The 437381-nt window shown below is 43.3% G+C and carries 398 protein-coding genes, 5 tRNA genes, 1 other RNA gene, 3 pseudogenes and 1 riboswitch; of the genes and pseudogenes, 151 read left to right on the top strand and 256 right to left on the bottom strand.

Translation table 11 applies throughout. From position 1 onward, the window contains the following. Positions 1-174: 174 nt before the first annotated feature. From DFP79_RS09725 to DFP79_RS09700, 6 genes are all read right to left on the bottom strand, one after another. Positions 175-837 carry a protein-methionine-sulfoxide reductase heme-binding subunit MsrQ gene (locus tag DFP79_RS09725; protein WP_133503758.1) on the bottom strand — a complete coding sequence of 221 codons (663 nt, stop codon included), beginning with the start codon at positions 835-837 and terminating at the stop codon, positions 175-177. Continuing rightward, positions 837-1832, bottom strand: a complete 996-nt coding sequence (gene msrP, locus DFP79_RS09720) for a protein-methionine-sulfoxide reductase catalytic subunit MsrP (RefSeq protein ID WP_133503757.1) — start codon at positions 1830-1832, stop codon at positions 837-839. The genes DFP79_RS09725 and msrP overlap by 1 nt, the downstream gene beginning before the upstream one ends. Before the next feature lie 103 nt (positions 1833-1935). After that, positions 1936-2775 (bottom strand): CDP-diacylglycerol--serine O-phosphatidyltransferase, encoded by an 840-nt coding sequence (pssA, locus tag DFP79_RS09715; protein ID WP_133503756.1) that lies wholly within the window; start codon positions 2773-2775, stop codon positions 1936-1938. Between the two features lie 116 nt (positions 2776-2891). Next, positions 2892-4175 (bottom strand): glutamate-1-semialdehyde 2,1-aminomutase, encoded by a 1284-nt coding sequence (gene hemL / locus DFP79_RS09710; protein WP_133503755.1) that lies wholly within the window; start codon positions 4173-4175, stop codon positions 2892-2894. Positions 4176-4197: 22 nt separating this feature from the next. Next, positions 4198-4620 (bottom strand): protoporphyrinogen oxidase HemJ, encoded by a 423-nt coding sequence (hemJ, locus tag DFP79_RS09705; protein WP_133503754.1) that lies wholly within the window; start codon positions 4618-4620, stop codon positions 4198-4200. Beyond that, positions 4607-6250, bottom strand: a complete 1644-nt coding sequence (locus DFP79_RS09700; protein WP_133503753.1) for a chloride channel protein — start codon at positions 6248-6250, stop codon at positions 4607-4609. The genes hemJ and DFP79_RS09700 overlap by 14 nt, the downstream gene beginning before the upstream one ends. 690 nt (positions 6251-6940) lie before the next feature. On the opposite strand from DFP79_RS09700, the gene luxS reads away from it, so the two are divergent. After that, on the top strand, positions 6941-7453 hold the full coding sequence (luxS, locus tag DFP79_RS09695) for an S-ribosylhomocysteine lyase (RefSeq protein ID WP_133503752.1): 513 nt from the start codon (positions 6941-6943) through the stop codon (positions 7451-7453). A gap of 109 nt (positions 7454-7562) precedes the next feature. Here luxS and DFP79_RS09690 read toward each other — a convergent pair whose 3' ends face one another. From DFP79_RS09690 to ccmA, 12 genes are all read right to left on the bottom strand, one after another. Then, on the bottom strand, positions 7563-7796 hold the full coding sequence (locus tag DFP79_RS09690) for a YheU family protein (RefSeq protein WP_133503751.1): 234 nt from the start codon (positions 7794-7796) through the stop codon (positions 7563-7565). Next, positions 7796-9841, bottom strand: a complete 2046-nt coding sequence (gene ligA, locus DFP79_RS09685) for an NAD-dependent DNA ligase LigA (RefSeq protein ID WP_133503750.1) — start codon at positions 9839-9841, stop codon at positions 7796-7798. Before ligA ends, DFP79_RS09690 begins: the two co-directional genes overlap by 1 nt. Positions 9842-9935: 94 nt before the next feature. After that, positions 9936-11009, bottom strand: coding sequence for a cell division protein ZipA (zipA, locus tag DFP79_RS09680; protein WP_133503749.1), 1074 nt, complete (start codon positions 11007-11009; stop codon positions 9936-9938). 64 nt (positions 11010-11073) lie between these two features. Then, a complete protein-coding gene (locus DFP79_RS09675) occupies positions 11074-12183 on the bottom strand; it encodes a tetratricopeptide repeat protein (protein ID WP_133503748.1) in 1110 nt (369 codons plus the stop codon). Next, on the bottom strand, positions 12180-12602 hold the full coding sequence (locus DFP79_RS09670; protein WP_133503747.1) for a cytochrome c-type biogenesis protein: 423 nt from the start codon (positions 12600-12602) through the stop codon (positions 12180-12182). Before DFP79_RS09670 ends, DFP79_RS09675 begins: the two co-directional genes overlap by 4 nt. A 26-nt stretch (positions 12603-12628) precedes the next feature. Continuing rightward, positions 12629-13141 carry a DsbE family thiol:disulfide interchange protein gene (locus DFP79_RS09665; RefSeq protein WP_133503746.1) on the bottom strand — a complete coding sequence of 171 codons (513 nt, stop codon included), beginning with the start codon at positions 13139-13141 and terminating at the stop codon, positions 12629-12631. After that, entirely contained in the window at positions 13138-15078 is a 1941-nt protein-coding gene (locus tag DFP79_RS09660; RefSeq protein ID WP_133503775.1) for a heme lyase CcmF/NrfE family subunit, read from the bottom strand. Before DFP79_RS09660 ends, DFP79_RS09665 begins: the two co-directional genes overlap by 4 nt. A 41-nt stretch (positions 15079-15119) precedes the next feature. Further along, complete coding sequence (gene ccmE, locus DFP79_RS09655) at positions 15120-15578, bottom strand: cytochrome c maturation protein CcmE (protein ID WP_133503745.1); 459 nt, start codon at positions 15576-15578, stop codon at positions 15120-15122. Further along, positions 15568-15750: a heme exporter protein CcmD gene (ccmD, locus tag DFP79_RS18245; protein WP_424960644.1), complete on the bottom strand. Its 183-nt coding sequence runs from the start codon at positions 15748-15750 to the stop codon at positions 15568-15570. The genes ccmE and ccmD overlap by 11 nt, the downstream gene beginning before the upstream one ends. Before the next feature lie 22 nt (positions 15751-15772). Beyond that, complete coding sequence (locus DFP79_RS09645) at positions 15773-16441, bottom strand: heme ABC transporter permease (protein ID WP_341777644.1); 669 nt, start codon at positions 16439-16441, stop codon at positions 15773-15775. A 74-nt stretch (positions 16442-16515) separates the two neighbouring features. Next, entirely contained in the window at positions 16516-17178 is a 663-nt protein-coding gene (gene ccmB / locus DFP79_RS09640; RefSeq protein ID WP_133503742.1) for a heme exporter protein CcmB, read from the bottom strand. A gap of 2 nt (positions 17179-17180) precedes the next feature. After that, the gene (gene ccmA, locus DFP79_RS09635; protein ID WP_166637674.1) at positions 17181-17780 is read right to left on the bottom strand and encodes a cytochrome c biogenesis heme-transporting ATPase CcmA; all 600 of its coding nucleotides are present in this window, start codon (positions 17778-17780) and stop codon (positions 17181-17183) included. A 192-nt stretch (positions 17781-17972) separates the two neighbouring features. On the opposite strand from ccmA, the gene fliK reads away from it, so the two are divergent. Further along, positions 17973-19658, top strand: coding sequence for a flagellar hook-length control protein FliK (gene fliK / locus DFP79_RS09630; RefSeq protein WP_133503740.1), 1686 nt, complete (start codon positions 17973-17975; stop codon positions 19656-19658). After that, positions 19658-19906: an EscU/YscU/HrcU family type III secretion system export apparatus switch protein gene (locus DFP79_RS09625; protein WP_133503739.1), complete on the top strand. Its 249-nt coding sequence runs from the start codon at positions 19658-19660 to the stop codon at positions 19904-19906. Before fliK ends, DFP79_RS09625 begins: the two co-directional genes overlap by 1 nt. Here DFP79_RS09625 and DFP79_RS09620 read toward each other — a convergent pair. The 44 genes from DFP79_RS09620 to bioB form a co-directional block, all read right to left on the bottom strand. Next, complete coding sequence (locus DFP79_RS09620; RefSeq protein WP_133503738.1) at positions 19897-20313, bottom strand: DUF2802 domain-containing protein; 417 nt, start codon at positions 20311-20313, stop codon at positions 19897-19899. The genes DFP79_RS09625 and DFP79_RS09620 overlap by 10 nt on opposite strands. A 19-nt stretch (positions 20314-20332) precedes the next feature. Next, positions 20333-20824, bottom strand: a complete 492-nt coding sequence (locus tag DFP79_RS09615) for a chemotaxis protein CheW (protein WP_133503737.1) — start codon at positions 20822-20824, stop codon at positions 20333-20335. Positions 20825-20835: 11 nt separating this feature from the next. Then, positions 20836-22110: a chemotaxis protein CheW gene (locus tag DFP79_RS18060; RefSeq protein WP_243730243.1), complete on the bottom strand. Its 1275-nt coding sequence runs from the start codon at positions 22108-22110 to the stop codon at positions 20836-20838. Positions 22111-22117: 7 nt separating this feature from the next. Next, the gene (locus tag DFP79_RS09605) at positions 22118-22891 is read right to left on the bottom strand and encodes a ParA family protein (protein ID WP_133503736.1); all 774 of its coding nucleotides are present in this window, start codon (positions 22889-22891) and stop codon (positions 22118-22120) included. A gap of 67 nt (positions 22892-22958) precedes the next feature. Continuing rightward, positions 22959-23801: an OmpA family protein gene (locus DFP79_RS09600; RefSeq protein ID WP_133503735.1), complete on the bottom strand. Its 843-nt coding sequence runs from the start codon at positions 23799-23801 to the stop codon at positions 22959-22961. Next, a complete protein-coding gene (locus tag DFP79_RS09595) occupies positions 23794-24531 on the bottom strand; it encodes a motility protein A (protein WP_133503734.1) in 738 nt (245 codons plus the stop codon). The genes DFP79_RS09600 and DFP79_RS09595 overlap by 8 nt, the downstream gene beginning before the upstream one ends. Beyond that, positions 24531-25595: a protein-glutamate methylesterase/protein-glutamine glutaminase gene (locus tag DFP79_RS09590; protein WP_133503733.1), complete on the bottom strand. Its 1065-nt coding sequence runs from the start codon at positions 25593-25595 to the stop codon at positions 24531-24533. The genes DFP79_RS09595 and DFP79_RS09590 overlap by 1 nt, the downstream gene beginning before the upstream one ends. A gap of 24 nt (positions 25596-25619) precedes the next feature. After that, positions 25620-27983 carry a chemotaxis protein CheA gene (locus DFP79_RS09585; protein WP_133503732.1) on the bottom strand — a complete coding sequence of 788 codons (2364 nt, stop codon included), beginning with the start codon at positions 27981-27983 and terminating at the stop codon, positions 25620-25622. 12 nt (positions 27984-27995) lie between these two features. Continuing rightward, positions 27996-28787: a protein phosphatase CheZ gene (locus DFP79_RS09580; RefSeq protein WP_133503731.1), complete on the bottom strand. Its 792-nt coding sequence runs from the start codon at positions 28785-28787 to the stop codon at positions 27996-27998. Positions 28788-28800: 13 nt separating this feature from the next. Continuing rightward, positions 28801-29181, bottom strand: coding sequence for a chemotaxis response regulator CheY (locus DFP79_RS09575; RefSeq protein WP_013662334.1), 381 nt, complete (start codon positions 29179-29181; stop codon positions 28801-28803). Positions 29182-29239: 58 nt separating this feature from the next. Next, positions 29240-29977, bottom strand: coding sequence for an RNA polymerase sigma factor FliA (locus DFP79_RS09570; RefSeq protein ID WP_133503730.1), 738 nt, complete (start codon positions 29975-29977; stop codon positions 29240-29242). 101 nt (positions 29978-30078) lie between these two features. Beyond that, positions 30079-31362: a flagellar biosynthesis GTPase FlhF gene (flhF, locus tag DFP79_RS09565; RefSeq protein ID WP_133503729.1), complete on the bottom strand. Its 1284-nt coding sequence runs from the start codon at positions 31360-31362 to the stop codon at positions 30079-30081. 115 nt (positions 31363-31477) lie between these two features. Then, a complete protein-coding gene (gene flhA / locus DFP79_RS09560; RefSeq protein ID WP_133503728.1) occupies positions 31478-33604 on the bottom strand; it encodes a flagellar biosynthesis protein FlhA in 2127 nt (708 codons plus the stop codon). 28 nt (positions 33605-33632) lie between these two features. After that, positions 33633-34766, bottom strand: a complete 1134-nt coding sequence (gene flhB, locus DFP79_RS09555; RefSeq protein ID WP_133503727.1) for a flagellar biosynthesis protein FlhB — start codon at positions 34764-34766, stop codon at positions 33633-33635. Next, entirely contained in the window at positions 34759-35541 is a 783-nt protein-coding gene (gene fliR, locus DFP79_RS09550; RefSeq protein ID WP_133503726.1) for a flagellar biosynthetic protein FliR, read from the bottom strand. The genes flhB and fliR overlap by 8 nt, the downstream gene beginning before the upstream one ends. Further along, positions 35542-35811: a flagellar biosynthesis protein FliQ gene (gene fliQ, locus DFP79_RS09545; protein WP_133503725.1), complete on the bottom strand. Its 270-nt coding sequence runs from the start codon at positions 35809-35811 to the stop codon at positions 35542-35544. A gap of 3 nt (positions 35812-35814) precedes the next feature. Next, on the bottom strand, positions 35815-36558 hold the full coding sequence (fliP, locus tag DFP79_RS09540; RefSeq protein ID WP_133503724.1) for a flagellar type III secretion system pore protein FliP: 744 nt from the start codon (positions 36556-36558) through the stop codon (positions 35815-35817). 1 nt (position 36559) lies between these two features. Next, entirely contained in the window at positions 36560-36958 is a 399-nt protein-coding gene (gene fliO, locus DFP79_RS09535) for a flagellar biosynthetic protein FliO (RefSeq protein WP_243730242.1), read from the bottom strand. 1 nt (position 36959) lies between these two features. Next, complete coding sequence (gene fliN / locus DFP79_RS09530) at positions 36960-37412, bottom strand: flagellar motor switch protein FliN (protein WP_133503723.1); 453 nt, start codon at positions 37410-37412, stop codon at positions 36960-36962. 9 nt (positions 37413-37421) lie between these two features. Then, positions 37422-38384, bottom strand: coding sequence for a flagellar motor switch protein FliM (gene fliM / locus DFP79_RS09525; RefSeq protein WP_133503722.1), 963 nt, complete (start codon positions 38382-38384; stop codon positions 37422-37424). A gap of 6 nt (positions 38385-38390) precedes the next feature. After that, a complete protein-coding gene (locus DFP79_RS09520) occupies positions 38391-38921 on the bottom strand; it encodes a flagellar basal body-associated FliL family protein (RefSeq protein WP_133503721.1) in 531 nt (176 codons plus the stop codon). Positions 38922-39146: 225 nt separating this feature from the next. Then, positions 39147-40919: a flagellar hook-length control protein FliK gene (locus DFP79_RS09515; RefSeq protein ID WP_133503720.1), complete on the bottom strand. Its 1773-nt coding sequence runs from the start codon at positions 40917-40919 to the stop codon at positions 39147-39149. A 114-nt stretch (positions 40920-41033) separates the two neighbouring features. After that, positions 41034-42725, bottom strand: coding sequence for a fused response regulator/phosphatase (locus tag DFP79_RS09510; protein ID WP_133503719.1), 1692 nt, complete (start codon positions 42723-42725; stop codon positions 41034-41036). Positions 42726-42727: 2 nt separating this feature from the next. Then, positions 42728-43024 carry an STAS domain-containing protein gene (locus DFP79_RS09505; RefSeq protein ID WP_133503718.1) on the bottom strand — a complete coding sequence of 99 codons (297 nt, stop codon included), beginning with the start codon at positions 43022-43024 and terminating at the stop codon, positions 42728-42730. A 31-nt stretch (positions 43025-43055) separates the two neighbouring features. Next, complete coding sequence (locus tag DFP79_RS09500) at positions 43056-44909, bottom strand: hypothetical protein (RefSeq protein ID WP_133503717.1); 1854 nt, start codon at positions 44907-44909, stop codon at positions 43056-43058. Further along, the gene (locus DFP79_RS09495) at positions 44899-46674 is read right to left on the bottom strand and encodes a hypothetical protein (protein ID WP_166637673.1); all 1776 of its coding nucleotides are present in this window, start codon (positions 46672-46674) and stop codon (positions 44899-44901) included. The genes DFP79_RS09500 and DFP79_RS09495 overlap by 11 nt, the downstream gene beginning before the upstream one ends. Positions 46675-46683: 9 nt before the next feature. Next, a complete protein-coding gene (fliJ, locus tag DFP79_RS09490; protein WP_243730241.1) occupies positions 46684-47118 on the bottom strand; it encodes a flagellar export protein FliJ in 435 nt (144 codons plus the stop codon). A 162-nt stretch (positions 47119-47280) separates the two neighbouring features. Then, complete coding sequence (fliI, locus tag DFP79_RS09485; protein WP_133503714.1) at positions 47281-48612, bottom strand: flagellar protein export ATPase FliI; 1332 nt, start codon at positions 48610-48612, stop codon at positions 47281-47283. 4 nt (positions 48613-48616) lie between these two features. Continuing rightward, complete coding sequence (locus DFP79_RS09480; RefSeq protein ID WP_133503713.1) at positions 48617-49420, bottom strand: FliH/SctL family protein; 804 nt, start codon at positions 49418-49420, stop codon at positions 48617-48619. A gap of 4 nt (positions 49421-49424) precedes the next feature. Next, on the bottom strand, positions 49425-50438 hold the full coding sequence (gene fliG, locus DFP79_RS09475) for a flagellar motor switch protein FliG (RefSeq protein WP_133503712.1): 1014 nt from the start codon (positions 50436-50438) through the stop codon (positions 49425-49427). Then, a complete protein-coding gene (gene fliF, locus DFP79_RS09470; RefSeq protein ID WP_133503711.1) occupies positions 50439-52112 on the bottom strand; it encodes a flagellar basal-body MS-ring/collar protein FliF in 1674 nt (557 codons plus the stop codon). Between the two features lie 32 nt (positions 52113-52144). After that, the gene (fliE, locus tag DFP79_RS09465; protein WP_133503710.1) at positions 52145-52510 is read right to left on the bottom strand and encodes a flagellar hook-basal body complex protein FliE; all 366 of its coding nucleotides are present in this window, start codon (positions 52508-52510) and stop codon (positions 52145-52147) included. 67 nt (positions 52511-52577) lie between these two features. Beyond that, positions 52578-53930, bottom strand: a complete 1353-nt coding sequence (locus DFP79_RS09460) for a sigma-54-dependent transcriptional regulator (RefSeq protein ID WP_133503709.1) — start codon at positions 53928-53930, stop codon at positions 52578-52580. A gap of 1 nt (position 53931) precedes the next feature. Then, a complete protein-coding gene (locus tag DFP79_RS09455; protein ID WP_133503708.1) occupies positions 53932-55092 on the bottom strand; it encodes a sensor histidine kinase in 1161 nt (386 codons plus the stop codon). Further along, complete coding sequence (locus tag DFP79_RS09450) at positions 55093-55557, bottom strand: helix-turn-helix domain-containing protein (protein ID WP_133503707.1); 465 nt, start codon at positions 55555-55557, stop codon at positions 55093-55095. Between the two features lie 63 nt (positions 55558-55620). Then, the gene (locus DFP79_RS09445; protein ID WP_133503706.1) at positions 55621-57291 is read right to left on the bottom strand and encodes an EAL domain-containing response regulator; all 1671 of its coding nucleotides are present in this window, start codon (positions 57289-57291) and stop codon (positions 55621-55623) included. A gap of 5 nt (positions 57292-57296) precedes the next feature. Next, positions 57297-57659 (bottom strand): response regulator, encoded by a 363-nt coding sequence (locus DFP79_RS09440; RefSeq protein WP_133503705.1) that lies wholly within the window; start codon positions 57657-57659, stop codon positions 57297-57299. Then, entirely contained in the window at positions 57656-60220 is a 2565-nt protein-coding gene (locus DFP79_RS09435) for an ATP-binding response regulator (RefSeq protein ID WP_133503704.1), read from the bottom strand. Before DFP79_RS09435 ends, DFP79_RS09440 begins: the two co-directional genes overlap by 4 nt. An 11-nt stretch (positions 60221-60231) precedes the next feature. Further along, positions 60232-61413, bottom strand: coding sequence for an ABC transporter substrate-binding protein (locus DFP79_RS09430; RefSeq protein WP_133503703.1), 1182 nt, complete (start codon positions 61411-61413; stop codon positions 60232-60234). 101 nt (positions 61414-61514) lie between these two features. After that, a complete protein-coding gene (gene bioD, locus DFP79_RS09425; RefSeq protein ID WP_133503702.1) occupies positions 61515-62204 on the bottom strand; it encodes a dethiobiotin synthase in 690 nt (229 codons plus the stop codon). A gap of 14 nt (positions 62205-62218) precedes the next feature. Further along, on the bottom strand, positions 62219-63043 hold the full coding sequence (gene bioC / locus DFP79_RS09420; RefSeq protein ID WP_133503701.1) for a malonyl-ACP O-methyltransferase BioC: 825 nt from the start codon (positions 63041-63043) through the stop codon (positions 62219-62221). After that, positions 63024-63830 carry an alpha/beta fold hydrolase gene (locus tag DFP79_RS09415; RefSeq protein ID WP_133503700.1) on the bottom strand — a complete coding sequence of 269 codons (807 nt, stop codon included), beginning with the start codon at positions 63828-63830 and terminating at the stop codon, positions 63024-63026. The genes bioC and DFP79_RS09415 overlap by 20 nt, the downstream gene beginning before the upstream one ends. A 14-nt stretch (positions 63831-63844) precedes the next feature. Continuing rightward, positions 63845-65050: an 8-amino-7-oxononanoate synthase gene (gene bioF, locus DFP79_RS09410; RefSeq protein WP_243730240.1), complete on the bottom strand. Its 1206-nt coding sequence runs from the start codon at positions 65048-65050 to the stop codon at positions 63845-63847. Then, a complete protein-coding gene (bioB, locus tag DFP79_RS09405; protein ID WP_133503699.1) occupies positions 65007-66062 on the bottom strand; it encodes a biotin synthase BioB in 1056 nt (351 codons plus the stop codon). Before bioB ends, bioF begins: the two co-directional genes overlap by 44 nt. 40 nt (positions 66063-66102) lie before the next feature. Here bioB and DFP79_RS09400 point away from each other — a divergent pair, with 40 nt between their 5' ends. Together DFP79_RS09400 and bioA are read left to right on the top strand one after the other, a co-directional pair. Further along, positions 66103-66834 carry a ComF family protein gene (locus DFP79_RS09400; RefSeq protein WP_133503698.1) on the top strand — a complete coding sequence of 244 codons (732 nt, stop codon included), beginning with the start codon at positions 66103-66105 and terminating at the stop codon, positions 66832-66834. Positions 66835-66992: 158 nt separating this feature from the next. Next, positions 66993-68276 carry an adenosylmethionine--8-amino-7-oxononanoate transaminase gene (bioA, locus tag DFP79_RS09395; RefSeq protein WP_133503697.1) on the top strand — a complete coding sequence of 428 codons (1284 nt, stop codon included), beginning with the start codon at positions 66993-66995 and terminating at the stop codon, positions 68274-68276. A 175-nt stretch (positions 68277-68451) separates the two neighbouring features. On the opposite strand, the gene DFP79_RS09390 is transcribed toward bioA, so the two are convergent. The 7 genes from DFP79_RS09390 to rpsF all read right to left on the bottom strand — a co-directional run bounded on the left by DFP79_RS09390 (position 68452) and on the right by rpsF (position 74346). Beyond that, positions 68452-68913, bottom strand: coding sequence for a YehS family protein (locus DFP79_RS09390; RefSeq protein ID WP_133503696.1), 462 nt, complete (start codon positions 68911-68913; stop codon positions 68452-68454). A gap of 175 nt (positions 68914-69088) precedes the next feature. Beyond that, the gene (locus DFP79_RS09385; protein ID WP_133503695.1) at positions 69089-70651 is read right to left on the bottom strand and encodes a methyl-accepting chemotaxis protein; all 1563 of its coding nucleotides are present in this window, start codon (positions 70649-70651) and stop codon (positions 69089-69091) included. Positions 70652-70782: 131 nt separating this feature from the next. Continuing rightward, a complete protein-coding gene (gene dnaB, locus DFP79_RS09380) occupies positions 70783-72156 on the bottom strand; it encodes a replicative DNA helicase (protein ID WP_133503694.1) in 1374 nt (457 codons plus the stop codon). Between the two features lie 173 nt (positions 72157-72329). Then, positions 72330-72776 (bottom strand): 50S ribosomal protein L9, encoded by a 447-nt coding sequence (gene rplI, locus DFP79_RS09375; RefSeq protein ID WP_133503693.1) that lies wholly within the window; start codon positions 72774-72776, stop codon positions 72330-72332. Between the two features lie 23 nt (positions 72777-72799). After that, on the bottom strand, positions 72800-73663 hold the full coding sequence (locus DFP79_RS09370) for a YybS family protein (RefSeq protein ID WP_133503692.1): 864 nt from the start codon (positions 73661-73663) through the stop codon (positions 72800-72802). A gap of 21 nt (positions 73664-73684) precedes the next feature. After that, positions 73685-73915: a 30S ribosomal protein S18 gene (gene rpsR, locus DFP79_RS09365; protein ID WP_013662377.1), complete on the bottom strand. Its 231-nt coding sequence runs from the start codon at positions 73913-73915 to the stop codon at positions 73685-73687. A gap of 23 nt (positions 73916-73938) precedes the next feature. Beyond that, positions 73939-74346 (bottom strand): 30S ribosomal protein S6, encoded by a 408-nt coding sequence (gene rpsF / locus DFP79_RS09360; protein ID WP_133503691.1) that lies wholly within the window; start codon positions 74344-74346, stop codon positions 73939-73941. Positions 74347-74476: 130 nt separating this feature from the next. On the opposite strand from rpsF, the gene DFP79_RS09355 reads away from it, so the two are divergent. Then, positions 74477-75364 carry a DMT family transporter gene (locus DFP79_RS09355; protein WP_133503690.1) on the top strand — a complete coding sequence of 296 codons (888 nt, stop codon included), beginning with the start codon at positions 74477-74479 and terminating at the stop codon, positions 75362-75364. Between the two features lie 53 nt (positions 75365-75417). Beyond that, entirely contained in the window at positions 75418-76323 is a 906-nt protein-coding gene (locus DFP79_RS09350) for a DMT family transporter (protein WP_243730239.1), read from the top strand. Between the two features lie 31 nt (positions 76324-76354). Here DFP79_RS09350 and DFP79_RS09345 read toward each other — a convergent pair whose 3' ends face one another. From DFP79_RS09345 to DFP79_RS09300, 10 genes are all read right to left on the bottom strand, one after another. Next, entirely contained in the window at positions 76355-77221 is an 867-nt protein-coding gene (locus DFP79_RS09345; RefSeq protein ID WP_133503689.1) for a DMT family transporter, read from the bottom strand. A 49-nt stretch (positions 77222-77270) separates the two neighbouring features. Further along, positions 77271-77960 carry a thiamine ABC transporter ATP-binding protein gene (locus DFP79_RS09340; protein WP_133503688.1) on the bottom strand — a complete coding sequence of 230 codons (690 nt, stop codon included), beginning with the start codon at positions 77958-77960 and terminating at the stop codon, positions 77271-77273. Further along, positions 77947-79527: a thiamine/thiamine pyrophosphate ABC transporter permease gene (thiP, locus tag DFP79_RS09335; protein WP_133503687.1), complete on the bottom strand. Its 1581-nt coding sequence runs from the start codon at positions 79525-79527 to the stop codon at positions 77947-77949. Before thiP ends, DFP79_RS09340 begins: the two co-directional genes overlap by 14 nt. Before the next feature lie 43 nt (positions 79528-79570). Beyond that, a complete protein-coding gene (gene thiB / locus DFP79_RS09330) occupies positions 79571-80578 on the bottom strand; it encodes a thiamine ABC transporter substrate binding subunit (RefSeq protein WP_133503686.1) in 1008 nt (335 codons plus the stop codon). Positions 80579-80622: 44 nt separating this feature from the next. Continuing rightward, a riboswitch (TPP riboswitch) is annotated at positions 80623-80745 on the bottom strand. A 407-nt stretch (positions 80746-81152) separates the two neighbouring features. After that, positions 81153-82319: a glutathionylspermidine synthase family protein gene (locus DFP79_RS09325; RefSeq protein ID WP_133503685.1), complete on the bottom strand. Its 1167-nt coding sequence runs from the start codon at positions 82317-82319 to the stop codon at positions 81153-81155. Continuing rightward, positions 82320-82922 carry a DUF1190 domain-containing protein gene (locus DFP79_RS09320; RefSeq protein ID WP_133503684.1) on the bottom strand — a complete coding sequence of 201 codons (603 nt, stop codon included), beginning with the start codon at positions 82920-82922 and terminating at the stop codon, positions 82320-82322. A 10-nt stretch (positions 82923-82932) separates the two neighbouring features. Then, complete coding sequence (locus DFP79_RS09315; protein WP_133503683.1) at positions 82933-83352, bottom strand: DUF350 domain-containing protein; 420 nt, start codon at positions 83350-83352, stop codon at positions 82933-82935. Between the two features lie 30 nt (positions 83353-83382). Beyond that, positions 83383-84030, bottom strand: a complete 648-nt coding sequence (locus DFP79_RS09310; protein ID WP_133503682.1) for a YjfK family protein — start codon at positions 84028-84030, stop codon at positions 83383-83385. Positions 84031-84161: 131 nt separating this feature from the next. Next, positions 84162-84851, bottom strand: a complete 690-nt coding sequence (locus DFP79_RS09305; RefSeq protein WP_133503681.1) for a PspA/IM30 family protein — start codon at positions 84849-84851, stop codon at positions 84162-84164. Further along, the gene (locus tag DFP79_RS09300; RefSeq protein ID WP_133503680.1) at positions 84848-85252 is read right to left on the bottom strand and encodes a DUF2170 family protein; all 405 of its coding nucleotides are present in this window, start codon (positions 85250-85252) and stop codon (positions 84848-84850) included. Before DFP79_RS09300 ends, DFP79_RS09305 begins: the two co-directional genes overlap by 4 nt. Before the next feature lie 169 nt (positions 85253-85421). Here DFP79_RS09300 and DFP79_RS09295 point away from each other — a divergent pair, with 169 nt between their 5' ends. From DFP79_RS09295 to DFP79_RS09200, 21 genes and pseudogenes are all read left to right on the top strand, one after another. Beyond that, the gene (locus DFP79_RS09295) at positions 85422-85700 is read left to right on the top strand and encodes a DUF6471 domain-containing protein (RefSeq protein WP_133503679.1); all 279 of its coding nucleotides are present in this window, start codon (positions 85422-85424) and stop codon (positions 85698-85700) included. Next, the gene (locus tag DFP79_RS09290; RefSeq protein WP_133503678.1) at positions 85693-86247 is read left to right on the top strand and encodes a rhomboid family intramembrane serine protease; all 555 of its coding nucleotides are present in this window, start codon (positions 85693-85695) and stop codon (positions 86245-86247) included. Before DFP79_RS09295 ends, DFP79_RS09290 begins: the two co-directional genes overlap by 8 nt. A gap of 155 nt (positions 86248-86402) precedes the next feature. Next, the gene (locus DFP79_RS09285) at positions 86403-87368 is read left to right on the top strand and encodes an FHA domain-containing protein (protein ID WP_133503677.1); all 966 of its coding nucleotides are present in this window, start codon (positions 86403-86405) and stop codon (positions 87366-87368) included. Between the two features lie 5 nt (positions 87369-87373). After that, positions 87374-88780: a FliI/YscN family ATPase gene (locus DFP79_RS09280; protein WP_133503676.1), complete on the top strand. Its 1407-nt coding sequence runs from the start codon at positions 87374-87376 to the stop codon at positions 88778-88780. Beyond that, positions 88767-89234 (top strand): hypothetical protein, encoded by a 468-nt coding sequence (locus DFP79_RS09275; RefSeq protein ID WP_133503675.1) that lies wholly within the window; start codon positions 88767-88769, stop codon positions 89232-89234. Before DFP79_RS09280 ends, DFP79_RS09275 begins: the two co-directional genes overlap by 14 nt. After that, positions 89231-89731 (top strand): hypothetical protein, encoded by a 501-nt coding sequence (locus tag DFP79_RS09270; protein WP_133503674.1) that lies wholly within the window; start codon positions 89231-89233, stop codon positions 89729-89731. Before DFP79_RS09275 ends, DFP79_RS09270 begins: the two co-directional genes overlap by 4 nt. A gap of 4 nt (positions 89732-89735) precedes the next feature. Continuing rightward, complete coding sequence (locus DFP79_RS09265; RefSeq protein ID WP_133503673.1) at positions 89736-91055, top strand: FliM/FliN family flagellar motor switch protein; 1320 nt, start codon at positions 89736-89738, stop codon at positions 91053-91055. A gap of 11 nt (positions 91056-91066) precedes the next feature. Continuing rightward, positions 91067-91720 carry a type III secretion system export apparatus subunit SctR gene (gene sctR / locus DFP79_RS09260; protein ID WP_133503672.1) on the top strand — a complete coding sequence of 218 codons (654 nt, stop codon included), beginning with the start codon at positions 91067-91069 and terminating at the stop codon, positions 91718-91720. 13 nt (positions 91721-91733) lie between these two features. Further along, positions 91734-91994, top strand: a complete 261-nt coding sequence (gene sctS / locus DFP79_RS09255) for a type III secretion system export apparatus subunit SctS (protein WP_133503671.1) — start codon at positions 91734-91736, stop codon at positions 91992-91994. Between the two features lie 2 nt (positions 91995-91996). Continuing rightward, a complete protein-coding gene (gene sctT, locus DFP79_RS09250; RefSeq protein WP_133503670.1) occupies positions 91997-92791 on the top strand; it encodes a type III secretion system export apparatus subunit SctT in 795 nt (264 codons plus the stop codon). Between the two features lie 9 nt (positions 92792-92800). Continuing rightward, on the top strand, positions 92801-93907 hold the full coding sequence (gene sctU, locus DFP79_RS09245) for a type III secretion system export apparatus subunit SctU (protein ID WP_133503669.1): 1107 nt from the start codon (positions 92801-92803) through the stop codon (positions 93905-93907). A gap of 564 nt (positions 93908-94471) precedes the next feature. After that, entirely contained in the window at positions 94472-95011 is a 540-nt protein-coding gene (locus DFP79_RS09240; RefSeq protein ID WP_133503668.1) for an RNA polymerase sigma factor, read from the top strand. 143 nt (positions 95012-95154) lie between these two features. Then, a complete protein-coding gene (locus DFP79_RS09235; protein WP_133503667.1) occupies positions 95155-95580 on the top strand; it encodes a type III secretion system chaperone in 426 nt (141 codons plus the stop codon). Positions 95581-95722: 142 nt separating this feature from the next. After that, a complete protein-coding gene (locus DFP79_RS09230) occupies positions 95723-95944 on the top strand; it encodes a serine kinase (RefSeq protein ID WP_133503666.1) in 222 nt (73 codons plus the stop codon). A 22-nt stretch (positions 95945-95966) separates the two neighbouring features. Continuing rightward, positions 95967-96419 carry a hypothetical protein gene (locus DFP79_RS09225; RefSeq protein WP_133503665.1) on the top strand — a complete coding sequence of 151 codons (453 nt, stop codon included), beginning with the start codon at positions 95967-95969 and terminating at the stop codon, positions 96417-96419. 22 nt (positions 96420-96441) lie between these two features. Next, on the top strand, positions 96442-98583 hold the full coding sequence (sctC, locus tag DFP79_RS09220; RefSeq protein ID WP_133503664.1) for a type III secretion system outer membrane ring subunit SctC: 2142 nt from the start codon (positions 96442-96444) through the stop codon (positions 98581-98583). A 12-nt stretch (positions 98584-98595) separates the two neighbouring features. Further along, positions 98596-98793, top strand: coding sequence for an HrpT family type III secretion system protein (hrpT, locus tag DFP79_RS18240; protein WP_424960643.1), 198 nt, complete (start codon positions 98596-98598; stop codon positions 98791-98793). After that, positions 98774-99118: a hypothetical protein gene (locus tag DFP79_RS09215; RefSeq protein ID WP_133503663.1), complete on the top strand. Its 345-nt coding sequence runs from the start codon at positions 98774-98776 to the stop codon at positions 99116-99118. Before hrpT ends, DFP79_RS09215 begins: the two co-directional genes overlap by 20 nt. 175 nt (positions 99119-99293) lie before the next feature. Beyond that, positions 99294-100700, top strand: coding sequence for a pectate lyase (locus DFP79_RS09210; protein WP_133503662.1), 1407 nt, complete (start codon positions 99294-99296; stop codon positions 100698-100700). An 88-nt stretch (positions 100701-100788) separates the two neighbouring features. Continuing rightward, positions 100789-106194, top strand: a complete 5406-nt coding sequence (locus DFP79_RS09205; RefSeq protein WP_133503661.1) for an AvrE-family type 3 secretion system effector — start codon at positions 100789-100791, stop codon at positions 106192-106194. Positions 106195-106264: 70 nt separating this feature from the next. After that, positions 106265-106777 (top strand): annotated as a pseudogene (locus DFP79_RS09200) (IS30 family transposase); the annotation flags it as partial. A gap of 186 nt (positions 106778-106963) precedes the next feature. On the opposite strand, the pseudogene DFP79_RS18235 reads toward DFP79_RS09200, so the two are convergent. From DFP79_RS18235 to DFP79_RS09175, 5 genes and pseudogenes are all read right to left on the bottom strand, one after another. Then, a pseudogene (locus tag DFP79_RS18235) lies at positions 106964-107635 on the bottom strand (methyl-accepting chemotaxis protein); the annotation flags it as partial. Positions 107636-108399: 764 nt separating this feature from the next. Beyond that, positions 108400-109800 (bottom strand): APC family permease, encoded by a 1401-nt coding sequence (locus DFP79_RS09190; protein WP_133503659.1) that lies wholly within the window; start codon positions 109798-109800, stop codon positions 108400-108402. A gap of 41 nt (positions 109801-109841) precedes the next feature. Next, positions 109842-111134, bottom strand: a complete 1293-nt coding sequence (locus DFP79_RS09185) for an NAD(P)/FAD-dependent oxidoreductase (RefSeq protein WP_133503658.1) — start codon at positions 111132-111134, stop codon at positions 109842-109844. 51 nt (positions 111135-111185) lie between these two features. Continuing rightward, positions 111186-111608: a RidA family protein gene (locus DFP79_RS09180; RefSeq protein ID WP_133503657.1), complete on the bottom strand. Its 423-nt coding sequence runs from the start codon at positions 111606-111608 to the stop codon at positions 111186-111188. Positions 111609-111672: 64 nt separating this feature from the next. Then, the gene (locus tag DFP79_RS09175; RefSeq protein WP_133503656.1) at positions 111673-112812 is read right to left on the bottom strand and encodes an ornithine cyclodeaminase family protein; all 1140 of its coding nucleotides are present in this window, start codon (positions 112810-112812) and stop codon (positions 111673-111675) included. A gap of 236 nt (positions 112813-113048) precedes the next feature. Here DFP79_RS09175 and DFP79_RS09170 point away from each other — a divergent pair, with 236 nt between their 5' ends. Then, positions 113049-113882, top strand: a complete 834-nt coding sequence (locus DFP79_RS09170; RefSeq protein ID WP_133503655.1) for an AraC family transcriptional regulator — start codon at positions 113049-113051, stop codon at positions 113880-113882. A gap of 78 nt (positions 113883-113960) precedes the next feature. Here the strand turns inward: DFP79_RS09170 and DFP79_RS09165 are convergent. From DFP79_RS09165 to DFP79_RS09155, 3 genes and pseudogenes are all read right to left on the bottom strand, one after another. Continuing rightward, positions 113961-114193 (bottom strand): annotated as a pseudogene (locus DFP79_RS09165) (allantoinase); the annotation flags it as partial. A gap of 288 nt (positions 114194-114481) precedes the next feature. Further along, complete coding sequence (locus DFP79_RS09160) at positions 114482-115924, bottom strand: aspartate kinase (protein WP_133503654.1); 1443 nt, start codon at positions 115922-115924, stop codon at positions 114482-114484. Between the two features lie 238 nt (positions 115925-116162). After that, entirely contained in the window at positions 116163-117083 is a 921-nt protein-coding gene (locus tag DFP79_RS09155; protein WP_133503653.1) for a MerR family transcriptional regulator, read from the bottom strand. Between the two features lie 163 nt (positions 117084-117246). On the opposite strand from DFP79_RS09155, the gene DFP79_RS09150 reads away from it, so the two are divergent. From DFP79_RS09150 to DFP79_RS09115, 8 genes are all read left to right on the top strand, one after another. Next, positions 117247-118275, top strand: coding sequence for an NAD(P)/FAD-dependent oxidoreductase (locus tag DFP79_RS09150; protein ID WP_133503652.1), 1029 nt, complete (start codon positions 117247-117249; stop codon positions 118273-118275). A 46-nt stretch (positions 118276-118321) separates the two neighbouring features. Then, complete coding sequence (locus tag DFP79_RS09145; RefSeq protein WP_133503651.1) at positions 118322-119362, top strand: YbgA family protein; 1041 nt, start codon at positions 118322-118324, stop codon at positions 119360-119362. Between the two features lie 12 nt (positions 119363-119374). Continuing rightward, on the top strand, positions 119375-120847 hold the full coding sequence (locus tag DFP79_RS09140) for a cryptochrome/photolyase family protein (protein WP_133503650.1): 1473 nt from the start codon (positions 119375-119377) through the stop codon (positions 120845-120847). A gap of 98 nt (positions 120848-120945) precedes the next feature. Then, positions 120946-121425, top strand: coding sequence for a MarR family winged helix-turn-helix transcriptional regulator (locus DFP79_RS09135; protein WP_133503649.1), 480 nt, complete (start codon positions 120946-120948; stop codon positions 121423-121425). A 470-nt stretch (positions 121426-121895) separates the two neighbouring features. Next, positions 121896-122900: an ABC transporter substrate-binding protein gene (locus tag DFP79_RS09130; RefSeq protein ID WP_133503648.1), complete on the top strand. Its 1005-nt coding sequence runs from the start codon at positions 121896-121898 to the stop codon at positions 122898-122900. 74 nt (positions 122901-122974) lie between these two features. Continuing rightward, a complete protein-coding gene (locus DFP79_RS09125) occupies positions 122975-123874 on the top strand; it encodes an ABC transporter permease (RefSeq protein WP_133503647.1) in 900 nt (299 codons plus the stop codon). Then, positions 123867-125054, top strand: a complete 1188-nt coding sequence (locus DFP79_RS09120) for a quaternary amine ABC transporter ATP-binding protein (protein ID WP_133503646.1) — start codon at positions 123867-123869, stop codon at positions 125052-125054. The genes DFP79_RS09125 and DFP79_RS09120 overlap by 8 nt, the downstream gene beginning before the upstream one ends. An 81-nt stretch (positions 125055-125135) precedes the next feature. Further along, entirely contained in the window at positions 125136-125609 is a 474-nt protein-coding gene (locus DFP79_RS09115; protein ID WP_133503645.1) for a LabA-like NYN domain-containing protein, read from the top strand. Between the two features lie 231 nt (positions 125610-125840). On the opposite strand, the gene DFP79_RS09110 is transcribed toward DFP79_RS09115, so the two are convergent. The 4 genes from DFP79_RS09110 to DFP79_RS09095 all read right to left on the bottom strand — a co-directional run bounded on the left by DFP79_RS09110 (position 125841) and on the right by DFP79_RS09095 (position 130119). After that, on the bottom strand, positions 125841-126464 hold the full coding sequence (locus tag DFP79_RS09110; RefSeq protein ID WP_133503644.1) for a bifunctional 4-hydroxy-2-oxoglutarate aldolase/2-dehydro-3-deoxy-phosphogluconate aldolase: 624 nt from the start codon (positions 126462-126464) through the stop codon (positions 125841-125843). 16 nt (positions 126465-126480) lie between these two features. Further along, a complete protein-coding gene (gene zwf / locus DFP79_RS09105) occupies positions 126481-127956 on the bottom strand; it encodes a glucose-6-phosphate dehydrogenase (protein ID WP_133503643.1) in 1476 nt (491 codons plus the stop codon). A gap of 18 nt (positions 127957-127974) precedes the next feature. Further along, positions 127975-128949 (bottom strand): glucokinase, encoded by a 975-nt coding sequence (gene glk / locus DFP79_RS09100; protein WP_133503642.1) that lies wholly within the window; start codon positions 128947-128949, stop codon positions 127975-127977. A gap of 105 nt (positions 128950-129054) precedes the next feature. Then, the gene (locus DFP79_RS09095; RefSeq protein WP_133503641.1) at positions 129055-130119 is read right to left on the bottom strand and encodes a sensor domain-containing diguanylate cyclase; all 1065 of its coding nucleotides are present in this window, start codon (positions 130117-130119) and stop codon (positions 129055-129057) included. A gap of 282 nt (positions 130120-130401) precedes the next feature. Between DFP79_RS09095 and DFP79_RS09090 the strand changes: the two genes are divergently transcribed. Then, positions 130402-130725, top strand: a complete 324-nt coding sequence (locus DFP79_RS09090) for a hypothetical protein (protein WP_133503640.1) — start codon at positions 130402-130404, stop codon at positions 130723-130725. 42 nt (positions 130726-130767) lie between these two features. Here DFP79_RS09090 and DFP79_RS09085 read toward each other — a convergent pair whose 3' ends face one another. Then, positions 130768-131796 (bottom strand): DUF3080 domain-containing protein, encoded by a 1029-nt coding sequence (locus DFP79_RS09085; protein ID WP_133503639.1) that lies wholly within the window; start codon positions 131794-131796, stop codon positions 130768-130770. On the opposite strand from DFP79_RS09085, the gene DFP79_RS09080 reads away from it, so the two are divergent. Continuing rightward, a complete protein-coding gene (locus tag DFP79_RS09080) occupies positions 131797-132198 on the top strand; it encodes an acyl-CoA thioesterase (RefSeq protein ID WP_133503638.1) in 402 nt (133 codons plus the stop codon). Between the two features lie 145 nt (positions 132199-132343). Here the strand turns inward: DFP79_RS09080 and DFP79_RS09075 are convergent, their stop codons facing one another. Next, positions 132344-133174 carry a CheR family methyltransferase gene (locus DFP79_RS09075; RefSeq protein WP_133503637.1) on the bottom strand — a complete coding sequence of 277 codons (831 nt, stop codon included), beginning with the start codon at positions 133172-133174 and terminating at the stop codon, positions 132344-132346. A gap of 80 nt (positions 133175-133254) precedes the next feature. Next, the gene (locus tag DFP79_RS09070; protein ID WP_133503636.1) at positions 133255-134193 is read right to left on the bottom strand and encodes a chemotaxis protein CheV; all 939 of its coding nucleotides are present in this window, start codon (positions 134191-134193) and stop codon (positions 133255-133257) included. 133 nt (positions 134194-134326) lie between these two features. On the opposite strand from DFP79_RS09070, the gene flgA reads away from it, so the two are divergent. The 4 genes from flgA (at position 134327) to DFP79_RS09050 (ending at position 136103) form a co-directional block, all read left to right on the top strand. After that, positions 134327-135022 (top strand): flagellar basal body P-ring formation chaperone FlgA, encoded by a 696-nt coding sequence (flgA, locus tag DFP79_RS09065; protein WP_133503635.1) that lies wholly within the window; start codon positions 134327-134329, stop codon positions 135020-135022. 98 nt (positions 135023-135120) lie between these two features. Further along, a complete protein-coding gene (gene flgM, locus DFP79_RS09060) occupies positions 135121-135435 on the top strand; it encodes a flagellar biosynthesis anti-sigma factor FlgM (RefSeq protein WP_133503634.1) in 315 nt (104 codons plus the stop codon). A 13-nt stretch (positions 135436-135448) separates the two neighbouring features. Continuing rightward, entirely contained in the window at positions 135449-135925 is a 477-nt protein-coding gene (gene flgN / locus DFP79_RS09055) for a flagellar export chaperone FlgN (protein WP_133503633.1), read from the top strand. A 102-nt stretch (positions 135926-136027) separates the two neighbouring features. After that, positions 136028-136103: transfer RNA gene (locus DFP79_RS09050), tRNA-Arg, on the top strand. Positions 136104-136211: 108 nt separating this feature from the next. Here the strand turns inward: DFP79_RS09050 and DFP79_RS09045 are convergent. Genes DFP79_RS09045 through DFP79_RS09030 form a run of 4 tightly spaced genes read right to left on the bottom strand, consistent with a single transcriptional unit; the run spans position 136212 to position 139125 of the window. Continuing rightward, positions 136212-136619: an OsmC family protein gene (locus DFP79_RS09045; protein ID WP_133503632.1), complete on the bottom strand. Its 408-nt coding sequence runs from the start codon at positions 136617-136619 to the stop codon at positions 136212-136214. Between the two features lie 36 nt (positions 136620-136655). Beyond that, on the bottom strand, positions 136656-137468 hold the full coding sequence (gene trpC, locus DFP79_RS09040; RefSeq protein WP_133503631.1) for an indole-3-glycerol phosphate synthase TrpC: 813 nt from the start codon (positions 137466-137468) through the stop codon (positions 136656-136658). A gap of 27 nt (positions 137469-137495) precedes the next feature. After that, positions 137496-138533, bottom strand: coding sequence for an anthranilate phosphoribosyltransferase (gene trpD / locus DFP79_RS09035; protein ID WP_133503630.1), 1038 nt, complete (start codon positions 138531-138533; stop codon positions 137496-137498). 13 nt (positions 138534-138546) lie between these two features. Beyond that, positions 138547-139125, bottom strand: a complete 579-nt coding sequence (locus DFP79_RS09030) for an anthranilate synthase component II (RefSeq protein WP_133503629.1) — start codon at positions 139123-139125, stop codon at positions 138547-138549. A 187-nt stretch (positions 139126-139312) separates the two neighbouring features. Here DFP79_RS09030 and DFP79_RS09025 point away from each other — a divergent pair, with 187 nt between their 5' ends. Then, positions 139313-140395 (top strand): mechanosensitive ion channel family protein, encoded by a 1083-nt coding sequence (locus tag DFP79_RS09025; protein WP_133503628.1) that lies wholly within the window; start codon positions 139313-139315, stop codon positions 140393-140395. Between the two features lie 15 nt (positions 140396-140410). On the opposite strand, the gene DFP79_RS09020 is transcribed toward DFP79_RS09025, so the two are convergent. Both DFP79_RS09020 and rpe read right to left on the bottom strand, forming a co-directional pair. Next, positions 140411-141091: a phosphoglycolate phosphatase gene (locus tag DFP79_RS09020; protein ID WP_133503627.1), complete on the bottom strand. Its 681-nt coding sequence runs from the start codon at positions 141089-141091 to the stop codon at positions 140411-140413. A gap of 10 nt (positions 141092-141101) precedes the next feature. Next, entirely contained in the window at positions 141102-141776 is a 675-nt protein-coding gene (rpe, locus tag DFP79_RS09015; protein ID WP_133503626.1) for a ribulose-phosphate 3-epimerase, read from the bottom strand. A gap of 67 nt (positions 141777-141843) precedes the next feature. Between rpe and DFP79_RS09010 the strand changes: the two genes are divergently transcribed. After that, positions 141844-142800 (top strand): alpha/beta hydrolase family protein, encoded by a 957-nt coding sequence (locus DFP79_RS09010; RefSeq protein ID WP_166637671.1) that lies wholly within the window; start codon positions 141844-141846, stop codon positions 142798-142800. Between the two features lie 15 nt (positions 142801-142815). Here DFP79_RS09010 and djlA read toward each other — a convergent pair whose 3' ends face one another. Next, entirely contained in the window at positions 142816-143610 is a 795-nt protein-coding gene (gene djlA, locus DFP79_RS09005) for a co-chaperone DjlA (RefSeq protein WP_133503624.1), read from the bottom strand. Between the two features lie 205 nt (positions 143611-143815). Between djlA and DFP79_RS09000 the strand changes: the two genes are divergently transcribed. The 8 genes from DFP79_RS09000 to DFP79_RS08965 all read left to right on the top strand — a co-directional run bounded on the left by DFP79_RS09000 (position 143816) and on the right by DFP79_RS08965 (position 152153). Continuing rightward, a complete protein-coding gene (locus DFP79_RS09000) occupies positions 143816-146077 on the top strand; it encodes an LPS-assembly protein LptD (RefSeq protein WP_133503623.1) in 2262 nt (753 codons plus the stop codon). A gap of 1 nt (position 146078) precedes the next feature. Next, positions 146079-147335 (top strand): peptidylprolyl isomerase, encoded by a 1257-nt coding sequence (locus DFP79_RS08995; protein WP_133503622.1) that lies wholly within the window; start codon positions 146079-146081, stop codon positions 147333-147335. A gap of 46 nt (positions 147336-147381) precedes the next feature. Then, on the top strand, positions 147382-148383 hold the full coding sequence (gene pdxA / locus DFP79_RS08990; protein WP_133503621.1) for a 4-hydroxythreonine-4-phosphate dehydrogenase PdxA: 1002 nt from the start codon (positions 147382-147384) through the stop codon (positions 148381-148383). A 17-nt stretch (positions 148384-148400) separates the two neighbouring features. Next, entirely contained in the window at positions 148401-149201 is an 801-nt protein-coding gene (gene rsmA / locus DFP79_RS08985) for a 16S rRNA (adenine(1518)-N(6)/adenine(1519)-N(6))-dimethyltransferase RsmA (protein WP_133503620.1), read from the top strand. After that, the gene (gene apaG / locus DFP79_RS08980; protein ID WP_133503619.1) at positions 149201-149575 is read left to right on the top strand and encodes a Co2+/Mg2+ efflux protein ApaG; all 375 of its coding nucleotides are present in this window, start codon (positions 149201-149203) and stop codon (positions 149573-149575) included. Before rsmA ends, apaG begins: the two co-directional genes overlap by 1 nt. Positions 149576-149629: 54 nt before the next feature. After that, a complete protein-coding gene (locus DFP79_RS08975; protein ID WP_133503618.1) occupies positions 149630-150442 on the top strand; it encodes a symmetrical bis(5'-nucleosyl)-tetraphosphatase in 813 nt (270 codons plus the stop codon). Positions 150443-150610: 168 nt separating this feature from the next. Next, a complete protein-coding gene (gene glpE / locus DFP79_RS08970) occupies positions 150611-150931 on the top strand; it encodes a thiosulfate sulfurtransferase GlpE (RefSeq protein WP_133503617.1) in 321 nt (106 codons plus the stop codon). 121 nt (positions 150932-151052) lie between these two features. Then, positions 151053-152153, top strand: coding sequence for a tRNA nucleotidyltransferase/poly(A) polymerase-related protein (locus DFP79_RS08965; RefSeq protein ID WP_133503616.1), 1101 nt, complete (start codon positions 151053-151055; stop codon positions 152151-152153). Between the two features lie 67 nt (positions 152154-152220). Here the strand turns inward: DFP79_RS08965 and folB are convergent, their stop codons facing one another. Beyond that, positions 152221-152574 (bottom strand): dihydroneopterin aldolase, encoded by a 354-nt coding sequence (folB, locus tag DFP79_RS08960; RefSeq protein WP_133503615.1) that lies wholly within the window; start codon positions 152572-152574, stop codon positions 152221-152223. 48 nt (positions 152575-152622) lie between these two features. Beyond that, entirely contained in the window at positions 152623-153660 is a 1038-nt protein-coding gene (gene tsaD, locus DFP79_RS08955) for a tRNA (adenosine(37)-N6)-threonylcarbamoyltransferase complex transferase subunit TsaD (protein ID WP_133503770.1), read from the bottom strand. 395 nt (positions 153661-154055) lie between these two features. Between tsaD and rpsU the strand changes: the two genes are divergently transcribed. The 5 genes from rpsU (at position 154056) to DFP79_RS08930 (ending at position 160565) form a co-directional block, all read left to right on the top strand. Further along, a complete protein-coding gene (gene rpsU, locus DFP79_RS08950; RefSeq protein ID WP_013660191.1) occupies positions 154056-154271 on the top strand; it encodes a 30S ribosomal protein S21 in 216 nt (71 codons plus the stop codon). Positions 154272-154418: 147 nt separating this feature from the next. Further along, positions 154419-154865: a GatB/YqeY domain-containing protein gene (locus DFP79_RS08945; protein ID WP_133503614.1), complete on the top strand. Its 447-nt coding sequence runs from the start codon at positions 154419-154421 to the stop codon at positions 154863-154865. A gap of 23 nt (positions 154866-154888) precedes the next feature. After that, the gene (gene dnaG / locus DFP79_RS08940) at positions 154889-156907 is read left to right on the top strand and encodes a DNA primase (protein WP_133503613.1); all 2019 of its coding nucleotides are present in this window, start codon (positions 154889-154891) and stop codon (positions 156905-156907) included. A gap of 109 nt (positions 156908-157016) precedes the next feature. Further along, on the top strand, positions 157017-158849 hold the full coding sequence (gene rpoD / locus DFP79_RS08935; RefSeq protein WP_133503612.1) for an RNA polymerase sigma factor RpoD: 1833 nt from the start codon (positions 157017-157019) through the stop codon (positions 158847-158849). A 315-nt stretch (positions 158850-159164) separates the two neighbouring features. Next, a complete protein-coding gene (locus DFP79_RS08930; protein WP_133503611.1) occupies positions 159165-160565 on the top strand; it encodes a PhoH family protein in 1401 nt (466 codons plus the stop codon). A 72-nt stretch (positions 160566-160637) separates the two neighbouring features. Here the strand turns inward: DFP79_RS08930 and dapB are convergent, their stop codons facing one another. From dapB to pomA, 3 genes are all read right to left on the bottom strand, one after another. Then, positions 160638-161438 (bottom strand): 4-hydroxy-tetrahydrodipicolinate reductase, encoded by an 801-nt coding sequence (gene dapB / locus DFP79_RS08925; protein ID WP_133503610.1) that lies wholly within the window; start codon positions 161436-161438, stop codon positions 160638-160640. A 117-nt stretch (positions 161439-161555) separates the two neighbouring features. After that, positions 161556-162560 carry a flagellar motor protein MotB gene (locus tag DFP79_RS08920; RefSeq protein ID WP_133503609.1) on the bottom strand — a complete coding sequence of 335 codons (1005 nt, stop codon included), beginning with the start codon at positions 162558-162560 and terminating at the stop codon, positions 161556-161558. Positions 162561-162619: 59 nt separating this feature from the next. After that, positions 162620-163375 (bottom strand): flagellar motor protein PomA, encoded by a 756-nt coding sequence (gene pomA, locus DFP79_RS08915; protein WP_133503608.1) that lies wholly within the window; start codon positions 163373-163375, stop codon positions 162620-162622. Positions 163376-163575: 200 nt separating this feature from the next. Here pomA and DFP79_RS08910 point away from each other — a divergent pair, with 200 nt between their 5' ends. From DFP79_RS08910 to dxs, 3 genes are read left to right on the top strand one after another with little or no spacing between them, the layout of a single operon-like run. Next, entirely contained in the window at positions 163576-163818 is a 243-nt protein-coding gene (locus DFP79_RS08910) for an exodeoxyribonuclease VII small subunit (RefSeq protein ID WP_133503607.1), read from the top strand. Continuing rightward, positions 163815-164720: a polyprenyl synthetase family protein gene (locus tag DFP79_RS08905; protein ID WP_133503606.1), complete on the top strand. Its 906-nt coding sequence runs from the start codon at positions 163815-163817 to the stop codon at positions 164718-164720. The genes DFP79_RS08910 and DFP79_RS08905 overlap by 4 nt, the downstream gene beginning before the upstream one ends. A gap of 52 nt (positions 164721-164772) precedes the next feature. Further along, on the top strand, positions 164773-166671 hold the full coding sequence (gene dxs / locus DFP79_RS08900) for a 1-deoxy-D-xylulose-5-phosphate synthase (RefSeq protein WP_133503605.1): 1899 nt from the start codon (positions 164773-164775) through the stop codon (positions 166669-166671). Between the two features lie 56 nt (positions 166672-166727). On the opposite strand, the gene hisC is transcribed toward dxs, so the two are convergent. The 3 genes from hisC to prfB all read right to left on the bottom strand — a co-directional run bounded on the left by hisC (position 166728) and on the right by prfB (position 170602). After that, positions 166728-167789, bottom strand: a complete 1062-nt coding sequence (hisC, locus tag DFP79_RS08895; RefSeq protein ID WP_133503604.1) for a histidinol-phosphate transaminase — start codon at positions 167787-167789, stop codon at positions 166728-166730. 125 nt (positions 167790-167914) lie between these two features. Then, positions 167915-169417 carry a lysine--tRNA ligase gene (gene lysS, locus DFP79_RS08890; RefSeq protein WP_133503603.1) on the bottom strand — a complete coding sequence of 501 codons (1503 nt, stop codon included), beginning with the start codon at positions 169415-169417 and terminating at the stop codon, positions 167915-167917. Between the two features lie 89 nt (positions 169418-169506). Continuing rightward, positions 169507-170602 (bottom strand): peptide chain release factor 2 gene (gene prfB, locus DFP79_RS08885; protein WP_133503602.1). Its coding sequence is split into 2 segments (ribosomal slippage): positions 169507-170529 and positions 170531-170602, totalling 1095 coding nucleotides; the frame shifts between segments, so codons are not numbered across the junction. A 132-nt stretch (positions 170603-170734) separates the two neighbouring features. Here prfB and DFP79_RS08880 point away from each other — a divergent pair. The 3 genes from DFP79_RS08880 to DFP79_RS08870 all read left to right on the top strand — a co-directional run bounded on the left by DFP79_RS08880 (position 170735) and on the right by DFP79_RS08870 (position 172187). Continuing rightward, complete coding sequence (locus tag DFP79_RS08880) at positions 170735-171031, top strand: cell division protein ZapA (protein WP_243730238.1); 297 nt, start codon at positions 170735-170737, stop codon at positions 171029-171031. A 126-nt stretch (positions 171032-171157) separates the two neighbouring features. After that, a non-coding RNA gene (gene ssrS / locus DFP79_RS08875) (6S RNA) lies at positions 171158-171335 on the top strand. A gap of 252 nt (positions 171336-171587) precedes the next feature. Beyond that, positions 171588-172187, top strand: a complete 600-nt coding sequence (locus tag DFP79_RS08870; RefSeq protein ID WP_133503601.1) for a 5-formyltetrahydrofolate cyclo-ligase — start codon at positions 171588-171590, stop codon at positions 172185-172187. 88 nt (positions 172188-172275) lie between these two features. On the opposite strand, the gene gspM is transcribed toward DFP79_RS08870, so the two are convergent. The 26 genes from gspM to ftsH form a co-directional block, all read right to left on the bottom strand. Then, positions 172276-172797, bottom strand: a complete 522-nt coding sequence (gspM, locus tag DFP79_RS08865; protein ID WP_133503600.1) for a type II secretion system protein GspM — start codon at positions 172795-172797, stop codon at positions 172276-172278. Beyond that, complete coding sequence (gspL, locus tag DFP79_RS08860) at positions 172794-174056, bottom strand: type II secretion system protein GspL (protein ID WP_133503599.1); 1263 nt, start codon at positions 174054-174056, stop codon at positions 172794-172796. Before gspL ends, gspM begins: the two co-directional genes overlap by 4 nt. A 10-nt stretch (positions 174057-174066) precedes the next feature. Next, complete coding sequence (gene gspK, locus DFP79_RS08855) at positions 174067-175074, bottom strand: type II secretion system minor pseudopilin GspK (RefSeq protein WP_133503598.1); 1008 nt, start codon at positions 175072-175074, stop codon at positions 174067-174069. Beyond that, positions 175071-175712: a type II secretion system minor pseudopilin GspJ gene (gene gspJ / locus DFP79_RS08850; RefSeq protein ID WP_133503597.1), complete on the bottom strand. Its 642-nt coding sequence runs from the start codon at positions 175710-175712 to the stop codon at positions 175071-175073. Before gspJ ends, gspK begins: the two co-directional genes overlap by 4 nt. Further along, on the bottom strand, positions 175709-176104 hold the full coding sequence (gspI, locus tag DFP79_RS08845; RefSeq protein WP_166637670.1) for a type II secretion system minor pseudopilin GspI: 396 nt from the start codon (positions 176102-176104) through the stop codon (positions 175709-175711). The genes gspJ and gspI overlap by 4 nt, the downstream gene beginning before the upstream one ends. After that, complete coding sequence (locus DFP79_RS08840; protein ID WP_133503595.1) at positions 176085-176615, bottom strand: prepilin-type N-terminal cleavage/methylation domain-containing protein; 531 nt, start codon at positions 176613-176615, stop codon at positions 176085-176087. Before DFP79_RS08840 ends, gspI begins: the two co-directional genes overlap by 20 nt. A 12-nt stretch (positions 176616-176627) precedes the next feature. Beyond that, entirely contained in the window at positions 176628-177185 is a 558-nt protein-coding gene (gspG, locus tag DFP79_RS08835; RefSeq protein WP_341777643.1) for a type II secretion system major pseudopilin GspG, read from the bottom strand. Positions 177186-177209: 24 nt separating this feature from the next. Continuing rightward, positions 177210-178412, bottom strand: coding sequence for a type II secretion system inner membrane protein GspF (gene gspF / locus DFP79_RS08830; RefSeq protein WP_133503594.1), 1203 nt, complete (start codon positions 178410-178412; stop codon positions 177210-177212). A 23-nt stretch (positions 178413-178435) separates the two neighbouring features. Then, entirely contained in the window at positions 178436-179914 is a 1479-nt protein-coding gene (gene gspE / locus DFP79_RS08825; protein WP_133503593.1) for a type II secretion system ATPase GspE, read from the bottom strand. Positions 179915-179953: 39 nt separating this feature from the next. Further along, positions 179954-181027, bottom strand: coding sequence for a hypothetical protein (locus tag DFP79_RS08820; protein WP_133503592.1), 1074 nt, complete (start codon positions 181025-181027; stop codon positions 179954-179956). A 65-nt stretch (positions 181028-181092) separates the two neighbouring features. Further along, positions 181093-182814 (bottom strand): hypothetical protein, encoded by a 1722-nt coding sequence (locus DFP79_RS08815; RefSeq protein WP_133503591.1) that lies wholly within the window; start codon positions 182812-182814, stop codon positions 181093-181095. A 14-nt stretch (positions 182815-182828) separates the two neighbouring features. Beyond that, positions 182829-184118, bottom strand: coding sequence for a conjugal transfer protein TraF (locus tag DFP79_RS08810; protein ID WP_166637669.1), 1290 nt, complete (start codon positions 184116-184118; stop codon positions 182829-182831). A 381-nt stretch (positions 184119-184499) separates the two neighbouring features. Next, the gene (pnp, locus tag DFP79_RS08805) at positions 184500-186605 is read right to left on the bottom strand and encodes a polyribonucleotide nucleotidyltransferase (protein WP_133503589.1); all 2106 of its coding nucleotides are present in this window, start codon (positions 186603-186605) and stop codon (positions 184500-184502) included. A 195-nt stretch (positions 186606-186800) separates the two neighbouring features. Then, positions 186801-187070, bottom strand: a complete 270-nt coding sequence (gene rpsO, locus DFP79_RS08800) for a 30S ribosomal protein S15 (protein WP_133503588.1) — start codon at positions 187068-187070, stop codon at positions 186801-186803. A gap of 85 nt (positions 187071-187155) precedes the next feature. Next, a complete protein-coding gene (gene truB / locus DFP79_RS08795) occupies positions 187156-188085 on the bottom strand; it encodes a tRNA pseudouridine(55) synthase TruB (protein ID WP_133503587.1) in 930 nt (309 codons plus the stop codon). A gap of 9 nt (positions 188086-188094) precedes the next feature. Further along, positions 188095-188481 (bottom strand): 30S ribosome-binding factor RbfA, encoded by a 387-nt coding sequence (rbfA, locus tag DFP79_RS08790; protein ID WP_133503586.1) that lies wholly within the window; start codon positions 188479-188481, stop codon positions 188095-188097. An 11-nt stretch (positions 188482-188492) separates the two neighbouring features. Further along, positions 188493-191078 (bottom strand): translation initiation factor IF-2, encoded by a 2586-nt coding sequence (infB, locus tag DFP79_RS08785; RefSeq protein ID WP_133503585.1) that lies wholly within the window; start codon positions 191076-191078, stop codon positions 188493-188495. A gap of 25 nt (positions 191079-191103) precedes the next feature. Further along, complete coding sequence (gene nusA / locus DFP79_RS08780; protein WP_133503584.1) at positions 191104-192594, bottom strand: transcription termination factor NusA; 1491 nt, start codon at positions 192592-192594, stop codon at positions 191104-191106. Positions 192595-192622: 28 nt separating this feature from the next. After that, positions 192623-193084: a ribosome maturation factor RimP gene (gene rimP / locus DFP79_RS08775; RefSeq protein ID WP_133503583.1), complete on the bottom strand. Its 462-nt coding sequence runs from the start codon at positions 193082-193084 to the stop codon at positions 192623-192625. 163 nt (positions 193085-193247) lie between these two features. Beyond that, positions 193248-193324, bottom strand: a tRNA-Met gene (locus DFP79_RS08770). Between the two features lie 46 nt (positions 193325-193370). Then, positions 193371-193456, bottom strand: a tRNA-Leu gene (locus tag DFP79_RS08765). 44 nt (positions 193457-193500) lie between these two features. Further along, positions 193501-193848, bottom strand: coding sequence for a preprotein translocase subunit SecG (gene secG / locus DFP79_RS08760; RefSeq protein WP_133503582.1), 348 nt, complete (start codon positions 193846-193848; stop codon positions 193501-193503). Then, positions 193848-194597, bottom strand: a complete 750-nt coding sequence (gene tpiA, locus DFP79_RS08755) for a triose-phosphate isomerase (RefSeq protein WP_133503581.1) — start codon at positions 194595-194597, stop codon at positions 193848-193850. The genes secG and tpiA overlap by 1 nt, the downstream gene beginning before the upstream one ends. Positions 194598-194715: 118 nt before the next feature. Further along, positions 194716-196050 (bottom strand): phosphoglucosamine mutase, encoded by a 1335-nt coding sequence (gene glmM / locus DFP79_RS08750; RefSeq protein ID WP_133503580.1) that lies wholly within the window; start codon positions 196048-196050, stop codon positions 194716-194718. Next, positions 196050-196883: a dihydropteroate synthase gene (gene folP, locus DFP79_RS08745; protein WP_133503579.1), complete on the bottom strand. Its 834-nt coding sequence runs from the start codon at positions 196881-196883 to the stop codon at positions 196050-196052. Before folP ends, glmM begins: the two co-directional genes overlap by 1 nt. Before the next feature lie 120 nt (positions 196884-197003). Next, on the bottom strand, positions 197004-198974 hold the full coding sequence (gene ftsH / locus DFP79_RS08740; protein ID WP_133503578.1) for an ATP-dependent zinc metalloprotease FtsH: 1971 nt from the start codon (positions 198972-198974) through the stop codon (positions 197004-197006). 295 nt (positions 198975-199269) lie between these two features. Between ftsH and DFP79_RS08735 the strand changes: the two genes are divergently transcribed. Further along, a complete protein-coding gene (locus DFP79_RS08735; RefSeq protein WP_133503577.1) occupies positions 199270-199572 on the top strand; it encodes a YhbY family RNA-binding protein in 303 nt (100 codons plus the stop codon). 128 nt (positions 199573-199700) lie between these two features. Next, a complete protein-coding gene (locus DFP79_RS08730) occupies positions 199701-200522 on the top strand; it encodes a hypothetical protein (protein WP_133503576.1) in 822 nt (273 codons plus the stop codon). A 15-nt stretch (positions 200523-200537) separates the two neighbouring features. Here the strand turns inward: DFP79_RS08730 and DFP79_RS08725 are convergent, their stop codons facing one another. The 6 genes from DFP79_RS08725 to modA all read right to left on the bottom strand — a co-directional run bounded on the left by DFP79_RS08725 (position 200538) and on the right by modA (position 206120). Next, the gene (locus DFP79_RS08725; protein WP_133503575.1) at positions 200538-201071 is read right to left on the bottom strand and encodes an outer membrane beta-barrel protein; all 534 of its coding nucleotides are present in this window, start codon (positions 201069-201071) and stop codon (positions 200538-200540) included. Between the two features lie 126 nt (positions 201072-201197). Further along, positions 201198-201539 carry an iron-sulfur cluster insertion protein ErpA gene (gene erpA, locus DFP79_RS08720; protein WP_133503574.1) on the bottom strand — a complete coding sequence of 114 codons (342 nt, stop codon included), beginning with the start codon at positions 201537-201539 and terminating at the stop codon, positions 201198-201200. Positions 201540-201613: 74 nt separating this feature from the next. Continuing rightward, on the bottom strand, positions 201614-203203 hold the full coding sequence (gene prfC, locus DFP79_RS08715; RefSeq protein WP_133503573.1) for a peptide chain release factor 3: 1590 nt from the start codon (positions 203201-203203) through the stop codon (positions 201614-201616). Between the two features lie 185 nt (positions 203204-203388). Beyond that, positions 203389-204462 carry a molybdenum ABC transporter ATP-binding protein gene (gene modC / locus DFP79_RS08710; protein ID WP_133503572.1) on the bottom strand — a complete coding sequence of 358 codons (1074 nt, stop codon included), beginning with the start codon at positions 204460-204462 and terminating at the stop codon, positions 203389-203391. Next, positions 204459-205181 (bottom strand): molybdate ABC transporter permease subunit, encoded by a 723-nt coding sequence (modB, locus tag DFP79_RS08705; protein ID WP_133503571.1) that lies wholly within the window; start codon positions 205179-205181, stop codon positions 204459-204461. The genes modC and modB overlap by 4 nt, the downstream gene beginning before the upstream one ends. Positions 205182-205319: 138 nt before the next feature. Beyond that, complete coding sequence (gene modA, locus DFP79_RS08700) at positions 205320-206120, bottom strand: molybdate ABC transporter substrate-binding protein (protein ID WP_133503570.1); 801 nt, start codon at positions 206118-206120, stop codon at positions 205320-205322. Positions 206121-206245: 125 nt separating this feature from the next. Here modA and DFP79_RS08695 point away from each other — a divergent pair, with 125 nt between their 5' ends. Beyond that, on the top strand, positions 206246-208315 hold the full coding sequence (locus DFP79_RS08695) for an alkaline phosphatase D family protein (protein WP_133503569.1): 2070 nt from the start codon (positions 206246-206248) through the stop codon (positions 208313-208315). Between the two features lie 59 nt (positions 208316-208374). Here the strand turns inward: DFP79_RS08695 and DFP79_RS08690 are convergent, their stop codons facing one another. The 4 genes from DFP79_RS08690 to DFP79_RS08675 all read right to left on the bottom strand — a co-directional run bounded on the left by DFP79_RS08690 (position 208375) and on the right by DFP79_RS08675 (position 215115). Further along, positions 208375-211482, bottom strand: a complete 3108-nt coding sequence (locus tag DFP79_RS08690) for an efflux RND transporter permease subunit (RefSeq protein WP_133503568.1) — start codon at positions 211480-211482, stop codon at positions 208375-208377. 5 nt (positions 211483-211487) lie between these two features. Then, on the bottom strand, positions 211488-212705 hold the full coding sequence (locus DFP79_RS08685; RefSeq protein ID WP_133503567.1) for an efflux RND transporter periplasmic adaptor subunit: 1218 nt from the start codon (positions 212703-212705) through the stop codon (positions 211488-211490). Between the two features lie 236 nt (positions 212706-212941). Further along, positions 212942-213844 (bottom strand): DMT family transporter, encoded by a 903-nt coding sequence (locus tag DFP79_RS08680; RefSeq protein ID WP_133503566.1) that lies wholly within the window; start codon positions 213842-213844, stop codon positions 212942-212944. Positions 213845-213933: 89 nt separating this feature from the next. Then, positions 213934-215115: an FAD-dependent monooxygenase gene (locus DFP79_RS08675; RefSeq protein ID WP_133503565.1), complete on the bottom strand. Its 1182-nt coding sequence runs from the start codon at positions 215113-215115 to the stop codon at positions 213934-213936. Between the two features lie 253 nt (positions 215116-215368). On the opposite strand from DFP79_RS08675, the gene DFP79_RS08670 reads away from it, so the two are divergent. Beyond that, positions 215369-216643 carry a DEAD/DEAH box helicase gene (locus tag DFP79_RS08670; protein ID WP_133503564.1) on the top strand — a complete coding sequence of 425 codons (1275 nt, stop codon included), beginning with the start codon at positions 215369-215371 and terminating at the stop codon, positions 216641-216643. A gap of 58 nt (positions 216644-216701) precedes the next feature. Here DFP79_RS08670 and DFP79_RS08665 read toward each other — a convergent pair. The 4 genes from DFP79_RS08665 to DFP79_RS08650 form a co-directional block, all read right to left on the bottom strand. Further along, positions 216702-216778: transfer RNA gene (locus DFP79_RS08665), tRNA-Ile, on the bottom strand. 164 nt (positions 216779-216942) lie between these two features. Continuing rightward, positions 216943-218097 (bottom strand): GGDEF domain-containing protein, encoded by a 1155-nt coding sequence (locus DFP79_RS08660; RefSeq protein WP_133503563.1) that lies wholly within the window; start codon positions 218095-218097, stop codon positions 216943-216945. A gap of 4 nt (positions 218098-218101) precedes the next feature. Then, positions 218102-218620, bottom strand: coding sequence for a hypothetical protein (locus DFP79_RS08655; RefSeq protein ID WP_133503562.1), 519 nt, complete (start codon positions 218618-218620; stop codon positions 218102-218104). Positions 218621-219368: 748 nt separating this feature from the next. Next, positions 219369-220745: a glycine--tRNA ligase gene (locus DFP79_RS08650; protein WP_133503561.1), complete on the bottom strand. Its 1377-nt coding sequence runs from the start codon at positions 220743-220745 to the stop codon at positions 219369-219371. A 272-nt stretch (positions 220746-221017) separates the two neighbouring features. Between DFP79_RS08650 and DFP79_RS08645 the strand changes: the two genes are divergently transcribed. Together DFP79_RS08645 and DFP79_RS08640 are read left to right on the top strand one after the other, a co-directional pair. Then, on the top strand, positions 221018-221404 hold the full coding sequence (locus DFP79_RS08645) for a thiol-disulfide oxidoreductase DCC family protein (RefSeq protein ID WP_133503560.1): 387 nt from the start codon (positions 221018-221020) through the stop codon (positions 221402-221404). Next, positions 221404-222129 (top strand): SDR family NAD(P)-dependent oxidoreductase, encoded by a 726-nt coding sequence (locus DFP79_RS08640; RefSeq protein WP_133503559.1) that lies wholly within the window; start codon positions 221404-221406, stop codon positions 222127-222129. The genes DFP79_RS08645 and DFP79_RS08640 overlap by 1 nt, the downstream gene beginning before the upstream one ends. Before the next feature lie 117 nt (positions 222130-222246). Here DFP79_RS08640 and DFP79_RS08635 read toward each other — a convergent pair whose 3' ends face one another. After that, positions 222247-222507, bottom strand: a complete 261-nt coding sequence (locus DFP79_RS08635) for a DUF5062 family protein (RefSeq protein WP_013660099.1) — start codon at positions 222505-222507, stop codon at positions 222247-222249. A 269-nt stretch (positions 222508-222776) separates the two neighbouring features. Here DFP79_RS08635 and DFP79_RS08630 point away from each other — a divergent pair, with 269 nt between their 5' ends. The 5 genes from DFP79_RS08630 to DFP79_RS08610 all read left to right on the top strand — a co-directional run bounded on the left by DFP79_RS08630 (position 222777) and on the right by DFP79_RS08610 (position 230732). Then, complete coding sequence (locus DFP79_RS08630) at positions 222777-224750, top strand: methyl-accepting chemotaxis protein (RefSeq protein WP_133503558.1); 1974 nt, start codon at positions 222777-222779, stop codon at positions 224748-224750. Positions 224751-224854: 104 nt separating this feature from the next. Continuing rightward, a complete protein-coding gene (locus tag DFP79_RS08625) occupies positions 224855-226948 on the top strand; it encodes a GNAT family N-acetyltransferase (protein ID WP_133503557.1) in 2094 nt (697 codons plus the stop codon). A gap of 267 nt (positions 226949-227215) precedes the next feature. After that, positions 227216-228208 (top strand): TRAP transporter substrate-binding protein, encoded by a 993-nt coding sequence (locus DFP79_RS08620; protein WP_133503556.1) that lies wholly within the window; start codon positions 227216-227218, stop codon positions 228206-228208. Between the two features lie 219 nt (positions 228209-228427). Beyond that, on the top strand, positions 228428-229105 hold the full coding sequence (locus DFP79_RS08615; protein WP_133503555.1) for a TRAP transporter small permease: 678 nt from the start codon (positions 228428-228430) through the stop codon (positions 229103-229105). A gap of 13 nt (positions 229106-229118) precedes the next feature. Then, complete coding sequence (locus tag DFP79_RS08610; RefSeq protein WP_133503554.1) at positions 229119-230732, top strand: TRAP transporter large permease; 1614 nt, start codon at positions 229119-229121, stop codon at positions 230730-230732. A gap of 376 nt (positions 230733-231108) precedes the next feature. Here the strand turns inward: DFP79_RS08610 and DFP79_RS08605 are convergent, their stop codons facing one another. From DFP79_RS08605 to DFP79_RS08595, 3 genes are all read right to left on the bottom strand, one after another. Beyond that, positions 231109-233055, bottom strand: a complete 1947-nt coding sequence (locus DFP79_RS08605) for a tripartite tricarboxylate transporter permease (protein WP_133503553.1) — start codon at positions 233053-233055, stop codon at positions 231109-231111. A gap of 130 nt (positions 233056-233185) precedes the next feature. Next, entirely contained in the window at positions 233186-234268 is a 1083-nt protein-coding gene (locus tag DFP79_RS08600) for a type 2 periplasmic-binding domain-containing protein (protein WP_133503552.1), read from the bottom strand. 34 nt (positions 234269-234302) lie between these two features. Continuing rightward, on the bottom strand, positions 234303-235358 hold the full coding sequence (locus DFP79_RS08595; RefSeq protein WP_133503551.1) for a 4-oxalomesaconate tautomerase: 1056 nt from the start codon (positions 235356-235358) through the stop codon (positions 234303-234305). A gap of 75 nt (positions 235359-235433) precedes the next feature. Here DFP79_RS08595 and DFP79_RS08590 point away from each other — a divergent pair, with 75 nt between their 5' ends. The 4 genes from DFP79_RS08590 (at position 235434) to DFP79_RS08575 (ending at position 238932) form a co-directional block, all read left to right on the top strand. Then, complete coding sequence (locus DFP79_RS08590; protein ID WP_243730237.1) at positions 235434-236375, top strand: LysR family transcriptional regulator; 942 nt, start codon at positions 235434-235436, stop codon at positions 236373-236375. Between the two features lie 507 nt (positions 236376-236882). Then, positions 236883-237272 carry a hypothetical protein gene (locus DFP79_RS08585; RefSeq protein WP_133503550.1) on the top strand — a complete coding sequence of 130 codons (390 nt, stop codon included), beginning with the start codon at positions 236883-236885 and terminating at the stop codon, positions 237270-237272. 155 nt (positions 237273-237427) lie between these two features. Further along, a complete protein-coding gene (locus tag DFP79_RS08580) occupies positions 237428-237715 on the top strand; it encodes an HlyU family transcriptional regulator (protein WP_133503549.1) in 288 nt (95 codons plus the stop codon). Positions 237716-237879: 164 nt separating this feature from the next. After that, positions 237880-238932: an alpha/beta hydrolase gene (locus tag DFP79_RS08575; RefSeq protein WP_133503548.1), complete on the top strand. Its 1053-nt coding sequence runs from the start codon at positions 237880-237882 to the stop codon at positions 238930-238932. Here the strand turns inward: DFP79_RS08575 and DFP79_RS08570 are convergent. Continuing rightward, positions 238920-239753 (bottom strand): SDR family NAD(P)-dependent oxidoreductase, encoded by an 834-nt coding sequence (locus tag DFP79_RS08570; protein ID WP_133503546.1) that lies wholly within the window; start codon positions 239751-239753, stop codon positions 238920-238922. The genes DFP79_RS08575 and DFP79_RS08570 overlap by 13 nt on opposite strands. A 164-nt stretch (positions 239754-239917) precedes the next feature. Here DFP79_RS08570 and DFP79_RS08565 point away from each other — a divergent pair, with 164 nt between their 5' ends. Next, a complete protein-coding gene (locus tag DFP79_RS08565) occupies positions 239918-241540 on the top strand; it encodes a methyl-accepting chemotaxis protein (protein WP_133503545.1) in 1623 nt (540 codons plus the stop codon). Between the two features lie 214 nt (positions 241541-241754). After that, positions 241755-243383 carry a methyl-accepting chemotaxis protein gene (locus DFP79_RS08560; RefSeq protein ID WP_133503543.1) on the top strand — a complete coding sequence of 543 codons (1629 nt, stop codon included), beginning with the start codon at positions 241755-241757 and terminating at the stop codon, positions 243381-243383. Positions 243384-243500: 117 nt separating this feature from the next. On the opposite strand, the gene fghA is transcribed toward DFP79_RS08560, so the two are convergent. Next, complete coding sequence (gene fghA, locus DFP79_RS08555; protein ID WP_133503542.1) at positions 243501-244331, bottom strand: S-formylglutathione hydrolase; 831 nt, start codon at positions 244329-244331, stop codon at positions 243501-243503. Between the two features lie 71 nt (positions 244332-244402). Then, positions 244403-245518 (bottom strand): S-(hydroxymethyl)glutathione dehydrogenase/class III alcohol dehydrogenase, encoded by a 1116-nt coding sequence (locus tag DFP79_RS08550; RefSeq protein WP_133503540.1) that lies wholly within the window; start codon positions 245516-245518, stop codon positions 244403-244405. A gap of 187 nt (positions 245519-245705) precedes the next feature. Here DFP79_RS08550 and DFP79_RS08545 point away from each other — a divergent pair, with 187 nt between their 5' ends. From DFP79_RS08545 to DFP79_RS08535, 3 genes are all read left to right on the top strand, one after another. Further along, a complete protein-coding gene (locus tag DFP79_RS08545) occupies positions 245706-246614 on the top strand; it encodes a LysR family transcriptional regulator (protein ID WP_133503539.1) in 909 nt (302 codons plus the stop codon). 1 nt (position 246615) lies between these two features. Further along, entirely contained in the window at positions 246616-246873 is a 258-nt protein-coding gene (locus DFP79_RS08540; protein ID WP_133503537.1) for a DUF3820 family protein, read from the top strand. Between the two features lie 115 nt (positions 246874-246988). Continuing rightward, positions 246989-247681, top strand: coding sequence for an aspartate/glutamate racemase family protein (locus DFP79_RS08535; protein ID WP_133503536.1), 693 nt, complete (start codon positions 246989-246991; stop codon positions 247679-247681). A 52-nt stretch (positions 247682-247733) separates the two neighbouring features. Here DFP79_RS08535 and DFP79_RS08530 read toward each other — a convergent pair whose 3' ends face one another. Next, positions 247734-247865, bottom strand: coding sequence for a helix-turn-helix domain-containing protein (locus DFP79_RS08530; RefSeq protein ID WP_133503534.1), 132 nt, complete (start codon positions 247863-247865; stop codon positions 247734-247736). A gap of 107 nt (positions 247866-247972) precedes the next feature. Here DFP79_RS08530 and DFP79_RS08525 point away from each other — a divergent pair, with 107 nt between their 5' ends. Then, a complete protein-coding gene (locus tag DFP79_RS08525; RefSeq protein WP_133503533.1) occupies positions 247973-248818 on the top strand; it encodes a helix-turn-helix domain-containing protein in 846 nt (281 codons plus the stop codon). On the opposite strand, the gene DFP79_RS08520 is transcribed toward DFP79_RS08525, so the two are convergent. From DFP79_RS08520 to DFP79_RS08500, 5 genes are all read right to left on the bottom strand, one after another. Beyond that, entirely contained in the window at positions 248815-249585 is a 771-nt protein-coding gene (locus DFP79_RS08520; protein WP_133503531.1) for an ABC transporter ATP-binding protein, read from the bottom strand. The genes DFP79_RS08525 and DFP79_RS08520 overlap by 4 nt on opposite strands. Positions 249586-249613: 28 nt before the next feature. Beyond that, positions 249614-250732, bottom strand: a complete 1119-nt coding sequence (locus DFP79_RS08515; protein ID WP_133503530.1) for a succinylglutamate desuccinylase/aspartoacylase family protein — start codon at positions 250730-250732, stop codon at positions 249614-249616. Continuing rightward, a complete protein-coding gene (gene hisM / locus DFP79_RS08510) occupies positions 250729-251496 on the bottom strand; it encodes a histidine ABC transporter permease HisM (protein ID WP_133503528.1) in 768 nt (255 codons plus the stop codon). Before hisM ends, DFP79_RS08515 begins: the two co-directional genes overlap by 4 nt. Next, a complete protein-coding gene (locus DFP79_RS08505) occupies positions 251493-252194 on the bottom strand; it encodes an ABC transporter permease (RefSeq protein ID WP_166637680.1) in 702 nt (233 codons plus the stop codon). The genes hisM and DFP79_RS08505 overlap by 4 nt, the downstream gene beginning before the upstream one ends. A 118-nt stretch (positions 252195-252312) precedes the next feature. Continuing rightward, the gene (locus tag DFP79_RS08500) at positions 252313-253083 is read right to left on the bottom strand and encodes a transporter substrate-binding domain-containing protein (RefSeq protein WP_133503525.1); all 771 of its coding nucleotides are present in this window, start codon (positions 253081-253083) and stop codon (positions 252313-252315) included. 553 nt (positions 253084-253636) lie between these two features. Between DFP79_RS08500 and DFP79_RS08495 the strand changes: the two genes are divergently transcribed. After that, positions 253637-255604, top strand: a complete 1968-nt coding sequence (locus DFP79_RS08495) for a methyl-accepting chemotaxis protein (RefSeq protein WP_133503524.1) — start codon at positions 253637-253639, stop codon at positions 255602-255604. A 136-nt stretch (positions 255605-255740) separates the two neighbouring features. On the opposite strand, the gene DFP79_RS08490 is transcribed toward DFP79_RS08495, so the two are convergent. The 4 genes from DFP79_RS08490 to DFP79_RS08475 form a co-directional block, all read right to left on the bottom strand. Beyond that, positions 255741-257117 carry a class II fumarate hydratase gene (locus DFP79_RS08490; protein WP_208111408.1) on the bottom strand — a complete coding sequence of 459 codons (1377 nt, stop codon included), beginning with the start codon at positions 257115-257117 and terminating at the stop codon, positions 255741-255743. Positions 257118-257154: 37 nt separating this feature from the next. Beyond that, positions 257155-257502: a hypothetical protein gene (locus DFP79_RS08485; protein WP_133503522.1), complete on the bottom strand. Its 348-nt coding sequence runs from the start codon at positions 257500-257502 to the stop codon at positions 257155-257157. 313 nt (positions 257503-257815) lie between these two features. Then, positions 257816-258295 carry an FKBP-type peptidyl-prolyl cis-trans isomerase gene (locus DFP79_RS08480; protein WP_133503521.1) on the bottom strand — a complete coding sequence of 160 codons (480 nt, stop codon included), beginning with the start codon at positions 258293-258295 and terminating at the stop codon, positions 257816-257818. A 171-nt stretch (positions 258296-258466) separates the two neighbouring features. Then, positions 258467-259045: a DUF1439 domain-containing protein gene (locus DFP79_RS08475; protein ID WP_133503520.1), complete on the bottom strand. Its 579-nt coding sequence runs from the start codon at positions 259043-259045 to the stop codon at positions 258467-258469. 255 nt (positions 259046-259300) lie between these two features. Here DFP79_RS08475 and DFP79_RS18230 point away from each other — a divergent pair, with 255 nt between their 5' ends. Continuing rightward, positions 259301-259705: a YebG family protein gene (locus tag DFP79_RS18230; RefSeq protein ID WP_133503518.1), complete on the top strand. Its 405-nt coding sequence runs from the start codon at positions 259301-259303 to the stop codon at positions 259703-259705. A gap of 83 nt (positions 259706-259788) precedes the next feature. Here the strand turns inward: DFP79_RS18230 and DFP79_RS08465 are convergent, their stop codons facing one another. Then, positions 259789-260463, bottom strand: coding sequence for a cytochrome b/b6 domain-containing protein (locus DFP79_RS08465; protein WP_133503517.1), 675 nt, complete (start codon positions 260461-260463; stop codon positions 259789-259791). A 304-nt stretch (positions 260464-260767) separates the two neighbouring features. Here DFP79_RS08465 and DFP79_RS08460 point away from each other — a divergent pair, with 304 nt between their 5' ends. From DFP79_RS08460 to pcaQ, 3 genes are all read left to right on the top strand, one after another. Next, positions 260768-261781, top strand: coding sequence for an SRPBCC family protein (locus DFP79_RS08460; protein ID WP_133503515.1), 1014 nt, complete (start codon positions 260768-260770; stop codon positions 261779-261781). A gap of 159 nt (positions 261782-261940) precedes the next feature. After that, positions 261941-263236, top strand: a complete 1296-nt coding sequence (gene pepQ, locus DFP79_RS08455) for a Xaa-Pro dipeptidase (protein ID WP_133503513.1) — start codon at positions 261941-261943, stop codon at positions 263234-263236. 108 nt (positions 263237-263344) lie between these two features. After that, positions 263345-264259 carry a pca operon transcription factor PcaQ gene (gene pcaQ / locus DFP79_RS08450; protein ID WP_133503512.1) on the top strand — a complete coding sequence of 305 codons (915 nt, stop codon included), beginning with the start codon at positions 263345-263347 and terminating at the stop codon, positions 264257-264259. 82 nt (positions 264260-264341) lie between these two features. Here pcaQ and aroQ read toward each other — a convergent pair whose 3' ends face one another. After that, entirely contained in the window at positions 264342-264779 is a 438-nt protein-coding gene (gene aroQ, locus DFP79_RS08445; protein WP_133503766.1) for a type II 3-dehydroquinate dehydratase, read from the bottom strand. 23 nt (positions 264780-264802) lie between these two features. Further along, positions 264803-265735 carry an AEC family transporter gene (locus tag DFP79_RS08440; RefSeq protein ID WP_133503511.1) on the bottom strand — a complete coding sequence of 311 codons (933 nt, stop codon included), beginning with the start codon at positions 265733-265735 and terminating at the stop codon, positions 264803-264805. A 383-nt stretch (positions 265736-266118) separates the two neighbouring features. Here DFP79_RS08440 and DFP79_RS08435 point away from each other — a divergent pair, with 383 nt between their 5' ends. The 4 genes from DFP79_RS08435 to DFP79_RS08420 all read left to right on the top strand — a co-directional run bounded on the left by DFP79_RS08435 (position 266119) and on the right by DFP79_RS08420 (position 271260). Then, positions 266119-267339, top strand: coding sequence for a LysR family transcriptional regulator (locus DFP79_RS08435; protein WP_133503510.1), 1221 nt, complete (start codon positions 266119-266121; stop codon positions 267337-267339). A gap of 126 nt (positions 267340-267465) precedes the next feature. After that, the gene (locus tag DFP79_RS08430; RefSeq protein WP_133503509.1) at positions 267466-268413 is read left to right on the top strand and encodes a Gfo/Idh/MocA family oxidoreductase; all 948 of its coding nucleotides are present in this window, start codon (positions 267466-267468) and stop codon (positions 268411-268413) included. Positions 268414-268502: 89 nt separating this feature from the next. Next, positions 268503-269489 carry an aldo/keto reductase gene (locus tag DFP79_RS08425; protein ID WP_133503507.1) on the top strand — a complete coding sequence of 329 codons (987 nt, stop codon included), beginning with the start codon at positions 268503-268505 and terminating at the stop codon, positions 269487-269489. Between the two features lie 463 nt (positions 269490-269952). Next, complete coding sequence (locus DFP79_RS08420) at positions 269953-271260, top strand: methyl-accepting chemotaxis protein (RefSeq protein ID WP_133503505.1); 1308 nt, start codon at positions 269953-269955, stop codon at positions 271258-271260. A gap of 187 nt (positions 271261-271447) precedes the next feature. On the opposite strand, the gene DFP79_RS08415 is transcribed toward DFP79_RS08420, so the two are convergent. From DFP79_RS08415 to DFP79_RS08385, 7 genes are all read right to left on the bottom strand, one after another. Next, positions 271448-272296, bottom strand: coding sequence for a class III extradiol dioxygenase family protein (locus tag DFP79_RS08415; protein WP_133503504.1), 849 nt, complete (start codon positions 272294-272296; stop codon positions 271448-271450). Position 272297: 1 nt separating this feature from the next. Then, the gene (locus tag DFP79_RS08410; protein ID WP_133503502.1) at positions 272298-272657 is read right to left on the bottom strand and encodes a protocatechuate 4,5-dioxygenase subunit alpha; all 360 of its coding nucleotides are present in this window, start codon (positions 272655-272657) and stop codon (positions 272298-272300) included. A 47-nt stretch (positions 272658-272704) separates the two neighbouring features. Then, positions 272705-273577: an amidohydrolase family protein gene (locus DFP79_RS08405; protein ID WP_133503501.1), complete on the bottom strand. Its 873-nt coding sequence runs from the start codon at positions 273575-273577 to the stop codon at positions 272705-272707. A gap of 49 nt (positions 273578-273626) precedes the next feature. Continuing rightward, positions 273627-274718 carry a 4-oxalomesaconate tautomerase gene (locus tag DFP79_RS08400; protein ID WP_133503500.1) on the bottom strand — a complete coding sequence of 364 codons (1092 nt, stop codon included), beginning with the start codon at positions 274716-274718 and terminating at the stop codon, positions 273627-273629. After that, positions 274711-275388, bottom strand: a complete 678-nt coding sequence (locus tag DFP79_RS08395; RefSeq protein ID WP_133503499.1) for a 4-carboxy-4-hydroxy-2-oxoadipate aldolase/oxaloacetate decarboxylase — start codon at positions 275386-275388, stop codon at positions 274711-274713. Before DFP79_RS08395 ends, DFP79_RS08400 begins: the two co-directional genes overlap by 8 nt. Before the next feature lie 63 nt (positions 275389-275451). Next, positions 275452-276459: an amidohydrolase family protein gene (locus tag DFP79_RS08390; RefSeq protein WP_133503497.1), complete on the bottom strand. Its 1008-nt coding sequence runs from the start codon at positions 276457-276459 to the stop codon at positions 275452-275454. Positions 276460-277132: 673 nt separating this feature from the next. Beyond that, positions 277133-277801, bottom strand: a complete 669-nt coding sequence (locus DFP79_RS08385; protein WP_133503496.1) for a glutathione S-transferase family protein — start codon at positions 277799-277801, stop codon at positions 277133-277135. Between the two features lie 235 nt (positions 277802-278036). On the opposite strand from DFP79_RS08385, the gene DFP79_RS08380 reads away from it, so the two are divergent. The 4 genes from DFP79_RS08380 (at position 278037) to DFP79_RS08360 (ending at position 284167) form a co-directional block, all read left to right on the top strand. Next, positions 278037-278113: transfer RNA gene (locus DFP79_RS08380), tRNA-Arg, on the top strand. Positions 278114-278653: 540 nt separating this feature from the next. Continuing rightward, the gene (locus tag DFP79_RS08370; protein ID WP_133503494.1) at positions 278654-279562 is read left to right on the top strand and encodes a LysR family transcriptional regulator; all 909 of its coding nucleotides are present in this window, start codon (positions 278654-278656) and stop codon (positions 279560-279562) included. 256 nt (positions 279563-279818) lie between these two features. Further along, positions 279819-281720 carry an amylosucrase gene (locus DFP79_RS08365; RefSeq protein WP_133503493.1) on the top strand — a complete coding sequence of 634 codons (1902 nt, stop codon included), beginning with the start codon at positions 279819-279821 and terminating at the stop codon, positions 281718-281720. 290 nt (positions 281721-282010) lie between these two features. Beyond that, the gene (locus DFP79_RS08360) at positions 282011-284167 is read left to right on the top strand and encodes a sensor domain-containing protein (RefSeq protein WP_133503492.1); all 2157 of its coding nucleotides are present in this window, start codon (positions 282011-282013) and stop codon (positions 284165-284167) included. Here the strand turns inward: DFP79_RS08360 and DFP79_RS08355 are convergent. Genes DFP79_RS08355 through DFP79_RS08340 form a run of 4 tightly spaced genes read right to left on the bottom strand, consistent with a single transcriptional unit; the run spans position 284164 to position 287912 of the window. Next, on the bottom strand, positions 284164-284952 hold the full coding sequence (locus DFP79_RS08355; RefSeq protein ID WP_133503491.1) for a heme ABC transporter ATP-binding protein: 789 nt from the start codon (positions 284950-284952) through the stop codon (positions 284164-284166). The genes DFP79_RS08360 and DFP79_RS08355 overlap by 4 nt on opposite strands. Next, positions 284945-285982 carry a FecCD family ABC transporter permease gene (locus DFP79_RS08350; protein ID WP_133503489.1) on the bottom strand — a complete coding sequence of 346 codons (1038 nt, stop codon included), beginning with the start codon at positions 285980-285982 and terminating at the stop codon, positions 284945-284947. The genes DFP79_RS08355 and DFP79_RS08350 overlap by 8 nt, the downstream gene beginning before the upstream one ends. Further along, entirely contained in the window at positions 285979-286824 is an 846-nt protein-coding gene (locus DFP79_RS08345; RefSeq protein ID WP_133503488.1) for a heme/hemin ABC transporter substrate-binding protein, read from the bottom strand. Before DFP79_RS08345 ends, DFP79_RS08350 begins: the two co-directional genes overlap by 4 nt. Then, complete coding sequence (locus tag DFP79_RS08340; RefSeq protein ID WP_133503487.1) at positions 286824-287912, bottom strand: hemin-degrading factor; 1089 nt, start codon at positions 287910-287912, stop codon at positions 286824-286826. The genes DFP79_RS08345 and DFP79_RS08340 overlap by 1 nt, the downstream gene beginning before the upstream one ends. Before the next feature lie 95 nt (positions 287913-288007). Here DFP79_RS08340 and DFP79_RS08335 point away from each other — a divergent pair, with 95 nt between their 5' ends. Both DFP79_RS08335 and DFP79_RS08330 read left to right on the top strand, forming a co-directional pair. Further along, positions 288008-289939 (top strand): TonB-dependent receptor plug domain-containing protein, encoded by a 1932-nt coding sequence (locus tag DFP79_RS08335; protein WP_133503485.1) that lies wholly within the window; start codon positions 288008-288010, stop codon positions 289937-289939. A gap of 20 nt (positions 289940-289959) precedes the next feature. After that, complete coding sequence (locus DFP79_RS08330; RefSeq protein WP_133503483.1) at positions 289960-291096, top strand: HmuY family protein; 1137 nt, start codon at positions 289960-289962, stop codon at positions 291094-291096. A gap of 131 nt (positions 291097-291227) precedes the next feature. Here the strand turns inward: DFP79_RS08330 and DFP79_RS08325 are convergent, their stop codons facing one another. Genes DFP79_RS08325 through DFP79_RS08295 form a run of 7 tightly spaced genes read right to left on the bottom strand, consistent with a single transcriptional unit; the run spans position 291228 to position 299262 of the window. Further along, positions 291228-292457, bottom strand: coding sequence for a M20 family metallopeptidase (locus tag DFP79_RS08325; RefSeq protein WP_133503481.1), 1230 nt, complete (start codon positions 292455-292457; stop codon positions 291228-291230). 17 nt (positions 292458-292474) lie between these two features. Then, positions 292475-293908, bottom strand: a complete 1434-nt coding sequence (locus DFP79_RS08320; protein WP_133503480.1) for a M20 family metallopeptidase — start codon at positions 293906-293908, stop codon at positions 292475-292477. Positions 293909-293958: 50 nt separating this feature from the next. Beyond that, on the bottom strand, positions 293959-294792 hold the full coding sequence (locus tag DFP79_RS08315) for an ATP-binding cassette domain-containing protein (protein WP_133503478.1): 834 nt from the start codon (positions 294790-294792) through the stop codon (positions 293959-293961). Then, positions 294792-295787 (bottom strand): ABC transporter ATP-binding protein, encoded by a 996-nt coding sequence (locus DFP79_RS08310; RefSeq protein WP_013797736.1) that lies wholly within the window; start codon positions 295785-295787, stop codon positions 294792-294794. The genes DFP79_RS08315 and DFP79_RS08310 overlap by 1 nt, the downstream gene beginning before the upstream one ends. A 19-nt stretch (positions 295788-295806) precedes the next feature. Further along, entirely contained in the window at positions 295807-296745 is a 939-nt protein-coding gene (locus DFP79_RS08305; protein WP_133503477.1) for an ABC transporter permease, read from the bottom strand. 12 nt (positions 296746-296757) lie between these two features. Next, entirely contained in the window at positions 296758-297675 is a 918-nt protein-coding gene (locus tag DFP79_RS08300; protein ID WP_133503476.1) for an ABC transporter permease, read from the bottom strand. Positions 297676-297711: 36 nt separating this feature from the next. Continuing rightward, positions 297712-299262, bottom strand: a complete 1551-nt coding sequence (locus tag DFP79_RS08295; RefSeq protein ID WP_133503475.1) for an ABC transporter substrate-binding protein — start codon at positions 299260-299262, stop codon at positions 297712-297714. Between the two features lie 217 nt (positions 299263-299479). Between DFP79_RS08295 and DFP79_RS08290 the strand changes: the two genes are divergently transcribed. Next, the gene (locus DFP79_RS08290; protein ID WP_133503473.1) at positions 299480-300406 is read left to right on the top strand and encodes a LysR family transcriptional regulator; all 927 of its coding nucleotides are present in this window, start codon (positions 299480-299482) and stop codon (positions 300404-300406) included. 63 nt (positions 300407-300469) lie between these two features. On the opposite strand, the gene DFP79_RS08285 is transcribed toward DFP79_RS08290, so the two are convergent. Beyond that, entirely contained in the window at positions 300470-301021 is a 552-nt protein-coding gene (locus DFP79_RS08285) for a DinB family protein (protein WP_133503472.1), read from the bottom strand. A 70-nt stretch (positions 301022-301091) separates the two neighbouring features. Continuing rightward, positions 301092-302234, bottom strand: a complete 1143-nt coding sequence (locus DFP79_RS08280) for a GGDEF domain-containing protein (protein WP_243730235.1) — start codon at positions 302232-302234, stop codon at positions 301092-301094. A gap of 359 nt (positions 302235-302593) precedes the next feature. On the opposite strand from DFP79_RS08280, the gene DFP79_RS08275 reads away from it, so the two are divergent. Then, positions 302594-302872 carry a hypothetical protein gene (locus tag DFP79_RS08275; protein ID WP_133503469.1) on the top strand — a complete coding sequence of 93 codons (279 nt, stop codon included), beginning with the start codon at positions 302594-302596 and terminating at the stop codon, positions 302870-302872. Between the two features lie 43 nt (positions 302873-302915). Continuing rightward, positions 302916-304844, top strand: coding sequence for a B12-binding domain-containing radical SAM protein (locus DFP79_RS08270; RefSeq protein WP_133503467.1), 1929 nt, complete (start codon positions 302916-302918; stop codon positions 304842-304844). Positions 304845-304952: 108 nt separating this feature from the next. Here DFP79_RS08270 and edd read toward each other — a convergent pair whose 3' ends face one another. Next, a complete protein-coding gene (edd, locus tag DFP79_RS08265) occupies positions 304953-306773 on the bottom strand; it encodes a phosphogluconate dehydratase (RefSeq protein ID WP_133503466.1) in 1821 nt (606 codons plus the stop codon). A gap of 396 nt (positions 306774-307169) precedes the next feature. On the opposite strand from edd, the gene gap reads away from it, so the two are divergent. The 6 genes from gap (at position 307170) to purK (ending at position 313577) form a co-directional block, all read left to right on the top strand. Then, the gene (gene gap / locus DFP79_RS08260; RefSeq protein ID WP_133503464.1) at positions 307170-308183 is read left to right on the top strand and encodes a type I glyceraldehyde-3-phosphate dehydrogenase; all 1014 of its coding nucleotides are present in this window, start codon (positions 307170-307172) and stop codon (positions 308181-308183) included. Between the two features lie 82 nt (positions 308184-308265). Beyond that, positions 308266-309717 carry a pyruvate kinase gene (pyk, locus tag DFP79_RS08255; protein WP_133503463.1) on the top strand — a complete coding sequence of 484 codons (1452 nt, stop codon included), beginning with the start codon at positions 308266-308268 and terminating at the stop codon, positions 309715-309717. Positions 309718-309723: 6 nt separating this feature from the next. Then, on the top strand, positions 309724-310185 hold the full coding sequence (locus tag DFP79_RS08250) for a methylglyoxal synthase (RefSeq protein ID WP_133503462.1): 462 nt from the start codon (positions 309724-309726) through the stop codon (positions 310183-310185). Between the two features lie 281 nt (positions 310186-310466). Beyond that, positions 310467-311744, top strand: coding sequence for an O-acetylhomoserine aminocarboxypropyltransferase/cysteine synthase family protein (locus tag DFP79_RS08245; protein ID WP_133503461.1), 1278 nt, complete (start codon positions 310467-310469; stop codon positions 311742-311744). A 275-nt stretch (positions 311745-312019) separates the two neighbouring features. Further along, entirely contained in the window at positions 312020-312511 is a 492-nt protein-coding gene (gene purE / locus DFP79_RS08240; protein ID WP_133503460.1) for a 5-(carboxyamino)imidazole ribonucleotide mutase, read from the top strand. Position 312512: 1 nt separating this feature from the next. Continuing rightward, on the top strand, positions 312513-313577 hold the full coding sequence (gene purK, locus DFP79_RS08235) for a 5-(carboxyamino)imidazole ribonucleotide synthase (RefSeq protein WP_133503458.1): 1065 nt from the start codon (positions 312513-312515) through the stop codon (positions 313575-313577). A 63-nt stretch (positions 313578-313640) separates the two neighbouring features. Here the strand turns inward: purK and DFP79_RS08230 are convergent, their stop codons facing one another. The 27 genes from DFP79_RS08230 to DFP79_RS08100 form a co-directional block, all read right to left on the bottom strand. Then, positions 313641-313925, bottom strand: a complete 285-nt coding sequence (locus DFP79_RS08230; protein ID WP_133503457.1) for a putative quinol monooxygenase — start codon at positions 313923-313925, stop codon at positions 313641-313643. 40 nt (positions 313926-313965) lie between these two features. Continuing rightward, on the bottom strand, positions 313966-315264 hold the full coding sequence (locus tag DFP79_RS08225; RefSeq protein WP_133503456.1) for a hypothetical protein: 1299 nt from the start codon (positions 315262-315264) through the stop codon (positions 313966-313968). 84 nt (positions 315265-315348) lie between these two features. Then, positions 315349-316032, bottom strand: a complete 684-nt coding sequence (locus DFP79_RS08220; RefSeq protein ID WP_133503455.1) for a response regulator transcription factor — start codon at positions 316030-316032, stop codon at positions 315349-315351. Positions 316033-316047: 15 nt separating this feature from the next. Beyond that, complete coding sequence (locus DFP79_RS08215; RefSeq protein ID WP_133503453.1) at positions 316048-317454, bottom strand: ATP-binding protein; 1407 nt, start codon at positions 317452-317454, stop codon at positions 316048-316050. Then, positions 317451-318299, bottom strand: coding sequence for a protein kinase domain-containing protein (locus DFP79_RS08210; protein ID WP_133503452.1), 849 nt, complete (start codon positions 318297-318299; stop codon positions 317451-317453). The genes DFP79_RS08215 and DFP79_RS08210 overlap by 4 nt, the downstream gene beginning before the upstream one ends. Continuing rightward, on the bottom strand, positions 318296-321700 hold the full coding sequence (locus tag DFP79_RS08205; protein ID WP_133503451.1) for a type VI secretion protein IcmF/TssM N-terminal domain-containing protein: 3405 nt from the start codon (positions 321698-321700) through the stop codon (positions 318296-318298). Before DFP79_RS08205 ends, DFP79_RS08210 begins: the two co-directional genes overlap by 4 nt. Positions 321701-321709: 9 nt before the next feature. Beyond that, entirely contained in the window at positions 321710-322903 is a 1194-nt protein-coding gene (gene icmH, locus DFP79_RS08200) for a type IVB secretion system protein IcmH/DotU (protein ID WP_133503449.1), read from the bottom strand. Between the two features lie 15 nt (positions 322904-322918). Then, complete coding sequence (gene tssK, locus DFP79_RS08195; protein ID WP_133503448.1) at positions 322919-324244, bottom strand: type VI secretion system baseplate subunit TssK; 1326 nt, start codon at positions 324242-324244, stop codon at positions 322919-322921. 18 nt (positions 324245-324262) lie between these two features. Next, complete coding sequence (tssJ, locus tag DFP79_RS08190; RefSeq protein WP_243730233.1) at positions 324263-324775, bottom strand: type VI secretion system lipoprotein TssJ; 513 nt, start codon at positions 324773-324775, stop codon at positions 324263-324265. After that, positions 324772-325803 carry an FHA domain-containing protein gene (locus DFP79_RS08185; RefSeq protein WP_133503447.1) on the bottom strand — a complete coding sequence of 344 codons (1032 nt, stop codon included), beginning with the start codon at positions 325801-325803 and terminating at the stop codon, positions 324772-324774. The genes tssJ and DFP79_RS08185 overlap by 4 nt, the downstream gene beginning before the upstream one ends. A 72-nt stretch (positions 325804-325875) precedes the next feature. Then, positions 325876-326598: a substrate-binding periplasmic protein gene (locus DFP79_RS08180; protein WP_133503445.1), complete on the bottom strand. Its 723-nt coding sequence runs from the start codon at positions 326596-326598 to the stop codon at positions 325876-325878. A gap of 10 nt (positions 326599-326608) precedes the next feature. After that, on the bottom strand, positions 326609-329230 hold the full coding sequence (tssH, locus tag DFP79_RS08175; protein WP_133503444.1) for a type VI secretion system ATPase TssH: 2622 nt from the start codon (positions 329228-329230) through the stop codon (positions 326609-326611). Next, on the bottom strand, positions 329230-330219 hold the full coding sequence (locus DFP79_RS08170; RefSeq protein ID WP_133503443.1) for a type VI secretion system baseplate subunit TssG: 990 nt from the start codon (positions 330217-330219) through the stop codon (positions 329230-329232). Before DFP79_RS08170 ends, tssH begins: the two co-directional genes overlap by 1 nt. Further along, on the bottom strand, positions 330210-332009 hold the full coding sequence (gene tssF, locus DFP79_RS08165; RefSeq protein ID WP_133503442.1) for a type VI secretion system baseplate subunit TssF: 1800 nt from the start codon (positions 332007-332009) through the stop codon (positions 330210-330212). Before tssF ends, DFP79_RS08170 begins: the two co-directional genes overlap by 10 nt. Then, positions 332002-332421 carry a type VI secretion system baseplate subunit TssE gene (gene tssE / locus DFP79_RS08160; RefSeq protein WP_133503441.1) on the bottom strand — a complete coding sequence of 140 codons (420 nt, stop codon included), beginning with the start codon at positions 332419-332421 and terminating at the stop codon, positions 332002-332004. The genes tssF and tssE overlap by 8 nt, the downstream gene beginning before the upstream one ends. Beyond that, on the bottom strand, positions 332418-333845 hold the full coding sequence (locus DFP79_RS08155; RefSeq protein ID WP_166637677.1) for a type VI secretion system contractile sheath large subunit: 1428 nt from the start codon (positions 333843-333845) through the stop codon (positions 332418-332420). The genes tssE and DFP79_RS08155 overlap by 4 nt, the downstream gene beginning before the upstream one ends. A 37-nt stretch (positions 333846-333882) precedes the next feature. Then, positions 333883-335361, bottom strand: a complete 1479-nt coding sequence (gene tssC, locus DFP79_RS08150; RefSeq protein ID WP_133503438.1) for a type VI secretion system contractile sheath large subunit — start codon at positions 335359-335361, stop codon at positions 333883-333885. 2 nt (positions 335362-335363) lie between these two features. After that, the gene (tssB, locus tag DFP79_RS08145) at positions 335364-335861 is read right to left on the bottom strand and encodes a type VI secretion system contractile sheath small subunit (RefSeq protein WP_013659961.1); all 498 of its coding nucleotides are present in this window, start codon (positions 335859-335861) and stop codon (positions 335364-335366) included. A gap of 23 nt (positions 335862-335884) precedes the next feature. Beyond that, the gene (locus DFP79_RS08140) at positions 335885-336409 is read right to left on the bottom strand and encodes a type VI secretion system tube protein Hcp (protein ID WP_133503437.1); all 525 of its coding nucleotides are present in this window, start codon (positions 336407-336409) and stop codon (positions 335885-335887) included. A 59-nt stretch (positions 336410-336468) separates the two neighbouring features. Then, complete coding sequence (locus tag DFP79_RS08135) at positions 336469-337851, bottom strand: type VI secretion system protein TssA (protein WP_133503436.1); 1383 nt, start codon at positions 337849-337851, stop codon at positions 336469-336471. 26 nt (positions 337852-337877) lie between these two features. Beyond that, complete coding sequence (locus DFP79_RS08130; protein WP_133503435.1) at positions 337878-338963, bottom strand: hypothetical protein; 1086 nt, start codon at positions 338961-338963, stop codon at positions 337878-337880. A gap of 25 nt (positions 338964-338988) precedes the next feature. Further along, positions 338989-339288 (bottom strand): PAAR domain-containing protein, encoded by a 300-nt coding sequence (locus tag DFP79_RS08125; RefSeq protein WP_133503434.1) that lies wholly within the window; start codon positions 339286-339288, stop codon positions 338989-338991. A 12-nt stretch (positions 339289-339300) separates the two neighbouring features. Then, positions 339301-339870: a DUF6931 family protein gene (locus DFP79_RS08120; RefSeq protein WP_243730232.1), complete on the bottom strand. Its 570-nt coding sequence runs from the start codon at positions 339868-339870 to the stop codon at positions 339301-339303. Positions 339871-339872: 2 nt separating this feature from the next. Then, positions 339873-341936 (bottom strand): type VI secretion system Vgr family protein, encoded by a 2064-nt coding sequence (locus DFP79_RS08115; protein WP_133503432.1) that lies wholly within the window; start codon positions 341934-341936, stop codon positions 339873-339875. Continuing rightward, the gene (locus tag DFP79_RS08110; RefSeq protein WP_133503431.1) at positions 341937-342956 is read right to left on the bottom strand and encodes an ABC transporter substrate-binding protein; all 1020 of its coding nucleotides are present in this window, start codon (positions 342954-342956) and stop codon (positions 341937-341939) included. Further along, on the bottom strand, positions 342953-345067 hold the full coding sequence (locus DFP79_RS08105) for an MFS transporter (protein ID WP_133503430.1): 2115 nt from the start codon (positions 345065-345067) through the stop codon (positions 342953-342955). The genes DFP79_RS08110 and DFP79_RS08105 overlap by 4 nt, the downstream gene beginning before the upstream one ends. Continuing rightward, entirely contained in the window at positions 345064-345852 is a 789-nt protein-coding gene (locus tag DFP79_RS08100) for a hypothetical protein (protein WP_133503429.1), read from the bottom strand. The genes DFP79_RS08105 and DFP79_RS08100 overlap by 4 nt, the downstream gene beginning before the upstream one ends. A gap of 315 nt (positions 345853-346167) precedes the next feature. Here DFP79_RS08100 and DFP79_RS08095 point away from each other — a divergent pair, with 315 nt between their 5' ends. The 3 genes from DFP79_RS08095 (at position 346168) to arsJ (ending at position 348918) form a co-directional block, all read left to right on the top strand. After that, positions 346168-346518, top strand: coding sequence for a metalloregulator ArsR/SmtB family transcription factor (locus tag DFP79_RS08095; RefSeq protein WP_279526498.1), 351 nt, complete (start codon positions 346168-346170; stop codon positions 346516-346518). A gap of 72 nt (positions 346519-346590) precedes the next feature. Beyond that, positions 346591-347601, top strand: a complete 1011-nt coding sequence (locus DFP79_RS08090; protein WP_133503427.1) for an ArsJ-associated glyceraldehyde-3-phosphate dehydrogenase — start codon at positions 346591-346593, stop codon at positions 347599-347601. A gap of 87 nt (positions 347602-347688) precedes the next feature. Further along, the gene (arsJ, locus tag DFP79_RS08085) at positions 347689-348918 is read left to right on the top strand and encodes an organoarsenical effux MFS transporter ArsJ (RefSeq protein ID WP_133503426.1); all 1230 of its coding nucleotides are present in this window, start codon (positions 347689-347691) and stop codon (positions 348916-348918) included. Positions 348919-349040: 122 nt separating this feature from the next. Here the strand turns inward: arsJ and DFP79_RS08080 are convergent, their stop codons facing one another. Both DFP79_RS08080 and DFP79_RS08075 read right to left on the bottom strand, forming a co-directional pair. Continuing rightward, positions 349041-349463 carry a hypothetical protein gene (locus DFP79_RS08080; RefSeq protein ID WP_133503425.1) on the bottom strand — a complete coding sequence of 141 codons (423 nt, stop codon included), beginning with the start codon at positions 349461-349463 and terminating at the stop codon, positions 349041-349043. Between the two features lie 107 nt (positions 349464-349570). Then, complete coding sequence (locus tag DFP79_RS08075; protein WP_133503424.1) at positions 349571-350464, bottom strand: LysR family transcriptional regulator; 894 nt, start codon at positions 350462-350464, stop codon at positions 349571-349573. A 166-nt stretch (positions 350465-350630) separates the two neighbouring features. Between DFP79_RS08075 and DFP79_RS08070 the strand changes: the two genes are divergently transcribed. After that, the gene (locus tag DFP79_RS08070; RefSeq protein WP_133503423.1) at positions 350631-351779 is read left to right on the top strand and encodes an FAD-dependent oxidoreductase; all 1149 of its coding nucleotides are present in this window, start codon (positions 350631-350633) and stop codon (positions 351777-351779) included. 436 nt (positions 351780-352215) lie between these two features. On the opposite strand, the gene rep is transcribed toward DFP79_RS08070, so the two are convergent. The 4 genes from rep to DFP79_RS08050 form a co-directional block, all read right to left on the bottom strand. Continuing rightward, on the bottom strand, positions 352216-354264 hold the full coding sequence (gene rep, locus DFP79_RS08065) for a DNA helicase Rep (protein WP_133503422.1): 2049 nt from the start codon (positions 354262-354264) through the stop codon (positions 352216-352218). Positions 354265-354372: 108 nt separating this feature from the next. Beyond that, on the bottom strand, positions 354373-355278 hold the full coding sequence (locus tag DFP79_RS08060; protein WP_208111407.1) for a bile acid:sodium symporter family protein: 906 nt from the start codon (positions 355276-355278) through the stop codon (positions 354373-354375). Positions 355279-355431: 153 nt separating this feature from the next. Further along, positions 355432-356949: a YifB family Mg chelatase-like AAA ATPase gene (locus DFP79_RS08055; protein WP_133503421.1), complete on the bottom strand. Its 1518-nt coding sequence runs from the start codon at positions 356947-356949 to the stop codon at positions 355432-355434. 80 nt (positions 356950-357029) lie between these two features. After that, on the bottom strand, positions 357030-357269 hold the full coding sequence (locus DFP79_RS08050) for an accessory factor UbiK family protein (RefSeq protein ID WP_133503420.1): 240 nt from the start codon (positions 357267-357269) through the stop codon (positions 357030-357032). A gap of 548 nt (positions 357270-357817) precedes the next feature. Between DFP79_RS08050 and glnK the strand changes: the two genes are divergently transcribed. The 3 genes from glnK to radA all read left to right on the top strand — a co-directional run bounded on the left by glnK (position 357818) and on the right by radA (position 361121). Next, on the top strand, positions 357818-358156 hold the full coding sequence (gene glnK / locus DFP79_RS08045) for a P-II family nitrogen regulator (protein ID WP_133503419.1): 339 nt from the start codon (positions 357818-357820) through the stop codon (positions 358154-358156). Between the two features lie 45 nt (positions 358157-358201). Then, positions 358202-359464 (top strand): ammonium transporter, encoded by a 1263-nt coding sequence (locus DFP79_RS08040; RefSeq protein WP_133503418.1) that lies wholly within the window; start codon positions 358202-358204, stop codon positions 359462-359464. 271 nt (positions 359465-359735) lie between these two features. Next, positions 359736-361121, top strand: coding sequence for a DNA repair protein RadA (gene radA, locus DFP79_RS08035; protein WP_133503417.1), 1386 nt, complete (start codon positions 359736-359738; stop codon positions 361119-361121). A gap of 15 nt (positions 361122-361136) precedes the next feature. Here radA and DFP79_RS08030 read toward each other — a convergent pair whose 3' ends face one another. Both DFP79_RS08030 and DFP79_RS08025 read right to left on the bottom strand, forming a co-directional pair. After that, a complete protein-coding gene (locus DFP79_RS08030; protein ID WP_133503416.1) occupies positions 361137-361433 on the bottom strand; it encodes a DUF1289 domain-containing protein in 297 nt (98 codons plus the stop codon). Positions 361434-361466: 33 nt separating this feature from the next. Further along, complete coding sequence (locus DFP79_RS08025; RefSeq protein ID WP_208111406.1) at positions 361467-362129, bottom strand: COG3904 family protein; 663 nt, start codon at positions 362127-362129, stop codon at positions 361467-361469. Between the two features lie 414 nt (positions 362130-362543). Here DFP79_RS08025 and DFP79_RS08020 point away from each other — a divergent pair, with 414 nt between their 5' ends. The 3 genes from DFP79_RS08020 (at position 362544) to DFP79_RS08010 (ending at position 367794) form a co-directional block, all read left to right on the top strand. Beyond that, positions 362544-363653, top strand: coding sequence for an efflux RND transporter periplasmic adaptor subunit (locus tag DFP79_RS08020; protein WP_013662560.1), 1110 nt, complete (start codon positions 362544-362546; stop codon positions 363651-363653). 2 nt (positions 363654-363655) lie between these two features. Continuing rightward, positions 363656-366736 carry an efflux RND transporter permease subunit gene (locus tag DFP79_RS08015; protein ID WP_133503415.1) on the top strand — a complete coding sequence of 1027 codons (3081 nt, stop codon included), beginning with the start codon at positions 363656-363658 and terminating at the stop codon, positions 366734-366736. Positions 366737-366813: 77 nt separating this feature from the next. Then, a complete protein-coding gene (locus tag DFP79_RS08010) occupies positions 366814-367794 on the top strand; it encodes a LysR family transcriptional regulator (protein ID WP_243730231.1) in 981 nt (326 codons plus the stop codon). Here DFP79_RS08010 and DFP79_RS08005 read toward each other — a convergent pair. Further along, positions 367791-368003 (bottom strand): DUF1653 domain-containing protein, encoded by a 213-nt coding sequence (locus tag DFP79_RS08005; RefSeq protein WP_133503413.1) that lies wholly within the window; start codon positions 368001-368003, stop codon positions 367791-367793. The genes DFP79_RS08010 and DFP79_RS08005 overlap by 4 nt on opposite strands. A gap of 358 nt (positions 368004-368361) precedes the next feature. Between DFP79_RS08005 and DFP79_RS08000 the strand changes: the two genes are divergently transcribed. The 4 genes from DFP79_RS08000 to astB all read left to right on the top strand — a co-directional run bounded on the left by DFP79_RS08000 (position 368362) and on the right by astB (position 373449). Further along, positions 368362-369393, top strand: a complete 1032-nt coding sequence (locus DFP79_RS08000; protein ID WP_133503412.1) for an arginine N-succinyltransferase — start codon at positions 368362-368364, stop codon at positions 369391-369393. A 112-nt stretch (positions 369394-369505) separates the two neighbouring features. Continuing rightward, entirely contained in the window at positions 369506-370549 is a 1044-nt protein-coding gene (gene astA / locus DFP79_RS07995) for an arginine N-succinyltransferase (protein ID WP_133503411.1), read from the top strand. Positions 370550-370610: 61 nt separating this feature from the next. Beyond that, positions 370611-372089: a succinylglutamate-semialdehyde dehydrogenase gene (gene astD, locus DFP79_RS07990; RefSeq protein WP_133503410.1), complete on the top strand. Its 1479-nt coding sequence runs from the start codon at positions 370611-370613 to the stop codon at positions 372087-372089. Positions 372090-372099: 10 nt separating this feature from the next. Further along, a complete protein-coding gene (gene astB, locus DFP79_RS07985; RefSeq protein WP_133503409.1) occupies positions 372100-373449 on the top strand; it encodes an N-succinylarginine dihydrolase in 1350 nt (449 codons plus the stop codon). Between the two features lie 124 nt (positions 373450-373573). On the opposite strand, the gene DFP79_RS07980 is transcribed toward astB, so the two are convergent. From DFP79_RS07980 to cbiB, 6 genes are all read right to left on the bottom strand, one after another. Continuing rightward, positions 373574-373906, bottom strand: a complete 333-nt coding sequence (locus DFP79_RS07980; protein WP_133503408.1) for a DUF1904 family protein — start codon at positions 373904-373906, stop codon at positions 373574-373576. A gap of 3 nt (positions 373907-373909) precedes the next feature. After that, positions 373910-374320, bottom strand: a complete 411-nt coding sequence (locus DFP79_RS07975; protein ID WP_133503407.1) for a DUF2914 domain-containing protein — start codon at positions 374318-374320, stop codon at positions 373910-373912. 321 nt (positions 374321-374641) lie between these two features. After that, positions 374642-375139, bottom strand: coding sequence for a xanthine phosphoribosyltransferase (gene gpt, locus DFP79_RS07970; protein ID WP_133503406.1), 498 nt, complete (start codon positions 375137-375139; stop codon positions 374642-374644). A 179-nt stretch (positions 375140-375318) separates the two neighbouring features. Beyond that, entirely contained in the window at positions 375319-375870 is a 552-nt protein-coding gene (gene cobU / locus DFP79_RS07965; protein ID WP_133503405.1) for a bifunctional adenosylcobinamide kinase/adenosylcobinamide-phosphate guanylyltransferase, read from the bottom strand. Next, a complete protein-coding gene (locus DFP79_RS07960) occupies positions 375867-376982 on the bottom strand; it encodes an aminotransferase class I/II-fold pyridoxal phosphate-dependent enzyme (RefSeq protein WP_243730230.1) in 1116 nt (371 codons plus the stop codon). The genes cobU and DFP79_RS07960 overlap by 4 nt, the downstream gene beginning before the upstream one ends. Further along, positions 376952-377878, bottom strand: coding sequence for an adenosylcobinamide-phosphate synthase CbiB (gene cbiB / locus DFP79_RS07955; RefSeq protein WP_341777642.1), 927 nt, complete (start codon positions 377876-377878; stop codon positions 376952-376954). Before cbiB ends, DFP79_RS07960 begins: the two co-directional genes overlap by 31 nt. Before the next feature lie 102 nt (positions 377879-377980). Between cbiB and DFP79_RS07950 the strand changes: the two genes are divergently transcribed. Further along, on the top strand, positions 377981-379474 hold the full coding sequence (locus tag DFP79_RS07950; protein ID WP_133503403.1) for a cobyric acid synthase: 1494 nt from the start codon (positions 377981-377983) through the stop codon (positions 379472-379474). Positions 379475-379511: 37 nt separating this feature from the next. Here DFP79_RS07950 and DFP79_RS07945 read toward each other — a convergent pair whose 3' ends face one another. Continuing rightward, positions 379512-380861, bottom strand: coding sequence for an MATE family efflux transporter (locus tag DFP79_RS07945; RefSeq protein ID WP_133503402.1), 1350 nt, complete (start codon positions 380859-380861; stop codon positions 379512-379514). 257 nt (positions 380862-381118) lie between these two features. Between DFP79_RS07945 and DFP79_RS07940 the strand changes: the two genes are divergently transcribed. After that, positions 381119-382030, top strand: coding sequence for a LysO family transporter (locus DFP79_RS07940; protein WP_133503401.1), 912 nt, complete (start codon positions 381119-381121; stop codon positions 382028-382030). Between the two features lie 59 nt (positions 382031-382089). On the opposite strand, the gene DFP79_RS07935 is transcribed toward DFP79_RS07940, so the two are convergent. Beyond that, positions 382090-382806 (bottom strand): NAD(P)H-flavin reductase, encoded by a 717-nt coding sequence (locus DFP79_RS07935; protein ID WP_133503400.1) that lies wholly within the window; start codon positions 382804-382806, stop codon positions 382090-382092. A 149-nt stretch (positions 382807-382955) separates the two neighbouring features. Then, entirely contained in the window at positions 382956-384221 is a 1266-nt protein-coding gene (gene rho / locus DFP79_RS07930) for a transcription termination factor Rho (RefSeq protein WP_133503399.1), read from the bottom strand. Positions 384222-384844: 623 nt separating this feature from the next. Here rho and DFP79_RS07925 point away from each other — a divergent pair. Continuing rightward, positions 384845-386365 carry a Ppx/GppA phosphatase family protein gene (locus DFP79_RS07925; RefSeq protein WP_133503762.1) on the top strand — a complete coding sequence of 507 codons (1521 nt, stop codon included), beginning with the start codon at positions 384845-384847 and terminating at the stop codon, positions 386363-386365. Between the two features lie 157 nt (positions 386366-386522). Here the strand turns inward: DFP79_RS07925 and ppk1 are convergent, their stop codons facing one another. From ppk1 to DFP79_RS07910, 3 genes are all read right to left on the bottom strand, one after another. Further along, the gene (ppk1, locus tag DFP79_RS07920; protein WP_133503398.1) at positions 386523-388784 is read right to left on the bottom strand and encodes a polyphosphate kinase 1; all 2262 of its coding nucleotides are present in this window, start codon (positions 388782-388784) and stop codon (positions 386523-386525) included. A gap of 154 nt (positions 388785-388938) precedes the next feature. Continuing rightward, positions 388939-389931, bottom strand: a complete 993-nt coding sequence (gene hemB / locus DFP79_RS07915; protein ID WP_133503397.1) for a porphobilinogen synthase — start codon at positions 389929-389931, stop codon at positions 388939-388941. Positions 389932-390037: 106 nt separating this feature from the next. Further along, positions 390038-391963, bottom strand: a complete 1926-nt coding sequence (locus DFP79_RS07910; protein ID WP_133503396.1) for an ABC-F family ATP-binding cassette domain-containing protein — start codon at positions 391961-391963, stop codon at positions 390038-390040. Positions 391964-392211: 248 nt separating this feature from the next. Between DFP79_RS07910 and hslO the strand changes: the two genes are divergently transcribed. Beyond that, positions 392212-393081, top strand: a complete 870-nt coding sequence (gene hslO / locus DFP79_RS07905; protein WP_133503395.1) for an Hsp33 family molecular chaperone HslO — start codon at positions 392212-392214, stop codon at positions 393079-393081. Positions 393082-393196: 115 nt separating this feature from the next. Here the strand turns inward: hslO and yihA are convergent, their stop codons facing one another. Then, positions 393197-393832 carry a ribosome biogenesis GTP-binding protein YihA/YsxC gene (gene yihA / locus DFP79_RS07900; protein WP_133503394.1) on the bottom strand — a complete coding sequence of 212 codons (636 nt, stop codon included), beginning with the start codon at positions 393830-393832 and terminating at the stop codon, positions 393197-393199. A gap of 522 nt (positions 393833-394354) precedes the next feature. Here yihA and DFP79_RS07895 point away from each other — a divergent pair. The 9 genes from DFP79_RS07895 to lhpI all read left to right on the top strand — a co-directional run bounded on the left by DFP79_RS07895 (position 394355) and on the right by lhpI (position 402073). Beyond that, a complete protein-coding gene (locus DFP79_RS07895) occupies positions 394355-394972 on the top strand; it encodes a thiol:disulfide interchange protein DsbA/DsbL (protein WP_133503393.1) in 618 nt (205 codons plus the stop codon). 23 nt (positions 394973-394995) lie between these two features. Beyond that, a complete protein-coding gene (locus tag DFP79_RS07890; RefSeq protein ID WP_133503392.1) occupies positions 394996-396525 on the top strand; it encodes a GGDEF domain-containing protein in 1530 nt (509 codons plus the stop codon). A 226-nt stretch (positions 396526-396751) separates the two neighbouring features. Then, on the top strand, positions 396752-397507 hold the full coding sequence (gene ubiE, locus DFP79_RS07885; RefSeq protein WP_133503391.1) for a bifunctional demethylmenaquinone methyltransferase/2-methoxy-6-polyprenyl-1,4-benzoquinol methylase UbiE: 756 nt from the start codon (positions 396752-396754) through the stop codon (positions 397505-397507). 2 nt (positions 397508-397509) lie between these two features. Next, the gene (gene ubiB, locus DFP79_RS07880; protein WP_133503390.1) at positions 397510-399153 is read left to right on the top strand and encodes a ubiquinone biosynthesis regulatory protein kinase UbiB; all 1644 of its coding nucleotides are present in this window, start codon (positions 397510-397512) and stop codon (positions 399151-399153) included. A gap of 16 nt (positions 399154-399169) precedes the next feature. Beyond that, positions 399170-399502, top strand: a complete 333-nt coding sequence (locus tag DFP79_RS07875; RefSeq protein WP_133503389.1) for a phosphoribosyl-ATP diphosphatase — start codon at positions 399170-399172, stop codon at positions 399500-399502. 10 nt (positions 399503-399512) lie between these two features. Then, complete coding sequence (tatA, locus tag DFP79_RS07870; protein ID WP_133503388.1) at positions 399513-399731, top strand: Sec-independent protein translocase subunit TatA; 219 nt, start codon at positions 399513-399515, stop codon at positions 399729-399731. A 2-nt stretch (positions 399732-399733) separates the two neighbouring features. Then, positions 399734-400126, top strand: a complete 393-nt coding sequence (gene tatB / locus DFP79_RS07865) for a Sec-independent protein translocase protein TatB (protein ID WP_133503387.1) — start codon at positions 399734-399736, stop codon at positions 400124-400126. A gap of 57 nt (positions 400127-400183) precedes the next feature. After that, the gene (tatC, locus tag DFP79_RS07860; RefSeq protein WP_133503386.1) at positions 400184-400972 is read left to right on the top strand and encodes a twin-arginine translocase subunit TatC; all 789 of its coding nucleotides are present in this window, start codon (positions 400184-400186) and stop codon (positions 400970-400972) included. 144 nt (positions 400973-401116) lie between these two features. Continuing rightward, the gene (lhpI, locus tag DFP79_RS07855) at positions 401117-402073 is read left to right on the top strand and encodes a bifunctional Delta(1)-pyrroline-2-carboxylate/Delta(1)-piperideine-2-carboxylate reductase (protein ID WP_133503385.1); all 957 of its coding nucleotides are present in this window, start codon (positions 401117-401119) and stop codon (positions 402071-402073) included. 19 nt (positions 402074-402092) lie between these two features. Here lhpI and dtd read toward each other — a convergent pair whose 3' ends face one another. The 3 genes from dtd to DFP79_RS07840 form a co-directional block, all read right to left on the bottom strand. Beyond that, a complete protein-coding gene (gene dtd / locus DFP79_RS07850) occupies positions 402093-402527 on the bottom strand; it encodes a D-aminoacyl-tRNA deacylase (RefSeq protein ID WP_133503384.1) in 435 nt (144 codons plus the stop codon). Between the two features lie 208 nt (positions 402528-402735). After that, positions 402736-404556: a translational GTPase TypA gene (gene typA / locus DFP79_RS07845; RefSeq protein WP_133503383.1), complete on the bottom strand. Its 1821-nt coding sequence runs from the start codon at positions 404554-404556 to the stop codon at positions 402736-402738. Between the two features lie 205 nt (positions 404557-404761). Beyond that, complete coding sequence (locus tag DFP79_RS07840) at positions 404762-405148, bottom strand: DUF2306 domain-containing protein (RefSeq protein WP_133503382.1); 387 nt, start codon at positions 405146-405148, stop codon at positions 404762-404764. 544 nt (positions 405149-405692) lie between these two features. Between DFP79_RS07840 and DFP79_RS07835 the strand changes: the two genes are divergently transcribed. The 6 genes from DFP79_RS07835 to DFP79_RS07810 all read left to right on the top strand — a co-directional run bounded on the left by DFP79_RS07835 (position 405693) and on the right by DFP79_RS07810 (position 412670). Then, positions 405693-406685: an ABC transporter substrate-binding protein gene (locus tag DFP79_RS07835; protein WP_133503381.1), complete on the top strand. Its 993-nt coding sequence runs from the start codon at positions 405693-405695 to the stop codon at positions 406683-406685. Positions 406686-406696: 11 nt separating this feature from the next. Continuing rightward, positions 406697-407500, top strand: coding sequence for an ABC transporter permease (locus DFP79_RS07830; RefSeq protein WP_133503380.1), 804 nt, complete (start codon positions 406697-406699; stop codon positions 407498-407500). Beyond that, positions 407488-408357, top strand: coding sequence for an ABC transporter ATP-binding protein (locus DFP79_RS07825; RefSeq protein ID WP_208111405.1), 870 nt, complete (start codon positions 407488-407490; stop codon positions 408355-408357). Before DFP79_RS07830 ends, DFP79_RS07825 begins: the two co-directional genes overlap by 13 nt. A 20-nt stretch (positions 408358-408377) precedes the next feature. Next, positions 408378-410030, top strand: a complete 1653-nt coding sequence (locus DFP79_RS07820; RefSeq protein WP_133503379.1) for a GMC family oxidoreductase — start codon at positions 408378-408380, stop codon at positions 410028-410030. Next, positions 409996-411159: an acetylornithine deacetylase gene (gene argE / locus DFP79_RS07815; RefSeq protein ID WP_133503378.1), complete on the top strand. Its 1164-nt coding sequence runs from the start codon at positions 409996-409998 to the stop codon at positions 411157-411159. The genes DFP79_RS07820 and argE overlap by 35 nt, the downstream gene beginning before the upstream one ends. 116 nt (positions 411160-411275) lie before the next feature. Then, the gene (locus DFP79_RS07810) at positions 411276-412670 is read left to right on the top strand and encodes an aminotransferase (protein ID WP_133503377.1); all 1395 of its coding nucleotides are present in this window, start codon (positions 411276-411278) and stop codon (positions 412668-412670) included. Positions 412671-412790: 120 nt separating this feature from the next. On the opposite strand, the gene DFP79_RS07805 is transcribed toward DFP79_RS07810, so the two are convergent. Further along, a complete protein-coding gene (locus DFP79_RS07805; protein ID WP_133503376.1) occupies positions 412791-414275 on the bottom strand; it encodes an aldehyde dehydrogenase in 1485 nt (494 codons plus the stop codon). 250 nt (positions 414276-414525) lie between these two features. Between DFP79_RS07805 and DFP79_RS07800 the strand changes: the two genes are divergently transcribed. From DFP79_RS07800 to DFP79_RS07785, 4 genes are all read left to right on the top strand, one after another. Further along, complete coding sequence (locus DFP79_RS07800; protein WP_243730229.1) at positions 414526-415818, top strand: flavin-containing monooxygenase; 1293 nt, start codon at positions 414526-414528, stop codon at positions 415816-415818. Positions 415819-415846: 28 nt separating this feature from the next. Next, a complete protein-coding gene (locus tag DFP79_RS07795; RefSeq protein ID WP_013797028.1) occupies positions 415847-416266 on the top strand; it encodes a RidA family protein in 420 nt (139 codons plus the stop codon). A 13-nt stretch (positions 416267-416279) separates the two neighbouring features. After that, entirely contained in the window at positions 416280-416954 is a 675-nt protein-coding gene (locus tag DFP79_RS07790; RefSeq protein WP_133503374.1) for a DUF1028 domain-containing protein, read from the top strand. Between the two features lie 372 nt (positions 416955-417326). Further along, positions 417327-418277: a LysR family transcriptional regulator gene (locus DFP79_RS07785; RefSeq protein WP_133503373.1), complete on the top strand. Its 951-nt coding sequence runs from the start codon at positions 417327-417329 to the stop codon at positions 418275-418277. A gap of 33 nt (positions 418278-418310) precedes the next feature. Here DFP79_RS07785 and DFP79_RS07780 read toward each other — a convergent pair whose 3' ends face one another. The 6 genes from DFP79_RS07780 to DFP79_RS07755 form a co-directional block, all read right to left on the bottom strand. Further along, positions 418311-419903, bottom strand: coding sequence for an ABC-F family ATPase (locus tag DFP79_RS07780; protein WP_133503372.1), 1593 nt, complete (start codon positions 419901-419903; stop codon positions 418311-418313). Between the two features lie 109 nt (positions 419904-420012). Beyond that, positions 420013-421227, bottom strand: coding sequence for an MFS transporter (locus DFP79_RS07775; protein WP_133503371.1), 1215 nt, complete (start codon positions 421225-421227; stop codon positions 420013-420015). Positions 421228-421328: 101 nt separating this feature from the next. Then, a complete protein-coding gene (locus tag DFP79_RS07770) occupies positions 421329-422309 on the bottom strand; it encodes an aldo/keto reductase (protein WP_133503370.1) in 981 nt (326 codons plus the stop codon). A gap of 72 nt (positions 422310-422381) precedes the next feature. After that, positions 422382-423290: a DMT family transporter gene (locus DFP79_RS07765; protein WP_133503369.1), complete on the bottom strand. Its 909-nt coding sequence runs from the start codon at positions 423288-423290 to the stop codon at positions 422382-422384. A gap of 85 nt (positions 423291-423375) precedes the next feature. Next, positions 423376-423909, bottom strand: a complete 534-nt coding sequence (locus DFP79_RS07760) for a DUF2937 family protein (RefSeq protein ID WP_133503368.1) — start codon at positions 423907-423909, stop codon at positions 423376-423378. Positions 423910-424057: 148 nt separating this feature from the next. Continuing rightward, positions 424058-424303 (bottom strand): thioredoxin domain-containing protein, encoded by a 246-nt coding sequence (locus tag DFP79_RS07755; RefSeq protein ID WP_133503367.1) that lies wholly within the window; start codon positions 424301-424303, stop codon positions 424058-424060. A 328-nt stretch (positions 424304-424631) separates the two neighbouring features. Between DFP79_RS07755 and DFP79_RS07750 the strand changes: the two genes are divergently transcribed. From DFP79_RS07750 to DFP79_RS07735, 4 genes are all read left to right on the top strand, one after another. After that, on the top strand, positions 424632-425366 hold the full coding sequence (locus tag DFP79_RS07750) for a dienelactone hydrolase family protein (RefSeq protein WP_133503366.1): 735 nt from the start codon (positions 424632-424634) through the stop codon (positions 425364-425366). 82 nt (positions 425367-425448) lie between these two features. Beyond that, a complete protein-coding gene (locus DFP79_RS07745) occupies positions 425449-425961 on the top strand; it encodes a CesT family type III secretion system chaperone (protein WP_133503365.1) in 513 nt (170 codons plus the stop codon). Then, entirely contained in the window at positions 425961-427931 is a 1971-nt protein-coding gene (locus DFP79_RS07740) for an NEL-type E3 ubiquitin ligase domain-containing protein (protein WP_133503364.1), read from the top strand. Before DFP79_RS07745 ends, DFP79_RS07740 begins: the two co-directional genes overlap by 1 nt. A gap of 179 nt (positions 427932-428110) precedes the next feature. Beyond that, positions 428111-429754 (top strand): FMN-binding glutamate synthase family protein, encoded by a 1644-nt coding sequence (locus tag DFP79_RS07735; RefSeq protein ID WP_133503363.1) that lies wholly within the window; start codon positions 428111-428113, stop codon positions 429752-429754. Positions 429755-429905: 151 nt separating this feature from the next. On the opposite strand, the gene DFP79_RS07730 is transcribed toward DFP79_RS07735, so the two are convergent. Both DFP79_RS07730 and DFP79_RS07725 read right to left on the bottom strand, forming a co-directional pair. Next, positions 429906-430373, bottom strand: coding sequence for a DUF2059 domain-containing protein (locus DFP79_RS07730; RefSeq protein WP_133503362.1), 468 nt, complete (start codon positions 430371-430373; stop codon positions 429906-429908). Between the two features lie 324 nt (positions 430374-430697). Continuing rightward, complete coding sequence (locus tag DFP79_RS07725) at positions 430698-431318, bottom strand: DsbA family protein (RefSeq protein WP_133503361.1); 621 nt, start codon at positions 431316-431318, stop codon at positions 430698-430700. 215 nt (positions 431319-431533) lie between these two features. Here DFP79_RS07725 and DFP79_RS07720 point away from each other — a divergent pair, with 215 nt between their 5' ends. Further along, positions 431534-432433 (top strand): LysR family transcriptional regulator, encoded by a 900-nt coding sequence (locus DFP79_RS07720; RefSeq protein WP_133503360.1) that lies wholly within the window; start codon positions 431534-431536, stop codon positions 432431-432433. A gap of 23 nt (positions 432434-432456) precedes the next feature. Here the strand turns inward: DFP79_RS07720 and DFP79_RS07715 are convergent, their stop codons facing one another. From DFP79_RS07715 to thiI (DFP79_RS07690), 5 genes are all read right to left on the bottom strand, one after another. Further along, a complete protein-coding gene (locus DFP79_RS07715) occupies positions 432457-433239 on the bottom strand; it encodes a phytanoyl-CoA dioxygenase family protein (protein ID WP_133503359.1) in 783 nt (260 codons plus the stop codon). Between the two features lie 58 nt (positions 433240-433297). Continuing rightward, the gene (locus DFP79_RS07710; RefSeq protein ID WP_133503358.1) at positions 433298-433777 is read right to left on the bottom strand and encodes a GNAT family N-acetyltransferase; all 480 of its coding nucleotides are present in this window, start codon (positions 433775-433777) and stop codon (positions 433298-433300) included. Positions 433778-433972: 195 nt separating this feature from the next. Further along, complete coding sequence (gene thiI / locus DFP79_RS07705; RefSeq protein ID WP_243730228.1) at positions 433973-434407, bottom strand: thiazole biosynthesis protein; 435 nt, start codon at positions 434405-434407, stop codon at positions 433973-433975. Positions 434408-434458: 51 nt separating this feature from the next. Continuing rightward, on the bottom strand, positions 434459-436531 hold the full coding sequence (locus tag DFP79_RS07700; RefSeq protein WP_133503357.1) for a S8 family serine peptidase: 2073 nt from the start codon (positions 436529-436531) through the stop codon (positions 434459-434461). A 508-nt stretch (positions 436532-437039) separates the two neighbouring features. Next, a partial coding sequence (thiI, locus tag DFP79_RS07690; RefSeq protein ID WP_341777641.1) for a thiazole biosynthesis protein occupies positions 437040-437381 on the bottom strand: 342 nt, incomplete at its 5' end.

Below are 437381 nucleotides of genomic sequence, written 5' to 3'. Positions count from 1 at the left end.
ATTGACGTGTTCACTCATCAAAGACTTTAATTTTTTAGAAGTCTCCAGCGAGCGCCCACACAAATTATCTGATTATCTATTTTAAAGAGCGTACCGACTCGGTTACTTAGAAGTATTCTTCTTAGTATCTCACTCGTTGTTCTGAGTGGTTGTCCGTGTCAGTGGGTGCGTATATTACCTTCCAGATTTTTTTACGCAAGCACTTTTTTCAGTTTTTTTGATTTTAGTGATAGTTTCTTTAATTCTAGTATGGAGGGTCGGAAAATATGACGCGTTAAGCCGATACATTAAAAATGGAACAAGCGCCAAAGAACTGTACAAAGCAACACTGATATCGCTCTTAACTTGCCACCACAAATGCAAAATCACCAGTAGTACCGCTATATACACAGTTCGATGCAATGGTTTCCAGTTTTTTCGCAATTTCTTTATAGCAAACTTAAAGCTTGTTAACGCAAGAACACTCAAGATAACAACTGCAATAAATCCAACATACATATATGGACGCTTCAGTAAGTCTTCTTTTATCCATACCCAGCTGAAACCAGCATGAAGAACAAGGTAACCACAAACATGTGCACTGCTGTACCAAAACACCGTAAGACCGATAAAGCGCCTAAAACGACTAATCCATTTAAACCTTGATACCTTTACCAAAGGTGTCATAAGCAACGTAAACACCAAGAACACTACGGCCCATATTCCGGTCAATGTCATCACAGGCTCAGCAGGATCTGGAAAATAGCGCCCACTTAACAGAGAAGACACTATCCAGATCATAGGTAAACTAAAAAGTACGAATGCATACTTTTTATATGGATGATCATAAAACGTCATTAGTAAAACCTAGTAATGTCCATGTCGGCATACAGCGACGCGACCTCTTCTTGATACCCGTTAAACATTTGGGTATCAATAACGTTAGGGAACAACAAACCACCCGGTAAACGTCGCTCTTTCTTTTGAGACCAACGAGGGTGATCCACTCCTGGATTAACATTTGCGTAAAAACCGTATTCATTCGGCGCGATCATATTCCATGTGGTTTGCGGCATTTGCTCTACAAAACGGATGGTAACGATTGACTTTATGCTCTTAAAGCCATATTTCCACGGAACAACCAACCTAACCGGCGCTCCGTTTTGATTAGGCAAAATACTTCCATACATACCCACGGATAATAATGTAAGTGAATTCATCGCCTCATCTATTCGAAGGCCTTCGCGATAAGGCCAATCTAGTGCATTACCATTTTGAGCAGGCATTTGTGTGGGGTCGTATAGCGTTTCGAAGTAAACATACTTCGCTTTTGAGTTAGGTCGAAATTTCTTTAGAAAGCTCCCTAACGGGATACCAATCCAAGGCACAACCATTGACCAAGCTTCGACACACCTTAGCCGATAAATCCTTTCCTCTAGTTGGCTCTCTTTAATTAGATCTTCTAAATCAAAGGCCCCCGTGATATCCGCCTCCCCTTCAATATTAATTTTCCAAGGGTAAGGCTTTAATGAAGCTGCCTTTTTTTCTGGATCGCCTTTACCGTAGCCAAACTCATAGAAGTTGTTATACGTCGTTGCAGTATCAAAAGGGGCTGGAGTTTCTGTGCTACCAAAGGCCGTTTTAGAAATTGAACCGAATGATGGCTTTAATGAAGCTGGAGGCGAAAGAGGGTTGGTATTTTCACCTGTTGCAGCAATGGAATTTACAGGCAGAGAAAGTGCAGCACTACCTACTATTCCAGCTTGCATAAACTGGCGCCTATTAAGATAAATAGATTTAGGAGTTACTGTACTTTCGTGACATTCAGAAGTTTTAGCAATCTTTATTTGCATAACGCGCCCCTAATAGTAATAAACATATAGAGCGCATCATGACTAAAAAATTTAATCCGACTACACTCTCTTAGTTAGTTTAGTCGGATCAAATCAAAAAATATTACCGAAGTGCTTTAAAAAAGATTCCACCAATACCCCAAAGGCCATAGAGACAGAATACACCCATCAATACGATCGCAGGTTCTAGCGCAACCAAGATCAACACGAGAACAGAGATCAAGAGAACAACAAAAGGCACTCGGCCTTTGAGGTTTAAATCTTTAAAGCTTCGATACTTAACATTGCTGACCATCAGCAAACCTGTAATCGGCACCAATAACGCCATCCAACTTGCAATATCGGAACCCGACACTCCTTTTTCAGTCGCTGCCCATATTACGCCAGCAACAATTGCCGCTGCGGACGGACTTGGTAACCCTGTAAAATAGCGTTTTTCTTCAACACCAAGCATCGTATTAAAACGAGCAAGACGAAGAGCGGCACCTACTGCATAAATAAATGCAGCAATCCAACCAACCTTTCCTAATGGTGCCAACGCCCAAGTGAACGCGACTAATGCTGGAGCAATACCAAATGACACCATATCGGCCAACGAATCATACTCAGCGCCAAATGCACTTTGCGTTCGCGTAAATCGAGCTACACGCCCATCTAATCCATCCAGAACCATAGAGATAAAAATTGCGATTGCTGCATTGCCAAATTCGCCATTCATAGCTGCAATTATCGAATAAAAACCCGAAAACAACGCTCCCGTTGTAAACAGGTTAGGTAAAAGATAGACGCCTTTATGCGGCTGTTTCTGTACCTTTTCTTCTGACTCTGTTGATTGCTCAACAGTTGCTTTTTCTGCACTTTCTGTATTTAAACCGGCGTTCGTTTCGTTAACCCCAGAGTTTTCAATATCTGTATTTTTCATTTGCGTGTCATCAATCGACATATTGATTATTTAATCCTATTTCAGTCAAACTCAATTAAGCTTGCAACAACACTGATCATTTATTGTAAAAGGGTTATCCCCTAGATATGTCAGTCACAATGTTCTAGTACACTAACTTAAACCAATTTCGCGAACGCTGTTTTCGCGGCTTCAATTGAGTGTTGAATATCTTCTTCCGTATGAGATGCAGACATAAATCCTGCTTCGTACGCAGAAGGTGCTAGATAAACGCCTTCCTCGAGCATGTAATGGAAGAACTTTTTGAATCTCTCTACATCACACTGTTGCACTTGTGCAAACGACGTTACTTTCTCTGCGTCCGTAAAAAACAGACCGAACATACTGCCAACAACGACGGTAGAAATCGATACACCTGCTTGGTCAGCAGCAAGCTTCATTCCGTCCATCAGCATGTGTGCTTTCTTTTCAAGGGAATCATAAAAACCAGGTTGGGTAATCTGATTCAATACTGTGAGACCTGCAACCATGGCAACAGGGTTACCAGACAACGTGCCAGCTTGATACACAGGTCCCAACGGAGAAATGTGTTCCATAATCTCACGTTTACCACCAAAAGCTCCAACTGGCATACCTGCTCCAATGACTTTCCCCATTGTAGTAAGGTCTGGTGTAATGCCAAATCGCTCCTGAGCACCACCTAAAGCAACACGGAATCCCGTCATGACTTCATCAAAGATCAGAACTGCGCCAGATGAAGTACACTCCTCTCTCAGCGTTTCAAGGAACCCTTCTATAGGTGGAATGCAGTTCATATTCCCAGCAACGGGTTCAACAATCACACACGCTACTTTATCTCCTATTTCATTAAAGCAACGTTTTACACCTTCAATATCGTTAAATTGCAACGTCACTGTGTGTTGTGCAACACTTGCTGGAACCCCCGGTGAATTAGGAACCCCCAGAGTCAAGGCACCAGAACCTGCTTTTACCAGCAGCGAATCCGAATGACCATGGTAACAGCCTTCAAACTTGATAATCGTGTCTCGGCCAGTATAACCACGAGCCAGACGAATCGCGCTCATGGTTGCTTCTGTTCCAGAGTTAACCATACGCACCATTTCCATTGACGGTACAATTTCACATACCTTCTCCGCCATGGCGATTTCAACTTCAGTAGGCGCACCAAAACTTAGACCTGAGTCCAACTGCTCACGAACAGCATTAATAACACTTGGATGAGAATGACCTAGAATCATAGGCCCCCATGAACCAACATAGTCTATATAACGCTTCTTATCCTCATCGAAAATATATGCCCCTTCGCCTTTTTGGAAAAACACTGGGGTGCCACCTACACCATTAAACGCTCTTACCGGAGAATTAACGCCACCAGGAATGTGTTTTTGTGCGCGTGCATATAAGGTTTCAGAACGACTCATTTATTTCAAATCCATCAAAAAATTAAAAAGGTTTAACGACAACAAGAATACAAATTCCAACTAATACCAATACGGGAAATTCATTAAACCATCGGAAGAAGACATGACTTCGCGTATTCTTATCTTGTGCAAATTTCTTAAGCAATCGGCCACATGCGTGATGGTAACCAATCAATAAAACAACCAATGTCAATTTGGCATGAAACCAGGCAGATGAAAGGTAGTAATCCGTCGCATAGCTCATTAGCCATAGTCCTAACAAAACGCTTGCTATAGCAGATGGCGTCATAATGCCGCGATATAGTTTTCTTTCCATCACTTTGAAACGTTCAATACTTTCTTGATCTGTTGCACTCGCATGATAAACAAATAAACGAGGCAAATAGAAAAGAGCTGCAAACCAACATACAATCGCAACAATATGAAAAGCTTTAATCCACAACATTTGGTGACGGTTCCTTTAGGAAAAACTCATCTAACCTTTTTCGAGTTACGACACAAAGCTGATTAGACTGTTTTAGATCTATTAATAACTTATCTGCCGATGTCTCTTTGAAAATCGAACGCAGTTTCATTAGTGAATCAGGCTCTTCTATCTCAACTATCAAAACGGCTGACATTTCATCTGTACTTAACCCTAAAACCTCGTCACAAGGTTTTAACCAAGGGTGAGGGCCGAAATCAAGCGCTGACATTTTACTGAGCAATTCAGAAACAGGAATTTCATACCATTGCCCGCTTCTACTCACATAGACGTAGTCTATCATATTTGAAGCAAAATCTTTTATTTGCTCAAATTTTACAACATTTGAGATTACGATCGCTGAATGCGCTACTGGTTCGACAATATGAGATCGAAGTTGCTTCTCCATCGGAGACGAAACCGACGACAAACCAAGATAATTTAACCGCTCAATAAACACGGAGTCTTGCTTAAATAAAAGCTTAGTGAGCAAACATGAAAGCACAATGACAAACATCGCGGGAAAAATCACTTCAGATGTATGCGTCATTTCCAGCATTGCTAATAGGGCTGCCAACGGTGCCTGAAAACACGCAGCCATCATCGAAGCCATACCTAATAGAACAAATAACGCTGTCTCAATAGGTACAGGTAAACCCGTATCAAACCAAACCGCTACTTGAAGCCCTAACAGCCCACCGATTGAAAACGTTGGACCAATCATGCCGCCGGGAATGCCTAACCCAATTGAGCTGGCAGTAAGCAACATTTTAAGAAAAGCAATGAAGAATAATGAAGTCGCTAAAACGCCCCCCGAAAAAACCATATTAATGGTGTCGTATCCCCCACCTAAGACTTGAGGAAACAACCCTCCAACTAATGATGTTAAAAGGGCAACTATTGAGAAGCGATACCAAATTGACCAATGAGAAAAACGCCACAGCCATTTTTGTACTTGAAAAAACAAACTTGCAAAAACAACAGTCAAACCAACCAACACCAAACATACCATAGCCAGAGACAGATCAAAGTTCGGAACATCCATACTCACAACTTCAAACCACTCTAAATGCCCCAGTATAGATTGGCTTAAAACCGTTGCCGAAACGGCAGACAATAGAACAGGAAGCACCTGAGACATACTGTAACGGATAAAAATCACTTCGAATGTGAACAGCATTGCGGCAAGAGGAGTTTGAAAAGCGGCGGCAATCGCTCCTGTCACACCACACGCCACCAGCACCTCAATATTTTCAAAAGAAAGTCTAAATCGCTGACCGAGTTGACTTCCAAACGTCGCTCCTATGTGGGCTGCTGGGCCTTCCTTTCCTATCGACAAACCAGCAGCTAAGCCAATAAATGCACCAATAAATTGGGCAAGGGCATTTGAGAAAGGTAGATTCCCCTGATAGTAATTAAGCCGTTCAACGACATAGGGAATCCCAACCTTTTGTGTTTTCGGCCGAAGCAAAACCCAAAATACAGCAAGAACCAAACACCCAGTACTAGGGATAATAATCCGTTCCAATACTGAAAGCGCTTCGTAGTTTTCTGGGTGCTGAGGGATAATAAAGCTAGATACAAAGTGGACTAGTGAAACAAGGCTAATCATTACTAACCCACTCACTAGGCCCGATACGATCGCCAAGAAGGATAACAAGAGCAGCCCTTGGTTTTGGTTCTTATTCTGCTGAATGCGCCACTTAAAGGTGAAGTTAAAGTTTCTCAGGCTTTTTTCCTTTACTCATTCTTGTTTTCATAGACTCTCTTTAGCAGCCAACTTCCCTGTGTCGAAAAGATTTAAGCCATCACGCACCTTATTCAAGCACGCCCCCTCCAAAGAGAATGATAAAAATTTGATTACTATTCGATCTTCTAACAACAATTATCAGGATTAATGCGATGGAATACCAGAGATCTTTGGAGTCAATACAAGGCATAGTGATAACAATCACAACATTTGTCGGTGCCGGTCTGATGTCACTACCTGTATCTGACGCTAAGACGAGAGAACTTAGCAATATATGCTTGGTTCAAAACCATAATGTTGCCTACCTATTACCTCAGCTTCACTCTGTAAGCCCTCCCCTCTGCCGGAGGCACTTCTCATTATATTAGTAAGTAATTTAGCTTCGATTTAGTGTACTGAGCCGTTAGTTTTTTTGCGTATTCTACTTATCGGATCCGCCGTAATGCTAAAATTCATGTACAATAATCCTCATCGGCTCGACGCTTAATAAGGTAAGGTATTACGCTTTTAAGCTTAGCGCCACAATATATAAAGAATGATAGGAAATGAATTATGCCTCTTTTAGATAGCTTCCGAGTTGACCACACTCGCATGCATGCTCCTGCCGTTCGCGTCGCAAAATCTATGGCTACACCAAAAGGCGACACGATTACCGTATTTGATCTTCGTTTTTGCATCCCAAACGAAGAAATTTTGTCTGAAAAAGGCATCCATACTCTAGAACATTTGTTTGCTGGTTTTATGCGTGATCACCTTAACAGCGACTCTGTTGAAATCATCGATATTTCTCCAATGGGCTGCCGTACAGGTTTTTACATGAGCTTAGTGGGCACGCCAATCGAAGCAACTGTTGCAGCATCGTGGAAAGCAGCAATGGAAGACGTACTTGAGGTTAAAGAAAAGGGCGATATTCCTGAACTAAATGAATATCAGTGTGGCACTTACCAAATGCACTCTTTGGATGAAGCGAAAGAAATCGCTAAGAACATTTTAGAGCGTGACGTTCAAGTAAACAGTAATCAAGAACTGTATCTAAGCGAAGAATTTTTAGAACAGAATAGCTAAATAAACACTTATCTCAAAAAGATAAAGAGCTCGGAAATAAAAAAATCTCTATGCTTATGCATAGAGATTTTTTTATGGCTACTTTTTCATAATCACAACTTCTGCAATATTAGTGATCATAGTGTTGCAGCTGATCTTTCAACATCATTTTGATCGTTTCACTTTCCGTATCAAACAATAAAACTGCTGTTCCGTGCTTTAAAGCCTGAATAGCTTGGGCAATTTTCTGCTCTGCTGTAAGCTCATAATCACCATAATCTGTACCATCTCGCGTTACAATTTCTTTAAGCACATTATTTAATGTTTGTGGTTCAAGTGACTCCCACGGAATTAACGTATCCACTATGAGATTGCTCCCAGTTCTTTTAAGAAAGCGATCACTTCTTGCTCATTCAGAACAGGAACTTGCAAAGACAGCGCTTTGGCCAGCTTCGAGCCAGCCTTCTCACCCGCAACAAGACAATCTGTTTTACTTGATACGGACCCACTTACCTTCGCCCCCAGTTGCTGAAGTTTGTCTTTTATTTCATCACGCGTAAACTCACTCAATGTTCCCGTTACAACGTAGGTTTTTCCGAGAAGAGGCTGCTCACTTTCATCTACTGCTTCCTTTAGTGTTTCCCAGCTTATACCCTGTTCAACCAATTCATTAACAACCGTTATATTCTGCTCATTCTCAAAAAAACACCTAACATGCTTCGCGACAATAGGACCAACATCAGGGACTTGAACCAGAGACTCGGCGTCTGCATGCGTCAACGCTTCTAATGTTTTGTAATGCTGAGTCAGTGCTTTGGCAGTTGCCTCTCCGACTTCACGGATACCAAGAGCATATATAAACCGGTTAAACAAAGTGTTCTTTGATGTCTCAATCGATGTTAAAAGCTTGTCTACCGATTTATCCCCCATTCGCTCAAGATCAAGAAGACGAGCTTCCTTTTCATGAAGCCGATAAATATCCGCAGGGGTTTTAACCAATTTATTATCGACCAACTGCTCTATCAGCTTGTCACCCAAACCATCAATGTCCATCGCTTTACGGGAAACAAAGTGCTTTAGACTTTCTTTAAGTTGAGCGTTGCAAACAAGCCCACCCGCACAACGTATTACCGCTTCGCCTTCAACTTGTTCTGTATGAGAGCCGCAAACTGGACACGAATCAGGGTATTCGACAGCGGCAGCTCCGTCTGGACGTTTTTCCAAAACAACTTGAACAATCTGCGGAATGACATCACCCGCTCTGCGAATGACCACCCAATCATGAACTCGCACGCCAAGGCGCGCTATTTCATCCTTGTTATGCAACGTTGCGTTTGAAACAGTTACGCCTCCCACAAAAACTGGCTCAAGCCTCGCTACAGGAGTGATGGCTCCTGTTCTTCCTACCTGAAAGTCAATTCCTTTTATTTGAGTCATTTCTTCCTGTGCAGGAAATTTACGGGCGATCGCCCATCGAGGCGCGCGAGCAATGAAACCGAGCTGCTCTTGCTTCGCAATGCTGTCCACTTTGTATACGATACCATCTATATCGTACGTTAATTCAGGGCGTGCCTGACTTAACGTTTCATAGTAAGACAAACAACCTTGGATTCCAGTCACCTTTTCCATGTTTTCATTTATCTTAAAACCCCATTCTCCCAACTGAATGAGTCCATCATAATGACTCTCTGGTTGCGTCCAGCCTTCACTAAACCCTATAGAATAAGCACAAAGTACGAGCGGTCTCGACGCAGTAATCTTAGGGTCAAGCTGTCGAAGGCTACCCGCTGCTGCATTTCTGGGATTTACAAACAGCTTCTCGCCCTTTTCTTTGGCTTGTTCATTCAGCCTTTCAAAACCCTCTTTCGGCATGTAAATTTCACCACGCACTTCTACGACAGGAGGTGGGGTCGTCGTGCGTAGTTTTAACGGAACCGTATGAATCGTTCGAATGTTCGAGGTTATATCCTCACCCGAGAGGCCATCACCCCGAGTGACACCTCTTACAAGCAGACCATTTTCATACCGGAGACTGATTGCCAAACCGTCGAGTTTAGGCTCACAGCAAAACTCAATGTCGGAAGATTCGTTTAACAGCTTTTTGACGCGATCATTAAAATCCATCATAGAGTCATTATCGAAAGCGTTATCCAGAGAAAGCATCGCGACAGTATGCTCAACGTTGGAAAAACCCGAATCAGGTTTCTCGCCGACGCGCTGAGTGGGCGAATCAGCTTGAATCCATTGCGAATATTTAAGCTCAATAGATTGAAGCTCTTTGTATAGACGATCGTATTCGGCGTCCGGCACTTTAGGCTCGTCTTTTACATGGTATGCATAGCTGTAATCATTCAGTTGAGAAACCAGCGATTTAACTCGCTCTAAAGTCGGGGCTTTGGCATCAGTCATAATGTACTTTCTTTTATATCGATATAAATAGAGAAGGCCCCTAAGGGCCTTTATCTCATTCTGTTTACTACAATTGTACTTGCTACAAATGTGATTACGGTTGTTTCTTTTGTCTGGTTAACTTTCGTCGCTCGAAATCGCGAATCCGTTGACGACAATGTGCAATAGTTTGCTCACTCATTGGACTGCGACGCTCATCTCGTAATTCACCGCCTAGGTTTCGAACAAGCGTCTGCGACGTTTCAAGCATAAAGTCGAAGGCTTTCATGCTGTTCTTTGGCCCAGGTAATCCCATAAAGAAGCTTACGCCAGGAGAGTCAGTTTCCCCCATTGAATCGAGATCAAACGTCCCAGGCTCTATAGCATTAGCCATGCTAAATTGCACCCGTCCGCGATCAAAACCTTCTTCATGACGATGGAAAATATCCATTTCGCCATATCTCATCCCGCAATTTATTACGAGCTGAAGTAATTCCATACCAGCAAATGGGCTGTCTTCTGGAGCAAACACGTTAAGAACAATAACGTCTTCTACCTCGGCTTCATCATCCATTTGTTCGTCGTCTGATTCCTCAAGCTCGCCCAATGGCGTTACCTGATCAACATCAATCGAAGAGTAGCTTCGCTCATAATCTTCAGGCTCAAAATCTTCAGTTTCATTGTTCTTATCATGATAGGCTTCTTGTAGATCTGATGTTGGATCTAACAAAACATCATCATAGTCTTCATCAATGGATTGATTTACTGGTTCAGAATAATCCTGATCAACCGACATGGTTTCTGGCGCATCGAAGCGCTCTGGCACCAACGACTCTAACTCATCTAAACGAATATCGTCATCACGCTTGATCTGGGGTCCAGCATCAACCTTGTGTGGCATTTCCGTTAAAGGGCTGCCGCTTGTCTTTCGCGCATTTTCAAACGCATTAGCAATCGGATCTGACGCCTCCATAGACGACGATACCGGACGAGCGCCGCCATTAGGCAACTCTCTTCTCATTACGGCTTCTTTTAGTGACTGTTCAGGGTCGATAAAATCGTTATTATCATCGTCGCTACTGTTTAAAGCCTGTTGGTTTTTACGGTACCGACGGTATCCGTCAACGAGTATCGCGATAATAATCACGACTCCCACTAAAATTAGCCACTCACGCAAGCTAAAATCCATTACAAATTCCGAATTAAATCAATAAAATTGCGGCTATTATCAGATGAACGCCGCCCTGTTTCAATTATAAGACAACATTCACCCTAAATTTTTTTTGGGCCTGTGTAGATATGTTTAGCAATTCACCAACAATACGTCCACTTGAGGCCTTTTGGTCATGTTTTGTCGACATACGAACAAATATATCAACGTTACTGAAATCCGCCAATGTTTTCCCCTCTATCATGTAATCCATGTTCGTCAAAATAATCGTCCCTTGTGCATCATGTAATGGCACTTTTTGAATACTGATCGGATAGGGTAATTCATCTACTTTTGCATAGACTAAAAATACCGTATCTTGTGTAAGAGCAACGTCTTCAGGAATTGCGAGATTCAAATAAACGATGTGAGTCGTGTCCAGCATTTGAACGCTAGAATCGTCGTGTGGCATTTTATTCGCTTGCGTTACCTTTTGTGCCTGATTGATCGTTTTTAACAATGTTAGCCGTTCTTGACCCAATGAACTAAAACGAAGCGCATAGGCCCACTTAGAAAAAGCCGTAAATATTTCTCCCGCTTCATATGCGATAATACCCGTAAAGCCGAGCGCTGAAGAATTTTTAGGATCGAGTATCAGAATTTGCTCAACGATGTCCACAAGGTCATTTGTGATTTGCCTTTCGGAGAACATATAGGCGGCTTGTGCATACCCATTTAATATTTGAACCCTATCCTTAACATCGCCATCTGTAGGTGAACGTTCGAGAGCCGTTCGATAGGTTGAAATCGCTAAACCATACTGAGCAGTGGCGAAGTAATGTTCAGCGAGGTAGAACCAATCACTGTAGTGGTTATATCTTTTCGTTCGGTAAATTAAGTACTCTGTACTCTGGTTTGTATCCAACTCTCCAGTTTGAAGTGCCTCAACAAACGAAACATCAGCCTGATACCCAAGCTTCTTATACAGTACAGTGCTCGCAAGAATCGTAAACATGATACTAAATGCGACGACGGTTGTTCTACCAATACGCAAAGTACCTACACGCAGAGTAGCTACATGCTGAGTTGCATTATTTTCGACCTGATCGAAATTATCTAAAAAATTCGCTCTTACAACACTCCGCTTGCTGAATTCTATCAAAGTAAATACGGAGACAAGTAACAAGACAATAATGGAGCCAGTTAGTATCAAAACTCAGTCTCCGTTATTTTTCTCTGAGCTCTGAGGACCAAAATAAATACTATTGCTCCCACAGAAAGAAATAACAAAGGCGCGGCCCATAAAAAGAAAGTATGCGACTCAAAAACCGGTTTATACAAAACAAATTCGCCGTATCGTGCAACCATATAATCTTCAATATCCGTATTTGACTTGTTAGACGTTATCATTCGGTACACTTGATCTCTTAAATCAGTGGCAATTGCAGAGTCCGAGTCTGCAAGGCTTTGATTTTGACATTTCGGGCATCTTAGCGATTGTATCAGTTGCTCGTAACGTACTTTCTGCGAAGGCGTCTCGAATTCCCGAATAGAATCTGCCAAGGCCATTCCAGAATTAATTCCGCTCAAGAAAGCAAACCAAACAAACACCGCCCTCAACCATAACGCCATATTCAACTCTCTTCGCAAGCTTATCTTTACTCATTCATATAGCTTTTGAGGGATTGCCAAACTGCCTCGTTTACAACCCCTTGATGACGTTGAACAATCACCCCTTTGCTGTTCACTACGAATGTTTCAGGCGCACCGGTTACACCTAAATCCACTCCCAAACGCCCCATTTCATCAAAGATCACTTTACTGTACGGGTTACCGCGCTCAGCCAACCAATCCAGTGCAGGCTTCATCTCATCTTTGTAGTCAATTCCAATAATATTAATCCCCTTAGCGGACAATTCCATTAGATATTCATGCTCTTGTGCGCAAGCTGGACACCAAGTTCCCCAAACATTGATTAAATAAGGGCCTTGGGGTAGATCTTTTTGCGTAATGATGTCGTTCGTTTTTAAATTAACCAATGTAAAGCTGGGAACAGACTTTCCGAGCAATGCAGAAGGCATCTGATCATCATGACGATCTAAGTTAAAATAAAAAAAACTTCCCAAGATCACTAACGCAATAAATGGGATAAAAAATAGGACTTTTTTCACTCAATTTCTCCACGGGGTTTATATCGCTTATCCAACGCTGCCAGTATACCGCCAAACATCATTACCAATGCACCCAGCCAGATCCAGCGCACGAAGGATTTAACATAAATTTTTACGCTCCAAGAATCGTCGTCATATCGCTCTCCTAACGCAATATAAAGGTCTCTTGTAAACCCTGTAGACAGAGCCGCTTCAGTCATAACCTGACCCCGCGTTTGATAGTAGCGTTTTTCTGGATACATTACTCCTAACGCAACGTCATTGTTAGTTACGTTAAACTCTGCTTTTTGGGATACGAAGTTTGCTTCACGCGAAACAGCCATATCGCTTAAGGTAAACTGATAGTTCTTTACACTTGCCGATTCCCCTACATGCAAACGCACAAAACGTTCTTCAGAGTTGATGCTGACGAGTACTACCCCTATTAAGCTAATCACGACGCCTATGTGGGCAATGTGCATACCATATCGACTTTTAGGAAGCTTTCGCATTCGCGTAAACACAGTCGTATCTTTGGTTACTGCCTTGCCTAGTAAGTCTCTAATCGCCATGATGAGAACCCATAAAGCAATCGTAAAAGCAAAGAACGCGAGCCATTCAAACAAGAGAAATTGAAAACACGCAGTCGCAATAAATAACGCGAGTATAAAGGGAAACCAAGTCACTCTAAGTAAGTACTTTGGTTTCGTCGACTGCCAACGAGATATCGGGCCAATCCCCATAAAGAAAATCAGCAAACACGCAACAGGATTGAACACTAAATTAAAATAAGGCGGTCCAACGGACACCCTACCTGATCCCATAGCTTCCAGTACTAATGGAGAAAGCGTTCCAACAAATACAATCAAAGTTAGTGTGATCAATAAAATATTATTCAGAAGTAACCAACTTTCTTTTCCGAAGATATCAAAATAGGAAGTATTGCGAATAGATGACGCTCTCATGGCAAACAGGAGCAAGCCTCCCCCCACGATGATCAACAGCATCGTCAATACATACGTTCCTCGTGTAGGATCAGAGGCAAAAGAATGTACTGAGGTTAGTACTCCTGAACGAACTAAAAATGTTCCTAAGAAAGAAAGAGCAAAAGTAAAGATTGCTAACAAAAGCGTCCAGCTTTTAAATAAGCCTCTTTTTTCTGACACAGCTAGACTGTGCAAAAGTGCTGTACCTGCCAGCCATGGCATAAAAGAAGCATTTTCAACTGGATCCCAAAACCACCAACCACCCCAACCAAGTTCGTAGTATGCCCACCAGCTTCCAAGTGCAATACCGAGTGTAAGAAATGCCCATGCGAAGTTTACCCAAGGTCTTACCCAGCGAGCCCATTGAGCGTCCATTTTTCCTGTAATTAATGCTGCTATTGCAAAGGCAAATGGCACAGAAAAACCCACATAGCCCATATACAACATTGGCGGATGTATGATCAAACCGAAATCTTGCAGCAACGGATTCAAATCCCCACCGATCTGAGGTGAGTTAGGCAGTAAGCGTACAAAGGGCGAAGATGTAAAAAGAAGAAACGACAAAAAACCAGATGAAATCAAACTCAGAACAGATAAAAGAATGCCACGAAAATCTTCATATAACGCATGGCTTCGAAACGCTACATAGCAATTCCAGCCAGATAAAATTAGCACCCACAGTAGCAAGGAGCCTTCGTGTCCTCCCCAAACAGCGCTTATTTTAAACCAAAGAGGCAATAATTGACTGGAATTTTCTGCGATATATAAAACACTGAAGTCATCGACCGAAAACGAGTAACACAGCCCTAAAAATGCCAGAAAAGTGAAAACACCAGTAAGATACGTTAATGGTAATGACAGCCTCGCAAGCACCCTATCTCGTTGGTAAACGCCAATAACAGGAACAAGAAAACCCAGTACTGCAAAGCACATTGCCAAGATCAAACTGAAGTGAGCCAACTCAGGAATCATTATTGGCATCCAGAAGCACGTTAGTTTCCCGTCTCACTATTCTATTTTCCTTCTAATTTATTTCGCTGGTCGTTTGATTTCGCAGACTTCAAAGCGTCTGAAACCTCGGGAGGCATATAATTTTCGTCATGCTTTGCCAAGACCTCTTCCGCTAAAAACTCACCGCTTTCAGTCAGTTTTCCTCGTGCGACAATACCTTGCTCCTCTCGAAATAAATCGGGTAATATTCCGTTGTATATAACCGTGACCCTGCTAGCGTAATCCGTAATAGAAAACCTGATTTTTAGCCCTTCCGACTCTCTCACAACTGAATTTTTTTCAACCATTCCACCCGCGCGAATAGTAACGTTAATTGGCGCTTCACCTGACTGAATTTGAGTCGGAGAATAAAATAAGTTGATATTCTGTCTAAGTGCATACATAACGAGGCCTGCGGCAGCACCAACAATGATCAAAATTACGATAAGCAGTAATGCTCTTTTTCTTCGCTCAGGGTGCATGGTTTTGATCACTTAAAGCAGATGAAAGTTGAGTTTTGTCTAACGAGCGCATGCGTCTAAGAATGCGCATTTTTTGTTTAGTTCGACTTCGTACTGACTGAATAAACAAAATCAGCATTGAGATAACAAAGATGCCATAACTAGACCATACATAAACACCGTGAGTTCCCATCAAGAGAAAATTTTCAATCGACTCAAACGCCATCGTTAACCTCATCTCTAACCCACCGAGTTTTCTTTTCGCGCTCCAATATATGTGTTTGCATCCGAATAAACACAATAGCCAAGGCAACAATGTACAGACCGATAAAACTCAACAACAAGGGAAGCCACATTTCGGACGGCATTTTCGGCTGTTCAGTTAACGTGAACGTCGCAGGTTGATGCAGAGTATTCCACCAATCAACGGAATATTTAATGATGGGTAAATTGATTAACCCAACCAATGCAATCACTGCGCTCAACCTATCGGACAGCTGTCGCTCCAAATATGTATTATGTATTGCAATGATCCCTAAATACATTATAAGCAAAATTAATACAGAGGTAATGCGGGCATCCCATTGCCACCAAGTTCCCCATGTTGGCTTTCCCCAAATTGCGCCTGTTATAAGGGCTAACGCAGCCATTAAAGCCCCGACAGTTGCAAAACCACGAAGAGCAATCGGAGCTAACTTCATTCGCCATACAATTTGCACAAATGCTGCCACTCCCATTGCGACATAAAAACTTTGAGCAATAACCGCTGCTGGAACATGAATATAAATTATACGAAAACTGTTTCCCTGTAGATAATCTTCTGGGGCAAACCCAAGCCCCCAGACAAGGCCGCTTCCTAAAAATAGAGCCCCGAAACTCAGCAAAAATCGCTCCCATTTTAGAGAGAGATAATAAAACTTCTTCGGTGAGCCCAGAGTATGGAACCATGACCAATTCATTATTCAGCACTCGCTTTTAAAGAAATTGCACAAAAAAACGGAGAGATAAGCAATACGATCAAAAAAATCGCCGCTAATATCGCCAGCTGACCGATTCCAGACACGCCTAACTCAGAAGCTTTTACATATCCAGTTGAAAAAATTAAGACGGGGAGATAAAGAGGCATCACAATCAAGGTCATTAAAACCGCGCTGTTTCTCAACGAAGCGGTAATGGAAGCACCAATTGCCGCTAATAAAAAAAGTGTGGGGGTTCCCACAAGAAGGCTTACTATTGTTTCAAACATAAGATCTTCAGGCAACGACAATGCAACCCCACAAAACGGAATTAACACAAGTAACGGAAGGATAAAGGCGCCCCAACGAATTAACACTTTACCTAATACAATAATAGACACCATCAACCCGTTCATTCGCCACTGATCAATCGAACCATCACGGAGATCTTCTTTAAAAATGCCGTCGAGTGCCAGCATTGAAGCAAGGCTTGCCGCACACCAAATAATCCCCACCGAAGCAGATGCTAAAAATGAAGGTGATGCAGAGACGCCTATCGGGAATAAAACAATCACGACGAGAAAAAACAAGATAGAGTTCGCAATGTCCTGCTTTCGACGAAATGTCAAATACCACTCAGATAGGAAAATACTAGAGTAAGTCATTGCTAACTAAGAAAAACCTCTTTGTAATTAGGTATAGCTAGAGGTTGATGAGTCGTCAACACGACTGCCCCACCTTTCGCAACTTGCTTCAATATCGCATTTTGAATCAGTGCTTGAGCAACATTATCGAGAGACACAAAAGGTTCATCTAATATCCAAAGAGTACATTCACGCAGCCATAAGCTCGCTAACGCAACGCGTTTTTTTTGTCCTTCAGACAAAAAACGACACAGAACATCCATGTGTTCCTGTAATTGAAGCATATCTACCACGGTACTAAATTCCTTTTTGGGTACACTTCCATTTAGCAAATACAGATTTTCACTCACAGAGAGGTTGTCTTTTACCCCCGTGTTGTGACCGATATATAATGTTTCTTTCAAAAACTGGTTGTAGGCTCTATTTGTACTGCCGCCGCGATAAAGAATCGTGCCATCACTGATTGTTAAAAAACCGAGAATCGCTCTTAGCAACGAACTTTTCCCTGATCCATTTTCCCCAGCGATTTTAATAATATCGCCACTATTAAGGTCAAACGAAACAGGGGAAAACAACACCTTATCGTCTCTCTCAATTTCTAGATCTTTTATGCTCAGCAACATCATCATTCCCAAAAGTTTTGTCTCAACCTGCCGTTATGTAGGGAAGTTATGTTCGAATAAGAGCATTGGAAACAATCTTTACCGCCTGTAAAATGACAAAGCCGTTATATAACTCTCTAGGCTATTATAAAAGAAACGCCGTCCGATTATAAAAGAAACACGGTGCAATTTTCTCTCGAAGGACAAAAAAGAATGCTTTCTAACATCAATTCCTTGTTAAACAACAGCACAACTAAAACAGCTGATAACAAAGTCTCTGATAACAAAACCTCGGGAAATAGCAGCACCGGAGCATTAACAGGAAAAATAGCCACTTTAACAAGTGAATTGAAGTTAATAAACAGCCTGCAACCAATTAGAGTAACGTCAGTTCAGACAGCGCAAACCCAACAAGGCCCAACCCAGTTTATTCGGGTAACAAACAATCAGTCTAAGCCATTCACTGTCATTAATGATCAACCAAACAACAACATAAAAGTAGGCGATACTGGAAACCTTGATGCGTCTAACAGTAAATCCAGTTTAACGCTCAATGTAAAAATCTCCCAATCGAATGCCGATTCAGCGCAAACGAGTAGAATTCAAAACAATCCCCAAAACAACAGCACTCAAAACGCAACGCAAGTGCCACAGAATACATCAACAACGAACACGGCCCGTCAAGCGGATACAGGCTCACCAAAACTGACGTATTCGGCGTCACCTTCCGCTTCTGCAACAAGTAACGCCAATCCAACTGCGAATTCTAAAGAAGTTTTAACAAGCATCAAAATTGTCTCTGAAGTATTTACTCTTAAAGCACTTTCAAATTCCACCAATACAACTCCAAACGCGAATACAACAACTAATACGAACTCGACATCACCGCTAAATACATCGCCACAAAAAGTACAAAACACAGCGACCTTTCAAACTACCGTAACGGACGGTAGCCAAGAGCTCACCTTAACAACAAAAGCACCACTCAAAGCAGGTGACTCTCTCTCTGTTTTTGTTGATAAACAAGGAAACATTCAACTTGCTCCGACTCAACCTAGAGCGAATGCCAACACACCAACGACAGAAGCGTTAAAGCAATCGCTCCCAAATCAGGCTACATTTCAAGAATTTACAAATACGCTAAAGTCATTACAGAATATCTCGTCTGAGAGCGACACTCTGACCCCAAAAGTTCAAAGTGCATTAAACCAACTGGTTAAAGAGTTTCCAAATCTAAGCAGCCTGATTAGCTCCCCCAATGCACTCAAAAGCGCCATATTAAGCAGCGGGCTTTTTGCGGAATCAAATCTGGCGAAAAATACAGAATCACTTCCTCAGGATTTAAAGTTAAACCTAATTCGCTTACAAAATGCGCAACAAGACAGTGATACTGCTACCACAAAATCACCTAACCAACAAATTTCGAATTCTATGAATTCTATTGCTGGCGCAATTGACCGAATTTCCACAAATCAACTTAGGCACTTTGTAGAACAGTCTCAGAGTGACAACACGGTCTACCCTTTACATATTGAGCTCCCCATTAAAAACGGCTCTGATCAGTCAATGGTAAAATTGACAATTGATCAGGACAGAGACACAAAAGAAGAAGTGGATCCACATAAGCGCCGGTGGCTTATTCAGCTAAAATTCGACTTTGAAGAAACAGGTAAGTTTGAAGCAAGAGTGAGCGTTCAAGAGCGTAACGTCAGCGCACTCTTTGCTGTAGAAAATCAGATAACGGAAAAGTTAATTAAAACGCATTTTCCGTCTTTAAAGAAATCACTTCAAGAGAAAGACATTGTGTTAGACAGACTAGATGCGTTCATTACAAAATTCAAAGAGGAAAAAGAACAACCTTTATCGACCACCAAAAGATTGATTGATGTGAGAACGTAATGAAAAAAGCTGTCGCATTACAATATGATTATCAAAGCGCACCGAAAGTCACTGCAAAAGGCTCCGGCCTCATGGCAGAACGTATTATGGAAATCGCCCAGGAAAATGATGTATTACTGCATGAAAGCCCTGAGCTTGTTGAAGTGCTAGCAACACTGGAAATTGGAGATGAAATTCCAGAGTCGCTGTATTTGGCAGTTGCCGAGATAATCGCGTTTGCGCACAATATCAAAAAAGCTTACGAATAAGGGTGGTCGGAGTTTCTACGAGATTCATTCTTTAAAAGACTAATTAGCTCTGCTTCTGCTCGGATTAGTCCACACTTTGAGACAAGGTCATCAACAGTAGCGCCCATTTCCAGCAATTCCATTGCTCGGTTATACGAAACACCACCCGCACTCTCTTTGGTGATAATCTCTGATTGTCGCTCTACTGCAATATTGAGTTTTTTCTCAATAGCAACCAAACGACGCCCCATACCAATGGACCCCGAAGCTAAAACCTGCACTTGCTTTTTCTGGTTTATATCTGCTTTTTCTTGCGCGCGAATAGAACGTTTAAGCCTAGAGGACAGCCTAAAACTCCACACCGCCAAAATGATAATAAATACAAACTGCAATACAAGTAGCAGGTTAAATATCCACTGCGATTCCATTTATAGCCCACACAAAAACTTAGAGTGATCCAATTTCGACCAACTCATCTTCGGACAATAGTTTATCCAAATCGACTAGAATAAGCAGCGTATCATTCTTATGACAAACACCCTGAATAAATTTAGAGGATTCATCATTTCCAACAGCTGGAGATACTTCAATTTCAGATTGACGCAGATACACAACCTCTGACACTGCATCCACCAAAATCCCAATAATTTGTTTTTCTACTTCCATAATCATGATACGAGTTGAATCCGTAATTTCCCCGGATGACAGAGCAAACTTTTGACACGTATCGATTACGGTAACTACAGTACCACGTAAATGAATAATACCCAGCACAAACGAAGGCGCTCCGGGTATAGGCGCGATTTCTGTATGGCGTAGAACTTCTTTAACCTGCATGACGTTTACGCCATATATTTCACTGTCTAATCGAAATGTCACCCATTGCAACATTGGATCATCTTGTTCTTTTACTTCTTGCAACCCGCGACCAGTAGTCATCAGCTACCTCCTCAGTCAACATGTTTTAAGTGTTTGCGAAAACCATTTTCCGGGTCTTCCAGCAATGTTATGAAACCTTGTACATCTAAAATTGCACACATATGATCTATTACCGTCCCTGCCAACCAGGGTCTTCGGCTGCGATCTGAACGCCATTTAACTTCTGACGGCTCCAGAGAAATCGCTTCTGCCACCAATTCGCACGCTAATCCCCAATCTGAACGATCAAGCTGAATAACGAATTTAAAGCTTTCCTTTAATTCGCCTTCATAGTGATCAGGCATAACCCACTTCGCAGTGTCCACTGTCCGAAGGTTAAACTCACCAACATTAGACATCCCTAAAAACCAGCTAGGTTGACCAAAAATAGCTGTCAGTTTTTCATCATCCCCTTGGTGTATACCACCTAACTCAACCAATGGCACTGCGAGTTTCAGCTTACCTACATGGAAAAGTAAACATTCAAAGCGACTCTGAGCCCAAGGCAGAGGATCTGTCGGAGCAATTTGTTTTTTAGGCTCTAGATGTATTTCTTCGTCCGTATCCGCTATGTCAGCAGTATGCGACTCATCAAACATTGCACTTTCTGTTGCAACATTTCCTTCTAAAATAGGAGTTGAAGCAACAGAAAGTTCATTATCCAACACTACTTCCGTTTCAATATCTGCCACCGTAACATCAGTCGAAAGTTCAGTATTGTCACTTTCTTCATCTGCTATATCTGAATCATAAGAAACAGACGATACATCCTCTTGTAGCTCTGATTCTTGAAGTTGCTCTTCAACTTCCTCAGGGGGCTCTTCCTCGAGCACTTTTTTAGACAGCTCGTCTTCATCAACTAAATGATCTGCTGACAACAACTCAGATGTACCAATCGTCAATCCAAGACTTAATTCATTCTCTTCAACTGTCGCTGTCGATGCCCCCTGTTGAGCAACCGATTCATATTCTTGCTGTAACGGCTGTATAGCAGCCTCAAAGTCAGCAAAAGACAAATCTAACCTGTCAAACTCATCTTGTTGATCGATCCGCTGACTTTCTTCAGTAATTTCACTTTCTTTATCATGCGAGCCTTCCTCAAGAACATCCTCTTGAAACTCTTCATCTTTGGAAGCCTCTGCACTCAGTGAAGGCATAGCCTCTTCAACTTCAACGGTTGATTCTTCGACCAACACTTCGGATGACGTTGTTGGCTCCGTCGCATCCTGTAACAAATCGTCTAAATACTTTTGCAGAGCCTTTTGAGGGCCAACCAACTCCTGCTCTTGATTTTTTATATCTTTCATTACCATCTTACCCAGCTGGGTTAAGTAAGGAGTCCATTAAACTAGCATAAGCTTTTACGCCTCTAGCACTTGCATCGAGTGCAGAGGGAGCAATACCTGCGGTACTGGCATCTCTTAATTTCGTATCTACGGGAATCACTGAATGCCACACCGTTTCATCGTATATTTCTTTGATACTTCTTAAGCTTTTATTAGACGCCTGTGTACGCCTATCAAATAACGTAGGAACGATGGTATACGGAACAGGACGCTTTCTAGCACGGTTAATCATACTAAGCGTCCTAACCATTCTTTCTAAACCCTTAATAGCAAGAAACTCTGTTTGTACTGGAATCACCAATTGCTGACATGCTGCCAATGCATTGATCATCAACACCCCCAGCACTGGTGGACTATCGATTAAAACGTAATCAAAGTCATCCCAGAGAATAGCCAATGTCTTTGATATAACAAGCCCCATTCCTCCTTGAGACTGAGCATGTCTTTCGAGTGTTGCCAACGCCGTAGAAGCCGGCAAAAGAGACAGGCTAGGATGACCAGTTTCTAAAATTAAAGAAGGCGGAAGGCTCTCGGGGATTTTCCCATTTACCTGAAATAAATCATAGCCGCTGTGTTCAATTGAGTCAGGGTCAAATCTAAAATAACTCGTAAGAGATCCATGTGGATCCAGATCAATCATTAACACTCGGTGACCAGCATCTGCCAAGAGTCCTGCCAAGGTCACAACAGTTGTTGTTTTGCCAACACCACCTTTTTGATTCGCGACCGCCCAAATGTGCACTCTATCTCCCCAACTTTCTCAATATGACTGTTTATGCAAAATATTTGTAATCATATACAGTATCGGCCTAATTAAACAAGTAATCGTATAGATTATCCGTTCTTAACTTACTGATTTTTAGCGTAACTCGCCGATTTTGGGCTCTTGACTCGTCATTTCGATTTCTAACTTTTGGATGCTCACTTGAAAAACCAATCGGCGCGATTAATTTAGGGCTCACTCCTCGAAAAACCAGCTCATCGACAACTGCTGAAGCTCGTAAACTAGACAAAGACCAATTAGAGGAAAACGGAGCTGCTCGAGCGATAGGTTGATCATCGGTATTACCTTCTACAAGAACGGGTGAAGGGTAAGAGTTCAATATATTTGAGATGACAATTAGCAGAGCCACAGCTTCGTTGGTTAACTCATATTCACCTTCGCCAAATAGGAGGCCAGACTTCAGCTCAAGACTAATCCAACTGTCATTTTCTGAAATTGACACTTTTCCTGACTGAGTTAAAGAAGCGAATTGCGATGAAATAACTTCATTTAACAAATCATATATCTGGGACGGCGTAGAGTTATCAGGTGAGCCTTCCTCACCTTTGGAAATAGACTCTTCTGCATTTTCAGGATCGACTTCAAGAATCTCTTCACCATCAGGTTCCCCCACGATAGGCTCACCAATATTAATGGGTTTTACCGATTTCTGCACCGCATCAAAAACGCCATTCAGGGTTTCGGTTAACAGACGCTCGTCACCTGCTTTATCTAAAGAGATCGAATATAAGGCCACAAAAAAAGCAAACAACAAAGTAATAAAGTCTGCATAAGAGAGGACCCAACGATCCTTCCCCTTATCAGACGAATTTCTAGGATTATATTGCGCTCGTCGCCTACGAGCTAAGGATTTTGAGCGCTCATTCATAGCCGCTCAATTCAAGGTCAAGCCTTTGAGGGTGCTTCCCTATGGCAATTCCATGAACCCCATCTATCAACAGTTGGTTATAAAGCAATTCCTGATCACAATAATTAGACAGTTTTTTGGAAATAGGAAAGACAACAAGATTAGCAAAACCCTGTCCATACAACGTAGATACAAATGCGACGGCAATACCATGTCCCAGCGCTTCAGGACTGTCTAAATTAGCCATAGCTTGTATCAGCCCTAAAACAGACCCCATTATACCCAATGTAGGCGCGTACCCGCCGATTGACTCTAAAAAACTAATGCTGATATGTCGCTTATCGCGAATTCGAATGGCTTCCTCATGAAGCCTATCGGACAACATATCAGGATCTGCTCCGTCAATCGCCATTTGCAATGCTCTCGTTGCAAAAGGATTGCCCAGTGCAGCGATGTCTGCATCCAAAGACACGAGAGAAAGGCGACGAGCTTTGTTGGAAAGAGTTCCTATTAGCAGTCTGGCTTTTTGAAGATTAAAAACAGGAGGGAAGATAGACCACTTAAGCAATTTAGCGGCCTCTAACGCGTCGGTAAGTCGACTTTGCATCAAGGTGGCGCCCATACTGCCAGCAATAACAATTATTGCAGATGGGAGGTTAAGGAGGAGAATGACCTCTCCTCCTCCAAGCCAATTTGCTAGGAAAACCGAACAAAATGCAACCAGCAGACCGCCTATGGTCAGGAAATCCACTAGAAAACCTCTTTGATAATCCGATCACCGATGTGCTCTAGATGGATAATATCATCGGCAAGGTTCGCTTTTTCTACCGCCATTGGCATACCGTATATAACACAAGAATCTTCACTTTGAACCCAAACACGAGATCCAGTATCTTTTAACATTCGAGCGCCCTCTCTGCCGTCTGCCCCCATGCCAGTCATAACAACCGACAATACTTTACCGGGGTAACATTTAGAAGCCGAACCAAAAGTTACATCTACAGAGGGTTTATAGTTAAGACGCTCATCACCTTGCAAAATCCGTACGCAACCGCCGTTCCTAGGGTCAACCATCATTTGCTTACCACCAGGCGCAAGAAGAGCAACCCCAGGTTGAAGTTTATCGCCATCTTGCGCTTCTTTAACTTGAATCTGGCAAATATGATTAAGACGTTCTGCAAATGCGTTAGTAAAGGCTGCCGGCATATGCTGAACCAAAACAAGCGGAGTAGGAAAGTCCTTAGGAAGTCGCTTCAATACAGTTTGCAAAGCCATTGGCCCACCTGTTGAAGTTCCTATTGCAACGAGCCCCACTTTTTTGCGAGCGCGAGGAATAATAACACCGCGCTCAGTAACAATATTTTTAGGCGCTGCTTTTTTTGCAAGAGGCTGAGCGGGACCTTTACTCCCACCTAGCCTCGTTCTAGCAACAGTGATTACTCGTTCTACAAGTGTGTGTTTGACTACCGCAGAATCTCGAGATATATCTTCGAAATTCTTTGGCATAAAGTCAACAGCACCTGCTTCCAGTGCATCCAAGGTTACTTGAGCACCTTCATGAGTCAGCGAAGAAAACATTAGTACTGGCGTAGGCTTTAACTTCATGATGTTAGTAACAGCCGAAATGCCATCTAAAACAGGCATTTCGTAATCCATTGTTACAACATCAGGAGATAGCGACTGAACCTTTTCTACTGCCTCTTTGCCATTATTTGCTGTTCCAATTACCTTCAGGCGAGGGTCAGCATCAAATATTTCAACTAATCGGCGACGAAAGAAGCCCGAATCGTCAACTACTAATACCTTTACAGGCATATGTTTACTCCTAACTCAGACCGATTATCGAGACGCATAATTCTTCAGCATGCTCGGCACATCCAATATCAGAGCAATCCGACCATCGCCCGTAATTGTTGCACCAGACATACCCGCAGTACCTTGCAGCATTTTACCGAGCGGTTTAATAACCACCTCTTCCTGACCAACGAGTTGATCTACTACAAACCCAACTTCGGTCATGCCCACCTGAATCACTACAACATGCGCTTCTTCAGGCGTTAAATTGTAATCGGCATTTTTAACCAACCAACTCTTGAGATGGAAGATTGGTAACGTTTTACCTCGAATAACAACAACCTGTTGGCCATCAACTACATTTGTCTTCTTGAGGTTCAGATGGAAAATCTCGTTTACGCTTACCAGAGGGAAAGCGAATGCTTGATCTCCTAAAGTCACCATCAACGTTGGCATGATTGCTAATGTTAAAGGTACTTTAATGCTAAAACGCGAACCTTGACCAAGAACAGATTGAATTTCCAACGTTCCGTTGAGTTGGTTAATCTTAGTCTTAACGACATCCATGCCAACGCCACGACCAGAAACATCTGTAATCTCTTGTTTTGTCGAAAAGCCCGGTGCAAATATCAGATTAAACGCTTCTTCATCTGACAATCGTTCGGCTGCATCAGCGTCCAAGACACCTTTCTCAACCGCTTTATTACGCAGAACCTGCGCATCCATTCCCGCACCATCGTCGTCGATCGACAGGAGAATATGATCCCCTTCTTGTTCTGCCGACAGTATTACATGTCCCATTCGCGGCTTGCCATTCGCCTCACGAACATCGGGAGATTCGATTCCATGGTCTACCGAGTTTCGAACCAAGTGGACTAGAGGATCTGCTAACGCTTCCACTAAGTTCTTATCCAAATCCGTATCTTCACCACGAAGCTCAAGATTAACTTCTTTCTTAAGGTTACGCGCAAGATCTCGTACCACTCGTGGGAATCGACCAAACACTTTCTTAATCGGTTGCATACGGGTTTTCATAACCGCATTTTGGAGATCGCCAGTTACCACATCCAAGTTTGCAACCGCTTTGGACATCGACTCATCTTCACTTTGAAGCCCCAAACGAACTAGTCGATTACGAACCAGCACTAACTCGCCGACCATATTCATTATGTCGTCTAGTCGTTTAGTATCAACACGAACCGTTGTTTCTTGAGCTACGGGGGCGTTCCCTCTTTCTTTAGACTCTTTAGGAGCCACTTCGGCTTTTTTGGGCACTGAAGCTTTTTTCGGGGATTCCGCTTTAGGTTTTGCTTTCGGTTTTGGCTTCGCATCTGATTTTTTAGATGCTTTTGCTTCTACCTTTTCTTCTTTAGGCGCCGCTTTTGAGGCAGAGCTCGCCTCGGCTTCTTTAGAAGGTGCAGCACCTTTGCCATGCAAACTGTCAAGCAAAGATTCAAATTCATCTTCAGTAATCAGATCAGATTCTGTACCACTTGATGCAGCAGCCGGTTTACTGGCTTCTTCAGCCTCTTTGCTTGCGCTTTTTGAATCTGTTGAAGAGTTGTCAGCCGGAGCTGAGTCGTCAACGCCTGGAGCACCTGCACCGTGCAATTGATCCAACAGCGCTTCAAATTCGTCCTCAGTGATGTCATCCGTTCCTGAATCTTGAGAATCAGCAGTAGGTTTAGTTGAAGCACTGCTTTTTTTCTCTTCAGCTTGATCAGCATCAACGCCAGGCGCACTTGAACCATGAAGCTGATCTAGCAAAGCATCGAATTCATCTTCGGTAATATCATCTGAATTACTTTCAGCATTTGAGGCTGGCTCATTTACATTGGCAGTCTCTTCAGGCGAAGCATCGCCTAGCGCATTGAGTAACGATGCAAATTCGTCATCAGAAATATCGTCAGAAGAAACATCACTTTGCTCACTCGAATGTTCAGAATCAGTTGTCGATTCCTCCTCAACCTCGTCCACATCTTCTGACTCTTCATCCGCTTCCGCCAACTCTTCTTCAGAAGGTGGTTTAGCATACTGACTCAAAGCACTAATAAGTTCAGGGTCTGCAGGCACTGGTTCTTGTCCATTACGAACCATTTCGAACATTTCATTCACAGAGTCAAGCGCTTGTAGCACGACATCCATCAACTCAGCATTAACGGATCTTTGACCATTACGTAAAATATCGAATACGTTTTCAGCGTAATGACAGCAATCAACTAATGCGGTTAATTGAAGGAAACCAGCGCCGCCTTTAACCGTATGGAATCCTCTAAAGATTGCGTTAAGCAACGCATTATCTTCGGGGTTTTGCTCTAGATCTACTAATTGTTCGGAAAGCTGCTCCAGGATTTCACCAGCTTCTACCAAAAAATCCTGTAGAATTTCTTCATCGACCTCGAAACTCATCCTCAGCTCCTCTTAGAAACCAAGACTTGATAGCAAGTCGTCTACTTCGTCTTGACTATTCAGTACTTCTGGGTTGTTTTCAGTATTTACTGCGGGACCATGACCTCGGTTTTCGTCACGTTCTTTTTCAGTAATTTCGTGCTCGAACCCTGAGATGCTATCCACGCGTCCCGCGACAGCTACCAAGTGAACCAGCTTTTCTTCAACATCTCTTATAAGCTCATTCACGCGGGCAATAACTTGCCCCGTCAAATCTTGGTACCCTTGCTCTAAAAGAATAGTATTCAAGTTGCCGTGTAAAGTATTAGCGCTGTTTTTGGTATAGCCCAAAAACGCGTCAATTCGCTTATACAACTCTCTGAACTCTTGTGGTGTTAGGTCTCGCTGAATTAAACGATTCCAGTCTTTATGCAGAGCCTCAGCCTGAGTTTGCAACTCACTTGCAACAGGTACACTGCTATCAACCATATCCATCGTTTTATTGGCTGCCGAGCTAGTCATTTCGATAACATACGTTAAACGATCTGAAGCATCGGTGATTCTAGAATTGTTATCTTCATCCGTGGTAACTTCTATAACGTCGTCAATAGACTCAATTTGAAAGTCTTTGATTGCATCATGCAAGCTACGAGTTAGCGTCCCTACTTCATAGTAAAAACTCTTATGACGAGCTTCACTTAATTCTTGGATGATTTTAATAGCACCACTAAAGTCGCCGGCCTCAAGCTTATTGAGTAAATCGACCGCCCCATCTTTTACGGTACTTTCGAAATCTCCTAGCTTAGATTCCTTAAAATCTGACATTCAAAGGCCCCTATTATTTCGCAGAATCAATTCGCTCAAAAATCTTTTCGATTTTCTCTTTAAGCGCCACAGCTGTAAATGGTTTTACAACGTAGCCGTTAACACCCGCTTGCGCAGCAGTAATAATCTGATCCCGCTTTGCCTCTGCAGTAACCATAAGTACAGGAATCGTCTTGAGTTTATCGTCCGCACGTACTGCGCGAAGCAACTCAATTCCTGTCATACCTGGCATATTCCAATCAGTTACAAGGAAGTCGATGGTTCCTGTCTGAAGAATCGGTAACGCTGTCGTGCCGTCATCCGCCTCTACCGTATTGGTAAATCCCAAATCCCTAAGTAAATTTTTGATGATACGTCTCATCGTTGAGAAATCATCAACAATCAGGATTTTCATGTTTTTATCCAATGCAACCTCCACACCACAAAGGTAGTATTTCAATACTCATATAATATTAGTCTCGCCAATCCGTTAATCTAGCTCTCAAACGCATAGCCGCCTGACTATGTATTTGACTTACTCTAGACTCACTAACACCTAGTACAGATCCTATCTCTTTAAGATTCAATTCTTCATTATAATAAAGAGACAAAACCAATTTTTCTCTCTCGGGAAGCTTATCGATTTCTACCGATAGTTGCTTTTGAAAACCTCCCTCTTCAACAACATCATAAGGCTGGGAATCTTCCGATTCGATATTTATTTCATTACTACCATGCTCACTTTCAAGCATCTCTTCGTAACTAAAAAGCTGAGTAGACATTGATGAACGCATAATCTCATGATATTCGTCAACGCTGATTCCCATATGTTCAGACACTTCATTGTCTGTAACATCTCGCCCTAGTTTACCTTCTAATTCTTTAATTGCTTCTGTTACGGCTCGACCATTTCGCCTAACAGAACGGGGTGCCCAATCACTTTTTCGCATTTCATCCATGATCGAGCCGCGTATTCTAATACCAGCATAAGTTTCAAACGACGCTCCTTTATTAGACTCAAAGCGCCTATATGCCTCTATCAAGCCAATCATGCCAGCTTGAGTCAAATCATCGACATCTACATGGCTAGGCAATCGAGCCAACAAATGGTAAGCAATCTTTTTTACAAGATAGCCATACTGTTGAACAATGGCATCCATTGAAAGAGCCGCTTTTTTCGAATAGGTACTATAACCGTGCTTTGATTGCATAAAACCGCGCTTCTAACCTTTTCCCGACACCGAATTATCAGTGCGCAACTTAAATGTACTACATCCAATTATTATATGCTGTCACTAATAACATATTTTTACTAACTCCCATACTTTAGTGACCCATACAACTGACCATACTGTTCTGCAGTGTAAACCGCACGACTAATTAAGTTGTGAGCTCGTGCCGGTTCAATATCATCAGGAATCCTTTGCCCGTCCGCAACAAACATAACAGGTAAATTTTCCTCTATAACAACGCTAATGGCTTCCCCCAACGATGCAGATTCATCTATTTTACTCAAAACACATCCATCTAATTCAATTTGAGAATAGACGTCTACTACTGTTTTTAGAACCTGCCGCTGACTAGTACAAGGTAATACCAGTAATTTTTTTAAATAACCTCGCGCTTTCTTCATCATTTTTAGCTGCCGCTCTAAATTCCGGTCCCTCGGATTCATACCTGCCGTATCAACTAAAACCAACGAATAGTTTGCGTATTTATCCAACACTTCATTTAAATCTGAATATTCATTTACTACTTCTACTGGCACATTCAGTATTCGTCCGAATGTTCGTAATTGCTCATGGGCTGCAATACGATAAGTATCTGTCGTAACCAGAACAACACTATCAGCGCCATTTTTCAATACATGTTGAGCGGCGATTTTACCTATTGAGGTTGTTTTTCCTACACCTGTCGGCCCCATAAATGCAATGCAACCATCCATTGGCGACATTTCCTGTCGAGTAACTGGTAAATAGTCCGCTAAAAACGAAAGCGCTTTCTTCCAATCATCTTCTCGACCAAGGAATGGAGTATTACTAATAATACGTTCTATTACTATATCGGAAAGTCCTAATTTGAGTAGTCTATTATGTATATGCTGTTCAGGCGACTCTGTGTAACTACTTTTGGAACTATTCTCTTCAATTTGTTCTTTTGTTTCTTTGAGCTCAGACTTTAATCTATCTAACTCCCTCTCCATTTCAACAAGCTGAGAGGATTTTTCAGAGTTTTTAATCGAGAGTGCTTCTTCAATCTGAGAAGGCTCATTTTTTTCCACCGAAGCAAACGCATCATTTGCAAACAACGAAGGTTCTGGCGTCGCTCTTTTCACAGGTGGCTGATTGTTACGAGCCTGCTCTAAACGTTCTTGGTAAGCTTTTTTAGGATCATTTGATGAAGAATAGCGTTGTCCGGGAGGCGCTGATGATAAACCAGAAGGTAACGATCCGTCATAATCGAGCGCCGTCGTAATCTCAATTTCACCGCTAGGCAATCTCTGATTAGACAAAATCACGGCATCAGGCCCAACAGCATCACGGACTTTCCGTATTGCTTGGCGCATATCGGGGGCTCTGAATCGCCTAATTTGCATAAAGTGAGAATTCCTTCGGATACTATTTTTCTTACAAATCCATAGCTTAACTCAAAGGTCTCAATAAATATAGCAACAAAATCAAGTGTATGGATATCTCTTCTTGACTAACATATTACTGACCAATAACACCAACAACCGCAATACGCTTATGGTCCGGCACTTCTTGATAAGAAAGAACTGCCATATTCACCATTCCAAATCTCATAAAACGCGCCAGCATTGGCCTTATAGGAGCAGAAACGACCAATATTGGTGTATTCCCCATTGCCTCCTGCTGTTCAGCAGACTGTTTCAATGAAGTTTGAAGCTGCTCCGCCATTGATGGCTCAAGAATAAGCGCTTCCTCGTTCTTAATCCCCGCTTGCTGACTCTGCTGCACTGTTTGCATTAACATTTTTTCCAACTGAGGATCCAAAGTTAGAACCGGGATTTCATCAACACCGTCAGCTAACGTTTGAATAATCATCCTTGACAAGGATGTGCGCACAGCCGCTGTGAGAACCATCGGATCTTGAGTTTTAGGCTGAACCCCCATGACAGCTTCTGCAATTGTTCGCATATCTCGCAAAGGAACACCTTCAATCAATAGGTTTTGCAGCACTTTAAGTAGCACACTTAAAGGAACGGTATTGGGAACAAGCTCCTCTGCTAACTTAGGATTATGCTGCTTTAACAGACCTAACAACTGCTGAACTTCATCATGACCGATTAACTCATAGGAATGCTTGAACATGACTTGGTTAATATGCGTGGCTACAACAGTACTGACATCAACAACGGTATAACCAAATGTTTGCGCTTGGTCGCGTTTTTTAGGATCAATCCATACTGCATCTAAACCAAAGGAAGGGTCCTTTCCAGGGATACCATCAATTTTACCAAAAACTTGACCAGGATCGATCGCCAACTCCTTGTCTGGATGCACTTCAGCTTCCGCTAAGCTGACTCCCATCAACGTAATTCGGTACGCATTGGGCATAAGATCTAAATTATCTCGTATGTGAACACTGGGCACCAAGAACCCAAGATCTTGAGAAAGTTTCCTCCTAACACCTTTTATTCGTGCTAGAAGCTCTCCACCTTGAGACTTATCAACTAAAGGAATTAATCTATAACCTACTTCCAAACCAAGCATATCTACTGGAGCAACGTCCTCCCAACTCAAATCCTTCTGCTCGGGTGCAGGCTTATCTTTAGTCGAGCCAGCTTTACTGACTGAAGACCCTGCCTTGCGACTAGAAGCCTCTTTCTTTTTACGATATTCCAGAAAATAGGCCAAACCACCTAAGGCTAGAGCAAGAGACAGAAAAGAAAAGTGGGGCATTCCAGGAACAATACCCATTATTGTCATTATGGCTGCGGCAACATACAACGCTTTTGTCGAGCCAAACATCTGGCCGTAGACCTGCGCCCCCATGTCACCAGATTCATTGACGCGAGTCACCATGATCGCAGCAGCAGTCGATAGCATCAAAGAAGGTAATTGCGCAACCAGCCCATCACCAATAGTAAGCAGAGAATATCGCTCTACTGCATCACCAAAAGTCAGGTCATACTGAAAGACTCCAATTGCGAGCCCCCCAATAATATTTATCGCAAGGATCATCATCCCCGCTACGGCATCACCTTTCACGAATTTAGACGCACCGTCCATCGATCCATAAAATTCTGCTTCAGCAGAAATTTCATTGCGTCGTTCACGCGCCTGATCCGCATCAATCATCCCAGCATTCAAATCTGCATCAATTGCCATTTGCTTACCAGGCATGGCATCCAACGTAAAACGTGCACTTACCTCAGAAATTCGGCCTGCACCTTTAGTCACAACCGCGAAATTGATAATCATCAAGATGGCAAAAACTACAAAACCAACAACGTAGTTGCCACCAATAACCACCTCACCAAATGCTTCAATGACTTTACCCGCTGCATCGCCTCCCTCATGTCCGTAAAGCAACACAACTCGAGTGGATGCCACATTTAGCGCAAGCCTCATGAGAGTCGAAACAAGAAGAACAGTTGGGAATACGGCAAAGTCCAAAGGACGCATTGAATAAATCGCGACAAGCAATACGACTATTGCGAGCGCAATATTAAAAGTGAACAACACATCGAGCAAAAATGCTGGTAATGGCAAAACCATCATTGCCAGCAATGCGAGCAAAATAAACGGAACGCCTAAGTTACCGCTAACAATACCTTTCGCCTGACCTAGTACTCGCTGTCTATCAAACTCCACTCATTCACCTATTTAGTATGCAATTTCTTTATTTTTGCCCATCCCACCGATAGTCTTGAGGCACTTCGAATTCAGGCATACTATTTGATTTATTTTGATTACCATTTTTTAATTGATAAACATAAGCCAATAATTGCGCAACGACCTGAAACAAGCCTTCAGGTATCTCTTCACCTATTTCTGTATGCTTATATATTGCCCTTGTAAGCTCCGGGGATTGTATCACAGGTATATCATAAAAATTTCCGATTTCGCGAATCTTCAATGCGATAAAGTCTCCACCTTTTGCCAACATAATCGGTGCTTGAGAGCCATTTTGCTCATATTTTAATGCAACAGAAAAGTGAGTCGGGTTAGTAATAATCACATCAGCCTGAGGAACATCCGACATCATTCTTCGCATCGCAGCCTGCTGTTGCAATTGACGAATTCGACCTTTAACCTGTGGATCCCCCTCGGCCTGTTTATGCTCATCCTTAACCTCTTGTTTGGTCATTTTTAGGTCGTTGGAGTGTTTCCAAATCTGATACGGAACATCGATCGCAGCGATAGCCACCAATGATAAAGATACGAAAATAAACGCCCACATAATTATTTCTAGGCCGTGCTCAATAGCACTTTGAATATTTTCGAAAGTTAGACCGTATATCTCTGGCAAGAAATGCATAATAACAAACGTAGCAATACTGCCGGCCAACAAAACCTTTAATACGGACTTAACTAATTCAACAAGCGATTGAACCGAAAACATTCGCTTTATCCCTGCAATGGGATTCATTTTACTAAATTTAGGAACAAGAGGCTCCCACGTAAAATTAAAGCCCCCCATGGCCACACTCCCTACGATACCCGCCACTGCCACCACAGACATAAACACCACAAGTGAGTCGATCATAGAAACACCCGACTCATATAAATGAAATATCATTTTTGCCTGATCAAATATATCTGATCGCGCAATTGAAAAGTTAAACAAAAAAACATTAGCCAAATCATTCGCAAGAAGAGTCCCTGTCATATACAAGGTTGTTGCGGCAACAATCAACAATGCAGCCGAACTTAAATCTCGAGACCGGGCAAGGTTTCCTTTCTCTCTAGCCTGATCAAGTTTTTTCGAACTGGCGTCTTCGGTTTTTTCTGAACCATCTTCATTTTCAGCCATTGACTGAGATCCCCCACGAGTCTTTCATCCAAAGGATAATATCTTCAAAGAACAGTCGATAAATATCTAAAAAATCCTCCAACATCATCCAAAAGAATACTAACGAAAACAATAGAATTACAGGAAAACCAAGCGCAAAAATATTCAATTGTGGAGAAGCCTTTGCAACGATACCAAACGATATATTCATAATTAGTACCGCTACCGCTAAAGGCAATACAATTAACAATGCCTTCTCAAACATCCAACCACCTAACTGCACTACATCCCAGTATTTTTCTGGATCAAAACCACTCCCGATAGGCCAATAATTAAAACTTTCCACAATATACTCAATCATCACATGATGACCGTTCGTTCCAATAAACGCCAACCCAACCATCGACAAATAGTATTGACCCAAAGAGGCGACCGTAACTCCATTTGCAGGGTCATTAGACATAGCAAAACCTAGCCCAGCTTTCATAGCAGCCAACTGGCCTGCGAGAGAAAAAAGCTGAAACAGTATTGTGACGATAAAACCTAAAATAAACCCAATTACAAGCTGCTCACCAATAACAGGAATATAAGCTGGCGAAACAGGGTCAAACGGCGGAGCTTCCACTATTGGAGTAATTGCCAAAGAGATCGCAAAAGAATAAAGAATGCGAGTTCGGGTACTGACTAGCTTGCTGCCAAATAATGGCAACGCCATCAAAAACGCTCCGATACGAAAGAAAGGAAGGGTAAAACTGACAGTAAAACTCATCAGCTGATCAACATTCAATTCGAACATTTACCCAATCATCATAGGTATATTTATAAATAATTGCGTTGTGAAGTCCATTAGCTTTGTTAAAAGCCAAGATCCTAAATGCATAATGGTAAAGATAGTTACAATGAGTCGAGGAAGGAATGAAAGTGTCTGCTCATTAATTTGAGTTGCGGCCTGAAATACACTCACCATAAGCCCCACAACCAGACTTGGCACCATTACAGCACCAACCAGCAAAACGATCAGGTAAAAACCTTGACCATACAAGTCCAATACTACCTGAGGATCCACCCTTTACACTCCAAAGCTAGCAGCAAGTGTACCCATAATCATAGACCAACCATCCACCATAACAAACAGCATTATTTTAAATGGCAATGAAATAATAATAGGAGACAACATCATCATACCCATTGCCATCAATACACTCGCTACAACCATGTCTAAAATAAGGAATGGAATAAACAGCATAAAACCTATCTGAAATGCCGTTTTTAACTCAGACGTTACAAATGCAGGCATCAGTATCGTAAACGGAAGCTCGTCTAACGACGGTATCTGCCCCTCCTTACCAGCTAACTTCACAAATAAAGCTATATCATCCTCTCGAGTTTGACCCAACATAAACTCTCTAATTGGAAGAGAAGCCGCTTCAACAGCCTGAAGAGAGGTAATATCTTCACTTAAATAAGGCTGCAATGCTGTCTCATTAATTTTATCTAAGGTTGGACTCATAATAAAAAGCGTTAAAAAAAGCGCCATACCTAATATTATTTGATTCGACGGCGTTTGCTGTAGCCCCATTGCTTGGCGAAGAATCGACAACACAATTATTATTCGAGTAAACGACGTCATCATTATTAACGCTGAGGGTAGCAGCGTTAATGCCGTCATGATAAACAGTATTTGAAGTGAAACCGTGTACTCTTGACTGCCGTCTGGATTGGTAATAACAGAAACAGCAGGAAGCCCCGTTTCAGCTATACCTTGCAAAGGAACGACTAATCCAACTAGAAGCAAGATAAAACTGTTCAACATTCTATACTTCATTTTTTATGTCGCTTTCTGCTTTTGACATTTCCACTCTAAAGCTATTTTCTTTCTCAGAATACTCTTCGAGTTTATTTATGGAGTTAGCTGTCACGCCAAGTAAAGAACGCTTACCCTCAACCTCCACCAAAACCAGTTTTTCCTTTGTACCCAACGACTGAACAGCTAATACATTTATATCGGAACGTTGAAGACGAAGCTGTGCAGACTGTAGTTTTTTAATCCCCCATAAAGACAAAGGAACCAGGGCCAATACAACAGCTAACCCTAAAAACGTCCGCCAAACCTGCGATGTCGTGGCTAAATCCCCTATACCACTCGACGCATATGATATACCTGACAGCAAAAACATCAGGGTTAAGTAAACTCTTAAAATACGATTAAACACACTATTTCAGCCGTTTAATTCGTTCACTAGGACTCACAACATCCGTTAAGCGAATGCCATATTTATCGTTCACCACTACCACTTCTCCATGAGCGATTAACGTACCGTTTACAAGCACATCTAGCGGTTCACCTGCATAACGATCTAGCTCGACAACCGATCCCTGCGTGAGCTGAAGCAGATTTCGAATAGCAATATCCGTCCCACCCAACTCCATAGAAAGGTTGACTGGAATATCCATTATTAAGTCTAGATCAGAACTAATCGCTCCGTCGGTTGTAGCCGGAAGCTCGTCAAGTTGAACCGGCTTAACTTCTTGTTCAGACATTGCCTCAGCCCAAACATCATCAACGTCCTCCGTAGCTTCATCGCCAGATTCGGACATTGCCGCTGCCCATTCATCAGCCAATTCACTGTCCATTCCTGCTGCATCTGGGTTTTCTTCTTCTGCCATCTCTACTACCTAAACTTTTTTTATACTTTCTTTCATTTGGACGGAATACTTGCCATTACTCATACCAAGTTTCCCTTTGAATGTGGGGACATTGTTAGCCCGCACTGTGACATGCTCTGGCATCTCAATTGGGATAACATCACCAACCTTAAATTTAAGCACATCACCCAGCGATATTTTCTTACTCGCGACATTTACATGAAGCTTTACATCAACATCTTGAACGTCTTGTTGAAGGGATCTCCCCCAACGATCATCTTTTTCGTCCACATCACTTTGCACACCTGCGTCCAACAATTCTCGTACAGGCTCAATCATTGAATAAGGCAAAGTAATATGAAGCTCCCCGCCACCGCCATCTAGCTCAATATGAAATGTTGATACCACAACCACTTCACTCGGGCTAACAATGTTGGCCATTGCAGGGTTAACCTCAGAACTGATGTATTCAAGTTCCAATTTTAAAACTGGCGCCCAAGCTTCCGTTAAGTCGACAAACACTTGTTCCAACATCAACTGAACAATCCGGATCTCAGTCGGTGTAAATTCACGTCCTTCTATTTTCGCATGCCGTCCGTCACCACCAAAAAAGTTATCTACCAATTTAAATACTAATTTGGCATCAAGAATAAACAATGCAGTACTTCTGAGTGGACGAAACTTAACTAGGTTCAAACTTGTTGGGACATAAAGAGTATGGACATACTCTCCAAATTTCATAATTTGCAAACCGCCCGAGGAGACATCAGCGGTTCTACGCAAAAGGTTAAATAAGCTGATTCGAGTATATCGAGCAAATCGCTCGTTAATCATTTCAAGAGTGGGCATACGCCCACGTACAATCCGCTCCTGACTCGTAATGTCGTATGAGGCTATTCCGCCCGCATCAGCATCATCTTCGTCTGGCTTTTCGTCTGCTCCATGTAAAAGAGCATCAATTTCGTCTTGAGAGAGTAAATCCTGTGCCGACATACATTACTACTGCATTACAAAATTTGTAAATAACACGTCTTGCATGCCGCCCGCGCCGGTCTCTTGAGTAAGGATATTATTCACAGACTCCAAAGCAGCTTGTTTCAATGCTTTCTTACCTTCCACAGTCTGTAACTCATCAAACGATTGACTAGAAAACAATAAAACCAAACTGTTACGAATCAAAGGCATATGGACTTTTACAGCATCTATTTGAACTTGGTCTCTGGATTTCAACGTCATATTCAATTGAAGATAACGTTGACGTCCAGCAACCATAAAGTCGACGACGAAAGGCTGATCTAACTCTAAATAGATAGCCGGGCCTTCCGTCTGAATAGCTTGAGCTTGCGCATCTACCTCTTCAACTGCAGCATCCTCTGCTGGCGGCTCGTCACCACTAAAAAGAAATAAATATGCAGCCGCGCCACCGCCCCCTAAAAGAACCAGAACAGCTACGAGTATAATAATGAGTTTTTTCTTCCCGCCTTTCTTTCCGTCTTCGGCGCTTACGTCTAAATTTTCTTCGTCAGCCATGCGTTACCCATCATTCGTATATTAAAATAGCGTAATTGATTACTAAGCTAGCAATTAAACCTTCTTTGAAGCTATTTTACAAAGAATAGCAGGAATCACCATCTGTTTATCTAAAAATAGTCATTTTAAAGGACACAACATTACTTAGGGAATTAAAGAACAGAGTCCGTTGAGCTTAAAGCACTATAAATCGGACTTCCCATTTGCCCCAGTTAGAAAATAAACTTAGGCATAATAATCAATCCCTTGTTTCTCATTATGAATATCATACATTTGAATATCTTCACCATCTAATTCTTCCTGCCCTTCAGCAAAACCAGACGAACCTTCTCCTTGTCCGCCCTCTCCAGCAGAAGCTTTACCAGCTTGCGAACCGTCTCCACTCGACACATCTACATCCACATTATCAAGGTTCATGCCCTGCTGAGCCAACATCTCTCTCAACCTTGAAAGCTGAGATTCGATAGCATCTCTCGCCATTTGAGAGCTTGCAACGAAGCTTACTTGAGCATTGCCGTCATGATCCACCTGAACTTTAACCGTCAAGCTGCCGAGTTCAGGTGGGTCTAAATGAATATGAGCGGTTTTAATTCCATCTGCTTTCAAAATTGAAACTTTCTGAGACATTTCTCCCGCCCATTCGGGGGATGTCGGCACATTACTCATCACAAAGTTAGGGACACTTTGACTCGGCACACGATTGGAGCTGGAGCTTCCAGCAGCAACTGAGTTAATATTGTTGCCAAAATTTGCAGCCTGATCACTTTCATTGTTCGCGCCAAATAATTTAGCTAAATTGCTATCCAATTCCTTTTTCTTAAGGTCTCCAGCTTCCAGATCTTTATCAGACAACAGGTCTGCCTCACTTCCCACTAGTGAAGGCTTCATGATATCACCTTCACTTAGCTCTCCTTCTTGCCCCTGCAAAGTCAATTCACCCTGAGTCAAGTTGGCGCTATTAGAAACCATACTGACAGAATTGGATTGATTTGAGTTAGACGGTTTGATTTGGCTGATCACCCAATTAAGGTTATTACTTTCTAAATCCGACTCACTTGATTCGACGTCACCTTCAGAAAGCAAAAGCTCTTGCCCTTTGCTTGCATCAGAGATATTTCCTAACTCATTATTCTTCAAAGGGGCAGCACTATTTGCTACCGCAGTCGACAGCTTCTCAGCTAGGGAAACAGATGTTGTTACTCCATTTAACTGGGTATCCTGCGACAAACCTACGGAAGACGTTGCATTTTGAACAACACCTTTAGAAACTTCCGAATTACTGCTTAACTCAACACCCTCGGACTTTCGACCTTCACCTGAAATAGTAACCGGCACAACCGTCTCATAGGTAGCCGAGCTCACCGCTTGATTCTGAAGAGCTGCCTGTTCTTCACTTTCGTCCGTAATCGCGCTATCAATAGCTGCATATTGAGCTAATGAGACATTTTCTTCCGCATCGCTTTCATCAGCATGCAAAGCATTGCCGCTTTCATCGTCGACATTTCCATTTACATCGACACTCTCTGCTTGTGCAACCACTTCTTTAAGCGCAGCATCAGATAAATCTTCAACTTCGAGGTCATCAACTCTATTTTTTTCAAGGCTAGCACTTTTAGAGTCAATGCTTTCAGCAACAGCACTTTCAGGATCAGTGCTTTCAGGGTCAGTACTTTCAACCTGTTCTGCAGTTACCTCTTCGTCCGCAACCGCTGTTTGAGCGTCCTGAGGCAACTGATCGCTTGCAACAGCAGGCTTTTGCCCCTCTTCGGGTGCAGCATTAACATTCTTTTCTAGAGCGTCAACAGCACCCTCATTTGGTTCCTGCCGTTCCGACACAGAAGACTGAGCATCCCTGTTTTTATCACTTTTCTCAGAAGTAAATTTCGACAAATGCTTTTCGAAAGATGATTCTTCACTCACCGATAAAGAGGCTACCGAAGATCCAGTAGATGGGTTTAGTGGGCTAGTTTTTACTTGAATAGACGCTGAATTTACCATAAATGTCTCCAACCAATCGTTATAGACAAAGCAAGTAAAAGGCCAATTATTAAAAGTACTAAAAAAAATATGAAATATACGACAGGTCTAAATTAGAACTCGTTATGCTGCCATTCACCATGAGTAAACGACTTTAAGAAAGTTACCTTTTTCAGAGAATTCAACCTGCTCACAAAGTTGCTTTAACAAAGGAATGCCTCGGCTATAGGGGGTATCAATCCATTCTAATTCTTGATTACTTTGGCTGACATCAAACCCTTCTCCACTGTCCTCGACAGAAAGCTCCAACATCCCTCTTTCGCTCGTGCTATTAACTTTCGCCTTTATTGTTACCGTACCTGTGTCGAGACTTGAAAGTCGTTCTTTCCTTTCTGAATAGTAATATTCGAAGCCTTCTACTGTTTGTTTAGAGAATGAAGACAACTTTAAAACACCGTGCTCTAAAGCATTGGAATACATTTCAGAGAGAATCATAAAGATTTGACTTGAATGCTCATTCAAACCAGGCACAGTGGTTAAAATTTGCAACACATAAGGCAGCGGATCTGTTGATCTAAGAGATTCAGCATCCAATGCATACTCAAACGAGAAGCTCGCAGGAACTCGAGTATGTTGTTTTAGATAACCCGCTTGATTGGAAATAAAACCCTTTTCACGATTAAGCTCGATCGCCAAACAGGATAAGTCGTCGTGAGGATTATCTATAATCCCCTTTTCATACAGCGTTTTTTCCAGCCATTCGAATTGACGGCCATGCTCTACATCCCCGTCATACAAGGGCGAAAGAGCGTCGTTAAACATAACTCGATCGCCAGCACCCTTGGCCTCATAAACCCCATCCGAAAAGGCGAGCAGTACATCCGAAGATCGAAACGATACAATGTCCGTCACGCACTCGAATTCATATTCGTCTGCAACTCCAAGCGGTAAACACATTGATTTAAACAGGCGCGGAAGCCTATCGTTCTCTCGAAATAAAAGTAAATCTGGTAACCCACCATTCCAAATTTCAACACTTTCATTATAAATATTGATATCAATAAATGCTGCGCTGCAAAACATATTACTGGGTAAAACAGAATACAGCCGCTTATTTATTTCAGGCAATATTTGCTTCATTAAGAAGCCTTTTTCTGTCCATTCAAAAAATATATCCGCTAGAGGCAATGCGCCAATAGCTGCAGACAACCCGTGTCCGGTAAAATCACCTAGAAGTAGATGCATGCCCCCATTCGGCTTATAAGCAGCCAAAATCACATCGCCATTAAATATCTGGCTTGCACGATGCAACGTCTTTAAGCACGGGTCGTTTAAACTATTGGATCGAGTAATTTGCTCATAGACCATTTTAGCCACTTCTTGGTCCTGAACCATTTTTTGGCTAAAGAGCGACAACTCATTATGCTGTTTCGAGAGTTTTTTATGTAAAAGCAACAAACGAGCAATGGCTTTTAACTTCGCTGTGACGAGAGTAGGGCTGTAGGGTTTTGATATGAAATCGGTACCACCGACTTTAAGACAATTGGATAACGCGACAGGGTCTGTTACGCCCGAAAGAAACACAATAGCGACGAATGAGCTACCCGCAATTTTTTGAATTTCTACTGCGGCTTCCCAGCCATCCTTTCTAGGCATCTTAACATCAAGACACACAAGCTGAATGCGATTAGGGTCGAACATTTCCACTGCTTCTTGGCCATCAACAGCAGTGATCACATTGTGACCAAACTGACTCAGCATAGCCTCTAAGAGCATTCTGTCGGAAGGGTTATCATCAGCGATTAAAATGTTAAGCGTTTGATCCATTGCTATCGCTCTATCTTAAACAGTCGATCAAAGTTTGCCATTTTTAACGCATCATTCACAGTCTCATCTGGACTAATTAGCACAACACTCCCATTTTTTATTTTTGCATGATCACGAAGCAATATCAGCATACCTAACGCAGAACTGTCTAAATAGGTCGTTTCAGAGAAATCGACTCGAATATCACGCTCACTTTTTACTTTTTCATACACATCGGAAAAAGCCTTATGACAGCTAAAATCAAACGCGCCCTGTATCTTAATGGTGGCAACTCCATCGCTTTTAACGCAACTTATCATTTCAGCCTCCATACATTAGACATCAAAATGCTTAATAATCATCCCATGAGTCTAGACGCTTTTCAGGATCCACATAAGACCCTGACAACTCCTCAGCTTCATCTATCTCATCGTCATCAAACAAATCGTTCATTTCACTATAAAGCTGATCAAGCTGCTCAGAAAACACGTTTAATTTGTTTTCATGGCTCTGACTGCAATCTTTTACCAGCTTAAGGATTTCTACAGGCTGATCAAACGAATTCTCACTTCCATGTTCCTCGATTGATAATTGGTCAACTACAAGGTCGATGTCATGCAACAAATCGATCAACTTTCGGCGATATGATGAATCAGACTCTTTCTCTTCAAGTAACGGCAGCAATGCTCGCTTAACATCTAAAACACTTAACTTAGCATCGTTGAGTTTTTCTATGGATAGTCGTTCAGTTGACTGTTTGACACTTGAGAGACTATCAAAATCTAAATCCAAGTTTGCGTAAATCGCATTAAAGCCATTCTTTAGGTTTTGAACGTCGTCCACTAAATGCTCTAACGCTCGATGCAACTCCAAGCAACGCTGCTTTATATCAAGCTCATTACTCACTTCAGTGTGATCTATATTTTGGTGAATAAACGTTGGTATTTGTTGTAACTTAGTAATCAAAACAGGAGGGCTCAAACTGTTCTCTTGCAGTTCTTTGAACACGTGTTGAACTTGAGCCCTAATGTTTTCCAAGTTTGAAGAAGCGTCATAAAAAACCGAGCTACGATCCAATATTCTAATTGGAATAGCCCAGTTCCCTTTAGACATCAATGAAATAGATGCATTCAACACCGTTAGTTCATTAACAGGATCGAGTTTTTCAAACACTACAATACAACTATCGCTAGAGATTTCTGGATCATCATCGCTGAAAAATCGAACAATATAGCCCCCGCGTTCGATTTTTAAATGCACCTCGTGCTGATCCATTAAATCTTTCAGGTTTTCGAAGCGACCGTCTTCTGAAGTATCTAACGACCATTCGATCTGAAGCTGATTTGACATGACTTCATGAAAATCAGACCAAAGAGAATGAAATGCGAAGTTTGCATATTGAATATCAGATGTTGAGAGGGACACTATTAATACTGGAGAGGAAGCATGGTGAAATGCATGTTGGAAAATTTTTGATGCGTCATTTGCATCATTCAAATCATATCGAATATTTAATACTGTACTTTCGACATAACGAGCAAGTTCTGAAAATTCATCTTTTCGTTCAAATGGAACTAAGGAATGGACATTCGGGTTATGCAATTTATCTACGACAGTATGTAAATAGCGTACACCTGCTCCAATCTTTCGTTGAACCTGAACGATAAAAAACACAAAATACAGCAGCGAAAATATGACAAGCACACAAAAAGAGATCAACCACTTTTGATCTCCGTATTTCCACCATATCAACTCAGAAGCTAATCGAGCACTATCAACGACAAACCTTTGATCCTCAAGAAGTGATAGGTTTCTGTTTATTCTACTTTTCAGTAATGCTTTGTCTTTGTATTCATCTAAGCCAATCGGATAAATATTTTCGAGCTTAATTGTGCTAATGCCTTCGTCAGACAGACTAGAAACAATACCATCAACATTGAGCTTTGTTGTTAAAGAGAAGTTAGTAAACTCCTCCTCATCCTCGAATTGAGCTTGCATTAACATTCGAGCTTTCAATTCGATAATTCGCGTCTCTACATTAATATAATATGCGGCATCGTTAACATGTAATTTCCACGCTTCGTTAATGTATTTATAGCCTAAGCCAAATGAACAAAACATCAGCAAAGTAATAATCAAACTATGCCGAATTATGAAATCTGACATTTTTATTGTAGGAATTTGGACGTTACTTTCAGCAGCCATTTTTTAGACAATCCTCAGACATCATATGGATCAAATTTTGAGCCATATTGGATATAGCTTCCCAATCAAAATACGTAAAGTCACTCAGCGCCCCAAGCTTCATTTGATAGCCATTATCATACAAAAGCTCACACTTTAAAGTAATAGTTGGCTGCACTTCTTCTGTATGAACTTCGTTTAACACACGAATTCCATACAAAAAACCGCCTTGGTTTCGAAATATCACGACTAAATCAGATTGTTTTTCCGTATTTCCTAATACATTCACTAAGGGTATCAATTGATCAAACCATCGAGCACTGTCTTTAAACATCGATAAAGCGTGTGCCGAAACGACATCAACAACTGCCTCACTGGGACTTGAAATATACTGTCCTCGTTTAATTTCATATACCCTTTTATCCATTTCAAGCACGCCTTTACTCATAAGGACTTCAGAATTACGCACGGATTTTGACGACTCTACCAACGCAAAATCAGGCAGATTCAGCTCATCCTGATTGAATATCAATGAAATAAAGTTGGGTTCAACCAAAATACCATAGTGATCCGTCGACCAGATATTTAGATATAGATTGGATATCGACTGAACATCGTAAGAAATTGCAAAATCAGCCCAGAAGTGATCGCAATTCACCCAAACGATTTTATCGAACACTTTTAATTTAATAGCGTTTAAACGATGATTATTGGAAAGAGTGCCATGCGCTTCACGTACGTGCCAACCGTCTGAATTAGAAAAGCTTAATTCATATATCGCTTGTTCATCTGAGGCATTCGATAGAGACGTTTTGGGAAATGCAAATTGATGGTCTCCAATTTCAACGATTACCACCTCTACAACGCAGGATTGTCGCCCTAATAATTCAGGCGTCCATTTCGAATCAGATTTAAGATACATGCAACTGTGGCCAGATACGGTGAGAAAATCACAGACCTCATCTTCAGCAAGCTCTCTTTCTTCCATTTCAAATATTGGTACTAAATAATCTGGAGTGAGACAATTATCATTAAATCGGCAGTCCGAGGCTTTCACATATTGTCTTGATACAACACCTTGAAGAGAAGATTCGAGACGGCGTAACTCATACTTCGAAAGCTGCCCTTGTCGTACAAGGGTAACATTGGGCGAATCGCGTAGAAAAGACCTCAAACCTTCTTGAAAGCAGGCTTTACTTGAATGATCCATCAAATCATTCTTCCTACTAAACCACTCAAAGTGAGAAAAGCGAGTCGACAGCCAACTTAGTGGCTGCGTTGTTTCTAACATGAGATAAACATCATCCTCGACATCGAGCCTCAAACTGCCAAGAGAGACGAGCGCTGGTAACACTTCAATAAGTTGCTCAATCCCCCCTTCGAGTTTCGCACTAAACGAAGCTTTTTCTCTGTTTGTAGAAACCAACAGAGTATTCGACCAAAACGGAAGACCACTCAAACGTTTTAACGCGCTGTCAGATTGACCAAAGCTGCTGGCAGCGATTACCGTTCTAACGCCATCCATTTGACCAAATAGATTACTGACAACGTTTGGACTGTAACGACTTCCTTTCTCGATCTCCGCCGTGACATAACGATAAGTAAAACGAAAAAGAACGCTTGCCGTAGTACCACCAATTAGCTCTTGCTCAAATAAACGTGAAAGTACTGATCGAATTTTTTGCAAACAGAAGACAGGATTCATTGCATAAGAAAATAAAACTTCTTCGATATCTTGAATAGTATGGAGGGAGACTGATACGTATGTAGGAGAAAAAACAGTCATAACAAAAAATTAGCGGTTATTATCGAAGAATTTTCTGGTTGCAAATTCATCGTTTCTAGCCTGCTCAAGCTTTTCTTCGACTCGCTCTTCTTCGCCAATAGATTTATCCTTAAGCCAATCCATTCCTTTTGTTTTTGCTCTGGCAGCCTGCCAGCGCCGCATCGCCATATTATACTGCTGTTCTGATCGAGACACTTGGCCTTCTTGCTGATGAATCGCTTGTTGTAGCCTATCAACAAAATGCTGGTAGTTAACGGCCAAATGAGACGACATACCAAGCAAATTCCGCTCTTGGTCGTACTGCTCCGCATAACTTTTTAAATCTTGTAATTTTTGCTTATCAAGGTCTACTTTCTTGCGTTCATTTGCAACAAGCTCAGACACCTTATCTTCTTCTCGCTGAGCTAAATTTACAAGCACTTGCATTCGAGCAGATTTTTTCACAATTCAAATCTCATCCATTAACCCCAACGAAAGCACTCACTTCACGCAAAAACAATACGTCATAAAGAATTCTTGTTCGAAACAAGGCGTTACGCAATTATTGTATTCATACAGTGACATACTAGCAAAAGGCGATAAGAAAATACCAATAATTAGGCATTATTACTTGTTTGCAGTTAACGCTTTCACCAGATGCTCAAGACTTTGATCTAAATTAAAACTTTCCGAGAGAGATTGTCGAAGAAACGCATTTATATCAGGCATTAACATAATTGCTTGATCAAGATCAGGATCACTGCCCTTATTATAGGCTCCGACTGATATCAAATCTCGATTTTGCTGAAACTTTGAATAGAGCTGCTTAACCCGCATAGCACCTTGCAAATGCTCCTGACTCACTATTTGAGGCATTGCTCGGGAAATAGATGCCTCAACATCAATCGCAGGGTAGTGCCCTTCTTCGGCAAGTCGTCGAGACAAGACAATATGACCATCCAATATAGCACGAGAAGAATCTGCAATAGGATCCTGCTGGTCATCACCTTCGGTTAGCACTGTATAGAATGCAGTAATTGAGCCACCACCTTCCTTCCCGTTCCCTGCTCGTTCAACTAACTGAGGAAGCTTTGAAAATACCGACGGCGGATAACCCTTTGTTGCTGGAGGCTCTCCAACAGAAAGCGCGATTTCACGTTGCGCTTGTGCGTAACGTGTCAAAGAATCCATCAACAGCAGCACGTTACGCCCTTGATCACGAAAATATTCAGCAATTCGAGTCGTTAGCATAGCAGCTCTCAAACGCATCAATGCCGAATCATCGGCAGGAGACGCTATAACCACTGACTTGGCGAGCCCTTCTTCCCCTAAGATTTGCTCAATAAACTCTTTTACCTCTCGCCCCCGTTCGCCAATGAGCCCGACAATAGTAATGTCAGCTTCTGTAAATCGGGTCATCATGCCAAGTAACATACTTTTCCCGACACCACTGCCTGCAAATAGACCCAATCGCTGCCCTTTACCTACGGTCAAGAGACTATTGATCGTTTTAATACCGACATCGAGTGTTTCTGAAATAGGTTTTCTTTGGAGCGGATTTATAATCTCACCTTGCAATGAAATAGACTGATCAGAGGTTATCGGCCCTTTTCCATCCAATGGTCTTCCTAGACCGTTAATGACCCTTCCCAATAAATGATCACCCACCGGCATTCGACTGTCTTCATTGAGGGGAACAACTTGTGCTCCAGGGGCAATCCCTTCAATCGCCTCGGTAGGCATAAGATAGGTCAGCTTACCATTAAATCCTACAACCTCTGATTCCACCCATTTACTCTTTCCGACTTGAACATTACAACGATCGCCCAACGCCACTTTGCAGCCGATCGCCTCCATTGTCAGCCCCACCATACGTGTTACCTTACCGGCAACAACAGGTGGCGGAATCGTCACATTAAGTGACTCAAGATGTGACATGCGCTCTAAAATTGAAGTCATAGGTTTATGGCTGTTCGGAAGGAGATTTTATTTTTTCGAAGACACTGTTTAATTTTGTTTCTACGCTACCGTCAACAAAAAAGGAGTTTGAGTTCAAAAGAAAACCCCCTTCCAACATTGAATCATCTGACTCAATTTGGATATCCAATCTCTCAAGTGACCCAACATTCGTTAGAGCCTCGCGGTCTACAGGATTAACCGTTAATCTGGCCTTTCCCTCAAACTCCCCAATAGTATCGAGCGCTTGAGATAGACCCTTAACTAGCATGTCTCCACTGGTAGCACTTAACTCATTTTCACAAATTGTTTCGACAAGAGATCGAACAGATCTATATAACAATGATTCTAATTCAGATCGAGATTCCTCGAGAGGTTGTAATAGCTCTTGGTACGCCTGATTTAATGCCGTTTCAACTTGCTGAAGATGGGCTGCACCTTGCTCAATCACCTCGGCCTTACCAAGCTCAACACCCTCTGCAACCCCTTCCTCTTTCCCTAGCTCAAGTCCTTCCTGCTTTCCTGTCTCAACACCTTCTTTATAGCCTTTATCATAGCCATCGGACTCACCTTGAATAAAGCCTTCATCGTAGGCAGCAGAGCGTATTTCTTCTAATTGGGATGCGGTTAACGGTTCGTATACTAACGACTCTTCTTCAATTTCTTCAACAGCCGGAGTGGCTTCTTCCTTGATATAAAGAGCAGATTCTCGTGGAGCTTGCTCTTTATCATCATGATTATCTAAATTTGGTAGTTCCCAGCGCTCGTATGCAGTTAACTTCTTATCGTTTTCAGGTCCATTCTCTGTCATTCAATTAAACCATTTGCTCGCCGCCACCGCCGAGAACGATTTCACCGTTATCAGCCAGTCTACGTGCAATCGCCAAAATTTCTTTTTGCGCAACCTCAACTTCACTCACCCTAACAGGGCCTTTCGCTTCTAAATCATCTTTCAGCATATCAGCCGCTCGCGAGGACATGTTTTTAAATATTTTCTCTTGCATATCCGGGTCAGCCCCTTTCAGTGCAAGAATAAGTGTTTCGGACTCAACTTCGCGCATGATTGCTTGAATTCCGCGATCGTCTACGTCAATCAAGTTATCAAATACGAACATCATATCCTGAATAGTGTTAGCAAGATCTTCATCCACATCTCGGATAGATTCCATAAGCTCAGACTCTATAGAGCTGTCTATTAAGTTCATAATGTTCGCAGCAGTACGCACACCACCAATTGATGTCGACTGAGTAGATTGATTACCCGAGAACTGTCTTTCAAGAATATTGTTTAGCTCTTGCAGCGCAGCCGGTTGAACCGTTTCTAATGATGCGACCCTAAGTAGGATATCCAGACGCACGCGTTCGTCAAAGTTTGCCAAGATTTCTGAAGCCTGATCGGAATCAAGATAAGAAATTACGATTGCTTGAATTTGCGGGTGCTCGTAACGAATAACATCCGATACCGCGCGCGGTTCCATCCATTTTAGAGTGTCTAGACCCGTGGTATTACCACCTAAAAGTATCCGGTCAATCAAGCTTCCGGCTTTCTCTTCCCCTAAAGCTTCCTTAAGCATGTTTCTGATGTAGCCATCAGCGCCCAGTCCTAAACCTGTTTGATCTCCGACAAGAATTAGGAAATCATCCAACACCTTCTCCACTTGATGGCGCTGAACGTTCGCCAATTGAGCCATTGTTTGACCAATTCGCTGAACTTCTTTTGGCCCCATGTGCTTCAAAATTTGTGCGGCATCAGATTCGCCAAGCGACATCAACAAGACGGCAGCTTTCTCTATCGAGGTTAGATCTTCACCAGGTGACGCTTCGCTCATTTACCCTTCCATTACCCACTGTTTTACAACTTGTGCGACGCGTTCAGGCTCTTCCGCAATGAGCCCTCGTATCGCATTTAATTGACGATCAATTTTCTCTGGCGATCCAGGCACCATAACATCTTCTGCGCTCACCAATGAGACCTGATCATCAGAAATTTCATCTGTTTCATCAGCAAATATGGCGGCTTCCGTATCTTCAGCGACGGCAATTTTGTTCTGCTCACTAAGAGTCGTAAGTATGGGACGCACTACAACCAGCAATAGGATCAATATAAACAGACCAACAAGGGTCGGCTGAAGCAGACTTAAAAACCACTCCTGCTTATAAAATGGAATAATTTCTGGTGCGGCAGGCGGCTCCGGCAAAGCAAATGGAGAATTAATGACACTGACACTGTCTCCACGTGAAGGGTCGTAACCAACGGCGTCTCTTACCAATAAAGTTAAACGACTAAGTTCATCATCATTCCACGGCGCTCGTTCAATTTCCGATGTTTCAGCATTTAGAGAGGCCACATCGTCCACTACTACAGCAACTGAAAGGCGACGCACAGTTCCCTGCTGTCTTTTGGTATAACTTATACTTCGATCCAACTCAAAGTTTCGCGTAGTTTCTTCTTTCGATTGGCCTGTTCCTCCCGCTCCTGTGCCACCAATAGGAGTTCCATTCACATCTGCTTGCTCGGGTGCATTCACTGCTCCAGGAGGCTGATTTGTAAGCGCTCCCGGTACGCCGTTGTTCCCACCAGCCGTGGAACGACGCTCTTTGAATGTTTGCTCGCTTCTTAACGCTAGAAGGTCAGGGTTATATTGCTCATCTGTTTGTTCCACCGCTGTAAAGTCAATATCAGCAGATACTTCCGCTTTAAATCGTCCGGATCCAACGACAGGCAATAAAATATTGTTTACTCGACGCAGCATCACTTCTTCAACACGCCTTGTGTAGTCAAATTGTTTACCAGCGATCGACAGCTCTGAAGTAGAGTCCTTATCCGTAAGTAATGTTCCTCGTTGATCAACAACAGTTACATCTTTGTCACTCAATTGAGAGATACTAGAAGCGACCAAATTCACTATCGCATCGACTTGACTGCGATCTAATCGCCGTCCTGAATACAATTCGAGAAATACGGATGCGGTTGGTTTTCGAGTATCCCTCACAAATACCGACTCTTTTGGAATAGCGAGATGAACGCGAGCGGACTTCACGCTTTGCAAACTGGTAATCGTCCGACTAAGTTCGCCCTCTAAACCACGCCGGTAACGCGCAGTTTCAATAAATTGCGACGTACCCAAGGCCTGATCTTGATCCATGATTTCTAGGCCAACAATTTTATCTGAGACAATACCTGAGCCTGCTAATTTTAACCTTGCTTGGTGATAAAACTCTTCCTCGACCAACAGCGCGCCAGTATTTTGATCGAGTTTAAAAGGAATGTTATTCGTACTGAGGAGTTCGACTATTTGATCGGCGTTATAATCAGTAATGCTGCTTAAAACAGGCTTATAGGATGGGCCACTTGACCAGAGCACTGCCGCCAGAGCAATTGCTATAGACGCGGCAAGACCGACCATCAATGCAAGCTGTCGGATTACCGTCAACTTATTGAAGCCCGTCAACAACTCCATGTATAGCTTTTGCTCAGATTGTTGTGCTGGAACGTTATCCATTTACATCGGCGCCTAAACGTTATTGCCAGCTATTATACTGGCATATTCATTATTTTCTCGTAGGCATCAACCAGCTTGTTGCGAACCTGAGTCATTGCTTCAAAAGAAATACTGGATTTTTGTAATCCAATCATCACTTCTGGTAAATCGACATTAGGGTCGCCACGCTCATACGCTTGAGCTAAGCTCGTTGCCTCTTTCTGATTCGTATTAACCTGATCAATAGCCTGTTTTAACATATCAGCAAACTCCGATTTATCGGTCGCTGCTACATCATTAACATTTAATCCATCCTGACTATTAATTCGATTCAACGAATCGGAAGGTGACTGAACCTGCTCCCGCATTTGGCGCATCTGAGACAGTACCTGATTTATATCTGGTCTATTTGTGACCATATTTCACTCTCTATGAACCTTTGTACATATAGCTTAGCATAAGGCTATTTAAAACTAGATAAAAAGATCAATCAACTTCTAAACCATATTCACGCATTTTAGCGATTTTATAACGCAATGTTCGAGGACTTATCCCAAGTTTCTCTGCAACGTCCTTGCGCTTTCCTTTCGCCTCAATTAGCGCTTGAGCGATAATTCTAAATTCGTGTTGCTGTACGCCTTGACCAAGAATAGACGCTGCATCGTCATTTTCATCTGATGGAGACTCAGATTCGATCAGCGGCTCGCTGCTCAACATATCGAATACGATGTGCTGTTCCTGCACTGTTCCACCACCGCATAATATTAGGGCGCGCTGTATCACATTATCGAGTTCTCGAACATTTCCTGGCCAGCGGTGAGATTCCAGCTTACTTTGGGCAGAAGGCATTAATACAACCTCGCCCAATCTCATCTTAATCGAATGTTTTTTAAGGAGTGACTCAGCAATTGGAATGATATCACCTTTGCGCTCTCTAATAGGCAACCATTTAAGCGGGAAAACATTCAACCTGTAAAATAAGTCTTCCCTAAATCCACCTTCTTTTACATAACTCGCCAAATCACGGTTCGTCGTCGCAATAATCCGAAGATCCAGTTTTATCGGTTTTTTCCCACCCAATCTTTCTACTTCTTGCTCTTGTAGCACTCTGAGCAGTTTAGCCTGTAGACCGACATCCATTTCTGTAATTTCATCTAACAGGATGGTTCCTCCGTTTGCCTGCTCAAATTTACCTGCTTGAGAATTTACAGCGCCAGTGTATGCTCCCTTTTCATACCCAAACAATATGGCCTCAAGCATATTTTCTGGAATTGCAGCACAGTTTATCGCGACAAACGGTTGGCCTTTTCTAGCCGATGACGTATGAATAAAATTCGCCAGCACCTCTTTACCTGTGCCACTTTCTCCACAAATTAAAACTGTAGAATCTGTTACAGCAACACGCCTTGCAAGATCGACCATAGCCGTACTAGAAGGGTCAACCGCAATTAAAGACGAACTTTTTGCATCCGAAGTGCCTGAAGCATGCTTTTGAATGACTTCAAGTAATTCTGCTTCTTCAAAGGGCTTTAACAAGTAATCGACGGCACCCTCTCGCATTGCTTCTACGGCGTGCGCAATATCACCATAGGCAGTCATCAGCATGATAGGAAGCTCAGGATAATGGCCCACTACATATTTTAATAAACCATAACCGTCCATGCCGGGTAAGTTGATATCAGAAACAACCATATCAAACGTTTGTTTTTTTAGGGCTAAAATGGCATCTTCAGAGCTTCCAACAACACTGCAATCATAGCCAGCAAGAAGCAAAGTATCTTCAAGAGCCTCTGCTAATCCACGATCATCTTCAACAATCAGCAACTTTACTTTATTCATTTTAACTCCTAAGCAAGGGAATATTTACAAGCGCACATGTCCCCTTACCTTCTTCACTCATTAACCGAAAAACACCATGATGAGCTCTGACAATTGCTTTTACCACCATAATTCCTAAACCTGTACCATGTTGCTTTGTGGTGACAAAACCCTCATCAATTTCTTTTCTCTTTTGCGGGCTCATGCCAACACCTTGATCTCGAACACTGACCATTAATCCGTCTTTCGTCTCTTCAAACACAAGCTCTACTGGCACTCTATCTAAAACAGACGCTTCAATGCCATTGTTGATCAAATTTGTAATAGCGCCTGCTAGCGTATCTTTATTGCACCTAATGAATACTCGATCAGGCTCACTAAAATTCAAATAAGCTACCACAGGGAAATCAGTCCTTTCACTGATTTCCGATGCAAGTGCTGTCAATTCATTATAAAAATCAACCACACTAATCATTTCGTCCAATCGAATATCAGATTTGGAAAAGATCAGCATATCGCGTATCTGATGCTCTATATTTTTCAATCTCTCTGACAGCTTCCCAGTGAATTTTCGTCTTAAATCAATAGGGATATCGTCTTTTTCTAAATGCCCTGCGTACAACATTGCTGAAGCCAGAGGCGTTCTTATTTGATGGGCAAGCGCTGCGACCATACGACCTATGTTAGACAACCTCTCATGATGCGAAAGCTTCTTTTGAAGTAGATGAGTTTCCGTAAGATCAACTAAGATAATCAGCTGCCCTGGAACATCTCCTAACGACGAAGTTTCCACTCTCACACGTCGCCCTGTTACAAGAGTCACCTCATGACCGTCATCTTCTTGAGGGCTAAAACACTTAGGTACAATACTTGCCCAACTCTCCCCTAAGAGAGCAATATCTAAGAGTTTTTCAATAATAGGGTTTGTCATAACGACAACTCCCTGCGCATTTAGCAATAAAACACCGACGGGCATCGATAAAAACAGCTGCTGAAACTGATTAATCAATAACGTATTTTGCGTTTCCTGATCTTTTTTTGCCTTTTCACTTTTAGCAAGTTGCTCACTCAGTAGAGCAACCTGTGCTTGTAAATCTGAATAAGATTGACTTAACACGTCGGAGGTTTCTTTAAAGGCTGAAAATGCGTCTTTTAGCTGCGCTATTTCCTCATCTTTGGTCACTTAATACTCCGATTTATCAATGTGGTATCTACGCATTTTTTCGATCAAGGTTGTCCTTTGTATCTGAAGCATTTGAGCAGCTTTAGACACAACTCCTTTCGACGCCACCAGCGCTTGGCGTATTAATAATGATTCTAAATGCCGCACATGAAGGTTCAGATTAACGCCTGACTGTCTCGGCATTTTTCTCGATTCGAGGATTTTGTGAAAAATTGGAAGAATATCCGTTTGCCTCCAAGGTAATGGGCGCAACCATCCTATTTCAATATCAAACGTCGAATCATGAGTTTTTAAACTTATAAAAGGAATGCCCACCTTAATTAGCTCATCCAATGAAAGGCTTGCTCCAGCGATTAATATATCTGAAGAGTCAAAATCATATGACCAATCCACATCTAAAAAGTGCAAAACCGGAATCAGGGTTTGGTACTCTTCTTTGGATAAGCCAATTACGCAGGCTTTCATAAAATCTATCCAATAAACAATTAGTTAAATATACGACGAAGAAAAACTCAAAGCCAGTAAGGTTTAGTTAACTGGCTTTGACAGAAGATAGACAAACTCTTGTTGAGGCAGTGGTTTATAGTAATAAAAACCCTGAATTAGATCCGCATCTGCATGCTCCATAAATGAGACCTGCGCCTCATTCTCTACCCCTTCGACGACAACCTGCAAATCGAGCTCATGAGCGAGCCCCACTAAATGAGACAAAAGATTCTCCGATCGTTTGTCTTTATCCAGCATATCAACAAATTGCTTATCAATTTTAAGCTGATCCAACGGCAGTTCAAGTAAGTACGACAACGAGGAATATCCCGTGCCAAAATCGTCTAATGCAATTTTAAATCCCTTACTGCGAAGTTGACTCAATACCTTAACCCCTTCTTCGACACTGTTAAGCAATGTCGACTCCGTCAGCTCTAATTTTACAAACTGAACCGGAACCTGCTCTCTTTCTACCGCCTCACTACACCAGCTAACAAAATTGTGCATAAGAAAGTGATCCGAGCCGATATTAATACTTATCGGAACTGAACACCCAAGCTTATCCAGCGTTTTTAAGGTCTTAAGGGTTTTTATAAACACCACTTCACCAAGCGCCACAATCATCCCATTCTCTTCGGCAATTGGAATAAACTCACCGGGTGAAATCATACCTAGCTCGGTGTGTTTCCAACGCACCAATGCTTCTGCAGCAACAACCTCTTTGGTTGATACGTTCACTTGTGGCTGAAAAAACACCTCGAGAAGCTGCTGATCAATGGCGTCCTTTAAGTCAGCCTCGACCCTGATTCTCCTTAAGGCCTGGGAAGTATGTTCGGAGTCATACAACGCGACAGGAGCATTTGAACAGGTTTGAGCAAGCGAAGAAGTCAGTCTTTGGAGAATGTCAGTTGAAGTTACCTCATCAAGATCAGCGACAACACCTGCGACGACTTCTTCATTTAACGCCCCGTTATCCACTTGTTTACGTCCACTTAATTTGCGACATAAACTGTGTGCGATTTGGACTAACGAATTTGAGTCGTTACTTTCCAGCGTTATTGACAACAAATCGTCATTAAATCGATATATCTCTTTTACTTCTGGATACTCCAAATCAACCATAGACCTCAGTGTCTTGGCCTGACTAGAGAAGTAACGATTTGCAATGTCGTTTCCATAAGAAGACATTACCATACTGTATTTAGACATCTTAAATATAATAGCGGCCGAAACATTCGATGCTTCGCTATCAAGATCTTCAATCAAACCTTGCTTATTTTTCAATCCTGAAGCCGGATCGCAATACTTTGCAGCGTTTAAATTAGCAATGGCCTTAGACCGCTTTTCCAGCGCAGACGCTGTTCGAGCACTAAGAAGGGTAGGATTAAAAGGTTTAGATAAATAGTCTTCTGCGCCTAACTCAATTCCTTTAGCAACATTTTCTAAATCGTCTGCGGCCGAAATCATTATAATAGGCAGATGATCCGAAAGTCCCTCTTCACGCATTGCTCTTAGCGTTGAAAAGCCGTCCATAACAGGCATCATGAGATCTAAGAAAACAAGATCGTAAGTATTCTCTCGAATCATTTCCAATGCAACTTGACCATTCTCGGCTTCGTCACAATCTGGGTAGCCAAGACGCCTAAGACGACGAATTAGGGTATAGCGATTATCATCATGATCATCAACAATCAGCATCCTAGGCTCACTCATAGAACTTACTCTCCAAGTTTCGACATCTTACTTAGTAAGCGCGTGAAATCCACGGGTTTACTATCAAAATCATTAGCGCCTGCAGATAAGGCTTGATCGATATGCTCTTGCATCGCATGCGCAGAAAGCGCAAGTATCGGGGTTAATATGCCCTTCTCACGAATAATTTGAGTTGCTTGCCATCCGTCTATTCCAGGAAGACTCAAATCCATCAAAATAAGATCATAGCTCTTGTTTTCCGCCATTCTAACGCCGTCTTCACCTGTCGGAGCAACTTCTACGTCCCAACCTTTGCGCTTTAACCTTCTCGATAACATATAAACATTGTCTTCGTTATCTTCAACATAAAGAACACATTTCGCCATCATTTAGACTCACAAAGTAACGTATCAATTTCCTTAAACAAAACCCCCATATCGTCACTTCCCTTAGTTACGACCGCATTCGCGCGCTTCTCCAGCATTCGTTTTTGCTGATCTGTTAACGTCATTGCCGTCATTACAAAGACATTTATTTGAGCTAATTCAGGCTGGACTTTCAACCACTCCAAGAAAGCAAAACCGTCCATTTCTGGCATCATTAAATCAAGAAGTATGAGGTCAGGAATCTGATCGTTTATTGCGACTTGAGCCTCGAGGCCATTACCAGCTTCAGCAACAAGCGCCCCACTTTTTTCTAAAAGCCGCTTTGCGGATATACGTATGTCTTCGGAATCATCCACTATTAAAACTCTAGTTGATTCCAAGCAGTCTAGCGACCCAAAAGCAGACTCAAGACTCTCCTGTGACAAAGGCTTAACGAGGTAACTATCAACACCGAGCGCAGCGGCTTTTTCTTTTTCATCCGTAACAGAAATAATGATCACCGGAATATCGCTCAACTCAGGATCCGCCTTAAGCGCTGCTAATGTATCCCATCCATTCAGTACAGGCATTTCTATATCAAGAGTAATCAGTTTCGGTTTTAATTCCCGCGCTTTTTCAAGAGCCTCAACACCATTTCGAGCTGTTTCAATATGACAGCGGGGCTCTAAAACGCTTGAAATATAGGATACGGTTTCAAGGTCATCATCAATAACCAAAACATTAAATTTTCCTTTTGCCGTGCTTCCCATAATTGAAGGAGCTTGTCCACCTTGTTTAATCGGTAATCTAACGCTAAACGTTGAACCTTTCCCGATCTCACTTTTCACAGTAATGTCGCCCTTCATCATCCTCGCAAATCGACGACTGATCGCCAAACCCAGCCCAGTGCCTTCAAACTTTCTATTAACACTGGAATCGACCTGAACAAAATCTTGAAACAAGGTGTCTATTTGTTCATCAGACATTCCTAAACCAGTGTCAATGACATCAACTTGTAATTCATCCGTCTGCTCTACAACTCTCAGCGTTACGCTTCCGCTCTCAGTAAACTTGACGGCATTACTTAATAGATTGAAAAATATCTGCTTGATACGTAACGCGTCTCCGATCAATAACCCTACACTTCCAGCCTCGTACTCAAGCGAAAGTCCTTTATTTTTAGCGAGCGAGTCAACCGTCTGGTAGACCTCACTCAGCACTGCATCAAAATCAAGCTCGGATTCACTTAACTCCATCTTCCCAGCTTCGATTTTAGAGATGTCCAATATTTCATTAATTAGGTTCAAAAGGTGCTTCGAGGATCGTACAACCCTTTCCAGCGGCTCTACATAATCTTCATCACCAAACTCTAAAGCGTCTTCATGCATCATTTCCGAAAGCCCGATGATCGCATTCAACGGTGTACGAAGTTCATGGCTCATTTTCGCCAAAAACTCCGACTTAACGGCGCTGGCTTTTTCTGCCTCATCTCGTGCTTGTTCCGCGGACACACGATGCTCTTCAGCTTCAACTCGCAGCGACTCAGATTGCAATCGTAAGCTCTCCGAACGGTCTCGCTCCTCTATAATTCGCTTTTCACCAGCATGAATTCGTTGCTCTATTCGCCCGAGCAACCAGAAGAAAAAGACAAAAAGCGACCCCGCCACAATCAGAGAAATAACGGTAATAATAGCTTGAGCCAAATATATCTCATCGCTTGTTTCTTCTGCTGAACGCGAAACTAGGACATGTGAAATAACACTGCCCTTGTTGTCTATTAACGGAATAAGCGCAATATCAAATAGACGTTCATCTTGTTCGAATCCAGGTTGATAAAAAATATTGGGCGAATCTGAAAGCAAATAACGTTCAAACACTTTTGAAAATATAGAGTGGTCGATAACAGCATCACTGGTGGCTATCGATATAAGCGCATCATCTGAAGAAGAAGCATTGACGATAGCAGCTCGATACTTATTAAGTTGTTCAGAATCTAGTGATGCTTTCTCCGCATACACATTCGTGTATAACCCTTGATTACGGGCGACCTCCAAAATAGCATCGCTGAACGATACATCCACCAACACAAATGTTTCTTGCTTTTCACCAAACGGCACAACAGTCCGGACAACCAGCTCACCATCCCCCAACAATTTGAGCGTCGAAGACGGAGTGGAAAAGTCTCGATTACCTAAATCAATAAGCCCTTTATTTGGAACGATGCCCTTTGAATAATCCAATTTAACGTTGTTCGACTGCCCAATCCAAATAAGCCGCTCAACACCCAATGCTTCAGCAGAATCGTACAAAATATCCTGAAGAGTCTTAGGGTCATCAACATTCAATTCTTGAGAAAAATCGTCCACCCAATTCAACCTCTCTCTAATAGAGCGTGAGAGAGTCAATTGAGAGCGATAAATTTGCTCATCAAAACGACCTGCAAGGGATTCCAATTCATTTTGGCGAACATTTTCCAACCAAAGCCAAGCAATCAAAACAAAGGCTAGCCACAATATAAACAGAGCGGACAGTAGGGGGATCAGTACGGGAGCTTTGACGCGTGCGAGCTGAATATCTTGAGACATGTAATCACTCCTTAGTCTAACTGCGGTTCACTGATGTGAAGTGGGAAATCTAAGTAGTTATTCTCACCATCAAAGCCGAGGTACAGGCCAAGACCTAGATCCAATGTGTGAGTAACATTCAACGCATTGCTAAGCTCTCGTGACAACGTATTTTGACTTCCAGATTGAACCCAGCCTGTTAACTTTCGTGCCACCGACAAAGGCAACCTAAATAAGTCGTTTGGGTCTTCGATTTCAAATGGACTCACCACAGCCTCAAGCCCTGCTGTTAATACGGATGCAGCAAGATAACCTTCAAAGCCTATTTTTGAAGGTTGCAATGCTGGGCTCAATGCATTCAAATCTAATTTATATTTGGAGTACGCTTTAGATGACAAGTAATTGACTGGCAAATATTCGATAAATTTTAAAGCACGTTTATTTTCCACATTTTGAACACTGCGCCTAAATTCAATGCCGGATAAAAAATAATATGAGTTAGAAATAGAGCTGATGTTTATCTGTTTCAACAACGGCGCGAGATCTCCATTGCTGCCGACAAACACAACATCGTAGTCTCTCAGTGACTGAAGACCTAAATGAGTTCGCTCGATTGAAGAACGTATCGTTCCAAACTTAAACGTTTTAAACGAAGAGACATTCGGAACACTTGATAAACAGCTTTGTTTTATCAAATCCGCATATATGCTATTACGAGCATGAACGACTGCTAAGCGGTGTTTCTTCTCTTGAGTAAAGTATCGGCACAGCGCGTCAAATTCATGCAACATCGAGGGTTTTAAATTGAGAACATAACCTACTTTTCCATAAAGAGACGGGCTACTCGTCATAGAGCTGAGGTAAGGGACTTTTTCACGAAATGCAACTTGCTTTATCGCGTCAGCGGTTTGTAATGTATCCCCACCAAATAATGCAATGGTTTTTTTTCTAGTAATCAGTCGCTGCGCATTTGAGGTCGCTAATTCACTGTTTGCATGATCATTCAGCACTTCTAAGGTTAGGCTTTTCCCCTTTATGCCTCCCTCGGTATTAACTCGCTTAAAAAGCGCCTGTATACCGTATTGATACGCCAACGAACGCGCCTCTTGCTCATCATCAAACGAGGCAACTAACCCAACATTTATTGAAGAAAATGCACTGGATGACAAGATGGCTAGCAGACAACCTAGAACAACATAATAAAAACGCAGCATAATGACTATTTCACCACTAAACGTTAAATTAGGACCACTCAAAGACAGAGTAAGTTATACCTGTAACTTTATTAACCTTATAACATTTTGTGCATATTTGTTTAGTCTTTTGTGCTTAATAACTGATAGATTGCATCGAATTCGGATCGAGCAGCTTCATCGCTAGGCATCCAAGACAACTCCCCAAGCAGTGGCGCATTAATCATATGCTTAAGTGTGGCGAGATTTTCATTATAAAAAGCCATACTTTCCAACCCTCTATTAGCAACCCACCCCGCAATATTCAGCCCATCGCGGATAATAGATTCGACAGTAAGTAAAGCGTGGTTGAGGCACCCGAGCTTCATATTAACCACTAAAATAACTGGGAATTTTAGTGACTTAGCCAGATCAGAAAGCAGCTCACGATCGTTTAACGGCACTCTCCAGCCACCCGCGCCTTCAACCAACATAAAATCATGCGGATTCAACATAGAACCTTTTATATACCCTTCAAGACGGGAGCTTGTTATCAGCTTCCCCTCATGTGCAGCGGCAATGTGAGGGGCTATGGCTTCTTCAAGAACGACTGGGTTTATTTGCTCATACGCTAACGAAACATTTCCTGCTGCTAAAATTGCAAGCGCGTCCTCATTTCGAAGCGCTCCATCGATTTGCTCAGCTCCGGCGGCGATAGGCTTTAAACCAAACGCACGCTCCCCGTTTCGAACAGCAGCGCTCAGCAACCCCGTAGACACATAGGTTTTTCCTACGTCCGTATCCGTACCCGCAACAAAAAATCGTTTTTTCATGTTTACTCACTCTCTTACTTTTTCCGAATACGTGAAAACATCACCTGATAACTTAGAGGAATCCCCTGATGAGTTTTATACTCCTCATATGCGCCAACAAATTGCTTCCACTTACTCTTAGACATAAACTCTTTTTGCCCTTCTACTACCAAAGACGCTCCAATTTTTTTGAGTGAATACAGCGCAGATTTCACACTGGGAAACGTCATAGTAATAATTTTCGATTCACAACAAACAACCTCAAAATTATTTGTTTTGATCTTTTCTAAAATTTGAGCCTCTGACAAATAATGATTAACGTGTGAGCGTCGATCAACCTGATTCCAAGCCTGTTCGAGTTCAAACATAGAGCCGTTTAAAAGTGTCGAAAATACAAATTCACCGTCAGGCACTAAAGCGCGGTTCACCTCACTCAACAAGGTATCAAGTGAAAGGCACCATTGAATTGCGAGACTTGAAAAAAACAAATCAATACTAGAGGACTTAATAGGAAGCTGCTCAAAATCAGCGCAACAAACATTGGTATTCACGCCATCAAATTTGAGCTGTTTAAGCATATCAACGGATATATCCAGCGAAAGCAAATGCGGTTGAGAGCCGTATTTTTTCCGTAATGCTTTAGAACTGCTGCCCGTCCCTGCGCCTAAATCAACAAAAACCGAACTAGTAGACCTATCTAGCGAAGACGGTTCCTGTAAGAATGCACTGGGTAACAATTCGGCTAACTCATCCACCACTCTCAGCTGAAAACCAGCATAATCATTGTAAGTCGTTGCGGCACGACCAAAATGCCTCGCTACAGAAGTTTTATAGAGGCGTTTATCCAATTGCGTTGTCATCGATAAAGGTAATTATTTTTTCTAACAGAATGTCTGGGCACTCAAGAAACGGTTGGTGTGCAGAGGTGTCGATAAGTTCAACGGACTGAAGGTCATTGTGTGGCAGTTCCGAATCGATCGCAGAATAGTTTACGAGCGCATCAAGCTTCCCAAAATAGTGGATATTGGGCAAATCAAGTAACTCTAATTCACGCCTCACATCTAATGATCGCAACAAGTTTAATCCACCCGATAGAGCGGCTTCATCGATCAACTCCTCATTTTGTATTGCTCGAATGGACTTAGTTAACGCGCGCTCATTCGATGCTCCGGTTGCTTGCAGGGACACAAAACGCTTTAATCCTTTTTTGGGATCTTGCTCAACAAGGTTTTGAAAATGGTCAAAGTCAGCAAGCGCCATACCATAGGAACAATCTTCTCGCGCCACAAAACTGGGGGCTGAAGCTATGGTGATCAAACCTTGTACACAACTAGAACGTCGTGCTGCAACGTACGTTGAGATCATCCCCCCAAGGGACCACCCCAACCACCACGCATTACTTGGCGCAACGCGTATAAGTTGTTCAGCAAGCGCATCAATATCGTAGTTTGGCCCGATACGGTTCTTTCTTCGCCATTCTTCACTGCACGTAACACCAGGCAGGCTCGCGACAACGACATAAAACCGTTCTGACAAACGATTTGCGAAATCATTAAAAATCTCATTCGGCATCGCCCAGCCTGATACTATAAAAATAGACGGGTTAGCACGACTGCCAAACGATTGCGTTTCTATAGACGTTCTCATGATGTAAATAAACCTTAATTTGCTAATCTTTCAAGCGTATCACACAAGCGTTTAATATCGTCATGACGGTGCGCAGCACTTAACGTAATTCGAAGTCTAGCCTGATTATTCGGCACAGTTGGTGGTCGTATAGCGGTACATAAAATTCCCTCTTCTCGCAATGCTGCACTTAACTCAATCGCTCGATCGCTAGCTCCGATCATGATCGGTTGTATTGCACTGTCTGAAGGCATTAGTTCAAACGGTAGCGAAGCCATACACTCTTTGAAAAGCGAGATATTTGAATTAAGGCGGCTGCGTAACTCATCCCCTTCTTTTGACCGTATTAAATCAAGGCTTGATTTCGAGGCGTACGCCATCGCAGGAGACATCGCCGTCGTATAGATATAAGGGCGTGCAAATTGAGTTAAGTATTCTGCCATTGCATTTGAGCACGCAACAAACGCGCCTGCTGCTCCAAACGCTTTTCCAAAGGTGCCGATCAACGCTGAGACAGAGGATGCCGCGATGCCCTGCTCATCAAGAGTACCTAACCCTTGATCTCCAAGACATCCCAGCCCATGAGCATCATCCACTATGAGTAAGTGCTTACTATCAGACAATAGATTTATCAAACCATCTATTGGTGCGATATCTCCGTCCATACTGAAAATACCATCTGTCACCACCATTGAAGGAGATGACTGCTTCTCAATCAGTTTGCGAGCGCTGCTCAAATCAGCGTGCAGATAGCGACGAACAGAAGCATCACTCAACAACGCTCCATCAATCAAGGACGCGTGATTTAACTTATCCTGTATAACTGTTTCACAGTGACGACCCAAAGCGCTCAATACGGCAAGGTTTGCCATGTACCCAGTACTGAACAGCATTACCCGCTCTACACCTAGCCAATCACTTAATGCTCGTTCTAACTCATCATGAGGAGATAGATGACCACATACTAAATGAGAAGCTCCACTCCCTACACCATAAATCTCAGCACCTTCTGCAAGTGCATTGATCAAAGTAGGGTGAGCAGCTAGGCCAAGGTAATCATTCGAACAAAAAGAAAGGAATGGAGTACCATCAATAGTCGGTGAGATAGACTGAGGCGCATCTATCACCTCAGTCTCGCGATGCAAGCTCGCTTTTTTTCTTTCTTCAACCGAGCTCGATATCCAGTCTGGAAGCGGCCTAAGCACTGGCATCATAAAACATTTTGGCTTCAGCCTGCTCACGCACCTGACTTTCGATTGCCTCAACAACCGCTTCATCAGAATGCTCTTCGCGCTGTTCTGGATTAATGCCCAGTTTCTTAAACAACATACGGTCCTGATCCGCTTCAGGGTTATCCGTTGTTAGCAATTTCTCTCCATAGAAAATAGAGTTAGCGCCCGCCATAAAACAAAGAGCCTGTGTCTGCTCGGACATCCCTTGACGGCCCGCAGACAAACGAACGTGAGACGTCGGCATAATAATTCGTGCAACAGCAATGGTACGAATGAAATCAAACTCATCCAAATCATCCACATTCTCAAGTGGCGTGCCTGCAACCTTAACCAGCATATTGATTGGAACACTTTCAGGGTGAGGTGTCATTTGAGAAAGCTGACGTAGCAGGCCTACGCGATCTTTTTGCTCTTCTCCCATACCCATAATACCGCCACAACATAGTTTGATGCCGGAGTCGCGTACGCGAGACAAGGTATCCAAACGCTCTTGATAACTACGGGTACTAATAATGCTATCGTAATATTCAGGAGAGGTGTCCAAGTTATGATTGTAATAATCCAACCCTGCGCCAGACAATTCTTTTGCCTGTTCATCCGTCAACGTGCCAAGCGTTACACAAGATTCAAGACCTAGGCTTTTAACCCCTTTAACCATTTCCAACACGTAAGGAAAATCTTTTTTAGAAGGATGTTTCCAAGCGGCACCCATACAAAAACGCGTTGCGCCTTTTTCCTTTGCAGCTGATGCTTCTTCTAAAACTTTTTGAACTTCCATGAGCTTTTCTTTTTCAAGCTCTGTATTATAGTGGCCACTTTGAGGGCAATACTTGCAATCTTCAGGGCAAGCACCTGTTTTTATGGATAAAAGCGTGCTGACTTGCACTTGATTTGGCTTAAAGTTCTCGCGATGAACAGATTGAGCTTTAAACAACAAATCCATAAACGGAAGATCAAATAACGCCTGCAGTTCCGCCGATGTCCAGTTATAACGTGGTGTCAAATATTCAGTAACGGACATAATACCCTCAAAATCAACTTTGCAATGGAGTGCAATATTAATGGACTGGTCTCATCTGTCAACCAAACTTTTTAGTGTGGTTTACTACAGATTCTTTTTAAAACACTGCTATTTGTGCCGACAACCCAGCTCATCAACACTTTGCACATGGTGCCAACCTCTACTAGACACAAAAGACGATCGCTGCTCAGGATGCGGAACTAAGGGAGAGTTTCTCTCTTTATGTGGAAAGTGCCAATCCTCTAAACGACCTTGGCAATCCTGCCTCGTCGCGACAGATTACGAAAGCACCAACAGCCATTTGATTCGTGCCGCTAAATTTCACAATCAACACCACTATTTTAGAATATACAGCGACATATTAGCTCAAAAAATTTGCGAACATTATGGAGAGCACCTCCCTACTCATTGGGCCACCGTACCCAGCCACATCAATAGAGTAAGAGAGCGAGGAAAATGCAGCAATGACATAGTCTACAAAACACTCAAACAGTCGTTGTACCATACCATTGAACTTAACAAACCAATAAATCGCCTCTATCTGAAAAAGCAAATACACACCGCTCCTCAACACCAACAAACACGTACTCGACGCCTTGCCATTCCATCTTCGCTGTTTCAGTGTCCAGAGCAAATTCAAGGGCACGTCGCCTTGATTGACGATGTCATGACCACAGGCTCAACGCTAGAAGCATGCACCCACTCTTTATTGAAAGCTGGCGCATCCCGCGTTGATGTTTGGGTCTTTGCTAGAACCCCAGCCTCGTTGTAAACACTGCAAATAGACTATTCACAACGAGACTGGCTATAAGACTTAAGTTTGGATACCATGCCCAAAGCTAAGGCAATTTTGACACGACTCATACAGCACCCTTAGTAGAAAATACGCCCTGAAACACCATCAGCCACGAAAACACTACGCAGGCTCTCATGAAAAGCATCAATGATTACATTGAGTTAGACAAACAACTCCTTTGGCATCCTTATACATCTATGACCAACCCAGCCCCGCATTTTCTTGTCGACAGTGCCAGCGGTTATGAAATAACACTGGCGACGGGCGAAATACTCGTCGACGGCATGTCTTCATGGTGGAGTGTAATTCATGGATACAACCACCCGAAGTTAAATCAAGCAATAAAGGGCCAAGTGGACGATTTTGCACACGTCATGTTTGGCGGGCTGACTCATCGTCCCGCAATTGAATTAGCCGAAAAGCTGGTCAATGTATCTCCTCAAGGCCTTCAGCGCGTGTTTCTATCCGATTCTGGCTCGGTTTCAGTCGAAGTCGCACTAAAAATGGCCATTCAGTACTGGAACACTCAAGGACACCCAGAAAAACAACATTTCGCGACACCTCGTAGCGGTTATCACGGAGACACATTTGCCGCCATGTCAGTGTGCGATCCTGTCAATGGCATGCATGGCTTGTTCAGCAAAGCACTGACCTCACAGCACTTTGTTAGCGCCCCTCCTACTGGTTTTAATGCGCCAGTGAATGAGACCTACTTAGAAGAAGTAGAAACACTTTTTAAACAGCATCATGAGGTACTAGCAGGCTTCATTATCGAACCCGTCGTTCAAAACGCGGGAGGCATGCGTTTTTACAACCCACGTTACTTAGACGAGATCCGTGCACTTTGCGATCAATACAATATTCTCTTAATCTTTGATGAAATTGCGACCGGATTTGGCCGAACTGGAAAAATGTTTGCTACTGACCACTGCTCTATTTCGCCAGATTTAATGTGTGTTGGTAAAGCTCTCACGGGGGGCTATATGACATTAGCCGCCACGCTCACCAACGACAGAGTTGCAATGGGCATCAGCGACAACGACGGCGTCTTTATGCACGGACCAACATTTATGGGCAATGCAATGGCATGCAGCGTCGCAAATGCCAGTTTAGAGCTTATAGAATCAGACAACGTGATATCGAAAATCAGCCAAATAGAAAGCTGGCTGAACAATCATCTGAACCGATGCGAGACACTCCCCAATGTTAAGGACGTTAGGTGCATCGGTGCTATCGGAGTCGTCGAGCTTGACTCGCCCGTAAACCAGCATGAGATCCAGCCTAAATTCGTTGAGAAAGGCGTATGGATTCGTCCTTTTGGGAAGCTCATCTATCTGATGCCTCCGTACATCATTACCGAGCAAGAGATTAAAAAGCTTAGTGATGCTATTTTCGACGTCGCTTCACAGCTGAATTAAAACTGCGTGATCACGATCAATAACGGCAGATATAGCACCAAGCAATAGAGTCAGGGCTTCGAACTTGAGCTCAAGAGCCATGACTCTATTAATTTAGATGACAAGCAGTAAAAAGTAGATAACGAGCTAAGTCACTTTATTAGACAGTACCTTTCAATTTCGAACGGCTCCGAAATTAGCTAGGACGATATTTTCGCTGAAGGCCTTGCAAAAAATTCCGAAGAATTTGGTCTTTGCACTCTCTATAATGACGGTTATCAGGCTTACGGAAAAACGCGCTAAGTTCATGCTTACTTAAACGGAATTCCGCAAGCTGCATAATTTCTAAAATATCTTCCGCTTTCAGGTTCAAAGCGATGCGCAGCTTCTGGAATATAACATTGTTATTCAACGTCTCTTCCAATCTCGGCTGCTCACCTTCACGCTTGCCACGTTTAAAATTGATATAACCGTTTAAAAATGCAGCCAACTCTTTGTCGTTTAATTCAACAAAAGCGCCATCGTCGTCTTTTTTCAGCCAACAAGCGATTTGTTCATCTGTCACATTAAAGTCTGCTAAAGAGAAAACGTCTCTTACTACATTGTCTTTTAAATCAAATGTGTAACGTACACGGCGTAAGATATCATTGTTATTCAAAATGCTTCCTAGTCTTAGGTAAATCCGGCGTTATCAACGTGATCACCGGAAGACAGGGATTCTATCAGATATGCGCTCTAGTCCCTATCAATTACCCTAGACTACAAAAAAGCTCACTCCCATAGAGCAACATCTAGATGTGAGCCTTCGTAGCGCCTTTGTGTAAACAACTAAACTACTGCTTCATTCGCTCCGCGAGGTTTCCTTGCTCGTAAGCCTCTTCTTCAATATGGGAGATGTTTAACACAATGCTTTGAGCTCTTTCACTGGCTTGCAAGCTAAGCTGTTCAACCTGATGCATTTGCTCATTAAGCGCTTCGGCTACTTGTGTTTGCTCATTAGTTGCGACGTTAATTTGCGAAGTCATGTCAACCACTTTAACAATGGCTGTTTCGATTTCAACCATGTTCTCGGCAACGGAGTTAATACGCTCAACACCCAGTTGCGCTACGTCGGTTCCTTTATCTATCGTATTTAAGACGTTATGTGTATTTTGCTTTAGCTCTTCGGTCATTTCATTAATGCTTTGCGTTGCATTCTGAGTTCGTATAGCGAGCGCTCGAACCTCATCCGCAACAACAGCAAAACCACGACCGGCTTCACCTGCCCGAGCAGACTCAATTGCAGCATTCAACGCCAGAAGATTTGTTTGTTCTGCAATATCACTTATCGAGTTTACAAGATCGTTTATTTTGTCGCTTTGCTTGGCTAACACATCAACCACTTTTTTCGCATCGCTAATCTCTTGATACACTTTGCGGATGGTTGCGCCCGTATCTTGAGCAAGTGTTTGACTGTCCCGCGCTTGTACACTAACAGCTTCTGTTTCTTCTGCTGCTAACCGAACATTTTCAGAGATGGAATTGACACTAGCAAGCATCTGGGAGGTTGCTGACGCAACACTCGCGTAGGTTTCCCTCTGTTTACTAAAGTTTGAAAGGTTGTTCGTTACATTGCCTTTTGCTTGCGACGCACGATTTCTGAGTTGTAATGACCCTTCCGCCAATCGATATCGGAAGGTATGCGCGGCAGCCTCTTTATGCAGTTGAGCAAATCGAATAGCAGATTGAGCTCCAACGCTCTTACAATACAAAAATTGCCCTATTGGGTTATGTGCTTCCGCTGGCAACGCTTGCAATGTCGACATTAACTCAGATCTCTGAGCAAACGTTAAGAGAAATCCAATTAGAGCGATAAGTGGAGCAATGATTTGCAACGCCAAGAAAGAACTGGTCAATCCAGCCAAACCGATAACTGCAAAAAGCAGCGCACTAATCCAAAGCTGCTGAACTAACGTAGAGTTAAGCTTAGTCATCAAAGGGGCTACGGATTTCCCAGAGTTCACCCGATCGTAAACTGTTTGTGCGTGTTTTTTCTCATCTGCGGTCGCTTTACGGCGAACAGACTCATAACCAATAACTTTGCCATTATCTAAAAGCGGACTGACATGAGCACTGACCCAATAATGATCACCATTGTGACAGCGATTTTTAACGAGCCCCATCCAGCTATTACCTTGCTTTAAGTTTGCCCACATATCAGCAAAGACCGCAGGAGGTACATCAGGATGACGAATTACATTATGAGGTGCTCCCATAAGCTCTTCTCGCTCATAGCCCGCCACCTTACAAAATGCATCGTTTACAAATGTAATACGTCCTTTGACATCAGTACTTGAAACCAACACCATGTCATTCGAGAAATCATTTTCTCGATTTGTTACAGGCATCTTACGCATATTCTTCTCGACCTTAGATAATTTTAGTTATTCGCAACGATCTATATTAATAGCATGAACAATCCGCGGCGCCGACTAATAATTGTTATAACAGAGAATCAACGCTATCAGTTGATTACTACGATTTTTTATTAATCATCACCAAAATCTTGGTAGGCATCAGGAGCCAAATCTTCAAATCGCGTATGCTTACCGACAAACGCCAATCGACAGGTGCCGATAGGACCATTACGCTGCTTACCAATTATGATCTCAGCGATCCCTTTGTAAGGCGTATCTTCGTGGTAAACCTCGTCACGATAAACAAATGAAATAACATCCGCATCCTGCTCTATCGCTCCAGATTCCCTCAAATCTGAGTTTACTGGACGTTTGTTTGGTCGCTGCTCCAAACTACGGTTCAACTGAGAAAGAGCAACCATTGGACAACTCATTTCTTTAGCAATGGCCTTTAAAGATCGAGATATTTCTGAGATCTCATTGGTACGACCTTCGGTAAAACCAGGAATCTGCATTAGCTGTAAGTAATCGACCATGATCATTGCAACACCGCCGTGTTCTCTGGCGATTCTTCGAACGCGAGAACGCATTTCCGTCGGGCTGATACCGCCTGTATCGTCGATGAATAGCTTACGGTCTTTCAGCATTTTCACAGCGGACATCAGCTTATCCCAATCTTCCTGAATTAGCTGGCCCGATCTCATTCGAGTCTGATCAATACGACCTAGAGACGAAAGCATACGCATCATCAGCTGCTCGGCAGGCATCTCTAGACTAAATACGATAACGGGAAGCTCGCTGATCATCGCGGCATTTTCAACCAAGTTCATCGCAAACGTGGTCTTACCCATCGAAGGACGCCCAGCAACGATCACCAAATCGGCTGGCTGTAGGCCAGATGTCATTGCGTCTAAGTCAGTAAACCCAGTACTCAGACCTGTGATAGAACCTTCTTGATGATATAACTCGTCAATCTTGTCGACGGTAGCGCTCAGAATATCCGCTACTTCTCGTGGGCCGCCTTTCTTTTCGCCACCTTCTGCGATCTGGAAAATCTTCCGTTCCGCCTCATCAAGCACTTCGGCAGCGTTCATTCCTTCTGGATGGAACGCTCTGTCTGTAATTTCATTGGTTGTTGAAATCAACCGTCTTAAGAGCGCTCTTTCTCTTACAATATCAGCATAAGACGCAATGTTCGCAGCACTTGGAGTCGCTTCAACCATTTCAATAAGGTAAGCCATTCCGCCAATGTCTTCTAGCTCTCCGCGCTTATCCAGTCTTTCACCGATCGTCACGACATCAATGGGTTCAACCTCATCTGCTAGCTTTGCGATAACAGAGAAAATGCGATTATGTTCCGGTCGATAAAAATCATCAGCCACCACCAACTCGGATACTCGATCCCAAGCCTCCGGATCAAGCATTAAACCACCGACAACCGATCTTTCTGCTTCAATTGAATACGGAGGGAGTTTAATGCTGGCTACACTGTCGTCTTCTTGCACGTTTTATTACTCTTTATAGTAGGTCTATGAATCTAATCTAAGAAAATTGGGGCGACTCCCCCACTTTGATCGATGCAAATCGAAGCTTAACATCAACCATAAAAAAAGGGCATCCAGAATGTGGATGCCCTTTTTCAATACTATATACAATAACGAAAACGTTATTATCAGTATTACTGTGCAGTTACTTCCAAAGTAACAGTAGCGACAACGTCTGTGTGCAACTGTACATCAACTTCGAAAGAACCAGTGTGACGAATCGCACCTTCAGGAAGACGAACTTCTGATTTAGATACTTCAGCACCTGTTGCAGAAATTGCATCAGCGATATCACGAGTACCGATAGAACCGAACAATTTACCTTCGTCGCCAGCGTTCGCTTCAATAGTAATTACCTTACCATTGATAGCATCAGCGCGTGTTTGCGATTGAGCAGTACGTTCTGCAGCTTGAGCTTCTAACTCAGCACGACGTTCTTCGAATGTCGCCAAGTTAACTTTAGTAGCCATTACAGCTTTGTTGTTCGGAATCAAAAAGTTACGAGCATAACCTGGTTTAACAGCAACAACGTCACCGATACCGCCTAGCTTGTTTACTTTGTCGAGTAGAATTACATTCATCTCGATCACCTCTAATAAAATCTTTAGCTTTCGTTTGAGCCAGAAGGGTTCGCTTTAATACGACTGCGAATGTCCACAAAGCTATCAATAATGGCTAATACCATCACGATACTTAAAAAATAGACATTCAATACAAATATGCCGATTAAATAGAACAACACCAATCCGGCCAACCCAATTCTTTTTTTTGCTAGAATACCATGTACAAGAGCCAAGCCTGGCAACACAAGAGCAGGAATAGCGGCCTTAGCAAAAATTTCAAATGAACCTTCTAGACTCTCCCCAATAAGCACCATCGTAACAAGTACGAGCGCAAATACGACTGGGAGCCTCAGCATATGAAACTCTCTTTTGAACCCTCCAGGGTTATACAAACTTGCTTGCCATCGCCTAGCTAAAAATAAAGCGGCTACAGCAATATAAACCTGTACAACCGATATTGCCGTCACAGACAGCTGAAATATCGTTTCTTTAGAAAGCTCAACTGCATCCTTCTGATTTGCAATGACCTGCTGACTAAGCTCAGTGATGAACTCCAACATGTCACGCATAATCAGGGGGTACACCCAAGAGGAAATGATTGCCAACCAACTTGCCGACAACAAAACCCAACTCCATGATACTTTTAGCCTTAATATAAAAGCCAACAACAAAGTATCAAACAGTACCATTAGTGCTGTTGCATCGCCTTGGAAGTACCACAACAATAAAGCGGGCAAACCTCCCCAGGCAAATACAGGTATTCCTTCACTTACACCTTTTCGAAGCACTACCAAACCTAAAATGGCAGCGGATAACCAAAACATAATGGGGATGACAGAGAAAGCCGCCACAGAAATAATGGCATTTATTCTCTTTTTCATCACCCAATCGGCTAAACCGCTCATAGCAGAGCTTCTACAGACCTATTAATTAAAGTGGCTGTCAGTGTAAGGAAGCAAAGCAATGTAGCGAGCGCGTTTGATAGCAGTCGCTAGCTGACGCTGGTAACGAGCTTTAGTACCAGTGATACGGCTAGGTACGATTTTACCAGTTTCAGTGATGTAACCTTTCAAAGTGTCAAGATCTTTGTAATCGATCTCTTTAACGCCTTCTGCTGTAAAACGGCAGAACTTACGACGACGGAAAAAACGAGCCATGAGAGTCTCCTAATTAAATTATATTATTCAGCTGAATCTTCAGCAGCTGCTTCTTCTTTCGCAGGTGCTTCAGGTTTACGCTCTTCACGCTGAGGGCGACGGTCTTCGCGGCTTTCAGCAGCTTTAATTGGAGACACTTCAGTTACCGCATCTTTACGACGGATAACCATGTTACGGATGATCGCATCGTTGTAACGGAAAGTATCATTTAGCTCAGCTAACACTGCTTCAGAAGCTTCGATGTTCATAAGAACATAGTGAGCTTTATGAATTTTGTTGATAGGGTAAGCTAGTTGGCGACGGCCCCAGTCTTCAAGACGGTGTACTTGACCACCATCTTCAGTGATCAAGTTAGTGTAACGCTCGACCATTGCTGGAACTTGTTCGCTTTGATCTGGATGAACCAGAAATACGATTTCATAATGACGCATTTAAGCTCCTTATGGATTGTTAGTCTCCACGCTTCCCCCGTGTAAAGCTGTGAGACAAGGAGTATTGATTTACGGGGACGCGCATTATATAACAGGCTTACCAAGAAACAAACCCATTTAAGGATATTTAATGACCAATCAAAAACAGGCAATGTTATTTGGACTAGGAGCAGTCTTACTTTGGTCAACCGTAGCGACGGCTTTTTCTCTTGCCCTAAAGCACTATTCACCCGTACAGCTTCTTTTGGTTGCTACGGTCACGTCTTTCGTTTTCCTTCTTTTGATCGTGATCAAAAACAAAGAAATGACACAACTCATCGAGATGGGGAAAACAGAATGGAAAACATCCTTACTTTTAGGAGCCATTAACCCATTCGTTTACTATTTGATATTACTGTATGCGTACAATCAACTTCCAGCCCAAGAAGCCCAAGCAATCAATTACACTTGGGGCATTGTCTTAAGCTTTATGGCGATTCCGATTTTGGGGCAAAAGCTACGTTTAGCAGACCTCATCGCCGCAGCCTTCTGTTATTTTGGCGTACTCTATATTGCAACCCGAGGGAACGTATTATCACTGGAATTTGCCAACCTATATGGTGTAGGTCTTGCTCTTATAAGTACGGTTATTTGGGCACTCTATTGGTTAATCAACACAAAAGATAAGCGCCCTGGACTGATTGGCTTAACACTTAATTTCAGCTTCGCATTACCCCTTATAGTGCTTTATGCAATATTTACCGGGGAACTTAACCATTGGCCCGAGCAAGGGCTCTTACCGTCTGTTTATATTGGTTTTTTCGAGATGGGAGTAAGCTTCATTTTATGGAATTTGGCTATGAAACGCGCAGATCGAACCAGCCAGTTAGCAAACTTAATCTTCCTATCACCCATTTTATCCATTGTGTGGCTCTCTCAAATTGCCAACGAACCAATACTGATCTCCACACTCGTTGGATTAGTCTGTATTTTATTAGGATTGACAGTTCAAAACTGGAAAAAATCGAAAAAAGCGTAATTAAGCCGATTCTTGATCCACTACACTAACGCTCGATATGATGACGAAACACTATGCTGAAATCCCCTAACGCCTATACCTTTTTACTGTTCTCAATTGTATTTTGGTCAGGCAACTATGTATTAGGTAGACTCACACTCAGTGAAGGCATGGATCCTTACACATTGTCGTTTTTCAGGTGGTTTTTGGCTTGCGCATTTCTCTTACCTTTCACCTATAGAACTCTCGTTAATGAAAGAAAAATCCTAATGCAAAATCTCCCATTACTCACCCTTATGGGGGTACTGGGAGTTTGCAATTACAATCTATTTTTGTACATCGCGCTAACAACGACAACGGTGACTAACGCCGTACTCCTCAATTCTTTAATGCCCATTCTCATTCTTCTCGTCGCACGCATTTTGCTCGGAGCTCGAACAAGCAAACTGCAAAATATTGGAATCGCAGTATCAACCATTGGCGCAACGACCATAGTAAGCAGAGGAAGCTTAGATACCTTACTGCATTTAACCATCACTAAGGGAGACATGTGGGTAATCACGGCCGTTACGAGCTGGGCTTTGTATTCGGTGTTACTTTCAAAGCGCCCTAAGAAAATGTCGCTGTATGCTTTTTTTACTTCTACAGCGATAATAGGAACGCTTGCACAGGCGCCGATATATGCCATATTCGGGACGCAATCTATCTTAGATATCCCTGATCACAACTGGTTAGTGCTTCTATATATGGCGTTATTTGCTTCGATCGCCGCTTTTATTTGTTGGAACAAAGGCATTGAAAAACTCGGCCCCGCGACGGCAGGCCACTTCATACACTTGATGCCTGTTTTTAGTATTGCGCTTTCTATCCCTCTTTTAGGCGAGCAATTTCATGTGTTTCACATGGTTGGCGTTGCCTTTATTTTAGGCGGGATATTAACAGCCACGATACTCAACAAAAAGTTTGAAGCTCAACATTAAATTGATACTAAACTCCTGCTGACCATAGAGTTTAGGCTCGTTTTTTGGCAACGGATGCGCTTAACAAAACGCTTAAAAAAATCAAAACAGTGCCTGAAATAGCATAAGCATCAGGCACATGCCCCCAAATAACCCACCCCCAGAAACCTGAAAACGCGATTCCCACATAACTCACCGGCGACACAAGGCTAGCCGGCGCACTCGTATAGGCTAATGTATAGAGGTACATTCCGACATACAACGCTCCTGAAACCGCCAACACCCAACCCCAGACATTAACTGGCAGCGCAATGGAATCGCCTTGTGCCAACGCCATAATCAAGGAACACGCTGCTGAAAAACTGAAATATACGATCATAGTTTCATGAGAGCTGACTTTCGTACTTAACATACGCGTTGTAATCATAGAAAAAGCCAATCCAACGGCAGACAAAAACCCAACAATATGCCAAGGGTTAAAATTTGTTGGTGTTGGATGAATCACCAATGCAACCCCCACAAAGCCAACCAGCAAGGGAACCCAACGCGCTTTGGGAATGAAAATTTTATGTACAATTAAAACAACGAAAGGAACACAAAGCGGTGCGCAGCTGCGCAGAAGAGACGCTTCAACAAGCGGAATTTCATTTAAAGCCCAGTAATAACAGAGAAAACCAACAAATCCACCAACGCTTCTTAGAATGTGTATTTTTATTGTATCAAACGAACGTTTTTCCCACTTACCGCGCATTTGAGGGAACAACACCACAACACAAAATAGGCTTTGCCAAAAAACGAGAACGGCGACTGATATTTGTGTTTGGACATGCTTAGCACCAACCGCGGCGATTGACATGATAAACGCATATGTAATGGTTGCAAAAATACCTTTGCGAACATTGTAATACTCTTGTGACACACACTACCTCATGGTTATTAACGTACCGCAACCACCAATAAGATTGTCGTTAACGTCCTAAATAGCGCTCAAAATGAGCGTTACGATTGTTTCCTTTTAATACCTGAGCATCATCTTGCGCAACAAGCTTCCCATTTTCTACCAAGACAATTTTTCCATCTACAAAAAGAGCATCATCAGGAGAATGAGTCACCATAATGGTAATCAAGCCTTGCTCATGCGTTACCTCTTTCACAAGATTCAGCATCTCTCGTCTTAGAGCAGGATCCAATGCGCTAAAAGGTTCATCTAATAGTAAAATAGGTTGTTTACGCACAAGGGCACGCGCAATGGACACTCTCTGTACCTGTCCTCCTGATAATTCACCCGGAAATTTAGAGGAAAGGTGATCAAGCTGAACCTTCTTTAAAGACTGCGTTACTCGTTTTTGATCGTCCAGTGATAGCTTTCGTGAAGGGTGCACGCCAATTGCCACATTGTCCCAAACGCTTAACTGAGGAAACACATTATCGCTTTGAAACAAGGTTGTTATCGGTCTCTCATTTGCCTCAAATGATAAAACATCACGCTCATCAAAGCGCAGTTGCCCTTCTCCTTTGAGAAATCCGCCTAACAAGTACAACAGAGTGCTTTTGCCTTCTCCACTGCCCCCGAGCAAACAGGTAAAACCTTTATCAAAAGAACCACTATAGTGCGCTTTAAAATCATCCCATTGATAATGCAGATTAAATTCTAGCAATTTTACCGCCTACAATTCGATTAGTAAGATAGAAACAAATGAGACAAAGTAACAAAAGCACAATTGCAACACATGCGCCTTGTTCTACTCGGTAGGAGCCAATCAGCTGAAATAAATACAAAGGCAGCGATAGTAAATCTTGACTACCAAAAAGAGCAACAACGCCCATGTCACCAAGACTTAAGACTAATGCGTAGGCCATTCCTTGTGCTAAGGCAGATCGAGTGTAAGGCCACTCCAAGACAAATCGATGTCGCCCTTTAATCCCCAAAGATCGATACAAAAAGTGGTATCGCTTCTCATACTGATAAAAAACAGGTGCGATAGATCGAATCACAAACGGCAAAGCCATTACCGCATTGACCCAGACGACAACCCAAAAAGTATAATCAAACCCAATTCCCAACTTCCGTAAAATCAGAAATAACCCTGTTGCCAATACAATACTGGGAACCATTAGAACAAAATTTCCCATTTGCTCTAAGCGAAGCGACCATTTTGAATAGTGCGTACTTAACAAACTCGCACGCGCCAAAACAACCACACTCAGCCCAATAAGCAGCGACAACAAAGCCGACGGGAGGGCAATTTTAAGAGAAACAAGCAGCGCTCGCCAAAGCGCATCATCATGCAAGGTTTCCCAAAACAGTGAACTCAATACAGGAATAAAGATCGCTAAAAACGGAGGCACCATTAACAACAATGCCAATAGGCAAGCTGCCACATCGATACACATCGACACCTTCCCTCCTTTGAGATCACTTTTTTGACCTTCGATCACACTTATATCTTGAGCTAACGCGGGAGAATAGCGATACACACACCAAGCAATACTCGAACAAATGATTATTTGCAGCAAGGACAAGAAGCTGGCTTTGGCAATATCAAAATCGAATCGCAATGCCTGATAGATCGCAACTTCTAATGTACTGGATTTAGGGCCGCCACCTAAGCTTAAGACCACCGCAAAACTCGAAAAGCACAACATAAAAATCAGCACAAAGGCGCCCGGTAAGGCTTTTCGAATATAGTGCCATTCAATGATCTGAAAAGCATACCACCGCCCAAAAGAAAACTGGCTGGCGAGCCGCCATTGGGCATCCGGAATCATTTGGTACACTTGAAGAATCAAACGCACTGCCAGCGGCATATTAAAGAAAACATGCGCGAGAAGAATGCCAAACAAGCCATATAAGCCGAATATGTCAGCGACATCACTAAGCACACCATTTCGACCATAGACCATAACAATACCGAGAATTGCAATGATCGCGGGAATAACCATAGAAATAGCAAACAAATTTAGGAGAAATCGTCTCCCCCAAAAATGTCGATGATACAAACATGATGCAACGGGAACAGCGATTGCAATACTAATGACAGCACTTAACAGTGCTTGAAGAAAAGAGAAACGAATGAGCCGCCAAAGATACGGCTCTTGTAAGTACCCTAACCACTCGACAGGTGACGAGTAGGCTAATAAGGATACAAAAGCGGCGAGACCTACAACTAAATAGGAAAGTAACCCTCCGAAAGCGAGCCAATAAGAACGAACAAACAATTTCAAATCAGCTCAACTCCGAAATATACAACAAGAAAATCAACACTTACTAACGGGTCGTCGCATCAAGCCATTCGTTAATCCACGCCTTACGATGTCTCGCTACTTCATCAGCAGGCAAGATCAGCACTTTCGTTGGTTGCTCCAACTGTCCGAAGATTTCAGGCAATTCATCAACATCATCGATTACAGGCAACATCCAATTTCCTGTTGCAACCGTGTTTTGGAACTCGGCAGTCAAAATAAAGCTCATGAACTCGTTTGCCAGCTCTTTATTCGGAGCGTTTTTCAGCATCGCAGCCACTTCTACTTGTGGATAAAACCCTTCTGATGCAGGTGCCGCCTTGTATTTTGTTTCACCTTCCGCAACAACATGATACGCAGGAGACGTAGTGTAACTTAGAACAACATCCGCTTCGCCTTTCAGGAATAGACTGTATCCATCGTACCAACCTTTTGTCACCGTCACCGTATGTGAAGCGAGCTTTTCCCAAGCTTGATCTGCGTTGTCACCATAGACGGACTTCATCCATAGCAATAAGCCCAGACCTGGTGTCGAAGTACGAGGGTCTTGATAGATAACCCTCAAGTTTTCATTTTCAATCACTTCTTTAAGACTTTTTGGAGGTTGCGCCATCGTTTCGCTGTTGTAAATAAACGCGAAATAGCCTTGGTCAAACGGCACAAAGTATTTGCCGCTCCACCCACCAGCAACATTCACCTTAGAAGTATCCACTGCGTGCTCTGCTAGCAAACCGGTTTTCTTCGCAGCTTCCATTACATTAAGGTCTAACCCCAAAACCACATCAGCCGAAGAACTTGATCCTTCTAACTGAACACGAGAGAGAATACCAACCGAAGAATCCAACGTGACGTAGTTCAAAGTACAATCGCATTGCGCTTCGAATTTTGTTTTGATTTTTGGACCCGGGCCCCAGTCAGAGGCAAACGAATCATAGGTATAAACATTTAATGTTGATGCAGCAACAGCAGAACTTGCTGTAACCAACATCACAGATGCAGAAAAGGCAGTTAACAAAGATTTTTTAAAAGACATCAGGTCGCTCCAATTACGAGCGGCGTACAGCAGAAATGGCAAGACAAGACTCGCTATCTCAATTCCTACGCCAGCATTATCTGGTTCAGGTTCAATGGGTTAGCAAAGCTTCTCAGCCAAATTACCAGTCAAACACAACTAGAAATATGGCACCCCAAGAGATATATCGAGTTAATTGTAATCAGCAATGAAGCTAATGTCACTTTAAAGTAGTGGGATCTATTGTATAAAAAACATTAAGGAAGCTACGAATAAGTCTTATGAGCTTTAGTCTTATCAGAGAAACAGACTATTAAGGCGAGAGTGAGCGGGCTTGTTAATACCTTTCAATCACTCTTAACGAAGATAGGCTGACTCTCTGAAAGACCCAAAGGGCGAGGGCTAAACTATCTTTAGTTCTTTGTTCATTTTCTTACCAATATGCTCAATATTGGACGGCGAAACTTGCCTCGAATAAAGAGGAGGCATCCACACGCTGAAGCGAGAGGGCTTGTTCACACCTTCCTTAACTCTGTGTCTTTTAATTCACAGATATCCCGATCAAAGTTATAAAACCAAACCGTTTTTAGCGAAACTAAACAATAACATGCGGTAAAAATCGACTCATGTCTTGAGTGATGGGGTTTCTATCTTCTCGGATCGAAATGCCAGCCGCTTGATTATCAACCAGCCAACTGCCGATTAACGTATAACTGTCACCGAACTTTGGCAGCATATGCGTCGCTTGATAGATAAAGCCTTCTTCACCATAAGGCCCAGAAGACGCTTCAATATCAGCGTTTTTTCCAATAAAAGAAATATTTGAGCCTTCGCGAGAAAAAATTGGTTTTTTAACCATTGAATCGACGCCGCTGGCGAGGTGAAGCTCATCTTCAAAAAATGCAGGCAGTAAGTTTGGATGGTTCGGAAACATCTTCCATAACATAGGCAACAGTGCTTTATTGGATAAGATGCTTTTCCATGGTGGTTCTAACCAACGAATGTTATTTTTTCCAAGAGATTCAGAAAACGTCTCCTGCATCATAAACTCCCAAGGGTATAGCTTGAACATAGAGTTGATAACGTGATCATCCATATCACTAAAATTCCCGTGTTCATCTCGTCCAATGTCATCTATGTACACAAAGTCCGTATTTATCCCCGCCTCATTCGCGCAATCTTCTAGGTATTGAACGGTTCCACGATCTTCTGGCGTATCCTTACAGCAGGAAAAATGCAAAATACGATCAGGGGTTAAATATTTAATTTCTTTAAATCGGTTCACCAACTTTTCTTGCAAACAATTAAATTGGTCTGTGTGTGCAGGGAGTTTCCCTGTGTCGACATTATCTTGCAGCCAAAGCCATTGCCAAAAACCGGTTTCATAAACACTGGTCGGAGTGTCAGCATTATTTTCGTAAAGCTTTGCATCCCCATTGCCCGAATAGGCAAAATCCAATCGTGAATACAAGCTTGGGTCACCATTACGCCACGATTGGCGAATAAAGTCCCATTGCGCTTCAGGCAAACAAAAACGCCGCATTAGAGCTTCGTCATTGACGACTTTTTCGACCACGGCTAAACACATCTGATGAATGTCTTCCGTCGGCTCTTCAATGCCTTTTTCAATTTGCTCTAAGGTAAATTGGTAATATGCAGTTTCATCCCAGTATATCTCTCCATACATGGTGTGAAATTCAAAACCAAACTCTTCCGCTTTTTGTTGCCATTGAGGCCGTTCGGCAATGGGAATACGGAGCATTTATCCGCCCCACCCTTTCGATTTTCCGCCACCCCAACTGGACTTGGCAGATGCAACAGAGCCAAAACCTCCGCGAGAAACAGTACGGGTGACTTTTGGCTTTGGTTTTAACGTTGAAGGTGGAACATGGTACGAGCGCTTTCCAGGCATACCTACTACCGTGCCGTCAGCTGTCATCAGGCGGTTTCTGTACGATCCAGAATTGCGATATTGATAAACAGGGTTGTAAGTGTAACTCCTGTTACTCAACATATTACCAATCATGAAACCGGTAAACATCGGCATAAAAAAGCCTGAAGATTGAGGTCTGACACATTGATCATACCCAAAATCTTCTTCACATTGTCGCTGTGAACCGTACCGAGGTCCGGTGCGCACCGCTTCTTCTAAAGCTTGTTTATAAGCCACTTCACACTGCTCTAAAGTAAGAGAGGTGTTCGCTTTACAATCATCGACTGAGGCAACAATTTTAACCTCTTCGTCAGGCTGGCTGCATGCCGCTAAGGTAATTGAAGCAATTGCGAGTGTGAGAGGACGAAAGCTAAGCGTCTTCGGTTTTGCTTTACGCATTTTATCGAGGTCAATGTATTGGCTTCTTTTCACAATATATCCCTCAATAAGACATGCAGGCTGAATTTAGTATCCCTACAGAAATACTAACAGCTGCGAGGATAATGCCCGCACTGACTTCATTCGCGATGATTCGTGCAACGATTTTCGGCATAAAGATAAACCGAACCACGGCAAATGCAAGCGATTGCGCGAGTAGCGCAATTACGCCCCAAATAGCGAAATCGATAATAGAAACAGAATTCGACGCCGCGCCACCTAACGCAATGGCAAAGCCAATAATCGCGCCGCCTAGACCGATAGAAGCTGCGGTATTTTGTTCAGATTTAATTAACTTCCATTCATCATGGGGCGTGATAAATGAGTACACCAGAATAAAAATAATGACGAACAGTAAGGCCAAACCAAAATAGCCACTAAAGTTGCCAACACTTATGAGAAGGTCTTGAACTTGCGGATCCATAAAAGTTCCTTGTTTGAAAATGATTAGTTATTAACCATGGATTGTTAGTTGAGAAGGGCTTAGCGTAATACCTGTACTTAAAACAAAACAGCGGTTCAGACCGCCTTGCTGTTCACTTTCTTCAGCAGAAAGGAATAATGACTCTGTCCGATCACTGCCAATGTCACGTTCGAAAAGCATGATAAATTGATCAGTCTCCGACATTTCGCCTTCTTCATCGTAAGTGTGTTCTTGTACATACACAGGATTATGGTAGTCACTCGCAGAGGTCCAAACCCTTTGATAAAGATGGTTTTCTAATTCGTATGTAGGTGTACCTATTTGTTTATTTAGCAAGGTATCCCAAACGCTTTGAGACGCAATATCTTGAGTATCGTAAAAATGAAAGAGCTTTACATCGACAACATCTTCCGCTTTTTTCCCGCCTTCAGAAATGACTTGGAGAAAGGCATCATCATCCGTATAGAAGCGAAACATCCAAGTTCCATCAAGCTCAGCAATACCAACGGCTTTTATGATGTAAGTTGTGGCTGCGTTATCTATAACAAGATTATCTTGTGTCATACGCATTAATAGTGGATCGATCTCAAAGCTGCCGCCTAAGCGCAAGCCCATTATAGAAGGCGTGTCATGAGATGGGGACTTAGGTTTATTTTTTTTGAAAAATGAAGAAAACATGGTCTCACTCATAGCCTTAATGATACATCACTAAGGCTAACAATTTTGCTTAAGCAAAGTAAACCAACAAAGCCACTAACAAGCGTGACGATCACAGCGCCTGTGTGGCCATGTTGCGTTATAAAACGTACTTACCCTTTCTTAGCGGCAAGTAACTGAGCCAATTTATCTGACCCGCTGTTCTTCGCACCCGGTTTAATTCCAGCGGCTTTTAATTTGGAATCCAATGAACTGCCAGACTCCTCCGCTGCCAATTCTTCTGCAACATCCAGTTCAGCACTGCGTTGCATTTGCTTCTCTTTAATACGATCAAGGCTGCTTAATGCAGTTTTCACCTTGCTGTTTGCGCCCATATGACGAGTGGAGACAGCGACTTGCGCTTGTTGCACAGACTCTGTGGCTTTGACTTGCTCTATCTGCTGTTCCATGAGGCGAACATTGGTTTTTGCTTTGGCAATATTCGCTTTCAATGACTTCTCAGATGACAAGAAGCTATCAAGGATTCCTTGCTCAACATCTAAAGTAGATTCTAATTCACTGACTCTATCTGCGCATTCGATTGCCAGCGCTTCATCTGTCTCGCTTGCCGCAATTGCATGATTTGTATAAGTCTCGATATCGTCTTTCAACGAAGAAACTTTGCCTTCCGCTAACTTACGTTTTGCCATAATACGAGTCAGGCTTTCATCACAGGATTGAAGCTCTTTTTTTGCTTCACGCATTTCTTGATCCAATATACGAATCGCTTGTGAATCAGCTACTGCTTCAATACCTTCATTGGTTGCACCACGAAGTGCTGTCCATAATTTTTTCAGGCTCATAGTACGATCTCCATATTTAGGTAGTCACTGTATAGCTCAAGAAACTCAGAAACATTATTGAAAAGGGTCTCGACCTCTTCAAGCACCACACTTTCTTTACTGTCTGTAGATAAAGCACCAAATGCGATGTAGTACTCGTCATCGCCAATTTTTTTAAGGCATATAGACGTTAGAGGTACTAATTGATGACTGCGTAGAATTAAATCATTCAGTAGGTCTTTATCTTTAACATTCGCCGCTGAGAATAACGCTGTCTCAACTAAAATCTGCTGATTGCCCACATAGACGAAGACATCGATGCCTTCATCATTGGAAATATTCAGACACTCACCTTCTGACTCAACAACCCAATTAGGCTGAGCTTCAATGAGCGTTAATAGTGTATCTTTGTTCCAGGACATAAAATTTTCCTTTTAAAAACGACAGGAGAGCGTGTAACATAAGCAACGAATATAGCATTTAGAAAACACCTGTCAACTATGATCTATGCATATTGTAGTGCATAGAATGTGTAGGTAATATGAAATCAAACTCTATAAATCAATCATATTTAGTTAGATAGCGAGCACAATGAATCAAGATCAAAATATTAAAAACCGACACTCTTTATCTCCTTATAAGCTTGCAATCACACGTTACATTCGGTCATCTCTTGCTCTAAAAGGCATGAAATACGAAGATTTGTCAGTAGCACTGAGTGAAAAAGGAATCTGCATGACACCGGAAAACTTACGCAGTAAAACACACAAAGGGATGTTTTCTGCCGACCTGTTTGCGGTGATTGTGGATGTATTAGAGCTAGAGGACACTGCGCTGCAAGAAATTCTAAAGCAGGTAAAAAATGTTTAAACGCATTATTCCCGTTGAAATCACTTATTTTGTTATCGCAATTTGGGTCGTGTTTTTTGCCAATACTGTCTTGATTGGGCTTAATCTAAACCAATTTGGGATTCGTCCAAGAGAGTTGAGTGGTTTATACGGAATCGTGTTATCACCCTTTTTACACGCAGGGCTTTACCATTTGATCTCGAATACGCTACCACTGCTTGTTCTCGGCAGCTTATTGAAAGCTTCTGTAGGCTCAAATAAATTACTCTATATCATGATACTAGGAGCCATTGGTTCGGGAATTGGAGTATGGTGTTTTGGAAGCGGGAGCGTAGTGGTCGGCGCTTCAGGAATGGTGTTTGCGCTACTTGGATTTTTGTTTTCCGATGCGATTTTCAACCCTAGTTTACGCAACTGGTTAATTGCTATCGTCGCATTTCTCTCATATGGCGGTGCGCTATTCTCACTGATTAACTTTTTGCCATATGTCTCTTGGGCAGCCCACTTTTGGGGCTTTGTTTCCGGTATCGCCTTGTCCATTATGCTTAGGCGAAAACGAGCTGACTAAGCAATGCTTTATGCCCCATAGATCGTTGAGCTAACACTCACCCAAGTCGTCATAAATTCATACCTAAGCAATCTAATCCCCATTCTACAGGAACCAATCTCCTCCTCTCGCCACTCATTCGACACTAATATCTCATTAGAAAGGTTTGAGCGGTCATGTATGAGTTACGGGTTCTTTCAGGTTTGCACCGTGGTGCGGCATTACCTTTAATCGGTCAACAGTGGATTATTGGTAATGAAGAGCATTCAGATTTAACCCTCAATGACGGTGGTATACAGGCGAAACACTGTCAACTGTCACTTGTTGAAGACGGTTGGTTCCTTGAAACGATTCAAGGCACCATTGCTGATTCAGAAGGCCATCAGGTTGAACGAGTCGAAAACTTTGCTCTGAACACCACCTTTTTAATCAGCGGCGTCTGGATAACCATTGTCGATGCAGAAACGCCCTGGCCAGTCGACCCTGAAGTCGCTAAAGTCACACACCCTTCGATGGTTCCCTCCAAAAAAAGCTATTCAGGTATCGGTGTCATTGTCGGTTTTATCAGTGCAGCAGCCATCGTCACGACAGGCGCTTGGGCAGCATTAACTCCTGAACCTGTAAGCCATACTAGAGGTACGGTGACAGCCTCTGAAGAAGCGGTAAATAGCGACGCGTCTTCTCCATTAAAAATACACTCTCAGGTCGAATCGAATCAAAAAACTGACCCGCTAGAACCCGCTCTTCCCAGATTAGAAACCGTGGCTGAGCTTCGATATCAACTTCAAAAGATGCTTGAAGAAAGGGAGTTAGACCAACGTCTTGGCGTTCAAGAATCGCAAAATTACGTAACGTTAGTGGGAGAAATAGACCGTTCTCAAAATCAACGTTTAGAACGAATGCTGAACCGCTTTAATCAGAAATTCGAAACTCCACATGCTGTAGAACGCAGCATTACGATTCGTAAGCCATCGCTGCCATTTAAAATAAAACAAATCACCTCGGGTCCATTAGGCAGCATTATCACAAAGGAAGGAAAGCGATTGTTTGTTGGTGACGAGTTAAACGGCATTCGGCTGGTCGCGATTCAATCCGACAAAGTGGTGTTCAAAGGCACCAAAACATTCGAGATTGCTTGGTGAGCATTATGATTGACGACTTTGCTACTCCTCATTCACAAGACCAATCTTCTTGTCATTTCAACCTTAGTCAACGTTTACAAAGTTGGTCGACACATCGCATTCAAACCTCTCAGGAAACGCAGGTTGTAGATGTTATAGGCCGTGTTACAAAGATCAACGGAATCTTAGTAGAAAGCCGTATAGCAGACGCTCGAATCGGCGATTTATGCACAATACATGGTCAAGGCGAACACAACGTTCTCGCCGAAATCATTGGCTTTAGCTCTGATATAGTATTGTTGTCCGCTTTAGGCGCTTTAGAAGGTATTTCGGTAGGTGCCTCCATCACACCTCATTATCAAGCGCACTGCATCGAAAGTAACGAGTCATTATTGGGTTCCGTTTTTGATGGCTTCGGACGTCTACTTCAAGGCAAAAAAGATGCTTTCACCTTAGAAGAAGGCGATCAAACTAGCCGCGTTATTCGAGACGCCATTACGCCAACACAACGCCCTAGAATCAGTCAACCAATGCCAACGGGCGTCAGAGCGATTGACGGCTTGTTAACCATTGGTGAAGGCCAGCGAATTGGCGTATTTGCGGGGGCAGGCTGCGGTAAAACAACATTGCTTGCAGAGCTTGCTCGGAACATGCCTTGTGATGTCATCGTTTTTGGCTTGATCGGTGAACGAGGACGAGAGTTGAGAGAATTCCTCGATCATGAGTTGGACGAAGAGCTACGAAGCCGATCGGTCTTAGTGTGTTCAACCTCTGACCGAACCAGTATGGAGCGCGCTCGCGCAGCGTCAACGGCAACCGCCATTGCAGAAGGGTTTCGTGCTCAAGGCAAGCGTGTTTTGTTACTCATTGATTCCCTGACTCGATTCGCACGTGCTCAGCGCGAAATTGGTTTGGCGGCGGGTGAGCCTCCTGGCCGCGGCGGCTTTCCACCCTCGGTCTACACCATGCTACCGCGTTTAGTTGAACGCGCCGGTAATATGGAAGGTGCGGGATCAATTACAGCACTCTACACGGTATTGATTGAAGGCGACGTGATTGCAGGCGACCCAGTAGCCGATGAAGTTCGCTCCCTTTTAGACGGCCATATTATTTTGTCGCGTAAGCTTGCGGAGAAGAACCATTATCCCGCTATTGACGTGTTAGGCAGCATTAGCCGAACCATGCCGAATGTAACCAACAGAGATCATGTTCAATCTGCGGCAGTTCTTCGCAATCTAATGTCAGCTTATAAAGAAGTCGAAATGCTAATTCGCTTAGGAGAATACGAACAAGGGAACGACCCTCTGACGGATACGGCTGTGAATTTGAATAGCACTATCACCGATTTTCTCCGACAAGATATGCGTGATCCTAACGCTTTTCAGGACACTCTTTTCGCCTTGAGCCGTCTTTCTCAACATGCAGCGACCTAGATTTTTAATAGAGGAAGACCCTCCTCCCGATCCAGAAAAAGAAGCGTTAACTGACACAATAAATTTGTTAACGCCCATTCGAGCGCATCGGCTCGCTAAGCGAGAAAAGCAATGGCGCGCTCAAAAAAGAATATTAGCAGCAGCCAAAAAAGAGCTAGAAAAACGAGAAAAAGAACTGCTTAACGAACGCGCATCACACCTGCTTCGTAGAGACAACCTAATCACTGAAAACAGCCATCAACGAATATCGCGATTTTCTCTCGCTCAATGGCAACTAGAGGATCAAGAAATAGTGACCGAACTGTCGAACATCCGACAAAAAATACAAGATTTGTACAACCAAGTAAGCCTTGCAGAGCAACAGCTCTCAGAAGCCAAAACCCAGTTAGATAAAAGTCATCTAGAGAACGAGCGTTTACACGCATTTAAAGAAGCGCAGGAGGAAATTCTATGAGCCCAGTTTCTCAATCCGCCGAGAGTAAATGCGAACTCGACGCTGTTTATTCAAATAAAGTCACGCTTTCTGATGATTCAACACAAGTCGCATTCAATTCAAGCTCAGAATGGACAGTGGAAGATAACTTAGCGTTCACTGCGTTACTGGCATCATGCCCTGACTCTCCGCAGATGGAACAAACGCCTCTTTCGGGTTCAACAGCTCCCACTGTGCCGTTAACCACTCAACAGCTAAGCGCAATCGGTTCAGCGATCCAATCACAAATACCGGAAGCACCTGAAGGCGATGAGTTTGAATGCAACATACTGATGCCTCATCTAGGCGAAGTTCAATTAGATGCCAAGTTAAAACAAGACACTTGGCATATGAATTTGTCTTTTGTTCGAGCAGAAGCTTTTTTACTTGCACGTCAGCAAAGCCAGTTTCTTTCTCAACGCCTGCAACAAAAAATGGGAAAAGCGGTAGTTCTCGGCTTATCCCTAAAGGAAGGTTAATCTCATGACTGCATTTTTAAACTCACTCCCGTCGCGTTCGTTAGATGACCAAATCAGACACAAGCAGGTTGGATTGGGATTGTCCTTTTCAACAAGCTTACTCAACACACCAGAAAAGGCAGCTTGGGTTACGTTAGAAACCACTTCGGACAATGCTCCCGAAGACAAGTTTATCGAGCAATCAAATAGAGAAGCGGTACTGGCATCAGAAAGATTCATTAGCCTACAAACAAAGCATGGAACACTGTTTATAGAGTCGAGCCAGGCCGAACCGTTTTTAAATGCGTTATCTACGGCTCCCTTTACTTTGGTTCTTCCCAATCCAAAAAGTATGGAATCGCACCGCTGGTACACAGAACTCTATCTTCAAGGTGTTGATCCCATTTTTTTGAACATGTTTGGCGCCATTCAACAATCAACGGACGCGTCAGACAGTTCAGTTAATCGAGATCAAGCCAAATCTGTAAACGCATACAGCCTGTGCTGGAACATTGGATCATCGTCAGGATTAGCGCGCGTTTATTTTAACGATCAATTCCTCAACAAGTTGCTTCATACGGGTGGCTGGAAACCAACCAAAGTGAACAACTTAAACCCACTAAAATTTGAAGCGCCAGTTACGTTAGGTTTTTTAACAGTTCCATATTCTCAGTTTTGTGCACTTCAGCACGGGGATATTCTACTTCCCGATGAGTCCATTTTTGATGTGTCTGGAGTGGGAAGTTTGCATTTTTCCACTCACACAATCGCCGTATCGGCGATCCCCAATGGAACCAACCCCAGCTTTCAAGTCACTCATATCTGCAAAGGAGCCGAAAAAAGAAAGTCGGCCCCATTCAATGACACAAAGATGAGAATGCACGAGATGTACGACGAAAGCCACGAAAGCGCAACTGATGAAACGTTTGATACAAATTCAACCAATATCGAACATCATTTCTCTGACGATACATTGAATCCAGACAGTGCAGATACCTTAAACGAAGCAAATCACATTTCAGAATCAAACCATGATCTGCCATCTTATCAGCATACATCTCAAACTTACCCAGATACCCAAGTAACATTGACGTTAAACGCTGGAACCATTTCGACGACATTTGAAGAACTTAGCCAACTTGATGTGGGTAGCCTGTTGGTGGCGACTGGAGAAAGAGCAGGCTATGCAACGCTTTATCATAATCAGCAAGCCGTCGCTCGTGGAGAATTGATTAACGTTGAGGGTCGTCTAGGAGTTCAGCTAACGCAAGTCTTTTTAGAAACTCAACCGTTCCACACTTCAACTTACCGCGCGACCGACACTCACTCAACTCAATCACAGTAAGAGATCACATTATGAATTTAGGAAATGTCGATCCAATGTTGTTCGCACTCTTTTTGGGTGCGTTGTCTCTGCTTCCTGTGATGTTAATTGTATGCAGTGCGTTTCTTAAGATTTCGATGGTGCTCATGATTACGCGTAACGCAATGGGGGTTCAGCAAGTCCCTCCAAATATGGCGATTTACGGTATTGCTTTAGCAGCCACTATGTTTGTTATGGCCCCCGTGTTCAGCGATATTGGTACGAGAGTAAAGGAAACGCCACCGGATTTTTCCTCACTTGAGGGGATGCAAACAAGCGCAAATAAGCTGATTGGCCCATTACAAGCATTTATGAATCGGAACAGTAACCCCGACGTGATCACTCATATGATGGACAACACAACACGCCTTTGGCCAAAAGAAATGTCCAGCAAGGTCACCAAAGACGATCTTATGATTGTCATCCCCTCTTTTATGTTATCTGAACTAAAGGCAGGGCTTCAAATAGGGTTTCTTATCTACATTCCCTTTATTGTGATTGACCTTATCGTCTCCAATTTACTTCTAGCGCTGGGTATGCAAATGGTGTCTCCAATGACCATTTCATTGCCTTTAAAAATACTGTTGTTTGTCTTGGTCGATGGCTGGGGAAGGCTGCTCGATGGCCTTTTTTACACCTACATTTAGAACGGGATAACCAATGGATACATTAACGCTGTTTAAACAAGGCATGGTCTTAGTGGTCATGCTGTCCGCCCCACCTTTAGTGGTCGCCGTAATTGTGGGGGTTGTCGTCTCTTTATTGCAGGCTTTGCTCCAAGTTCAAGATCAAACGCTCCCCTTTACAATAAAGCTCGTTGCCGTCGCTATCACGTTGGCTATTACGGGTCGCTGGCTCGGCGTTGAAATCATTCAATTTACAACACAGATGTTTAACCTTATCGCGACGATAGGCCACTAATTATGGTGTTCTCCGCGATAGACGCCTTACCCGAATGGGTGATTTCGATCTCTCTTGGTATGGCAAGGCTGTATCCGTGCCTATTGCTTATCCCTCTCTTCTCTTTTAAAGAGCTTAAGGGAATGCTGCGCTATGCTCTTGTGATTGTACTGGCTTTAATGGTCGCTCCGGGGATCAAAGATGCACTTCCTAGCGATCACTCTTGGTTCACTTTGTTTACTTTATACCTTAAAGAATCGGCTTTAGGGATGTTATTGGGAGCCATCCTAGCCATTCCATTTTGGCTTTTTGAATCCGTTGGTGGTTTATTTGATAACCAACGAGGTGCACTTATGGGAGGCCAACTTAATCCCTCCCTTGGACAAGATTTCACCCCACTGGGCTTTTTGTTTAAACAAACCTTAATTGTCCTAATGATCACTACAGGCAGCTTCGAAGCGATGCTTCAGGTCATTTGGGACAGCTACTTAATTTGGCCACCCACCGTTTGGTATCCAACGCCTTCTGCGGACGGCTTCAATGTTTACTTATCACTGTTGAAAGACGCTTTTACGGATTTGGTACTTTATGCAGCGCCTTTAGTTACCTTGCTCCTATTTGTCGAATTCGGTGTCTCCGTATTAAGCCTTTACAGCCCACAGCTTCAAGCATTTGTTCTGGCAATGCCGATCAAATGCTTAGCGGGATTGGGGTTTCTCATATTCTACATCCCTACCTTGTTCTACCTTGGAGAAGAACGCAACCTTGCATTGCTAGATCTTAAGCATGTTCTGAAACTGCTCTTTGAGGTTCCGTAAGGCGGATTTATGAGTGAAAAAACAGAAAAGGCAACCCCCCAAAAAGTAAAAGACTCTCGCAAAAAAGGCCAAGTCGGACAAAGTCAGGACATTCACAAGCTAATGATCTTGGGCGTTCTAATGGAAGTTGTATTAGGCATGGTTGAATCGGGTGTTCGCAATCTAGAAAAACTCACAGCAATCCCCCTTTCGATGATCAATCAACCCTTTGAATACGCGCTTCAGGCAACCGTCGTAAACTGTTTGACCATTGCCGCGTCGATGATCGTAATGGCTTTGGGAATCGCAGTAGTGCTGAGGCTAATGGGAGGGTGGCTTCAATTTGGCTTTTTGATTGCTCCTGAGGCATTGAAGATCGACTTCAATAAATTGAACCCTTTCAACCAATTAAAGAATATGTTTTCAGGGAAAAAGCTGTTTGAGCTGTTCAATAGCTTTGTAAAGGCCATCACAATCGGTGTCATCATGTATTTCATCCTCCTCCCTATTTTGCCGTCATTAGGAAAATTGGCCCTCACCGATCTCGATACAACTTGGCGCGGTATTGCTGAGCTGTTCCTTAAAGTAGAAAGAGCAATCATAGGAGTTCTCATCGTGATCGCTTCTATAGATTTTGGTATGCAGAAGTACTTCCACGCCAAAAGCCTAAAAATGAGTAAAGACGACGTAAAGCAGGAATACAAAAATCAGGAAGGCGACCCGCATTTCAAAGGACAACGTAAATCGGAAGCTATTCGACTTGCAAATGAAGAGCCTGCGCCGGCACCTTCTGTGAAGCCAGAACTCGGCGATGCAGATGCGCTTGTCGTCAATCCGACACACTTTGCGGTTGCTCTGTATTATCGCGCAGAAGAAACCCCCTTACCAAAAATCCTGACCAAAGGGGAAGATCAAGATGCATTAGATCTCATTGAGCAAGCGAAAAGCAAAGGGATTCCTGTTATCCGTTTTATATGGTTAGCAAGAACCTTATACAAAGAGAAAGAAGGCCACTACATACCGAGGACGACACTTCGCTATGTCGCAAAGATCTATCAAGTTTTGGGCGAACTGGAACGAGATACTGTTAAAATGAGCGATGGCGTTTTAAGAATCCCAGATTTAGAAACACAGTAACCAACGCTTCCACAAAAAAGCCAAAAACCACCAAAAATATAGAAAATTTTCTTCTTAACAAGAAGGAAAAGTAACTCTATTCATTTCTAAAAGACTCAACAAAAAAACAAAAACACATCATAAAACCATCGTTTATTTTTCACTTTTTTATAAAACAAACAAAAATATCTCACGTAAAAAGAAACCAGACACAAATAAAAGCAAATGAAAATAAATATTTAAATAATCCAAACCAAGAAAGTAAAAAATATGACTTATATCTGTGTAGGACTCTATTTACAAACACATAATCTAAAAAAACTTATTACTTAACAAAATATTTATTAACAAAAACGAAACGCTCTATTTCAAAAAGTAAAATTATTGTAATTTATTTGTAAAGGAATAGAAAAAACAGACATTTAGCTTGTAAAACCGAAAAAAATTTAGTTCCAATTTATTTTTCTATTACTTGATAGTTTTTTTCTATTTAAATATAAAATCAATATAAGTTTCTCTAAATGGAGCAGAAAACAGCATTAAAAGTTTTCCCTAAATTAGAAAGAAATAATATTGGAATTGCTAATGAATACATTGAACTGCGTCAATAAAAGCCAAGAAAATTGCAAAATTGATATTGAAGGTCTTTACTCAACACAAAATGAAAAATTGAGACGATTTATCAGTAAAAAAATTTGGCATAAAGAAGATGCTGAAGAAGTACTCCAGTTCACTTACTTAGAAGCAATTCGATGCCAACATAAATTCAGTGGCGACTCAAAACCTGAAACGTGGTTATTTGGTATTGCCGCAAACTTGACAAAAAACTACTTCAAAAAATTCTACAATGCACCAGAACTTGAAGAAATGACGGAGGCCTTAATTTACAGTTTAGAGTCTGAAATCGAGGCCGATCCCGCTATGCTAGTCGAGCATGAAAGTCTTCTATCAAAGACAGTCGATGCGATGAATCAACTCCCTACAGACACTCAATTCATATTAGATATGGTCATTGATAAAGACTACAGCTATCAGGAAACAGCGAATGCGGTCGGTGTACCAATCGGAACAATTCGTTCTCGCCTATCAAGAGCTCGACAGGTGTTAAAGCAATGCATTGCGTAAAATAAATTATAATTTTCAATAAGTTAATACATAAAAAAGAAAGTAAAAATGGAACTGATGAACGAAATTTATCACTCACTTTAGAACATTAAGTAAATTCATCGCACTCGTTTTCAGCAACATTTCATTGAGATTGAATAGACATGACACCATACGAACTAAAGGCGAACGACCTAATTAAGCACTTTGCTCAGTTTATAAATACACCGCTAGAACTGAAAGATGGAGTGTGCGCTCTATTCGATGCAGAAGATCAACAAAGTGTTGTTATTGAAGTCCCCAAACAAAGCAGTAGCGTCATACTTCACTGTACTCTATTGCAATTAGAGTCGAATGTTTCAACTGATGTTTTACGCGCCATTTTATTACTAAATTTTGAAATAAGCGCAATGCAAGGGTGCTGGCTAGCAATTGATGAAGCGGGTCAAATTTGCTTATGCAACATGATCGATTTGGAAAAAACAGATCATGAGCATTTTAAAAACACCCTAATGGGTTTTATAGAGCAAGTACGTGATGTTAGGCAGTTTATATATGAAATATTATCAAGCGATACAGCGATTCAATAATATTTAGAAAAAACTAATTAATAAAACATTAATTTAGACTCAACTAATTTAGCTTTATCAGTTTAATAGATATTTCGATGGAACTGCACCTCCATTTTTATCACACAATTACAACGAACAATTGTCATAAGGATAATTAGATATGTCATCAATTGAAGGGTTACGTAATAGGCTTGATAATCAATTTGAACGAACACAAGATGCAATCGATAAAATTGCTTCCAGTGTTGATGGTATCTCTTTAGATGATATTGCGGCCTTTAATTCAGTAAGAAGGCAAAATGCAGCAGCTAGCTGGGCTTTAAATCAAGAATTAACAGTAAAGCACAATTTAGCAAAGTCCATTATAAATGAAATTAGATAGCAGATCGTCTAGTAAAATAGATATGTCAGGCCTAGCACAAAATTTATCTGATTGGCTCGAATCCGAGGATGAGGAATTGGACATTAGTATCGATCAGTTCCAGTGCAGCTTAAATAAAATGGCTTTAAATGTTCATTGTTGTTTGCATATTAATATAAATGAGAATGATTTCAATGTGAAAAACACCCTAGACATCGCATCTTTTACATTTGAAAAACACCAAATTTCTCCAGCCATCAATAAGTTTGGTCAATATGCTCTCAGCTGTTCAGTGAACTTAACATCGGATCTCGAAATGAACAGTGTAAACCTAAATAATTCGCTCGAACATATGAGTAATTTTGCCGACGCGTGGTTGCAGCTGTCAGATAAAGGACACGCTGTTCCGCCTACCACATCCGATAGCAGAGACTTCTATGCCAGACAGTCACTGTCTTCAAGGTTTCAGTATACGCCACCTACAAATCACGCATAACCTTCATTAACGCGAGCCATTTATGATGCTTTTACGACACCTTTGTCTGATTTGCCAATTTTTCTATTCTAGTCGCCGCTTATTGAACGCTTTCAAACTTGGCGGAGCAGCCTGCGTTACCATATTTGCGCTTACTTCGAACTCAATCGCGGCGGTTCCGCCGACTTGGAAGCAAACTGCGTTTGCCTACGAAGCCAACCAAACATCGCTTCGCGCCACCCTCTCCTCTTTTTGTAATACCTTTGGTGTGAGTTTGTCTATTAGTCGCCACCTGTCCGGCACAGTAGATGGCAAACTTAAGGCGAACTCAGCGCAAGATTTTCTAAATCGACTTGCGATAGAGCATAAATTTTTATGGTTTGTGTACAACGGAACCTTATATGTCAGCCCTCTCAAAGATCAAAAATCAGAGCTACTCGATGTCTCTGAAGATGCAGTATCAGATTTAAAAGACGCACTCACCCAAATTGGCTTACTCGATAAAAGATTCGGTTGGGGAGAGCTGCCTGACGAAGGCACCGTGATCGTCTCAGGCCCAAAGCGCTATGTCGAATTTGTGAAATCCTTGTCGCGCAAAAAGAAAAAGGGAGACGAAAAGAAAGAAGTCATGGTGTTCCCGTTGAAGTACGCACTAGCCGATGACAGATCCATCAGCTATCGCAATAAGTCAATCGAGATTGCAGGGGTCGCTTCAATGTTAAGTAACCTTCTAGGAAGCGGTGGAAAAAAAGCGCCTTTAGCACTCGATACTATGGATTTTAAAACAACAGCGCAAAGTATGGAGGCGTTTGATGCTATGCGAGAAAACGCAATGAGCCGAATTCAAAACCGCATTGCTGACCGAAACGCCACGCCAAGCGAAATCAACGCGAAACTGAGTGACAACAATAAAACAAATTCCATTATCAGCGCAGATACGCGAAACAACGCGGTACTGATTCGAGATGACTACGAAAAAAAGGCGATGTACACAGACCTCATCGCACAACTAGACCAACCTCGTCACGTCATCGAAATTGATGCGATTATCCTAGATATAGACAGAGAAAAACTGTCGGAGCTGGGGTTTAACTGGCAAGGTGGATCCGGTAACACAGAGGCAAACATAAACACATCCGGCGCCTCTCCTTTTCTAAAAAGCGGATCATCAGCTACGGTGACGATTCAAGATTTTAATCATTTTTTCGCGCAAATTAGAGCACTGGAAACAGACGGGGACGCCTCACTCGTTGCAAACCCATCTATCCTCACTATCGAAAACCAACCAGCGATCATCGACTTTAATAATACCGCTTTCATAAAATCCACAGGCGAACGCGTCGCCAATGTATCTGAAATTACGGCAGGTACCAGCTTGCAAGTTCTACCAAGATTAATCGATTCACAAGCAGAGCGTGTTATTCAGCTATTTTTAGACATTGAAGACGGCGATATTGAATCAAATTCAGGATCAGAAACGCCTTCTGTTAGCAAAGGCAGCATCAGCACGCAAGCGGTTATAAAAACAGAACGTTCACTTGTCATAGGCGGTTTCAAAGTAGAGCAAAAAACCCAAAGAGAAAGCAAGGTTCCTTTACTGGGAGACATTCCATATATTGGCAAATTATTCAGCTATTCAAGCAAAGTTCATTCAAAGAGAGAACGCCTTTTCATCATCACGCCAAGGCTCGTTGGCAATGAAAGTAACCCACTTCAATATGTGTCTAACGAAAATCAGGAAGCACTAGGCGAGGCGCTCGAATCACAAAAAGACAAACACGCCCGCGATTTTGTAAAAATCACAAGAGCCGAAGTCGGCCGCGCATTTGAAGATCTCATTAACCTATACATTCCCAATGGTTTTTCACTGCAAACGTCCGCCCCATATGGCATTGAGTATTACTGTAAACCCAACAACAATTTCAAGATCAACACGAAAAAGCTGCAATGGTATAACAGCAAAGACTACTCGATATTAGTCGGTAAAATAAGAAACGAAAGTCCAAACCCCGCTCGCTTCGACGAATCAAGCTGCGCTCATCGCGACACTATTGCGGTTTCCGTTCGCCCTAATACTCAGTTAGGCCCTTGGGAGTCCGTCGAAGTATTACTCGCGGTGAGACGCCCAAACAAAAATAAGAAGCAACGCAGCTCTCTTATTCCCAACAATCACGTACTGAATTAGTGAGGATCAATTTTGCGCTATTTATTAACGGCTTTAACGGTACTGTTTATCAGTGGATGTAGCTCATTCTCAAACAAAAGCTGTGGCATAAGCGATTGCAGCCGTCCGCTCTCGACTCATCAGTCTTTAGTCATTTGGTGGGGAAATGGAATGAGAGATAGCCTTAATAAAGATGAGGATACGACTACTTATGTTCTCGTTTCCCGGTAATCCTGAAATTGAACATTGGGCAAAGGAACAGCTCATGGGCAACTCTTACGCTTTTTCACTCTCAGACAATTGCTCATTACACTGCAGCCTCGATGACAATGAAGCGAGGCTCGAGTTAGAACTGCCAGAAACAGCAAATTCAGAGCATCTAATCCGCACAATTTTAAGCAAACGCTTAGAAGAACCACAACTTTACGCACAGACTGCGGCATTACGATCGAGAGCAGCATTTTGGAAAATCGTCATTACTGAGAACGCTCAAGCACCGAGTGTTACAACTATTTTGAAACAATATTCTCTTTTCATTCAACTCATTCAAGCATAAAGAATTTTTTCAGCAGCATACGTTACGCCACTTTACAAATCCCAGATGATTAAAGGAACTTCTGTTTCGTCATCTCCACACAAGATATGCATAGAGAACTTGCTCGCAGCTTCCTAATGCATCGGCACTAATCAGAGATATAAAAACGACGATCAAATCGTACAGGAGAATCGGAATGACCAGTATAAACTCACAGATACCTCAATCATTCAATATGGGCCAGATGGGGAGCGACGGATTGTCCAGCCTACTTGGACAATCGAATGCAGGTTCTAGCAATACCGGAGCTGGCGCTTCTCTAGAAGGCGCTGACGGTGATTCACAAAAACTGATCCTACTCATACTTGCACTAATGGAAATGATGAAAGGAGAAGGAGAAGGAACAGACGGTCAGAGTAGCGACGGCAGCACATCACCGCTAAGCGGCGCAAACGGTGGAAACTCAAGTTCACCTTTGAGTGGTACAGGTGAATCAGGCACCGCTGCAAATGGCGTTGGCGGAAGTGAAGGCTCAAAAGGCCTTGGCGAAGCAACGGGATCCGACGCTCTTTCATCCAGTGAAGGCACAGACTCGCTGATTATGGAACTGCTGATGCAGTTGCTTGAACAGATGATAGGCCAATCAAAAGACGGCAGTGGGCAAACATCTGAAGGCATGGAATCACTTCAAGAACTGCTTAGCAAACTTATGGACAATAACGAAGACACGTTTGGATCTCCTAGCTCAACTGGCAGCACGCCTGCAACAAGCCCTACATCGGGTGGCGGCACATCGACAGGTGGCGCAGCGCCTACAACAGAAGGCAGTACGTCTACCGCTGGAGCAGTTCCTACAACAGACGGTGGAACATCTACTGGCGGCGCTACTGCAACTGGCGGCGGTACGTCTACCGGCGGTGCTTCTACTGGCGGAACTTCTACTGGAGGAGCTACAACACTTGGCAGTGCTGGTGAAAGCACTGGAGCGAGTGGCGCGGCGACTACAATGTTTCCAACTGCATCCTCTGACGCCCAAGTTGTGAACGAGTCTATCGTCGTAAAGGCGGGTGAAACCTTTGACGGCGCAGGCAAAACCTTTACTGCTGGCAACGCACTGGGAGACGGTGGACAGTCTGAAAGTCAAAAACCTTTGTTTATTCTTGAAGACGGTGCACAACTTAAGAACGTCGTTATTGGCGATAATGGCGCCGACGGTATCCATACCCGTGGTGACGCTAAGCTTGAAAACGTTCACTGGACAGATGTTGGTGAAGATGCGTTAACCATGAAAGGCAGTGGCGATGTAGAAATCAAAGACAGCAGCGCAAAAGGTGCTGCTGATAAGATTTTCCAATTGAACGCACCAGGTAGCCTAACCATTGACAACTTTCAAGCGGACGATTTCGGAAAATTAGTTCGAACTAATGGCGGTCAACAAGGTGATTGGGACATAAACCTAAACAACATCACTGCGACGAATGGCAAACACGCACTAGTTCAAAGCGACAGTAGTACAGTTAATGTCAACGCTAATAATGTTCAAACTGAGAATGTAAAAGGCATGTACAAATTGCCTGAATCAGCCTCTTTATCAATTCAGTAACTCCGTCTCTCTTCAGACAGTCGGAGGCCTTGTTTGTTTCTGATTGTCTGTTGAGAAGCTATACAGGGCTTTCATCAAGGTAATCACAATGAAAATTACGTCACAAATCAGTCAAATCTTAAGCTCACATAAAGCAGAAGAGGCGTCTACTTCTCGCTCAGCACCGAGTAACCGATTTAAAGAGGATAATATCCAATCTTTGGCTGATGCAGGTAAACAGGCTCAAAAGCCCAATAACCTTCGACAACGTAATACAGATGCCAGCGGACAAACCTTTGCTAGGCATCAATCTACCTTAGAGACGCCCTCCTCTCAGGATTCCCAGCGCCATTCACAATCCTCCAACCACAAATCTCGAAAGTCCTTTATTGAAAAACTTTCCTGCGGCTTGCTCGTCAATATAGGAAGCCAGAAAGCTTCCAGCAGTGTTCGGTCACAAAATCAAACACTCAATTCAACACGAGCCAAAAACGAAGCGCCCACTAATCAACAAGGAGCGAGTAAAACCCCGCTAGACCCTCAATCAAACCAGAATAATCTCGATAAAATACGTACTCAATTGCAGCAACCCTTAAGCAGCCGGTTTCCAATGATGGGCATTAAGGAAGACGCATCACAACCGCCCTCGTCCCAGCAAAAACCAAAAACTCCGTCTACTCTTAACCAAAGCGCGGCTTCCTTCACTCAGCGAGAAGGTAAAGCATCGCTACATTCACCGACGCATGTCATAGACAACCTATCGATAACAGAAACGGGAGAAAGCTCAGGAATCGAGAAGAGCACCACTTCTGAGTTAACATCGAAGAACAGCCTCGCAAAATTAATGCGATCAGACCCATCGTTCAACACTGAAAAACCTATAAACCGCCTTCAGCATATTGGCTTAGAGCTTCATCACCATGCCCTAAAAGTTGACAGAGATACTGATCCGGCCATTAGCTCAATCCTTCAGCAAACACTAGGACGAAAAAAACAAGAGTACGTCGCATTAGAATCCCATAATAATGGGCAAGAGCACTTTGCGCTGGACAACAAAGGTAGGGTCTTTCAAATCACCTCGAAACAAGACACTGGAGTGAGTGTTTTACACACATCTCGCCCTGTCATTGATCCAAACTCTCCGCCCGACTCAATTCGTGATCACCTTATTAATGCACGCTCAAACAACATCATAGATAAAAGCCATCTAGCAGAACTAACAGGCATCTATACCGATGAACAGGATACTCACTGGAGAATGAGCGACGGTGATTTGTATAAATCTAAATCGAATCTTGGAGGTCAAGTCGAATGGAAAAAAGTGGATCAAAACATAAATTCATTGATTATGAATGCAAACAACCAAGTATATGCAATTAAAGACGAAAGTAAGCTCGTCAACGTCTCTTCGAATCAAGTCAGCGAAAAAATGCCACAAAACATTATTAGCGCAGACATCAATGCGAAAAATGAAGTTGCTCTCTTGCTTAAAGCAGATCCAAAAGATACAGAAAAAGGGTTTATTAAAGCCGAAGATGGCAGTGTCCTTAAGCGCCCCGGTGGTCAATACGATGGTGAGCTACACATCCGCCTTCAAACAAAAATAGACTCATCTACTGCGGATACGTTAGATCTGCCCGCTCGATATGGCCCAAGCGTATCAGACAAAAACGGTGCGAAAACGGATTTCAGCGCCATTGGTTTTTCCAACGATCATTTATTCGCGATCGATAAAGATAATCAAATTTTGCTTGCGAAAACTCCTCTTAATCAAGAAGCTGCGGTCACATTCGATGCAAACCCACAAAAAGCATTAGAAGACACCTTTGGTTCAGACATAAAATACGAACGCTTCTCTCATTCAGAAGATGGCAATCTATCGGTCACGATTAAAGACAACAAAGGCCAAAAGCATTTATGCGCCCTCAATTCAGACGGAAAAACCTTTGCTCCAGGCTGGAATCTAAGCGATTCGCTTGTTCTTGACAGTACGCTTGGAATGGAAAAAAACGTCGACGAATCCAGCTTACATATTCAGAATTTTAAAAAAACAGGAGCCCTTGCTCTCAATGACAAAGGCGAACTGTTCGCGAAAGATAACCTCACTCAAAAATGGACGAAAGTAGATAAAGACGTCTCCGAATTGACAAGAGGCGGCGATAACAACCCATACGCAGTGCAAAAAGGTGAAGTTAAACGCGTTCTACTAAAAGAAGAATCTAATAATATTGTTCACGGGGACAATAATGTTTTCTCTTTGACCCAACGCCGAAACACTTACTCCCTTGATTCGGGTATCAAAAGCGCGCCATCCGAAAACATTAAATCTGCGGCCGTTCTTGGAAGCTATAAACACGTAACATTAGACGACAAGGGAGAACTCACTTTCAGGCACGCCCCCCATCGCGAAAAGAAATCACTCTTAGCCGACGTGAAATTAGAGCGTGGAAACATTCCTGAAGATGCAGGCAAATTTACCTCCATCGCAGTAGACAAACACAAAACACTGTACGCGTTAACGGAGCATGGCGAACTGTACAGTATGCCAGAGAATGACTGGAACAAACTCGACGGGAAAACTCCTCCTAAATGGTCTCACAATGCTTCTTCGCACTCAAAATCCGATTTTACAAACGCCCATTTAACGTTGGATAAAAGCCTGAATCTACAAGTAAACAGCCCAAACGGCGAACAACTTATTAAATCGGATTCTAATTGGCGAAAAGGCGATAACACGGCAGAAAACAACTCAGAAACCATGCGAGACAAGCTCTTCCATGTATTAGAAAGCAGCACAAAGAAATACAAAGTAGGGAAATCCGGCGTCGCAGTTGCAGCAGAAGTAGGCGGTTTCAAAAGTAATCAAAGTAGCGCCATAAAAACGAAATTTACAGACCGACTCAAAGCTCACATTTTCAAACCTGACTTGGAAACACCTCGCCCCATAAAAACACTTGTTAACTCGGCGCAGCATAATTGGCAAGGACGGCAGGGGTTACAAACAACCTACCAACAAGCCAGCGCGTTATTCAAAGAATTAGACGTGTTGAATGCGGATATAAAAACCTCCTCAAAAGACGCACCAACCACGGATAGTAAACAACGTATTAGTCAGCTTAATCTTGGAAACCGCGGCGAAAGTTTCAAGAAAGACATTGAGTCTTTTCGCGAAGAACTTGAAAACAGTGCACTTACGCAACTCATCGCATTAGGCAAACATCAGGGGATTCTGAAAAAGGAAGGCGTCGCTGAAATAAATGAAGCCTACACACCTTCAAAATTGAAAGACCTTAAACAACAACTGAACCCAAACAGATCGGGCCACGATCTAAGCGCGGAGTTACAGGCGGTATGGAAGCAGTTTCCAGCGTCTGAAAACAGCGAAGTCAACAAGCTTCTCAAGACCTTCACCGACATGAAACTCAATATGAGCCATCAGTCTCTCGACATTCCGCTTGGACGTAATCGAGATCCTGATGACAAAATGGCTTTGACAAAAGCTCGACTCGTCCTTGATACATTGACGCTCAAGAAAGTCAGCGACTTAGCCAATTCAGCGGCTTTAATTGCAGAGGGAACACCTTCCGAAAGCCAATTAAAGACACTAGAAAACACCTTAGAAGCGTTAAAAAATACTAAATACGAAAGCAATCAGGTAAAAATGCACACTGATGACGGTGTTCAAAGCCATCGACAAGCCGAAGCAAACTACGACGCCTCGAAATATCTTATTAAAGCGATGAGTTCAGAAGACAATGCTCTCAAAGTGATTACTAAAGCAGCGTTAAAATCGGGCGATCATTCCGATTTTAACGCTGCTTTTAAAGATCTCATGTACAGTCTAAAGCCTGAAGACAATATTGCGTTATCACGAGGCTACAGTGGTGGTGTTCAATCCGCATTCTTTGCCGAACCGTTGGCCAATCCAATTTTTGGTACGATACTCACCGCCAGCGCAAAGGAAAAACGCAGCTACGACTTAGAGTTCGATGGACAAGATGACGGAGTCGGAATTACGATCAAAGGAACACTAGGTCCATCAGTAAGAGCCGGCGCGGTATTAGGGCGAGATTATTTACCGGATCTACACAAAGACGACAATATCCCTATTCCCATAAATGGAGGGGCCCAAAGTTTCAAACCCGACGCACGTGTTGGAGCCTCTGTTTCGGGCGGCTTTGACTTCGCCAAACTCAACGAAGTCAAATTTACCATTAAAGACGAACATATTGATGCATTTGTTAACACACTAACAAAATCCAACGCAAAGCCTGACGATTTAGTTAAACTTGGCATCGACCAAGTCACATCTCAAGGTTCCAAATGGACATTCTCAGTGGATGCTGCCGTCAGCCTTGCTGCTCGAGCCCGTGTAAACCTGACAGACAGCTCGGCCCAACCGTCTCGTTATGTACGTTTAGGTGGCGGGGTTTCAGCTGCGTCTAATTTAATGAGCAAAAGCAAAGAAGACAAACATTATGCAGGAAGCGACACATTAAAAGAACGCAGTACGACTAAGGGCGATATGCTGTCCAAACACTCAGCTTCAGCTGACCTTGCCCTTACCCTCGGATCGTCGTACAAAGTAGAAAACGGGGTGCTACCTGTCAATAACAATGTGAGTGCATCGATCGAGGCTAGCGTTGATAACAGCGTAAAAACGCGTGGGGAAATAAAAGCCAAACTCGCATCAGAAGTAAAAGACAAGGACATTGAGGCGCAAATAACCACGCTTACATCAGCCTTTACTGGTCAGCAGCATAAAAAACCGTTGGATAACATAAAAAATGAAACAAATGTTTCTCAACAGTTATCTCTGTTGAAGAATCATTTTTTATCCGATGAGCTAAAAATAACCAACGATGATCAGCACCATGCTGTTGTAAAACTGAAAAAAATCATCAACCAACACTCCGCTCATGAAGCGAAAGCGCCCATTCTGTCAGGGAATAAAGTGATGGTGATGCTAGGAAACACTCGTCACCTAGATTCAGATGAGCTGGGGCAGGTTATTGGCTCCCTTGTCTCGCCATCAACACAACGCGATACGGTCAAACAAATAAAAGAACTCATCAAGAATGACCCCATTATTGAGGACATGATTTCCAGTATGCAGACTCGTCCCTTGGCGAGTGCAAACATTACGTTAGAACTAAAAGACGACATTCGCGACAAAGCTGAAAAGGATTATATCAACGGTAAACTGGATCTGAGTGCGGCGAAAAAACTTTTGGAAAAGCCTGAAAACAGACGGCTTCAATCCATTTCAGTTGTTGAGGCTGGCGAATATTCGGAAGGTTATAGCACGCCTTTTCCACTGGTTAGCGCGTCGAGCTCTGCCTCAATTACAATGGCGAGAATGGCTGCCACGATCAAATTTGAATACGGCAGAGATCAAGATGTACCTCTTTCATACAAGTTGGCAGGAGATCTCGTGTCTTCAAAGTCGGACATGGGTGAAATGATAGGAGAATTGGAAAAAAGTGGTCTCGCAGTCAAAACAGGCAATGACTAACCCACATTTATGGATGCAGAATAAAGAAAAAGAAAGCAGATTAATAAAATAGAAAACAATAGATGAAGTTATAAAGAACGCTGTATCCATAGAGGAGCGTCCTGATATTGTCGATACGCGAAAACGTTTTGGGGATTGGGAAGACACGGTTCTAGGCAAAAGTGGAACCGGCTCAATTGTCACGCTACTTGAGCGAACGACGCGTTTTTACTTGATAAAGAAAGTGAATTCAAAGTCTGCCGTAGATGTCACCCAAGCGACAATAGAGTTGTTAATGCCCTTTAAAGATCACGTGCATACGATTACAGCAGATAACGGTAGAGAATTTTCTCATCATGCTAAGATTGAAGAAGCGCTGGGTACAAAAGTCTATTTTGCCCACCCTTATAGCTCTTGGGAGCGCGGCGCGAACAAAAACAGTAACGGTCTTTTAAGGCAATATGTGCGTAAAGGAACAGATTTAAGAGAGATTGAAGATGACATGATTCACTGGACGATGACGAGACTCAATTATCGTCCAAGGAAGTGTTTAGGATTCAAGCAGCCAGCGGTCGTATTTAAAGAGATGTGCTTAGCGGCTTGAAATGAAAAGTGTCACACTTCGAGCTTGAATTCAGGGCTTTGTTTAATGAAGTGCGTCATTCCATTTTTGTGACACTACCAGAAAGTGTCGTATTGGCGTGATTTAGACTTGAAGTAAGAGTTAAGTGTCTGAATAGAAAATGTATTTTCAGATCTTCTATTCAGACGCTGAGCTCATAATAGATCATTAAACATGACTTAAGATGTATTCTTGAGTTCTTGTCAGTGCCTGTTCAACTTGTTTCATGTAAGTTGAACACGTTTCCTCTAAAGCAACTAATTGATCTGTTTCAATGACTCCATTTGTCATTTCTGTCATCAATTCATTGATCTTCGATAGTAGGTCGCCCAATGCAATGAAGTCGGCTTGTTGTCGGAAGTTGAATTCATTGTCTGTGCCGTTGTAATACCAGTCACCTAAGTAAGTCGTTGTGATATCAAGAGCTTTGTCTTGGGGCTGCTTTTGCCATGCTTTAATTAGAAATTGATTGTGCCATACGGTTAAATCTAGCACGGCGGCAGCAACATGGGCATAAGCCATAGATTGATAGCCGGACGCCATGAGTTTCTCTGAATGCGCTGCTGTGTCATTAAAAGAGAGGCTTAAGCGCTCACAGGATTGGTTGGTGCTGATGGTGTCGTTATGAAGGCCATCAACCTGTCGGCTGACCTTATTTGTGTTCTCGTCAATTCTTTGAACCAAGAGAGAGATGTGTTCACTGGATTCTCTTGCTTTATTTGCTAAAGTTCTGACTTCATCCGCCACAACGGCAAACCCACGACCGTGTTCACCTGCCCGTGCGGCTTCAATGGCGGCATTTAAGGCTAATAGATTGGTCTGTTCTGAAATGCTTTGAATGGTGTCGGTAAAGCCTTTTATTTCATTGGCAGTATCACGCAGAGAGTTTACATCTTGAAGGCTGATTTGTGTTTTATCGGCAATGGTAGAAATGGCTTCTTTTAGTTCAAAAATATCTGTTTTGTTTTGCTGGATAAGCACATCTGAACCTTCTGATTCACTCATAGGTTCAAAAAGTAATTCTAAAATTTTGTTGGTTGAGCCAAGTACGAAGGAAAGGCTAGGTTGGTTGGCTTCTAATAAGAAGGGGGTTTTATCTTCCAACTCAACGGTAGATTGTTGGCTTTCTTTCAACTGGGTCAATTCGGCTTCTATTTGGGCCAGTTTTGTCGATAAGTTGTGCTTCTCTTCTTGTACTTCAGTTAGAGCTGTTTCAAGTTCAATCCGTTTTTTGTTGCCAAACATCATATGTAGGGTGACTCCTAATTAACAAGTATCAATAAATCAGATGGCTGATGGTTTATAAGAGTTAAGCTAAAGATCTTGGCGCTAAAAATAAAGGCACCCTTTGAAAAGGTGCTCTTTCGTAACTCAACTAGATAAGCTACGACAAAGTCCATTGAGCTATGACAACTTCTACTGCTGCGTTGTCCTAATGACAAGGCATCCTGTGGTAATTTTCTCTTTAACCGAGCCAAGTTTTGAAGTCCAATATGCCAAGATTGACTTTCAGAACTTAACCAAAAACAATTTAGGGCTTACTCAGAAAAAGCTTCTGAGTAAGCCCTAATGACCTACATCTATGTTGGTCTTATTTCTAGATATTAATCTGCGTCGACTTCAAATAAGCCACGCTTCATAACAAACTTCACCCAGACAGCTGCAATAATGCTGATGACCAGTAAAATGCCACCGGTAATGCTGTAAACCATTTGCGTCATTTCTGGTGTCGGTGAGTTGTTTAAAGCCACATATAGCATGCCCGCCAAACCTAGTATCTGTGGCAAAGGATAGAAAGGTGTACGATATGGACGAGACAGGTTGGGATGACGCTTACGTAATACGATGACATTAATATGAGCAACACAATAGGCTAACAACCAGCTTGTGGTGGCGGCAATGACCAGTACGATTAATGAGTCAATGCTGAATGCAAAGAAAGGAATACTGGCACCAACACTGATCATCAAAGTGCCGACCCATGGGGCATCAAATCGATTCGTTTTCTTTAGCATTGGGAAGACCTGACCTTGATCCGCCATACCTTGAAGCATTCTTGGAACCGCTGCTAGAACCGTGTTCATAGTACTGCACGTTGCGGCCAAGGCCATTACCGTCGCAATGATTAAACCAGATTGACCAAATACGGCATTGGCGTAATCAAGGTAAGGTAACGGAGATTCCAGTAAGCTAGGAATGTCTAAGTACAAACTAGCACCATAGGTAAACCCTAGGAAAATGAAGAAAATCATAAATAGGGAAAGGTGCATCGCACGTGGGATGTTTTTATTTGGTGTTTTGACATCATTGACCAAAGGACAAATGAATTCTACACCAACCATAGTCCAAAGCGCTAAACCAACTAAGCCAATGAAACTGCCATCTAATACACCACCAAAACTCCAATCAACGCTTGGACCAGCTAGAGTTGGGTGTGGCTCGCCTGCGCCAGTAATAGCGACCAAACCGATTAAGATCAAAGCTGTAATCAAAATAAAGGCAAGCAGGTTTTGAACCTTAGCGAACACATCTGTACCAATTAAATTGGTAATGGTGAACAAGCCAAGAATAATAAGTGGCGCTGCTTTTTCTGGTAAGAACCCAGGTAAGAGTTGCCCTAACATGGCATCCACGAGAAACATCTCAACTGGTAGAGCTAAGATAGCGACAACCACATAACCAGCAAAGACGGAAACAATCGCTGGAAAATGTCCGATGGCTTTTTGCGTGTAGGTAGCTAATGTGCCTTTTTCAGGAAACATTAATGATAGTTCTGCAAAGCTCATCGCGTTAAATTGCGCTAAGACCAATGCCGTTATCATGGCGGCAATGAAGGCCATACCACCAATTCCTATGCCTTGTAAGGCTGAGATCATTGCGCCTTGAACGATTACCAAGCCGACGCAGATGGCCATCATGGTGGGTAAGCCTAGTTTTTTAATGGGATTCATGGGGGCGGCAGAAGCCGCTGGTCGAGCGTTTTTAGGTTGAGTCATATCGGTCATTTTTTGGTTCCTTTTGTGTGTAAACGTTTAAACGTTTTTTCTTAGAGTCGATCAAACCGATAGGGACTTGGGTCAATCAGCGGAGTCGAATTCGTCACCAAATCGGCGGCTAATTGACCGGCTGCGGGCCCGGTGCCAAATCCATGACCAGAAAAACCAGTAGCGACCGTTAAGCCTGGAAGAGCAGCAATATGGTCAATGACAGGATTCGAGTCAGGGGTTACATCGATCAGACCAGCCCAAGCTTCGTCGATTTGCGCTTTAGCAAAAACCGGCCAGGCCTGAGTCAAATTATTTAGAGCATCTTGGTTCAGATTAGGGTTGAATTTAGGATCGTTAGTGCGATGCCTTTCAAAGGGAGAAATTTGATCCGCCTTCCAGCGACGAGATTGCATCAGGTCGTTAAAAAAGGCTTTGCCAAAAGACACATTTAAAAAACTTCGCTGAGCTTTCAGCTGGTCTAGATATTTATGACCAATCAATAAATGATCCAAGGTAATAGGAGCGTCTAATTTACCGCGCTGAGTGATAATGAACCCACCGTCTTGATGCTTTCGAAAGGAGAAGTCCGGTCCGCCTACCGCAATGTCTGTTGGCCCTTCCATTGGCTTAGTGCGGAAAACCGAGCAGATCAAGGGTAAGGTCGGTAAGGCAACGCCTAAGTTCCCTAAGAAGCGTCGAGACCAAGCGCCGCCAGCTAATAGCACTTGATCACAGCGAATTTCACCTTGCTCTGTGATCACGCCACTGACTTTGCCTGCGCTCGTTGATAAGGTACGAACTGCACAATTTTGGATGATGATGGCACCTTTTTCGATGGCGGCTTTCGCCATCGCGCTGGTAGCAATAGCGGGTTCAGCTCGACCATCAGAAGCGGTAAAAATACCGCCTTTCCAATCACCTTGACCACCTGGTACTCGTTGCTCAATTTCTTTTGAACTGAGCATTTTTGAACCTAAATCAAGGGATTCAACTGACTTCAACCAAGCTTCGTGCATGGCCAATTCTTTATCTGTTTTAGACAGAAACATAATGCCAGATTGGTGATAGCCAACACTTTGTCCAAGGCGTTCTGGCATTTCTGCCCAAAGCTTGTCAGCCGCTTGAGCTAAAGGAACATCGTGCAAGTGACGACTGGTTTTACGAATCCAACCAAGGTTACGTGAGGATTGTTCGCCAGCGATATGACCTTTCTCAATTAACACAACAGGAACATTTCGTTCCGCTAAAGTGAGTGCGGCACTAATACCGACAATGCCGCCGCCGATGATGACGACAGACGTTGAGCTGGGTAGTTGGTTATTCGTTGCGACGGCATCAAGTGCTTTTGTCATAAAACATTACCTAAATAAAATTGGGCGTTGGGATAAACAACGCCCAACAGGTTATTGAGCGATTTGGATTTCTTTTACATTGGCTGTTGATGCGCCGCGAAACGCGGTGACTTCCAGCTCTACTTTGTAAACGGTTGAGCCGAGTGGTGGACAAGTCACCGTGGTGGCTGGGTTAATGCCACGGAATTTAGAGCCGATGTATTCCATTACCTTGTGGGTGTCTGCCGGGTCTTGAATGAAGACTCGTGACATTACAACGTCCGCTAACGATGAATCGACAGCGGCTAATGCGGCTTCAATATTGTTAAAGACCTGTTCTGTTTGTTCTAGCGCGTCGTCTGGGATTGCTTTGGTTGCTGGGTTGCGACCTGCGGTGTTAGAGACATAAATCCAGTTATCAACGGCAACGATGCGTGAATAGCTGCCAATTTCTTCGAACTTTGAACCGGTTTTTACTTTGATAATGTCAGTCATTTGTCTTACCTAAAGAGTGAAAAAAGTGCCTCAGTGATTCGTAAATTGAGGCACGTTGGTGGGCTTATCTAAGAACAGGGGTTTCCCAAAGGTTCAGTTTTACCCCTATGTTTTTCTCTAGGGCATTGCGATAAATTTTGGTCGCCCACGCCACATCTTCTACTGGCATGCCACCAACTGATAACACGATGATTTCTTCATCGTTCTGGCGGCCAGGTGTCGCGCCACCCACAATCTCGGTAAGATCTTCTAGTTTATCTTTGCTCATCGAGCCTTCTTCGATCATATCCATGAAACGCATGCCCACTAGAGGAATATGGTTGTGAGCTGGCTTCGGCACTTCTTCGTACCAAGCTTCGTATAAACCTGAGCTGTCTAAGACTTTACGGACATCGTCTTTGCTCATATCGTCGTCAAGGCTGCAGCTGGCAGGCATGGCTAAATAAGCCCCGGCTTTTACCCACTCACGTTTTACCATTGGGTAAGTCGATGGGTCTCCCGTTTCACCTGAGTTACAGTAAGTGACGATGTCAGAATCGCGGACCACGGCTTCAATGCTGTCAACGATTTGGATGTTGGTAATTTGAGGGAAGGTTTCTTTGGTCCAGGCAATGAAGTCGTCTAGGCTCTTTTGACCTCGGCCTTTGATCTTAATGGTGTCGATGTCAGGGCAAGCAGCCATAAAAGCAGCAACAGAGGTTTTCCCCATGACACCTGGTCCAAGCAAACCAATGACTTTGGAATCCTTACGAGCCAGATGACGAGCACCGACACCTGGAATAGCACCTGTACGGTAGGCAGACAGAAGGTTGGCAGACATGTAAGCCAATGGTGCGCCGGTATCGATGTCATTCAAGATCATCATTAGGATTGAACGGGGTAGGCCTTTTTCACGATTGGCGATGTTTGAGCCATACCATTTCACGCCACAAGTCTGAAAATCACCGCCTAAGTAGGCTGGCATGGCCATTAAACGACGGTCTGCGGTTGGTTTAGGCATGGTTGGAAAAGGGGACTCTTCAGGGAAAGTAATCATGGCGCCATGAGAGTCACTGTTTGGCCCAGCCATTCGATAGTCACCTTGATGCAGCAGGACAAACATTTCTTCCATGGTGTCCACACATTTCGGCATATCCGTTACGCCGGCCTTGATCATGTCTTGTTCAGAAAGGTAGATAAAATCTATTTTGGTATTATCTGACATTGGTATGCCTCAGCTTTGTCATCATTATTTTTCATCTGCTTGGGTGAATGGGAGTTAGGACATTAGGTTACTGAAAGGCACCTAACGACTTAAAAACAGCAGATAGAGTTGATCCTAGAGAGAGATAATCGGTTCGTATTGAATATTTGCGACATTGTAAAAAAAGTTTAGGTGCAAACAATCTGGCACCTATCTTGCTGCTTCAAGTTTTTATTGATTTGCTTGAGGCCTGAAACATGTTGTCAGTTTCTGTTATTGATCAGGTGTCTTGTATTCATTCAAAACAACCTTGGTTTGTGTTGAGCGCAGAACAAGACTTTTCAGTGAGCCCCTCTTTTCAGCCAGAAATTTCGCATTATTATCGTTTTGATGCTGATAAATCGGCTGAAACTGCCTTTGCCATTCCTGACGGATGTGTTGATATTGTTTTTGACTGTGATGAATCCAATCCAGTTGCCCGTGTTTGTGGTACGACATTAGAAGCAACCAACCCTGAGTTTATTCATCGACACCGATATTTTGGTGTGCGTTTTGAGACTGGTATCATTTCAGATCTATTTGATATTGGTGCAGAAGACTTAGTGGAACATCAGTTTAACTTGTTAGATATGGCACCAAAAGCTCAGAAAATGTTTGAGCAAGTGGTTGATGCAAAATGCTTTTCTGATCAAGTGTCAGTTGCGGAAAGTTTTTTTTCGAGCAAAGGATCACGCCAGTTTTCAGCGCTCTCGGCTATGGTGATTCGTTATATTTGTGAGCAAAAAGGCAATATACGACTGGCTGATTTAGAAGAGTTAACCGGCTACACCCTCCGTACTATTCAGCGTCTATTTCGAGATGAAATAGGCATGTCCCCTAAAGCATTTTGCCGCATTATTCGCTGCCAATCGGCTATTTATGACATCAACCATAAGCAGCAAGTGGTGTTCTCTGATTTAGCTTGTGATCTTGGCTTTAGTGATCAATCGCATTTTTTGCGGGAGTTCAAAAGGTTGGTATCAGAGACGCCTTTGAGGTATCAGAACCAGGTGAAAAGCGAAGCTTATTTGAATCGAATTCGTTATTACTAGATAAATCATATGTTGACCTTGATCTAAAAGAGCGCGTTATTAGACCGTGCAGCGCTCTTTTTTAGTGCTATTTAGGTCTTACCACTCTGGCGGGTGGTTATTAATCCAATGTTCAGCAATGTCTCCTCGTTTGGCTATCCAGACCTTGTCATGGGATTCAACGTAATCTAAAAACTTTTTCAGTGCCATGAAGCGACTGGGTTTGCCTAGCGTTCGGCAATGCATGCCGATGGACATCATTTTGGGGGTGGTTTTGCCCTCTATATACAGGCAATCAAATTATCTTTGAGGTACTGGAAAAACTCTTCTGCGTGACTAGAGAGATTGAAGATGACGTCATTCATTGGGCGATGACACGTATCAATTTTCGTCCAAGAAAGAGATGTGCTTAGCGGCTTGAAATGAAAAGTGTCGCACTTCGAACTTGAATTCAGGGACTAACCCACATTTATGGATGCAAAATAAAGAAAAAGAAAGCAGATTAATATAATAGAAAACAATAGAAAACAGAGTATTACTCATGTTTTCTATTGTTTTTAGGCACTCATTTTTTAAGCTACAGCTTATCTTAGCGTCAAACGTTTAATACGTCCGACCGCTTAGGAAGCCAAACAGATTGCACGCCCATGCTCATGAACTTCCACCAGCTCTTTGTGCAATGCTTTAATAGCCGCCTCAAAGTCTGATTCATCGACCACAAACTGCATATCAACCTGACGCATTGATTGGTGCATAGCAATGACATTAATGTCCTGCTCGGCGATAGCTTTAACCGCTTTAGCAAGCATTCCTGTTGTTTTCATATCCGAACCAATCGCTGATACAATCGCCACTTTACGCTGGCTAATTTCCGCATCAGGAAATTGACCTTGTAAAATAGCCATAATGCGTTTCAAGTTCTTTAGATTCACACCAAGGTAATGAGTGATCGTATTCGCATTGATGTCTTTTGCAATGATGTGTGCGTTAAGTTGACGAAGCACTTTCATGATTGCAGTATCAAATATGTCTATATCACCCGTCATTTCCTGATCAAACACTTCAATCGCATAGACACTGCGACACCCGGCTATGATTTCGACACAAGGAGAGTCGCTGACGTAATCACCCGTAATAAGCGTTCCGGTGTGATCCGGCTCAAACGTATTTTTTACTCTTAAAGGAATTTTGCTTTGACGCAGACCTTTAGCGGCCTTGGGATGGATCGCTTCCATACCTAAATTCGCAAGCTGGTCTGCAACATCATAGTTGGTGCGGCCAATAGGCACGGCGTTTCCTTCTCCAACCATGCGAGGATCCGCACTGCTCAGGTGGAACTCTTTGTGAATGATGGCTTCTTTTGCCTCTGTTAATACGGCAATGCGACTAAACGTCATTTCAGAATAACCTCGATCAAACGTCGACATTAAGCCTGTTTCACTGTGTGCATAGCCGGTTGTGATAGGTAACTGAGTCGACAAATCAATGTTTTTAAACTCCGCCACAATTCGCTCATCAAGCGACATGTGAGAAGGACTTTGCCAACCTGTTAAATCCACATATACCGCATTAACACCATCGCGTCTTAGCAAGCGAGCCATGTTCCAAGCACTGTGAGCTTCACCAATACTTGCCAGCATTTCACGTACGGTTGATAGGTGTTCGGCAACGGCAAAATGTCCATGACTACAAAGACGATTGAGGTCTTCTAAACAACGTTGTGCATCTTCTAGGCGCTGACCTACAAAATAATTCGCTTCTTCAAGAATGTCACCTTCACCAAATAGATCAAGGTTAATCGCTTCTAAGTTGTTACGCAGGTCTTGCAAAGCAGAAAGCCAGTTTTCTTGCTCTCGCTCTTTGGCAAACATGGCATAGACACCCGCATCTCCCGTTTTTTTATGCTCTAACAACCTGTCAGTAATACCGCCATAAGCAGAAACCACAAAAATTCGATTATAAAAATCTGAACTTACAGAGGGCTGGAAGATGATATTGTCTCTAACGGAGCGGTAGTCACTCATTGACGTGCCGCCGATTTTTTCAACTGTGTGAAGTGCCATGTTATACCTGTTGCATAGTGATTTTCGCAAATAAAACGCGGCACATAGTGTGTCACAATGCTGTAAAAATTTTAAGCCAGAATCCTCTTTTTATTCGGGTGTTTCTAGAAGTTTGTGTGCATAAAATAAGCTTTATCCAAAAATGATACTTTCAATTCCAGATTTTTCACCTAGCCCATGCCAATTGCAAGAGCAGAATTTGCTTTTAACACCTACGACTCGGCCCCATTTTACTTTTCTATTCTGCGCCGCTGCCCGAACTACTCCTCAATGTTTTAACGCCATCCATTGATGTCGGATACACGCGAATTTTGTCGCCGAACTCCTTAAATGTATCTTTATAAGTCAGCCATATTTCCGATCCGGTTATCACAATAGGCACGTCACTTTCGCCAAAATGAACCATGTATTTGTCTATATTTTCTGGAAGAACATTCTCACATACACAAAGGCATTTATCCGGCTTTAACTCCGTTAGAAGTGATTGCCACTGTACTGGGTTATGCACATCGCTAAGCCAAATAGGATCGAACCCTCGAGCTTGCAATAAGAGCGCCATCAACCCTGACCAAAAAGCCGAATCTAATGCGGAATTTAGCACTAATATTTTTGAATTTCTCTTCCCTTGATGTCTGTAGAAGTTCAGGTTTACGGCGACTTGTTTCGTCAAACAAGATGTAAAAAAGCGACTTGCGGTTTTATTATCGTCCAGTCGAGCGAGGTCGTTCATTATCGGTTCTATCAGTTGTGATACAACAATTTCAACTGGATATTGTGTTGTTACTTCTTGAAAGGCCGCAAGCAATTTTGATTCTTGATACGCTGTCGCGGACTCTAGAAACTGCGTTCGATACAAGTACCAAACATCCTCTTCCACCCGCTCGAACTCTTCTCCCACAGCCTTTTCTGGTTCGCTATTCGCTAGCAGCGCTTTTACTTTACCGACTGGTACACCTTTTTGAATCCATTGAACAATACTGCGAACCGTATCGATATCACTTTGACAATAGAGGCGGTGGCCTTTCGGTGTGCGGGTCGGTTTTAACAACCCATAGCGCCGCTCCCAAGCACGAAGGGTGACTGTATTCACACCGGTTTCCATGGACAACGTCCGTATAGGGAAAGGGTTATCAAGGCTATTTTCTTTTGAACTACTCATATAAATCTCCCAAACACAGAACTCATAGGTTTACCGATATTTTATTGTACAAATTATAAAATTGTAAAACTTTTTTAGCAATTTTCCTTGATATTCTTATACGCAGATCTATATTGTATAAATATATTCCTATACAACATTAAAAATCGTACAAGAAAATATTATGAATAATACAACCCAAAACACTGCCTTACAAAAAATACCCTATTTCCAATCCGTCGTTATTGGCGCAGGGTTAGCAGGCAGTCTTCTTGCTAAAAAACTCATGCAAAAAGGCCACTCAGTGTGCGTAATCGAAAAAAGTCGAGGAACAGGCGGTCGAGCAAGCAGTAAACGCTTGGAAAGTACGGTAAGTGGTAAACAATTAAATGCGGATCTGGGTCTTACGTCCATTCAACTGAATACACCTGAACTGAAATCACTGAGAGACGAATTACTTGAACAATCTGTCATTGCCCCGTGGAACAACGCTCATAAGAATGAAACTCTCGATCAAAATGCCGAATCAACTGCGTTTGTGGGAACACCTAAAAGCAGCGCAATTACTCGCTATTTACTCGGCGACGCGACACTAATTACAAGCACAACCGCCCATCATATCGAAAAAACACACTCACATTGGTTAATCAGAGACAATGCATACGCCCCCATCGCCCGCTGTGAAAATCTGATCATTACTGCGCCACCAGCGCAGACTGCAATGTTACTTGCCACAACAGAAAGTGCCTCAGAGCAATTGCATATTGCTCATCGCGCTGGCGCTAATACAACGCCACAATGGGCAATGTGGATCGAAACCCCCAAACGACCAATCGGCCATCAGCTAAAAAACAGCGGCAACGTCATTGATACCTATTGTTTGGAATCCCGCAAACCAGAAAAAACCTGTGACTCAAGTGAGATTTGGGTAATACAAACAACATCAGAATGGGCAACACGCCACCTAGATGCGGCAAAAGAATGGATTGCTAGCCAGCTCGTTCATGAGTTTAAACACACGACTCAGTTGGAAGTCCTCCAATTTGGTCAGCCACATCGCTGGCTCCTTGGACGCCAACAGAACGCAACTCCCCAAATCGAACACGTTTGGAATGAAAGGGTAAAACTTGGAATAGCAGGAGATTGGCTCTACTCGGGTGACGGTCAAGGCGCCTTACTCAGTGCTCACTATTTAATCGAGAAAATGAATTAAAACGAACGAAATTACGACATTGCATACCTTAAAATAAGAGGATTGAATGATGAAATCAGTAAATGAAAGTTCAAACAAACCTAAAGGATCTATTCCTTCAACGGTAAATGCAGTTGATGCCTTTCACCCTGACCAGCTCACAGAAAAAATCCCCGTAGGTATTAGCGCTTGCTTGTTAGGAGACAATGTCAGGTTCAACGGAGGACATTCGCGTTCGACGTTTTGCCTCGGTCCACTAAGTCAGTATTTTGATTATAAAAAATTCTGCCCAGAAGTGGCAGCAGGGTTCGGCACACCAAGGCCTACTCTTAGGTTGATTGGAAACCCTGAATCTCCAGTGATGACCTACACAAAAGGAACGGGAGAAGACCTAACAGAAACGTTTAAAGGCGCTTCCAATCATTATTTAGACGCAATGCCAGAGCTCGACGGTTACATTGTCATGAAAAACTCTCCTAGCTGCGGGATGAGTCGAATTAAGGTATATCAAGAAAACGGCCACCCTCACATGATGCGAACCCGAGGCTTGTTTACTGATGCTCTTATGAAAAAGTACCCTCTGTTACCCGTCGAAGAAGACGGTCGTTTAAATGATCCTGCGCTTCGTGAGAACTTTCTACTTCGCGTTTTTGCTCATCATGAATTTCGACTGACGGTTGCAAACGCCCCTTCAATGAAAGCGCTCATTGGGTTCCATAGCCGCTACAAATACCTCATTATGGCGCACTCTCAGCCAGCTTATAAAGCATTGGGCCGGATGTTATGCGGACAAAATAAACGCTCAGCCAATGAGCTTAGTTCTCTCTATTTTGCTGAATTTATGGCAGCGATAAGCCAACCAGCAAAACGTCGTAATCATTGCAATGTACTCATGCATCTAATGGGGTATTTGAAAAAAGCCGTTGATACATCCATTCGCAAAGACATTTTGGAAGTGATTGAGCAATACCGTCGCGGAGAAGTGTTTTTAGCCACCCCAATGACCATTTTGCATCACTATTTAAAACAATACGGCAGCGATTATGTAAAACAGCAACGCTATTTCTCTCCGTATCCCAACCCTCTTGGCATTAGAAACAATGTTTAAGGAAGATACGACATGTCAATTCAACTTATTTGGCTAAGAAACGACCTTAGATTAACGGATCATCCAGCGATTTACGGTGCTTCTAACGAACGACTTTCGACAGACAGCAATAAGTCCGTGACGCATCACAACGAACTGCACATCGTCGTGACGTTGACACCTGAGCAATGGGGTAAATACGATGAATCAACTGCGAAGCAATCACTGCGTCTCGCCTTGATTCAAGCTTTAGTAGACAAGAGTGCAACAAAAGACATTACATTCCACCTGCTCCACCTAAACGCTTTTTCCGATTGTGCTCCGGCCTTACTTGACTTGTGCCAAGCGTTAAACTGCCACTCTATCTGGTGGCAGTCAGAACTTCCCTATGATGAACGCCAAAGAGACGCTCAAGTCGAAGTGTTATTAGGCGAACACAATATTAACGTTCATTCATTAGCACCGGACATACTGGTCAGTCAGCCCGTTCTTAATGGGCAAGGATTACCCTTTAAAGTATTCACGCCTTTTTATCGGCGATGGCTTGATGCTCTAAAGAAAAACCATTTTTATGTTTATCCAGACGCATTACCCAACAATTGCAATAACGGTCAAAAGGAACCACCCAAGGCACAGCTACGTTCCTACGCAGCTCTAAACACACTGTTGGAAAAAAGACACTATCGTGACGATCTTTGGCCAGCGAACTACACACATATAAAAGAATCGCTGAATACGTTTTGTGAAACCAAAGCATCGCACTATAAGGACACAAGAGACTTTCCAGCCATATCGGGAACAAGCTTGCTTTCACCCTATTTATCGCTGGGGGCAATAGGCCCTCGCGAGCTTCTTTCAACACTACGAGATCATCACAATAAGGAAGCAGGAGAAGATTGGACAGCGGGTACTTGGCTAAAAGAACTCGCTTGGCGAGATTTCTATCGCCAACTTATGTGGCAATTTCCACACTTATCAAAGCGTAAGGCGTTTAAGCCTGAAACAGAACGCATCGTTTGGTTAGAAAACAAAGACCATTTTCAAGCATGGTGCGACGGACAAACGGGATTTCCCATCGTCGATGCCGCGATGCGCCAACTCAAACAAACGGGATGGATGCACAATCGGCTGCGTATGATCACCGCCAGTTTTTTAACAAAATTGCTGTTTATGGATTGGCGCAAAGGCGAAGCGTACTTTATGTCTCAGTTAATTGATGGCGAGTTTGCAGCTAATAATGGCGGCTGGCAATGGAGTGCATCGACGGGGTGCGACGCTGCCCCCTATTTTCGAGTATTCAATCCAACTCGACAATCTGAAACCTATGATAAGAAAGGAAAATTCATTCGCTTTTTTGTACCGGAACTTCAACACCTATCAGATAAAGACATACATAAACCCACACCAGAGCAATGCAAAAAGACGCGTTACCCAGAGCCTATAATCGATTATAAATCCGCCCGAGCCTATGCAATCGAGGCTTTTGCTCACTACACTCGTAAGTAATGTCGCTTTTTGTTATATGCCGTGTTTTATTTCTTTAAAGTATCAACCTTCGCCATTATAATGCCGTTCCAATTTAGTTTTGATCCGACACAATAGCCATGGCCGATACACAGCACCTACATGATGTTTTAGTAAATCTAAGACGTATTATTCGAGCGACAGACTTGCAATCCAAGCGAGTTGTAAAAGCTTGTGGCTTAACTATCCCACAAATTATGGTTCTACAAGCTATTGAAGAGCTAGGTGATGTGACGGTACGCAGAATTTCCGACAATGTGTCGCTGAGCCAAGCGACTGTGACGACCATTTTAAATCGTCTAGAAGACAAAAAACTGGTCGAGCGTGTACGGGCTCAGAAAGACAAGCGAATCGTTAATGCACGTCTAACTGAAATCGGCCAAAGCACACTTGGAAATACACCTCCTTTGCTCCATGAAAAATTCATTAATGAATTCAATTCACTTGAGCGATGGGAGCAAACTCAAATGCTTTCAACCTTACAACGCATTGCATTGATGATGGATGCAGAAAAGCTCGACGCTGCTCCACTGTTAGACATTGATTCACCTAACGTTTAACTCTCCAAAAATAGCCCTTAAAAGACCGTCTCAAGCATTGTTGCACCATGCACCCTTGGGTTGGTCATACTCCTTCCTTTAATTTACTAAATTTCAGTACTCAAAACTCTCCTAACAAACACTTCGCCAGTCTAATTGAAAATCAATCAGACCCTTTTGCGTACGCCTTTCAAAAACCTACTCTTTACAGCAGTTTTTAAAGCAATTACGACCTTAAACCTCATCAGCTCACACGCTTCTTTCCCGAATTAGCAAAGCATAAAAAACAAAATAATTTGAACTGTAACCATCTAAAAAAACACAATCTCTATAAACACCAAATATTGATTATAATTCAATCAACTTAGATCCATTTTGTTTTTTTAATAAACAATTTTATCCCAATTATTTGATCTATAAAGATTAGAGGTATAAATTAATAAAGAAACTTAGCGTACATCCACTAATAACTATTATCAAAAGGAAACAACATGAAGAGTAAAATTCTTCTTTCGCTAACCATTGCAATGGGTGCTTCCAGTGCATTTGCAGCACATCATGAGTGCGGAAAAATCACGATTGCCGACATGAACTGGAATTCAGCGTCCCTCATCGCCAACATAGATCAATTCATTTTAAATAACGGCTATGGATGTGAGGCCGAGCTGGTTCCCGGCGATACAATGGCTACAGGCACATCCATGATCGAAAAAGGTCAGCCAAACATTGCACCGGAGCTTTGGTCAAACGCTCTAAAAGATGTGCTCGAAAAAGGTGTTAAAGAGGGTAAACTCGCCATCGCAGGCAAATCCCTTTCGGACGGCGGTGAAGAAGGCTTTTGGGTGCCAGAATACATGGTAAAAGAACACCCTGAAATGGCGACTATTGAAGGCGTGATTAAATACGCAAAAGAGTTCCCACATCCAGAAGACGATACAAAATCAAGTTTTTACGGCTGCCCTGCCGGGTGGAACTGTCAAATCTCTGCCGAAAACCTGTTTAGAGCCATGAATTTGAGCGATGCAGGATTTGAATTGATTGATCCAGGTTCCGGCGCAGGACTCGCTGGCTCCATTGCCAAAGCCTATGAACGAAAAGAAGGCTGGTTTGGTTATTATTGGGCTCCAACAGCCGTGCTAGGCAAATACAAAATGGTCAAAGTTGATTTTGGTTCTGGTATTGATAAAGAAGAGTTCACAAGCTGTACGACTCAAGAAGATTGTTTATCACCAAAACCAACCATGTATCCGCCTTCTTTAGTTCAAACCGTTATCACAAGTTCATTGGCTGATAACTCTCCTGAAGCCTACGAGTATCTAGGCAAGCGTGCATTCAAAAACGAAACAATGAATGGTCTTCTCGCTTGGATGGAAGACAACCAAGCTGACGGAAAATACGCTGCAGAGAACTTTATGCTAGAGCACTCAGACATATGGTCGAAGTGGGTAAGTGCTGACGTTAAAGCGAAATTAGACAAAGCGCTAGACAACCTATAGTTCTTCATAAAAAAGCGGGGAAGCACATTCCCCGTTTCGCCTTTTCATATTAACAATATCAATTTGAGGCAACTATGTCTGATCATTCTTGGCTAACTGAATTCCCTGATATGAGCCGCAGGGAGTTGTTAGGAATTCGTAAAGCGCTAGACGGTACATATCGAGATTTTTCTCGTGCCTATGGCGATCAAATAGAAGCGTTTTTTGACCCCCTTCTTTCTTTTCTTATCTGGTTTGAAAACCTTCTTCTTCACACTCCATGGTGGCTTATCCTTGGTTTTATATCTGCTCTCGTTTACTTTTTAAGTCGTTCTTGGAAGCTTAGCTTGGGCGTTACCGTCTCCTTACTTGCCATAGGCTATTTTGGCATGTGGGAAGACACAATGCGGACGCTAAGCATTATTACGGTATGTACATTCTTATCCATTGCAATAGGGGTTCCCATTGGTATTCTCATGGCACGCTCAAATCGAGCTCAATCCCTTATCACCCCCCTTCTGGATATCATGCAAACAATGCCGGCATTCGTCTATTTGATCCCAGTCGTAATGCTCTTAGGTATCGGTAAAATACCGGGGTTAATCGCCGTTATCATCTACGCGATCCCTCCCGTTATTCGACTCACCAATCTAGGTATAAGGCTTGTTCCGCAAGAGACTCTCGAAGCAGCAACCGCCTATGGCGCAACACCTACCCAGCGTTTGTTTGGTGTTCAATTGCCTCTGGCGATGCCAACCATAATGGCGGGTATTAACCAAACTATTATGATGGCGCTGGCAATGGTCGTAATCGCTTCTATGATTGGTGTAAAAGGATTAGGGCAACCTGTCCTTAAGTCCATCACAAACCAATATTTCACTTTAGGCTTGCTTAATGGTCTGGCGATTGTCGCATTGGCTATTATGTTTGACCGCGTTTCTCAAAGTTACGCTAAACGGGCACAACGACATTTAGGAGACAATCAAAATGGATAATTCAGCGTCTCCACTTATTGAAATAGAATCACTTTATCAAATCTTTGGCTCCTCTCCTGAAAGCGTTTTGCCAAAAGTAAAACAGGGAATGAGCAAAAGTGAGGTACTTGCAGAAACAGGCCACACGGTCGGATTGAGAGACATTAACCTTTCAATCCGACGGGGTGAAATTTTCGTTATCATGGGACTTTCAGGCTCAGGAAAATCCACACTTATTCGCCACTTTAACCGACTAATTGATCCCACAGCGGGAAAAATCAAAGTCGAAGGTGATGACATTCTGACGCATTCTGCGAAAGACCTTATCCAATTTCGCCGCCATAAAATGTCGATGGTATTCCAGCACTTTGGTTTAATGCCCCATCATTGTGTTCTTGATAACGTCGGCTATGGCCTCTCAATAAAAGGCGAAAAACGAGAAGTGTGGGCTGAAAAGGCGAAAGAATGGCTTGAAACAGTTGGACTCGAAGGTTATGAAGACCAATACCCTTCTCAGCTATCCGGAGGACAACAACAGCGCGTTGGTCTTGCAAGAGCCTTGTGCACCGACGCCGAAATCCTTTTGATGGACGAAGCATTCTCTGCACTCGACCCGCTAATCCGTTATGACATGCAAAGCCAATTGATTGAGCTGCAAAAGAAGCTGCAAAAAACAATTGTTTTCATCACTCATGATTTAGACGAAGCATTGCGGTTAGGTGATCGAATTGCGGTTCTCAAAGACGGTGAAATGGTACAAGTCGGCACACCAGAAGACATCATTTTGAATCCGGTTGACGACTATGTTCGGGATTTTGCAAAAGATGTTAACCGAGCCAAAGCCCTAAAAGTTAGCCATATCATGAGCTCAAAAGAACAACAAGTTCGAGACTGTGAATCCGTTGATGACTTACATGACACGCTTTCCACTAGTAAAGCAGTCATATGGACAAAAGCCGGCATGCTTCAAGGTGTCGTCACTGCCAGAAGCATTGAAGCGTGTCAAAACGGTTCAACCGATAGCCCCATAGAACACACTTTAAGTGTGAATGAGGGGGACTATCTTCAAAAGGTATTGCCGCTTGCATTGTCCAGCAGCAACAGTATTTTGCCCGTTCTCAATGAAGAAAACCAAATAACAGGTTGTTTAACTCATTTAGAACTTGCAAATGCACTCAGCCCAAAAGAACTGGAAGCCTAAATTAGAGATTTCCCCAAGGCTTTTAAGCCGATAGGTTATATGTGTTAACCTATCGGCTACTTTTATTTTATTGGTTTCTGCATGACATCCGCTTCTATCTTCGTAGACGTTCAAAATATTTATTACACCACGCGCCAGACATTTCGTCGTGGCTTTGATTACAACGCATTTTGGGCGGAAGTTTCCACTAAGTACGAAATAAAAAATGCTTTTGCCTATGCCATCGATCGAGGCGATGAGAAACAGAAACAATTTCAAAATATACTTCGCGCTATCGGATTCGACGTAAGACTAAAACCTTACATACAACGCTCAGACGGATCTTCCAAAGGGGATTGGGATGTCGGAATCACGATTGACGTAATGGAACATGCACAAGATTCCGATGTCATCATTTTGGTAACAGGTGACGGCGATTTCAGCATACTGGTCGACAAAGTAAAGGGAAAATACAACTGTCGTGTTGAAGTATACGGCGTAGAAAAACTCACCGCTTCAAGCCTTATCAAGGCCGCAAACTATTATCATCCCATCGATGAGCATCGCCTTATATAACACTCTTGATACTGATACGCACGGTCTTTATCACTAGGTTCTCTTAGACAGAATAGCCTAACTACAAAAGAGTAAAAATTGTTTTATATCATACGATTAAGTAAGAGATAGGTTGTGCAGGCAACACTAAAAACAACCTATTTGGTGTCGTCATAATGAACACATTTTTCGGCTATTCTAAAACAAAAAAACCGCACAAAGGCGGTTTTTTATCAACAAAATAAGTAAAAGTTACTGATTCACGGACTTGGCAAGTTCAGTAATTTCATCCCACTTACCAGCACGAACAAGATCCGTTGGAACAATCCAAGAACCACCTACACATAACACATTATTAAGTGCTAGGTAATCTTTGAAATTTGCTTCGTTAATGCCGCCAGTTGGGCAGAATTTAATTTGAGGTAGTGGGCCGCCAAATGCTTTGAGCGCTTTCACTCCACCGTTCACTTCAGCTGGGAAGAATTTAAAGTGATCGTAACCGTATTCCATGCCCAATAAGATGTCTGAAATAGTGGCAACAGCTGGAAGGTATGGCACATCATACTCTTTACCAACAGCAAGCAAATCTGGTGTCATTCCAGGACTGATAACAAACTGAGAACCCGCTTCAATCGCTTGTACGTACTGTTCGCGAGAACACACGGTACCCGCACCCACAATCGCATCAGGCACTTCTTTTCGAAGCGCTGTAATGGCTTCTAAAGCAGCTTCTGTGCGCAATGTGACTTCCAATACAGGAACACCACCTGCTACTAATGCTTTCCCTAAAGATACCGCTTGCTCAACATCATCTACAACAATTACGGGAACCACAGGGGTTGCAGTCATTACCTGCGCAGCTGTCAATGTCGTCATGAACCTACTCCTTAACTTAGTAATCGTGCCAGTTACGGCCGTCTTTTATCGGTAACGCCATTGAAGCCGCTGGCCCCCATGACCCTGATGCGTACTCTTTCGGACGTTCGCTTGTTTGCGACCAAGCAGACATAATTCCGTCTACCCATTTCCACGCAGCTTCCACTTCACCGTAATGCATGAATAACGTTGCATCGTTTCGCATAACATCAAGTAACAAGCGCTCATACGCTTCAGGGCTACGCTTATCGTTAAATGCTTCTGTTAGGCTCAAGTTTAAGTCTACAGGTTGAAGATTCATCCCTTCGCTTGCACCCGGCACTTTATTCATTACAGTCAGTGAAATTTTTTCTTCTGGCTGTAAACGAATCACAAGTTGATTGCGTTGCAATTCACGATTACTTTCATCGTTAAAGATACTGTGCGGCAAGGCCTTAAATTGAATCACAATTTCAGAATAACGTTGACCCAGACGCTTGCCCGTACGTAAATAAAATGGCACTCCCGCCCAACGCCAGTTATCAACGTCGGCACGCAAGGCTACAAACGTTTCAGTGCGAGATTCAGGATTGCTGTCTTCTTCGTCAAAGAAGCCCTTTGCTTCTTTACCGTCGATCATTCCTTTCGCGTACTGTCCACGAACTGTTTTTGTATATGCGTTTGCACCTTCAATAGGTCTAAGCGCTTTAAGAACTTTGATTTTTTCATCTCGAACAGAGGTAGAATCCATTCGACTAGGCGGCTCCATTGCAACAAGACACAATAGCTGAACTAGGTGGTTCTGCACCATATCGCGCAGTGCGCCCGCCTTATTGTAGTAACCCCAACGACCTTCCACACCCACCGTTTCCGATACTGTGATTTGAACGTTATCGATGTGCGCACTTGACCAAAGAGGCTCAAACAGAGTGTTGCCAAAACGAATTGCGAGTAAGTTTTGAACAGTTTCTTTACCAAGATAATGATCAATTCGGAATATTTGATTCTCGTCGAAGTTTTGGAGAACTTCATTGTTAATCGCACGAGAAGATGCCAAGTCACGACCAAGAGGTTTTTCTAGAACGACACGCATTCTATCTTGGTTCAAGTCGCATTTTGCAAGGGATGAACAGATCGATCCAAACAAATCAGGCGAGGTTGCAAGGTAAAACACAACATCGCGACCATCACCACCAACACCATGTTCATTAAAGCGAACAAAGTCAGACTCTTCCTGAGCATTAACAGAAACGTAACTTAGGCGCTCTTTAAAACGATTCCAAACCGTTTTATTTTCTTTACTGGAAGGAACAAACTCATCCAAAGCAGCACGAACTTTATCTTGGTAGTCATTAGCACTCATATCACGACGTGACGCACCGATAATACGAGTTGACGCAGAAAGCAACCCATCCATATCCAAATGATACAATGCAGGTAATAGCTTACGCATGGCGAGGTCACCACCACCACCAAAAATAACAACGTCACAGGCTTTTAAACTGGCCTTCATTCTCTTTCTCCAATAGTGTTAGGCTTTTGATACGAGATAGGAAGCGTAATTCGCACACCCCATCAGCCCGGGATATTCTGACATCACAACGAAAGTAGGGATGGGTGAAACAAAGCCTGCCATCCGACCTTTCTCTTGCATAGCTTCTCTAAAGCCACTTTCTTTAAATCCGTCTAAATAACGAGGAATAATGCCACCCGTTATATACACTCCGCCACGACTTTCAACAGCCAACACCAAGTTTCCTACAACGCGACCAAAAAATGTAAAAAATTGCGCCATTGTTTCTTTCGCGACTGGGTCATTTCCCGACAAATATGCCTCTCCAATTGCAGGAGCAGTTAGGCGCTTATCGATCCCTTCTCTAGCACAAAGGGCTTCATAAATGTTTTCAATCCCCATACCTGACAAAACGCGTTCTGCAGATACTCGGTGGTGGCGCTTACGTAAAAACGTGAGAATATAATCTTCTTGATCCGTGTTGCTGCTTAGATCTGCATGACCGCCTTCACCGGGAAGAACAAGGTTTGCACTTCCCTCTTGAGGAACCACACACGCAACACCCAAGCCAGTACCAGGGCCGAGAACCCAAGAAGGGGCAGTTGAATCAATGTGCTCTGGCTCACCAATTGTCACCAAATCCTCTTGCGGGAGGATCTCTAAACAATGCCCTAGCGCGTCATAATCGTTTAATAAAGCAACGGCTTTGTCTTCACCAAAATGAGCTTGAATTTCATTTTTAGTAAACTTCCAAGTGTTGTTTGTAAAACAAATCACTTCTTGATTAACTGGCCCTGCGATCGCCAAGACAATAGCATCGATAGCATCGAGCTCGATGCTGCATACGTCTAGATACGCATTGGCAGCATCGAAAAACGTATCAAAGTCTTTACACGCGAATACGTGCACTTCTTGAGGCTGATATTGATGGATGGGAACAATAGCAAATCGTGCATTTGTTCCACCTAAATCAGCAATCAATGCATGAGACATACATGACCCTTAAAATATATATTTTTTTGAAATTTTACTACAAAACAACCTTAAAAACACCCCGAAACACAATATCAAATCGCACATCATGTAAGTAAATTACATTTATCGTATTTTATTGAGGAATTTAAACACCTTGGTTGGCACCAATCTCTTACGGTTATTTTTATAATGATAGAGGCGTTCGTCAGCCGTTTTAAGCAATTGCTTATAACTTGATGGCGAATCTGAAATAACACTCGCACCGCCATAGCTAATCGTAATCGGAACGAGGTTGTTGCGATACCTTAATGGATTCGCTTGTAAGTAATCGTGAATAGACTCGGCAATAGATATCGCTTGATCATAACTTTTGCCAGGCGTCACAAAAACAAACTCATCGCCAGCAAACCTAAATGCCAGCCCTTGTTTATGTATGTACTTCAGCAAACGCTTTGCAATATATTCTAGCACCTCATCGCCACAGTTGTGCCCCAACGTATCATTTATTGATTTAAATGCATCGCAATCAATAAACACTACGGTTAAATCTCGCTTTTGACGCTTCGATCGAGCAAATTCTCGGTCGAGCATAAGCTCTAATTGGCGACGATTAAGTAACCCAGTCAGGGGGTCTCTAGTGGCTAAATACTCTAGTTTTTCTCGTGCTGTTACATTGCTCAGACAAATGGAAATCTTTATAGCAAGTTGATCTAGCAAAAATGTATCTTTGGTATATGGATCGTAACGATCAGGGCTTTCATCGGCCTGACAAAAAAGCCCAACAATTTCACCGTCCATCGTTAATGGTGAAATAGCAACCGAGCCAATGATACCTCGGTAAACACTCGGCGTAATTTCACGATACTTTTCGACATTTTGATTAACAAGTACCGTCTTATTGCCTACACCAATTGCATCTATTAACGCACTCCTTCGAGTAAACAGGACTCTATCTTTCAGCCCTGTGCTCTTATCAAGACTTTCCACCAGATGCGCAAGCGGCGCTTCATTGATCAAATTCACCCATACAAACGGCACACTGAACTGCTTTTGCACTTCTTTCGTCAATGTGGAGACGAATTGATCGCAACGCCCAATAGACAATATACAACGCTCGATATCAAAGAACCGAAGCGCAATCTGCTCATTATGACGCACATTATTTATTAGCTCATCGACATCGTGCATTCACTACACCCTAATTAACTTCTGGAGACGCAAAGCAATTGATCTACAATGCATTATAGTATGATGTTTAACCAGAACGACAGTGATATGACGAAACAAGTCGATTCAATAATATTTGAATCGACTTGCGCCCTATTGCATACAATCTTTATGACTATCTTTATAACTGCTTGTTCATTATACGAATATTGAAAATAACGGCTAAGTTCATGAACTCTTTAATCATTTTCTAAAGAATAGGTAATTCTGCCGATAATATGGGTGATCAATAAGAGAGCCAGTATGAACGTTAGAGAAATAGTCGAATCCCAGTTAACACAAAGAACCCAACCTGGGCGTCAGGTTTCGGGCAGTGCTGACTTCGCGCTATTTATGAGCCTCTTCAGCCAACCTGGCCCAAGTGTACAAGGGACAGCTGATCCGCTTAATCAGCATGAACCGCATGCAGTTACACGTCCAATTCAATTCACACAGAGCATTTCAAGCAACCCAACTGCAAACATCGCTCTCCTAAAAGCCTTAAGCCAAGAACCTTTAGCGGTTGGCGGAACCTCGCCGTACGATGCTGTTGAAGCCGTAGACAACCTACTCATCGCAAAAGCATAAATTCTCTAAGACCTTTTCAGGAAGTCACGAACATAGGTTTCTCTAAATTTCGGCAGGCCGGATACCACATTGCTGAAACAGGCCGCTCCAAGCACGAGCATGACGAATGGATGCATTTTTATAACGCCCCCATACACTTTGCTCTGCTTCATCAAATTGAGCTAAAAATAACGTCAGTTGCTCTGGCACTCCCTGAGCACCTTCCCTTAACTCATTTATATAAGGCAAGACCTGATAGGCAACCCGATTGATGCGCGCCATATAAGGCTGAATGATGGTTACATAGTATTTTGTAAACTGTTGCTTTAAATAACGCACAGGGGCCTGACAATTAGAAGAATTTGCATGAATGCTCTCGACCGCTTTTGCGATGTATTCCAGTGAACTTACTAGTTCTTTAAGTGTTACGAGCAACTTTCCACCGTATTCGCTGTCAAGAACGGCTTTCATATGCGCCTCAAATGCCTTACTCGTTACATTAGGAAGCGATTGTAAGTCATTTTTTATGATCACTAAGCCTTCAAGAGCACGAATCAACTCTTGATATTGCGATAGCTCGGGTGACATTGGAATCATACCATTCGACAAACTAAAAAATGCTTCTGCCTCCTCCCCGGCCCATAAAGCATTTGAAAACGCATTGGGTAACTCAGTTCTTTTCGCTTTCGCTATGATATTTAGCTCGTTTATTAAGCTTTCATTTCCAACAGAACAAGATTCAATGGCTTTAATGATTTTGAGTTCATAAACAAACCTTTGACTCGTCGGCATGACGCGTCCCAATATACTGTTCTTTTCCCCCGCAATTACTCCAACTTCGCAACGCTGGAGTGATAGAAAATCAAGTAACCCAATATCAAATTGAGAAAGGGGTAACACTCGATCTCGTAAATTGGGAAGTGAGATCAAATGTGGTGTAGGCTCTTTTTGCACAGATGCAAACTTAATCAATTTAGAACGCGCTAACGCTTCATGATAGGATTCTAAATGTTCTATAGGACGGAAACGGTCATCGCAGCTGCTCATCAGAAACGATGCAATAAAGACTAATACAGATCGAAATGACAACATATGAATCAATTACTCATTAAAAAACGCGAAGACATGTCAGAGACCCGTGTCGCTAAAGTAGTCTTCCCAAACACTACAAATCACTACGACACTCTATTTGGCGGTATAGCTCTTCAATGGATGGACGAAGTTGCATATATCGCAGCGACGCGATTCGCCAGAAAACAGGTTGTCACTATTTCGACAGAAAAGGTCAACTTCAACAAACCTATCCCTACAGGAATATTAGTTGAACTTGTCGCGCGCGTGGTAAAAGTTGGCAGAACATCATTAAAAGTAGAAGTAAACATCTATCTTGAACAACTCCACAGCGACAAAGTTGAAAAAGCCATAACCGGGCATTTTAATTTCGTCGCTGTAGGGGAAGATAAATGTCCCACTCCAATATTTAGCGACGCATAAGCACAACACATTTCGACCCTGAAAAGCAAAAAACCCTACGATATTACTATCATAGGGTTTTTATTCTAAAGCGACCAATAAACGTTTTTAGCAAACTCAATCTCACACGCCCTTTCAGAACGCACTCAATAAAATTTTGTTGGCATCACTTCGCCTTATAAACAATTCCAGGGTGGCATTGAACAATATCAAAGTGAGAAGAAAGACCGCTCAGGGCTTCCGATCCACCAAGAAAAAGATAACCACCAGGATTAAGGCAAGAATGCATTCTACGCAAAATATCGAGTTTTGTTTCCGCAGTAAAGTAGATCAACACATTACGACAGAAAATAACATCGAACTTTCCTAGCGTACTGAACGGCTCGATCAAGTTTAAAAATTTAAACTCAACTCTTGAGGATAGGTTACGCTTTACGCGCCAGCTAGAATCATTGACTTTATCAAAGTATTTTCGCTGCATATCCGCACCCAAGCCGCGAGCAATCGCTAAGCTGTCGTATTCGGCCTGTTTTGCATGCTGTAAAATATTAGTACATATATCGGTGGCAACGATACGTTCGCCTGGCCTAAGTATACCCGGTTTTGAAGCCTTAAATTCTTCAATCACCATACTGATGGAATAAGGTTCCTGACCCGTTGACGAAGCGGCAGACCATATTTTCAAAGGCCTATCTTTCATCTCAGGTAAGATCTTCTCTCTCAGTATGTTAAAGGGATGACTGTCTCGAAACCAAAGTGTTTCGTTTGTCGTCATTGCGTTAATAACTTCTTCTTTCAGCGCTTTATTGCGACCCACTTCTAATGTATCGACAAGCGCTTCAATTCGATTATAACCTTCCCTTTCCAACAACTTCCCTAAGCGACTTGCAACCAAATATTGCTTATTTTCACTTAGAGAAATGCCACATACTTTTTGTAAATACTTTCGAAATCGATCGTATCCAGCAGGGGTAATTACATTTGTACTACTGAACATTTATACCCCCTAACAAAAGCCAATACTACGTTATGCACCAATATGTTATGCACCAACAAAACTCCAAAACAGAGGTGTCATTACGCCTCTAGGCTTTCTTTAGCTTCAACGGTTTCAATTGCAATTCGGGCTAATTCGTCTGGCTGGAATTTCGCCAAGAAGCCATCAGCACCTACTTTTTTAACCATTGCTTCGTTAAATACGCCACTCAAAGAAGTGTGTAACAAAATAAATAAGTCTTGTAATCGACTGTCGTTTCGAACTTCAGTCGTTAACGTATAACCATCCATCTCAGGCATCTCAATGTCAGAAATAACCATCGAGAACTGTGATGTGATATCAACGCCTTCATCAACAAGATTTTTCAAGTAGGTAATTGCTTCCAATCCATCACAAAGAACGGTTGTCGCAAAACCCACATCTTCCATACAACGTTTTATCTGCTTACGAGCAACAGAAGAATCGTCTACGATAAGAATATGGTGTTGCTTGGCGTTTTCTTGTACTTCGCCAGTAACAATACCTTCTGAAATATGTTGTCTAGTAGGTGCGACTTCCGACAGTATTTGCTCTACGTCGATTATCTCAACCATCTCCTTCTCTACCTGACAGACTGCTGTTAGGTAGTTATCGTTCGACAAGCCTTTCGGTGGCGGCTGAATATCACTCCAGTTCATATTAACAATACGCTCAACCCCACGAACCAAGAACCCTTGAATGCGGCGATTGTATTCTGTAATAATAACAAAACACTGGTCAATATTTTCAATTGGGCTTGCACCCGTCGCTAGTCCCAAATCCAAAATTGGAATGGTACCGCCACGGATATGAGCAACCCCACGAACGACTGAGCTACTATGAGGCATCGTTGTCAACTTTGGACATTGAAGCACCTCTTTCACTTTAAATACGTTTATTCCATAAATCTGTTTGCCATTTAGGCGGAAAAGAAGTAACTCTAGGCGGTTCTCTCCGACTAATTGAGTGCGCTGATTAACACTATCGAGAACTCCAGCCATACATGCCTCCTGAAGTGCACATGTCTATTGAACATCACTATCATTGTGAATTACTTAGAACCAATGATAGAGTGATTTTAATCATTTTACTAATACCTTGTTACAACTCATGTAATTTAACAAAGAGCGAACAATGGATTCACTTTATCGATTCACTATCCTTATCCTACTCATATTTTTCAATAACTGCTCCTATGCGTCACAAATCGCTACGCAATTACAACAGTTCATCAATGAATATGAGATTCCAAGGCTTTCAAATATCTATCAAGGCGCAGAAATAAAAATAGAACTATCAAATACCGTTGCATTAAATTATCTACCCAAATGCAATCAACCTATAAAAATAGAAAACCAGCGCCCAAATGCAACCAAACGCACAAACTATGCGATCAGCTGCCTTTCTCCTACTTGGAAGTCATTTATTCCCGTATCTCAATCCATTTTAATCGATGGAATTAAGGCGTCCACTCCGATTAGTCGCGGAACTGCCATCACATCAAGCAATACAACCATAGGAAAAGTCGATATTACAACAATTCGAGGCCATATTTATACTTTAAAAACACCGCCTTATGGACTTATTGCGTCTCGCAACATCCGTATAAACACTTTTATCACGGACTCAATTACAAAGCAGCCAATTCTTGTAAAAAAAGGCGCTAGGGTGCTTATTATTGCTCAAAGTGGTCTCATCAGTGTAAAAATGAACGGTACAGCGATGGAAAACGGAGTTAAAGGACAACAAATAAGAGTTAAAAACGTAAGTTCTGGGCGAATTGTATACGGAAAAGTTGTCAGTGATAGCGAAGTTCTTGTAAACTATTGATTACTTCGTCTACAGCCAGAATTTGTCGAAAAATTTATTAAAGTTTTTTGTTTGGGTGTCGATAAAGTGGTCAGAGGCAGTGCTAGCGGAGGCAAATCATGGCGATTAATATTTCAGGCCTAGGAAATCAAACCACTTTAGGCAAAAATGAAAAAGTCCAGAAAGAGAATGTTGTTGAAAGCAATACTTCTTCTGGCACAAATGTAAGCGCAAAAGAAACGTTATCAGAAGATACCGTTCAACTTAGCGGTACGGCTCAGTCGTTACAAAGCAGCCAAGCGTCATTGGAGAATACTCCAGAAGTCGACTTGGATAAAGTTGAACAAATAAAACAGGCTCTTGCTGCTGGCGAATATAAAATCGACACTGAAAAATTAGCAAGCAACCTAGTTGCAATGGATTCACTTTTTTAGTTAATAGAATTTTATGATTCCGCTGGCCCCGATCTTCTCGAAAATAAAAGACAGTTTGCTAGAGCTTGAAGAGCTACTTGAAAAAGAGCGCTCGGCTCTAGCAATCAAAGATTCACAAAGAATCACACTGGTTGCTTCTCGCAAAAAAAACCTCCTCGATAACATCGATAACTTAACGCATAAATATTTCGAAACACTGAAAAAATTCAGCATCATCAATAAAAAAAATCAAGACACCTATGATTTTAAAAAATGGTTAGCTGAACAAGACCGAATGGATGACGTTAAATTACTCGTTGAAGAATGCGAATCTCTTTTATCAAAATGCAAACTCGTCAACGACACCAATGCAAAAGTCCTGAATACCGTGCAGAAAAGGGACAAAGCGTTACTTGAGATGCTTCAAGGACACCATCACAAAAACAAGGTGTACACGCAATCAGGTGGTACTAGACCCATTAGCAGTAAACACACTCTCGGTAGAGCGTAGTTCTCCCATATCCTCGACAACTTCCATCTTCTGATTAGCTAACTATTTGATATCTCAAATTTTATCATTATAATCCCGAAGTCTGACTTGCTCAGAAGCATTGTCCCCATAGGTAAACAGGATATACCGGCCGCCTCCTAAGCAGCTATTCCAGGTTCGAGTCCTGGTGGGGACGCCATGCTCAACTCACTTCCACCAGCAAAATTCCATCCATAAAAAAAGCCAGACGGTTTCCCATCTGACTTATATTTGCAACCAACTATAGTTAAAAGAACGCTAACAGCGTTTATTCCACTTCTACAACTTCATAGCTGTGCACGATATTCACGCCGCCACGCTCCAACATAAGCGAGGCAGAGCAATACTCTTCTGCCGAAAGCTTTACAGCACGAGCGACAACACTCTCTTTAATTTTGCGCCCTGATACAACAAAATGCACGCGTATCTCTGTAAACACAGAAGGCACAGTGTCCGCCCGATCCGCGTCCACATGAGCGATGCAAGAAACAACATCTTGTCTAGATTTTTTAAGAATATTGACAACATCATAAGAGGTACACCCTCCCAACCCAGCCAGAATCAATTCCATTGGACGAGGCCCAGCTTCTTGGTTGCCATCTATTTCGACATTAAAGCCAGATCCAGTTTCAGCAGAAAAATGCACATCTTGCTGCCAACTAACACTTGTTTTCATATTTTTTCCCTTTGCTCCGTGAAATAAGAACAGCGTTTATTTAAACAACTCTGCTAACTTTTCACCGGGGTTATCCGCTCTCATAAACGCTTCACCAACTAAGAAGGTATGAATATCGTTTTCTCTCATAGCAGCAACATCATCGCGAGTGTGAATACCGCTCTCAGTCACAATAAGCTTATCTTTTGGTACGTGCCCCATCAACTCAAATGTGTGCTGAAGACTTAATTCAAACGTATGCAAGTCGCGGTTGTTAATACCTAGTAACTCGGTTTCGGTATACTCTAAAGCCAAATCGAGCTCCGCTCGATTATGTACTTCGACCAATACGTCCATTCCAAGATCACGAGCTAATGCATCCAACTTTTTTAATCGTTCGCCCGACAGGCACGCCGCGATCAAAAGAATACAATCCGCACCAATGGCTCTAGCTTCCATAACCTGATATTCATCTACAAGAAAGTCTTTTCGGATCACAGGCAATTCACACGCAGATCGAGCCTCAACCAAATACTCTTCGTCGCCTTGGAAGAAGTCTTTATCTGTAAGTACCGATAAGCACGCTGCGCCACCTCTCTCATAGGATTTCGCAATATCTTTTGGCACAAAATGCTCACGAAGAACCCCTTTACTTGGAGAAGCTTTTTTTATTTCTGCGATCACAGCCGCTTTACCTTGCGATACGCGGGAGCGTAGCGCTTTTGCAAACCCGCGCGGGGAATTGTGAGCATTTGCAGCTGAGACAGCAATCTCAAGATTGGAATATGGAGTGCGCTGTTGTCGCTCTTCAATCTCTTCGAATTTGCGAGCAATAATCTTTCTTAAAATCGTAGGCGTATCGACTTGCATAGTTCGTTCTCTAACAAATGTATTAAATTATTCTTCTATTGTTTTAAAGCAACGCGTAAAGCTCGCCAATTCGGACAACTTTACTTTGGCCATCCCACCGCCAATAACGTCTTCTGCAATGGCAACACCTTCTGCCAATGTATCCGCAACACCAGAAACATAAATCGCAGCACCCGCATTCATCGCGACAATATCACGCGCTGCGTTTACTTTGCCTTTACCCTCTAACGCAGATTTCACCAACGCAAGACTCTCTTCAGCATCTAATGCCATCACCGAATCTAACGGCTGAATATCTATATTAAACTGCTCTGGTGTAATTGTGTATTCGCTAATTTCACCGTTTTTAAGCTCAGCTACAAAAGTTGGTGCCGCAATGCTTATTTCATCCAAGCCATCTTCTGAATGAACAACCATAACATGCTCACTGCCCAGCTCTTTCAGTACTTCCGCAATAGGTCGAACCCATTGCTTACCAAAAACTCCCATTACCTGAGATTTTGCGCCAGCAGGGTTGGTCAATGGACCAAGTAAGTTAAACAGTGTTCGGGTCGCCATTTCTTTACGTGGCCCTACAGCGTGCTTCATCGCAGAGTGATGATTAGGAGCGAACATAAATCCAAGGCCAATTTCGTCTACACATCGGCTGACTTCCTCTGCATTCAACCCTAAATAAATGCCTGCTTGCTCCAACACATCCGCACTTCCAGATTTTGATGAAACGGAGCGCCCACCGTGTTTGGCAACTTTGCCTCCTGCTGCTGCAACCACAAATGCCGACGCAGTGGATACATTAAACAGCTTACTTCCATCGCCGCCCGTTCCACAAGTATCAACAACATGATCAAGGTCGAGTGCAACTTTGGTAGACAGCTCCCGCATTACTCGAGCCGCAGCGGTAATTTCTGTCACTGTCTCGCCTTTCATGCGAAGACCGATAAGAAAGCCTCCTATTTGGGCAGGCGTGGCTTGTCCAGTCATCACTTTCATCATGACAGACGTCATTTCTTCGCCAGTTAAGTCTTGTCGTTCGACGACTTTCGCAATGGCACTCTGTATGTCCATTCGATTTTTACTCCTAACGTTTGAGAAAATTGGCCAATAACGCATGACCATGTTCTGTTAAAATAGATTCTGGGTGAAACTGTACGCCCTCAATATCCAGCTCACGATGTCGAATCCCCATGATTTCATCAAATTGTCCACTTTCATCTTCTGTCCAAGCGGTTACTTCAAGACAGTCAGGCAAGCTAGACCGTTCCAACACTAAAGAGTGGTAACGCGTGGCGATATAAGGACTGGGTAATGTACGAAACACCGAGTTGTTATTATGCTTTATAGAAGACGTTTTTCCGTGCATTATTGTTTTAGCACGAATCACGTTTCCGCCAAAGACCTGCCCTATACTTTGATGTCCTAAGCAAATACCCAAAATGGGTTTTTTCCCTGCGAAATACTCTATAACAGCAAGAGAGATACCCGCTTCGTTTGGCGTACAAGGTCCCGGGGAAATAACAATGTGAGTAGGGTTGAGCCGCTCAATTTCTTCAAGGGTTATACTGTCATTTCGATAAACTTCAACCTGCTCTCCCAGCTCCTTGAAATACTGAACTAGGTTGTAGGTAAAAGAGTCGAAATTGTCAATCATCAGTAGCATATAAGCAGTTCATTAACTCATGTTCACATAAATTGAGCGTCGCAGCTCACCAGGCAAGAAACGCATTCTACACGGTCAATTAATCACTGTCTTCTATCTATATGACTTGAATATTACTCAACAATTAGTGATAAGATATTTTTTCTAGAAACACCGTTATGATCCACCGAATAAATAAGGCTATTAAATGAACTGGCAGGATTTGCAGACATATCTCGGTTTTGAGGCAACCCAAATGTACTGGATGATTCAGTTGTGCATTGTTTCGCTCGCCACTTTTATTACTAGTTACATTGTTAAACGTACACTTAAGCGACTCGAATTGCAGTTTTCCAAGACAAAAAACCCTTGGGATCATTTATTTGTAAAAGCGTCTAGACGACCCACTATCGCTTTTATTTGGCTAGCGGGCTTAAACATCATCGCAGAGATATTCCGCTCTGAGTTTGATGAACGCATTCATGCTGCCATTTCATTGTGTCGTGAAATAGGCATCATTCTACTGTTATCTTGGTTCTTGTGGCGCTGCGTCAAGGGAATCGAGAACATTTTGACCACACCGGGAAAGGTCAAAAAAACCGTTGATGTTACGACTGCAAGTGCCGTCAGTAAACTACTGCGCGCTGCCGTGGTTATTATCGCTATTTTGATCGTGATGCAATCCCTTGGTTACAGTATGTCGGGGGTTCTAGCGTTTGGTGGCGTCGGCGGAATAGCAGTCGGTTTTGCCGCTAAAGACTTATTAGCGAACTTTTTTGGCGGCTTAATGATCTATCTAGACAGACCTTTCGCCGTCGGTGATTGGGTGCGTTCACCCGATCAAGATATTGAAGGTACGGTCGAAAATATTGGTTGGCGACAAACGAGAATTCGAACATTTGATAAAAGACCGCTCTACGTCCCAAATGCGACCTTTTCAACCATATCCGTTGAAAACCCCTCTCGTATGACAAATCGCCGGATAAAGGAAACCATTGGCATTCGATACGATGATGCCGCCAAGCTTCCAATCATTGTTGAAAAAGTTAAAAAAATGATAGAGCTACACCCAGATTTGGATACCAAGCAGATATATATGGTTAATTTTAATCAGTTTGGCCCGTCATCACTCGATTTCTTTATTTATACATTTACAAAAACAATCGACTGGAAAACCTACCATAAGGTGAAGCAAGACGTTCTATTTAAATTAATGGATATTATTTCTAATGAAGGTGCTGAAATCGCATTCCCAACTCAGACACTGCACATACAAAAAGACCCTGAATAGCAGGGTCTTTTAACGCTACATAAGAAGCTCAGCCAAATCATCAATTATGATATTGGGATTCAATGTAGCGAGCTCGATTCCATGGTTATAGCCATAACTCACTAAGACACTTTTAAAATTCGCCGACTGTGCCGCTCTCGCATCGGCAACGGAATCCCCAATCATTAAACAGCGTTCGGGATTTGCTTCGATAGATTCAGAGCAGTGAATTAACGGAAGAGGTGATGGCTTCTTTTCATCAAGAGTATCGCCCCCTAGTTGCCAACTGAAATAATCGCTTATCCCAAAGTGATCCAATATAGGCTTCACAAACACACTTGGTTTATTCGTAATGAGCGCCATTGGCACACTATTATGCTTGAAGGCTTTAAGTAGCGCTTCAACATTAGGATACAAAGTAGTATTGGTGCTGACGCTATTAAAATAAGCTTCGAAAAAGGTACTACAGCACGCTGCGTGAGCATCTTGTGAGATCCCGGCCCACTCAAGTGCTTGCGAAATAAGCTTAGAGGAGCCAAAGCCAATCCAACCTCGCGCTCTTTCTTCACCCGCTTCCGGCGCTCCGACACTTTTCAATGCAATATCGAGTGCGATGGAAATATCAGGCACACTGTCGATCAAGGTGCCATCCAGATCAAAGCAAACCAACTCAGGCCAACCATCAAACATAGATTTTAGATGTTTCGGAGTTCTCATAACATCCACTCTATCTAGAAACTGTCGCCAGTTCGGCTCTCATAGCGTCGATCACCGCTTTGTAGTCAGGCTTACCGAATATTGCAGACCCTGCGACAAATGTGTCAGCTCCCGCTCGTGCGACTTCTGCGATATTCGATTCCGTAATCCCGCCATCCACTTCTAAGCGAATGTCATAACCACTTTCATCAATCAATTTACGCGCTTCTTTTAGCTTATCTAAAGTCGACGGTATAAATTTTTGCCCACCAAACCCAGGATTCACTGACATCAGTAGCACCATATCGACTTTATCCATGACGTATTGAAGCTCTGTAAGTGGCGTTGCAGGGTTAAACACCAGACCTGATTTGCAACCACCATCACGGATCATTTGTAACGAACGATCGATGTGTTCACTGCCTTGAGGATGAAAGGTAATCATACTGGCACCAGCTTCAATAAAATCACCAATAATGCGATCAACCGGCTTAACCATTAGATGAACATCGATATCGGCTGTAACACCGTGCTTCCTAAGTGCTTTACACACCATGGGACCAATCGTTAAATTTGGGACGTAATGGTTATCCATAACATCAAAATGGATAATGTCTGCACCCGCCTCTAGAACGCTATCCACTTCTTCTCCCAATCGGGCGAAATCAGCGGCTAGAATAGAGGGTGCAATAATAAAGTCTTTCATATCTGGCTCCGACAATGACACAATAGTCGCTATAGTATCAAAGGCAATTGGAATAAGTACCGAATCAATGAAGAAAAAAGTACTCTGTTTGTTCATTTCAGCACTTTCCTCGGCCGTACTCGCCGCGGACACCGATACCAATTCGGAAACAAAATCGCCTTCCGACATCGAACACGTCAAACCTACGCCCCAACAATCCAGAATCAGTGGATTAATAAAGCGGCTTACGCCAAATTACGCCCATGAAATTGAAACTATTAATGATGGGACTGATGATTTTCTGGGGTTGTTCAATGAATCTGGAACAGGCGATCCGCAAGGTTGCGTATTACTCTTACACGAAGATCACGGACACCCTGACTGGCCACAAGTTATTTCACCTCTGAGAAAAGACCTTCCGTCTCATAGCTGGTGTACATTATCGATCGAAGTGCCAGATATTACGAATAGAGCCTCTCCAACAATACTTTCAACTGACAACTCAGAGGACGACACTCAAGCGCCTCCCACTGACGAAACCGTCACATTACAAAACGAAAAGAAAGTGTTTGATCGAATCGATGCAGCATTAGCGTTAATTCGAGAAAAGGGGTACCAGAATGCCGCGTACCTAGGGCATAGATCGGGTGCTGCCTACTTTTTAAAATACATCGCTGATCGGGGAATTTCGGGACAAGCGCTGATCCTAATAGACATCAAAACCATCCCCCCAGTTACGGAGTTTCAACTAAGTCAAAGTATAGAGAGCTTAAGAATCCCTGTATTAGACTACTACTTTGATCGCCTTCCCGCAGATCATAGATTTGCACTTTGGCGCCAACAGGCTTCCAATAAAAGAAGAAACTCTTCTGACGCTTACATACAAATTGACGCATTGCCTGATGCACGTTTTGGTAACTCTGCGGATAGACGTTTAGAGCAAAGGGTATGGGGATTTCTCAAGCAGAATACAACACAGAAGTCGCAAAAGCGAGATTTTGCAGAATTCAAGAAAGGGCTTTTTTTCAAAAGCCCTGTCGAGTAACCATTTATAAGCTCGTCACTTTCGAGCTTTCTTTACCATTTCATACGCTGATTGAATATCTTGAGTCTTTTGCTTGGCATGCTCAATCATTTCATCGGGCAAACCTTTCGAGCTGAGTTTGTCGGGGTGATTTTGACTCATCAACCTTCTATATGCCTTTTTGATTTCTGCATCACTCATGTCTTTCGTCACACCCAATAGCTGGTAAGCGGAATCCAGCAAGTCGGCTGACGTTTGTGCTCCATGCGCGCTATCGTACCCTTGACGGAAATGAAATTGCTGTTTAACTCTTTCATGAATAGCGTCAAATTGACTAACAGTAACACCCAAATGCGCACATATCTGAGATACCAATGTTTTCTCTTGAAGACTAAAGTGCCCGTCAGCGTAGGCAGACACAAGCAAGGTATCAATCAGAGATTGCACCAAAAGCTCGGAAGAGACGGTTTGACGGAAATGAGAAAGCAGGCTATTTAGATCAAAATTAGCATCCTTACCTTCATTGAACAGGCGCTTCGCTTCATTTTGAGCTTCTGGCGATAAACGCAACTGCTGCATTACAGCCTGTGCAAGCTGAATCTCCTCTTGAGAGACTTGCCCGTCAGCCTTTGCAAGTCGGCCCATTAAAATAAACAACGTTCTGAAATACGCTTGCTGTTGCTCTCTTATATTGACCCTATTAAACGTGAAACCGCCTTTGCCTTTCCTAGCATATTCATCAGCAGCCGCGCCGACAATAAACCCAGCAACGGCCCAAAGGAAGTTACCACCAATAAAAAGGCCAGCCAACGCTCCAATTACTTTCCACATATTAGATATTTCTCCAGAATCGGTAGCTCATATGGGATGGTTAGATTATCATTCATCACTTAGGGAACAAAACCCTCTATCATGAGGTCAAAAATCTTAGTTTATATAAACGTGATTTTCTAAATTAACTTGTCTTACTTCCCTTTTGGTCTCTTGGAAATGATTCCAATGAGGAGACGAAACATTAACCTTAAGTATATCTTGAATGGCGATCTGTTTACGCAACTGTTTTTTCATTTTCCCAACTTTATTCATATTTTCGTCTGCACAGGCGAATGAATGGGATTGGGTACCTAGAGAATCTCTATCGGCTTCTCAACAAGCGTCTCTAAACAAATACTGCAACGGCTCCTATATCGACAACTGGCGCATTCCAGAAAGCAACAGCACACAACTGCTCGCTGATGTTATTTATAGAGATAACGCAGGCAATGTGCGCATGAAAGGCCAAGCCGAGTTAATCCAGCCTGAAAGCACTTTAGAAGCCGACACAATAACCAGCGTTCAAAACCAATATTATCAAGCAAACGGTAATGTAACTTTACGCGCTAAAAGTCAGTTAATTAAAAGTGACTCAAGTACACTGTCCGACCAAGGTTCCGCTCAAGATTCCGAATTCAACAACGCACGATTCCTTTCTCATAATCAGGGTATTCGAGGAGAAGCGAAATCTTTAGTGAGAGCACAAGATGGCGTGATTTTTATAAAAGAAGGCTTTTATACATCATGCGAACCCGATTCTTCCAGTTGGGAGCTTTACGGTAGCAGCATAACGCTAAACCCAAACAGTGGCTTTGGTACGGCAAAGCACGTACAAATCCGAATTGACGGCAATCCCATTTTCTATTTTCCGTGGTTGCGATTCCCAATCGATAGCCGTCGTCAATCAGGCTTTTTATTCCCAACATTCGGCTATTCATCTGACGATGGTGCCAGCTTTTCTGCTCCTTTCTATTGGAACATCGCCCCAAATTACGATGCAACCATAACCCCTCATTTCATCGAAAATGAAGGCGAAGGAGCCGACATTGAATTTAGGCATTTAAGCCCATATGGTACAACAACCATAGAGCAATCAACTTTCATCGATGAGCACGTCGGCGAAAAAACACTCCGAAAATTCAACACAGAACAAGCCTTTAATCACTATTTAAGCGCGGGGCTATTGATAGAAGACAACCCGACAAAAGATGGCGTACCACAAAAAAATACAACGTCTCTTGGCGAAAAAGACAGCTATGAGCACAGTGCATATTTAAATATCAATGCGGGTAACTTTTCAGCAAAACTAACGCAAAAAGAGTATCAGACCCCTGATGACACTGTAGACCAGCCATTAGAATGGCTCCCTCGATTGGACGCTTCCTATCAATATTCGAATACTTGGTTTGACTATAAACCCGTATTTCAATATACCGACTTTTTCGAGCCTGACGAAGAAAACGTTGATGGTGAAAGGACAGTTTTAAATCAAACCATACAACTCGAAGCCAGTAATGCATGGGGAACACTTTCTCCCGGTCTATTGCATCAGTACAGAGATTACAATTTGTATTCCTATACTGACAAAGAAAATACCACAGAAACACTGAACCACTTATCGTACTTTTTAGACGGTGAAGTGGTGTTTGAAAGGAGCTTTAAGCTCAGCGATCAAATTTGGCGACAAACACTTACCCCGAAATTCACGTATCTTTATTCGCCGTATGTCGACCAATCAAATATTCCTGATTTCGATGCCAGTGACACCACACTGACGTACAGCACGGCATTCAATCACAACCGGTTCGCAGGTAATGATAGAATTGGAGACACGAACCAGATTGCCTTAGGTCTAGAAAGTTCTTTTTACGACGGCAATGGCAATGAACGTTGGTCGCTAAAAATGGGACAAGTTTTTTATCAAGACGACCGAAGAGTGGACCTTTCTGGAGATACGGGCGATGTTGTTGATGACGACCCAAGAAGCTCATTATTAACCTCCGCCACCTACAAAAACGGAAGTATTTTCAGTCTAACGAATAACCTCAACTATGACTTAGATAAAGAGCTTATTGATCTTGCTCAATTGTCGATGACATTAACACCCGACAGCGGCGTTGTTTTAAAAACATCTTTCTCTTATGAAGAAGAGGAAGATGAAACAACAGGAAAAACCGAAGGAACCACAAAACAATCAAACATCTCGGCAATCGTTCCCCTTAGCCAACATTGGCATTTATTTCATCAACAAACCTATGATTTGTTGGAACACAAAGAGATAAAAAAGGTCACAGGCTTAGGGTTTGAGAATTGCTGTTTAAAAATGGCCGTCAGCTATCAAAGCTGGCTCAATGACGACAGTGAGCTAGATCAGGGTATATATTTGCAATTTTTATTAAGAAGTTTAAGCAACGTAGGTCAAGAAAACTCGGATCTATCTAGCGTTGCAAAAGACTATTGGAATAACGGAAACACCGGATATTAAAATGATGAAAAAGCTCGTATTGCTGTTGAGCATATTGATAACACTGTCTTCTCCATTGAATGCTGCTCCTAAGTTATTAGATGGCGTAGTCGCTATCGTAGACTCTCACCCACTCTTAGAAAGTGACATAAAAACTCGCTTTCAGGTTATTAAAGACAGAATTCCGGGTGGTGTTTTAACTGACGGTATTCGACGCCAAATACTGAACCAATTGATAGAAGAAACACTACAATTAAATTACGGAGAGCGACTCGGTATTCGAATTCCACAAAAAAATACCGATGCTGCCATCCTTAACGTTGCACAAAAATTTTCAACCGACTTGAATGGACTAAAGCAGATTTTGCGTCGTCAAGGAGTAGACTATGCTCGATACAGACAACAAATTGAAAATGAGATTATCATCGGAGCGGTCAAACAACGCGTAGTTAAAGACAGAATAGCCATTACAGAGCAAGAAATTGTCAATTTCATCAACACTCACCAAAGTGCTCAATCAAATAAAGATGAAATTCATCTGCGACACATTATTGTGAGAGCTAAAAATGAAGATCAAGCACGTCAAAAAATAAGTTCAATTGCCAACAATATCTCGACCGAAAACGATTTCATCAATCAAGCAATTACAAATTCGGACGGACAGTTCGCACTAGAAGGCGGTGATTTAGGATGGAGACCAGCCAATCAACTGCCTGCACTTTTTACCCAAGCAATAGGCAATCAAAAAGGCCCTTTGATCGGGCCAATAAAAAGTAACGCAGGCTTTCATTTGCTTTGGGTAGTCGAAAAACGTTCACCTAACACTCAACTGCAGGCACAAACCAAAACAAGACATCTCCTTCTGCAGTCAAACGAAATCCGCTCAGAAAAGCAAACATTCGAATTATCAAAAGAACTCTATCAACGTGCTATCGCCGGTGAAGATTTCGCCAGCTTGGCAAGCCAATACAGTGATGACAAGGGCTCCACTCTTCAAGGCGGAGATCTAGGCTGGGTTAAATTAGGCACTATGGTGCCAGCCTTTGAAAAAGTCATGGTTGCAACAAAAACCGGAGCGATAAGCAAACCATTTAAATCTCAGTTTGGTTGGCACATACTAAAAGTAGAAGATCGCAGAAAAGAAGACATAAGCGAATCTGTGAAAAAGCAGCAAGCAGAAAATGCTTTAGTTGCTCAAAAGAAAGACTTTGTACTAAGCAATTGGCTCGACGAATTAAAAGAGTCTGCTTTTATTGACGTGAAGAAGCATCAGTCTTAGACCAAGCACGATGATACAAAGCATAACTGTACATAGGAAATAAGCGATGCCTCAAACTTCTCTTCCAACCATTGCGATTACTTCGGGTGAGCCCGCTGGCATCGGGCCGGATATTATCATCAGCGCATCTAAGAGCGAGTTTGCGGCGCGTTTAGTTGTTCTTGCAGACCCAACTATTCTTGAGCAGCGCGCTCAAGAACTCGGAACGCAAGTAAATATCAACATTTTGTCTTCCGTTGACGACTGCCCAGAACATGAATCCGGAGTCATTAATGTTTTTTCAGTAAAAGCATCATCGAGAGTTAATGCAGGCATACTGGATGTAACAAATGCACCCTACGTCCTTAGTACACTGTCGAAAGCTGCCGAAGGCTGCCTAGATGGCCAATTTGACGCTATTGTCACTCCCCCTGTCCATAAAGGAATTCTCTGCGAGACAGGGAGACATTTTTCGGGTCATACTGAGTTTTTTCAAAATCTTTGCGACTCACCTCAAGTCATTATGATGCTTGCAAGTGACGCAATGAAAGTTGCATTAGTAACCACTCACCTACCGTTGAAAGACGTAGCGGATGCGATCACTCCAGAATCGATCAGCCTTGTAGCACGCGGTTTAAACAAAGACCTCATCCATCGTTATGGTCTCAAACAGCCAAAAATATTAGTGTGTGGGTTAAACCCTCACGCTGGCGAAGAAGGGCATCTTGGAAAAGAAGAAATCGACGTTATCTCACCTACGTTAGATGCACTTCGAAAAGAAGGTCTTAATTTAATCGGTCCGCTCCCCGCAGACACACTGTTTACAGAGAAATATTTAAAAGATGCAGATTGCGTTTTAGCCATGTATCACGATCAAGGGCTGCCTGTGTTAAAATATTCTGGATTTGGAAACGCCGTCAATATTACGCTTGGCCTGCCCATTATCCGAACGTCGGTCGATCACGGCACCGCTCTGGATTTAGCAGGAACAGGTCAGGCAAACGATGGCAGCCTCAAAGTCGCCATTACACACGCCATAGAAATGGCTAACAACGCGAAAAAAGCGTAAAGACAAAAAGTACCCACATGAGCAAAGCACAACCACATAAAGCCAGAAAAAGATTTGGTCAAAACTTCTTACATGACATGGGCATCATACGCCGCATCGTTGCCTGTATAGCTCCAAAAGAAGGCCAACGCGTTGTCGAAATAGGCCCAGGTAAAGGCGCACTAACAGAAGGCATTATCAGCGCAACAAAAAGCATGGATGTTGTCGAGCTCGATAGAGATCTGATCCCTATTCTGAAAGTAAACCTGTTTCAGTATCCGCAATTACGTGTACATGAAGCGGATGCGATGAAGTTCGATTTCACTCAGCTTGCTAACGAAGGTAACATTCGTGTTGTAGGCAATCTGCCATACAATATATCTACACCGCTCATTTTCCATCTTTTAGAGCAAGCAAATGTTATCGATGACATGCATTTCATGCTTCAAAAAGAAGTGGTTGATAGACTTGCTGCTCGTCCAGGAGACAGTCTGTACGGCCGTTTGAGCGTGATGGCGCAGTATTTTTGTCTGGTCGAATCTTTGTTTATTGTTGGACCAGAATCTTTCGATCCTCCACCGAAAGTAGATTCAGCCATTGTGCGTATGACGCCTTACTCAGAATTGCCTGTTGTTGCAAAAGATCTAAAAGGCTTAGAAGATACTGTTAGAATCGGATTCCAGCAACGCCGTAAGACATTGCGCAACAACTATAAAGGGTTACTTACTGTAGAAGAGTTAGAAGCAATACACATTGACCCGACTCTCAGACCCGAACGACTAGATGTGCCTGATTTTGTCCGTATTGCAAACTATCTGCACGATAAAAAGGAGCTGTAATGGAAGAATACGACATTGTCGTTGATGTTCGAACTGAGTATATAAAAGCTCAGTCCGAACCGTCAGACAATCGCTATGTCTTTGCTTACCACATTACAATCACAAATTGTGGCAACCAATCAGCTCGACTCGAAACTCGTCACTGGATCATTACAAACGGCGATGAGAAAGTACAAGAAGTAAAAGGAGAAGGCGTCGTTGGAGACTACCCTTACCTCGCTCCCGGTGAGTCATATCAGTATACGAGTGGCACTGTTATGGATACGGTAGTAGGTAGCATGCAAGGCAGTTACCGTTTCGTTGCCGATGATGGCACTCAATTTGACGCATTGATTAACCCTTTTACTCTCGCTGTACCTAATCAAATTCATTAAAAATAGCGTCAATGATCGCATGTATTCAAACTTTCACTGCGCGGAATATTCAATATGCCCACCTACGCAATTGGTGATTTGCAGGGGTGTCTAACACCTCTATTAACACTGCTTGATTTAATAGAATTTTCACCTAAAAAAGACAGATTATGGCTTGCGGGTGATTTAATTAATAGAGGCCCACAATCGCTGGAAACCTTACGGTTTGTAAAGTCGTTAGGGGATCAAGCGACCGTTGTTCTTGGCAACCATGATCTGCACTTGCTCGCGGTTATGCGAGGTCATGCAAACCTAAAACGCAGCGATACGCTCTCTGATATTTTATTTGCAGAAGACCGAGACGATTTAATGAAGTGGCTACAAACGATGCCACTGTGCCATATAGATCATTCATTGAAGTACGTAATGACACATGCGGGCATCCCACCTTGCTGGAATAGTATTGAAGCGGGACACTACGCAAAAGAAGTAGAGTGCATTTTAAAGTCCGATCAAGTAGATGACTTTCTCGCGGTGATGTATGGAAACACGCCCGATCAATGGAGCGAAAATTTGGAAGGAATGGATAGGCTACGCACCATTACCAACTACCTAACACGCATGCGCTTTTGTACCGAAGACAGCCAATTAGAGTTTAAATCTAAAGAAGGCCCTGCTTCTGCTGTAAGCGGTTACGCCCCATGGTTTTCGTATCCTAGAAAAGAAAGCAACGATTATGATGTCATATTTGGACACTGGGCTGCTCTAGAAGGCAACACCCATAAAGACAATATTCACGCTCTGGATACTGGATGCGTTTGGGGTGGCTCACTGACCGCTATGAGACTCGAAGATAAAGCCATCTATAGCACACCGTGTTCAATTTAATTGATGGCAGTCCTCATAAAGCAGTTCAAAGAATAGCAAAGACCGAACACTTCAAAGAAAGCACAGCATTACAATGTACGTATAAATCATTATAGTAGTTAATATCTATCGTCTAAATCTACTATAGATAAGACAAACTGTTAGACACTAAAACAATAGAGAAAAAATATGACTTACAAGTGTATTGATATAACCGACGCCCTTCCAATTATTGAAAAAGAAGTTATTGTCGTTGATATTCGCGACGCCGTCAGCTACCAAACAAGTCATATGCAAGACGCTATTAATTTGAATAACGATAATGTTGAAGAGTTCATTAGCGCTTCTGATAAATCCAAGCCTGTTATCGTTTGCTGTTATCACGGCAACAGCAGCAAAGGCGCCGCTGAATATCTCGCTGCTCAGGGATTTGAAGACGTATATTCATTAAATGGTGGTTTTAGCCAATGGAGCGCAATGTACCCAGAGCAGTGTGAGTTTGGCGCATAATAAAACAGAATAAGAGCTTTGCACGAAGTCATGACCAAAGTTAAGACGAGTCTCTTTTTAACCCTGTATTTGAGAGCGTAGTCGTCGTGCAAAGGTCTCGGAATATTGAAGCGAGAATTAAGTGAGAAAGCAAGTTTACCTAGTCGGTGGGGCTGTTAGGGATGCGTTACTAGGCCTTCCAGTTTATGACAAAGATTGGGTTGTAGTTGGCTCTAAACCTGAAGAAATGATTGCAGATGGGTATCAGGCTGTTGGAAAACAATTTCCTGTTTTTCTACACCCTAAATCCAAAGAAGAATATGCTCTCGCACGAAAAGAACGAAAATCAGGATCTGGATACACAGGCTTTATCTGCGATTTCTCTCCCGATATATCTCTAGAGGAAGATTTAGCGCGTAGAGACCTGACAATCAATGCAATCGCAAAAGATGATAGCGGAAAGCTGCACGACCCTTTTAATGGCATCACAGATTTAGAAAACAGAACATTTCGCCATGTCTCAAATGCTTTTATTGAAGACCCATTACGAGTACTAAGAGTGGCACGTTTTGCTGCCCGCTTTCATGAGTTCAACTTTCATATTGCACCCGACACTCTAAATTTAATGAAAGATCTCAGCGCTTCTGGTGAATTGTCTACCTTAACACCCGAGCGAGTATGGAAAGAGACAGAAAAAGCTCTCAGCTACTCAAGTTTCCTTACTTACTTCAAAGTACTGAACAATGTCGGCGCAACTCAGAGTATTTTTCCTGAATTAATTGCATACATAGACATGCAACAAGACATTGATAACACTCAATTAAATCAAACACTAAGTCACATTGATCGCTGGGCATTGCTCTGCAATGAACTCCCTCTCGATCAGTTAAAAAAACTTAACGCTCGTTTAAAAGTTCCAAACAACGTCAAATGGTTAAGCGAAACACTGTGCGATTTTCTAAAAAACAAATCGCTTCCTATGTCAGGTCTCGAATGGGAAACTTGGTTAACACAAGTTTCTGCTGCGAAAAAGCCAGAACGATATCAACAATTGACACACATCCTAGCCACGAAACTGGACATTAAGCAGAAGCATTGGCAAGACCTTTTAGACCAAACAAAATCTGTTTCTCCAAAAACATTGATGTCAAATGGGCATACTGGCGCTGCGCTAGGCAACGCAATCAAACACGCAAAAGCCGACGCCATTAACGCCTTAAGCGACAACCCATTAGTGCTTTAACTCAGGCTTCGTTAACTTAAGCTCTGACCCAAACCAATACAGAACTCATCCCTGAATATCGAACTCGTTAACGAGTTCGATATATTTTTACTCCAACACTTTGAGCCGAAGGCACAGCCCCAGGCTTACGTAATGTCATTCGCACTGACTCTATATCGAATAAATGCATTAGATCTGCACACAGTCGCTCAGCCAACGTTTCAATTAACTCAAACGTATTGTCTGAACAGTACTTTGCGATAAAATTCGAAATCGCTTCGTAATCGAGCGTTTTAGACAGGTCGTCAGTTTCGGCAGCAGGTCTGTTGTCATGCTCCATTTCTAAATCGAAAACCAAATTCTGAAGAATCTTCTTTTCCCATTCATAAACACCAATGACAGCGTCGACATGCAACCCCTCGATCAAAACAAGATCTTTCATATACCTAACTTCCTATAAGCGTCAAATTATATCTAATACTCTTAATACTTACGGTCCCTTCACAGGCTCAAGTTCTGATAATGGCCAGCGAGCTCTGATAGACAAGTTTAATGGCGATGATTGACCCGCTTTCAAGCGCTGTGCGCCTGCATAGGCAATCATCGCTCCATTATCAGTACAAAACTCAGGACGAGCGTAAAATACACTCCCTCGTATTTTTGCTAGTTGTGATTCAAGTTCTGTGCGGAGCCGCTTGTTTGCACTCACACCTCCTGCAATAATCAATCGCTTAAGACCTTCTTGCTCAAGTGCGCGGCGACATTTAATCACCAAGGTATCCACTACAGCTTGCTCAAAAGCAAGCGCGATATCATACTTAAATTGCTCATCAAAACGCTCATCATCCAATGAATCATGAACTGCGGTAAGGAATGCGGTTTTCAGTCCACTAAAGCTAAAATCCAATCCAGGTCGATCCGTCATAGGTCGAGGGAACTTGAGGCCTGAATTAGCATTTCCCTTTTCAGCTAACGAAGCAATGTAAGGCCCACCAGGGTAAGGTAAACCAATCATTTTAGCGGCTTTATCAAATGCCTCCCCTGCCGCATCATCCAATGATTGCCCTAGAAGCTTATATTCGCCAATCGCATCCACACGCACAAGTTGAGTGTGCCCACCCGACACTAGCAAGGCTATAAAAGGCATTTCGGGGCGATTATCTTCCAGCATCGGCGCCAGCAAATGCCCTTCCATATGATGAACTCCCAATGCAGGAATATTGAGAGACATTGCCAGAGAACGTCCAATAGTGGCACCTGCCATTAGAGCACCCACTAACCCTGGGCCACTCGTAAAAGCAACGGCATCTAACTCTGCTTTTGTCATATTGGCTTCTTCTAGCACCTCATCGATTAACGGCAACGTTTTTCGAACATGATCTCGTGAGGCTAATTCAGGCACTACTCCGCCGTATTCAGCATGCTGCTCAATTTGCGAATAAATTTTATGTGCAAGCAGTCCAGTATCAGTGTCATAAATTGCGATACCGGTTTCATCACAAGATGTTTCTAGGCCTAGTACTTTCATCACAGTGTTCTCTCAATCATTTGGTGCGCATTGTACCCCATATAGAGAGTACATTTGTATGAGGATTGATTTTTATATAGACAGTGGACATTAAGCTCTATATAATTCCGCGCGTTTTAACGTTTAAACAAAAGGCAGGTGATTCTAACTTCTTCGCTTAATCCATAGCGAAAACCTAGGCTTAGAAATAAAAAGTACCTAGTGAAAAAAGCACTACAAAGTTGATTTAATCAGCAAACATACTAACTGATTTAATCATCAGAGATAGATGCTATGTAGCAGGTCAAACCGCCATACGGCATCATATTTTCAAAATATGAGGAAGTTTGGTACAAATATCTGTATCATGCGCGCCGTTTATTTTAAACGTATAAACCCAATTTAAGGTGATATTAATGCCATCAGTAAAAGTTAAAGATAACGAACCATTTGACATCGCTCTACGTCGTTTCAAACGCTCTTGTGAAAAAGCAGGTGTTCTTGCTGAAGTTCGTCGTCGTGAGTGCTACGAGAAGCCAACTACTCTACGCAAACGCGCTGCTGCAGCTGCAGTAAAGCGTCACGCGAAGAAAGTTTCTCGTGAGCAGAAAAAATTCCAACGCTTGTACTAGAGTTTTTGTACAACGCGCATCACATACCTGCTTAAATTTGCTAGGTAATGTGCTAAGTTAATCATATTCTGATTAACACATCAGAACGGTTAGTTTTTAAACTAGCCGTTTTTTTGTTTCTGACACCGCATAGATAGGACCCTTCATATGTCTGAGTTAAAAAAGACCATTTCAGATACTTTAAAAGCTTCCATGAGAGCAAAGGAAAAAGAACGCGTTACCGTTATTCGCACCATTCTTGCGGAAATCAAACGCATTGAAGTAGACGAGCGCATTGAAGTCGATGATGCCCGCACTCTTGGCGTGCTAGATAAAATGGTTAAGCAACGCAAAGACTCTGTACAACAATTCACAGACGGCGGACGCGAAGATTTAGCAGAAATTGAACAACGAGAAATCACAATCATCAGCGAGTTTTTGCCGACTGCATTAACAGAAGATGAAATCATTGATATCGTAAAAGCAGCCATTGCAGAAACAGGTGCAGCAAGCATGCAGCAAATGGGCGCGGTTATGGCAATCGTAAAACCTCAGGTTCAAGGCCGAGGCGATATGGGTATTGTAAGCAAGCACGTCAAAGCTCTCATTGCTTAATCATCCACTAAAAACGAAGTATTATGTCGGGACGTATACCAGATCAATTTATTGATGAGCTCCTAGCTCGCACAGACATAACCGATGTGGTTTCGTCTCGAATCACCCTTAAAAAGACAGGGCAAAACTATTCAGGGCTGTGCCCTTTTCACAACGAAAAAACACCGTCTTTTAGCTTAAACCCCAATAAACAGTTCTACTATTGCTTCGGCTGTGGGGCTGGCGGGAACGCCATTTCCTTTGTTATGGAGCACGACCATCTCGATTTTGTTGAAGCAATAGAAGCTTTAGCAAAAGACGCGGGATTAGAGGTACCAAAAGAAAAAGGCGCACCCGACCGTTACGAGCAAAATGCAGAATTACTTAAACGACTTACTGAAAGCGCTCATTTCTTTCAAAGTCAGTTAACCCAAAGCCCATCAAAAAAGAAAGCAACCGATTACTTGGCAACCGAACGCGGGCTTTCAGGCCAAATCGCCAAAGTATATGGAATAGGCTTCGCGCCTCCTGGATGGGACAACTTACTTAAAGCCATTGGCAAACGGGCGGAACAGCAAGAGCAGCTTTTACAAGGCGGCATGTTGATCGAGAAAAAAGATCAACAAGGCCATTACTATGATCGTTTCAGGGATCGCATAATGTTCCCTATTCGCGACAGTAGAGGCCGCGTAATTGCCTTTGGTGGGAGAGCATTTGGCGATGAAAAACCGAAATATTTAAACTCACCAGAAACCGCCGTATTTAACAAAAGCCATGAACTATATGGCCTGTTTGAAGCCAAGCAAAACACACAAAACCTCGATCACATTATTGTTGTAGAAGGGTATATGGACGTTATTGTCCTCGCCCAATACGGCATAACCAACGCGGTCGCAACACTTGGAACATCAGTAAACAGCCAACATATCCGCAAGCTTTTCAAGCTCGTTAATAAAATAACCCTTTGTTTTGACGGAGACAAAGCGGGACGAGCAGCAGCCATTAGAGGCCTAGAAGCATCCTTGCCGGTTATGCAAGACGGAAAACAAGCTCGCTTTCTATTTTTGCCCGATGGTGAAGATCCAGACTCCCTTGTACGACAAGAAGGTCAGGAAGCATTTTTAGCAAGATTAGAAGACGCCAATTCGTTAGCGAATGTATTGTTCGAACATGCGCGAAACCAAGTTACATTAGATCACGAAGAAGGTGACGCGGAATTTGCACGCAATGCCATGACATTGATCCAACAAATTCCAAATGACATTACCTACCGCTCTGTTCTTTTAAAACAGCTATCGAATGAATCAGGTATAGAAAAAGAAGAACTTAATCAGGTCAGTATTAGCTCTCGAAAAAGCCACTACACCGAGCCAAATAACCACCAACATCATGAACACACCGCTCAGGAAAACATTCGAGACATTGATCTAGCCTACCACCCTGACAATTTCGATGATCACTATCCAGGGGCTGAATACGACAACTACACTACAGGCTCAACCCTTTATTTACCTGACTCTTTACCCAATTCAGGATTCATCGACAACCCCAGAAAAAAAGGCGGGTTTAACAAAAAAAACAATTTCGGTAAAAAAGATTTTAATACCCCTAAATTACCGCAAGCACCAAAACCACTATCAGCAATAGAACATGCCATCCTTTGCTTAATCATTCACCCAAATGTCGCTCAAGATATCGATATCCCGGATCCACTTATAAACAACAGTGATGAGTCCATTCAAACCCTTAGTACAGTCTGGCGCTACTTCTACAAAAACCCGACACACAATGCGGGTCATTTTATTTTCAATAAAAAACAGACTGCCGCTGGCAATAAAGTCATTAGCTTACTCAATCACGGCGACGCCCATACCAAAGAGAAGCTAAACAGCGCCACTCAAGAAATTTCTGACTTAATAAAAGCACTTGAACGAAATTTAGGTACAGATAACTCTACTCAGCGCTTGAAAAGCAAAGGAAGTGACTACATAAAAAGTGAAGATGGTAAACAAGACTATAGAGCGATGGTAGAACATTTACGACAACAGAAACTAAAGAAATAAAACTGCTTAAATAACGTGCAAAAAGCAACTATAACTGGAATTTTTTTACCTTTTTCAGTATAATACGCGGCTTGCTAACCCAAAACGAATTCTAACGATAGGTTGTCGAATGTCAGACACTCAACAGTCACGTCTCAAGGAACTGATAGCCAAGGGCAAAGAACAAGGTTACTTAACTTTTGCTGAAGTTAACGACCATCTTCCCGATGACCTGTCAGACCCAGAGCAGGTTGAAGAAATTGTAGCCATGATCAACGATATGGGGATCGTGGTTTCAGAGTACGCCCCAGATCGAGAAAGCCTTCTTATGGAAGAAGGTGATTCAACAGACGAAGAAGCGGCTGAAGAAGCAGCTGCAGCACTTGCTGCAGTTGAAGGTGATGTTGCACGTACAACTGATCCTGTACGTATGTACATGCGCGAAATGGGCACGGTCGAGCTTCTTACCCGTGCTGGTGAAATCGCCATTGCAAAGCGTATTGAAGAAGGTACGCGTGAAGTAATGGCATCACTGTCTTATTTCCCAGGTGCTGTCGATGTACTTTTAGATACTTACGCAAAAACACTTGAAGAAGAAGGACGCCTAAGTGATATCTTTAGCGGCTTTATCGATGGTGACGGCGAAGAGCCAGTATTTGAAGAAGTTGAAGAAGTTGTTGAAGAGCCAGAAGAAGACGAATCTGACGAAGAAGAGTCAACTGATGACGACGAAGAGGAAGAAACGGAAAGCGGTCCTGATCCGGAAGAAACAGCTCGTCGCTTTAACGAAATTCGACGTCTTCACAACGAAGTACTTGCCTTACTAGAAAACAACGATCGTCAAGATCCTGTTGTTAGAGCAAAGCAAGAAGAACTTAGCTTTCAGTTTGCCCCGATCAAACTTGTTCCAAAATTATTTGATGACCTGATTGACCGTGTCCGTTCACGTATGGATAAAGTACGCGAACAAGAACGACTTATCATGCAAGTTTGTGTACGTAAAGCTGGAATGCCTCGTACTGAGTTTTTGAAGCGCTTCCCAAGCAACGAAACGAATGCTACATGGCTACAAGAGCAAATTGATCTTGCCGCAAGCTACTCAGCAGCTTTAGAAGAAAATGAAGCGGAGTTTTCTCGCAGTCAACGCAAACTCAGAGCAATATCTAAAGATACTGGTTTGACGATTGCACAACTAAAAGAAATCAACCGTCGTATTTCTATCGGCGAAACGCGTGCTCGTCGCGCGAAGAAAGAAATGGTTGAAGCTAACTTACGTTTGGTTATTTCGATCGCTAAGAAATACACAAACCGTGGCCTACAGTTCCTTGACCTCATTCAGGAAGGTAACATCGGCCTAATGAAAGCGGTCGACAAATTCGAATACCGTCGCGGATATAAGTTTTCGACTTATGCAACATGGTGGATTCGTCAGGCTATCACTCGCTCAATTGCAGACCAAGCGCGAACGATCCGTATTCCAGTTCATATGATTGAAACAATCAACAAACTGAATCGAATCTCTCGTCAGATGCTACAGGAAATGGGTCGTGAAGCGACGCCTGAAGAGCTTGCTGTACGCATGGATATGCCAGAAGACAAAATCCGTAAGGTTTTGAAAATAGCCAAAGAACCTATCTCAATGGAAACCCCCATTGGTGATGACGAAGATTCACATCTTGGTGACTTTATTGAAGACGATGGCGCTGAATCTCCAATCGATACAGCAACCATCGAAGGCCTTAAAGAATCGACGACTACCGTTCTTGCAGGTTTGACCGCCCGTGAAGCTAAAGTTTTGCGTATGCGTTTTGGTATTGATATGAATACCGACCACACTCTTGAAGAAGTAGGTAAACAATTTGACGTAACACGTGAACGCATCCGTCAGATTGAAGCAAAAGCATTACGTAAGCTTCGTCACCCGAGTCGTTCAGAACATTTACGTAGTTTCTTAGACGAGTAGCACTAAGACTCAAATCTTTGATTCTAGATCAGAAAATCCCCAAAATGTTTGCGCATTTTGGGGATTTTTTATTTCCATTCTTATCAAACCTGTCATAGACTAAAAGTGTCTATATAAGAGTATTTGGTAAGCATAATTTGCAAAAAACACTTAAGACTTTAAACTCAAATTTGCCGTATTCGGCCTTCTTCAGACAGCCAAAGTGGCCCAGTCAATCCCTCGCTCGACCTAACTATTTACGACCCAATTCCAATAATAAGAACAGCCGCAACTTTCTCATTAGTGAACGTGTTTTTGCTAACACAGGAGTACTTTATGGAAAAGATCTATGTTCTCGATACCAACGTGCTGTTGCACGATCCACTTGCAATATATGCCTTTGCAGAACACAAAGTAGTCATCCCTATGACTGTTTTAGAGGAGCTAGATTACATTAAAGACAGACGTGACAAGGATGTAAGCAGAGAAGCACGCATTGCGATAAATACCATTGACAAGATTGTCGGTGATGCCTCCCCCAAAGCGCTACAAAATGGCGTCACCATTCACTCGCTAGAGACGGATGAATCAAAAGACAGCAGTCACGAAGGCTCTCTGGCCATCTTTCCTGATCAACAAATAACCAATACCGATAACATTCCATTTTTAAATGGAAACCATGACCACGCTAACGACAATCGAATAATCAATGTCGCCTTAAGCCTTCAGGCAACCCATCCTAAAGCCTCCGTTTGTCTTGTCACAAAAGACATCAATATGAGAATCAAAGCCAAAGGCTCTGGTTTAGAACGGGTCGAAGACTATCGCCGAGACAAAGTATTAGACGATGTAGATTTAATGAACAAGGGCTATGTCACGATCGAAGGTGAAATGTGGAACACAATTAATTCGGTTAAGACAGAAGTACACGGACACCATACCGTGCATATCATAAACAAATCGGAACTCCCTACTCTGTATCTAAATATGTTTATTCTAGATCAAAATGAGTTTGTGGGTTTTGTTGTAAATGCAGATGAAGAACATGTTTATCTTATTGATTTAAATCGACAAAAATTAATGCACCAAAGCTTTTGGGGAATACACCCTAGAAATATGGAACAAGCAATGGCGTTCTATTTATTACGCCACGACAACTCCGATCTTATGGTCATGACAGGGCCAGCAGGCTCAGGTAAAACCTTATTAGCTTTGGCCTATGCGTTGCAGGTGACGATGGAGGAGAAACGTTTTAACAAAATTATCGTAGCGCGCTCAACCCCTCCTATGGCAGAGGACATTGGCTTTTTGCCGGGTACTGAGGAAGAGAAAATGGCGCCGTGGCTTGCAGCCTTCGACGATAACTTGGAAATCCTCCACGGTGCTGATGAGCATACCTTTAGCAGTATCGACTACGTTAAACAGAAAGCAAACATTCAGTTTAAATCTCTCAACTTTATGCGAGGTCGATCTTTCAATAACGCCCTAATCATAATTGATGAGGCACAGGGACTTACGCAATTCCAGCTTAAATCCATCGTGACCCGCATAGGCAGTAATTCAAAAATTATCGTGTTAGGCAACCTAGCTCAAATCGATAACAAATACATCACACCTCTAACATCAGGATTAACGTACTTAGTAGAGAAATCAAAATCGTTCAAATATGCCAGCATTATGCATGTAAACGGAATAGAGCGAAGCCGATTAGCCGAATTTGCGGAAGAGACCTTATAAGGCCAATCAGAGATAAAAATGCCGATATACTTATATCGGCATTTTTTCGAAGAAGGATGAAACTAGAAAAGCTTAGTTTAAGTCCAGAACATCTTGCATATCATAAAGTCCATTTTCTTTACCTGCTAACCAGCTCGCAGCTCGAACCGCTCCTTTAGCAAATGTCATCCGGCTGCTCGCTTTATGAACGATTTCAATACGCTCACCTTCAGTTGCGAACCATACACTGTGATCACCCACAACGTCTCCTGCTCGAATTGTCTCAAAACCAATTTCCTTTTGAGTACGTGGACCGATTTGACCTTCACGCCCGTAGACTGCACACTCTTTTAGATCTCTTCCCAGTGCCTCTGCAACAACTTCACCCATTTTAAGGGCTGTGCCAGATGGAGAATCGACTTTATGCCTATGATGAGCTTCAACTATTTCAACGTCATACTCATCGCCTAAAATTTTGGCCGCTGTCGCCAATAGTTTTAACGTTAGATTAACGCCCACACTCATATTTGGAGCAAAGACGATAGGCGCTTTATTCGAAGCAGAGTCTAAAACATCCTTTTGCTCATCCGATAAACCTGTTGTGCCAATAACAATTGCTTTATTGTTTTTTGAACAGAATTCGACATTTTCCATCGTCAAAGCTGGCGATGTGAAATCGATAAGAACATCAAAATCCGATTTACAATTTTCAAGTGAATCGACTAACGAAACACCAAGCTTACCCACGCCTGCAATTTCACCAGCATCAACACCCACTAATGAACTACCAGGCTTAACCAAAGCGGCACCAAGTTCAACGCCGTCCGCCTCAACAGTAGCCTGAATTAAATTTTTCCCCATGCGCCCAGAAGCGCCAATTATCGCGATTCGCATTCGTTAATAATCCTATTCGTTTATTTCGCAAACCATATCAAATCTTCTCAAAAATCTCAGCCTTAAAACGAAAAAAGCGGTCAATATGACCGCTTTTAACTTTATATCTCAAATATCTTAGAATATTTCATCCGGCGCCAACTCAAACGTATCATCTATAGTTGATTGGTCAAATTCAAAAACGGTGTCATCACCCGACGGTGAAGACACACCTTGGCGAACAACAGGTCTAGACAGATCATTTTGCTTAATCACTATTTCTACTCGGCGATTTTCAGCTCTGTTTGCAGATGTGTCATTAGGCACCAAAGGACGTGTATCCGCAAAACCTGTTACTGCAAAACGACTTTGATCCAATGACCCTGTTGTAAACAGCTCTTCTGCCACTGCAATAGCACGAGCGGATGATAGCTGCCAGTTCGATTGGAAGCGACGACTCTCTATCGGAATATTATCAGTGTGACCTTCAACAGAGATGGTGCCTTTAACCCCAACCAATACCTCGCGAACCATATCAATAACAGGGATAAAATCGAAGTTCAATTCCGCAGAACCTGACTCAAACGATCCTTTGTCTTTCAAACGAATCGTGATCGTTTTTTCCTGAGTCTCTACCTCTACAGTACCTTTGGAAATCTCTTCTTTCATTACAGAAGAAATTTGTTGCGCATCCTCTTCTGTTTGCTGAATTTGCTTCTCTCGCTCTAGATCCGCTTTAGATTTATCGACAAAAGTAGATGGAGACGGTTGGCCAGCCCCTTCTTGCTCATTAAGCTCGGCAGTATCAGGTTTACACAATACTTCTAGTGTATTCTCAGGACGATCATCCGCTTTTTGGCGTACCTCGTTGATCGGCGTGGGCTCAGGTCGCCCTGGACTAAACTCTTGAGCAATGATCGAGGTCCCCATAGGAATAGACTGCGCCTCAATCTGTTTTTGCACACCAAATGCTTCTCGCATGGAACCTGCAAGTTGCTTAAATTTCAGTACGTCCATTTCTGCGAAAGACAACAAGAGTACAAAGAAACACATAAGCAAAGACATCAAGTCCGCAAACGTTCCCATGTAGGCAGGAAGCCCTTCTATACACTCGGGACAATCCTGTTCTTCTTCATCACTCATATTTATTTATCCAATGACATTCAACTAACAAACTGCACGTAAACGCTTGTAAAACGTAACTACTCTCGTTCAGTTCGTTTTCCTTCTGCAATAAAGGTTTTCAATGAACCATCAAGAACTCGGGGGTTTTGTCCGGCTTGAATAGCAAGCAACGCATCTAAGATCAACTGTTGACACATCAGCTCTTCGTTAGCGCGGTTTTCCAGCTTTGCCTGAATCGGCAAACATATCATGTTAGCAAGCATAGCACCGTACAGTGTCGTAAGAAGTGCGACGGCCATCGCAGGTCCAATCGATTTGGGGTCATCCATGTTTGCAAGCATCTGAACTAGACCCACCAGCGTTCCGATCATTCCCATTGCGGGCCCAACATCGCCAAGCGCTTTAAATATCTTTGCGCCATTATCATGTCGAGTAAACGCCATATTCATGTCTTTAGAAAGCTGGCCCTTTACGACCGAACCATCATGACCGTCCACCAACATTTGAATCCCTTTGGATAAAAATGGGTGACTAACTTCCTTTCCTTCTAAAGAAAGCAATCCGCCTTTTCTCGCTTCATCCGCCAAGCCATAAACTTCGTCAATAAGCGCTTCTAATGGAACACTTTTAAACATAAAAGCTTTAGCCGCAACTTTACCGGCGCCTAAAAACTGTCCTAACGGATATTGCATCAACGTTACGAAGGTGGACCCAATCAGTACAATCAATATCGACGCGGGGTCTACAAACATCCCGGCGGAGCCACCTAATATGATCGCCATCAAGATGATAACAAATGAGCCTACTAGCCCAACTAACGTCGCGAGATCCACACACGTCTCCTAAATAAAAAAGCTATAATGCCTAATAGTTTACCCAATATTATATAATATTGACCTACTTTTGATTTAACTAGTCATATAAATTTGTAATTAATGAATATCTAACTCGAAGATTAGTTTAATTTCTGTTACAAAATGTAGAATATGCCGAGTTCAAACATCGCCTTTAAGCGCATTAGTGAGAAAGCAGAATGTCACGTAAAACCAGTGTTCGTCACTTTGAAGATAACTTAAGCGAGTTAGAAAACATTGTAACACAGCTTGAGTCAAATCAACTGTCCCTTGAAGACGCTCTAAAAGCATTTGAGAAAGGCGTTAAGTTGAGTAAAGATTGCCAATCCGTATTAACTCAAGCCGAGCAAAAAGTTCAAATTCTTGTTGAAAAACAAGATGGTGAGAGATTAGAAAATTTCAACCCGGAAGACAATCAGTGAATTTAGAACAGTTCTCACGTTACTCTTGTGAACGAGTGGATCAGTACCTTACCGATCGATTAACACACTACAACGCCGCCAACTACCTACACGAAGCCATTCAATATAGCTTATTTAACGGTGGTAAGCGTGTTCGACCTATGCTCGTTTACGCAACCGCGCAATTGTTTTCAAAACCGAATTCATTGACCGATGCAGCCGCAGCCGCATTGGAGTCTATTCATGCCTACTCGTTAGTGCATGATGACCTTCCAGCAATGGACGATGACGACCTTAGACGCGGTAAACCAACATGCCATATACAATTTGATGAGGCGACCGCTATATTGGCAGGGGATGCATTGCAAACATTCGCCTTTGAGCTCCTTAGCGCCCCATATAACCACCAAAGCGAACATCTACCTTCCAACCACGAAAGCCTTCAACTAAAGCTTGTCAGAAGCCTAAGCCATGCATCAGGTCGATTTGGAATGGTAACGGGCCAGATGATTGATCTAAATAACGTCAATCAAAGTATTACTCTTAAAGCGTTAGAAGAAATGCATCAACACAAAACGGGTGCCTTAATTCGCGCCAGTGTATTGATGGGCGCTCAAAGCGTGGGTATCGAAGATATTGAGACGCTAGCCCGTCTCGACACCTACGCTGCCGCTATTGGACTCGCTTTTCAGGTACAGGACGATATCATTGATTTAACCAGTGATACACAAACACTAGGAAAAAATCAGTTTTCTGATGCGGAAGCAAATAAGCCTACGTACCCTAAGCTTCTTGGATTGAACGGTGCGAAAGAAAAAGCAAACGCTCTAAAAGAAGAAGCAATTGCCGCTATTTCACCATTTGGTGACGAAGCAGCGCCGCTAATCCAGTTAGCGAACTATATTATTAGTCGTAACCACTGATATACTTACGGCATAATTACATTTCTAAAAATCATAACTTTATTCGGTGCCCATGCTGTTCGAAGAATTTCCAACGAGTCGCCCCAATACTCCCTTGTTAGATCAGATCGATAAACCGTCTGATCTTCGCGCGTTACCTAAAGATGCGCTTCCTACTCTGATCAAAGAGCTGAGGGAATATTTATTATATAGCGTTAGCCAAACGGGCGGCCACTTTGGAGCCGGCTTAGGCGTAATAGAATTAACAGTCGCGCTTCACTATATCTATGATACCCCGGAAGATCGTATTGTGTGGGATGTTGGACACCAAGCCTACCCTCACAAAATCCTAACAGGTCGAAGAGATAAACTTCTCTCTATCCGTCAGGAAAACGGTCTCACAGGCTTTCCTAAACGAGGAGAAAGCGACTACGACACGTTTGGTGTCGGTCACTCCAGTACCTCTATTGGAGCCGCATTAGGCATGTCTATTGCGAACAAGATCTTAGAGAAAGAGCGAAAATCCGTTGCTGTCATCGGCGACGGAGCCATGTCGGCAGGAATGGCATTTGAAGCACTCAACCATGCAGGCGATGTAAAAGCCGACATGCTCGTCATCCTAAATGACAATGAGATGTCTATTTCTGCACCCGTTGGCGCACTGTCCAATTATTTTTCTCGTATCTGGGCTAGTAAAACGTATGCCCATATTCGAGAAGGGGGTAGAAAAGTCTTTTCTGGTCTTCCGACAGCCTTAGAAATTGCACGTAAAGCGGAAGAGCATATGAAGGGTATGGTTGCACCCGGCACAATGTTTGAGGAATTAGGGTTTAACTATATTGGCCCTATCGATGGACATGACATAGAGCTGTTGCTTTCAACCCTTTCAAATATGAAAGACCGTTCAGGTCCTCAATTCCTTCATATTATTACTAAGAAAGGCAAAGGTTTTGAACCTGCTGAAGGCGATCCTATTGGTTATCACGCCATCAACAAAATTGACCCTGATAAAGTATCTGGATCAAAAAGTAGTGCGAAAGAAACTAAAAAAGCACTTCCAAAATACAGTAATATTTTTGGGAAATGGATCTGTGACGCAGCTGAGGCTGACGGCCGTTTAGCTGCAATTACTCCAGCGATGAAAGAAGGCTCAGACCTAATCGAGTTTGCTGAACGCTTCCCTAAACGCTATTTTGACGTCGCAATTGCCGAACAGCATGCCGTTACATTAGCAGCGGGTATGGCATGCGACGAAATGAAACCCGTTGTAGCGATCTATTCTACCTTTTTACAGCGTGGCTACGATCAGCTAATTCACGACGTCGCACTGCAAAATCTAGACGTATTGTTCGCGATAGACAGAGCGGGTCTAGTAGGTGAAGACGGTCCAACACATGCAGGAGCTTACGACCTAAGCTATTTACGATGCATTCCCAACATGATCGTTATGGCCCCTTCTGATGAAGACGAGTGCCGAAAAATGCTGCAAACAGGATATGAATACCCCGGCCCCGCAGCGGTTCGATACCCTAGAGGCACAGGTGTAGGTATCGAAATGAGCGAACAGCTTGATACCATAGAATTAGGAAAATCACGTACGCTTCATGAAGGCAATTCCGGCATTGTAATCTGTTCATTTGGGCGACCTACATATGATGCAAGGCTAGCGGCAGACACACTAGACGCCACGCTAATCGATATGCGCTTTGTGAAACCTCTTGATCATAAGGTATTACGTTCTTTGCGCGGTAAAAAGCTGCTTGTTACCGTTGAAGAGAATGCCATTATGGGCGGTGCTGGCTCCGCTGTATCGGAGTTTTTGCTTGAGGAAAACATCCTTATCCCGACCCTTCACCTCGGCTTACCTGACCGGTACGAAGAGCACGCCAAGCATCAAGATATGTTAAAACGAATAGGATTGGATGCGGACGGAATTCTTGCCGCAATCGAAACAAAGCTCACGACGATCTAAAAGTAAAACAAAAATATCGCACATGTAAGAATGTGCGATATTTTTATATAACCGCTCTAAATAAGCGCTCTCAGAGCGTCAATCAATGCATTCATTTCTTCATCCGTACCAATTGTGATACGCATGTACTCACCAATTCTAGGCTTGTTGCCAAAGTAGCGAACGAGAATCCCCTGTTCTTTTAATGCCATGTAAATCGACTCTGCCTGTTTTTCAGGGTGTGTAACAAACACAAAGTTAGTCGATGAGTCCAATACCTGAAAGCCCAATGCTTTTAGTTCTATAGCAGCCCACTGCCGAGTAACAATAGTCTTTTCACTGATTTCACGCAGGTATTCAGCATCTTCAACGGCCGCCGTCGCGCCCGCCAATGCAATGCGATCAATCGGGTAAGAATTAAATGAGTTCTTAATTCTCTCCAGACCTTCAATAAGGTCTTTATGACCAAGAGCGTATCCCACTCGAATACCCGCTAATGCACGAGATTTAGACAGGGTTTGCACTACCAGTAAATTTGGATATTGATTAACCAGACTCGCAGCACTGCCTGCACCAAAATCAACATATGCCTCATCGACTAATACCACCACATCGGGGTTTGCGTGTAATACCGACTCAATTTTATCCAGCGACAACGCTTTTCCTGTTGGGGCATTAGGGTTTGTCACTACTACACCAGAGACATCAAGGTCTTGATAATCTTGAACATCAATATCAAAACTCTCGGTTAACGGAATAATTTTCGGTGTAATGCTATAAAGTTGCGCATATACCTTATAAAAACTGTACGTAATGTCAGCAAAGGCTAATGGCTTACCACCCGAAAAATATCCCATAAATGCATGTGCAAGGACTTCATCAGAACCATTGCCCACGAATACCTGATTTTCTTCTAACCCATAACTTTTAGACAACGCCTTCTTGAGCGAAGAACTGTTTGGGTCTGGATATAAGCGCAAATCGCTTCCAACCATATCCTGCATAGCCGAAACAGCCTTTGGTGACGGCGCATAGGGGCTTTCATTGGTATTTAGCTTAATATACTTCTTGTCCTGTGGCTGTTCACCGGGCACATATGGATCAAGGTTTGCAATTTTATCAGTCCAAAAACGGCTCATACTCTTTTCCTTTGTCTGGGAAATCACCCCTTGGTATGCGCTCTTTATAGGAACGGTAAGGGTCATTTTTTATAAAAATAAGGCCTCATCTGAGGCCTTATTTACATCTAATCCAAAAACCTCTCTTAGTCTTGAGGCTTCATATGTGGGAACAATAAAACGTCGCGGATCGAAGGGGAGTCGGTAAACAACATTACCAGACGGTCGATACCAATACCTTCTCCTGCGGTCGGCGGAAGACCGTATTCCAATGCGTTGATGTAATCCGCGTCATAATGCATTGCTTCATCATCGCCCGCATCCTTTTCTTCAACTTGACGACGAAAACGTTCAGCTTGATCTTCAGGGTCGTTAAGCTCTGAAAAGCCATTCGCTATTTCACGTCCGCCTACAAAAAATTCAAAACGATCAGTAATAAACTCATTCGCATCATTGCGGCGCGCCAACGGAGACACTTCTGCTGGATATTCCGTAATGAACGTAGGTTGAATTAGCTTACTCTCCGCCGTTTCTTCAAATATTTCAGTCCACAGTTTACCAAGACCCCAAATTGGCTTAACGTCAATATGAAGGTTATTCGCAACTTCTGTTGCTTTCTCGACTGTACTAAGGTCTTCAGCGGTCAATTCTGGATTAAAATGCAGAATTGATTCAAGCATCGTCATACGTGCAAATGGAGCACCGAAATCAAATTCGTGTTCTTGATATGAAACCGTCGTTGTTCCCAATACTTTCTCTGATACAGTACGAAGCATGTCTTCTGTAAGATCCATTAGATCTTTATAGTCAGCATAGGCTTGGTAAAACTCTATCATAGTAAATTCTGGGTTGTGTCGAGTCGAAACGCCCTCATTACGGAAGTTACGGTTGATCTCAAATACACGCTCAAATCCACCTACGACCAAACGCTTAAGATAAAGCTCGGGCGCAATACGCATGTACATCTGCATATCCATCGCATTATGATGCGTAACAAAAGGACGTGCTGTCGCGCCACCCGGTATTGTTTGCAACATTGGTGTTTCAACTTCCATAAAACGGCGATCTTCTAAGAAGCGGCGAATTGTAGAAATAATCTTTGAACGCATTTCAAATGTGGTGCGAGACTCTTCATTTACAATCAAGTCAACATAACGTTGGCGGTAACGCATTTCCATATCCGCCAAACCTTTATGTTTATCGGGTAACGGGCGCAACGATTTAGTGAGTAACTCTGCCGTTTGCATATCGATGTAAAGATCACCTTTACCCGATTTATGGACTGGTCCAGAGACACCAATAATGTCTCCCAAATCCCATGTTTTCTGCTCAGCTAACAACTCTGGCGCTAACGCCTTACGGTTTACATACGCCTGAATTTGACCTGTCATGTCTTGAAGCAACATGAAGGCACCACGATTACGAACGATACGACCTGCAATGAATACTTTGTGATCTTTTTCTTCTAGATCGGCTTTCTCAAAATCACCGAACTCAGACTGAAGATCTGCTGCATATGCATCTCGGCGGAAACCATTTGGAAACGCAATGCGCTCTTCACGGATGGCAGCCAGCTTCGCACGGCGTTCAGCAACCAAACGGTTATCTTCACTTGCCAATGCATTTTCTGTATTCGTTTCGTTCGACATGTGTTTTATCTACTCTTAAAAATTAATCTATGTCTTCATTCGCGCACGCTTGCGCAAAGAAATCTATCGTAAATTATGGGCGTAATCCATTAAAGCCCTTGTTTTAAACTCGCCACTATAAATTGATCCAGGTTTCCATCTAAAACAGAACCTGTGTTGGACGATTCAACCCCAGTACGCAGGTCTTTAATACGTGACGCATCCAATACATAGGAGCGAATTTGACTGCCCCAGCCGATGTCAGATTTTGTTTCTTCTAAGGCTTGAGCCGCTTCTGAGCGTTTCAACATCTCAAGTTCATATAACTTCGCGCGCAATTGTTTCATCGCAAAGTCTTTGTTTGCATGTTGAGAACGTTGGTTTTGACATTGTACGACCGTGTTTGTCGGAACGTGCGTAATACGTACCGCAGAATCGGTGGTATTCACGTGTTGACCACCCGCACCTGAAGAACGGTACGTATCAATGCGAAGGTCTGCTGGGTTGATGTCAATCTCGACGTTATCGTCGATTTCAGGCGAAACGAAAACCGAAGCAAACGAAGTGTGGCGTCGATTGCCCGAATCAAATGGCGATTTACGAACCAACCTATGAACGCCGGTTTCCGTTCTTAACCAACCAAAAGCATATTCGCCATCTAAGCGCACTGTGGCTGATTTGATGCCCGCGACCTCACCTTCAGAGACTTCCATAAGCTCAACTTTAAAGCCTTTATCTTCCCCCCAGCGTAAGAACATACGCAGTAACATATTGGCCCAATCCTGAGCCTCTGTACCACCTGACCCTGACTGGATTTCCAAAAATGCGGAGTTCTCATCCATTTCACCCGAAAACATCCGTCTGAATTCAAGTTTAGCTAACTGCTCATCCATATCGGCAAGTTCTAGCTCAACCGCTTCTACTGAATCAGCGTCATCTTCTTCTACCGCCATCTCCAGAAGATCTCGTGAATCTTCTACACCAGATTCCAAATTATCCAGTGTTTCAACTACGGTTTCCAAAGCGGAACGTTCTTTACCTAATTTTTGCGCATATTCAGGGTCGTTCCAGATCTCTGGATCTTCTAATTCACGACTTACTTCTTCTAGACGCTCTTTCTTAGCATCGTAGTCAAAGATACCCCCGAAGAATTTGGGAGCGCTCAGAAAGGTCTTTTATCTTAGAAAGGATTGGGTTGATTTCCATATTGGCTTTAATCTGCTATAAATCTTATGTATTTAGTTAAGTGCGCAATTGTAACCAATTTACACGCGGCATAAAATGTTCCAGTGTCTCGAATAATGCAATTTGTGCAGAAATTAGCCTGCGTGGGGAAAAATGATGGAAAAGCCAACAGTCGATGTCGATATTTTAGGTCAATATTATAAAATTAATTGCCCTAAAGGACATGAAGCCGACCTTAATGAAGCGGCAGAGTATTTAAACAAACAAATGAAAGAAATCCGCGCCAGCGGCAAAGTGATTGGCCTTGAGAAAATAGCCATCATCGCAGCATTGAATATTACTCACGATATGTTGAGTGGTCGAAAATACGCACGTTCAAATGAGCAACAGCTTAGAGAGCTTACCTCTCAGCTTGATTCTGCTCTATCACATCAAACAAAAGCAGGTTAGTAATTGTATACTCCGTAATCTCATTTCCTCATTTCAAGCCTTTTCCACACGAAATTTCTTCATGGCATAGGAAACGATAGCTGTTATGCCAGATGATTTTATTATTAAGTTCATCTATACTGCGTTTGTTTCCTGGGTTGTTCGAAGCGGCTTAACGCCCTTGAGCCTATGAGCAAAAACCCGGACGGAGCCTGTGAGTTTGGTGTGCATGTCCGTGCGTCGGAAAGCCTAAAGAGCTCCAGATCTATCCACCTTGAACCACTGGGTTCAAGGCCAATAGCCGAAACGGCAACTTGGGAAACTTCTTTTTTCTTTTGTTATACATCTTCAAGGCATTTTTACGCTTCTTACAACATCCTTTTAAGTGGATAGTCTGACTATTGCGTTTGTTTACTTCCGATGCCCTATGAGAGTTCTATTAGAATTTTCAAACAACCTCCTCAGTGTATTCTGGCAAAAAATTGTCGCAAACATCCTTATCTCATCACTTAACTCTGCTATTTTCTAAGTCGGATCGAAAACCTTAGTAAATTGCATTATTCGCGTGGAGCTACCTGTGTCATCAATTGAATCAAGAAAACGGCTTCGTAAAGAGTTAAGACAAAAAAGACAAGCTCTCACTGCAATCGAACAAGAAAACGCCGCGATCAAATTGCTCGATCAATGGCAAACGGGCCTACTTGCTCAGGTGAATCAGAAGCAGATCAAAAAGGTTGCAATCTACCTTACAAACGATGGTGAACTTTCTCCGCATATGATCGCAGATCATGTTTTTCATAATGGTTCTGTTGAAAAAGAGATTGAGCTTTTTTTGCCTATTTTAGAACGTGAAGCACTTTTATTTGCCCGCTACTCCAAGAATAGCCAATGGCAAAAAAATCGTTATGGCATAAAAGAGCCCATTGATGATTCACCCTTAGAGCCACACGAACTCGATCTAGTACTGCTTCCACTCGTCGGATTCGATGAACATGGAGGAAGATTGGGAATGGGAGGAGGGTTTTACGATAAATCTTTCGAACACAAAGAAAATCAAAAACGCCCACTCTTAGTTGGACTTGCTCACGAATGCCAGAAAGTGGAAATGCTTCCAATCGAATCTTGGGATGTCCCATTGGACGGAATAATGACGCCTGAACGCGTTATTGTCTTCTAAGCGTGTACAGCTTTTCTATAAGAAACTCTCTATAAGAAAACTCTTCATTCAGGGTGTCTAGTTGATTAATCATAGTAATCGAGTCTAGTTAATCGAGAGTTACTCTCAAATTTACCTTTCCAGCCGAAACCGATTCGATTTGCAGGCTGTCAATACGAACTCGCTCACGAGCAAGCTCTCGTAACCATCTACTCACCACTGTAAACGAAGCGTTTGACGCCCAAATTTGAAGTCTGGTTGCATTCTCCGCACTGATACGCTCCGCAACGAGGCCTGCTCTTTTGGATGCCGAGTTCACCAATGCTCTAAGCTGATTTGCATTTCTGTCTGTAAAATTGACCGCTCCGTTCTTAGTATTCAATGATGCGAGTTTCTCTGCATTTTTTACAATCGTTTGATAATGCTCAAGCGCTGATTTCAATTCAGATTGCGCTCGGTCATTCTGATCTTTTGCGGGCTGCCAAACGCCATAAAAAGCAGTTAATACCAACAGAGAAATAGTCGCAACAATAACCAACCACTGCTCTCTTAACGAACGCCTTTGAAATTGTAGCCATAGAGACATTAATGTTGGACTGCTCTGAAACTGGAGAACTAACCACTGCTTCATTTTATATTTCCCTGTAGCTGAAATGCACCAATGTATTCAGCGCCACGCTTCAAAACCTGATCCAATTGTACGTCAAATCCTTGCTTATCAAACTCACTTACTAAACGATCAAATACATCTCGATTTTTGGCTCGCCATTGAATTCGGTAGCTTTCATTCCTGTAGTTGACACTCACAATGGAGTGGTTACCACGCACAGATTGACGCGCTTGATCAATAATATTAAGAACTTGATAAGGTGAGTGAGCAGATTTAGCGCTGTTTGTTTGATGAGACTGCCTTAATTTTGCTTTCAATTGACGAGACAGGTTTACAATACGACCTTCTTCAGGAACAAGGCGCAAAAATGCCTGTTTAGATTTATCATTGACTGCGTATATTTGATCGTTCAGACGCTCTGTTTCTGAATTCATAGAAAAGATTAAGGTTGCAAACAATACCGAAGCTGCGACAGCAACCCACTTCCAACCCCATAGCGTTTGAATGATCGCGGATTGCTTCCCAAACTCACCTCGGCACAAATCCATGCCTTGCCAGGCTTTTCGATTAGACAATTGATACGCTATAAAATCTCGATCACTTTCAGGGTCTGACTTAAGTTCATTTCCTTGGACAACCCCCTCAGCGAGTTCATTTGGAATTTGTATTAGCTGATTATGATCCCAAGTATAAACTTCATCATTAAACACACAAAAATCAGACGATCCAAACTGGTCGCATAACCAAGCCTGAGGGAGAAGGAAGTTCGTACGAGTAGTATTTAGCGTCTCAAACATCGCTAGCCATTCATGCATGCTCGATTTTGAAACAATATTTGCAATAGCAAATGACTGAACAGTCGCTGCATCTTGAACTTGTGAAGCATCTTCATCATCATTCGCCAAAACATCCGAATTACTTTGTGAAGAAGTATTTAAATACGACTGTTTTAACGTAGTAGTAACAAAGTGAGTATCTTCAACTGATTGAGCAATGTGTGATTCCAACAAAAAAGGCGCAATCTTATCTAGATGGCGTGCCTGCCCTTTTTGCAGTTCAAACTGGTGAAATTGACCTCGCCATGCGGGAAGCAAGATTATTAATTCGAACGGAGTTAGGTCGTCTTTTTGAGCCTCTGACATCCAGTCTTTAAACGACTCAAAAGAGCAATTTTTCTGCTCTTCTTCAATGTTGCCTTGCTCTGAAAAAGACCAAAAAGAAACGCTCCACTTTTTCAGCTCGTCGAACTCTTCCTTTAGCGCTAAAACCAACTGCTTCAAGTGGCTTACCTCAATTTGTATTCGTCGCAGTTACACCAAGATATTGGAGTAACTTATTGGATATTGTTTCGAACGGCGCAAACGACCGATAATAGGTTGATATCATACCATCGTCATTTTTATAGAGAAGAGAATGCAAAAATCGATTAGGCCTGTCTTTCTCCTCAAGCACAATAAACGCCTCTATATATTGAGTGTCTGTGCGCCAATCGTTATCTTCTAGGTCTTGGGATTCAAACGCTTCGTCTTGTAGGAAGTCATTAATATCTTCAAAGCCCGCGCTTTGAATTCTCGCCTCCAATTTAGAGAACGCATCTGCGGTCAAATCTGGAAGCATTGCCTTTAAAACAATGCTAGACGTACGGTTGATATTTAAGCCGTTGTATCTGGGTAAAGCACATACATAGGGGGAAATTTTTTCCACTAGTTCTTCGTCCAAGCCTAGCTGCTTCCATTCCGTATCTGCAACAAAAGGAGCATCCGAGGTGCGATGACTGAGTTTTTTCCCAAGATAATATTCGTCCTCCCTTCCATCAGCCCCTGTGAGACTTTGATCATCATCTACCCAATCTTCAACCCAATCAACCCAGCTGCCGTCGACGCCTATTTGATTAGCAACCGATTTAAAGCGAGTATAAGACTCTTCTCGAAGATCCTCATCCGCCAACACATTGACATTCATACAAGATTGCATGTCAATCAAAGTGATATGCAGCTTCTGATTTTCATTATCTAATGCTAAGACTTCGTCGGCTAGCAGTCTACTTTGAGATACTTGCTGCTGAGACGAATCAGAAGTTGCAGATCCTGTTAAAGATAGCTCAGAAAACCACTGAACCGCCCATGCCTCTCCACCAAATAGAATCTCTTTGTATACATTATCTTCATTGATTTTTTCATACAGCGCACTTTCGTCGTCGATATAAGACAAGACCTTTACAGCAATCCCGCTGACTAATGCAAAAACCATCAGCGCCAAAATCAAGGCAACGCCTTTTTTATTTGAAGCACCTATCATCCGTTATTACTCCCGGAGTCATTGCTCTCATGAGGGAAAGTCGGAACTTCGAATATTCGCTCAAACGATTCGCCCTCCTTCATAGATATATGAACTTTAACCGCGATGGGAAGAGGCTCAGATTGATCCGTTACACCCGGTAAATAATTGTCTTCCTCTGGCCACACCTTGACCCAACCTTTTTCACCCAGCACTTCGATTAATAGCGTTTCGACGTCATTGAAAACTTGTACGGAAGGCACACTGTCTTGATCACGGTCCAATATACGCCAGTAACGCCGATAAAAGGTCTCGTTGGAGATTGAATATTGAATTCGCTGAAGTTGAGAGCGTTCTTCTGCGAGAGGATTTTTCCACCCCGCTCGGGTAAAACTCAATTGGCTATTGTTCAGACTTAATGCCGGAGCTGACTCTCCCAGCTCATCTCGTATTGGGCGGTTAACGATTTGTGATAAATCCCCTTCAATCCAAAGCCAAACACGAGCGAGTTTTTCAATTTTATCGGCATGATTAGATATGCTGTTCTGGAGACGAATACCGGACTCAACCATTCGTGTTGAGACAATGCTAACAAAGCCCAAAATAGCCAATACAATGAGAACTTCAATTAACGTAAAGCCAGCGAATCGTTTTTTCATTGCGTAGCCTTTCTGCCGCTAGGAAAGAAGGCTTTGAGAGAGTAAATGGGGGACTCTGCATTAGGTGGATTAAACACATCGACACGATATCGATTTAACAAATCGGTTTGCTTTTCCAATTCTATTTTAGAACGCCATTGCAAACCGCCTTGCTCTGTCGATTGTTCATCCAAGCTTGGCTTCTGACCTTGTTTGATAGCAATTCGAGCGAGCGTAACTCGATCTTTAGCGACCCAAGTCGCCATGATTTTTCTCTTAAGATAATCGCTATGTTCAACACTTCCAGTGCTAGTCTGCATCATTGTAACGCCCACTAGCGATAAGATGACAAGCGCCATTAACACTTCTATTAAAGTAAAACCCGAATATTGTTTAACGAATTTCAATCGCATTGATCCCATCTCCGGTAACCGTTAATGAGAGCTCACCTTTATGCAATAATATCGAAAAAGGTAAATATTCGCCGCTGGCCAAAAACACAAATTGAGCATTATTAGAGAAAGACAACGCTGAAAGAGCCTGCTTCAATGCTTTTAATTCAACATCATAATCGTAGCGAATGTTAACATCCGATTCATGAAAAGCGTCCTCTTGCATCCACTTCACAGTCTCATCACTTGAGTTCGTACCCAATGCATCTGATCTGTTTGCTTCTACCGGAATCCATTGAGTCCATTGGCCATTGCTGAGAGAAATAATACTTGTTGATCCTGACAACCAAGCATTCTCAGCTATTTTTTGTAACTCGAAACGAAGTGTTTGGGCTTCACGTTCTAATGACTCTTCATCTGAATCAATCGATATATTCGGAGCCACCAAGCTGAGCATCGCACCCAATATGGCAAGCACCACAAGCAGCTCTAACAAGGTAAAAGCAGCTTGTGGTTTTTTAAGCAGTCTCATTTAAAAGAAAGATTATAAATCAGATGAACTTAAATCTTCGGCATCATCATCACCGCCTTCTCGGCCATCAGATCCTAGCGAAATAAGGTCATAATCTCCTGTTGAACCTGGGCTAACATAAACAAAATCGTTACTCCAAGGGTCCTTTGGCAACTTAGAAAGGTATCCACCCGATTTCCAGTTACGAGCCTCTGGAAAACCAGAGGGTTTAGATACAAGCGCTTCCAGACCTTGCGCTGTAGAGGGGAAATTTCCATTGTCTAATTTATATAGATTCAAAGCGTTAACTACGTCACGCATTTGCGTTTTAGCAACGGTAACTTTCGCTTCATCAGCACGCCCAAGGATATTGGGTGCGATCAGGCCAATTAGAGCCCCTAAGATGACAAGAACAACCATCAATTCAAGTAACGTAAAACCACGTTTACTTTGTTTATTACGTGGATGTCTAGCGGGTGTTATAGCGGTCGTTGATTTTAGGCTATTCATAGTATTGTTACTTTCGAATTCGTTGGTATCTGCATACTCATTCGCGGTGTGCGTCTGTTTATTTCGTGTAAAGCGGAACATGTGTACTCCTCATTCCTAAGCCATTTATCCTAACAATTGGTTCATGTTCATAATGGGCAATAATATCGCCATCACGATCATCATAACAACTCCACCCATTACAAGCAGCATAATTGGCTCAAATAGGCTTACCATAGCAGTGATCCAATTATTTGTGTCGTCCTCCTGCTGCCTTGCTGCTTTAGACAGCATAATATCCAAATCGCCGCTTCGTTCACCGCTAATAATAAGTTGAAGCATCATAGGGGGAAGTAATTTCGTTTTGTTTAATGCATCCCCAAGTGATCCACCTTCTCTAATGCTTTGTTGAGCCTTTTCAAGACGATTTTGAATACTTCTATTCGAAGAGACTTGTGTGGCAATGGACATCGCTTCAACAAGCGAAACACCACTAGAGGTGAGCATTGAGAGCGTACTAACAAAGCGGGTAATTTGAACCGTTTTAATCATACTTCTCAACACAGGAACCAACAACACCCAACGATCTCGCAACTTTCGAAAAGATTCCTTTTGAATCAATACGATATACAGCAAAAGAACAGCAACAATAATAATAAATGTCATTCTACCATTGCTTTGAATCCAATTGCTTATTGCGAGCATAACTTGAGTAATCTGAGGTAATGCCGCATCTTGTCTCTCAAAAACAGACACAATGTCTGGCATTACCGAGCCAAGCAAAAACACCACAATACTGATGGCAACAATCGTCAAAATAGCAGGGTATAACATTGCCATTTGAAGCTTCTGTTGGTTCCCTCGAACACGTTCACTGTAATCCGCAAGTTGCATTAACACTTGTGACAAGCCGCCAGACTCTTCACCGGCTTTAATACTGGCACGAAATAATATGGGAAAGGCTTTGGGATATTCTGCTAAAGCACTGGCCAAAGGGTGCCCTTCGAGTACTTTAGAGCGAATCGCCAGCAACATACTGCGAATTCTTTGCTTGGTGGTTTGTTGAGCAACCCCTGATAGGGCTTCTTCAATCGGCATTCCCGCATCAATAAGAGTCGCAAGCTGTCGAGTTACCAAAGCACGCTCTTTGACATCGATCGAGAGGGAAAAAAAGCTACTTTTACTTTGCTCCTTTCCCTTACGAGAATCAATTAGGACTAACCCTTGCTCTCTAAGGCGCTGACGCAGCATACGTTCATTATCCGCTTCCAGCACCCCTTTTTTCTTTTTACCTTGATTGTTTAAGGCGGTATATTCAAACGCTGCCATACTGTCGTTTATTCCTTAATGGTTTAACCCATTCCGCCTTCTTGCGTAACCGTTACTCTAAGAACTTCTTCTAAGCTCGTACTGCCCAGCAGTACTTTTTGAACCCCATCGTCTCGTAGACTCGCATGACGATGGCGTGCCGCTTTTTCAAGTTCCTGCTCGCCCGCTTGAGAGTGAACGAGTGACTGTACCTCGGCGTCCATTTCCAAAATTTCATATAATCCTAATCGGCCTCGGTACCCTTGACCAAAGCAATGCTCACACCCAACTGAGACATAATGAATCACCTCTTGATCAAGCGGTTTTTTCATCAATATCTTAGCTGCGTCGTCTGCAACTTCGGGCTGTTTACAATGATCACATAATTTTCGCACTAAGCGCTGAGAAATAACCCCAACCACAGATGAGGAAAGCAAATAAGACTCAACCCCCATATCTTGCAACCGTGTAATCGCACCTGAAGCACTGTTGGTATGGAGCGTCGATAATACCAGATGGCCAGTGAGAGAAGCCTGCACCGCTATGTCTGCAGTTTCTTTATCCCGTATTTCACCAATCATGACAACGTCAGGATCTTGACGCAAAATCGCTCTCAAGCCCCGAGCAAATGTCATATCTGCTTTGGTATTTACCTGGGTTTGCCCTATGCCTTCGATGTGATATTCAACAGGATCTTCCACCGTCATTATATTGCGCTGGCCATCGTTTAAATAGCCGAGTGAAGCGTAAAGAGAAGTGGTTTTACCTGACCCCGTGGGCCCTGTGACTAGAATAATGCCATGCGGCCGAGAAATAAGCTGCCGAAGCGTTTCTCTGTCTCTATCAATCATTCCCAAATGAGTAAGATCGAGTCGACCAGCTTGCTTGGACAATAAGCGCATAACAATGCGCTCTCCATGCGTTGATGGAAGTGTAGAAACGCGCACGTCAACTTCTTGACCCGATACACGAAGTACAATGCGTCCATCTTGAGGAATACGCTTTTCAGCAATGTCTAGTTTTGCCATGACTTTTATACGCGACACTAACATAGGCGCTAATGCTCGCTTAGGCTGAATAATTTCGCGTAATACACCGTCTACACGAAAACGAACTAACAGGCGGCGTTCGAACGTTTCAATGTGTACATCGGACGCACCTTCCCTAACAGCCTCACTTAGAATGGCGTTAATCAAGCGAATTATTGGAGCATCACCTTCGCTTTCCAGCAAATCTTCATTTTCGGGAATGGCATCTGCCACCGTACTAAGATCTAAATCGTCCCCGATGCCTTCGGCATCGGCCAGTGTTTGCCCACCTTCACGCTGATAAAAACGAACCACTTCTGCATCAAACTCAGTATCGGAAATTTCAACAAAATGAGGAGAGATTGGAGCAAGGCGGCGCGCTTCCGACTTCGCCGCCAAGGTCGCTGAAGATCGATACTTAAGGCAGCACGTGCCTTGATCTTCTAGCAGTAAAACACCGTTTTCTTTAACAAAACTGTATGAGAGGCTGATCAAACTCTATTTCCTTACAAATAACCCATCACACACAATGTACTAGAAGTTCCAGTAAGCTGAAAGCCCTACGTTCCAATAACTAAGTTCATTCTCTGGAATGGACGCATAACGATCACGACCAAGGTCAACACCATCAGCGTAGGTTTTCACTGTATCATCACTGCTATCAGTGTATTCGACATTTTTGGAGCTTTCTATCGCCTGCGCCCTTGTTTGAAGTAGTTGCTTGAGCTCAGGTCGTATGCGATAGAAATAGTTTACTGTTGCAATTAAACCTACATTCTCAGTAAATCGCCAACCATAGCCAGCATTGAATCCAATATCAAAACCCTCAAATGATGAATCAAACGTTAGAGTTGGGCTTGATGTATTTACAACACTGTAGTACATCGGCAACCCAATTGTAGCGCCAAACTGAACTCGACTACCAAGCTCACGGGACTTAAATAGAGAATCATATTTATAGCCAGCCTGAAGTGCAAACGTAGTAAAAGTTTCCGTAAAGTTACGAATTTTTCCATTTGGGTCTGCACCATAAATATTCTCAAGTGCTTCGTAAGTATTTTCCGGTGTACCGTTCCCAAGTTCCGAAGAAACATCTCCTTCTGTTCCAACATAGGGAGCTAGGTTGGTCTGGTTAAATGCGTCCAGTGCTGAACCACTATTAAACCCTGAGCGATCAATACTCGATTGCGTGTAACTCGCACCAAATACAACTTGATGCCCACCTCCTAACAAATAGCCTCCTAACATATCTAGCGTCTGATGTTTAGAAGAAGCTAAATCCGTCTGATAAGTACCATTTACAGAAGCACTCCCATTTGTTCCCGATGCCTTCCATTCTTCGTTCGCCTGATCGGATGTCAAAGTACTGATGTTATTAATATAAAAGCCAAACCTATCTCCTATTGGTGTATACCCTCCTGAATAGTTGAAGATGTTTGTTGTTGTCGGGCTAGTCTCAAACTTAACACCGCTTGAAAGCGTCCCGCCTTCTTTATAAGTAATTTGGCCAGTATTAAAACCGATAAAGGTGAAGGCTTCGTTGTTAATAGCAGCAAACAGTGTTGGGGATACAAGCAATACTACGGAAGAGATGAACACTTTTCTCATACACTTTCTCCTTACATAAATATAAAAAAAGCCGCTTATTAAAGCGGCTTTTAACAGGTCAATATTTAGAACACATTCACTGTTAAGAACGCATTTCCACCGTTTACACCACTAGCAGTAAAAGATTTACATCCATCACCATTGCTAGGAGACGACGTATAAGAAGCTAGTCCCCAACCGGCAGCCGTATCTTTGGCTGTTGAATCACCTACGATATCCGAATACCAAGTCGCGTTTTCATCAAAAGCGGAGGACGTGAAAAGAAAGTTACCGTATTCACTGCTTCCTGGTACACCTGACGTTCCAAGTCCTAGGTATTTTCCAGTGTCTGCCGTCGCAACGACCTGAACTCGATATGCTTTTATTTGGAAGTTACCGTAGGTACTTGTCACTTCAACGACTTCGTCACCCACTTTTGTCCATTCCGCTTCTATAAGGCCTGTTTGCTCTTCATTTCCATCTTTAAAGGCATAGCATACCTTCGCATTCCCTTTGCCAGCGCTCTCTGAGTACGCATCAAAGAACAATATCACGCGACCTTTCTCGGTACTTGAGTCCTGCCCTGACATAGAAAGGAACTGGTTCGACCAAATATCCGAACTAATATCTTCCAATGATGAATCGGTAATAGCCGAACCGACACTTGACCCATCACCTAGACCATCCTCCAATAGACCAACGTCTATTACATTACCCGACGTTATGGCAGTGTTTACCGCTGTAATAACATCAGTATCATTTATAAGGTTTACCTCAAAAGTGTTAAGAGTAGTCACGTCAGCACCCTGATCAGCCTTCTCTACTAACGTTGCTGTTACAATACTGGCCGCTTTAAAACTATTTTCATCTGTTGCTCGATCCAGTACATCATCAGCAACACGTGCCGTCGATTCAGCAGCCTGCCGTGCTCGGGCCTCCGCGGCATCAAGAGCAGCTTGTAGCGAAGTAGTGTTTACATTCGTATGTGTGTTGATGATATCTTGCTGGAAGTTTGTCTTCGCGGTAGTAATGATAGTGCTCAGGTTCTGTGTTTCCAAAGTAGATAAGAAATTATTTGCACTAGAAGACGATGTGAGTTGAGCAGCGATACTGTCGTAAATAAATGACGATGCATCGTTCGTTTTTGCTTCAACACCAGTACTACCTAACTCAATGCCGTTAACACTCTCTGCTGCATTATTTAAGACGCGGTTTCCTGCCTCAACAGTTTGTGCAAGCTTAACGGCAGCTTGTCGCATTGTAGCGGCATTTGAATCACTACCAGTCTGAGTAATGTAATTGTATGTGTTCAAATCTATTGTCGGCGTACCAGTTTGACCGAATACAGCCACCAACACGCGCTCTTGAGCTTGTGCAATACTCAATGAAAGATCTGAATTCGTAGCAAGTGACGCCGCCATTGTCGTAAGAGGGGTTAAGTTAAGTGTCGTTTGAGTTGAGCTGGTATCAATTATATTACTTAAAGAACCATCCCAAGACTCCTGAGTCGCGGTATCTGTTCCGCCAATCGACTTCAACGTTAGATTACTCGTCAAACCAACACCAAAACTGAACCTTCCCTCTGAATTGGTCGCTCCGCCTTTTTCAAATGAGTCTTGTACGCCATTACCATTCAGGTCAGGGTAGACGTAAGAGCCCGAGATAGCATCGTCAATAACCAAACCAGTAAAACTAGTTGAGTTAGAAGCTTGAGAGTCTTGATCACTTCCACCACCGCCACATGCGGTTAGCATCGTTGTCGCAATAATAACCGAAAGCGCGACAGGACTTTTTTTAAACTGAATCATGTTAAACACTCCAATTAAAATGCTGTTTGAAAACCAAGAGACAAATTAAGGCTACGTGGTGCTTCAGTACCATCAACTTCTATGGTTTCGAGGCCATAAGCTAGATCCATGCTGAAACGCTTGAACAGTGACATACCCAAGTTTGCGTAGCTTAATTCACTTCCTGCCAAGTTTTTTCGGTAGCCAATTCGAAAACCTGGCGCCCAATTACTATCACCATAATATGATGCTGATACAACCGCCCACTGGTATTGGTCACCTACAAAATCATTCACTTCAAACAAGTCATACGAAGTCGCTAACGTCCATTGCTTATCTGACAGCGCCAAAGCTCCGTCTATTGTCACCTGCCTCTCCATGACATGGGTTTCACTTGAGGCAATCTCCCCTCGACTGGCAAACTGCGCAGCAACAACACAGTTGTCTATTTGAGTACCGGTTAGATTTGAACAGTTTTGGCCTATAATTCCATAATCAAATTCTGGCTCATTTAAGTTAGTTGCCGTTAAACCAAATTGATAGTTTTCGGCAACCCACACTGCACCGACATCAAGTCCCACGCCAAATGTACTTTCTTGATTATCTTCAAGCGAGTCTGAAAATTCATCACCAATATCGTCATCTTCTTGCAGAACCAATAACGCCTTACCCAACGTCAAGTAATGCGCATGCAGCTTCGCACCACCAACAAGCATTCCGTATTGATTTGCCCAAATGTCTTTACTGTAACCAAATGAAAAATTCAGATCTGCTCCGTCTTTCACATAAACAGACGACTGAGTCTGTATTGTCGTTCCTTGAAGCGTCGCTTCATCGTCAAGAAAGCTGCCTTTCACCAAACCGGACAAAGACGCATCAAACATGAATGCACCATACTCTCGACTTCGGTATATCATTGGGAAGAGAGGAACTTGGGTAGAAAACATACCTTTACCTGTCGCATCGGTACCCAAATCGGCAATTAACTTATTAACGTCATCTAATACGTCTTCCGCTTCTTCAACGGTATCAATATCTGAGTCAAGTTTTGCGTCCAATTCATCAATACTATCTTCAAGAGAATCTACTTGCCCTAGCTCGTAACCAAACGCCATTGGGCCAAACAAGCTCATACGGAATCGGCCTCCGTCTTTGTTGTTTACCATCAAAAATGGTGCGGCAGGATTGTATAGAGCAGTGGATAATGCACGTTTATTAACAGAAGTACCAAGTGTAAAACTGGAACCTGTCGGTTGATATATCGGAGATGCGGCAAAACTGATACTGCTTGCCAATGACGTCGCTAGGAGGAGCCCTTTTTTCATTGTAGACCTCGTACTTTTCATTAAAGTGACCAAGCGCATTCGATCGTCCAAGTATAAATACGCAAAGGATACAGTTTGCACATTATTTAAGCTTTAGCACAAAATATCGCAAAAATATGACAAGAAATTTACTTAATTATAGTCAGTAACGGCGTTAAATCATATTTATTGAACTTTTTTGATTATTTAATAAACAAAACCCTCTTTTGATTTCCTTAACAGATATATCAACTATAAACAAATTGAATAAAACCGTCCATTTTATTTGTTTAATGCATAAAAAAAGCCGATAGAAAAATCTATCGGCTTTTTTGAAGGATAAAAAATGTATATCTTCTTGTATCTACTCAATGAACTTTGAGCAGCCTACAAAACGAAGTATTAAGCAAAAGTAGCTTTATCTTCTTCCGTAACTTCTTTCATAGACAACTTGATTCGACCGCGAGCATCAACATCTAATACTTTAACAATCACATCTTGGCCTTCTGAAAGAACATCAGATACAGCACGGATACGCTCTTCTGCAATCTGCGAAATATGCACAAGGCCGTCTTTGCCAGGAAGAATGTTTACAAACGCGCCAAATTCAGCAAGACGAACCACTTTACCTTGGTAAAGTTTATCGATTTCCGCTTCCGCAGTAATTTCGTGAATTTTCAGAAGTGCGGCATCAGAAGAGGCTTTATCCGCTGCGTAAATACGTACTGTACCATCATCGTCAAGGTCGATAGATGCGCCTGTTTCTTCTGTGATAGAACGAATTGTTGCGCCACCTTTACCGATAACATCACGGATCTTCTCAGGATCGATCTTAATCATTGCCATAGAAGGTGCATTCGGAGAAACTTCTGGACGAGCGTAACCGATCACTGTCGACATTTCACGAAGGATATGTTTTCGAGCATCCATTGCTTGGGTCAATGCGATGTCCATAATTTCTTCGTTAATACCTTCGATCTTTATGTCCATTTGCAAAGCAGTGATACCTTCTTCCGTACCCGCTACTTTAAAGTCCATGTCACCAAGATGATCTTCATCGCCCAAAATGTCAGTCAGTACAGCAAAGCCATCGTCTTCTTTAATAAGACCCATTGCAATACCTGCAACGGGAGCTTTAAGAGGCACACCTGCATCCATCATAGATAAGCTAGCGCCACACACAGAAGCCATAGAGCTTGAACCATTGGATTCAGTGATTTCTGAAACAATACGAATCGTGTATGGGAATTCATCTTCACTAGGAAGTACAGCCTGAACACCACGGCGAGCCAAACGTCCGTGACCTATCTCACGACGCCCAACACCACCCATACGACCACACTCACCTACAGAGTAAGGAGGGAAGTTGTAATGCAACATGAAGCTGTCTTTATTTTCGCCCGCTAGGCCATCGGAAATTTGAGCGTCGCGGCTTGTACCTAGAGTACAAGTTGCAATCGCTTGAGTTTCGCCACGAGTGAATAGAGAAGAACCGTGAGTCTTTTTAAGAAGACCAACTTCTACATTAATAGGGCGAACTGTTTGATTGTCACGACCATCAATACGAGGCTGACCATCGATTACACGACGGCGAACAATGTTTTTCTCTAACTTACCAAACGCACTTGTTACGTCGGACTCGTCATATTCACCTTCTTCTGAAGCAAGCGCGGAAATAGCGGCTTCACGAATTTCACCCAGTTTAGTATAGCGAGCCATTTTTTCGCTGATACCGTAAGCTTCTTCGATTTGAGCTGCAAAACCAAGCTGAACAGCATCAACCAAACCTTCTTTAGCAGCTTCAGGTGACCACTCCCAACGAGGTTTACCAGATTCAGCAACAAACTCATTGATAGCTGAAATAGCGGTCTGCATTTCTTTGTGTGCGTACAATACTGCACCCAACATCTCGTCTTCGGTAAGCTCTTGAGCTTCAGACTCCACCATTAATACAGCGTCTTTCGTACCCGCAACAACCATGTCCAACAAAGAACCGTCAAGGTCACTGTTAGAAGGGTTTAATAGGTAACCTTCTTCGTCGTTGAAACCTACACGAGCGGCACCGATAGGGCCGTTGAAAGGTATACCAGAAATCGCAAGAGCCGCAGAGGTTGCAAGCATAGCTGGAATGTCTGCATCAAGGTCTGTATTCGTAGACATGACAGTACACACAACTTGTACTTCGTTCATGAATCCCTTAGGGAAAAGAGGACGAATAGGACGGTCAATCAAACGAGATGTTAATGTCTCTTTCTCTGAAGGACGACCTTCACGCTTTAGGAATCCACCTGGAATTTTACCAACAGCATACGTACGCTCTTGGTAATGTACAGAAAGAGGGAAAAAATCTTGGCTAGGGTTTGCTGATTTTGCACCAACTACCGTTGCTAATACCTGTGCGTCACCTAGTGTACAAAGTACTGCACCTGTTGCCTGACGTGCAATGCGGCCAGTTTCTAGAGTAACCGTTTGGTTACCAAATTCAAAAGTTTTAGTCGTAATGCTCACAAAAAGTCCTTACGTTAAATTTAATTTACTGCTTGTTCCCAAAGACAATCTTGTCTAGCCAGTACTCAAATGCATTCTTAACACTGCCGTGATCTATGTAATTAAAATCAGAAGAAAAAATACATTTGAAGTACAGGCTGCCCCTTGGGAATCCAAAATAAAAAAGGGCCATAGTAACTATGGCCCTCTTCGGTCTTAGCGACGTAGACCCAGCTTTTTGATCAAGCTAGTGTAACGTGCTGCGTCTTTACGCTTTAGGTAATCCAACAATTTACGACGTTGGTTTACCATGCGAATCAAGCCGCGACGAGAATGGTGGTCATGAATATGAGCTTTAAAGTGACCTTGTAGACCTTCGATGTTTTTAGTCAACAAAGCAACTTGAACTTCTGGGGAACCAGTGTCACCTTCAGCTACTTGAAATTCTTTAACCAATGCTGCCTTAGCTTCTACAGACAATGCCATAATCTTTTTCTCCGATTAATATGCGTTAATGAAATAAAGGGTAGCCGAGCATATTTTCAGTTACCCTAACGCCCGCATGATAACACTATTTTTGAGCTAACTCACTCGTATTTATCAAGCGATACGCTTTAATTTTTCGATCTTTTATGACGCCTAAACCTAAAAACAAATCGTCAGACGACCTAAATAATCTGACGAGAGTTTCAGGGACATAATTTCTTGAATCAGACAATGGACGCCCATAGGACATTTCTTTGGATTCAAAGTCTGACAAGCGCACTTTTTCAAAGTGAGACACCGCTGTATCTGAAGGCATTAAACGCTTATCTAGAGTCGCCTCACCAGAGTCAAGTAACGCCTCAAATTCCTCAAGCGTCAACATATCTTTAGGGTTATACCCAGCCGTAGAGACACGGTGCAACGTCTTTAAATGTGCACCACAACCTAATGCTTCTCCGATGTCTTCGCCTATGGTTCTGATATAAGTACCTTTCGAGCACGTAATATCTAGCGTCAAGGTATCATTCGTTCGCTCAAGAACCGTTAAACTGCGAATTGTAACGAGGCGAGACTTTCTCTCGATTGTAATCCCTTGACGAGCATATTCATAAAGAGGCTTACCTTCGTACTTCAATGCGGAATACATCGGAGGCACTTGGGTAATATCACCTCTAAAACGGTCAAGAAGAACATCAAGTTCACCGTCAGAAAGCACAGGGACAGGCTCATTACTTAGAACCTCTCCTTCCTTATCACCAGTCGTTGTTCTCACCCCTAATTCAATACAGGTAACGTATCGTTTATCTGCATCCAGTAGAAACTGTGAAAACTTTGTCGCCTCTCCTAAACACAAAGGCAACATACCGGTTGCAAGAGGGTCAAGCGCGCCAGTATGCCCAGCTTTTGCAGCTCGATATAATCGACGCACTTTTTGCAATGCCTGATTCGAGCTCAAGCCTAAAGGCTTATTTAATAAAACGACGCCATCAACTTGACGCCATTGAGTCTTACCCATAGCTTGAACTTAATCTTCCGAGGAATCCATTTTCTGATCTTTGCTAATAGCATCATCTATAAGAGCTGACATTCGAGCACCATTAACAACACTTTGATCATAATGAAAACGCAAATGAGGCATAACCCTCAACTTTACTTCTTTTGCTAGACGATGCCGTAAAAAGCTCTTTGCACTGTCTAACGCAACTTGATTATCCGCCAATTTTTTGGGGTCTTCATCGATTCCTAAAACCGTATAGTAAACATCTGCATAACCTAGATCTTTCGCTACACGAACTTCATTAATCGTAACAAAACCCAAACGCGGATCTTTGACTTCAAACTGAATAAGGGATGCCAGCTCCTTCTGGAGCTGATCACCAATACGACTAGTACGACTAAATTCGCCTGCCATTTATTTTCCCTTTATAGAGAGCGAGCGACTTCGATAGTCTTAAAGACTTCGATCTTATCGCCCACTTTCACATCATTATAGTTCTTAACACCGATACCACATTCCATGCCCTGACGAACATCGTTAACAGCATCTTTAAAGCGGCGTAAAGACTCAAGCTCACCTTCGTAAATAACAACGTTATCGCGCAATACACGAATTTTGTCGTTACGGTAAACTGTACCTTCGATTACCATACAGCCAGCAACCAAGCCAAACTTAGGTGAACGGAAAACGTCTCGAACTTCAGCTGTACCAACAATGTCCTCTCGAAGATCTGGTGTCAACATACCAGAAAGAGCCTGTTTAACATCATCAATGATGTTATAAATGACACTGTAGTAACGAAGGTCTACGCTTTCACGCTCAATAAATTGCTTCGCAGAGCTGTCTGCACGGACATTAAAACCGAAAATTACCGCTTCAGAAGCAAGCGCTAATGTTGCATCTGTTTCAGTAATACCACCTACACCACTGGAAACAACATTTACTTTCACTTCTTCATTGCTTAGGTCTGTCAAAGACTTAATCAAAGCTTCCAATGAACCACGAACATCCGCTTTCAAAACAACATTTAGCGTACGAACTTCATCTTTGCCCATCTCACTAAACAAATTCTCAAGTTTAGCAGAGTGCTGACGGGCAAAACGAACTTCACGGTATTTACCTTGACGGAAGTTAGCAACTTCACGAGCTTTACGCTCATCAGCAACAACAATAAATTCCTCACCCGCTTCAGGTGTACCATCCAAGCCAAGAATTTCGACAGGGATAGAAGGACCTGCGCCCTTGATTGGCTTACCGTTTTCGTCCAATAGTGCTCTAACACGGCCCATATTAAGACCCGCTAATACGATATCGCCTTGTTTCAAAGTACCGTTTTGAACCAACAAGGTTGCAACCGAACCACGTCCGCGATCCAAACGTGCTTCAACGACAACACCTTTCGCAGGAGCACTTGGCACAGCCGTTAATTCCAATACTTCAGACTGAAGCAATACAGCATCAAGAAGCTCATCAATACCTTCACCGGATTTCGCTGACACACCAACAAACTGGACATCACCGCCCCATTCTTCAGGCACAACTTCTTGAGCAACAAGCTCATTTTTAACTTTCTCTAAGTCTGCAGAAGGCTTATCAACTTTAGTCATTGCAACAACGACAGGCACTTGTGCAGCACGAGCATGCTGTATCGCCTCTATCGTTTGTGGCATTACGCCATCATCCGCAGCACAAACAAGAATTACAATATCGGTAGCCTGAGCACCACGTGCACGCATTGCTGTAAACGCAGCGTGTCCAGGTGTATCTAGGAAACTGATCATGCCATGCTGAGTTTCTACGTGGTACGCACCAATATGCTGAGTAATACCACCGGACTCACCAGCAGCAACGCGAGTGGTACGAATGTAGTCAAGCAACGATGTTTTACCATGGTCAACGTGACCCATTACAGTGACAACAGGCGCTCTAGGAACCAACTCACCTTCATAGTCAATCGCATCGACGATATCCGTTTCTACGGCGTTTTCGTCAATGTATTTGACTTTGTGCCCCATTTCCTCGACAACAAGCGTTGCGGTATCACGGTCAATGGTTTGATTAATGGTCGCCATTGCACCCATTTTAAACATAACCTTAATTACTTCCGCGCCTTTCACTGCCATTCTTTCAGCAAGCTCAGCGACAGTCATACTTTCCGGAATAGCCACTTCATGAATAATTGGAGCAGTAGGCTTTTGGAAACCATGCTCTTGTTTATTATTCGATTTTTTATTTTTACGTCCCAACTTGCGACGACCAAACTCTTCTTCACCCGTCACATCAATACGTGCATGGCGTTTTGGCTCTTGGTTACGACCACGGCCTGATTTATTTTCAGCGTCAGATTGCCTTGGAGCCCCTTTTTTCCCTTTTGGTGCTACAGCCGGTTTTTTCGCACCGTCCATTGCGGGAGACGTTGTTTTGCGATTTGATTTGGACTCTTTTGGTTTATCCACGAGTTCGTTCGCTCCTGTACCGGAGCTACGTTGCTCCTTTTTTAATTCTGCTAGTTTTTGAGCTTCAGCATCTTTTTCCTGAGCCGCCAAACGAGCTTTTTCTTCGGCTTCAGCTTTCGCTTTTGCCGCCTGTTCTGCCTCTAAACGCTGCGCTTCAAGCTTTTCTGCTTCTTGCTTAGCCGCTTCTTCTGCTTCGATTCGTGCTTGTTCTTCCGCCTGACGTTTAGCAGAGGCTTCTTGCTGAATTTTTAAATCTTCTTCGCCCTCAGCACGCTTTACATAAGTACGCTTCTTTTTAACGGCAACATTTACCGCTTTACCACCATCACTTGCTAGAGTACTGGTTGTTTTGCGCTGTAGCGTGATTCGCTGAGAACCTGTTTCTTCTTCGCCATGTTGACGTTTTAGAAAATTCAATAAAATTTGCTTTTCTACATCAGAGACATCTTGGCTTTCCTGCGTTTGAGGAAGGCCAGCATCTTTCATCTGAGTTAGCAGCTTATCTACTGGCGTGTTCACCAATTCAGCTAGTTTTTTTACGGTTTGAACTGTCATTAAGTTCCCCCTTATTACTCAGATTTTATTCGGTTTCAGCAAACCAAGGAGCACGAGCCGTCATAATAAGAGACGCCGCCCGTTCTTCAGTAATACCTTCTATTTCTAACAATTCATCGACAGACTGCTCAGCAAGATCTTCCATTGTGATAACGCCTTTAGACGCCATAACCAGAGCAAGGTGACTGTCCATGCCTTCCATAGCTAACAAGTCTTCAGCAGGCTTAGCATCATCAAGCTTTTCTTCAGCCTGCAACGCTTTGTTCAATAGACTTTCTTTTGCCCTAGTGCGCAACTCATTAACGAGATCTTCATCGAAACCGTCGATATCCAACATTTCTTCCATTGGAACGTAAGCCACTTCTTCAAGTGTTTCAAAACCTTCGTCGACCAATTGCAATGCCAAATCATCATCGATATCTAAAGAATCAACAAACACATCAATCAATTTCTGAGATTCTTCTTGTTGCTTACTTTGAGCTTCTTCACTGGTCATTACATTCAATGTCCAGCCAGTAAGAGCCGTTGCAAGACGAACATTTTGGCCATTTCGACCAATTGCTTGAGCAAGATTATCGCTCTTAACAGCAACATCCATAGAATGCGCATCTTCATCAATAACGATTGAATCAACTTCAGCTGGAGCCATTGCGTTGATTACCAACTGCGCAGGGTTATCATCCCATAAAACGATGTCAACGCGCTCACTGTTCATTTCGTTTGAAACAGCTTGAACTCGTGCACCACGCATACCAACACATGCACCAATAGGATCGATTCGGCGATCGTTTGTTTTTACTGCAATCTTAGCGCGTAGGCCAGGATCACGAGAAGCACCACGAATATCAATCACTTCTTCAGCGATTTCAGGCACCTCTAATTTAAACAGTTCAATCATAAATTCAGGAGCAGTACGAGAAAGAACCAACTGAGGTCCACGACCGTCTTCACGAATTTCTGCAAGAAGAGCACGAACACGATCATTCATACGGAATGTTTCGCGATTAATAAGCTGATCTTTAGGTAATGCAGCTTCAGCATTTTCACCAAGATCAACAATCAAACTGTCACGCGTTACTTTCTTAACTTGTCCGTGAACTAACTTACCGACTTTTTCACTGTAGCGAGCGACCACTTTTGCTCGTTCAGCTTCTCGAACTTTCTGTACGATAACCTGCTTCGCTGTTTGAGCAGCAATACGACCAAATTCTTCTGAAGGGATTTCTTCTTCATAAATTTCACCGATTGCCAAGCCTAGGTTTTGCTCAACAGAATCATCTATCGTAAGCTCTGAATCTGGATATGAGTAATCTTCATCAGCCACTATGTCCCACTGGCGAAAAGTACTGTAATCTCCAGTGCGCTGATCAATAGACACTCGAATCTTCACATCTTCTTCAAAACGACGTTTCGCCGCGCTAGCTAATGCTGTCTCAACCGCTTCAAAAATGACTTGTTTCGGGACATCTTTTTCGTTGGAAACTGCTTCAGCTACCAAAAGAATTTCTTTGCTCATCCTTTTAGCCTCTCTTTAAAGGTTAAACTTAAAATTGTGGAACAATATTGGCTTTCTCGATCAACTCGATGGGCAACAAATACTCTTCTTGATCGACAAGGATTACCACCTCGTCACCTTCAACACCTGTGAGTTGCCCTTTAAACTTGCGACGACCATCAAATGGAACGCGAAGCTTAAGTGCAACAATGGAGCCTACATAAGACTCATATTGGGGTAATATAAATAGCGGCCTATCCAGACCTGGAGATGAAACTTCTAAATTGTATTCGCCGGAAATAGGATCTTCTACATCCAAAATCGAACTTACTTGACGACTTACCGCCGCACAATCTTCGACATCAATTCCTTTTTCTTCATCGGTTTCTATAAAAATTCTCAATACAGAATGCTTGCCTTGAGAAATGTATTCCATTCCCCAAAACTGGAAGCCCAACCCCTCTACAACGGGTCGGATAAGCTCTTCTATTAAAGTATGTTTGGCAGACAAAGCTTCTCTCCCACTAAGACCAATACGTTACTTAGGTTTAAAACCCACAAACAAAAAACGGGCACAAGGCCCATTTACATCATATATTCCACATAGCAAAAAACCCCATATGGGGCTTTTTGACAACATTCTGACTTCAAAAACAAAATCAGAATCAAAAAGTTGGTTGCGGAGGCCGGATTTGAACCGACGACCTTCGGGTTATGAGCCCGACGAGCTACCAGACTGCTCCACCCCGCGCCAAATCGAGAGCATTATAACACTCTCAAAAAAATATCCAACAAATTGGTGCCGATGGCCGGACTCGAACCGGCACAGCCGTAGGCCACCACCCCCTCAAGATGGCGTGTCTACCAATTCCACCACATCGGCAAATTACGAACTTAACTTAACAACTACTCGCACAAATCATTAAGTTAGTTTGAAGGCACATCTGAAGATTCTTCAACCTCATCCAACTGAGGTAACGCATCTCCAGCTTCAACTACTGGCGCTTGAGGAACAAAATCTAACACGCCAGAAACACTTTTAGCTTTTTCACTTGCCACGAATGCAAGAGCAAAACTAGTCACAAAAAAAACAACGGCAAACACGCCAGTCATACGTCCAAAAAAGCTACTACCGCCCTGACTACCGAAAACAGTTTGCGACGCTCCACCACCAAATGAAGCCCCAGCATCAGCGCCTTTTCCTTGCTGTAACAAAACAAGGGCAATAATGGCAACCGCTACCAACACATGTACTACTAAAATTAGCGCTTCCATTAGATTCCAGCCGCCTTAATAATTTCGTTAAATTCTTCAATTTTCAGAGAAGCACCACCAACTAACGCGCCATCTATATCTTCTTGTGAAAATAACTCTATTGCGTTATTCGCTTTAACACTTCCGCCATAAAGCACACTAACTTTATCGCCAAGCCCTACAAGGGAGTCCGAAAGCAATGCGCGTATAGCCGCATGTACTTCTTGTGCCTCTTTACTTGTAGCTGACTTACCGGTACCTATTGCCCATACAGGCTCATAAGCAACGACTACATTTTCAAAAGTATCAACACCAACAACATCAAGCACAGAACTAATCTGCCTTGAGCAAACTGCTATTGTCTCGTCAGCTTCTCGCTGCTCAAGCGTTTCACCAACACATAAAATAGGAGTCAAGCCTGACGCCAAAACCTTAGATACTTTATCTGCTACTACTAAATCACTTTCACCAAAGAGTTCTCGTCTTTCTGAGTGACCCACTATAACAAACTCAACACCAACCTCTTTTAGCATTTCGACCGACACTTCACCAGTAAATGCACCATCACTGTATAAAGAAGCATTCTGAGCCGAAACACTTACCGTGCCTAATTTGGCAGATAAAGCGGATGCCTTTTCTAAATATGGGAATGGAGGGGAAATAACAACATCGACATCTTCGACTTCCTTAATGGCACTCATAAAGTTTTCCAAAAAAACCTTCGAACCATTTTGTTTCCAGTTACCTGCAACAATCTTACGTCGAGACATCACACCCTCCTAAATTCGATGCAAGATTCTAGAGAAAACCCCCTATAGAATCAAGCCATATTTAAATTAAATCGCCATTAATTAACAACATCCGAACAAAATTCAAAACAATAATACGCTATTGAATTACTTTCTGAACCTCATCAGACAAATATTCAATCAACTCTGAGACCAACTCATCGTCTCGACCTTCAACCATAACACGAATTAAAGGCTCAGTTCCGGATGCGCGCAAAAGAACTCGACCCGATCCATTCAAACGTTCATTTGCATGAGTGATCGCTTTTTGCAATGAAGGCACTTCAGACGGAACAAAACGCTCTTTCACTCGAATATTTTTCAGTTTCTGGGGGAATTTAATCAACCCCTCTAGTAACTCATGAAGCGGCCTTTCTTCCTCTACCATAGCAAGCAAGATCTGCAAAGCCGCAACAATACCATCCCCTGTCGTCGTTATCGATTTACAAACGATGTGACCCGACGGCTCCCCGCCTAACAACCAACCATGCTGCACCAACTTTTCGTTAACATATCGGTCACCAACATTTGCACGACTAAATCCGACGCCACGCTCAGATAACGCCAACTCCAAGCCAAAGTTACTCATAAGAGTGCCGACAACCCCTCCAGAGAACTGCCCTTTCAAACTTAAATGATTCGCAATAATATAGAGAACATCATCACCATCACATACATTCCCAAACCGATCAACCAGAATCAGTCTATCGCCATCTCCATCAAGAGCAACGCCAATATCCGCCCCTTCAGCCACTACATTTTTTTGTAGTAGTTCCGGCTTCGTCGCACCACTTATCTCGTTAATATTAAGTCCATCAGGATTAACACCGATAACAGTAACATCCGCACCTAGTTCACTAAACACTCTAGGTGCCACATGGTAAGTTGCACCATCCGCACAATCCAATACAACTTTAAGCCCACTTAAACGCAAACCAATAGGAAATGTACCTTTACAGTATTCAATATACCGACCAGCAGCATCGTCAATTCTTTTCGCTTTACCTATTTGATCCGACTCAACCACTTCCATAGGCTGATCAAGCCAATATTCAATCTCCTCTTCAAGCTCATCAGAAATCTTGCCACCTTCAGCTGAGAAAAATTTAATACCATTATCTGTGTATGGATTATGGGAAGCACTAATGACAATGCCCGCACTTGCTCTAAACGTACGCGTTAAATAAGCAATGGCTGGCGTTGGCATAGGCCCTACCAACCTGACATCAACACCTGCTGCAACGATACCTGCCTCTAGCGCAGATTCGAACATGTAACCAGAAATACGAGTATCTTTACCGATCAATATTTTGTTTTTTGATTGCCCACTAAAAACTTTACCTGCAGCCCAACCCAGTTTAAGCATAAACTCAGGCGTTATAACACCTTTACCAACCTGCCCACGTATACCATCCGTTCCAAAGTATTTACGCATTACCTTTCTCTCTCAATCCGATACATCATTTCTAACATTTCAACATGTGGGCGCACATCATGTACCCTGAAAATTCGACTCCCTTTGGAATACGCGGCAGCATGAACTCCCATACTCCCATACAGTCGCTCCCCCACATCCAAATTCAAAACGTCTCCGATTAGTGTTTTCCGAGAAGCACCAATCAATACTTCATAACCCCGTTTTTTCAGACCATCTAAGCGATTCAACAACGTCAAATTATGTTGAAGCTTTTTCCCAAACCCGATCCCCGGATCAAGAAATATATCCGCCTTATTAACACCTAATCGTTCAACAATAGCAGCTCGATTCTCTAGATAATCAACAACATCATCGAATGCAGAATCATAAACTGGAGCATGCTGCATACTTTCAGGCGTTCCTTTCATATGCATCAGACAAACAGGAACCCCCAACTCAACAGCAGCTTCAACAGCACCATCACGCTCCAATGCACGAACATCATTAATCAAGCCAGCACCTTCACCACAGGCAAGACGCATCACCTCTGGGGCGCTTGTATCAACAGAAACAACGGTATCAAATCTCGATGTTATCGCCTCTACAACGGGAACCACCCTATCTAACTCTTCCTGCAAGCTAACAGGTGTTGCTCCCGGCCTCGTTGACTCCCCGCCAACATCAATAAAAGACGCCCCCTCATTCAACATTTCTTCGACGCGACTCAACGCTACATCTAGCGTATTAAACTTACCGCCATCCGAAAAAGAATCTGGAGTCACATTTAGAATGCCCATCACATGAGGACGCGTTAAATCAAGCTGCTTTCCACCAAAACTAACCACTGACATAGCTGCAATTGTACTCAACAAGTAGGAGTGAAGAAAAAATAATAGTACCAAAAAAATAGGCGAGCTCACGGCTCGCCTATTTCAATTCATATACAAGTATATATAACCAACAAATTCGCTCTAACCTTTATTGGGCTCGCCTCCGAAATCATCACTGCCCGTATCAGATGGACCACTTTCCTGTTGAGAGGAGCTAGTAGAAGCGTTTTCATCATCAGGCTTAACAACATCCTCTCCAGATCCGCCATTTGAATCACCCCAACCTTCAGGAGCACTCGGCGTTTTCCCATCCATTATTTCTTTTATCTGCTTGGCGTCGATGGTTTCGTACTGCATAAGAGCCTCGGCCATCACGTCAAGCTTAGCGCGGTTCTCTTCAAGAATATCCGTAGAACGCTTGTAGCATGAACTAATAATACTTTTCACTTCAGCGTCAAGCTTCTTACCCGTCTCTTGCGAGAAGTAGTTAGCCTTACTGCCTGTCCCGCCACCAATATAACCACCAGTACTATCATCTTCTTCGTAGGCGTATGCACCCAACTCTTCAGACAACCCCCACTTAGTAACCATATTACGCGCTAGACTTGTTGCACGCTCAATATCGTTTGACGCCCCCGTTGAAACACCATCAAAACCATGGATCATTTCTTCAGCAATACGCCCGCCATACAAACTACAAATCTGAGACTCAATGCCACGTTTACTTAAACTGTATTTATCTTCTTCAGGCAAATACATCGTAACACCCAACGCACGGCCACGAGGAATAATTGTAACTTTATAAACTGGGTCGTGTTCAGGCATCAAATAACCAACAATAGCATGGCCCGCTTCATGATAAGCCGTATTACGCTTTTCTTCTTCTTTCATGACCATGGACTTGCGCTCAGCACCCATTAGGATTTTATCCTTGGCAAGCTCTAACAATTCCATATTCACTAATCGACGATTAGATCGTGCAGCAAACAAAGCCGCCTCATTGACCAAGTTCGCCAAATCCGCACCAGAAAACCCTGGTGTACCGCGCGCAATATTCTTAGGTTGAACATCATCATCACAAGGCACCTTACGAAGATGCACTTTTAGAATTTGCTCTCTACCACGGATATCTGGTAAACCAACCGTTACTTGACGATCAAAACGACCTGGGCGCAACAATGCAGGATCCAAAACATCTGGGCGGTTTGTTGCTGCGATAACAATGATACCTTCGTTACCCTCAAAACCGTCCATCTCAACCAACAGCTGGTTCAAGGTTTGCTCACGTTCATCATTACCGCCACCCATGCCTGAGCCACGATTACGACCAACCGCATCAATCTCATCGATAAAGATTATGCAAGGAGCATGCTTTTTAGCTTGTTCGAACATATCACGAACACGTGAGGCACCAACACCAACAAACATTTCCACAAAATCGGAACCAGAGATGGTGAAAAACGGTACTTTTGCCTCACCTGCGATCGCTTTTGCTAGCAAAGTTTTACCCGTACCAGGAGGCCCCGCCATCAAGATACCGCGAGGTATTTTCCCACCTAAACGCTGGAATTTGCTAGGTTCACGCAGAAAGTCAACCAACTCCTCTGTATCTTCTTTAGCTTCATCGCAGCCTGCAACATCTGCAAACGTTGTTTTGATCTGATCTTCTGGTAACAACCTTGCTTTAGACTTACCAAAAGACATAGGGCCGCCTTTGCCGCCACCGCCGCCTTGCATTTGACGCATAAAGAACATAAAAATTGCAAGAATCAATAAGATAGGGAAGCTCGCAACAAGCAATTGAGTCCAAATACTTTGCTGTTCGGGCATCCGACCTTCAACCACCACATTATTACTTAACAGATCATCCATGATTTTTGGATCTGCGGCTGCAGGCCTAACGGTTTCAAATGTATCTCCGCTGGTTCTACTACCGCTAATGGTGTATCCATCAACAATAACTTTGGCTATTCGGCCATCATGAACTTCTTTAACAAACTCAGAATACGAAATACGATTCGCTTCACTTGTTGTATTGAAGTTATTAAAAACTGTAAGCAGTACTGCAGCGATAACAAGCCACAGCAAAATATTTTTAAGCATATCGTTCAAGAGCACACCTCTTAACGGTTAACGTTCGCCAATTTGTCTAATCAGCCATTAATAAAATTGTATTTATTGAACTAACACTAATACTCGAATCGCCTAATATATCTACGCGCTCTAGCATTACTGGATCAACAAACGGCATAATAATTGTTCATATTGGGGGTCTTCAAAAAAAATACAAGCCCTAGACAGACAATCTATATTCTTCTTACCTAATCCAGCCTCAATTCCGCTATAATATCGCGTAACGTGACGAGCCTCCAATAAAGAGGACAAACTAATATGAGATATTTTAACTATGAGCCTAACCAACACTCAAAAAAAGCAATACCGTCTTATCGGACACTCACTTAATCCGGTTGTTACCGTTGCCGGAAACGGTCTAACAGAATCTGTCTTAACTGAAATGGATCGTGCCTTAGAAGATCACGAACTCGTAAAAATTCGTTACAGCATCGTAGACCGTGACGTACGTGGTGAACTTATCGCAGAAACCAGCAAAATTCTAAAATGCGAGACAGTTCAAACCATTGGTAAAGTAGCTCTATTTTACCGAGCGTCACTTGAGCAAAATCCAAAGTTGTCGAATCTTCTACGTTAATCTCCATTCGGATGGTCTATTCTCTTAGTATAGACCATCCACTCAACCTTCCCGAATACTGACCGTTAACCTCAATATAACGTATATATCAGCATCTGACTGATAGTCTATTTGTGAGGAGGGCAGTTATGCTATTTATTGATCCCATTACGAAGTTAAACCTAAAATCGGGACAACAAAACGAGCCGATAAAACGCCGTACACCATTACCCAAGCTCCTTCAAAATGAAGTCGACATAAGCTCTGATGCCCACACCGTCAGAGAAATCACACTGCTTACCGATCAATCGCACAATTTGCTACCTGAAGATTGTTTAATCGCAAACTTATTGGCTGCAGTCTTTGATACATGCGAAAAAAAGCACACACCCACAATACCACTACAATCAATCAAGCAGCAGAACAACAGCGAGATTATTCTTCAAACCCCTCCCATTCCAAACTCATGGAACGAACGTTATTCCAACGAAATGTCTCAAGCACATCAAAAATCAGAGGAATTCATTGCCACGGTTCCTGTTATTTGCAAAAACGGTTACTCAATCGACTTTAAATTATATTTAGAACTTGGATTAGGCTCACCAAAAAGAGCCAGCTTATTTGAAGCATCGCTAAAGCACATCGACGCGTTACCGATCAAAACACCGTATGAATTCGATTACATCTCAAGCCTGCCCCATGAATTGACCTTTATCGTGGATCAAGATGGTGAAGAAGACCAGATACAAAAGTTGTTGGACAATCACAATGAAGATTCAAAGCGTCACGTAAAATACGAACACGCGGTCGAACTAAGAGTCTGGCTTATTAACCCAAACCGCATTGTCCCCGTCATCTTAGGGGATGCACACCTTGGTTACGTATACGTTGGGAACGTCGCCCTAAATCAAAAAAGAACACAAGCTGAGGGCACTTCTATAGAGCCCAACAGCATCAACATAGAAGCTTAAAATAGTTAGGTAACATCAATCAAAACGATAGGCAAAACCGACGGTGGTAGAACTCTCAGATTCTCCCTGCTTAACACTTGCAGCGATCAAACTGTAATTAACATTGACCGACCATTGATCGAACAGCTCATGCTCGACGCCAAAACCTAATCTTCGTGATGTTTGACTCGAACCAGATTCCGGCGAAACATCCACCTCAGCCAACCCAAAGAAAAAGTAAGGTCTAATGACCCCGTTATCATACCCAAACTGCACGTCTGCATACGTCATATTAACAGACAGATCATCACCACCATCTGTTTGGGGAAAAGACTTAATTCCGTTTGCCATCCCAGCCTTCAAACTGACTGTATTATTGAATCTATAGACAACAGCATAATCTAGTGCCATTGCATCCAAGCCCTCTTCCTGAAAACCATGCGCCTCGGAATCCAAATACAAAGAAGTAAAGCCAAGATTAAATGACCAAGGAGACTCTGCATAACTTCCACTCGCAGAGAACAGACATAATACGATACCGCTACATTTTCCAATCAGTCGAAACAACATACCATCCTCAAAACGAAAAAGCCCCAATATCGTAGCCTAAAATCAGGCCTTCAGATACTCGGGCTTTCTACAATAAAACAGACAAAATAGCGTAACTATTTCACTCGCCTTATTTCCATACAGCAATCAAACACTAAAACTTGCACCACAACCACAGGTTGAAGTTGCGTTTGGGTTCGTTACAGTAAAACGAGCACCTTCTAGGTTTTCTTGATAATCCACCTCGGAGCCAACAAGGTATTGAAAGCTCAACGGATCAACAACCATTCGCACCCCTTCACGTTTCACTTCTGTATCATCTTCCTGATACTCTTCGTCAAACGTAAAACCGTACTGAAACCCTGAGCAACCACCACCTGTCACGTAAACACGCAGCATCAAACGCTCGTTCTCTTCTTCTTCGATCAAAGACTTCAGCTTGGCCGCAGCCGCCGCAGTGAACTCAATAGGATCTACAGACTCAACCATTTTTACCGTTCCCAGAATACTTTTACTATTAAAAGAGATTATCTTCTTAACCAAGTATTTTAGTCAAGTATTCATTAATGTTCACGCGTAGAGCGGAATGCAACCTCAGGGAAACGCTCTTGCGCTAAATTCAAATTTACCATTGTCGGTGCGATATAAGACAAATTATCACCGCCGTCCAAAGCAAGGTTCACCTGATTTTTACGCTTGAACTCTTCGAGTTTTTTGGCATCATCACATTCAATCCAACGCGCCGTCGCGACGTTAACACCTTCATAGATTGCTTCTACATTGTATTCTGCTTTTAAGCGTGCAACGACAACATCAAACTGCAGCACACCAACAGCACCAACAATCAAATCATTATTTTGAACAGGACGAAAAACCTGTACAGCACCTTCTTCTGAAAGCTGAACCAAACCTTTCAAAAGCTGCTTTTGCTTTAATGGGTCTTTTAGACGAATTCGTCTAAACAGCTCTGGCGCAAAGTTAGGAATCCCCGAAAACTTAAGGTTTTCACCTTGAGTAAAGGTATCACCGATTTGGATTGTGCCGTGATTGTGGAGGCCGATAATATCACCTGCAAACGCTTCTTCTGCACGCGCACGATCCCCCGCCATAAAAGTAACCGCATCAGAAATACTGATATTTTTCCCAAGGCGGACATGATTCATTTTCATACCCTGTTTATAAGAGCCAGAAACGATACGCATAAAAGCAATACGATCTCGGTGTTTAGGGTCCATATTCGCCTGAATTTTAAACACAAAGCCGGAGAATTTTTCTTCTTTTGCATCGATTTGACGCGCAGATGTTTGGCGAGGCAAAGGAGCAGGCGCCCATTTGGTCAAACCATCTAGCATATGGTCAACACCAAAGTTACCTAGTGCCGTACCGAAATAGACAGGCGTTAGCTCTCCCTCTAAAAACAGCTCGTGATCAAACTCGTTTGAAGCTCCCATAACAAGCTCAAGCTCTTCACGTAACTGAGCCGCTAGCTCTTCACCTACTGCTTCGTCTAAATCTGGATTATCCAGACCTTTTACCGTACGTAGCTCCTGAATCGTATGACCCTGACCCGTTGAATACAGAATCGTCTCATCACGATGAATGTGATAAACGCCCTTAAATTCTTTACCACATCCAATGGGCCACGTAATAGGAGCACACATGATGTTAAGCTCGCTTTCGACTTCATCAAGTACTTCCATTGGATCACGAATATCACGGTCCAATTTGTTCATAAACGTAACAATGGGCGTATCTCGCAAGCGCGTAACTTCCATTAGTTTACGAGTACGATCCTCTACCCCTTTCGCGGTATCGATTACCATCAAACAAGAGTCAACAGCCGTCAGTGTTCGATAAGTATCTTCAGAGAAATCCTCATGCCCTGGTGTATCCAAAAGATTTACTAAGCAATCATTGTATGGAAACTGCATAACAGACGTGGTGATCGAGATACCACGTTCCTTCTCCATGTCCATCCAGTCTGATTTTGCATGCTGGTTTGATCCACGCCCTTTAACTGTTCCGGCTTGCTGAATAGCGCGTCCAAAAAGTAACACTTTCTCGGTGATGGTTGTTTTACCAGCATCCGGGTGAGAGATAATCGCAAAGGTGCGACGCTGATCAATTTGATGTTCGAGCTGCGAGTTTGACATGTCTGAGTATGGGTTCTTTAAATTCGATGAGTAAGCCTGCCAATTCAAAGTGGCATAGCATAAAAAATTGCGCGTATTTTCGCTGAAATCGAAGAAATAGTCGATAGAGAAGCAACATTTAGTCAAAATGCGACCAACTTAAAGAGCGATTATGAACACGCCCCCTCCGTTTCCTTTGGCCAAAATCAAATAATCGCGACGGTTTTGATATTGGCCCAAACACGTTGACCAATCTGCAAGTTAAGCCTTTGGCAGGAGTAACGAGTAATGTGCGCAAGAAGAAAACTATCGCCCACTTTAAGTTTTAAGGTAACGTAACCCTGCGAGCCATCATCACTCATATCTTGTATTTGGGCTTGCAGTTGATTCAAGAAGCTTGAATCAGAGTGATACGACAAAGACACACTGATGTCTTTCGCTAATATTCGCGCTCTTGCGAATTGGCCTTGCTCTAGGCATAAGCTGTTTATTTTCAGCGTGCCACCATCGAATTGAAGATCCGCAAGCTGCCATGCGTGTTCGATGTCGGTAATTCGACCTTCTAAAATGACACTGGCGTCTTTTCCTAGCAGTTTATCGGTTGTTAATGAGGAAAAAACATTGGTCACCGCGCCATGCTGAACGACTCGCCCTTTTTCCATCAAGATGACATCGCCAGCGATTCGAGAGACCTCCTCTAACGAATGCGTAACGTATAAAACAGGAATCGAAAGCGCTCGTTTTAGCCTGTTTAAATAATCCAAAATGCTGTCTTTACGTGTGCTGTCCAACGACGCCAACGGTTCATCCATCAGGAGAATATCGGGTTCGGTCATCAAAGCACGAACAATCGCAACACGCTGAGCTTCTCCACCCGATAGCTCTGCGGCAGAAGCATTAAGCAAAGGGCGAATGTCGGTAAGGTCTATAAGATGATCAACCTGCTCTTGCGCGATTTTTTTCTTCGCACGCGTTCGAGCGTAGTTCAAATTGCCTTTAACGGTTAAATGCGGAAAGAGGTTTGCTTGCTGGAAGACATAGCCAATTGAGCGTTGATATGGCGCTAGACAGACACCCTCATCTTGCCATGTATTCCCGTTAATATTCACTTTCCCTACGGCTTTATCCAACCCTGCGATACAGCGTAGCAAGGTGGTTTTTCCGCAGCCCGATTCACCAAATACGGCAGTAATGCCTTGCGTATTCAGCGCAAGCTCTACCTCTAACTGAAAGCGTTCGGATCTCTCTAACCATAAGCGAATATAACTTTGTTGCGTCATAAAGCGCCCTTATTGCGACTCGAAGGCTTGCGATTCATTTTCTTGCGGTTCATTTGCTTGCCATTCATTTGAGAGTAAACGAGCAACAGAACCACAAACGAAAACAGCAACATGCCGATCGATAAGGTATGCGCCTGAGCGTAATTTAAGGCTTCTACATGTTCGTAGATTTTCACCGAGATCAGTTGGGTTTCTCCCGGAATATTGCCGCCGATCATCAACACAACACCAAACTCCCCAATAGTATGCGCAAAGCCCAACACGGCTGCCGTGGTATAACCGACTTTTGACAAAGGAATCACCACGGTAAAGAATCGATCCAATGGGCTGGCACCAAGTGTTGCCGCTGCTTCGAGAGACTCCTCCTGAATCGATTCCATCGCATTTTGTAAGGGCTGCACTACAAAAGGAAGAGAGTAAATAACCGACGCCACCACCAGCCCCCAAAAGGTAAAAGGCAAGGTGCCAAGCCCCAAGGTTTGAGTCAACTGCCCCAGCGTACCTTGTGGTCCAAACGCCACCAGCAAATAAAAGCCCAACACTGTCGGCGGTAAAACAAGCGGCAACGCAACCACCGCGGCAACCACGCCTCGCAATCGCGACGAGGTGCGTGCAAGCCACCAAGCGATAGGCGTGCCTATCACTAACAGTATAAGGGTGACCAGAAACGCAAGTTTAATGGTAAGCCAAATGGCGCTTAGGTCGCTGCTGTCTAACATTTTGATTTATCAACGTTAATTGTTTATGTGTGTGTTTTCTAAAACTCAGATAATTAGTATAAAGATCTGACTAGGGAATGATAGACAAATGCCCTCTCTTCGATACAAGAATACATTCGTTACCGTTAAGACTATACGCTACGGGCTTAGGTATCCATGAGCCTCGATCACCTCTTTGACACTTGGCGCTTTGAGATAATCCGTAAACTGCTTTGCGGCATCTAAATGACGGCTCGATTCCACAATAACGGCGTCTTGCTTTATCGGTGAATACAACCGCGTTGGGACTTTCCAAACGGTGTTGCTAGGTTGGTTTGTGACTTGCGACAAGGCGACAAAACCAAGTTCGGCGTTACCAGACACGACGTATTGATAGGTTTGGTTAATGTTTTCGCCCGTTACGAGTTTGGTCTGTATTTGCTCTGTTAACGAGCCATTCTGCACCAGTGCTCGTATAACTTGTTCTGCGGCTGCGCCGTAGGGCGCTAATTTTGGGTTGGCAATGGCCAGTTTATTGAACTTTTGGCTCATTACTATTTGTTTTGGTGTGTTCGACTCATCGGTCAAACGCGGTGCGAATAACGCAAGTTGTCCTTGAGCATAGGTGAACTGACTATCACGAACGGCTAAGCTTTCCGCTATTAGCCGATTGGGTTTATCTTGATCAGCTGAAAGGAAAACATCAAACGGCGCACCGTGGCGAATCTGTGCGTAGATTTTGCCCGATGAGCCATAGGATACTCTGACCTTGTGTGAAGTCTGCGCTTCGAAGCCTTTGACAATGCTGGGCATAAGAGAGGCAAAGTTTGAGGCGACCGCAACATTTAAAATATCCGCCCATGTTGCGCTTGAGAAAACTACACTGACTATCGCCAGAGCACTCCATTTTTTCCAGTTACGGGCTTTCCTCTGAAGGTTTTTAAACACGTTCGATTTCATTCCCTTTGTCCGCCTCTTTATCCGCTTAGACACGCAATAAGTTTGCGAAAAATGTCATCAATGTTAGCCTTAAAAGATAAATTAAAACAATCTGTTTCAGTTCATTATTTGTCATCGGAGCCTCAATGACATCAACGGATACTTTAGAAGAATCAAACACTCAGCTTCCCGCTGTTATCGCGGGACCCATTCTACGAAAGCTCGACGCACGATCGGCGACTTTTTGGCTGGCGTGTTCAGAACACTTCGATGTCCATTTTGGTTTCTTTTTAGGCGATTGTTTTGTAGGTCATTCAAGCAATGCCCCCTATACACTCGTCGAGACAACTCAACAAAATCACGTCATTAAACTGAGTGAATCGCTATGGATTATGTTGGTAACGGTCGAGTTTCAGGCACCACTACAGCCCAACACCGCCATTACATACGAAGTAACCTTATCGAAAAATAATACCAATACAGCGGGCGAGATTCCGTTTTCAATTCCATTTGCAGAGTGGGGAAAAACGCTGTGTTACGCTCAAGAAGAACGACCTTCATTTGTATTTAAACCTAAAGTCGACAATGTGCTGCACGGTTCTTGTCGAAAACCTCATCATCGAAACGCCATCGATTCAATCAACGTCGATTGCGGTGACGGTTTGGCTGTCGCTGACGATCATCTGGCATCGATCATGGAACAGGTCGGCTCAGTAAAGTCCGACTCCGTAAAGGCCGATTCTACAAAAGCCAAACGTGTTAAAAAATGGCCGAGTGCCTTGGTCATGTCGGGGGATCAAATCTACGCCGACGATGTCGCTGGGCCAATCTTGAATGCCATTCATCAAGTGATCGCATTGCTCGACCTCCCGAGCGAGTCATTGCCAGCAAGTGATGCAAATAAAACATTTGAAGCCTTGCATACACGCATTGATCTTTACTACCAACGCGAGTCTGTCTTGCCTATGACAGATCTATCGGACGAGGTTAAAAAACAGTTCTTCTTCGGGGGAAAAAAGCCGATATTCACGAGTAGCACGGCGCACAATCATTTAATGAGTTTCAGTGAAATGGTGGCGATGTATTTATTGGTTTGGTCACCTGAACTGTGGCCATTTTTGAACCTCGTAGCACCCACTGAGTTGCGCCCTGAAACGCGCGACCAATACCACCACGAGCTAGTAAGCATTAACTACTTTGTCGAACACCTCTCCAAAGCACGTCGTGTTATGGCGCATCTACCTACCGCCATGATGTTTGACGATCACGACATTACCGATGATTGGAACCTCACCGCAGGTTGGGAACAGGCCGCTTATGAGCATCCTGTTTCAAAACGGATTATTGGTAATGGCCTGATGGCGTACTTTCTATTTCAAGGCTGGGGCAATAACCCAACTCAGTTCGACCAAGCCTTTATTAAAACGTATCAGACCGCCATTAAGGAACTGGGGACGCAAACGCACGACGATGTGATTCAGACATTAATACGATATGACCGTTGGCACTATGTTTGGGAGACCTGCCCTGCCTTAGTAGTGTTGGATACTCGAACACACCGTTGGCGCTCAGAAAGCAACCTAAACAAACCCTCTGGTCTTATGGATTGGGAAGCACTCACTGACTTGCAAAGTGAGTTAATAAACCGAGACAGCGTGTTACTTGTCTCCCCTGCCCCCATCTTTGGGGTTAAGCTCATTGAGGCGATTCAAAAGGTGTTTACCTTATGCGGTAAACCTCTATTAGTGGACGCTGAGAACTGGATGGCGCACTCTGGCTCAGCACATACTTTAATGAACTTATTTCGTCACCCGAAAACACCGAAAAACTTTGTGATTCTCTCTGGCGATGTTCATTACTCGTTTGCGTACCACGTGGAAGTGAAAGGGCAATCGAGCAGTCCGAATGTTTGGCAGATTACCAGCAGTGGTCTTCGCAATGAATTTCCAGATAACTTGCTAAGCTGGTTTGATCGGTTAAATCGTTGGCTCTACGCACCTTGGTCGCCACTTAACCTCTTTACCAAACGGCGGGGAATGTGGGTTTCTCCATGTAAGCCGGATAAACGAAACAAGGGTGAACGTTTGCTAAATGGCGCAGGCGTAGGCTTTGTAAGATTGGGCAATGACGGTGCACCAATAGAGATAGCACAGCTATTACCAAAAGGGGAAAAGGTCAGATTCCTCAAAAGCGATGACGATCGCCAATTTGAGTAATCTGACCTAAATAGCCGTAAACGAATCTACTCTTCACCCTCTCGTAGAGTTAATCGTCTTTACAAATGCTCTGATCGCTTTGGAAACAAGCGACGTACGACCACAAAAAACAATGGAACGAAGAAGATCGCCAACACCGTTGCTGTAAGCGTACCGCCGACAATGCCAGAACCAATGGAGATACGGCTGTTCGCTCCTGCGCCAGTAGAAAGCGCCAAGGGCAAAGTACCCACAATAAACGCCAACGATGTCATGATGATTGGACGTAACCGCAAGGTTGCACCTTCTTTTGCCGCTTCCCATACTGTTGCACCACGTCGATAGGCTTCTTCTGCAAATTCGACAATCAAGATCGCATTTTTTGAAGACAACCCGATGGTGGTCAAAAGTGCAACTTGGAAATACACGTCGTTTTCCAGCCCTCTAATATAGGCGGCAGCAGCCGTACCTAAAATCCCCAATGGTATAACCATGATGACAGAAAAAGGCACAGTCCAGCTTTCATACAATGCGGCCAAGCACAGAAATACAACCAAGATTGAAATCGCGTATAACATTTGCGTCTGACCGCTCGATTGACGTTCTTGGTAAGACAAGCCACTCCAAGCGTACGACGATCCTTTCGGCAATTGCTGAGCTAAACTCTCCATTTCATCCATCGCCGCACCAGAACTAAGACCTTGTGCAGCCGACCCTTGAACTTGATACGATGCCAAGCCATTAAACCTCGATAGACTACTTGGGCCATACGTCCACGAACTCTCAGAAAATGCAGAGAAAGGCGTCATCGTATTGCCACTGCCGCGCACATACCAATGTTGTAAATCATCTGGATCTGAGCGGTATTGCGCATCGCCCTTGATGTAGACTTTTTTAACACGTCCGCGGTCAATAAAGTCGTTTACATAAGATCCTGCCCACGCCGACGAAATGGTTGTGGTTATGTCACTCATTGACAAACCTAATGCGGAGGCTTTTTCTTGGTCGATGTCTATGTGCAACTGCGGTTTCTCTGTTTGGGCGCCCATGCGAACACCTGTCAGGATCTTGCTCGTACGAGCATCCGCTAATAGTTTGTCGCGCATCTCGATCAAGGTTGCACGGTCAGTATTGCCCGATGCCTGAAGTTGAAAGGTAAAACCATTACTCTGACCTAATCCCATAATGGACGGCGGAAGCAAGGTAAAAATCTGCGCGTCTCTAAGACCCGCAAATGCGCCCCAAGAGCGACCCGCAATGGCTTGCGCGCTCGCCATAGGACTTGTACGCTCAGACCAATTTTTTAACAAGACAAACGCCATACCTGCATTTTGTCCACTGCCCATAAAATTGAAGCCACTGATAGTAAAAATGTCTTTTACATAGCTACCTTCGGTGTTCAGGAAGTGATCTTCCACCTCGTTCATCACATCGTTGGTACGAGTTAATGACGCTCCTTCAGGCAAACTCACCATAACCATGATGTCACCTTGGTCTTCTTGAGGTAAAAAACCACCAGGAAGATTTCCCATCATTGCCCATAAGCCACCAATGATAATGCCATACAGAACGAGCCAGCGAACTGGCTGCTTCACTACTTTAGCAATACGACCAGAATAGCGCCCGGTCGCCCAATCAAAGCTTCGATTGAACAGTCCGCCCAAGCCTTTTTTAGCGGCATGATGATTTGGTTTCAATAAGGTGGCACAAAGTGCTGGGGAAAGTGTTAAAGCAACGATAACGGACAATATCATTGAAGACACAATCGTAATGGAAAACTGACGGTAGATTACACCTGTTGATCCACTAAAGAACGCCATGGGTAAAAATACCGCAGAAAGTACAACGGCAATCCCCACCAATGCGCTGGTGATTTCTTTCATTGATTTGATGGTTGCTTGTCTTGGTGACAGTTTTTCTTCTTCCATCACCCGCTCGACGTTCTCTACCACAACGATAGCATCGTCCACCAGCAAACCGATTGAAAGCACCATGCCGAACATCGTCAGTGTATTTATGGAATAACCAAAGACTTGAAGCACACCAAACGTACCCAACAAAACAACAGGAACCGCTATTGCCGGTATCAAGGTCGCACGCCAGCTCTGCAAGAAGACAAACATGACAATCACAACCAGTGCGATGGCTTCGAACAGTGTCTTTACCACCTCTTCAATGGAGATTTTAATAAAAGCAGTATTGTCTTTAGGAAATGAAATTTCATAGCCGTCTGGCATATTGCGAGCCAGTTCGGTTAACTTATTTTTCACTAGCTCAGAAGTGGACAAAGCATTCGCGCCCGGTGCAAGCATTACAGCCATACCGGATGCAGGATGTCGATTTAAACGTGGAACGTAATCGTAACTTTCACTGCCTAGCTCAACCGAAGCAACGTTACTCAGGCGAACCGTTGCTCCATTGTCGTCATACTTCAAAATAATGTCGCGAAACTCTTGTGGTGTTTGAAGCTTCGATTGTGCGGTCACTGTTACGTTCAACTCCTGACCGACTTTTGAAGGACGTTGCCCCAAGCTCCCTGCTGCTACTTGAATGTTTTGAGTGGCAATCGCAGACGACACATCGGAAGGCATCAATCCGTACGATGCCAACTTCAAAGGATCCAGCCAGATTCGCATAGCATACTCTGATCCAAATACCCGAACACTGCCTACACCTTCGATTCGAGAGACAGAATCTTGGATACTTGTTATGAGGTAATCAGACAGATCGCTTGCGCTGTCTGTATCCGTTTCATCGTACAATGCAGCAATTAACAAGAAATCGCTTTGCGATTTACTGACGGATACACCTTGCTGCTGAACAGACGTAGGTAAACTCGACGTCACTTGCTGAATTTTGTTTTGAACCTGCACTTGCGCCGTGTCTGCGTCTGTACCTTGTTCAAAAACCACGTTAATGCTCGCTCGCCCAGCGGATGTGCTCGACGATGAAAAGTAGAGCAACCCATCCAAACCTGTGAGCTGTTGTTCTAATATTTGAGTAACACTGTTTTCGACCGTTTCAGCAGACGCTCCCGTATAAGTAGCGCTGATTTGAACGCTCGGTGGCGCCACATTAGGATATTGCGAAATGGGCAATTGGGTAATCGAAAAACCACCCGCCAGCATAATGACGATCGAAATAACCCATGCAAAAACCGGACGGTTAATAAAGAATTGCGCTAACATCGCCGTTATTCCCCTTGCGGCTGAGTGGAAGTCGCTTCATTCACAGCGACCATTGCACCACTTTGCGTGTCCATTTGCAGTTGAACGGTATTTACCAAACTGCCTGCACGAATTTTTGCCGTGCCTTCAACAACAACCCAATCTCCCGCATTGATGCCACTGACCACCAGCCATTGATTTCCCAATGCTCGCTCTGTTTTCAAAATACGTTTTTCAATTTTGTTCTGATCATTTACAACAAAAGCAATTGGATTGCCTTTTAGATCGCGACTGACACCTTGTTGAGGGACGAGCAACGCCTGTGCGTGGTCAATGTCGTTAATTTTGCCGCGTACAAACATACCGGGTAATAACAGGCCATCAGGGTTGGGGAATTCAGCACGCAAGGTCACACTGCCTGTTAATTCATCAACGTTAATCTCTCTCGCTTTTAATTGACCGATATATGGGTAAACCGAATTGTCTTCTAACGTCAGCGATACACTCTGAGAACCCACCGAGACGTCGGCTTGATGAAGTAAATTTCGTACTCGCAGTTGATCAACACTTGTTTGAGACAAATCGACAAAGATAGGATTTGTCGAACGAACGGTCGTTAAGCTCGTTGATTGACCTGCGGTGACTAACGCGCCAACCGTCACTTCTGAAATCCCTACGCGACCAGAAATAGGTGAGGTGATTTTGGTGTGTTCCAGATCAATCTGAGCCGTTTCTAAAGCGGCTTCTGCTTTTTTCTGGTTGGCTCTCGCTTCCAAGTAAGCCACTTTTGCATCATCAAGGTTTTGTTGAGAAACGTTGTTACGCTTTCGCAGCGTTTTATAGCGCTCATAGGTCTGTTTGGTTGAAGTGAAACTCGCCTTGGCACTTTCAAGTGATGCTTGCGCTTGTTTTACTGCAGATACATACGTGGAATCGTCGATATCATAAAGCACATCACCCGAATTAACTGTCTGCCCTTCTTCAAACAATCGACGCTCTATAATACCGCCAACTTGAGGTCGAATTTCTGCCACCAAACTGGATTTGGTTCTTCCAGGAAGCTCTGAAGTTAGTTGGATAGACTGAGGGTTAATCTGAACAACGCCGACATTGACGGCTTTTGGTTTACTGAAGGCCGCTTTCTTCTCTGAAGAGGCGGTCTTATCCGTCGAGGATTCCTGACACCCGACTAAGATCAATAAAGCAGCAAATGCCACTGAAATTTGTTTGAATTTTGGCAACATGCTCGCTATCTTCCTATCAATTTCGTATGAGAATGAACGTTATTCTCAATATAATCGAATACACAGGCTCAAAAAACCGAGAAACGTGTAAACAAATGAAATCTAATAAGTCTTTATTTGACGAATCGAATTGCAAAGAAGTGAGTACGGGCACTTTGAAGCAAGCGCCGTACCATTAGAACGCATAAAACCGAAGCAACGCACTCGCAGACTCATCTTTTTATAAAGAATGAGTATTACTGCGACGGCCTTTTTTTTTGAAAAAAGGAACGAACCGCCGACCATTTCGAAACTAACATAGAAATAAAAACAAAAACACACCCAACCAATTGCCAACCAGACATCCGCTCAGAATACCAAAGCACGGCAAACAGAGCGGTCCATACAGGCTCAAGGTTCATAATGATCGCCGCATGACTCGCAGACGCTAAGCTCATCCCATAGGTCTGAAGTAAAAATCGCAACGTGGTCGCAATAAAGACACTTGCAAAAAACCACCCCAATGTAGACAAAGAAACAGAACTGGGCACTTCCTCTGTCAACAGCGAGACAATAAGTATCATCACTCCCGTCACAAAAAGCTGAACAGCCGTTAATCCAAATGAGTTGATCGTGGTAGAAAGCTTAGACAAAAACGTGAATTGCAAAGCCAAAAAGACAGCCGCGATAAAAAAGTAAAGCTGTGCGAATTCAAAACCAGTGGCAGACTGCAAACTGCCCAATGACAAAAATGCCAAGCCCATGATCGCAAAAGGCAATGCAAACCAAATACTCGTAGGTGGAGAATCTTTAAATACGAGACGAGCCACCAAGGGAACAAGCACCACCCCTAAACTGCTGATGAATGCACCGACACCTATATTTTGGATTTGATCTAAGCCAATGATCCAAAACATCATCGCCAACCCCATCAAACCACCGACAAAGCTTGCGTGTTTCCAGCCTTTCCGGTTCATGCCCAAAACCGATTTTGGCGACACTAACGTCAGTATAAAACCCGCCAAAATAAACCGTGTAGAGATAAAAAAGAGAGGGGGAAGTTCATGCAGCGATTCTTTGGAAAAAATCCAACCAAAGGCCGCTAGAATAGTCACCAAGACCAAGATTAACTCGGCTTTTAACGAAGCTCCTTTAAACAATCGAACCGTCCTATTTATATCAAAATGGTGTTATATAGCTTGATGTATCGACATCAATGAAACGTAATGCGTGATTGGCTATGATGACTTTAGACCTTAGTTGCATCATAACCGTATAAAGGATCCAGCTTACTGTTTGAGATCGACGGAATTAAACGTGTCGCCAAACGCACTGCATTTAAACGAAGCACCCCCGCCATGCCTCCGTGCATATGAAACAACGACGTATTTGACTTGGACATTTCCTGAATTTCACGCGTTCGCATTAATCGCTTTTCTTGATATTGAAGAAGCCCACGTTCATCGCTCAATTCTTTTAAACAGGTCGATAATACATAGGCATCTTCAATCGCCATTGCTGCGCCTTGTGCCATAAAAGGCAGCATTGGATGACAGGCATCGCCCAACAAAACCGTTCGTCCGTCACACCATGAATCCAAATAAGGCCGAGCGTTTAACGCCCAGATAAAGCTTGCGTCGCACGCATCCAATAACCGAGTAACCGTAGGATGCCAACCCGAAAAAGACGCACGTAACGCTTTAACATCCCCTTCCTGACGCCAACTCTCGCTTCGCCAAGTATCCTTTTCTTCCACCGCTACAAAATTGATCAGCTCTCCGCCCCGAAGATAATAGGTCACTAAATGTTTACCCGGCCCAGCCCACACACTTGCCTCAGGTGCAATGGTTAACTCAGGATGATCTTTTGTATTGATCGTGCCACGCCATGCAACTTGTCCAGTGAACTCAACAGGTTCATCACCTTTCATCTGTTTACGAATCGTTGATTTGATGCCATCAGCACCAACCAAAATATTTGCGTCTAACTTATATTTCTCGGTGAATACAATCACGCCATCACGTGTATTTTTATAACCCGTTACCGAACAGTTAAGCTTAATCTCAACGTTACACTCTAAGCACGCTTGATATAAAACATGAATTAAATCAGCTCTGTGCAAATGCCAATAAGGTGCTTGATAGCGGCGCTCAGCAACACCTCCTAATGGAGACTTTAAAAAATACGCTCCCGATTGGTAATGCCGTATTGCGGCATACTTTGGTGAAAACGCTGCGTCGGCTAAGGTTTCTGACACACCCAAAGCTTGCAAAACCTTCATTGCGTTTGGGCTCATTTGCAGCCCTGCGCCCACTTCTTTGATCTCATGCGCCTGCTCTAACACCGTTACGTCAAAGCCTTGCTTAGCACACGCCAACGCCGCCGCTAAACCGCCAATCCCAGCACCTGAAATAACAACTCGTTTCACCATATTTTTATGCTTCTTAATGCCTACTGACCCAAAGAGACCTTTGCTTGTGACTTCGTATGGATCTCTACTTTAAACAATTTAACCCACTTCTATGTTTACAGCGCCCGACACGGTAGAATACCGCAATTAAAGACGCCGCTAATGATAAACGCTGAGCAACACACTAAAATCAGTGAGCTTATTTGCAGCCTCCTTAAATAAAGGCTTCTAAAGCGAAGCGCAAGCATACCTTACAAAAGTGATTCAATCTTCTATGACATTTTCTAAATTCGGCTTAGACCAAGAGATTCTTAGCGCACTAGAGACTCTTGAACTGACCGCTCCAACGTCGATACAAGACCAAGCCATTCCAGAAATACTCGAAGGGCATGACTTAATCGCAACCGCGCAAACGGGCTCGGGTAAAACGGCGGCATTCTGTTTGCCTATTTTACAAGCGTTAAAAAGCGGAGAAAAAGCCAAACCGAATCACGTACGTTGTTTGATTATTGCGCCTACCCGCGAATTAGCAATTCAATTAAACGCCAACATTAAAGCGTTTAATGAATTCCTTACACTGCGCCATCAAGTGATTTTCGGCGGAGTGCGGATCTTACCTCAACGAAAATACCTTAAGCGCGGCTCAGACATTTTAGTCGCAACGCCGGGAAGATTATTAGATCTACATCAAAGAGGTGACATACTTTTTGATTCTCTGACGCATTTAGTATTGGATGAAGCCGACAGATTGCTGGATCTTGGATTCGCAAAAGAGCTTGACCAGATAATCCAAGCGCTTCCGAAACAGCGCCAAACCTTACTCTTCTCAGCAACCTTTGCGCCGCCAATCAAAAAACTGGCGAAAAAGATACTGAACCAACCTAAAGACGTGACGACGATCCAAAAAGCAGCAGCCAAGCCGAACATAAACCAATGGCTGCATCCGGTCGATAAAAAGCGTAAAACCGAGCTACTGCTGGAGCTGCTTAACCGTAAACCGCATGCACAAGTTATCGTCTTCACCAACACTAAGAAGAACGCCGACTTAGTCGCAGAAGCATTAAACGAAGATGGCATCAGCGCCGGCGCGCTGCACAGTGACAGAACACAAGACGAGCGTATACACGTCTTCGATCAGTTTAAAAACAACGAGATTTCAATACTCGTCGCAACCGACGTTGCCGCGCGCGGTATCGACATTCAAAACCTACCGCTTGTGATCAACTATGACTTACCCAAAGTCTCGGAAGACTACATCCACCGTATTGGCCGTACTGGCCGTGCGGGACACGCAGGGCAAGCCTTCTCCATCGCCAGCGCAGACGAATTCGATGCTTTGCTAGACATCGAAGCCCTTACAGGCAAAAAAATCATCCGTAAATACATCGATGGTTTTCACCCAGACCACGACATCCCGCTGCAACGAAAAGCCAAACCGACGAAATCAAAAAAAGACACTAAGAAAACCGCAGAGAAAAAACCAACACTGGCAGACAAGCCGAACGACGGACTAAGAAGCAACCCGTTTGCAGTTATGAAGAAAAAGTAGGATTTGTACAAGCAATAAAAAAGCCCATCAGAAACCTGATGGGCTTTTTTATTTAATATGGTGGGCCTGCCCCGACTTGAACGGGGGACCTGCCGATTATGAGTCGGATGCTCTAACCAACTGAGCTACAGGCCCTAAAAGTGGCGGCTATTATATCCATAGGTTTGGCTGTTGCCAAGCATTCTATGACAAGATTCTAATAATTTTCGATTAATTCCGGTTTATTAGGGCGTTGTGGAAGAAATCTTTCTATATCAATAGGGTTAGGCGATGCATTACTTTAAAATTTCGATTGAAAATCAAACAATATCCACTGCTGAGTTCCGCTCAAGTTCGCCATCACACCCGTGCCAAGAAACCTGATTACGGCCATTTTTCTTCGCTAGGTACAGTGCTTTATCCGCCTGCTGATAAAGTTGAGAAAACACGACATCTTCATGAGGTTTGCGGTAACAAAAGCCCATACTAATGGTGATTTTTACTTTAACATTGCCCGCTCCGATTGTGGCATGTTCTATAATGGTCCGTATTTGCTCACACTTCTCGATTTGCTGTTCACTGGACAACGCAGTAAACAACAAACAAAATTCTTCTCCACCCAACCGAGCGACGATGCCATCTTGCATATTTGCTGACAATATTCGAGCGATTCTTTTAAGTACTTCATCGCCCACAGGGTGTCCGAAATTATCATTAACAGCTTTAAACAGATCGAGGTCGATAATCGCTAAGCCAATACTCGAATCAGACTGTTGTAATGCGTATTCTGCTTCCTTCATTAGGTAACGACGATTGTACAATCCGGTTAAATCATCCAGTTCGTTTTGTTTGGACAGTAAATAGCGTTGCTCAAAAGAACGGGTTAGAACAAAGACTAAAGCAGCAATGACAAGCATGATGGTGAAAAATAGCCCCCATACTAGGATGGTAAGCCCTTTCCTCAAGCGTTTTTCTAATGAGGAAACGCTTTGCACTGCGCTGTGAATCTCACTGTATGACCAAGCGATTTCCAACTCTATAGGATACAGTATCTGTAATAGTGCTTCGTTCGATAGGCTGCCATTTGTATTGGCATTGACTTGATTTATGGTTGTTCCAATTTTTGCCTTGATTTGATCTAGAGTCGAGACCATGGCTTCGTATTGACTCTCTTCTATCGCACTCCGTTTCAGTTTATTAACGATCAAAGGAATCCGATAGTTTTGACGGAAAAGCGCTTCTACGAGCAATGCAGCATCGTACTTGACTGAGCCATCTTCTAGATGTACCAGCTGGCTATTAATGGTTCGCACGTCGTATTGGGATTGCACAACATCGATAGCCAGTGCAGTAAAATCACTGCCCAAGAGCGACCGAGATTTGTTTTGAAAATACACAAGAGAGGTCGTACACACGACCAGAAATGCTATAAAAAGCGCCCATATTGCACTGGGGTTACGCGATAATTTGTTCATTGAATTATTGCTCTTTAATTTGTCTTAGAGCCCATATCCAATGACTGTGTGATACATCTCCACGAACTGTTTCTCCACCATCTTCTGGCACGATAATCATAAGTGGCCCCAGTTCATGCATTGATAAAAAGCGGCCATTTAAGCGTGTGACGACAAAATAGCTTTTTTCTTCTCTTTGCTTTTTAGAAAGAAATATTTCATAGCCATCATGTGCTATCAATCTTAAACGATCCGCATTGAACAACCCATACTTTCTTAAAAGGTCATTAAGCCAAACACCAGAGAATTCGCCTTCGGGTCCGTCAAAGTGTTTTATGAAGCCAGTATCAAGAAATGGCAAAGATTCTATATCCGCATACGACAAGGACGTTTCAGTGATTTTCGTACCAACAACAAGAACCGGTGTCGAATCATGTGAGGGAGTGATGACACTGTTAGACACCGAAGCAGCAGACACAGGCATAACAAAAAACACCATCGCTAAAAGCAGTAGTGAATAACAACGGTGTCGAAAAGAAGACAAAATGCTAACTCCCTTGAAAATACATCGCCCAATCTTACCTTAACGGCGAACACTAGATTTACCTTAAAATCTTGACAAAACTGACTACGCTTCCCAAAACTCCAGCACACAAAAAAGGCTGCGTGACCATTAGATGTCTTAAAGAAAATTGAGTCACTATCGCGCACAAATATTGTACACAATGTGTACAGAATAAGTATATCCCTTTATACCCTTCGTTTTCTACTACTAAACCCCATTTTCTCAGCGGTTCTAATTTAAATATGAATATTTGGCATAATACCCTGATATAAAAAAGCCCCCCCTACTTAATCTTTATAGTAGCGAGGGCTTTTTGCTGTTCTTTATAAAGGAAGACGAATCCGTTTTGGTTTATAAAGTAGTTTATTATGTAAGCAGGAAGCTCGGCGCTGGAATAACGATTTGCTCCATTGTGCCACGATCACGGACAGTAACAGGTACGTCGCCTTTTTCTTCGTGACGACACAAACCTTTACTCATGTTATCCGTGCTTTTCGTAAAGAACAGTACGAACGGAATGCACAATAAATGCACAATAGGCGCACAATACTTAAAAAATAAGCACACTCCGTTATACCCTTCGTTTTCTACTTCTAAACCCCATTTTCCCCACGGTTCTAATTTAAATATGGATATTTGGCATAATACCCTGAAATAAAAAAGCCCCCGCTACTTAATCTTTATAGTAGCGAGGGCTTTTTTGCTGTTCTTTATAAAGGAAGACGAATCAGTCTTGGCTTACAAAGTAGTTTATTATGTAAGCAGGAAGCTCGGCCGCTGGAATAACGATTTGCTCCATTGTGTCACGATCACGGACAGTAACAGGTGCGTCGTCTTTTTCGATGGAATCGAAATCAACCGTCACACACAAAGGCGTACCTACTTCGTCATGACGACGGTAACCTTTACCCACGTTACCAGTGTTTTCATAAAGAATACGACCTAGACCTAATTTTTGAAGCTTATTTTTAAGCTCTTTTGCAAGCGCTACGATCTCTGGTTTGTTCTTTTTCAGTGGCAAAATAGCAACTTTGATCGGCGCTAGATGCGGTTTGAATTTAAGAACCGTACGAGTCGAGCCGTTTTCCAACTCTTCTTCGGTGTAAGCTTCAGTCATGACAGCCAACATACCACGATCTAAACCTGCTGAAGGCTCGATGCAGAAAGGCACTTCCCACTTATTAGCTTCCAAATCACGTACGGCTAATTTCGCAGTAGAGTGCTCGTTCTTCTTCACTTTTGCAGAAAGATCAAATTCTTCTTGAGCTTTTGTATGAGAACCAAGATCGTAATCCGTACGGTTTGCAACACCTTCTAGCTCTTCAAAACCGTGTGGGAATTTGTACAAAATATCCACAGTAGATTTTGAATAGTGCGCCAAATCATCACCTGTTACATATTCAAATTGAATATTTTCTTCGGACAAGCCTTGATCCAACCACCATTGCTTACGAGCGGCTACCCAGAATTCGTGCCATTTCTCGTCTTCACCCGGCTTACAGAAGAACTCAAGCTCCATTTGTTCGAACTCACGAACGCGGAAGATAAAGTTTCTTGGAGTGATTTCGTTACGGAAAGATTTACCAATTTGAGCAATACCGAAAGGCAACGCTCGTGAAGTTGAATCAACAACATTTTTAAAGTTGGTAAAAATGCCTTGTGCAGTTTCTGGGCGAAGGTAAGTGTACGAATCTTCGTTCACCATAGGACCAACATTGGTTTTAAACATCAAGTTAAAATCACGTGGTTCAGTAACGTTGTCTGAACCACAGTTATCACATACTTTGATGTCTTTCATGTGATCTGCACGCATGCGGGATTTACATTCGTGGCAATCCACCATAGGGTCGGTGAAGGTGTCTTCATGACCAGAATATTTGTAGACGTGTTTATTCTGGATGATTGCAGCATCTAGGCCTTCAACGTCATCACGTTCGTAAACCATTGCTCGCCACCAAGCATTCTTTAGGTTGTTCTTTAGCTCAGTCCCTAGTGGACCGTAGTCGTAAGCCCCTTGCATACCGCCATAGATTTCGCTGCCTTGGAAAATAAAACCTCGGCGTTTACAAAGGGAGACGAGTTCGTCCATCGTTTTAGCTGGCATTTTTAACAACCTTAATGAAATTCATTGATAGTAATTTGATACGACTTGCACGGAGACAGGATATAAATCGGTACACGTGCAATGACTTTTATCTGATCGTATTGATCTGATCACAGTACAGAGCAGCAATTGTACTCTGTGACTCATATTCGCTCAATGCCGAAGAGTAAGAAGACAGCGCCTAAATCGATCCGATTTCACGCTTTTAGCGTAAAAGACAGTAGAACCGGACAAAAACACTCATTGACAACATTAAAAATGCGTCTAACTTTATGATCTTTTTTTACGATAGCCTTTGCCCATTGTGTACTGCAGAAGTCTCGCAATTGGGTCGGTATGACACCACTCATACCATTACCTTTGTTGACATCCACAACGTCGTTGAGATGGAAAAATACCCGCATGTCGACCCCATTTCTGCCAATACTCGACTGCACCTTATTAATAATTCTGGCCAATTGCTTACGGGATTAGATGCGACTTATACGGTTTGGCACCACGTTGGAAAACATCGTTGGTTAAAGCTTCTTCGTCTTCCTCTTATTCGTCACATCGCGGATTTGGCTTACGTATTTTTTGCCAAACACCGATACACCATTTCTTACCTTTTTACGGGAAAAAGGCGTTGCTCAAGCTGTACTATTAAGAGAGATTTATAATGCCGTACAGTGCCTTAATCATCGGTGCCAATAGCACCATAGCAGTCGCAATTGCAGATCAGTTAATGTCGGCAAAAGTATACGACGAGCTAATCCTCGTAACTCGAGCACCCATTGCGTCTACAAACTTGAGAGTGCATTCAAATGTAAGCTCATTTGAATGCGACTACTCTGAAGCGTCCATCGAACGTATCGCATCGAAACTTACCTTCAAAAACCCCAGCATTCGACTTTTTATCTGCAACGGTACGTTACACGGTGATCAGTACTTTCCTGAGAAAAAAGCCGAAGAGCTCATTGAAGAAGCAATGATGAGTCTGTTCAAAGCCAACACTGTAGTGCCATCCTTGTGGCTCAAGCACCTACTTCCTGTCATAAGTAAGCTAACGGAGGCTAAAATAATGTTGTTTAGTGCAAGAGTAGGGAGCATTAAAGATAATGAACTAGGCGGGTGGTATAGCTATCGAGCTTCTAAAGCGGCGCTGAATATGATGATTAAAACGTTTTCTGTAGAATACAATCGCCGAGTGACTCAGTCGAAATTAATTTCATTCCATCCTGGGATGACAGACACACCTTTGTCCAAGCCGTTTCAATCACGAGCCAGTTATACATTATTTACTCCTGAGTTTGTTGCCAAACGAGCACTCAATATCATAGAAAGTGCTCATTGCGATGGAAAAGCATCGTACGTTGACTGGGACAATAAAAGCATTGACTGGTGAGATGAGCCGTTTTTGCTAAATTGATGTCTGAGTTACTGTCCCTCTATCCTCCTCTTACTCCCTCTACACCCCTGTAAATAAATCCCTCAAAGAAACGGAGCTTTCAAATAAACACCGCTATTTCAACAAAGGATCGTCTTTTGGTAGATTTTTTTGGATCCAAATGGCCAGTTTGTGCTTCATTGCTAGAAGGTCTTCTTTATCAGGCGGTACAGGTACAATAAGCTTATCCTGAACGAGCAGTCGATAAATAGCTTCTACTTTTTGGTTCGCTGACATTGTCGTAGCGAATCCTGCAAACCCTCGCTTAAGCGCGTATTTCTCCCCTACTTCGAGCGCTTTCTTAGCAAGCCCGGCCTCATTTTTTACTTTCTTCATAGTACATGACCCCGAATTCACTTAGATGGAAATCAAAGCATACCTCTTTTAGGCGACAAAGTTCTAGAAAACAACACCATTCATTTAACGGTAAAGAAACGTGCGTAAATTGAATTTAAGGCGTCGTATCGAATTACATTTTAACAAGACAGTGGTTCACTTTTGCTTACATTTTGTTTCACTTTACAATTCGATCAATCTTAATGGATAATTGCCAAAATTTATAATTCATATAATTCAATAAGTTATAACCAAAAGGACTATCTCTCATGCTTTCATTTTTTAGAAACGCCCCATTACCAAGGCAACTTGGTATTGGAATCATGATTTCGGTCGTGGCAAGTTTCTTTGTACTGATTTTATTAATAGGACGCCTGTTCGATTACGAAGTAAAAGAAATTGTAACCCCCCACCAACAAGCAGAAGTAAGTCTAATTGCTAAGAAATTGGAAAGTGACTGGAACTCACTTTCTGGCGGGATAAGCCGATCTGTACACTCTCTAGTAAAGAACGTTCAATTCGCCCTTGATCAAGAAGGTCAAGGAAATAATAAACGCGCTTCAAATACAGCCGTTGCGAATGCTCTAAACAACTATGCTAACAGTACCGCTCAACACGTTTTTCTGTATGAGCAAAAAGGATCAAGCTCTACTCTTCTTAGTAGCGCCGGTCACTCTGTAACGATACCATTGCATACCGTTTCATCGTTATTGTCTAAAACGAATGGACAGCTCAAGCAAGTCAAAATCAACAACCAAGACTATGTCGCGTATTCTACGCCCGTTCAGGGAAGCTACAATTTGAAGCTCCTGAGCATCTTACCTTCTTCGGTGGTTATTAACAGAATCAACAAAGAATTATCAAAACTGAAATTTGGTAAAAACGGCTACGTTTATGTGACCGATGCAGAGTCAAGAAACGGGTATTTAGTGTTCCACCCCACACTGACAGGAACCAGTCTTTATGACATATCAGCAGACGCTCCCGCTATTTTTGAAAAACTATATCAAGCGGACGCTGGTGTTCTTTATTACACGTTAAAAATTGCGGGGAAAGACACTAATGCGAAAGAGTCAAAAGCCATTTTCCAACACGTCGACGGATGGAATTGGGTCGTTGCGATCAAAACTTACTCTTCCGAATATAACGAGCAGTTAAATAGCATCCTGCTACTTGTTGCTGCGATCGGCGCAGGAATCGCAGTGGTACTGGCCATCGCACTAAGCTTGTTTACTAAACGTTCATTACGCTCGCTAAAAGAAGTCTCTAAAGGTGTATCCATCATTGGCGAAGGTGATCTAACGTATCAATTTTCAAAGGCCGTTCCACAAAACAGTCAAAATGAGATCCACTGTTTACAAGCAGATATTGAAAAAATGCGTGATGGGTTAATTGAACTAGTCAACAAGGTAAGCACTTCCGGCAAGCAATTGAGCTACTCTGCCGACGTCATTACCAATGCGAATCGCGAATTAACGAACAGTGCAAACCAAAGCAATAACGCATGCTATGAAGTAGCGTCTGCCATTCAGCAAATTACCGCTTCTATTGAAGAAGTTGCTCAAAGCTCACAGGAAGTGTCGGCAGAAATTAACACAGTAAACGCAACAACCAGCTCAGGCGTTGACTCTATTAGGGACGTTGAGCAATCGGTTAGCCTGCTTTCTAACTCTTTCGAACTCGCGGAACAAACCATTCTAGAAGTAGAAGGAAGCTCTGAAAGCATTGGCAATGTCGTTAAAGTCATTAACGACATTGCTGAGCAAACCAATTTACTTGCTTTAAACGCAGCAATAGAAGCGGCTCGTGCAGGAGAACAAGGCCGAGGGTTTGCCGTGGTTGCGGATGAAGTTCGAGTTTTAGCACAAAGAACACAGAAATCGACAGAAGAAATTCAAACAGTTGTCGATAAGTTACAAACAGGCAGCCGCACCGCCGTTACTACTATGAAAGAAGGCCGCGCCCAAGTTGAAACAAGTGTGCATAAAGCCACAGAAGCAACTACCACAGTTGGAGACATTCTTTCATCTGTTAATACCGTTGAGCACAATATTGAAAATGTTGCTGCTGCAACTGAAGAGCAAAGCGCCACGTCTGTTCAAATCAAAGGAAATACAGAGCAATTGCAAGAAATGGCACAGGCGACGTTATCGCACGCTCAATCTTCTCAAGATGCAAGTAACGAAATATTTAATCTAACCAACGAATTGGAAGGCGACATTAACAAATTTAAACTTCCATAAAATTTGTTTGCTTTCAACTGTAAGCACTCCTTAGTATTATTTTGAGATACACCGCACTGACTCTGTCTAATTAATAGACCGTCAGTGCGTATTAAGGAGTTTCTTTGAACATTCACACCTCATACTCACAACCTCGCCACTGCATTCTTTCTTTATCTGATGTTTCAGAGGCCATCCAGCAATTCGTCGATAAAACTCACCATGTTGAAAACCGAGTTGTGTTGTCTGATCATCAAGAAACCGTTCAATACCTTTTGCCTCACTCTCTCGATGTGTCGCCTGTAAAAAAAGCCTCACTGCATCTGGGGAAAACCTACGGAGCCGTGTTTCTAGATTGGTCGCAAGGAGCAGACATCAACGCTCTGTCTATTATCGCTGGTACATTGCACGGTGGTGGGCTTTTTGTATTACATCTAGGAGAAGATTGGTTAAATAAGATCGACTACGATCTTTCGCGTTATTTATCTTGGCCACACACGCCAGAACAAACACCATCACACTTTAAGCGACATGTTTGGCAACATTTAATCGCAGATACAAGTCCATTTACGATAACGCAATCATATCCTAAACTAGGACATCAACAACTCATTCCTTTTAGTACGCTCACCGAAGAGCAGAATAATCTAAAAAACGCGGTGTTGGCCTCACCCGAAAAAGCGCAATTTGTTTTGTGCGCCAAACGAGGGCGAGGAAAATCAACCGCATTGGGGCACTTGATAGAATCGCTCCAGAAAAAAGGCTCTGTCGCCGTTTGCGCACCATCGCTGTCCAGTATTGCAACACTCAAAAAAAGCTACGAGAGCCTATCGAAAACGCATCTTCCCTTTTGGGCTCCCGACGAGTTGTTAAAGTCCGTTCATGGTAATGACTCACCTCGTTTTGACTATTTGGTGGTCGATGAATCTGCTGCCATTCCGGTTCCGATGCTTAAAGCGCTCCAGAAATCGGCACACGTCAGCATTTTTAGTACAACAAACGATGGCTATGAAGGCAGCAGTCGGGGGTTTGGGCTTCAATTTATCAAATATTTGAACACCCTTTCTTCTCCTACTATATCGCTTCATTTAGAGACACCGATACGATGGGTGGAAAATGACGCATTTGAAATTTGGCTCAATGATTTGCTATTTCAATCTATTGATCACAGTGACATTGGCGCGCATTCTGGAATGCTAAAACTCCAAGGGGATGAATGGCTAAAGTACCCAAACAGACTGAATGCCGCGTTTTCTCTACTTGTTCAAGCACATTATCAAACCTCACCAGACAATATTAAATGGATGCTTGATGACCCGAGTACGTTTAGCTTTGCCAACGTCAATGACGATAAACTAACCAGTATCGCGATCTGTACGGAAGAAGGCGACCTACCAAAAGCCTTGTCAATGGAGGTAATGCAAGGTGTTAGGCGGCCACGAGGACATTTATTACCTCAGTCCCTTCTTGCACATGAAGGCATAGAAGAAGCAGGTAACTTTAAATATTGGCGAATTAGCCGGATCGCAACCCAACCTCACAAACAAAAAGAAGGTTACGGTAGCGCTCTGCTTCAACACATCGAGCAAGAAGCAAAATCGAGCGGAATAGATTTCTTATGTGTAAGCTATGCTCTTACGGCAGACGTATTAAGTTTCTGGCAGAAAAATGCGTATATCCCTGTTCGGCTTGGCTATTCGAAAGACCAAGCAAGTGGTTGCTATTCAATCATGATGGTCAAAGCACTCTCTGATAACGCATTGATAAAGCAACGAAAATGGCGGAACCTATTCTTAAATAAAACACTGTATTCTCTTCCATTAAACGTTTGGGATCTCGAAACAACCACCTTAATAAATATCTTTTCTACGTCACCACAAAAAGACGAAAGTGAAGAGAACGCCACTTACAACCATAAAAATAGCTTTGTATTGAATGATATAGAGCAACAAGATTTAATGCTGTTCTGCGATCACCACCGCCCTGCTGCGACTATCAGAAGCAGTTTATTAAAAGCTTCTCAGGCCTTTCTTTACGAAAATTTGCTCAACGCAGACTTAAAAGAGCACTGTCATTTACTTGAATTCGCACTTGGCAAGGTCACCGAGCAAGATGCGCTACGCCTTGGTTACTCTGGAAAGAAAAATATGATTAAAGTGCTTAAATCAACACTCAAGCAGCTCTTGGTAAACAGCAATAATCACCACTTTATCGAATAACACCTAGAAAACCACCTAATAGATTATGTCAAAGCACAAAAGGGTGAATTCCCCCCCATTCTCCCTTTTGGAGTGAGCGACGTTCCACACATCCAATAATCATTTCAAGCCTAGAAAACAAAAATAGAATAAATATTCTTTGTATTTCAATAAGTTAAAAACTTTTAAATAATTGGCACGAAATGTGTAACTAATACGACGAGCTCGATCAATAAAAAGAAGATGGTCGAGTACACAATAATAATTAGTAATTGGAGCCATATAAAAATGAAAAAAATCAGCATAGCTTTAACTGCCGTAGCACTCGCTGTATCTGCAAGCTCAGTATCTGCAAACTGTGATTCTGGCGAACGCGTCGTTAAATTCAGCCACGTAACTGGGGGTACTACTCACCCTAAGGTCGTTGCTGCAAATAGCCTAGCAGAGCGTGTTAATAAAGAAATGGACGGCAAGTTATGTGTTGAGGTTTTCCCAAACTCAACATTGTTTGGTGATTCAAAAGAGCTTGAAGCACTTCTTCTTGGCGACGTTCAACTTCTAGCCCCTTCTCTATCAAAATTTGGCTCTTATACTAGCAAATACGGTGTATTTGACCTTCCATTTGTCTTTAACGACATGGATCACGCAATCCGTTTCACCAACTCTAGCGACGGTAAAGAATTGCTACGCGAAATGGAAGATTACGCAGGCTTCGTCGGTTTAGGTTACTGGATGTCTGGTATGAAGTACTTCTCAGCTAAGAAGCCACTTACGGTACCAAGCGACGCGAGCGGCATGAAGTTCCGAGTTCAAACATCTGATGTTGCTAAGCAGATGATCCGTGCGATGGATGCTTCCCCACAAGCAATGGCATTCTCTGAAGTATACGGTGCACTTCAAACTGGCGTTGTAGACGGTCAGGAAAACACTTGGTCCAACATTTACACTAAAAAATTCTATGAAGTACAAGACAGTGTAACGGAAACAAACCACCAACTTCTTGCTTACCTATTCATGACATCGTCTGATTTCCTAAACAGCTTAAGCAAAGCGGATCGTGAACAGTTCGTCGCGATTGCAGACGAAGTCACACAAAAAGCCAATCAGTCCGTTAAAGCGAAAGAAGCGGCTAACCGTGCAAACATTCTTAAAGCGGGTGGTAAGATCAATGTCTTAACGCCAGAACAGCGCAAAGAATGGGTCGATACAATGAAGCCTGTCTGGAAACAGTTCGAAAGCGACATTGGCAAAGACTTGATCGAGTCTGCTAACAACGCATAACACGCGTATTCCAGCACTCAAGAGCCTGACAATTCGTCAGGCTCTTTTAAATACCGAAACCTAAGCAAGCGCCTGATCATTTCGAAACGGCAACTTTTTGATTCACTTTCAAAGCGGCTTATTTCGCATAGCAAGTTAATCTAAATACAATGTCTTAGGTTGCTGCCCACACTCTCGTGAGAGAGCAAGGTTTAGCAGAAAAGAGCGGAGAGAACTCTCATGGCATACTGGCCTCATCTTTATCTACTTATATTTATCATAGCGCTTTGGGCGCTAGAAAAGCGCTTCCCTAAATTTATGGAACGCCTTGAAGAAAACATTCTTATTTTGGTCATCTCATCCATTATGGTGGTGTCATTTGGGCAAGTGATTGCACGTTATGGATTCAATACAGGGTGGGATGCAGCCCTTGAGTTTAATACCGTCATGTTCTCATGGCTGATTCTGCTCGGCATGAGCTATGGCATTAAAACAGGCATACATTTAGGCGTCGATATTCTTCTAAATGCCGTGCCAAAACCGACACGCAAAGCGCTTTCTATTTTCGGCGCAGGTGCAGCAATGCTTTACGGCCTTATTCTTTTAGATTCCACTTGGCTCGCTATGCTAGGTGTAGAAGTTCGTGGTGGCGCTCTTGAATACTGGTTCAAGATGTACCGAATTGGCCTTGGACAAGAAGAATTACGTTACCCGACTTTCTTAGTCGAAGCATTTGATATGAAACCTCGCGTACATCGCTGGTTAGTACTTGTTGTATTGCCTATCAGTTTGGCTCTTCTTTCTTATCGTTCTCTTCAAGCAATGATTGATATTGCACGTGACAAACGTCCAATGCTGATCAGCGGTCATGAAGGTCAAGACCTTCTGGAAGAAAACAAAGGCGTATTGAAAGACTAATTAGGAGCAACACGTGGAATCCATTATCTTATTTTCTATGGTACTAACGATGCTCTTTATAGGGCTTCCAGTTGGTATCTCTTTGGGCTTATCGTCCATACTATTTATTACATTTTTCTCACACGACTCTTTGTCGTCTGTGGCTATTTCATTGTTCGGCGCAGGCCAGCACTATACGTTGCTTGCCATTCCGTTTTTCATCCTTGCTTCGTCTTATATGTCGACAGGTGGTGTCGCGAAAAGATTGATTAACTTTGCTATTGCAAGTGTTGGTCACTTCCGAGGCGGTTTAGCAATGGCGTCAGTACTTGCATGTATGATGTTTGCTGCGTTGTCAGGCTCATCACCGGCAACGGTTGTTGCGATCGGTACCATTGCCATCGCGGGTATGCGTCAAGTTGGTTATTCCAAAGAGTTCGCTTCCGGCATCATTGCTAACGCAGGTACATTAGGCATACTTATTCCACCTTCTATCGTTATGGTTGTGTACGCTGCTGCTACCGACGTTTCAGTAGGTCGTATGTTCCTAGCAGGTGTTATCCCCGGCTTAATGGCGGGTGGTATGTTGATGCTTGCTATTTACGTTGTAGCCCGCGTTAAAAATCTACCTGCAGAAGAATGGAAAGGGTTCGGTAACCTAGTTCGTGGTGGTAAAGAAGCGGGTTGGGGATTGTTCCTAATCGTTATCATCATGGGTGGTATTTACGGTGGTGTTTTCACTCCGACAGAGGCTGCCGTTGTTGCCGCAGTTTACTCCATCTTTATCGCTCTCTTTGTCTATCGTGATATGGGGCCTCTAAAAGGCCAAACTTGGACAAACGAAAATGACAGTCCAAAAGCGCGTGTTGGCTTTAACGGTACAGTTTACGGTGTGTCCTTCTTCCTTGTTTGGGAGATCATGTCGTTCTTCGCATTGTCTGGTAGCGAATCTATCACCGGCGGCGACCGTGCAATCATTGGCTTGATCTTGTCATTGATGATCGCTGTGTTCTACACATACAAACGCAGCCAAAACCTTGAAGAAGGTATCGGCGCATGTATCGCAGCGGGATTGCCAATCTGGTCTCGTAACTTATCGCTTATGGCACGTGGTTTCTTCCCATCATTATTTGGTGAAGAGTCTCGTAAAGTCATGCTAGACGGTACCAAAACAACATTAATGCTGATGTTTATCATCGCTAACGCACTGTTGTTTGCTCATACCCTTTCAGCTGAACGTATTCCACAAGCCATTACTGAATGGATGCTGGGTGTTGGTTTCAATTGGTTTACTTTCCTAATCGCCGTTAATATTTTGCTATTAATCGGTGGCCAGTTTATGGAACCATCTGGCTTGTTGGTGATTGTTGCGCCTGTTGTTTTCCCTATAGCGATGGAGCTTGGTGTCGACCCAATCCACCTAGGTATTATCATGGTCGTAAACATGGAAATCGGCATGATCACACCGCCGATTGGTTTGAACCTGTTTGTTACCTCCGGCATTACAGGCATGAGCTTGGCTCGTGTTGTTAAAGCCGCAATGCCTTTCGTAGCGGTGATGTTTGTATTCTTGATACTTGTTACCTACATTCCGTCACTGTCTACCGCGCTTCCATACGCGATAATGGGTCCAGAAATCGTTCAATAGAGTTAACGAATTCGTTCCTATTGAACATAGGATTCGAAATCACCCTTAAGGCGCCCTACGGGGCGCTTTTTTTTGCTTTAGATTTTCGCTCGCTTTCTTCCAAGGCCATTTCTCTTGATGAAATAGGCTCCCCCTTCTTTAGTAAGCAGCCTTTATATCAACGATGATGGTTGGAGGCTCGAAAAGCGGACTCTCTAACAAACTCCCTACCCACTTATTGCTCAAATACAGAGTATTGTGATGCATCTTATATTCCATGTAGGAGCGGTTTTAGGTTCTTTAGTCTTACGTTCAACTCTTACCCGCAATCAGATTAAAAAAAACCGGTGAAGGCTCACGCCCATCACCGGTTAAAAAGTACGAAGGAAACTCTGTGTTAAATCAGGTTTATCACAGATAGAACGTAGGGATCCAATACCCCTTCAGGGTAATCCACGCTCATTACACGCCCCATAACAATTAGGAACGTAAGTAACCCAACAGATATGGAAAGTGATTTAACGACTCCTCCTTTGGCGAAGAAGTAGATAAATAACAAAGTGAACACAAATGTAGTCACTAAGAAGCCGATCTCAAAATAGAGGTAGGACATTATGAAGAAGCCAGCAACGTAAACTAACCCTTGGCGCACCTCTGTCGCGGCAACCATACGTCGATTTTTCATATATTCATAAATAACAAACGCAGCAGAAAAGACCACTAAACCAATAGCCATCATAGGGAACGCTTGAGTCAGCATTTGCTCTTCCCAAATTTGATACGCAAATACCACCCCTGTTAATAAGAACACCATTGCAATCCAAATATCCGCGTTGTAGTGAGCAACAGCAGGGGCTTGTTCTTGCGTATTGCCACCTTTTTTCTTTTTCAGGTATTTAAATAGTGGCGGTAACAACAAACCGCACGCAATCAATAATCCAATGATCTGTACACCAGGGCGACTAAACCAACTGTCTCCGTAGAATTGAATACTTTGGAAAAAGTAGTTTTCTGCTCCAGCCGACAAAACAAACCCGATTAAAAACGCAGGACGTGGCCAGTTCGCGCTTTTCATCATCACACCTAATAATGCAATGCCACCCAAAGCAACAAAGTCACCTAAGCTACGAGTTGCTTGGTATGCAGCAAATAAAATCAGCGTTAAGATGATGGGTGCTAAAACAGAAAACTTAATGTAAGTGAGCAGTGAGATAGGACGCGTTAAGAAAATACACAGTAGCGCACCAATGATATTTGCAAGCGCCAGCGACCAAATAATCGTATAAGTAAGGTCAAGGTGCGTCGTTACCATCGAAACACCGGGCTGAATTCCCAGCAAAAGCATCCCACCTAGGAATACCGCAGCCGACCCTGAGCCAGGAACGCCAAATAAAATTGTCGGCACCATACTGCCACAAGAACACGCATTGTTCGCGGATTCTGGGGCGATAACCCCTTTTATCTCACCTTTACCAAATTGGCTCTTGTCTTTACTCATACTCATTGCAAAGCTGTACGTCATCCAGTCGACGACTGAACCACCTAAGCCCGGAATCGCACCGACCAAACTACCAAAGAATGACGAACGCCCCACTAACGGCAAATTTTTAAAGACATCTTTAATACCTTGACCCAGTCCTTGTCCCAGTTCATTCCCTTCCGAGGCGATCGCTTTATTCCGAATTAACAAAGACACAATTTCAGGAAGCGCGAAGATACCAAGACCGACAACGATTAAAGGAATACCGTCGTAAAGGTAATCAATATCAAAGGTAAAACGGAAGTCGCCGGTCGCTGGCGCACCGCCTATGGTTCCTACAAGAAGACCCATACCGCACGCTGCTAAGCCTTTAAAGATACTGCCGCCTGATAATGAAGCCACCACACTTAAACCCAGCAGAGTCAACATAAAGAGCTCTGCGGAGGAGAATGACAAAACAACAGGTCGAGCCACTAAGATAAAAACGCTTAGCACAATGGCACCGACCACACCGCCCATCATAGACGAAAGGAAAGCGGCAGAAAGTGCGCGGGCTGCCTGCCCTTTTTTAGCCAGAGGAAATCCATCCATCACTGTCGCTTGCGACGAGCTGGATCCGGGGATTCCCATTAGGACAGAGGTAAAGGTATCTCCCGTTGGCACTACCGCCACTAACCCCATCAGCATCCCTAAACCAACTGATGGATCCATTCCGTAAATAAATGGCAGTAGTAAAGACATCCCTGCAATACCGCCCAAACCAGGAATAATCCCAACCACAAGACCAATTACAACGCCGAGCATCAGATAAGACAGATGCATTACGGACATCACCTGATCAAAGGCACTGAAGAAAACAGACATACTATCTCCAAAAACCAACTAGTTTTTCACTATTTTTCGTTCAAGATCGACACGCTGGAACCATGCGAGTAAGGCGATAAGTAGCGCGCCTTACTCGTTTTAATCATGATCCAAATGCGTCTTATTAGAATTAAAGCTTGTAGTTAAATTCCGCTTTTAACCAGTCAGAAATCCATGTGTACATTTCAGGAGAGATAGTTACCGCATCGCTCAAATAAGTAGCGATATCTAAGCCCACAGCATTTTGGTAAGGCCCGATTTGAACTGCAGCTTCTGCTTTGAACTTAGGGTCTTTGATCATTTCGCGCACCCCTTTGTTGTAAGCAGCCAATACATCGCTTGGTGCATCTGAAGGTACGAAGATCACTTTTTGGAAGGCAAAACCAGCCGCTAAGAATTTACGGTACACATCATACTGCATGCCGCTAGGCTGTTTACCATGGACAGTAAAATACGCCTCTTCAAACGTTGGGATGCCTGGGAACGCTGGATCACGAACGATATTCCCTTCTTTGTTCATCACACCCACTGAGAACACAGGAACCGCTTTATTCGCTTCTACCAGCCCTTTTACATTACGAATGTAAGCCGATGACGTTTGAAAATCGATTGTCGCTTCTCCACGCTCGAAAGCAAGACGGCCAGCACCTCGGCTCTTCATACCGAACACTGGCTTAACATCAGCACCCAGTAAATCTAAAGCAATAAGAATCGGAAGCTCTAAACGCGTAGGGCCTTGAGACGCAAGCTTAAGCTCTTGATCAAGCAACTTACCAACGTCTTTGCTGCTTGCAACACCCAAATTTGGCTGCACATAAACAACACCACCTGTTGGGCTTGCTAGAATCGGAGTCCAATCATCCAACTTAAAACGTACACGCTTATCCCCTAGCATGTAAGGGAAAAGCGTTGAAGCAGACGTACCTATGATGCTTGAACCGTCGTCTTTAGCTCGCTTATAGAACAAGTTTGTTCCCGTTAAAGAACCGCCACCGGGTTGGTTTTTGATGACGATAGTTGGCTCACCGTCGATATGTGACGTTAAATTCGGAGCCATAAACCGAGCCCATACATCCGTACCGCCACCCACACCAAATGGAACAGTAAAGTTGACTGTATCAGGAACTGGACTGTCTTCTGCCATTACATTTGTAGCAGCAGTTACCGAAAATGCAGTAAGCGCGCTTACCGCCCAGTGAGTTAGCTTTTTCATATTATTACCTTTTATTTTTATAGTGCTTGTTAGCCTAGTTAATATGAACCAGACCTGAGAAAATCTTTTTCGCTGTTCGAACGAGTGATACGGACTTTACATCGCTTTCTTGCCATTGAGCGGTTAGATCAATAAAACCAGAAGGGTGCTCTATCTGAAAAGACGTTTGACCAACATCGCAGTTAACGAGCCTTTGAGCAATGGTTCCTTGATTGCAAAGTGCGTTCACTATCGCAATACTGCCCGTAACCGCCAACGCTTTATGGCATTTATGAGGAACAAAATATCGAGCGCAAATCGTACCACTGCGTTCTGGTTTCGAAACCAAAATAGGCTTAGGAATCACTAAATTAGAAACATCGCCCATGCCCATTAACTTACCGGCTTGACGGCGTATTGTTTCTAACCTCGCCATAAAGGCTTCATCCTTATCCAACTCCGATGGCGATTCGTGGCCCGTTTTTCCAAAACTGTCGGCGGAAAAAATAACAACGGGCGTGGCAGCGTCGATACAAGTCAATTCAATACCATCAATCACATCTATCCGTTTTCCTGTCGGAAACAGCTTTCCCGTTTTTGCCCCCGCAACATCAAGAAATGTCAGCTCGATGGGTGAGCCTGGAAAGCTTGCTCCACTGATGTACACTTCTCCCTCGTACTGTACTTTTTTATTGGGTGTACGCACGGTGGAATGAATGATTTTGCTGGTATTTACATTTTTTATCTTTACGAGTGTTTTCTCATCATCCGCATACACTAGACCAGATTCGATTGCGAACGGAGCGACGCCTGCGAGCATGTTGCCACAGTTAGGTGCAAAATCGACGGTTTGTGTTTCGATGCCAACCTGAGCAAATAAATATTCCACATCCGCATCGGGTGTACGTGATGGACCGACCATTGCCACTTTACTCGTTAGGCTATTTCCTCCTCCTAACCCATCGAGTTGCAATTCATGACCAGAACCCATTATGCGCAGTAACAAAGCGGCAAGTTCATCTCGGTCTTCAGGCATATCTGTCAATCGCAGATAAGGACCCCGAGAAGTACCACCTCTCATCAAAACGCAGGGAATCATAAGTTCAGACATGTTCAAAATTTCCACTAGTAATTCTTATGCCGCTAAGAATTACACGCGAATTTAAATGCATCAAATGCAAAAATTATGGATAATCAATGTGAAAAACGCATTAATAAACAGGCAAATGAAATGCATCAAATCGAATTTAGAGACCTAACGATCTTTATAAAAGTGGCAGAAACTGGCAATTTCAGAGAAGCCGCAGAAGCGACTTTTTTGTCTCAACCAGCCCTCAGCAGACGCATACAAAGATTGGAAGAAGTCCTTGGTACTCAACTGTTTGAGCGCACAACTCGCAAAACAAAACTGACTGCTGTCGGCCGAGAATTTTTACCAAAAGCAAGGCGGATGCTAGAAGAATTTGAGCTGTCAATACTGGGCATCAAGGATATGGCTTCTCAGCAAAAAGGCAGCATCACAATTGCATGCATTCCTACCGCTGCTTTCTACTTTTTACCTTCGGTTATTAAAGCCTTTAATGAAAAATACCCCGGTATTCGAATTAAAATTCTAGACGAGAGTGCAAATCAAGGATTGGAATCTGTGATTCAAGGCGATGCCGACTTTGGTATAAACATGGCCATTGCACAGCATTCTGAAGTGAGTTTTACACCTCTGCTGGACGACCCGTTTGTGGTCTGCATGCGAAAAGATCACGCATTAGCAGAATTAAAAGAAGTGTCTTGGAAAGATTTAGAACCTTATCGTCTGATTAGCGTAGGCCGTTCAAGCGGTAACCGCCTGCTACTCGATAAATCGATTGTTCGAGATCAGGTTAACCTTAATAGCTTCTACGAAGTTCAACATCTTTCCACATCGCTTGGTTTAGTCGAAACGGGGCTTGGTCTTTCGATAGTGCCTAAATTGGCGATGCCAATTGGTACGCACAGTATGCTGACATCTCGCCCATTAACCGGTGTACAAATCGACCGTTCGATTGGCCTAGTGAAGCGCAATGCAACACCAGTATCGCCTTCTGCGGATTTGTTCATTCAAATTTTATTAGAACAATGGTCGTCAAATTAAGGTGAGTAAAATACCAACCGATAAACGAAAATCAGCCTTAACCGCTCGTTCAAACGCTGTTGAATCTGCTATTGTCATTTTTCGGTTTATTTCTTAGTTATCAAGGACGCAATCTAATAATGTGGCCAGAATCGAATAGCAAACACAGGTGGCTACACTTTCTTTACAGCAGCTCAAACATGAGCATTTTTACTTTAAAGTTGAATATAATTCATCAACCTATACAACTATATCAATCATCAATACCTTATACTTTTATCGAAAATACCCTCATATTTTATGCTTTTCACTGCAAATTATTAACAAGTTTATGTTTTAAATACAAATTGTCGTTTTTAAAGCGTCATAAATAAATATATACATGTAAACTTTTGAAAGTTTAATAAAGGTTTATGTAACTTATATTTTAATTCGGTATCATTATGATCGGTATTTTAATAAGACTTTACTTAACCCTTTTGATTCTTAGGCGATAACTACATATAAGAAGCAAGCGGAAGATTGACGATGATTAATTCACTTAATGTACAACAGACTGTCATTCAAGAGCGGCGTCAAAGGCTAAGCCAATGTTTAGATTCGCTTTTTGGAGTGCTCGTCGGAGAAGACAAAGCAGCAAAATTGCAAGCAAATAGAGACTGCCTGTTTGCTGCTGATCAATTAGTTGAAAGCTTACCGACTTCGCTTATTCCCGCTTGGTTATCTGAACTTCAAGCGTGGTGTCGTTGGTACAAGGACAATTTTACTGCGATTGATGCCAATGCCATTTTGTTTAATCATCTAAACCTCATTCACTACGAGCATTTCATTCGCCCTACAACTCAAAATTCTGAACACACACACTCGAACCATACCGACTTTAGTAGTCTGTATAAGTTCTTCCAAAAGGGGATATAGCAAATACTTAGATTAGAAACTAAGTCGCCCACCCGTAACACGCGCTCATATCGCCATTTATTTCCCTTTTATGCTATCGTCTAATAATTCTCTAAGAAGCTTTATTTACTTTCCTTAAAGCGCCTCTTTAAACGTTTGTAAAAGGTAATATCACAATGAGTTTTCTATCAGGACTTAAAAATCTATTTTCAGGTTCAGAGAGTCCATCCCAGACTGTCGAAGAAAGCATCGATTATAACGGCTTTGTTATTACACCTGCCCCAATAAGCGAAGGGGGACAATTCAGGGTCGCTGCGACAATTTCAAAAGGCGAAGGTGAAGACCAAAAAACGCATCAGTTTATTCGCTCTGATTTAGTACCTGGCCGTGATCAATGTATAGAATTAACGGTCCGAAAAGCAAAGATAACGGTAGACCAACTCGGCGATCGCTTGTTTGGCTAGAATAAGCGTAAATAACCCTCTCAGGAACCAGCCTAAGCATTTAGAGCGCCGTTTTCATTGTGTTTTAGGAGACTCTCAAAATGCTTAGCATGCGAAATGGATGTGCATACCGTTATTTTCTAGCAACCTCATTGAACCTTTATCTGAGTTAATGGTGAAAGCCTGTGATTTACGAACCCAATGCGGCAATAGCAATGCACTCTCTTCGAGTTGAACACTCCGAAGAAAAAACAGACCATTTGGGTTACCCGTTCACTTACCGCACGCTATTCGTTAACCTAGATAACATCTATTTTGAATCAACACTGGTGCGCTCCCAATCCCAACCCACGGGTGAACGCAGGCGCGCCGTTCTTTATTTGCATGGTTACACAGATTATTTTTTTCAATCGAGCCTCGCAACATCATGGAATTCAAAAGACTGGGCGTTCTACGCTTTGGATCTACAAGGCTATGGACGCTCTATTCGCCCCGATCAATCTGAAAATATCAGCCAGTCATTATCGGTTTATCATTACGATCTTCTTGCTGCGTTGACGACGATAAAGAACGACGGTTACGAAGAATGTGTCATTCTTGCGCACTCTACTGGAGGGTTAGTTGCCTCTCGGTTTTTACAATGGATCGACTCGCTAAAACAAGACGACATAGAGGCCCAAGCAGACTCGAAACGTTTAATAAGTCTCCCGAAAATTTCTGGATTAATACTCAACAGCCCGTTTCTTGCCATGCCATTTTCACCGAAACGAAATAAGGTGATAACCCCTATCATTGAGTTTTTAACCCATTCACTTCCTTTTATATCAACGCATAATAACAAAGTGAACACTTACTCAAAAACACTTCACAAACGCCATGATGGAGAATGGGACTACCGATTAGACTGGAAGCCCGACATAGGATCCCCTCTGTCGTTTTCGTGGCTAAATACGGTCATTCGCTCTCAAAAAGCTCTAGCGCTCAACGGTCAAATTTCAACGCCAGTATTAATGTGTCACTCTGACAAAACCACGCGTAGCAAAAAGTCTGCAATTGAATTATCAAGAGGGGACGGTGTATTAGACATAGAGAGTATGTTGGCTGCTGCTAACCGCGTTTACCAAAATATTGAAACGACCGAAATTGCAGGTGGTTACCATGATCTCTACCTATCCCCCAAGCCCATTCGGGATAAATACATAGACTGTATTAGTCGCTGGCTAGATCAACTTCCTTGAGAACGCATAATTAGGTCTAATAAACGTGTCGGTAATACACGCCTGAATACATCCGCGAAGTAGGTTGGCGTCGTCACGAAATATTGAGGCTTTGCTTTCTTGGCTTCCAGTGCATGTTGGAGCTTATCGACGACAGCATCCGCTTTTAAAGTGTATTTCGAAGCAGGGCCAGGGTTCGAAAGACGGGCGATTGCATCTTCATAACCTTTTTTATGACGGCTTTCAGAAATATCGATATTTTTCTGCAACGCTTTAAGCGCATTCACTCGAAATTGGCTTTCAATAGGCCCCGGTTCAATTAAGCTCACTTGAATCGGCGTATCAGCAAGTTCCATTCGCAACGTATCGGTTAACCCCTCTAGTGCAAATTTGCTGGCATTGTAGGCGCCTCTAAATGGCGCGGCGACCAACCCGAGTACTGAACTGTTTTGAACAATTCTTCCATAGCCTTGTTTCAACATGATTTTGATAACACGGTTGGTTAAATCGTGCGTGCCAAATACATTGGTTTCAAACTGTTCTCGTAGCGCGGATGTCGGTAGGTCTTCCACTGCACCTGGTTGACCATAAGCGCCATTATTGAAAAGCCCATACAACTCTCCACCCGTAATAGCTAAGGCTGCATTTAAGCCTTCCGCAATGGATTCTTCACACGTCAAATCCAACACAACAACATGTTCAAGCCCTAAGGCTTTGAGCTTTTCAACGTCGGTCTCTGTTCGAGCACTTGCAATCACAAGGTAACCTAGTTTTTGCAAGCGCTGTGCAGCTGCCAGACCGATGCCTGAGGAACAACCTGTAATTAAAACCGAAAACTTCATGGATCTTCCTCTATCACTTTCGAACGACGCTCATTGGAGCATTTTAGGGTATCTAGTACATATATTGATCTATATCAGCACCCACCATTGAGATAAGCACATAATTCAAATTAATAACAATAAAGCGGGGTCCCCCGCACTTATATCAAGTGGAGAATGGAATTATGGCTCTAAAAGATGTCTCTGTTACAACCAAATTATGGTCTTTACTCGTTGGCTTTTTGATCATTATGATCACATTTGAAGCCGCCGCTTATACGGAGTTATACCACTCCCTGTTAAGCGGTCGAAAACAACAAGTAAAAGAACAAGTACAGAACGCATATTCGCTCATTGATCACTATGTTAGCTTAACGGACGAGCTTGGCAAAAAAGAGGCTCAACGACAAGCCATTCATGCGGTATCCTCTCTACGATTCGGTGAGAAAGGCTATTTTTGGATCAACGATCTTAATCACACCTTATTAGCCCATCCCCTGCGCCCTAACTCGATAGGAAACGATATGACGCAAATACAAGATCCAAGCGGCCAATATCATTGGCAAGCCATGGTCAATATTGCGAATTCAAAAGGTGAAGGCTTCATTGAATACTATTTTCAGCCGCCAAACTCCGAAGAGGCTCAATCTAAAGTCTCTTACGTGAAAAAGGTGAACGATTGGGGCTGGGTAGTCGGAGCGGGCGTTTACTACTCTGAAGTAACTCAAGATTTTTGGTCAGAGTTCAAATTATCATTCTCCATTGAAGGCGTTATTCTCTTGGTAGCATTACTATTGAGTTCTAGCCTTGTACGAAACATTACCCTGCCGTTAAAACAACTCACGAATCACCTTCAAGTATTGGCTAATGGCAATATGATCGAACGAGTCTCTATTGATAGGAACGATGAAATCGGTAAATTGGCGTTTGCAGCCAATACGTTATCAGACCATTTGAACCATACGCTCAGCAACGTAGCAAATGCTATTAGTGAGTTGCAATCCGTCACCGTACAAATGAAAGAGAACACATCCAATACAGAGCGCGGCGTAAACAACCAATTTCAAGAGGTGGATAAGCTTGCCGCCGCGATGAACGAGATGTCGTATTCAATTAAAGACGTTGCACAACACGCCAAAGACACGGCCATCGCAACGCAATCAGTGCAAGTGATTACCCAAGAAAGCAGTCAAAACTTAAGCGAAACAAATCACAACATTCATGTATTGACTCAACATGTGGAAGAAGCAAATCAGGTCATTATTCAACTGCTAAAACAAACAACGGACATTGACTCTGTTTTAGGCGTCATTGGAGATATATCCGAGCAAACCAATCTTCTGGCATTGAACGCAGCAATCGAGGCGGCACGAGCGGGCGAAATGGGCAGAGGGTTTGCGGTTGTTGCTGACGAAGTACGCTCACTTGCAAGCAGAACTCAACACTCTACCGTTGAGATTCAAAAGATCATAGCAACCCTTCAAAGCCAATCTGCGTCCGCAGCTGAATCAATGCAAAACAGCACCCAGAAAGCGGAAGAAAGCGCAGACATAATGAATATCGCAGCCGACAAGTTGACCTATATGACAACGGAAGTAAGTGATGTATCAAGCCGAAGTGATCACATTGCAACCGCAGCCAGCCAACAAGGCAGTGTCGCTGAAGAAATCAATGAAAACCTTCTTGGTATTCGCAATGTTTCAGAAAAAGTACTCGAAGACACCAAACAATTAAGCGATGGAAGCCGTTTGATTGCAGAAATGGCAAGCTCACTTCACTCCCAAATAAGCCAATTTAAATTTACTTAAATAACGTTCACTATTTACAGCATTTGTATACGCTCAACAAAAAGTTCCTGTTCTAATAGAAAAAGCAGGAACTTTTTTGCTTGTAATACGTCCGAAAACAGCTCAATTTCTCTCACAAATCCGCATCTCCTAATTCGCAATTATTGACACTTTTAGTTCAATTTTTCAACAATACTGAAACAGTGCTACCCATTCCTATAAGGAGATAGGCGATATGAACCTACGAAATCTACCTGTTGCGACCAAACTTTGGTCGCTCGTTATTGGCTTTGTGATTATTCTTATTGCATTTGTGTCTTTCGCGTATTTCGAACTCTATCGTGAGCTTGTCGATGCTCGAAAAATGCAAGTCCAACAACAAGTTGAAACGGCGTACACGCTTATAGAGCACTACGTCGATCAGGGTGATCAAATCGGAGAAGAAAACGCAAAAAACCAAGCTCTTGTTGCACTGTCCAAACTTAGGTTTGGTGAAAAAGGTTATTTCTGGGTAAATGATCTAAACCATAAGGTTCTCATGCACCCTACCGCTCCACAAATCGTCGGTGAAAACATGTTCAGAAGCCAAGATAGAAAAGGGCTGTATCTGTGGCAAGAGCTGGTCAAAGTCGCTAAGAATCAGGGAGAAGGCTTCGTTGAATACCATATCCGCGACACTCAATCAGACGACGAAACCATTCACGCGAAAGTCTCCTATGTGAAACTGCTCAATGAATGGGGATGGGTTATCGGAACCGGCGCGCTCTACTCTGAAGTAATGACAGATTTTTGGGTTGCGTTTAAGTGGTCTTCGGTACTAGAAGGCATCATGATCGTTGTCGTCTTATGCATCAGTGCAGGACTGGTTAGGCACATTACATCTCCTCTAAAACAGGTTACTCAGCATCTACAAGTCCTCGCGAATGGCAACATGACTAAGCGCATATCCATAGACAGAAAGGATGAAATTGGCGTCCTTGCACAAGCCGCCAACACGCTTTCAGAAGCGCTCAGCGTAACATTGCAAAACGTCTCCAATGCGATTACTGAATTGCAATCCGTTTCCCTTCAGATGAAGGAAAACACCGCCAGCACTCAGCATGGCATGGACAACCAATTTAAAGAGCTGGATAAACTCGCCGCGGCCATGAATGAAATGTCTTACTCAATAAAAGACGTTGCTCATCACGCTCAAGATACGGCTGGGGCAACACGCTCTGTTAAAGAAATTACTAAGGAAAGTAGTAGCAGTTTAAGTGAGACAAACCACAACATACAATCTCTAACACATCATATTGAGGACGCAAACGATGTCATTGCACAGCTATTACAACAAACCTCAGAAATAGATTCCGTACTCAGTGTTATTGGCGACATTTCGGAGCAAACAAATCTGCTTGCGCTTAATGCGGCAATAGAAGCGGCACGAGCAGGAGAAATGGGGCGCGGTTTCGCTGTAGTTGCTGACGAAGTACGTTCACTGGCCAGTCGCACGCAAGACTCAACGGTTGAGATTCAATCTATTATTGAAAAACTTCAAGAGCAATCCAGAACGGCGTCTAATTCGATGCAGGAAAGTACGCGCCAAGCAGAAGATAGCGCTGAACGAATGAACCATACGGCTGACAAATTGAAAAACATGGCGGCTCAGGTGGATGATGTATCAAGCCGAAGCGAGCATATCGCCACAGCATCGGGTCAACAAAACTCTGTTGCGGAGGAGATAAATGAAAACTTGCTGGGCATTCGTAATGTTTCCGAACAAGTATTAGAAGAAGCACGTCAACTCAACAATGGAAGTCAATTGCTTGCAAACATGGCTGGGTCGCTACAATCTCAGGTAAACCGCTTTAAGTTTTCCTAGCAATTTAAATCATAACCTTTAAATAAAAAAATCGGTAAATGATCAATTTACCGATTTTTTTAGGACTTTTCCTATTGGTGCTACCAAGACAGAGCCCCAACAATATAAGCGTCTATGCTATTTCAACGCAGTCGCATGATGCTCTAAATGGTCATCAATAAACGACGCGATAAAATAATAACTATGGTCGTATCCCGGCTGGCGACGCAAAGTTAAAGGGTGATCCGCGGCAAGACAAGCCGCTTCTAATGCTTCTGGTTTCAATTGCTCAACCAGAAAATCATCTGCTTCCCCTTGATCCACCAGCAATGGCAGTTTTTCCTTCGCGTTCGCAACCAGCAAAGAAGCATCCCATTCTTCCCAAGTAGCCTGATCTTCACCCAAATAGCCTTTAAAAGCCTTATGCCCCCAAGGACACTGAGTTGGGTTAGAGATCGGAGCAAATGCGGAAACAGACTGATAACGTCCTGGATTTTTCAGTGCGCATATTAATGCACCGTGTCCACCCATTGAATGTCCAGAAATTGAACGCTTTTGGGTGACAGGGAAATGCTCTTCAACCACATGAGGTAACTCCTGAACAACATAATCATACATATGATAACTATGATGATAAGGGTCTACCGTTGCATTCAAATAGAAACCCGCACCCGAGCCAAAATCATAGCTCTCGTGCTCTTCTGGGTAATCTGTACCACGAGGACTGGTATCAGGACACACGATCGCCAAGCCCAATTCCGCCGCTCTTTTAAATGCACCGGCTTTTTGAATAAAGTTTTCATCGGTGCACGTTAAGCCTGACAACCAATACAAAACCGGAACCGCTTGGCTTTCTGCCTGAGGTGGCAAGTAAATGGCAAAAGTCATGTCGCCTTTTACAGACAAACTCTCATGCTTGTATCGCTTTAACCAGCCGCCAAAGCTTTTTGTGCTGGATATGAGTTCCATATTGTTCTCCTTAGTATGAGCATCGCCGCATTTGGGCGATGCTCATCAGTGAATACGTTATAGGCTCACTCTTATTGATCAAATAAGATAACAGTACGGATACTCTTACCTTCATGCATTAGATCAAAAGCATCGTTGATGTTTTCCAACGACATGGTATGAGTTACAAATGGATCGATCTCAATTTTGCCGTTCATGTAGTCTTCTACGTAACCCGGTAATTGACTACGACCTTTAACACCACCAAACGCGGAACCTTTCCATACTCGACCCGTTACCAATTGGAATGGACGAGTAGAGATTTCTTGGCCTGCACCTGCCACACCGATGATGATGGATTCGCCCCAACCTTTATGGCAGCACTCAAGCGCCTGACGCATGATTTGTACGTTACCGATACATTCGAAAGAGTAGTCTACGCCGCCATCCGTCATGTCGACGATTACCTGCTGAATTGGCGCATCAAAGTTCTTCGGATTAACGCAATCAGTTGCGCCAAATTGAGTCGCCATTTCAAATTTAGATTCATTGATATCAATGGCAATAATTTTCGAAGCACCCGCCATGCGCGCGCCTTGGATAACAGATAAGCCAATACCACCCAAACCGAATACGGCAACGGTTGCGCCTTCTTCGACTTTAGCTGTATTCAATACCGCACCGATGCCTGTCGTGATGCCACAACCCAGTAGACACACTTTTTCCAATGGCGCATCAACGTGAATTTTCGCCAATGAAATCTCAGGAACCACACTGTACTCAGAGAATGTAGACGTCCCCATGTAATGGAAAATAGGCTCGCCGTTAATACTAAAGCGGCTAGTGCCATCTGGCATTAAGCCTTTACCTTGAGTTTCACGAACCGCCTGACACAAGTTCGTTTTGCCAGATTTACAGAATTTACACTCGCCACACTCAGCCGTGTACAAAGGAATGACGTGATCACCTGGTTTTAGCGTAGTAACGCCCTCACCCACTGCTTCAACAACACCTGCGCCTTCGTGGCCTAAGATCGCAGGGAAAATGCCTTCTGGATCGTCGCCAGACAGTGTAAAAGCGTCAGTATGACAAACACCTGTTGCCACCATGCGAACTAATACTTCACCTGCTTGTGGGTCCTGAACATCCACTTCTTCAATTTTTAACGGTTGGCCTGGTCCCCAAGCAACAGCAGCTTTACATTTCATTGCACACTCCAAAAATTGGTTTGAATTCGACACTTTCTAAATCAAGTGAAAGGAGTGTAGTCGTAAATCATTCAGACGATAATGCTCATTTTGGCAATTTATTATTGCCATACAGCAACAATGAATTTAAAAGAGTGTTAAATAGTTATAATATAACACCTTATATAAAATCAATTGAGACCACAAAATGAAAAATTGGGAAGCGATGGAAGCCTTTGTTGAAGTCGTTCGTCAAGGTAGCTTTTCAGCAGCGGCCATAAAACTAAGTGTCTCTGCTTCTCATATCAGCCGGTTAGTGACACAACTGGAATCCGAACTGGGCAGTACACTCTTGTTTCGCACAACCCGCCGGATTCGCTTAAGTGAAGCAGGTGAGTTGTATTATCAACATTGCCGAGGCTTACCCGCCGCTCTCAGCAGTGCAGAAGAAGTCATTTCATCACTGAATCAAGCGCCTATTGGTTCCTTTAAAATGACCTGTGCAACGACCTTTGGTGAACGATACATCGCACCGGTAATAAACGACTTTTTAACCACTCATCCAAAAATTGAACTGGATCTACACTTGACCAACCGCGCTGTGGATCTGATCGAAGAAAATTACGACCTCGCCATTAGAATGGGCTCAATGAAAGACTCCAGCCTCCTCTCTCGACGCCTTTGCGATCGCCAAGAGTTTCTTTGTGCTTCAAGAGAATACATAGATCAATACGGCATGCCGCATACCTTGTCTGAACTCAACAAACATAAGTGCCTAATTGGTTCAAAAAATCACTGGCTATTTCAACAAAACGGCCAACGAAAAGAAGTTAAAGTCAGTAGCCAATGGCGTAGCAACTCTGGTCTGGCGTTACTGGATGCCGTCAAAAAAGGTCTCGGCATTGCTCAATTGCCCGATTATTACGTTCAAGAAGAATTCGACTCAGGCCACCTTGTTCCATTATTATCGCAATATCAATACCCTTACAGCGGTGTTTGGTTGGTCTATCCAAAATCACAAACGCTTTCACCCAAGTTAAAAGCCATTTGTGATTTTCTGATTCACCGCTTTGAGCATGATAAGATTCTCGACATATCGACACAGCGAAACTATTAAGATGTTTGAAAAAGAAGATTTAGTACAGGTAGCTCGCCAAACAATGCCGTTTGGTAAATATCAAGGCCGATTGCTGATAGACCTACCCGAGCCTTACTTACTGTGGTTTTCCCATGAAGGCTGGCCAGACGGAAATTTAGGCCGTTGGCTTCAGCTAACGCTAGAAATTAAAGTGAACGGTTTAGAGAATTTGGTTGAGCCTTTGAAAGCCCCCAAAGAATCCAATCGCACTAAACCCCAGATCAGCATCAAGTTTTAAGAAACGAAACGCTTCTAATACACAGTGCTCGTTTTTATTCCTTCTATCTGTATCGGGACAAACATCCGTTCCCGTTCTAATCTATCCTCTATTTTTAAATTAGCCGAGGTAGATTATGAAAACGATTGGCATATTAGGCGGAATGAGCTGGGAATCCACCAGCTTGTACTATCAGATACTCAATGACGAAACAAAGAACGCGCTCGGCGGACTAAATTCTGCGAAAATATTGCTAAGCAGTGTTAACTTTGCCGAAATTGCAGAGCTTCAACACAATAACGACTGGGCATCTTTAGCGGATTTACTGGCAAATGAGGCTCAAAAGCTCGCCATTGCGGGCGCAGATTTTCTTGTTATCGCGACCAATACCATGCATAAATTGGTGCCGGAGATTCAAGCTCGATGCACTCTCCCAATATTACACATCGCAGACAAGACTGCTGAGGCCATCGTCGAAGCAGGCCATAAAAAAGTGGCTTTTATCGGCACCCGCTTCTCCATGGAAAGTGACTTTTATGTTGAGCGGCTTTCGTCTAATTACAATCTAGAGGTACTCACCCCAAATAAGCAGGACCGAGAAATAGTACATACTGTAATTTACAATGAACTTTGTCGGGGAAAAATATCCGCAGATTCAAAACAACACTACCTTGAAATCATCGATAAACTTCGCTCTCAAGGTGCCCAATGTGTGATTGCAGGCTGTACTGAAATTACGCTACTCATAGAGCAGCAGGATCTTTCCATTCCCTTGTTTGATACCACTGAAATACACGCAAAAGCAGCGGTTCGATTTGCTCTTAGCTAACATTCGTTAACCATGAACAAATAATTTTTGATAGGCTTGCTTTAGAAATTCGCTATTTTGTTGATTTGTAGCGTTTTAATTCACGATTTACAGAAATTCGATGATATTTAGCGGTATTAGCGATAGAGGAGAACGACATTTCTTGTTCTAAAAGAGCAGAAATCTGGTATCTTTTCGCTGCCATCAACGGCTAATTTGTAAAAAGAAGCGTCGCAGTCTAAAAATTTGGCTTGTTCCACACCTGTCTTGCAGTGCCACACTTATTATCTGAATTTAGGGGAGATAAATCGATTGTCCGAAAAAAACATATCTGCAAATTTAAAGGTGTTGTGTAGCTATAGCGACAGTATCTCTAGCTGTTGTCGAAAAATGGGCATCAATCGTCAGCAATTCACCAAATATTTAAGTGGGACAAGTGCACCTTCTGTAAAAAATCTGCGAAAAATGTGCGCGTTTTTTGGGGTTGAAACAGAAGAGATTACGATGGATACGGATGCTTTTAAAAAGCTGGTTTCATCACGACGACGTGTAAAGAAACCAAAATCCATATTAGACAACAGCCCTCAGGGGGAGCGACATACAAAATTGCTCGAAAGTATGATGCTGAAGTCTTCCGAAGATATTCAACCCTACCTTGGTGACTACTATTATTATTACTTTACACCGTCTTACGAGGGGCATATTAGTAAAGGTTTTGCTCGCATTTCGCTTGTAGATGACATCGCTTATTCGCATTTTTATGAGCGTGCAGAGCCGGGCCAAGCCATGTTAGAGGGCTACGAAATTGGGAAATTTGTTGGTGTGGTGTTTGTCTTAGGCGAACGAATACAAATTGTCGATTATGGCGTCCATTGCCAACGAGCAATCTCTCAAACCGTTCTGTATGGTGCCACCAAAGGCAGTTTTAGTTTGCTGTCTGGTATTACCCTTGGGGTTCAAGGTCGTAACTCTCGCATTCCTTTTTCTTCACGCATTGTGTTTGAAAGAATCGCATCAAACATTTCGCTAAAGCAAAAACTCAAACATGTGGGCCTATTTGAAGTGGACGCTGCTGATATTTCTTCTGTTATCCGATCCCGGCTTGAAACCTCCAGCAGCATAGCGCACCCACATATTTTTACCGCGTTAGAAAATTAAAATTCGTGATTAAGAAAACGTTTTAAACGGTCACTTTTTGGGTGCTCGAAGATCGCTTCTGGCGACCCAGACTCTTCAATTTTTCCATCGGCAAGAAAAACGATTGTATCGGAGACCTCTTTAGCAAACGCCATTTCATGTGTCACCATGATCATAGTGCGGCCTTCCTCAGCCAGAAGACGAATTACTTTAAGCACTTCTTTCACTAACTCGGGATCGAGTGCTGAAGTGGGTTCATCAAACAATAGAATATCCGGCTCCATTGCGAGCGCTCTTGCGATGGCAACGCGTTGCTGTTGTCCACCAGATAGGAAAGCGGGATATTTCATTGCAACATCGGAATCAAGGCCAACTTTTTTAAGGTAAAGATGCGCCTGCTTAATGGCATCACTTTTGTCTTGCCCTAAGACTTTCATTGGTGCCAATGTGATGTTCTCTAATACTGTCATGTGGCTCCAGAGATTAAAGTGCTGAAACACCATGGCAAGTTTAGTACGAAGTGTTTGCAGTTCTTTCGCGTTGGCGAATGTCATGCCTTCATGATCAGAAGTCATTTCTATCATCTGATTATCAAAGTAGAAAACGCCATCACTAGGTTGCTCAAGAAAGTTAATGCACCTAAGTAATGTACTTTTCCCAGAACCGGACGAGCCTATTAGAGTAATAACCTCACCCGCATTGGCCGTTAGATCAATACCCTTTAGTACTTCATGACTTCCGTAGCTTTTTCTCAGCCCTTCAATAGACAGTTTCTTTTCTAAACTCATTCTTTCATCAACTTTGTTACATTAAGGGTTATGGCGCCAATAAATAGCCGCTACGAATAACATCATCGCCAGCAATGTGAGCAACTAACATGCCCGCCGTCGCCGTTTTTCTCATTGTAAACGAAAACAGTATGCCGGATTGGTTCGCTCTTATTTGTTCTACATTGTCAGATATCGGATCAATGACTTCTGCAATTAATTGTCCTGCCACAATGTGTGAATCAAGTTCTGCGCACTGCACTACAACACCCGAAGTCTGACTTTTTAAAGGTTCAACGGCGGCCAATAATTTGGCCTGAATGCTGGATTCAGGATGCGAAGGAAGCGCAGGGGGCTTGTCGGTAATGAGATGAATGCTTCTCATGAAATTTAGGATTGCGTTTGCGTCATGGTCGCTCTTTTCATGCGATACGTTGTTCTGACCACATAATTCAAGTGTTATGGCTTGGCAGGCTTTCGGTATTTTTTCACCATAACAATCTGTCAAACGCTTCCATACCATATCAATGGAAGAATCAAATGGGTTCCCCCCTGTTTCATCGGCAAGCATGTTTACCTGAGCACCGAGGTAATGAGCAAGCGGCTTTACACTGTCCCATGAATAGTGCGTACTGTAGGTGTGTTGAATTGCTTCAAAATCGCAATGCATGTCGATGATGTAATCGGCATCGCAACAAAGCGACAACAGCGCTTTTTGCATAGAATGAAACTCAGTATCAACGTACCAATCATTGACCGCTTGCTTGATCGCAGAACGAATCAGTTGACGGTTCTTGGATAAATCCTCTCCAAGTTGCCCATCAATCCGTTGTTTTACCTGCTCGAACGTATCAAGGTAGCCTCTATTAAAGTTAAAACCATTCTCTAACTCGTAGCGCCCCAGTGGAATATCCATAAGATGCTGATTTAGCCCAATAGGATTGGCAACGGGTACGAGTATGATCTCTCCTTGAATGTGACCTTGCTGTTCAAGAGTAATAAGCTGTTGCTTTAATTTCCACGCGGCCAGCATTCCCGGTATTTCATCGGCATGCAATGAAGCTTGCAGGTAGACTTTTGGCCCGTTACCTGTGCCGAAGTGAAAACTGTCTATTGCTCGGCTGGTGCCTAAAGAAGGCGAAATAAGTGGCGATGTTATGTGTTTCATTTTCGTACGACTTTTCTCATTTTTCCAAAGAGCCCCAGCATGTTAGGCCTGTTTGTATGTGGTTTAACAATGTGAGCGGTGTAGTAGGTTTCAAACTTTTTAAAACCGTAGAAGATCGCAAACGACAAAATAAGATAAAGAATGGCAGCGATACCAAATGATTGGAACGTCATGTAAGTGGCTGAATTCGCGTCCCTTGCTACTTTTAAAATGTCTGCAACCGTGGCGGTAAAGGCAATGGTGGTTGAATGGAGAACAATGATGACTTCGTTACTGTATTGTGGCAGAGATTGTTTAAACGCAGCTGGAAAGATAATGTGTCGATATACTTGAAACTTACTCATACCAAACGCTTTACCTGCTTCTACTTCACCGGCATCGACGTTCTTTAACGCGCCCGCGAGCATTTCACACATATAGGCGCATGTGTTAATGGAGAACGCCAATAAAGTACAGTTCATGCCATCTCGAAAAAAACTGTTTAACAGCGGCTGATCTTGAACAAGTGCCAGACTGTAAATGCCGGAATAGCAAATGAGCAATTGCAAATAAAGCGGCGTACCCCTAAAGAGAGTGGTAAATGCTTGAACACTCCAGCGTATTGCAGGCATCTTAGCGTTACGCGCAAGTGAAAGCGGTATCGACATAAGAAAACCTAAAACAACAGAAAATATCAGTAACCAAAGCGTAATCACCAATCCTGAATAGTTGTATCCATCAGAATACAAGAAAGGCTTCCAATAGGTTTGTAGGAGTTCGATCATGATTTACTTTCCTTGATACCAACATGGAAATAACGATTTAGTTGTGAAAAGACTGCATTGCTTACCATGGTATAAGCGAGGTACATGGCACCAGCGAGAAGCAAGAAAGAAAACACATTATTAGTCGATTTTCCGGCTTCTACTGCCGCATTAATAAGGTCATTTAATCCTATGATCGAAACCAGTGCGGTTGCTTTGATCATTACTTGCCAAATATTTGAAATCCCCGGAATGGATAAACGCATCATCTGAGGAAAAATCACAAAGCGGAAACTTTGCATATTCGATAGGCCATACGCTAAAGCGGCTTCGATTTGCCCCTTGGGAATGGACTGCAAAGCGCCTCGAAAGGTTTCAGAAAAGTAGGCACCGTAAATAAACGCTAAAGTAATCACACCGGCGTGAAAAGGATCAATCACGATATAATCCCAACCGAAATACAGACAAACATCGCCGACCCAACTTTGAATGCCATAAAACAGCAATAGCATTAACACCAGATCAGGAACACCTCTAATCAAGACAGTGTAAGCGCTGGCGATTAAATACAGTGTAGTACTTTTTGCGCGTTTGGCTAATGCCGTAACGACACCTAACAACATCGCGCATAAGAATGACAACAGAGATAATTTGATGGTCATCCAGGCACCTGACAATAACAGGCCGCCATAACCCTCCAAATGGAAAAGACTATTCATCATTGTTAATTGCTTTCACTTTTCTCAAGTACATTAATTGAAGGATATAAAACAAAAAGAAGGTGCCAATAAGACGGTCTTTTAGACTGCTTATTGGCACCTTCAATGCTCTTATTTATTACTTGCTGTAGAGGTCCAGATCACCGAAGTGTTGGCGTTGAATCATAGCAAAGGTGCCGTCTGCATGTATGGCTTTAATACCATTGTTAATCAGTTTTGCAATTTTGCTATCGCCTTTACGAAGTGCGATAGCTGAATCGGCTGGCAGCAGTTTGTCGACCATTTTCTGATTGGAATACTCAGGATGATTGGCATCTTCGATAAAACCGACTTGAGCTTGTGTCATGTCTTGCATAGAAGCGTCAATACGGCCATTTAGCAAATCAGCGTAAACTTGGTCTTGCGTCTGATATGACTGAACTTTTACCCCAAACGGCGCTAACTTAGCCTTGGCATAATCTTCTTGCATTGATCCCTGTTGCACACCAACCGTTTTGCCTTCTAATGACTCGGCAGTAGGTAGTAAGTTCTTGCTGCTAAGGCTCAACATAGATGAAAAACCAGTCCAAGTTCTATCCGAAAAATCGACCACTTTTTTACGTTTTTCAGAAATGCCTAGTGACGAAAATACTGCGTCTATTTTGCCGACACGTAAGCTAGGAATCAAACCATCAAAACTCATCGATACCCATTCACACTTCTTGCCAGCTTTTTCACAAATAGCGTTACCAAGGTCAATTTCAAAGCCAGCTAGCGAGCCATCGGCTTGTTTGTATTCAAACGGTGGGTAAGTCGGATCCACGCCAATTCTAATAGTATCAGAGGCAAAGGCGGAGTTTTGCAGCACTAGGCTTGCTAGCGCTAAACAAGTAAAAGCGATTTTCTTCATATTGGGAATTTCCTGATGTGAGAATGACTGTCTTTTATAAAATCTCGGCCTATCAATTGTAATTGTCATAATACGGCCTCATCAATACTGTATCTTATGGCTTCTTAAGCCGTCCATTGACACAGAGAGATTCAAATAAGCGGGTTGTCGCAAAGTAGCGTCAGATCGCGCCACATCGTTCAAAACCCGCACAGTTTAGCGCCTTAGAGTCAAACTCTATGCGCATTCCCTATGTTTCACACCGCAAATATGAGCACAGAAACCATCGTCGAAGCCGCCGTTCGCTTTGCTCTTAGCTAACATTGGTTAACTATGAATAAATAATTTTTGATAGAATCCAGATGTAGTTCATTTAGAGCACTTGGATGACGTCAGACAATCTATTCCGATCTAGACTTGAGAGAAACCATCAAGGCTTACTTTCGTCTTTAACAAAGGCGCAAATGTACTTGTTCTCCGATCTCAAATGGAAATGCTCTAATGGATTTACCTAAATGGATTTAACTATAAGGAAACACACAAACAAAAATGAATACTAAAACGAGATCTATAAATGAGAATTAAGAGTAAGCTGTTAATTGCTTTTTCTGTTGCAACACTATTGCCTGTCGTATTAGTCACCCTAATCACTGCAGTATTATCCTCCAATCAGGCACTTGAAGATTTTTCTGAAAACAGCAACCAAACCTTGGCGGCAGTGGAAAAATCATTTGACCAATTTATTAGTGATATTCGCTATGTCGTGGGATATATCTCCGAAAGCGACAATGTCTCCGCAGCCAACGCTGCACCGCTAACAACCTACTTCGACAAATCAGGCAAAGCCCCCAGCAAGGTATCGCAAAAAGTCGGAGGACGAGAAGCCGCGCTTTTCAATATGTTTGAAGATTTGGGTAAACAAAACCCAAACTACGTCTACGTGTACATGGGCGACAAAGACGGCGGCTATATGGAATGGCCAGGAACCTATGAATACAGTGAATGGTATCCGAAAAACGAACCTTGGTATGACATAGCAGTTCAAAACCCAGGAAAAACGGTTTTAAGAGAAGCCTACTACTGGGAGCCAGATGACGCAGTCTATGTTTCAGCCGTTCACTCGTACAATAAAGGCAGCGAAATTGGCGGTGCAGTAGCGATCGACTTTTCCATTAAAACACTGACGGAAATGGCCAGAAAAACTAAGTTAGGCAAAGAAGGCAGCCTGATGGTGATCGAAAACACTGGGACAGTCTTGGTCGATGCTCTTAACCCAGAAAACAACTTCAAGCCTATAAACAGCATTGCTGGTGAAGCGTACACCAAAATAGCCAATACCTCGTCTGGCATGATCAGTTTCTCACTTGGTGGAAAAGATTATGCCGCCAACGTTTACACATCACCCAATTTAAAATGGAAATTTGTAGGCTTACTCCCTACTTCTGAAATCTACGCTGGATCGATCGAGCTCATTAAAACCACCATTCTCGTGAGTAGCTTACTGCTCGCTGTATTCATCTTATTAAGTTTCTTTATTGCTAAACGATTGATTACTCCTATTGAATCGGTTTCTGGGCATTTGCGTGTTATTGCGGAAGGTGAAGGCGATTTAACCGCTAAAATAGACATTAACTCGCGCGATGAAACGGGTGTTCTGTCTAATTGGTTTAACCAATTTATCGAAGCGACTCGAAGACTCATACAAGACATCAAAAACTCTAGTATTGAAATTGATGAAACCGCAGCGAAAACAGCTGCAAAAGCACATGATGTTGCACGATCTACCGGAAGCCAGCTTCAATCTATCGAGCTTATTTCTGCAGCCGGACAACAAATGGTGATTGCCGCGAATGAAGCAGCCGAAAACTGTGTTCATACCGCTAAATTTTCAGAGCAAGGTCTGGAAACGACTGTTGCTGGTAAAAAGCTAATCAAAACCAATGCCGACGGTGTTACTCGCCTAGGTAACCGCTTGGAAGAGTCCAACAAAATCATTTCTGACTTAGAAAAAGAAACGGGCAACATCAATCAAATTCTTTCTACGATTCAAGACATCGCAGAACAAACAAACCTTCTGGCATTAAATGCAGCCATTGAAGCGGCACGAGCGGGTGAACAAGGACGCGGGTTTGCAGTCGTTGCTGATGAAGTTCGCAGCTTAGCGCAACGCACACAAGAGTCGACAGAGCAGATTGGCAGTATACTCACACAACTTTCTAGCAAAACGAGTCAGGCATCTAGCTCGATGGTTGAAAGCCTGAATGAATCAGAAAAAGCCACAGAACTTTCAATGGAAGCGCTCGAAGCTTTCAACAAAATTGAAGACGTTGTGATGCAAATGAAAGATATGACGATGCAAACGGCTGCATCCGCCGAAGAGCAACGCGCCGTGACCGAAGACGTTAATGCCAACATAAATAACATTAGTGATTCGGCACATCATATTTCTTCAATCTCTGACGAAGTTGCGGCACTTTGTGAAGAGCAGGATTCTCTCAGTAAACACCTGTACTCGATCGTTACGCGCTTCAAAACAGAATAAAATCCGTTCAAAATAAAAGAACTAAAAAATAGGGAGCATACTCGCTCCCTATGCCTTCAAGCCCGTTGTTGATGCCAGTCACGCAGTATGAGTATGAAGGCCAAACCGTAATTCGTTATCCCTAAGAACCACCTGCTTATAAGCCTCCTTCCGTCAGCGTTTTTGGATCAAGCAACTTTATAAGTTCTTCACGACTGAATTGAGTCTCTTGCTCGGCAACATCAATAATCGCGCGTCCTTCTTTATACGCCAATTTCGCGATTTCAGCGGCCTTTAGATAGCCGATTAGCGGGTTTAATGCAGTAACAAGGATCGGATTTTTATCCAGAGCCTCGTTCAATTTTTCCTGATTAATTTCGAGCGTACCTATGGCCTTATCCGCTAATAAAACGGCGCTGTTTGACAGCAACTCAATACTAGACAGCAAGTTAGACGCGATAACAGGAAGCATGACGTTTAGTTCAAAATTACCCGATTGTCCTCCTATTGCGATCGTTGCATCATTCCCGATTACTTGCGCTGCAACCATGGCGGTCGCCTCTGGTATCACGGGATTAACTTTTCCCGGCATGATCGACGAGCCCGGTTGCAGCGCCTCTAATGTAATTTCTCCCAAGCCAGCCAAGGGACCCGAGTTCATCCATCGCAAGTCATTGGCGATTTTCATAAAGGTGACAGCGGTTGTTTTCAGCACGCCGGACACGGCGACCGCGGTATCTTGTGAACCTATAAGCGAAAAAAAGTCTGTTCCGGGAACAAAATCTATCCCCGTGATATCAGTCAGTTCTCTCGCGATAGTCGATGCAAAATCAGGATGCGTATTGATCCCCGTACCAACGGCTGTGCCGCCTTGTGCCAATCTTAATAGTTTGGGCTGGATGGCGTTTAAGTTGTCTATATTGTCCTGAAGTTGAGCTGCCCATGCATGAAATGTTTGATCCATTCGCACTGGCATCGCGTCCATTAAATGAGTTCGCCCGGTTTTGGTAACGCCCTTTAACGTTTCTGCTTTTGCCGTAATGCTAGACGCCAAATGCGTTAGAGCAGGCAACAACTTGGTCGATATTTCCATTGCAGCACTGATATGAATCGTACTGGGTATAACGTCATTACTGCTCTGACCAAAGTTCACGTGGTCATTTGGGCTGATGCTTTCAGTCGCTCTCTGAGAAGCCAATGTCGCAATCACTTCATTGGCATTCATGTTGGAACTTGTACCCGACCCCGTTTGAAAAATATCGACCGGAAAATGTTGCATGATGTCTTTTTGTTCCAACAACTCACCACATGCTGATTCGATGGCTAAAGCAATGTCTTTGGGGATGCATTCTAATGTTGAGTTCGAGCGTGCAGCAGCCAGTTTTACTAAAACAAGCGCTCGGATGAAAGCTTCTGGCAAAGGCTTCCCACTGATTGGAAAGTTATTTATAGCACGTTGAGTTTGCGCACCATATTGGGCGTCTTTTGGAACCTGAAGCGGCCCCATACTGTCTTTTTCGATACGTACGTTCACGTTTATACCACTCTTACTGACTTCGTTTAATAGCGCTTTACTGGGTAAAATAGCGACGACTCAATGTCCGTAAATCTTGCTCAAGTTGAAAATATTCAGTCGCATCTTGATCAGTAATCACCAAACGATTTAACTTTTGCAGAGGTCGATATATATGATCAAGGCACATTAATCGCCAATGATAAGCGACAGAGGTATCACACATAGTTTCAAGCAATACACCAAACACTCGTCTATAGAGTGTATTTGCATCCGATATATTTAATCTCTCTGCATAGCATTCACAGGTTTTTAGATAGTGCTCAAGCACTTGGGGAGAATCCTCACAGTGACCGTGCTTAATAACTTGTTCGAGTACAGAAAATGGAACAATAAAATGACTCATAGCCACCTCTCAAAGGATGCAAATGATAACTGTTATCAATATTGAGTCACGAATTCGGAAGTGTCAAGATAGTAATAAGAATTATTTCTATTTTAGATAATGAACGCCACAGTCTGATATATGCCGAAAATCAGAGAAAAGTAATGCAGGTTAGGAAATGACGAGTAAAAATTAAAGAGTGGAAAATATAGAAAGAAGCAAAGCTGCCCGTTCTACTTATAAAGAGAGGAGAAATGTATAAGTATAAGCGGCAAACATGCGATGAAATCACACATTGCCGCTTAAAAACGATCACATACAAACTGATGCGTGATCAGTGATGATGCCCACCTACGCCATGAGCGTGACCATGTGCTACTTCATCATCTGTTGCTTCTCGCGTATCGACGATTTCAACAGAAAAAGTAAGCTCTTTACCCGCTAGAGGGTGGTTTACATCAACGGTCGCATGCTTAAGCCCAGCTTTGATTATGGTAACTTGGCGCATACCTTTGTCCGTTTTAATCATTGCCACCATGCCCGGTTTCCAACGCTTAGCGCCTTGTAAGTGCTTGATTGGCACTTGCTGAGTTGCGTCGTCGCTACGCTCACCGTAGGCATCTTTACAAGCCACTGTCACTTCAAATTCATCACCTTTGCTTTTGCCTTCCATCGCTTTTTCCAAGCCAGGAATGATGTTGCCGTGGCCGTGTAAGAAAGCAAGTGGATCCGCACCGGCAGACGTTTCTATTAGCTCGTCGCCTTCACGTAGTGTGTAATGAAACTGCACCACGGTATTTTTAGCAATTGTCATTTTAGTTCCTTCGCTAAATCAAATATAAAGCGCGATTGTACATTACCCATAGCCATCGAGAAAAACACAAACGCTGTTAAAAGGGAGATTTTGGCTAGGGAAGGTACGAATAAAGAGGAGTTATCCATACGCTGAAGCCAGTGGACTTGTTCACACCTTCCCTAGGATACGCTAAAACATTGCAAATTCTATCGCATCATCCGTCACTTGTATTTCATCCACCAGCGTAGCAGCCAGCTTCTCGGTCGCATTATGATCGAGTGTATACACGGGGTGTTTATCGAAATAGCGAGCAATGGCTTGTTCTAATTCGTCGTGCACACTCCCCAGTGTTGACCTTAAAATCTGATCGCTAAAGTTGGTCCCTTGAACCGTCACTTCGGTCAATTTTGGCGCTACTAAATACACTCTGTCTTCTTCAAGTCGAACACCCGATTCTAATTTAGGGATCAACTCTGTCGTCATTGTGAGCGTTCGTCCAAACGCAGCAATCTTACCTTGAATGTCGGTCTTTAAATCAATTTTAACAATCCCACCAAAATCAGAGCTCAGATCGACTGTTGCACTTTGCACCAGCAACACTAGATCAAGCGTTTTATCTTCCATCGTCAACCTAATTTGATCAGGTTGGTGTTCTGACAGGCGCGTCGCTATCTCTTTGTTTAGATCAACTTCACTTAAACTTACGCCATTACAACCACTTAGTAAGGTTGTAGCAAACGCAATCAGCAGTAATGTCGCTGCTTTCATTGTTCGTTCTCTCCGGTTATCACTCTCGTTGAAAAGCCGATATCAATCTCGCCCTTCACTGTTTCTTAAACGTACTTTGTGTTCATTCTGATCTATATCAGAAAAATATCACCCCAAAAAATACAACATAACGGCCATACCGGCAGGAAACATGTATTTTAAAGCCTCCCTCGCATCATACAGAACAAATTAGACTAGACAATCACCCAATAAACTGTATATTTGTACAGTATATTATATGAGAGGTGCTCAATTATGCCTGTAGTTGTTAAATACGTTGTCGAACGTAATGGAAGTGAAAAAATGACCTTTACGAATAAAACCGATGCTGATGCATACGACAAATTACTCGATACGTCGGATGCTCTTGTCGAACTCATTACTTCTGGAGAGATTCTTGATGACGCAAATCAAGTAGAAACACTGGCGATGTTCTTAGCTCAAAATAAAGATGACGTTCTCGCAGCCCTTGGCAACAAGCGAAAAAAAGCAAAAGCATCAAATAAAAACGCTGACGATACGAAGAGCCCCTCTTCTGACTTACTTGATGAGCTGATCATCGAACCAGATGAAGAAACCGCCTACTCTGAAAACAACATTGCTGAAGACACGACTCAATTTGATGATGTCGATGACTTCATAGACAGTGATGCTGCCTAGAGTTTAAGGAAGGTGTGAACAAGTCCACTGGCTTCAGCGTGTGGATAACAGTCGTTTCTGTTTGCCTATCAAGAACAAATATTCTAGATAGGCAAACTGATCAACCAAGCTAACCAAGCAAGAGAAAGAACCAAACAGATTACGATTGCTATGCGTGGCGTTCTTGCTGCCTCGTCGTCGTTTCCTAGCTCTTCTGTGTTTTTTCTGCCCGTAATCATCGCTCTAATTAATCGCTCACTAAGCTTCAGCTCATGAAACAAAACGGCTGCAATATGAATGGCGACAAGATAAAGCAGAATATCAGGCAACGTATGGTGGATAAACGCCATGGTTTCGAGAGTATCCTCTGACGCACTTTCATAGAACGGCCCATACCAGAACACTTCATCGCTCGAAAAAAGCCCAGTAATCCATTGCGCACTTAACAAAACAATCAGTAAAACGACCATTAAGGCACCAATTGGATTGTGCCCTGCATGCGCTTCTTTATTACCTGACAGTAACGATTTCAAATACGCAATAACGTGGCGCGGCCCTTTCAAAAATTGACTAAAGCGCGCATACCTAGAACCCACAAAGCCATAAAAAATACGAGCAAGAATCAATGCTGACAGAGTGTACCCTGCGTAAAAATGCCATTGAAAATAATCTTCTTCTGATTTACCTGTAAAAATCAGAACACTGAATGCAATTACTAACAGCCAGTGAAATGCTCTAATGGGCCAATCCCACACTAACGTTTGATTCACTTTGTTCACTTTGGCTCTCCTATTTATATTCGCTGCCCTATTTAACTATTTCCCGATTTGCCTACTTATTCGTTACAAAAAACGACCCGATACGCCATGATTTTTTTGACATTAATTCAGTTTAATGAAATTCTGGTAAACACAATCTATATTAAAAGTAACAAAATAATTACGGAAGATGGACTTCAAAAAAGCGAGATCGTTCATTAAAAGGGTCAATTAATGCTTTTTCCAATCTAATGTATTGTCTTAAGGATAAGTTTGATAGCACTTTACCGCTTTCTTAGTTCTCACACCTAAATGGATGATTGATATGGTTTTAATAGGCTTAATAGTAGGGTGTGCCCTCGTTGTCTTAATATATTGGTTGCTCACACATGGAGATTTTCAGTTTCAACGCCACCAATATATCGAAGCCGACAGTAACGAGATATACAAAGAAATCGTAAACCTCGCAACATGGCCTAGTTGGTGTGTTTGGCGATCCTACGAGCCGGATGCTGACATACAACTCGACTACTTTGACTCTCAATCCATTTCCGCATCGTATTTAATAATAGAAAGTAACAAGATTTCAGAAACCCGAATTCAAAGGCAATCTGAAGACGAAGTAGAACAAATCATTTCCTTTTCGATAAGCAGCCCAGGTCATTACTATAATGATTTTCTAATTTATGCGCATCTTACTCAAAGAACCCATAACACATTAATCACATTCGATGTCGAGGGTAACGTCCCTTTTATCAAACGCCATAAATTACAAAAACACCTGTCTAATATCGCTCTGGATTTAGAGCTCTCTCTTATCGCTTTAAAGCACCGAGTAGAAAGAAAGAAAAAACACACATCAGAAATTAAATTTGAATTAATAGGCTGCCAAAAACTAGAGACATTGGACGCAGTAACTCGACCATTTGAGGTAACAGAGCAATCTATCTCACACGTTATGGAAATTGGGTTTCACGACCTCTTTACCGCACTTGGCCCTGAAAACCCACCGACGGGCGCTTGTTTTGCGATTTACAACAAGGCGGATCTACTATCCCACCATTTCAGTGGCACATTAGGTGTTCCAATTCAGCACCTAACAGACTGCAATTTACACCCAAAATGTATTCGCTTATCTAGCCACTATTTACAACTCAGATATCAAGGCCCCTACAAGTATTTATACCTTGCATGGCGATTCATTAGTGTTCAGGCTAGGTTAAACGGTTACCGTTACAACCATTCAGAGCCTGCCATCGAGCTTTATGAAGTGGGGCCTAAAGATGCTGATGAAGAAGACTTGTTTATCACTATTCTCTCACTTCCGATTAAATCTTAAATGAGCGTCAATTAAGAACCAATATGACGTTTTTTCGCAACTTTCGTACTGTTTAAATGCTCGATCTTAAAATATGATACCCAACAGGGTATCTGGGCTACCTTACAACGTTTCACAATCACGCCCCTACTTTTCATTCAATTAAAGCGGATAACGAGCATGGATATTTCATTGTACAATAATCACATTAACACTCTGTTGTCTCGATACGCGGATGCACTCCAACACTTTAAGCTAGATGCTATTGTTCTGTCCGCTGGGAGTAAGTCCTACTATTTCAACGACGACTTGAGTCACCCTTTTCGTCCTTTTTCAGGCATTCAGCAATGGCTTCCTTTTAGCGTGTCAGAAGATACGTTTGTCGTTATTCGCGCATCTCAAAAACCTGAGCTAATATGGCCGGTTAAAAACGATTTTTGGCATGCTCCAAACCCTATTCCTGAAGGTGATTGGCAAAATAACTGGTCGATTACACCGACAAAAGAACTAGATGCTTGGCAACAGTCTATAAAAGGGAAAGTCGCCTTTCTAGGTTCAGATACGTTCTCTAACCTATCTGAATCAAAAGAATTAGCGGCATTTATTGATTTTGATAAAGCAATAAAAACACCTTACGAAGTCGCGTGCATTCAAGCTGCTAATGACTTAGCCGTTGCTGGACACATCGCAGCTGAACAAGCGTTTTATGATGGCGCCAGCGAGCTTGAAATTCATTTAGCTTATCTAAACGCAAGTACCCAATCCGCATTTCAAGAACCCTACCCAAGTATCATTGGATTAAACGAGCACTCAGCAGTGCTCCACTACGAACATAAAAATACGACCGCACCGCAGCCATCACGCTCTTTCTTAATCGACGCGGGCGCTTCTAAGAATGGGTATGCGAGTGACATCACGCGAACCTATTCTGCCGAAGACGATGAATTCAGAGCACTGATTCACTCAGTAAACGAACTGCAACTTTCCCTTTGCGATCAAGTTGTGGCTAAAAAGTCGTATATTGAGCTTCATCAGCAAACTCTGTCTGGCATTGCAGGCATTTTGAAGGAACATGATATTTGTTCGCTAAGCGTTGATGAACAAATCGATCAATCCATTGTTCAAACATTCTATCCTCATGGTTTAGGTCACCTACTCGGCCTTCAAGTACACGACCTTGGAGGCAAGCAAATAGACAAAAGCGGCACGCTTTTAGCGCCAAGCAGTGATATGCCATTTCTGCGAATGACAAGGCAGCTTGAAACAGGCATGGTCGTCACGATCGAGCCTGGGCTTTACTTTATCCCGATGCTGATTGAAAAAACGCTTTCTACTTGTGCAAATCATGGCTTAAACCTTAAAAAGATCGATGCTTTAAAACCTTTCGGTGGAATTCGTATCGAAGACAATATTCATATTACGGATCAAGGTACACCGAGAAACCTAACGAGAGCGTCTTTTGAACATCTAAGATAACATCGATCAAAATCGTATTTACCGTGAACAGATGAAAATTGCTATTCGTTTTTAAGAACACAATTCGTCATAATAGAGCGCTTAATCACACAAGAAGTAAAAAAGGCAATGTTTGAGAACCGAATAAAATACCGCCACCTACAATGTTTTCTTGAAATTGTTCAACAAGGCAGTGTCATTCGTGCCGCAGACATTCTTTCACTGACTCAGCCTGCCGTTTCTAAAACGCTAAAAGAGCTTGAAGAAATTTTGGGGGCTCGACTCTTAGAGCGCAACAAAAAAGGGGTGGAGCTCACAAAGTTTGGTCATCTATTTTTAGAACATGCCAGCACCAGTCTTGCTGCGCTTAAAGAAGGCACCGAGAAGGTCGCTGAAGCTTTGCAAGAAAAAGCTCATAAGCTCAGCATTGGCGTACTGCCAACGGTCGCAACAAGTGTTCTTCCTTCTGCGGTTAAGCGTTTTAGGGAAACGGATACATCAACAAGGTTGCACTTAAGCTCTGGCCCCAATGCACTTTTAATGAGTCAACTGCGTGTTGGTGAGCTTGACCTCGTTGTTGGTCGCTTAGGCGTTTCTGAAGCGATGGCTGGATTGCACTTTGAGCATCTGTATTCAGAACAAATCGTCTTTGCGGTACGTCCATCACACCCGCTCCTAGCCTGTGATGACTTCCAGTTAGAAAATATATGCCAATATCCCATATTGTATCCGCCACAAGAGTCGATCACGGCACCCACCGTTGACGACTTTCTGCTTTCTCAAGGAATTACAGGCATAGTGGACCGAATCGATACGGTGTCCGACTCGTTTGGCAAAGAGTTTATTAGAAATAACGACGCAATTTGGGTTATTTCACGCGGCGTCGTGGCAAGAGAAATCGACTCCGTCGAGCTTTGCGAATTGCCGATCGATACGAAAGAAACACTCAGTGCCGTCGGCCTTACTACACGTTCGGGGTCTGAGAGCCTGCCCGCATTGAGTCAATTTATCACGGCTGTTAAACAGGTGACTAATTCTCACTAAACATAAGACATTGAGTCTGTAAGACAGAAAGACTTTAAGTAAGATTGCCCATTACCTTGAAGCAATCTTACTTAATATGGCTTCAAGCTCGCTTATGAATGAGGCCCTGAATCCCCAACTGATATCCGAACGTTCCCATGCCGACCACAATACCCTCCGCACACGAAGAAATGTACGATTTGTGACGGAATGACTCACGTGCGTGAACATTAGATATGTGCACTTCGATGACAGGCACTTCTGCACCTTTTATCGCATCATGTAAGGCGATAGAAGTATGTGTATAAGCGCCGGGGTTGAAAACCACGCCTAACATCTCGCCCGCTTTCACTTTTACTCCCGCTTCATGAATAGCATCAATAAGTACGCCTTCATGATTAGATTGCCGAAAGTCGATTTCATACCCTTCATTTTTCGCAAAAGCACGACATGTTGCTTCTACATCTTGCAAAGTTTCTGAACCGTACTGCTCTGGTTCACGTTGCCCTAAAAGATTTAAATTTGGGCCATTCAATACCATAATTTTCAAAACGCTTCCTCCATTCAGGACAAGATACGAAGCAATATACTTAACGTGAAGAAAGATACAAGAGTCGTCAGGAGCAACGTACTCGAACAAAAGCTGCGCATTCCGTATTTACCACACACAATAGGGTAAGTACTGAACATCGGCATGGCAGCAAAAATCAAAGCTGAGATTTTCAGCTCCTCCGATAAATCAGGCATGCTCAAAAGCACTAAGAATACGGCAAGTGGATACACTAACAACTTGCTACAAACAACCAATGAAATAGCGTTAACGCTGCCTTTCAAACTGATGCCAACCAATGATCCTCCTATTACGATCAGAGCAACGGGAGCCGATGCTTGAGCCAACATATCCAAACCGATTTGCATAAAAGACGGTAACGATAGGTTTAACGCGGAAAACAGCACGCCTAAAAAGACAGAACATATCACAGGGTTCGACATTACCCGTTTCGCGATCGTGATTAGCGTTTGAAGTCCTTGCTTCGTCGCCCCACCTCGCATGGACTCAATAAAGGTTAATAAAACTGGCAACAGAATAATATTCTCTACCATCAATGCCATTGCAAATGCTTGAGTGGGTACATGATCAAAAAACTGAATTAAAATGGGAAATCCAATAAACGCGCTGTTCGACATCGACGCGCCCATTCCATACACTCCAGCGTCACTGTAATTGCTTTTTAAAATCACTCTAGCCAGCACAACGGTGATTAAAAAAGACGCCAGCCCACCGAATGCGTAAGCGGTAATGTATTGAACATCAACAATACTGGCCAAATCGGTCGTTGAAAGCTTGGTAAACACCAATGCTGGTAGTGCAATGTACAATACCAGCCGACTCATACCCGTTAGCGCTTCATTAGGAATCACCTTCACTCTTACAGCCAAATAACCTAAGAATATTAGAAAGAAAATAGGTGCCGTAATTGTCAGAATAACATCCATTAATGAGCCTTAAACCTGCTTATTTAATTGATAAAAATGTGAGTTAAATTGTGTTGAATACAAGCCGTTTCGAATGCGCCATAAACGACTTCAGCGAACGATGTGTGCATTTTGAAGTCTAGCACCAACATCATAAAATTCTGTCGGTGACTACATTGTGTTTAGAAAATTCAAATCTGGATTCGTGTCATATTTTCATCGAAAACGCACACATTTTTCTTAACAAGTGATTCTCATTTGTTATAGTGTTGGAAGCGTTTTTTGCAAAACTATTCACTTTTCGCATAAAACGGACAGCTCTTTATAACACGTTCTAAAATTAAAATAATAACTTGCGCCTTAATTCCATTTTAAAAATTCTGGGCAAATGTGAGAAAAAAACTATGTCAGTGTCTATGCCAATCCCAAATTTGCGTCATCTGCGTGTCTTCCTTTCAGTAATAGAGCAAAAAAGTATTACGAAAGCCTCTGATAGCATTTTTCTCTCACAACCCGCTATCACACAGGCCATTGCAAAACTGGAAAAACAATTAGGAACGAGTCTATTTGAACGACATTCTGATGGCATGTACCCAACCAAATCAGGCGGCATCTGGCAAAATCGGGTAACCAGAGCGATTGAGCATTTACAAATCGCCACACAACACATGCTGCAAGAAGCCCAAGGCCGAGACGCAGTACATAAAAACATTCTTGCGCAAATAAGCACCACTCAATTAAAAGCACTCGTTGCGGTATGCGAAGCGCAAAATTTCAGTATTGCCAGCCGAAATCTAGGTATTTCTCAATCCTCAGTTCACAGAGCTGCACGCGACCTTGAACGCTTGATGGACATTACGCTTTTTGAAAAAAACAGTCTGGGTATAGGCGCGACTGCCGCCGCTAAAGAACTCTCTAAAGCGACTAAGCTCGCCTTTAATGAATTAAAACAAGGCGTTTCAGAAATTCATGCAATGCAATGCCGCGATGTCAGTACCATTGACATTGGCAGTATGCCACTTGCTAGGACAACCATTCTGCCAAAATCCATTCTTCGTTTTAATGAAACACACAATGACGTGAATGTGCGCGTTATAGAAGGCCCGTATCAAGACTTGCTGCATCATTTACGCCAAGGCGATATCGACATGATATTAGGAGCGCTGCGTGACCCCGTTCCCGCCGATGATGTGGTTCAAGAAGCTCTTTGGCATCCCCCTTTGTCTATTGTTGCTCGACAAGGCCACCCTTTATTTGAAAAAGATGAAGTCACTGCGGAAGATTTAGCCGCAAATGCTTGGGTTATTCCCGGCGAAGGCACACCAACCAGACAAGCCTTTAACGCCCTCTTTTCAAGCGCTGATATTGAATCGCCAAAACGCATTATTGAGTCGAGCTCTCAGATCTTAATTAGGGAATTACTACTCGAAAGCGACCGTTTAACTTTGATATCGGCCGCTCAAATAGAGCGAGAAATCAATATCAACTTGTTGAAAATTGTTCCTTTCGAATTAGAGCACACTCGTCGACCAATTGGTTTATGTGTACGTAAAAACTGGCTTCCAACCACAACTCAATCTCATTTCCTTAGTATGCTCAGAGAAGTTGCTGAAGTATTTAGATAGAATTTCACGACACGCTATCTATTATTCGAATATCGTTAGCATTTAATCGATTACCTGCTTTTGAACGCCGATGTTAGATTGGGTGAATAACAATAAATCCTTTTGGTTACTAGTTGGAGCAGAACAATGAGAATATGTATAGCGGGTGCTTCAGGCGCATTTGGCAAAAAGCACATGGACGCCGTTGCAGCAATTGAAGGTTCAGAGGTCGTCTCTGTCGTTGGTACTCGAATTGAAAGCATTAAAGCATTCGCCGAAGAACGAGGGGTTGCACACTACACAACAGACCTTGCTGAAAGTCTTGCCAGAGACGATGTTGATGCCGTTATTCTAGCCACTCCAACTCAAATGCATGCTTCTCAAGCCATTCAATGTTTAGAAGCTGGAAAGCATGTCATGGTGGAAATTCCCATGGCAGACAACATTGAAGACGCACGTAAATTGGTCGAAACCAAAAAGAAAACGGGTCTTGTCGCAATGGCAGGGCATACTCGTCGATTTAATCCATCTCACCAATGGATTCACAATAAGATCCAAGCTGGCGAATTGAAGATTCAACAGATGGATGTTCAAACTTACTTTTTCCGTCGCGAAAACAAAAATGCCTTGGGTCAAGCTCGCTCATGGACTGACCACCTGTTGTGGCACCATGCTTGCCATACTGTCGATTTATTTCAATATCAAACAGGTGAAGTCGCAAATAAAGTTCAGGCGCTCCAAGGCCCAATTCACGATGAACTAAAAATCGCGATGGACATGAGCATTGGTATGAAAGTCCCTGACGGTGCAATCTGCACTCTCTCTTTATCCTTCAATAATGACGGTCCATTTGGCACTTTCTTCCGCTACATTTGTGATAACGGTACGTATATCGCGCGTTATGATGATTTGTTTGATGGCAATGAAAACAAAATTGACTTATCAGGCGTAGCCGTTTCCAATAACGGTATAGAGCTGCAAGACCGTGAATTCATATTAGCAATTGAAGAAGGCAGAGCGCCTAATGCATGCGTAACGCAAGCGATTGACGCGATGGAAACACTCTACAAGTTAGAACAGTGTTTAGAAGAATAACATTCTGAGCAACGCAGGAATCAAAGCCGCATGATACCTTTATCCTGCGGCTTTTTACTTTAAATTTTTAATCACGTAAAAGGTTAAGTATGACCGTAAACAAACACCCAAAAATGCTGGCTCCCAAAATTGGCCTAGGTTGTATGAATATGTCGCATGCTTACGGTAAACCCGTTGCAGAAGACGAAGCGATTAAATCACTCAATGCTGCATTGGATATGGGCTACCAGCATTTCGACACAGCAACGCTCTACGGCGCTGGCAAAAATGAACTACTTGTTGGCAAAGCCTTAATGCATCGACGTGACGAGTTTTTCCTCGCCAGCAAATGCGGTATGTCCATAGAGAATGGAAAAAAGCTTATAAACGGTCGCCCTGAGCATTTAAGAAAGCAATGCGAAGACAGCTTAAAGCGATTAGGCACCGACCATATTGATCTTTATTACTTGCACAGGAAAGATGCTAACGTACCTATTGAAGAAAGCGTAGGCGCACTAGGAGAGTTAATTAAAGAAGGAAAGATCGGTGGCATTGGCCTTAGCGAAGTATCCGCGGAAACACTGCAAAAAGCCTATAAAGAACATCCTATTGCGGCGCTACAATCCGAGTATTCCCTTTGGACACGTAACCCTGAAATTGCAGCCTTAAAAGCCTGCGAAGAGCTAAACGTTACTTTCGTTGCATTCAGCCCGCTCGCTCGTGGTTTTTTAAGCGGTGCAATCACATCCACTGAAGATTTGATACAGGGTGATATTCGCAACAATATGCCACGTTTTGACGCTGAGAATTATCCTAAGAACTTATCACTTTTATCGGCTTTCAGCGACATTGCAAATCATGCTGGCTGCACGCCCGCTCAACTCGCTTTAGCTTGGCTTTTCCATCAAAGTGACGATATTGTCGCAATTCCAGGTACACGTTTCGTTGACCATATGGAAGACAATTTAGGCTCTACAGCCATTCAACTAAACGAAAGCACACTCCAATCACTGGACGAACTCATCAACCAAAATACGGTCAGCGGCCCCCGTTATAATCAAGCTCAGCAAACTGAGATTGATACAGAAGAGTTTTAATAATCTGAGACCTTTGCGCGAAGTCATGAGCGATGATAAAACGAGTCTGTTTTAACAAAGTATTGGCAAGCGTAATAGTCTTGCAAAAGTATCAACCTGAATTTAATTCATAAAATACACTAATAATACTCTGTGCCTGACTAAGGCTTTTTCCTTTCAGGCACACGTTATGAGCGAAATACTACTTTTTACAAAGCCGACACGTTGGCTTCTTTTATCGTATTTATTTAGGTCTTTTTTAAGACTTTAAGCCTATTCCACCTGAATCAAGCTGACTCAGTTCTTTTAGCACTTCTCCATCGTAGTACCGAATCAAGGCCTACTTACTTCTCAAATAGTGTACGTGTAACGGAAGACTCACGTAAGAATACAATCTGATACAAGAACCCTACAATATTCCTTTAATGAAAATGTTTTAACTTGTGCTTATATTAATCTATGGACATTTTACTGGGGAATAAAAATGTTTTTTACTAAGTCACGATTAGATAAATCGGATGTTCCAGAGAGTCAGATTAACTCAGCATTCGAAAATGCGGTGGAAGCAGCCTGCGCGACCATCACGTTCACACCCGATGGACACATTATTAAAGCAAACAAACTCTTTTTAGGGGTCGCAGGTTACTCAGAATCCGAAATTGTTGGCAGACATCATGCTATGTTTTGCCATGAAGCACTTTCTGCCAGCGCAGAATACAAACGCTTTTGGCTAGATCTCGCAAATGGACTTCCTCAAGCAGGCACTTTTTTACGCAGAAATAAAGCAGGTGAGGATGTATGGCTTGAAGCGACCTATTTTCCAGTAAAAGAAGGTAATGTCGTAACCAAAGTCGTTAAAATCGCATCAGACATCACAAAAGAAAAAGTGCGTCTCTCGCGCTTAGAAGCGTTTTATTCCGCATTAGATCGTTCTAACGCGCTTATTGAGTTCACTCCTGAAGGCGTGGTTCTTGAAGCAAATAGCAACTTTCTCAAAGCAATGGAATATGGCAGCGTCAGCGAAGTTGCTGGCAAACATCACCGTAACTTCTGCGATGAAGAGTTCTACGAACAGAACCCCAGCTTCTGGAGTGAACTTGCCAAAGGCGGAATTAAGTCAGGACAATTCAAGCGCTTTACACGTTCAGGTAAGGTCATTTGGCTTGAAGCAACTTACAACCCTGTTTATGGCGACCAAGGTAACGTCATCAAAGTAGTAAAAATCGCTTCTGATATCACCAAGCAAGTTGAACGACAACATGACGTACAGCGTGCTGCCGAAGTTGCCCACAGTACTTCAGTTGAAACCTCTGAAGTATCAAAACAAGGGGTGGATGTGTTAGAAAGAACAGTGTCATCTTCGAAAGAGATTACATTGCATGTAAACGAAGCATCCCAATACATTGATCAGCTGAATGCCCAATCTGAAGATATTTCAAAGATTGTAACAACCATTAGCGGCATTGCCGAGCAAACCAATTTGCTTGCATTAAATGCAGCGATTGAAGCCGCACGCGCAGGTGAACATGGCCGAGGATTTGCCGTTGTAGCAGATGAAGTGCGAAAACTGGCTGGCCGCACGAGTCAATCCACTATAGAGATTGAAGAGATGGTGGGCAAAAATGGTCAACTTACTCTGAGCGCGAAAGAAGGCATGGCGTTAATCAGTGAACGTTCTCAAGAAAGCGCACAGTCCATTGACGAAGCTTCTGCCATCATCGGAGAAATTTTAAAAGGCGCTGACCACGTTACGCATACCGTAGGCGATCTTTTGGACTCTTCTGACAAGTAGAGCGTCCCAGAGCCAAGAGCCAAGAGCAGACGATGTTTATAATCGGTTATTATTGAAAGGTACCCGATTGTTTTTCTGTTTTAGCACTCTTTTTGAATAGACATCGCTTTCAGCTAAAAAAAATGCCACTGAGACAGAAACAGTGGCATTTATTAAGAAACAAAATGTTGTTAAATGCTAACGAATACTAGTCCGGCATTTCATGATCTAAGAGAAGCACGCCCGAACCTGTATTAGAAATAGGTGCATGGTAATTCCTATGCAACTCAGTGACCTTCCCTCGTAAAACACCGCGCATCGCAATCCACATATTTAGCTCAACGGCTTGAGCACCACCGATTTCGATTAGATCCAAATTAGAGAATTTTGTTAATGCTTCTGGATCGCTTACCAAATTATCCATGCACTCAAGATCGAACTCGCGGTTAATAATGCCAGCACGTTCGCCATCAAGTTGATGTGACAATCCGCCTGTGCCAAATACGGCGACTTTCATGTCAGAATCAAACGATTCAATCGCCCTACCAATTGCTTTACCCAATTCAAGGCAACGACGAGGCTGAGGCATTGGATGCTGCTCACAATTGATACAAACTGGAATGACCTTAACATGGCCATAATCATTACCCGGCCACATTAGGCTTAGTGGAACCGTTAGGCCATGATCCACTTTCATTTCCTGACAAATGGTCATGTCAAAACCATCATGCACAAGTGAGTTGGCAATGTGCCAAGACAACTCACTCTCACCTGTTACTGGCGGAATCGTTGCTATCCCCCAACCTTCATCTGCATTATGATATTCGTCCGCTACACCAATCGAAAACGTAGGCTTCTTATCGATAAAGAATTCCAAACCGTGATCATTGTAAAATAGGACAATAACATCAGGTTTTTTTTCATTAAGCCATTCTCGCACTGGCGGATAGCCATCAAAAAAAGGCTTCCAATACGGCGTTTCTTCTAGTTTGTTTGCCATTGCATTCGCTATAGCAGGAATATGAGAAGTCGTTACTGCACCAATAATATTCGCCATCTTATTTCCCCTGCCCATTCTTGACTAACATCGCTTTAAACTCATCGACACTCATGCCGGTTTGGAGAGCTCCGATGTCCTGCATATTGAGTTTTAAAAGTCCGGCAAACTTTGCAAGATAATAGATACTGCCACCCTCTTTAAGAAGGGTCAGAATGTCTTTATCCAAAATGGCTTTCTTTTGAACCTCGCTCAAACCGAATTTATCGCAATAAGCCGCTTCATCTTGACTAAACTCGTCACGACCTACTTGCCCGTTAAAGGAAAAACACATTTTATTAAGACCGTATCCTTTTTTCGCCATACGGTGGTCGAATAACACAGTTCCTTCGACCTCTCGCTGATCATCTATATAGCTCATTGTCTTATCTCTTGTTATTTTTAAACTAATATCGCTCAGCTTCTCGACTATTTTTCCCAATATAGATTCATTGGGTTGTCGATCAGTAAAGCTTTCTGCAATTCTTCGGTCGGTGCGATCATTGGAATAACATCGACTAGATGACCATCGTCCGGTACATGAGTTTTCATATTTGGGTGAGGCCAGTCCGTCCCCCACAACACTCGATTTGGAAACTTCTCAACAAGTGTTTTAGCAAAAGGCACGACATCGCGGTAATCAGGTGCTTGCAACGTTAAACGTTCTGGGCAACTCACCTTACACCATACGTTGTCGTTGTCTGCCATAAAGTTCACGAAGCGTTCAAAGTCTGGATGATCTACGCCGTTTGCGACGCTGGGTGTGCCCATGTGATCCACAACAATGGTTGTATTCAATTCAACGAGAAACGGAATCAGCTCTTCTAAATCGGCGGCTTCGAAATACACAACAATATGCCAACCAAATGGACGAATTTTTTCCGCAATAGAGAAAAAAACTTCTTTAGGCGTGCTGTCTACAAGGCGTTTTACAAAGTTAAAGCGCACTCCTCTCACACCCGCATCGTGCATTTCTTTTAGCTCATCTTCCGTAATCGTGTCGTCAACAAACGCAACACCACGAGCAAGGTCTCCAGCAGTATTAAGCGCATCCAACAACGCAGCGTTATCAGTACTATGGCAAGACGCTTGTACGATAACGTTTCGAGAAAAGCCCAAGAAATCACGCAATGCAAATAACTGATCTTTTGACGCGTCACACGGCGTGTACTTACGCTTTGGATGGTAAGGAAATTGATCAGCAGGGCCAAAGACATGACAATGCGCGTCCACCGCACCCTCAGGCGCTTTGAAACTCGGTTTACTTGGATTCGGGTGAAATGGAAGGTAATCTTTATCCATCTTAGTTTCCTATGATTCTATTTATTCTCTATTCGTTCAAACAGGTCATTTAAGTAAGACCGTTTTCATGAACAAACACATATCCATCAAACAGTTTACGAGCCGTACGCAATAACGCAGCAGACGCTACCTCACCCGCCTCGTCTCGGTTAAGCACAACCGTCATTCTTCCCGTTGGGTGCTCAACATCCAACGACATGCAATCTGACTCTGAAAAACTCGCTATCGCGTTAGCAGGGGAATGCTCTAGCACCGCCGCCGTTGCAACACTAACCGCGCCTAACACACCGATCGACGCATGACAGCGATGAGGAATAAAAGTACGAGTAGAAATGGCGCCACCGTTTGTAGGCGCAGACACCATCGTCATTTTAGGGACGGATTTCTCTTGGACATCACCAAGGTTCATAAGCGTCCCAGCCTTGAGGCGAATAGACTCAAGCTTGTGCCTCAAGACATCATTCGCTTCTAATTCTTCACGAGTCTCCGTGCCTTTTATTCCCATATCATCCGCATTCATGACCACCACAGGCATGCCATTGTCGATCAAAGTCACGTTCACACCATCAATACTGTCAACGGCCTGACCACTGGGAAGCAAAGCGCCGCAACTTGATCCGGCAGTGTCTTTGAAAGTAATAGGGATAGCTGATGAAGAGCCGGGAACACCGTCTATTTGTGCATCACCCTCATAAACAACACGCCCATGCTCTACCTGTACTTGTGCTATCGCAATTTGCCCGGTATTTTGCATAAAAATACGGACATCGTTTTTCCCTTCACTTGCAGACACTAACCCTCGTTCAAGCGCAAACGGCCCCACGCCAGCCAATATATTTCCGCAGTTCTGGGCGTCCGTTACAATGGTTTGATCCACAAACACTTGTAAAAACAAATAGTCGACATCGGCATCGTCTCGACGTGATTTCTTGACCACTGCGACCTTCGATGTAATAGGATCAGCGCCCCCCATTCCATCGATTTGGCGTTTATCGGGTGACCCCATAACGCGCAGTAATACGTCGTCTCTCAACTTGGTATCCGTTGGAAGATCTTCTTCCAAAAAATACGCGCCTTTTGATGTACCACCTCGCATCCACATACAACGAATGCCGCCAGGATAGTCAAACAGCTTAGACATATTTCAGGCCTTTTGCCTCCAATCGTGGACGCATTTCATAGATATCCAGACCGAGTTCACCGTTCGCCATCCGTACCCGTTTTTCTTCTTCTTTTGCCATTCTGGCTCTAGAAAGTTCCAATACCTCTGCGGCTTTTTCTCGTCGAACCACCACAACACCATCGTCGTCCGCAACAATAATATCGCCAGGGTGAACTAACTGTTCAGCACACACTATGCTCACATTAACCGAGCCGAGCGTTTCTTTTATCGTACCTTCTGCAAATACGGCTTTCGACCAAACTGGGAACTTCATTTGACGCAGATCACGAGTATCACGAACACCGCCATCAATAATAAGCCCAAGCACACCGCGGGATTGCGCGGATGTAGCAAGAAGGTCGCCGAAGAAACCATGGTAAGAAGGTGACGTGGGAGCAAAGACCATGATGTCGCCTTTTTTACATTGCTCTATCGCAACGTGCATCATCCAGTTATCGCCCGCCGCGCCCGAAATCGTTACCGCAGACCCAGCAATACAACAATCCGTTTGAATGGGTCGCATGTAATAAGAAAGCAAACCCACTCGACCTTGTGATTCGTGAATCGTCGCAACGCCACATTCCGCTAACCCGTCAATAATGGATTGATCAGCGCGCTCTATATTTTGTACAACAACGTTATCTCGCATTTCTCACCTCTAACCATTCTTATTAGTATGTTACTTATGCCTCTGAGGCCTATTCATTTGTGATCAAAGCTTCAAACGACTGAACACACGACGTGTATTGTGTTCAAAAATGTCCTGCTTTTGCTCCGCAGTCAGCACCGTGTTGTTATCGATGTAGCGCTTAGTATCGTCGAAGTAATGTCCTGTCTCTGGGTCGACTCCTCTCACCGCACCGATCATTTCAGATGCGAACAGAATATTTTTCGTCGGGATAATATCGAGTAACAAATCAATACCGCGTTGGTGATAAACACAGGTATCGAAATAGATGTTATTTAAAACGCGTTCCTCTAGATCAAACCCTTTATCTAAAGCAAGCCCTCTGAAGCGTCCCCAGTGATACGGAACCGCGCCGCCACCGTGAGGAATGATCACTTTCAAGTCTGGGAAATCTTTAAATACATCAGACATCATCAACTGCTGGAAGCCCGTGGTATCTGCGCCCAAATAGTGAGATCCGGTTGTGTGGAAGCAATCGTTACAAGATGCGGAAACGTGAACCATTGCAGGAATGTCGTATTCACACATTTTTTCGTAAATAGGATAGAAAGATCGATCTGCAAGCGACGATCCGTTCCAATGACCGCCACTTGGATCCGGATTAAGGTTGATGCCAATAAAGCCCATTTCCTCTACCGTACGTACGATCTCAGAAACAGATTTAGCAGGATCAACGCCCGGTGATTGAGGCAGTTGGGCAACCGGCACAAAATTCTCAGGAAAGAGGTCGCACACTCGGCGGATCAAATCGTTTTGATGCTCTGTCCAAAACTGACTGGTGTGCTCATTCCCAACATGATGCCCCATCCAACTTGCCCGAGGCGAAAATATAGTAAGGTCAGTGCCACGCTCTTGTTGTAAGCGAAGCTGATTATTAACAATACTATCGCGAATCTCATCGTCCGTTATGTGTATTGAACCTTTTTCACCGACAAACAAAGGATCTTTTGCTACTTGCGCTTTTTGGTTTTCCCGATACTCACCGACTGCCGGTGGTGTTGTCGTGTAGTGACCGTGACAATCAATTATCATACTGCTGCTCTCTAATTATTATTGAATGAGATAGCTGGGTTGTCTGCATTGAGTTTATGCATACCAAACCAACGAATTGCATTTACCGAATATTAGAGCACCACACGACTAAGCCAATTTCATTTTGACCCGAACAATATTACATTTTTATATAGCTCCCTCTAAAAGCACCTCAAAATGCTCATTTAAACACCTTAAAAAAGCGAATCCATACCGCGTAAATTCGTGTTCAAAAACACAGCAGTAGAACGAGTTTATTAAGAAAACACCGGATGTTTAAAATATGGTAATCAGAAGGGCTACACGCGTTGATGAGTCAGCGGCGATTTTTGACGAAGCATAAAAAAGACGTGGATCGCATCTCCGCACTCATCGGGGATCTCGAAACGCACTTTTATCAGTGCAATCCGCCACTCTCATTAGAAAGCTGTTTTTTTGGGGTGAATTTTTGGGAAAAGCTTAATTATCTAAGAAACAATAAAAAACTTATATGAGAATGATTTTTATTATTGATTAATTAAAAACTATGCCTTACTATTTATCACGATTGAGATTCATTCTCGATTGTTTGATACGTAAACTTAGAAGCGACTTTGGCAGTAAGCGGTTTCCGCTTACTGCTTTTTTTTGTCTATAGAATGCTACAGCGTACCTAGTAAGACCTAAAAATACGTTAGGACGTTAAGGGGCCAAATGCTCCGACACGTTCTTTTGCTTTAATATAGCTGTCGCTGTCTTCCATCTGATTGATGAAACGCTGAATATTAGGGTAATTTTCCATTTCTACTGCTCTCGCAAGCGCTTGAACAGGAAAGCTCATCTGCATGTCTGCTGCGGTCATTCGCTCCCCTACAAACCAAGTTTGCTGAGACAGCGTATCTTCGATCAATTCAATCATTGGCATCAAACGAGGGGTTACGAAATTTTTCTGTATTTTATCACACAACCCTTTCGCAATGGGTTTTACAAAAAAAGGCATTGGTTGCTTAGGCACCTTGTTAAAGATCAACGTCATGACTAACAAGGGCATCAACGACCCTTCTGCAAAATGCATCCAGTATCGATAATTTAATTTGTCTTCCATTGAGTGAGGGCTCAAACGATTCTCATCGTCGTAGCAATCACAAAGGTATTCCAAAATCGCACCGGACTCCGCAATAACCACATCGCCATCTTCCAATACCGGCGCTTTACCCAGTGCATGGATCTTTTTCAGAGATTCTGGCGCAGAAGCAGAAGAATCGCGCTTGTAGAGTTTAACCTCGTATTCAAGGCCTAAACTCTCTAACGCCCAGGCAACGCGTTGCGAACGACTGTTTTCCAGATGGTGAAGAGTTATCATGACGCTTTCCTTTAAGAGAGAATTTTAAACAGAGTGTTAGCTCGATTGATGACATTAAAACTCATCATCAATGGCATTACGAGCATTGAACCACAATTGGATTTGAATCCGTTGTCACAACGGGAAATGCCACAAAAGATCCATTTTTGTCAAAATAGGGTAATTCAGAATACATCAGAATAAGAACGCTTGAGTAACGCCTCACAACACCTTATAATTCGCGGCCTATCCAAGACCGCCCTTAGCTCAGCTGGATAGAGCGCGCCCCTCCGGAGGGCGAGGTCGGAGGTTCGAATCCTCTAGGGCGGGCCATTTATATTCTCTTCAAATCGTTAATTTCTTTGCAATCTATAAGTACCCTACTTTTAGTCTAATCGCATCAAGCACGTTTAACGATCTTAACAAAGCCCCCTTTTTCTTTGATATCTATACTCGCTATCGTTTCGTTCACCTTTCCAGCACTATGACTCAAATAGCATTACGATTTGCTCACATTGCTAACCATGGGTTGCATATGAGGAGCAAAAATTCTAACTTGTTCTCTGCAATGTGTACGTTTGTTCAAAATATTTTAATAAGAATAGGTAATTAGTGTGAACGAATCCGAATATAAGTTTTTTCTTCCCCTTTGGCGTAGAGTCGCTGTTACCCTTTTTTGTGCGGGTTGGAGTATTTTAGAGTGGGTTAACGGCAACACACTCTGGGGGTTCATTTTTGTTGGGCTTACGATTTATTGTATTTGGAAGTATCTCTACACATTTGACCAAAACGCGCCCATGGAATAGCGAGGGCTGTGTCGTCATGTATTTCTAAAACTACAATGACAAACCATTTGTAAGTAGGCGAATAAGCATGAAAAAAAGCTTAGGTCAGGTTAGTGATACCGACCTCAGAACACTTCGAATCTATCGCACCGTTGTTGAATGTGGCGGGTTCGCCGCAGCAGAGGTAGAGCTCAGCATTTCTCGCGCAGCCATAAGTATTGCGATGTCTGATTTGGAAACAAGGCTAGGGTTTAAACTGTGTCAGCGTGGTAGAGCAGGTTTCTCACTGACGACCGAAGGGCAAAAAGTATACGATTATTCGCTTCAACTGCTTTCTTCTATTGAAAACTTTCGGACCCAAGTTAACGCTCTCAACTCTAACCTAAAGGGAGAGCTCAATATTGGAATCACGGACAATTTGGTGACCATGCCCCACATGAAAGTCACCAATGCGCTTGCGCGGTTAAAAGACAAAGGCTCTGAAATCACGATCAATATCCGTATGATTCCACCCACTGACATCGAACGTGGCCTGCTTGACGGGCACCTCCATATTGGGATTGTGCCCAACCTAAAAGCCATTGCAGGTTTGGATTATCATTCGTTATACGATGAGCGCTCACAATTGTACTGCAGTAATTCACATCCCTTGTTTGACTGTACGGAAGAAGAACAGTTAGACATTAAAATGTCTGATTATGATGCGGTGGTGCCTGCATACGCACAAACAGCAGACATAAAAACCAAACTGCAATCACTCAATGCAAAAGCAACCGCTACAGATCGTGAAGGCATTGCGTTTTTACTTTTGACCGGAAAGTTCCTTGGCTATCTTCCAGATCATTACGCACAAGGCTGGGTTAACAATGGGCAAATGAGAAGTCTCTCTCCCAACACGTTTTGCTACCACACCAAAATTTCGGCGGTGACTCGGACAAACGGCACAAACAATCTGATTCTTAACACTTTTCTAGAAGAGCTTCAGCTTGAAAAATAGTGCCTTTCAGCATAAGAAAAAATTAAGATAATATTAAAATAATATTTCATTGACCCACCCAGTTAACTGCATTAGTTTTTCTTTTTAGAGTCAAAGATAGGTACAGACTGTCTCCTTTGATTCTATGTAAGTGTCGATAAAGGATCACGACGCATTCTTCAGATCGATAACCCAACTATACTTGTCACGAATTCTCGCCTTAGTTCGTCAGTATGTAACAAAAAAAATAATATATGTTCGTAGGGTAGTCCTTAGTATGAATATCTCTTTTGAAGCTCAAAAAACGCTAAAACGTATTACTGACGAGCTAGATTTAAGTCACCTCAAACCCAAACAAAAATCCAGCTTTATAAATGGAATTGAACAAGGATTTGAACCTCTCTTTACCCAGTTGTTCCCTCTCTATGGTGAAAGATACGATCTCCATTTTCATCTAAGAACGCTGTTTCAAGCATTCGCCGATTTTTCTACAAAACGTCGACCTGCAAAAATAAAAGAGAATGACCCAAATTGGTTTAAATCCAATAAAAATGTGGGAATTGCGGTTTACGTTGATCAAATTGCAGATGATTTACAATCGTTGATCGATAAGGTTCCTTACTTCAAAGAGTTGGGTGTTAACTATGTGCATCTCATGCCGCTCTACCTTGCCCCAGAAGGCAACAGCGACGGCGGCTATGCGATTTCGGATTACCGAACCGTTGCGCCAAATTTAGGTACAAATAAAGATCTGAAAGAGCTCGCTGCCGCGTTACATAAAAATGGCATTCGCATGGTATTGGATTTTGTCTTTAACCATACCTCTGACGAACACAAATGGGCCGTTGAAGCTCAGAATGGCGACCAGACATACCAAGATTATTACTACTTAATGAACGGTCATGAAGCAAACGAATACAATCAGACTGTGCGTGAAATCTTTCCGCAAATACGCCGTGGAAGCTTTACCTATCTTCCAAAATTAGACCAACATGTATGGACGACTTTTAATTCGTTTCAATGGGATCTCAATTATAAAAATCCCGCCGTATTTGTTGCTGTTGTTGAAGAGATGTTGCACCTGATTTTAAACGGTTGCGATGTCTTACGATTAGACGCGCTCGCGTTTGTTTGGAAAGAAAAATGGACGGTGTGCGAGAACTTACCGAAAGCACACAATCTGATAAAAGCATTCAAAGCGTGTTTGGATATCGCGGCACCGGAAGTTGTGTTCAAATCCGAAGCCATTGTTCACCCCGATGAAGTAAACAAATACATCGGTTCCGACGAATGTACGCTTTCTTATAATCCGCTGACGATGGCACTTTTGTGGGAAAGTCTTGCGACCCGAAAAACGCCGTTACTGTATTCGTCTATGGAGCGCAGTTTTAGCATTCCACAGGATACCGCATGGATTAACTACATTCGTTGCCATGACGATATTGGTTGGCTTTGGGATGATGAAGTATCCGGGCGTATTGGCGTAGATGGATTCGACCATCGTTTATTCCTTAATCAGTTTTATACTGGCAAATTTGAAGGTTCTTTTGCCGCTGGCGTACCTTTTCAGGAAAACCCTACAACTGGAGACTGTCGAGTTTGCGGCACACTGGCATCGCTTGCTGGCGTTGAAAGCGCGGTTGAATCGGGTAACGATCTGCTGCTAGATCATGCATTACAACGAGTGAAATTGCTCAATGGCATTAACTTTAGCCTGCCAGGTATCCCACTGCTCTATCAAGGCGACGATTTAGGCGTGCTCAATGACAGCAGCTACCTTCAAGACCCGAATAAAAAAGACGACAGCCGCTGGGTACAACGCAAGAAATTAACCGCATCCGATTTTTCTGCCGCTGAGGACGAGACAACACCTCAAGGAAAGATTGCCAAGCTGATTCGTGGCATGATTCAAGTTCGTCAAGAAAACCTTATTTTTGCGGCTGAAGATTTTGAATTAATCCATTTAAACTCTGAGCATCTTTTTGGTTTTATTAGAAAGTCGGGCGACCAACGGTTATTAACCATTGCGAATTTCAGTGAACATCCTATTTTTCTGGATGGGCCTTTGTCTCGTTACCTTCACTGTGAACAAGCGAAAGATTTACTGACCAATCAAGTCATACACCTTAATGATTTAACGGTCATTGAACCCTTAAATGTTCACTGGTTAGTCAGTTAAGAAAGCGGCGCTTGCGCCGTTTTCATTGCGTTATTCCTCGCTCTATTAAAACAGTTTGTGTTTCTGTGAACAGCGCCCTAACTTAGGGCCGCTGTTCACAGAAACACAACATAAAAACGCTCTTTTTACGATTAGAACTCACAAAAACGGCCTATTTAAAGGTACTCAACGCAATCACAATACCTTAGACTAAAAGTCAGGATTAAAATATTACTAAGATTTTTTTCATCAGGTAGGTAGGGATTCTTACCTTTTTCGCCCCGTAAACGAGATTTTATTAAGGCACCTGTATGACGACATCGTGGATTCCTCTATTGGGTTATATTTTAAGTGTATTGCTCGCTCTGGCTTTTATCAGCCTATGGCTAAAGACACATTACAATCGCAAGCTTCAATCTTTACCCTCATTACAAAGTGCCTTCGGTATACCAAACACGCCAGTTTGTATTACCACGCTTGAAGGTACCATCAAATTTTGCAACCAAGAGTTTGCTCGTTTACTCGATAGCAAAGTTAATTCACTCGTTGGCGTTTCAATTAACCAACTACAAAAAAACGCAGCTCTCACTTCTTTTATCCGTCAGATTGACATAAGCAATGTTCAATCTGCCCACGAGTATGAAGTTTGGTTTAGCGATAAAGATCACTCAGAGCCACAATGTTTCTCCATTCATTCAACTCCTATTTTTCAAGGGGTTATCTATATCGCTCAACCCGTTACTCATTTTAAAGAGAAAGAAAATGCGTTAGTAGAGGCCGACGCGAGGATGAACGAGGCCCTCAAAGTAACCAATATTGGGGTTTGGGAGTGGGATATTGAAAAGGATGTGTGGTTCGCAACACCGTCCTACTTTACGATGCTAGGATACAGCCCAGTGGAAGGCTTAGCCGATCGGCAAAAAGAGTTGGAAAAAGTTCACCCAGACGACAGGGAATCCGTACTTGCCGCAATAAAAAGTGTGCTTAATGGTGAGCAAAAATCCTATCATTATCAGTGCAAAATTCGTCACGCCAATGGCGAATACAAATGGGTTGGCGTTCGCTGTACCGTGACGGAAATTGGAGAAGACGCAAAACCATCCCGAATGCTCGGCGTCCGAATAGACATTGATGCATTAAAAAGAACGCAACAACAAGTTGAATGGCTTGCTAAGCACGATTCACTAACACAGCTTCCTAACAGAACCTCGCTATTCGACTATTTTCAGCACTGTCTCGACAAAGGAACCACTAAAATGGCGCTTCTTTTCGTTGACCTTGACCGATTCAAAAATGTAAATGATACGTTAGGTCATCGAATTGGCGATCAATTGTTAGTTGCGGCTGCCAAACGAATGCAGTCTGTTGTTAATCAAGACTCCTACGTCGTCCGCCAAGGTGGCGATGAGTTCATCATATTATGCCCAGCCGCGTCTGCATCAGAAGCTGAATCATTGGCAACACAAGTAAGAACCACCCTCTCGGAACGTTACCAACTGGAACAACATCAGCTTATTGTCACGCCGTCTATCGGTATCAGTTTATATCCCCAAGACGGAAAAGATTTAGATACCTTGTATAAGCGAGCAGACACGGCAATGTACAGCGCTAAACATAATGGTCGAAATCGCTATGCGAGGTTTACGCAGGAGATGCAAGCGCACTCCACTAGAGTTCTTCTTATTGAAAATGCCTTACGCTCCGCGCTTGAAAACGATGAGTTCACGCTTCACTATCAACCCCAATTCTGCCTTGCGAATAAAAAGTTGGTCGCCGCAGAAGCGTTATTACGATGGAACAGTGTGTCTTTAGGTAAAATTTCTCCTGCTGAGTTTATTCCCATTGCTGAAGACAGCGGTCAAATCGTTGCGATTGGTGAGTGGGTAATCAAGGAATCCATTCGACAAATACAACAATGGAAAGAATTAGGGTATCCCGCGCTAAAAGTCGCGATTAATTTGTCTTATGCCCAATTTCAAGAACCTAACTTAGCGCCGTTCATTACCGATACGCTTCAAGCTCACCAAGTGTCTCCTAAGCTTTTAGAGCTTGAGCTGACTGAGCGCATCGCCATGGATGACCCTGAAAGCGCGACGGATGTCATAAACACCTTCCATAAACTTGGGCTAGAAACCTCCATTGATGATTTTGGTACGGGCTATTCATCACTGAGCTATTTGCAAAAACTGCCTGTGTATAAATTAAAAGTGGATCAATCGTTTATTCGAAATATGATCAATGACAAAAATAACCTCGCTATCGTCAGCGCAATTATCGCGTTAGCAAAAAAGCTGGGGATGAGCACCATTGCAGAGGGCGTTGAGACCCTAGAACAATTGGAAAAAATCACGGCGCTTGGGTGTGACGAAGTTCAGGGATACCTTTTAGGCCATCCCGTTCCTCCAGATGAATTCGAGCAACACCATTTTTCTCACTTTTCCGATATTCATCAAAGAAAAATGGGCTAGTCCACCGCATTAACTGCGGCAGCGATAACGTTCCACTGACCTTCAGGATGCCCTATGGAGACTGCGTTCAATCCATAGGCTTCTTTTACTATATTAGGCGTTAATACCTCCGCTGTTGAACGGTCCATAAACAATTTTCCTTCCTTTAACAAAACGACTCGATCACAATATTGAGCGGCTAAGTTAATGTCATGAACAATGGCGATGATCCCTAATTTCTCAGACTTAAGCTTGGCTAAAAGTTTAAAAACCGTATGTTGGTGTGCAGGGTCTAAACTCGATGTGCATTCATCTAAAAACAGGTATCGCTCACTCTCCTCGCTGGACAATATCTGATTTAATACGCGAGCCAGCTGAACTCGCTGTTTTTCGCCTCCTGACATGGAGGGGAATTCCCGTTCACTGAGCAATGCAGCGTCTACGAGCGAGAGCATTTCTAGTGCGATCGACCGCTCTTTTTCCCTCGTATATTGAGGGAACGGCGTTCTACCCATGGCAACCACTTCCCACGCTTTAAATGGAAAGCTTAATGTACTGTGCTGTGGCATCACGGCTCTTAACATCGCGAGTTTCCGCTTTTTATATTCCGATATTTCTATATCGTTTAACTTAATGCTTCCGTCGTTTGGTGTCTGATCTGCACTGAGTAATGACAAAAGCGAAGATTTCCCCGCGCCATTGGCCCCCATCACGGCAACAAATTCATTGGACGTAATAGACACCGAAATATCGTCTAAAATTTTCTTATTATTAAGCGCTAACGACACACTACTTGCTTCAATCAAAACTCAGTTTTCCTCGATTAAAACGGATAATTAGCCATAAAAAGAATGGTCCTCCCATTAATGCGGTGATTATTCCGACAGGAAGTTCCGCAGGTGCGGCGACCGTTCGAGCAATCAAGTCAGCGACCAGCATAAGGGTGGCGCCAAACAAGCCGCTGTACGGCAATAACCAGCGATGATCAGGGCCAAAACTTAGCCTAACAAGGTGAGGAACAACGAGGCCGAAAAAACCAATCACGCCTGATACAGCAACGCTTGCTCCAACACACATGGCAGCGAGCACAAAAATAAGCTTTCGTATCAGTGATATAGGAACACCAAGGTGACCTGCAACATTTTCGCCAAGCAAGAGAACATTTAGCCACTTTCCTAACATTGGAAGAGCCACAATACCGACCAAGATCCATGGTAGCGCCATATGAATCGAGGACCACTGCGTTCCAGAAAAACTTCCGAGCGTCCAAAATGTCAGTGTTCTGAGTTCTGCGTCATCTGCCATGTAGGTAAATAACCCAATGCCGGAAAGACATAAAGACTGTATCGCGATCCCGGCTAAAATCATCGTCGAGGTTCTATTTCCAGAGCTAAAAGAGCCAATCAGATAAATAATCCACGTAACGCTAACACCTCCTAGAAATGCCGCCAGAGGCAGTGCAAAAAAACGAAGAGGTTCAAACACATAAACTAAAACAGTGTCTCCCATCACAATAATAGCAACTGCAAAAAATGCAGCGCCGCTCGAAACGCCAATTAAGCCCGGGTCAGCTAACGGGTTGCGAAAGACGCCTTGGATGGCTGCGCCAGACATCGAAAGTGACGCTCCGACCAGAGCAGCAAGCAATGTTCGGGTTAAGCGAATCTCCCCTAATACCAATTCAATATGGTTAGGTAGCCTTTCATCTTGAGACAACCAAAGACCAAATTGAGCAAGGGAAATAGAAACAGGTCCAATCATCATCGATAGAGTCATGGCTATGGCCAGCGCAAACATCAGGACCATCAACCAGAAATACGGGCGATTGGTCGTCATTTATTCAATAGCCATTCTTGCAAAGCCAATACAGATTGCCCTGTATTTGAGCCAAAATTAAGTAGATTAAGCGAATCAACATTGAAAACACGATCATGCTTAACCGCATCGGTTAGGCGAATTGCAGGGTTCGCTTTAATCTTGTCTATTGAGAGCTTACTGTGAAAAACAAGAATGACATCCGGGTTCGCTAGAAGGGCTGATTCAGGAGTAAGCGCTTTGTAACCGCTAACGTCTGCGAAAGCATTATCCAAGCCTGCAATGTCTAAAATGCCCGCTGCTCTCGTGCCTTTTCCTGAGACCATAAAACCGCGCTCGCCACTGTCCATTACAAACATCACTTTGTAATGCTCAGGATAGACCATAATATTTTCATTAATCTTGGAAAACTCTCCAGCTACTTTCTGTTCTAGTAACACGGCCTCATCTGTCAAATTCAGAATACGACCGATTTGAGCAATTTTGCTCTGTATGCCAGCAAAGGTATAAGCATTATCGACGTTTTCAACACGCACTTTCGCTCGTTCAACCTGAGATAAAACGGACGGCGGCCCAGCGTCAGAGGTTGTAATAAGAATGTCTGGATTTAACGAGAGCAACCCTTCAGATGATAAGGCTCGCATGTATCCAACAACCGGAAGAGAACGCACTTCTGGAATAAAAAGACTCGTAGAATCCACTCCGACAATTCGATCTGTCGCCCCCAGCTCAACGGCAATTTCGGTCACGCCGCCATCGACGGTAATAATTCGCTGGCCGTCCACTGAGGAACCTTGAGCGATCACTTGCGGTACGCATAAAGACCCTAAACAGATCGCAACAATAAAACGTAGCGCCTTCATTACACTCGCTCCACCGTTTCAGAGAACTTTCGGCGTGCCATGCATTCATTTACTAGAAGGCTCCAGTCCTCTCTTTCTGCCTGCCCTTCCACACGCTTTCCAAAGATTTGAATAATAAGCTGGCCTGATTGATCAAAGGCTTCTATTGAAGACACTATTCCAGTATGTCCAGAACGCTTAACAGCCCACGTTTGCGCGATCAAATCGGTATTGAGATGAAGATTGAAATTCGGATCCAAGACGTTATACCACTTCCCCATCCGAACTAACTTAGTATTGATTGCGGTATGAATTTGAACAACGCCCGCATTTTGGACAAATTCGATCGTCGGAATATTTGCCTGACTCGCCTGAGATAAAACATATTCAATACACTCATTGTCGAGCTGAGTGGCATATTCGTCCCCGACCAGACTAAAGGCTTGGTGTCGCGGGATTTTCAAAGCACGCAAAATACCATTGAACTGATGAACGTCTTTTAAATTATCCCAACTTTCTTTGAGCTTTTTCGTGTCTGGATCAGGATTATTTACAGGTAACTCACGCTGACTAAGCGGTGTTAAATCAGCTAAGAGACTTTGATCGGATCCAGTATATTCTTCAACAAGACGATGCCAATCGATAAGGTTCGTTTTTTCAACCGCATACACTTTAATAATAGCGACACCAAACTCATCAAAGACTTGTAAACTTCTTCTGTCGTTATCAGTCACTGAGTAAATGAATTTCCATTTATTAAAAAAAGCCCGTATGTCTTGCTCACCCAAAAACAACCCAACAGGTGACGACGATTCTTCATACGAACGATAGCGCCCTGTCACTTCATGAACGCATGCATCATTTCGAACCAAGCTCATAACGCTACCTAATCCATTCAATTTGGACGCGAGTTGCTTGGGAGTGATATCCAATAACAGAACGCCCTTTCCCTGCATGGTTTGTAATAGCTCCAGCTCGGAAACATCCAATTTTTCGGCAGCGTCTCTTATTCTCAATTTAGGCTCATCCGTAAGCAAATTTTCCCATCGTTCTGTTAGTTGATCATATGAATTGCTTGTTAGTTGATCGCCGCCATCAAGACCGAACATAGATTTCTCCACTTTAGTTTCTATTGATCTTTCAAAAAATTAATAGTTAAATGTAAACGATTCTTACTTTTATTTACAATAGTTTTTATATTAGAATGAAAAAAATACTCGGCATTGCCTTACTTTTATGCTCAGACATTTTGCTTGCAGACGACAAATCGGTACTGCTTGATACGCTTGTCGTGACGGGAACAAAGACAGAAAAAACCGTCGCAGATTCTCCCGTCGCAGTGAACGTCGTTACAAAAGAAGATATTTTGGCATCTAACGCTACGTCTGTAGCAGAAGCCATAGAAGCGCTTCCCGGCTTGAGGCTAAAAGAAATACATGGGCAAGGCGGAGATGAGCTGGTCATGCAAGGAATGACAGGCAACCATATTCTTGTGCTGAAAGACGGAGCACCCATCCATAATTTTGGCATATCCGGTTCCAACTTAAGCAGAATCAATATAAGCGATGTTCAGCGTATTGAAATCGTTCCGGGTAACGCGTCCGTACTTTACGGCAGCTCTGCAATGGGTGGAGTCGTGAACATCATTACCAACACTCCAAAAGAGGAATGGCTGTCACTAACAACGACGATAAAACAAAATCAAGACGACAAATACACGCCGTCTGAATCCGTTTTTCAAGTCGACAACGGTTTAAAACTTGATAACTGGACTTTGGCAAGTCAGTGGCAATTCCGAAATCGTCAACCGTACGATACACCGCCAACCGACAATTCTGAAGACATCGCCCAACTGATCGCTGCCGATGTAAATGAAAAACTGACCTATCGACACACGAAAAAAACGTACTCGGATCTCTGGTTTTCTTTAGTTCGTGAAGACACAGACCGCGAATATGACGAACAAAGTCCAGGCTCCGTTTTACGAGAAACGCAACAACGTAACTACCGTTCACAAGAGTTGGGGTATCGCTACAAAGGGAACAATTGGGATGTTTCAGTTAAAGGGAACTCAGCCTCACTTACCAGTGAGACTGACAACCTAAAAACCGTAAATTATTTAGATGAGAGCCGTTTAACGGATTCTGACAGCCTATTACTACAAGCAAATAAAACCTTCATTACGGAAAATCACGATATCACCTCTGGTATTTCCATTAGCCAAATCGGCATCGAACAGACCTTAACGGAAACACAGCTGTCTGCCACCACTGCAAAAACCGAAGTAGACAATACCATCAAGGGGACGGAGTTTTTCATACAAGACGATTGGTATGTAACAGACGAATTGGAGTTAGTCAGCGGCATAAGAACTCAGTGGGACAGTGGTTTTGGCCAACAAACCGTGCCAAACATAGCAGTTCGATGGGGTGTTTCGCCCGATCTATTCATTAGAAGCAGCGCAGGTCTCGGTTACCGAGTTCCAAATATAAAAGAACGTTACTATCACTTCGATCACAGCAGCAGCGGCTATGAAGTTATCGGGAATCCAGATTTAGAACCAGAGGTCGCAAAATCCCTTAACGTTGAGTTGAGCTATAAAGATTTAACGGTTCAAACTTTCTATAAAGACATCACAAATCTTATTGATACCAGTCTTGACGAAAGTATCGAGAACGGTCTCGATACCTATCTCTACAGCAATATAAATTCTGCATTGATTTACGGAGCGTCGATTGGCATAAGCCATAAAATTAACAAGGTTCAGCTGAGCGCGAACTATCAATGGACGAAAACAAAAGATCAAGATACAGGGTTACAGCTTGATCACCGCCCGACACATATCGCCAGCCTAAAGGTCAAGCGCCCTATTCGCTTGCCTCACATTAAAAGCAGCAATGTCAGCCTTTCTGCTCAATATACTGGCGAGCAATTTTATGATGCTGAGAAGAATGAGAAATCTCAAGGTTATCTTCTTCTCAATGCCAATCTTTCAATGCACTTCAACGACCAATGGTCAGCAAGCTTTTCAGGAAAGAACCTAAGTGACGTCAAAAATGAGCCGGATATTGACTATGACTTGCGTCCGATGATTGGTCGACAGTGGATGTTAACGCTTTCATATACCCCCTATTAACAAACCGTGAGGAACCTAGAATGACACCGTCTAAATTTATCCTGCTTTTGCCTCTTTTGGCTTTTTTAGCAGGCTGCGACTCAAGCAACGATTCCGATGAAAGTAATACTACCTCCAACGCAGCGTCGTCTAGCGCAACCGACACTGAGACAACCTTAGAAAATATTAATGCAACGAATGGCTGGGCCTATGTCAATTTAGCATCCAAAAGCATCGTTCAGTCTTCGGACACATGGCACATTGCATTTAACGCCACATCCACCATGACCAATACCGATACTGTTACTAATGCAATAATTGCATCTCAATCTGACTTTTACAGCGACGGCAGCGCAAACAGTAGCGTATTTACAAACGCCACCGCCTCTTCCGAGTTGGAGCATCTTACGGCAACCTATGATTTAACGGACAGCAGTTATACCTTTGCCACTGACACACTTACGACTGCCATTAACTCTGGCACGACTAAATGGGCAAATTACAACAGTACGACACGCGCTTATGACGCGAATTCCGATGCGTGGTGGGTGATACGAAACAGCACCGCAGATGCATTTGCAAAGTTAAATGCAACGAGTATTTCCTACACGGATTATGACAGCACAACGCATCAGGTAAGCGGTGTTAGCATCTCCTTAAACTTCTACATTCAAAGCGCGACGGACAGTGGATTTTCAACCGCTGTCACCACTTGGAGTCCATCTTCTACAAGCGATTCGGGTGCCTTTATCAAATGTTATGACATTGATTCAACAGCTGAAGTAGATTGCTCAGCAGACGGTTGGGACATCAAAGCGGACATAGACTACAACAGCTATAAGTTTAATTTACTGCTTAACAGTGGAGTAAGTGGAAGTGGTTCGGCAGGCGCTTCAACATCCTACGATGCGAACGGGGTGAATGCCATTGCATCAGGCAGCGACATTAATAGTCGATCCTTTGTGACCGACACAATGAGCAACGTCTACACCGATGATGCAACACAATGGTATGAATATAATTTAACCAACCAACACAAAATTTGGCCAAATTATCGCGTATATGCCGTTAAAGTCGCTAACGACGCCACGTATTTAATGCAAATCACAAACTACTACAACACCACTGATGGCACTACTGGACGTTATATATCCATTCGCTATCATGCTGTAGAGTAACGTCAAGCGCCAAGCCATCTAATAAAATAGATGGCTTGGCGTTGCAAGATTACCTAAATCCTATTCCCAAAAACGCTGTTGATGAAATACTTCCTATAAAGACAGGTTAATAGGTCTTAATACGAGAGCAATCAAAGCAACAATATACTTTTCGCAACGGCCTGTGTTCGCTGTACAAACGTATCCAGCAAACAATACTCATCTTCTGTGTGCATTTTCGCCCCCACAGGACCCGTTCCGCATAAGGTGGGCACGCCCATAGACGAAGTAAAACCCGCATCAGAACAACCGCCCGTAAACTCACCCTCAACAGAAAAACCAACAGAGTTTGCCTGACGTTGATAATGCGCCAAGACGGCGTCACTCATTGACGCTTCAAAGGGCTGAAATTCTGACAAGGTTTTTATCGTTGCGACGGCACCTTCGATCACTGGCGTTTCAATAATGGCATTAATTTGGGCTTTGGCTTCTTCGCCTTGTTCTAGTGTAATAAAGCGAAGATCAAGACGTGCCGTTGCCGTCGGAGCGACAGTATTTGAAGACATCCCACCACTGATAAGACCTATGTTCGTGGTGATGCCTTTGTCATAATCGGTCAATGCATGTAACGATGTTACGAGTTGAGCCAATGCACCAATTGCACTGATACCATCCGCATGGTTTACGCCCGAATGAGCCGCCCTTCCAGTCACTTGGATTTCGAAGCTCGCCCCCCCTTTACGCGCCGACACCACATTTCCACTGATGCGTCCGGGCTCAGCGTTAAAAACGGCTTTCGCTCCGGCTACACGGTCACGAATAACAAAGCGCCCTTCTGGTGAGCCAATCTCCTCGTCTCCAGTAAACAGGCCAATGACAGGAGACGGCAGCTGTTGAATGTCGCTGGTTTTTAATAAATGTTGCAAACCTTTCAATACAAAACAATTCAGCACCAACCCAGATTTCATATCCGCAACGCCGGGGCCAAAAGCTTTCATGCCATCTCGAGTGAATCGTCGAGTTTCCAATGTGCCTTTGGGGAATACCGTATCACGATGGCCCATCACAAAAATCGCAGGGGCGTTGGCATTTGTTTCAGTCATCCCAACTTGGGCTTCTAAGACATCTCCTGAGTTTTCTAGAGTATGCCAAGTACAAGCAATGCCGTCTTCCACCAGCCAAGATTCCATCAACTTTCCGGCTTCATCAACGCCTGTTTTGTCATAACTATTAGAATCAACATTTACCAGCGCTTCAAGGCAATTAATCATCGCGTCTTCTTGCGTTGCAATCCAATCACAAAGCAAATCGGCGTAGCTGTCTAGCTCAGATGTTAATCTTGATGTCATGTTATTAACTTGCCTACTAACAACCTTATCCATGAAATATTCCTTAGTAATTAATTGCTCTTAGATGCATTACGAGCCTGACGAATCTGCTCACCTTGGTCGGAAAGATCCCAAAACAGCCCTGTCATTATTTGCAATGCTTCACGACACACGGGCGCTAACACATGTTCGTTTGGCGCATGTTGATTACATGCAGGGTACGAATGAGGCACCCAAACTGTCGGCAATCCAAGAATGTCAGAAAACACATAATTAGGAATCGAGCCTCCCAAATTTGGCAGCAAAGTGGGCTTTTTATCCGTCGTTTTTTCCAGCGATTTAAGCGCCCAATCTACCCAAGGGTCATCTGGGTTTAATCGTGTCGCGTGCATAGGTTCCCCATTTTGGGAAACCTCTACATCGTCAAAGCCCTGCTCCGTTAAGTGAGTACGGATATTATTTAGGAAGTTATCGCTGTCCGTTCCAACGACGAAACGAATTTGGCAATTCGCTTTTGCGTACCCTGGAATGGCGTTTACAGGGTTATCTGGGTTGCCTGTTTTGCAGGCAAGCATCTCAAGCGTATTCCAGCCAAAGACTTGTTCTGAAGGTGACAGTTCCGGCTCACCCCATTCAAGATCAATGTCCGGATTGTTCTCATCCAAACCCACTTTAATGTCTTTTAGAGCTTCACGAACCGCACCGGGTAACTCATTCGGCAGTAATGACGGTACACGTATTCTGCCTTTGGCATCCACCATAGACGCCCATGCGTGAGCTAAACGCGTTCCCGCATTGCTAAGCAATCCACCCCAGTTGCCTGAATGATGAGCCCCTTCACGCAAGTTAACGGTCAAATCGAAATTAAAACCGCCACGAGAACCAAGAAACACAGTAGGGGAATTCGCGTCCAGTCTAGGTCCATCTGACGCGAGAAAAAGATCGGCTTTCAGAACTTCCTTGTGCAGGGTACAAAATTCAGTCAAACCGGGAGACCCCACCTCTTCGCCCGTTTCGATTAACACTTTCACATTAAAGCCGAGCTTGCCGCCTTTTGCGTTCAAGACTGATTTTAAAGACGCGAGGTTGATCGTATGTTGCGCTTTATTGTCTGCCGCACCACGCCCATACCATCGATCGCCTGTCGCGGTTAATGTCCAAGGTGATAAGCCTTCTTTCCATTGATCATCGTACCCAAGTACAACATCACCGTGCCCATAGGTTAGCAGTGTCAACGCACTCGGATCTTCTATACGCTCAGCGAATAAAAATGGCCATGAGCCCGGCGCCTCTTCCTCAGTAACGGGATTAGGTAATATTGAAATTTTGAATCCCATGGCTTCAAGCTCAGGGGTCATCACTTCTTCTAAATAGGTATAAAGCGGCTGAAAATCCTTGCGGTTTTGGCTCTCACTTTTTATCGCAACACGCTGACTTAACGCGTCAAAAAACTCGCCAGAGTCAAAATACGACTCTGAAGCAACAATACTTGATTGGCGGCTCATCTTGTTTCCTTAGTAGATAGGATAGCTTTACGGCATAAGGTATGTGGCTTTTATGAAGCGTTTGCCCATGCACTGTCATCCAGTAATTCAGGTAACCCTAAAGAAGGTTCTGGTGTTAAAACAGATGACAACAATGCTTGTGTGTAAGGGTGTTGTGCATTGCGGAAAATATCCTCACGGGTTCCCTGTTCGACCAGCTTACCGCGATACATAACCGCCACTCGATCCACTAAATGTTCCACCACACCTAGGTTGTGACTTATAAACAAATAGGTCAGGCCCAGCTCTTGTTTCAGATCCATCAATAAATTAAGGATTTGTGCCTGTACAGAAACATCCAACGCCGACGTCGGCTCATCACACACCAAAATACTGGGTTTCAGTATCAACGCGCGAGCAATTGCGACACGCTGGCGCTGACCACCTGACAATTGTCCCGGATACTGATCCAATAAACGCTCGGGCAATCCAACCAAATCACTCATCTGTTTAACAGAAGCTTGTTGGCTTCGTTTATCCCCGACTTTATGCAGCTGAAGAGGCAAACTAATGATCTGACGAATGGTTTTACGAGGATTCAGAGAGGAATACGGATCCTGAAAAATAGGCTGCAACTGTTTGGCTAATGCAAAGCGATTGCCGTTGCTGATGACCTGATCATTGACCAACACACTGCCGTCTGTCGGCGACAACAGCCCTAAAATCATCTTGGCTAAGGTACTTTTACCACAGCCAGATTCCCCAACTAATCCCAATGTTTCGCCCGGTGGAATGCGTAGCGAAACACCATCAACGGCTTTGAGTGTCGTCGGCGCACTGAACACACCGTTTTTCAGTTGAAAATGACGTGATAGGTCGCAAAGTTCCAATGCATATTGTGGCATTACACCGCCTCCTTTAAGGATTCAACTGAGACTGGGCAACGCACCTGATGACTAGAAGGTGCAGTAAACTCTACCAGTGTCGGCGTGTCGGTTGCGCATCCCTTTGTCGCATGCTTACATCGGTTTCGAAAGGCACAACCCGCTAAATCACCAATCAAACTCGGCACGACACCCGGAATGGATTCAAGATGACTTCCCGGCGCGGTTTTCCCTGGGATAGGAATACAACTTAGCAAGCCTTGCGTGTACGGATGGCTTGGATTATTAAAGATATCGTTCGTTAAGCCCGTTTCCACGACTTGACCTGCGTACATCACCGCAACTCGGTCAGCGATACGTGCCACAACGCCCAGATCGTGCGTTATGAAAACGACAGCCGTTCCAAATTCCTGTTGCAGCTCACGAATCAATCGCAAGATTTGTGCTTGAATGGTCACATCCAAGGCAGTTGTGGGCTCATCTGCAATGATGAGATCAGGCTCACACATGAGAGCCATAGCGATCATAACCCGTTGTCGCAGTCCGCCTGACAACTGATGAGGATACTGACTAAGGCGCTTTTCTGGATAAGGCACCCCAGCACGTTCTAATAAATAGATAGCACGTTCTTCGGCTTTGTCTTTAGTCAGCCCTTTATGTCGCATAATGCCTTCACAAAGCTGGTTTCCTAATGTGTAGGATGGATTCAGCGATGTCATAGGCTCCTGAAAAATCATCGACATTCGCAACCCACGAACGCCATTGCGCTTTTTCTTTGAAAGAGACAGCAAATCCAGACCATCAAACTCCATTTTGTCTGCTGATACCTTTGCTTTTTTGGGTAACAAGCCCATAAGCGCCATTGATGTCATGGATTTACCGCATCCTGACTCGCCAACAATACACAGCATCTCACCTTTTTCTACCGACAGGTCAATGCCACGCACCGCACGCAATGTTCCATTGGCAGTCGGTAAATCAACCTGAAGATTTTTAACCTCTAAAACTCGACTCATTTAACCTTTCTCCTGCCTACTAATTGCGCCCTTCGGGAGCGTTCATATCTCTTAATCCATCACCAACCAGATTGATCGCTAACACCAAAATCATCAAGGTGATGCCCGGAATCGCAATGACCCAAGGTTGGAAAAACATATACGCTTTACCCTCTGACACCATTAGCCCCCAAGACGGTAACGGCGGTTGCACTCCTAGACCCAAGAAGGACAAAGTAGCTTCGAGTAAAATGGCGTGTGCCATTTCCAGCGTAATAACAACAATCAGCGCACTAAGAATATTGGGCAGTAACTCACGAATCAGAATATAAGAAGTGGATGCCCCTAATACTTTAGCGGATGCAATGAACTCAGCGTCACGTAATTGCTGGGTCGTCGAACGAGCCACCACGGCGAAACGATCCCACAAGAGCAAACCCAGTAGGATAATCACCATTTCAAGTGACCCCCCCACTAACGCAGCCATAGCTAAGGCAACCAATAGCACGGGCAAGGCTAATCGAGTGGTAATGATGTAACTGATTACCGCATCCGTTCGGCCACCAAAATAGCCCGCCAAGACACCTAGCGTCGTTCCAATAACCCCAGAAATAAGCGCTGCGGTTAGGCCAATCGTCAAAGAAATTCGAGCGCCGTAAAGTAAGCGACTAAGGTAATCTCGCCCTAGCTTATCGGTTCCTAGAATGTGTTCCCATGTTCCTTTTTCATGCCATATTGGCGGGATCATGCGTTGAGAGATGTTCTGTACATAAGGATCATGAGGTGCCAACCAAGGCGCAAATATCGCTGCCAGAACAATAAAACCTAAGATGACGGAGCCTATGAAAAGCCCCCGATGACCTAAAAACTTATTAAGCGCTCGTCGCCACTCTGGCACCACTGGTAACCCAGATGCTTCCGGGCCAGACAATGCTGACACTGGAGAGCTAGACGTTGAGTTAGAAAGAGTTTGAGACATAATGTGCTTCCTTTATCTAACTCGCAAACGAGGATCCAACATAGCGTTGATCACGTCTGCAACAAAATTTAATGCAATGTAAAACACCGCGATGATAAGTACGACAGCCTGTACAACTGGGTAATCATTTCGAGAAATGGCATCCCAAGCCAGCTGCCCTAATCCTTTAAGCGAGAAAACGGATTCAATTACAATCGATCCGCCAAGCATGAAACCCAGCTCCACTGCAGCAAGCGCCACAACGGGAATCACAGCATTTCGCAGAGCATGTTTGAAGACAACAGACGTTTCACTTAAGCCTTTAGAGCGAGCGGTTCTAATATAGTCCGACCCCAATACTTCTAACATTCCGGTACGGGTCAGTCTCATCATGGCAGGCATCGCATAATAGCCAAGCGCAATCGCAGGCAATATAAAATGCATCCATGTTGAATTCCCACCCGCCGGTAACCAATGAAGATTAACGGCAAAGACAACAATTAAGGTCAAGGCGAACCAAAAGCTTGGCATTGCTTGCCCCACTACAGCAATCATTAAAGCAAGGCGATCTATCCATGTATCTTGCTTTATCGCGGCAAGCACACCCAGCGGAATCGCAACAAACGTCGCAATACCCAGCGCCAAAGCGCCGAGTGTTAACGTAATTGGAAGGCGCTCACTTATTAAATCCATAACCGTATCTTGAAAATAATATGAGCGCCCAAAATCCAATTGAACAGCCGAAATCAACCAAGAAAAGTATTGCTGGATAATCGGTTTGTCTAAACCAAATGCGACGCGAATCTCTTCCACCTGATCGGCAGTCGACTCGGGGCCTGCAATGGCCGTTGCTAGATCGCCAGACAAATGCAACAACATAAAGCTAATAATGGAAACCGTAATTGCCACACCGATCGCGACCAGCAACCGACGAAATATAAACACCAGCATATTCTCTCCTAAATTCTAAATTGACGACGAGTCGCTTTACTTCCAAGTAGACTCGTAGAAACGCGGCAATTCATCTGGATACGGCGTAAATTGCAAAGTATCACTGAACGCGTAGTTACTTGAGTACGAGAACATTGGCACCCAATACGCTTCTTCAGAGATGCGTTTGATTGCTTGTGAGTACGCTTTTTTACGCGTATCAGGATCGACTGAACTGTCTGCCGTATCCAGCAGTTTAATGACAGCGTCGTCTTTAGCAGAATCGTCGATTCCACCTTTAAAGAACACACTGGTGATTGCAGATGCGTCGTTGACAGAGTAAGAACCCCAAGTCTGGAACGACAATGGCACCTTGCCTGCACGTTGATCGGTACGAAGCGCCGCGTATTTCATAAAATGAAGGTTTGCTTTGATACCAATTTCGCTCAGATAGCCCATCATGGCTTCGGCTAAATCACGCTCGCGGTAAGCATAAAATTCTGTTTCAAAACCATCTGGGTAGCCCGCTTCTGCAAGCAGCGCTTTGGCTTTATCAACATCGTATTCGTATTTCTTAGCCGCTTCAGTGTCACAACCGAACTGAGTTGGGAAACACGGCGTATAAACAGAACGGCTGCCGCCGCGAATAAGGTCTTGAGAAAACGCATCACGATCAATGGCGTGGTTTACGGCTTCACGAACAAGCTTGTTGTTAAATGGAGAGTCTTTCAGGGTTTCACTTACAGTATCGATACGCAGGTAACCAATGCGCATGGTTTCGGCGCTTTTGACATCAAGTCCCGGCATCATTTTCATTTGATCGGCCTGATCAGAAGGTACGCGCCAAATCCAGTCGATGTCTCCAGTCATGAGCTGCGCAAGTCGCGCATCAGGGTCAGGAATCACACGGAATTCCAGTTTCTTAATCGCAGGCTTTGGAATGGGGCTGTCTTTGAAGTAACCGTCATTGCGCTCTAAATTCACGCCTTCGCCTGTCAATACTTTGGTAATTTTGTAAGGTCCTGTTCCAATAGGCGCTTTTGAATACCCTTCAATACCAACTTCTTTAAAGTACTTCGCTGGATATATTGGGGTTGGGCCGGATAGATACTCAAGTGCTGCAGGGAAAGGCTTAACAAGAACAAGGCGTACCGTGTAATCGTCCACTATTTCAGCATGATCGATCCAATCCACATTTTTTCGAGTAACGATTTTTGATTCTGGAGAGACAACATAATTGAATGTAAACGCGACATCCTCAGCAGAGAAATCGTCACCGTTATGGAACTTAACGCCTTTACGCAGTTTGAACACTAAATGCGTACTGTCTTCCCATTCCCAGCTTTCTGCTAAAAGCGGTTTATATTCGGATGTACTTGGGTCACGAAAGGCTAATGTATCCCATGCCATGTGAGACAAAATAACGCCTTCACGTAAATTATTGTGGTAAGGACTGACGTTTTCCGGTTCGCTGTCAGAAGCATACACGAGCGTATCGTTGCTTTTATCGGCCCATGCGGATGCAGAGGAGGCAATCGCACACGTAATAAGAGAATTTAAAAGAGTTTTTCGAAGAGTAAAACGGTGACTACGACTTTTTTCCATCATTCTGCTTCCTATCATTCTATTTTTGAATTGTGACAATAATACAACGTATATCCACATTAATTGAAAATACTTCATTGCCACAATTAACAAATATGCACAGATGCATTGCTAAAAAAGCAAACCTATGGCTTCATAAAATTAGCACAGAAATTATGTAAGTTATAGTCAAATAAAGGTTCTAAAAACGACATCACTTTGATTTTAAATAGGATTTTAGATGAAAGCGTCACTCAGACTTCAAGACACGGCAATACGTTATTTTCTAGAAGTTGCACATATCGGCTCAATCAGTGAAGCATCTGTGCGATTAAACGTTGCGCCTAGCGCAATCAGCAGACAAATCACGAGTTTGGAAGAGACTCTTGATACCGTGTTATTTGAACGACGTCCTCGAGGCATGGAGCTTAGCGCAGCAGGTGAGATGCTGGCCGCGTATGCGCGTAAAAATGCATTAGAATCAGCCCGAGTCGTCGCTGAAATAGGTGCACTAAACGGTCTGGAAAAAGGCCACATTAATATTGCGTGCTCTGAAGGCTTTGCGATGGACTTTATTCCACGAACCATCTCAAACTTTCGTCGGCAACACGATGGCATTCACTTTCATCTCAAAGTCTGCGCGCCGGGAGACGTTGCCAAGCTGGTCAGTCATGGCGAATCAGACATTGGCATCACCTTAAGCTTGTCACCAACAAAAGACATAAAAGTTGAATACCGCCAGCCGTCTCCTATTATGGCGGTATTTCACCCCAGTCACCCCCTTGCTCATAAAAAGTCCGTTTCGCTTTCGCAATTACAGCCCTACCCCATTGCTCTACCAGAAGAAAACACGACAGTCAGGCAACTCTTTGATATCTGTTGCAGCCGTCTGAATCTTTTATTCGAACCGATTCTAGAATCAAACCATATGGCAACCCTAAGTCGCTTTACGAGCTTTGGTGGTGGCATTCATCTTTCCGGTGAAATCTCAATGCGCCATCAAATTGCGGCACAAGAATTAATCGCAGTTCCGATTAGAGACAGAGGAATGGACGTAAGAAATGCAGAAGTTCAGACCTTGTCTGGCCGAACGCTTCCAGCGATTGTGAAGGTATTTTTGGATTACCTTATTGAAAAAATGAAGCATGAAGAGATGATTAAAACCTAATATCGAAATCTTATACGATTCTAAGAGAAGTAAGGCTAGCTACTAGTCAACGCCATCCTTGATTTAGGCGTCATTATCAACTTCGATATTTGGAATTTTCACCAGAAGATCCGTGACGCCAATATCAATTCCGGCTTGATAAAGTAACGTAGAAACTTGTCCACGATGATGCGTTTGATGATTAAAAAAGTGCTGGATTAAATAGCCCAATTTTTTTGAAAAAAGCACACCTTTCATATTGTGAAACTTCAACGGAGACTCTAGTGATTCCGCCGTCAGTTCTGACGTAAAATTGACGATCACCTCATCTAATTTAAACCGCGCCGCCATTAATTCTTCGAAATCGGAGTAGAGTATTGAATTCAACGCCTTCGGAGATGGAACATCCAGCAAATAATCTAACGAAGGAAAGTGCATTGAATGGTCAGCAAATCGTTTAAGCCAAATAATATCACCAACAAGTATGTGATTTAGCGTTCCAAGAATCGAATTGAAAAAAGCGCCCTGATCTTTATTGAGCTGCTCCGAGGTCAGTTTTGCAGCACTTTCATAAACACTGCGGTTCATATATTGGTTGTAGCTGGCCATTAACTCATTGCCAGAGTTTAGCGACATGACATTTCTCCCTTTGTCTATTCTTTATGGACTCAACGCACACGTTAGACCGACCAAGCGTTTACCGACTTTATGTCGCAGCTCTTACCTGATTACGTCCATTATTTTTGGCTTCGTATAATGCGCGGTCAATCAATTCAAGAATTTTATCTAATATGACGTCCATATCTAACTGAACCACACCGATAGAAAGCGTCATATTCACTTCGTGATTTTGAATCGTAAACGCATGTTGTGCTAACCCTTCTCTCAACGATTCTGCTTTAACTAACGCTTTTTTGAGATCCGTATCTGTCATAAGAATATAAAACTCTTCGCCGCCAATTCGATACAGGCTATCCCCTTCTTCTAAATGGTCATCCAACCAATTAACGATGAGTTTTAATGCCGTATCTCCGCCGCTATGCCCATACTGATCATTAATTTTTTTAAAGTGATCTAGATCTAAACTAATCAAACTAAGCGGTTTGCCTGATTCCTTGGAATTTTTCCATTCCTCGTGAATCATTTGATCGAAGCTTCTTCGATTCGCAGCCCCCGTTAGCTGGTCAGTTTGGCTGGATTTTTCCAACTCACGCATAAGCTGATTTCGTTCAGTGATGTCTAACATCACACCGACTTGACCGCCGGGAAGGCCATCCGGCCGTAAAAATACCGCTTTATTAAACTCTATTTCATGAATAGTGCCATTTGCGTACCTAGCCTCTGCTTCGTACTGCTGTGTTCCACCTTGTGCCAGCAGTTCACAATCTGCGGAGTAATAAATATCAGCCAAATGTTTTGGCGCAATATCGTAGACCGAGCATCCTACAATGCGCTCTTTTGGGTATCCAAGGAAATCACAAAATGCATCGTTGCAACCTCGGTAGATATGAAGATGGTCTTTATAAAAAATAGGGACAGGAATAGTGTCGATCACAATCTGTAGCATGCTATTGTCCACTTTTTCGGACTCAGAACGCGTAAAGTGCGTGCATTCGGAGAACAACCAAGAGGCAATATGAGCCGTACTCGCACTGTCAAAACAATTCGTCGCCCCCATTTTAATCCATTTTACGCTTGCATCTAACGACCAACGTTCAACGACAACAAGCGACCTTCTAGCCGCCAACAAACGTCGATCCTTCGTTGAAAGGTCACCTTCCGCAACCAATACGATTTCAGAAGCTGGGCATTCTTCAATTGAATCAATACAACGCCATTCAACCTTCATTGAATAGTCAGATAACCACGCCTCAATTTGTGATTTACACAAAGCTAAATTGGGCGAAAAATATATTTGAAACGTATTAACCATAGTGCACACACAGATCGAATGAGTGAATAATTATACTAAATTCAACCCACTATCTAGTGCCTTTTTTGTATTGTTTTGGAAACCACACTGCTCCTCGTCAAACATTCAACCCGTGTTTTGTCATCCTCCTAATTTTCAATCTTCTATTCTTGCTACATTGTTACGCGATAGCACCGAAAGAATGCACAGTTTCAACCTACTTATACAGACAGATGAAAGCGGTAATGGTAGCATTTGCCCCCATCTGATTTGGACTGAATTGAGAGAACTTCACCATGCAAACCTTTACTGTTCTTCAACGTGAGCATTTGACGCGAGCTGAAATTACAAAAGAAGACATTGAGCGCTTAAAACTCTGCGGTTATGTAGAAAAAGCTAGCGTGTCTGCAAACACTCCGGATGAAGCAGTAGAAAACTTTCTAGCGCAGAATATCTCAGAAGAGACAAAGCCCGTTAAGTCAAAGCGCCTTAAATTTATGCTTTGGCTGGGTGGCACCATTGCAGCGATGTGGTTTTCATATCTAGTGTTTGTCCTTCTCCCTATGGCGTTTTAAGCAAGCATATTTAAACGTTTAAACTTCATAGTAAAGGCCAGTTATGACCGTTCTTTTAATGACGCCTCCAATGACTCAATTAAATACGCCGTACCCTGCGACGGCGTATTTAACGGGTTTTTTACGTTCTCGTGGTTACGACGCGCAGCAACGCGACCCTGCTATTGAATTGTTCTTAGAAATGATGACCTCTGATGGTTTAGACATCATGCGTCAACATGTCGAAGAGAATTTCGAGCAATTCGATGACGACGAACTGCCGGACGTCATTTATACCTTTTTGTCGGAATTCGATCGTTATTCTTTATGTGTCGAACCCGTCATTCGTTTTTTGCAAGGCAAAGATTCTAGCCTAGCACTGCGTATTATATCGCGCCGCTTTTTACCCGAAGGCCCAGCCTTCGATGCCATCGAACAGATGGCCGTTGTCTCTGGCGATGTTCTTAAAAATGCCTTTGGTGACCTAGGCGTTCAAGATCAAGCAAAATATCTGGCCACGCTCTTTATTAACGACTTATCCGCCGTTATTACTCAAGGCGTTGACCCATACTTTGAAGTAAGCCGTTATGGCGAACGTTTGGCCGCAGCGAACCCCAGATTCGATGATTTATACGACATCCTAATGGGAGAGCCCAGCTTTAGCTCAGAAATTTTGGAGCAACTTGTAGAGTGCTATCTGGAAGAAACACAGCCTTCTGTTGTTGCTCTCACTGTGCCCTTCCCAGGAAATGTTTTAGGAGCGTTGCGCATTGCGCAAACCTGTAAAGCAATCAATTCAGACATCACTATCGTAATGGGCGGCGGTTTTGTAAATACGGAATTAAGAGCGCTGAAAGACCCTAGAATATTTGAGTTTGTTGATTTCATTTGTCTCGATGACGGCGAACGCCCTTTTATTACGTTGCTAGAATATCTCGATGGTCAAAGAGAGTTTGATCAATTAGTGCGTACCTACTGCCTTGCAGAGGACGAAAATGGCGAGTTATTTGTTCACTTCAACGACAATAAATCACTGCATGACATACCTCAAACAGATGTAGGTGCGCCGATTTACGACGGGCTTCCACTTAATGATTACCTGTCTCTTTGTGAGATGCTCAACCCGATGCACCGTATATGGAGCGATGGCCGATGGAACAAACTCACAATTGCCCATGGCTGCTATTGGCGTAAATGCAGTTTTTGCGACGTTAGCTTAGATTATATCGATCGCTATGATGCAGCGGGTGCAGACATTCTAATTGATCGAATTGAGCAACTTATAGAAGAAACAGGGCAAACAGGCTTTCATTTCGTCGATGAAGCAGCGCCTCCGAAAGCGTTATTTGCTTTGGCAAAACGCCTTATTGAACGCAACGTTGTGATCAGCTGGTGGGGAAATATCCGTTTCGAGAAGACTTTCACGCCTGAGCGTTGTCAATTACTCGCTGATTCAGGTTGTATTGCGGTAAGCGGCGGTCTTGAGGTTGCGTCTGATCGGTTGCTTAAATTAATGAAAAAAGGCGTAAGTGTTGAACAAGTCGCACGTGTAACACGTGGCTTTAGCGATGCAGGTATTCTCGTACATGCCTACCTTATGTATGGATTCCCTACGCAAACGGAACAAGAAACCATTGATTCTCTGGAGATGGTTCGCCAAATGATGCAACAAGGCTGTTTCCAATCCGCTTATTGGCATCGTTTCGCTGCGACTATTCACAGCCCCATTGGCATTAATCCGCAAGATTACGGCATCACCCTTGTAGAACGACCTGAAACGCTTTTTGCGGAAAACGATGTGGACTTTCTTGACCCGACAGGCACCGATCATGACATGCTCGGTAAAGGGCTACGGAAATCGCTTTATAATTTCATGCATGGCATTGGCTTTGATCAACCCTTAGATTTTTGGTTTGATCAAGCGGTAGAAAACACCACGGTGAAAAAGCGACTGATTGAAAATTCCGTTAACAGCATGATCGCAACCAGCTAAATCACGCGCAGAAAAAACAAAAAAAGGGCCTACCAACGGCAGGCCCAAACACCATTACTAACGCAAACCGCTAGTAGTCAGAGGAAAGGTTACTCTCGATTTCGATCTTTAAGTCAGTTCTTCAAATAAACTGCAAGCACCTTGCTCAGCGCCACCAACAAGCGTGCGTTGAGCATAGAACAGCTCACGACCCATGCCTTGGTGAGACTCTGACAAATCCTGTACCGCAGCTTCACGACCCGCAATCTCTTCATCAGAGACGAGCAAAGTTAGCGTGCCTTCTACTGCATCAAGACGCATTAGGTCACCGTCTTTGATCTTGCCAATAAGTCCACCGGCCAATGCTTCAGGTGTTAAATGAATCGCTGCCGGCACTTTACCAGACGCACCAGACATTCGTCCGTCCGTCACCAATGCGACTTTAAAGCCTTTATCTTGAAGATTGCCTAAAAATGGCGTTAATTTATGAAGCTCAGGCATACCGATCGCTTTTGGCCCTTGAAAACGAACCACGGCAATGCAGTCGCGCTCAAGTTCACCGCTCGAAATTGCATTTGCAAGATCATTTTGATCATGAAATACAGCCGCAGGCGCTTCGATAATTCGATTTTCTTCTTTCACCGCAGAGACTTTGATGACAGAACGACCTAAGTTGCCTTTAAGAAGAGACAAACCGCCTTCGCGACTAAATGGATCTTCTATCGGTCGTACAACATCCATATCCAGACTGACATCAGTACCTTCTTTCCACACAACGTTATCGCCTTCAAGGAACGGCTCTTTTGCGTAGTGACTCAACCCTTTACCAACAATGGTGTTCACATCTTCGTGAACCAAGCCACCTTTAATAAGTTGCTTAACAAGGTATGCCATGCCACCCGCTGCATGGAAGTGGTTAATGTCTGCTTGGCCATTTGGATAGATTCGAGTTAACAACGGCACGACTTTGGACAACTTAGCAAAATCATCCCACGTAACAATGATGCCTGCCGCGCGAGCGTAAGCAACAATGTGCATGGTATGGTTGGTTGATCCACCCGTTGCTAACAGACCGACGATAGAGTTAACAATCGAGCGCTCGTCAATCACCTCATAAATAGGTCGATAATCGCGTCCTAGTGCCGTTGTTTTAACAGCCAATTGTGCTGTATGGCGAGTTAGCGCCTCACGCAGAGGATCATCAGGACTTACGAAAGAGGAGCCGGGCAATTGCAGCCCCATAATCTCAACCAACAGCTGATTTGAGTTCGCTGTACCATAAAAGGTACATGTACCTGCACTATGATAAGAGGCCGATTCTGCTTCTAGAAGCTCTTCTCGGCTCGCCTCACCTTTCGCAAAACGCTGACGTACTGCAGCTTTTTGCGCGTTGGTAATGCCCGATTTCATTGGGCCAGCAGGAACGAACAAGCAGGGTAACTGGCCGAAACGTAAAGCCGAAATTAACAAGCCAGGAACGATTTTGTCACAAATACCTAAGAAAAGGGCTGCGTCAAACATGTTGTGAGAAAGGGCAATGGCTGCGCCTTGAGCAATGTTATCGCGACTAAATAGGCTCAATTCCATGCCATCTTGACCTTGAGTCACGCCGTCACACATTGCAGGAACGCCACCCGCAAATTGAGCGACGGATCCCATTTCAGTCACAGCTTCTCGAATAATACGAGGATAATCCTCATAAGGTTGATGAGCCGAAAGCATGTCGTTATACGAAGAGACAATACCTATGTTTGCTTCTTCCATTAACGTTAGCTTTTGCTTGTCTTGTGGATTACAAGCAGCAAAACCATGCGCTAAGTTACCGCAAGAAAGAACACCACGATGCGGTCCTTTTTCTTGCGCTTTTTTCATATCTTCCAGATATTTCGTTCGCAGTTTTTTACTGCGCTCAACAATATTATTCGTCACTTCCGTAACAATGGGGTTCATGCTTCACTCCGCTTTTGTTATGCGACTTACGACTGAAGTAAGTCGGCATGACACAAATTTTATGTAATATTACTACATATAAATCATAAATCACGCCCAAAAACCGATTTTTTTAAAGAAAAACCCTAAAATATTGTAATTTTTTTACTTAAGGCCTCCTATTTCGAGTTTTTTTCGATAGAATGGCAACTAATCTGTAACACAAGTAAGTGTAGTATCAATTTAATCGAACGATGTGATTATTTTTTAATCATTTATAATGTTATTTGATTTAGATTCTTGCTTGCAAAATTGCTTATGTAGTATTTTTACAAAATAAGGCAATTCTGGAATAAGTGTTCCACACTTGTGTTAGCGACTTTATGAAATGAATTTCAGACGAATTTAGAGGTGGGTATGACTATTAAGGTAGCAATTAACGGATATGGACGTATTGGACGCAACACGCTTCGAGCGCTTTACGAGTCTGGTAAACGAGATCAAATTCAAGTCGTAGCAATCAACGACTTAGGCGACTCAAAAATAAACGCTCACCTTACTAAGTACGACACGGTTCATGGTCGCTTCAATGCTGATGTTAATTTCGATGAAGAAGCGCTGTATATTAATGAAGACAAAATTCTAACCTTGTCTGAGCGCGATCCTGCGGCATTGCCTTGGGCTGATCTTGACGTTGATGTTGTATTTGAATGTACTGGCTTTTTTACAACCAAAGAAACAGCCAGCGCTCACTTATCGGCTGGCGCGAAGAAAGTTATTATTTCTGCTCCAGGTAAAGAGGTTGATGCAACTGTTGTATACGGCGTTAACCAAGAAGTACTGACATCAGACATGACGGTTATCTCTAACGCATCATGTACTACTAACTGTCTTGCTCCAATTGCTAAGCCTTTAAATGACCAATTAGGCATCGTCAGTGGCTTAATGACGACCATCCATGCTTACACGAATGACCAGAAACTGTCGGACGTTTATCATCAGGATCTTTACCGCGCACGCGCTGCGGCAATGAACATGATCCCAACTAAAACAGGTGCCGCTGCGGCAGTCGGCCTTGTCGTTCCAGAACTTGCAGGTAAATTCGACGGTATGGCGGTTCGCGTTCCTACTGTGAACGTTTCCCTAGTTGACCTCACCTTTCAAGCACCTCGCGAAACAACGGCTGAAGAAGTTAACAAGATCATCGAAGACGCCATTGCTGCGGATGCAACATTGGCCGAAGTGCTTTGCGTTAATCACGAACCATTGGTTTCTAGCGACTTCAATCACAGCACCTACACGTCAAACTTCGACGCGACTCAAACCCGCGTTCAAGGTACATTAGTAAAAGTAATGGCTTGGTACGATAATGAATGGGGCTTTTCTAACCGTATGTTAGACAACGCCATTGCATTAATGAACGCAAAATAGCTCAAAATACACGAAGGCTGCTGACTCAGCCTTCGTCGTCTCTTATACTTCTCTTCATGTATCTCAATCTTTGGTAAAAATCATGACACGTAGAACTAAAATTGTTGCAACTTTAGGCCCAGCATCCAGCTCACCAGAAATGATCGAAAAACTGATCCTTGCAGGAGCAAACGTATTTCGTTTGAATTTCTCTCATGGTCAGCCCGAAGATCACATCAATCGAGCAAATACGGTTCGTGAATTGGCGAAAAAGAACAATCGCCACATAGCAATTTTAGGTGATTTACAGGGACCGAAAATTCGTATCGCACGCTTCAAAGACAATCAAAAAGTTCAACTCCAAGAAGGCAACACTTTTATTCTGGATGTTAACTTTGATAAAACAGCAGGCGATGAAACACGTGTTGGTATCGACTACCCTCAATTAGCTGAAGACTCTGAACCGGGTAACATTCTGCTTCTCGATGACGGCCGTGTCGTTCTTGAAGTCACAGAAGTGAAAGGTATGGAAGTCATTACCAAGGTTGTGGTTGGCGGCCCGCTTTCAAACAACAAAGGCATCAACCGCTTAGGTGGTGGATTGTCTGCTGCGGCTCTAACAGACAAAGACAGAGAAGACATTAAAACGGCTGCGGCTCTAAAAGCGGATTACTTAGCGGTTTCCTTTCCACGCAGTGCCGCTGACTTGGAAGAAGCACGCAGTTTGGCTCATGCCGCAGGCCTTAAAGCAGGTATCGTTTCAAAAGTAGAACGTGCCGAAGCTGTTGCTGACAACGAAACATTAGATTCAATCATTCTGGCCTCTGATGCTGTCATGGTAGCTCGTGGTGATTTGGGTGTTGAAATTGGTGATGCAGAATTAGTCGGCGTTCAAAAACACATGATTAAACGTTGCCGTCAGCTAAACCGTCCTGTAATCACAGCGACTCAAATGATGGAAACAATGATCACAAGTGCAATGCCGACTCGTGCAGAAGTCTTTGACGTTGCAAACGCGGTACTGGATGGTACTGACGCGGTTATGCTATCTGCGGAAACGGCAGCTGGTGACTACCCAGAAGAAGTCATTCATACAATGAATCGTGTTTGTTTAGGTGCTGAAAAACAACCATCGGTTAAAAAATCTAAGCACCGTATTGACGTAAAATTCGGTAGCATCGACGAAACCATTGCCATGTCAGCAATGTATGCAGCAAACCACTTGGAAGGTGTGAAAGCGATCATCAGCTTAACGGCTTCAGGAAACTCTCCTCTGCTAATGTCTCGCATTACATCTGGGTTGCCAATATACGCGCTGTCCCCTAATCAAGAAACACTTAACCGCGCAGCACTGTATCGTGGGGTTACGCCCGTTTCGTTCTCTTCGCAGTCTTACAATGTTGATAACATCATTTCAGGATTGATAGAAAGAGTGAAATCTCTTGGTTATGTTGAAGACGGTGATTTGGTTATCGTTACCAAAGGCGATCACTTGGTCAGCCTTGGTACAACTAACTCAATGAAAATCGTTAAAGTTGGCCAAGCGACAGGCTAAGCATTCATGACAATGCATAAAAAAGCGGTCACCGCACCGGCAACCAAGCGCGTCGCGCTGGTTGCCCATGATAATATGAAACAAGAACTTATTCTTTGGGCAAGAGACCATAAAGATAAACTTGTTTCTCATCATCTAATGGCCACAGGCACAACAGGGAACTTACTCCAAAAGGAATTAGGCGTCGAAGTAAAGGCGCTGATTAGCGGCCCTTTAGGTGGAGACCAGCAACTTGGTGGTCTGATAGCGGAAGGTAAAATAGACGTTCTAATCTTTTTTTGGGACCCATTTGAACCTATGCCACACGACCCTGATATTAAAGCGCTCTTACGAGTGGCGGCGGTCTGGAACATTCCCATTGCGTGCAGTGTTTCTTCTGCAAACTTTTTAGTGTCATCGCCCTTATTTGATAGCGAATTTGAGAAAGTCATTCCTGATTACGATCGCTACTTGAGCGAGCGAATTTAGAAAGACGCTCTTGATCGCAGCGACTCTCCAATAGGGAGAATTTACTTTCTCCCTATCACTTCTGATTTATTCGCGCCCTATTCCAGCAATTAATTGAATATGCGGTATTCTATTCGATGTCTAAGTGTTATTTTTCAAACGACTTGAATGGATCTCGATTACCAATTTATATTGAATTAAGTAAAATGGACTTGAAAATTATGTTCTAGTCCCTGTCTTCCAAAGACAGTAGATATAAAGTAACGCACAAATTCATACAACAAATACAAAAGGCAATCACAATGAAGCTCGAATCCCTTGCATTGCACCACGGCTACACATCCGAAGAGACAACTAAAGCAGCTGCTGTTCCAATCTACCAAACTACGTCTTATACCTTTGATAATACTCAGCATGGTGCGGATCTATTTGACCTGAAAGTTCAGGGTAATATTTATACTCGTATAATGAACCCAACGACTGACGTATTGGAACAACGTGTCGCTGCAATGGAAGGGGGTATTGCTGCATTGGCTGTATCATCTGGTATGGCAGCCATTACTTATGCTATCGAGTGTATATGTGATGTGGGTTCTAACATTGTCAGCACAAGCCAGCTGTATGGCGGCACATATAACCTTTTTGCACACAGTTTTCCAAGACAAGGTATTGAAACCCGTATGGTTTCTGCCGACGATTTCGACGGCTTTGAAGCAGCTATTGATGAAAACACACGCGCCATTTTTTGTGAATCCATTGGTAACCCAGCGGGTAACATCGTAGACATCGAAGCGCTTGCGGCGATTGCAAACAAACACGGCGTTCCACTGATTGTCGACAATACCGTAGCAACGCCATACTTGTGCCGTCCGTTTGATCTTGGCGCTCATATCGTCATCCACTCTTTGACTAAATACATTGGCGGTCACGGTACAACCATTGGCGGCATTATTGTTGATTCCGGAAAGTTTGACTGGGTCGAAAATAAAAAACGCTTCCCTATGCTGAACGAACCAGATCCGTCTTACCATGACGTTGTTTACACAGAAGCGCTTGGTGCAGCCGCTTATATTGGTCGTTGTCGAGTTGTTCCACTTCGTAATACTGGTGCAGCGATTGCTCCTCATAGCGCGTTTATGATTCTGCAAGGGTTAGAAACTCTTGGATTGCGCATGGAACGTCATTGTGAAAACGCTGAAAAACTCGCTAACTACCTAAGCAATCACGAAAAAGTAAGCTGGGTAAATTACGCAGGGTTACCTGACAGTAAATACAATAGCATGAGCCAACGCATCACCAGCGGTAAAGCGTCTGGCATTTTGAGTTTTGGTATCGAAGGCGGCCTAGAAGCCGGTACTCAGTTTATCGATGCCCTGCAAATGGTATTGCGCCTAGTGAACATCGGCGACGCTAAATCATTGGCATGTCACCCAGCATCGACAACTCACCGTCAATTGAACGACGAAGAGTTGGCAAAAGCCGGTGTTAGCAGAGATTTGGTACGTATCTCTGTTGGTATTGAAAACATTGAAGATATCATTGCTGACATCAGCCAAGCTTTAGACAAAGTGACGGTATAAAATACCTTAAATCCGTCGTCTAGTGTGCTTTCTAGTTGAAAGTGAAAGTACATCGCAACATACAGCGTCTATACAATTCGTATACACGCTGTATGTCGCTTATTCAGTTACAAACTTCCCATTACAAATGGTCGCAGTTTTAGCGAAAATTCGCTATATTATCGCCCAAATTTGAATCAATCAGGCTCCATTCCTCTCTCACCTAATTAGATAACGTTCAAAATACGATTTTGCGTTGCTAATGCACATTGGAGCTCACAAACAGGAGAACTGTCTTGCAAGCAAAAGTTGCCCTTATCATGGGATCTAAAAGCGACTGGGCCACAATGGAAGGTGCCACTGAGATTATGGATAAGCTGGGCGTCAGCTATCATGTCGAAGTTGTTTCAGCCCACCGTACTCCTGTTAAATTGGCTGAATTCGCCGAATCTGCCGTTGAACGAGGCTTCGAAGTCATCATTGGCGGTGCAGGCGGCGCAGCCCACTTACCCGGTATGGTCGCAGCTCACACACGCTTACCTGTTTTAGGTGTGCCAGTTCAAAGTAAAGCGCTAAACGGAATGGACAGCTTGCTGTCTATTGCTCAAATGCCAAAAGGTGTAGCGGTAGGCACGCTCGCTATTGGTACAGCAGGCGCATTCAATGCAGGTCTTCTTGCAAGCCAGATCTTGGCAAATAACGACGCAGAACTCGCTCAACGCATTGAGGCATTCCGTAAAGAACAGACAGACACGGTTCTAAGCAACCCAGATCCTCGGGAGGCATAAAATGTCACGTATTTGGGTACTCGGTGCTGGCCAACTCGGCGCAATGCTCAAACAAGCATCTAATCCACTTGGTTTAGATGTGCGTCCAGTCGATATCGAAACAAAAGAAGTGTTGCCATTACATGACGATGACATTGTAACGGCTGAACGCGAAGATTGGCCTGAGACGGAAGCAACTAAGCAACTTGCCTCTCATAAAAACTTCGTTAACCTTTCGACCTTTCCGCAGCTGGCAGATCGTCTGACGCAAAAACAGTGGATTGATAAGCTAGATCTTGCAACAGCACCTTGGTTCGCTGTAGAAGACGACAGCACAGCGCAAAAAGCCTATGAGCAACTTGGTGATAGAGTGCTTATGAAACGCCGTCGTGGAGGCTACGATGGCAAGGGGCAATATTGGCTGAAACAAGCGGAAGGTACTGAAATTCCTGAAGATTGGAAAGGGTTAGCGATTGCAGAACAAGCTATCAATTTCGATGAAGAAGTTTCACTTGTAGGTGTTCGTGGTAAAAATGGCGAAAAATACTTTTACCCATTAACCTTGAATCTACATATCAACGGTATTCTATACGCTTCTATCTCACCGCTTGACCGCCTAAAACCACTTCAATCTAAAGCCGAAACAATGCTTGGTAAGCTTATGGACGCTTTAGATTATGTTGGTGTCATGGCGATGGAATGCTTCAGAATGGGTGACGACTTGCTCATAAATGAGCTTGCGCCACGAGTTCACAACAGTGGCCATTGGACCCAAGCGGGTGCGAGCGTAAACCAATTTGAAAATCATATGCGTGCGGTTGCGGGGCTTCCTTTGGCACCTGCAGAAATTAAAAACCAAAGCATGATGGTTAATTTAATAGGCGTCGACGTCGATTACAATTGGTTAAGCAGCAAAGGGTTAGAGCTTTATTGGTATAAAAAGGAAGTTCGCCCTGGTCGTAAAGTAGGCCACTTAAATGCCTGTTCAGGAGACATTGAGCAACTTAAAACAATTCTCAACGATCTTGGCAATATGCCTGCGCCTTATGATGAAGCCTTAAGCTGGTTGAATAGAAACCTTCCATAACGCCACAATCACCATCGTTTATCAAAAAAGGTCGACACTGTCGGCCTTTTTTATTGCTGTTTTTCAATTAGATAGCGTCTGAATTGAATAGTGTCTTTCAACGTTTGTGGTCACTTGGCCCCACGTTGAAGATTTAACGCGTGTCTGATGAAAATCAAAAGCCTCTTGTGAGGCGAACTCTTCATAAACATCATAACGTAGTGGGTTAGAAGGGTCTTTCGTCACATTAAAAACTAAACAGCCCTCTTCTGCTTTTGTTAATGTAACATGCTCAATTAGCGCCTCTTCAATCTCATAAAGTTCCGCTTCCAAAATCAAAATATAACCGCTCAAAACTACCTTTTTCACATGCACTCCTTTACCGATTTAAGCCATTATTTTTTTAAAACTACTGCATCTCTGATAACAGCACTACGGCGTACATTGCAACCGCAACGACTGCGGACATAAACACCCCGTAACGAATGTTTAAACGAGACAGCTTTATATTGTCCAACTCATACTTACCGGCAACTGAAAGATTGATTCCTGAAAGAGGCCCTATTGCCGTTCCTACTCCCCATGCACTGATACACACCAACGCTAACAAGGTGTTATTAACCTCTTCAAAGGGCACCAGCGCACTCATCAGAGAAATGCCAACAATGGGGTGTAAACCAATTAAAGAAATAATGCAGATTGCAATATAACAAGAAAACGCAGCCCAAAAACCAAAGGAGTCGAATAGAGACCAGCTGTCCCCTAGAAGATAACCAACAAGCAACGACACACTTGCCGACATAAAACCAGCCGAAATAAACAGCGATACTTCATTAATCATATTGGGTAAACGAAATGAAATATGATCCCTTACTTTACGTTGAGCTGCATGTTTACCACCCTGAATTAACAAAAGACCCAATACACTAAGAGGGCAAACAAAAGTAACAATAGACAAAATAGGCATGTCTTTTAAGATTTGGTAATGAATAACCAATACAGCCGACGCGAGAAATACGGGGAAAAGAAGACTAGATAGAGATATAGGAAAACCAATAAAACTATCTACTCGGTTTGTGTGTTTTAATTCCCACATGCTGAATAAGAATGCCGTTATCGATACAGGAACACCAATGGAAACCAAGTCAGAGTACGACGCATTGGGAGCGACAGAAAAAGCAATCGCCATAGAAGCAAAAAACGGCGACCAAAACCCAGCACACGTTAGCGCTCGAACAATAATTCCTAATTGCGCATCTGACAAAGGATGAGAACGTTGCAATCTATCGCCCACTAGAAATACCGACGACAGATTTATCACCGCGCCAAGAAGGTGAACACTTCCCCAAGTACTCACAGCTCCTTTTACACCGAGCAAATTCCTTTTATCTTGTTGAGGGTGCGGTAACAAGCTCAAAAAAGAAACGCCCACCAGCATACTGGTAATGCCCAAGTTAGCTTTAACAAGCACTGCAATGTTAATAAGCGTCAACTCTCCTACAACGAACGCAAAAGCAGTACAGCTTACACCAGCACTCAATAGAAAAAGAACTTGAAAGCGGTTGCGCTGATTAAGCCGATTCAACGAAAGCGCCAACACCACCCAATAGAAAAAAGCAGAGAAATAAAGAAGAAACGACAGTTGCGGAATAAGCGACAATAAAAAGCAACTCACCCCTAATGCGATCAGAGTACCACGCACATTCATTCGTTGAATCGCTCCTATATCAAAATACGAAATACGCTTGGTTTAACCCGCTATGGAAGGAGTGGGGATGCCGCTAGTCTTTTCCTATTCACACTTATAGCCAACACCGTAAACGGTATGAATCACGCTGTCTGAGCCACCTAATTTTTTACGTAAGTTGCGCATGTGGCTGTCGATGGTTCTGTCATTAATGATTCGATCGTCGTCGTAACATGTATTCATCAATGCTTCACGTGAAAAAATACGTTTCGGCTTTGTAATCATGGTATGTAATATTTTTTGCTCGACAGGTGTTAACTCTGTTTCCTCGCCATTCACAAAACACAGATATTTCTCCATGTCTAACGTGATGTTGCGGTAACTTATCAACGTGCTAGGTTCATTAGAGCCATTAGACTGACTCTTATTTATTCGTCTAAAAATTGCATTTACACGAGCAACGACTTCATTTGGTAAAAAAGGCTTACAAACGTAATCGTCAGCGCCGATATTTAACCCTTCTAAGCGGTCTGCCTCGTCTACTCGCGCAGTAAGCATAATAATGGGAACATCATTATCCATGGCTCGTAGCTGACGACATATTTCAAACCCACTGACGCCGGGCAGCATCACATCCAGAATGAGTAAATCAGGCTTACCTTTTATTATTTCTGCGACTGCATTCTCCCCCGAGTGAAGTAATCGAACCTCGAATGCATGTTTTGTCAGATAATCCGACAGTATTTCAGCTATTTTTATTTCATCTTCTATGATGTAAACAAGCGACATCAGAATTGAACCTATTTAATCCGTTTTTGGTAATTCGGCTATTATTTTCAATCCGTCGTACTGTGAACGTTGTGCAGTGATCGTTCCCTTATGGGCATCAACAATATTTTTACAAATCGCCAAACCTAGCCCTCCTCCTTTTTTAACTCGACTGCGCGAGCTGTCCTCTCGATATAACGGATCAAAAAGGTGTCTACAACTTCCTTTGGAAACACTAGGAGGAGAATCACTGACACATAAAACGGCTTTTTCTTCGTTCCAGTAGACAGACACTTCGATCAATCCCGGAGACTCTGTATAGTCTATCGAGTTGCAAATTATATTTTTACACAATTGCAACAAACGAGAATGATCGCCAGAGATTATCACAGGTTTTCCGACTAATGTAAGCGTCAGGCCGTTTTTCTCAGCCTTTAACCGTAAAGAGTCGACACAATTTGAAACTATCTCATACAAGTCTACTGGCTTAAATTCATAACGAAGCCCACCAATATCGGATAGAGAAAGTTCGTAAATGTCTTCGGTGAATTTTCGAAGATGATTTACTTCTTGCTCAATAGAGCGGAGTCTTTCGAGATCGAATTCACGTATGCCATCTTTAATCGCTTGAATTTCTCCGGTCAGCACCGTCAGAGGCGTTCTCATATCATGAGATATGTTCGCTAGCCATTGCTTACGAGACCATTGAGTGCTGTGCAAAGTGTATGCTAGGTAATCTACGTCTCTCATCAATGAGCCAAGCTCATCCTTCGAGCTCTCTTTTAATCGCACATTGTAATTGCCCTTTGATATGCTTCCAATCGCATTAATTATTCTGCGTATGGGCTTTAAGATGATGAGCGATACAATGAATGACAAGAGCACGGCTGCACCAATACTCAACACGCCAACTAGGATACTCCTTTCCCATTGAGTCTTAGAAACCTGAGTTTCCAAGGGAGAATTAAAGTGGCGCGAAGGAATGCTCGCTAATCTCGCAATCACTTCTCCACGGTAGTGAACGTCCACTGTTACAAATTGCCGATTAGGATTAATAAGCTGTTGAGCACCGGCCAAAAAATTGCCGTTCAAATCAAAGAGAGCTGTCGGCGGTTTTGCTCTTTGGCCAGGTAAGATACGAGCTCGATTTGGAGGTAAAGGACCTTTTGAGTTTACAGGTCGGCCAGGGAAACGAGTAATAATGTCCGCAACTTTCTCGTTCGGCAATGCATAAATATCGAGATCGTATTCTTCATACAATGCAATCAATTTAGGCTCTAGTCGTTGAAGACGAGTCTGCTCCAAAGCATTTGTGTAATCGAAAAATCCCTGTTCATAACTCCAACGCGCCAATATGAGCATCGCCCCCACCAGCACCAATGTAGAACTCAAAAGTATAATCATGAGTTTTTGGAAAACAGAACGTTCGTCCCAGAATTTCATCCTACGCGTCCTAGTACAGAGGAAGAATCAAGAACCTCGTTAGTAAAGCTCATCGTACTGTCTTTCTCGTTTTGTATGTGTCCCATTCGTTTAAGATCATCCGCAATGCTACTGTAAAGGTGACTAACTCTGTGTTCTGTTTCTAGTCCCAACGCCAGCCACTTTAACGCATCACTTTGCAGAAAAAACGCACTCAAATAAGATAAAGCACTCAAACCTTCCTCTAAGCTATCTGCATTTTTATTGCCGAGTACACAAATGCATAAAAGTGCTGCGTAAACATCTAAGTATGGATGCGCTTCTGTCATCGCTTTGGGGTATTGATAGCAGGGAGTCACTTGTAGAATCCCTCGTTCTGAAAGAGGTTCGCCAACGCGTCGAGTGTTTGCAAAATCGACCAGCGACAGCACGCTTTTTTTACTCAGAATAAGGTTACTGAGCTTAATATCGCCATGTACGATGCCCTCTTCACTGAGTCCGTCGAGCAACGTAAGTAACTGCTCAATGACATTTTTACGTTGCTCTGGCGTAATATCAGCGCTGCGTAATAAATGGTCGACACTGATTCCTTGAACATGATTGGTTGTCAAGATCATAAGAGGACCGTGACGCTCTAGCGAACAGCTGTGCTGCACACACAATGGACTGTGTCGAAGTCGGTGCAGCCATAATGCTTCCCGTTGAAGACATTGTATCTCAATAGGAGATACCGCTAACTTAACCCGAACCTCGTTTTGCTCTAGGTCGGAAGCGCCTTTAGATTTAACTAGGAAACAACGTGTCCCAATTGTTTCTATCTTGCTCTGTGGGAACAGTGCCTCTATTTCATCAAGAAATGCGGTCATAATAAATTTGGAGGTGAGGCCGCCTCAAAGAATCTCGGAGAAAACGGCTGACTGCCGCCTTTTGATTTGATCCTAAGGTTGGTGTAACTATCTCCAAATACATAACGCCAAGAGACATCGTCCGTACCGACCATGCTGGCACCTTTCATTAAGCTTGCAATCCGGAACCAGCTCCACTCTCCCGTTACTTTTTCTCTTGTGCCAGAACCACTTTGCTCCGAAGTAACAATAGATATGTCTTGGGTTTGATTACTCGGGATCGGCCAGCTTTGTTCACGCCAAAAGAGCGGCCCATTTTGATACTCAAACAAGCGTGCACCAGACTCTAATCCAAAACGTGTTAAATTTGGAGACATTTGCTCCGCTCTTATAAAGAACTCAAAACCCAGTTTTGATTGGGTAAATAGCCCATTCTGAAAGCGCTTTGCCGTTGCCAAAAATGGCGCATAATTTGACGATAGCGAAGTATATTGATGAGGAATAAAACCTTTTAATAACGTACTGTTCGCTCCAACTTGCTCAAAGTAAATTTGGTATTTTGTATGGAAGGTATCTAACATCCCATTTGGCTTAAAGTAATCTTCAAAATCCGCCAAGGACGTATCGTATATTGACGAACGATTAAAAGGGTATCGACCCGAAAACCTTTGTTGATAATATTTAGCAAGTGCTGCCCAGTCGTCATTTATAACCGACCTCATCGAATTCAGTGCCAGTCGATTAACTGTACGCGCCTGCCCTTTAAGCAAGAAAGGCATAATGGGATCATTATAATCGTCTGCTAAATCCTCTAACTGCGCCAATACATTGCTCGAATCAGCATTCGTTAATTGCTCAAGGAAATAGCTGCCTCGATTTTTTATTTCTTTTGATTTTGCCACCCAACCTTGAGTTTGACGCAGCTGATTCAGTGCAATATCAAGGCGAGTTTGCCCTTCTTTATTCGGCTCAACCAATTTATGTAACGCTAAAAATGGCGCACCAATCGAAGCCGCAGTTCTCGCGATGGTATTGTTCAAAGAAGCCTCTTCCGAACTTTCTTGTTCTTCGTCATCAGCGGCTTGTGTTGCCTCTTTTTTATCCGCTTCGGGGCCTTTGGTGACCAAATGAGTGTGCGTGTGAATTAAATTGTAAAACTGAGTAATTGGGGAAAAGACCGCATCCGTCGTCAGTTCAAGTTGGATTTGACTGTCACCCCATGATGAGACACTTGTCCATGTCACATTGGAAGTGATGTCTTTCCAATAATGGATGTAATCGGTGATATAACGTTCTCGAAGTTGACGATTGATTCGATTCAGCTCGGCATCGCCACTGATTCGCCCCATCACCCCTTCATATGCTTGAATCGCTTCTGTCGCTAATTCAAAGCCAGTTTCGGCATACAAGTCTTCAAAGCCACGTCGAGTGAACAAATACGGAACAAGGTAACCTGTAAAGCCAGGCTTGAACGTAAACACTTCCGTAAACGATGGGTTCAATTGCTCTCTCACATCAATTCGGCGAGCAAACTCAGGGTGCTGTAAAATATGTTGGTACAGTAACTCACTGAGATCTTGCGACGACAATGAAGAACGAACCAATGCCAACAGTTCAGAGTCCGCTTCTGGCGGTACGGCGCCAGAGTTCAATACATCCTGAGCCAGCAGTTTGAAACGGCCAATTAAATCCGCATCTCCCTCACCTTCTTCTTCCAGCGCAGAGATATAATAATTAATTAAAGCACCCACATTCGTTCGATTGGTGTTGTATAAAATCTGATGGAAATTCAGCAATTCCAGCGTTTTTACTTTGTCATCAAGCGAGTTATAAACAAACATATCTTTCAATATGTAGTCGCGCATGAGCGTCAAAAGCACTTCATTCAACTCATAGTAATAAGACTGATGTACATATTGCTCAATGCTTGAATCCGGTAGCCACTTAGACACATACCAAGGTTGCTGATCGGTTTGATACAGTTCGTTAATTTCTCTTAATTCAGACAAACTGAATATTGGCGAAGAAAGATCATCTCGAACAATCACATCACGCTTGAGGTTATCTTTATAGCGTTCAAGCATGACCAAGGATTTACTGTCTATCACCGATTGATAATCGTAATTGGCTTTTAAAAGCCAGACAAAGCCTGCAAACAATGCGAGTAAACCAACACTCACACCCAACTTTACCGTACGATAACGCCACTCTTTTTTCTTATGCACACCAACCAAAGACGACTCTTTGACAATGTAGTGTTTAAACACACTTTTGCTGAAGAGGCTTAAACTTGTATTTTTCCCGTGTGCCCCTTCTAAGGATTCAAACCCCAAATCCGAGGCGTGCATAAAGGTAAGAATATCCGTGGACGTCGTTTCGCCACCAGCATTAATGAAAAAGTACCCACGAAATTTAAGTTCGATATCATCAAACTGATGCTGACTAAAGGTCAGTGACAGAAAATCTTCGATGTCATACCGCAACGCCGACAATTGGAACACACCTGATACCGAAGATTCTCGATAATCTGCATTTAATTGGCGCTTTAGAGATTCACTTAACGTAACGGACAGACGAGCGAGTAAATCATCAAATGAACTATCAAACCATGATTTGTCGTAACCACTGGCATCCGAAAGTGCATGTAACGAACCAAACGCTTTTTCGCGTTCACTTTCATCCAACGTTGAAAAAAGCTCACAGAAATCTCGAACACTCGACATCTGCGTAAAGATGCAATAAGCAGGTAAGGCCAATCCTGTACGCGTATTAAGATCGGCCAATATGGCACGATAACGCTGGCTCAGATCATTTACGCCAATTTCACTTTGATTAATGAGACTGTTTAAACTCACGGAACAAATCACGCCGTTAAACGCCTGACGTGCACGCCTTTTTAAAACGTGTCGATATAACACTTCTAAACTTGCGACAACGACATCGTGTCCATAACTTAGATCTAGAGATATTAAGACGGATTCATCCGACACCCAAAAGCGCAAAGCGAGTAAATCGTCAGGAACCGGCTCTGATGACTCGATGCTTTCAAAGCCCATTTGCTGAAGCCATAGCTGATCTTCAGATACGTCAGGAGAAAGATGCACATACCATGGTACAAAATATGGATTGGTTGAAAGACGGCTGTGCTTTTTTTGAACTTGGGCAAGACGCGCTTTGACAATTCTATCTCGCCAATCTTCTTTTTGTTTTTCATCTTCGTCAATTTTTGGGCGTGCGAGGTAACGATAGACTAAGTAACTTATAAGCATCGTAACAAATAGAAAGACTGCGACTTCTGCCAATATTAGCCATAAAGGTGTAAGCGCAATCCAGCCGAGTAACCAAAATACTCCCGCGCTTATCAGACTCGTGACTAGACCCAAACTTGAAGCAATTGCTATGTTTTTTTTCTTTCCTGTCATGTTTAAGGCCTACTGCTTCCCATTTAACATAAATGCATCTGAAATACCGGCGGCACGAGCGGCGTTCAATCTTCGTGCAGCTAATATCTTAGTATTATTCTCACTGATGACTCGGAACTGCCCTTTCCACGCTTCAATCGTTGCGTTCGGCAGCTCACGCTTGTACTGACCTACGAACCGCTGCGCATCACCAATATTATTGAAGGTTGCGAGTTGTACAATCCATGTCGTATTCGAACTTGTGGCCTCATCCGATTGCACGTTACCTTGGTTGCCAAGCGAGGATTGTGCCGTTTGCATTTCTTCTGGTGTGCTGTAATAGACGTATTCCGTATCTTGAGCACTTACCTGCCCATAATAGGGTTTAGTGTAATCGGCTAGCTGAATAAAAGGTTGAGCTCGTTGAGGCGAGGTAATGTCATACCAATAAAACGTTCCCAACCATGTTGCACACACTACTACAGCAAAGTAAGCGAACGATCGCCACAATCTAACAGGCTTCTTCGGCTTAATAAATTTTGGGGATTCAGCAATATCTGACACTAGAAGAGGTAATCGCTCGGCATCAGAAAAAGAACGTCCTTGCGCAAATACAGACTCTTCAATCCGTTTCATCAATGCATCTAGTTGATCTTTTCCGTTTGCACGATAGCGACCGCGGAACCCCATCTTCAACATGATGTAAATAAGCTCAAGCAAATCAACTAAGAGAACGGGCTGCAGTAACGCTCGCTCTGCAACCACATAGAACTGCTCGCCACCGTTTTTTATACCAAACAATTCGCTGACAATGGTTTGATTTTCCCAACCGGAAGACTCACCCCAAGACGAATGAAGAATTTGCTCATCCAACATAACAGCAAAGAGAAAACACGCCTTATCCGCAACAGAAGGCGGGTAATCCAACTTTGCCACTTTGTATTTAAGATCTGTTAATGCGCTTTTTATGCCGGAACGGAAGGCAAACATGTCTGTTGGGCACTGCATCCTTTTCACTGAAATAGTCAATGACAGTAGCTCTGAGCCAGCTTTAAGGAGACTGTTTTCAAACAGTTGTCCATTCTGTTGAGCAATACTGTAACGAGCATGGTTTTTCAACGCATTAACGTTACTCAAACGCACCGATGCACCCGCTAAGTCGGCATCGATTTGTTGACTATCGGAAGCAATGGCGAGCGTTTCTTCGTCTAACAGTTCTTTCATAGTCGTATTTTGCCTTTAGCCTAACGCATATAGCTTGATAGATAAGTCTGGGACACGACTGTCTACGTGCAATGCTATCGGTTCACGTTTTGCTTTTAACTGCACCCAATATTCATGAGCAGTGTCAATTTCGAAGTAGGCCACGTCTGCTTGCGCTTTTAACTCACTGGGGGCAACGGGCAACAAATGAATGCCAACACCGGATTGGCTATTTCGTACCAAATCCGCAATATGAGACAGACCACTTAGCGTACACGCGCTTGGAAATACTTGGCTTAGCGTTGTCGTCCCCATTGACGATTGCACAGAAATAACGAAACGACGGCCATCCATTTGATTTAAATTTGGAATAGATAAACGCAACAACCGACGACGCTCAAAGAGATTTTCATCCCATGAGAACTCCGTCACACTGTCGCTCTGAACCATAGAGAGTTTTTCACGAAGTTCCGAAAAAAGCCCCCCAAAAACACTTTTTAAATCGTCTCGGTTTAGCGGTTTCGGAGCTTCAACAACAGCAGGTTTGAAACTCTCTAGTTCACCAGAAAAGGCAAGTAACCCTTCATATAGCGCTTCAATACGCGTTTCGGGTTGTTCTAACGTAAGATGCAACCACGGAATCCAGCGATTTAGAGTTTGCAGCCATAGGAACTCACGCATCAAGCTAAGATCACTTTTCGTCTGCTGACCCACACCAATACGCTGCACAACACTTTGCGCCCGAGCCTCAGTCAGAATATAAAGCTCTTTAATACGCTCTTTTAAAAGCTGAGAAGCACCGTATTGCAGGCAGGTAGGAATAAAGCTTTTATCCAGTACCACATTAACATCTTCGCGACGCTCTAATATGCGCGCAATGGGCAAGAGTGCTAAGCCTGTAACATCTTCCCCTTCAATGACTAAACGAATATTTGGGTCAGCGACTTGAGCTTCGATCGCACTTTGGCTTTCATCACTTGAATCAAAAAGGCTAACATTCCCCAACGCGAAGCGACGCTGCTCTGACGCCTCGCCATACTCATTCTCACCTTCGACCGCGAGTGGAAGCCCAAGAAAAATACGTTTGTTAATCGTGCCTTCTGGGATTTCAACTAACAGTTCTTTTGAACTATCAAATAGCGTTCCATCTGGGAACACGCCACTGCAATGAGTCACACTGAACTTACCCAGCTTTAAATAGTTATGCTCAATGTCCAAAATAGAAACACCAAAACTCCGACCTTCAGAAGTCAAAGAAATGCACTTTTGGATGTATTGCGTAATATGGCGCTCTTGTTGTTGAAAATGCTGGGGGGCTATGAACATACCCTCCTTCCAAACAACCTTGCTGTGATGTTTCAAATGGCGCTCCTTAAATCCTTAAAACTTCCACCACGACTCTTTGACAGGTTGAGTGATTTCAACTTTGTCATGCGTGATGGCAATAAAAACAGGGTAACTTTCTGGGTCTTCAACCAACGCGACCGATGACTTTGCGGTGGCTGTCTCATAATTTGAAAATTCAGCAAAAATTGCCAAAAATTTTGCTTGCTGTTGAACGTCCAACATAATCGTTCGCTTTTCCCCTGGAAGCACTGCGGACAAGCGCTTAGAGTCAATAAGGGAGTCTGCAAGAACAGTCTGATCGTCGCTGTATAGGCTGGTAAAACTCGCCTTATCAAAATTGCCTGCATCATTGAGCTGGTATATTCGTAAGATAACCGGCCTTGCATCACCATCATCAAACACATTGATGTCGTTCGTCGCTTCAATATTTACTTCTATATTCAATACAGGTTGAAACGCACTATTGCTTGTTGAACTGCACCCCATCAAAACGAAGCCTATAAGGCTGCTAAAAATAGACAATCTAATCATCGATAGCGTCTTCATCGTTTATCTCTCAACTCTTCAAACAGCAATGCTGAGAACTGGCGATAGAATTCTCGCCGTTCTTTTTTACGATTAAATTGTTTCTTATACAGCGACCAATACTTTTTATCTTTCTTTCCCCACCCAGAGATATAATCATTAAATTCATCTTCGAGCTGTTCTGGGTTCAGATCATCTAAAAACTTATCCAATGTCGATTCAATACACGCGACTAAGCTTTCACGATCCACAGAAGTCGATAGCGTTCGTTGTTGTTGCTCAATAATGCTATTCAAGCGACTGATACTGTTTTCTAACGCCGCCACCTGCGCACTTTCTGTCACCGCCAAAGACCGGTTAGATGGAGTCGACATGGTTTCATTATTTTTAAGTTCAGAATCCTCAATTAAAACAATATCATCCAAATCCTCATCTGAGTCTTGAGGCTGTTCCATTGCCCACCGCTCTTCATCTTCAAAAGGGTCATAGCCGTAAACATCTTCTCCCAGCACATTGTCAGCTGAAAAGGTTTCTTTCTCTTTTTGTATTACGCTTTCATTCGTCGCGTTTTGTCCCGAGAGTGCGTGCTCAATACCTAATGTGGCATCGTTTTTATCATTTAAGACTTCGTCCAAGTTAAACGGAGACGACATGGAATCCTGATCACTTTGACGTTCGTCTTTCACGGGCTTAGAAACAGAAACGTCGTCCATATCTAAGGCAAATAACGACTCCATGTCGCTGAACAAGAGAGTGTACGCCCCCATACGAACGTTATCGCCATCACTCAGGCGCTGCGCTTCCCCTTTGCCAAGCAGAATGTCGTTTACAAACACCCCATTCGTACTTCTGTCGACAATTTGATACCCGCCTTTTGGATGAGGCAGCACTTCTGCATGCACTCGGGAAAGCGTTCTGCCAAAGTCGGGAAGCTGTATCGTGCATTCAAACGATCGACCAATCGTGCCACCTGAATCAGGTACGGACACCTGCCGACTCGCAACCTGCTCGTTATCTGGTAATTCAATCAGCTGAAAGCTAACAGTCATAAAGTTTCTCTTTGTCCTTTATTTATAATCCTCATCTAGGAGAGGACGTAACGAAAGTACTTAGCTCAAAACCTACAAGCACTTCTCTAAAGACGCATTAAAACGTTCTAAAAAATTAGGCGTCTCAGATAAAAAATTCTTTGAAAAGTGCATCATAAGATCTTGCTTCTTCAGTCTTACTTTTTTGAAGTAATCTAAAGGAATACCGGCTTTTTTTAATGAATCTTCAAATACCAATTCGTATTCGTATGCCACGTCTAAATCCCCCTGCCAAAGCATTTGTAACAATGCGTCTGCATCGCGAGGTTTCTTGATGACATTGTACCCTTGTCTCTTTAGAAACAACCATTTACTGGTATTGAATTTTGCACCATAGCGCAAATTGTATTTCGAGGTTTCGTCGTCTAAGTCTTGAGTAACACTGGGCGCAATAAACCATGCAAGGTACTCAGACACCACGGGCGACGATGGCGTTGCGTACGTCGCTCGTTGACTGTTTGTTGAGCCAGAAAAGAACCCATCCATGTGCCCTGTTTCGACCATTAGTTGCGCTTTATCCCAACGCATCACATGGATTTCATAAGGTCGACCCATTTTCTGCATCGTACATTTAACACGATCGACAGCAACGCCGCCAATCGTGCCATTTTGATCAACGGTCTGGTAAGGAGTCCAAATTTGCGTCGCTAGCTTCACTCTGTCTTGGGCAACAGTAAAGCCACAAACAAGGAGAAGCAGAGCCGCACATGCGGCTCGCTCTAACGTTACTTTGACAGAATGTTTGCAAACTAACACAAGTACCTCATTATTCTATGTGAAGTGACAAATCGGCGGTCATCGGCGCGATGGTCACAGACACTTTTTCGATCGGCAGCCCTTCACTCAATCGCTGAATACACTGTTCTGCTAATCTAGGCATGAGCGAACGGTTTATTATTTGCTCGATAGCACGCCCACCCGTAGTCGGGTCTGTATTACGCGAAACAACGAACTCGATAAATGCTTCGTCCCAGGTGAATTCCGCTTTGTATTTTTCGTTTAGTTTCTTAGCAATTCGGTTCAAACTGATTTCCGTTATTTTACCGAGTTCTTCTGCATTTAATGGATAGTAAGGCACGATTGTCGCTCGTCCAAGAAATGCGGGTTTAAAGTATTGCTGAAGCGCTGGACGAATTTCTTCAACAAGCTCTTCATTATCAGGGCGCTCATCTGCCGCATCACAAATATCACAGATTGCTTGATCAGCCGCGTTTGATGTCATCACTATAATGGTATTTTTAAAGTCAACGGTACGACCTTCGCTGTCTTTAATATGGCCTTTATCAAAAATTTGATAAAACAAATCATGCACACCCGGATGGGCTTTTTCCATTTCGTCCAACAATAAGACAGAATATGGATTACGACGAATTGCTTCCGTTAATACGCCACCTTCACCAAACCCGACATATCCGGCGGGCGATCCCAATAACATAGAGATTTTATGCTCTTCTTTAAACTCAGTCATGTTGATAACCGTCAAGTTATCCCCACCGCCAAACACTTCATCAGCAAGAGCCATGGCAGTTTCGGTTTTACCCACACCACTTGGGCCACACATTAAGAAAACACCAACCGGTTTTCGACTGTCCGTTAAGCCAGCACGAGAAATGCGGATGCTCTTAGCAAGTTCACTGATACCCGCTTTTTGTCCAATAACACGCTTATGCAAAGCATCTTCAAGAGACAATAGCTCTGCAACCTCACCTTTCACCATGTTGCCTGCAGGAATCCCTGTCCAACTTTCAATGACTGAGGCAATGACTTGGCTATCAACCAATGCAAACACGAGTGGATCGTCGCCTTGTAGTGTGGACAAGTCATCCATTTTCGTTTGAAGAGCGGCCTGTTTGCTCGCATCCGCACCGTCTTTGAGGTTCGATTCAATGTCTTCGCTTAATGCAGTGATCTCATCAACAAGCGTTTTTTCCTTTTCCCAGCGCGTCATCAACAACGCAAGCGCCGCTTCTTTTTCCGAAATACTGTCACGCAAAGCATCGCGATCTTCTGCTTGATCTGTCAAGACGGCATCTTCAACTTCAAATGCCGCCAGTTCGCTGTTTAAATAGCGAATTTGTTGTTCTAGCTGCTCTACTTTTTCAGGTTTTGCGCCTTGAGTTAGCGCGATTCGAGCGCATGAGGTGTCCAAAAGGCTAATCGCTTTATCTGGCAATTGACGAGCTGGAAGATAACGAATAGATAAGTGTACCGCCGCTTCGAGCGCATCTTCACGTATAAAAACACCGTGGTGTTTTCGTAATGATGCAGCAACACCGCGTAGCATTTGCAACGCATCTTCAGCATCAGGCTCTTCAACTTTAACCACTTGAAAACGACGGGTTAATGCAGGATCTTTCTCAAAATACTTTTTGTATTCAGCCCACGTTGTTGCAGCAATGGAGCGGAACTCTCCGCGCGCTAGTGCTGGTTTTAATAAGTTTGCCGCATCGTTTTGACCCGCAGCGCCCCCTGCGCCAATCAGCGTATGCGCTTCGTCTATAAACACGATTATTGGCGTTTCGGAGCTCTTCACTTCGTTGATAACGTCCTTAAGACGGTTCTCAAACTCTCCTTTAATGCTAGCGCCCGCTTGGAGAAGACCAAGATCAAGTGAATGAATTTCTACACCTTGAATGACAGGAGGCACTTCACCTTCGACAATTCGAAGCGCCAAGCCTTCTACTACCGCTGTTTTACCAACCCCAGGCTCACCCACTAATATTGGATTATTTTGTCGCTTACGGCACAAAATATCGATCGCTAAGCGAACTTCACTGTTTCGACCTGAGATTGGGTCAATTTTGCCATCACGCGCTTGTTGAGTAAGGTTGACTGTGTATTTGTCTAACGCACCGCCTGCAACAGGTGCCACTGAAGCGCCTTCCGTGCTTCCAGCCGCCGCTGACGAAGTACTCGAAACACCTGCTACTTTAAGTTGAGCAGTGTGTGCAGACAATGCCTCGGTGGACACGTTCTGAAGCGATTCTAAAGCAAGTTTCTTCATACCGAAGGTGTCAGCTTGAATCAGAGCTTGAAGCAAATGCAAACTCGTAATTTGACCATGACCGTAATTAACAGAAGCGATGAGCCACGCTTCTTCCATCGCTTCACTAACGGCTGCACTGATTGTAGGTTGGCCTGTAGCCCCTTTGGCAAGGCGTTCAACGCGTGCAGTAAGCTCAGTTAATAAACCGTTTAGATCAATTTTCTGTCGTTGGAAAAAAGCATTCAGATTGGGTTCTTTATTTGCAATCAGTTGAATAAACCAGTGCTCGACTTCTATCGCAGGCACGGTTTGTTTCATTGCTGATCCCGCCGCTTCTTCAAGTGCGTTTTTTAGTTCAGGTTCTAATTTCCCGACAAGATTCCCTAACTTTACCTGTGACATTAGCCATTCTCCGATTGTAATAGTATTTTGCGATATTCGGCTACACGACGCTCCGGTGCGAGACAATTAGTCTCTCCCAAACGGAACGAGTGATGACCCGACGAAAAAACGCCAGACGATAAGACAGGCGCATCGATGTATTCTCGTTTTACATATAAATAGATTTTGGTAGTGACGCTTTCTCTCAAATAAGAGAGCGCCAATGTCTGTAAAGACTTAGAAAAGTGTCGGTTATTTAATAACCCTAAATATTCTTTTCTAGAACGAGGCGTAATGCACACCTCTAATGTTTTATAAGCTTGAGCCCCATTTTTACCCAGCAGTACACCATGACCCAACTTGTTATTTTGCCCTAATTGAGCGCCTATTCTGGTTTGAAAAGCGGGGTTAATTCGATACAACTTCGAAGCGATTGCCTGTGGCCTGATATCCAGAGAAAAGTAGTCGCATAACAAACGCTTTAAACCCGATAAACTGCGGCTTTTATTTGCTAAGGCCAAGCCGTAGCGGATCAAACTTGGATCTTTGCCTTCTTGTTTTTGGCGTGGCAATGAAAACAAATGGGTCAACGCACTTTGTTGTGTTAAACGATTTAGTGCTCGCCCCATAGCAACCTCGCGCTCTTCTCTAAGCAAGAGGCTAGCGGAACTCTCAACGAATGCGAGCAACTCAAAGTAACGCTGATTAAACACATCTAAAAAACGTTGTAGAGCCTCATCATCTTGATGCAAGCTGTTTAATAGCTCGGCATACAGATAGTCGGGGATAACCCCTTTACAACCCGAAAGCGCCTCAAGCCCTAGCTTGATATTTAGATCTTTTCCGTTTTGCTCTATCGACGTAATATCGGTCGGAGCGCCGTGAGGCATCGGATCAGATTGAAGACGAAGCGTCATCCCTTTACTGTCCGTTAGCGTCGTTAATATCCGAACAGCCTGAGCAAAGTTAAACTTATGTGGGTGCTCCAAAAGTCTCGTTGTCACAGACATAACTGACTCCCGTGACATTTTTCAAACTCGACACCTGGAACATCGCTTCCGAACCGCTCCACATTGACCTGCATAAAACGGTCAAAGCTACAATATTGCTGATAAAAACCATTTAGAACATTACTAACAACCGCAAAATCCGCCCCTAACAGTTCATCATCAATCAACACCGTTACTTGTGTGCCCGACGCAAAAATGCTCTGTCGATCTATGGTGATTGGTGCAACCAAATGCTTATAGCGAACATCTTTTATGGAATCAGCAACCTTGCACTGAACGCTATGAGTACTCAAACGCAACACATCTTGTAACGCTCTCGTCGGGTCATCAGCCTGAGTCAGACTGGAGAAGTTTGCATTCAACATCGCAATAAATCGCCAACCAAGCTGGTTGTCGAGTGCAGGGTATTGGGGCGCTGTTGGTGTACGGACGTTTTTTAGCTCTCCAGGAATATCCACCGCGGCATACGACTCAGCGTGTGAGTAACTTGGCACTAAACACGGTAAACGGCCATTACAAACATTGAGAGACATAGACAATACAACCGCATCCTGAGTTGTAACCTCTGAGCCATAGCTAACGGATAAATCCATCAGCCTACGGCCTTTCTCATCCCAAAACTGGCGAACTTGCCACTTGGGTGCTCGATCATCGAACCAATAACCGCCTTCATATATTGGACTAAGAGGCACTTCTCCAGTTGGTAACACTTCGCTGACTTTCTCAACCGACACCACGGTTAATTCATTATTGGACTGCGAATCAGCCACAACCGGAATGGACAGTTTAGTAAAGTCATAACGAACAGGTTCGCCACGCTGCGGGTATAGATTCACCGCTGGGGCAGTGTTCAATAGAAACACCTGTTGATTGAACAGCCGCAGATACTCCACTGGCAATTGCTGCACAAAGAAATTCAACGTCACGGTATTCGAATGGAATCGCGACAACTCCTCACACAGGTTTTCTAATCTGATGTATGCGGCTTTGTCTGGGTAGGCAAAATATTCTCGTAATAGATCGAAACCGATTTGATGATTTCCGTGATCAGGAAGCCAACTAAACTGCGGATCAGCTGCGCGTGATACCAAACGCGCTGGATCAATATCAACTTGATTTCCGTTTCCATCGAACAAAGATATCGCTTCTGTGTTCAGAAGCAGCAAATCAATTAGCCCCCGGGAACTGCTTTCAAACCCTCGAACATAAAAATCAAAATGCCCGCTCTTTTGTTTAGATGCTGATGCCAACCCCAATTGAGAAAAAAGTACACTGGGATCACTGCAATTGAGCGTCACTTGAACAACAGATTCTGCTCGTCGTACCGTTTTAGGAGTAGGAAAATTAAAAGGCGCAGATTCCGCCTGAATATCTTTGATGACGAAAGGTTCAATAATCAAATCATCTACGAGCGTAAAAAGACATTCTGCCTCTTTAACCATAAGTGCGGATTCTGACCCTTTTGGTAACACGACACGTTCCGTAATGGGATCATCGCCAAGTGTTACTGTTAGCGGGGTATAACTTGGAACGATTTGTAGATAGCCCGGGTACAAAACATTAAACAAATCTTGTAAAACATCCGGTAATTGCTCGTCTAGACGTTTTTCCGTCTTCGCGGTAAGCAAAGCCATTGCATCAATCAAACGGCCAATATTTGGATCTTCTTGTCCCGTTTGGTTAAGTCGCATTGAAGCGGCATGATCTGGGAATTCATTACCGAATGAATCCAATGCGCGCCGTACATAAGCGAGCTCTCGTTCGAAATAACTTAGGAGCTGATCAGACAACTTCCTGCCCCTCCATATTGGCGACCTGATTTGAAAGACTGATGTTCGAGTCAAATAAGAAGACATGGCTACCAGCACCGGTGTCTACTTTTGCCATCAAAGAGAAACTCATAATATTTTTGGTAGGGTCGCTTTCTTCTATGAACACACTGACATCAGTAAGGCGAGGTTCAAACGTTCGAATCCACTTCTCAAGTGAACGCGCAAACTGATCGTGATTAATTTGACTGCTTATACTATGGGCACTGTCGAGGCCAAAACTGAAATTAGACGCAGCGACCTCCGAAAAACCTTCAGGTAAAAAACGCATTGGCGCTTCAGAGTTAAGCAATGAGGTAAGCTGATAACGAATCGATTCTAACAATGAATCATTGCTAGCACCTTTGTCGATGAAGGTTCCCCAGAAGCTCATGCTCGGCCTCCAATATGTCCATATCCAGAGGTTTCTGAACCCAAATCTGTGGACAAGAGCACCTCACCACATACATTATCAAACTGATACTGAGGCTGAACTAAAACATCACAAGTATAACGCCCTTGCTGCCCTTCGATTTCTTTTACCTCTACTCGGCCTCTGCTCAATGGATATTTTGCCAAGGTTGCTTCATCAGCATTAAAAAGATTACTAGAGTACCGATCCAGCCAGTTATTTAAAAAGTTTTCACACTCTTCTGCGGTCTGGAAATTACCAATCATGCCACGAATTTGAACCTTCAAATAATGGGCGATACGACAAATCATAAGTGTGGTTTGGATCTGCCCCATTACCGCTTCAGCGTCGTCTTTAGAATGATTCCAAATTGAATTATTTCCACGGAAAAAGTACTTATCTGTGGTCAAACTGTGGCAAAGAGGAATGAACCCCTGATCGGAATAAAAGTTACCCATATCCGTAATGATACGAATGTCCGGACACGGTGATAGGGTTGCAAACGACCCCATGCCATTCGGCGGTACATTCACTAATGCACCGTAATACTTGTCTTGCCACCGAGATTTCATAAAGCCAAACCAGTTAATACGGTTAAACTCCCGCATCGCAATCGAGGCAAACAGAAATGCTGAGTTCCCCCAAAGACCCGGTTTATACTCCTCATCTTCGGTAAACATAATTCCAGAAAACGGCTGAGGCGCGTACTCCGTTCTCATTTTTACCTTAGGCAAAGTAACGCCGAGAAAACGAGATACCGACTGCTTCCTTAAATGCTGCCACGCAACAAAATCAGGCCCTTCTAGAATTTTTTTGACACGACGTGTATCTGATGCCCAATCAGCCCCTTCTTCACCAAAAAAGTCGTCTGCGGGCGATAAAATAAAAGGGCAAAGACACAAATCACCAAGGTTAGCCAATAACTCTGCCGTGTATAGGTCGTCGAAATCACTGTCTAAATCGGTGGATAATGCATGATCGACTACGATCATGCCAAACGGCTGACCTCCGGGCGTATTTAGCTCTTTGTTACCAATCAAGTTGTATAAATAAGAGCGACGTATCGTCAGCGCATTATTGAGCTCATACGAAAGGTCATGCCAAGATAAATCTAAAATCTTAACTCGGTTTTTTTGGTCGCTAACGGGCAAAGATGTCAACGCTTCGACACCTCGCCACGCAGCTTCCAATTGTTTAAATTCAGGGTGATGAAGCAGCTTTGACACTTGCGACGAAACGCGCGTATCGATCTCGGCAATCAGCCGAGACACGGCCGCAAATAGCGTGTCGCGATTCAGCAAAATCTGTGGATCCAGCTTAACCAAAAGCAGCAATGCCTTTTCTAAAAAGCCTTGCTCTTTGGTATCGAGATCACACAAATCTGATTGCAACTGCAAGCTCAGCATACTCTCACCCATCTTTAAACATCCAGCTAATACACTATTAACCAGGAATCTTCGTTACCATACGAACAGAAGTTGTCAATTCTTCCATTTGTAGCCATGGGCGAAGATGTGCAACAGCCGAGTATGCACCTGGGCGACCAGGTTGCTCTACAACTTGGATTTGCGACTCACACAATGGTGTCTTAGAACGTTCGGAATTACCTACCGCACCTGAATTCGTATATTGATCAATCCAAGTTTGTAGATCTTTCTGAATGTCATTCGCTTCCAAGTTAGAACCTAACATGTCACGACCCATTACTTTCAAATAATGAGCAATACGGCTGCTTGCCATGATGTACGGTAAACGCGCAGAAATCGCAGCATTACCAGTTGCATCTGGGTCTGCAAACACTTTTGGTTTTTGAGTTGTCTGGCTGCCGATGAAAACGCCATAGTTCGTATTCTTGTAATGTACTAAAGGCATGAATCCAAGATCACTAAGCTCTTTCTCACGCTCATCAGTCAAGTTCACCTCAACTGGACATTGCTGTTGCAGGTCACCCGCTAAAGACTTGTAAGTTAGGTTAGGAAGGTTTTCAACCTTACCGCCGTTTTCAAGGCCACGGATTGCAGTACACCAACCGTAAGCAGTAAACGCTTGGTTCATCTTAAGACCTAGATCATAAGCAGCGTTTGACCAAACTAACTCAGAGTTGTCTTTCGGTTTTGGATTACCGTCGGAATCAACAGCAAGCTCTTCGTAATCAAATGCCTCTGTGCCCAAGCCTTTCGCGCCGTATGGCAAGCGAGAAAGTGTTTGAGGAAGTGTAAGCACTACATAACGAGAATCATCGCTTTCTCTAAATGCATTCCATGAAGCGTATGCTGGGGAATCAAAACCCGCCGCAACAGGTTTGCCTTCATCAAATGTTTCGAACGAATCGAATTCAAACATTTGTGGGTTGGCAGCAGCGACAAAAGGCGCGTGACTCGCAGCAGCGGTTTCACCCATGTAACGCAACAAAGCAACATCTTCATCTTGATGAGAGAAAGTGTAATCTCCAATCAATGCTCCGTAAGGCTCACCACCTGCGGTGCCGAACTCTTTTTGGTACAAAGCATCAAACAAAGGACTGCGATCAACAGCAGGCGCATCTTCAAATTGCTCAAGCAACTCATCTTTGCTGAAATCTACCAGTTTGATTTTCAGCGTTCTGCCTGTTTCACTTTCTTTAACAAGCTTGTTTAGACCGCGCCAAGAACCTTCTAAACTCTGGAACTCATCTTGCTGCATGATCGCTGAAAGTTGCTTCGACATTTGCTTGTCGATTTCTGCAATCGCATTTTCGATCGTCTTGGTTACGTTCTTATCCCAAGTAACCGTACCGTCTAACGCTTGCTCTGCTAAAACTGAAAACAGTTCTTTAGTCGTGTCAGCAGGAGTTTGAGTCGTCGCAGCAATCGCACGATCCAACAGACTTGCGGAACCCGCTTCTGCCTCAGCACCTGTTTGATTTTCTAATTCTGCACTCATGTTTATTCTCCTTTCTCGATGCCAAGCTCGCTAGACAATGCGTTGATTTGGTCCGCGCTTTGCAGCACTTCTTTCAAAAGCTTCTCAAGATCGCGTGAGCGGTCTGCCTTAGAAAGCAGTGTCTTTAGTTGCTGACGAGTCTCTGCCAGTTTCTTCAAAGGGTCCACTTGTTCGATCAAAGAGTCTGGTTCAAAATCTTTCATTGAAGAGAAAGACAATGCCGCCTCAAACTGGCTGCCATCATCCGATAAAGTATTATCAACTTTTAATTTAAGTTCCGGTCCAACTCGGTTAAGAACCGTATCAAAATTGTCTTTATCGATCTGATAGAAGGTACGATCCTCCAACTCTTCACGATCTTCTTTGTGTGCAGAAAAATCCCCTATAACACCCATAACAAATGGCAGTTCTTTGTTTTCAACTGCGCCATTTGTTTCTACATCATAAGTGATGCTTACACGGTTTTTACTGACACGTTTATGCTGCGAATTTAAGGCCACGTTGCTTCTCCTCGCTATCTAGTTTATTTCGCTTTTGACTCAAGCTTACCTGTAGTACAGTCGAACTTAACGGTATCGCCTTTTTCGATTTTGCCGCCGTCGCCTTCCTGATAGTAAACTTTCGTTAAAGTAGTGTAGGTCAAAGTCAAATCTTCTGATGGTAGGTTGCCGTCAGAACCTGCAATGTTGTAACTTGCGATACGTGCTTTTTCTAGTGTAAGAACTAGATAAGGATCCGCACCTGAACCGTCACGTGAAGGTTTAGTCAATAGGATTTCTACTGTTTTACCTTCTGCGCCTGGAGCAAATAGAAAGGTTGTCAAATGTGGAGATGCGCCATCGGAAAGACGAGACACACCGATCGCATCCAAAGACACCATGCCTTTGTCAGCGTTGTTTGCATTACCTACATCAACACTCACACCACGGTTTGCGCCCCAGTGCATAGTATCGATTGCAAAAAAGCCTTTTTTACCACCGATCTCGCCTATTGTTGCAGCACCTTTGATGTCGTTTAATCCATCAATTCGCATGTAGATAGAAGCCATGATATTACCCCTTTACTTTAGTTAATATGTCGTTAAATGACTTTTGCACGTTAAAATAACTACCATTCAATTGCAGACAGACCGCTGCTCGTGCCGCTGTCTGTCGATGTTGAATTCTCTTCTTTTTTCTCTTCCACTGGCATCGTCGGTATAGAAGGTTCTGCCGGTTTCGATGCTGTCGCTACTGCACTTGGTGCCGCAGCTGTTGCATGTGAAACGGCGCCGACTGTCGACATAGCCGTAGGTTTGATATTGGATTCGTGCTCGGCACTTTCCAAACCTGCAAGTTGTTCAATACGCTGGTGCACAGATCCGTTGTCTCCGACCAATTCGGCAAGCAATTCGGGCAAAGACATCCCTCCCCACCTGATCGCGCGCTTAAGCAATAAATAAATTGGGCTGTGCGGCTCTGTTTCTAAAAAGTAATCCGCGATACTTTGCAATTGCGATAACGCCTGTTCTCTGGATGCAACCGCACCCGCGCTGGAAAATGCCGCTACAGGTACGCCCATTGGCGCGCCATTTTGTGCTACAGGTTGCGCTGCACCAGTGGATAGATCGGCCACTGACATTGGCATTTCATCAGTTGCTTGTATCGTGTTCGTTTCCGGTACAGGCACTTCTTCCGGCTCAGGATCCAAAGGCCAACGTGCAAATTGATCGCCGACCATGTATTTAATTGCATTGAGTAGACGCTCAATAGAATCCTTTACAAAGCGGAAGCTGATAGATTGAGCGCCAACCGCGAAACACTTTTCAGACAGCGTTTTCTCAAGCTTAATGAGCGCTTCCATCGCTTCACCTAATGCAAGAATGCGTTCTTCTACTACTGAACGTTCATCTGCCATTGCGGCGACAGCGGCTTCTTTTAAGAGATTTAGTCCGCCTGATTTCTCCGCCTTAAAAAATACGCCGTAGTCGGTTTCTCCTACTAGCGGCAACATTTGCAATGGCATATATAGAAGGCCACTTTCTGCTGTGTCGCCTACCAATTGCAACAACGGCTTAACTCGAAACTCTGCAATTTCTTTTGCCTGAGCCTCGTCAGTTTCCCCTTTACGCTTTTTTTCAGGCAACGTAGGCTGTAACGTATCCCAATTAGACTCAACGACCTTTTCAAATGCCGTTAATGCGCCTGCTAACCCGTTAAATGGATCGTTTGAGAACAATTGTGAAACGGTAAACCATGAAAACATCTCTACGTCTTTTGACGTTTCTTTGAGACATTTTTTACATTCGTCGGCTAAGTTTCCCCAGTTCTCCGAGTTTGCGTTTACAGCTTCTGCATCTTCTACGGCATCTGGGGTTTCTACTAACTGTCGAAACGATGACTGCGCCATATTGAACGCATTGCGATACCCACGGTACAAAGTGCGATTATCTTTAAGATATTCACCGCTAGGTTGATCGTCGGATATAGGATGTATTAAATCGTCAAACATTACAGTTCCTCGAAGAAACAGAGCATCTAGTTAGCATGAATGTTAGCAGCCGTTCCCGTCACACCTGGCTTAGCCTGACAAGCCGTAAAGTGGCTCCATACAAAACTAGATAATCGTGAAATCGCCCAAGCTTGTGCTGGTCCCGAGTCTTGCTGCTCAGCCTTTTTCGCATTGTACGGACCACATTTGATCGTCAATGGTTTAGCACTATTCACATAGTCATAAGGGTTTGCAGGAGAAGAAGGGGCAGGAGCTGCAGCCGCTGCCGGACTCGATGAATTAGCAGAACCGCTATTATCATCGTCTGCGCCTTTTTTCACATCCTGAGCCATTTTCAAGTTCTTCTGGAGCATTTTAGAAAGGATGTTCGTCGCTAGCATTATTTCTTGATCACCCTGCGCTAAACTGCGACATTGGGTAATCGCCGTTCTTAATTTATTGCCTGTTTTGCCTGTGATCTTAGTTGGTACAACAATCGTGCATGCCACATCACTCGGTAAAAAAACATTCTTTCCCTCTTTTTCTGCAAGTCGAGATAAATTGTAAAACGCATGACCATATGCTTTGCCACGGGACATTTGGCTAACGTTCAACTGTAACTCTACGATGTGAGGGATATCGTGACCTTTATACTTAATCATGACCTTAAGGAAGAATTTGATATCTTTATACTCGTCTTCTATTCCCTTCGCCCAAAGGTCTTTAACCGCAGGACTCTGCTTTGACTTGAGCGACGAGTATTCTTCGCAATGGTAGATGTAATCACGAAACGCCAGCATTTGAGCCACTGTCGTAAAGACAATCGTTGCTCGGGCAATGTCTTTAACTTCAAATGGAGACTTCATGCCCGATTTGTCATTGGCAGGATTAGCTAAATCAATACCGCACTTTTCCGCTACTCGTTGCTTCGTTTTTAGAGGTGCCCGCTTATAAGCAATCGCTTTACCTTGTTCGTTTTTAACGTTATTGCTCAACTTTCGCATAAACTCTTGCAACTTCGCGTTTGCCAAAGCGGCTTGCTCCAAAAGCTCATCAATTTGCCCACGAGGATCAGTTGGTGGGGTTAAAGTGGTTTGTGAGACTATTTCTCCACGGGTGTATTTAATTGGCATCTTTGTTTACCTCTAATCTACTTTATTATCCACCGATCTGTACCGTTGGCGCCCCAATGACAATGGATCCACCGTGTGCAGTCGTATCTCCCATTCGCGCAGCAGGCATTTTACTCACCAATACCGTCGCACTTCCCTTAATAATGCTGTCTGGAGGACCTACGCAGACACACATATCTCCCATTTTTGCCGCAGGCATTTTGCATATCAGTACCGTCGGCGCACCGGGGCTTACTATTGGCCCTCCAACATGTGGAATCGGCGGTACCGCAGGTGTCTGCATTGGACATGTATGCATATCTGTCAAACGTGCTGCACAAGGCATTTTGTTCCCCTATTAACCTTCAACTGTTCCCGTTCCGCCGTTCGCCAAATCCATTGCAGAGCGAAAAACGTCTTTATAAAACAACTTATAGCCGTCCCATTCAGGCAGCGCAGCGGCGGTGTTGACCGCTCCTCCTACTGCTTTTGCATACAAAAATTCGGCAGGCATAACAATCGGGTTATCAATTGGAGCGATACTGCCCGATCCGCTCCAAAAAACCGCCATACCAAGCCACTTTGAAGCGCTTTCATTCGGAAGTTTTTCAATCAAAACTTCAATTTGTCTTCTGAGCGGTTCTGTAGGGTTTTTCACCCATGCAAGAGATGCATCAAGCACTTGTTTTTCAAGTGGTTTCAATACCTCTGTTCGCTTGCTAACGCCAATACACGCCCACCAAATAGACTCTCGCATTGGCAATGCATGTGCCCAAAAATTGGCGAGATCAATATTGGCTTCCAACTTAAGAAGATGCGTAACCAACTGCTCAGGCGACAACGCTGGATCGACCGTTTCAACCACGTCATCAGACAGTTCAAAGTGTTTGAGTATGGGCGCAACTGCTTGAAAAGGAACTTTCTTCATCACTAGTTCACCATCACTACGCCGCCTTTTACGGTCGTCATTCCACTTGCCGATATTTCTGCCGTTGCGTTGCCTTTCACTGTTGCTCCAACATCGCCTTGCATCGTACAGTTCAGCCCTTTGATCGTGACACCTGTCGAGCCTTTTGCACTTAAACTTGTGCCAGCCTGTAGAGACATTGACGTTCCGCCTTTTGCACTAAAGGAGCCATCAGACTTGATCGAAACAGAAGTGCCTGATTGACTCAAACTACCTCCATCAACAGACACTTTAGAGCTGCCTGAAATTTCGACCGTTCCACTCGAAATTTCTATTTTGCTACTGGTCATCACGATCTCACTGCTGCCCACCTTTAACGTGATTTTGCTGTCACCTTCTAAGGTAATCTCTTTACCACTTTCCGTGATTTTTTCAGTCGCTGTTAACGTGTAGTTCTTTTCAGTTTTTACACTAACATCTTCTTTTGCAGTGAGACTGTGCGTTTTCTCTACGGTTTGCTTTATGTTCTTTGTCACCGCTAGCGACATTTCACCGCCCACTGTTTCAGTGTGGTCGTTAACAATGTCACTCGTGAGGTCTTTAGCGGCGTGCATATAAATCGATTCGTTGTCTTTTTTATCATCAAATCGAAGTTCGTTAGACTCACCGACCAATTTGGTTTTTACACCGCTCTGGGTTGTGTTGGCAGTAGGGTATGGAGGTTTGTTTGTGTTGTTGTAAACACTCGACACAATGACAGGCTGATCAGGGTTACCGTTAATAAAACTGACAAGCACTTCTTGCCCAGCGCGCGGTAAAAACTGCATTCCATAACTCCCTCCCGCCATTCCTTGAGCGACCCTTACCCAACAACTGGTTTTATCGCCAGTTTCCGGATCCCAATGAAACTTAATTCGAACTCGACCCAACGCATCATTTGCAGGCTCGCCATCCTTACTTCCCGCAACAATTGCTGACTGAAGTCCGTGAACCACGGGTTTTTCCTGCATTACTGGATAACTTTGCTGATCTTCGGGTATACAGATTAAGGAATTATTAACTTGGATCCCTGAATTTCCGCTTTCTTTAAACTCAGTATGAATCTTTGATACGAGATAATTTCCTTTATCGCTGCTATTTGGGTGCGCATTGAGTTTTAAATAGTGACCTACACACAAGTCAGCAGACTCGGTCTCAGCTAACACTTTGTGATAGTCTGAATCCAGTTGCCCACGCTGTATATCAGCAATTGAAGAAGCAAGATCCGTATACGCCCCTGTTTTACTGGCGGATGGGTAGAAATACTCAGTCAACTTGGTATTGCCCGATATTGAGTATTTAGACTTTTTAGCTTTACTGGTAACCAGCTTAGCTTGATTATAATCGTAAGCCGTTAGCTCAACAGAAGCACTGTGAAATGCGTGCTCTCGTTGCCATTTATTTAGAACTTCGTAGTCACCAGTAGGCGCGGCAGCATAATCAAGTGTTGCCAAATCGTCTTTAGCGAACGGTTTAGAACCATCCTGAAGATATAAGGTGCTTGCTTTGCTGTCTTTACCAAAGTAAAAATGAACACCTTCTTCGGCTAACAATCGAACGACAAAATCAAAGTCAGATTCATTAAATTGAACGCAGTATTCTCGCTTCGTTGAGGGCATACTTTTAACACTGTAATCCCCCTTAAAGCCAAGATCATCGAAAATAGAGGTAACAATCGTTTGCGTAGTTTGCTCTTGAAACACTCGGCATTGGCGTGAATGTTTGAGTAGAAAGAGCCAAGGCTTGACCGTCAGTTGAATCGTATAATATGTAGAATCAATGCGTTGTGATTGCGCTTGAGCTTTAACCACATAGCCTTTGAATTGACGAGTACTGGAACGACTGCTTCCGACTACGTTGAACACATCGCATGAAATGTCTTCGCCAATCCAATCAGATGGTGCTGATGTGGTGACCAATACATCGACAACCCATTCATACTCATCGCTAAGCGCTTCCTCAACGATAAGGTTTGTTGCAACAAACTCAGTGTTACCTGAATCCTTTACAACTAGGTAGCTGCCAGCGGGATCAACTAATTCGTTCATTTACTTACTCGCATCCTTGCCATCAATATTGACCAGATCAGCAAACCTGAGCAACTGAATAGGGGGGTAAAGCGACATTTGTCGCGCAACTGCCATGTTGATAGACATAGAATAACTGCTTAATTCAGCAATTGGCAGCTCCCCGGGAACCGCACCATCAAACAGGATTTTACCTGCTTGGTTGGCTGCCAGCTGTCCAACTAAGTAGTATTTATTCGATACTGATATCAATGCCGAAGAGCCTGTCACCATTGAATCATAAGCACTTGCAACGGGCAGCCCATACTTTATCGCCGCCTTTGTAAACTCATCGCTGTTGGTTTGGTTGTATGAGCTGGATCCCACATAAATAACATCTGCGCCTCTCTCAGCGAGCTGAGCCATTTTGGCATCAAACTGATTCGGCAGCGGTTTACCCGATTCGTCTAGATCATACACTTGTGTTACAACTTCGAAGTTCATTTCCTTTGACAGAGCTTCCAGCTTTTGTGTATTTAAGACAGAGTTCAGCTCTCCAGACGAATACAACACTCCTACTTTATCGACAGGAAAGTACTCTCGCATTGCTTTAATTTGAACATCTTCGCCCACACGGTTACGAATGCCCGCTACCGTTGGTCTGCCACTGGTGTTATGAGATTCAATAATATCGGCACCAAGAGGGTCTGCAACAATCATAAACATGACTGGAATATCGCCTAGCTTTGTTGCTGTACCGTATTCTTTTCGAGTACCAATTATTGCTTTACTAACGCTGGTTCCCCACGTAACCACCAGATCAGGGGAAAGCGTTTTGGCTTCTTCTAAAAAGCCCGCCAGCTTTGATCGATCACGGTTAGCATTTCGAACAATTATGTCTACAGGCTGGCCTTTCAAGTAATCGTGAAAGCCTTGGCATGCCTCTTCACACCCTCGCCAAACGGTCATAAAGACAGTCTTTTTATTGTCTCCATTCTCAGCCGCAAAAGCATTGGAAACCAAGACGAGCATCAACGTAAACATTACACCTATGAATTTCATGCTGACGCCTCCTCTGTATCGTTCGATGAAGTTGAGCGCAGAAAAATCAGCGTGCATATACCTGCCGCGATGATGCCGACACCAACAAAAGCCATAGCCTGACCGAAGTCATAAAACGAAAGCAGGAATGCAACAATAATAGGCCCTAGTACACTGCCGATACGTTCAGATGTTCTCAAAATACCCAGCACCTCAGTACGACCTACTTCAGGCGTGCTTTCTGATGCTTCGAGTGCACATGCAATAAGTGGTGCTTTAAGAATCGAGTGCGCGATACCCATTAAGGTTACTGCCAGCAATATTTTGAACAGCGACGCTTCGCCATAAAGGGAGATTAAAATAGCACCCGACAGGATCGTACCAAGCACCACCAGCTCGCGCATTTTTTTCGTTTTGTCTGCAATACCTGAGGCAATGGGACTGATCGGAATGATAATCAAGGAATAGATCATCATAATTCGACCGATTTCAGACTGACTTGCATCAAGCGACACCAAATAGAGCGGAACCATGAAGTACAAGAAACCAGTCAATACAATTTTTGCAGGGATCGCACAGCAAACAACCACTGCAACGAACCGCACATTTCGAGCGAGGTATTTAAGACCACCTTTTTGACCGGCTGCTTTTTTCGGACCGCTAACACCGCCTTGAAACATGCGCCACGCCAGAACCCCAGCAAAACAAGCCAAAACAGCAGATACCAAGAAAACAGGCTGATAACCAACGCGATCGGCAATGATCGCCCCCAACGCCGTACCACACATGGTTGCTGTCATGAGCACACCGACAAAAATCGCCATGCCTTTTGCTCTATTTTCAGGTGTCACAACGGCCGCAATATAACTTTGACAACTAATAGTGATCACTGCATATCCGAGTGCTGTGATGCCCCTAGAAATAACAATATCGACACTGTCATTTGCAAAGGCACACCCTAAATATCCAGCAACAGCAGGAATAAGACCAAGCAAAAACAACGGCTTCTGGCCCCATCGGTCAACCCATTTTGCTGCAAAAGGAGTACATACAGCGATGACGAACATAAACACCGAAATTGGAAGACCTAGCATGACATCTTCCGACACCCAAGAATTCGGCTCGTAGAATTCAGCAACAAACAGCGGCATAAAGGACTTTTGCAGCTCTTCGGCAAACGAAAAAACAAACAAAGGAATGCGAGCATCGACGATATCGCCTCGTTTCATTCCTAAGCTATTCTGCAGTTTAAATTTCTCAGCAATGTTTCGAAGGTTATCCATCGCCTTATGTTGCTCAGTGGAAAATCGATTCATCAATCGACTAAAGCGCCCCTGAAGTTCTTTAGAATCCTCATTTAGCCGCTCTGCAAAGTGACCAATTGCACCTTGAGCGGGGGCTTTGTCATTAACTGAAAAGTCACCTGCAATTTGCCGTTTAAGAATGGATTCAGATTCTTCAAGAGGCCCTGATATGTAAAACATAACAACGACCATCACGACTTCAAAGCAGACAAGAAGAACCGCTACAAGTACGATAGCAATATCGAAAAAGATGTCGGTGAGTTGAGATTGAACGTAATTTGAACTTAACCCCACATAAACAGCGCTATCAGAAAGCCCTTCTTTTTCTAAATTCAGTCGATAAATATCATCTTGTTTTTGCTCACCGCTTTTCAAAAAAGACGGTAGGAGCATAGGAAGCTCATTGGCTACGGCCGTTAGACGCTCACCGAATGATGCATTTAAATAACGAGCCGAGTTTTGTTCGAAAACTGAGTTATCAACATTACCTAACGAAGGCACTTCTCCAACGGAATACAAAACCGTTTTTTTGCTCGTAACAGCAATAAAAGTCAGCTCAGGGTACTTGGAGATGGTGTCTTCTAAATAGCTATCCATACCGCGAATTTGATCAAAAGGAACACCGGCAGTTACCGCAAGACCCACGTCTTCGTGAACGCTTTGAGCAATGGCGTTCGCTTTTTTCAACAATTCCGGTTTAACCGCAAAGTTAAACTCAACCAACGTATAAACAGCGCTGAGAATGGACGCAAGAAAGGCACTAATAACCGTGATCAAAATAAGGCGACTGTTAATCAGGCTCGCCATGCTTTTCATCTTATTATTCATCGTTTTATCTCACCTTCTTTCGCCAAGCTATTGATGCGTTCGAGCTCGTCTGAGACATACGACTTCATCTTTTCGCTTTGCTTAATCTGTTCAGCAATGTTGTGAGACATGGATCCATGTGCCGCGCCGTCAAGCGCTTTCTTTTCACCTGACGAATACCCATGAATCAATTTAATGACATTAGCTACGTCGGCAAAACCAAAACGAATGATCAAAAACACAACAAGAGAAAATACAAGGAAGATTAAAATAGTCGCTTCCAAAAGGTGTAAACGGACTAAGGCATACATGCCATAAAGAGCCGATTTATCGTATTCAATGACAACACTGCCCGCTAAGGAGCCAAAGCTGTTCGTAATCTGCAACCCACTGTACAGTTCAGAGTCATTACTGAACGTCCACTTAGCTTCATTCGATTTAAGCGCTCGTCTGATGACATCCTGAGAAACAGGGACATACTCACCTTCGTCTGCACGTGATTGATACACAAGGCCACCTTGCTGATCAATCAGTGAAATAGACAAAACATTAGACTCTCGATGCCTTGCTCTATCAATTTGCTCTTTTACGTTATCCGCAGATTGAAACGAAATTCCCAATCGCTCAGCACGCTTGATGGACGTTTCTAAGGAGGCGGAAATCACCTCAAGTTTCGAAGAAACCACACTCGACATTAAACTGTCGAATTTCATGTAATTCATTAAATAGAGAAGACTCAAAACCGAGAGTAAGATCAACCATACAGTGATCACCAACCTCAAATGAACTTCAAAGAAAGTCCTCATAACCGCTCAACCCCTGGGTAATATCATGAATAAGGCATATTCATAATACGAATAGTATTTGCAGAGTTTGCACTAAATATGCAGTAACGTCATTTTTTAATTCGAATTTAAAGAGTAGATTGCAATCGATTAAATAAACACCAAATTGAAACAAATTACCTTCATACTCATTTTCACGCTCAACATGCCCCATGTTAGAAGGCCTTTATTAAGAAAAAATTAACTTATAAAAAAACATATTCGATTTTCCATATATGAGTTTCCGTGCTACTGTTATGGTTCCATTAGCGTCGGCAATTAAACAAACAGCTTATGATCACTCCTGTGACGTTATTCAAATCTTTAGCAGACGAAACTCGTCTAAAAAGCATCCTTCTTATTACTCAAGAAAAAGAGCTTTGCGTCTGTGAACTGCAGCACGCTTTAGACGAAAGTCAGCCGAAAATTTCTCGCCATTTAGCTCAACTAAAACAAATCGGTCTCCTTCAAGATCGCCGAAATGGAAAGTGGGTTTACTACCGTATGCATGATGACTTATCTGGTTGGGTCAATGAGATCATTGCGCTGGCGCTTACGAACAATGCCAATTTTCTATCCACTGCTTCTGAAAGCCTGTTTGCTATGGGCGATAGACCAACGCGCATCGCGTCCTGCTGTGAAACGTAAACAGATGAATTAAGAACGCAGAAACACTCTTAGCCACGACACCCGACATAAACATTTTTTGGAGGAATATTGATGACAATTAAAGTAGGTATAAACGGTTTTGGACGCATGGGGCGACTCTCTTTTAGAGCTGCTTTTGACTGGGAAGGCATCGAGTTTGTACAAATAAACGACCCTGCGGGCGATGCTGAGACATTGGCTCATCTTATTAGTTTTGATTCTATACATGGACGCTGGCACCACGAAGCATCGTCAGAAAACAATACGATGATCATCGGTGAACACCACATTAATTGCACCCAAAACATGCAAATCGGCGACACTGATTGGTCAGGGTGTGACGTTGTCATAGAAGCCTCTGGCAAAATGAAAACTAAGGCTTTATTAAACGCGTACCTTGAACAAGGTGTAAAACGTGTTGTAGTCACCGCCCCTGTAAAAGAAGAAGGCGTTCTTAACGTTGTCATGGGCGTCAATCACGAAGATTACGATCCCGCTTCCCACCCAATAGTAACCGCTGCGTCTTGTACAACTAATTGCCTAGCTCCGGTTGTCAAAGTATTGCATGAAAAAGTTGGTATCAAACACGGCTCCATGACAACGATTCATGACATCACAAATACGCAAACTATTTTGGACGCACCGCATAAAGACCTGCGTCGTGCCCGCGCTTGTGGAATGAGCCTTATACCAACGACAACTGGCTCAGCAACCGCAATCACTCATATTTTTCCAGAACTAAAAGGCAAGTTAAATGGTCACGCCGTCCGTGTCCCATTGGCTAATGCTTCCTTAACGGACTGCGTATTTGAAATGGATCGCGAAGTCACGGAGAGTGAAATCAATTCTCTATTGCAACAAGCCTCCGAGAACGAATTAAACGGAATATTAGGCTTTGAAGAACGCCCTCTTGTGTCGATCGATTACCGTACTGACCCGCGTTCCAGCATCATTGATGCGCCATCAACGATGGTCGTCAACGACACTCAAGTAAAACTCTACGTGTGGTATGACAACGAATGGGGCTACGCGAACCGTACCGCAGAACTCATGCGCATGGTCGCAGAACTCGACCGTCGTTAATGCACCGAACCCTAAAACCACAACACTAACATCCGCTACGTGATTCCTTCCCCTTCGGGGGAAGGCCAAGATGAGGTCACTCTTTTCATGCGAGCACTGAGCCAGCTTCCAGCCAATGTAAAACAATATCTTGTTATAACAGGCAACTACTGGGCTTTTACACTGACCGACGGTGCATTGCGAATGCTCGTTGTTCTGTATTTTCACGACCTTGGGTACGGCCCACTGTCGATTGCCATGTTATTTCTGTTTTATGAGTTTTTCGGAGTCGTTACCAACCTCGTTGGTGGGTGGCTTGGCGCGCGCATTGGTTTAAACAAGACCATGAATATCGGCCTCGCCTTGCAAATCGTTGCACTCGGTATGTTGCTGGTTGAGGCATCATGGTTAACGGTACCTTGGGTCATGGCCGCACAAGCGCTGTCTGGTATCGCAAAAGACCTTAATAAAATGAGCGCCAAGAGCAGCATAAAAGTACTGGTCCCAGAAAATGCAAACCAATCACTCTATAAATGGGTTGCTCTGCTCACGGGTTCTAAAAACGCATTGAAAGGCATTGGCTTCTTTTTAGGTGGGGCTTTACTGGCTGCTTTCGAATTTCAAGGCGCTATTCTTATCATGTGGGTCGCACTGGCGATTGTCTGGCTATTCAGCCTTTGGGCTCTAAAAGACGATCTAGGGAAAGCAAAATACAAGCCTAAATTTAAGGATCTATTATCGAAAAGCCGAGCGATCAACACACTGTCGGCTGCGCGCTTATTCTTATTTGGTGCTCGCGATGTTTGGTTTGTGATTGCCTTGCCTGTATACCTTTCAATGACACTGGAGTGGGATCATTGGCTAGTAGGTGGCTTTATGGCCGCATGGATAATCGGGTATGGCGTTATTCAAGCCTTCGCACCGAATTTTACAGGCAAGAAACAAGGGAAAACGCCTGATGGACGCGCAGCGCTGTTTTGGGCATTGAGTTTAACGCTTATTCCCGCTGCGATTGCCTTATCGCTCGATGTATCCGAACAATGGAACACCACGATATTAATCAGTGGTTTGTTACTGTTCGGAGCGTTATTTGCTATCAACTCCTCCTTACACAGTTACCTTATTGTGCTTTATGCAAAAGGGGATGGAGTATCGTTAGACGTAGGTTTCTACTACATGGCGAATGCGATGGGGCGACTGATCGGCACTATCTTGTCAGGTTTACTTTTCGAAAGTTACGGATTGGTAACCTGTTTATGGGTATCTAGCGGATTTATTTTGATCACATCCATACTTTCAATATCCTTACCCAGACACAGACACAGACAACAACCTTGAGCACAGTTTAATTAAACCATGCTATTTAACTGCTATTCACTAGGCACAGCTAATCGATGATGAATGAAAAGACTCCAAACTGATGTCTTAAGGAAGTCCGCTTAAACTAATTTATTAACCTATTATCGAGTAAACACCATTCTTACCGCCCTGCCGTCTTCACCCCATGGCGTGATGTTTGTCATTTGGAGAACAAGTGTTCCATCAGGGCGTTCAGACAGTTTACTTTGCCACCCCCAGTTAGGGTTGTTCGGAACTTCATACTCATAGCTCAGCGTAAAAACCCCCCACGCTTGAGGCACATTTAAGCACTGCACAGATTCTTGCTGATGCCAGCTGTCTACCCAAACCGCACCGCTATCATTAAACACGAAGCTTCCTTGTTTTTTCTCGCCTTCAAAGGTCCAAACATAGTGAATGGAATCTGCTTTGATCATTAATTCACAAGGATACGTGTCGGCATTGTTGCCTTCAGGATCAAGCCATAACTCTCCGTTTCCGAGCCATTTTGTTCCTGACATTTTTTCAAGCCATTGCATTATCATAGATAACCTCTATTCAGTCGTATTTTCAGTAGGCTGCTTTCTATCGACCACTCATTTACCACCCGCATCTCTTAGTCAATAGTTCAGCCACAAACCTTATTCAGTACTCAAGGGCTGACAATGCTTCTAACCCTCTTTTCCAAGTGCGCCAGAAACGCTTTCACTTTCGCTAAGGGGTATTTTCTTCCCGAGTATAAGGCATATAAAACAAGATCCTCAGGAATACAGTCTAGCTCAACCTTAATAAGAGACCCTTGTTCAATTTCTGTTTCACATGCATGAATAGGGAGTATCGCAAAACCAAGCCCTCTCAGCGCTGCCGCTTTTGCCATTTGGCCACTGTTAACCTTGTAGCTAGAGACAACTTGAATAGTACGGCCATTTTGAAAATTCCACGGCATGCCCTGCAAAACTGATAGACTTGTGATACAAGGGGCCTTACTCAATTCCTCTACGGTTTGCGGCATTGGATGACGAGCCATTAACTGCGGAGCAACAACAATACAACTCGGCCAACGCATTACTTCCTTAGCAACCCAACCCGAATCTTCTAATTGCCCGCGACCAAACCTTAAGACAAGGTCGAACCCCTCTAGGAGGCCTTCGGTGGGGTTTAGTTGCGTATCACAACTGAGCTTTATTCGAGGATTTTGGAGGCAAAATTCTGCAACGATATCCGCTAAAAAAGACAAGTCAGGCATTATAAGTTTTAAATGACCCGCAAGTGAATCGCCATCAAGGCAAACTTCTTCCAGCAAATCATCGAGCGCCAATGTGATGGGGGCAATGCCATGATAGAGCTTTTCGCCTGCCGCTGTAGGCGTCATTTTTCGTGTTGTCCGTTCTAACAACCTTAAGTTGAGAGCTTGTTCGAGCAAAGCAACATGTCGGCTCACATTAGAAGTCGGCATCTGTAATTTCTGCGCAGCACATTTAAAGCTCAATGCTTCGTACACAGCCTTGAAACTAAGCAGCCATTGCAGCTCTACACTTTCTATCATCTTTTATCTCGCATTTTTTCCTCACACATTTATCTCATACCTGTATCACATACTTTAACCCCTTTTATTATCTCAAAATACGGGATTATTAAACCAAATAAGATAGGTTTATCCTATTTAATGGCTTTGTAAGAATACCTTCGAAATATACTATCGAGGTAGAAAAATGAACAGTATGAAAAAAATTATCATCATCGGGGCGGGGATATCGGGAATGGCCTTTGCTATTTTAGCGAAAAGAAAAGGCTTTCAGGTAAGCATGTATGAACGCGCTTCTTGTATCTCATCAATCGGGGCTGGCGTCACTCTGTGGCCAAATGCCATGTTTGTTTTAGATAAAATGGGGCTTTCAAAAACAATAGAATGTGCCGGAGGAGCCCCAAAGTTTACACGCCAGTATGACAAGGATGGTATTCAACAATCTGAATTAGACATTGAGGCGATAAATAGACTAAGTAATGCTCCCTGTGTGACAATATTTCGCCGTGACCTGCTGGCGATCCTCGCAGAAGCATTGGAGAAAATAGAAGTGAAGATTCACTTCAATCACGCCATTACAGAACAAGATATTGATAGACTAAAACAAGATGCTGATCTCGTGGTTGGGTGCGATGGCCGTATGAATTCACCCGTTCGAAAGTATCTATACACTGATAAAGTACTCCCTAAGTACCAAGGTTTCATCAACATTGTCGGTATCAGCCAGTTAAAAACCGACACACTAGATCACGCTATTCAAGATTATCGATTTAATGATCATGAAACCAAACAAGAACGCTTTGGCATTGTACCAGTGAAAAATAACCAGTGTTTTTGGGCCGCTGCATGGCGTACCGAGATGGACAAAGAAAGGCCGTTATCGGATTGGTACAGGGAAATGCATCAACGCTTTCAACTCTGGCCAGAAAACATTCGAAATGTGCTTAGCAGTTACGATAAACCATCACTCAATCGCATCTTTGTTCATGATCTAGATCCGCTGCCTTATTGGCATAAAGACAATGTAGTCATGATAGGAGATGCCGCTCACGCTGCTTTACCCACATCAGGACAAGGTGCTTGCCAAGCCTTAGAAGATGCATGGCATCTTGCACAGACTTTAGAGACAGAATGCGTCCAGAAACGCGAAATTGATTTGGACAGTAAGCTGAATACATTCTTTCAAAAACGTATAGCGAAGACCACATCTACTCAAACAATAGGCAGGCAGCTTGCACGACAGATATTCGATATGAATACAGAACCAACGTTAAATCATAAGGCGATTTCAGTAAATCAACTCACTCAACTGTGGATGCAAGGGTTAGAAGTTTAAAAAAACATCCCTTCGACAGGCTCAGGGAACAGAATTATGGTTTAGAGACCAACATTGATAAGGTAAAAAGCCAAACTGCTGGCTGAGCTTGTCGAAGCCTCTTTGTATACCTTTAAATCGATGGTATTAAGCTCCCTTCGACAGGCTCAGGGAACAGTTATTGTGGCTCAGGGAACAGTATTGTAGCTAAGGGAACAGAATTGTGGTTCAGAGACCAACATTGATAAGGTAAAAAGCCAAACTGCTGGCTGAGCTTGTCGAAACCTCTTTGTATACCTTTGAATCGATGGTATTAAGCTCCCTTCGACAGGCTCAGGGAACAGTTATTGTGGCTCAGGGAACGGTTATTGTGGCTAAGGGAATAGTTATTCTAGTTAAGGAAGCAGCATTGACGATGCGATCTACAATCAATCTACCCAATGCCTTCCTTGAATAATTACTTGTTCAACATCGCCTTAAGCGCGGAAAGAGACGCTTTACCTTGTTCTTTCTTTTGTTGTGCTGACTCATCCCCACGACCTTCCCATACAAGGTCTTCTTGAGGCAGCTCATCTAAAAATCGGCTTGGGAGACAATCAATCTCTTCTCCAAATTGGCGGCGCTTCGAAGCCATGGTAATGCATAAGGTGCGTTTAGCTCGAGTAATACCAACGTAAGCGAGTCGTCGCTCTTCTTCAATATCGTCATTTTCGATGCTGTTTCTATGGGGAAGCAGCTCTTCTTCGCAACCAATCAAGAAAACGTGAGGGTATTCAAGCCCTTTGGAAGCATGTAATGTCAGTAGTTGAACTTTGTCTTCATCTTCCTCCTCTTCTTGACGCTCTAGCATATCGATCAAAAGAAGCTTAGCAATCGCTTGATCTAGACCCGCATCAGCGTCTTCTTCCCACGCGGACTCCATCATACGTTGAATGGATTCAATCAAAAAACGTACGTTTTCAATACGACGTTCAGCTGCTTTGGGCGAGCTTGCTTGCTCTTGCAGCCAACCATAGTAGTCGATGTCGTAGATCATTTGTTCGATAACAGGAATCGGAGAGCCTTTCTCCAAACTTTGACGCAAAGTGTCCATCCACTTAGTAAACTCTTGAATACTCCTAAGAGGTTTACCGGTAACACTCTCATCCAATGCTTTATCGCCTGCTGCGGCAAGTAAACTGACCTTAAGCTGATTCGCCAATAAGCCAACTTTTTCTAACGTCGCTGGACCAATGTCACGACGAGGAAGGTTAATCACTCGTAAGAACGCATTATCGTCTTCTGGGTTCACCAATAACCTTAGATAGCCCATCAAATCTTTTATTTCAGCCCGCGAGAAGAATGAGGTTCCGCCATTCATTTTATAAGGAATGCGATATGCCTGAAGTTTAATCTCCAACAACCGGGCCTGATGATTCCCGCGATACAATACAGCAAAGTCTTTGTAGGGAATGTCATTACGAAGATGCTTTGCCTGAATTTCTGCTGCAACGCGTTCACACTCTGCGTCTTCATTTCGTGTCACCATCACTCGTATCGGATCACCGATCCCCAAATCACTCCACAAGGATTTGTCGTAGACGTGTGGGTTATTCGCGATCAAGGTATTGGCTGATTTTAATATCGTTTTTGTTGAACGGTAGTTTTGCTCAAGCTTTACCAGCTTTAAGTTTGGGTAGTCGACTGACAGTTGTTCTAGGTTCTCAGGACGAGCGCCTCGCCATGCATAAATGGACTGATCATCATCCCCAACCAAGGTAAAACAGCGGCGAAAACCAGCTAAAAGACGAATCAATTCGTATTGACTGGTATTGGTATCTTGACACTCGTCGACCAACAAATAGCGCACCTTCTTCTGCCACTTATCACGCAACGCTTCATCAGACATCAATAAGCTGACGGGGAGTAAAATCAGATCATCGAAATCCACTGCATTGTAGGCACGCAAATATCGTTGATATTGTGCGTATACCTGAGCGGCTAGCAATAATTCTTCGGTGTCCGCATTAACAACCGCTTGTTGGGTTGGAATAAGATCATTTTTCCAATTGGAAATAGTATGCTGACAGTAGGCAGTAGAGTCCGTTTGACCATTAAATTCTTTATCTAGAATTTCTTTAATGAGTGCCTGACCGTCTTGCGCATCAAACAGAGTGAAGCCTTCTTTCAGTCCTGCCTTTCTGTACTCCCGACGCAGTATATTCAAGCCGAGCGTATGAAACGTCGAGATACTTAAGCCACGGCTTTCTTCCTTAGAAAGCATACTAACGACGCGTTCTTTCATTTCTCGTGCCGCTTTATTCGTAAAGGTCACGGCAACGATACTGGAGGCTCTGAATCCACAGGTTTGAATTAAATAAGCGATTTTAGTGGTAATTACGCTTGTCTTTCCTGATCCCGCACCAGCAAGCACCAAGAGTGGACCATCAATTTGTTTAACCGCTTCTAACTGGCGATTATTGAGGCTTTTTAATCGCTGTGCAATTGAAGGTATAGCTTGGCTCATGAGGGACTCTGCGTAATGGACGGATTGAGATATTTTACCTGATCATCAACGCAGTGGCACTCATTTGTCTTTCGCGTTTTTCCTCAAACAACATAGAAAAAAACGTAATCAGACTTTCTTCTCTCGTCGACTCCAGTATCCAGCCAGCAACGAACCGGAAATATTATGCCAAATACTAAAAATGGAACCGGGAAGCGCCGACATTGGCGTAAAAAACTTGATTGCAAGCGCTGAAGCTAATCCTGAATTTTGAAGCCCGACTTCAAATGCAATAGTCCGACACGTTTTGTCATCGAAACCTAAGGCAAAAGTCACCCAATAACCCAGCATTAAACCTATTCCATTGTGAAGCATCACGGCAAACATGACGGACACACCTAGAGTTGAGAGATTATCAGCACTCAATGCCACAACAATCGCGATGATAAATACAATGGTAAACATCGAAACATAAGGGAGAATACCGTTAATTTTTCTAACATATCGATTTAAAAATGTATTCGCTAATACTCCTACGGCGACGGGAATTAACACGATTTTAAGCAGACTAATGAACATCGTGTAAGTCGGCACATTTACACTTTGGCCGATGAAAGCAGACACCAACAATGGCGTAAGTATGACACCCGTTAACGTTGAGATAGCTGTCATAGAAACTGAAAGCGCGACATCCCCTTTTGCTAAGTAACACATCACATTGGATGCCGTGCCACCAGCAACACTGCCCACAAGCAGCATACCAATGGTAAGTTCAAGGCTAAAACCCATCACGGTTGCAATGCAATATGCTGAAATCGGCATCACTAAAAACTGCAAAATAACACCGACCATGACTGCTTTTCGATTTACAAACACTTTTTTGAAGTCATCAAGCTGCAACGTCAACCCCATCGACAGCATGATAACCATTAACAAAGGAACGATACTTAATTTAAATGAAACAAATAGATCAGGAATAAGATATGCACAAAACGATAACAAAACAGCCCAGAGGGGAAACAACTGCACAACCATATCAACAATCTCCAATGTTGAAATGCCTCGAATCCTTATATAAGAGACATATGATATAAGTAAAAGCCATTTTTACTGGCTAATACGGTCAGAGTCAACCAAGTCACCGAATCTTTATAAAATGCATTATCTAAATACATTAGCCTAAATACATTAGCCACCCACAGCGGCTGATAACATCTTTTCCATTTTTCGATACCCAAGTGATTCCATCAAATGCTTACGCGACACATCAACACCTTCCAAGTCAGCGAGCGTGAGTGCCACTTTCAAGACTCGATGATAAGCTCTTGCTGAGAGCTTTAATCTTTCCAAAGCTTGTTGCATGAATGCCTTATCGTCGTCATTAAGATTGCAAATCAACTCAAGTTTTCGACCTGACAAAAGTGCGTTTTGGGAACCCTGCCGAGAACGCTGTCTTGCCACTGCCTGCTCTACTCGTTCCCGAATTAACTTACTGGGTTCGCCTGATTCATTTTGATCAACCAACAAACTAGAGGGAAGTGGTGGAACCTCAACATGCAAATCAATACGGTCTAAGAAAGGAGCTGACAATTTTTTGAGGTACTTCTGGCTTGCCTGCGATTGATAGTAATCTTGCTCGCCTTTGTAAGCTTCGTTACTTGCATTCATTGCCGCCACAAGCTGAAACCGAGCAGGGTAAGATACTTGACCGCGAGCGCGTGAGAGGTGTATTTCGCCATTTTCCAACGGTTCACGTAAAACTTCTAACACTTTACGATCGAATTCCGGCAACTCATCAAGAAATAACACACCTCGATGCGCTAAAGAAGCTTCACCGGGTTTCGGAATGGAACCGCCTCCAACTAACGCTGCCGCGGAGCTTGAGTGGTGCGGTGAACGGAAAATCCGTTGCGACCAAAACCAATCATGACCCATTTTTCTGCCCGAAACAGATTGAACCGACGCGACTTCCAATGCTTCCTTTTCAATCATCTTAGGCATAATTCCCGGAAGGCGTGACGCTAACATGGTTTTGCCTGTTCCGGGAGGGCCTACAAACAACAAGTTATGTCCTCCAGCTGCGGCAACTTCTAACGCTCGCCGAGCTTGATACTGTCCTTTGACATCGGCCATATCGGGCAATTTCTTCGAAACACCTTCACATACATTCCGGCTAAGCTGACAAACAGGTAACTTACTTTGTCCCAATATATGTGCAGTCACTTGTGTTAAGAAGGCCGCATAAAGCGCATCAGACTCGACTAAACCGGCCTCCTGTTCATTTCCTGCAGAACAAATAAGCTGCCTGCCCGCTTTAGCGCATGCAACCGCAGAGGGCAGCAAGCCAGTGATCGCCCTTACATCCCCTGCTAAAGACAACTCTCCCAAAAATTCATACTGACGAAGCTCTGAATCTCCAAGTTGCCCAGATGCAAGCAGTATACTTATCGCTATAGCGAGATCGTAACGCCCACCCTCCTTCGGCAAATCGGCTGGAGCTAAATTGATGGTAATACGTTGCGTTGGGAATTCGAAATGGCTGTTTTGAATCGCGCTGCGCACTCGATCCTTCGCTTCGCGCACTGCTGCCTCAGGCAAACCAACGATATTTAATGCAGGCAAACCGTTTGATATATGGGTTTCTACGGTTACCAAAGGAGAGTCGACCCCGACACGGGCACGACTGTATATAGTAGCTAAACTCATGATCACTCCTTGATCAGTTTCCAATTGAAACGAACTTTTCGTCTCAACTGCCCTATTTTTTCAATAGGGCTTCCATTTTATTATTCAGTTTTCTCAAGTTCTTCTAAACGCGCCTCAAGCTCAACAAGGCGCTTTCGGTAGGTAGCAAGCATGTCGGCTTGTACTTCAAACTCTTCGCGCGTAACCAAATCCATTTTAGTAAGCGTCTCTTTAGCTACTTGGTGCAGTTGTTGCTGAATTTCTTCAGCTGGAATTTTGCCTAATGTAGTCGCAGCTTGCTCTAAACCTGCTCCCATTTGTTTGATAAATTGATCTAGCATACTCGCCTCTTGCATTAAGACTGACCGATAGGGTGCTTTTGGCACTGTTATCGCTCAAGTATACAAAGCAATGAAGAGATATAAAAAGAAATCTTCAATAAGCGCCAATTTGAACGACTAAAACCCTATGGAACACTCTATTAAGGTAGATTCGATTTGTTGACCAATGAATTGCACTAATTTCGCACACGGTTGGAATACGCTTTAATATCGTGCACTGACGAGAAAAAAGTGATCCGAGTTGGCAAGGGCTTCTCCTAAACATTAATAACAATGTCTAAAAAAACGCCTCTAAATAGTAGAAAACCAAATAGTTAACCCTTATTTAGAGCGGAAACAGCAAGGCAAAACACACCAGCACCAAAAAAGTGCGAGCGCACCATCTAAAAACAAAATATCCCTACAAAGTCGCAAGATCAGTGCTTACTTTTTTCCTCCTCTTTTCTCTAGCCCTTATGAATGCTCGCTCTAAGGATTATGGCACGCATATTGAATAGAGGACTTTACTCGCAATACGAGATAATCCTAAAACTAAGGAGATTGCCAGAATGAAGCTTATCACTGCCATCATCAAGCCTTTTAAATTGGATGATGTTCGCGAAGCCCTATCTGAAATCGGTGTTCAAGGTATCACTGTTACAGAAGTAAAAGGATTCGGACGTCAAAAAGGCCATACAGAACTCTACCGTGGTGCGGAGTATGTAGTAGATTTCCTACCTAAAGTAAAAATTGAACTTGCTATCGCAGACGATATGACTGATCAAGTCGTTGAAGCGATTTCTAGTTCTGCAAACACAGGAAAAATCGGCGACGGTAAAATCTTTATCGTTAATTTAGAGCAAGCGGTTCGTATTCGTACCGGAGAGACTGGGGAAGACGCGGTTTAAATAATAAAACCGTTTTAATCTTACAAGCCTTTAGGGGGGCGAAAAATGCAAGAAGTTTATCACTTACAATATGCTATGGACACCTTCTACTTTCTGGTGTGTGGTGCATTAGTTATGTGGATGGCAGCTGGGTTTGCCATGTTAGAAGCGGGCCTAGTTCGCTCTAAAAACACCACTGAAATTCTTACCAAGAACGTCGCTTTGTTTGCGATCTCTTGTATCATGTATCTAGTTGTCGGTTACCACATCATGTACGGTGGCGATTGGTTCCTATCTGGTATTCAAGACGTAGATGTTGCATCTACTCTATCTGACTTTGACGGTCGTGAAGGCGGTTTCGAAGGCGGCTCAATCTACTCTGGCGCTTCTGACTTCTTCTTCCAAGTTGTATTCGTTGCGACTGCAATGTCTATTGTCTCAGGTGCTGTTGCTGAACGCATGAAACTTTGGGCTTTCTTAGCCTTCGCAGTTGTAATGACAGCGGTTATCTACCCACTTGAAGGTGGTTGGACTTGGGGCGGCAACGATGTATTCGGTATGTACAACCTTGGCGACATGGGCTTCTCTGATTTCGCAGGCTCAGGCATTGTACATATGGCGGGTGCTGCAGCTGCACTAGCGGGTGTTCTTGTACTGGGTGCTCGTAAAGGCAAATATGGCCCGAACGGTGAAGTACGTGCGATTCCTGGTGCTAACCTTCCTTTAGCAACACTAGGTACATTTATTCTTTGGATGGGTTGGTTCGGTTTCAACGGCGGTTCTGTATTGAAACTGGGTGATATCGCTAACGCTAACTCTGTTGCAATGGTATTCCTTAATACAAACGCAGCAGCAGCAGGCGGTGCAATCGCAGCTCTTATCCTAGCTCGCATTTTGTTCGGCAAAGCTGACCTTACAATGCTATTAAACGGTGCGCTTGCTGGTCTTGTAGCAATCACTGCTGAGCCTTCTACACCATCTGCACTGGGTGCAACTCTAATTGGTGTTGTCGGTGGTTTGATCGTTGTTGTATCTATCCTAACATTGGATAAATTGAAAATTGACGATCCAGTAGGTGCTATCTCTGTACACGGTGTTGTTGGTGTTTGGGGTCTACTTGCAGTGCCTCTAACAAACGACGGAGCAACATTCGGCGGTCAAATCGCTGGTGGCCTAACAATCTTTGTATGGGTATTCGTTGCTAGCTTGGTTGTTTGGTTAATTCTGAAATCTATCATGGGCATCCGTGTCTCTGAAGAAGAAGAGTACGAAGGCGTTGACCTTGCAGAATGTGGTATGGAAGCATACCCTGAGTTCACTAAGAACTAAGATACACCTTAATCCAATCGCTTTATCGCAAAGATAGAGCTTGGATCAAGATAAAACAAACCCTCGCATCTGCGGGGGTTTGTTGTTTTTAGCCCACATTAATTACTTATCCTCTGTTACTATTAAACGTAAAATCAAATTGTTTAATTCCCCTCCTAGCCTCCCCCTTATAAAGGGGGAGGAACAGCGCTGAGATATTTCAATTTCCCTCCCCTTCATAAGGGGAGGGGGTGGGGTCGTTACTAAAAGCATAACAACTCAGAGACAAATAATGGCAAAAGCAAAAACAGCCTTTGTATGCAATGACTGCGGTTCCGATTACGCTAAATGGCAAGGACAATGTCAAGCATGTGGCGCATGGAATACACTTCAGGAAATACGTCTTACCTCTCCAAAAACATCTGCCCGAGTGGCTGCCACTCAGGACCCTAGACGACAAGGTTACGCAGGTTCTACTACCCAAGTACAAGACTTATCAGAAGTAAACCTTGGCGACGTCCCACGCTTTAGCTCAGGGGCCAGTGAATTTGATCGAGTGTTAGGCGGAGGTTTAGTTCCAGGTGGTGTGGTTCTAATCGGCGGGCATCCGGGTGCGGGTAAAAGCACATTACTTTTGCAAACCATGTGCTGGCTCGCTCAGCAGCAAGGAGCGCTTTACGTAACAGGGGAAGAGTCGCTACAACAAGTTGCCATGCGAGCACAGCGATTAAACCTCCCGACTCAGAATTTAAAAATGCTTTCAGAAACCAATGTCGAGTCCATTCTAAATATCGCAGAACAAGTTAAACCTAAAGTGATGGTGATCGACTCCATACAAGTGATGCATTTGGATGGCATTGAATCTGCTCCGGGCAGTGTTTCACAAGTACGTGAAAGTGCAGCGGTTTTAACCCGTTTCGCAAAGCAGACTCAAACAGCTGTCTTACTTGTAGGCCATGTAACAAAAGACGGTTCTCTCGCCGGTCCAAAAGTGCTTGAGCACATGGTAGATTGTTCTGTGTTGTTAGAAGGCTCAGAAGACTCTCGTTTTCGTACTCTACGTGGCATGAAAAACCGCTTCGGTGCCATCAATGAACTTGGCGTTTTTGCCATGCTTGAAAATGGTCTTAAAGAAGTTAAAAACCCAAGCTCCATCTTTTTAAACCGTTCAAAGCACCCCGCCGCTGGCAGTCTTGTTATGGTTGTTTGGGAAGGAACTCGACCACTTCTCGTTGAACTGCAAGCACTCGTTGACGAATCTGCGTTTGGTAATCCTAGACGCGTCACAGTGGGCTTTGACCACAACCGTCTCGCTATGCTTTTAGCCGTTTTGCATAAACATGGTGGCCTGCACACATCCGATCAAGATGTTTATTTAAACGTTGTGGGTGGCGTTAAAGTTGTTGAAACAAGTGCTGACCTTGCAGCTATTGCTGCAGTTGTCTCAAGCTTTAGAGATCAAACTCTACCGCATGATTTAGTTGTACTTGGAGAAGTGGGATTGTCTGGCGAAATCCGCCCAGTGCCATCAGGTCAGGAACGCATTACCGAAGCGGCTAAACATGGCTTTACAAAAGCAATCGTTCCAAAAACCAACTGCCCTAAAAAGCCAATTGAAGGTATGTCTGTCATCGGAGTCGAGCGACTTTCAGAGGCACTTGAAGCTATTTTTGGTTAGGTTTTCAGTCAAATATTACTCGTTGTGAGTAACGAGGCTTGAAAATAAATCTGGAATGTCAGCGTCATCAATGCCGTATGGTAATGATGACTCTGCGCCTTCTTTTTTTGTTTTATCCTGACGAGTCTTAATGATTCTTTGCCACCGAGAACGACACAATTGCAATACATGGCGGCGCTCCATATCCGTCATACCATGCCAATAAAAACGCTCTTCTCGACTGCGTAAACACCCTTTGCAATATCCTTTTTTACTGTTTTCGCAAACACCTCGACATGGACTTTCAATCGTAAAAAGTTCAAATTGATCCAAACTTTGCTCCTATTTAGCAACACAAACAGGCTTTCAATCTGTAGCAAGGTGAAAGTCGTAAATTTCTTCAGATGTAAGATAATAAATGCGCTCAGCTGGTGCGGCATTTAGTGAAAACCAGTAAAACCGTTCAGGAACGCCCAGCGATAGATAAAAATTCACATACTCTGCATGCACTGGGTCTGACATATCGATCACCCCCTCCATTTTAATACCACTGCTGGTAGAAGGACTGTTTTGATCTCGCCATGCATGTACCCCAACAGCGGCACCTGGCCCAATAGTTCGCTTTACTCCTCCTAAGAATAGATCCACTCCACCAGACAATACATAGCCAGTACGAGAAATATGAGTGTTTAAACCAAGACGCCTTATAAGACGAGCACTGTTCATAGTTGCCTCTTGATCTAAACTGCCTGGCACATCAACTAACACAAGTTCTGTTACATTTGGATGCTGTTCAATCATAGACTCTAGCGTGATCGAGAGGTCGCTGCCTAATACCCCTGATAAGTAGGCTCTATCGCCTTCAACTATCATTTGAATATTGTTATTTGCTCGAATAACCGAAATATTGGCATCTACATTTGAAGTATTTTGATTTCCTGTGGAAGAACAGCCCATAATAAACAGAGCAACCATCAAAATGAGCGGCCAAACTCCTGAAGTAGCCTGGATCCTTTTTCTACTTAGCATATATCCTCATTAGTCATTGGCAATGGAGCGAAACTGCGTAAGATCAAATCAAAACCGTTATTTCAGTATATACACTGTTACGAACTTCTAGAACGATCATGAAAAAAACAATAGGCTGCGAACATTCTCTCCAAAAAAGAGCACCCTCAATTCACTGTAAAAAATCGAATAAATCACGATATCAACTCTGACCTACAATAAGCATAGATTAGATAATCTTTCGAAGATTAAATACGTGCTATTTAAATCCTTATTTTCCAGCCTGCTTTTCCACGAAATGACACAATTTTCGTCTATATTTAGCAAGATATGAATTTTAGGCATACATGACATATATACACATGAATTCATATTCATTCAGACCAGATATAAAATAAAGTTATTAAATATTTCTTTGACGTTACGGAGTACCGCATGAACCGCTTTTTGCGTAAAACAAACCTGGTGGGCGCTGCCATAATTGCTGCAAGCTTAATTTCAGCCTGCTCTCCAGAAGAAACACAAGTCGTTGCCGAAGAAGTTATCCGACCGGTGAAACTTATTAACGTGGCTTCAACTGAAGCGGAAAACGTTCGTCGTTTTCCCGGTGAACTGCAAGCGAGCGAAGAAGCGTATTTAGCGTTTAGAGTTGGCGGACAGCTTTCCTCTCTAAATGTAGTATCCGGTCAACGAGTAAAAAAAGGCGACTTACTCGCAACACTAGACCCCACTGACTTTAAACTGCAGGTTGAGCTGTCGGAAGCCAACAATCGACTGGCTAAGTCTCAGTTTGGTCGTATAAAAACCATGCTAAAACAAAATGCGACAACAAAATCGCAATATGACGAAGCCAAAGCAAACCTTGATCAAACCTCCAATGCGTTAAAAAGCAGCCGAAATCAACTGGGCTACACCAAATTGTACGCCCCCTTTGACGGCGTAATTGCATCCGTTGATGTGGAAAACTTCCAATACGTCAATGCCACCCAAACGCTTATGCACATCCAGAATATCGATACGATGGATGTATTGTTCCAAGTACCTGAGCACATCGTTGTCAATATTCAGAATCCGACAACAGAAATGATTCCAAACGTTTATATCGACGCCTCTCCTGACTTTGAATATCACGGAATATACAAAGAGCACGAGACAACCTCAAACAAACAAACAAAAGCTTATGACGTTACTTTGGAACTACTCGAAAGTGATGGCGACTCATTATTCTTACTGCCTGGCATGACTGCGAACGTTGACATCGATGTAGGTAAATTACTCGGTAAAAAAGTTCATATTACCGTACCTGTTGAAGCCGTGATGCGTAAGGAAGATACGCAATCAAACACGTCATACAGCATTGTATGGATTTATGATGAATCTACTCAAAGTGTGTCATCACGCCAAGTTGAACTGGGTGAGTTGCAAGACGACAAAATTGAAATTCTGACCGGTCTTAACCCTAACGACAAAGTCGTTGCTGCAGGTATACACAGCCTTACTGAGAATATGAAAGTTCGTCCCTGGACACGAGAGCGAGGCATTTAAACGTGAATATCGCAGGCTATTTTATACAAAGAAAAGTCACTAGTTGGATGGTGACACTGATCTTGTTAGTGGGTGGTTCCATCGCATTTACTAACCTAGGTCAGCTTGAAGACCCTGAATTTACGATTAAAGACACATTGATCGTGACTCTTTACCCAGGCGCTTCACCAGAACAGGTTGAAGAAGAGGTAACTTATCCTATTGAACGGGAACTTCAGAACCTCCCTTACGTTGATAAAATAAAATCAACATCCAAAGCGGGATATTCTAAAGTTCAAATCACCATTAAAGATAAATATCGCGCGCAAGCTCTCAAACAAATTTGGGATGAAGTGCGTAAGAAAATTCGCGATATGTCTGGAACACTTCCTACAGGTGTTCAAACGCCAATTGTGATTGACGATTTTGGTGACGTGTACGGTGTTATGCTGGCGATACACGGTGAAGGCTACCCTTATAAAGATTTAGAAGATTATGTCGATTACCTCAAACGAGAGCTTGTTCTCGTCAACGGTGTCGCTAAAGTTGAAATTTCTGCCGAACAAGATGAGCAAGTCACAATTGAAGTGTCTCGCGCTAAATTGGCAACAATGGGCATCACTACAGATCAATTTAAATCTTTACTTGCTAATCAAAACGCAGTCTCCAATGCGGGCCGAGTTCGAGTAGGTTCTGAGTACATCCGTATTAGCCCAACGGGCGAATTCAAAGACATCTCTGAACTTGAAAACCTCATCGTAGGAACACCTGTTGAAGGTAAGTTAATCCGCTTAAGCGATATCGCTACGATTAAACGAGAATACGTTGACCCACAAGAGCACTATGTGAGCTTTAACGGATCTAACTCTTTATTGTTAGGTATTTCATTCAGCAGTAACGTCAACGTAGTCGAAGTGGGTAAGCGTATTGATCAACGCTTAGATGAACTTAAATACCAACAACCCGTTGGTATCAGCATGGATTCCGTTTACTTCCAGTCAAAAGAAGTGGATCGTTCGGTTAATGATTTCCTATTCAACCTTGTGGCTGCTGTCGGTATCGTTATCCTTGTCCTACTTGTTTTCATGGGCATTTACTCAGGCATTCTAATTGGCCTAATCCTATTGTTAACCATTCTTGGCACCTTCATTGTCATGAATTATTTTGGCATCAACCTTCAACGTATCTCGTTAGGTGGGTTAATTATCGCACTGGGGATGCTGGTTGATAATGCCATTGTTGTAACGGAAGGTGTGTTAATTGGCCTAAAACGAGGCATGACAAAGTTCGACGCTGCCAGCAGTGTTGTTAAACAGACTAAATGGCCCTTGTTAGGCGCAACTGTCATTGCCGTTGTTGCCTTTGCGCCAATCGGATTATCTCCTGACTCTGTCGGCGAGTTCGTAGGTTCGCTTTTTTACGTTCTGCTTATTTCCCTGCTCCTTAGCTGGGTAACGGCAATAACGTTAACGCCTTTCTTTTGCGATCTTTTCTTCAAAGATTCACAGAAGCAAGATGACGAATCTTCTTCTGAAGACCCGTATAAAGGCTTTCTTTTTGTTGGGTACAAATGGCTACTGAACATCGCAATGCGTTTTCGCTGGATAACCGTTGTGCTGTTGATCGCCGCTTTGTTCACATCAGGTTGGGCTTTTCAATTTGTAAAACAGGCATTCTTCCCTCCTTCAACAACACCGATGTTCTATATGAATGTTTGGCTACCTGAAGGAACGCATATTGACGCGACAAAAGACAAAGCCGAAGAGATTGAAGCTAAGCTGATTAAAGATGAGCGCATCGAGTATGTTGTTTCTACTGTAGGTCAAGGTGCGCCGCGCTTCTTGCTTACCTATTCGTCAGAGCAACCTAACTCCAGCTATGCTCAATTCATTATACGAACGCATACTCAGGAAGAAATTCCAGGACTTCTAAAAGAGCTCTATGCTCAGATGAACAAAGAATACCCTGAGATTCATGTTAAATTTGCTCGACTAGAGCTTGGACCATCTTCTGGTGCGAAAGTAGAAGCTCGAGTAAGCGGCCCTGACCCTGAAGTATTACGTAACGTAAGTGAGAAAATCAAAGAGATTTATCATGCTGACGGCGGTCTAGAAAACATCAAAGACGATTGGCGCCAACCGGTCAAAGTGTTACGTCCATTGTTTGACGATGTTCAAGCAAGACGCCTAGGAATCAGTAAAGCTGCACTCGATGACGTATTGCTAACTAACTTCAGCGGTAAGCAAGTTGGTACGTACCGAGACGGTACAGATTTACTTCCGATCATCCTAACGACGCCACACGATGAGCATACTTCCACGGCACAAATTCGTGATATGCAGATCTACAGCCCATCGTCAGGTTCATACGTTCGTCTTGCTACACTGGTAAGTGGCTTTGAGACGGTATGGGAAGATCCAATCATAGAGCGCCGAGATCGTAAAAGAACCATCACGATCATGTCCGACCCTTTAATTCTTGGTGACGAAACCGCCATGTCGGTCTTCAACCGCATTAGAGTGCCTATCGAGGCGATCGAGCTTCCTATCGGCTATAAGCTTGAATGGGGTGGTGAATATGAAAGCAGTAGCGATGCACAGGCTAATATTTTTAGCGCTCTGCCAATGGGTTACTTGTTCATGTTTATCATTACGATATTGCTCTTTAACTCGATCCGAATCCCATTAGTGATCTGGTTCTGTGTCCCTCTCGCGTTAATTGGCGTATCGTCCGGTTTGCTCGTTATGAACACCGCATTCAGCTTCATGGCGTTACTCGGATTTTTGAGTCTATCGGGCATGATCGTGAAAAACGGTATCGTTCTCGCGGACCAAATTAGCTACGAACGAGAGCAAGGAACCGAAATTTACGAAGCAATTTTCATCTCCGCAGTAAGTCGTGTACGCCCAGTTTGTATGGCTGCGATCACCACGATTCTTGGAATGATTCCTTTGCTTTATGATGCGTTCTTTGAAGGAATGGCCGTTGTTATTTCTTTCGGTCTTGGCTTCGCAACAGTCTTAACATTGATAGCGGTCCCGGTTTTCTACGCTATTCTATTCCGTGTTAAATATAGAAAACCTTCAGAGTTTGAAATTAGATAATCTTTAAACGGACTACCAGTTCCCCTTTTACTGGTAGTCTGATTAAGAGCGGTACAACTATGCATGAAGAAAACATAATGAAGCTCGACATTAAGCTATTAGTGTCCTTCATTACGATAATGGAAGAAGGCAGCGTCTCGCGCGCAGCGGAACGATTAAACGTGACTCAACCTGCGTTGAGTAAATCACTTCAGCGTTTACGCACTCTCTTCAACGACCAACTGTTTACGCGACAGGCTTATGGCTTAAGCCCCACAAGCAAAGCAAAAGAACTACACGATCGAGTTCAGCCGATATTGAACTCTCTCACCGATTTAATGAAACCCTCTGAACTCGACTTAAAAACACTAAGTCGCCGCTTTAAAATTCGCGCGAATGAGGGGGATTTAGAAACCTTTATTGAGCCTTTATTAGCGACAATCCATTACGAAGCGCCTGAAGTAAAACTCTCTATCTTAAATTGGGGAGACTCTAACTTTGAAGAGCTTATAAATGGTCAATGCGATATTGGCGTTGTTGCGGTTAATGATACGCCTAGCCATATTCGCAGCACGCTGGTTGGTTACATTGAGGCATGTCTGGTCGTTAGTGAATCTCATCCTCTGTACCATAAAGATGAACTTACCCTTGATGAACTCATGAACTATAAAATTGTGACTCATCATTTCAAAAGCTTAGAACATGCTTCCGCCCAAGCGATTAAGCAACGCCTAAAACAAAAAGGGTACGATGTTGAACCAAAGCTTGAAGCTGAAAGCCTCATGGTTACACTGCAAGCGGTAAAACGCGGTATGGCATTGGTTACTTCAAAATCGATTGGGGAATTATTCTGCTCTATTACAGAACACAAGGAAGGCTTCCACCCAGTAAAAGTGCTGCCTATGCCACAAGAAGCGATCGATCTAGACCCATATAATGGACGACACCCCATTCATATATGTTGGCATGAAAGATACAACAATGACGCAGCACACAAATGGTTGCGCAATAAAATCATCGATTCTATGCGCGAATCTCCATGGGTATTAAGCGAACCTAATACTGATTTACCTATTTAGATCGATTCACGTAACCATTCGAAACGTTGAATCTCCTCATCCTCGACCATAACATTTTCAATGAACATGCTCTTTGGTCGAGCCCACCACCCTCGTTCACCGTACAATGCCTGATAGATTACTAATTCTTCTTCCGTCTCGCTGTGTCTGGCGACGCGCTCAACCCAATATTCTGCCCCTTTGTAGTGGCGGTAAACTCCTGATTTCATAGCAATCTCAAAACTTAATAAATATTTAATGACATAAGGAAGTAGTAACTAAAAAGGCATCAAATTTATCTCTTATCATTGACGACTTCATTGCCTTCCTAAAAACGCTCCTAATCTTGGATCGCAATCCGTTAAAAAGCGAGCTTTTTAACGAGACAAACTCAATACAATCCATCGCCTCTTCCTCACTTACTCAAATTCGACCGAATATGTCCAAAAGCCAAAATATTGAGTCGCAATTTGAAAAGTTGCTCCCTACTTAATCTCGATCACTTAAGTAATAATTTAAGTATATAAAAAAACAATTGATTGCCTTAAACCGCACATCTGTTGCCCACGCCGTTTTTAGGAGTTCTACATGTACCTTGTTCGACCAGCAGATTTTCAAGATTTACCCGCACTAGAGCGTCTCGCTCAACAAGCTGGTATTGGGTTTACGAATTTCCCTGCGAATCGTGACAGACTGAACGATAAAATTGCATCGTCAAAACGCGCATTGCAGACGGACGTCGTCAACCCCGGCGATGAAACCTATTTATTTGTGTTGGTCGATGAAGCAACAGGAGATGTCGTAGGCACCTCCGGCTTAGAAGCTATGGTGGGTCTAGAAAGCCCATTTTACAGTTACCGCATTGATGAAGTTGTTCATGCCTCGCCACAACTGCAAATCCACAATCGTATCCCTGCGTTATTTCTATGTCATGATTACAGCGGCACCAGTCGAATGATGGCAATGATCATAAATAATCAGCACCAAAACCCAACAGCAATGTCATTGCTTTCTCGTGCCCGCCTTCTTTTTATTGCTAAGCATTCAGACAGATTTACGCAAAAGTTATTTGTTGAGCTTCGAGGCGACAGCGACAAACACGGCTACTCCCCTTTTTGGGAATCGTTAGGCAAACACTTCTTCAGTATGGATTTTAAAAAAGCCGATTACTTGTCCGGCGTCAGCAGTAAGCATTTTATCGCCGATCTCATGCCTCGATACCCTATCTATGTCCCAACTCTTTCTAGCGAAGCACAAGACGTAATTGGTGTCGTTCATGAAGACTCCGCAAAAACGTCGGATCTGCTTTTGGATGAAGGCTTCGAATTCAGAGGGTACGTCGACATCTTTGATGCAGGCCCCACCGTAGAAGCTCGAATACAAGACTTGAGAACCATCAGGGAACAAAAATCCGGAAAAACACTGATCTCCACAAAAAGTGAAATAGAAGCGAAGAATACTGACAGTGCATCTTACTTAATTAGTGCGGGACACCTTGAAGATTTTAGAGTGACTTCTGCGAGAGCCATATCGCAAGTTGCAGGTCTTAGTATTGATGATCAAACAAGTGAGCGGCTTTCAATAGGCTCAGGGAGTCAAATTCAATGGGCAACCTTATAAGGGTGAACCAAAACAGCTTTCAGCGACGTCCATCGAAAGCGACTAACCTGCACCGAAAGGCATGTGCGTTACTGATTCGCTTCTCACACAAAACTGAACAAGGAATTCTATCATGATGGTAATACGCCCTATTCAAATAGATGATATGACTTCGCTGTACCGTTTAGCAGAACAAACAGGAGTTGGCTTCACATCTCTGATCCCCGATGAAGTCATTTTACAAAGAAAAATTGAAGCATCACTGCATTCGTTCGCCAAAATGGAATTGAATCAACCAGCTAACGAAGACTATTTATTTGTATTAGAAGACACTGAAACAGGCGATGTTGTCGGAACAACAGGATTACTCGCTGCCGTTGGTTTGGAAGAGCCATTCTATAGCTACCACATTGGCACGACAACGCACTCCTCGCGTGAGCTAGGCGTGCACAACATTCATCCAACATTAGTGTTAAACAATGATTACACGGGAATTAGTGAGGTCTGTACTCTCTTTTTAGAAGAAAGTTATCGCCATTCCAAAAATGGACAACTGTTATCGAAAAGTCGATTTATGTTTCTTGCGCAGTTTCCAGAGCGCTTTACCGAGAAAATTTTCGCAGAAATGCGCGGGGTATGCGATAAAAACGGCCTATCACCTCTATGGGAAAGTCTTGGCAAACACTTTTTCTCTATTGAGTTCGAACGTGCTGACGAATTAACGGCTTTAGGAAGCAAGCAATTTATCGCAGAGCTCATGCCGCATAACCCAGTATATGTGAACCTTTTACCAGAATCAGCACGTGAAGTACTCGGTAAGGTACATGAAAAAACCGCGCCAGCCCGTCATCTGCTGGAGCAAGAAGGGTTTCGATTTGAAAACTACGTCGATATTTTCGATGGTGGCCCAACCATCGAAGCCAGAATCTCAGACATTCGCGCCGTACGAGAAAGCCGTTTGTGCTTATCTTCCGTAGGTACTCCAAAAGACGCGAACGAAGGCACACATTATCTTGTTTCAAACGCCAAGCTAGAGGACTTTCGATGCATTCTTATTCAGCGTGCTACTCCGCCAGGCAGCGGTTTAGTGCTATCCGATGAAGAAGCAAAACATTTAAAAGTCGATTACAAAGACCCAGTGCGCATTGTAGAACTGTCTCCACATGCCAGAAGGTAGTCATTGCGCTGACAACCTCAGATCGAGATAACACAGTTATTGCTAACGTTAGGAGTATACGATGAAACAGAAACACTTCATTAACGGTCAATGGCTTGAAGGTGAAGGGCCGACATTTACCTCTGTTGACCCAAGTAACGGGCACGTTTTATGGGAAGCAAATTCTGCCTCATCATCTCAAGTGGATGAAGCCGTAGAAGCCGCCAGAACAGCATTTCCCTTGTGGGCAAACCTCCCTATAACAGATCGCCTTGCTGTTATAGGAAGGTTTGTTGAACTGCTAAAAAGCCATTCAGAAGAGATTGCAACGGTTATCAGCCAAGAGACGGGCAAACCACTTTGGGAAACACGAACAGAAGCCGCTGCAATGGTAGGTAAAATCACCATATCCAAACAAGCCTACGATGAAAGAACAGGCGAAAAATCAACAGATATTCCCGGTGCAACAGCGAAATTACGTCACAGGCCGCATGGTGTTGTCGCGGTGTTTGGCCCCTACAATTTCCCTGGGCATTTACCGAACGGACACATTGTACCGGCCCTAATCGCCGGCAATACGGTCGTTCTTAAACCCTCTGAACAAACACCTGCAACCTCCGATCTCATTATTCAGTTGTGGGAGAAAGCAGGTTTGAGCGATGGCGTATTAAACCTTGTACAAGGTGAAAAACAAACGGGGGTTATTTTATCAAACCATATCGGAATCGATGGATTATTCTTTACGGGCAGTCCGGAGGTAGGACAGATAATTCACAAAAATTTTGCTGGTCACCCGGGAAAAATTCTCGCTCTTGAAATGGGTGGAAATAACCCGTTATTGGTCTCTGGACAGACGACTAACATTCCCGCGGTTGTGCACGAAATCATTCAGTCCGCTTTTATTTCCTCTGGGCAAAGATGCACCTGTGCGCGTCGAGTGCTTCTACCAAAAGGCAAACATGGAGATAACATTCTCCAGCACCTAATAGCAGCCACTAAAACCATCGTTGTCGATAAATACGATGCGACACCACAACCTTTTATGGGCCCCATCGTCTCTGCCAGCGCAGCCGATAACATGCTTTCAGCGTATGAATATTTAATAACGCTTGGCGCAAAAAGCCTTGTTCCAATGAAACGTGGCGATTCAGCAACAGGCTATGTATCGCCAAGCATCATTGATGCAACAGACATCTTAGACTCTCTACCAGACAAGGAATATTTTGGCCCTTTGCTCACAGTGATCCGTTACGATTCCTTGGATCAAGCCATGAAGGTCGCGAACAACACACAATACGGTCTTTCTGCAGGAATATTGTCGGACGATAAAAAAGAATATGAATGGTTTTTACAACACAGTCGTGCAGGAATAATCAATTGGAATAGACAAACTACCGGAGCGTCTAGTGCCGCACCATTTGGCGGAACAGGTGCGAGTGGAAATCACAGAGCGAGCGCTTACTACGCTGCCGATTACTGTGCTTACCCTGTTGCCAGTATTGAAGTAGAAACTCTCTCTATACCAGATACATTGAATCCTGGATTACGTTTTCCTAAGTGAGGAGCGCACTATGACAACGATCGAAGCAAATTTTGATGGTTTAGTTGGCCCGACTCATAATTACAGCGGGCTGTCATTTGGCAATGTCGCGTCGACGGGTAATACCTCCAAACCGTCGAATCCAAAAGCCGCCGCAAAGCAAGGTCTGGAAAAAATGAAGGCGTTGGCCGATATGGGCTTCGTCCAAGGTGTACTTGCACCTCATGAGCGGCCTCATATTCCAACATTACGCAAGCTCGGCTTCATAGGTTCAGACAGTGGCATTCTTGAACAAGCTTTAAAGCAAGCGCCAAAATTGCTCGCCGCGGTCAGTTCCGCTTCCTGTATGTGGACAGCAAATGCTGCAACCGTTTCACCCAGTTCAGACACGAAAGATGGCAGAATACACTTCACTCCAGCAAACTTAGTGAACAAATTTCACCGCTCAATAGAGCACGAAGTAACCGGCCGTATTCTAAAAGCAACGTTTAGCGATGAAGCACACTTTGCTCATCACCCGACGCTGCCAAGTGTAGAACACTTTGGCGATGAAGGCGCCGCCAACCATACGCGTTTTGCTTCTGAATACGGTGGTAAAGGGATTGAATTCTTTGTTTATGGAATGTCTGCATTCAATACCCAAAACCAGCGTCCGCAAAAGTTCCCAGCACGTCAAACGCTAGAAGCGTCTCAAGCAATCGCAAGAAATCACGGCTTAGACGAACAGCAAGTGGTCTTCGCTCAGCAAAACCCCAATGTTATCGACAAAGGCGTGTTCCACAACGATGTTATTGCCGTGGGCAATAGAAATGTCCACTTTTACCATCAAGAAGCATTTTTAGATTCCGCAAAAATGCAAAGCGATCTTCAAAGAGCTTGGAGGTTCACTGGCAGCACACAAAAACTTCACTTTGTTGAAGTCCCCAGTTCGGAGGTAAGTGTTCAAGAATGCATTCAATCTTACCTGTTTAATAGCCAGCTATTAAGTCAAAGCAACGACGAGATGATCTTAGTTGTTCCGAATGAATGCCAAGCACAACCAAACGTTTGGGGCTATCTTCAGCGCATAGTTGAAAACGACTCCCCTATTAATCAAGTGAAAGTCTTTGATCTAAAACAAAGTATGAGCAACGGCGGTGGACCCGCTTGTTTACGTTTGAGAGTTGTATTAACTGACAATGAAAAAAACGCATTGAACCAAAACACACTCATGAACGAGCGCCTGTTTAGAACGCTTAACCATTGGGTAGAACAACATTATCGAGACCGATTGGTCGAAAGTGATTTATCGGATCCCCAACTGCTTCAAGAAAGCAGAAAGGCACTGGATGAACTTACCCAAATATTAAAACTGGGCAGTGTTTATGACTTTCAACGTTAGTTTTGTCTTTACATGAATTGAGAGATGATTTGAATACAAAGACAGTATCTACAAAAGCAGCCACAGAAACGTTGGAACAAAGATGTGATTTAGAGATCAATCAGCAGATTTTGAAGGCATTAAATCAAACGTGCTTTCCATTTTTGAAGTAATTTTGCGGATCAATTTCGTGGAAGACAACAACGATTTCTTGCTGAGGCTCAACAACCGTTCTAACAAGTTCTTCAATCGAAGCTGCAATCGTAGGCTTTAAGTCATGATCAGTGTTGACCCATGATATTTCAAAGTAAGGAAAGCTAGAAGATGCGCCCGCCACACCAAGATAGATGGACTTTTCATATTCTAAGGAAAGTGCAGACGCCGAAATTTTGGTAATATCAGCTAGTTGACGAATAAGACGTTCCGATAGGAATTCAAGGTCTTCAAATGGCAAACCTCGTGCCCGAATGTGGAACATAGGTTAATACTCGTCTACATAATCGAATGAATAACGGTCGACAATATTACCGTCTTTGACGACTTCAACGGCCCAAGTGCCATCAAAACCGGGCATGAGTTTTTTACTCGACCAGACACGCCAACGATCGCCACCAATATCAAAGGGAATTTCAGCTTGTACATCGCCATCTAATAGCCAACGATGGATAACTTGGTTACCTTTCATATCACGTAAATCGGTAAAAAAATACACGCGCTGAATTTCGCCGTATTCAACCTTGATAACATTACCAATGTCATCAATCGGCTCTCTTTCTACAACATCAGAAGAGAATTGAGCTCGTGCGACATACCCTTCCGCCCATGCTTTTGACCCGACTGCAATGAAAACGAGTACAAAATATACACATGCTCGCTGGAAAGAATGTCTCATAGTATTTCCTTTATAGAATCTCAGTGAATGACCGTTAATCGAGTACCCTGTACTAATTGACCAAGCTAAGACACAAAGATTTCGCTCCATATCTTGCTATAACGTTGCACTCTTTTATCAGCCGCTAGCTCCACTCTGTCACTATGATCCTATCGTAACGGCATGACAATACAACAAACTATCACTTACATCTTTGAAATTTGTTTAGTCCTATCTCTCTGGATGAAACAATCTCAAAGACAGAAGCAGAGCAACTGCTTCCATCATCTATTAGTCAGTTTAGCGAAACTATTCTACGACATTCAAAGAGATTTACAAAAATTAACGACTATGACGATCCGCAATCGGTGTAGAAAAGGTGTATTCCATATCCCATGGGAAGCGAATCCATGTGTCCTGACTGACTTCAGTAATAAAGGTATCTACAAGCGGTTTGCCAGCTGGCTTAGCGTATATCGTTGCGAAATGTGCTTTTGGCAACATATCGCGAACTTTTTGCGCAGTGCGGCCTGTATCAACAAGATCATCAACAAGAATGAAGCCTTCGCCGTCACCTTCTACGCCTTTTAATACGTTAAGGTCACCTTGCTTCATTGCCGCATCTCCCTTACTTTCCGATCCGTAGCTTACGACACAAATGGTATCAATCAAACGGATGTCCATTTCACGGCACAAAATTGCTGCGGGGACTAATCCGCCTCGGGTAATCGCGATAATGCCTTTCCACGGTCCTTGTTCAAGCAATCTCCAAGACAATGCGCGGGCATTACGATGTAGTTCCTCCCAGGAAACGGGAAAGTCTTTCGAATATGGGTTCATAGCTGGCTCCTGCAATTTTAACTTCGTTACACCCTCAAGAGCGGAACTCAATGGGGAATCTTAGAAATAAACAGTGGTTAAAAATCACTCAATAATATTTAACCATGTAGTCAAACTTTAAATTGCAGCGCATTTTAGTCGAGTTTGATCAAAATTGCATGACACAGAGAAAAAAAGTTTCACTCGCCTTTTAATGATAAAGGCAGACCTGCTGACACAAACGTGACTTTGTCACATTTTTGCGCAATCTCTTGATTAAGTGAACCAAGTTCATCTGAAAATTCACGTGCGAGTTTATTCATCGGCATAATCCCCAAGCCCACTTCAGCAGAAACAAGAACAACGTCACAATCAACCGATAAAAGAACCTCAAGCAATGCGTTCTTGTATTGCTTAATGTCTTTTCTTGGCTCGTCACAAAGAAGGTTTGTTATCCACAATGCACAACATTCAACAATGACGGTGTGTGGCGTGCCTCGATATTGATCCGCAACCTCTTGAAGTGTTACCGCCAACTCTAAGGGCTCTTCAATCAGCTGCCAGCTCGTGGGCCTTCTTTGTTTGTGCAGCTCAACCCGTTCGAGTAGGCCTTCATCCAGCACGTTTCCATCGTCATCCGTCCACAGTTTGGTTGTCGCTATATAAGTAACGTTTCCTTCTCGTAGTGTCGCCCAGTTTTCCGCGTAAGCGCTTTTCCCGCTGCGAACCCCGCCCAGTACAAAGTGTTTCATGAAAGATCCTTTAAGCCATCACCGCGAATTAATCGAATCAAACCTTTATCAAGTTGATCCATTTCCGCCATTGCGGGTAACGCAACGCGAATCCAACATTCACCTCGACGAACATGTATTCCGACACGGTGTAACCAGTCAAAAGCCTGCTCAGTTTCTTCCTCTGTATCAAGCTGCCATGTATAAAACAACGCATTTGATCTAACAGCTTGGGAATCAAACACGGTATTCAGTTTCGGTCGAATAATCTGCCAAAAATGCTGATGCCTGATAGACAAAGCCTCTCTAGCACACGTTTGCCACTTTGAATCTCTCAGCGCTTTGGCAACAAGATAAAGAGCAGGCGTTGCGACCGCCCAAGGGCCGATGAGGTTGTTGATACTATTTGCGTATTCGTGAGCAGCAAACAAAAATCCAACACGGGCTCCCGGTAAACCAAAAAACTTTCCAACAGACCGCATAACCCAAACGTTCCCCAATGCGATGTCTTCAATGTGATTAGTCAGCAAACTATATTCAGGCGTCGCATCCATAAACGCTTCGTCCACCACAAGGTGCCGCGCTTCCAGTCCATCAATTGGGTTGTTCGATGTGCTGCGTACTTGAATTAGTAGCTTTTCCAACGTACTAACACTCGCCATCTCAGCCGTTGGGTTATTTGGATTTACAACAACAGCGGTAAACCATGTCGAATCGATTAATTCATCAAGATGTTCATAACTTTGAACCGAAAACCCCCACTTTTTCCACGCGAATGCATGCTCTTTGTAACCTATTTTAGGCACTTTAACGATTTTCCGAGCATTTTCTTTGATCGTTGTGTTGGCAGAAAAAAGCACGGGAAGCACTTCAATAAACTGTTGGCTGCCTGACCCAATTGCAATCGGCTTTACCTTAAAGTACTCACTCGCGGCTTTATAAAGCACATTTTGATCAGGCAGTTCATGCCATTCTTCGTTCGGTATATTGGGGATCGGCCACGGTTCTCGATTGCACGCTGAAGACAAATCTAACCAATCATCCGCCACGCCATTTGTAAGACGAGACCACCTTTTTAAATCTCCGCCGTGTTTTAGCGGGGTTAGATCAAAATGCAAATTACCACTCCCCAAAGATAGACCCCTTTATCGATTAATTTAATGGATTCTTTTAAATGATGCGGTGTAGGCGGTAACCCTTCACCAAGAACAGGTCGGTGTTCTAGTTTCCCAAAATACGGCGCCTCTCCCCCTAGCTCTACGCCCAAAGCGCCCGCTCCTGCAGCCATAACAGGACCTGCATTTGGGCTTTTCCATGTATGAGATTGTTGTCTGGCGCAGCGTGTGGCAGGTTCCCATTCACCACAAATTGCATAAGTGAACACAACGAGTCGGGCTGGAATGTAATTCATAACATCATCGATTCGTGCCGCGCACCAACCAAATTGAAGAAATTCTGAATTCTTGTATCCCCACATTGCATCCAATGTATTGCTTAGTCGATACACCAACGCTCCAACAGGGCCGAACAGCAAAAACCAAAAAATCGGCGCAAAGATCGCGTCCGCACCATTTTCAAGAACCGATTCAATCCCAGCTTTGGCGGTTTCGGATTCGTCGAGCGCAGCAGTATCACGACTAACAATTCGACTCACGGCTTCCCGCGCAATCACTATGTTACCTTCCTCAAGCGGGGTTAAAATCGCCTGTGTATGCTCTCGTAAGCTCTGCCAGCCAACACAAAAATACAGTACTAAGATAGACAGCAATGTATTTATCCAACTTGGCAATGCACCTACCATCAATACGCAAATTAGAGCCCATGGGATAACTGCAGCGAACCACGCGACAACGCCCATAAACCGCTGGTGAAATACACCGTTTTCTAATGGCAGTTGAAAGCGTTTTTTACACGCATCAACCCACTGCCCAAACCAAATGAGTGGATGCCAATTTTTGGGTTCTCCGATCATTCGATCTAAGACCAAAGCGGCAACAACGACAAACGCCGTTTCAGAAAAATGAGACACAAGAAAATCTATCATAATAAAAGGGTAAAAATTCACTCTAATTCAGGCAAAACAAGGTTAGAATTCTAACACTGATTTGAGCAATTTAAGTGAACACAATACATGACAACGTTAAGTTTGATGGTACAAGGCACTACGTCCGATGCAGGTAAAAGCACATTGGTCACGGCGTTATGCCGAATTATGAAGCAAAGAGGGCTCAAAGTAGCACCATTCAAACCTCAAAATATGGCTCTTAACAGCGCGGTAACGCCAGAAGGGCATGAAATAGGACGAGCTCAAGCTGTTCAAGCTCAGGCGGCGGGCCTAGAACCAAATGTTCACATGAACCCTATCTTGCTTAAGCCAAATACCGATACAGGCGCACAAGTTATTATTCAAGGGAAAGCAATCGGCAACATGAACGCCGTTGGTTATCACGAATACAAAACGATCGCGAAAGCCTCAGCGCTTGAGTCCTACTATTCACTTGCAGAAGACCAAGATGTGATGTTGATCGAAGGTGCAGGAAGCCCTGCTGAAATCAACCTTCGAGCACGAGACATCGCTAATATGGGGTTTGCAGAAAGTGTAGATTGCCCTGTAATCATTATTGCTGACATCGACAAGGGCGGCGTTTTTGCTCACCTAGTCGGCACACTTGAACTATTAAGCCAAGCTGAGCAAAAGCGCGTCATTGGCTTTGTCATTAACCGATTTAGAGGCGACAAGTCACTACTCCAATCCGGTTTAGATTGGTTGGAAGAGCGCACCGGAAAGCCTGTGATTGGAGTGCTCCCTTATCTACAAGGCTTTCATCTGGAATCTGAGGATGCCGTTGCTCACAATACCTTTAAAAAGACAGAAACTCGACTAAAAGTCGTGGTTCCGGTTCTGCCACGCACCAGTAATCATACTGATTGGGACGCATTGCGCTTGCACCCAAATGTCGACGTGACGATTGTTGGCGCAAACGAAGCCATTCCCGCTTGCGATTTGGTTATTTTGCCGGGAAGCAAAAGCGTTCAGACGGATTTGTCTTTTCTTAGAGAACAAGGTTGGGAACGTTACCTTAATCGTCACTTACGCTATGGCGGGAAAGTACTGGGGATTTGTGGAGGGTTTCAAATGTTAGGAGAAACACTGGAAGACCCGCTCGGTTTAGAAAATAAAACCACCAATAGCTCTGCTACTGGATTAGGCTTCATTCCGATGAAAACCGTGCTAGCAGAAGAAAAGCAGCTGAAATTACAGAAAGGAAAGATTGTAGGGCTGGCTGACAATAATGGTTCCGCTGCGCACGTAGAAGGCTATGAAATACATTCGGGTGTTTCCAGCTTTCACAAAGACATCAAGCCTTTGATCCAGCTAGAGTCGTCTTATGAGGGTTATATTTCACCAGATAAACAAATCATCGGCACTTATTTACATGGTTTGCTCGACCACCCTGAATCATTAGAAGCGACTTTAAAGTGGGCTGGCGCTAGCGACACGGAACACTTCGATTATCAAGCCTTTCGAGAACAGGAAATACAACGACTTGCTGATAGCTGTGCGCAACATATGAACATTGATGAGCTTATTGAATCTTGCCAAGCATTTGTAACGCAAGCTTAATCACTTCAATTGTACCGCCTATCGACGTTTAGCTTGATCAAGCTAAACGTCGATATAAGACTCTAAATCGCCAAATAAGCAGACATGCCAATAAGCTCAATCCTGCGAGTAGGCCTAAGTAGAAACCTCGAACCGTTAAGGTTTCTGCCCAAGGGCTATAGTGGGATAACCAATAGCCAAGTGGGATACTGAGACCAAACAACGACATACCAAACGCGATCATCGGCGTTCTGGTATCTCTCAGACCACGTAACGTGCCAGTAAAGATCGTTTGAACGATATCGGGAAATTGATAACAAGACGAAATGAGTAAGATTCCCGCTGTCATTGTCGCAACATCAACATCATTTGAGTAGATATAAGGGATCGACTCATAAAAGGCTTGAGTTAGCGCGAAGCACATACAGAAATACCCAATTCCCAACGCCAAAATGAGTTTTACTCGACGCATCACCCCCGCCATACCTTCATTAGAAATCGCTTTCGCAACCACAATAGCGGTCACCGCACTCATTGCCATAAGCGGTGTAAACAAGGTTGTTGAATAAGACATAACAACTTGGCCGGCACCCAGTGCTACATCCCCAAATGCCGAGATGAGCCACGTCATGGAAGAAAAAAGCCCTAATTCAAAGGCAAAAGCGAGCCCTGCAGGTACGCCCACTTTTAGCAGTAACCTAAACTTTTTAACATAATGCCATTTTAATTTAGCAAACAGCGGAGATGGATTGATTTTCAGATCGTAAATAACGAACACGACAACCGCTAAATACAAAGAGATCGCTGAAGCAAAGGCTGCTCCTTTTGCCCCCATTTCTGGAAAACCAAAATGCCCATAGATAAACACATAATTTAGAGAAACGTTAATCAACAAGCTTAACGTAGCGATAATTAAAGGCAGATTCGGCCTGCCGGCGGCTTCGTATAAATTTTTATACGCCGTCATCAGTGCAAGCATTGGGATCGCAGGAGCAATCACCACTAAATATTGTTTGGTAACTCTTTGGGTTTCTGGCTCGTTTGCTAAAAATGCAGCGAATTCAGGCAAGACAAAAGCAGTGAGCAGTGCGGCAATCACACCAAACACTAAGGAAACTCCTACGGCTTGAGACATGTAGATGTTCACCATTTTGATTTGACGACCGTGTAAATGTCGCGTGATCAATGGCGTCAAACCGAACGTAATCCCCATTAAAAAACATCCCAATGGCATCCAAAGGCTTGCAGCCAATCCAACGGCAGCAAGATGCAACGCATCGTAGTGCCCTAGCATGATGGTATCCACCGCACTAATAGAAAGCTCTATTGTCATGGTTAGAACCATGGGAAACAAAAGGTGAAGTACTTCGGCTAGATGTGGATATTTTTTAGAAATGCTATTTAACACTAACGTTGCTCTGTTGGTTGTTATGTTTATTTAACGAAAATCGAACTTCCCTTTCTGTGCGCGAGACACCTTACGTTAGGCTCAATAAAGACGAAAGCGCTAAAATGCCAAAAATAAAGGAAGAGAATGCGGCTAAAATACCGCGAATTGCATTTTACAGATAAGGTTGACAGAATCCCTCTACTCTTTCGATTTATACATCGATTTATCTACAACCACGAACTATTCGAGATGGATTTCATCGTTAAACCTAAATTATGACAATACTATCCACACTTGGCCCTTTGTTGGCTGCGCTTCTATTTGGTTTTTGGTTTAACCTACCCTTCCTAAGCCAGAATGTCGTTTCTAAAAGCCTAACTTATCTGACTTACCTTATTTTAGGCTTTATAGGCTACAGCATTGGTGCCTTAGACAACCTTACCGCTAAAGTTGCTGTTGCTGGAATCCAAGCCAGCGTATTGTTTTTCTTTATTACGCTCATTCCGTTAGCCGCTCTGTGGATAAGCGGTCATTTTATGCACGCCGGGCACAGCACTAATTTGGATGTGGATAATAAAGCAGCAACCAAACATGCATTAATCGATGCCAGCATAACGCTTGCTTGGGTTGTTGCTGGTGGCGTTCTGGGATTTTATTTAAAACACTGGCTTAGTAATGTCGATGAATTCGTCACTTGGTTACTCTACCTCCTGCTCTTGCTCGTAGGGTGTCAATTAAGACAAGGGAATCATCGGCTTCGAAAACTGTTCTTAAATCGGCATGGTGCAATTATTGCCTTCGTTTCAATTGGAACGACATTAATAGGCGGTTTAATTGGCGGTTGGTTACTGGATTTGCAATGGAATCATAGCCTTGCAGCAGTATCAGGGTTCGGTTGGTACAGCCTTTCAGGGATCTTGATTACTGGGCTTGGTGATCCGGTCTTAGGCACTACGGCATTTTTACTCGATATTGGCCGTGAAATCGTCGCTTTGATACTGATTCCATTTTTGGCGCGAGTGAATAGCCACATTTCAGTGGGCTACGCGGGAGCAACGGCAATGGATTTTACCTTGCCACTATTAGGAAAATGTCACGGGATTGAAGTGATACCAACCTGCATCGCAAGTGGGTTCATTCTCAGCTTCTCGGTTCCCTTGTTAATTCCATTATTTATGGGGCTTTAAATTACAAAGCTGCAATTTATGGAGCTGTAGCGAACAGCTCCGTACCACAAAAAATTTGGTTATTTATTTCTCGGAGCGTAAGCAAAGACATCAGAGTAACAACGTTTTTCTTCAAGACCTGCCTTTTCTAATTCGTCCAGTGTTCCATAGACCATGGCAACCGAGCCACAGACATAAGCCGCACTGTTAGATAGATCTGGATGATCTTCCAAAACAGCTTCATATAACCAGCCTTTACGCCCGTTCCATTCGTTGCTGTCATCGTTTACAACGACATGGAAATCAAAAAGTGGACGTTCTTGAGTTTGTTTAATCCAGTCCTGCATAAAAACGTCTTGCTCAGTTCGAAGGCCCCAATAGAGAGAGACTTTTCCTGAATAATTGCGTGCCACCAAATCATCGTAAAAGCTCTTGATTTGAGAAAAACCTGTTCCACCTGCGATCATGAGCAAGTTATCAGCCTCTAAATCAAGTGCACCATTCTCAATATGACAGTCGCCGCCGGCCATCTTGATATCTACAGTACTGTTTTCAGTTAAATAAGTGACGACCTTTTTTGCTAACGATTGATCATCAGACACGAGAATATACAACGTAAGCTCTGGCAGCTCATTTGGAGCACTGCCAATCGAGTAAGGGACATGTTCGCCGCTAGGCAGTATTATCATCAAGTATTGCCCAGCAATAAAATCAGCGTCACCCACATTAAGCGTTGCACTGTAAACATTATGGTTCACTTGCTCTACTGCACGAACACTGGCTTGTACATCTCTCACTCAACTTACTCCACATTCTAAAAAATTAGGGCTTATCTACTCTACCCTTGTCAAAAGCACTTTAGGATATTGGTTTATACCTTTTCGAACGGCAAAAAAAAACCACTTTATTAAAGTGGTTTTCATTAGATATTTACAAATAATCGATCTTATTTGTTTTTGCCTTTCATTGACTGGAAAAACTCTTCGTTCGTCTTCGTCACTTTTAGGCGGTCAATTAAGAATTCCGTCGCGGAAATATCTTCCATCGGATTAAGAAGTTTACGTAGAATCCACATGCGCTGCAGCTCATCTTCTGTCGTCAATAGATCTTCACGACGAGTACCAGAACGGCGAATGTTAATTGCTGGGAACGTACGCTTCTCTGCAATTTTACGATCCAAATGCAGCTCAGAGTTACCTGTACCTTTGAATTCTTCAAAGATAACTTCGTCCATTTTAGAACCGGTATCGACAAGTGCCGTCGCGATAATGGTTAAACTACCACCTTCTTCAATATTACGAGCCGCACCAAAGAAACGCTTTGGACGCTCAAGTGCGTTGGCATCTACACCACCCGTCAACACTTTACCCGATGAAGGGATTACCGTGTTGTAAGCACGCGCTAAACGAGTGATCGAGTCCAATAAGATAACAACGTCTTTCTTATGCTCAACAAGGCGTTTCGCTTTCTCGATAACCATCTCAGCCACTTGAACGTGACGTGCTGGTGGCTCATCAAAGGTCGATGCAACAACTTCGCCACGTACAGTACGAGACATTTCTGTTACTTCTTCCGGGCGCTCATCGATAAGAAGAACGATCATATGACATTCAGGGTTGTTGCGAGTGATTGCGTTGGCAATGTTCTGCAACATGAAGGTTTTACCTGCTTTTGGAGGCGATACAACCAAAGCACGTTGACCTTTACCCATTGGCGCAACCAAATCGATAATACGTGACGTTACGTCTTCAGTTGAGCCATTTCCTGCTTCCATAAGCAAACGGTCGTCTGCAAAAAGCGGTGTTAGGTTTTCAAATAGAATTTTGTTGCGAACGCTATCAGGCTTATCAAAGTTGATCTCGTTCACTTTTAAAAGTGCGAAATAACGCTCACCATCTTTTGGTGGGCGAATTTTTCCTGCAATAGTATCGCCCGTGCGCAAATTAAATCGACGAATCTGACTAGGAGAGACATAAATATCGTCGGGGCCCGCTAAATAAGAGCTATCTGGAGAGCGTAGGAAGCCAAATCCATCTTGAAGAATCTCTAGGATACCATCGCCGTAGATATCTTCACCGCTTTTAGCATGACGCTTTAAAATTGAGAAAATGACATCCTGCTTACGAGAACGGGCTAGATTATCCAATCCCATCTCAGCTGCGATCTCAAGAAGTTCGGGTACTGATTTCTGTTTTAGTTCGGTAAGGTTCATAAAGGAGTTTTATTTAGCTCATCTGCGGACACTTGACGAGATTAGCGTTCGAAAAAGTATGTATGTATGCTAATCGCAGTCGGAAGCGGTTAATATTATCGCCATTATTAAATAATTTAGGCTGCGAAAACGTTTAAAAGTACGATATACACAACCGTGATCAATAAACTTGCTAAATGCAAAGTTATATAGCGCGAAAAATCTGATTGGAGTCTAAACAGATGTAATCTTGAGTAAGAATACGTCTTTTAGACACTAGCTACTATAGTTCGACTTATACTTGAGGTCTATAGAAAAATACATGAAATATGCTTTTTTTGCTATTTTTTGATCAATAACAATGGAATAGCGTAACCCAAACGTTCAAAAAACAAACAGTTCTTTCTTTTTTAAGCCTCCCATATGAGATAGATCAATACTAAGCAGAAAATTGTGATTCATTCCTCTATGTAGATTTCACTCATTAGGGTGTAAAATCCAGTAAGGCCGTGCTTGAAACCGTTCATTTAAAGCGGCCTATTCTATCTTCCAGCGCTCAGAATTTATTCATTGAGACACATCGAAAGAGACCAATCTCTTTTGTGAGCTGGAGTTTCCAAATAGACAAACAAGGCTTTAATTGGATGCAATCACTTTTACTGCAGCAATCCCACGACTTTCCATTTGAAAAAATTGCCGCAATCGACCTAGGATCAAACAGTTTCCACATGGTCGTTGCACAAGTTACACATGGACAGCTTCGTATTACCGGTCAATTTGGAGATAAAGTTCAGCTCGCGGCAGGTTTACACAATGACGACCTATTGGATGAGGCGTCTCAAAAAAGAGGGCTGGACTGTCTAGCTCAATTTGCTCAGGTTATTGACGATTTGCCTGCAGGCGCTGTGCGTATTGTCGGTACAAACGCTCTTCGAGCTGCAAAAAACCGATATGACTTCATTCTTAAAGCCATGGACGTTATTTCGCACCCTGTTGAAATTATTGCCGGCAGAGAGGAAGCCCGCCTTATTTATGTGGGTGTATCTAAAACAATGGATCACGGTGATCAAAAACGTCTGGTGGTCGATATTGGCGGCGGCAGTACCGAATTCATCATTGGGAGAGGCTTAGACCCAATTTTGACCGAAAGTCTGCATATGGGGTGTGTTAGTTTCCGTCAGCGTTTCTTTGCAGATGGCACCATTACCAAATCAAACTTTCAAAAAGCCGTCACCGCAGCGCGCCTAGAACTGCTCAGTATTCAAGAGGATTACCTTGGCGAGCAATGGGATGTCTCTATTGGCTCTTCGGGCACAATCAAAGCCGCTTTTAACATCATAAAAGAAAATGGCTGGGGCAAAAAAGGCATCACGCCGAAAACACTGAAGCAATTACAGAAAGAAGTCATACTCGCTGGCCATGCGGATAAAATCGACCTTATTGGGCTGAAGCCTGAAAGAAAATCCACCTTTGCGGCTGGACTTGCGATCTTAACCGCTGTTTTTGAGTGTTTTGAAATCGAACAAATGGATTTTTCAACCGGTGCTCTTCGAGAAGGTGTTCTATACGACATGATGGGGCGCTATGCTGAGTCCGATATACGTGAACGCACGGTGAATTATCTTGTAAACCAATACCACGTTGATATCGAGCAAGTAAAACTCGTTACTCAAACTGCACTTTCGGCTTTATCTCAAGTCGGAGAAGCATGGCAGCTTAGTAACCTTTCCAGTGAAGACATGCTACGTTGGGCCGGATTACTGCATGAAGTCGGTATCGGTATTTCTCACAGCCGCTACCATAAACACGGCGCTTATATTTTAAGCGAATCCGATATGCCCGGCTTTTCCCAACAAGAGCAACAAGCTCTAGCAAATCTGGTATTACGTCACCGCCGAAAGTTCACTCAATCATTGGAATTCAAATTTACCAAAAGAGATCTGGAAGATTTGGATCGATTGGCAATTCTATTACGCCTATCTCACCTTCTTCATGAAGACCGAAAAGAAGGCGATATTCCTATCTTCAATCTCACAGCAAAAGGCAAAACACTCCATGCTGAGTTTTTAGAGGGTTGGCTGGATGGAAGACCACTTACTGTGGCAAATTTACAGCGCGAAGCTGACTATTTGGCAAGTTCAGGGTACAAACTGACGTTTAGCTAAAAACAGGCGCAAAAAATTCAAAAAAAGGTAAGGCCGCTATGCGCCCTTACCTTTTTTAGTTTTGAACAATGTAGTTTTAAACCGGTCTGATTAAGGAAGGTACGAATAAAGGAGCGTTCTCCTCACACTGAAGCCAGTGGACTTGTTCATATCTTCCTTAACTTGAACGAGAGTTATTCGCTAATTCACCCATCAAAGAACGCTGCGCACTTCGGTAATCGTCCTTACGGGGCTTAGCCAATTGATAAGAACCATCACTTTGGAGCAACCAGCTTTGAGTATTATCATTCAAATAATGTTCTAGCTCTTTCTTCACACGACGCGCTAACTTGTAATCCTGAACAGGGAATGCGACTTCCACACGGTTATTGAGATTACGGTCCATTCCGTCGGCACTGGATAAGTAGACCAATGGATTGCGATTGTTATAGAAATAGTAAACCCGAGTGTGCTCTAAGAAACGACCAATAATACTGCGAACTCTAATATTCGAAGAGACCCCTTTTATTCCCGGTCGTAAAGTACAAATACCACGAACAATCAGGTCTATTTTCACTCCAGCTTGTGAGGCTTTATATAGCGCTCGAACCAACCTTTGCTCGGTTAAAGAGTTTACCTTGATAATAATCCGAGAAGGCTCACCCTTACGAGCATTCTCAGCTTCGGCTTCGACCATATCTAATAAACGGTCACGAAGGGTAAATGGAGCATGCAGTAGCTTTTTAACCTTCAGCTCTTTACTCATACCTGTTAATTGTTGGAAAACGCGATGAACGTCTTCCCCTATTTCTTTATCACACGTTAAGAAGCTGTAGTCGGTATATAAACGCGCGTTACCTGCATGGTAGTTTCCTGTACCTAGGTGTACATAACGCACTAATTCGGTGTTTTCGCGACGAACTATGAGAATCATCTTAGCGTGCGTTTTATGTCGCACAACACCGTAAACCACTATTGCTCCGGCATCTTGAAGACGACTGGCCAACGCCAAGTTTTCAGCTTCGTCAAACCGAGCACGTAACTCAATGACAACAGTCACTTCTTTACCATTTCGCGCCGCTTCCACCAATGCATTTGCAATCGGAGAACGAGCTCCTGTCCGGTACAATGTTTGACGAATCGCAACGACTTTTGGATCTTTCGCGGCTTCACTCAACGTATCAACTACAGGAGAGAAGCTTTCAAACGGATGCATTAGAAGGTAATCACGCTGTTTGATCGCCTCAAATATCCCGCCGGATTTCGCTAACTTGTTTGGTAACCCAGGCGAAAATGGCTCATACGTTAAGTCAGGACGATCAACCAAATCCAAAACTGCCATTAAGCGGCTTAAGTTAACAGGGCCGTCAATTCGATACACATCCTGTTCGGCCAGTTCAAACTGAGTCAGAAGAGATTCTACAATGTGAGTTGGGCAATTATCAGCAATCTCCAAACGCACAGAGCTACCATAATGTCGGCTTTGCAACTCTGTACGAAGCGCACCTGCCAAATCGACACCGATATCATCCGAATCCACTTCAAGGTCTGCGTTACGCGTTAAGCGGAACTGATAACAACCTTTGACCGTCATACCTGGAAACAGCTGATCAGCGTGCGCATGAATAATAGAAGATAAAAAGACCATGTTATCGCCCTCATCACACACCTCATCGGGTAATCTCACCAATCGAGGGAGGGAACTGGGCGCAGGGACAATCGCCAATCCATTTTCACGACCAAATGCATCACGCCCTTCCAACTCTACGACAAAGTTGAATGTTTTGTTTGCAAGACGAGGAAACGGGTGAGCAGGATCCAAAGCAACAGGGCTGATAATAGGTAAAGCGTTGTCTCTGAAATAGCGTTTAACCCAAGCCGCTTGCTTATCATTCCAATCGGAACGACGGATAAATTTGATATTCTCGTCCGCCATTTTAGGGAAGATAATATCATTCAAAATTCGATACTGGCGGCGAACCAGCTTATGAGCTTGCTCTGAGATGAGAGACAACACTTTTTTAGGGTGCATTCCATCAGGGCCCGTCGTTTCTCGACTGTACTCCAGCTGACTTTTCAAGCCTGCGACCCGAATTTCGAAAAACTCATCCATATTTGAGCTAAAAATACACAGGAATACGAGGCGATTCAGTATAGGATGATTTTCATCCATCGCCTGCTCCAAGACGCGGGCATTGAACTGTAAGTGACTCAATTCACGGTTGAAATACAGTTCAGGATCCGCCAGATCAATCTCTTCTGGCAAACGTTGCTCAATTGACACCTGACTGGGTGCCAGAGGCTGCTCTGGAATCGTTTCTAATACAATGTCTTCTCCGACATCAGCCTCTTTTTTCACTTCCTTTTGAATTGCTTCGCTCACTTCTACTGACGACTGAACTACTTTTTTTTCAACTTCTGTCACAGACTGATCTGACATGCGCTCTATTACTCCAGTATTTTAATCATCGTGGAGACCGAATTCCGTCTCCACTACAAATTACAACAACACGCTTTGCGGCGCCATTGCATTTTTTGCTTAAATCTTTTAACCAGTGGTTTCAATCGCTGCCTTATCAGAATAAAAGTACAGCCTACTTGTTTAACAACAGTCGAGCGGCGTCTTTTGCAAAGTAAGTCAATATGCCATCCGCTCCTGCACGTTTAAACGCAAGCAACGACTCCATCATTACTGAATCTTTGTCTAACCAACCGTTATTAAACGCCGCCATTTGCATCGCATACTCGCCACTTACTTGGTATGCAAAGGTCGGAACACCTAACTCATGCTTTACACGGCGAACCACATCAAGGTACGGCATACCCGGCTTTACCATTACCATGTCAGCGCCTTCTTCGAGATCTAACATGACTTCCCGAATCGCTTCATCGGTATTCGCCGAGTCCATTTGATAATTGAATTTATTACCTTTGCCAAGGTTTCCACTTGAGCCTACCGCGTCTCGAAATGGGCCGTAATAAGCAGAAGCGTATTTTGCAGAGTAGGCCATGATACGTGTATTGATATACCCTTGTTCTTCAAGAGCCTCTCTAATCGCGCCAATTCGTCCATCCATCATATCGGATGGCGCCACAACCTGAGCACCCGCCTCTGCGTGAGACAAAGCTTGTTTAACCAGCACATCTACGGTTATGTCATTTACAACGTAGCCTGTATCATCAATGATGCCATCTTGGCCATGTGTCGTGAATGGATCTAACGCCACATCCGTCATGATCCCCAACTCTGGACACGCAGCACGAACCGCTTTTATAGCTCTCTGAGCTAGACCATCCGAGTTATAAGCTTCTTCTGCTAGAAGCGTTTTTTTGTCATTTCCGACCACTGGAAAAAGCGCCAGCATTGGAATGCCTAATTCAACAAGCTCTTTTGCTTCTTCTACAAGAAGATCGATAGACACTCGCTCAATTCCCGGCATAGATGGGACAGTTTGACGCTGATTCTCTCCTTCTATTACAAACATGGGAAAAATCAGATCATCGCTACTTAACCTGTGTTCTCGCATTAACCTACGAGAAAAATCGTCTTTACGCATACGACGCATTCGGTTTAGTAAAAAGGCCATCCAGCACTCCTATTATCGTGGGCTAAACTATAAACTTTTTATGACAATATCGTGACAAAGTGATGCAATATTCACTTTATCGTATAAACAAAAATACGATATGGAGTTATAACTCCGCTTCTGCTTCTTCCAATGCTTCCTGAGCAATGAACCAAGCCTCTTCATGTTCCTCTAATTCTTTTTTCCAATTCGCTTCTTGGGCTAAAAGCGCTTGTAACACATCTTTATTTTGCGCTTCGTACAACTCGCTATTTCCCATCTTTTCCGCGATTTCATCAAGATGCTGCTGCGCCTTTTGAAGCCCTTTTTCATGCTTTTCTAATGCTTTTTTCAAAGGTCGTAGTTGTTCACGTCGTTCTGCTGCTCGACGTCGCTCTTCTTTTTTATCGACTTTTTCAAACGCTTGTTCTGCCAGTGCGTCTGAGTTGTCACTTTGCTTATTTGCCTGTTGACGAGACTGAAGCCACTCATGATAAGACTTAAGGTCGCCATCGAACTCGACCACTTGATGATCCGCTACCAAATAAAACTCATCGACCGTGCTGTTTAAAAGGTGTCGATCATGGGACACCACTAAAATGGCGCCTTCGAATTCTTGAAGCGCTTCGGTCAATGCATGACGCATTTCGATGTCCAAGTGGTTGGTTGGCTCATCCAGCACGAGTAAATTGGGCTTTTGCCAAGCAATGAGCGACAAGGCCAATCGAGCTTTTTCACCACCAGAGAAACCTTTTACGGGCCTAAGCGCATCATCACCTATAAAACCAAAGCCACCTAGATACTTCCTAACATCTGACTCTAGAGCCTTCGGCGATATACGCTGTATATGTAAAACGGGAGACGCTTCTAGATCCAAAGCACTTAACTGGTGCTGAGAAAAATACCCGACCTTAGTATTTTCTCCATATATTCGTTCGCCATCCAGAAGCGCCAACTCTCCCACCAAGGTTTTAATTAATGTCGACTTACCGGCACCGTTAGGCCCCAACAATCCTGTTCTTTGACCGTTACGAATGGAAAAAGAACATTGAGACAGTTGAACCTTGTTGTCGCCGGAATCCAACGTATACCCAAGGTCAGCCTGAACCAAGTTAACAAGTTGATCCGATGTTTTATCGGCAAATGGGATGGAGAATTCAAACTGGGAATCGACATGAGCAGGGCCAATCGTTTCCATTTTCTCCAACATTTTAAGACGGCTTTGCGCTTGTTTAGCTTTATCCGCTTTGTATCGGAATCGATCCACATACTTCTGTAAATGTGCGCGCTTTGTCTGTTGCGCTTCATAGGTGGCTTGCTGTTGGGCTAAATGCTCAGCGCGTTGGCGCTCATAAGAGGAATAGTTCCCTGAATACAGAGTCAGCTTTTTCTGGAATAGGTGTACGATGTGCGTACAAATTCCATCAAGAAAATCTCGGTCATGCGAGATCAAGAACAGCGTACCTGGGTAAGCTCGCAACCAAGACTCTAGCCACATAACCGCATCAAGATCCAAATGGTTAGTCGGCTCATCAAGTAACAATATGTCGGAAGGGCACATTAAAGCTTGTGCAAGGTTCAAACGAATTCGCCATCCACCTGAAAAATCAGACACAGGGCGACTCATATCCGCCATTTTAAAGCCCAAGCCTTGCAATAACATTTCTGCTCGCGCTTTTGCGGTATAGCCTTGAGCGACTTCATACTCACTTAACCAATGAGCATGGCCATGATCATCTCCCTTAGCCTGACTCTTCTCAATCTGAGATTCAATTTCCCGAAGACGGTCATCTCCATCTAAGCAATAATCTAATGCGCTGCGCTGTGTTTCTTCCACTTCTTGCGCCATAAAAGCGATACGACGTTGGCCAGGGAGAATAACTTCGCCAGTGTCCGCAGAAAGTTCACCTCTGACTAAAGCAAACAGCGAAGATTTACCTGCACCGTTAGCCCCTATCAAACCAACTCTTTGCCCTTCAAAAAGGGTCATGTCGGCGTTTTCCAGTAGAAATTGAGTTCCGCGTTGCAGACTTACTTGAGAAAATTGAATCATACAAACCTAATGTAATTCGAATAAGAAAACGTCATCGTGATTTAGATCAACCAGCGAGACCATCAAGCATTTTAGAGCGCTCTTCTTATAAACAAAAGACGTATTATTGAGAAACACAGCGTCTCCTTTTAATTTGCACCACATAAAATCGGCATAAACTAGAACTGCACCCTCGCAAAGCGTAAAATACCCAGAATATTCAAACGAAAAATTTAAACACTTCGTGAACGCCACGACAGGTGAAATCAGTGACTAAAACAAACGAAATTCAACGCTTCTCGTTCGACAATACCAATGTTCGCGGAGAACGCGTTCTTTTAAACGAAGCCTACCAAGACATCATCAGCCGCAAAAACTATCCAAAGCAAATTGAAACCTTGCTTGGTGAATTTGTTGCTGCCATCGCATTATTGCGCGATATCGTAAAAATTGATGGCGTGCTGTCCTTACAATGCAAAGGCAATGGGTTCTTAGAAACGCTCATGACAGAGTGTGACGAGAATCAAAATTTGCGCGGCATTGCGCAATGGGACGAAAGCAAAGCCATTCCTGATCAAATTTCATTAAAAGAAGCGCTTGAAGGCGGCTATCTCGTTATTACCATTTCCCCAAAAACAGGCCAACGTTATCAAGGAATTGTAGAAATAGTCGGGGATTCTTTAGCGCAATGTCTTGAGCAGTATTTCCTGCAATCAGAGCAGCTTCCGAGCCGAGTGTGGTTATCTGCAAACGATACACAATGCGGCGGTCTATTTTTACAACGCCTGCCGGCTGAGCAAGCAAAAGAAGGCGACGAAGATGCATGGGATCGCTTTACGCATCTAGCATCCACAGTCAGTGATGAAGAACTTTTGGGTCTACCAACTGCTGATCTTTTACATCGCCTGTACCATGAAGAAGAGGTGCGTTTATACGACGCTAAGGCAATGCAGTTCGGATGTTCATGTACACAACAAAGAACCCGCGAAGCGATTGCATCAATGGGCGCAGAAGAGATTCGTCAAATTCTGAGTGAGCAAAGCAAAATCACTGTAGATTGCCAGTTTTGCGCGCAACTGTATGTTTTCTCAAAAGATGATCTAGCAGACCTTTTAGGGGATTTAAGCCAAACACACTGATCATCAAGTGATGATAGACGTTACAAAAACTAAGACACTGCCTAAACTAAAAAGCCGAAACATCACTGTTTCGGCTTTTTACATTCTGACAAAGGAGATGTATGAAATTTAGACGCTAAGCGTCTTTTTGTTGTCCCGTTGGCTCTAACATCAACCACTCTGCTAATTTCAGCCTCAGTGCATCCACTCCGTCATTTTTAAGCGCGGAAAAGTTTTGAACGCTACCAATCACTTCGTTTTCTTTCATGTATTTCTTAACTTGTAACGACGCTGCTTTAGCTGGGCCACGCTTCAACTTATCCGATTTAGTCAACAGGACGTGAACTTGCACTTTGTTCGATTTCGCCCAATCGAGCATCATGACGTCAAACTCTTTAAGAGGGTGGCGGACGTCCATAACAAGCACGACACCAACAAGTGAACGTCTATTCATTAAGTAATCTTGCATATGCTTTTGCCAGTTGATTTTCATAGCAACAGGCACTTTAGCAAACCCATAACCCGGTAAATCAATCAGACGACGGTCTTCGACGTTCACCCCGAAACAGTTAATCAACTGCGTTCGTCCTGGCGTCTTAGACGTCCTAGCAAGCTTGCGCTGGTTGGTTAATGTATTCAGTGCCGTTGATTTACCAGCATTAGAACGACCCGCAAAAGCCACTTCCAACCCTTGATCAACGGGGCACTGAGAGAGCTTCTCAGCACTTTTTATGAAATGAGCGGAATGGAAAATAGAATCAAAAGGGGTCATAGGTTATATTTCAGCAGAATTAAGTCTTAAATGATTGTTTTATCGCACTAGAGCAATATACGTAATATCGCGAATGCTTCAAGAAATCGATTATAACAAATCCACTAGCCTTGGTGTGAAATAATCTTTCCTTACGACAAATCTCTTTGCCCGCATCAAAACGGGCATCTAAATAAACAAACCTGTTGTTCAAAAAAGGCAAAAAAGAACAATAAATACAGAGTGATTGAAATCAAACTTGGCCATCGAAGACAAAAAACAAGCAAGCAATTTCACCAGAAATAACAGATAATAAGCCGAAGCTGTAACGGCCAATTAGCGATATTTTTACTAGCTGTTACAAAACACCCCACATACAGTTACTTATTTGTTAACGATCTTAAGGTAATTTGCCCTAATATTTGAGGAAGAAACATCTCTAGATCGAACTTTTTTGGGGAACAGGACTCATAGATACCGATGCGATTAAGAAACGTCGAAGTCTCTTAAGCCCTTTTAAACCTCTTTATTATGGAGATAAAAATGAAAAAGCTGATCTCAGCCTTGTTGTTTTCATTCTTGTTACCTTTAGCAGCATTTGCTCAGGACTATTCCAACGGTAACGGATACACTGAAATCAAAAACCCAGTACGGACTCAAAACCCGGACAAGATAGAAGTTGTCGAGATATTCTGGTACGGTTGCCCGCACTGTTACCGTCTAGAACCCTTCACTCAGACTTGGACAAAAAACGTTCCAAATGACGTTGATTTCAAGTTTATTCCTGCAGTTTTTGGACGTAATTGGGTAGCACATGCCAAGGCATTTTATGTTGCGGACATTCTAGGTATTGAGCACGAACTACACTCCGATTTGTTTAATGCCATTCATCAAGACCACCGCCGTTTGAATAATGAAGATGACCTAGCGGAATTCTTTGCAGATTACGGTGTAAGCGAAGATGAATTTAAAAAACAATATAACTCTTTTGCTGTGAACAGCCGCCTAAACCAAGGCAAAGCTAAAGTTCGTGGCTATGGTGCTCGTGGTGTTCCAGGCCTTGTCGTAAACGGCAAATACTTGGTCACTGCTGAAACAGCCGGTGGCAACAACAATATTTACAACGTTGTTGATTACCTGATCGAGAAAGAACGAAAGTAAGCCTTTTAAGGTAGGAACGAAATATGTCGACAGCTCAGGATAAATTAGTAGAAGCCCTACGTAAAACGGTCTCTCGAACCAGCATGCTGGCGGAAGGGTCGGATCCTGAACTGGACTCAGTATTGCAACAAGCTCGTGCGGATATATCCAAAACGGATGATATTAGAGTTGTAGAGCTAGCAATGCGTTCTATTGAACCGTTCCTACTTAAACTTGATCAAGACCGTCTAAGCAAAGCTCAATCGTTTAGAGACGGTCTTCATCAACTTCTTGATACATTGGAAAACCTTGAACATTATCAGGTCCCATTAAACGAAAAGAAGGCATTTGAAACATCCTTACGCAGTAAATGGCAATCCAGCGCTGCTTGGCCGATCCTGCTACAACAGTTCGCTAATCTTGCTAAGTCGACTTTCACATCCAAAAAAGAAGAACGCCAGTCTTCACTGATCGCTCGCCTTTTCAATAAAGAAAAAGAAAATAAAGACGATAAGCAATCTCCACAGGTCGAGGAAGTTACGGCCCACATTTGTCATAAGCTCACCGGGCTTGTTCGTGATCTTCAGTTACCCTCAGAGTATGAAACCCAAGCGGAAGACATCATTAATGAACTGAAAGACGGCAAAGACCTTAACCACCTCCCCATTTTGTTGGATGAAGTGATCAGTCTGGTTCTAGTTGCAGTGGGTAAACCTCAAGAAGACCTTGCGACCTACCTAACACATTTGAATAAACAGCTTGCTAGCATTAATGCTTCAATTGTTACCAGCTATAAAAGTCAAAAAAACCTTTCAGCCCAACGCGAAGATTTCGATACCTCATTGCAAAAACATGTTGAAGACACCAATTTTGCCATTTCGGAAGCAAACGATTTGGGTGCTCTAAAAGAGCTTATCGGTCAACATATGACTGAGCTTAACGGCACAATGGGTCGCTATAGAGAACAAATAAAAAAACAGGAAGAACAATCAACGCAATCGATTACTAACTTAAAGAGCAAAGTAAATCGAATGGAAAAAGACGCGATGAACATGCGCAGTCGTATGCAACAGAAGATTGCAGAAGCGATGACAGATTCTCTTACCAATCTACCCAATCGTGCCGCCTATGTAGAAACGATTTTGCCTCTGATCACCCAGTCGAAGACAACTAAAAAGCAGCTTTGTCTTGCGGTTTGCGATATCGATCATTTTAAGAAGATCAATGATACGTGGGGGCATCTTGCAGGCGATAAAGTATTGCGTCTAGTCCCAAAACAAATTCTAAGTGCTGTTGGCAAAGAAGACTTACTTTTCCGTTACGGCGGAGAGGAATTTGTATTGCTGATCCCAGCATCAAGTATTGAAGAGTGCCGCGCTAAAGTCGAAGCTGTTAGAGCATCCGTTGAAAAAACACCGTTCAATGTAGAAGGACAGCCTGTGTCAGTCACGATCTCCATAGGCATGGATTATCTAAACCAGAATGACGATCATGAATCCTTGTTTGCTCGCGCCGATAAATTTCTATATGAAGCCAAAGAGTCGGGACGAAACAAAGTCGTTGGCGGAAAATAATAAAACACCCTCTTCTACACATAACAACTCTGCCTTAGAATTCCTGAGAGCGCTTTCACTTTCAAGCACGGAGTTTCTCTAAACTCCGTCTAAATCAATCTAATAGCAAACAAGATCTTTTTTCCCTACCTTCAACTCTGTTACATTATCTTCGCGCCAGTTACAATAGAACGTATATCATTTACTCCGTGCTCATTTATCGGCACATTTGTGGGAACGACGGATCATGCAAGACGATCAAAATAAAACAACGCATTTTGGCTTTCAAGAAATTCCAACTGATAAGAAAGTCGACGCAGTAGCGCAAGTATTCCATTCAGTCGCTGCAAAATACGACATCATGAACGATCTTATGTCTGGCGGCATACATCGCCTTTGGAAGCGTCATACTATTAGTCAATCAGGTGTCAGAGCAGGCCAAACCGTATTAGACATTGCTGGCGGCACAGGAGACTTAACACTTAAGTTTGCTCGTTTAGTAGGCAACGAAGGGCAAGTTATTCTAGCGGACATCAATGACTCAATGTTAAAGGTGGGTCGTGATAAGTTAGCCAACCAAGGCGTTGTTGGTAACGTAAAATGCGTTCAAGCTAATGCGGAAGAACTACCTTTTCCAGACAACACCTTCGATTGCATTACCATTGCATTTGGTCTTCGCAATGTCACAGACAAGTCCAAAGCACTCGCCTCCATGCATCGCGTCCTAAAACCCGGTGGGCGATTATTAGTACTGGAGTTTTCAAAGCCTGAATCCGAGCATTTGTCAAAACTATACGACCATTACTCATTCCGACTGTTGCCAGCTATGGGTAAGCTCATTGCAAACGATTCTGAAAGTTATCGTTACCTTGCAGAATCTATACGCATGCACCCAGATCAAGATACACTGAAAGACATGATGGACGAAGTCGGCTTTGAACGCACAAGCTACCAAAATATGACGGGGGGCATTGTGGCTCTTCATAAAGGATTTAAGTTCTAACTATGTGGAAAAGTGCAGCTCGTTTGTTGCGCATCGCTTACACCGTGGTGCGCTTTCGTCTAGATACCTTCATTCCGTTTAATTTACTGCCTTGGTATGCACGCTATACAGTTGGATTAGTATGCTCAATCGGTCGAGAGTCTGCTGAAAAAAATCGAGCCGAACGTTTAAGGCTGGCACTTGAATCCTTGGGGCCAATATTCGTTAAATTCGGCCAGATCCTGTCTACACGACGAGACCTTTTACCGGATGACATCGCTAACGAACTGGCTAAACTTCAAGATAGAGTGCCACCGTTTTCTGGTAAAACAGCGCAAAAGATTATCGAGAAATCTCTGGGGAACAATATCGAAGATGTCTTCGAAGCATTTTCTGTTGAGCCTCTCGCATCTGCGTCCATCGCACAAGTTCATACCGCCACACTAAAAACGGGCGAAAGCGTCGTTGTAAAAGTCATTCGCCCTAATATCGAAAAGACCATTCGTCAAGATATTGGCCTACTTTACATATTGGCGCACTTCATAGCGAAAGTCAGCTCTGACGGACGACGCCTTCGACCAGTAGAGGTTGTTACCGATTATGAATACACCATTCTGGACGAACTCGATCTAGCCAAAGAAGCTGCCAATACAGGACTTTTACAGCGTAACTTTACCGACTCACCATTGCTTTACGTGCCGCAAGTATACTGGGACTACTGCGGCCGAGATGTAATGGTCATCGAACGAATATCGGGCATTCCGGTAGCCGATATCGATGCGCTAAATGCCGCGAATGTGAATATGAAAGTGCTTGCAGAACGTGGTGTTGAAATATTCTTCACCCAAGTGTTTTCTCACAGCTTTTTCCATGCCGACATGCACCCCGGCAATATATTTGTCGATGTATCAAACCCAGAATTACCAAAATACATCGCGATAGATTGCGCCATTATGGGAAGCTTAGACGACGAAGACAAAAGCTACCTCGCGCGAAATTTACTGGCTTTCTTTAAACGCGACTATCGCATGGTTGCGGAGCTGCATGTTCAAAGTGGGTGGGTTCCCAAAGGCACACCCGTTCATGCCTTCGAATCTGCAATTCGAAGCGTTTGCGAACCCATGTTTGCGAAACCGCTTAAAGACATTTCCTTTGGACAGGTGCTTTTAGGGCTTTTCCAAACTGCACGTCGTTTCAATATGGAAGTGCAGCCCCAGCTAGTGTTACTTGAAAAGACCTTACTCAACATTGAAGGGTTAGGAAGACAACTCTACCCAGACCTAGACCTATGGGTTACCGCCAAACCTTTCCTCGAACGCTGGATGAGCGAACAAGTAGGCCCTCGACGCGTATTAGACGAAGTTAAAAAACAAGCACCAGAATGGGCCGGCCAACTGCCTCAAATTCCCAATCTTGTTTTTTCAGCGCTCACGCATCTGTCACATCAAGAAGAGCGTATGGCAGATCAAACTAAAGCCATTAATGCATTGAGCAAAGAGATCAAAAAAGGTCGCCGCAATATGCCATTTAAGATGCTAGGCTTAGTAAGTCTAGCTGCTGCATGGATCACAACCGATCCTGTTGCATTAAATCATCTGGCAACGGCAGATTTATTGAGCTTAGGGCTCTTTTTCGTAGGTCTATACCTGCTCGTATTAAAACCGTAATAATTGAGAGACTATAATGAAAGTAGATGTTCTAGCCGAACTCGCTACAACTTTGGAACAACGCAAGACCGCTGCATCCGATTCTTCTTATGTTGCCAGCCTCCATGCAAAGGGATTGAATAAAATCTTAGAAAAAGTGGGTGAAGAAAGTGTAGAAACCATTTTGGCTGCTAAAGATGCGCAAGCATCCGGTAACACCAAAGATGTGATCTACGAGACAGCTGACCTTTGGTTTCATAGCCTTGTAATGCTTTCACATCTAGATTTAACGCCTCAAGATGTGTTAGAAGAGTTAGCTAGACGTTTCAATTTATCCGGCCTTGACGAAAAGGCTAATCGAACAAAGTAGGAGTATTACTATGTTAGGCGGTATCAGCATTTGGCAATTATTGATCGTATTGGCCATTCTAATTTTGATCTTCGGTACGAAGAAATTCAAAAACCTAGGATCAGATTTAGGTGGTGCAGTAAAAGGATTTAAAGAAGCAGTAAACAAAGAAGGAGAGAAAGAAGATGCAGAAGTTGCACAAAACAAAGTAATCGAAGGTGAATCTAGCAAAGATAACAAGAGTGTCTAAGCGTGTTTGATATCGGCCTTTCCGAACTGTTAGTTGTATTCGTTGTCGGGTTACTTATTTTAGGGCCCGAGCGACTGCCTGTTGCGGCAAAAACGGCGGGGCTTTGGATTCGTAAGATTCGTCGGAGCGTACAGTCCGTTCAACGAGAGATCAATGCTCAACTCGATCAAGAAGAGATGCAGCAAAAGATCAAGGAAACAAATGACAGAATTCTTAGAGAATCTCAAGAGATTCAAAACACAATTACACCCTTGCCTGAAACTCAATTAGCAGAATCTAGGGAACCTGATTTAGCAGAGAAGGAAGCATCAGCACCTGAAGTCGAAATTGATTCGCCAACAACTTTGCAAAAAGAAGAAGACCAAGAGACGACAAGAGCCTCAAATGCCAGTTAATGGCTAGTACGCCGCGTTTCTGTTAATGATTGTTTTAAATTGCTGGATCATTAGACAATGACTCAAGACAGTACTGAAACGAGCCAAGCTCCTTTAGTTGCTCATCTTATTGAGCTTAGAAATCGGCTACTCAAAGCCGTCCTTGTTATCTTGTTAGCATTTGTTGGCTTATACGCCTTCGCTAATGAGCTGTATTTGATGGTATCGGAACCATTACGGTTACTCCTACCTGAAGGCAGCTCATTGATTGCGACTGAGGTGGCTTCGCCTTTCTTAGCTCCCTTAAAACTCACATTTGCGGTGGCGGTCTTACTAACTATCCCTTATACATTGTTTCAAGCTTGGGCTTTTATTGCGCCGGCTTTGTATAAGAACGAAAAGACCATCGCTATCCCACTGTTAATTTCAAGTGTATTGCTCTTTTATGCGGGTATCTGTTTCGCATATTACATTGTATTGCCCTTGATCTTTGGCTTCTTTACCACGGTAGGTCCGGGTGAAGTGACCGTAATGACAGACATCAACAATTACTTAAATTTTGTTCTCAAGCTCTTCTTTGCGTTTGGTGTGACGTTCGAAATTCCAGTTGCAACTTACTTGCTGATTAAAGCCGGTGTAACAACCGTCGCCACCTTGTCGAAAAAACGTCCATATGTGTTTTTAGGGTGCTTTGTTGTTGGCATGTTGATCACACCTCCTGACATCTTCTCTCAGACGTTATTAGCCATCCCTATGTGGCTTTTGTTTGAAGTTGGTTTACTGGCAGGCCGCACAGTAAAGCAAGAAGAAGAGACTGAAAGCGAGACCGAAGAAAATAAAAACGAAGTTGCAAAACCTCAGCCTTAAATGAGCGTATTGTGACATCAAACATACCACGTTTCTGTTTAACGAATCGTGGTATGTTTGCTTCTCCCCTCTTTAAGAGTTCACTGCTTTACGTTACCGTATGAAGTGTATCGAATCGCTATGACTACGAAGAAGGGATAACACATGCAACACATCTGTGCAGAGCAAGTCGAATCAACACTGGATTTTACAACGCTGGTTCCTGCGTTAAGCAGTGCATTTTCCAAAGACTTCGGTATGCCTCAACGACAGATGTATCCCATTCCCTCTGACGAGATCGAACATCATAATACGTTTGCGGTTTTACCCGCATGGACAGACGATGTTTTAGGCGTTAAAAGCTTTACAAACTACCCAGGCAACCCATCTAAAGGGAGAGTCACGACCTCAGCTCAAGTGCTTTTATTTGACCGAAAAACCGGTGCACCGATGGCACTCGTTGACGGTACTAGCCTTACTAATTGGCGAACCGCTGCGGTGTCGGCTTTGGCCTCCTCCTTGATGTCACGCGAAGATTCTGAATCTCTACTTTTGTATGGTACGGGCGCTATGGCACCTTACATGGCACTCGCTCACGCAGCTATTCGCCCAATCAAACAAATTTATATACACGGGCGTCAACAAGAGAAAATGGCGTCGACTTGTGAAAAGATCAAACAAAAACGCCCGGACATAAACGTTATCTCTTGCTCAAAACCTGAAGATGTCATCACGGGAATCGACATTATTTGCTGCGCAACAAGTGCAAATACGCCATTGTTTAAAAGTGCTCTTCTTGCCGCTGGCACGCACATTGATTTAGTCGGAAACCACCATCCAAATGCACGAGAGTGCGACTCTGCGACGATTCATATGTCTAGAGTGGTGGTCGACAGTTCTCTCAATGTTTTAAACGAAGCGGGAGAGATATTAATCCCGTTAAAAGAAGGCGTGATCGAAAAATCACATATTCTTGGAGAGCTATCAGAACTGTGCGCAAACAAAGTTTCAGCAAGAACAAACAGCAGCCAGATAACGTTATTTAAATCGGTAGGAACAGCACTGTCTGACGTAGTAAGTGCTCACTTGGTATATAAGATACTCAATCACAATTCAGACTAATCACCGCTCCTAATCAGTCTTAATCCAACATAAACGTAACTGGGCCGTCGTTGGTAAAACGAATTTTCATGTCTGCGCCGAATTGACCTGTTTCCACTTGATCATACTGAGCCTTAACATTGGAAACAAAATCATCAAACAAACGCTTTCCTTCTTCAGGTATAGCAGCAGTTGAGAATCCAGGCCGCAGTCCTTTTTTCGTTTCAGCGGCCAATGTGAACTGAGATACCAGCAATACACCGCCACCCACTTGTTGAACGTTAAGATTCATCTTTCCATCTTCATCGCTAAACATACGGTATTTAAGCAGTTTATCTGCAAGACGTTTTGTATCTTCTTCTGTATCGCCTTTTTCGATTCCCACCAACACAAGTTGCCCATGATCGATAGCACCAATCACCTCTCCTTCTACCACTACACTGGCATCGATTGCGCGTTGAACCAATACTTTCATATTTATCCTTAGTGAATTCGTTTAGGTAACAATGGAATACTATACTTAAATACGCGGGGCTTAAAAGCGAACGACTTTAAAAATGGGGGATTTAAAAAAACAAAAGCGCCCGAAGGCGCTTCTGCCGCTCACAAACTCTAGCGAAAGAGTCTATTTGCTGCTGCTCTTTTTTAACTAAGCTGCTAAGCCTAAGCTTTCGCGATCTGTCTTACTTACGACCAGCGCGTTTACGCTCGTTTTCAGTAAGCAGTTTCTTACGAATGCGAATGCTTTCAGGTGTTACTTCTACCAACTCGTCATCTTCGATGAACTCAAGCGCTTGCTCTAGCGTGTGCTTAATCGGCGGAGTCAGCGTTAACGCTTCATCCGTACCAGAAGCACGTACGTTCGTTAACTGCTTACCTTTAATTGGGTTAACCGCTAAGTCGTTGTCGCGAGAGTGAATACCGATAACTTGGCCTTCGTACACTTCAACAGCGTGACCAAGGAACAGACGACCACGGCTCTGCAAGTTAAACAGTGCGTAAGCTGCAGTTTTACCCGTTAGCATACTTACTAGTACGCCATTTTGACGACCAGATACTTCACCGTCTTTAACAGGTCCGTAGTGATCAAATACGCTTGTCATGATACCAGAACCAGACGTTAGCGTTAGGAACAAACCACGGAAACCAATCAAGCCACGAGAAGGTACGATGAACTCAAGACGAACACGGCCTTTATTGTCAGGCTCCATGTTTGTTAACTCAGCTTTACGTAAGCCAAGCTCTTCCATGATAGAACCTTGATGTTGCTCTTCAACGTCGATTACTACTTGCTCGAATGGCTCTTGAGTTTGTCCATCAATTTCGCGCTGTACAACTTCTGGACGAGATACGCCCATTTCAAAGCCTTCACGACGCATTGTTTCGATCAATACAGACAAGTGCAATTCACCACGACCAGATACGATAAATTTATCTGGTGTGTCGCCTTGATCAACACGCAATGCAACGTTGTGAATCAATTCTTGATCTAGACGCTCTTTAATATTACGAGTGGTAACGAACTTACCTTCTTTACCCGCAAAAGGAGAGTCATTGACAATGAATGTCATGCTTACTGTTGGCTCATCTACCGTCAAAATAGGTAGAGACTCAACACAAGTAGGATCACACAAAGTATCAGAGATACTTAGGCCATCAATACCCGTAATACATACGATATCACCCGCAGAAGCTAGATCTGTATCGACGCGCTGAAGGCCATGGTAGCCTTTTACGTTTAAGATCTTGCCTTTACGCTCTTTATCATCAGATGACTTAACAATAACTTGCTGGTTTGGAGACAAACTACCGCGAGTAATACGACCGATACCAATAACGCCAACATAGCTGTCGTAATCCAATGCAGAAACCTGCATTTGGAATGTACCTTCTGGATCAACATTAGGTACTGGAACACTGTCGACAATCATTTGGTACAGCGGCGTCATATCTTCTGCCATTGCTTCTGGATCATTACCAGAGATACCGTTGATTGCAGATGCGTAGATAACAGGGAAATCCAACTGCTCTTCTGTCGCACCAAGACTATCGAACAAATCAAATACTTGATCCATTACCCAGTCAGGGCGAGCGCCTGGACGGTCAATTTTGTTGATAACAACGATTGGACGCAAACCGCGTTCAAACGCTTTAGAAGTTACAAAACGTGTTTGTGGCATAGGTCCGTCAACGGCATCTACCAACAACAATACAGAGTCAACCATAGACAATACGCGTTCTACTTCACCACCGAAGTCAGCGTGTCCAGGTGTGTCCACAATGTTAATGCGGTAATCGTTCCATTTAATGGACGTGTTTTTCGCCAAAATGGTAATACCACGTTCTTTTTCCTGATCGTTGGAATCCATGATGCGCTCTGCGCCTTCATCTTTACGATCAAGCGTACCAGACTGACTCAACAACTGATCTACAAGTGTGGTTTTACCATGGTCAACGTGAGCAATAATTGCCACGTTACGTAACTTACTGATATCAATCGACATTTTGGTTTCTCTATAATATACGAGATGGAAAGTACAGCTCGTGAAACGCTTTGTTTCAACCGTCTGAACTATCATACGGAGTAAAATTCGCGCAATTGTACCCTTATCTTTGTGAACTTCCCATTAAACTGCAAAAAATTAATGAAAAAATCTGCGTGTTTCATTAATTCGTATTTAGAAAGTGGTCAACCTAAGCCATACACCGTTACGTGAATAACCAAGTATGCAGTAATCTTCCCGGCATGAATGCGAAGCTTCCCGCAACAACTAGCCCACCAATATAAAGACCAACCATGCTGGACTTATGCCTTACCACATCCCCCGTTCGAATTGCGAGTATGGCATTAGGAATCAAGTAAAAGACAAGAAGGCTAAACAGATGAATTAAACCAAAATGGTCAAGAAACAGAGGGCCAATATGCGCAGGCATAAAGAGCGTAATCAATGCCGTGACGAGCATAAGTACCATGTAGGCTTTACCCAGCAGCCTATGTCGCGGCGTCCCCTTTGTGTTTATCAACAAATACGTTGCGATAAAAAATGCAGGCAGTACAGTCGCTAAATGAAAGTAGGCTAACTGTAAATAAGTCATGCAAAGCTCTCCTCTCTAAGACTTCCCAAATTACTCTCTATCAATAAGCTCCATCCATACACTCCAACCATCCCTCCACTTATTGCGCTCTTCTAATTCAGATATCTTTTACCTATCTCACGACAAGCGCATTCGCGAAAAGCACTTTTACTTTATGGCTGAGCCGCGTTTCAAACAATTTAATATAATTTTTTTAGGCCACGTAACCAATTTAACACCCTCTTCTATAAAAATTAAAATATATGCCATATTTATAAAAATCTATCTAAATAGTTTAAATGCTTTTCTAACGGTCTGTATTTTAAATACTTTTCAAACCAAAAAGATCAAAAAAATCCAATATAGAAAAAGTTAAAACTACTTTAATAAAGAATAAAAAGCGCCAACATTGGGCATTTAAAATACACTAAGCACCAATAAGAAACACCTCTCATATTGCTTCAAAAAAAATTATTTAAAGCTACAAAAAAAGATAATTGTTTAGGTCAATAGAACACGATTAACTGTAAAAAACGCAATAATCAATCATCGAGAGGAACAAACAATGCCATTACTAGAAACAGTGTCGAAAAAACTCGTTAAGGGTACTGCCGCTACCATTTCAGCATTAGCCCTCACAGCAGGTGCCGCAAACGCAGGTACTATTTCATTAGGTCATACGACTTGGGTGGGCTACGGCACGCTCTATTTGGCGAAAGACTTAGGCTACTTTGAAGAAAAAGGCCTAAATTTAGAACTCACGACTATCGAAGAATCTTCCATGTATATGGCTGCTGCTGCGTCAGGCCGTCTAGATGGTTCTGCGTCAACGATTGACGAAATCCTTAAATACCGCCCGAAATTTTGTTTTAAATCGGTTGCCGTTCTGGACGACAGCTTTGGAGGCGATGGCATCTTAGTGGAAGACGGCATTGATTCCATTGCAGATCTAAAAGGGAAAACCGTTGCTGTAAACGAAGGCTCTGTTTCTCAGTTTTGGTTATCAGACTTGCTAAAAAGCGAAGGCATGAGCATGTCTGACATTACGGTTCAAAACATGACAGCCGACGACGCTGCAAGCGCTTTCATTGCAGGCAGAGTTCCAGTTGCAGTCACTTGGGAGCCGAACTTGTCTTACGTACGATCTCATAATGTAGGCAAAGTGCTGGTCGACAGTAGCGCCACACCGGGCGTGATTGTTGATGTTGTCGCACTGAACTGTGATGTTATTAAAAACCAACCTGAAGATGTGAAAGCGCTGGTTGATGGTTTGTACCGTGCTGTTGAGTTCACTAAAACGAACCCAGACGAAGCCAATAAAATTATGGCAAAAGGCATCGGCGGATACCTTTCAGACCCAGCTGAACTTGCTGCTGCGGCGTCAACCGTTCGCTTCTACGATAAAGAAATGAACATCGAATTATTAGGCGCTAATGGCAGTGAAGGCAAAATATCTGAAGTGATTGACCTTGCAAATAAAACTTGGAGTGAATTGCAAAACGTAAACTACAGCGTGACATACGACGAACTTGTAGACAATTCGTTCGTTACACAGTAAAGGGTTTCGATATGTCTTCTAAGCAAGTAAGTTTTAAGCAGCTGACTTCCCCACAGGAAGAGTTGCCCAAAAAAGTTGTGCTTGGGGCAGGAACGTTAAGCTGGATAGTACTCCTATCCAGCTGGTTTTTACTCTCTGCCAGTGACCTTGTTCCTACTATGTTTCTTCCTTCGCCGATGGATGTGCTAAGTACTGGCGTACGTCTTGCGGAAAACGGTACCCTGTTCGAACATATGTGGGCCAGTATTCAGGTTGTTTTAATTGGTTTCATTGTCTCTTCAATGCTTTCCATTCCTCTTGGGATGTTAATGGGCAGCTTCAAAATAGTACAAGCCGTATTAGAGCCCCTTGTAAACTTCATCCGCTATCTGCCTGTTACGTCTTTTGTGCCGCTTTTTATCTTGTGGATCGGCATTGGGATAGAACAACGCGTAACCGTTATTTTCTTCGGCGTATTTTTTCAACAATTGGTGATGATATCCGACGTCTCTCGTGGGGTTTCGAAAGACTTACTGCATGCAGCTTACACACTGGGCACAAGTCGTTCGAAGGTTGTCACTCAGGTCATCGCTCCCGCATCATTACCCGGCATATTGGATACATTACGCGTCACCATTGGCTGGGCATGGACATATCTAGTGGTTGCGGAATTAGTCGCAGCAACCAGCGGCCTTGGATACATAAGCCTTAAAGCCATGCGAGGTTTTCAGGTCGACGTTATTTTCTTGGCAATTGTCATCATTGGCCTATTGGGACTTTTGACGGATCAGTTTTTTAGAGTTTTAAGAGCGAGGTTAAGCGCATGGGCCAACTAGCAGAGCCACTGCCGTCTACTGTAAGCGACGAGCAACAAAAACAGGACAATACGACGCCGATTAAAGAGGCGACAACTTCGGAAAAGATCCAACTGCACATTGACGAGGTAACACTCAAGTTTCCAACATCGACGGGGACCGATTTTACTGCGCTGGATAAAGTCTCAATGGAAGTACGAGAAAATGAATTTGCCGTCATTGTTGGGCCATCAGGGTGCGGTAAATCCAGCCTACTTTATCTAACAGCGGGTCTCAACAGCCCAACTGACGGTGAAATCAAAGTCGCAGGAAAAGTGGTCGACGGCCCCAGTGCTGAGCGGGGCATGGTCTTTCAAGGCTACACCTTGTTCCCTTGGCTTTCCGTCTCTGAAAACATTGAATTTGGTTTAAAGCAAAAGAAAATGCCAGCGCCAGAACGAAAAAAAATCGTTCAGAAATACCTTAAAGAAGTCGGCTTAGAGAACTTTGCAGATCGTAACCCAAAGCAACTTTCGGGTGGTATGAAACAGCGCGTAGCTATCGCACGTTCGCTCGCGAATGACCCAGAAATTTTACTTATGGACGAACCGTTTGGAGCTTTGGACAGCCAGACTAGAATGCAAATGCAGCAGTTATTACTGCAAGTATGGGAACACAGTAAAAAGACGGTTGTATTCGTCACACACGATATCGATGAAGCCATCATGCTCGGAGACAGAGTGTTTGTGATGGGCGCAAGACCCGGACGCATTCAGAAAGTTCTCGACGTTAACATCCCACATCCCAGAACACTGGATATGGTAATGGAACCGGATTTCATCTCGTTGAAAAGAGAAATACTGTCTCTTCTTCATGATGATCTTTCAGAAATGCATTAAGTGCTTTAAGAGGTAAACCCATGACTCACAAAACGTTTGATTATATTGTCGTTGGAGCTGGATCAGCAGGCAGCGTAATTGCTAGCAGGTTATCGGAAGATCCTGCGATTAGGGTTTGCCTTATTGAAGCTGGAGACAAAGACAACTCGCCTAGAATTCAAATCCCTGCGGGCACCATATCTCTGTATAAAAGTAAGAAGTACAGCTGGAACTATTATTCTGCCCCACAAAAAAACATGAATCATCGAGTACTTCACTGCCCTCGAGGAAAAGCTCTTGGAGGCTCTTCCTCAATGAACAGCATGATTTATATTCGAGGAGACGCAAAGGATTATGAACAATGGCAAACATCAGGAGCAACTGGCTGGGGCTGGAACGACGTACTCCCGTTCTTCCAAAAATCTGAAAAAAATCTGTTGGGTCAATCAGAACAATTCCATGGCACGCAAGGCGAGTTGCATGTCGACAAACCCAATAGCCCAAACCCATTTTCTCTAAAGTTTGTTAAAGCCGCCTCACAGGCATTGGGCTTAAGTCAAAACTCCGACTTCAACGGTGATACTCAAATGGGTGTCGGCCTCTATAATGTGACTCAAAAAGATGGTTTTCGCCAATCCAGTTTTAAAGCGTTTGTTCACCCTATCGTTAAACAGCGTACAAACCTCACTGTGATTCCCAATGTTCAAGTTGAAAAAGTTCTCATAGAGAATAAAAAAGCCATAGGTGTGATCGTCCGGCAGGAAGACGAAAAAACAACACTGATAGCCAAGCAAGAGGTTGTCTTGAGCGCTGGCGCGTTGGGCAGCCCATTCATTTTGATGAAATCAGGCATCGGCCCAAAACAAGCGCTCGAACAAGCCGGAATACACGTCCAGCATGAGTTGAAAGGGGTTGGGCAAAATCTACAAGATCATTTAGATGGCTTGGTTACGGTAAGGTCAAATGCAACTCAAACATTGGGCTTTTCATTTGGCTCCTTACCTCAGGTTTTAACGTCTCCTTTCCAGTTTTTACTAAAACGAAAAGGATGGTTAACAACCAATTATGTTGAAGCTGGCGGGTTTGCATCCACGACAAACGACAATCGCCCTGACATACAATTCCACTTTGTTCCCGGATACCGCAGTCACCGAGGTCGGCTGTTTGAATGGGGGCACGGCTACGCAATCCACACCTGCGTATTGAGGCCAAAAAGTATCGGGCATATATCGATCACCAAAGAACAAAACTTATTGCTCGATTACAACTTTTTATCGAATGAAGACGACGCAAAAACCTTAATTGAAGGAATACGCTGCGCTCGAAAAATCCTCTCCGATTCTGAATTCGATGGAGCACGAGGAAAAGAAATGCTGCCCGGAGAGCACTGCCAAACAGACGAGCAGCTTATGGATTATGTAAAAGAATACGGCGCAACCGTGTTTCACCCCGTCGGCACCTGCAAAATGGGCACGGACACGCAATCGGTCGTCAAGCCAGACTTAAGTGTTCATGGCATAACAGGTCTACGTGTCGCCGATGCTTCGATCATGCCGACTCTAATAAGCGGTAACACCAATGCCGTCTGCATAATGATCGGAGAACGCGCCGCTGATTTCATAAAGAAAACTCAAGAGAGTTACACAAAAAGGCAAATTGATGGCAACCCAGCTGACGATAAACACGCTCACTAAACTTATTTCATTCGACACCACCAGTGTGCATTCTAATCTGGAATTAATGGCTTATATTCAATCATTTCTCAATGAATATGGCGTTGAATCAACACTGGATTACAATCAAGAGAAAACCAAAGCTAACCTATATGCAACGATTGGCCCGATAGAAAAACCCGGTATATTATTATCCGGACACACAGATACGGTTCCAGTAAAAGGCCAATCATGGTCAACTGATCCATTTAAACTAACATTTCTGGACAGCAAAGCATTCGGGCGCGGCACAGCGGATATGAAATCTTTCATTGCTGTTGCATTAGCCTCTGTGCCCAAAATGCTGAGCGCAAACCTGACCAAGCCGATTCATTTTGCGTTCTCATACGACGAGGAAATTGGCTGCCTTGGCGTGCGCAGTCTAATAGAAAAGCTGAAGCATCTGGATGTAAAACCCGCAGCCTGTATTGTTGGCGAACCGACTGAAATGAAATTGGTAACGTCACACAAAGGAAAGCTTGCAGCGCGTGTCACCGTGACAGGAAAAGAATGCCACTCGGGGATGGCGCCACACGGCGTAAATGCAGTGAACTACGCTGCCAGACTGGTTAACTGGCTTGAGAACGCAGCAAACGATAAAGCACAAAATGGCCCCTTTCACACACAGTATGACATTCCGTACTCGACCATACATACCGGCATAATACAGGGCGGAACGGCATTAAATATCGTACCAAATCACTGCCAGTTTGATTTCGAAATTCGCAATATCGCAGACGATAATCCACAAGACCTGTTAGGGCACTTTGCTGACTACTGCCAAGAACTAATCGGCGAAATGACACAAAAAGCGTCTGATACAGATATCGCCATCGAAGTACTTACCGAATACCCCGGACTCGCCAAATCCAATGATGACGCAATCATCTCATACCTAAAAAATCTCACTGATGACGCCGAAGAAGGTCAAATAAACTTTGGCACTGAAGGTGGTTTGTTTAGCGAACGCTTAAAACTTCCCACTGTCGTGTGTGGACCCGGAAGTATGCAGCAAGGTCATAAACCCGATGAGTTTATTTATATTGAACAATTGGCTAAATCAGAAGCCTTCATAGAGCGATTAATTGACTCGTTAAGCGAGTCACCGTAAGCCTTTTTTCGCTTTAGTTTTTCCTATGCAAACAAAGAAAAAACATATTTTACCGAAGCCAGAACTCTCTATAAATTATTTATACAGATTATAATTCTATTCCGAGGAACCATTCGATGTCTGAAAATAAATCCGCCGAAATGTACCAAGTCTGGCAGCAAGACAAGGACCATTACATTCACCCATGGACAGACTTCTCCACGTTTAAAGAAACAGGTTCGATTGTCGTTGAAGACAGCGACAATGTTCACATCACAGATGGAGACGGAAATCGGTATCTTGATGGTATTGGCGGTTTATGGTGCGTCAACATCGGTTATGCTCGTGAAGAAATGGCACAAGCCATTGCAGAGCAAATCATGAAAGTTCCATATTATTCTTGTTTTGGACACCACACTACCGTTCCTGCAGCGAAATTGGCCGCAAAAATTGCAGAGCTGGCACCGGGTAATCTGAATCACGTTTTTTATGGTTGTGGAGGATCAGTAGCAAACGACACCGCTGTTCGTATTATTCACTTTTACTTTAATCAGCTTGGTAAAAAAAGTAAGAAAAAAATCATTTCACGCATTGATGGGTATCACGGCAGTACCTATATGGCGATGTCTATTACAGGCGTTAAATTTGACCACATTGGCTTTGATATCGATGAACAGCTTGTTCATCATATTTCCTGCCCCAACCCTTATCGTCGCCCTGAAAGCCAATCCATTGAAGACTTCTGCGATGAAAAAGTTCAAGAGCTGGAAAACAAGATTTTGGAGCTTGGGCCTGACAATGTTGCCGCTTTCTTTGCTGAACCTATTATGGGCGCAGGCGGTGTCATTGTTCCGCCGAAGGGCTACCACAAACGTACGCTAGACGTCTGTCGTAAGTATGGCGTGCTTTACGTATCGGATGAAGTTGTCACTGCATTTGGTCGTCTAGGACATATGTTTGCCTCTAAAGACGAGTTCGACATAGTGCCAGACATCATCACCTGTGCAAAAGGCCTCACCTCAGGCTATTTACCGTTAGGCGCGACGATTCTGTCTGACGATATTTACGATGTAATCAGTAAACCTCAAGCAGACGGCGCTCTATTTACGCATGGCTTTACCTATTCCGGCCACCCAGTAAGCTGTGCGGCAGGCCTTAAAAATATAGAAATCATGGAGAGAGAAAACCTCTGTGGTCACGTCCAAGAAATCGGTTCGTATTTTGAAGAGCAGCTAAAGACGCTTATGGATTTGCCCATAGTGGGTGACGTGCGCGGTAAGAAATTTATGGTTTGTGTCGAGAATGTGGCCAATAAGGAATCAAAAGAACTGATTGATCCTGAAGCTCAAGTCGGTAATAGAATTGCCGATCATTGCCAAAAACGAGGGCTCATCGTCAGACCGTTAGCACACATGAACATATTATCCCCGCCGCTAACCTTATCGAAAGATAATGTGGATTTCTTAGTATCGACATTGCGAGAAAGTATTGTAGAGACAATGAAAGACTTAAAACAGGACGGTTATTTATAAGGACTAGAAGACTATTGCCCCCCATATTTAACCGCCTACATGGCGGTTTTTTTTACTGAAAAAACTATAAAAACTAAAAAAGCCCTTTACTCGAAAGCAAAGGGCTTAACATTATTTGATCTAACCGAGTTTAATCCAAGTAGTTTTTAATTGAGTAAACTTGTCGAAAGCATGCAGGGAAAGATCACGGCCAAAGCCAGACTGTTTATACCCCCCAAAAGGAGTCGACATATCCAATGCATCCATAGTATTTACGGAAACCGTACCCGCTTTAAGCCGCTTGGATACCAAATGAGCGCGGTTGAGGTTAGTCGTCCAAACCGACGCGGCCAAGCCATAAATCGAATCATTTGCTAACGCGATCGCATCCTCTTGATCGTCAAATGGCATAATAACGACCACAGGGCCAAACACTTCTTCGCGGGCAATGTTCATTTCCGGTGTGACATTGTCCAAAATCGTTGGCGGAACAGAATTGGTCGTGCAGTCTCCCAGACCACCCGTCACCAAAGTCGCCCCTTCGTCCAACGCCTCCTGAATAAAAGCGCGGACTTTAGCTGCGTGATTAGAATCAATAAGCGCCCCAACTTGGGTATCTGGATCCATCGGATCACCAACCACCATAGATTCCGCTTTCACTTTCAACTTTTGTATAAAAGCATCTTTAATACTGCGCTCAACTAAGATTCTTGAGTTTGCAGAACACACCTCGCCTTGGTTGAAAAAGATCCCCCTCGCGGCATGTTCCACTGCATTATCCAGCTCACAATCGCCAAAAATGAGATTGGGGCTCTTACCACCTGTTTCAGGCCATACGGGTTTCATATTGGATTCTGCAGAGTAGCCCATCAGCAACTTTGCCGTCGGCGTCGACCCAGTAAAAGTAATGCAATCAATGTCGTTATGAAGACCCATTGCTTTACCAACAATGTGTCCGTGTCCCGTCACCACGCTCAGAACCCCGTCAGGTAATCCGGCTTCCTTGGCTAAGGCCGCAATACGTAACGCGGTATGAGGAGACTGCTCAGCGGGTTTCAATACAACTGAATTGCCTGAAATTAGAGCGGGGGCTAACTTCCAAGCCGCCAAATCTAACGGGAAATTCCACGGAACGATGGCGCCGACAACACCAACTGGCTCCTTGGTAATTGTCGCAATGTTTAAACCGTCTGTTGGCGCGACTTCACCGTATATTTTATCGATGGCTTCTGCATACCAATCAAAACACGCAGCGGCGCCCAATATATCGACATTCATTGCATCCATGATAGGCTTGCCCACGTTTATACTTTCTAGTAACGCAAGCTCTTCTTGATGTTCGCGAATCAGTTCAGCTAAGCGCTTCATTACGGCTTTACGGTCTGAGGGGGATTGATTTGCCCAAATGCCCTGCTCGAACGAATCTCTGGCATGTTTTACTGCCGTATCGACATCCTGTTCAGTGCACGCAGCCACACTCGCAATTTGTTCTTTTGTAGCGGGATTAACCACCGCATACGTTTCGCTATTTGACGCATTAACAAACTTCCCTGCTATAAATGCGCAGGATTCAATCTCTAAATTAGCGTTTTTTTCAAGCCAATATTCTTTTGTATATGAAGACAAACCACTAACCTCTCAAATGTTATAGTTAGGGAGGCATCTCTCCCTTTACGTATGTATACCCTATTCTAAAAACATACCCATTTATCAATTGAACCTAAATTATTATTAAATAAACTCCTAAATAAGTTTTATTAATTCGATCAAGGTTACATAACATTTTTCAATTCAACGATTTAGATAATCGTATTTTATTAATAATTCGACCTACCGTAACCTTCCAGTCATCAGTGCAAAAATCTTATGCATAAAGGTGACTAAATTGAAATTAGATAACACAGTAGTTGATACGCTAGTAATTGGCGCAGGTCAGGCAGGGATTGCAACCAGTGAACACCTTACTGCCCTTAATGTTCCGCATATTGTTGTAGAAAAAAATCGGATAGCGGAAAGATGGCGCTCTCAACGCTGGGACTCGCTGGTCGCCAATGGCCCTGCATGGCACGATCGCTTCCCAAATCTTCAATTTGAAGGGCTTGACCCTGATGCATTTCCAAGTAAAGAACGCGTAGCGCGTTACTTTGAAGAGTATGTTGAAAAGTTTAATTTACCGGTTTACACCGACGTCACGGTAAAGCAGGTCTCAACGCTTGAGGGAGAAGCAGGGTATGCAATCGAAACCAGTAAAGGGTGTATAAAAGCCAAGCGTATTGTATGCGCAACTGGGCCATTTCAGAAGCCATCCATCCCCCCGATCGTGCCCGAAATTACCGGCCTAAAACAGCTCCACTCGTCTCATTATTTTAATCCAGAGCAGCTTGATTCTGGCGCCGTACTTGTCGTTGGGGCAGGCTCATCAGGCGTTCAAATCGCGGATGAAATAAACCGATCAGGTAAAAAGGTCTACCTTTCTGTAGGACCACATGACCGCCCACCACGTTCATATCGTGGCCGAGATTTTGTATGGTGGCTTGGCGTGTTAGGTAAATGGGATGCGCCCGCTGCTGCACCGGATGCAGAACACGTTACGATCGCCGTAAGCGGCGCACACAAGGGTATAACAATCGATTTCAGAGAACTTGCCAATAACAATATCACGCTATTAGGACGCACCCATGCATTCACGAATGGCACTCTGAGTTTTTCAAACGATCTTGTTCAAAACATTGAGAAAGGTGATGAAAACTATCTTTCATTGCTAGAAGAAGCGGACGCTTACATCGAGAAAAATGGGTTAGATCTCCCAGAAGAGCCCAGTGCAAAACGAATTTTACCTCAGCCAGAATGCATGCTAAATCCAATTCGTGAGCTGGATTTAGCCGCATCAGGGATCACCTCTATTATTTGGGCAACCGGTTTTAAGTCAGATTACAGTTGGCTGGATTTAGACGTTTTTGATGATAAAGGTGCTCCAAAACATCAACGAGGCGTCACTGCGTTGTCTGGAATCTATTTCGTGGGGTTGCCTTGGTTATCTCGTCGTGGATCAAGTTTCATCTGGGGATGCTGGCACGATGCAAAATACATCGCCGATCACATTGAAACTCAAAGAAAGTATCACGAGTACGAATGCAATATTCCAGAACCAAGCGTTGAAATTGCCTAACTCCATCATCCGTTAATAGGAAAAATACATGCCGACTCATACTCGAATTCGTATGTTTAATACTAAAGAAACCTACCCTAACCAATCGCTTGATAATGATCTATGCCAAGCCGTTGTAGCAGGCAATACCGTGTATGTTCGCGGTCAGGTAGGTACTGACTTTGACGGTAACCTTATTGGCCTAGGTAACCCTCAAGCTCAAGCAGAGCAAGCCATGAAAAACATCAAACAATTGTTGGAGGAATGTGGTTCGAATTTAACGCACATAGTGAAAACAACCACTTATATAACTGATCCAAGATTCAGAGAACCCGTCTATAAAGAAGTCGGCAAATGGTTGAAAGGTGTCTATCCCATTTCAACTGGATTGGTCGTAGCCGGATTGGCGCAGCCTGAATGGTTGATGGAAATTGATGTTATCGCAGTTATCCCTGAAAGCGACGTATAAACTGGAGTCCAATATGACCTTTTCTATCGCAGGTTACTGTAAAAAAACAGGCATGGTGGGAAGCGCAATCACATCATCCAGTATTTGTGTTGCAAGTCGGTGTGCATTCGCAAAATCCGACGTCGGTGTCGTGTTGACACAAAACGTCACGAACCCTACTTTAGGTCCGTTCGGTCTTGAGCAATTAAGCTCCGGAGCCACGCCTGAAGAGACGCTTGAAAAGCTAAAAGAGCACGAAACCTATATTGAATATCGCCAACTGGGCATTTTAAATGCTCAGGGCGAAGGCGTTACATTCAGCGGAGAAAATGCGCTAGGAATCTATGACGAAGCGTCTGGCGATGCGTGTATTGCCATGGGAAACCTTTTGGATAACTCTGACGTTCCCGCTGCAATGATCGCTTCCTTCGAAAGTAATGAAGATTTACCTCTTCCACAACGACTGCTTTCTGCATTACAAGCAGGGTTAGACGCAGGTGGCGAAGCAGGTTCAGTACAATCTGCAGGGCTTCAAGTTTACTCAAAACCAAGTTGGCCTATAGTGGACTTGAGAGTGGACTGGCACGACGCCCCACTGTCAGAGCTTCAGGTTTTGCTCGACATGTATGAACCTCAAATGAACGATTACATATTGCGAGCCGAGTCTCCAGCACACGCTGCGAGCTACGGTGTACCGGGTGACTTGTAGAGAGATTTGTAACCATTGCCCGCTTTTTCTTAACCGACATGCTTTCTTAACCGACACCTCCTGTTAACCGATGTTCTTACGCCGCTTTGTGCATTGATCTCATTAAGGTCAATGCACAAGGCCGATCCGCTACGCGCGCACTGTCATAAAGCAAAACCTACCTCAAGGTTACAAAACACCGCATTTTGATGTGAAAAAGCGCAAATATGCGACGTTTGTAGCTTCAAAAATTGGCAAAACAATTGCATTTAAAATTCAAAACCCAGTCGCGGTTAGTATTTGTTTTATCAATGCTAACGACGACTAAGGCAATACGTCAAAATGCGTGCTAATCCAAGTTGATGCAATAGACCATAATTAGGGGTACAACCAATGGCGAACAAATTCACACTAAAACAGCTGACCTACTTTGTTCTTGCCGGAGAACACAGCAGTGTCACTAAAGCAGCCGAGCTTTTGTTTGTCTCCCAGCCTTCGATTTCCTCTGCGATCCATCACCTTGAAGACGTTACAGGCTTACAATTGTTTATTCGTCACCATGCTCAAGGGTTGTCTCTGACCACTCAAGGATGGCAATTTTTCCACAAAGCAAAAGCATTACTAAAAGGGGCGGATGATCTGTCTCAATTTGCTCAAACGCTTGGCACGGAAGTTTCCGGTTCTTTGAGTATTGTAGGCTTCCCTACATTTACTTCTTTAATGATGCCTTCGATGCTTAAAGAGTTTGTTGATCAATACCCTGCCGTAAACGTGCAATGCGATGAAATGCACCAAAGAGATTTGATCCAAGGGCTCATTAACAGTAAATACGAATTGGCAATCACTTACGATATGCAACTTCCAGCCAATATTGAATTTATCCCTCTTATCAGCCTGCCCCCTTATGTCGTTGTAGAACTGAATCATCCGTTAGCTAAGAAGAAACAAGTCTCTATTCATGAACTCGCAAAACACCCAATGGTGATGTTGGATTGGCCAATGAGCCGAGAGTATTTTAGCTCTCTATTTATTGGTCAAGGAATCGAACCTATGATTAGCCATAATGCTCATTCGTTAGGCATGGTGAGGGGCATGGTCGCAAACGGTTTCGGTTATTCCATTTTTAATACACCAGTGCACAGTAATGTCGCGCTGGACGGAACAAAATTCGCGTCAATTCCATTAAAAGAAAAGCTTATGCCATTAACGATGGGCGTGGCGAAATTAGAACAATCGCAGCTCACGCCAGCAGCAGAAGCGTTTGTAGAGGTTCTGAAAAACTTTGCATCCGGCATACTGGCGCCAAGCCAAGAAAGCTCAGCGGAAAGGAAAACAGCCGTTTAAAGGAAAACGCCTCTAAACGGCTGTGTTAAATGCTTAACCTTCGCTACGGCTAGCAAGGAACTCGTCGTAGTTGCCTCGGAAATGATCCAACTTCTTGTCTTTGATTTGAATGATTTCAGTAGCAAGAGAGGAAACAAACTCACGGTCATGGCTGACGAAGATCAAAGTACCTTCGAACATATCAAGCGCCATGTTCAAAGACTCAATGGATTCCATGTCTAAGTGGTTAGTAGGCTCATCCATAATCAGCACGTTAGGCTGTTGCATGATTATCTTGCCAAACAACAAACGGTTTTTCTCACCACCAGAACAGACTTTCGCTTTCTTCTTGATGTCATCAGAAGAGAACAACATACGCCCCAAAATGCCACGAACAGCTTGGTCATCGTCGCCTTCTTTACGCCATTGACTCATCCACTCAAAGATCGTCATATCATTCGCGAAGTCATCATTACTGTCTTGTGGACAGTAACCCAGAACCGCATTTTCGGCCCATTTAACCTCACCTTGATTAAAGTCAAACTCAGACATTAGGCCACGTAAAAATGTCGTTTTACCAACGCCGTTTTCACCCAGTACTGCTAATCGAGTTCCTGCTTCAAGCATTAAGCTTCCGCCACTGTATAGCGTTTCGCCATCAAAACCGTGACCAATGTTTTCAAGTATCAGCGCTTGGCGATGCAGTTTCTTATCTTGTTCAAAACGAATAAATGGATTCTGTCTACTAGAAGGCTTAATGTCTTGCAGTTGTATTTTATCCAATTGCTTAGCACGCGATGTGGCCTGCTTGGCTTTCGATGCATTCGCAGAAAAGCGCGCAACAAACTGCTTTAACTCAGAAATTTGAGCGGATTTTTTAGCATTAGCCGCCATCATTGTTTCACGCGCTTGCGTAGAAGCCAGCATGAAATCGTCGTAGTTACCTGGGTAAACACGAAGCTCGCCGTAATCAATATCCGCCATGTGAGTACACACAGAGTTCAAGAAGTGACGGTCATGGGAAATAATCACCATGGTGGATTTATAATCGTTAAGAATCTCTTCAAGCCAACGAATCGAATCAATGTCCAAGTTGTTGGTAGGCTCATCAAGCAACAATATATCAGGCGCTGAAAACAAGGCTTGAGCAAGCAATACACGAAGCTTCCAACCCGGAGCGACTTCGCTCATTGGGCCAAAGTGAAGCTCTTCGGCAATACCGGCACCCAGTAGAATTTCGCCTGCACGGCTTTCTGCACTGTAGCCGTCCATTTCAGCGAATTCACCTTCCAGCTCAGCCACTTTAATGCCGTCTTCTTCGCTCATTTCAGGCAAGCTGTATATACGATCACGTTCTTTTTTTACTTCCCAAAGTTCTTTGTGGCCCATAATAACGGTATCAATCACAGAGAACTCTTCGAACGCAAACTGATCCTGATTCAGCTTACCAACGCGTTCATTTGGTGTAACTGACACGTTACCTGCTGTCGATGCAAGCGACCCATCCAGAATCTTCATTAGCGTGGATTTACCGCATCCATTCGCGCCAATCAGGCCGTAGCGGTTGCCATCTCCGAATTTAACGGAAATGTTTTCGAATAAGGGCTTGCTACCAAATTGCATGGTAACGTTAGAAACAGTGATCATGTGCTTTCCAAAAGTAATTTGACGTATCAGGTACGAGAATTGATTAATGAGCGTACTATAAAGGCTACAGGTTAAAAGTCTATGCTAAGGCCATAAAAATCTTCATCCGTTACGAGAGAGGGTCCGGTTTGACCCTCGTAGCAAGCAGACTCGCGACGCTTCCTAAAAAGCAAACACATAATACAACAGTTACCAAACCGTTGATGCCAAAAGCGGCAATTACCGTAGCGTATAACGGCGGCCCCATTGTTGCCCCTAAGTTGCCCAGTTGAGCGATCAAGCCATAGCCATTCCCCTGCTCATACGAATTACGTGCCAGTTTTGGAATCATTGAAAGAGCGGCGCCGGGCACTAAGCCTGCGCACAACACGATGAAACAGAAGATTATGCACAAAAGAGTCTGATCCGATGAAAACAGTTGTAATAACGTCGCACCAATACCAAGACCAATGTAAGCCACCAGCGCAACCCGTTGCGGTGTTAGCCAATATTGTGCGATTGCGCCTGCTAAAAATGTGCCGCACGTACTGATCAATGGCAAAACAATTTGCATAGTCGCGCGTATTTGCTTGTCTTCAATAAAGTTCGGCACATAGGTCAAAATCGAGACCAATGTACAGGTATAAAATAAGAAAACCACACTTGGCAGCAGTGTTCGAGGGTTGCGGTAAATGGCCCACAGTTTTGTAAAGTAGGGTTCGTTATTTACTGAGATCGTTGAACGATATCTGGATTCGTTCTTATCCAGAATCAGTACTAATATTAATGCCATAGAAGAAATAAACACCGCATGACTTAGATACAAACCGGCTAGACTGTATCTCTCCAAGATGTCATTACCTATCCAACCGCTGATCGCGAAAGCCACACCAAAAAATGTCCCCCACAACCCCATCGTAATGGACTTATGCTGCGGTGCACTCAATATCGCGATAATCGTTGGCGCAGCCACAACAACCCCAAGCTGCGAAAAGCCTTCCAGTAAGCGAGATATTAAAATCCATTCAAACGATGGCAGTAAAGACTGTGAAAAAGACAACAAGGCTCCGATTAAAAGAGCGCCTATCAGAACCTTAAAATACCCAATCTTATTAGCGAATATTCCAGCTGTCACACCGAATATCAATCCAATCACACCGACAATAGACAGAGACACGCCACCCAAAGTTGGCCCAACTTGGTAGTGCTCTAAGAGTTGATTATAAGAAATGGAAAACTTCGAAAACTGCATTGCTGCAGAAACACCGGATAACCATATTAAGACAACGGCCAACCAAGAAGTGCTTTGCTGATGTGTCATTGTTTGTTTGACCGATGATGTCATTTAAGAATCCCGCTTTTAATTTGGTACAGTTGTTTTCGAACCGCCTATATTACTGAAAAACAACCTATTAAAAGCAGGATATAAAAAGGAATCTCGGCGCTTTAAATACCACCCCGAATATGATGACGTACTGAGAGTTTATAAAACGTCGCAAGCTGTTGATGTAGCTCAACGGACAGAGGAGGTAAACCTGACGCTTTAACATTCCGCAGAACTTGTGAGGCTTTTGTCGAACCGGCTATAACACTGGAAACCTGAGGGTGATCCAAGATCCAACGTAAAGCGAGATCCACCAGCTCCATTCCTTCAGGAAGCAGATCTTTTGCCTGTTCCGCTAAATCAACACCCAACTCATAAGGAATACCATTGAAGGTTTCTCCCACATGGAAGGCTGCTCCGTCACGGTTATAGTTTCTGTGGTCTCCCTGTTCGAACGTTCGAGCTTTCGTCATATTCCCAGACAATAGACCACTGGCTAGCGGTAAACGAACAATAATACCCACGTCGTTCTGAGCCGCTATCGGGAACAATTCCGTTGTCGCATCCTGTCGAAAAACATTGAATAAGATCTGCAATGAGGTCAACGCAGACGATTCACAACAAAACAGTGCTTCATCCAGCATTTCGACACTTGCGCCAAAGTGCTTTATTAGCCCTTCTTTTTGTAAATCTTCCATCCAAGCGATGATATCACCATCAAACAACACATCACGCGGTACACAATGAAGCTGTGCGAGATCCAGCGCCTCCACACCTAAGCGTTTTGCAGAATCGGCTAAGCTTTCTTTGATTGACGCTTTTGAATATCCGTTCGGATAAAGATTTGAGTTTCGTCCTACTTTTGTGGCAATGACTGGAACCGTATCAAACGCTCTTCGCCACTTACCTATTCTTTCTTCTGACAGGCCTACTCCATAGACATCTGCAGTGTCAAAAAAGGTAATTCCTTGTTGATAGGCCGTCGTTAAAATATCGTTTGCTACCCCATCTTCAATTGCACCAAAGTCGTTCCCTAGCTGCCAACAGCCTAAACCTATCTCTGATACCAGTAATCCTGATTTTCCCAGTGTGCGTTGGTACATTTTGCCTCCTAGAAATCAATTTTTTATTTTTGTTCAATCTAACTATTACGAGATTAGATCGACGGTCCTGCATTAAGTGAATTGTTTAGAGTCTGTTTTTAATTGCATTGAGCCCAGTACCTCAACCAAACATGCACTCAGAATTAAAACCGCCCCAAACCACTCGATGGTATGCATACGCTCTTCCGGTAGAATAATGCTTGCCGAAATCACAGCGACCATCACTTCAGACATCATCAATAGCCCAGCACGTCCCGGATTAATGACCTTTTGCGCCCAAAATATCGCAGCCACAATCGGCATTAGAATCAACAATGAAAAAGAGAACATCACAAGACCAGCACTGTGAGTCAGATCAACGTCGTCCATTGGCGTAGAACCTAAAAAATAGCCTATTAACAATGCGCCGATTACAGTGAATGAAAACTGCCCCAGCGCCATGCCGGGAATAGGAATACGATTATATCTACGAACCATAGACGCCCCGAACGCCCAAAAAATACCTGAAAGAAACGCAAGTATGTCGCCTTTTCCTTGCTCGCCCCAATCCCCACCCGACAGTAACAACACCATTCCTAGTAGACCTACGACAACCGCTAACCAACGAGTCCATGTCACACGCTCTCTTAGCCAGAAAATCTCAATGAGCGTCGACCAGACAGGCGTTAAGTAAAACAAAAGCGTCGCTCTAACGACGGAAGAATAAATCACGCCAGACGAATACAACGCGATTCCAAGCCCTGTACATAACCCAATTAAACAAAGTGCTCGCCAGTGCGTTTGATAACGATGTCGAGTCATGCCAACCATGATCAATAGCGGAAGAATGGCTGGCAAGCTCAATAACACGACGGCCGTAACCCCTTGAACACCTTGAGATTCCAAATAACGCAGTGGAATCCAATAAACGCCCCAAAATGCAGCCGCAAAGAAAGCAACGAGTGAGGCAAAGTGCGTACTCGGATTTTTAAACGATATCATGGAAGTATTCGAGCCTATACAGTGTGGTCGGCGAATTACGTGCAGAAAAGATGCCAAACATTCGTCCCAGTTAACGGCTATTTTTCTACATTCTACTCGTGCGTGAAGAAGGGTCTCGACGAACCTTATTGCGACTAGCTCTCCTAGATACAGCAATAAATGGCCAAGTCAGTAACAAATGGATAATGAATGCCACTACAACGCCAAACGTTAAACCGGTCGCTGATAAGGGAATGCCAATTTTAAAATGCTGAATGGTTTTTTCTAAATAAACGTAGCGTGACGGATGCAACATAAAAATAGCTTTATCAATCAGATGACCATCGTTAAATATCTGAATTCCTTTCGACAGTTCATCAAACAAATCAAGCGTAAGCAGTTTTTGATGTGCATCCTCTCGAACACTTTTCACGTCATTTTGAAGGTGGTGATCAATCATAGATCGTAATGAAGAATACTCGTACTTTTTGGCGGTTGCTTCGTAACCTTCTACCTGCCACTTTGTCGACTCATACAGTCCCGATAGAAACTGCTGATAATGATCAACCAACAAAGGAACTTGAAGAGCCAATAACAGCGCCGTTCCAAACAGTAACTTATCTAATATGCGGCCTATCATCTCGTATCACACCCTCTAACCCAAGGAAGTCAAAGCAACCTTAACACAGTTTTATGACTGTAGAGCTCCTTACTCTCAGACCGCTGTGCCTGTTTACAGTGGGAGGGCTTGTTCTTGCCTCTCTTTGTATTAAAAAGGTTAAATTAACTCATACAGACGTCAGCTGATTTTGTAAATCACGAAGGTTGCCCACATATTCAGAGCCGTAAAATAGCTGAGGAACCTTTGCAAGCTCCAACCCAATCATACAAATGAGTTCTGCTTTAGATATTTTTGAAGAGGCTGTCGATTCAATGCTTACTGTTTCAAAAGCAATATTGTTACTTGCCAATGTGTCTTCCGCCAAGCGGCAGGATCCATCACGAGTGGCACAATATAAAGTGTAGTTTTTCATCACATATCTCCTAAAGTCATTTTGAGATACCGGTAAAACCCCGTACCCAATAAACATTACTTTAAGAGACTACATCAGTTTTATAAAATTGATTGATTTCATAATACTGATTTTAAATAACTATTATTAATTACATCCTAAGGAACCTGCGAATAATTCAGTCTATAAGTCCCTCTGCGTTGAAGATATCGAAATTATCCATCAGGGCTCTTGAGCATTGGCTCGTTAATCAATACGATTTGGCTCAATGGCGATTTCTGCCAGCGATAATCTACATCTCTTTTAGAACATTGATTCACTCTCTCAAACAACACTGGCGAACATCACTATGATCATTCAAAAACACAATGAAACGCTGACAACACCCACCGGCGATATGCAAGTGACCGTCTACCGGCCCAATGCTTCTGGAGCTTACCCTGCGATTCTTTTTTACTCGGAAATTTTTCAGCAAACGACTCCGATTGCTCGCAGCGCGCAAATACTCGCCGGACACGGATTTGTGGTGCTCGTACCAGAGATATTTCACGAATTTAACCCTCAAGGAACAGTACTCGCCTACGACGATGTTGGAAAAGACAAAGGCAATGCAGATAAATTTAATAAGCCTTTAGAAAGTTACGACTCAGACAACCAAGCGATGATCGATTACCTAAACGATCAGTCTTTTTGTACAGGGAAAATTGGCAGTATGGGCGTATGTATCGGTGGACATCTAGCCTACCGAGCTGCGCTTAATCCAAGTATTAGCGGGGCTTTTTGTCTTTATGCGACGGATCTCCATTCCAACACATTACCGTGCGACGAAGGCAACCAAACACTAGAACGATGTGGCGATATTGAATGTGAAATGGTCATGGTATTTGGAAAGCAAGATCCCCATGTATCACCCGAAGGCCGCCGTTTGATCCACGACACTATGACGCAAAATGGGGTGGATTTTTCATGGAATGAAGTGAATGCCCAACACGCCTTCATGCGAGACGAAGGAGACCGATACGATGCGGCGCTGGCCCTGCAAATGTACCGCAACGCCGTGGACTTCTTTCACCGCTGCTTATAGGCCTCTATACAAACGAATCGGGAACTGGGTGGAATAAATAACCACATAATTAGTCCACCCACTCGACAGCACTCGATTCGTTATGCACGCAAAAGACGCTCGAACATGGCTTTTCAATTCTCTAAAGACACGCACGCTGATTTCAGGAAAAAGCACTGAAGACTTTTTTGACCAATACGGTCAGGCTCATTATTCGCTGTCGTGTGGTCAGGTATGTCTTTTTAGTATTCCGGATCACAATGCAAAATGGCACATTTACACACTCTTAAGAGAGCTTGATCCACAAAAAGATGGGCAATATTTATCGCTCGCATTGGCGCTCAACCTAGAATGCCTCGCATCCTCTCAGGCACGAATTGGCCTAAACCTCGAGTCCAACCAATTGCTCCTACAGACTGTAGAAGAACTGAATAACCCTTCCCTTGACCCTGATTCAGTTTTAACGACGTTTTCATATTTATACGACAAGGTAATGTACGAATTATCGAGTTTAGATCTCAGCTTAGACAAAGCAAACCAGGTGGAGACACTGCGCGCAAACAATTCGTCGTACCACGCATTCCAGTTGCAACAGTCGATAGAAGGGATTCGCTAATGCCGTCATCGATAACAAACAATCCAAGCACAAATGTCACTCTGCAAAATACCACTGCGACGGAACCCCCTCAAGCTAGCTCTTCATCGGCGTCCAACCTTTCCATTCCACATTCATCACAAAATCATTCATCAATAACGAGAGCTGCACATCATGAACGTGCGCTAGATTCGTACTCTTCCAATATTGATGCGCCAGCGAAGAAAACCCGAACGCTGTTTAAGAACCCTCTTTCTGCGTTTAAATCGACCCCAGAGAATCAGCCTCTGCAAAAAACGCTCAAAAACTGGGTTAACGATGCGCCAGATTCATTGGAAAAAGAGTCGCGTCAGGCATTAAAAGAGCAAGTAGTGCGCTCGTTTAACGATAAAAACCAAACGGCATCTGAAGCGATGAACTTATACGGCCGCAAAGTAAGCTCACTGCCCGATATCTTCCGCCACCCTCATGTAAAAGAACGAATCACTTCCATTGAAATAGAGAAGTGTCACATTGAACGCTTACCCGCTAGCTTATTGAACCTGCCTAAATTAGAAGTACTTAACTTAAATAACAACAACATTGGCGAGCTACCCGAAATTGGCGATATGCCAAGCTTACGATCACTTAACCTTTCTGATAACACCCTTACTTCGCTGCCTGACAGCATTGGAAAATTAACTGACCTTAAACGCATCAACCTCGAAAACAACCAGCTTGCCGAGCTGCCCAGCACGCTCTCGAACCTAACGCAGTTGCAAAGCTTAACCATTAGCCGCAACCCCATCTCGGTCGTACCTGACGCTCTGAATCAGCTGCCTATCACGTCATTAAAGGCGACCCAAATGAACTGGAATACCGTACCTTCGAGCGTGACGGCGATGAAATCGTTAACGAGCCTTGCACTTAGCCATTCTCCCATTAACACGCTTTCTCCTGAAATTGGTCAGTTATCTCGACTCAATTACCTTGAGCTGGATCATATGCAACTGACTTCCTTACCTGAAGAAATACGTGCCCTTCCGAATCGCTGTCACGTTAATCTTACGGGCAATCATTTGTCTCAAAACGTCGTATCGAACTTAATGGCCATGCGAGAACAAGGCGGGCCACGCATCGAGTTTTCCATTGCAGACACGGATGAAGACAGTCGGGCACGTGAAGCGCTGCCACTCGTGAAGAACGTAAACAGCTGGATTCGTTTAGATAAGAACCAAGAACACGTTTGGAACTCGTTCGAAAAGCAAGCGGATACAGGCGCAATGAACCTATGGTTGGCACGAATGCCACGAACGGCCGAAAACCAAAATACGCAAACTCGCGCCGTTCTTCATGAGCGCATGAAAGCAGTATTAAGCCATATTACCGATGCGCTGGTGACGAACGACATGCAACGAGTATCGCCTTTTGTAGAATGTGCAGAAGAAGCAACGTCAAGCTGTCGGGACAGAATTTCAGTCGGTTTAGATAACATGGAAATGATCTATCATAACCAACGCGCCGACGCTGGGCACTATACATTCGATCAGCTAAAAACGCTGGGCAAAGAACTCTTTATCAAAGACCAAGCAACTAACATCGCGACTGAAAAAGCCAGAAAACTCATGATGGTTGACGAAGTCGAGGTTCATCTCGCCTATCAGACAGGGATTAAAAGTGCCTTACATCTAACATTAGGCAACTCCGAAATGCTGTATCAAGCCTGCTCTCAAGTAACAAGCGAGGACATAAAAGACGCTGTCGCCAGCATTAAACAAACATTAGAAGAAAAGGAACCGCTCGCACAATTTCTAGCACAATGGACGCCCGTTAAAAATAAAATCATAGCGTCCGAAAACGACGAGTATTTGTCGATTCAATCTCAATTTGAGAGCAAGCTGGAACACGCAGATCAAAGTGGCGATTACAAGACGCTGAACGAATTAGGAACGCAACGCGAACAAGCCATCCAACACTTTTTGGTGCAACATATTCTTAACCACGACCTCTAAGCTATTTCACCTCACCAAAGCAGATTCTGACGTTCAAGACATCAAATCAAATTGAAAACACCTTAAGTGCACTATTTTTTGGACAGCATGTACACAACTTCGTGTTAATCTTAGAAAAGCTAAAAAACCAATAAGAACAAGCTGATTCTACAAACGTCACTCGCTGAAGGGTTCACTCCATGACAATCATGCAAAAGGCCTTCTGGCTCATCGCCAGCCTAGGTAACTTAATCTCTCTATCTCTATATTTGAGCACCGCCAATGTGTTCTTTTTGCTCTTATTTAGCGGGACACTTTTATACACCGTCGTCGGCTTATACGATTTGTATGTCGGTCCACACAGCTTAAATAGACTCTACCCTGTGGTGGCTTACATACGCTACTTTTTAGAATCTTTTCGAGTCGAAATACAACAGTACTTTATCGCCAACGATACCGAAGAACGACCATTCAATCGCGAACAGCGCTCGTTAGTGTATCAACGTTCCAAAAACGTACGAGACACCATCGCATTCGGCACGCAACGTGATTTAATGGAAGAGAACTACTTAAGCCTGTGGCACTCTCTTGCTCCGAAGAAGCTCGATCATTCTGAAAAACGCGTCACGATAGGCGGTCCAGACTGTTTATTGCCATACGAAGCATCGCACTTAAACATTTCCGCAATGAGCTTCGGGGCACTCAGTCAAAATGCCATTGAAGCCTTGAACCTCGGTGCTCACAAAGCGGGCTGTTACCACAATACAGGTGAAGGCGCTGTTAGCCCTTATCACCTAAAACACGGCGGTGATCTTGTTTGGCAAATCGGTACCGGGCTATTTGGTTGTCGCGATCACGACGGCCACTTCAATGAAAGCTCATTTAAAGACATGGCCACACGCACATCGATCAAAATGATTGAAGTTAAACTCAGCCAAGGCGCTAAACCCGGACACGGCGGCGTACTGCCGAAATCCAAAATTTCCGATGAGATCGCGGCAATACGTCATATCCCAACAGACAGAGATTGTGTCTCTCCCGCAGTGAATCCAGAATGCTCAACGCCCATTGATCTGCTTCATTTTATAAAACGACTTAGAAATCTAAGTGGCGGTAAACCAGTCGGTTTTAAGCTGTGTATAGGCAACCCAGCGGAGTTCCTTGCCATCTGTAAAGCCATGCTACAAACAGGTATTACTCCGGATTTCATTACGGTAGACGGCGCTGAAGGCGGCACCGGAGCCGCGCCGGTCGAGTTCAGTAATCGTCTTGGTATGCCCTGCTTAGAAAGCGTTTACTTCGTTCACAATGCGCTCATCGGCTCAGGGTTAAGAGACAAGATCCGTATCATTGCTTCTGGCAAGACCGCATCAAGCTTTGATCTGCTTTCTAAACTGGCGGTTGGAGCCGACTTAGTCAACGCAGCCCGAACCATGATGTTCGCCTTAGGGTGTATTCAATCTCGTCACTGCAACACCAATCTTTGTCCTACGGGCATTGCGACCCAAGACCCTGCACGCTCAAAAGCGATCGACGTGACAGATAAAAGTAATCGCGTGAAAAACTTCCACGACAATACACTCGAAAGCCTCTACGAATTGATTGGCAGCATGGGATTAACCTCCCCAACACAACTCAAACCACATATGCTTAAACACCGATCCGTCAACGGAAAGCTCAAACCGATAGGCAGCCACTTCGCACCATTAACTGTGAACGCTTTAAATGAAATGCCTGATGACATGAATAGCCAATGGAAACAATGGTGGAACCAGTGTCAGGCTCATACGTTTGAAGTAGAAGAGGAAGTGTATATCTTTAACGAAGCCGATTTGGCGAGCTAACACAGCATGTAAATAGGCTTAGAATGGTCAATATAACAATAGGATGTATTAGCAGCGTAATGCATCCTATTAATAACGAGACTGAATAAAACGCTTCTTTGAAGCCGCCATGGATGTCGACTTCAAAGATTTTTAATTTGCTACACCGTCACTAATTAATACCGCGCTTTTCTAAAAACAGTGTGACGCGTTCCATGAGTTTTGCTTGTTTAGCTTGCCCTTCTTGCATACCAAGTTGCGCACTTAATTGCATTAATTGTATAGATTTTTCTAGGAACTTTTGACCTGTCGGCGTGCTATAAAACTCAGTAACCTTTCTCATTTCGTCATCGCTAAAAGTTTGCGAATACAATTTTTTTATTTCGTTTGTAAGTCGTTTTCGATCAATATCTTCGTTAAACCAAGTTCGAAAGACCTCTCTAAGCTCTTCTTTTCCCTCGTTATCTAATTGAAACTTCGTAGACATTTGGTCAATTATCGGCAACATTGCTTCAAACCCACCAGCCATCTGCTTCTCCATATCCATAACCCTAAACAGTTCATCTACTGGTGTTTCTTGAGCTACAGCAGGTGTCGCTAATGTAAAACACAGCAATGGTATTATTAGAGCTTTCTTCATCCTATATCCTTATATATAAATCTTTTGGTAACGTCGCTATGCTGTCACGAATATAACCATTCACTGGACAGACGCTTAGTTATATCTGAATTTGAGAACAAAGGGAACGCACTTAAGTTTGTTACAGGGCCGTTGCCGCTTTGGTCACTTACGGGCACTGCAACTCAGGGCGTTTAGTCCCCGTTACAGAGATCGAAAACCTTCCATTCTGAATTTAGCTCATTGCAGTCTCTGAATATAAGATTCTTAAAATAAAGAACAAAAAGCCACTACCTAGAATTATCTGATCGTGGCTTTTGTTATGTCACTATTATCCTGCTTCGGTTACACCAAGCTGTTTAAGTAGTCTTTCCATTCTCTAGGCTTACCGTAATAAGAACCATGCGATAAACGGAATAGCTCTCCGTCTTTTTCGAGGATTAAAGTAGGGTAACCGCTGACTTGTAACTGATTCATTAGTGTATGGCTTTCTTGGATTGCCTGAATCATGACTGGCTCAGCATCTGACATTTTTTCTTTCCAAGTTGCTTCATCAAGGCCCAATGATACGGCTAACTCTTGTAACACCTCGGGCTTCTCAAGCGCTTTAGCTTCTTGATAATGCGCCGATTGAATTGCCTTTAGCATGACATAGGGTTCGATGCCCATTTCTATTCCAACCAGAAACGCTTGAGTTGGTAGGTACGAATCGATAATAAACTCGTCAGGGCTTGCTACTTTAGCCTTATATGCCTCTCCAAAGTGCACTTTCGTCATTGCTGCAATTTGAGCATCAGCCTGCAATATGTGCTGTCTGAATGACGGCTCAATCGCACGCTTCGGAATCATACCACCGGGGTGGTAATCGATTTCAAATTCAGATGTTTCAGAGAGTATTTCGATTAACGATGTTGCTCCGTAACACCAGCCACACATTGGATCGAAGAAGTAATGGACTTTTAGCATTGCACTTCACCTTTACGCACTGTCGCTGTGAAAGCAGAGTGAGCGATAAGGGCAGATGCCGCTAACGAAATTGTTTTTTTCATGTTTGAGCCTCTTCAAAGAGTAACTTTTTAGTTTATATGGCTATCATAAAAAATTGACTCGTTCGGAAAAACACTCAAAAATGACCATTATTGTTTCGTAAAACGTTCTAATCTTTTGTTAGGAGTAAGGAAATGGATCGAGTCACTGCCGCTAAGGTATTTATAGATGTCGCCCAATCGCGCAGCTTCACGATTACCGCAGAGCGTTTAGACATGTCTCGGCCAATGGTGACTCGCTATATCGAAGCAATGGAAGATTGGCTTAAGATCCGGCTGTTTCATCGTACTACGCGTAAAATTTCTCTCACGTCGGCGGGAGAAGCATGCTTAAAAGACGTGGCGCTCTGGCTTGAACAAGCCGATAAAATGACTTCCTTAGCAAATGAGGGACAAGAGCTGTCAGGGCTCATTAAATTAACGACCAGTATGTCGTTTGGTTTTTCTCAGCTCATGCCTGCTATTCAGCTGTTCATGGAGACGCATCCTAAAATACGAGTTGATATTGACCTTGAAGACCGCGCTGCGAACCTAACGGAAAAAAGCATCGACCTCGCTTTACGAATTGCGTCTAATCCAGATCCGTCCTTGATTGGTAAGCCCATCGCACTTTGCGAATCCGTGCTTGTCGCTTCACCCGCTTACCTAGACAAAACTCAAGCGACCTTAGGAAACATCCAACAACCACAAGATTTGGCTAAGCATGGCTGTTTAGGCTACAAAAACTTTGAACAACATATTTGGCATTTAGCAAAAGCCGATCAATTCGAATCCGTCACTGTCGATTGTCGCCTAACCATCAATGAAGCCACGGCGTTACTTCATGGAACGCTCAATGGCGCGGGGGTTAGCATGCAGCCAACCTATTTAGCGAATCAATACATAAGCGATGGCAGGTTGGTTCATGTGTTACCTGATTGGAAGCCCAAAGCTCTGAATATTTATGCTTTATACTCTTCTCGAAAGCACCTTTCTCCAACAGTGCGAGCGTTAATCGATCATCTAGAGGCGTATTTTCAGGATCATCCTTGGTAAGTGGTTTATTCAAAGCATATTCTCTATTTCGCGTCGATTTCTCGCGCCAATCTATACCACTGATTATTAGCAATATGGTCTATTTCTTCGTCTGTCGGTAACACTTGAGGGTCTAAAAAGACTGATACCAAAGGGTGGAATTTACCAACACAAAGATCGAAAGCCATACGTTCTGAATTAAGCTCATAGTTGCCTCTGTGTATCATTTGAGCGTTGAACACCAACACATCTCCTCGTTTAAGATCAAGTAACACGGAGTCAGGAAGCGATTCACTGTTGTTATGACCGTTCAACTCGAACCGCACATTTCGCTCTAACTCTGTGTCCCAACGTTTATGAGTACCTGCGACAACCTCAACGCCCTTTTCATCAATCAGTGGAATACGGATATGAAGACTTAACATGAGGTGTTGCTCATCACTTTGCACTGAATCTTCTATTGGGCTGTATTGCATGTCTCTATGCCAATAGGGAAGGCGCTCACTATTCGATGGGTTAAAAAAGAGCTGCGTATTATGAAAATACAGGCCAGAACCAAAGATGCTCTCAAACGTTTCAGTGAGCTTTACTGAAGTAATCGTGTTGAAAAATGCCACTCTCTGGTCAGGAGCATCTTGAAAATACTCAGGGTGTGTTAACGAATGCATGTTAACCAGCTTTCGATCGAATATGGCAGCCTCATTCTCTGACCGCCATTTTCGGTAAATACGGTCAACATGCCTACCCAACAAAGCGATCTCGTCCTCGCTAAAAAAGCCTACAAGAATAACGTATCCGTCATTTCCATAGTGCTCTATTGGTTTCACTCCCCCTCCCGCATTACACCAGTGGACTAGTTCACACCGTCCCTAGTCCCTCATTGTTTTAAACTTTGTAACTCATATATTGAACGTCAAAAGGAAGATGCGGAAACGTTTTTATTTCACCTTCAATGAAACCCAACTTCAAGTACCAGTTCTTGAGTTTTGTATGCTCAGCAATGATACCAATACTAACCCTTTGAATATTTTTGGTTTCAGAGTATTGGATAATGTGCTTCACCAACGCTTCTCCTATGCCACTTTGTCGGTACATTGGAAGCACCGAAAGGCGGTTTAGGTAAGCAACACCAAGTCTTGGACTCTCAAAAGCAACGCACCCGAGACCTACACTATCCTTTTCATACATAAAGTATTCTTCACCACGTTGAAAATCGGCTAAAACCCAATCTTTATTACAGAATGAAGGATGTTTAGGGTTATTTTCGATGTTTATACCAAACTGTTCGGCTACATCCTTGTTTGACTCGCTGATAATCCATGAGATTACCTCAGCATCATCCTCTGTCATCAACACTATACTCACTGTATTTTCCTTTACCTTTTTTCTCGTTTACTTCTTCCTTTCTACGCTGATCATTGAAAACTGGCAAGTCTGCTTTCTCGGAACGATAGTCGTATAGTGCCGCCGCAGATATTTTCTCTGCTCTGACAAAAAAGGCGTATTAGCTTTACACTAATACGCCTTATGTTCTGACATCTGTGAAATGACGAGCAGTGCTTAAGGGAGATAAACACCGACGTTTTCGTAACCGCGTCCTAGCAGTTGAGAAGCGTGTATTCTGCTCATTACGCCTTTGCCACAGTATAGAAGGTGTGTTTTGTCTTTTTCGACTTCAGGCCATCCTGATTCTAACCTGAAAAAAGGAATTCGAACGACTGGACGTCCTGAAACTTTTAGCGGCTTGCGCTCTGCTTCATCTGGATGACGAATATCAACAATAACTTCATCACCAACAGGCATGCGCACGACAGGGATTTCACCTTGATATTGCTTTTCGACATCATCCATTACGTTTTGAATTGAAACAACACGAGCACTGTTTACTGCGTTTTCCAATACCGACATATCAAACTTGTTTTCTTCTTGTTCGATACGATGCATTTTTGCACGTGCGGTAGGTTTTACAGAAATCACGCCACAGTACTCAGGCATGCTCGCCGCAAACGGCTCAGTTCCAAGATCAATGGATTTATTAATTTCATATTATGGACATCCATTTTTTAGTGTATTGACTAACATATTTACGTCCAACAATCCTTGTCCATATTTTGATGGATCATACCCATCAAAATCTCGATTTGCGGTTTCCAAAAGCACATTAGATAAAGCCGAGTACGACGAAGACGGGCATATATTTTTAGCTTTTGCCATCGCTCGCGTAACAAATGGTTGTGCGAAACTAGTCCCAGACTCCCTTGAAACAGCGGCATTTCCAAATACCGTAGTAGTTGCCTTCCAGACATCCACACCCAACGCCATAATCCATCTGGCTTGCACAGCAGGGTTGTCTCCTGGGTATGCATAGGTGTCTTTAAATACGCCGTCAGCATCCACAGCACCAACAAAAAGGGTATTAGCTGCTTCGGGGTCATCCCACACATAATCAACGGTAGGACGGTCAATAATTACCTGAGAGTAATTCTGCCCTGAATTGCCTGCTCCCCACACAGAAAAATAGCGATCGGATACGAATTCGTGTGTCGCGGTTCGATAATTGGCAATCTGACTAACCCCAAGCAAAGAACCGTTTGGTATTTGGTTTGGAAGTTCTTCAAAGTCTCCGCCTCCACTAAGTATCTTAATAGGAGCGCCATTGATCGATGTAATAATCGATGTAACTCCCGCACAATGCGCTCCGTTCATAAGTCCAGACCATTCTACGCCTTGCTTCCAGCGCATTAAATTCTTGTCCTGTTGAGAAGTGATATCTAACTCATAATAGCGGTCTTGATCGAAGTAATAGCGTAACCCGACTACCTTGCCAGAAATGAGTTCGTGATCTGGCTCACATACCTCGTCTTCGCTGATCACTGTGTAGTCCGTAGAGTAGTCGAAACTCTCTTCAGTAGCAGAATCGAAACCATTCAGTTCCAACTGATGCTTCAGTTGATCCGTTACCTTTGGCGGTATACTGGAGTAAACATTACAGACTCGATCTATCGGCAAATATGAGTAATCACATTGGTGATATTCACCGTATTCCATGGTAAAAACACATGAAAAAGTATAACCATCTGAGTTATCTGAACAAATAGGGCTGCGGGTGGCACTATACATGAAGGTATGATAAGGATTACCCTTATCCCAATCATCCTCAGAATCCAACACAGATTGAAGCTCTGGTATATCAGAGAGCCAAGAAGATGGTTTAGCGATGCCAATAGCAGGGTAAAAAGAGTTAGGAGAAAACTCTTCGTTTAATAAAAACTCTATACTACTTAGTTTTTTAAGTTCAAAACTAGCAGTCAATGTAGGGCTATTATTGCTAAGCCCAGACAAATCGATAAAAAAGCGTGTTTTCTCACCTTGCTCGTTTGCGTAAATGCACGCAAAGTAAGAAGGCTGTATAAACGAACAAGATTGCTCTTGTGTTGTACCTACCGTATTTACAATGTAATCTAGCTCGCTATAACGCTGTATAGTTTCAGAGGCCACTTCATATATTTTTGCAGAACTGCAAGACCTATCTGAAATAAGACAGGTTTCAATCGTTCCATTGTATTGCGAACCTTCTGTTGTCACTTTTACGCATTCAGTCGCCCCACAATTAAAGCCCTCATTTTCTTTCTGATCTGTCCAACTAAGTTCATCATATGAATGAACAACTGAGTAGCTGGAATTATCATAGCTGAGAGTGGACGTGACTGAATAAATTGAATCGTTCTTATTGTAAGAACAAGTGTAAACACCCGCTTCGATATCACATTGGCTGAGTGAAGCGCCCGACATGCTTGCAACACTGGAAACATAGGACTCTTGCGTCGTTGAAATATACTCAGATAGGCTTGAGGAGGAACAAGCTTCTGTCGAAATGGTACACTGTTCTCGTGTGCCGGATAGGGATTCTTCTTCGGTGACTGCTAATTGATAGCAAATATCTTGGGTTGTATTACACAAGTATCCTTCTGCTTCCTTCTGTTTAACATAGCTTGTTTCTTCGCTATCATTTCCACCATTAGTAGGGGTGGTAGAGGCAGTAGGCTCATCACTGCTGCTTCCACCGCCACAGGCTGCAAGAGTGGTGGTAAACAATACTAATAGCGCAATTCGTAACATATAGATTCTCCCTATCTTTGGCGATATTTTACACGCGTTTTGTTCTAATGACTAAGGAAGGTACGAATAAGTCTTATAAGACTTCAGTCTTATCAGAGAAACAGCCTATCAAGGCGAGAGTGAGCAGGAATGTTGATACCTTTCAACCACTCTTAACGAAGATAGGTTGATTCTCTGAAAGATCCAAAGGGCGCGGGCTAAGCTCTCTTTAATTCTTTGTTAACTTTCTTGCCAATATGCTCAATATTGGACAGCGAAACTTGCCTCGAATAAAGAAGAGTTATCCACATGCTAAAGCCAGTGGACTTGTTCACACCTTCCCTAAACAGCTAAGGGTTGAATTCAAGAACCATGATTCTATCAAAGTGATTTCGGTCGAGACGTTATATGTTGAGACCTTTGTACGAAGTGACGAGTAAAAGGCCTCTTAGGCGGTAAATGAAAAAGGCGTATTAGCTTTACACTAATACGCCTTATGTTCTGACATCTGTGAAATGACGAGCAGTGCTTAAGGGAGATAAACACCGACGTTTTCGTAACCGCGTCCTAGCAGTTGAGAAGCGTGTATTCTGCTCATTACGCCTTTGCCACAGTATAGAAGGTGTGTTTTGTCTTTTTCGACTTCAGGCCATCCTGACTCTAACCTGAAAAAAGGAATTCGAACGACTGGACGTCCTGAAACTTTTAGCGGCTTACGCTCTGCTTCATCTGGATGACGAATATCAACAATGACTTCATCACCAACAGGCATGCGCACGACAGGGATTTCACCTTGATATTGCTTTTCGACATCATCCATTACGTTTTGAATTGAAACAACACGAGCACTGTTTACTGCGTTTTCCAATAC

This window comes from Marinomonas balearica, from assembly GCF_004362145.1.
GTDB lineage: Bacteria > Pseudomonadota > Gammaproteobacteria > Pseudomonadales > Marinomonadaceae > Marinomonas > Marinomonas balearica.
Note: the sequence above shows the minus strand (reverse complement) of the source record. Positions and strands in the feature narration are given on the sequence as shown.

Excerpts from the sequence above, each read along its gene's own strand:
- DFP79_RS09725 (WP_133503758.1), bottom strand. The coding sequence starts at position 837 with ATGACGTTTTATGATCATCCATATAAAAAGTATGCATTCGTACTTTTT.
- msrP (WP_133503757.1), bottom strand. The coding sequence starts at position 1,832 with ATGCAAATAAAGATTGCTAAAACTTCTGAATGTCACGAAAGTACAGTA.
- pssA (WP_133503756.1), bottom strand. The coding sequence starts at position 2,775 with ATGTCGATTGATGACACGCAAATGAAAAATACAGATATTGAAAACTCT.
- hemL (WP_133503755.1), bottom strand. The coding sequence starts at position 4,175 with ATGAGTCGTTCTGAAACCTTATATGCACGCGCACAAAAACACATTCCT.
- hemJ (WP_133503754.1), bottom strand. The coding sequence starts at position 4,620 with ATGTTGTGGATTAAAGCTTTTCATATTGTTGCGATTGTATGTTGGTTT.
- DFP79_RS09700 (WP_133503753.1), bottom strand. The coding sequence starts at position 6,250 with ATGATTAGCCTTGTTTCACTAGTCCACTTTGTATCTAGCTTTATTATC.
- luxS (WP_133503752.1), top strand. The coding sequence starts at position 6,941 with ATGCCTCTTTTAGATAGCTTCCGAGTTGACCACACTCGCATGCATGCT.
- ligA (WP_133503750.1), bottom strand. The coding sequence starts at position 9,841 with ATGACTGATGCCAAAGCCCCGACTTTAGAGCGAGTTAAATCGCTGGTT.
- zipA (WP_133503749.1), bottom strand. The coding sequence starts at position 11,009 with ATGGATTTTAGCTTGCGTGAGTGGCTAATTTTAGTGGGAGTCGTGATT.
- DFP79_RS09670 (WP_133503747.1), bottom strand. The coding sequence starts at position 12,602 with ATGGCGTTATGGTTGAGGGCGGTGTTTGTTTGGTTTGCTTTCTTGAGC.
- DFP79_RS09660 (WP_133503775.1), bottom strand. The coding sequence starts at position 15,078 with ATGATTCCTGAGTTGGCTCACTTCAGTTTGATCTTGGCAATGTGCTTT.
- ccmE (WP_133503745.1), bottom strand. The coding sequence starts at position 15,578 with ATGCACCCTGAGCGAAGAAAAAGAGCATTACTGCTTATCGTAATTTTG.
- ccmD (WP_424960644.1), bottom strand. The coding sequence starts at position 15,750 with ATGGGAACTCACGGTGTTTATGTATGGTCTAGTTATGGCATCTTTGTT.
- ccmB (WP_133503742.1), bottom strand. The coding sequence starts at position 17,178 with ATGACTTACTCTAGTATTTTCCTATCTGAGTGGTATTTGACATTTCGT.
- ccmA (WP_166637674.1), bottom strand. The coding sequence starts at position 17,780 with ATGTTGCTGAGCATAAAAGATCTAGAAATTGAGAGAGACGATAAGGTG.
- fliK (WP_133503740.1), top strand. The coding sequence starts at position 17,973 with ATGCTTTCTAACATCAATTCCTTGTTAAACAACAGCACAACTAAAACA.
- DFP79_RS09625 (WP_133503739.1), top strand. The coding sequence starts at position 19,658 with ATGAAAAAAGCTGTCGCATTACAATATGATTATCAAAGCGCACCGAAA.
- DFP79_RS09620 (WP_133503738.1), bottom strand. The coding sequence starts at position 20,313 with ATGGAATCGCAGTGGATATTTAACCTGCTACTTGTATTGCAGTTTGTA.
- DFP79_RS09615 (WP_133503737.1), bottom strand. The coding sequence starts at position 20,824 with ATGACTACTGGTCGCGGGTTGCAAGAAGTAAAAGAACAAGATGATCCA.
- DFP79_RS18060 (WP_243730243.1), bottom strand. The coding sequence starts at position 22,110 with ATGAAAGATATAAAAAATCAAGAGCAGGAGTTGGTTGGCCCTCAAAAG.
- DFP79_RS09600 (WP_133503735.1), bottom strand. The coding sequence starts at position 23,801 with ATGAATGAGCGCTCAAAATCCTTAGCTCGTAGGCGACGAGCGCAATAT.
- DFP79_RS09590 (WP_133503733.1), bottom strand. The coding sequence starts at position 25,595 with ATGCCTGTAAAGGTATTAGTAGTTGACGATTCGGGCTTCTTTCGTCGC.
- DFP79_RS09585 (WP_133503732.1), bottom strand. The coding sequence starts at position 27,983 with ATGAGTTTCGAGGTCGATGAAGAAATTCTACAGGATTTTTTGGTAGAA.
- DFP79_RS09580 (WP_133503731.1), bottom strand. The coding sequence starts at position 28,787 with ATGTCAGATTTTAAGGAATCTAAGCTAGGAGATTTCGAAAGTACCGTA.
- DFP79_RS09575 (WP_013662334.1), bottom strand. The coding sequence starts at position 29,181 with ATGAAAATCCTGATTGTTGATGATTTCTCAACGATGAGACGTATCATC.
- DFP79_RS09570 (WP_133503730.1), bottom strand. The coding sequence starts at position 29,977 with ATGCAATCAAAGCACGGTTATAGTACCTATTCGAAAAAAGCGGCTCTT.
- flhF (WP_133503729.1), bottom strand. The coding sequence starts at position 31,362 with ATGCAAATTAGGCGATTCAGAGCCCCCGATATGCGCCAAGCAATACGG.
- flhB (WP_133503727.1), bottom strand. The coding sequence starts at position 34,766 with ATGGCTGAAAATGAAGATGGTTCAGAAAAAACCGAAGACGCCAGTTCG.
- fliR (WP_133503726.1), bottom strand. The coding sequence starts at position 35,541 with ATGTTCGAATTGAATGTTGATCAGCTGATGAGTTTTACTGTCAGTTTT.
- fliP (WP_133503724.1), bottom strand. The coding sequence starts at position 36,558 with ATGTTGAACAGTTTTATCTTGCTTCTAGTTGGATTAGTCGTTCCTTTG.
- fliN (WP_133503723.1), bottom strand. The coding sequence starts at position 37,412 with ATGGCAGAAGAAGAAAACCCAGATGCAGCAGGAATGGACAGTGAATTG.
- fliM (WP_133503722.1), bottom strand. The coding sequence starts at position 38,384 with ATGTCGGCACAGGATTTACTCTCTCAAGACGAAATTGATGCTCTTTTA.
- DFP79_RS09520 (WP_133503721.1), bottom strand. The coding sequence starts at position 38,921 with ATGGCTGACGAAGAAAATTTAGACGTAAGCGCCGAAGACGGAAAGAAA.
- DFP79_RS09515 (WP_133503720.1), bottom strand. The coding sequence starts at position 40,919 with ATGGTAAATTCAGCGTCTATTCAAGTAAAAACTAGCCCACTAAACCCA.
- DFP79_RS09510 (WP_133503719.1), bottom strand. The coding sequence starts at position 42,725 with ATGGATCAAACGCTTAACATTTTAATCGCTGATGATAACCCTTCCGAC.
- DFP79_RS09505 (WP_133503718.1), bottom strand. The coding sequence starts at position 43,024 with ATGATAAGTTGCGTTAAAAGCGATGGAGTTGCCACCATTAAGATACAG.
- DFP79_RS09500 (WP_133503717.1), bottom strand. The coding sequence starts at position 44,909 with ATGGCTGCTGAAAGTAACGTCCAAATTCCTACAATAAAAATGTCAGAT.
- DFP79_RS09495 (WP_166637673.1), bottom strand. The coding sequence starts at position 46,674 with ATGACTGTTTTTTCTCCTACATACGTATCAGTCTCCCTCCATACTATT.
- fliI (WP_133503714.1), bottom strand. The coding sequence starts at position 48,612 with ATGACTTCAATTTTAGAGCGCATGTCACATCTTGAGTCACTTAATGTG.
- DFP79_RS09480 (WP_133503713.1), bottom strand. The coding sequence starts at position 49,420 with ATGACAGAGAATGGACCTGAAAACGATAAGAAGTTAACTGCATACGAG.
- fliG (WP_133503712.1), bottom strand. The coding sequence starts at position 50,438 with ATGAGCGAAGCGTCACCTGGTGAAGATCTAACCTCGATAGAGAAAGCT.
- fliF (WP_133503711.1), bottom strand. The coding sequence starts at position 52,112 with ATGGATAACGTTCCAGCACAACAATCTGAGCAAAAGCTATACATGGAG.
- fliE (WP_133503710.1), bottom strand. The coding sequence starts at position 52,510 with ATGGTCACAAATAGACCAGATATAAATCAGGTACTGTCTCAGATGCGC.
- DFP79_RS09460 (WP_133503709.1), bottom strand. The coding sequence starts at position 53,930 with ATGAATAAAGTAAAGTTGCTGATTGTTGAAGATGATCGTGGATTAGCA.
- DFP79_RS09450 (WP_133503707.1), bottom strand. The coding sequence starts at position 55,557 with ATGAAAGCCTGCGTAATTGGCTTATCCAAAGAAGAGTACCAAACCCTG.
- DFP79_RS09445 (WP_133503706.1), bottom strand. The coding sequence starts at position 57,291 with ATGAGTGAGCCTAGGATGCTGATTGTTGATGATCATGATGATAATCGC.
- DFP79_RS09440 (WP_133503705.1), bottom strand. The coding sequence starts at position 57,659 with ATGATGGCGAAATGTGTTCTTTATGTTGAAGATAACGAAGACAATGTT.
- DFP79_RS09435 (WP_133503704.1), bottom strand. The coding sequence starts at position 60,220 with ATGTCTCAAGATATTCAGCTCGCACGCGTCAAAGCTCCCGTACTGATC.
- DFP79_RS09430 (WP_133503703.1), bottom strand. The coding sequence starts at position 61,413 with ATGCTGCGTTTTTATTATGTTGTTCTAGGTTGTCTGCTAGCCATCTTG.
- bioD (WP_133503702.1), bottom strand. The coding sequence starts at position 62,204 with ATGAAAAAACGATTTTTTGTTGCGGGTACGGATACGGACGTAGGAAAA.
- bioC (WP_133503701.1), bottom strand. The coding sequence starts at position 63,043 with ATGACAACGCAATTGGATAAACGCCTCTATAAAACTTCTGTAGCGAGG.
- DFP79_RS09415 (WP_133503700.1), bottom strand. The coding sequence starts at position 63,830 with ATGAGAACGTCTATAGAAACGCAATCGTTTGGCAGTCGTGCTAACCCG.
- bioB (WP_133503699.1), bottom strand. The coding sequence starts at position 66,062 with ATGTCCGTTACTGAATATTTGACACCACGTTATAACTGGACATCGGCG.
- DFP79_RS09400 (WP_133503698.1), top strand. The coding sequence starts at position 66,103 with ATGGACTGGTCTCATCTGTCAACCAAACTTTTTAGTGTGGTTTACTAC.
- bioA (WP_133503697.1), top strand. The coding sequence starts at position 66,993 with ATGAAAAGCATCAATGATTACATTGAGTTAGACAAACAACTCCTTTGG.
- DFP79_RS09385 (WP_133503695.1), bottom strand. The coding sequence starts at position 70,651 with ATGCGTAAGATGCCTGTAACAAATCGAGAAAATGATTTCTCGAATGAC.
- rplI (WP_133503693.1), bottom strand. The coding sequence starts at position 72,776 with ATGAATGTAATTCTACTCGACAAAGTAAACAAGCTAGGCGGTATCGGT.
- DFP79_RS09370 (WP_133503692.1), bottom strand. The coding sequence starts at position 73,663 with ATGAGCGGTTTAGCCGATTGGGTGATGAAAAAGAGAATAAATGCCATT.
- rpsR (WP_013662377.1), bottom strand. The coding sequence starts at position 73,915 with ATGGCTCGTTTTTTCCGTCGTCGTAAGTTCTGCCGTTTTACAGCAGAA.
- rpsF (WP_133503691.1), bottom strand. The coding sequence starts at position 74,346 with ATGCGTCATTATGAAATCGTATTTCTGGTTCATCCAGATCAAAGCGAA.
- DFP79_RS09355 (WP_133503690.1), top strand. The coding sequence starts at position 74,477 with ATGACCAATCAAAAACAGGCAATGTTATTTGGACTAGGAGCAGTCTTA.
- DFP79_RS09350 (WP_243730239.1), top strand. The coding sequence starts at position 75,418 with ATGCTGAAATCCCCTAACGCCTATACCTTTTTACTGTTCTCAATTGTA.
- thiB (WP_133503686.1), bottom strand. The coding sequence starts at position 80,578 with ATGTCTTTTAAAAAATCTTTGTTAACTGCCTTTTCTGCATCTGTGATG.
- DFP79_RS09325 (WP_133503685.1), bottom strand. The coding sequence starts at position 82,319 with ATGCTCCGTATTCCCATTGCCGAACGGCCTCAATGGCAACAAAAAGCG.
- DFP79_RS09315 (WP_133503683.1), bottom strand. The coding sequence starts at position 83,352 with ATGGATCCGCAAGTTCAAGACCTTCTCATAAGTGTTGGCAACTTTAGT.
- DFP79_RS09310 (WP_133503682.1), bottom strand. The coding sequence starts at position 84,030 with ATGTTTTCTTCATTTTTCAAAAAAAATAAACCTAAGTCCCCATCTCAT.
- DFP79_RS09305 (WP_133503681.1), bottom strand. The coding sequence starts at position 84,851 with ATGAGCCTGAAAAAATTATGGACAGCACTTCGTGGTGCAACCAATGAA.
- DFP79_RS09300 (WP_133503680.1), bottom strand. The coding sequence starts at position 85,252 with ATGTCCTGGAACAAAGATACACTATTAACGCTCATTGAAGCTCAGCCT.
- DFP79_RS09295 (WP_133503679.1), top strand. The coding sequence starts at position 85,422 with ATGAATCAAGATCAAAATATTAAAAACCGACACTCTTTATCTCCTTAT.
- DFP79_RS09290 (WP_133503678.1), top strand. The coding sequence starts at position 85,693 with ATGTTTAAACGCATTATTCCCGTTGAAATCACTTATTTTGTTATCGCA.
- DFP79_RS09285 (WP_133503677.1), top strand. The coding sequence starts at position 86,403 with ATGTATGAGTTACGGGTTCTTTCAGGTTTGCACCGTGGTGCGGCATTA.
- DFP79_RS09280 (WP_133503676.1), top strand. The coding sequence starts at position 87,374 with ATGATTGACGACTTTGCTACTCCTCATTCACAAGACCAATCTTCTTGT.
- DFP79_RS09275 (WP_133503675.1), top strand. The coding sequence starts at position 88,767 with ATGCAGCGACCTAGATTTTTAATAGAGGAAGACCCTCCTCCCGATCCA.
- DFP79_RS09270 (WP_133503674.1), top strand. The coding sequence starts at position 89,231 with ATGAGCCCAGTTTCTCAATCCGCCGAGAGTAAATGCGAACTCGACGCT.
- DFP79_RS09265 (WP_133503673.1), top strand. The coding sequence starts at position 89,736 with ATGACTGCATTTTTAAACTCACTCCCGTCGCGTTCGTTAGATGACCAA.
- sctR (WP_133503672.1), top strand. The coding sequence starts at position 91,067 with ATGAATTTAGGAAATGTCGATCCAATGTTGTTCGCACTCTTTTTGGGT.
- sctS (WP_133503671.1), top strand. The coding sequence starts at position 91,734 with ATGGATACATTAACGCTGTTTAAACAAGGCATGGTCTTAGTGGTCATG.
- sctT (WP_133503670.1), top strand. The coding sequence starts at position 91,997 with ATGGTGTTCTCCGCGATAGACGCCTTACCCGAATGGGTGATTTCGATC.
- sctU (WP_133503669.1), top strand. The coding sequence starts at position 92,801 with ATGAGTGAAAAAACAGAAAAGGCAACCCCCCAAAAAGTAAAAGACTCT.
- DFP79_RS09240 (WP_133503668.1), top strand. The coding sequence starts at position 94,472 with ATGAATACATTGAACTGCGTCAATAAAAGCCAAGAAAATTGCAAAATT.
- DFP79_RS09235 (WP_133503667.1), top strand. The coding sequence starts at position 95,155 with ATGACACCATACGAACTAAAGGCGAACGACCTAATTAAGCACTTTGCT.
- DFP79_RS09230 (WP_133503666.1), top strand. The coding sequence starts at position 95,723 with ATGTCATCAATTGAAGGGTTACGTAATAGGCTTGATAATCAATTTGAA.
- DFP79_RS09225 (WP_133503665.1), top strand. The coding sequence starts at position 95,967 with ATGTCAGGCCTAGCACAAAATTTATCTGATTGGCTCGAATCCGAGGAT.
- sctC (WP_133503664.1), top strand. The coding sequence starts at position 96,442 with ATGATGCTTTTACGACACCTTTGTCTGATTTGCCAATTTTTCTATTCT.
- DFP79_RS09215 (WP_133503663.1), top strand. The coding sequence starts at position 98,774 with ATGTTCTCGTTTCCCGGTAATCCTGAAATTGAACATTGGGCAAAGGAA.
- DFP79_RS09210 (WP_133503662.1), top strand. The coding sequence starts at position 99,294 with ATGACCAGTATAAACTCACAGATACCTCAATCATTCAATATGGGCCAG.
- DFP79_RS09205 (WP_133503661.1), top strand. The coding sequence starts at position 100,789 with ATGAAAATTACGTCACAAATCAGTCAAATCTTAAGCTCACATAAAGCA.
- DFP79_RS09190 (WP_133503659.1), bottom strand. The coding sequence starts at position 109,800 with ATGACCGATATGACTCAACCTAAAAACGCTCGACCAGCGGCTTCTGCC.
- DFP79_RS09185 (WP_133503658.1), bottom strand. The coding sequence starts at position 111,134 with ATGACAAAAGCACTTGATGCCGTCGCAACGAATAACCAACTACCCAGC.
- DFP79_RS09180 (WP_133503657.1), bottom strand. The coding sequence starts at position 111,608 with ATGACTGACATTATCAAAGTAAAAACCGGTTCAAAGTTCGAAGAAATT.
- DFP79_RS09175 (WP_133503656.1), bottom strand. The coding sequence starts at position 112,812 with ATGTCAGATAATACCAAAATAGATTTTATCTACCTTTCTGAACAAGAC.
- DFP79_RS09170 (WP_133503655.1), top strand. The coding sequence starts at position 113,049 with ATGTTGTCAGTTTCTGTTATTGATCAGGTGTCTTGTATTCATTCAAAA.
- DFP79_RS09160 (WP_133503654.1), bottom strand. The coding sequence starts at position 115,924 with ATGGCACTTCACACAGTTGAAAAAATCGGCGGCACGTCAATGAGTGAC.
- DFP79_RS09155 (WP_133503653.1), bottom strand. The coding sequence starts at position 117,083 with ATGAGTAGTTCAAAAGAAAATAGCCTTGATAACCCTTTCCCTATACGG.
- DFP79_RS09150 (WP_133503652.1), top strand. The coding sequence starts at position 117,247 with ATGAATAATACAACCCAAAACACTGCCTTACAAAAAATACCCTATTTC.
- DFP79_RS09145 (WP_133503651.1), top strand. The coding sequence starts at position 118,322 with ATGATGAAATCAGTAAATGAAAGTTCAAACAAACCTAAAGGATCTATT.
- DFP79_RS09140 (WP_133503650.1), top strand. The coding sequence starts at position 119,375 with ATGTCAATTCAACTTATTTGGCTAAGAAACGACCTTAGATTAACGGAT.
- DFP79_RS09135 (WP_133503649.1), top strand. The coding sequence starts at position 120,946 with ATGGCCGATACACAGCACCTACATGATGTTTTAGTAAATCTAAGACGT.
- DFP79_RS09130 (WP_133503648.1), top strand. The coding sequence starts at position 121,896 with ATGAAGAGTAAAATTCTTCTTTCGCTAACCATTGCAATGGGTGCTTCC.
- DFP79_RS09125 (WP_133503647.1), top strand. The coding sequence starts at position 122,975 with ATGTCTGATCATTCTTGGCTAACTGAATTCCCTGATATGAGCCGCAGG.
- DFP79_RS09120 (WP_133503646.1), top strand. The coding sequence starts at position 123,867 with ATGGATAATTCAGCGTCTCCACTTATTGAAATAGAATCACTTTATCAA.
- DFP79_RS09115 (WP_133503645.1), top strand. The coding sequence starts at position 125,136 with ATGACATCCGCTTCTATCTTCGTAGACGTTCAAAATATTTATTACACC.
- DFP79_RS09110 (WP_133503644.1), bottom strand. The coding sequence starts at position 126,464 with ATGACGACATTGACAGCTGCGCAGGTAATGACTGCAACCCCTGTGGTT.
- zwf (WP_133503643.1), bottom strand. The coding sequence starts at position 127,956 with ATGAAGGCCAGTTTAAAAGCCTGTGACGTTGTTATTTTTGGTGGTGGT.
- glk (WP_133503642.1), bottom strand. The coding sequence starts at position 128,949 with ATGTCTCATGCATTGATTGCTGATTTAGGTGGAACAAATGCACGATTT.
- DFP79_RS09095 (WP_133503641.1), bottom strand. The coding sequence starts at position 130,119 with ATGCACGATGTCGATGAGCTAATAAATAATGTGCGTCATAATGAGCAG.
- DFP79_RS09090 (WP_133503640.1), top strand. The coding sequence starts at position 130,402 with ATGAACGTTAGAGAAATAGTCGAATCCCAGTTAACACAAAGAACCCAA.
- DFP79_RS09085 (WP_133503639.1), bottom strand. The coding sequence starts at position 131,796 with ATGTTGTCATTTCGATCTGTATTAGTCTTTATTGCATCGTTTCTGATG.
- DFP79_RS09080 (WP_133503638.1), top strand. The coding sequence starts at position 131,797 with ATGAATCAATTACTCATTAAAAAACGCGAAGACATGTCAGAGACCCGT.
- DFP79_RS09075 (WP_133503637.1), bottom strand. The coding sequence starts at position 133,174 with ATGTTCAGTAGTACAAATGTAATTACCCCTGCTGGATACGATCGATTT.
- DFP79_RS09070 (WP_133503636.1), bottom strand. The coding sequence starts at position 134,193 with ATGGCTGGAGTTCTCGATAGTGTTAATCAGCGCACTCAATTAGTCGGA.
- flgA (WP_133503635.1), top strand. The coding sequence starts at position 134,327 with ATGGATTCACTTTATCGATTCACTATCCTTATCCTACTCATATTTTTC.
- flgM (WP_133503634.1), top strand. The coding sequence starts at position 135,121 with ATGGCGATTAATATTTCAGGCCTAGGAAATCAAACCACTTTAGGCAAA.
- flgN (WP_133503633.1), top strand. The coding sequence starts at position 135,449 with ATGATTCCGCTGGCCCCGATCTTCTCGAAAATAAAAGACAGTTTGCTA.
- DFP79_RS09045 (WP_133503632.1), bottom strand. The coding sequence starts at position 136,619 with ATGAAAACAAGTGTTAGTTGGCAGCAAGATGTGCATTTTTCTGCTGAA.
- trpC (WP_133503631.1), bottom strand. The coding sequence starts at position 137,468 with ATGCAAGTCGATACGCCTACGATTTTAAGAAAGATTATTGCTCGCAAA.
- trpD (WP_133503630.1), bottom strand. The coding sequence starts at position 138,533 with ATGGACATACAGAGTGCCATTGCGAAAGTCGTCGAACGACAAGACTTA.
- DFP79_RS09030 (WP_133503629.1), bottom strand. The coding sequence starts at position 139,125 with ATGCTACTGATGATTGACAATTTCGACTCTTTTACCTACAACCTAGTT.
- DFP79_RS09025 (WP_133503628.1), top strand. The coding sequence starts at position 139,313 with ATGAACTGGCAGGATTTGCAGACATATCTCGGTTTTGAGGCAACCCAA.
- DFP79_RS09020 (WP_133503627.1), bottom strand. The coding sequence starts at position 141,091 with ATGAGAACTCCGAAACATCTAAAATCTATGTTTGATGGTTGGCCTGAG.
- rpe (WP_133503626.1), bottom strand. The coding sequence starts at position 141,776 with ATGAAAGACTTTATTATTGCACCCTCTATTCTAGCCGCTGATTTCGCC.
- DFP79_RS09010 (WP_166637671.1), top strand. The coding sequence starts at position 141,844 with ATGAAGAAAAAAGTACTCTGTTTGTTCATTTCAGCACTTTCCTCGGCC.
- djlA (WP_133503624.1), bottom strand. The coding sequence starts at position 143,610 with ATGTGGAAAGTAATTGGAGCGTTGGCTGGCCTTTTTATTGGTGGTAAC.
- DFP79_RS09000 (WP_133503623.1), top strand. The coding sequence starts at position 143,816 with ATGGCGATCTGTTTACGCAACTGTTTTTTCATTTTCCCAACTTTATTC.
- DFP79_RS08995 (WP_133503622.1), top strand. The coding sequence starts at position 146,079 with ATGATGAAAAAGCTCGTATTGCTGTTGAGCATATTGATAACACTGTCT.
- pdxA (WP_133503621.1), top strand. The coding sequence starts at position 147,382 with ATGCCTCAAACTTCTCTTCCAACCATTGCGATTACTTCGGGTGAGCCC.
- rsmA (WP_133503620.1), top strand. The coding sequence starts at position 148,401 with ATGAGCAAAGCACAACCACATAAAGCCAGAAAAAGATTTGGTCAAAAC.
- apaG (WP_133503619.1), top strand. The coding sequence starts at position 149,201 with ATGGAAGAATACGACATTGTCGTTGATGTTCGAACTGAGTATATAAAA.
- DFP79_RS08975 (WP_133503618.1), top strand. The coding sequence starts at position 149,630 with ATGCCCACCTACGCAATTGGTGATTTGCAGGGGTGTCTAACACCTCTA.
- glpE (WP_133503617.1), top strand. The coding sequence starts at position 150,611 with ATGACTTACAAGTGTATTGATATAACCGACGCCCTTCCAATTATTGAA.
- folB (WP_133503615.1), bottom strand. The coding sequence starts at position 152,574 with ATGAAAGATCTTGTTTTGATCGAGGGGTTGCATGTCGACGCTGTCATT.
- tsaD (WP_133503770.1), bottom strand. The coding sequence starts at position 153,660 with ATGAAAGTACTAGGCCTAGAAACATCTTGTGATGAAACCGGTATCGCA.
- rpsU (WP_013660191.1), top strand. The coding sequence starts at position 154,056 with ATGCCATCAGTAAAAGTTAAAGATAACGAACCATTTGACATCGCTCTA.
- DFP79_RS08945 (WP_133503614.1), top strand. The coding sequence starts at position 154,419 with ATGTCTGAGTTAAAAAAGACCATTTCAGATACTTTAAAAGCTTCCATG.
- dnaG (WP_133503613.1), top strand. The coding sequence starts at position 154,889 with ATGTCGGGACGTATACCAGATCAATTTATTGATGAGCTCCTAGCTCGC.
- rpoD (WP_133503612.1), top strand. The coding sequence starts at position 157,017 with ATGTCAGACACTCAACAGTCACGTCTCAAGGAACTGATAGCCAAGGGC.
- DFP79_RS08930 (WP_133503611.1), top strand. The coding sequence starts at position 159,165 with ATGGAAAAGATCTATGTTCTCGATACCAACGTGCTGTTGCACGATCCA.
- dapB (WP_133503610.1), bottom strand. The coding sequence starts at position 161,438 with ATGCGAATCGCGATAATTGGCGCTTCTGGGCGCATGGGGAAAAATTTA.
- DFP79_RS08920 (WP_133503609.1), bottom strand. The coding sequence starts at position 162,560 with ATGAGTGATGAAGAAGAACAGGATTGTCCCGAGTGTATAGAAGGGCTT.
- DFP79_RS08910 (WP_133503607.1), top strand. The coding sequence starts at position 163,576 with ATGTCACGTAAAACCAGTGTTCGTCACTTTGAAGATAACTTAAGCGAG.
- dxs (WP_133503605.1), top strand. The coding sequence starts at position 164,773 with ATGCTGTTCGAAGAATTTCCAACGAGTCGCCCCAATACTCCCTTGTTA.
- hisC (WP_133503604.1), bottom strand. The coding sequence starts at position 167,789 with ATGAGCCGTTTTTGGACTGATAAAATTGCAAACCTTGATCCATATGTG.
- lysS (WP_133503603.1), bottom strand. The coding sequence starts at position 169,417 with ATGTCGAACGAAACGAATACAGAAAATGCATTGGCAAGTGAAGATAAC.
- DFP79_RS08880 (WP_243730238.1), top strand. The coding sequence starts at position 170,735 with ATGATGGAAAAGCCAACAGTCGATGTCGATATTTTAGGTCAATATTAT.
- gspM (WP_133503600.1), bottom strand. The coding sequence starts at position 172,797 with ATGAAGCAGTGGTTAGTTCTCCAGTTTCAGAGCAGTCCAACATTAATG.
- gspK (WP_133503598.1), bottom strand. The coding sequence starts at position 175,074 with ATGATAGGTGCTTCAAATAAAAAAGGCGTTGCCTTGATTTTGGCGCTG.
- gspJ (WP_133503597.1), bottom strand. The coding sequence starts at position 175,712 with ATGAAAAAACGATTCGCTGGCTTTACGTTAATTGAAGTTCTCATTGTA.
- gspI (WP_166637670.1), bottom strand. The coding sequence starts at position 176,104 with ATGCGATTGAAATTCGTTAAACAATATTCGGGTTTTACTTTAATAGAA.
- DFP79_RS08840 (WP_133503595.1), bottom strand. The coding sequence starts at position 176,615 with ATGAGACTGCTTAAAAAACCACAAGCTGCTTTTACCTTGTTAGAGCTG.
- gspG (WP_341777643.1), bottom strand. The coding sequence starts at position 177,185 with ATGTTCCGCTTTACACGAAATAAACAGACGCACACCGCGAATGAGTAT.
- gspF (WP_133503594.1), bottom strand. The coding sequence starts at position 178,412 with ATGGCAGCGTTTGAATATACCGCCTTAAACAATCAAGGTAAAAAGAAA.
- DFP79_RS08820 (WP_133503592.1), bottom strand. The coding sequence starts at position 181,027 with ATGAGAAAAGTGTTCATCTCTTCCGTAGTATTGCTTGTATCCCCAACA.
- DFP79_RS08815 (WP_133503591.1), bottom strand. The coding sequence starts at position 182,814 with ATGATTCAGTTTAAAAAAAGTCCTGTCGCGCTTTCGGTTATTATTGCG.
- DFP79_RS08810 (WP_166637669.1), bottom strand. The coding sequence starts at position 184,118 with ATGAAAAAAGGGCTCCTCCTAGCGACGTCATTGGCAAGCAGTATCAGT.
- rpsO (WP_133503588.1), bottom strand. The coding sequence starts at position 187,070 with ATGGCATTGTCTGTAGAAGCTAAGGCAGCATTGGTTAAAGAATTTCAA.
- truB (WP_133503587.1), bottom strand. The coding sequence starts at position 188,085 with ATGGGTAAGACTCAATGGCGTCAAGTTGATGGCGTCGTTTTATTAAAT.
- rbfA (WP_133503586.1), bottom strand. The coding sequence starts at position 188,481 with ATGGCAGGCGAATTTAGTCGTACTAGTCGTATTGGTGATCAGCTCCAG.
- infB (WP_133503585.1), bottom strand. The coding sequence starts at position 191,078 with ATGACAGTTCAAACCGTAAAAAAACTAGCTGAATTGGTGAACACGCCA.
- nusA (WP_133503584.1), bottom strand. The coding sequence starts at position 192,594 with ATGAGCAAAGAAATTCTTTTGGTAGCTGAAGCAGTTTCCAACGAAAAA.
- secG (WP_133503582.1), bottom strand. The coding sequence starts at position 193,848 with ATGGAAGCGCTAATTTTAGTAGTACATGTGTTGGTAGCGGTTGCCATT.
- tpiA (WP_133503581.1), bottom strand. The coding sequence starts at position 194,597 with ATGTCTCGACGTAAGATTGTTGCAGGTAACTGGAAACAAAATGGTTCG.
- glmM (WP_133503580.1), bottom strand. The coding sequence starts at position 196,050 with ATGCGTAAATACTTTGGAACGGATGGTATACGTGGGCAGGTTGGTAAA.
- folP (WP_133503579.1), bottom strand. The coding sequence starts at position 196,883 with ATGTCAGTGGTTAGTTTTGGTGGAAAGCAGCTTGATTTAACGCGTCCT.
- DFP79_RS08735 (WP_133503577.1), top strand. The coding sequence starts at position 199,270 with ATGAGCCTAACCAACACTCAAAAAAAGCAATACCGTCTTATCGGACAC.
- DFP79_RS08730 (WP_133503576.1), top strand. The coding sequence starts at position 199,701 with ATGCTATTTATTGATCCCATTACGAAGTTAAACCTAAAATCGGGACAA.
- DFP79_RS08725 (WP_133503575.1), bottom strand. The coding sequence starts at position 201,071 with ATGTTGTTTCGACTGATTGGAAAATGTAGCGGTATCGTATTATGTCTG.
- erpA (WP_133503574.1), bottom strand. The coding sequence starts at position 201,539 with ATGGTTGAGTCTGTAGATCCTATTGAGTTCACTGCGGCGGCTGCGGCC.
- prfC (WP_133503573.1), bottom strand. The coding sequence starts at position 203,203 with ATGTCAAACTCGCAGCTCGAACATCAAATTGATCAGCGTCGCACCTTT.
- modC (WP_133503572.1), bottom strand. The coding sequence starts at position 204,462 with ATGACGCAACAAAGTTATATTCGCTTATGGTTAGAGAGATCCGAACGC.
- modB (WP_133503571.1), bottom strand. The coding sequence starts at position 205,181 with ATGTTAGACAGCAGCGACCTAAGCGCCATTTGGCTTACCATTAAACTT.
- modA (WP_133503570.1), bottom strand. The coding sequence starts at position 206,120 with ATGAAATCGAACGTGTTTAAAAACCTTCAGAGGAAAGCCCGTAACTGG.
- DFP79_RS08695 (WP_133503569.1), top strand. The coding sequence starts at position 206,246 with ATGACATCAACGGATACTTTAGAAGAATCAAACACTCAGCTTCCCGCT.
- DFP79_RS08690 (WP_133503568.1), bottom strand. The coding sequence starts at position 211,482 with ATGTTAGCGCAATTCTTTATTAACCGTCCGGTTTTTGCATGGGTTATT.
- DFP79_RS08685 (WP_133503567.1), bottom strand. The coding sequence starts at position 212,705 with ATGTTGCCAAAATTCAAACAAATTTCAGTGGCATTTGCTGCTTTATTG.
- DFP79_RS08675 (WP_133503565.1), bottom strand. The coding sequence starts at position 215,115 with ATGGTGAAACGAGTTGTTATTTCAGGTGCTGGGATTGGCGGTTTAGCG.
- DFP79_RS08670 (WP_133503564.1), top strand. The coding sequence starts at position 215,369 with ATGACATTTTCTAAATTCGGCTTAGACCAAGAGATTCTTAGCGCACTA.
- DFP79_RS08660 (WP_133503563.1), bottom strand. The coding sequence starts at position 218,097 with ATGAACAAATTATCGCGTAACCCCAGTGCAATATGGGCGCTTTTTATA.
- DFP79_RS08650 (WP_133503561.1), bottom strand. The coding sequence starts at position 220,745 with ATGCCAGCTAAAACGATGGACGAACTCGTCTCCCTTTGTAAACGCCGA.
- DFP79_RS08645 (WP_133503560.1), top strand. The coding sequence starts at position 221,018 with ATGATCTTTTTTTACGATAGCCTTTGCCCATTGTGTACTGCAGAAGTC.
- DFP79_RS08640 (WP_133503559.1), top strand. The coding sequence starts at position 221,404 with ATGCCGTACAGTGCCTTAATCATCGGTGCCAATAGCACCATAGCAGTC.
- DFP79_RS08635 (WP_013660099.1), bottom strand. The coding sequence starts at position 222,507 with ATGAAGAAAGTAAAAAATGAGGCCGGGCTTGCTAAGAAAGCGCTCGAA.
- DFP79_RS08630 (WP_133503558.1), top strand. The coding sequence starts at position 222,777 with ATGCTTTCATTTTTTAGAAACGCCCCATTACCAAGGCAACTTGGTATT.
- DFP79_RS08620 (WP_133503556.1), top strand. The coding sequence starts at position 227,216 with ATGAAAAAAATCAGCATAGCTTTAACTGCCGTAGCACTCGCTGTATCT.
- DFP79_RS08615 (WP_133503555.1), top strand. The coding sequence starts at position 228,428 with ATGGCATACTGGCCTCATCTTTATCTACTTATATTTATCATAGCGCTT.
- DFP79_RS08605 (WP_133503553.1), bottom strand. The coding sequence starts at position 233,055 with ATGTCTGTTTTCTTCAGTGCCTTTGATCAGGTGATGTCCGTAATGCAT.
- DFP79_RS08600 (WP_133503552.1), bottom strand. The coding sequence starts at position 234,268 with ATGAAAAAGCTAACTCACTGGGCGGTAAGCGCGCTTACTGCATTTTCG.
- DFP79_RS08595 (WP_133503551.1), bottom strand. The coding sequence starts at position 235,358 with ATGTCTGAACTTATGATTCCCTGCGTTTTGATGAGAGGTGGTACTTCT.
- DFP79_RS08590 (WP_243730237.1), top strand. The coding sequence starts at position 235,434 with ATGGATAATCAATGTGAAAAACGCATTAATAAACAGGCAAATGAAATG.
- DFP79_RS08585 (WP_133503550.1), top strand. The coding sequence starts at position 236,883 with ATGATTAATTCACTTAATGTACAACAGACTGTCATTCAAGAGCGGCGT.
- DFP79_RS08580 (WP_133503549.1), top strand. The coding sequence starts at position 237,428 with ATGAGTTTTCTATCAGGACTTAAAAATCTATTTTCAGGTTCAGAGAGT.
- DFP79_RS08570 (WP_133503546.1), bottom strand. The coding sequence starts at position 239,753 with ATGAAGTTTTCGGTTTTAATTACAGGTTGTTCCTCAGGCATCGGTCTG.
- DFP79_RS08565 (WP_133503545.1), top strand. The coding sequence starts at position 239,918 with ATGGCTCTAAAAGATGTCTCTGTTACAACCAAATTATGGTCTTTACTC.
- DFP79_RS08560 (WP_133503543.1), top strand. The coding sequence starts at position 241,755 with ATGAACCTACGAAATCTACCTGTTGCGACCAAACTTTGGTCGCTCGTT.
- fghA (WP_133503542.1), bottom strand. The coding sequence starts at position 244,331 with ATGGAACTCATATCCAGCACAAAAAGCTTTGGCGGCTGGTTAAAGCGA.
- DFP79_RS08550 (WP_133503540.1), bottom strand. The coding sequence starts at position 245,518 with ATGAAATGTAAAGCTGCTGTTGCTTGGGGACCAGGCCAACCGTTAAAA.
- DFP79_RS08545 (WP_133503539.1), top strand. The coding sequence starts at position 245,706 with ATGAAAAATTGGGAAGCGATGGAAGCCTTTGTTGAAGTCGTTCGTCAA.
- DFP79_RS08540 (WP_133503537.1), top strand. The coding sequence starts at position 246,616 with ATGTTTGAAAAAGAAGATTTAGTACAGGTAGCTCGCCAAACAATGCCG.
- DFP79_RS08535 (WP_133503536.1), top strand. The coding sequence starts at position 246,989 with ATGAAAACGATTGGCATATTAGGCGGAATGAGCTGGGAATCCACCAGC.
- DFP79_RS08530 (WP_133503534.1), bottom strand. The coding sequence starts at position 247,865 with ATGGCAGCGAAAAGATACCAGATTTCTGCTCTTTTAGAACAAGAAATG.
- DFP79_RS08520 (WP_133503531.1), bottom strand. The coding sequence starts at position 249,585 with ATGAGTTTAGAAAAGAAACTGTCTATTGAAGGGCTGAGAAAAAGCTAC.
- DFP79_RS08515 (WP_133503530.1), bottom strand. The coding sequence starts at position 250,732 with ATGAAACACATAACATCGCCACTTATTTCGCCTTCTTTAGGCACCAGC.
- hisM (WP_133503528.1), bottom strand. The coding sequence starts at position 251,496 with ATGATCGAACTCCTACAAACCTATTGGAAGCCTTTCTTGTATTCTGAT.
- DFP79_RS08505 (WP_166637680.1), bottom strand. The coding sequence starts at position 252,194 with ATGAATAGTCTTTTCCATTTGGAGGGTTATGGCGGCCTGTTATTGTCA.
- DFP79_RS08500 (WP_133503525.1), bottom strand. The coding sequence starts at position 253,083 with ATGAAGAAAATCGCTTTTACTTGTTTAGCGCTAGCAAGCCTAGTGCTG.
- DFP79_RS08495 (WP_133503524.1), top strand. The coding sequence starts at position 253,637 with ATGAGAATTAAGAGTAAGCTGTTAATTGCTTTTTCTGTTGCAACACTA.
- DFP79_RS08485 (WP_133503522.1), bottom strand. The coding sequence starts at position 257,502 with ATGAGTCATTTTATTGTTCCATTTTCTGTACTCGAACAAGTTATTAAG.
- DFP79_RS08480 (WP_133503521.1), bottom strand. The coding sequence starts at position 258,295 with ATGACAATTGCTAAAAATACCGTGGTGCAGTTTCATTACACACTACGT.
- DFP79_RS08475 (WP_133503520.1), bottom strand. The coding sequence starts at position 259,045 with ATGAAAGCAGCGACATTACTGCTGATTGCGTTTGCTACAACCTTACTA.
- DFP79_RS18230 (WP_133503518.1), top strand. The coding sequence starts at position 259,301 with ATGCCTGTAGTTGTTAAATACGTTGTCGAACGTAATGGAAGTGAAAAA.
- DFP79_RS08460 (WP_133503515.1), top strand. The coding sequence starts at position 260,768 with ATGGTTTTAATAGGCTTAATAGTAGGGTGTGCCCTCGTTGTCTTAATA.
- pepQ (WP_133503513.1), top strand. The coding sequence starts at position 261,941 with ATGGATATTTCATTGTACAATAATCACATTAACACTCTGTTGTCTCGA.
- pcaQ (WP_133503512.1), top strand. The coding sequence starts at position 263,345 with ATGTTTGAGAACCGAATAAAATACCGCCACCTACAATGTTTTCTTGAA.
- aroQ (WP_133503766.1), bottom strand. The coding sequence starts at position 264,779 with ATGGTATTGAATGGCCCAAATTTAAATCTTTTAGGGCAACGTGAACCA.
- DFP79_RS08440 (WP_133503511.1), bottom strand. The coding sequence starts at position 265,735 with ATGGATGTTATTCTGACAATTACGGCACCTATTTTCTTTCTAATATTC.
- DFP79_RS08435 (WP_133503510.1), top strand. The coding sequence starts at position 266,119 with ATGTCAGTGTCTATGCCAATCCCAAATTTGCGTCATCTGCGTGTCTTC.
- DFP79_RS08430 (WP_133503509.1), top strand. The coding sequence starts at position 267,466 with ATGAGAATATGTATAGCGGGTGCTTCAGGCGCATTTGGCAAAAAGCAC.
- DFP79_RS08425 (WP_133503507.1), top strand. The coding sequence starts at position 268,503 with ATGACCGTAAACAAACACCCAAAAATGCTGGCTCCCAAAATTGGCCTA.
- DFP79_RS08420 (WP_133503505.1), top strand. The coding sequence starts at position 269,953 with ATGTTTTTTACTAAGTCACGATTAGATAAATCGGATGTTCCAGAGAGT.
- DFP79_RS08415 (WP_133503504.1), bottom strand. The coding sequence starts at position 272,296 with ATGGCGAATATTATTGGTGCAGTAACGACTTCTCATATTCCTGCTATA.
- DFP79_RS08410 (WP_133503502.1), bottom strand. The coding sequence starts at position 272,657 with ATGAGCTATATAGATGATCAGCGAGAGGTCGAAGGAACTGTGTTATTC.
- DFP79_RS08405 (WP_133503501.1), bottom strand. The coding sequence starts at position 273,577 with ATGGATAAAGATTACCTTCCATTTCACCCGAATCCAAGTAAACCGAGT.
- DFP79_RS08400 (WP_133503500.1), bottom strand. The coding sequence starts at position 274,718 with ATGTCTAAGCTGTTTGACTATCCTGGCGGCATTCGTTGTATGTGGATG.
- DFP79_RS08395 (WP_133503499.1), bottom strand. The coding sequence starts at position 275,388 with ATGCGAGATAACGTTGTTGTACAAAATATAGAGCGCGCTGATCAATCC.
- DFP79_RS08390 (WP_133503497.1), bottom strand. The coding sequence starts at position 276,459 with ATGATAATTGATTGTCACGGTCACTACACGACAACACCACCGGCAGTC.
- DFP79_RS08385 (WP_133503496.1), bottom strand. The coding sequence starts at position 277,801 with ATGATAACTCTTCACCATCTGGAAAACAGTCGTTCGCAACGCGTTGCC.
- DFP79_RS08370 (WP_133503494.1), top strand. The coding sequence starts at position 278,654 with ATGAAAAAAAGCTTAGGTCAGGTTAGTGATACCGACCTCAGAACACTT.
- DFP79_RS08365 (WP_133503493.1), top strand. The coding sequence starts at position 279,819 with ATGAATATCTCTTTTGAAGCTCAAAAAACGCTAAAACGTATTACTGAC.
- DFP79_RS08360 (WP_133503492.1), top strand. The coding sequence starts at position 282,011 with ATGACGACATCGTGGATTCCTCTATTGGGTTATATTTTAAGTGTATTG.
- DFP79_RS08350 (WP_133503489.1), bottom strand. The coding sequence starts at position 285,982 with ATGACGACCAATCGCCCGTATTTCTGGTTGATGGTCCTGATGTTTGCG.
- DFP79_RS08345 (WP_133503488.1), bottom strand. The coding sequence starts at position 286,824 with ATGAAGGCGCTACGTTTTATTGTTGCGATCTGTTTAGGGTCTTTATGC.
- DFP79_RS08340 (WP_133503487.1), bottom strand. The coding sequence starts at position 287,912 with ATGTTCGGTCTTGATGGCGGCGATCAACTAACAAGCAATTCATATGAT.
- DFP79_RS08335 (WP_133503485.1), top strand. The coding sequence starts at position 288,008 with ATGAAAAAAATACTCGGCATTGCCTTACTTTTATGCTCAGACATTTTG.
- DFP79_RS08330 (WP_133503483.1), top strand. The coding sequence starts at position 289,960 with ATGACACCGTCTAAATTTATCCTGCTTTTGCCTCTTTTGGCTTTTTTA.
- DFP79_RS08325 (WP_133503481.1), bottom strand. The coding sequence starts at position 292,457 with ATGGATAAGGTTGTTAGTAGGCAAGTTAATAACATGACATCAAGATTA.
- DFP79_RS08320 (WP_133503480.1), bottom strand. The coding sequence starts at position 293,908 with ATGAGCCGCCAATCAAGTATTGTTGCTTCAGAGTCGTATTTTGACTCT.
- DFP79_RS08315 (WP_133503478.1), bottom strand. The coding sequence starts at position 294,792 with ATGCCACAATATGCATTGGAACTTTGCGACCTATCACGTCATTTTCAA.
- DFP79_RS08310 (WP_013797736.1), bottom strand. The coding sequence starts at position 295,787 with ATGAGTCGAGTTTTAGAGGTTAAAAATCTTCAGGTTGATTTACCGACT.
- DFP79_RS08305 (WP_133503477.1), bottom strand. The coding sequence starts at position 296,745 with ATGTCTCAAACTCTTTCTAACTCAACGTCTAGCTCTCCAGTGTCAGCA.
- DFP79_RS08300 (WP_133503476.1), bottom strand. The coding sequence starts at position 297,675 with ATGCTGGTGTTTATATTTCGTCGGTTGCTGGTCGCGATCGGTGTGGCA.
- DFP79_RS08295 (WP_133503475.1), bottom strand. The coding sequence starts at position 299,262 with ATGATGGAAAAAAGTCGTAGTCACCGTTTTACTCTTCGAAAAACTCTT.
- DFP79_RS08290 (WP_133503473.1), top strand. The coding sequence starts at position 299,480 with ATGAAAGCGTCACTCAGACTTCAAGACACGGCAATACGTTATTTTCTA.
- DFP79_RS08285 (WP_133503472.1), bottom strand. The coding sequence starts at position 301,021 with ATGTCGCTAAACTCTGGCAATGAGTTAATGGCCAGCTACAACCAATAT.
- DFP79_RS08280 (WP_243730235.1), bottom strand. The coding sequence starts at position 302,234 with ATGAAGGTTGAATGGCGTTGTATTGATTCAATTGAAGAATGCCCAGCT.
- DFP79_RS08275 (WP_133503469.1), top strand. The coding sequence starts at position 302,594 with ATGCAAACCTTTACTGTTCTTCAACGTGAGCATTTGACGCGAGCTGAA.
- DFP79_RS08270 (WP_133503467.1), top strand. The coding sequence starts at position 302,916 with ATGACCGTTCTTTTAATGACGCCTCCAATGACTCAATTAAATACGCCG.
- edd (WP_133503466.1), bottom strand. The coding sequence starts at position 306,773 with ATGAACCCCATTGTTACGGAAGTGACGAATAATATTGTTGAGCGCAGT.
- gap (WP_133503464.1), top strand. The coding sequence starts at position 307,170 with ATGACTATTAAGGTAGCAATTAACGGATATGGACGTATTGGACGCAAC.
- pyk (WP_133503463.1), top strand. The coding sequence starts at position 308,266 with ATGACACGTAGAACTAAAATTGTTGCAACTTTAGGCCCAGCATCCAGC.
- DFP79_RS08250 (WP_133503462.1), top strand. The coding sequence starts at position 309,724 with ATGACAATGCATAAAAAAGCGGTCACCGCACCGGCAACCAAGCGCGTC.
- DFP79_RS08245 (WP_133503461.1), top strand. The coding sequence starts at position 310,467 with ATGAAGCTCGAATCCCTTGCATTGCACCACGGCTACACATCCGAAGAG.
- purK (WP_133503458.1), top strand. The coding sequence starts at position 312,513 with ATGTCACGTATTTGGGTACTCGGTGCTGGCCAACTCGGCGCAATGCTC.
- DFP79_RS08225 (WP_133503456.1), bottom strand. The coding sequence starts at position 315,264 with ATGAATGTGCGTGGTACTCTGATCGCATTAGGGGTGAGTTGCTTTTTA.
- DFP79_RS08220 (WP_133503455.1), bottom strand. The coding sequence starts at position 316,032 with ATGTCGCTTGTTTACATCATAGAAGATGAAATAAAAATAGCTGAAATA.
- DFP79_RS08215 (WP_133503453.1), bottom strand. The coding sequence starts at position 317,454 with ATGAAATTCTGGGACGAACGTTCTGTTTTCCAAAAACTCATGATTATA.
- DFP79_RS08210 (WP_133503452.1), bottom strand. The coding sequence starts at position 318,299 with ATGACCGCATTTCTTGATGAAATAGAGGCACTGTTCCCACAGAGCAAG.
- DFP79_RS08205 (WP_133503451.1), bottom strand. The coding sequence starts at position 321,700 with ATGACAGGAAAGAAAAAAAACATAGCAATTGCTTCAAGTTTGGGTCTA.
- icmH (WP_133503449.1), bottom strand. The coding sequence starts at position 322,903 with ATGAAAGAACTGTTAGACGAAGAAACGCTCGCCATTGCTTCCGATAGT.
- tssJ (WP_243730233.1), bottom strand. The coding sequence starts at position 324,775 with ATGAAGACGCTATCGATGATTAGATTGTCTATTTTTAGCAGCCTTATA.
- DFP79_RS08185 (WP_133503447.1), bottom strand. The coding sequence starts at position 325,803 with ATGACTGTTAGCTTTCAGCTGATTGAATTACCAGATAACGAGCAGGTT.
- tssH (WP_133503444.1), bottom strand. The coding sequence starts at position 329,230 with ATGTCACAGGTAAAGTTAGGGAATCTTGTCGGGAAATTAGAACCTGAA.
- DFP79_RS08170 (WP_133503443.1), bottom strand. The coding sequence starts at position 330,219 with ATGTCTGTGACAACGAGACTTTTGGAGCACCCACATAAGTTTAACTTT.
- tssE (WP_133503441.1), bottom strand. The coding sequence starts at position 332,421 with ATGAGCTTCTGGGGAACCTTCATCGACAAAGGTGCTAGCAATGATTCA.
- DFP79_RS08155 (WP_166637677.1), bottom strand. The coding sequence starts at position 333,845 with ATGCTGAGCTTGCAGTTGCAATCAGATTTGTGTGATCTCGATACCAAA.
- tssC (WP_133503438.1), bottom strand. The coding sequence starts at position 335,361 with ATGAGTGCAGAATTAGAAAATCAAACAGGTGCTGAGGCAGAAGCGGGT.
- DFP79_RS08140 (WP_133503437.1), bottom strand. The coding sequence starts at position 336,409 with ATGGCTTCTATCTACATGCGAATTGATGGATTAAACGACATCAAAGGT.
- DFP79_RS08135 (WP_133503436.1), bottom strand. The coding sequence starts at position 337,851 with ATGTTTGACGATTTAATACATCCTATATCCGACGATCAACCTAGCGGT.
- DFP79_RS08130 (WP_133503435.1), bottom strand. The coding sequence starts at position 338,963 with ATGCCAATTAAATACACCCGTGGAGAAATAGTCTCACAAACCACTTTA.
- DFP79_RS08125 (WP_133503434.1), bottom strand. The coding sequence starts at position 339,288 with ATGCCTTGTGCAGCACGTTTGACAGATATGCATACATGTCCAATGCAG.
- DFP79_RS08120 (WP_243730232.1), bottom strand. The coding sequence starts at position 339,870 with ATGAAGAAAGTTCCTTTTCAAGCAGTTGCGCCCATACTCAAACACTTT.
- DFP79_RS08115 (WP_133503432.1), bottom strand. The coding sequence starts at position 341,936 with ATGAACGAATTAGTTGATCCCGCTGGCAGCTACCTAGTTGTAAAGGAT.
- DFP79_RS08110 (WP_133503431.1), bottom strand. The coding sequence starts at position 342,956 with ATGAAATTCATAGGTGTAATGTTTACGTTGATGCTCGTCTTGGTTTCC.
- DFP79_RS08105 (WP_133503430.1), bottom strand. The coding sequence starts at position 345,067 with ATGAATAATAAGATGAAAAGCATGGCGAGCCTGATTAACAGTCGCCTT.
- DFP79_RS08100 (WP_133503429.1), bottom strand. The coding sequence starts at position 345,852 with ATGAGGACTTTCTTTGAAGTTCATTTGAGGTTGGTGATCACTGTATGG.
- DFP79_RS08090 (WP_133503427.1), top strand. The coding sequence starts at position 346,591 with ATGACAATTAAAGTAGGTATAAACGGTTTTGGACGCATGGGGCGACTC.
- arsJ (WP_133503426.1), top strand. The coding sequence starts at position 347,689 with ATGCGAGCACTGAGCCAGCTTCCAGCCAATGTAAAACAATATCTTGTT.
- DFP79_RS08080 (WP_133503425.1), bottom strand. The coding sequence starts at position 349,463 with ATGATAATGCAATGGCTTGAAAAAATGTCAGGAACAAAATGGCTCGGA.
- DFP79_RS08075 (WP_133503424.1), bottom strand. The coding sequence starts at position 350,464 with ATGATAGAAAGTGTAGAGCTGCAATGGCTGCTTAGTTTCAAGGCTGTG.
- DFP79_RS08070 (WP_133503423.1), top strand. The coding sequence starts at position 350,631 with ATGAACAGTATGAAAAAAATTATCATCATCGGGGCGGGGATATCGGGA.
- rep (WP_133503422.1), bottom strand. The coding sequence starts at position 354,264 with ATGAGCCAAGCTATACCTTCAATTGCACAGCGATTAAAAAGCCTCAAT.
- DFP79_RS08060 (WP_208111407.1), bottom strand. The coding sequence starts at position 355,278 with ATGGTTGTGCAGTTGTTTCCCCTCTGGGCTGTTTTGTTATCGTTTTGT.
- DFP79_RS08055 (WP_133503421.1), bottom strand. The coding sequence starts at position 356,949 with ATGAGTTTAGCTACTATATACAGTCGTGCCCGTGTCGGGGTCGACTCT.
- DFP79_RS08050 (WP_133503420.1), bottom strand. The coding sequence starts at position 357,269 with ATGCTAGATCAATTTATCAAACAAATGGGAGCAGGTTTAGAGCAAGCT.
- glnK (WP_133503419.1), top strand. The coding sequence starts at position 357,818 with ATGAAGCTTATCACTGCCATCATCAAGCCTTTTAAATTGGATGATGTT.
- DFP79_RS08040 (WP_133503418.1), top strand. The coding sequence starts at position 358,202 with ATGCAAGAAGTTTATCACTTACAATATGCTATGGACACCTTCTACTTT.
- radA (WP_133503417.1), top strand. The coding sequence starts at position 359,736 with ATGGCAAAAGCAAAAACAGCCTTTGTATGCAATGACTGCGGTTCCGAT.
- DFP79_RS08025 (WP_208111406.1), bottom strand. The coding sequence starts at position 362,129 with ATGCTAAGTAGAAAAAGGATCCAGGCTACTTCAGGAGTTTGGCCGCTC.
- DFP79_RS08020 (WP_013662560.1), top strand. The coding sequence starts at position 362,544 with ATGAACCGCTTTTTGCGTAAAACAAACCTGGTGGGCGCTGCCATAATT.
- DFP79_RS08010 (WP_243730231.1), top strand. The coding sequence starts at position 366,814 with ATGAAGCTCGACATTAAGCTATTAGTGTCCTTCATTACGATAATGGAA.
- DFP79_RS08005 (WP_133503413.1), bottom strand. The coding sequence starts at position 368,003 with ATGAAATCAGGAGTTTACCGCCACTACAAAGGGGCAGAATATTGGGTT.
- DFP79_RS08000 (WP_133503412.1), top strand. The coding sequence starts at position 368,362 with ATGTACCTTGTTCGACCAGCAGATTTTCAAGATTTACCCGCACTAGAG.
- astA (WP_133503411.1), top strand. The coding sequence starts at position 369,506 with ATGATGGTAATACGCCCTATTCAAATAGATGATATGACTTCGCTGTAC.
- astD (WP_133503410.1), top strand. The coding sequence starts at position 370,611 with ATGAAACAGAAACACTTCATTAACGGTCAATGGCTTGAAGGTGAAGGG.
- astB (WP_133503409.1), top strand. The coding sequence starts at position 372,100 with ATGACAACGATCGAAGCAAATTTTGATGGTTTAGTTGGCCCGACTCAT.
- DFP79_RS07980 (WP_133503408.1), bottom strand. The coding sequence starts at position 373,906 with ATGTTCCACATTCGGGCACGAGGTTTGCCATTTGAAGACCTTGAATTC.
- DFP79_RS07975 (WP_133503407.1), bottom strand. The coding sequence starts at position 374,320 with ATGAGACATTCTTTCCAGCGAGCATGTGTATATTTTGTACTCGTTTTC.
- gpt (WP_133503406.1), bottom strand. The coding sequence starts at position 375,139 with ATGAACCCATATTCGAAAGACTTTCCCGTTTCCTGGGAGGAACTACAT.
- cobU (WP_133503405.1), bottom strand. The coding sequence starts at position 375,870 with ATGAAACACTTTGTACTGGGCGGGGTTCGCAGCGGGAAAAGCGCTTAC.
- DFP79_RS07950 (WP_133503403.1), top strand. The coding sequence starts at position 377,981 with ATGACAACGTTAAGTTTGATGGTACAAGGCACTACGTCCGATGCAGGT.
- DFP79_RS07940 (WP_133503401.1), top strand. The coding sequence starts at position 381,119 with ATGACAATACTATCCACACTTGGCCCTTTGTTGGCTGCGCTTCTATTT.
- rho (WP_133503399.1), bottom strand. The coding sequence starts at position 384,221 with ATGAACCTTACCGAACTAAAACAGAAATCAGTACCCGAACTTCTTGAG.
- DFP79_RS07925 (WP_133503762.1), top strand. The coding sequence starts at position 384,845 with ATGCAATCACTTTTACTGCAGCAATCCCACGACTTTCCATTTGAAAAA.
- ppk1 (WP_133503398.1), bottom strand. The coding sequence starts at position 388,784 with ATGTCAGATCAGTCTGTGACAGAAGTTGAAAAAAAAGTAGTTCAGTCG.
- hemB (WP_133503397.1), bottom strand. The coding sequence starts at position 389,931 with ATGGCCTTTTTACTAAACCGAATGCGTCGTATGCGTAAAGACGATTTT.
- DFP79_RS07910 (WP_133503396.1), bottom strand. The coding sequence starts at position 391,963 with ATGATTCAATTTTCTCAAGTAAGTCTGCAACGCGGAACTCAATTTCTA.
- yihA (WP_133503394.1), bottom strand. The coding sequence starts at position 393,832 with ATGACCCCTTTTGATTCTATTTTCCATTCCGCTCATTTCATAAAAAGT.
- DFP79_RS07895 (WP_133503393.1), top strand. The coding sequence starts at position 394,355 with ATGAAAAAGCTGATCTCAGCCTTGTTGTTTTCATTCTTGTTACCTTTA.
- DFP79_RS07890 (WP_133503392.1), top strand. The coding sequence starts at position 394,996 with ATGTCGACAGCTCAGGATAAATTAGTAGAAGCCCTACGTAAAACGGTC.
- ubiE (WP_133503391.1), top strand. The coding sequence starts at position 396,752 with ATGCAAGACGATCAAAATAAAACAACGCATTTTGGCTTTCAAGAAATT.
- ubiB (WP_133503390.1), top strand. The coding sequence starts at position 397,510 with ATGTGGAAAAGTGCAGCTCGTTTGTTGCGCATCGCTTACACCGTGGTG.
- DFP79_RS07875 (WP_133503389.1), top strand. The coding sequence starts at position 399,170 with ATGAAAGTAGATGTTCTAGCCGAACTCGCTACAACTTTGGAACAACGC.
- tatA (WP_133503388.1), top strand. The coding sequence starts at position 399,513 with ATGTTAGGCGGTATCAGCATTTGGCAATTATTGATCGTATTGGCCATT.
- tatC (WP_133503386.1), top strand. The coding sequence starts at position 400,184 with ATGACTCAAGACAGTACTGAAACGAGCCAAGCTCCTTTAGTTGCTCAT.
- lhpI (WP_133503385.1), top strand. The coding sequence starts at position 401,117 with ATGCAACACATCTGTGCAGAGCAAGTCGAATCAACACTGGATTTTACA.
- dtd (WP_133503384.1), bottom strand. The coding sequence starts at position 402,527 with ATGAAAGTATTGGTTCAACGCGCAATCGATGCCAGTGTAGTGGTAGAA.
- typA (WP_133503383.1), bottom strand. The coding sequence starts at position 404,556 with ATGTCGATTGATATCAGTAAGTTACGTAACGTGGCAATTATTGCTCAC.
- DFP79_RS07840 (WP_133503382.1), bottom strand. The coding sequence starts at position 405,148 with ATGACTTATTTACAGTTAGCCTACTTTCATTTAGCGACTGTACTGCCT.
- DFP79_RS07835 (WP_133503381.1), top strand. The coding sequence starts at position 405,693 with ATGCCATTACTAGAAACAGTGTCGAAAAAACTCGTTAAGGGTACTGCC.
- DFP79_RS07830 (WP_133503380.1), top strand. The coding sequence starts at position 406,697 with ATGTCTTCTAAGCAAGTAAGTTTTAAGCAGCTGACTTCCCCACAGGAA.
- DFP79_RS07825 (WP_208111405.1), top strand. The coding sequence starts at position 407,488 with ATGGGCCAACTAGCAGAGCCACTGCCGTCTACTGTAAGCGACGAGCAA.
- DFP79_RS07820 (WP_133503379.1), top strand. The coding sequence starts at position 408,378 with ATGACTCACAAAACGTTTGATTATATTGTCGTTGGAGCTGGATCAGCA.
- argE (WP_133503378.1), top strand. The coding sequence starts at position 409,996 with ATGGCAACCCAGCTGACGATAAACACGCTCACTAAACTTATTTCATTC.
- DFP79_RS07810 (WP_133503377.1), top strand. The coding sequence starts at position 411,276 with ATGTCTGAAAATAAATCCGCCGAAATGTACCAAGTCTGGCAGCAAGAC.
- DFP79_RS07795 (WP_013797028.1), top strand. The coding sequence starts at position 415,847 with ATGCCGACTCATACTCGAATTCGTATGTTTAATACTAAAGAAACCTAC.
- DFP79_RS07790 (WP_133503374.1), top strand. The coding sequence starts at position 416,280 with ATGACCTTTTCTATCGCAGGTTACTGTAAAAAAACAGGCATGGTGGGA.
- DFP79_RS07785 (WP_133503373.1), top strand. The coding sequence starts at position 417,327 with ATGGCGAACAAATTCACACTAAAACAGCTGACCTACTTTGTTCTTGCC.
- DFP79_RS07780 (WP_133503372.1), bottom strand. The coding sequence starts at position 419,903 with ATGATCACTGTTTCTAACGTTACCATGCAATTTGGTAGCAAGCCCTTA.
- DFP79_RS07775 (WP_133503371.1), bottom strand. The coding sequence starts at position 421,227 with ATGACATCATCGGTCAAACAAACAATGACACATCAGCAAAGCACTTCT.
- DFP79_RS07770 (WP_133503370.1), bottom strand. The coding sequence starts at position 422,309 with ATGTACCAACGCACACTGGGAAAATCAGGATTACTGGTATCAGAGATA.
- DFP79_RS07765 (WP_133503369.1), bottom strand. The coding sequence starts at position 423,290 with ATGATATCGTTTAAAAATCCGAGTACGCACTTTGCCTCACTCGTTGCT.
- DFP79_RS07760 (WP_133503368.1), bottom strand. The coding sequence starts at position 423,909 with ATGATAGGCCGCATATTAGATAAGTTACTGTTTGGAACGGCGCTGTTA.
- DFP79_RS07755 (WP_133503367.1), bottom strand. The coding sequence starts at position 424,303 with ATGAAAAACTACACTTTATATTGTGCCACTCGTGATGGATCCTGCCGC.
- DFP79_RS07750 (WP_133503366.1), top strand. The coding sequence starts at position 424,632 with ATGATCATTCAAAAACACAATGAAACGCTGACAACACCCACCGGCGAT.
- DFP79_RS07745 (WP_133503365.1), top strand. The coding sequence starts at position 425,449 with ATGCACGCAAAAGACGCTCGAACATGGCTTTTCAATTCTCTAAAGACA.
- DFP79_RS07740 (WP_133503364.1), top strand. The coding sequence starts at position 425,961 with ATGCCGTCATCGATAACAAACAATCCAAGCACAAATGTCACTCTGCAA.
- DFP79_RS07735 (WP_133503363.1), top strand. The coding sequence starts at position 428,111 with ATGACAATCATGCAAAAGGCCTTCTGGCTCATCGCCAGCCTAGGTAAC.
- DFP79_RS07730 (WP_133503362.1), bottom strand. The coding sequence starts at position 430,373 with ATGAAGAAAGCTCTAATAATACCATTGCTGTGTTTTACATTAGCGACA.
- DFP79_RS07725 (WP_133503361.1), bottom strand. The coding sequence starts at position 431,318 with ATGCTAAAAGTCCATTACTTCTTCGATCCAATGTGTGGCTGGTGTTAC.
- DFP79_RS07720 (WP_133503360.1), top strand. The coding sequence starts at position 431,534 with ATGGATCGAGTCACTGCCGCTAAGGTATTTATAGATGTCGCCCAATCG.
- thiI (WP_243730228.1), bottom strand. The coding sequence starts at position 434,407 with ATGCCTGAGTACTGTGGCGTGATTTCTGTAAAACCTACCGCACGTGCA.
- DFP79_RS07700 (WP_133503357.1), bottom strand. The coding sequence starts at position 436,531 with ATGTTACGAATTGCGCTATTAGTATTGTTTACCACCACTCTTGCAGCC.